This is a genomic window from Polyangiaceae bacterium, assembly GCA_016715885.1.
Lineage (GTDB): Bacteria > Myxococcota_A > Polyangia > Polyangiales > Polyangiaceae > Polyangium.
The window spans coordinates 57,672-519,044 of record JADJXL010000015.1 but is presented as its reverse complement, the minus strand read 5'-3'; the positions used below and the strand labels follow the sequence as shown (position 1 = coordinate 519,044).

Sequence of the window (461,373 nt, the reverse complement as noted above, 5' to 3'; positions counted from 1 at the left end):
GCTCGTTTCGCATCCCCGGCCTAAGCTCTGCGACCAGCCATGTCCATCTGGCAATCATTACCCGAGTTTGGAACCGGCGTTCTTTACGCGATCCTCGTTGCGGCGGCGTACACCTTCGCCGTAGCCATCGCATCCAGCACCGGCAGACCAAGGCTTTTACATGCTGCGCGCCTCGGCGCGTTCGGCACCGTGGCCTTGGTGGGCTTGTCCGTGCTGGTCCTCGCGTTCGCGTTCGTCAGTCACGACTTCCGCATCAGTTACGTCGCCAGGTACAGCGATCGCACCATGTCGACGCCGTACCTGATGGCAGCGCTCTGGGGCGGCCAGGACGGCTCACTGCTCTGGTGGCTTTTCCTCACGTCGGGTTTTTCCGCGGGTTGCATCGCGTGGCTCAGACGTCGCTACGTGGAGCTGCAGCCGATCGTGATCGCCACGCTGATGACGATCATCGGCTTCTTCGCGATCCTCATGATCTTCGCGGCAAACCCCTTTGCCACGAATGCCGGAGGCGCGCCGCTCGACGGCAGCGGACTCAATTACCAGCTCCGCAACTTCTACATGATCATCCACCCGCCGAGCCTTTACATCGGGTTCACCAGCTCGGCGATTCCCTTCGCGTTCGCGATCGCCGCGCTCGTCACCGGGCGCCTCGACAACGAATGGATCGTCGCGACGCGCAAATGGATGCTCTTTGCGTGGCTGTTCCTCTCGATCGGCAACGCGCTCGGCATGCTCTGGGCGTACGAAGAGCTTGGCTGGGGCGGCTACTGGGCTTGGGATCCCGTCGAAAATGCAGCGTTTTTGCCGTGGCTCACGGCCAGCGCCTACGTGCACTCGACGATGATCCAAGAGCGTCGCGGCATGCTGAAGGTCTGGAACGTCTTCCTCATTACGGCGACGTTTTTCCTGACAATCTTCGGCACGTTCCTCACGCGATCCGGCCTCATCGCGAGCGTTCACTCGTTCGCCAACTCGGACATCGGCATCTTCTTCGTCTACTACATGCTCGTCATTGCTTCGGTGAGCATCGCGCTCATCGTGTGGCGTTTGCCGAAGCTACAGAGTGAAGGCGTTTTCGAGTCGGTTCTGTCGCGCGAAGCAGCGTTCGTCTTGAACAACTGGGGCCTGCTCAGCCTGACGGTGTTCATCGCGACGGCGACGACGTGGCCGCGCATCAGCGAATGGCTCTTGAAGCAAGAATCGACGCTCGGGCCGACGTTCTACAACACGTGGATCCCGCCCATCGCGCTCGTCACGTTTTTCCTCATGGGCGCCGCCCCGCTGCTCGGTTGGCGCAAGACGTCGCCCGAACTGTTCGCGAAGAGTTTCCGCTGGCCCGTGGGCACGATGATCGTCGTCGGCGCGCTGCATCTTTTGCTGGGTAAACGTTACGGGTACCCCGCGTTCTACGAAGCTGCGCCGATCTACGAAGGCCAGCTTGGCAGAGCGCTCGCATGGCTCAGCGGCAAACTCCCGTTCGTCACGGTCATGCTGGTCGCGTTCAACGTGACCGTGGTCGTGCAGGAGTTCGTCCGCGGCGTTTCCGCGCGGCAAAAAGCGAAGAAAGACGAGCCGATTTTTACGTCGCTCTACAACCTCGTGGCGAAAGCTCGTCGCCGCTACGGCGGTTACGTCGTCCACGTGGGTATTGCCGTCATGTTCCTCGGCTTCACGGGACGCGCTTGGGGCGTGGACAAGGAAATCACGCTCGCGCCGAACGAAGAAGTGCAAATCGAGTACTACTCGCTGAAGTACCTCGGTTCGCGCATGGAAGTCGACGCCGAAAAACGCATGATCTTCACGGACATGGAGGTGGTTCGTCACGGCAAACCCGTCGGACAAATCCATCCGGCGAAGTACATCTACATGAAGGGCGCCGAGCAGCCTTCGACGGAAGTTGCCAAGTACATGAACGTGCGTGACGACTTGTACGTCATCGTGGGCATGGTCAATCCGCAGACGAAGGTGGCGGCATTTCAGCTTCACGTGAACCCGCTGGTCAACCTCATCTGGCTCGGCGTCGGCGTGCTCATCCTTGGCGCGATGTTGTCGCTGTGGCCCGAGGTAGCGCTCGAAGAAGCGGGCGTCTTTGGGTACATCCGAGCGGCCGCGTCCGTTGCAGCGTCGGTCGTGTTCGCGTTGCTGCTCGCGGGCGGACCTGCCATCGCATATGGAGGGACGCGCGCCTCACCCCCTAGCCCCCTCTCCACAAGTGGAGAGGGGGAACAGGCCTCACCCCCTAGCCCCCTCTCCACAAGTGGAGAGGGGGAACGAAGCTTCACGGTGACCGTCCCGTGAATCAACGCATGCATCGACGCACTCCGCTTCACATCGCGCTGCTCGTATCGGCCTCCCTCGGTGCCGGCGTCTTGTCGTTCTTCCCGGCCGACGCAATCGGTCAGCACTCGGGCGGCAACGGCACCGTGGTGATCCACAGCGAGACCGAACGGCAGCTCTTCTGGAGCCTCATTTGCACCTGCGGCTGTCCGCGCGAAACGCTGGGCACGTGCGCGTGCGACATCGCGTCGGGGCGTCGCGAAGCGCTTCGCGATTTGCTTGCTCAAGGCAAGACGATCGAACAAGCGCAAGATGCGTACGTCGCGATGTACGGAATCAAGTCGCTCGCCGTGCCGCGTAATCAAGGCGCCAATCGGCTGCTGTGGGCCGTTCCGGCGTTCGCGATCATGCTGGGAGCTGGGTTTGTCGTGTACACCTTGCGCCGATTCCAGCGAAGAGGCGCCGCGATCGACGCTGCGAAGAAGGCGAAGGCAAAAACTTCACCGGTGAAGGATTCCAAAGGCCGCGACGACTACGATGATCGCCTCGATCAAGAGCTGAAGGACCTCGACAACGAATGAGCTCCCCGAACAAAGCTGCTGGTCCGGACGACGAGCTCGATCGGAAAATCGCCGAATCCGTGAAGCTCGGTTTGCCGATCGTCATCGTCCTGGCCGTCGTTTTGGCTGGCGTTTTCATCGATGCGTCTACGGCGATCCTGGTGGCCGCCGCGGGCGCGCTGATCGCGGTGATCGCGGTGTTCTGGTCGAGCTTGCGCACGCTGCTCGGTGAAACGCCGCTGTCGGGCGCGGATGCGTACGTCTTCGGAGCTCCGCCGCGCGTCGAAGAAGAACAAAAGCGAGCCGTGCTGCGGGCGCTGAAGGACATCGAGTTCGAGCGGAACGTCGGCAAGATCAGCGAAGAGGACTATGCGCAGCTTGCGGCGAAGTACCGCACCGAAGCGAAGCGGCTGCTGCAGACGATCGACGAGAAGTCGGCGCCGGGTCGTGAACGCGCCGAAGCGCTCGTGCTGAAAAAGCTGCGCCAAGCGGGGCTTGCGGAGGCTGCCGCGGAGGTGGAAGCGGCTGCGGAGTCGGACGAGGACGCGTACAAGCCGCCGGCGGAAGACGCCGTAACGGAAGCATCGGCAGAAGCAGCCGTCGCGATGGTCGTCGCGACCAAGCGTCCCACCAAGAAGAAGAAAACGAGCAAGAAGAAGCCTGCATTCGAGGTCGACGAATCGGCGATCGCTTGTGCGAAGTGCGACACGCCGAACGACAAGGACGCGGTTTTTTGCAAAAAGTGCGGCACACGCGTGGGCAAGAGCGAAGACGTCACCGAGGAAAAGCAGACCGAGACCGACGAGGAGGCGAGCGCGTCGTGAGATCGCGTCGTTTGGCCACGATGCTGGCCTTGGCCCTCGCGGGCATGTCCGCACCGATGTTCACGTTTGCCGCGGGACCCGAGGGCAAACCAGCTTCGAGCGCCGCAGCGAGCGCTTCGGCGGGCAAGCCCACGGACAAACCAGCCGCGGATGCGGGACCCACCGATGGCGGGCTCGGACCCGTCGATGGATCGGCGCTTCCGCCGGGACATCCACCCGTTGGGGACGAGCTACCGCCGGGGCATCCGAACGTCGGCGACGAGCTACCGCCGGGGCATCCGAACGTCGGCGCGGATCCGCACGGCGACGCGCACGGGGCTGACGATGGCCATGGGCATGGTCAGCGAGGCGGGTTTTTCGAGGCACCTCCAGACACGGCTGCCGACGATCCGTCGCTGCCTGCTGGGTCGATCGTCGTCACGATCAAAGACGCCGACGATCGTCCGATCGCGAATGCTGCTGCCGTGATCAGCATCCTCGAGAGCAACGTTGCGAAGGGCGATTCCCGCAAGCGCAAGCCCATCGAGATGGATGCGAACGGCACGGCGCGTCTCGATGGTTTGGGCGTGGGCGCTAGCACGAGCTACCGCATCAGCACGACGCGGGGCGCGGGCACGTACGTGTCGATGCCGTTCAACTTGTCCGACAAGGCTGGCAAACGGGTTGTTTTGCACGCGTACGAAGCGTCGTCCAACGTGGAAGACGTGCTCGTCGGAGTGCAAGCATTCGTCTTCATTTCGCTGCGCGAGGATGCGCTCAGCGTCGAACACATGTTCAACGTCTTCAACATCGGCAAGACGGCGTGGGTGCCCGATGCGAATGGCGCCAAGGTGACGATGCCCGAAGGGTACAAGGCGTTCAACACGTCGGATGCGATGACCGACGTGAAGTTCGTCGAGGGCAAGGACAACGAAGCATCGCTCGTGGGAACGCTCGGTCCGGGGCAAAATGAGGCGAATTTTCGTTATCACGTACCGCTCGATGGTACGGAGCGACAAACCTTTCGGATCGCGCTTCCGCCGCGCGTGGGCGAAGTGCGCGTGTTTTCCGAAGCTGGCAAGACGATGGGGCTCGACGTCGCCGGGTTTCCCGCGGCGCAGAAGCAACGCGGGCGAGACGGGCGCAAGCTCTGGATCACGGCGCGTCAGGCGGCCCAGGGTGAACGCGGCATCAGGATGCTCGACATCACGATCACGGGTTTGCCCACGCCGGGTCCTGGCCGTTGGATCGCCGTACTCTGTGCGATGGGAGCGCTCGCGATCGCGGGCGTGTATGTTGGGAAGCAGAAGAACGATCCGGCGACGATCGACGAAGGCCGCAACGACTTGCGCAACGACTTGATCGAAGCGCGCGAGGCGCTCCTTGGCGAGTTCGTCATGCTGGAGAAAGCGCATCGCAAGGGCGACATCGGCCCGAAAACGTACGCGCGACTGAGGCTTGCGCTGCTCGATGCCCTGGCCCGTATCGAGTCGCGTATCGACGAGATCCGCGGCGTTCAAGCGGAACGAAGGCGTCAAGCTCGAACTGCTCGGGCGGGAGCCCACGACGAGGGTGGAGCAAGCTGACGCCAGGCGGAAAAAGTTCATCGCCGTAGGGTTTGTCCTCGGCGTGGTCGCGTTTGCCCTGGTGGTCGTCGCGGCGCTCGAGCGTTCGGCGCCGCCGTCGCGTTGCGCGGCAGGCATGGTGCTGCTCGGGCCGCGCTGTTGTGGCGAAGGCCAACACCTCGAAGGTGATCGATGTGTCGGTGAGCCGAGCCAATGCGCCGTGGGGCTCACGGTGACCAAGCTGGGCTGTGTTGCGCCGGCGCGCATCGTGCCGATCACAGGCGGCGTGTTGCGGATAGGACCGGGCGACTGGGAGGCGCAAGGGCAGGTCACGCCGCGCACGGTGGATGTGCCCTCGTTTGCGATCGACGCGTACGAGGTGAACGAGGATCGTTACTTGGAGTGCGTGGTGGCGTCGGCGTGTGTGGACACGAAAAGCTTCTCGGGCGAGCCAGGTCGAGCTTTGGGGTGGATCACGCAGGCCGAAGCTGCGCGGTTTTGCGCGTGGGCGGGTGGCAGCTTGCCGTCGGCCGAGCAGCTTGCGTTTGCTGCGGCGGGCCCTCAGGGACGGCGTTACGCGTGGGGCGACACGGGGGCCGTTTGTCGGCGCGCCGCGTGGGGCCTCGTGCGTGGGCCATGTGCGATGGGTGCGACCGGGTCCGAGATCACCGGCTCCCATCCGGATGGCGTTTCACCCGATGGCGTGCACGATCTTGCGGGCAACGTTGCGGAGTGGACGGCGCCGTCGAGCGCCGACGCGGCCCTCGTCGATGTTCGGGGCGGCTCGTTCACGGACGGTGCGGCGAGCGCGCTGCGCAGTTGGCACAGGCGTCAGCTCGCTGCCAAAAGCCGGCTCGCGGATGTTGGTTTCCGATGCGTCTACCCGCTCGCTTCGGCTGGCGGTCCCGAACGATCGCGTTGATCGAGTGTGAAGAAAACTCGTCACGCGGCATTCCTGCATTAGAGTGCTCGGTCCCATGACTGCCGCGATCCTCTCGATCGGGACCGAGCTCACCCGTGGTGAGATTGTCAATACAAACGCTGCTTGGCTCTCTGCCGAGCTCACGGCTGCGGGATTCAACGTCAGCGAATCGCTTACGATCGCGGACGACTTGGATCGCATGGTCGCGAGCATGCAGGCGTTTGCCTCGAAGCACAGACTCGTGGTGGTGACCGGAGGTCTTGGTCCCACGACGGACGACATCACGGCGATCGCGGCGGCGGCCGCGGCGGGCGTACCGGTCGTGCGCGATGAAAACGCGCTCATGGCGATACGTCGTCGCGTCGAGGGGCGAGGTCGCACGGTCAACGCAGGTCACGAAAAGCAAGCGGACTTGCCTTCGGGTGCGGCGGTTTTGCCGAACGCGATCGGGACGGCTCCGGGGTTTTCCGTCGCGATTGGCGACACGCCGCTGTTTTTCCTTCCGGGCGTGCCGCGCGAGATGAAGCGCATGTTCACGGAGCAAGTGCTGCCTCGCATTCGTCCGTCGGCACCGAACAACACCTTCCAAATTCGTTTGCGCTCATACGGTCTCGGCGAGAGTCTCGTGGGGCAGGCGCTTGCGGGGGTCGAGGGGACGCATGCGGGCGTGACGCTTGGGTATCGCGTGCATTTCCCCGAGGTGGACGTGAAGGTGCATGCGCGTGCGTCGAATCGGGACGTTGCGCGCGAGGTGGCGATACGTGCGGCTGCGGACGTGCGCGGTCGACTGGGAGATGTGGTGTATGGTGAAGGGGACGAATCGTTTGCCGAAATGGTGGGGCGGGCGGTGCGGGGCCGTGGTTATCGATTGGCATTGGCGGAATCGTGTACGGGCGGGCTCATTGCGCACAAATTGACGCGTCATCCGGCGAGCGATTACTTCGTGGGTGGTGCGGTCACGTATGCGAATTCGGCCAAGACGCGTTTGTTGGGCGTTTCCGAGGATACGCTGCGGGGGCATGGAGCGGTTTCGGCGGAAGTGGCGGCGGAGATGGCCGAGGGAGTTCGGCGGGTATGTGAATGCGACGTCGGGCTCGGCGTGACGGGCATTGCTGGGCCGACGGGAGGTAGCCAGGAAAAACCAGTCGGGCTCGTGTATTGGGCGGTGGCGCATCCTGGTGGCACGATCGTGCGTCACAAGGTTTTTCAGGGAGAACGGGAAGAAGTGCAAATTGCGGCGGCGTATGCCGTGCTGGATTTGTTGCGTCGTATTGCGCTCGGCCTGCCTGAGCGCGTGGAGCGCTGACCGTTCGGTTTGAATCCGGGCTTTGAATCCGGGCCAAGATTTGCACGCTCGCTTCACGCGCGTGGGACGCGCGCTCGCGAGAGTCTTGTTTACGATGGGGGGGCCGAGGCTCGCCTCCCGGTGTTTTTGCGCTTCGCACAAAAACACGGCGAGGCTCGGCCCCCCCATACCCCCCGATTTTGCCTTTTTCTGAACTGAACGGCGCGCGAAGCGAGCGCGCAAGCCCAGGCCCGTTCTCGAATCCAGTTTGTCCGTCTTGGATGAACGCGGCTCGATTGCATTCGATTCGAGGGTGCACTTTGCGCCGATTCGCGTATATACTCGGGCCATGACGCTCCCCGCGCCGTTCGTTTCTGAAATCGAGTCTCATCTATGTTTGTCCGGGTGTTATGAATCCGAGCAGCCGACCTATGTCTGCTTGGATCCGAACAAGCCGCTCGAGAAGGTCATTTGCGTGTCGTGTCACGACTGCTTGATGCATCACGTGGGAGCGCTTTCGAGCACGCTTCCGGCGGGGATGGATGGGTATGCGCTCGCGCGTGAAGCGAGCGCGCACGTGCGGTCGCTGCGTGGGTACAAGTGGTCGGTGAGTGGTTATCACACGGCAGGCGGGGGCTTTTGGCTGACGGCGATGTCATACGGCAATGGCATTTTGCTCGTGGACGGGTCGCGTCATTCGAAGACGAAGCAGACGGATTTGGATTTGTTGATTCATGCATTTACCCACAAGGTGTGCACGCCGGACGATCCGCGTATGACGGATCCGGCGTTGTATACGGTGGAGACGGTGTATTTGCGGATGGACAAACCGATTTTGCCGGTGACGTGCAAGAACGACATTTTGACGTCGCCGCAATTCAGTCGCATTCAAGCGTCGGGGTATCGGCGGGCGACGTTGTGTGAATTTTTGCCATTACAGCAGCACGCGCAGCCGCCGGCGCTTCAGATTCAGGTGCCGGCCGGGATGCAGCCAGCGATGACGCCGCTTGCGGTGAATGGGTCGCCGGTCGCGGCGGCGGTATCGACGCCGCCCGAGCCGAAGAAGCCGTCAAAGCCGCTTCAATTGGGGGACCTTTGTCCGGTTTGTCACGACGAAGTGCGCGAACGGGTCTTGTTTACGAGCACGTACGTCGGGTGCAAGTGTGGGTAGGGGTTATTGACCCGACCCAAGACACACGAATGCGTCACTCGCCCGCAAGCTCGAACGCGCCGGCATAGATATCGTCCACGGACAAACTAGCCCCATTGGACAACGTTATCGAGCCACCTGCTTCGACGAGCAAATACCGCCACGAGCCATCGGATTGCCGTTGGTAATGTTCGATGCGCGCGGCCGATTGAGCCACCAGCAAAAAATCAGTCAATGACGGGAGACGTTGATACGCGCCCCATTTGTCGCCCCGATCGAACGTCTCGGTGCTGCGTGACAAAACTTCGACGATGATCATGGGATTGGCGAGAACGTCCTTCGCGCCCGGCTCAGTTCGCACACCGCCACAAGTGACGACCGCATCCGCGTACACGTACCGCTCACCTTGTGCGGCCGATATCCGTTGGTCGGATGAAAACACCTGACACGGTTTTCCACGCAAACATGCGCGGAGCTCCGCAGCAACCGCAGTCGACAGGAAATTATGGCGATGACTCCCGCCCGCCATCGCGAAGATCTCGCCCAGATGATACTCGTGCTTCTCCGGCTGCTCGCGCTCCCACGCAAGGTACTCGGCAGCCGGCATCCGCAGCTTCTCGGCAGCGTCGCTCATGCCTCCCACCTTACCGCACGAACAAACGATTGGCCAGCGAAATGTCGCGCGGATTCACACGAAGCGGCGCCCCATAGTAGGGTTTTACGTGACCAACACCCAACGCATGCGTCAATGGCTTTTCCTGACAACCCCATTATTGTCGCGCCAAACAATTTATCGTCAATTTATCGCACAACGTAGGCACATGTATGCATTCACAGCCGAGGCGCCCCGAAAGCTCAAGATTTAACCAAAAAAGACTGGTAGCAACCGGCTCGCCCCCCGAGCGAGCCGGGATCTCGCGCAACAATGAAGTCCGCCCGCTATTTCTTCATGCTCAGCATCTTTTTCGTGATCGGCATCACGCACTCGACGTGCGCTTTGCAATCGCTCGATGCCAAACACTTCGAAAATTCAGCAGAAACTTCCGCTTTTTGCTCGGCCGGCATCTTCCCCGCCATGTCCTTGCATTGCGCCGCCACCGCCGCGGGCTCGGAGTCGTTCGCCCATTCCGCCTTCGCTTGCGTGATCAATGCATCCCGGCCCCCTTCCTTTTGCCCCTCCGCCGCAATCCCCGCTGGCAAATCCAGCTCGATCCGCGCATCCACCAGCGCCGGAATGAAGTCGTCCGTGCATGTCCGCTGCCGCGCAAACGAATCGCGACAAACAGCCTCCATATCCGCCCCGCCGCTCGCCTGCTGCCCCGCCGCCGTCTCGGTCTCTTGCTGCCCCCCTGCCCCGCCACAAGCCAAAAGCGAACCCGCCACAACCACCAACAGCGCCGTTACGATGCTTTTCATGTTCTCCTCCGTTTCCGAGCGTTTCAAACGGGAGAACGCAGCACCTCGGCAAGCGTGACAAAGAATTTTGGATGAAATAGGGCGAAGCCCGGATTTTCACGCGCACGCGAGAAGCCACGGCTCATGAAATAGGGCGAAGCCCGGATTTTCATGCGCACGCGGGGGGGACCCCGCTGTTTGAGCCCCCGAAGGGGGCGAGTTCGGGGTCCCGCGTGTGCGTGAAAACCGGGCTTCGGCCGGGCTTACAACCCAGAACACGCGTGCGTGAAAACCGCTTCGGCTTACAACCGGAACGGTAACGCTACTTCGCCATCTGCCGCAGCACGTACTGCAAAATACCACCGTTCAAGTAGTAGTCCGCCTCGTTCGGCGTATCGATGCGCGCCGTCACCGTGAACTCCTTCGTCGTGCCGTCCGCCTTCTTCGCCACCACCGAAAGCTTCTTGAATGGCGTCACGCCCTCCGCAATGCCGCGAATGTCGAACGTCTCGCGCCCATCCAGCCCCAGCGACGCCGCGTCTTCTCCCGCCGCAAACTCGAGCGGCAAGACACCCATACCCACCAGGTTCGACCGGTGAATACGCTCGAAGCTCTTCGCAATGACCGCGCGCACGCCGAGCAACTTCGTGCCCTTCGCCGCCCAATCTCGCGACGAACCCGTTCCATACTCCGAACCCGCAATCACCACGAGCTGCACTTTCTCTTCGGCATACTTCATCGCCGCGTCGTAAATGCTGAGCTTCGTCCCTGCCGGCAAATGCAGCGTATTCGGCCCTTCTTCGCCGCCCAGCAGCGCATTCTTGATGCGAATGTTCGCAAACGTGCCCCGCATCATCACTTCATGGTTGCCACGCCGCGCCCCGTACGAATTGAAATCCCCCGGCTGCACGCCATGTTCCATGAGATACCGCGCCGCCGGGCTGTTCTTGGCAATGTTGCCCGCCGGCGAAATGTGATCGGTCGTCACGGAATCGCCCAGGAGCGCCAATACGCGCGCTCCTTGGATGTCCGATAGCGCCGCCGCCTGCTTGCCAAGGTTGTCGAAAAACGGCGGCTTGCGCACGTATGTCGACTTGTCATCCCACGCAAACGTTTGTCCCTCGGGAACCCGCAGCCCTCGCCAAGCGTCGTCACCCTCGAGCGCATTCGCGTAACGCTTCACGAAGTGCTCGCTCTTCACCGCAGCGCGAATCGTATCGCGCACCTCCGCCGCCGTCGGCCAAATGTCGCGCAAATACACCGGCTGCCCATTCTTGTCCTTGCCCACCGGCTCGCTTTGCGGATCCCAATCCATGTCCCCACGCAATGCGTAGGCCACGACGAGCGGCGGCGACATCAAGAAGTTCATCCGAACCGACGGATTGATCCGACCCTCGAAATTGCGATTACCACTGAGCACGCTCGCTGCCACGAGATCGCCCTTTTTGATTGCATCGACGATCGCATCCGGAAGCGGCCCCGAATTGCCAATGCACGTCGTGCAACCATACCCGACCAAGTGGAAACCAAGCGCCTCGAGGTACGGCAATAGCCCCGATGCCTCGTAATAATCCGCCACCACCTGCGAACCGGGCGCCACGGACGTCTTCACCCACGGCTTCACCGAAAGCCCGCGCTCGACCGCTTTTTTCGCCACGAGCGCCGCGGCGAGCATCACGGCCGGGTTCGACGTATTCGTGCACGACGTGATCGCCGCAATCACAACCGCACCATGACGCATGTTGTACGACGTGTCCCCATCCTCCACGGCAACCGGCTTCAGCACCGTGTCCCGCACCAACATACGCGCACCAATGGCTTCGTCCGTCGGTTTGTCGGCGCTCGGTTCGTCGAGCCACACCGTGAGCTTGTCTTTGTCCACGCCCGCGAAATTCTTCTCGATCATCGCATGAAGCGACTTGCGATACGCCGAACGAGCGACCGCCAGCCGAATTCGATCCTGCGGACGCTTCGGCCCCGCAATGCTCGGCTCGACCGCACCAAGGTCCAATTCGAGCGAATCGCTGAACACCGGATCGGGCATATCGGCCGAGCGGAAAATGCCCTGCTCTTTGCAATAAGCCTCGACGAGCGCCACTTGTTCGGTCGATCGTCCGGTAAAACGCAAATATGAGAGCGTTTCTTCGTCGATGGGGAAAAACCCAATCGTCGCACCATATTCGGGCGCCATGTTCGCAATCGTCGCGCGATCCGGCAAAGACAGCGACGAAAGCCCCGGCCCGTAAAATTCGACGAATTTGCCGACGACCTTCTTCTTTCGGAGCATTTCGGTGACCGTCAAGACCAGATCCGTCGCCGTCGCGCCTTCACGCAAGCTGCCCGTGAGCTTGAAGCCCACGACTTCCGGAACCAGCATCGTCACGGGCTGCCCGAGCAGCGCAGCCTCGGCCTCGATGCCACCGACCCCCCATCCCACGACACCCAAACCATTGATCATCGTCGTGTGCGAATCCGTCCCGACGAGCGTATCCGGGAACGCCACGCCCGACGCGTCGGTCATCACTGCGCGCGCAAGGAACTCGAGGTTCACTTGATGGCAGATGCCCGTGTCGGGCGGAACGACGCGGAAGTTCTGAAACGCCTGCTGACCCCAGCGCAAGAATGCGTAGCGCTCGTCGTTGCGTTGGTACTCGAGCTCCGCGTTCTTGCGCAGCGAATCTTTGGTCGCGAATGAATTGACCTCGACGGAGTGATCGATGACGAGATCCGCGGGCGAAAGCGGATTGATCCGATTCGGGTCACCACCCATCGCCGCAAACGCCTCGCGCATGGCTGCGAGATCCACGACCGCGGGGACGCCGGTGAAATCCTGGAGGAGCACGCGCGCGGGATGAAACGAGATCTCCTGAGATGGCGTGGCTTTGGGGTCCCACGCGAGCACTGCATCGACGTGCTCTTTGCGCACCACCCGGCCATCCTCGTGCCGCAATAAGTTCTCGAGCAGGATGCGAAGGGAGACGGGGAGTCGTGCGAGCTTTGCGTCGTCCGCGAGCTTGCGGAGACGGTAGATGGTGTACGACTTGCCGGAAACCGAGAGCGTGTCTTTCGCGCCGAAGCTGTTCGTCATGGTGACTCCTTGGGGAGCGGCACGAATCGAAACAAGGGACGGGACCCTGCGCCGCAGGCGAAGGCTTCTCAGGAAACCGAGCAAAGAGCAAGAGGTTTGGCGGAGGAATTGGTGTCGGGAGCTTTGGGCTTCCGTGGTGCAGAGGTCGGACGGAAGCGAGGTGGGACGAGGCGAAACGTGTCAGCCGGCTGCGCGGGACTTGCTCGCTGCGCGGGACTTGCCGGCCGCGCGGGACTTGCCGGCTGCGCGTGACTTCTTCGTCGCGGATTGGCTGCGCGCCGGGCTGGCGCGACGACCGCTCTTTTGGGCTTGGGCTCCTTGGGCGCCGCGAGCCGGTGCTTTGCGGGTTTGGGCACGCCCCGCCGACTGTTTCGCGGGTGCTTGCGCCTGCGCTTGGGCGGCAGCCTTCTTCGTCGGGCGCTTTGCAGCTCCGCGCTTCTGCGTCGTGCCTCGTTTCGCGGCCGAGAGAGCTCGCTTCTGGGGGGCTGCTGCCCGCTTGGCAGGGCGCCTTCGCGACGGAGCGGCTTTCTTGGCGCCAGGCGCGGAAACGGCAACTTGGCGCGCTGCTATGCCCAAGCTGCGCTCGAGAATCGGGCGATGACCTTCACGCAGCCGTTCCTCGAAACGAGCCGTCATCTTTTCGCCGAGTTGGTCGAGGACCTGGCGTTCCATCTCGCCGTCGACTTGCGGAAACAGCTCGCTCTCTTCCTCTTCGACGTGATTCATGAGGACATCTTTGAGGGTCGCGAGCTTGGCGGAGAACGTCTCGTCCGCGACGCTCACGTGCACGAGACGGTAGAGCGCAAAATCCATCACGGCATGCTCTTCCAGCGATTCGCGAATGCGAGAGCCCGGGCCGAGTTGGTTGAGAGCTGCGGGGTAAAACAGCTCCTCTTCGATGGCCGTATGAGCTGCAAGCATGTCGGCGAGCTCGACGCGCAGGGCGGCACGCTCTTCGTCATCTTCGGCCGTCTCGATTTGGCGCAGCAATTCTTCGAACTCGCGGTGCTGCTGCTTGAGTACGTCAGTCGCCATCATGGTCAGGGGCTCCTCTGGTTTTTCTTGTGAGATCTTCGTCGGGCCGCGCGATCCATTTCGGCGGCGCCGTCCTTTGGGCTGCCCTTGCGCAGGGCATGCCAAGCGCGAATGCGCTCGTGAACAGCGAAGGACGGACGCACGCGCAAGGCGCTGGATGTCGCATCGAGCTGCGCGGAGCGCGGCAAAGACGAGTGCTACGTGCGCGTGTGATGGCGCGTCGCGCGATGCGCACGTGGGAGAGCGCGTGCATCGCGCGAGAGAGAACAGCGCGCGCACGAGGAGCAGTGGCGCGCGAGAAGTGGCACGGAGATGCCCACTCGATGTTGCGCATCGCGAAACGCGAGCAACAAACGACCATCTGCATGAGCCGACGCAAACGCGCCTGGTGATCTGCGCGGCGTGCGACGACGGCAGGTCACGCGCGTCGATGGTCCCGAATGCACGATCGTCCGGGATGGAGAACGAGGCCGACTACGGTTCGAGATCGGCTTCGTCTTCGCCAAACAGCCCGCCGACGGGCAGTTCGATCTCCAAGAAGGGTTCGGCTCGAACGCGCTCACCGCGTTGAGCGGTGAGCAATTCTAGGTACCCCTTGGCAGTCCATTGCAACACGATGAGAATTTCGTCGCGAGGATCGACGATCCAATAATAGGGCACACCTTGCGCGTGGTAGATGCGCTTTTTGCGAATGAGGTCTTCACTGGCTTTTTTTGGTGAAATAATTTCGCAAACCCAATCGGGACGGACTCGAACGATCGCATCTTCGTGCTTGGGTGGCACCGGCAAGCGCTCACGAAGCCAGCCTGCGACATCTGGACGAAGTACGTGCGCCGGAGAAAATGCAACGAGTTGCTCGGTCAAAAACCACCATCCACCCGGGCGTCCTTCGCCTCCTGCTCGACGATTGTAGGGTGCGAGAAAACCCGCCATGCTGAATTGAGCGCGGCCATGGCGAAAGCCTGCCTCTTTTTCGACCAATTCACCGTCGATCAGCTCGTACCCTCGCCCTTCCTCGGGCAAACCCAAGAGATCCAGCTCCGATGCTGGATGCGGTAACTGGACGCGAGCTGCAGAACTCATGTCGGCATGGTAGCCCGAGACGATAACTTTCGCAACGGGACGTTCAAGGGCTCGTAAATCCAAACTCCACCGGATCGTTCGACACCATTCGAATGACGACCGAATCGTGGCCGACTTCGCCCGACCCGATGACATACGGATCTGCGCCCGATCCGAGCATTTCGTCGTAATCGATGGTCGAAAGCCAAGACTCCACGTCGAACCTCAATTCAATGCTCTCTGTCTTTTCGGTGACGCTCCCTTTTACCGGGACCGTCGGCACCGCACGCTGCCCGCGATATTGCGGCACGACGTCGATGTTCATCTCGAAATCCACGCTCGTGCCCGCGCGACTCGCCGTACCGCGAAAAAACGCCGAATGACCCGCCGGCGCTTCGGCAGATGCTCGAGCCTCTTGCTGAGGCAAAAACCAATGAATGCCCAGGTCATAGGAACCACTGCGCACTTCGCCGACGAATCCGTGGTACGTCCCGACCATCTGCCTTTCGACTTGCAATGCGTCGATGACGACCTCGTCACGAATTTCGCCGAGCGCCGTTTCACAAAGCGTCGCCGACCCGGACGCACTGGCGCAAAAATAGGCTGGGCCAAACGCTACGCGAGCTTCGGCAAGATCGATGGTGACATCGCCCACGTCAAACGAATTGGGTGTCGTCGGGATGAAATAGGCTGGAAAAGAGACTTCGGGCTGGCCCGTGCCGGTGCAGCCTGCAAGCAAGAAAGCGGAGAAAAAAGCGGCGGCGTATCGCATGGACTATAGACGCAAGGTAAGGGTTCCGAGAATGGTGAGCGGCGGGCCGGCAGAGATGTGACGTGCTGGCAAGAGTGATGGAAAATCACTCGTTCGCCAATCGGAAACGTACACGTATTCGGTATCGGCATACCGGCGATTGAACAAATTCATGGCATCGATGCCCAATTCGACAAAATCGCGCCGAAGTCCCGCCGTGGCATCCACCGTGAATACCGGCGCGGCCTCCTGCGCATAAGGGAGCGGCCGAGGCGAAAGAAACGTGGCACCATATCCGATTCGGCCCACGAGCGGTTTGCCCCAAAGCTTGACGATGGGCCGCTGGTACGACACGTCCGCCCGCACGACGACCGGCGGAACGTAGGGCAAAGCTTGGCCTTCGACATAAGCCGGCGTCGGGTTTTCCGGCGTGGGCGGAGGCGGCGCATCGAGCGTTGCACGAACGAGGGTCATGCTGAGCGATGCATTGAAACCTGCAAGCGGGTTCGCTTGAAAATGCGCCACGATGCCGCGTCGCGTGGTCGGACCAATCCGTTCGAGCCGCCCTTCGGTCGCGTCGAATGCAAGATCATACGAAAGTCGCGTTTCATAGGCGAGCAGCGTCGTGGAAATCCGGGACGGCTCGTGATTGAGTTTCAACCCGGCCTCGTAACTCCGCACTTTCGCAAAAGGTGCCTGCTCGCCTTCTTCGAGCTGCCGACCTTGGGGGGATCGGTATCCTTCACCGTAGGCTGCAAAAAGTCGCAAAAAGGACGTTGCATCGAATTCGAATGTCGCTCGCGGCCCCCACGCGACGCCCGCGGCGCTCCGGCGAAAGCCAACGATGTGCGTGGGTTCGCGATAGGGCGGAATGAAGTTTCCCAAGCGATCGTCGACGTCGAAGAGAATGAAGTCGGCACGCGCGCCACCACGCAAACGTGCACGCCTCGAAATGGAAAAAAGAACGTCGACGAAAGCGCCCGCGCGAAATGTGCCAATGGTCGCATCGACGCGGCGATCCCATGTCTCGTTCTGCGGCGCCTCGAGCAAATTCTGAGCTTGATCGACCGAATGCCCTTCGGCATCTGCGCCCATGGACACCTGCGCTTCGAGCCACGATGCCGGATGGTACCTTCGCGTCCGAAAGCTCGCTCGCGCACCGACGCCCACGTCCTGATTCGATTGTTCGATGAGGTCTCCGCGTCCTGCCCATTCCGGCTGCACGCGCGAACGTTGCGTGTATCCAGTAAAATTGAGCCTGCTGCGATACGTGGCGTAAGCGCCCCACACGCCAAAGGAAGCTTCGGTTCCGTCGTCGCCAAGGCGCTGGAACGAAACGCTGGCCTGGGTTCGACTGACGTTGGCCGATTGCGATCGGGCCGATGTGTCGCCATACGTGCCCCAAAAATCGATTCGGCGCGCGTCGATGTCGTCGCGACGCAACACGCCGCCGATGCCCGACCGCGCACCATACCCTGCAGCATGCAAGAGCGCCGTCCATTCGCCAGGCAATTCGAGGCGGTATTGTCCCGTAAAACCGGCCGATGCGCCTCCGCGAACGCCATCGCCAAAGCCGCTGGTCGAACGCAATGCCACAGCGCCAAACGTTTCTTCGGATTGGCCCACGGGGGCAAACACACCCACGAGCCTCAAGGTATCGAACGAACCGTAGCTTGCGGTCGCGCGAATTCCGCGCTCTTGCACGCCAAGGTCGAAATCGACGCTGCCCGCGACGGCGAAGTCACCTTGGTGCGGATCGTAAACACCTTCGAGGATCCGCACATTTCGCACGGTTTCGGGAATCAGCACGTTCGTGTCGGCATATCCTTGACCGTGGATGTGCGACGGCTGATTGAGAGCGACGAGGCCTCCGACGGAAAATTGGATATCCTGTCCGTGATCGGCATCGAACCCTCGAAGCGACACGCGTTGCGCGACCGCATCGCCTTCGGGGCGCATGACGTTGAAGCCTGGAGCCGATTTCAATAGGTCCGCGGCGGTTGGGCGCGGAGCTGCCTCGAACACGGTGCGATCGAGCCGAAAATCGGACGCACCTCGACGAGGCGGCGTGGGGCGCCCTTGCACGTGGATCTCGATCGGTTTGCCCGGCTCGGCGACCGAATGCGGCAATGCCAAACCGCCCCCGAGGTCCGTCGGAGCTTCGTGCGCATGCGGTTTGTCGTGGGCATGCGTCGCGGGCTCATCGTGCGGCTCGGTCTTCGGCTGCGTGCCCTGCGCGGGCTTTTGCGAGGGCGTCGGTTGCGGGCCCACGGGCGGATGAGGGTCCGGAGCAAAGTGAAATGGCACGCGAATGCGCGCACGTATGGGAACACCCGCGCGCGTTGCGGGCGTAAAGCGCCACCGGCGGACGGCGGTGAGCGCCGCCGCATCGAACGCCTCGCCGCCCGACACGGCGATCTGCGCGTCGCTCACGGTACCGTTTCGTTCGACCGTCACCAGCACTTCGACGTTGGTATCGATGGCCTGGGGCAGCTTGTCGGGCGGGTACACCGCATCGACATGCTCGACGACCGTAGGCAACGTTACATTGGATGGCGCGGCGGGCGGCTTGTCCGGCGGCTGCGCGAGTGCCGGTGTGGACGCGAGGAGGCCCGCGACGAACAAGAGCACCTTGGATCCTGCCAGCGATCGGCTCACGAACCGCATCCTCCTCGAGCGGGCGACGGCGGTACATGCCACGAATCGGGATGAAAGGTAAAGGAAAGTTGCGGGCGAGTTCCCGAGGGGCAAACTGGAACGCCGCCGCATGTCCGGACTGAGGTTGCGCGCCGATGCTTTTTGGCATGCAACCGCGCGTACATCATGGATGCGACATCAATATACCGACCTGCCTCGGACAGGATTGCAATCGAGACATTCCCAAGTACGCTCGTCGGCGCATGAGCTCGTCGCTTGCCCTGTTTTACCGGTTCGTACTGCGAAACCCCGAACGCGTCGAGTGGCATCTGGATCGGCTTTACGAGCTTGGACGAATCGACGTCAAACCAAACTTGTGGCAAGTGTCCTTGGGCGTGGCGTACATGCTGCATCGCATGGTGTTTCGTCCGTCGACGATCGGCATCGACGAAACGCCCGTACGGCGCACCTTTCGTGCACGGTTGTGGCAATATCGGCCGCTGCGTTTCCCTTTTCTACTTTGGCAAAAAGCCATCGATCCCATCGATTTGACGGGCCTTTCTGGCAGCATGGAGCGTAAACACAGTCACCTCGTGGGAGCCTATCACCCGGGCGACAATGCTCTTTACGACTTGGAATGCATGACGTGCGATGCCGATGCGCTCGCGAAGCTGCGTGAAGACGTGGTGAAAATCATCCAGGGCGATTCTGCTCGCGCGCGATTTTTTCAGGATTTGACCGTTTACGAAGGATATCACCCACGCCTCTTGCAATTGATCGATCGCGCCATGGCCGGCGACTTTGCGCCCCAACCCGGCAAAGAGGACCACCCCGATACGACATTGCGCGGCTTTCTTCGCTGGTGCGCCGCGCAGCCAGACACCCCCGAAGCCACGTTCGACGCATTGCTTCAAGGGACACTACGATTCGAGCCGAAGCTCGCGAATGACAACGGATAACGACGCGGCACATTCTGGCGCAACCATTTCGTCGTCTTTTCCGAAGATTTTGACCCCCTACGAGTGGCATGATGGCTGCTCCGCGTAACCTCGGAGGACCACCATGCATCGTACCATAACAAAACCTCGCCTTTCGTCGCTCGAACTATTCGCCAGTGCCTTGCTCGTATCGCTCGGCGTAGGATTGGAAGCCGGCTGCGACGCGGAGGTCACCGTCGAAAACGGCAACACGGGGGGCGCAGGAGGCTCGGGGAATGCCTCCAGCTCTTCGTCGAGCAGCTCCAGCGGAACGACGTCGTCCTCGAGCAGCAGCTCTTCAACGACGTCGTCGTCCTCGAGCTCGACCGGCTTCATTCCCGGCACGGGAGGTTGTGTCGATCCGCAACCGGTCATCATCGATGGCATCGACGTGGGGGTCGACATCTGCGCAGGCGGCCAATACCGTCGCCGTGAAGCCATCGATTGTCCGGCGGGCAAGCCCGATCCGAATTCATGTTGTGGCATGTGTCCCGAAGGGTACATTTGCGACAATTGGGGAGAAATCGCTTGCTCCTGCGTTCTTTCCTGCGTGCAAGATGCCGATTGTCCCGCCGACCAATTGTGCCTTTGCGGTACCGCGGGTGGAAGGTGTATTTCGGCGAAATGCAATACCGGCGCGGATTGTGCCGCCGGACAAGAATGCACGAGCTGGGATTCGACCTTGGGCTGCATGTACCATGAATTCGCCTGCACGACGCCGCAAGATACGTGTGGCGGCGACAAGGATTGCATGAGCCAAATGAACTTCAGTTTCTGCGCAGTCCAGCCGGACGGTCATCGCGAATGCCAATTGGGTGGTTGTGCCATTGGACGACCCTTCTTGATCGACAACGAAGCTCGCACGGCGAATATCGAAACGCGTGCTGATTGGTGCGAACAGGACATCGTGCCCAATGTCGAGGGTATCGACGAACGAATCCGCAACGAGCTTGCCGAAGCTTGGGAGCACACGGCTCGCATGGAGCACGCATCGATTGCTGCATTCGCGCGATTCTCGATGGAGCTGCTTTCGCTTGGCGCTCCGAGCGATTTGATCATGCGCACGAATTCCGCCATGGTGGACGAAACGAAGCACGCTCGGTTTGCGTTCGCCATGGCGAGCGCTTACCGCGACAAACCCATTGGCCCTGGGCGCTTGGCGATGGATGGTGCCATGGCGGAGAGCGACGATGTGGTCGGCATCGTTCGGCGCGTGATTCGCGAGGGTTGCGTGGGAGAAACCGTCGCCGCGGTCGAAGCGGGTGAAGCGAGCGCGCGAGCCATGGACCCGGTGGTGCGACAAACGCTCGACATGATTGCAAAAGACGAATCGCAGCACGCCGAGCTTGCTTGGCGCACGGTCAAGTGGGCGCTTACCGCATTCGGTGCTGACGTGCGCGATGCGATTCGTCATGAAATTGCGGTTCTATCGGACGAGCTTGCCACAGCGTACGAATCTCGCCGCACCGAGCGTGACGAGGAGCTCTTGGATCACGGCGTGGTCACGTCGAGCGTTCGAGGGGCGATTCGCCGCGCGACGATCGGGCGCGTGGTGGTGCCGTGCTTGAAGGCGCTGGTGGAAGAGGCTCAGCGCGTTTCACGTGCAACAGAAGCGTCGGCGAGCGCTTGACGTCATAACCAACCTGCGCGCATCCTTTCCGCATGCTCCCCCTTGCCCGCACTTGGTTCCTCGTCTGCTTGCCGTGTTTCTTGTCTTGTTCCGGACAATCCAACGCCCCAGCAAAAACCCCACCGCAGCCTTCGTGGACAGGCACGTGGGCGCTCGTCCCCGGTTTGGCCGTTTCACCGGACAAACGCATCGTTCTGCCGCGAACTTGTGAACGATCGCCCGAGTATTGGACGATCGACCAGAGCAAGTCGCAAATCACGCTGGAGCTGCACGAAAGCGTGGTCGCAAGCGGGGTCAAGATGGCCGTCGAACGCCGGAAGATTGAAAGGGCCGAGGGGCAACTTCGAGGCTCCTTCGTGCACCTCGATGGCGAAACGGGCACCGAGGTCGTCCGTCACGACGAACCCAACAAGAATCGGCCGGCCACGTTTCCCGTGACGTACGAATTGGAATACGATCCCAAAACCGAGCATCTTGCGGGGACTCGCAATGGTGCCCCGGTGCGGTTCATCCGCGCCGAGCTTGCACCCGTCGACTATACTCGTTGCAAGCCCGTTCCGTGATGTCACCCTAATCGATCGTCCCCCACACTCGGAGCGCCGCCACTGTATCATTGTCGAACGATGCCGGCTCGCGTTTCCGCACATCCACCCGCGTCGATTGATCCCGCGCCATGATCCGCCGGAACAGCGCCTGCGCCGCCACGGGCATCGTATCGCGACGATTGAAAGCGCACATCGGATCGAGCGACAAATCGCAAAGTGAGGGCACTCCGTCGTAACGCCCCGTCATGATGAGCTCGCCCCAACGCGCCGAATATCGCTCATCCAGCGTCGCAATCTGTGGCTCGGCCGTGGAATCTTCGAGGCCCGATGCCACGCCGGACAGGTCCCGCCCGAGCCCCTGCCGTGAAAACGAAATGCCCAGCGCCGATATCGCCGTTTGCGTGATATCCCATATTTCCGTGGGCAAATTCACGTGCGTGCCACCATGACGGCCTTCGGGAAACCGCACGTAGAGCGGCAACGTCAAAAATGGTTCGGCCAAGTCGGTTCCTTCGTCATACAGCGACGCAGCACCGGTGCTCACATCGCCCGTCACGACGAATACGGTGTTTTCCCATATACCCGCCGTTTTCAACGCCGTCACCAAATTGCCGAGCGCCCGATCTTCGTCAGCCAGCGCCGCCGCTTCGAGCGCCCGAACTCGCTCCTGATCCTGCGTCGAAAGGACATCCCGCTTGTTCTTTCTCTTGCGAGCGCTCGCCAATTGCTGCGCGCCTCGACGCGGTTCGATCACGCCCGTGTATTTGCTCGGCGGAAGCAGCGCCAATTCCTTCGGCGTGATGTCCCACGGCGGATGGCCTCCGCGCGAATGCACCACCACGAGCAAGCGCGCATCCGGCGCTTGTCGCAATACATCGGTCATCCACGCTGCGGCGCCATCGAGCGGCGCGGTCGCTGGATCGTTGCCATACGGAGGATATTCGACGAAATGCTCCCAACCGCTTCCAAATCCGAATGACTTGAATGTCGACGGGACCCCCGTGAACATGGCCGCTCGAATGCTCGCGTCATGCGCAATGCCCCCCAGCGTCGTTTGCCACGACGGCATTCGCGCACCAAGGTCCGTCACGGTATGCCCTCGAGGCGGCAAGGCGGTCAAGAGCGACGCCACGACGCTGCCGGGAAACGTCGTCGGAGCACGGTGACGATGAAACGTCGTCGCCGTGAGCGCCAAGTCGGAAAGCGCAGGCAGTTGCGGGGTTGGCGCGCCATGCCATGGCGGCAGCGCTGCGCGCTCGACACTGCCCATCACCACCACCACGACGGCCCGCGCTTTCGCCGTTGCAGGCGGCGGAGGCGCAAGCAGAACAATCGATGGATCGCCGAACATCACCCGCGAACCCGGTGGCGTGGCTTCCATGCCGAGCTCGATCGTCGACAACTTCCCCGCATATTCATCAAGCGGTAGGTCGACGTCGGTCCATACCGCTTTGTCCCCACCCGTGACGTGCTGCACGAGTAGCTCCGTGGGTTTTTCCCCGTCACGCAAAATGCGTATCGTTGCATCGGCCTCGCCCGCGCCCATGAGCCCAATCGACGTGCGCAGCCGCGCTCCCGGAGGCCAGCGCAACGTGCACCGCAATGCCCCAGGCCCACGCATTGCGAGCGCCCGATGCGGCACCCCCGACAGCGCCGCACGCGTCGTCACGATGTCCCGCAACGTCGGAGCCCCGAACGTCACCGTGCTCTCGTCGGGGATACCAATACGAATCCAATCGATGTCGACGAATGCATCGTCATCGCGCACTTTACCGGAAAATCGAAATGTGAGCGTGTGCATGCCGGCGTCGACGGGGAGATTCGTCACCGGCGTCGTGGCCACTCGAACTTGATCCCGAATGAAGTTCAGCGTTCCGAGCGGCTGATCGTCCAGTAAAACCGATGCCGATTTCGATGCATGCCCGAGCGCGCGAGTTGCAACGAATACATGGCTCGGCTCGGGTACCATGAAAAACACCTTCAACGTGCGCGAAGAAACGCGGATCCACGTCGATGCGTCGTGTTCGACATTTTCGACGCCAGGAGGAGCCGTCCCGGTCCACGCATAGCGGCCGGTCATCGCCGGTGTGCCCGCATCGAACAAAATGCCCCGATGCTCGATGTCACAAGCTGGAAGCTCTTCGATGAGATCCGTCATGACGCGACCTGCAGGGAATGCAGGCGCCTCGGCACTCGAAGGCGGCGCAGGCGTGGGTTTGTCGCCCACGCCTTTTTGATTGCACCCATTGCATCCGGCGCTCAGCCCGAGCCCGAGCGCCAAGAGAATGGGAGCAAAACGAACCTTCAACGAGACCACGGCGGAGCAATACGCAGCCGAGACATTCGGCCTTCTTTGACGAGCGCAAAACGCACGCGCTCTTCACCTCGAAGCCGCAAACGAATTTCGTACGGATCCTTCTTCGGCGCAAGCGGCACCTTGACCACCGGGCCCGTCCCAATGAGCTGCCCGTCGACGAAAATCGTGTCCGATGGACCCGCGACCACTTCGAGCAATCCCTGCCCCTTGGGCACCTTGTCTTCTTTTCGCAATGGCAAATCCTGCGGCAATACCGGGAAATCCGCCGACTCCCCTTCTTTCCTGTCGAGCGATGTCGCCGTTTCCACGGGCGCTTCCGGAGCGGGTTCCACCGCCTGAACAGCCTCCGTGTCCGCAGGTTCTGCCACTTGGGCCGCTTGCTGCGCTTGCGCCGCTTCCAGGCTGCGTTGATGCGAAACTCGGCTTCCCACGGCAAACACAACGCCCGCTAAAGCAAACAGAATCCACGCGCCCACGCGCATTCGCGAATTGTCCCGTTTCGGCGGCTCCGCCGCTTGCATGCCCGCATGCACCTCGGCCTCCGCCATACGCGGACGCGGCGCGTGCGACGACGGCAATGCCGTGCGCGGCGGCGGCAATTCCTCGACCGGCGGCGGCTCGAGCGATCCCAACGTCATCGGCGGCACCACCCTCGTGACCGGCTTCGCCACGGGAGGCTTCGGTGACACCTTCTTCGACACAGCCGCAGGCTTCGGCGATGCGGACTTTGCTTTGAGCGGCGCTTTTTCGGATGACGGCGGCCTCACGCTCGGAGCAATCGCTTCCAGCGGCGCGCGCTTCAGCGGCGCCGGCGACAAACCAGACGCCTGCTCGCCCTTCGCAGCCTCGACGGCTGCGGATTCAGACGCGACGTCGGATGCTTTGGTTGCTGTTTGTCCCAGCAAACCCTTCGACGCCGGCGCAGGCTCCGGTGCGACAACCGGCGCCACGGGCGGCGGCATGTAGGTTTGCACTCCGCTGATGACGTCCGGCGTGAAGTCGTTCGCGGAAACCTTTGGTGCTGCAGCATGCGAAACGGGGCTCTGTCCCAAAAGCGCAAGCGTCGTTGCATCGTCATCGTCGTCATCGTGCGGCGTGACGAGCACCGCCGGTTTTTCCGCAGCACGCAACGTTTCGCGCGGCTTGTCTTCGACCTGATGCTTCGTCGCGTTCGTCTCGACAATCGGCGCGGCTGGTGAAGGTTCGTCACGTACGACCGCCGGTAGAGGCGTGGCCGAGCGATCGATCACGGCCGACACCGGCTGCGGCGTGCTCGACACGGGCTCCGGCAGCACTTCGGAGAGCGGCGGAACGACCACCGGCTCCAACCTCCGGATACCTCGAAGCCGCTCCGACTCCGCTTGCACGGCCGGCGTGAGCAAGTCCGTACCCGACGCACCCACGATCGCGCTGATGGCTCCGTGCGCCGCAGCATCGCAGAGCACGTCCTCAACGAGGCGCGCAGGCGTCGAACCGCTCACGACGATGTCCCGCGGCGACGCGCCGTCCGCGATCGCCCGCAGCACGGATCGCGCACGATCCGGCATCGCGTCCACGAGCGATCCGAGCACGCCGAGGTCCACTTCGACGCGTGTCGCGAGCATCAGCGAACCACCCGAAAGCAGGCGCTGCGCCGCTCGGGCCGAAGCAATCGGCGGGACCAATTGCTCGGCAAGCGACCCGAACAAGTCAGGACGCGCAGCCGACAAGCGTTCGACGTCATCATGCGCGATGGGTACCACGACAAACCGACCCGAGCCAACGCCAAGCAGCCTCGCAAGCACCCCGGGGCCACGTTCGTACGATCCATCGGCGGTCGTGCGAGTGGCCCGCACGGGATGCCCCTCACGAATTTCCACTTCGTACAGGTCACGCGCATCGCGCACGGTCAGCGTCGATGCGGGCAGATGCGTACAGGCCAGCGAAAGCAGGGTTCGTGGCGTCAAACCTTCCAGGCGCCCGCGCACTTCGCCACCTCGTGCCAAACGTTCCGCCACGCGAAGCCGCGGCCCGAGGATCTCGCGCAGTCGCTGCACGATCGACGCGGCACTCGCTTCCTTGCGCATGTACCCATCCGCGCCTGCACCGAGCTCTCGCACGCGCTGCAAAAGGTCTTCCTTCCACGACAGGAGCACCACGGGCACGTCGCGCAGCGCAAAATCCCGCTTGATCGCTCGGCACAGCGCAAACCCATCGAGGCCCGGCATCACGATGTCGCTGAGGACGAGGTCCGGCGAATGCTCACACGCAAGCTCGAACGCCCGCTCGCCGTCGCGCGCTTCGTACACGGTTGCTCCGGCGGAACGAAGCACGCCGGCCAAGAACCACGTGATCGCTGCATCGTCATCCGCGACGACGATGCTCATGCGCTCGAGCGACGCACCTTTCGTTCCGCGCGCTTCTCCGAGCGATCGCACGCGGCTCGCTTGATCGCCGCGCGCGTTTGTCTCGCCGAACCATGGTGCATACGGCAGCGCGCCTTCCGGCCCGCTCTGCACGAACCTCACGGCCCCCCGCGACTCGATCGTCACGAGGTCCCGAATGCGTGCGACCGTGCCCCAAAGCGCCGCGAGCATTTCGCTGCCTTCGCCGCATGAGATCCGCATCTGTCGCGCTCGTTCATCGGCCGCATCGCAGAGACCTCGTCGCAGCTCTTCGGCCAGGCGTTTGCCAAGCTCGTCGAGTGTCACTTCACCGATCGGAGCGCGCGCGATCTCGCGCTTCACGTAGCTCGCGGTCACCTCGATGATCGCTTTGCGCAAGGCGCTTGGTGACACCGGCTTCGGCAGCGTTCGAGCCACCCCGAGCGCTGCGTAGAGCGCTGCATCGTCGGCTTTTACGAACCGACCGAGCAGGATGATGGGAGCTTCTTCCGTCATCGGATCGGCCAGCAGCGCCGCGACGAGCTGCCGGGCGCTCGGTTTGTCCGCGTCGATCACGATCACATCGGGCGCGAGCGCTCGGGCAAGATCCGCGGCTTTTGCAAAGTCATCCGTTCGTTCGATCTCGAACGATTCCGGGTCGTCTTCGGTCGCGAGCCCCTCGGCGAGGTGCGCGGGTCCGACAAACAAAATCGTTTGAGGTGCATCGAATTTCGTTTGCTTTGCAACGATATCTTCGCTCGCGTCCCGTGGTACGTCGGGGGCGATCATGGGGCGAGGCGGCGTGCTTCCCGGACGCGGCACGGAGTCCGGATCCACGAGCGCCGCTTCGCTCCAGGCCAGCTCGGGCAGCCTATCGAGCAGCTCGCACAGTTGTTTCGCGTCTTCCTCGGTGAGTTTCCCGCGCTGAGCGATGCGGTCGACCAGGGCTTCGCTCCCCGCGAGCTCGGCGGCGAGCTTGTTGAAGCGAAGCAGCCTTGCAGCGGCAGCGAGCGCATGCACGCGGCGGCGCAGGTCATCGCGCCTTGCGGACGACGACGCATCTTCGCCCAGTCTTGCCACGGCAGCTCGCAGTTCGAGGACGCGGCGTCCCAGGGTGGCGACGAAGTCCGCTCGTACGCCTCCAAATCGTTCACTTTGCCCGACTTTCGTATCGGAGCGGCCTTCGTTTCGGTCCCATGCGGTCGCTTGCGCACCCATCGATTTGGGCCGTAGCACAGGCCATCGTGGCACTTGTAATTTGTGGCGAAAACTTTTGTGCGAGGCGGGAGAAGAGGCTGCGTTTGGAGAGCTCTGGGGCGTGCTAGGCTTGCGGCATGGACCGTGTCGAGGCGAGGTCTGAACGACCACGCAGCAGCAGTGAGCTACTTCAGCGTATGGACGCGGAGCTCATCATGGCTGTATCGGAGGTAGACGAATCGCTGATTCGTTTGGCTCTTCAGCGGTCGCCCTTCGAGCGCTTGCGAGCGGGCGTAGCGATGGCACGGTTTGCTACGAGGTTCCGACGTGGAGCACCCGAAAGTCGTTGACCCTGAGCGGTTTGTCACGGAATTGGTTCGCGCGGGGGTGGAGTTCATCGTCGTTGGTGGTGCCGCAGGCCTTCTACACGGCGCGCCTATTACGACGCAGGATCTGGATGTCGTTCATCGACGAACACCAGATAACATTGCCCGGTTACTCGATTTACTCTTGAAGCTGGACGCGACCATGCGTTACGACTTCGCCAATCGACGACTTCGCCCAACAGCAGCAATGCTTGCGGGAAACGGGCACATCAATTTATCAACGCTGCTCGGACCATTTGATCCACTATGCGAGCTCGAAGTTGGTCAGGGTTATGACGAACTTTTGCCTCATAGTGAGGTATTGTCAGATGGAGATACGTCCTTTCGTGTTCTCGATCTACCGACACTCATTGATGTTAAATTGAAGACTGGCCGTGCAAAGGACCGGGCGGTGGTGCCAATACTGATGGCCACGCTAAAGGCGCGAGAAAATCAAGGCACGCCTCACGAGTAATCGAGCATTGAACGCGCTCGCGACGCAACCCATGCGTGCACTTCTTCGTGCGAAATGGGCACGACTTTCCCCGCGGCAATATCTGCCACGGCTCGGTCGAGCTCTGCACGTTGCTCTGGCGTATACGGCTCGCCCACAGGAGCTCTGTCGAATACTTCGAGGATCGGATCGTGGGGTACCATCAACCCGACCCTACCATGATTCGCATCACGTGTCGCGCGGCTCCCACCAACAAAAATGCCCTTACGGCCCCTGCGTCGCTCCCACGACGCCACCGTTGAGCGTCTTCTCGCCGCCCGTCACGCGGCTCTGCGGCGTCGGCTGACCCATCGTGTACACCAGCTTGTACTTGCTGTTCTTCACCACCGTGCCGCCCGAAACCATGTCCGTCGAAGCCGGGTCGCGCCGCGGCGTCTGATCGCCCTTGTTCTCCACCACGATCAGCCCGCCAGCATCACAACCCAGCACGCCCAGCGCCGATACGACAGCCACCGCAGCAATCCCGAATGAAACGCGCACCCGAGCAGCCATGTCACCAGTGTACCAAAAGCAATGCGTCATCTTCAAGGCTTCTTTTTCTTGTCACCTGATGCCGGCACGATGAGGAACTGCACGCGCCGATTCTGCTGACGACCTTCCTCCGTGTCGTTCGTCGCAATGGGCCGCGTGCTCCCATACCCCTTCGCCAAAAGCTTCGCCGCCGGAATACCTCGCTGCACGAGCCACCGGCGCACGGCATCGGCACGTTCTTGCGACAATGCCCTGTTGATTTCGTCCTTGCCCACGTTGTCCGTGTGCCCCTGAACTTCAATTTGCTCGATTTCCGGGTGATCAACGATTGCATCACGAACCTCCGTGAGCAAATCGTCCGATACCGGGTCGACCGTATGCGCGAGCGCCGATTGACCGAACTTGAATTGAACTTGGCGCGAAATGACGATCTCCGTCTTCGTGACCGTGACGTGCGGACAACCGTGCTTCGACTTGTCCTCGTCACTGCTGCCTTTTTGGTCCGGACACGCATCTTCGGCGTCGGGAATGCCATCACCATCGCGATCCGATGGGCAACCATTCTTTTGGGGATCCTCGTGCTCGATACCCGGCACCTTCGGACACGCATCTTTGGCGTCCACAATCGAATCGCCGTCTTCGTCCGGCGGACAGCCATTCTTTTTCGGATCGTCGTTCTTCACGCCCGCAACCTCGGGGCACGCGTCATTTTTATCAATGATTCCGTCGCCATCCTGATCCGGCGGGCAACCATTTTTCTTCGGATCGCTGTTCGGCTTGCCCGGCTCTTTCGGACAAGCATCGTCGACATCCAAAATGGTGTCGTCGTCCGCATCCGCGGGACAACCATTCTTTTTGGGGTTTTCGTGCTTGATGCCCCGAACCGTCGGACAATGGTCATCCTTGTCGAAAATGCCGTCTTTGTCGGTATCGGCCTCGGGTTTCTTGGGCGGCGGAGCAAGCGGCTCGTACCCGACACTGCCAACGACGAACCCCGCAGGCGTCCCCCAACCATTCGTCAAACCTGGTCCACCACCGACACCAATGACCAAAAATGGAATCGGACGAACCTTGACGCCAAGCAAAAGCTCGGCAGACACCGGCGAAGCCGCAAAAATGCGCGTCGTGTCGTTATCGAGCAGCACTTGATCGGAAAATGGCGCGGATAGCGAAAACTCCGGGCCCGCCTGAATGAATCCATCTTTCAAGACAATGGCCGCACCCGCTCGCACATCGAACGAGCTCGGCCTCTGCGAAGCTCGCAACGTCGTCCCAAGCGATACGCTGTAAAAAAATTGTTTTACACGACCACCCATGATCACGTGCGGCTCGCCGCGCACCGCACCATCGCCCGCGTACGATCCATTCGGACCCGTCGGCACGTAGAAATACACGCCACCGGCAATCTGGAATTGATTCGCGTCTTCGCCGAATATCCGCACGCGCCCGCCGAGACGCAAATCGCCCACGTCCGCGCCGCTCGGTGATGGAAACGCGACGCCCGCGACCGTGGGACTGTCGCCCGATTGCGCCAGCGCAAACGGCATGTCGAACGAAACGAGCACCCGATCGAAAAGCGGAAGCGATGCAGCCAGGTGCAAGTACGTCTGTTGTGCAACGATCGACGTGCGCGTCGACCCGTCTTGAATCGAAAGCGGGTTCAACGCGAAATCGACGACCGCCCGGCCCCGCGGAATGAGATGACCTCCCACCGACGGCGAAGGCACTCCGAAAAGTCCGTCACCTGGCACCGAAGGTTGGAAACGTTCCAGCGCTCCCGTTGCGGACACATCTTGCGCGACGAGCGGCCTTGCGACGAACGTCGCCGCAGCGACCATGAGCGCTCGAATTGCCGTGCGACCAACTCGCATACAGAACAGGAGAACCTTTCCGCACGATGCTTGTCAAGATGCGGTACGTCTGGAAAAGAAAAGCGGGTCTAGGCCAGCATGCTCGAGACGCTCGGAAAACTGGTAACGCCGCACCGGCGGCTCGTGCTGGCGCTGCTCGTCATCGGCGCCGTGCTGCGCGTCCTCGTGAACGACGTCGTCGCGTATTCGCCCGCTGACGAAGCGCATTACGTGGACATCACCCGCTGGTTGACGCGTGATGGCTGGTCCGCTTACCCGAAGTTCGTCGCGACGTACCTCGACCGTCAGGCGCTCTGGCTGTCGCCAACGCCGCTCCGGTGGGGACACTTCTCGCTCACGACGCTCGCGTGCACCGTGCACGCGCCATGCGACGGCCGCACGCTCGCATGGCTGTCGACGCTCGCCGGCATCGCGTCGCTCGCGCTCACCTACGCGCTCGGCAGTCGCCTCGTCGGTCGAGGTGCTGCGCTGCTCGCGACGGCATTCTCGATCGTGTCCCCCTTGCAGCTCGCGCTGGGCCGCCGCGCGCTCCAGGACCAAGTCTATTGCGCGGCGTTCTTGGCAGCGTTCCTGTCGCTCGTGCACCTGCTCGACGCTGACCCGCACGAACCTCGAAGCGCAACGTACCGGCGTATGGGCTGGTTTGTCCTGGCATCCACGCTCGCGTTCTCCGTGAAGGAAGCCTTCGCGTTTCCTTATGCCGCGTTCGTCGCGCTTTGTCTTTTCGCTTCCTCGCATCGAGGCCCCAAGCTGCGTGACGCGGCGCTCTTCCTTTTGCCTCCGCTCTTGTTTTGCACAGGCTTCGTGCTCGTCGGGCAAGACCCATCCGCTCTTTACGATCTCGTACGGTTGAACGACGCTTCCTTCGCGAGCGACTACAGCATTCAGTACTACTCGGGTCCGGCGCACCGGCCCATGTTCGACATGTTCCTGCTCGCGCCGATCGTGTGTCTCTTGGCCACGAGCGCGCTTGCAAAAATGACCGAGCGGCTTCGCACTGGAGGCCGAGAGCGTTGGCTCGCGGGCTTTTTGATCATCGCGCTCGCGGCGTTCATGGGACTGCCCAAGAACCTGCGCTTCATGGTGATCCTCGATCCCGTGCTGCGCCTGCTCGCAGCGTGGATCGTCGTGAACCATCCGTGGTTCGTGCGAGCGACTCGGGCGGGACAATCGGTTCTCTTCGCGTTTTTCGTGGCGATCAACGCGGCAGTGGAATTTTCACTCTTCGATACGATATTTCGTCAGCGCAACATTTATGATCCGACGACGTATGACATTCTTCACGCGCTCGGCGCGATTCCTCGGACGTTTGCCGGTGCTCAGACCAACCGATGGCCGGCTTTTTTCTTGGCTCTTGCAGGCAGCGTGGCCATCGTACTTGGAGTGCGGAGATCAAGCATGACGGAGAAAACCGATAGTGAGCCGCGTTCAGCAACGCGGCTGAGCCCACCCTTGACGATCGGCATCGGCATCGCGGCCCTCGTGGCAGCATTTTTTGCGGGGCGCATGTCCGCGCGCGACGACGGCTCGAAGCCCGCGATCACGGCGCCGAGCGCATCGACGAGCGCCGTTCGCGATCCGATGGCCGAGGGGCTCGATGCGCTCTACACGAAGCGGGATGCTGCCCGAGCGGTGGCGCGCTTTCGCGAAGTGATTGCGGCGGAGCCGACTCATTACGGCGCGACGTATCAGCTCGCAACGGCGCTCGAACAAGCGGGCGACCGTCCGGCTGCTCGCGCGACGTGGACGAAGATGTTGAAGCTTTCCGAGGCGAGCGGGGATGAAGCCACGATCGCGCATGCTCGCGGGCGCATCGCGGCGCTGACGCCGGCATTGCCACAAGCGCTGCCTCGAGCGCCTGCGGCTGAGGATCCAGCGGGAGCGGAGATGCGTCTCGGGCTTGCCGCGCTATACGAGAAGAAGGATCCGGCGGCGGCGGTCAAGCATTTCCGCGACGTGTTGGCGAAGAACCCGACGCATTATGGAGCGACGTTTCAACTGGCCACGGCGCTCGAACAAACGGGAAAACGCGACGAAGCGAAACCATTGTGGACGAAGACGCTCGAAATGGCCGAAGCGATGGGCGATACGCAATCGGCTGCCATTGCGCGCAAGCATTTGGGCAAAACGAATTAGGTTTCCGAAATCGCAAGCGCCTGCGAAAGGTCGAGTCTGGCGAATACGCGCATCTTCCCGTATCGGTGACGGTTTTTCCCTGGCTCCTGTTTGTCCTCGTGCTACAGGGTTTGCCCATGGCATCGATGCGGCATGAAATCTTGGTCGAGCTCTTCAACAATCGCCCTTCGCTCGCTGCTGAATTGCTCGCCGAATCGCTCCATGTACCCATGCCGGCGTACACCGAAGCTCGGATTGCATCGATTGAGCTGACCGAAACGCAACCGGCCGAGTATCGAGCGGACGTGGTCGTCGTGTTGTATCGGGATGGGAAACCCGTTCGCGTGAACATCGTCGAAGTGCAATTGCGTCCGGACCCTGACAAACCATATGTGTGGCCGGCGTATTTGGCGGTCAGTCGGGAAAGACATCGTTGCCATGCGGATTTGCTGGTCGTCGCGCCCGATCCAGCCGTCGCAACGTGGTGTGCGCAGCGTATCGAAATCGGCACGCCAGGGTTCGTCCTCGAACCGCCCGTGCTCCGGAGGGAGCTCATTCCGCAGATCACGGATCCGTCGGAAGCGGCGCGAAGGCCCGAGCTCGCGCTGCTGTCTGCGATGGCATATGGGGACAGCGAGCAAGCGACCGAAATCGCGCAAGCTGCGTGCTCGGCGTTCGTCGAGCTCGACGACAAACGCGGTGGATTTTACTATGATATCCTGTACAACTCGATCAACGAAGCTGCTCGGCGCGCGCTGGAGGTGAAGATGAAAGGCTACGAGTACACCAGTCCGTTCATGAAGAAGCACATCGAGATGGGGCGCGATGAAGGCCTCAAGCTGGGGCGCGATGAAGGCCTCAAGCTGGGGCGCGATGAAGGCTTCACCCAGGCGGTGCTCACGTTGCTGCGCCTTCACGGCATCGACGTTCCCGAAGCGACGCGCCAACGTATGCTCGCCGAAAAGGACCAGGCACGTCTCGAGCGCTGGCTCGAGCGGGCAGCCGTTGCGCAAACGCTCGCCGAAGTGCTCGATGAACCGAGCTGAGACCGCTCCCGCCGCCCCAAAGCATTCTCGCCCGTCAAAACCGCCCTCTAGACCCTCCCAAACAACTCTTTCGATTCGCCCCACCCCTCCAGGACGCTCCAGAAGGACACCTGCAGCCGCCACATCGTGATTGATACCGGCTAGATCACCTTTGGCACTTCCCCACGACCGTTCTGGACCCTCTCGAACGCCTCTGGCACTTCCCCACGACCGTTCTGGACCCTCTCGAACGCCTCTGGCACTTGTCGATAGAATCCAGAACACACTCAAAGAAGCGTGCGTAGGCTAACGTCTTACCGACTCTGACCGAGCGCTTCCGAACCGAGGCCTCGAATGCAGTACCGAAGGGCTTGCTGCAGGTTCGAGCAGGTCTTGATGGCGGAGATGTCCACGCCGAGCGACACGAGCGTTTGCGCCACGGTCGGTCGAATACCCGAAATGACTCCTTCGGCGCCGAGCAGGCGAATGGCACCGACCATCTGAATCAAATGGCTCGCGGTCGCCGTGTCCACGGTATCCACACCCGTCAAATCGAGAATTGCGTAATGGGCACTCTTGGAAACGACCATTTCGAGCAAATCGTTCATCACCCGCGACGCGCGCTGACTGTCCACCACACCCACCATCGGCAGCGTGAGCACGTGGTCCCACACCTGAATGATCGGGGTCTCCAAATTCCGAATCACTTCCTGCTGGCGTTCGATGAGCTCGAGCTTGGTTTTGACATCTTGCATGGCCTGCTTCATGTCGCTCTTGTCGATCGTATGCAGCAAAGCGCCTCGAAGCGCTCCGCCTTCATCACGAAGCGGCATGCACACCACATCCCAGAGCACGCTCAAATAATCGACTTTCCAGGTGTGTACCTCGCCGCCGGTCATGGTTTTACGAATCATCTGCATCTGTTCGGGCAAATCGGCGCCATACAGGTCGAAGATCGATTGGCCAACGAGTTGATTTGGACCAACTTCGGGGGCCCCAGGGGTATTGCCATCCTGAAGGACGATTCGTCCGTCCAGATCCACGACGATGATACTGATCGCGCAATGGTGGAGCACTGCGCGTAAAAGCAGCGCTGGGTCGTCCAGTCGAAATGCCCTTCGTGGCTCGGCGTCTCCGAGCGGCACGAATACGGCGCGAATTTCATTTCGTGTCGCCGAATAATTCGCGGTCCAAGCATAATTCTGATGCTGTACACCACCAGCATCCTGCAGCCTCGAGACAGCCTTCGTCTGCCCGGCTCCGTCGAGCAGCTCGAGCCACCGATTTGCAAACTCGGCGCGATCCTCGGGATGTAGGCTGTGCGCCAAATACGCCCCTTTGGCCACTCGCCCCCCAAGCGCTCGCTCGGCCGCTCCGTTCGCCCGCAAAATGATACCGTCTCGGTCCATCGCGACGACGAGCCCCGGGCAACCCTCCGCGTCCATCACTTCCATTATGCCGAACCTCCCATCTCCCTTCGAAGCATTAGATGGAGCCAAGCGCCCGGTCAACGACGAATATGATTATTTTAATGCCAATTCTTTGACGATTACCGATTCCATATCTCGTTTTCACAGACAATCTTTTGACGATTACAACTTATGAATTTTGGACGGAATGAATCGAACATTGAATTGTCAATTTCGTGACGCTGGTGCGCACGCGCTGGATTGTAGTGCAGGTTTCTTTGGGCTTTGGCTGCGAGCTCGATGGTGCTTCCGCTACTTCGAGCGTTGGTTCTGCTCGCTTTCCTGACAGCTTTTGCGTAGTCTCGGGACGCGAAAGGTATGCTCGACGCCTTTTCCCGCTCCAAACGCGCACTCGAAAACGACGGCCATCGGCGATCCAGCGCGAGCCTCGTGGTCGTCGCCATTTTGGCCGGTGCGTGGCTCTTGTGGTTTTTCCTGGCACGCATCACGCAACACGAAGTCAGCGCTTCCGCGCGCTTGGAAGTCGTGGCCGAGGCGCATCGGGTCGAAGCGCCAGTCGCTGGACGCGTCACGGTCGTTCATACGAAACTCGATGCGGAAGTCGTCGCGGGCGAGGTGCTCGTGGAGCTCGATGCCGATCCGCTACGTCTATCGCTCGATGAAAAGCAAGCGCGACTTGCTGCGGTGGATGGCGAAAAAGTGCCGCTGCGAGCGGAGATCGAGGGGCGGCGGCGCACGTTGCGGGATGCGAGCGAAGCGACGCGGGCGCGCGTTGCAGAGGCGCTTGCGCAGATGAAAGAAGCGGAGGCGGATGCGAAGTACCAGGAAACGGAGGCGCAGCGGGCCGAGCGGCTTCGAAAAGACGCGTTGATTACCGAAGCGGATGCGGCTCGAATCGATTCGCAAGCGACGTCGAAACGGCGCATTGCAGAGACGCGAGCGCTTTCGACGACGCGGGTTCGCGCGGAGGGGAGCACGCGGGAGAGCGAACTGGCTGCGGACATCGCGCGGCTGGAACGGGACATGGCGTCGCTGGAAGGGCAAGCGCGTACGCTGGCGGCCGAAATCGAGAAACTGCGCGCGGATATCGAAATGCGGAAGATACGCGCGCCCATTGCAGGACGAATTGGGGAAATCACGACGCTTCGGGCAGGTGGATTCGTGCGCGAGGGGGACGTGGTGGTCGCCATCGTTCCGCCGGGCGACTTGAAGGTCGTTGCGGAATTTCCCGCACGCGCGGCGGGGCGCATTCGCAAAGGACAAACGGCGCGGTTGCGGCTGGATGCGTTTCCCTGGATTGAATACGGCACGCTGCGCACAGTGGTGGATCGCGTGGGCACCGAAGCTACCGCGGGGCGAATTCGCGTGGAGCTCGGCGTCGAGCGGCAAGAGGGATCCGCGATTCCGATGGAGCATGGTTTGTCGGGTGAAGCGGTGATCGACGTGGAGCAAACGTCACCGGCGACGCTGGTGCTGCGCGCTGCCGGGCAAATCGTGCGGACCGAGCGAAAGGTCAATTGAATGCGGGCTTTGGCACGACGCGGCCGCAAGCGACTTTTCGTTCCAGAGGTCGTGCAAACGTCGATGATGGATTGCGGTCCCGCATCGTTGAAGGCGCTGCTCGGCGGATTCGGCGTTCACGTGAGTTACGGGCGGCTGCGAGAAGCGTGTCAAACCGACGTCGACGGGACGAGCATCGATACGCTCGAAGAATTGGCCGTCGAATTGGGGCTCGACGCCGAACAAGTGATGGTTCCGCCCGAACACATTCTGCTCGGCGAAGCGCAGCTTTTGCCTGCCATTACGGTCGTGCGCCTTCCGGGGGGCCTGACGCATTTCGTCGTTGCGTGGAATCGAATGGGCGGGCGCGTGCAAGTGATGGATCCTGCGTCGGGGAGGCGATGGCAGGATCATGCGGAATTTCTTCAGGATTTGTATTTGCACACGATGCCCGTGCCCGCGGCCGCGTTTCGTGAATTCGCCGAATCGGATGCATTTCTGAAACCGGTCGACAAACGCATGCGGATGCTTGGCGCGTCGAGCACCGAATCGAAACGGCTCGTGACGTCGGCATTGGCGAGCGACGGGTGGCGCAACCTGGCGGCGCTCGAAGCCGGCATACGCATGGTCGAATCGCTCGTCGATTCGGGAGGCGTTGCACGGGGCGCCGATGCAATGCGGATCGTGACGTCGCTTTACGAAACATACCAAAAAGATCCTGCCGATGAATTGATTCCGGCGCATCTATTCACGGCGCGGCCTGCTCCGCCCGATGAAAACGGGGACGAGCAAGTCTATCTTCGCGGCGCGGTGCTCGTGCGTGCGTCGGGTCTCAAAGCGATTGCTGAAGGGGATCAGGTGCCCGCGCCGCGCTTGTCACCCGAGGTCGCAGCGGCGATTGCGGAAAAACCCGTGCACCCCGCGCGCGAATTGTGGCACCTATTGCGTCAAGACGGGCTTTTGGCACCGAGCATTTTGGCGACGGCATTGGCCATGGGTGCGCTCGTTCGGACCATCGAGATCATCCTGATTCGAGGATTACTCCGGGTGAGTGATACGCTGGTCGTGGCCGAACAACGCGCGGCGGCGGTCATTGCATTGGTCATTTTTTTCGCATTGGCACTCGTATTCGAATGGTCGCTTGCGTCAGGGCTGCTTCGACTGGGCCGGAAGCTGGAAATGCGTTTGCGTATGGCGTTTTTCCGAAAAATACCGCGCCTTGGGGATCGTTATTTTCAAAGCCGACCCATTTCGGACATGGCGCACCGGAGCCACGCGCTGCACGCGATTCGCGAATTGCCGACGCTGGGTGCCACGATCCTTCGAAGCGGGTGTGATTTGGTGATTACGGCGGGGGCCATCGTATGGATCGACCCGAAGAGCGCGCCGCTGGCGGCCCTTGCGGCAGCCATTGCCATTGCCGGGCCGATGCTTTTGAACGGGCCGCTCGTCGAACAAGACCTGCGCTTGCGAACGCATGCCGGCGCGCTCGTGCGGTTTTACCTGGACGCATTGCTGGGGCTCGTGCCCATAAGGGCGCATGCGGCCGAGCGGTCCATTCGGCGCGAGCACGAATCGTTGCTCGTGGAATGGGTGCTGGCGCATCGGACGCTGGTGCGCACGTCGGTGACGACCGAGGCGGTGATGGGGCTCGCGGGGTTTGGCATTGCCGTGTTCATTTTGGCGGGAGCGCTGGGGCGCGGCGTACCTTTGGGACAAGCGATCTTGCTTTTGTATTGGGCGCTCGGAATGCCCATCATTGGACAAACGCTGGCCCAGACGGCGCGCGAATATCCGAATCAACGCAATACGACGTTGCGCCTGCTCGAACCGCTCGGAGCCGTGGAAGAAACGACGGCCGATGCCACGGAAAAAGCGAATGGAGCGTCCGACGCGCCTGCGGGTCACGGCGTTCGTATCGAGCTCGACGGGGTGCAGGTGAAAGCGGGTGGGCACGTCATCATCGACGAAGCGACGCTTGCCATTGAAGCGGGCAGTCACGTGGCCATCGTGGGGCCTTCGGGAGCGGGCAAATCGAGCCTCGTGGGGCTGCTTTTGGGCTGGCACAAGCCGACGACGGGAAACGTGCTTGTCGATGGTATGCCGCTCGATGGGGAGAGGCTCGATCGATTGCGCAAAGAAACGGTGTGGCTCGATCCTGCCGTACAATTGTGGAATCGCTCCTTCTTGGACAACGTTCGTTATGGTAGCGACGGGAAAAGCCCGCCACTTGCGGGAATCGTCGAAGATGCGGACTTGTTTGGCTTGCTGGAGCGCTTGCCCGAAGGACAAGCGACCGTGCTGGGGGAAGGCGGAGCGCTCGTTTCGGGCGGTGAAGGGCAGCGCGTGCGGTTTGCCCGAGCATTACACAAGGCGGACGCACGGCTGGTCATCCTGGACGAACCATTTCGAGGGCTCGATCGCGACAAACGACGCGAATGCTCGACGAGGGCTCGGCGAAGGTTTGCCCGGGCGACATTTTTGTGCATCACGCACGACGTGGGGGAAACGCGCGACTTTGATCGCGTGCTCGTCATTGAAGGCGGGCGTATCGTGGAAGACGCGTCGCCGCATGAATTGGAAAACCGGCCGGAATCACGATATCGCGCGCTACTCGACGCAGAAGAAGCCTTGCGCCGCGATTTGTGGGCGCACCCGTCGTTTCGGCGAATGCGCGTCGATCGCGGAAAGCTCGCGGAAAACGCTGAAAGGGGCGCCCCATGACGTCGATCGCGGACAGCGTCGATCGTCCGGTGGCGGACCCGCTCTTGGCGCTGGCATGGCCTGCCCATCGGCTTGGCGAAGCGCTCGAAGCATTGGCGTCACGGTCGGGATTGCGTTCGCGCGGCGGGAAAGCGTCGAATGGCGTTCTCACGAGTGTTTTGCCGCCGCCTGTAGGAGCGGAGCACTGGGACATCGAGGCAGCGGGGCATTGGGTGATGCGCGCGGCCGACTTTTTGGGCTTCGAGGCGGAGCCTGTGGAATTGCCGTATCGCGATGCGCACGCGGCCGTCGCGCGGCTCGGACCGGCGCTCTTGATGCTGCGCAATGCGAGTGGACCTGCGTTTCTTGCGGTTTTACCTGGACGTGGACGAAAAACGCTCGTGCTTGCGCCCGATCACACGGTAACGCGAGTCGATGCAGGATTGATTGCGGATCGATTGTGCGGACCTCTCGAAGAACCTCTGGCGGCATCGATTGATCGCGTTTTGGATCGCGCCCAGATTGCACCGCGCAAACGGCATCGGGCGCGAAGGTCGCTCTTTCTCGGGCGTCTTGGGTCGGTGGTTTTACCGGGCATTTGGTTTTTGCGTCTGCCGCCGACCGCGCCACTCCTCGCGCAGGCAAAACATTTGCGCGTTGGTTTTCGCATTTTGGCTTTCGTCGCAGCGCAGCTCGCCGGATCGATGGCGATGGTGCTCGCGTGGCTGACGTTCGGCCAAAGCACGCTCGATGATCAAGCCGAATTCGATCGACTCCTTGGCGCGGCCTTGCTCCTTTTGACGTCGATTCCGCTCAAGGTATTGGCATCGTGGACATTCGGTCGCTTGGCCATCGATTTGGGCGCATTCGTCAAGCGGCGACTTTTGTCAGGCGCCTTGGCGCTCGATGTGGACGATACGCGCAAAGAGGGCGCGGGCGTTCTTTTGAGTCGCGTGCTCGAATCGGAAATGGTCGAGGTGTTGGGGCTGCGCTCGGGCCTTTTGTTGTTTACGTCGTTTTTCGAGCTAGTTTTGGCGGTATGGGTATTTCGGGCGGGCGTATCGAGTCATCTCGAGCTTCTGCTCCTGGGCGGATGGCTCTTCGTGACCATCATCGGGTGGGCGCGATATCATGCCAAGCGCCGCGAATGGACGCACGTGCAGCTTGGAATGACCCACGACCTCATCGAACGAATGGTCGGTCATCGGACGCGATTGGCGCAAGAGCGTTCCGAGCGTTGGCACGATGGCGAAGACGAGGGGCTGGAGCGGTATTTCGAGGCATCGCGACGGGTCGATCAGCAGCAGGTCGCATTGACGGCGCTTTCGCCGCGTATGTACATGATTGCGGGACTCCTTGCAATGGCGCCGGGCTTCGTTTCCGGAAATGGCACGACGCTGACCATTGCACTTTCGCTCGTGGGGGTGCTCGTTGCGCGAGGAGCATTGACGAGCCTCACGGCGGGTTTGTCGTCACTATCGGGCGCGATGATTGCTTGGAGGACGACCGGGCAGCTCATGCGTGCGGCGAGACTTGCTGGGGAGGCGCCGCGGACGCCGCCCGTGCCGCCTGCCCAAAACGACGCGCGTCGTGAAGGCTACGTCGTATTGGATGCGCGTGAATTGACGTTTCGGCACCGGGATCGGGCGGAAGCGGTGTTGCGTGGGGTGAATCTGCGAATTGGCGCAGGTGAACGGATTTTGCTCGAAGGGCCGTCGGGATCGGGCAAATCGACACTGGGGGCCATTGTCGCGGGGTTGCGTGTCCCCAGTTCGGGGCTGCTCTTGCTGGATGGGTTCGATCGGCATTCGCTTGGTCTCGAGGAATGGCACAGGCGCGTGGCTGCCGCGCCGCAATTTCATGAAAATCACATACTTACGGGTACTTTGGCGCTCAATGTGCTCATGGGCCGGCGCTGGCCTCCGCGACAAAAGGACGTCGAGGAAGCGGTGAAACTGTGTCACGAATTGGGATTGGGGGAATTGCTTGCGCGCATGCCTGCGGGATTCGAGCAAATGGTGGGCGAGACGGGCTGGCAGCTTTCGCATGGGGAAAAGAGCCGCATTTACATTGCACGGGCGCTTTTGCAGGATGCGAGCGTCATCGTGCTCGACGAAAGCTTCGCGGCGCTCGATCCGGAGACGATGACGCGCGTCATGCAATGCGTGCTCTCGCGCGCGCCCGCGATGCTCGTGATTGCGCATCCGTAGGCATTGCAAGGCAAGTGGTTTGCGCGCCTCGAGCACCACCGCGCCGGCCACAGTAGACTCGGCACACTTTTCGACAAGGACGACACATATCCGAAGTGACGTCTACGTGCCTTATACGCTACCGACAAACACCCTCTGCATTCCAGGAATTCAGCGACCGCCCGGTACGAATCAGTGATCGGTGGTTTTCCATACAACTTTTTGGTTGCGTTTTCCTCCCGTTCGTTCAGCCTCGTACACCTTCATTCATTGATCAAGAGGGGGTTGAGATGGCGAGGACGAGCGTGTATGCCAAGCGCGCTGGCATATTGATTGCGTTGATGCATATTTGGGGCTGTGACGCTATGATGGCGCAGCAAATCGTTGCGGTCGGACCAAGTCTGGGCGCGGCGCGGCCCGCCTTGCAGGACGAACCTACGCCGCGGACGACCACAGCGGCGCGGGGCCCAGTAGAATGCCCACTTGGATCATCATGTGCATCAGGAGGCGCTCGAGCACTCAGCTCGCTGCTGGCTACGCCTACGGACACGCCACGGCCGGACGCGCCTCGTATCGTGAATCAAATGGCGCACGCGAATATGAGCGATAGCTCCGATAAAATCGCTCATATTCCTTCCGATCCACCCCCAATCGTCGTTCATGTTGCAGCGCTGTACGGCCGCGTAACAGTGCGTACAGACAATCGGCTGACAATCGAGCCTCTTGTCGTCACGAGCAGCAAGTTGCCGGCGGTGGGCAGCAAAGCTACGCTTCTCGTCTCAGCAGAAACCAAAGAGCGCGCACATGCCTGGTTGAACCTTGCCGAAGTCAAAGTGGCGACCAGCGTGAGTTATGGTAACTCGTTCGACGTGGATTTTGTCGCTCATGACGACAAGATTGACGCCGACGAGCTTGCACTCCATGCGTTGACACACGGCTCTCACGTGCGGCTCGATTGGAAATGGTATTGATACGACTGGATATCAAGTCTACGTCGTCGCGCCGCTCTTGCAGGATGCGCGCGTCATGCAATGCGTGCTCTCGCGCGCGCCCGCGATGCTCGTGATTGCGCATCCGTAGGTAAGGGTTGGGCACGTATCGAGTGAATTCAGGACCTTTCAAATGTCGTGGTCCGGCGGATGCCAACCTGCCATGTACCACCGACGTCGCGCAGCAACGAGCATGGGGCGGTTCATGCGCAATGCAGCGATCGTCGCCCGACCAATAGGCGTTCGTCCCTCGAGCATGGTCGTGTCAGGGCTCCATGCAAAATGATCCTGCCAGATTTGCCGGCGTGGATGAAACAACGGCACCCGCTCGTGGGTCAACGGATCCACGGCGTCGGTAATGCCGCACTTGAATTCATTGCACGGGCGGCAACATAGGCAAATATTCTCGAACGATGTAATGCCCCCACGCGCACGGGGCTCGATATGGTCATACGAGAGGGGTACTCCGCTGTTGGCTTCTGCGATACGGCAATAACAACACACGCGCCGATCGGCCGCGTCGATACGAGCACGGAGGTCAGTCGAGAGCACCGTACGCATGTTTCAGGGGGGCGGCATCATACGCCCGCGCCAGCGTAAGAGGGCTGTTGCATGTGCTTTGCGAAGTACCCATCGATCGTGTTCGTCGCGAAGTCGCTCGAGCTCAGCTTGCTCGTCCGTTCCGGAAATTCCATCCGCTTTCCGTTCGAGCAGCTCGTCATATCGAGCCACGTTGGTCGCTGACCATTGCTGCCGCACGAGCTGGTACAGAGCGGCATCATCCCACTGATCGAGTGCAGCAAGATCCGCTCGCACTTCCTCGGGAACGTCATCCCACGCCGGAGGACTGCCCGCGCGTATCGCACGCATCAAGACCTCTTCAAGAGGCCGATGCGTTGCATTGGCCGCGCTTACGAGTCGTTGGTACAGACTGTCGGGCAGGTTCAGCGTGACGGTCATCGACATCGCTACACACATATCACACCCTCATCGGCGCGACAACCACGTCCAAGCGCAATAGGGGCGTTACCCTGACTCCCCTCACCGCGCTCGAACGAATCGACTCACCTCCCCACGAGCACCCGCTCCATACCCATCGAGCAACCCAATTCGAAGAATGTCCCGCAATGACCGCAGTTTCTCCTGCCCGCGGTCGTCCGTCGTCCGTAACAGCGCAACGTCGCTCGGAACATAATGCCCCATTCGCTCGCGCCGCCATAGTTTGCGCGCCGGCCGATAATTCGAATCCACCTCGGCCCGCGCAAGCACGCTGTTCCAATACGTGCGCCGACGCCTCTCCTCAGGCACGACCGTCCGCGGAAACGCCTCGAGCTTCGCCTCGTCCAGCATCGCCGTCGTAAACCCTCGCTGGCGTATACCCACCGACCCGTACAAATCGAAAAATAGCGCCAACATCGTCGCCAACACGAAAAACTCGCCATCACTCCGCGCAATCCGAACGAGCCGCCCGTGTACCTCGACGTCCACCCCCGTCGGGCATAGCAGCTCGTACAGCGCACCCATTTTCTCTCGCGCAAACGATGCATCGTGAAATGCACTCCTCAATGCAAAATGGAACGGCATCCGCCCAAACGTGTCCACCGCATCCACCCGCGCACCGAGGTCACGCAATGCCGTCACGAGCGCCACGTTCCCCGCATAAGCTGCCATCATCAGCGGCGTCAGCCCCATCATGTTCCGATGTTCGACACCATGTCGCGTGACGTCCGTCATCACCCGCCCAGTGTCCTTGCCCCGATACGCCGGCAAGAAACGTTCGCGCGCAATCGTCCCCGTATCCGCGAAATTCTTCGGCGATTGATACGCCGCCCTGTTCTTGATCGCCATTCCCAGCGGCGATAGCTGATGGAACGCCGCAAAATCATAAAGCTGCTGCTTCGCCTTCGTGAACACACTACCCGGCGCAAATACCTTGTCGTATGTTGCGACAAACCCTTCGTCGTCCAGCACGTTCCACGGCACGGGCGTAATCCGCAGTATCGTCCTGCGTATCGCGTCCGCTTGCTCCTGCTTTCCTTGCAGTTCCAGCTTCCGCGCCTCCCGCTGCCAATCCTCGAGCGACGATGCCTTCGCCGTGCACGCCGACACGTCCTCCGAAAACGTCACCCGAAGCAATCCCAACAGCGGATGCTCCACGTCGCTCTCGATCATGTAAATCGTCTCCACGGCACGCGTCAGCGCCACGTAAAGACCATTGACGAAAAATTTGTATATTTCGAGCGACTTGTCCGCCCTGTCCTTCGCACGCGCATACTTCAATGCATCGGCATCCACCACCGATTGGCTGATCCCCGACGCAAGCTCCCCATACACCGCGCGCTCCGTCGACACCATGTCGTAAAGGATCACCGCGTCGTATTCCAGCCCCTTCGCCTCGTGCACCGAGAAAATCAGCGGCGTCGCAAACCGCTGCTTCGCCTCGGCCTTCTGCTCGTCGTTCAGCACGATCACCGCCACACGCGCCGATCCCCGCAATCGCTTGTCCAGCTCCCGCAACACACCGTCTTTCTTCACCAGCCCCACGACACGCCCATCCAGCGCCGACGCCGGCATCACCAGCGCCGTACTCTCCCGATCAACCGAGCCAAAACGCGCGTTTTTCACCTTCAACAGCGCATTCGCAAGCTCGCAGACCGTCTTGCTGCTCCGATAGTTCGCTTCGAGCACGTGGACCTTCGCCTCGAGAGCCTCCTTCTCGTGCGAATAAAAAAGACTCTTCACCTTCGACCACGAAAAGAAATTCGGGTGCACGATTTGATTCGCATCCCCGCAAAGCAAAAATTGCCGCGGCGCCTTCAGCATCGCAAGCACCAGCGAAAGCTCGGCGTTCGTGAAGTCCTGGACCTCGTCCACCACGATTGCATCGTAATGCGCCTCCGCCTTCGCCACGTACGCGTGCGAAACCAGGTTCGGATCGTAAAGCCCTCGTTCATCCAGCCATGCGCGGTATTTTGCCAATAACGGGTAAATGAGGCGGCGCTGCTCCACGCTGTAAATCGACTGCCGGACGCCCAGCTCCAAATACGCTTCTTCGCTCAACGGCCCCCCAGGGCTCGCCGTGATCACCCCACGCAATTCCTCGAAAAGCTGATGAGCGCTCGTGAATTTGTAATTCGTCTTGATACGCTCGAAAAAACCGCGAAAATCCCCGAGCGTCACCGGGCGACCGCGCGGCACCTCCACCGATGCCAGCAGCTTGGCGAAGCTCAAAAAGTCGACGCTCTGATGCGAATTCTCGTAACCGTGCGCAAAGTAAAGCGACGCCGCGTTCTCCGCAAGGAACGCCGACTGCGTGACATACAAAACGTGTCCGGGGATCTCTCGCAGCTTGGTCAGCGTCAGCGCCGTCTTGCCGCTGCCTGCGCAACCAACGACGATGAGCGGCAAGGGCAACGTGTGAATCTCGGCCTGCCGGTCGTCAAAGGAAATCGGCTGTTCCAGCATGTGGAACGTGGTTCTTCCTGGATGCAAGTACCTCGCAGGCTTGACTTGTTCGAGCGCTGCGACATCCGACGCCGGCGTCACTTCGCATGCGTCGTCTTCATTGACCCGCGCGCCGCGAAGGAAACGCGACCTGTCATAGGCGTGTTTCTCGATGAGCTCGAGGGCAAGGCAAGCGCGGCGCCCCGAGTGCTCGACGAACGACAGGAGCAGCCGCGCGTCGTAATCGAGTTTTGCGCGGTAAAATTCGCGATTGGAGAGCTTCTTGACGTCTGCCGACCGAAGATCGTCGCGTTCGATGGACGCTCGCACCTTCTCGAACGACGCCGCAAGCTTCTTGGGAATGTCGAGGCCGATGTACGTGAGAAACTGCATCGAGGTTTGTCCTTAGTCGACCTTGACGGAAAATGCTAGACGGAACGACGACAACTCTTCATTTTTCGCCCTTGCCACATGACCCGGACAACCATCTGGTTTGACGGCGTACGCCGTGACGAACCGTTTGTTTTCCCAGCGCCCCCATGGTCGACTGTACGCTCGCGACATCGCCGGCAACGAGCGTGCCCGCCGTTTTCTTTTCCAAACGCCCTGTGGTAGCAAGCCAAACCGTTTGCGACTCGACGGACATGCGATTGACGTGAGGGGCGAAGAAATGAGAGAAGGACCCAGGCGAATCGACCATGAGTGAACCGAACCTGGGCGCGAGCGCGGCGGCGCCGTACGTTTTCTACGCGGATTTGAACTGCCCTTTCTGCCACACGCAAAATGAGCTGATCATCGAGCTGGGGGCCGAGCGGAAGGTGGAATGGCGCGGCATCCAGCACATGCCTCACTTGCCCATCCCGGCGAGCAACACGGCGCCCGAGCGGGAGGAGCTGCAGCGCGAGGTCGTCGCCGTACGCAAGCGCGAGGCGAGCGTGGGCATCAGTCTGCCGTCGGTGCGTCCGAACACGGCTCGGGCGACGGTGTTGATTGCGGCGGCGCGCCGTGTCGACCCGACTCGTGCTCCGGCGCTGAAGACGCTCGTGTACCGGGCGCTTTGGCTGCACAACAGGGACATTTCCGATGCCGGGGTGCTCGACGAGCTGCGGCGCGTGGCGGGGTATTCGGAGCTCGCCATTGAAAACGCCGACCGAAAGCTCGTGGAGGCGTGGCAAGCGGAATGGGAGCAGGGCGATTTCGGCCGGCGCATTCCGGTGCTCGTTTCGCCGCGCGGAGGGCGCATGTTGGGGCTCGGCGAGCGCGGAAGGCTCGAGGTGTTCCTGCGCTCGGGCATCTTGAGCGCCGAGGGCGGCGGCCATTGCGAATGACGCCCATCGCTCGACCCCCCCAACCGATCAGCTAGCTCGGGCCCCTCACCCGCGCGACCCGTTCGCCCTATCTGATAGCTCCCGCGCCTCGCGCCGAAGTCCCCGCAGACCATTCCAATCGCTTCGCGGGGTCACCGCGTCGACCCTTTCGAGCTACCCGATCGCTCGCGTTCATCGCCGACGTGACCCCTCCGAGCATCCCGGTAGCTCCGGAGGGTCAGGTTACCGAAGGTTTGGGTATAGGCATTACATAACTGGGTCTGCGAAGACCCACTCATTTACCGAAGCAAGACCTCGCCGCGTAGAAAGAGCCTTATTCAGGGTCGCGTGAAAAACGCTTGACACCGGAGGGGGCATCGGGGTCTCTTCCACGGCAGCCTACGGAATTTGCTGTTGTTTGCGGACTCGCGCAGAACTCATGGTACGCACGTGCAGGAAGACTTGACCCACGCCCTCCAAGCATACGGGGCGGTCCCATCGCAGGTCGTCGACCCTTCGCGATCTGATGACGCGCGCGCACTGCGCTACGTGGACCTCCTGCGTACGCTTTCGTCTAGCGGGGTTCCTGTCGTCGTCGAGTCTCAGGCTCAACCACGCCTGTACGTGTTCAAGAGCGGGCAGACAGACGAACCTACAGAAGTCAAGACGTGGGTGCGCCGGGTAGCGTTCCGCGGCGACGCGGACTGGGTCGGAGTCATGAGACCTGGGCGGCTGGACGTCTATCGAGCCGTTCTGGACGGCGCCAGCGAACCGGCTGCGGTCGACCTGCCGCAAGGCCCGGAGTTGCTTCCGCAGCTTCTCTACAAGCCACCGGAAGGCAGGGGCATTCACGTACGGGCAAAGCTGCTCGAGTTGCTGGGTCGTTCCATCCAGCATGCGAAAGCTCTCGAGATAGATCCCGAGGATGCGCTTTCGCTCATTGGTCGCGCCTTATTTTGGCGGTTTCTGATGGACCGTGGTCTGCTCGACGGCCTCCATGTCGAAGACATTTGTAAGGGCGCAACGACCTGGCCAGAATGCCTCTCCACGAAGAAAAATGCGCTTCAGACGTTCACGTGGCTCGATGACACGTTCAACGGTGGCCTTTTGCCGTTCAAGTCTGCGCCGAGTACATTTGCAGAGAACGCGTTCGTCAAGGTACTGGGTGATATTGCCCACGGCGCCGACGCGACTGGGCAACTCTCGTTGCGACTTCCCAAAGACTGGTGCGAGGTCAACTTCGCTCACGTGCCAGTCGGCCTGCTGAGTGAGGTGTACGAAGCATTTGCCCACGATGAGGATCCCGCCAGAGCCAAGTCAGAAAGCATTTTCTACACGCCGCGGCACATCGCGGAGTTCGTGGTCCAGGACGCGTTGGAACCGCTGGCTAACGTCGAAAGACCGCGTGTGCTCGATCCCGCGGCAGGAGCTGGCGTTTTCTTGGTGGCGATGTTTCGTGCTCTGGCGGCGCGTGAGTGGGCGCGCCGCGGCGAACGTCCCTCGCGAAGTGTGATCCGCCGCATTCTGAACACCCAACTGACGGGATTCGACATCAACGACTCTGCGCTGCGGCTCGCAGAGCTGAGCCTTTATTTAACAGCCATCGAATTGGATCCCGAGCCCCAGCCCCGACCGCTCAAGCTGCTGCAATTCAAAGCGCTTCGACAACACGCACTCTTCAAGGTGCCCGGCGGCGCCAACCGCGGCAGCCTGGAAGCTGTGCAACCCGAGTTCTACAGGAAGTTCGACATTGTGCTTGGGAATCCCCCATGGACGCCGAACGCGTCCATGACAGACAAATCGGTCTGGGTCGAAGCGTCGCGACGGATCGTCAGGGAGCGGTTGGGCGAAGAGCGTGAGCGTACCTTCGACCTGCCGCAGAAGAACCCGGATCTCGCTTTTGTGTACCGCGCCATGGAATGGGCGAAACCCGGCCGTTCCATTGCACTCGTCACGCATGCGCGCTGGTTATTCGGGCAGAGCCCAACTGCAATCAGGGCACGTAACGACCTTTTGGAAAGCGTGCATGTGACCGGCGTGCTCAACGGGGCTGCTTTGCGTGACACCAATGTCTGGCCGAACGTGCGCCATCCATTTGCGATCCTCTTTGCTGCCAACGAGAAGCCGCCGCCTGGCGCTGGGTTCTTGCTGGTGAATCCCGAACTCGATCAAGTCCCCGATCGCAATCAAGAGCGCATGCGCCTGGACTGGCAAGACGTAAGGGAGGTGCCGACGGAAGAGGCCATTGCCAATCCGCGAACGCTGAAGTTACGGTTCCGCGGCGGGCCTTTTGATGAGGCGGCAATCCGTTCAATCCAGCAGCGGGGAGTACGCCTCCACGAGTATTTAGAGTCCATCGGGACACGGTTGCGCAATGGTTACAAGGTTGGCGGTAAGAAAGGCTCGCAACGGCCCGCCGCACACTTGTATCGGCTGCCGGATCTCTCGGGCCAGCATCCCGAATTCTTCATCGACACCAGCGGGCTGCCCCGGTTCATCAGGCACACGCTTCACTTTCCGCGGCCCCGAGAGAACTATAAGGCACCGCTGCTCATCGTAACCGAGTCGATGCACGTCGACGACCTCCGCGCCCGCGCCTCGTTGAGTCGAGAAGATGTCATTTACGACGAGCGATTCGATGGCGTGTCATTTGCGGCCGTGGTCAATGGGCTCGACATTGCCGAGTATCTTCAGCTCGTACTTCAGAGTTCATTGTGTCGATACCTGTATTTGCTGCTTGATGAACAGTTCGGGGTTGAGCGCGAGGTCGTTCACAAGACCACCATCGAATCGGTGCCGGTGGTACCCTGGAGTTCGCTCTCCAATGCGCTGAGGAAAAGGTCGAAAAACCTGTCCCTCGAACTGCGCAATGGGCTCACGCCGGCGCGAATCGAAAAGGTCAACGAGTTCATGTTCGATGTTTTCGGTCTCTCGAACGTCGAGCGTGACGCAATTCGGGATACGCTCTCGACCGTATCGCCAACGGCAGACGAAAAGAAGAATGCTCTTCGCGCAACGACCGACGTTGAGCGGCAGCGCTTCGCGGTAACCTGCGAACAGGCAATTCAAGATGTACTTACGGCTTCGGGCGCGGCTGCTGCGGTGCGCGTTCGTGACGATCTGACCTTTGGTGGCTGGCGTATCCTGCAGATCGACAAGTACCAGGGAAATGAACCTACGCGCCGGGAATTGGATCCGAAACGTTTCCTGGAGGCTGCCGACGAAGCAGCGGCTTCGCTCGTCATCGTTCACGACAACGCGGATACCGCCATCGTCGGTATCCTTGACCGCTACCGGTATTGGACCCGCACCCGTGCGCGCGTCCTCGCCGCAACGATGCTTGCGGAGGTCAACGACAATGGCTGAGCGTCCCCGATTGGGGCGGCGTCGGCCAGCAGTGGCCTGCGAGCCCGACCTGGCACCTCCCTACAAAGCGGCCATAGAAGCTGCCATTCGCTGGGCCTGGAGCGAGGTACTAGCAAGCTCCACGGAGGTTGTGGACAAGGGCCAGGAGGAGCAGATCACGACGCTCATCCAGCACGCGCTCAACGAGAACGATCCGAAAACATGGCGTCGGCGGGCACCCGGGCTCCACGATTTCGAGACGGTCATCCGAGGGGCTAAAGTCGTGACGGCCGATGGGCGTATCGAGAAGCAACCTGATCTCGTGTTTCGACCCATCGTCGGCCAGGGTGTTCGAAACCGAAGTCACTGGGGGCTGTTCGTCGAGTGCAAGATCATCTCTCACGAGAAGCACCATTCACCAGATAATTATTGTGACTCGGGGCTCGCGAAGTTCTCCAAGGGTGAATACGCCGCACAGATGTCGAGCGGAGCGATGGTAGCGTACGTCCGTAATGGGAGTCTCCCGAGTGACGCGCTTACATCCATACTCGAGGCGCGGTATGACACCGTATTCGAGCAGGGAAGCACCAAGGATAGTGGTATCTCGCGGCACGATCGGTCTGCACTCGCTCAGCCGTGCGTCGAAATCACGCTCACGCACCTATGGCTCGATGCGCGGCTACGCCGCTAGGTGGCTGGTGTCAAACGTCGCGAGCGACCGAAGGCTCGGGCGATTGGGCGGGGAGTACGAAGCCGCCGATGAACGACTACCACGATGGGGTATAGAAACCTTCGCAAAGCAATGAGGTATCATCCGAGCTCCCGGACTAAAGTGTTACCGAAGCTTCCGGTTGCACACCGGTTGCGCACGACTTCCCCGACCCCCCAACCGATCCGCTATCTCCCGCCCCTCACTCCGGCGACCCGTTCGCCCTATCCAATCGCTCCCGCCCCTCGCTCCAAAGTCCCCACGGACCATTCCAATCGCTTCGCGCAGTCTCCGCGTCGACCCTTTCGAGCTACCCGATCGCTCGCGTCCATCGCCGACGTGACCCCTCCGAGCATCCCGGTAGCTCCGGAGGGTCAGGTCACCGAAGCTTTTGCTATTCGCTTCACATAATCATCTCTGCCAAGACTCCAATTCCGTGTTGCCTATGACGTCCAGGTCGAGGTGATGGTGGATTCACGAGCGCACGCGCTCGTGCTCGACGTCAACCCGCCAGAACGCGTTCGATTCGTTCGGCATGCAACGCAAACACGCCCTTCGCTTCACGGGAAAAGGTACTTCGCGCAGCCAGCCGCATCTCTTTCGCGACCTCCGTGAGCACGTCGCGCAGCTCTTGTTCCGCAAGCAATACACGCGGTCGCAAGACGATGTTGGGCTGATCGGACCGCAGCTTGACCGACAATGCCTCGATTCGCTGCCGGATGTTCACGGGCAAGTTTCTGCCGTAGAGGAGATTGTGCTGCAACGTGTCCTTCGCCAAGCTATTGAAGAGTGGTATCGCTTTGTCGAGGAACGTGGACTTCGACGGCTTCCATTGCATATCGGTATATCGTTCGCCCCACGCGCGAAGCATCAGAATTTCCTGCTCCGCTTCTTGCCACGCCGTATCGGCTGCGATGAGCTTGCTGTCGTATTTGCTCATGGCAGCACGGGACTCTGGCAGCCCGGTGATGTCGAGCCCGATCAACCTGCACCCGGGAAATTCCGTCATCAATGCGTCGACGACGGTGGAAACCGTATGGTGCAAGCTTCCCGCATTGGGAAACAGTGAATCGTCGCCCCATTGCGTTTGGTGACCTTGCACCGAATCTCGGTCGATGGTGACGAAAACGTATTTGATGGGCCGCCCGAGGTGAGCTGAAAGCGCTCGCCAAAAAGCAGCAAACACCGTGCTCAAGTCGAGGTTGTCCTTGTCGACCGGCGAGTTCGTGGCCTGGTGCATGCCCATCATCGACGATCCGGCGTGCTTCATTCCGCTGAGCGTCGCTTCGTAGGGCTTGTTGTGAACGCTGTTCCAGCGTCCTTTGACCTTGGCCAAGATACCAACGAGGTAGAAGAGCTGCTGTTCGGCCGTCATCGTGTCGAAGGCTTTGCCCGACGTGAGCGTTCTGCAAGCATTGAGCGCCTTGTTCGAGCTACTCCCGTTTTTGCGAATGACGAAAACGTTCTGCCATTCGTAGTCCTTGTCGAGCCCGGGGCCTCCTTTGGCAGCCAAGCCAAACGACATGTACATCCCATTCTGAAGGTATGCCAGCGCCGGAGCTCCCCAGCGATCACTGGCAACCAAATCGTCGCCCGCATCCCCGACGTCGTTGTGTTGGTCGAAGTTCAGAATGACGACGGCATCATTGCTGTTCGATTCGCGGACCCGGCGGATGGCATAGGTGGACCAAAGGTAGCCCGACGTGTGGAAGCTATTGCAATCACTGACCGAAAAGACGGGGAATCCCAAATTGGCTCGGAGCATCTCCCCGACGAAGTGATTCATGTCTTCCCGGAGCACTCGGGACGACGAATTCGAATAACTTTCCTTGCCGTTTGGTTTGACGAGCCGATGATCTGCGGGGATCTTGTTCGGAACGCCGGCGGCGTCCATCACGTCGAAATGGCAAACCGACGACGTTTTCTTGATGAAGCTGGCGCTTGCCGGATAGCCATACGCGCCAGCCTCGCCAATGCTCGCCGTTCGAGCAAAACCACCGATGTGCCTCGCACCTTTGAACGATAATTTCTGGTCGACTTTCTGGTCGTCGTCGTTTTCGTGAATCCACGTCGCTCCGGGGCGATGCCAATGAAATTCCGTGCGGCCGTGGCGAAGAACGTTGTTCTCGGCCTTGTACAGCAAGTACGATGCCGTATACGAGCCGTGATAGTTGGGTAGTCGTTTGAAAATGCAGCGCAGGTATTTTCGATAATTGTATTCGGCCAATATTTTGCGCAAGCTCGTTCTGTAGTCCTGCGTCAAGCGTTGAGCTTCCTCGTTGGCCTCGAATACTTTGTCTTCGTCGTCCTTTCGGATACCCGTCAAGAGAAGATTCGTCACGCGTTGCTCGTACGCGCCAGCGCCCTCGATGTCGCGCTCGTGAAGAACACTGCCGCTATAGAACATGATATCGTCGAAGCTCATGTGTCTGCTCCCCCAAGGCAAGATGCGGTTTGCGCCGGCTCCTCATCACCCCTACGCGAACGGCGACGCGGATGCAAGCTCCAACCGCGCGCGGCGCCACGTAAGAGGTGCCAACTTCTCTTTCAGCTCCGCCCTTGTCCCAGCACCCGCTCGAGCGATTCCAGCGACGGAGGCTTCGCCAGGTGGTCGTCGAACTGCTTGCTCTCCTTTTCGGTGTCTTCGTCGTGGCCGCGTCGACTCAGAACGCGCCCGGATGGCGATTGACGCGCGCTACAAAGCAGCCGGGCCGCGCGTTGTGGACGTGGAGGTACGCGACCGCCGGCTCATCGAACATGCGCGCGATCTGCCCGGCTAGCTCGGCACCGGGCACGACATCGGCCATTTCGAGGTCCCCGGCCGCGTCATATGCGCGCACCGAGAGCAAGCGGGTCGCGAGCATGGGTGGAATCGCGTCGATGTCCTCGGCGCGCATGGCGGCCGCGCGGCGCACGTAAATTGGCCCGCTCGCGCGATAGGGCGAGGCGACATCGTGGTGCGCGTAGGTCAACAGCACGAGCTCGTCGCCGGGTGCAGCGTCGACGAGCGACACCCGGCACGGATAGCCCGGGCCGTCGGCGTGGACGCGCCGCGCTCCTTTGGCCGCGAGCTCGGCGTCGGACAGGGTGAAATAGCGTGTGAAGGAGGCGGGATCGAGACCTTGGATAACGAACATGCAGGCAGCATGGCTCCAGTTGCGCAGGGTGTCTGGCGGTTTTCGGACATGGTGTCACACAGGGCGTTGGTTTGCTGAATTGTCCAAAGGAGTGATGGACAATCCCGCCCGAATGGCCTCGGCGTGTTCGCCGAGCGTCACCTGCAACGTCGCCAATTCAAGGCGTAAATCATTTGCACCTGCCCAGTGATTGAATCGACGGTCATGAGCGAATTGCGCCCGAGGACGCGGACTTCGTTGTTGATGACCAGGTCGTGGTAGGCGGGTCCGCACGGGGACCACACGAGCAATCCCACGTCGTCGCGTCGATCGTAATTGTCGAAGAACGGCCCCAGGAGCCTCGTACGTGCTTGCGCATCGCCGATCGGCGGTTGGCCGGCGAAGAAGTACGTCGATACGTTTTCGCCGAATGCGCCGGACGCCAAACCCGCAAACCCGCGATAATCCACGGTCGCTACGCTGAACGAAAACGCCGGATCGAATCGAATGCCAATACGAAGCTGGCAATTTTTTCGTGCAATGATCGAGCTGTTCGTCTGCGCGATGTAGGCATCGAACCCCGCGAAGACTTGATCTCCGCTCGGAGAAATCGACACGTCGACGGTGCCTACGGGGCAGCCCGTTCCCGAATGCCCGAAGTCGACGATACGCGCCGCCGGATTTTGCGCAAGAGCCTCGGACGAAAATCCCACCACGCCAAGCATTGCGCCGATCGCCGTCATCAATAGCTTTCTCATGTTCCCCTCCGCCTCGGACAAGTGTGGTTTTCTCGGACGTGACCCATCACGGGCACGTCTCGCTACGACGTACTGCATGAGCCCGACCGCTCCGAACGGCAAGGGCTCGAACCACGCATTCCAGCACTTTCACGAATGGATGATGATCCTTTTTCGGGAGGCGGTCCATCTCATGTATTCACGACGCTCGACGAGGGGTCGGAGGCCCGTGAGCGCCGAACTAGACACGAATTTCCTGAAAACTTGACTTGATCATGCGCATGAACGATGACGAGCAGGGTGTGACGATGAGCAAACCTATGCGCACGATTGCAGCGATAGCTTTTTTGGGGGCGGCGACGATTGCGCTTACGCAGCTCGGTTGCACGCGTCGTCTTGGGCCGGTACACGCCAAGCAGACGACACCATGGCTCGGCCGCCCTGAGCTTCCGGATGTCACGGTCGCACGAGCTGCCGATTGCGTAGCCGAATATGGATCTCAATTGGAGCCCGGGTATCATAAATTCGATTCGAAGGTGCTGGTGGATGAAGACGGCGACAAAGAGGACGTGACGATTGACGATATTCCCAACACGGCCTACGACCTTGGCGCGTGTATGCGGAATGCTCTGCGCGCCATGCCCATTGCCGAGCAGCCCCTGCGCGAGGGCGTGCACATACTGAAAAACAGACGCGAGCAGCCAAGCGCAGCAGAGCGTTCGCTCATGGGCTCGCCCGTGGTCGTTGTCGGGGGAGTGGTGATTGTCGTCAGCGAATTGGTGCTCGAAGCAGGCGCGTATACGATTGTATTTGCTGTGGCGGTGGAAGTGGTCGATAGGGCTGCGAAGGATGCGATGGAGGCGCTGAAGCGACGCCGAACTTGGAAAGACAAATGCACGGACAGCTATGAAAAGTGCGTCATGAGCCCTCTGGGATGGGGCCATGGCAATCATTGGAACATGACCAGATGTGGGACGTGCTTGGAAGTGTGTCGCAACTCGAAATTGTGGCCCTCGCATATAGAAATGGATGGCGAGGGATCGGTGCCGTGCAATTAGCAGAAACAGTCTCCAAATGAGCGAAACAATGGCAAACACCGAACAGCTCCACCCGAATGAAGTGTTCATCCGACGCGTCGTCGCCATATTCGCGCGAAAACAAGAAATCAGCTTCGAAGAAGCGGTTCGTCAATATCGCCAAATCGAAGCGGAATACGTCGCGCTCGCAGGTAATGACGAAGCCAAGGCATTGGAAGTAAAGCAGACGATCACCAATCATCTGCTCATGGACGCGGAGAAAGAAGAACAACCCCATGCCATCTGTAGGGAGCTTTGGGAGGAATTGGTGCAGCGGGGGTTCATGTCCATGAATATGCGGCACGTCATGAGCAGCACGTATGCTCAGTGTTGTCAATTCAATCATGAATTCGACGCAGGCGTCGCGGTCCTCGAGCCGCTCATCGCGGAGCTCGAGATGCTGCTGGCGCAATCGGCGATTACACCCAACCATCGCGCCGTTTGTGAACAATTCCTCTCGATGCACAGGGCCAAGCACGAAGAATTGAAGGCCGGCATTCGGGAGCGTCTCATGCCCATGGATCGAAAGCTGACGCTTCATGAAATTGCGTTGACCAAACGCATCAACGCGGTCCACTTTCGCGAACGCAAAGGCGAGCTGACCTTCGAGGAAGCCGTTCGCCAATATCGCCAAATCGAGGCGGAATTCGTCGCACGTGCGGGTGACGACGAGGAAACGAAGCGGCGCATCACCGAGTCGATCCTCAATTCCGCCTACGAAACCGAACAGCCCCACGAGATTTGTCGGGCGATCTGGGAAGAGCTGATACAGAGGGGGTTTTCGAATGAAGAGCGGCGGCAATCGATGAGCCGCCTTTATGCTTGGTGCTGCCAGACCAATGGCGAGGTCGATGCGGCGCTCGCCGTCATCAAACCACTCATTGCGGAGCTCGAACAACGCCTCGAAGATACGACAGTCGCTCGGGAAACGCGTCGTTCTCTCGAAACAAACTTGCTGAATCTCCGCTGGCTACGCGACGAGCTCGAGGCAGGCATTCGCGAGTAGTCCGAACCTTTCGGTACGGCCCCGCCCATTCCTTTACCCCTCCCCCTCGCCTTCGCCTTCGTCGTCGCTATCCTCGTCCACCGCCGGGAACACCAAATCCTGGCGCGCTCGGTCGTTCGGAAATGCCGCGCGCACGAGGCCCATCAATTTGTCGACCGCTTGGTAATGCTCGCCCCGCAATGCAAGCTCGTCCGCGAATGCCGCAAGATACGCCTTGCGCACGCTGTCGTACGCATTCGCCGCCGTTTGCAGCTTGTCGAGCGACGCTTCGAGCTTCGGTAGCCACTCCGCAATGAATGCCTCGCTCCCGGGCACCTTGCATCGCTTCATGTCGTCGACGAGCTTCACCGTCGGCGGGATTTGCCGCATCCCGTACGGCGCCACCACCGGCCCGAGACCCTCGGGGAACAAAAACTTCGCAATGGGACCATTCTTGCGTCCACCATCCGCGATCCCCACCGCCCCGTGAATCATCCGAATCGTCTGATCCGTGTTGTAATGCGCAAACCGGAAAGCCGCTCGCTTTTGCAACATCGGCTTGCGCAAGCCCCGCCGCGCATTGTGCGCCGCATCGAGCTCGTTGTTGAGCACCTCGAACGACGCCGCATACCCATCCGTCTCCGGGAAATGCCGCAGCCCTTCGCAAAGTTCGACCCCATACGTAACGCGGATATCCGATGCCGCCTTGATGCGATACTTTCTCACTTCGACCTCCTTCGATCGTGCAACGACGGTAACATGGTACGCCCACAATCTCCAAATTTGCGTCTCGAAATCGACGACAGTGCCCCTCAGCGCGCGTTGAACCTCGCATGTCGTCGTGACACCTCGCCCTAGGCCCGGACTGAGGGGCACGCGCATGTGTGACACCTCGGCCTAAGTTCAGACTTAGGGCGGCATGTCGTCGCGACGCATGGCACTCCGTCGCGGATTGAGGGGCACGCGTCGTCGTGACACATGGCACTCGGCCCGGACTTGGGGGCACTGGAGACGCTTGCACGAGGGGGTACGTCTGGACTTGGGGCGACATGTCGTCGCGACACCCGTGATTTCGGGCGCGTGGAGGGTGAGGGACACGGATTGGGAAAGGGATTTGGTGAAGATGGGGCGGACAGCCTCGAATGGGTCCGAAATTGCCCGAAAACTTGACTTGACTAGGCCCTAACGCGATGACGATCAAACGATGAAAGATTGGGGCAATGACGATGAAAAAACATAGACGTACGATGGTAGCGATGGGTCTCCTGGGGGCTACCACGATTGGGCTTACGCAACTTGGTTGCACGAGTCGTCTTGGACCGGTACACGCCAAGCAGGCGACACCATGGTTCGGCCGCCCTGAGCTTCCAGATGTCACGGTCGCACGAGCCGCCGATTGCGTAGCCGAATATGGAACTCAATTGGAGCCCGGATATCATAAATTCGATTCGAAGGTGCTGGTGGATGAGGACGGCGACAAGGAGGACGTGACGATTGACGATATCCCCAACACGGCCTACGACCTTGGCGCGTGTATGCGGAATGCTCTGCGCGCCATGCCCATTGCCGAGCAGCCCCTGCGCGAGGGCGTGCACATACTGAAAAACAGACGCGAGCAGGCAAGCGCAGCAGAGCGGTCGCTCATGGGTTCACCCGCGGTAGTCGTTGCGGGCGTGACGATCGTCGTCAGCGAATTGATGCTCGAAGCGGGCGCCTACACGTTTCTATTTGCGGTAACGGTCGAAGTGGTGGATAGGGCTGCGAAGGATGCAATGGAGGCGTTGCGGCGGCGCCGGAAATGGGAACGGGAATGTGACGACCATGTCACCGCATGCCTGGCGAGCGACCTCGCGGATAGGGAGGGGAGCGTGTATGGTTCGAGTCGATGCCTCATGTGTGGCGAATATTGTAAAAAGAACAGGGGAGCGTGGCCGACGACGGTAGAGATCCGTGGTGTCGACGTCTCGTGTCGATACTAATTGACCGCGATGACATGACGAGGAAACCGTGGACAACAGGGAATCCAAAATAGAGGATATCGGGCGTGCCCTTGCCAAAGCGATCGATCAGGCGTGGCTCGAGACGCGAGAGAGCACCTTTCCTGAAATGGTAAACGCATATCGTCAAATCGAAGTGGAATACGTTCGCCACGCGGGTAATCACGAGTTTTTCGTGCTCGAAACGAGACGACGAATTACAGAAGCAATTCTCCGACAGGCCCATTCGACCGAGCAATCCTTCCGGGCTTGCCAGGACGTTTGGAACGAATTGGTGGGTCTTGGCTTTACGAACCTGGAACGTCAGTGCACAATGACTTGGTTTTACGCGGATTGCTGCTTGCTCAACGAGGAACCAGCCGCAGGCCTCGCAGTCTTGGAACCGCTCATTGTGGACATCGAACGGCAGCTCGAGGGAATGACGCACGCCGATACGGGATGGCAGCAACTCCACGATGAACTTGCGCGCCTGAAACAGCTCAACGACGAAATCAGAGCTTCCATCCGAGACTGAACTGCGCCTGCACGAACCCACACGGAGCAGGATCGTTCATAGGCCTTGTCGTGGAGGGGGAGGGACACGGATTGGGCGGGCGTGTCGTCTCGCGTCGAGCAGGAAAAAAACCTGCCGAAGGGGTATCGGTTGGGGATTTGGAGGCGCCCGAGGCACCTTTCCCAGGTGATCGCGCGGCTTCAGGCTTTTGCGTGACGATGCTCGATTCCGACACGTTCGGCGCACGATGCCGAGCCCAACCAGGTGTGCGGATTGCCGGCCCAGCACCAACCAAGCTTGGGATGGCCGTCGCTCAACCACAAGGCGGGCACACGCTTGTCACCGCAACGAGACGCGAGCAGCGAAAAGCAATGATTGGATTGGAGAAACTCGGGGAACTGCGTGACCAATGCGATTCCCTCCTCGATGGTGAGCGGCGAGCGATGTTGCGCGACGATCGATACGTATGCGTCGTCGGGCGTGACGTTGCGGGTCTCGGCGCCGCGATCGACGTCCCGAAGCAAGTATGCGTGGCCCTCGGGCAGGGAGATCGATTCAATCGGGATGAAGTCGGCGGGCTTTTTGGGATGCAAACGATCAATGGCGGGTTTGCCTCGACGGTTGACGAAGGGCAGGGTGGATGCGACGGGCGCGCGAATCACCAGAACGAACGGGACGCTGCCGCTGCTCGGATCGAATGGAGCGCAGTCCGGGGCGTACGGTTCGAGGGGGCGGAGGGATTCTCGAAACGCGCTTGGCGTCAGGTCGAGGAGGTTGGGATAACCAAGCCGTACCAAGGTATCAACCTGCGATTGGAGCTGCGTGGACATGGGGAGCGTTACTGCGGATCGAGGCTCGGGATGTCAAGGGCGCGCTGCTGCCCAAAAGGGGTTGGCACCTTCGCGCTCTTGACAACCCGTCGTTTTTCCGGCCCTATCGCCGTCATGGGCCACGCCACCAATGCCTCCATCGGTCTCTGCCTCGCGCTGCTCGTCGCCACGCCTTTCCCCGCGCGCGCCGAAGGTGAGCTCAGCGCGCTCGCCGAACGCACGAGTCCCGCCGTCGTGCTACTCACCGCCGAAGACGCAGCCGGAAACAAGATTGGCACGGGCACGGGCTTTTTCGTTTCGCACGACGGACGGCTCGTGACGAACCATCACGTCATCGAAGGCGCCGCGGGCATCACCGCAACGCTGTCGGATGGAACGAAGCGCAGAGTCCAAGGGACGCTGGCCGACGACAAAGAAAACGACATTGCCATTCTGAAGGTGGAAGTCGAAAAGGTGCCCGCATTGACGCTCGGGGATTCGAGCAAATTGAAGCCGGGTGACGAAGTGGTGGTCATCGGCAGTCCGTTGGGCCTTTCGAGCACGCTGACCGTTGGAATCGTGTCGGCCATCCGCACGCAAGGGGTGCCCGCGCCCGGGGACGACAAACCGAACGAGAAAGCGCGGTCCTGGGGCATTCAGATTTCGGCTGCGATATCGCCGGGGTCGAGCGGCTCGCCGATCATGAAACGAGATGGCGAAGTGGTGGCGGTCGCCGTCGGGGCGCTCGTGGGAGGGCAAGCGCAGAGCTTGAATTTCGGGGTGCCCATCGAAGTGACGAAGGGCATGCTGGAGAAGCTCGGGCCGAATGCAGCGGTGCAATCGTTCGAGGTGGCGGCGAAGAGCGAGCTGTGGAAGAATTTGTTGATTTCGGGCGGCGTGATTGGAGCCTTGGCGATCGCGTTTTTGTTATGGGGGCGGCTCGAGGCACGGCAGGAAATGCGGAGGAAGCCGCGCAGGCGTTGAAGTGGGCATAGGCGCTAGGGCTTTCGGGCGACGATAACACCTCGGCGTGGACAGCGCTGCAAGGTCGAGCTTTATCAAAAGAAGTTGGCGGCTCCGCCGGGTCGAGGTTTTCTGGCCGGGACCGATCGCTGAGACGAGCATCAGAGGCGCGCGCTCTTTGCAAGTCGGCGAGTACCTGGTACAGAGTACGACGATGGACTTGAAACGCATCACCGTCGATCCAGCCGTCATGTCTGGCAAGCCCTGCATTCGTGGCCTTCGCGTCACCGTGGCCAACGTCCTGCGACAGCTCGCCAATCATCGAACGCCTGCCGAAATCTTGGAAGCCTATCCCTATCTCGAAGCAGCGGATATCGATGCGTGCTTGGCCTACGCCGCCATGCGTGTCGATGACGAGGAATTGGGACTGTCCGCCGCATGAAAGTGGTCATTGATATGAACCTCAGTCCAGGATGGGTGCCGTTGCTTCAAGCCCATGGGTGGGAGGTTCGGCATTGGAGCACCGTTGGACCTGGCAACGCACCGGATACCGAATTCATGCGTTGGGCGCGAGAACATGGCTATGTGGTTTTAACGCAGGATCTCGACTTTGCGCAGATTCTTTATGCGAGTGGCGAGACGGGACCGAGCGTCGTGCTCTTGCGCATGGACAACGAATTCGATTCTGCGACGCGCGACCGGGTGTGCGCCGCGCTAGCTCAGGCAGAGTCTGCTCTCATCCAAGGAGCATTGCTTACCGTGTCGAGCACCCGCGCACGGCTTCGGCACCTGCCGATCACGCGTAATTCCTAGCGTGCGCCCACCTTCGACAACCGTTTCCCAACACGCTCGCTCCGTAGTAAAAGGCGACGCAAACCATGAGCGAAAGCCCCTCCGGAAAGTTCGATCCGTCGATGCCCGCACGCCCCGGTATCGCGTCCTCCGAGCCGCCGCTGCGCAGCGTCGAGGACGCATCGGACAAGGCGAGCCGCATACGCGAATTGGAAGCGCGCATCGAAGCGGGAGGCGGACCCGCAGCCGTCGCCAAGCTGCACGCGCGGGGCAAACTCACGGGCTGGGAACGCATCGAATTGCTCGTCGACCCAGGGTCGTTCAGCGAGCTCGACAAATTCATCGGCTCGCACCGCGGCGTTTACCGAGGGAACACGATTACGGGGCACGGGCTCATCGACGGGCGGCCCGTGGTGGTCGTGTCGAACATGAGCGAATCGAAAGCGGGCGCTTGGTACGGCGAAAGCGTGTTCAAGACGCTACGCGCGCAAGAGTTTTCGTTTCGGCATCGGATTCCCATCGTCTTTTTGGTGGACTCGGCGAGCGCCTACCTGCCCGAACAAGAAGACGTGCATTCGGGATCGCGCCACGGGGGGCTCGTTTTCCATTACGTCGCAAACCATTCGGGGCTGTTCCCGCAAGTGGCAGGGGTCTTCGGCGCGAGCGTCGCGGGCGGGGCGTATTTGCCGGGGTTGTCGGACTTCGTGCCAATGGTCGCAGGGCAGAGCGCGATGTTCCTCGCGGGCCCGAAGCTCGTGCAAGCCGCCATTGGCGAAGAGGTGAGCGTCGAAGAGCTTGGAGGCGCCAAGCTGCATTGCAGGCAATCGGGCGTCGGGGACCTCGAATGCCAAGACGAAGCGTCGGCGCTGCGGGAGATACGGCGCTTTCTGTCGTATTTGCCGTCGAATCACACGCAAAAGCCGCCGCGCGCCGCGCAGTCGGACGATCCGCGACGTGAAACGCCGCTCCTCGAAACGCTGATCCCGAGCGAAAGCCGCAAAGGCTACGACATGCGGGCGCTCGTCGCGGAAGTCGTCGACCGCGAGAGCTTTTTCGAGCTGCGTCCGGGCTACGGGCAGGCGATCGTCGTGGGCTTGTGCCGCATGGATGGCCGGCCGGTGGGCGTGGTCGCGAGCCAGCCCAAACACCTTGGAGCCGTCATCGATGCGCCCGCGGCCGACAAAGCGGCGTGGTTCATTTCGCTTTGCGATGCGTTCAACGTGCCGCTGTTGTTCCTGCAGGACGTTCCGGGCTTCATGGTGGGCTCGAAGGCCGAGCGAGGCGGGATCATCCACGCGGGGTCGCGCATGATCCAGGCGATGGCACGCGCGCGCGTCCCTCGGATCACGGTGATTCTTCGGAAAGCCTACGGCGCCGGTCAATATGCGATGTGCGGGCCGGGGTTTGCGCCGACGCGGGTGCTTGCGCTGCCGACGGCGGAAACCGGGACGATGGCGCCCGAGCAATTGAGCGAAGTGGTGTATGGGGAAGCGCTGGCCATGGCGGGGGACAACGCGGCGAAACGAGCTGCCATCGAGGCGGAGCGGGACGCGGTGGTGAGCCACCACAACGGGACACTCGGCGCAGATTACGCGGCGTCGAAGGGCTGGTACGATGCAATCGTGTACCCGAGGGAGCTGCGGGCGGTGCTGGTCCGCGAGGTCGCGCTGGCAGCGGAGCATTACGAGGCTGCTGCGGTGGAGGGGCGGCGGAGCATTTGCCTGACGTGATGGATATTGGTAGGGGATGGCCGGCCGACGCTGGCATCGAATGACGCTCGAGCACGCGAATGAGCTGCTAAATGGCCGCGACGAATTCGTCGATCGTCAGGTTCGCTGCGCGGATCAAGCTTCGGAGTGTTCCGCGCGCAACCTCCTTGTGATCGGGAATCGACAAAGTGGCCATCGCGCCCTCCTTGATCATGACGATGTGGCTACCTCTTTGGCGCGCAACGCTCCAACCAAAGGTTCCAAAGACACGCACGACCTCCTGGCCGCTCAGAACGGGAAGCGTGGGCATTACGCCGCTACTTCGACCTGCCGCGTTTCGATCGTCAGCGGTAGACCTTGCTCGGAGCGAACATCGAGGCACACGCGGATCGCTTCCTTGATGTTTTCCAATGCCTCGTCTTTCGTCTTGCCTTGGCTTACGCAGCCCGGAATCGCGGGGCATTCGACGACCCACATCCCGTCCTCGTCGCGATCGAGCGTCACGTTGAACTTCATGTCTTGCCTCCGACGGCCACCTTATCACTTCCGGGTCGTCCACTCCAGGGGCCACGACTGAACAGAGCCGTTGGACGCAGCGCAGAGAAGAATACTGCGGTATTTCCGGTCGCATACCCCCGACTTTGGCGCGACCACCGCTCGATGCTCGTGCACATGCGTCAATGGCCATGCATTGCGTTATCGTTGCGCTCGTCGCAAAAACCTGCCACACGTAGCACTTTTGCGACCCAGCGCGCCCCATTTTCTGCTCGCATCACGATTGTCGACCGTGATAGCCGTAAAGAATGCGGCAAACCTCTCGATACGTAACATCCTGTGTTTTCACGCTCGGCCTTGCAGTTGGAGCGTTCGGCTGCGGTGGGTCGGCGCAGTCGAAGTGCGTGCCGGCCGTTTCCGCCGATGTAGCGGCAGGCGCGCATGCAGCCGCGAACGCAACGGCGCAAGCAGGTGCGACGGCGGACGCCGTGGCCAATGCGAGCGCGGATGCCGCATTGAAAGAGGCTGCCGAGCTGCGTGCACGCGCAGAGGCGCACCTGGACGCGGGCCGCTTTCGCGAAGCGCTCCCGGACCTCGAGCGCGCCTTTGCGCTTTCGGGCGACGTCACGATGCTCGGTGACCTGGGTCTTGCGCTTCAAGCTGCCGGGCGCCTCGATGAAGCTTGGGTCGCGCTGGTTCGGTTCCGTGCCGAAGCGCGAGCCGCCTACGAGCCTGTGCGGGCAAACATCGACGCCAAGCTCGGCGAGCTCGAAAAGCAGCTCGGGGGCCTCGTGATCGACACCGACACGCCGGGCGCCGAGGTCATCGTGCGCGGGCAGGTCGTGGCGAGGTTGCCCATGGCGACGCCTATCTACCTTGCGCCGGGGGATGCAACGGTGATCGTGCGAGCGCCCGGGAAGCCCGACTTTGCGGTGCGCGCCAAGGTTGCAACGGGGGCGATTGCGCGTGCGAGCGCAAACCTCGCGGGACCCGCTGTCGGAGCGGTCGGCGCTGTGGGCGGTACCGTCGGGGGAGCCGTGGGCGGCCTGGGAGGCGCGCTTGGGCGGCCGACTGGCGCGGTCGGGGGCGCCGGTGGGGGGACTTGCGGGCGGACTGGGACGACCTACCGGCGCGGTCGGGGGCGCCGTGGGGGGACTTGCGGGCGGATTGGGACGACCTACCGGCCGCGTCGATGCGCCTTCCGTGGGCGGCGTGGATGCTCCTGCGGTTGGTGCGGTTGGCGCCGTGGGGGCTCCTGCCGTGGGAGCGGTCGGCGCTGTCGGCGCACCTGCCATTGGAGCGGTTGGCGGCATTGCGGGTGCTGTGACGCCGCCTGCACCGCCGGTATGGCCGATCGTGGTGGGCGTTGGAGGTGTCGTCGTCGTAGGTGGCGCCATCGCGGCGTCGGTCGTGCATTCGGGAAGGCTCGACACATTCGATGCGAACCTATGCGGCAAGTCTGGCGCAACCCCGGAATGTCCGGCGATCGAATCCGGCTTGAAGGTGACGACGGGGCTTCAGGTTGCGGGGTATTTGGTGGGTGGTATTGCGCTCACGGCGGGTGTGGTGGCATTCGCGGTCACTCGGTCCGCGACGGCCGCTGTGGATTGCCCGAACGAGGGAAAGGCTGCGCCGCTCATGGTTCGATGTGGCGTCAGCGCGGGCGGTCAAGGAGCAGGCGTCGGCTGTTTTGGCGCATTCTAGAATGCTCATTCCGCTGCAATGGGGCGAAGAACCGGCAAAGCGCCTCGACGCGGGGCAGGGGTCACCGCAGAATCTCGCAATTCATTGAAGTAGCGTTTGCGGAATGCGAGCGTCAGGGCATCCGTGCGCACGGATTGTTCATCGCGCGCCGGCGGAATTTCCGGCGGGTTCGACGATTCCACGATGGCCTGATCTTCGGTCGCGATGCGTTTGTTCATGATATCGAAAAACGGATCGAACAGGGGACTCAGCATGAAGCGTCGATAATTGACGAGCACCATGCGCGTCGTGGTTTTGTTGACGGGCACGCACGCGGCTGCCAGGACGAGTTTGTTTTCGGGGATGGGAATGAAGAGGTTCATCATGTTGGGCCAGCGAAAGTCGAGCGACCCTGCATGAGGTTTCCCATCGATTGAAATGGACGAATGCGCTCCCCACGGTCGTTCTTCCCAATGCACGTCCATTCGAGCGTTCGATGAAGCGAGCATACCTTTGCCGATGGTTTTGGCATGAACGAACGGCAGGTGCGGCCAATCGAGCATGTTTTCCATGGCTCGTGTCCAATGCGTTTTCCAATCGATTTCCACGGTCGTGACGCGCGTGTTTTCGCGCAGGAGCATGTCTGATATTTCGGGTTCGTGCGATGCTGAAACGCCGACGTCGGTGTAGACCCAGACGAGTCCCGCACGTTCCAGCGCCGGTACGGGCTGAGCGTGCAATTTGTCGAGTTTCGCTTCGGGATTCCAGGGAACGGCGCACGTATTGCCTTTGCCGTCGAAGCGCCAGCCGTGGAAGGGGCATTCGATGCAGCCATCGGACGCGATTTTCCCAAGGGACAATGCTACGCCGCGATGTGGGCATTGATCGACGAGGGCTTTGGGGGATCCGTCCGGGTCGCGGAAGAGGACGATTTTGGTGCCGGCGATCTCGAATGGCAAGAGCTTGCCTTTGCGCAAGCGCGCGCCGAGCGTGACGGGCGTCCAGACGTTGGCGAACCCTTCGAACATGAAGAACCTCCGCGCATCGGCGCCAGGTGTGGTGCATTCATGTAAGAAGTTGGTCGCTGGCGTGCCAGGGGGGTTCGTCCGGGCAGCACGGGTCGAGGCGCAACATCGCGGTAAACGGGCGACTTTCTTCTGGACATGCGTGCTGGCTCGTAGGATATACTTGGCGCCATGGGAGAACCGGCACGACGCGCGAAGATGACCGAAGAGGAGTACCTCGCGTTCGAACGGGCGTCGGAAGAGCGGCACGAGTACGCCGACGGCGAGATCTTCGCGATGTCGGGGGGAACGGGTAACCACAACGCCATCACGTTGAGTGTCGGAGCCGAGTTGCGTGTGGCACTTCGTGGCCGCAACTGCCGTGCCTACTCATCCGACATGCGCGTCTACATCCCATTGACCAAGCGGTACGTTTACCCAGACGCGTCCGTCGTTTGCGGGGGCGCCGAGTACAAGGACGCGACGCACGACATCCTGCTCAATCCGCGCGTGATCATCGAAGTGTTGTCACCGGCGACCGAGGGGTACGATCGCGGCGACAAGTTTGCTCAATATCGCAGCATCCCATCGGTCATGCATTACGTATTGGCATCGCAGGACAAACCAATGCTCGAAGTATTTACGCGCCAAGACAATGGTTCGTGGAATTATCGAGCGTATGGCCCGGGAGAAAAGGCGCCGCTGTCCGCCATTGGGTGCGAGCTCGACGTGGATTCGGTGTACACGGACGTGTTCGACGCGGATTTGGCATCCACGCCTGCGGCAAGCTAGCGCCCGCAACGCGGTTCGGTGTTGCGATCCCGGTTGCAAGCGCATCGCAATATCGTCTATGCTGGCCCCATGAAACAGCTTGCGACTTGCTTGGGTGTACTCGTGACGATGTTTTGGGGCGCCGCCCTGAGCCTTGGTGGGTGCGGCGATGGTGGCGCCTGCGCGTTGCCACCGAAATGCGGCGAGCCAGCGCAAAGCAATGCTTGCGGCTGCATCGACGGACAAGAGTTCCAGCTCCCCGACGGGTTCTATACCTGCAAAGACGGTTGCCTCCTTGGAGGTGGTGGTGGTCAGGGTGGAACAGGCGGAATGGGCGGCTCGGGTGGTATGGCCGGCTCGGGAGGAACGGGCGGCTCGGGCGGCGGGAGCTGCATGAACGTCGAGGTTGGTCAGGTTTGCGTGCGCGGCGAAGTCCAAAACAATCAAGAAGTCCTTACGGCCGGCGGCGTGGTGAAGTTCCAGGTGACGCCCAAAGGTTGCTTCTCGTCGTCGTGCACGGTGGTCCACGAAGCGAGCTGCACAGTCATGCCTTCGGCCTTGGGTTTCGCACTCACGGGGACGTTTTGCCTCGGCAGCGCGGGTGGCGGGCAAGGGTGCACGCCCGACTGCAGCGGCGGCGGGTTTGCAAATTGCGAAGCGAGCGGCGTCGCAGCCGGCATGTACACGGCCAGCGTCAATGGCGTGATGGTCAGCTTCGAGGTACCGAGCTCGCTGCCGCTGGGCGGCGTGTGTGCGGGAAGTCCGTTTTAGCGAGGAACCAGCGCGGCGCTCGCGAAGGCGTGGTGCTCCTTCGGGAAGACGCTCGCGGCGGCCGAGGACCGGTTGCGCGCGGGATGAGCCGGGATGACGGCGGTCGCGGAGGCGAGGTGCAGATTGCGAGATGCGTGGAAAGCAGTCTTGGTCACGTTCCGCAGTGTGCGGAACGCGTTCGCGGGCGCCGCGCGGGCGACGATGACCGAACGAGACGACGACGCGGGCGGGGGGAAGGGGAGGTGGGGTGCTGTCAGAACAGTGAGCACCACCAGCCTGACGATGGACACGGTGCAGATGGATGTGGGGCCGCTGCTGCCTGCCTCAAGACAACATCATGATTCATCCTCTTGACATCATGATTCATCGTGTTAAGATGCCTGCGTTCGGGGGGACGCTTGGCACGGACTGGAGGATACGATGGGACCGGATTTGGTGGACCGAATTGAAGAGGTGCGTGAAAGTATTCGGCGATTCAATATGGATCTGGAGCACGAGGGCGAACTCGCCGCGCGGCTCACGATGAATCGATCGTGGTACTATGACGACGAGATCGACGCGGTCGGACCCAGTAAATTCATAGGGTACGTGGGCATGACAGCGGAGCGATACGTCCACGAGGGCGCACTGGACGGCAAGCAAACGGAGCCCCGGTTGCGGCAATGGTATCGCTTGCTGGATAATGCAAGCCCCGAAGCGGCCTTCGTACGTGCGCGCGTTGAAGCGTTATTGGCCAAGCATGGCAAATCTTTGAACCAAGTGGCCCGTTTTTCCGCGCCTCTCGGTTGGAAAGTCCCTAGCAAGGAATCGGTAATTCGTCCGGGTATTCACGCAACTCGAGGGCGACGGACCATCCATGCAACGATTACCAAGGGCGAAACGCATTATGTTGCAGAATGCGAGCAGCTCGCCGTCGTGACGCAAGGCACAACGATTGACGAAACGATTCAAAATCTCCGAGAAGCGGTCGAACTGCACTTGGAGGGCGAAGACCTCGCCGCACTCGGCCTGGCACCCGATCCGGTCATCATGGTGAGCATGGAGCTTCAACCGTGGGCGGCTTGAAGAGGCTCTCCGGTGACGAGGTCATCCGGATTTTCTTGCTTGCAGGATTCGTCGTTCACGGCCAGAAAGGCAGCCACGTCAAGCTACGACGCATTGCGGGCAGCGAGACGCAAACGCTCACCATCCCGCGACATCGTGAGCTCGATACGGGAACCCTTCGGGCCATCGTGCGACAGGCGGGGCGATTTCTACCTGATGCTTGGTTGAAAGAACATTTCTTCGACGCGTAAGCCTAAAGCTCCCTCGCCACCCGCTCGCGCACCCACGCGCTCGCCGCTTTCGTGCCGAGCTTGCCACCCACATCCACCGTGCACGCCTCTTCGTCAATGGCCTGCGAAACGATGCGCTCGATGCGCTTTTCCTCGTCCGGAAAGCCCAAATACGCAAGCAACATCCCTACCGTCAGCAATGCCGCGAATGGGTTCGCAATGTCCTTGCCCGCGAGCGGCGGAGCCGACCCGTGCACCGGCTCGAACAGCGCGACCCGCGACGGATCCGACGCGTGCACATTGGCACTCGCCGCCATGCCGAGCCCGCCTTGAAACGCCGCCCCAAGGTCCGTCACGATGTCTCCAAAAAGGTTGTTCATCACGAGCACCTCGAATTGCGACGGATCCTGAATCATCAGCAAACACAAGGCATCGACGTACAGGTGCCGCCCTTCGATACCCGTATATTCGCGCTTCACTTCGTCGAATACGCGATACCAAAGCTCGTGCGCGTGCCGCATCGCATTGGACTTATCCGCCATGCACACTTTGGTCTTCCCGTTTTTCTTGGCATACTCGAAGGCCGCACGAATGATCCGCTCGACACCCTTGCGCGTATTGAGGTCCTCGTTGATGGCCACTTCGTCGGGCGTGCCGCGCTTGAATTGCCCGCCCATACCAACATAAACGCCTTCGGTGTTTTCCCGAAAAACGACCATGTCGACATGCTTCGTCGTGCGATTCTTGAGCGGCACGAGCCTATCGGAGAGCGCCTTGACGGGGCGAATGTTTGCATAAAGGTCGAACCCGAACCTCATGCCGAACAAAATGTCCCGCGCGTGCTCGAGCCCCGGCACGCGCGGATCACCCAACGCCCCAAGCAAAACGGCTGCACATTCTTTTTGAATGGCTGCCTGAATTTCCTTCGGAAACGTCGTCCCATCCCGAAGGTATCGATCGGCACCGAGATCGAGCGGCCAAAGATCGAGCGGCAAGCCGCCTTTGTCCCGATACGTTTCGAGCAGTAAAGTGGCCTCCTGCGTCACGCTCGGGCCAATCCCATCACCGCCAATGATGGCGATCTTCTTTCGCTTCGATTCCACGATGACCGAATCTCCTCAGCCGAGCGCTCGCTCGACAGGCACGTAATCGAGGTTGTGCGCTTGCGCGACGGGACCATACGTCACCGCGCCGCCAAACGTGTTGACCCCCAAAAGTACCGCGCGATCCGCTTTCGCCGCCGCCACGACACCCTTGTCCGCAATCGCCAACCCATATTGCAACGTCGTGTTCGTCAGCGCCCACGTGCTCGTGTGACTGACCGCTCCCGGCATGTTCGCCACGCAATAATGCACGACCCCATGCACCTCGTACGTCGGGTTGTCGTGCGTCGTCGGGCGACACGTTTCAATGCACCCACCTTGATCGACCGCCACGTCCACGACCACGCTGCCCTTTTCCATCGTGGAAAGGAGCTTCTCCGTCACGAGCTTCGGAGCCTTCGCGCCCGTCACGAGCACCGCGCCAATCACCAAGTCCGCGCGCTGCACACACGCCTCGATGTTGTCCGCATTCGAATACAGCGTCTCGATCGCCCCACCAAAGACGTCCTCGAGATACTCCATCGTTTGACCTCGGACGTCGAGCACCGTGACCTGAGCGCCCATGCCGACGGCAATCGTCGCGGCGTTTTTCCCGACGACACCGCCGCCGAGGATCACCACGCGACCTCGCCGCGTGCCCGGTACGCCGCCCAGCAAAATCCCCTTGCCACCATGCTCCTTCTGCAAGCACGCGGCACCCACTTGCACCGACATGCGCCCCGCCACTTCACTCATCGGGCGAAGCAACGGCAGCGAGCCATCTTCCAGCTCGATGGTTTCATACGCCACGCCAGCAACGCCCGTTTCGGCAAGCTTACGCGTGAGCTCGGGCTCGGCGGCCAAGTGAAGATAGGTGTATACAATCAGGTTTTTTCGGAAATATTGGAACTCGGCGGCCAAGGGTTCCTTCACCTTGACGACCATCTCGGCAGCCCACGCATCGGCCGCGGTGGGCACAATCGTCGCGCCGGCGCGCACGTAGGCTTCGTCGGAGATGCCACTGCCTTCGCCGGCGGATGCTTGCACGAGTACGCGATGGCCACGAGCAACGAAGGCGCGCGCGCCTGCTGGGGTCATGCCGACGCGATATTCTCGGGTCTTGATTTCTTTCGGAACGCCAATGAGCACGGTTTTTCCTCCCGCCCAGTACCTTGGGGGCGCTAAACGAACGCGACCTTAGCAGAAGCCGCGAATTCGGAAAGATTTTGTTGAACGACGCGCCTCACCCCCTAGCCCTCTCCACAAGTGGAGAGGGGGAAAATTGCCGCAATGCGAAATTAGATTGTCGCGTCAATCAGGCGGCGCCCGCCGCTGCCTCGAGCGCCGCACGGAGCAACCCTGCCACCTCTGCCGGCACCGTCGGATCGAACGGCCCTACCAAGCGTTCGGCATCGAGCACTTGCACTTCGACCGCTTCACAATGCGCTTCGAGCGCTGCGCGCTGCACGTCGCCCACCTTGACGACCGCCGCCGAACCGGGCAGCGCGAGGGCCCACGTGGGCGCGTAGGTCTCGTCCATGGGCAACCCGATGATCGCCACGTCCACGCCTTCTCCAAGCTTCAACGTGCCAATCACGCGCGGAAGCGGCGCGCGCGCAGGTGATTCAGAAGGCGCGACGACATCCGTGATGCGACGCATCGAATACGCGAGCATCGGCAAGCGCTGGGGCGTCATGGCAATCACAATGCGCGGCGGCGGTGCAAATCCGGGACGCTCGAGACGACCGGCGAGCGATCGCAACACAGGAAGCTGCTCGGGCGGCGCAAGCGGCGTGGTGACGGTGGAAAGCGCGATCGTTTGCACGAGGCCCAGGCGGCGCAGCTCCATCAGCGCATCGAGGATCTCCAGGTCCGGGCCGTCGACCTCGTCGAGCACTTCGTCGAGGCTTCGGGGCATGTGGAGGAAATCGAGCAGGCGATTTCGAATGGACGCGGTCGTGGGCGGACGCCTCGATTCGGGCGCGTCGAACATGGCGAGCTTGGTGGCTTGTTCGGTCAAGACGAACACTTCACCATGGGGCGCAAGACGCGCGCGACGCTCGTTTTGCTCGTCGACCTGCCGCATGGCCTCCATGAGCAGCATGTTGGTCGATGCCTGAATGCGTCGAACGACGGGCGCATCTCCCTGGGCAAACGCAAAGCGACCGCGACGCGCGCTGAGGAGCCGGTACAGCGCGCGTTCGCCCACGAGCCTTCGGTAGGTCGCATCGACGACTTGGCCGTCCGCGAGGCGCACTTCACCGTGACCATCGCCGGTCGTGATGGTGAGCGTTCCGGTGCGGCGGTTCATCGCGAGGAGCTGGAGCATGTCGACGAGCGGCGCTTGTTCGAGGTCGCCGCGGATGTCTTGCTGCGGCGGGGGCAAACGGGAAAACCTGGGCGAGATGCCGGTGATGCGCGTGATGATTTGATCGGTATCCACGCGACGAACTTCGTCGGGCAAGGCGTCGTCGTCGTGAAGTTCGTCCAAAAGGTACAGCACGGGAATTTCCGCGAGTTGTCCTTTGGTGCGAAAGACGTAGCCGACGTCGCCGCCGCGGTGGATTTCGCGCCCGGCGAGCACGATGTCGGGGTGAAACTGGTAGGCCAATTCGACGGCGCTGTCGGCGTCGCTCGCAATGCTGACGACGAGCCCCACGGATCGGAGGACGGAGGCGAGGGTGCCGAGTGCATCGACGTCGGAATCCACGAGAAGCACGCGTCGGGACATGAAGGACCTCTAGAGTGTCGTTCCTTGAATGCGCGTCAAGATCTGGACGCTCGCTTCGCGCGTGTGGGACACGCGCTGCGCGAGGTTGGTCACGATGGGGGCTCGCAGGCGGCTTTTGAGTCTTTGGGCTGCGCCCAAAAGACGAGCCGACTGCTCTGCCCCCCATACCCCCCGATTCAACCTCAACCCAAATGACACGGCACTCTACCCAAATACCCGAACGCCTGCCGCTCGGCCCATCCGGTCGGCAACGACGTCAGCGAGAAGTGGATCGGCAGCGTGCGCACCATGGAGCAGGCCGTCGTCATTGCGTGCGACGAGCGCGTAGGCGCCATGTTCTGCAATGACGGCAAGCGCCTCGATGCGCGCACAACCGCGCACGGCGTGCAGATCGAGCGCGTGCAGGGTGACGAGCGATTCATCGTGCGCAATGGCCGACCGCACGGCAGCTCCGAGGCACGACGTCGGATGGTTCGTCACGACGATGGTCACGGGTCCGCCGCGCAGAGCGTCGTGAACGACTGCGTGCACGAGCGCTTGCGCTTCGGGCACGACCAATTCGAGCGGCCGTACGGCGGCAATTTGTTTTGCGGGCGCTGCATTGGCGGTTTCCCACGTGAGCATCTCGAGCAGCTCGGGCATGGTGCTCGTGTCGGGCTCGAGCTTGTGCACGACGGATGCCTTACTGGCTTCGGCACGCTGCCGCGCGACGCGCAGAAGCTTGCCGAGGTCTTGGCCGTCGTGGGGAACGCGGCTCCGCCGACGAGCAAGGTGGCATTCGTGACGGCGGGGCGATCGACGAGGCCAATGCGCAGAATGCGTCGCCTGCATGCATGTGCGCCGAGGCCGCTGGTTTCGGGCAGCAACATGTGGAATTCGTTTTCATCGACGCGGGCGAGCATGTCGGTATCGTCCGCGGTCGAAAGGAGCCTGTCGGCAACCTGGGTTTGGCTCGGCATGGACGCCGCATCGGGCGCTTCGACGACGGCGGTGACGATGGCAAACCGGCGGCCGTACCTTCGAGCGCGCGCGATTTCGCGGCCGGCAACGTCGACGTAATAAGCAAACGAATAGGCGCTGGAGGTGGGGTCTTTCAGCGCGGCACCGCCACCAGCCGATCGTTCGCGTTCGGCGAGCAGTGCGAGGGGCGCGGCAGCGGCGGACGCGAGCTGCGCGAGGAGGTTGTCGGGTTGGGGGAGCGCGTCGAGGAGCATGGCGCTGCCGGCGGCGAGGTTGCGCGAGGTGATCGGGAGGCAAACGACGCGACTTTTGGCAACGAATGCTCTGAAGAGCTGCGTTTCGTTGCCGCGGGCGGGGGATCGGCGAGGTTGGGCTGGCAGCGCCCAGGATGAGGTCACCGGGCGCGTCGCCGGCAAGGTAGACGGCGACGTTTCGGGCGCCGCTGACTTCCATGAGGAGCTCGACGAAGAGCTTGGCTCCTGCGTGTTTGTCGGTCGCACCGGAGAGCGCGGTGACGCGGGCGAGCCAGCCGGCCATGCGAGCTTCGCGGGCAGCGGCAAGCTTGAGCTGGTCCCGCTCGAAGCGTTCGACGATGCGTTGCTTGACGGGACCGGCCGCGCTGAGGATGTCGTCGCCGGACAGCGGCAGCATGAGCAAACCGGAGCAGCCGACGGCGATGGCATTGGCGGCGGCTTCGAGGTTCGACTTGGATGCGAGGGCGAAGACGGTGAGCTCGGGATGGAGGGACTTGAAGTGATGAATGAGGCTGAGGCCCGCGCCTTCGCCGACATCGAGGTCGATGAAGGCAAGCTCGGGCGTTTCGATGCTGGTACGCGCGACGGCTTCGGCGAAGTCGTGGGCGGTGATGACGCGCTCGCCGCGCAGCACCCTGGTGAAGAGGTCTCGAACGGTCGCATCGTTGGCCACGCAGAGCACGCGGAGCGTGGTGCCGGGCTTTTCGGCGATGGGCCGTCGAGACGCAGGGGGGCGCTGCGTTTGCGTGCGGATCATACGGCCATCACCTCGCCACGGAAAACGCGTCGAGCGGGGCCTTTCATGCGGATGTTGCGCTGGGTGTCGACGGTGATTTCGAGCGTACCGCCGGGCAGGGCCACGTCGACGGGCTCGCCGAAGCGGATGCGATTCGCTTCGCATGCGGCGGCGGCGACGGCGCACGCGCCCGTGCCGCAAGCGAGCGTCCGGCCGACGCCGCGTTCCCAGACGACGACGTCGATGCGAGGTCGGCTTTGCCCTTCGATCATGCGACAAAACTCCACGTTGGTGCCTCCAGGGATGGCGGTTGCAGCCGTGGGGGCAATGCGATCGATGTCGGAATCGGTGTAGCCGGAGTCGAACGTGATGGCGTGCGGGTTGCCGACGTCGACGGTCGTGAACGTGTGAATTTTGCCCGACGCGGTGACCTCGAGCGGCGCGGTGATGCGGGCGGCGCCCATGTCGACGGCGACGTTGAATTGCCCATCGGCCTGTTCGACGATGCAATGCTTGTTGCCGGCGTCGGTGGCGATGGTGAGCGTCACGTTGCCGGTGCTCATGCGAGTTGCGAGGAATGCGGCGACGCAGCGGAGGCCATTGCCGCACATTTCGGGGCGCGAGCCATCGGCATTGGTGACGATCATGCGCGGGTGAGGGCCCGAGCGATCGACGAAGAGGATGCCGTCGGCGCCGATGCCGCGGTGCCTGTCACAGAGGAGGCGCGTGCGTTCGGGGTCGAAAGGTTGGGGCAGCTCGACGATGATGAAGTCGTTGCCGAGGCCTTCCCACTTTTCGAATGCGGTGCCGAGGGCGCTGGTCATCGTTTTGCCTTGCTGAGCAGCTCACGGACGAGGGCAGGGGTGATGCCATTGATTTCGATGAGCTTGCTGCGACTTGCGAGGCCCACGATGATGTTGACATCGCGGCGGGTGACTTCGAACGCGCGAGCGAGCAGTTTGCGGAGCTCGTCGTTGGCGGCGCCTTCGGCTGGGGGTGAGGTGAGGGCGACGTCGAGCGATCCATCGCGTACGCCGATGATGGCGGACCGGGATGAACGGGGGCGAACGTGGACGGAGAAGCGGACAGCGCCCGCTCGCTCGGACACTTCGAGTCGGTCCCATTCTCCTGGGAGGCTATTGGGCGGTTGCGACATCGCGATTGATGGCGCCATCGTAGCGCAAACAGAACCGTCCATGCGGTTCATTGATTGATTTGTTTGGTGAGCGTTCATGCGAAGAAGGCGACTTTCGAGGCGAAGCTGTGCGCGCATTGTAACGACTTACGTGCGGCAGTGCTAGCGTTTCGGCATGACGCGCTTGAGGTGGATGACGGGGGGCGAATCTCATGGGCCGGCGGTGATGGCGATGGTGGAGGGGATGCCGGCGGGGATGCCTTTGCTTGCGGGGGACATCGACGACGACCTTGCTCGACGACAGCGTGGATATGGGCGCGGGGGTCGGATGAAGATCGAGACGGATCGGGTCGAGCTTTTGGGTGGGGTGCGAGGTGGTGAGACGCTTGGTGGACCCATTGCGATGCGCATCGAGAATCGGGACCATGCGAGCTGGGTGGGGCGCATGGGGGCAGCTCCGTTCGACGCGGTGCCCGAAGCGTTGACGCGGCCTCGACTGGGTCATGCGGACCTTGCGGGAGGCTTGAAGTACGACCGGAAGGACTTGCGCGACATTCTCGAGCGAGCGAGCGCTCGGGAGACGGCTGGTCGAGTGGCGGTGGGCGGGGTGTGCCGGAAGCTGCTCGGGGCTGTTTGGCGTGGAGATTTTGCGCACGTCGTATCGATTGGACCGGTCGAGGCCAAGGCGTCGGAGTTGCCCTGGACCGAGGTACGTGATCGGGCGAGGTCATCGGATGTGGGGTGTGCGGACGGAGGCGCGGCGGCCGAGATGCGCAAGGCGATACTCGAGGCGTCGCATGCGGGTGACACACTGGGTGGGGTGTTCGAGGTGGTGGCGGTGGGGCTCGTCCCGGGGCTTGGCAGTCACGTGCAATGGGACCGCAAGCTCGACGGCCGACTGGGTCAGGCGCTCTTGAGCATTCATGCGATCAAGGGTGTGGAGGTGGGGCTTGGATTCGAGGCAGCTCGGCGGCGGGGGTCTTTGGTGCACGACCCGATTGGTTACGACGAGGCTGACCGCCGGTTTACGCGGCCGACGAATCATGCTGGAGGGTTCGAGGGGGCATCACGAATGGGATGCCAGTTGTGTGCCGGGCGGCAATGAAACCGATTGCCACATTGAAGCGAGCTTTGCCGTCCGTGGATGTGCGGACGAAGGAATCGTTCGAGGCGGCGCACGAGCGGAGTGACGTGTGTGCCGTTCCAGCGGCGTCGGTCGTGGGCGAGGCGATGGTGGCGATTACGCTGGCCGATGCGTTCCTGGAGAAGTTTGGCGCAGACAGTTTGGTGGAGCTGCGGCGCAACGTGGATGGGTACCGCGAGCAATTGGCGAGGTATTGAGGGCGTGAAGGGCCTCACCCCCAAGCCCCCTCTCCCAAATGGGAGAGGGGGGGAGAAAGAACGTGCAGCAAGGGTGGAGCCCTGTTCCCCCTCTCCGCGGAGCAGCTACGCTGCGACGGGGAGAGGGGGCTAGGGGGTGAGGCAGTGAGGAACGTGTTTCACGTGAAACAGAATAACATGAGCAAAACCACACTTCGCCGACCCTTGCTGCTCGGCGGCTTCATGGGCACCGGCAAATCCACCGTGGGACCGCTCGTCGCCTCGAGCGCCGGCGTCCCCTTCATCGACCTCGATGCCACCATCGAATCCGCCACCGGAACCACCATCGCAACCTTGTTCGACTCCGCCGGCGAAGCAGCCTTCCGCCAACTCGAAGCCCAGACCCTCCGCTCGCTCCTCGCCTCCAACGAACCGCGCGTCATCGCCCTCGGCGGCGGCACCCTCGTCAACCCGTCCCTCCGCAACGAAGCCCTCGACCACGCCTGCGTCGTCAACCTCGTCGCTCACCCCAATACCATCGCCGCACGCGTCCACGGTCCAGGCAGACCGCTCCTGGACCGCGCACACAACCCCCTCGACCGCATCCGCGAACTGCTCGCCATACGCGCGTCCACGTATGCAGACGCACATGCACAAGTGCGCACCGACCACCGCGACCCACACGACATCGCCCGCGCCATCCTCCACGCATGGCGCGACGAGTCCCTCATCGTTCGCGCAAGCTCCGCCACCTACGCCGCCCGCATCACCGACGACACCCCCAGCGCCATCGCCGAGCTCGCACGTACCGTCGCCCCCTCGACCGCGTTTCTCGTCACCGATACGAACGTCGAACCCCTCGCCGCTGCACCCATCATCGACACCCTCCGCGCAGCCAACATCCCCTTCGGAGGCACAGTCACCCTCACGCCCGGCGAAGTCCACAAACAGTGGCCCGCCGTCGACCAAATCCTCCACGCCCTGGTCGATGGCGGCGCCGACCGCAATTCCCTCGTCATCGCCCTCGGCGGAGGCGTCGTATCCGATATCACCGGCTTCGCCGCCGCTGTCCTCTTCCGAGGCGTCCGCTGGATCGCCGTTCCCACGACCATGCTCTCCATGGTCGACGCCGCCGTCGGCGGAAAAACTGCCGTCGACCTGGGCCTCGCCAAAAACGCCGTCGGCGCCTTCCACCAGCCCGCAGGCGTCATCATCAACCCCGCCTACGTCCTCTCCGAGTCCCATCGAGCCTACGCCTCGGGCCTCGCCGAAGTCATCAAGTCCGGCGCCATCGCCGACGCAGAGCTCATCGACTTCATGCGAAACGAGCGCGAACGCGTCCTCCACAGAGACATCGATGCCTTGCGCGAAATGATTCGCCGATCCTCGCAGTCAAAGCCGGCATCGTCAGTCGCGACGAACGGGAATCCGGCGAACGCATGCTGCTCAACTTCGACACACCATCGGCCACGGACTCGAAGCCGCCGGCAACTACAGCCGACTCACACGGAGAAGCCGTGGCCCTCGGCATGGTGGCCATCTTGCAATTTGGTCAAGCTCGAGGCATCACCGCGAAAGGTGCAGCCAAACACATCGTCGAGCTGCTCGAGGCAACGGGGCTGCCAACGGACCTGTCCAAGCAGCCTCTCGACGAAGCCATGAAGCTCGTTGCATTTGACAAAAAGCGCGTTGCGTCGACCTTGCGCCTGGTGCTGCTCGAAGAAGTTGGCCAGCCACGAATCGAGGTCGTCCCGATCGAGGACGTGCGTCAGTTTTTCAGCAGAAGCACAGGTAAACACGACGACTGATGCGGGGTTTGGGGCGAAGGGCGCCGCAGACGACCCAAAACCCAAATGTTCAAACCGGGGATCTTGGCCGCCGGACCGAATCCTGGATACGATGCGATTCAGCCTCTTTGTTCGAGGTTCGCGGCTGGGCGCGTTGGAGGTCCCTGAACATGAAGATCCGGCAGAAACTTATTGGCTCGCTCATTGCGCTTGGTGCCTTTGGAATGGTGTTGGGCCCAGGCTGTGCTGACAACCGAAGCAGCATCTTCATCCGCGGAGCGATGGTCATCCCACAGGATACGTGCACGGTCCTCGCGGACTCGAATGCCGATCTCCTGTTCCGCGGCGCATACGATACGGCGTTCGCAGCAACAGGCGCGTCGGAATACACCGCAGCTCTGCTCGTCGGTAACCAGCTCGTTCGTCGTGGAAACGCTTCGACACTTCGAACGGAAACGTCGCGCGTCGTTTTTCATGAGGCAGAAATCAACCTGACGAACAGTGCAGGTGATCCGATCGCGAACGGCAACTTCCTCGTTCCAGTATCGGGATTTGCAGACGCCGCAACGGGAACCGATCCGGGCTATGGCGCGGTAGGCGTCACCCTGATCGATGCGACGGCCGCTCAGTCGATCACATCGGGGCAGGAAGTCGTCGCGAGGGTCGTCCTGCGCGGTGAGACGCTGGGCGGCGTGGACGTCGAGACGGACGAATGGGCGTTCCCGATCACAGTCTGCAACGGGTGTCTGATCTACTTCCCCGCCGAGGCGGACGATCCGGCGAATCCAGGCCTGGATTGCGACGTGCGCGACGAAGCGCCGTTCTACTGCCGCATCGGGCAGGACACCTCGGTCGACTGTCGAACATGCGCTGGCGTCATTCCGGCCTGCACGCCGTGATGGTCGCTCGGCATCGCTGAACTTGCTTCTCCACGGTCACGAGCGCTGAATCCCTTCGCCACGGCGGTACGTGCGCGCACCCACGACCGCTCGAGGTGCAATGGCCGGCAATTCCCTGATCAACACCCGTATGTGGTGCCTTCCTTCACGGCGATTGCCCGATCAGCACGTTCACCGCGCCGTTCGGTGCGGGCAGCTCGAAGTTCATGGTCACCTCGTATGCGGGGGTGCCTGTTTGAGCATCCATCTCCGAAGCGTACACGGGCACTCGGATTCGGTATCGCCCCGCCTGAGCGACGTGCTCTTCGTGGCAGGAGCACCCTTCGGGGGTCGTGCCGAAGGTGTAGCGCATGCCAGTCCAGGTATCGGCGGTGTTCGCACCTACATCGAGCTGCACGCTTTCCTGCGGGCAAGCTCCGCAGACGATGCATCCGTTCGGGGTGCCGCACGCCTGGCTGCAGAAGGTGCGGGTGGCTACGGGTGCCGAGTAGTCATCGGCGCAGGATTCGATGGTGTACTGGAGAGCGCAATCTTTTCGCAAGAACGCTGGGAATGCGCCGTTGTTCTCGAACCGGATCTTCACGTTGTAGGGGCCTTGTTCCGACGTTTCGACGGCGCATTGCGGTGGGATGGCGCCTCCGTCGCCGCCGGTTCCTGCGGTCCCGCCGCCGGTGCCGCCGGTGCCTCCGGCGCCGCCGGTGCCGTTTTCAGTGACCGAGCTTCCGCAGGCGGTCGCCAGAACGAGCGCCGACGCCAATGCACCACGTATCCACCATGACATCATGTTGCGCCTCCTTGGGTGGGCCGAACATGGGCTCGGCCGAGTTGCCGGGCTACGTGGCAACAGTTGCGCCTACGGAGAAAGCCGGACGATCATGGCGGACGGAAGCGGCTGCTAGGTCAGCAAGGGTTGAGCATGTGCCAGCGTGAGTCGCTGGAGGCGCTTCATGGAAGTGGCCACTTTTGCAAACCGTGTGTCCAGCCAATCAATGCTGTGGTAGAGTCGGCTGAGGAGAAGCGCCATGGAAGCCGTCACAAGCGCCCTGTCACAGCTCGATCCGTCACGTCGCGAAGGCGGCGTCGTCTTGGAGAACGTCTCTTGGGATACGTATGAGGGCTTGTTACGCGCTCTGGGCGATGACCACCCGTCCTTGCGATTGACCTATCTGGAAGGCCGTTTGGAGATCATGACTACCTCATATCGCCACGAACGCATCAAGAAGCTTATCGCCCGATTGCTCGAAATTTGGGCGCTCGAGCGCAACATGCGGTTCGACGGCTACGGTGGGGCCACGTTCAAGAAGAAGGAAGCTGCTCGGGGCCTCGAGCCGGACGAGTGTTATGTGCTTAGAGAGGTCGGTGATTTGCCGACGGAGCCGGACATCGCTATCGAGGTGGTCGAAACGCACGGGACGGTGGACAAGATGGCGGTGTATGCGGGCTTGGGCGTGCGGGAAGTTTGGGTATGGGAAGCGAACCAGTTGAAGATTCATATGCTTCAGGGCGGCCGGTATGTGATATCGGAGGCGAGTGCGTTGTTGCCTACGCTCGACGTGGTGGAGCTCGCTGAGTTCGTGCGTCAGGGGGAGCAGGATCAGACGGCGACGGTGCGGCGTTACTGGGAGTTGATCCGCGAGCGCGGGTGATCACTTCACGGGCCGTGTCGATGGGGATCCTCCTCGCAGCGCATTGATGAGCAGTTGCGCGGGGAGCGACAGGGCGACGATGTCGAGTTGCGCGGAGATGACGATGGACGTTTCGCCGGATGCGCCGAGGCCGTAGCGGAATTGGGCGAGGAGTCCGCCGGCCATGTTGTACGGGTCGTGGTGGTTGTAGCTGCGAAAGCCCCAGAAGAAGGATCCGGCGACGCCCGGTTCAAGGCCGATAGCGGGAGCGTATCTGCCGTAGGCTCCAGCCGACAGCACGATGGGAAGTCCGTCGATGACGGGCAGTAATGCGGCTCCACCGCCACCGAATTGCAGTTCGTCGAACGCGTGGGTGGCCACTTCGGCGTAGGGTCCGAAGCCGAAGCTCGAGACCTTTGATCGGCCGAACAGGACATCGCTGCGGACGCCGAGGTGGAAGACGGTCTCGTCCCAGAACTGGCGGTTGAGCGCGCGGCCTGCTGCTCCGATGGTAATGGCGGCGGTGGTTTGAGGTTCGGCCTTGGCTTGGTGCGTGACGAGGCCGATGCATGCGCCAAGTGCCACTGCGACGGCTCGCTGGGTGCATCGCGCCAAGCTTCGAAGTGCGCTCATGTCTGACTGCATCGCTCAGTCGCGCGGATGGGTCAACCGTCCGTTGAGCTTGTGTTTCACGTGAAACAACGGCTCAGCTCGCCGTGCATCAAACTTGCGTGCGGTGGAGGAGATGAGTAGCGTTCGGTCTGTGTCCAAGAAACTCGTCATAAGAGCCCTCGGGATTGCAGGGGGTAATCTGGATGCAGCCCTGGCACTTCTCACCGACATCGATCGGGGATTCCTTCGACGACGGCTCAACCATTACATCAAACACGGTAGTGCTCGGCAACAGAAGGCGGCGGAGGATCTTTGGAAGGCGCTATTTCCGCATCCCGAACACCATTCGTCGGCATCCAACTTGCCGAAAACGGCCCTGCAAGCGCTTCCAGCGCAGCCCCAGCCGCATCGCATTCAATTGGATCAGCCTGAGCCATTCCTTTCCTGGCTGGTCGGTGAACGACTCCAGAATGAAACGTTCGCCCTCGACGACGTCGGCGTCATCGAAGCTTGGGGGCTCGTTGCTTTAGCTGCATTATGCTTGCCTGAACGCACGGCAACAAAGCTTCGTGTTGTGCCGGGGCGCAGTGGCGACGCAGCAAGATTCGCCTATGCGCTGGGATTCAATGAAATTATCACAGGTCAACAAACGCAAGCGCAGCATGAAGCTGCACGTACCGTTCGACTCCGGCGCGTAACACAGTACCAAGAGATAGACTCATGTGCTGACGAGATGAGCCGCTTGATGGTCCCATCCGCGAGCGACGATGATATTCGCCTGAGCATTCGTTATGTTCTCATCGAGTTGTTGCGAAATGTCATTCAACACAGCGAAGATACATTGGGAGGAGTTGCCGCCGCCCAATTGATGAACCGCGGGGCCTACGCGAACCGCCCTGTCATTCAAGTTGCCGTGGCTGATGCGGGCATCGGCATCCCCGAGCACGTCGGGCGAATGCACAAGGGCTTGGAAGATCCTCGCATTGCACTTGAACGCGCGCTGTGGCCGCATATCTCCGGGACGTTCCCCCAGGGACTTACGGGTTCACGCGACAACGCAGGCCTTGGTTTGTTCTTCATTGCGGAGATGGCAAAGCGCACCCAAGGCCGGTTGCTCGTAGCCAGTCGCGGTAGTGCGTTGGTGCTGGCCAGTCGGGATGACGTCGAGGGAGATCGAGTCGTGCCGCGTTTTCTGTTGCCGCAAGGTATCGGTTTCCCCGGAACTCTCGTTGTATTCGAGATCCCATCGAGCACTGTTACAAACTATGCCCAGTTGACCCAATCCATTCATGACGCGGCTCGCGCACGCACCCCTGCACGAGCGGTTCGCCATTGGGTACGCTTCGAGATGCCCGCGGGCGATCCGGAAACGATTCGAGTTCGAGAGCTCAACGAAAACACGACACTCGCCGCGGGTGTCGCCAAAGATCGCATCCGCCCAGCCGTACTCGCAAATCGCCTCCTCGTCTTCGACTTTGCGGGTATCGAAGTTTGCACGCAAAGCTTTCTCCATGCGCTCATGTATGAAGCTGTACGGCTTGCATGGGCGATGCGCGCTCCGATTTATGTCGTGCACGCAGATGGCCCCGTTCGAAGTGGAATCGAGTTCCTCGAAAGCTACGCGCTCGGCGGGTGATCGTTCCCTCCGTTTCACGTGAAACAACCGCCCCGATTCGTGGTAGGGTGCCCCCGCTATGGGAGGACGTACGGTCCAAGTTCGCGTCGGTGGCCAAAACTATAAAGTCGTCACGTCGGGAACCGATGACGAGCTGCAGCGCGCTGCTCTGATTGTCGAACAGAAACTCGCCGAAGTGTCACCGCCAGGCCGCATGGCCAACCCCCACGCCCTGCTGCTCGCCGCCCTGCGCCTCGCCAACGAGCTCGAAGAAGCACAAGCCAAACACGCCGAGCTCCGCGCTCAAACCAGATCCGCCTTCACCCGCCTGCGCGACCGTATCGACGCAACCCTCGGCACCGCCCCTGACGACGAGGACCGTCGATGACCCGCATCGGCGCGCTCCAGTTTCTCGAAACGGAAATCAAAGCGCTCGACGAACAAGGCCTCCTCCGTAGCCACAAGCCACCCCCAATAGGCGCGCTCGTCATGTGCTCCAACGATTACCTCGGCTACGCAAGCGATCCGTGGCTTGGGAACGCCCGCATCGAGCACCCCGCATCCGGCGCCGGCGCATCACGCCTCGTCAGCGGCGAATTCCCAGAACATGCGCGCGCCGAACAAACCATCGCCTCGTGGCTCGACACCGAAGCCGCCCTGCTCTTCTCGTCAGGATACGCCGCCAACGTCGGCACCATCTCGGCGCTCGCCCAAAAAGGCGACGTCATCGTCTCCGATGCCCTCAACCACGCCTCCATCATCGATGGCTGCCGCCTCTCCGGCGCCACCGTCGCCGTCGTCCCCCACAACAACCCCGACGCCGTCGCCCGAGCTCTCGACCACGCCCACCACGCTCGCCGCCGCTGGGTCGTCACCGAATCCTACTTCAGCATGGACGGCGATGCCCCCGACCTGAAACGCTTGCGCACCATCTGCGACCACCACGGCGCCGCCCTCATCGTCGACGAAGCCCACGCCATCGGTACGCTCGGTCCCGCCGGTCGAGGCATCGCCGCTTCCATGAACGTCGCGCCCGATGTCCTCGTCGGAACCCTCGGCAAGTCCATCGGCCTCCAAGGTGCCTTCGTCGCCGGCCCTCGAGCATTGCGAACCTGGCTCTGGAACCGCGCACGCAGCTTCGTCTTCTCCACCGGCATCAGCCCAAGCCTCGCCAGCGCCATCCACGAACGCGTGCTCCAAGTCGCCCAGGACGAGCCCCGACGCGAACGCCTCGAAAAAGTTGCCAGGCACCTGCGCACCGAGCTCGCACGCATCGTCGGCCCCGCGCTCATGCCCTCGGATGGCCCCATCTTGCCCGTTTTCATCGGCGCACCCGATGCAGCCGTCCGCATCTCCAATCGCCTGCGCGAACGAGGCGTCCTCGTACAAGCCATTCGCCCGCCCACCGTACCCACGGGAACCTCGCGACTGCGCATTACCGCCCACGCACGGCTCTCCGATCAACAAATCGAGCTTTTCCTCAACGTCTTTCGCGACGCCTGGTCCGAGCTCGCCGCCCCAGCCCCGCGTCCAACCATCGCGCCATGACCCGCATCGTCGTCCTCGGAACCGGCACCGAAATCGGAAAAACGCACGCCTCGATCGCCATTGCCGCAACCCTCGCGGACATGCGCATCGCCATTGCCGCATTAAAACCCATCGAATCGGGCGTTCCCATCGACACGACCAGCGCGTCCACCGACGCTGCATCCCTCGCCGCCGTCAGCTCGTATCCCATCAGCCCCCAGCCGTACGCATTCCCCGATCCCGTCTCGCCGCACCTCGCAGCTCGTCGCGCGGGCGTCGTCATCGACTTCGATCGCATCACGAGCTGGGTCGATTCACACCACGCCCAAGTGGTCCTCGTCGAAACCGCCGGTGCAATGCTCTCGCCGATTGACCGAGGTCGCACGAACATGGACCTTGCTCGAGCTTTGCGGCCCGATTTGCTGCTGCTCGTCGCGCCCGATCGTCTTGGCGTCTTGCACGACGTCACGGCCGCACTTCACGCGCTGCGTACGCTTGCGCCCGAGCTGCCACAGCCAACGTTATTGCTTCAGCCGCCCGCTGTGCCGGATACGTCGACGGGCACGAACGCAGATGAAATCGCGTGGCTCGGCATTGCGGCAAAACCTCACGTGCTGCCGAGGGCGAAGCCGACGGACCGGATTACGCGAGACGCGGTTTTATCGATTCTCGAAGAATGGCGCCTCGCAAAGACGCAACTCTGAAACTTTTGCGCCTTTGCGTATTTTTGTGACTTGCGCTCGTATTATTTGCAGAGCGCTCGCACGTCGGCCTCGAACTTGGGAAATTCGGCTTTCGCGGCGGCAATGATGTCGAGCGGCTTTTTTTTGCGATTTTTCGCGTGACGTTCGGCGAACTTGGTGAATTCGGCATTCGGCTTGGGCTTGTGGCGCTTGCTTTCCACCGCCTCGTACGGGCCAAACCCTCCTGCCAAGAGCCACAAGTAATCGTAAAAGTCTTTTGCGACGATTCCGATTTCGCCTTCGGAGCCGAAAAACACGATGGGTTGCTCGAGCAATGGCTTGTCTTTACGAACGAGCCAAAATGCGGCATACCCGCCGGTCCCGTCCTGACCAAAAACTCGGTATTCGGATCCATTCAGTGAATCGTTCCCGGTCCACGCACGAATCCACGAGGCATTGTCTTCGGGGGCCAGGAATTCCTGGTACGGCTCGAAGTCGATGTTGTCTTCGTCGAAGTCGACATCGAGCTCGTGAAGGTCGCTGAGCAGGGAGGGGAAGGTTTGGTCGAAGTCGCGCATGGCGGGCCTCATACCACGTGACTCGGAAGCGTTCTACAGCATGCGTTCGAGCGCCCGAGCGATTTGCAGGTCGCCCATGCACCCGTCCGACCCTTTAGCGAAGGCGCAGCTCAGCGTGAGGGTGCCATCTGTGAGGTGGACCGAGCCTTCTTTGGCGTCTTTCACGTTCGTGACGACGAAGCGCTTGATGCTTTCGCGCACGGCTTCTTTGCCGAGCTCGTCGACGCAGATGACGCGAAAGGCGTTGGACATTTTGCGTACGCCGAGGTGTTGGAGGTTTCGAAGGGCGGGCTCATCGCTCTCGAAGCTGGGCCAGTCGATGTCGATGACGACTTCGGAGCTTGCGATGTCGCGCATGTCCTTTTGTTCTTCGGGCACCCAGGTTTCTTTTGCTTCTTTGATGAGCCGCTTTTCGATGAGCCCCATGTTGTCCGTCGCCTCCTTGATTGGTCCGTACGGTCGCTTAGGGAGGAGGCGGTGTCAACTGGTGATGGCACGAAGCGCCGTTCGCTCGGTAGACATGAACTTGGGTGGACGACGCAGCCATGCTAGAAGTGCACTCGAGGAGTTTGCTGGATGAGCAGGACCAAAGAGCTCGATGTTGAACGATTGAGCCGCGCAGAGGAATGGCAGCGCACACAGGCATGGGCGACTTGGCTGCGGATGATGGCGGGGGACGTTAGCGAAGTATCGAAGTCCGACATTGATACTGAATTCAATAATGCATTGCGAAGTAATACCAATCGTTGATTTGTAACGCTACGCCGCATTCGAATATTTTATATTTTTGAATGTTCTGAAATATGGCTATCCCCGCCAAACCTATTTCCCCTCCACCACCCGCCCGCGCTCCAGCACCCACCGCGCCTTCGCCCGCTCCCGAAATAGCTCCGGCTCGTGCGATACCACCACCACCGCCGCCCCGCGCGCGACCTCGTCGTCCACCACCGATAGCAGCCGCTTCACCCCCGCCTTGTCCAGCCCCGTCGTCGGCTCGTCCAAGAGCACCAACGACGGCCCGTGCACCAGCGCCCGCGCCAATGCCACTCGCTGCTTCTGCCCTCGCGAATACGTGCGCACCGGCCTATTCGCAAATGCCCCAAGCTCGAACCTGTCGGCGACGCGCTCCCATACGTCGTCCACCGACATGTCCACCAGACTTGCCGCAAGCTCGATGTTCTTCCGACCCGTCAAATCCGGATACGTGAGCGATTCGTGCGACAACCACCCAACTTCGTGCCGCACCTCATCCAAATCGTCACCCAGCGGCTCGTAGATGACCGTGCCCGCCGTCGGCCGTACAACCGTCCCCAGAATACCGAGAAGTGTTGACTTTCCCGATCCGTTCGCACCCTCGATCAGCGTGAGCTGCGCACGGTCGATCGTCACATCGACGCCACGCAGCGCCACCGTGAACCCGTACGTCTTGACCAACCCTTTCGTCGTGACACGCGTGATTTTCGAACGGCCCAACGCGACTCACCGACCCTTCCCAGATGGCGGCGGAAACGGGCGAACGAGCGTCGTGCGATCACCCGAAAACGATGGAGGATCGACCAGCGTGTGCTCGTCTTCGCCATCGTCGTCATCGAAGTGCAGCCGCTCCGGTTGATGATGCGCCCCTCGCTGCGTCATCGGCGGCGACTCGAGCGGTACGACACCCACCGACGGCGTCTCCGCTCGCTCGATCGTCGGCTCATCCGAGATGGCCGGCGGAGGCGGCAACCAAGCAACCCGATCCGACTCCTTCGCAGCAGCAACCGGCTGTCCAAGCGGCAACGTCTTCGACCCGCCCATCGACGACCCCGGAGCACGCGGTACGGATGCGCCCGGCGACGAAGGTTTGTCGAAGTTGAACGACGCCGCACCATGACGTGACGACTTCGGTGCCGACGTTCGCGCCGCCGCAAGCACCGCAACTTCCTTGTTCGTCAACGACAGAACGACCGTCTCGTCATCCTCGGGCTCGGTCGAAAACGACACGCGCGTCGGTTGCGGTTGAGGCGCAGAGCGGATCGACAGCGGCGGCGCTTCGGGCTCGATGACGCGGCGAAGTGCTTCGCGAAATTCGAGCGCCGTTTGAAAACGATCCTCGCGCATCTTCGCAAGCGCTTTGTCGACGATGCGTTCGATGGCCGGGTTGATGCCCGGTCGCACCTCCGAAAGCGGCCTGTGTTTCGACGTGAGGATCTGCACGAGCAGCGCGTTGTAGTTTCGTGCGACAAACGGGCGACGACCCGAGAGCGACTCGTACAAGATGACGCCCGCCGCCCAGATGTCGACGCGATGATCGAGCCCCCTGTCACCTCGCGCTTGCTCGGGCGCCATGTAGTACGGTGTTCCCATGACGATGCCAGGCATCGTGAGGTCCGCATCGCGGTTGTCGTGTATCGCTTTCGAGATGCCGAAGTCGAGCAGCTTGGCGACCGCCGGCGAGCCTGGACGACGCATGAGGAACACGTTCTCCGGCTTCAAATCGCGATGAATGATCCCCTTGTCGTGAGCCGCTCCGAGCGCCGAAAGCACTTGCAGCATCACGTCGATGAGGTCGCGCTCGGGCATCGCACCTTCACGCTTGATGCGTTGGTCGAGCGTCTCGCCAACGAGTCGCTCCATCACGAGGTACGGCGAGCCATCGTCGAGTCTTCCGAGATCGTACGTTTCGCAAATATTCGGATGACCGATGTTGCCCGCCACGCGTGCTTCGTGACGAAGACGCGCTACCGCTTCGGCCTGTTGTGCGTGTTTGGGATGAAGAACTTTGACCGCGACGAGCCGCCCAATCGCGACGTGCTCCGCCTCGTACACCGCACCCATGCCACCTTGTCCGAGCAGCGCTTTGATGCGGTACTTGCCGCCGACTTCGACGCCCACGAGGTCACGTCGTTGCTCGAGCTTGCGCACGCTCGCGGGCGATGGTTCGCCCGCCTTGGGCGAAGCGGGAATCGCACGCGGCGCCGTCACGGGCGGCACGACGGGGCGCGCTCCAGCGCCCGGCCCGATGGCTCGCGGAATCGTCGGTGCAGCCGGTATGAACGGGCGAGGCGTGTTCGAAGCTCCGCGCGGCGGCAAACCGGATGCTGGCCCAAGGGGCAGTCCCGTCGCCGGACAGATCACGAGCCGTTCGTCGTGCCGGATGCCGCAGTGGCGGCAGCGGAGTTCGCTCATCGCGAGAACCCTACGTTCGGCCATTCTGCGCCCCAGGGCCACTTCAAAATCGAACTTCTGAAACGTTATTTATGTTACTGTTTCAAAGTACCAACCCTGACGCAGAACCTGGGGACAACCTCGGTAGATCTCCAGGATCCACCTGGGGACAGTTGCAGGTACTTCCGGACGCCCGTCAGGTTGTTCCCGATTCGTCCCGATCGAACCCCCCGGTTATCCACGCCGGGCTGGCTCTGCAACCGATGAATATTGCTACGCTTTCTGGACTTCTCCACACTGTCCACAGGCCCTACGACGATCACGTATAAGTAAATTTCTAGATCTCATGATCATAGACTGAGCCGTACGGCGTGTCACAAAACCAACACTTGTCGTGGTCTGTGCATTTCGGCCTTCGCCGAGGCGATAACCCTGCTAAGAGGGACCGGGCCGTTGCCTTCTGCGCACGGTGAAACAGGGCCATGGACCTCGTCATTGCCAAAAAAGATCTGCTCCGTTTGGTCGACCGCTGTCAGGGCGTAGCCGACAAGAAGAGCGCCATGCCGGTGCTCGCCAACGTTTTGCTCGCGGCTGATGGGAACGCGCTGCGTGTTGCTGCAACCGACTTGTACCTCTCGGTCAGTGGCCAAACGGCTGCGGAAATCGTGAGTGCAGGTTCCGTTGCGGTGCCAGCGAAAGACTTGCTCGACCGCGTGAAGGCGATGCCGGATGGTCCCATTCAGGTGACGGCGCGCGAGGGTGCGCAGACGATCATCAAGGCCGTCGGCTCACCGCGCAGGTACACGCTTCACGGCATGCCGGGCAGCGAGTTTCCGCAGCTTCCGAAGCCTGCGGCCGATGCGCCGTCACTCGAGTTGCCCGTGGACTTGCTCTCGCGGCTCATCGCGCGGACGCATTTTTCGATCTCCACGGACGAGACGCGCGCGCATGTGAACAGCGCGCTCTTCGAGTGGGCGGGCAATCGCGTTCGCATGGTGACGACCGATGGTCATCGCTTGTCGAAGATGGAAGTGACGCTCGAAGGCACGAGCGCGACGGCGACGATGCTCATTCCGCTGAAGGCGATTCACGAGCTGCGCAGGCTCGCCGACGGTGCACGAGGCGAGAAGGAAGCACCGCCGACCGTGACCATCACGCAGAGCGGGCCGAACGCATTTTTCTCCGTCGGGGGCATGGTGTTTTCGGTCAAGCTCGTCGATGCGCAATTTCCGCCGTATCAGCAGGTCATTCCTGCGGCGAGCGACCGCAACATTCGCGCTCCGCGAGCGCCTTTCACCGATGCGCTTCGTGCCGTGTCGCTCGCTGCGAGTGATCGAACGGGCGGCGTGAAGCTCACGGTGACGCCGCGCGCGCTTCGCATCACGAGCGAGAGTCCCGAGAGTGGCAACGGCTTCGACGAAGTGCCGATCGACTACGAGGGTGCCGAGGTGACAGTTGGTTTCAACGCCAAGTATTTCCTCGACGTGCTCGGCGCCATCGACAGCGACGAAATCATCCTGGGCGTCTCTGGCGAGCTCGATCCGGCTGTGCTTCGTCCGGCTGGTGAACCGGCACAAGAAAGCTACGTGTCGGTGATCATGCCCATGCGCATCTAGCGACTTCGAACCAGACTGTGGTTCGTTCGTCGGTTTTCCAATGAATCGTCTCGAGCTCGAACGGCTCAGCGTACGCGGCCTGCGCGTTCTATCGCGGGTGGACATTTCCCCCGCACCTCGACTCAACGTCATTTGGGGCAACAACGGTCACGGCAAGACGAGCTTGCTCGAGGCCATCTATTTCGTAGCGACGTCGAAGAGTTTTCGCACGTCGCGACTCGGCGAGCTCGTGCGGCATGGCGAGAGTGCGCTGAGTGTTCGGGCGCGTTTCATCGAGCGCAGTGATGCGTTCGGAACCGCTTGCGCGTGAGCAGAGTGCGGGGACGGCGAGCAAGGGTGGCGGTGTGGTCGTGCGCATCGACGGCGACAAACCAAAAGCGCTCGTCGAGTATGCGACGCGTTCGCCGGTCGTGGTGTTTCACCCTGACGAACTGGGTTTGTCCTCGGGTCCGGCCCTTGGACGTCGAACGATGCTCGACAGACTTGCGCTGTTCGTGGACGGTCGCAGCAGCGAGACGCGCGCGCGGTATGCGCATGCGCTCAAGGCGCGGCAGGAACTGCTGAAGCGTGGAGCGACCGAGAGCAGCGAGCTTTTGGCTTTCGAAACGCTTTGTGCCGAGCATGGTGCAGCGCTCACGCAGCAGCGTGCGCGAGCGGCTGAGCTTTTGGTGCGTGAGCTCGAAGTTGCGTTCGCGCAGATTGCGTCGCCCGACTTGCAGCTCGTCGCGCGTTACGTGCCTGGTGGTTCAGCGGATGTGTCGAAGGCGCGTGAGGAGCTCGAGCGGCGGAGGCGGCAGGATGCGATGCGTCCGAGTGCGGGATTTGGTCCGCATCGGGACGATCTCGAGTTGCGATTCGGAGAACATCTCGTGCGGATCGTTGCGTCGCAGGGACAGCATCGAGCGTTGACGCTTTCGCTGAAGGCGGCGGAGACGGCGACGATAGCGAAGGAGCGGGGCGTCGAGCCTTTGCTTTTGCTCGACGATGTATCGAGCGAGCTCGATCCGGAGCGTACGGTGGCGCTTTTTTCTTTTTTGAGTCTCCACCGAGGTCAGATTTTCCTGACGACCACGCGTCCCGAGCTCATCCGGACGCCTGGGGAATGGGCGGGCGATCGCGCCGATTTTCACATTTCGGCAGGGGAGGTCGTCATCGCGCCTCCATAGTTGCCCGGCTGGCGTATTTTCCGCATGAAAAAGGCTGCGCGGCGCTTGCTTGGGAGCTGTGAAAAAGCTAGATTTCGGCCACTCAAAACGGCCCCTGGCGAGTGATGCCATATTGCTCGCGGTGGGTTGTCCCGTACGGGTCCGACGCATTGGCATCGGGGACAGAAAAGCGCCTCGACGGCTCGAATGAGTCGTAGCCACGTTGGCCGCACATTTTGCGGGAAAGCCAAAGCACGATGACGATGACGACCGAAGCCACGAGCATCCAGCAAGTAGAATCCAAAGGGCAATCTTACGACGAGCACAGCATCACGGCGCTCGAGGGACTCGAAGCGGTCCGCAAGCGACCGGGCATGTACATCGGCGATGTGCACGACGGATCGGGTCTGCACCACTTGGTGTGGGAAGCCGTGGACAATGCGGTGGACGAGCATTTGGCGGGGCATTGCACGGAAATTCGCGTGACGGTGCATTTCGACGGCTCGGTGACTGTCGAGGACAACGGGCGTGGAATTCCCGTGGGCATGCATGCGCGGGGCGTGAGCGCGGCGGAAGTCGTGATGACGGTGCTGCATGCGGGCGGCAAATTCGACAACGCGAGCTACAAAGTCAGCGCGGGGCTTCACGGCGTGGGCGTATCGGCGGTCAATGCCGTTTCCGAATGGTTGAAGCTCGAGATCAAGCGCGAAGGCAAGGTTTGGTACCAAGAATATGGTCGCGGCGTACCGCGCGGGCCGCTCGATGCGGTGGGCGCGACGGACAAGACGGGAACGAAGGTCTCGTTCAAGCCCGACCCGCAGATCTTCACGGTCACCGAATTCAATTACAACGTCCTGGCCAATCGATTGCGCGAGCTGGCGTACTTGAATGCGGGTTTGATCATTCACCTCGAGGATCAGCGGCCTTCGGGACGTAGTGAAACGTTGCTCTACAAGGGCGGCATTGCCGAATTCGTCGCGCTGCTCAACCAGGTCCAAGAGCCGATTCACGCCGAGGTCATTTCGTTCGTGGTGGAGGCGGCCCCGGAAGCACCTTCGAATGGTGAAAAGGCGGACAAACGCACGAGTCCTCCGGCGGGTCCGCCCATTACGGTCGAAGTCGCGATGCAATGGAGTGGTTCGTACACGGAGCAGATTTACTGCTACACGAACAACGTCCACAACAAGGATGGCGGAACGCACTTGGCCGGTTTGCGGTCGGCTTTGACCAAAACGATCAACGGTTATGGTAAAGCGCACAACCTCTTCAAGGATTTGAAGCAAGAGCTGCAGGGCGAAGACATTCGCGAGGGGCTCACGTGCGTGCTCAGCGTGAAGCATCCGGACCCGTCTTTCGATTCGCAAACGAAGTCGAAGCTCGTATCGAGCGAGGTGAAGGGTATCGTCGAAAGGGCGGTGTCGGACAAACTCGGGCAATTGTTCGAGGAGAACCCGCCGACGGCGAAGAAGATCGTCGAAAAGGCGGTGTTGGCGGCGCGGGCGCGAGAAGCGGCACGGAAAGCGCGCGAGGTGATTCGTAAAGGGTCGCTCGACATTACGTCGCTATCGGGAAAGCTTGCGGATTGCCAATCGAAGGATCCGACGGTGAGCGAGATCTACATCGTCGAGGGAGATAGCGCCGGCGGTAGCGCGAAGCAGGGTCGCGATCGGCATTTCCAGGCGATTTTGCCGCTCCGTGGGAAAATCCTGAACGTCGAACGCGCGCGTCTCGATCGTATGCTCAGCTCGGCCGAAGTCGGCACGTTGATTACGGCGCTCGGTTGCGGAATCAGCGGCATACGAATTCAGCAAGCGGACGAAAAGAACGAAAACGACGACGGCATCGAGCTTGGGAAGCTGAAGTATCACAAGATCATTCTGATGACCGACGCCGACGTCGACGGGTCGCACATTCGCACGTTGCTGTTGACGTTCTTCTTCCGGCAAATGCGGGAAGTGATCGAGCAAGGTCACTTGTACATTGCGCAGCCGCCGCTGTATCGCGTGCGCAAGGGCAAGAAAGACATGTACTTGAAGGACCAGCAAGCGCTCGACGAGTACTTGGTGGGCAATGCGGTCGAAGACTTGGTGGTGACGACTGAAAAGCGTGATCGCGAAGTATCGGGCGCACCACTACGACAATTGGCGCAGCGCCTGCGTCGGTTCCGCGTAGTATTGAGCAATTTGGACAAGCATTGCGATGCGCGCATCGTGGCGTCGGTGATTCGGGCGACGGCATTGTCGCAAGCGGATTTGCGGGATGCGGCGAAGGTGGAAGAGGCGAGCAAGAAATTGCTCGCGTACCTGGAAAAACGTTACCCCGACATGATGCCGTTCAAGGTGGAGGCGCGTGTCGATTCCGAACACGGGGCGCATCGTATCGAGGTGGTGCCGCGTCCGGGAGCGGGTAGTCGGGTGAGCAATCTGGATTGGAATTTGCTCGGATTGCCCGAATATCAAGAAGCGCTCGCGATTGAAGCGACGCTGGTCGACATGGCAGGCGCTGGGCCTTGGATCACGGTGAGTAAGGGTCATGACGACCGAACGCTAGAAACGAGCGAAGCGCTCATCGAATACATCGACGAGAGAGGCAAGAAGGGGATTACGATCAGCCGTTACAAAGGTCTCGGTGAAATGAATGCCGAGGAGCTTTGGGAAACGACGATGAACCCGGACGCGCGGACGCTGCTTCAGGTGAAGATCGACGACGAAGCCGAGGCGGGGCGTTTGTTTGCCATTCTGATGGGCGAGCAAGTGGACGAACGGCGGCGATTCATCGAGACGAATGCGCTGCACGTGAAGAACCTCGACATTTAGTCCCTCGATGCAGCCACGCGCGGGGTTGAAACCCCGCGCTACACATTCAAAAGTCCCTCACTGCCGTTCGGGACTGGTGGTGGGACATACGAATCCCCACTTTCGCCGCGTACCCCCGCGCGAGCGGGAGGACTTTTCAATGTGTAGCGGCGGGTTTTAACCCGCCGCGTGGTTTAGGGGAACAGGAACACGGTGCCATGTCCAAGGTATCCGAAACGCCCGCCACGGCTTTTCTGAAAAAGCATGGCGTGGCGTTTTCCGAGCATCCTTACGAGTACGAGGAACGGGGCGGCACGCGGGTGTCGTCCCAGAAGCTTGGCGTGTCCGAACACGACGTCGTCAAGACGCTCGTGATGGAGGACGAGGACAAAAAGCCGCTCATCGTGCTGATGCATGGGGACCGCGAGGTATCGACGAAGAATTTGGCGCGGCAGATTGGGAAAAAGCGCGTCGAGCCGTGCAAGCCGGACGTGGCGGAGCGGCACAGTGGGTTTCAGGTGGGCGGGACGAGTCCGTTTGGTTTGCGGAAACCGATGCCGATTTACGTGGAGCGAACCATTTTGGGTTTGCCCAAGATATACATCAATGGCGGCAGGCGCGGGTTTTTGGTAGGGATCGATCCGCAGGAGCTCGTGCGGGTGGTGAAGGCAGTGGCGGTGGACGTGGCGCTGGAGGGGTGATCACGCGGCGCTGAGCGGGTCGGTATAGATCTCGTCTACAGACAGCGTGCATTCGATGCTCGCGAGCTGCGCCGTTTGTCCAGTCAAGGCTTCCTCGGCGAGCTCCCACCTGCCGGCTGCGTTTCTTCGCCATACTTCAATGTACGGCTTGCTCTCTGAAATCAATACGTATTCTGCAAGGGACGGAATGCGCCTATAATGCTCGAATTTGTGACCTCTATCGCGCGCTTCCGTCGCAGGAGAAAAAATTTCTGTAATTAATTTTGGGTTGGTTACGGCTTCCGCATCTTCAGGATCCAGTTCTAACGCTTTGCACACTACCGTCAAATCCGGATAGGTGGAAAAGCCTGTTGCGAGAACACGAAGCCGTAGATTGCAACTATAGACCGAGCAGCGATTTCCTCGGATGTTGTTGTGAATTTCTGCACTTACAGCTGCTGAGAGGCCCGCATGTGCGATCGTGCTTTCCGGGTACTTGTATATGACTCCATCCAGCCATTCGTGTCGCGTGACGCTTTCTCGCTCCATTGCGAGAAAATCGGCGTAGCTCACATAAGACTTGGGTGCAGCGTCTCCCGCCATGACCAAGACCCTACCACGCGCCCGACCAAAAGGAAAGCCTCGGTCCGGCGCGTGGCATGTGTTCGGTGCCTGTGGGGTTCGTCGGAGTGCAACGAGCTTTCAGGGAAGCGGCGCGACGCACAGGGCAAGCGACCAGGCTTTTACAAAACCTTGGTCGCCTAGCGCGTCGTCTCCCACTTCGAGCGCCCATTCACCGTCGGCCGCTTCATCCACCAGCATCAGCAGCGGATCTTGCGGCCAATAGCAGCCGGTGAACGGCGCCGTGCCTTCGTAGATGGACGTCATGCACGCGTCGTCGAACAGCGTATCGGTGTAATTCATGCCATCCTCGCCGTTGTCGGTCGATAGCGCGACACGCGTACCGAATGGCGAAACGAGCGCAATATCGAGATCCGTGACGAACGGATGCGTAATGGACAGTTTTACCACGGCGCGTTTCACGAGCCCTGGATGCGATGCGGTGATCCGGCTCAAAACCACTTCTTCGTCCGCAACGCTCTTCGGTACGTCCACCGAGCTCATCACGTACATCGTTTCCCCGGCATTGCAACCGAAAATCTCATTGGCGAGCGCGCAATCCGAATCGGCAACGTCGGTCATGCCGTCGTTGTCGTTGTCCATTCCGTCGCCGCAATCTGTTTCCGAAAGCGTGCAGACGCTTGGAATCTGGTTTGTCGTGCATTGCCAATCTGCTTCGGGCTGACAGGTCGCCGAACATCCGTCGCCATCCATCATGTTTTCGTCGTCGCAGCCTTCGTCGGACGAAAGCGCGCCGTTGCCGCATCCGGTCATCGTGCAATTGGAATCGCATCCATCGCCGTCGACGAAATTGCCATCGTCGCAAGCTTCGGTTCCCTCCACGATGCCGTTGCCGCAGCCGTACACCTTGCAAGTGGACGTGCAATCGTCGTCCTCGACCATGTTTCCATCGTCGCATTCTTCGCCGAACGTTGGAATACCATTGCCACATCCCGTGGGCGTGCAATTGGAATCGCATCCATCGCCGTCGTCCGTATTGCCGTCGTCGCAAACCTCCGCGCCGCTGATTGCAGCATCGCCGCACGTCGAAGGCACGCATACGCCATTGCCGTCGCAAAGCTCGCCATTGCCTTCCATGCAAGGTGCGCCGAAGCCAGTCGGCATGCTCATGGGCGTTCCGGCGGTGCAGAAGTCGATCGTGCATTCCGTTGCGTCGACGAGAACGTCGAGGTCATCGTTGATTTCGGTGCTGTTACCGGCACCGTCGCACACGATGGCCTTGCAATCGCCCATGGTTTGATTGGCAATGGGCGTCTGGTCGGGAAGTGGGGAGAAGCCGCACACGCCATTGGTGCACGTCGTCTCCTCGCAAGGCCCTGCAGGAGCGGGGCAATCTTCAATGATCACGCATCCAGTCGGCCCGCCGCCTTGCCCGCCGCCGCCTTGCCCGCCGCCGCCTTGCCCGCCGCCGCCTTGTCCGCCGCCGCCTTGCCCGCCGCCGCCTTGCCCGCCGCCGCCTTGCCCGCCGCCGCCTTGCCCGCCGCCGCCCGGTCCGTCTCCGCCTTGTCCAGCGGCTCCACCCGAGCCTGGGTCGATCTGGCTTCGATCGACTTGCGCCATGATTTCGCATCCGCCCCCGAGCAGCGCTCCGAGGGTGAGCACTGAAAAGAACGACAATCGCTCAGAGATTCGCATTGATTTACCTCACCCACACGCGGAAGTAGTCGGGGTAGTAGTTGAAACCATCCTGATTGGGTTCTTCCGGCCAACCTGCACATTGCGTCGTTTGGCTCGAGCCAATGACGAAGGATGGTTTGCCGCATCCATTCATCAGATCGTTGATGACGAGTTGGTCCGTGTTGCACATGATCGAATTGCTGTAGTCGACCCACGAGGCGCAGGTGTAGCCCGAGTAGAACGTGTGCGTCACATTCGAGTTATTGGGTTGTTCCAGCGTCCAGTTGCCGGGGGTGTTGGCGAGGTCATGGAGCGTCTTGCCGATGACCTGCGCGTTTACACCTTTGATCACCGATCGCATCTTTTGCGAATTGCCGATCATGGGCACATCGTCGACCTCCAGCATGAGGTCGAAACCAATGGGCACCGTCGAATACGCCAAGCTCGTGCAATTGGAGGTCGCAAAGCAGTCGATGTTTCGCACTCCCGGAGCCGTCTTGTCGAACGTCGTTCCGTGATTGAAAGCGAGGGTCCACCCACCACCATCTTCCGTCATGTTGCACAACACGAATTGCGTGAGCGCTGATCCTTGCGGGCCGTCGGGGTCGATGTAGTACTTTCCGTCGGGCGCCAAGGGGAATGCATCTTTGATTTCCTTGCAATTGGCGTATGCAACGCATTTGGTGCCATCACCGTTGATGTCATTCGTGTATGGGCATGCGATACCGCATGTCGGACTCCAAGCGACGGTGCCAAGGTTCATCGAATGGCCCTTGCCGCTTGCATCGGCAACTGTGGTGCCCGCCTGCTCGTCGAAGAGCCAATCAGCAACGACGCCGCCAACGGCTACCGGCTTTTTGACGCGCATGGCTAAACTCGCAATGTCCGAAGGCCCGACCTCTTTGCCGAAAATGGTGATCTGATCCACTTCACCCACGATGCCGGTCGCAGTACTTGGGTAATTGCCGATGACGAGCGGCGTGTTCGCGGAGTTGCCGATGGTCCCGTTTCCCGTCACCTTCAGAGTGCCATCTTCGTAGAGCTTGACGACTCCATTGGCGTAGGTGGCGGCATAATGATGCCATTCGCCAATCGGAGTATTGTAAACGGCGAGGACGTTGGCGCCCTGGCGATTGAAACCAATCTGCCCATTGCTGTACGTGAACGACCATTCTTGCGTGTTGTTGTCGCCTTTGACGAGCAAATGCTGGCCGACCGTCGAAGTCAGCTTGGCGAACATCGAAATCGTAAAGGAGCTCGACGGGCCAAATTGAAGATCGTTCGCCACGTTGACGACACCAGCGCCAGCACCATTGAACAAGCCGGACGAACACGTCGTGCATTGTTTTCCGCAAAGCGTCTGCGCGGCTGTCACGCACGCCGCGGTCCATTGCGTGTTGCAACAATCAGGGTACGTCTGACAAACCTTTTTCGTGCACGAATTGCACGTGAGGTCGAGTTTGTCCCCCTCCAGGCAAACGCTATGCGAGCACGCGGAGGGGACTTGCTGCCCTACGCCCACGAGACCCCATGCATGCGTGACGGCCAAGTGCTCGGTGCTACCTTCGCCGAACATCGCCTTTGCAGCATTGCGCGTAGCCTCGCGAGCCTCCCAGAATTTGGACGTTTGCACCATATACGTGGTGAGCGCCCGATACCAAATCGCCGCCGCCTTGTCAGCACCGATGCCATTGGGCACTCCGACGTCCGCCATCGTCCCACCTTTGTGGTGATCACCACCTTTTGCCACCAGGTAAAACGCTTTGTTGGCAATTCCGTTGTTGTGATGAATACCGTAGGCGTCCTTGGGCGGATTGTCATTCGCGCCAGTGTAGCGCTCGGTGTAGTGATCCGGATCATCGTCCGCCGTGAGTTGTTGACCGAAATTCGCGGCGTGCGGATTCGCAAAGTACCGCAAAGCATCTCCGCCTTTGCCCGGCGTGATGCATTGTTCGAGCATGGTCCACGTATTTGCGTTTTCGCCATACACGGATCGTTCGACCATGGCGCCGAAGACGTCCGCCCAAGATTCGTCGATGGCGCCATATTCACTGATCGGCCAGAGGTTTGCCGTGTAATCGACGACTCCATGCGTGATTTCGTGCGCAACGCTGTCGATGGTGACGAGCGGGCTGAAATAGCCGTCGTAACCGTCACCGAAGGCGGCGAACGGTGGTTTCCACAAGGCCACGTTGAAGCCGTAACCCCAATTCGGCAAGACCGTGAATGCACCGATGTTCGTATGAGAAACCGTGGTCTTGTCGGGGCCGTAATTGTCGTCGACACCATTACGATTGTGCACGTTCTTGAAATAATCGAACGTTTTTTCGCTAGCGTAATGCGCGTCGTACGCCGCGCGGATCTTGCCCGTGTCCGTGAACGATCCATTCGTGCTCCAAATGGACTTGCACGACCCATCCGTGTTGTGCGCCGCCGTGCACGTAAAGAGCTGCCGGCCGGTATCGCCCAAGTACCATACGCCCGCCGCAGCGTGCGTCGTGAAGTTCACCGTGCCGCTGTAGAGCGTATTGGCCGAGCTGGTTGCTCTGTTGATGCTGTCGAAACGCAAAAGCTCTTCACCCGTTTCGGCGTCGATGAAAACAACGGGCACCTCGGGCTCGGGATTATCCAGGAATCGGTCGATTTCGACGCGATATGCGAGGCGCGGTTCGGCACGCTTGGATTCGGCAATGTCGAGAATGCCCAGCTCGACCGTGGGAGGCGGCGCAGACCCGGTGGGGCCTTGCGTGATGGCAACGGCTGCGGCGATCGCTTCATCCGCCGATAAGATCGGTGTCGTGGAGATCGGCGACCGAATCACGTCACGATCGATCGTATCGGTGATCGTGAACAGCGTTCCGTCGGGATTGAGGTGGACGATGGCTTCTCGGCCGAAAACGGGCACGCCATTTTCGTATTGCTCTACGCGCGTGTGCGCCATCGAAAGGTCGTCGACGAATACTTTTGTTATTTGGAACGTTTCTCGTGCGCTCCGACCATCCTTTGCGAGCTCTTCATCGAGGATGGTAAAGGCAATTTCTTCCGCCAAGCGCAATTCTTCGGGACCGCCGGCCGTGAAGACCGGCGCGGGTCCCGACGAACAGCCACCTCCCAACAATGTGCCAGCAGCCAGTACCGATAGCAAAATGGAGCCGAAACCCAGCGTGCGACGTCGTTTCATCGTGATCTCCGTCAAGTTAGCGTGTCGATATCGTTTGTCCGAGCGTCATGCAGAGCGACGACGCCGGCGAATTGCGGCTGCCCCTGCGAGCGCAAGGATCGAAGCGTACGAGGCGCCGTCATTCGTATGCGATGGACCAAGTGCATTCGAGATGGTGCACATGCCGGAAGCACTGCTGTCAGGCGAATTGGCTGCGGCGCGATTGTCGGCAAAAGCTGCCTCGTCGCCATCGTCGTGCACCACGTCATCGCTGATGCTCACTGTGCCGTCCGCAGACAGCGCCATCGCTTCGTCGTCGGCAAGCATCGTGATACACGCGCCATTGGTGCACGTTCCGTTCGGACACATCGTCCCATTGGGCGCATAGGCGTTGGTCGGGCACGTCGCCGCCATGCCGGAGCAGGTTTCGCTGGGATCGCAGATGGAATTCATCGATGGGCGGCAAACCGTACCGGCCGTCTTGAAAAGGTTCGTCGGACACGCGACGCTCGTTCCGCTACACGTTTCGGCTTGATCGCACGTGCCGGCAGCGGCGCGACAAACCGTGCCCAGCGCAGCATATTGATTGCCGGGACAAACGCCGCTCGTCCCGGTGCATGTTTCGACTTTGTCGCACGGCCCTGCTGCGCCGCGACAAACCGTGTTGAGGGGCAGGTAATTATCGCTAGGGCACGCTTTCGCCATTCCGTCGCATTTTTCCACGATGTCGCACGTGCCCGCCGCAGCTCGACACACGCTGCCGGCCGCTTTCACGATATCCGCGGGGCACGCCGTGGAGAGGCCGTCGCATTTTTCCATGGCGTCGCACGCGCCCGACGCAGCTCGACAAACCGTACCCGCGGGCGATACTTTGTTGACCGGGCAATAAACACTGGTCCCCGTGCACCACTCCCCTGCATCACAAGCCCCGCTCGGTATCCGGCAAATGGTATTGGTCCCAAAGTATTTGTTGGCCGGACACGTTTTCGACATCCCATCGCATTTTTCGGGAATGTCACAAATCCCCGCAGCGCTGCGACAAACCTTCGTGGTTGGCAAAACCGCATCGGTCGGGCATTGGTTGCTCATCCCGGTGCAGTATTCGGCCGTGTCGCAAACGCCGCCTGCCACGCGGCAGAGCGTTCCGGCTGGTTTCCAGGTATCGGAGGGACACGTGAGGCTCATGCCGTCGCACTTTTCCGCATTGTCGCAGGCACTCACGGCTGGGCGGCACGTGGTGTTCGGTGGTCTCGGCGCGCACCAGCCATTCGCATGCGACCCGAGTCCAGCGCTACATACTTGGCAATCCGTGGGATCACCGCCGCCGCACGCAGTATCGCAACAAAAGCCGTCCACGCAGAACGTGCTCGCGCATTCCGAGTCCGCCATGCACGACGCGCCTTGGGGCTTGCCCAGTGAAAACACGTATGCAGCGCCGGCATTCGACCCTTTGTCGTCATCGCCCCAGGCGCCAGCGCAAAGCAATATTTCCGCCGAATCGAGCGATACCGAAACACCAAGAATGTCGCCCGCTTGCGCGTCGGTGGCTCGAATGATCGCGTTTTCCATCCACGTTCCGGCATTGCGCTTGAACAAATAGACGGAACCCGCATTCGCTCCAGCGGCCGTATCGTCGTTGTACGAACCGACGATGACCATGTCGTCGGTCAGGCTCACCGCCGTGCCGAAGACGTCGCCTGCCGCCGCATCACTGGCGTAGAGCTTCGATTCCTGCGTCCACATGCCGCCAATTCGCGTAAAAATATAGGCCGCGCCGGCATCGGTACCTTGGTCGTCGTCACCCGATGCGCCCGCAATGAACGTTTGCCCGCGTATCGCAACGGAAAACCCAAATTGATCCCCCGACTGCCCGTCCGCCGGCTTGATCTTCCCCTGCGGCACCCATAAACCGGCATTTCGCCCGAACGCATACACCGACCCGGAATCGGCTCCATTGTCGTCGTCCACATGCGCCGCGACGACCGCCAGGTCGCCATCGATCGCAAGCCGGATACCAAAATCATCGAAAGATTGCCCATCGTCCGCAGATAGCTTCGCCTCCTGATACCACGTCGTCCCCATTCGAACGAATACGTATGCCGCGCCGTCTTGGCTGCCCTGCACATCGGCCCAATAGGCACCCGCAAGGACCGTATCACCGTCGATCGCCACGGACAAACCCAGCCTATCTGCCGAGGATGCATCATCCGCGACGAGCTTCGATTCTTGGGTCCACGTTGTCCCATTGCGAACGAATACATACGCCGATCCTGCATCCGCAAGTCCGAGCGCGTCGTCCAAATAAGCCCCCACGGCGATCGTATTGCCGTCAATGGCCACGGCTTGACCAAAATGCGCCCCCGCAGACCCATCGTTCGGCAATAACTTCGCCTCCTGCACCCATACGCCGGCTATATTGCGAAATACATACGCCGCCCCGGAATCCGTTCCATTGTCGTCATCGTAATCGGCCCCCACCACGATCGTATCGCCACTCATCGCAATCGTCGTGCCGAATCGATCCCCCGCCGCGCCGTCGTTCGCCAATAGCTTTGCATCTTGCGCAATCAACGAATTGATCGGCACCTTCGCGGCTGCATCCTTCGCCGAAGGTTTTTCCTGGCCGTGATGAACGAATTCTTCCTCAATGCCCCGATCGTTCGATTCCGTAAGCTCGCCCGCAATTGACCCCGGTTCGACCCACTCGCCTAGCTCGCTCGACGCAAATTCATCCGTGCCACAGGCGCCAGAAAGTACGCCACAAAACAAAACCAAGCCCAGAAAACCCGTGAAGCTACCAACTCGTCTCATCGCTCGTCCTCGACACCCACGCGTAATGTTCTGTCCGCCACGACTTCTGGATGGAGGACCGGTGGAAATGTCGCGCTTTTGAAAGAAAAATTACTCGATATTTTCGTACCACGCGCTCCGGGGGCTGCCCGATGGCGAAAAGCGCCGGCCAAGAAGCGCTGCACGCGTCTTTTCGGCCTCGAATTGCGCACGTAAACCCTCGAACATAGCGAGCGCACGTTCGAGGTACCTTCGCCCACTTTCAGGTACGAGTCGCGAACCAGTATGGCTGCATCCAAAACAACCAAGCGCATAGAGAGCCACGGCTTGGTCATAACGCATGGCCTGCCGATGGCTGGTTTCGACGGCGCGTTTCATTGAAGCGACAGCACGCGCCGGATCGCCTCGATGATATTGATATCGGCCTTCGAGCACGAGCAAAATGGGCTCGACGGACGCCGATTCCCACATCATTTTTCGCAGCGTATCGAGACCCGTGCGAATTTCATCTTCATGGCGTTCGGGCGCGACCGCGAGGTACACGTCGATGAAGCAATTGAGCGGCAAACGCAGCGTCAACCGGGGAAAGGGCGCCTTGATGACGAGTTTCATGCCTTCGTCCGCGAGCTCCAATGCGCGTGTGAATTGTCCGAGCATCAATGCGCACGTGGCGGAAAGCCCGAGCAGCATGGCGAGCGGCGGAACGAGGCTCGGCGAAAGCAGGGTTCGCGCCCGCGCAAGGCATTCATCGGCTGCTGCGGGTTCGCCGAATCGGAGTCGAGCGCTGGCACGTGAAATGAGGGCGAGCGCTTGAAAGCGCGGGTTCTGCACGGCCATTGCAATGTGCTCCATTTGTCGAGCGGTGTCGTCGAGGCATTCGAAGTCGTCTACACCGGCCGCAGCGAATGAGCGATGGAGCAGTATTTCGAGTGCAAAAATTTGATCTTTGTGCTGCAATGCAAGCTCGAGCGCACGATTGGCACTTTGTAATGCGTCGGCGAATTTTCCTTCATTGACTTCCACGCCGGCTTTGCTGCAAAGATAAATGACTTCGGCGTGGGAGCCCGGTCGAGTCCCTCGAGCGACGCGATTCAAATACCAGCGGCTCAGGTCGTGAAGCGGCGTGTACGACAAGAGCAGCGCGAGCGCTGCGCCGTGGTTTTGTCGAGCATCGACGCTCAGCGATTCTTGCAAGTTCAGACCGCGAAGCGTCGTGAGCAGAGCTATTTCGGGTCGTCCGAGCCACCAGTATGCGGCGATCGTATTGAGCGCCAAGAGGTGCTCGGTGCGTAAAGTTTCGTCGATACGATTGCGAGGAAAAATCGACGTAACTCTCGACATACCGATGCGGCGCAAGAATTGCTCCGCCACTTCCACCCCGAGCGAACCATAAAATTGTGCGGGCGTCGAGGGCAAAGGCATGTTCGTCATTGCCGCTACGCGACGAAGTGATTCGTCGGTTTCGTCGAGGCGTCCCAGTCCATGATGCGCGACCGCCATCCCACGCCGCGTGCGAATTCGCGCCAAGATCGGCAAATCGTCGTATCCCGGTGTTCCGGCAATTCGTTCGAATGCAGCGAGTGCCTCCGCCGGAGCACCTCGGTCGAGCGCCGCTTCGCCCGCGATCATGTCGTGCTCGATGGCTTCCGACCACCGCTTCGCTTCGCGAAAATGAAACGCTTTGCGTGCTGCGTGAGCGCTGCTGTTCGGGTGCGATCGGCAGAGCGCATCGGCGAGCCTTCCATGAAGCGATCGGCGCCTCTCGTCGTCGATTCCGCGAATGACGTATTCTCGCAGTTTGTCGTGGTTGTATCGATAACGATCCTCGTGCGCGTCGAACACGCCCGCATTCGCGCCTGCGAGCACGTATTCATGGGCGCGCGGGACGAGCACCGAGAGCAAGTCGAGATCGAGCTCTCGGCCAGCCAATGCCGCAAGCTCGAGCAATTCTCGCCCGTCGTTTGGGACCCGTGAAAGCCGCTGTTCGAGCACCCGGTCCATGCCGCCTGGAGCAATACGCTCGGGCAACCCTCGGCGTATCAAATCTTCGAGGCGCCCCGATACTTCCGCGAGCGCCCGCATCACTTCGACGATAAAAAATGCATTTCCCTCCGTCTCGCGCGCAATGCGTTCGACGAATTCAGGGTTTTGCCCAGCAGCACCGACCATCGACGAGCAAAGACGCGTGATGTTTGGCAAATCGAAGCGTTCGAGCTGCAGAATGGCCATGGCCGGCAGTGAAGCCGGCAGCGCCGACGCTTCGTCGTTGCGATAGGTGCCGACGAGCAGAACCTTCCGCTCTTGCAAGTTTTCGCTGATTTCGGCAAGCAGCGAAAGACTTTCTTCGTCGGCCCATTGGAGGTCTTCGAGCAAGATCAAAACCGGTTCGTCCGATCGCAGAAGGACGTCCCGCAGCACGGTTCGCAGGCGAAAACGTGTCGCGGGGGGATCGAGCGCTGGTGGCGGGCTCACTTCACGTTCGACGAGGATGCTCAAGTTTGGCACGACCGCTTCGAGCACGCCGGCTTCGAGCTCCGATAGCGGGACATGCAATGCGATCACGTCGAGCACGGAGCGAAACACGTGAAATGCGGCGTCACCCGTCGAGGATGCTTGGCCGCGTACGACGAGGACTCCATTGACGAGCGCTTCGGCGCGGAGCTCTTCGAGCAGGCGGGATTTTCCGACCCCGCTTTCTCCGCCGACGAGCCAAGCACTTCCTCGGCCTGCTCGTGCGTCTTCGAGGACTCCGCGGAGGCGCGTGATTTCCGCATTTCGACCCGTGAACTGCGCCGCCACGAGGTAACTGTCACGCACGATCGCCGGCTCGGTCGACGTCTCGTGCGTCGCCGCGAGCAATTCTTCCATGAATGCATGCGCGCTTGCCGGGCGATCGGCTGGGTTTTTCCTGAGCGCACGACCGATGATGGCACGAACATCCGACGGTAAAACCGAAAGATCGGGCTCTTCGTCGACAATGCGCGTGACGAGCTCGGCCATGGTCGCCGAGGGCTGAAACGGAAGCTTTCCAATCATCACTTCATATGCAATGACGCCAATGGAATAAATGTCGGATGACTCGGTTGCGGGATGACGCTGGAAAAGCTCGGGAGCCATGTAAGGCAATGTTCCCGCGGCAACTCGTCGCGAAGAATCGTCGGCTGCTGCCAGGCCGAAATCGACGACCTTGAGCACACCAGCCGATGTCAACAAAATGTTGGTCGGCTTGAGATCCCGATGCAATACCCCGCGACGGTGCAAATAACTCGTTGCCCGGAGAATCTGTACGATCAGCTCGATCTGCGTGGTGCGACTTTCCAGAAGCGCCGCTGGTAGAATCGGGCGAGCTCCATCCAATAGTTCCATTGTGAAAAACGGTTGTCGCGCCGCATCGAATCCGTAATCGAGGACACCGATGATATGGGGATGCCGCAGCGTGGCAAGAACGCGAAATTCGCGTGCCAATGCCGACAAAGACGCGTTTGTCGGATCCCACGCAATCACTCGTTTGAGCGCGACGTCGTGGCCGCCGATACGGTCGACGGCCCGGTAGACGCGACCCATGCCGCCTTGTCCGATGAGTTGTTTCAGGCGGTAACGTGGGCCTATATCGACGGGCGAAGCAGATGCGCTGCCGATTGTCAAGTCATCGCGCGAAAGGCGCAGGCCCGTACCATTGGAATCACCTAATTGCTTGGAATGATTACCGGATTCGAGACGCGCGAGATCGGCGAGAAGCATGCGGCAACGCGCGCATGTGTCGACGTGAGCATCGATTACGAGCCGCTCGTGCGGCGGCAAGTCATCCACAAGAAGTTTTACAATTTGCGTTTCGTCGAGGCACGACATCGAGATATCAGCGTACACCACTCAGGAAAAGCACGACAATGATTGACGCCGCGCCCGAATGGGGTTCTAATGCTTGGTCCATCATGCTTCATCCCGAAACAAGCCTGCACTGGGATCTGCGTGCAGCGTTTCTCGCCAGCGCGCCTGCTGCCGTGCGCGCGAATTTTACGTCCATGCTGGAACTCGAACGATTCCTTCACGAATTCGTGGAAAAAGGGCGCGCGGCATGGCCCGACGTCCCTCTCGAACCGCAGGATTTTGTTGCTTTTTTGGGTCGCTCGTTGCCAGAAAGTGCGGCAGGTGAGTTTACGTCACTACATGCGAGTGATTTGTGGCTGGTGTGCGGTTATGCTCGGGGTTTGCCGCGAGCGATTGAGCACTTGGAGACGAAGAAGTTGGCGCAAGTTGCGCGGGCATTGCGACGGCTTGGGGCGAGCGAGGCATCGCTTGCAGATATTTTACAAGATTTACGCGGTATGATCATTGAAATGAATTTGCCGGTGTCGAATCGAAAGTTGTATGCGGGTCGCGGCGATTTGTCGTCTTGGCTCCGCGTATGCGCCGTGCGAAAGCTCAGCCGCGGCGGGCCCCCCCCCGCCCCCCCCCCCCCCCCGGGCCCCCCCCCCCCGCCCCCCCCCCCCCCCCCCCCCCCCGGGGGGCCCCCCCCCCTTTTCCCCCCCCCCCCCCCCCCCCCACCCCCCGGGGCCCCCCCGCCCCCCCCCCCCCCCCCCCCCCCCCCCCGGGGGGGCCCCCCCCCCTTTTTTCCCCCCTGTTTTCCCCCCGTTTTTCCGTTTGGCCCCCTTCGGCGGCGCCCCCCCCCCCCCCGGCCCCCGGGGGGGGCCGCCCCGCGCGGGCCTTGCGCCCCCCCCGCGCGCGTTTTTTCAGATGCGGGTATCCGTGAGCGAGGCGGGGTTTTTGTGGCTCTTGGGGCTCATCGAGAGCCGAATTGCGGTGGAATTGACCAACGCGGTGATCGAGTGGGAATGATTTTGAATCCGGCAGCCGACGTATTCACGCCGCACTGAGCGGGTCGGCGTAGACTTCGTCGACGGACAGAGCGCATTCGATGCTCGTGAGTTGCGCAGTTTGTCCGGCCAAGGCTTCTTCAGCGAGCTCCCATTTGCCGGCTGCATTTCGGCGAAACACTTCAATGCGTCGTTCTGCCTGAGAAACCAACACGTATTCCATGAGCGACGGGATACGCCGGTAGTGGGCGAATTTCTGCCCCCGATCGTAGGCTTCACTCGAGTCGGAGAGAACCTCCACGATGACCTTCGGATTCGTAATGGCATGGTCATTTTCCGGGTCGAGCTCCGCAGACCCGCAGACAACACTGGCATCGGGGTACGTCGCCAATCCAGTGGCAAGCACCTTGATCTTCAGGTCCGAATCGAAAACCCGGCAACGTTTGCCTCGAAGCTCCAAGGACAACGCGGTGACCACGGCAGCCTTGAGCCCAGAGTGCTCGATCGTACCGCCAGACATGTCATAGATGACCCCGTCCAGCCACTCGTGCTTGGTCGTGCTTTCTCGCTCGAGCGCGACGTAGTCAGCGTAACTCACGTACGATTTGGGTGCAGCATCGCCCGCCATGCCCCGATGCTAGCGCATTCAAGCGTGGCGCAACAGGAAAAAATCGACATATCCCGCGGCAAACTCGACGACATTGGCCCGAATTTCCTGCGTTATGGGGACACTCCTCAGACGTCCGTACCGGACATGCGCTCGCATGCATATTGTGGCAAGGCCCTTGCAAGGACGAGATCGCGCCTTACCATGCGGGCCATGCGTATCGACCGAATGACGACCAAAGCTCAGGAAGCGGTTCGCGCCGCGATTGATTTGGCTAGCCGGAGGGGAAATCCGGAGCTTTATCCCGAGCACCTCTTGCGCGGGATCCTTACTCAGGAGGACGGCATCGGCGCCCCGCTGCTCGCGAAAGCAGGCGCGGATAGCGCTCACATTTTACAAGCTCTCGAATCCAAAATCGATAGTTATCCCCGCGTGAGCGGCGGAGCCGAACCAAGTTTGTCTCGCCGGGCGCTGTCGGTGCTCCAGCGCGCCGAAGACGAAATGAAAGCGCTCAAGGACGACTTCATTTCGACCGAACACCTCTTGCTCGCGGCGCTCAAGGCCGACCGTGATGCGGCACAAATATTCGAAAAAAACGGCCTCTCCTACGACAAATTGCTCGGAGCGCTCGCGCAAGTGCGCGGTAGCCAGCGCGTGACCGATCGCGATCCCGAAGGGAAATTCCAGGCGCTCGAGAAATACACGCGCGACCTGACCGAGCTTGCTCGGCGTGGGAAAATCGATCCGGTCATTGGCCGTGACGAAGAAATCAGGCGCGTCATTCAGGTGCTTTCGCGCAGGTCGAAAAACAATCCGGTGCTCATTGGCGAGCCGGGCGTTGGCAAGACGGCCATCGTCGAAGGCATCGCGCAAAGGATCGTGGCGGGCGACGTGCCCGAATCATTGAAGGAAAAACGCCTCGTGGGGCTGGATCTGGCGTCGATGGTCGCAGGATCGAAATTCCGCGGCGAATTCGAAGACCGGCTGAAGGCAGTGCTCAAGGAAATCGAAGGCGCGCAAGGCAAAATCATCCTGTTCATCGACGAATTGCATACGCTCGTGGGTGCAGGTGCCGCCGAAGGCGCCATGGACGCAGCGAACATGCTGAAGCCGGCGCTGGCGCGCGGCGAGCTTCGCGCAATTGGCGCAACGACGCTCGATGAATACCGCAAACGCATCGAAAAAGACGCGGCGCTCGAACGGCGTTTCCAGCCAGTGTACGTAGGCCAACCTACGGTCGAGGACACGATTGCGATTTTGCGTGGATTGAAGGAAAGGTACGAGATCCATCACGGCATTCGTATCCAAGACGCGGCGCTCGTGGCGGCGGCGATGTTATCGAATCGGTACATCACCGAGCGGTTTTTGCCGGACAAAGCGATCGATTTGGTGGACGAAGCGGCGTCGAGAATCCGTATGGAAATCGATAGCTTGCCGACGCCGATCGACAACGTGGAGCGACAGCTCGTGAAGCTTGGCATGGAAGAGCAGGCGCTGCAGCGCGAGCCGGACAAGGCGAGCAAAGCGCGGCTCGAAGAAGTGAAGCGCGAGATTGCGGAATTGCAGACGAAGCGCGACACGATGCGAGCGCAGTGGATGCGCGAAAAAGAGATCATCGCGGAGATTCGCAAAGCCAAGCAAGCGATTGAAGAATTGCGCATCGAGGAAGAGCGGCACAAGCGGCGGGGCGACCTGGGCAAAGCGTCGGAAATCCATTACGGAAAGATTCCGGATGCGGAGAAGAAGCTCGAAGCATTGCGTGGCGACCTCGGAAAGGTGCAAGACAAGGGCAGTTACCTGAAAGAGGAAGTCACGGACGAAGACATTGCGCACGTGGTGTCGAAGTGGACGGGCATTCCAGTGTCGAAGATGCTGGAAAGCGAAATGCAAAAACTACTTCGTTTGGAGGACGAGCTACGTAAGCGCGTGGTGGGTCAAGACCATGCGCTGGTGGCGGTGGCGAATGCGATTCGGCGGTCACGCGCGGGGCTTGGCGAGGAAAAACGTCCCATTGGTTCGTTCATGTTCCTCGGGCCGACGGGCGTGGGTAAAACCGAATTGGCCAAGGCATTGGCGGAGTTCCTCTTCGACGATGAAAAGGCGATGGTACGCATCGACATGAGCGAATATGGCGAACGTCACGCCGTAGCGCGATTGATCGGCGCGCCTCCGGGGTATGTTGGATACGAGGAAGGTGGGCAATTGACCGAGCCTGTGCGGCGGCGGCCGTATACGGTGGTGCTTTTCGACGAAATCGAAAAAGCGCATCCGGATGTGTGGAACGTGCTGCTCCAGGTGCTCGATGATGGACGTTTGACGGACGGTCAAGGCCATGCCGTGGACTTCAAGAACACCATATTGATTCTGACGTCCAACTTGGGAACGGCGGCGGCCATGGCGGTCGAAGAGCGAGAGACGCTGAGCCCGGCCGATAAGGTGGAGCTGGTCAAGCGTGTCGTCATGGACGAGGTACGGAAGCAATTCCGGCCGGAATTTTTGAATCGCTTCGACGACATCGTGGTGTTCCGCAAGCTCGAACGTTCGCAGCTCGAAAGGATCGTCGACATTCAGCTCGGGTTCTTCGAGAAGCGTTTGGCGCGGCGAGGTTTGTCGGTGACCGTGACGCCGGGAGCGAAATTGGCGATCATCGAGCATGGTTGGGATCCGCAATATGGAGCGCGACCGCTGAAGCGAGCGATTCAAAAGCTGGTGGAGGACGAGCTTGCGAAGCGGATCCTGGGTGGCGAGTTCAAGAGCGGCGATACGATCCAGGTGAATCGTGGGACCGATGGGCTGACGTTCTCGAAGGTGACGTACAACTGAGCAGCCCAAGTGGACCTGGCGGCGTTGGCGTGAGGAGTGGTCACGTACGATATTCCCAGTCAACGCCGCTGGTTGTTCGCGTCGACATGAAGATGAAGCTGTGATAGCGTCGGTGCACGCATGTCGAGCAATCTGTCGTCACGAATCGTCAACGCGAGCTGGGCAGCGGACGCAGTCGGAATCCCGCTGTTCCGGGCGTTCGGTGACATGGATGATCCACTTCGGCTGACAGTGCTGATCGCGGATCGTTTGGCCCACGAGTCACGGCAGCTTCAGGAGGATGCTGAAGCGTGTAAACAACCCGGGACGGCATGGGCTGAACGTCTCTACCACCTCAAGCGCATACTCCACCGTGTTCCGCGGGCGTCCATGAGGCGGTATATTGGTGCCATCGTTGATTTCGATGCATTGCATACGCGGCGGCCGAAGGGGGCGAAACTTTGGCGTGACAGAGAGCTCCGTCGGCAACGAAGAGAATTTTTCGATTGCTTGTGTAACGCCATCGATGCAGGCGGATGGCTCGTGTTGCGCCCGAACGTTGCCGATGAAGTATCGGCGGAACTGCCAGATGGTCTTGTTCGCGCGTCCGTAAATGTTGCGCCGATTGCCGAGCAGGGTATCGAGCGCAGCTTTCACAAGATCAGTTCTGACGTGCGCCCAGTATTGTCTTGGCTCGTTGAGCAACGGAAGGTCCTTGATGTTGAAGACGTCGAAGAAATTTTGAGGGAGGGATCAGCGAAGCTGGAGACATACACCCTCATGCTTGCGTATGAGCTTCTCAAACCGTCCGCGCGAACGGCGGGGCGCCGATTGAGTGTGCTCCGCGGCCCACAGAAGCTCAACGGTTCCGTGGGAGGTTTCGTTGTTTTCCCGGTAGATCCCGCGGAGAACGCTGATGAATCGTGGCAAGTGGCTGACGCTGCGGATCGTTTGGGGGCTCTCGGAGTCATGTCGTCTGCCATCGATGCGCTCGAAGCGTGTGGATTTATTCAACGCATCCAATCGTCACAGAATGGTGCGTCAATCCACATTCCCCGGCGCATTCGCACATTTTTACGACGCCTGGCGCGCATTGAGTCCCCTACAGTATGGAGCTCCGACAATGAGCGACTTGCTCGGAACGTGCTGGAGCAAGGAGAAACATATTTTCAAAGATTGCCTCTGGCGGAACAGCTCGAAGTCCATCAATACGCCATTCAAAGCGGTGACGTGGAGATTGCGAAAAAGACGGCCAAATATTATGGGACCGATTTGCGAGAAATTGCGTACCGGCTGAGTCGAGAAGGTCGATTTGCTGCCGCTGCCGATGTGTATCGCGCCATTGTCGAGCAATTTGATGAAAATGATGCCTATGCATGGGAGTACTTCGGGTTCAATCTTGCGCGCGAAGCTGAGAGAAGGTTGAATCAGGGGGGTAGCGGACTGACGGAGGACGAACGTCGACAAATTGGCGGTGCTTACAGTCGTGCGGTTGCGGAAGAGAAAACCGACAATCCGCTTTATGTTGGCCGGCTATTGGGATTTCGTGCGCAATGCGGCGAATACGTGAATGTCGAATTCGAAGAACGCATGATTTCCTACCAAAATTCGAGGTGGAAGGATACTGCCAGAGGTTATTTCGCGCGCATGGTGTTTGACGGCCTCAGTCGCGGCGGTCGACACAGTGAACGTGATGATCTTTACAACTTGTGGCGCCGAGAGCTCCAGGGAAACCGATTCTTCGAGACTGCGCATGACGAATGAGCAGCTAGCGCCCCCCAATAGTGATCGTCTGATTATTTACGTTCTGGGCTCAGGCTATGGGGAAAGCCAGGTAGTACTATTTCCTGGCTCCAACCGCCGATGCATGGTCGTCGATTCCTGTCGTAAGACGAGACGTGGGAAAAATCTAACCGCATCGCTCCTGCGGAAGCTTGATATTAAGAAAATTGATCTACTGGTATTAACGCATTCTGACGAAGACCATATCGGTGGTGCACCGGAGCTAATTGATGAATTCGACCCCGAATTACTTTGGCATTCGGATTTCGTCGGTAGCATGCGTGGACTCGTCGCGAAATGGCTTCGCGCAAAACCCGGCAACAGGCGTTACCTCGAGCTTCAGAGGACGGTAGAGCGGATTGATCGGCTGGCCGAATGCAACCGTACCGACTTGGTGCATTGGAAAACTCTGCCTTGGGAGCATCAACCGAGCGGATGCATCGTCCAAGCTGTCGCACCTCCGCACAGTATCAGCGCGATCCGAGCGTTTGAAGTGGACAATCTCGTACGTCGGAACGAAAGTGGGGAGTGGATCGTTCCGGAGGAGGGACAAAAGCTGCTGAATGGACCGAAATCGCCCGGCGACCATCCCAATTCATTTTCCATTGCGTTGTCCATTCAATGGCTGTCCCATCGAATTTTACTCTGTGGTGATGTAGAAAAACCGCAGTGGGAGCGAGTGATAACGAAACTGAGTCGAGGAGATGGTCGTCGTCTTCCGCTTCTTCGAGAGCTTGATGTCGTTAAAATTGCACACCATGGCTCGGACAACGCCTTCTGTGAAGAGGCTTGGCAACTACACCTCGATAACAAGCGGGATGGCGAGGTCTTCGTTCCTGTAACTCCGTTTAATCAGAAGGCCAAATTGCCCGACAGTCCAACATTGGAAAAACTTCGTCAAAGATACGTTCAGTTGGCGATCACGGCTGATGTCGGTGGTGCGTTCGATCGCGCAAAATCATGCCAATGGGAATTGACCGTGCCACCTGCCCCACAGTGCATCGACGGCCAATGCATGGTCGTCGTCACTCTGCATTGCGATGGGTCTCGAACCATGCAGGCCACAAGAGACGCGGGGATATTTGCATGTCCATCTCGTCCCTCAATGCTGAATCAGTTGCTGAGCACAGCGGACGATTTCCCAGAGTGATGACGACGTCCGTCTTGCAGGTGTGCTGACCCAGCAGAATAACTGCTGACACCCGCCTCATCCTCGACTACACCCCCGCGCATGCTCGATCTCCGTCACGTCGTCGATCAACTGGACGACGTTCGCGCCGGCTTGGCGCGACGCTCGCCCGCAGCAGCCGAAACGCTCGCTCCCATTGCCGAGCTTGGTCAAAAACGCCGCGAGCTCATCGCGGTCGTCGAGGCCAAGCAGGCGCAGCGCAACCTGGCCAATGAAAAAATGGCCAAGGCCGACAAGAAGTCTCCCGAGTTCGCCGAACAACGGGAAGCGCTGAAGCTTCTGTCGAGCGAAATCAAAGAAGCCGAAAAACAGCTCAACGACGTGCTGGCGTCCATTTCTGCCATCCTGCCGCTCGTTCCGAACATTCCCGATCCGTCGGTTCCCGAAGGCAAAGGCGAAGAAGACAACGTCGTCGTTCGGACCTGGGGCGACAAACCGTCCTTTTCGTTCACGCCCAAAGCACATTGGGACATCGGCACAGCGCTCGGAATCCTGGACTTCGAGCGTGCGGCGAAGCTATCCGGCGCTCGATTCACGGTTCTGATGGGCACCGCCGCGCGGCTCGAACGATCGCTCATCAGCTTCATGCTCGATCTGCACACGCGCGATCATGGGTATACGGAAGTTTTGCCGCCGTTTCTCGTGAAGGACTCGGCGCTTTTCGGTACGGGCCAATTGCCGAAATTCGCCGATGATCTTTTCAAGACGCACAAGAGCGATCCGGAGCGCGCGTACGACTTGTTTTTGATTCCGACGGCAGAAGTGCCCGTGACGAACCTTCATGCCGACGAGATCCTCGAAGTGGATCGCCTACCTTTGGCCTACACCGCCTACACGCCGTGTTTTCGCGCGGAAGCCGGAAGCCACGGAAAGGACGTGCGCGGGCTGATTCGGCAACATCAGTTCGACAAGGTGGAGCTCGTGCGGTTTGCGACGCCGGAGACGTCGAACGAAGAGCATGAAAAGCTGACGCGGCACGCCGAGGAAGTGTTGCGGCGTTTGGGGCTGCATTATCGCGTGTCGCTCTTGTGCGCCGGAGACATGGGCGCCTCGTCGCAAAAAACGTACGACCTCGAAGTATGGCTGCCGGGGCAGAACCTTTATCGCGAGATTTCGAGCTGCTCGAACTTCGGGGAGTACCAGGCGCGTCGTGCGCAGATTCGGTACCGGCCGGAGCCCAAGGGGAAAGCTCGGCTCTTGCATACGCTGAATGGTTCCGCGCTTGCCGTGGGTCGCACGGTGATCGCGATCCTCGAGCAGTACCAGCAAGAGGACGGGACGGTGGTCGTTCCGGAAGTGCTTCGGCCGTACATGGGATGCGAAGTGATCCGCGGGGTTTGAGTGCGGAACTAAGACCGGGCCAGATCTGGACGCTCGCTCCGCGCGCGTGGGACGCGCGCTGCGCGAGGCTAGTTTACGATGGGGGGGCCGAGGCTCGCCTCCCGGTGTTTTTGCGCTTCGCACAAAAACACGGCGAGGCTCGGCCCCCCCATACCCCCCGATTTTGCCTCATTCCAAACGGATCGGCGTTCTGGTCCCCTGAGAGGTGCCAGGTGCGGTCGTCAAAGAATTTGGCCCTTCTCGCCGAGTTCAGATAACGACGCCTTTGTTCACTGGCTCGCCGCCTGCCGCTCCCTGTCGAGTGGTTCGCGGAGTGCCGTTCTCCATCGTGAAAGGGCGTCTCATGCAGGCGTCGAGTGCGTCGTCGTCCATCCAAGCCGCGGTAAATGAAGACGCAACCGTGTTGCGCATTGGATCCGAGCAAACCGATCTCGAGGCTGATGGGCTGAGTGCGCTCGAAGCGCATACGGACTTTCCAGACGTGCCCTTTGCGCGGATCGACCTGCCGCGGGTGTCGATGGTGCCTGCGCCGGATGCCGACCAGGACAAGCAAGCGTTCGCCGAGGAAGAGGAGCGTTTTGATGTGAATCGGCCGCCGCCCGAGTGGTGCGTGGACCTTGGGACATCGATGCTCGCGATGACGACGTTCGAGCTTTGGATGGCGCTCGCTCGCGGGGACGTGGAGGGCAAGACGAGCGTCTGGTGCAATGGGATGGAAAGCTGGGAGATGGTCGCGAACGTACCGGAGCTCGCGCATGCGCTCTCGGACTCGCTTTCGCTGGCACCTCCGCCGGTGATTCCGACGCCAACGGAGCTCATGAGCGTGCGATCGCATGATCGAACGCCGCTCGGGTTTGGCACGACAGACGCGGTCAACGATGGTCAGGATGATCAGCCTGCGCAATCGGGGCCGATTTCGCGGCGGATGAAGGGTATTTCCGGGGGTCGGGCTGCGTTCGTGGCAGCGTGTTTCGCCGCGGCGGCAGCGGTGGGGCTGGTCGCCGTGCCGCAGAGCTCCGATGTGCCCGACGAGGTGGCGAGTGCCAATCGCCCGGTGGCGACAGCTCGGCTTCAAGGAGCGATGGACCGGGCGAATCGGCAGGTGGAAGAGGTATTACAGCGGCGCATCGAGGCGGAAGCGGCGCGTGCGGTGGAGCCGGTGTCACTGTCAGCGCGGAAACACAAGGAAGTGGGGCAACGTCGTTCGCGACGAGGGCGTCATTGAACAAGCAGGCCGTAGCGAAACCAAAGAACTCGCGCTATGGTCCCGTCCCCGTGACCCTCACGGGCCCGATCCGACGTCGTCCAAGGGCAGGACGGAGGACTTTGAATCCTCTAATCGTGGTTCGAATCCACGCGTCGGAACCAACGCTGTCTAGCTTCCGTCCCAACATCCCGCGTGCGCACTGGTTGTCGCCGCGAAACCCGAAGTCGCTGGCGTCCGCATCGCTAGGCCGTTTACCGTAGCTGCAAGGAGCGGCTGGGTGACGAGCGACGACGAGACCGAGGAAGCAAGGTTCGTCGCACGTCTCGTTGCGCGTGACGAGTCTGCGTTCAACGAGCTCGTCATCGCGTACGAGCGGCGCGTGTTCGCGCTCGTGTTCCGCATGATCGGGCGTCGTGAAGAGGCGGAGGACTTGGCGCAAGAAGTGTTCGTCCAAGTCTTCAAGGCGATCGATCAGTTCCGAGGCGATTCGAAGCTGTCCACGTGGATCTTTCGCATCGCCGTGAACCTCTCCAAGAACCGGATGAAGTACCTGTCGCGTCGGCGATCGGGACAGCAGGACGACATCCACGAAATTGCCGAGCGGCTCACGGGGGAATCAGGCAAGGGCGTCACGGTTGCGCGCGTGGAACGACCGGACGACATGCTCGAAGGGTTGCAGCTCGAGACGATCGTGAAGCGAGCGATCGAGCGGGTGGATCCGGATTTTCGCGAGGTGTTGATTCTGCGCGACGTGGAGGACATGTCGTACGAGGAGATCGGGCAGTTGACGGGTTTGGCCGAGGGAACCGTCAAGAGCCGGATTTTCCGGGGGCGCGCGCAGCTCAAGGCGCTGGTCGAAAAAGCGCTCGGTGACAAATCCAAGGGCGAGAAGAAGTCATGAGCGGCGACGACGCGAAGCACGAGCAAGAAGCGACTGCGTCGGACGAGACGCAAAGCGCGTTGGGCACGAGCGAAGACGTGACCGACGAGGAAGCCGAACGACTGGCGAAAGAAGCGGACGAGTGGCTCGCTGACGAAGAGAAGAAGAACGGTTCGGAAGACGAAACGGAGCCGCCGCTCGATGAAGTGGACATGCGCGACATCTTGCGTCGCGCGCTCAGGCCGCCGCCGGGATCGGTGGCGCCGGAGCTGCTTTCGGGCGTGCAGAAGAAGCTGCGGACGCGTTCACGGGGGAAGTTTTACGGCGATGGATGGAGCACGGCGCGGTCACCGCGGTCGACGTATTTGGTGACGAGCGTGCTGATGCTCGTGCTGATAGGGTTTGTCTTTTTGATACTGCTGCCGTGGGGGAGCGGGGCGTTGCCGTAGGTCACAGCAATGCTTTGAGTTCAAAGCATCGTCCGAGCCGTGGTTGAAGAAAGCAGGTGGTATCCTGTCGTATGGCGACGACCGAAACCTACGCGTTCGGGGGGCGGCGGGCCCGCATCCCCCCAACGCACTGCACTGGGCGGAGCCGAGCTTCAATCCTCAATCACCGCACTCGCCTCCGCTTTCGGAACGCTCTCCGCCTTCGGCAACCGAATGCAAAACCGCGTCCCGCCTTCATCACGACCCTCGCAGCGAATCGTCCCGCGATGCGCTTCGATGATGTCCCGTGTGACCGCGAGCCCCAGCCCCGTGCCGCGCTGCTTCGTCGTGAAAAACGGATCGAAAATCGATGCGCGCATCTCCTCGGGTACGCCCGATCCGCTGTCCTCGATGGTCAGGTCGATGCCCCCATCACTCGCCGTGCGCAGATTGATGACGAGCTCCCCACCTTTGGACATCGCCTCGCGCGCGTTACGCACGAGGTTGAGCAGCGCCTGCCGAAAGAGCGATTCGTCGACGAGCGCGTCGGGCAAGTCCGCATCGACGTTCACGTGACTCGTGACGTTTCCACGCTCGAGCTCGGGCCTGACAAACGTGAGCAGCTCGTGCACCAAGTCCTCGACACGCTCGCGTTCCAGCGTCGGTTTCGGCCTACGCGCGATGCTGAGGTACTGCTCGGCGATACGCGACAAACGCTCGACTTCGCCCCTGATGGCCACGACGAGCTGCGACGCCTCTCTGTTGCCACTCGTCGCGACCTCCTCCTCGAGTAGCTCGAGGTTGAGGCCAATGGACGAAAGCGGGTTGCGTATTTCGTGCGTGACGTGAGCTGCCATCTTGCCAATCGCAGCGAGGCGCTCGGCGTTCACGAGCTCGCTGCGCGCTCGCTGAATCGCCGCGACCATGCTCTCGAACGTCGTCGCTAGCTCGCCAATCTCGTCGTTCGTCGCGACAATTTCCCGCGGCGTGAGGTCTCCTCGCGCAACCGCCTCCGCACGCTCGGTGACGCGCGTGAGCGGTGCGAGCACGCGGCGCGCGTACACCGATATCGCCACGCCAACGAGCAACGTGAGCCCAAACAAGCCGACGAGAAGCTGCATCGCGCGCGTCTCACGGCGCTTGGCCTCCGCCGTGAGCGCATCCATGCGTTCGTCGATGCGCGCTCGAATGGCCCGCAGCCGATGCGCACCATCGGTCTCCCGTTTCAGCACATCGTCACGCGCACGCTCTGCACCCTCGGCGTCACCGGTAGCAAGCGCTTGAAACAACTTGCCAAAACGTTCCGGTTCCGCAGTGAGAAACTTTTCGATCGAGGATGCCTCGCGAACGACTTCAGCACGGAATGCGCGAACCGATGTGTCTCCCCCATCGAGCTCTCGTTCCGCCGTCTTGCGCACCTTGGCAAACGTGAGCGGACGCGTACGTCGAGCCGTCTCGATCCACTCGCGCACGTCACCAGGGTTCTTCGCCGCCGTGATGTGGTTGAGCTGCAAGTTCAGCAGATTCTGATCGGCGAGAGCCTCGTCGATTTGGCGCACCATCGGCACGTAAACGTTGCGCAAGAGCTCGGCATCACGCGCAGCATCGCGCAGCGCTCGCAAGCTCCACGCCACGGTGATCGTGGAAGCGACGAGCACCAGCACGTAACTGGCGAGCAACCTGCCCGCGACGGTTCGTCTGCGCTTGGCATTGGCTGCTGACATCGATCAGCCAGTGATGGCTCGCAAAAGGAGCGATACGAGGTCTTCTGCAGGCTCACCACGCGTCCTGAAGCGATGAAGACTCGATGCACACGCCGTCACGAGAAGGCCGCCACCACGCGCTCGATGCTCGGCAATGCGTTCATCTGCAATCGCGGCCGACGTGGCTGGTCGCGTGATGGGCAAGAGGCCTCCACCACCGCTGCATTCGGAGTGGACGCCATCGCGCAAGAAGCGGGCAGGCGACGAGCCAAGAATTTTTTCGAGCAGGATGCGAGGTTCGTCATGACGACCAAGCCCACGTCCAAGCTGACAAGGCGCGTGCCAACGAACGGGACCCTTGGCGAGCTGCGACGACGAGGCGAAGCGATTGCGCGCTTCGTACGCAAGATCGAGGAGCAGTTCCGTAGGCTTTGGAATCGTGATGCCGAACCGCGGGTACTCGACGAGCACCGTGCGCGCGCAACCTGGATCGACGAGGATGATGCGAGGAAACGATGCGGCTTCGACGGCGAAGCGCGTTGCCGCGGCGAGGAAGCCTTCGCGATCACCCGCGTAGAGCGAAGACAAACCACAGCAGCTACGGATGGCTCGTACGGGCCCCCGAGCGAGCTGCTCGGAGAGCGCGAGCGCGTCTTTGGCAGCGCCACGCTCCAAGCGCGCGTAGCCGCATCCCACGAGAACGCCGGCGACGGGAGGTTTGTCGCGGCTCATGGATGCTTCGAGCTCGTCGAAGACGCGCGACGCCTCCGCTTCGCGCACCGTTGCTTTTGCAGCGGACGCAACCGCCGCGGGAGGAGCTGCTCCGCGCGTGAAAAAGTCCGCGCGCGCATCGACGAGCACGGTAGCGGGCTCGTTGCGATGGTCGCACTTCTCACGGCACGCGTGACATCCGGTGCACGCCCACGCCGTGGATGCATGCTCGACGTCGACGGGCACATCACCGCGCCCTGCGAAGTACGTCATGCTCATCTTGCCCCACGGCGTGACCGTTTCGCTGGCCTCCGCATTGGATACGGGACACGCAGCACGGCAAAGCTTGGGGCAGTAGACGCACGTTTCGAGCGAGCGTTCGTGCGTCGCGACAATCGGCAAACGGAGCACGTCACGAGTGTCCGCGCGCTGGGCGACGAGTGCAACGTCTCATCCCTGATTTCCCTCTCTCTGCGCGCAAAGAAGGGCACTAGACGGCGAAATTACGAGCTCGTTCGCCCGGCGTCTTGACCACCAGGACTGCTCGATCGATTCGCGAGCCCACGTCGCCCTTGTGCAGGCGCTTCACCCGGCTGGCTGCCACGAGATGGCTTCGCCGCGCTCTCTTGCGGAGGAGCTGCAGCCGGAGCCACCGCGTTCGCGGGTCCAACCGATCGCGTCGTCGGGGGCTCTTGCGGAAACACGATCGTGAACGTCGTGCCCTTCTCGGTGGAGTCCACCGTGATGGAACCACTGTGCTCGTCGACGATCTTCTTGACGATCGCGAGGCCGAGCCCTGTGCCTCCTGGCTTGCCGCTCGTCACGAAAGACTGAAACAGACGCTCGCGCACAGGCTCGGGAATGCCCTTGCCCGTGTCGGCAACACTGAGCACGAAGTCGGGACCTCGGCGAAACGCACGCACGACGACCTGACCTTCACCAAGCGGCTCCATCGCTTCGACCGCGTTGCGCACGAGGTTGTGCACGACACGCGTGACCTTCGCTTCATCGAATCGCGCCGTTCCACGATCATCGAGCTCCATGACGAGCGATACCGGTCGCCCTTCGAGCTCGAGTGCCAGTTGCTTCTCGAGGTCACCGAAAAACTTCGTGAGATACACCTTCCGCACGAGGATGCTGCGTTCACCTCGGGCAAACTCCAAGAGCTCGCGTTGCATCGCGCTGATGGCGTCGAACTGCTTCAAGATGAGGCGCATGTGATCCGCTCGCACGTTCGGATCGTTCGCCATGCTCATGAGTTGCACGTAGCCGCTGATGACGGTGAGCGGCGTGCGCATGTCGTGCATGACGCCCGAAAGCAGGCGACCGATGGCCGAGAGTCGCTCGCTCTTTTCGCGCTCCATACGCGAGCAGAACAGACGCACGGCCGTCGACGCATTGGCTGAAACGAGACGCAAGAGCGACCGATGTTCCTGGGTAAACCCATGCGGGTTCTTCGCGTTGTAGATGCCCAGGGCCCCCAAAGGCTTGTCGCCTTCACCTTCGAGCGGCACGACGACCGCGCTCTCCACATCGAAATCGAGCGATGGGTGCATTCGCGTGAGCGCTGCTTCGGCAACGGGCCCCGTGGGCGGATCCTGCGGACCAACCTGCACGGGTTGGTTGTGCGCCATGCTCCAGCCGAGCAGCCCATCACCTCGTTTGACCTGCAAACGTTTCACTTCGGCATCGCGCGTCGCGTGATTCGATGGCCGAGGCTCGACGAAGTACAGGAACACACCCGCTTCACCTTCGTCGATGAGCAGACCTCCCGCTCGAGCTCCACACGCACGTGCCGCCGCCGAAATCACCGCGCGGCTCAGGTCTTCGAGTGACCCGGCACCACTCATGGATGTTTCGAGCTCAAACAAAAGCGCCAAGTCTGCGATGCGGTGCTCGAGCTGCTCCTTCGTCTCGACGAGCTGCATGTTTTTCTGGATGACCGAGAGAAACAGGCGCGAATTGTCGATCGAGATCGCGGCTTGCGTGGACAGCGCCGAGAGGAGCTCTTCGTCGTGCTTGGAAAAACCGTTCTTGCGACTGCGCTTGTTCAAGACCTGCACGACACCAATCGTGCGGCCCACGTGATTGCGCATCGGCGCCGCAAGGATCGATCGCGTGCGATACCCCGTGAGCTCGTCCCATGACCGCAAGAATCGCGGATCGTTGTAGGCATCTTTCACGCGCGCCGTCTTGCCGTACTTGGCGACGTGACCCGCGATGCCCTCGCCAACGGGAAGCTCGATCGAACGCACTTCACCACCGAGCGTGACGCGCGACATGAGCAACCCACGATGCTCGTCGAGCAAGTAAAGCGTCGCGCGATCAGCATCGAGCAGCTCGCTGATCTTGCCGAGAATGAGCTCGAGGATTTGATCGAGGTCCAGCGTCGAACCGAGCGCGAGTCCCACGTCGCGTAAAGCGCGGACGGTTTTTTCCGAACGCGCAAGCTTGGCTTCGAGTCGTTTGACCCGAGCCTCGAGTTCTCGCGCGCGATCGGATTCACCGCTCACGCATCGACGCTAACACGGCGCGCATGGCGCTACAGCAGTCGTCGATGCGTGCGGAAGTGGAGGGGAGGAGGGAACGAATGGACGGGAGTTTGACGATGAGGATGAGCCGGGAGGGCTATTGATTCATGCTCTCGAGGAACTCTTGGTTCGTCTCGGTGCGGCTGACCTTGTCGAGCAAGAATTCCATGGAGTCGATGACGTTCAGCGGGTGCAAGAGCTGGCGGAGCAGCCACACGCGCTGAAGAATCCATTCGGGCAGGAGGAGCTCTTCCTTGCGCGTCGCGCTCTTGTTGATGTCGAGACACGGGAAGATGCGCTTTTCCATGAGCTTCCGATCCAGGTGGATCTCGCTATTGCCCGTGCCCTTGAACTCCTCGAAAATCACCTCGTCCATACGCGAGCCGGTGTCGACGAGCGCTGTGGCGACGATGGTGAGTGATCCGCCTTCTTCGACGTTTCGTGCAGCGCCGAAGAAACGCTTGGGCTTGTGCAGCGCGTTCGAATCGACGCCGCCGGAGAGGATCTTGCCGCTCGGCGGAACGACGGTGTTGTAGGCACGCGCCAAACGCGTGATCGAATCGAGAAGAATGACGACGTCGTGCTTGTGCTCGACGAGGCGCTTGGCCTTCTCGATGACCATCTCGGCGACCTGCACGTGACGCGTTGCGGGCTCGTCGAAGGTCGAGCTGATGACCTCGCCTTTGACGGTGCGCTGCATGTCGGTGACTTCTTCGGGCCGCTCGTCGATGAGCAGCACCAGAAGCGTCGTGTCGGGATGATTTGCGCTGATGGCGTTGGCGAGGTTCTGGAGAAGGACGGTTTTACCAGCGCGCGGAGGTGAAACGATGAGACATCGCTGGCCTTTGCCGATGGGGCACAGCATGTCGATGATGCGCGTCGAGAAGCCTTTTTGGCCGTTCTCGATGTTGAACTTTTGTTGCGGGTAGAGCGGCGTGAGGTTGTCGAAGAGGATCTTGTCGCGCGCAACCTCGGGCGAAACGCCGTTGATCTTGTCGACTTTGAGCAGCGCGAAGTACGCCTCGCGCTCCTTCGGGGGACGAATCGGGCCGCTGACGGCATCGCCCGTGCGGAGGTTGAATCGACGAATTTGCGATGGAGAAACGTAGATGTCGTCGGGACCTGGGAGGTAGTTGTAGTCGGGCGCGCGCAAGAACCCGAACCCGTCGGCCAGGCACTCGAGAACGCCTTCGCCGTAGACGGGTTGGTCTTGAGCAGCGAGCGCTTGCAAGAGGGCGAAAATCAGCTCCTGCTTGCGGAGACCAGCGGCTCCCTCAATGTTGAGTCCCTTGGCCATCTGGACCAGATCGGCCATCGACTTCTGCTTCAATTCACGCAGGTGCATCGATCGAAAACTCCACGCAGGGGAAATGCCCAGCAAGGGCAAGAGCCCCGAGGTCTGTACGGTTGAAGATTGCGTCGAACGTTTGGGTGATGTTTTGGTGCGGCTGCTGCATTCAGCACACCGCAAACGAAGTCCACCCCAGGGAAGGGTGTCCCATTGTCGTGCGAGCAGGGTGACGCATTCGCGGATTCGGAATGCGGTCGAGCACGTAGCTCGACAGCCGCGACTCTACCAAGGGATCAAGTCCTGTCAATCAGCCGCGTAGCAAGGCACGTTCATCGCGCTTGGGCAGATCGAATTGCCGGGAATTGGACCTGCGTTGCAGCTTCGACATCATGCAGCTAGGAGCCACTGTGGCGATGGGACAGAAGCAAGTTCACCTGCTCGTCCGCGGGCGCGTACAAGGCGTCTATTTTCGAGCGTCCACGGAGCGCGAAGCACGTCGTTTGGGCCTTGTGGGCTGGGTCAAAAACTGCCCAGACGGCAGCGTGGAAATCGCGGCCGAGGGATCCGAAGAAGCTTTGAAAGATCTCGTGGCCTGGGCTCACCGGGGTCCGAGCGCCGCGCGCGTCGAACATGTCGGCGTCGAGTGGCGCGGATTCGTCGGGGATTTCGTGGATTTTCGGATCATCGACTGATGTGGAAGGACTTCATGGGCGCCAGTCGTTTGAGGTGTTCGTGAATCAAAGAGCGATCTTCACGAGCGCGATCATCACGCTCCTCGCAGCGGCAACGCCGGCTGCACACGCCGCAGGTGAGCTTCCGCAACCGGCCGCGAGCGCGTCGGCATCGTCGGCATCATCGGTGCCGAATGTGCTGCCCGAGCTGCCAAAGCTCGCCCCCATCACGATCGTCGAAGCCGACCCCGGTGTCGCGCAGGACCTCGATCGGTTGCTCGAAAGGCTGACGGCGCCCGATGCTCATACGCGTGACGCGGCGCGCGCGGGCATCGCGGAAGTGACGCCGTCGGTGGTCGCTGCGGTGCGCGTGCGCGTGCTGGAAATTCGCGCATCGATCGATCGGAAAGAGGCGCAGGGGCTGCTCGATGACGCGCGCAAAGCGGGCCGCAAGGCGATGAAGGCGAAGGAGAAGAGCGCCGCGAAGCCTGCAAAAAAAACGAAGCGCGGAGCAAAAGACGAAGGAGACGACGACGGCGATTGGCTCGAGTTTGTCTTGGCAACACCCAAGCCAAAGAACGATTCGTGGCGCGATCTCGTCAAGCTGCTCGCGATGGAGCGCGTGCTGACGAACGTTGGAACGACGCCTGCGGTGCGTGAGCTCATGCAGATGTATTCGTACTTCGGCGAGCTGGTTCGGATCGACATCGCGCGGCAAGTGGCCAAGCTGCGCGATCGTGCGGTGCCGGCGCTCATCGAAGCACGTCAGCACGATGCGAAGATCGTACAACGTTTTGCGGTCAAACAATTGGACTTGCTCGGCCGCACGATTCCGGGCGAAGCCGTGGGCGTGACCGATCCGCAAGTGCTTGCGGACATTTTGCGAGCGTACGGGCGCACGCGTGACGTGGATGCCGTGCGCGTGGTGCTGTCGTTCTGCAACAGCGATCGGATCCAGTTGCGCGAAGCTGCGCGTGAAGCGATCACGGCGATCGGCGAGCCGGGGATTTGGCAATTGCGCGATGCGTACTTGAATCAAACGGGGAACAAGGCGCCGCGAGACTTCACGTGGGATCGCATCGCGCGCGAGCTGTTTGGAATGTACGACCGAGCGCGATTGGCAGAGGTCTACAAGCTGATGGACGAAGGCGTGGCGCACGCGAGCGCGCAGAAGTGGGCCGAAGCGACGGATGCGTTCGACAAGGTGCTTGCGCGATCGCCGGTGTTCGAGCGTCGCAAGGAGATGGTGAAGGCGTACGTGGAGCGTGCGCGTCAGCTCGAAGCGAAGGATCCGGCGGCCGCGCTGGAGGTGCTCCGCAAGGCATTGCGGCTCGATCCGAAGGGCGAGGGGTCGAAGAAGATGGAGGCGGACATCGCGTACCTCGAGGGGATCGCGCTCATCGATAAGGGAACGCCGGACAAGTTTCCGCTGACGAAGGCGATCGAGATCGATCCGACGCACGAACGCGCGAAGCGTGCGTTGGCCGAGCTCGAGCGCGAGCGCGTGGTGCCGAAGAAGAGCTTTCTGAAGAGGTACATCGCTGCGGGGGGCGTAGGGTTTGCAGCGATCATCGCGATGATCGCGCTCGTGCGGATCAAGCCGCGGAAGGGCGCGAAAGAAAAGGTTGGAGCACCAACGGAGTCGAGTTCCTCAGCCCCTAACCCCGAATCCAACTCCGCTTCGTCACGTGGAGAGGGGGAATGAGGCCGATCTCGGAGTGAAAGAAGTACAAAGTGCAAGAGCCTCTTCGTTCGAGAAGAGGCTCTTTGCTTTTGCTGGTCGATTGCGAGTGAATTACTCGTTAGAAGCCGTTTCTTTCTTCTCCGAAGCCTCTTCCGCGGGGGCTTCGGTTGCAGATTCAGCCGATGCTTCGCTCGATGCGCTCGATGCCGTCGCTGCATCGCTGGGCTCGGCAGCCGTGACGGCTCCGGGGGCTTCCTCGCCGATCGCGCCTTCGCCGATCGGAGCTGCATCGATGAACTCGATGAGCGTCATCGGGGCGTTGTCGCCACGACGATTGCCGATCTTGATGATGCGCGTGTAGCCACCCGGACGCCCCTCGAAACGCTTTGCGAGGTCGACGAGGACCTTGTCGACGATGTCGACGGAGGTGCCGTCGGCCTTGACGCCGAAGCGGGGCACGAACGACGCGACGAGACGCTGGACGTGAAGACGACGTGCCTTGTCGGACGCCGACAGCTCGGCCTGCGGGGTATAGGCGATCTTGCCAAGGCGCGTGGCCTTGGTGATGAGCTTCTCGGCGACACGGCGCAGCTCTTTGGCTTTCGCGTCGGTCGTCTCGATTCGCTCATGGGTGATCAGGTTCGCGGTCAGGTTGCGAAGCATTGCCCGCCGACTCGACGTATCCCGACCAAATTGCCTTCCGGCCTTCTTGTGACGCATGTTGCACCTTCTAGGCTTGTGCCTGCTGGGCCTTCCAGCGCTCGAGCAGCTGCTGCCAGTTGTCGATCTTCATTCCAAGCGATAGCCCCATGTTGGAAAGGATTTCTTTGATTTCCTTCAGGGACTTGCGACCAAAGTTCTTCGTCTTGAGCATGTCCTGCTCGGTTCGCTGCACGAGCTCGCCGATCAGGGTGATGTTGGCGTTCTGGAGGCAGTTGGCACTCCGGACGCTCAGCTCGAGCTCCTCGACGGAGCGGAACAAGTTTTCGTTGAGTGGTTCTTCGTCGCCGGGGAGGGTTTGGTAGCTGGTTTCCTCGGACTCTTCGAAGTTGACCCAAATCGAGAGCTGTTCCTTCAGGATCTTGGCGGCGAATGCAACGGCGTCTTGCGGAACGACCGAACCATTCGTCCAGACCTCGATGGTGAGTTTGTCGTAGTCAGTCACCTGTCCGACGCGCGCGTTCTGGATGGTGTAGTTGACTTTGCGAATGGGCGAGAACAAGGCGTCGATCGGGATGGTGCCGATGGACATCGTGGGCGTCTTGTTTCGCTCGGCAGGAACGTAGCCGCGGCCGACGTTGACCGTGAGCTCCATCGATAGCGGGCCCTTCTTGTCGAGCACCGCGATGAGATGGTTGGGGTTCAAAACTTGAAGGCCGTCGACGAGCTCGATGTCACTTGCGTAAACGGGCCCGGGGCCTTCTTTGTCGATGCGCACGGTGTACGTACGTGCGTTGGCCGCTTTGAAGACGACCTCTTTGAGGTTCAGGATGATGTCGCTGACGTCTTCGACGACGTCGGGCACCGTGGTGAACTCGTGCAGCGCGCCTTCCATGCGGACTGCCGTGATGGCCGCACCTTGAAGCGAGGAAAGGAGCACGCGGCGAAGCGAATTGCCGATCGTGATGCCAAAGCCACGCTCGAGAGGCTCGCACGTGAACTTGGCGTACGATTCATTCGCCGTTTCGGCGTCGACCGTGATGCCCTTGGGCCGGATCAAGTCGCGCCAGTTTCTGGCGACCATCGTCATGTTTGCGCTCGTCGTCATCCTGTCCTCGTATCGAAGGGTTTCGCGCGGAGGTCTCACGCTCGTTGCCGCACTCGGTCAACCAGCACCGCCTCCTGCCCGCGTTACGTAAAAACGCGCGAACGTTTCACGTCAAACGAATTCAAACTGCGGGAGGGAGCGCCCAAAGGGCGTTCCAAGTCCAAAAACTGAACCGGGGCCGTGATGTTGCACGTCCCCGGACCATCGTCCAACAAAGCTCAGCGCGAGTAATACTCGACGACGAGCTGCTCGCGAATTTCGGGCTCGTTGAGGTCTTCGCGCACTGGCGTAGACTTGACCGAGCCTGTGAAGTTCGCGCGATCTGCTTCGAGCCACGAGGCGATCGGACGTTTGTCCGCGCCTGCGATCGCAGCACCGACGAACTTGAACTTCTTCGCCCCTTCGGTGAGCGTGACGCGATCACCGACGCGAACGACGAAGCTCGGAATGTCGAGGCGCTTGCCGTTCACCTGGACGTGGCCGTGGCGAACGAGTTGTCGAGCCTCGGGGCGCGACGCGGCAAAACCGAGCCGATGCACCACGTTGTCGAGACGGCGCTCGAGGAGCGCGAGCATCTCTTCACCGGTTCGCCCCTTGCGACGGCTCGCCTCCTGGAAGTAGCCATGGAATTGGCTCTCCAGAACGCCGTACACACGACGCACCTTTTGCTTTTCACGAAGCCGAATCGCGTACTCGCTGAGCTTGACGCGTCCCTGACCGTGCTGACCGGGCGGGTAAGGACGACGCGTGTGGGCACACTTCTCCGAGTAGCAGCGCTCTCCCTTGAGGTAGAGCTTCATGCCCTCGCGACGGCACAGCTTACAGACAGGTCCAACGTACCGAGCCATGTGCGAATCCTCGAAGCCTCAAACCCGGCGCCGCTTGGGCGGCCGGCAACCGTTGTGGGGAATGGGAGTGACGTCGCGAATCAAGGTCACCTTGAAACCAGCCGTCTGAAGAGCACGAAGCGCGCTTTCGCGACCAGCTCCGGGCCCCTTCACGAATACCGCCACGGATCGCATTCCGTGCTCCTGCGCGCGACGAGCTGCTTCTTCGGCAGCTAGCTGCGCGGCAAACGGAGTCGACTTGCGCGATCCCTTGAAACCACGCGCACCCGCGCTCGACCACGCCACGGCATTGCCGTTGATGTCCGTGATCGTCACGACGGTGTTGTTGAATGTCGACTGGATGTGCGCAATCCCAGCCGCAATGTTCTTCTTGACCTTCTTCTTTTGCTTGGCCTTGCTGGCCGCAGCCGACTTCGGATTCGCCATGGCGCCCTGTCCTTACTCGCGTCCCATCACGCCTTCGTTGCCGGACGCCGTTGCAGCATCCCCTTGCGCGGACCCTTGCGCGTACGCGCATTGGTGTGCGTACGCTGCCCGTTGACCGGCAAACCACGGCGATGCCGCAGTCCGCGGTAGCAGCCGAGATCCATCAGCCGCTTGATGTTGAGCTGCACTTCACGACGAAGATCACCCTCGACCTTGTAGTCGGCATCGAGGATGTCGCGGATCAGCTTGACTTCCGCATCGCTGAGTTCCTCAACCCTCTTGTTCTCGGGGATCTTTGCCTTCTTGCAGATCTCCAGCGCACTGGCGCGCCCAATGCCATACAAGTACGGCAAAGCAAAAGCCAGGTGCTTACGACGCGGAAGATCAACGCCAGCGATACGTGCCATGACTACTCCAACTCAATTCCCTTGACGTTGCTTGTGGCGAGGGTTCTCGCAGATCACGCGCACGACACCACGACGGCGCACGACTTTGCACTTGTCGCAGATTTTCTTGACGCTAGGTCGTACCTTCATGACGCGTTCCTTGTCCTATCCTCGCTCCGCAGTTGGTCCTATTTGTGACGATATGTGATCCGGCCCCGCGTAGGGTCGTAGGGCGAAACCTCGACCGTCACGCGATCACCGGGCAAAATCTTGATGTAATACTGCCGCATGCGACCACTGATGGTCGCAAGCACCCCCAACCCATTGTCGGCCTTCACCCGAAACATCGCATTCGGAAGTGCCTCCTGGACGACACCGTCGAACTCGAGCTTGTCGCCCTTCGGTTCCTTCGCAGGTTTCGAGCTTTGGTTCGATCGTCTCATGAGCCTTCCGCATGCACGCCGCCAAGAGCCTCGAGCACTCTCGACGTCACCTCTGCCGGCGCCCCGACTCCGTCGATGCGCCTCAGAAGTTCCTTGTCCTGGTAGTACGGCAAAAGTGCAGCCGTCATTGCCTCGTATGCATCGAGGCGCTTGCCAACTGCCTCCGGCCGATCATCCGCCCGATGCTCAAGGTCGGCACCTGGGGGAGGCGGACTATAGACGAGATGATAAATCTGTCCAGACTTTTTGTCGGTCCGACGGTGGATCAACCGCTCTTCCAAGAGCCCACGGGATACGTCGAGCTGAAGAACCGCGTCGATCCTGAGCGAACGTGCAGCAAGCAGCCGCTCGAGCGCCTCGGCCTGGGGCACCGTTCGCGGAAACCCATCCAACAAAAAGCCCTGCTTGCAGTCGGCCGCATCGATGCGCTTGTCGATGAGCCCAATCACCACCTCGTCTGGGATGAGCCCGCCCGTGTCCATGATCGCTAGGTACTTCGGATCCAACGTTCCAGATGCCTTGGCCGCACGAAGCATATCGCCCGTCGAAATCTGCGGGATATCAAACTTCTTGCACAACACCTGAGCTTGGGTGCCTTTGCCCGAACCCGGTGGGCCAACCAAGATGATGATCATACCAAGTCTTCCCCCCTCAACCTTCCGGCAACCGACGTGCCCGAAGCCGCCCCGCTCCAGGTCCCGTGAGTCCTTCGTAACTGCGGGTGATGAGCTGCGCTTCAATCTGATTGACCGTATCGAGCGCAACGCCGACGACGATCATCAGTGACGTGCCACCAAACGTGATCGGCACGCGCAACAGATCCCCAACCACCGAAGGCAACACACACACCGTCGTCACATAGAGCGCACCACCAAACGTGATGCGATTCATGACCCCCTGAATGTAGTCCGCCGTCTGCTTACCCGGACGAATCCCAGGAATGTTGGCCTGCTGCTTCTTCAGGTTTTCAGCAACATCAACCGGCTGAAACGTGACGCTCGTGTAGAAGTAACAGAAGAAGACAATCAGCAGCGCGTAGCCCGTGTTGAACACCCAACCACCACGATTGATGATGTTCTGAAGCGTATCGGCTCCAGGGATGTTCATGTTCGCCATCGTCTGCGGAAACATCAGCAGTGACGAAGCGAAGATCGGAGGAATCGTGCCCGCTGTGTTCACCTTGAGAGGCAAGTGCGCGTTCTGTGCCCCGTAGACTCGACGCCCCACCTGCCTGCGCGAATACACGATCGGGATTTGACGGCGACCGTTCTCGAAGAACGCGATCACCGCAATCGCCAGCACGATGAAGGCAAGCAGCGCGGCAATCGTCAGCGGCTGAACGTTGCCTGCGTTCTGCGCAAAGTAGCTTCCGATGAAGCCAGGTATGCCCGTCACGATGCTCGCGAAAATCAGGAGCGAAATCCCGTTCGATACGCCGCGCTCCGTGATCTGCTCGCCGATCCACATGAGGAACGCGGTTCCCGTGGTCAGCGTGATCATCGTGAGGAGCGTAAACCCGATGCCGGGATGCGTAACGACACCCGCTCCCTGGTCACTCGACGAAATCGATTCGAGCCATTGCGAAATGGCATAGGACTGGAACAGGGACAAACCGATCGTACCGTACCGCGTGTACTGATCGATCTTGCGCCGCCCCTGTTCCCCTTCCTTACGAAGCTCGTCGATGGGCTTGTACACCATGCCCATGAGCTGCATGATGATCGACGCCGAGATGTAAGGCATGATGCCCAAGGCGAAGATCGAAAGCTGCTCGAGCGCACCACCCGAAAACATGTTGAAGAAGCCGAGCAAACTACCCGACTGCTTCGCCATGAATCGTCCCATTTCCCGGCGATCCACGCCGGGAACCGTGACGAACACACCAATACGGTAGACGGCCAGCATCACGAGGGTGAAGATCACCCTGCGCCGGAGCTCCGGCACCTTGTGAAAGTTCGCTATTCCCGCGAGTGTGGCCATGGTGTGATACTGCGTTGGTAGGAGGAGCTACTTAGCCTTGAGCCGGAGCACTACCGGATGCAAGCACATTTGCTTGGCCACCGGCTTGCGCGATCTTGGCAAGCGCGCTCTTTGAGAACCGATGTGCCGAGATGACGAGCTTCTTGGTAAGGTCGCCATCGCCCAGCACCTTGATCAAGTCGTATCGGCCTTGGACGAGCCGCTTCGATTCGAGCGCTGCCATGTCCACGACGGCGCCATTCTCGAAGACCGCATCCAAGTCGCCCACGTTGACCGTCGCAACGATCGCCGCGAACGGATTGCGGAATCCGCGCTTCGGGAGACGACGCTGAATCGGCGTCTGGCCGCCCTGGAAGTGCTTCTTGCCGATGTTGCCAGTCGAGCGAGCCTTCTGGCCCTTTTGACCACGACCAGCCGTCTTGCCAAGACCGGAACCCACGCCGCGACCGACGCGAGTTGCTTTCTTGTTGGCGCCTTCCGGTGCCTGGAGCTTCGAGAGAATATCCATCGCTACTACGCTTTCCCAACCGGCTACGCCTGGGAGCTCTTCCCGTCGACTTCTTCGACCGACACGAGGTGAAGCACCTTCTTGATCATGCCGCGGAACGAAGGAGTGTTCGCGACGATGACTTCACTGCCGCTCTTCCGAAGACCAAGACCTCGCAAAACGCGACGCTGATGTTCGGTCTGACCCGTCACGCTGCCGCTTTGTCGCACTCGAAGATGACTCTTCATTGCGATCCTCCATCACCACCCTCGCGCGGAGCGCGCGCAGGAGGCGCTTGGCTAGCGCGGCGACGGCTCGGTGCAGTCGTCGTGCCACCACCCTTGCGCTGCCAACCGACATCGTCGGTCTGCATCGACCGCTTGCCCGCGACGTGTTCGACGCTGCGCAGGTTCTTGAGCGCCGCCACCGTCGCATGCACGACGTTGTGCGGATTGCTCGTTCCAAGCGACTTCGTCAAGACGTCGTGGATGCCCGCAGACTCGACCACCGCGCGCACGGCGCCACCTGCAATAACGCCCGTTCCAGGGCTGGCAGGCTTCAAGAGCACTTTGCCCGCGCCCACGTGCCCGAATGCGTCGTGCGGAATCGTCACGCCGTCGAGCGGGATGCGGAAAATGTTCTTCCGGGCCTGGTCATTCCCTTTCCGAATGGCCTCGGGGACCTCGTTGGCCTTGCCCAGACCCACGCCCACATGCCCAGATTCGTCGCCCACGACCACAAGCGCCGAAAAGCTGAACCTTCGTCCACCTTTTACGACCTTGGCGACGCGGTTGATATGAATCACCCGCTCCTTGAGTTTCTCGTCGTCGATTTGATCGAACGCCATACCGTGCCTTCTTCGTCCGTGAAGCCTGCGCGATCGCCAGCGATCCCAGGGCCTAGAACTCGAGCCCCGCCTCTCGGGCGGCCTGTGCCAGAGCGCTCACGCGCCCGTGATAGAGATAGCCGTTCCGATCGAACACGACACGGTCGATCTTCTTCGACTTGCAAATCTTTGCGATGAGCGCTCCCACCTTCTTGGCCGCGTCGACTTTCTTGTCGTCGTCGAGCGTTCCGCGAAGATCTTTCGACAACGTCGAGGCGTGCGCGAGCGTCTGCCCCGTCGTGTCGTCGATGACCTGCGCGTAGATGTGCTTGGCGCTTCGGAAAACGGTCAAACGCGGGCGAGCGGACGATCCGTTCACCTTCTTGCGAATGCGGAGCTTGCGGCGCTCCCTTCCGACGATTCTCATGCCCATGGTCGTGTCGCTTCCGTACCTGTGAGGGCGACCTTCGGCCGCCCCGCTCGGTTACTTCTTGCCGCCCTTGCCGCCAGCCTTGCCCGCCTTCTCGCGGACCCGCTCACCACGGTACCGAACACCCTTGCCACCGTAAGGCTCGGGGGGCCGGAATCCGCGGATCGTCGCAGCCGTCTGCCCAATGAGCGCCTTGTCAGCGCCCTGCAAAACGAGCACGGTGCCTTTGGAATCCGCAGGGATGGTCGCCGTGAGTCCTTTCGGGACCGGGAACACCACCGGATGCGAATATCCAAGCGCAAACGTGAGCGTCGTGCCTTTCAAGTCCACGCGATACCCGGTGCCCTTCAGCTCGAGTATCCGCTCGTAACCGTCCGCCGCACCCTTCACCATGGAAGCGAGCAGCGCACGCACGAGGCCTTGGAGGCGTGAACCATCACGTCCGGGTGCGGTCGAAGAGACAAGGAGCTTCGAGCCGTCAACCTTCACATCCACCGTTGCCGGCAGATCCTGCGAAAGCTGGCCCTTGGCGCCCTTGATCTCCACGTTGCGACCCTTGACGGTCACCGTGACGCCTTTCGGAACGTCAACCGGACGCTTGCCAACCCGCGAAGTCTTAGAAACTTCGCTCGATTGCGTCGTAGCGGCCTGCATCACCACACCTCGCAGAGAAGCTCGCCACCGAGCTTGTGCTTACGGGCATCGCGGTCGCTCATCAAGCCGTGAGACGTGCTCAAGATGCTGATCCCGAGGCCCGAAAGGACGCGCGGAATCCGGTCGTGCTTGACGTACACGCGACGACCCGGCCGGCTGATGCGGCGAACTCCGTCAATGGCACTCGAACGATCACGCCCATACTTGAGAACGATCGTCAGCTTGCCGGCGTTGCCTTCACTCGGCCTCACGTCCGCGATGTAGCCCTCGGACTTGAGGATGTCGGCAACGGCCTTCTTCAACTTGCTTGCAGGGACCTCGGTTCGATCATGCCGCGCAAGCGCAGCATTTCGAATTCGGGTCAGCATGTCGGCGATCGGATCGGTCATCATGGCATCACCAACTCGCCTTGATCACGCCCGGTAGCTCGCCCCGAAGAGCGAACATACGGAGACACACGCGACACAGCTCGAAGTCGCGGTAATAACCGCGCGAACGGCCGCAAACCTTGCAACGATTACGATGCCGCACGGCAAACTTGGGCGGCCGGTTCAGCTTGGCAAATTCTTTTGCGCGAGCCATCGAATATTCCTCAATGCCTGAACGGGATCCCAAGCTCCGTGAGAAGGGCGCGTCCCTCCTCGTCGGTGCGTGCGGTGGTCACGAACGAAATGTTCATACCCTTGACGACATCGACCTTGTCGTAGTCGACCTCAGGGAAAATGATCTGCTCACGCAGACCCATCGTGAAGTTGCCTCGGCCGTCGAACCCCTTGGGGCTCACGCCCTTGAAGTCACGCACACGAGGCAGCGAGAAGCTGATCAACCGATCGATGAACTCCCACATCCGATCTCGGCGGAGCGTCACCGTCACCCCGATCGGCAGGTTCTCACGCAGCTTGAACGTCGCGATCGATTTCCGAGCTCGCGTGACCACGGGCTTTTGGCCCGCAATCGACCGCAAGTCTTCGACAGCCGAGTCGATGATCTTCGGATTTCCAACGGCGGCACCAAGGCCCATGTTGATCACCACCTTCTGCAGGCGGGGAACCATCATGGGGTTCTTGTAGCCAAACTTCTTGGAAAGCGCCGCCACCACCGTGTCGCGATACTTCTTGCGCACGCGGGGCACGTAGTTCGGATCAACCGGCGCAGCAGCAACTTCAGCAGCAGCGGCCTTCGGAGCTTCCCCCTTGCCCTTGCCACCTTTGCCGCCATCCTTGGCGCCCTTGCCAGCCGCCGCAGCAGCCGGTTTGTTCGCCGCCGGTTTGGCGTCCTTGCTGGGCTTTTTGCCCTTGTCCTTGTCGTCCTTCTTGTCCGCCATGGCTCAGCCTGCCGTAATCACGGCGCCGCTCTTCGCAGTGCGCTGCTTCTTTCCATCGACGACCATCACCTTCACGCGCGAAGGTTTGCCCGTCGTGGGGTCCACCAACATGACCTTGGAGGCATGAAGCGGCGCCTCCTTCTCGATCTTGCCGCCTTGCTGATTTCGAGGCGTCGGGCGCTGATGACGCGTCACCTTGTTCAAGCCCTCGACGACCACTTTGTCGTCTTCGGCAAGAATCTTCGACACGCGACCCTGCTTGCCCTTCTCCCTGCCGCTGATGACCTGCACCAGGTCACCCACCTTCAGCCGGTTCATCAGAGCACCTCCGGAGCAAGCGAGATGATCTTCATGAACTTCTTCGCACGGAGCTCGCGAGCCACCGGTCCGAAGATACGCGTTCCGATCGGCTCCTTGTCCTTGTTGATCAAGACGGCACTGTTCCCATCGAACTTGATGTAACTGCCATCCGATCGCTGATACTCGCGCGCCGTACGCACGACGACCGCTCGCGCCGTGTCGCCCTTCTTCACTTTCGTGCCGGGCAACGCTTCCTTGATCGACACGACAATCACGTCGCCAAGGCCCGCGTACTTGCGGCGCGAACCCCCAAGCACCTTGATGCACTTGACGATACGCGCGCCCGAATTGTCGGCGATTTCGAGATGCGTAGTGACCTGGATCATGGCTACTCCTCCACCGAACGTGAAATCAGCCGCGTCACGATCCAGCGCTTCTCGCGGGAAATCGGGCGATGCTCCTGGATTTCCACGCGATCGCCGACCTTGTATTCGTTCTTCTCGTCGTGCGCCTTGTAGCGCTCACGAGCGCGAACGTACTTCTTGTACACAGGATCGGGCGCATTGCGAACGACCTCGACGACGACGGTCTTGTCGCACTTGTTGCTCCTGACCTTGCCAACCAGCTTGCGGCGGAACCCGTGCTGCTCTTGCGACGTCTGGGCCGGCGTAGCCTGCCCGCTCGGCGCGTCGTTCGTTGTCATGATTGAGCCTTTCCTTCCGCAACCGCGGCGCCCGCACGTTGCGCGAGGATCGTCTTCACGCGCGCCAAGTCACGGCGCGCCTTGCGCACCGACGACGTGTCGTTCAAGCGGTTCGTGAAGTTCTTGAACCTTGCATCGAACACGTCGCGGGCAAGCGTCTTCTCGAGCTCCTGCAAGTGTTCGGTCGTGCGTTCGCGCAAATCCTTCGCTTTCATCTCGAATCCCTCACACGATCCCGCGTGCGATGAACTTGCACTCGATCGGGAGCTTGTGCGCGGCCAGACGGAACGCTTCGCGCGCCATCTCTTCCGGAACGCCCGCAAGCTCGTACATCACTCGTCCAGGCCGCACTGCCGCTGCCCATTCCTCCGGCGCACCTTTTCCGCCACCCATACGAACTTCGAGCGGCTTCTTGGTCACCGGACGATCCGGGAACACTCGGATCCAGAGCTTCCCCGCGCGCTTGCAGTGACGCTGAATCGCCATACGCGCCGCCTCGATTTGTCGAGCCGTCAGGCGCGCAGGGCTGAGCGCCTGCAGGCCGAAGTCACCGAAGGACACGTCGCTTCCCGTGGTCGCAACCCCACGAACGCGGCCCTTCTGCATCTTGCGGAATTTGGTTCTCTTGGGAGAGAGCATGACTTTCGTCCTACTGAATCCGGCGCGACTTGCGCTGGAGAACTTCGCCCTTGAACATCCACACCTTCACGCCGATGATCCCGACCTTCGTCCTCGCCTCGGCAAGGCCGAACTCGATATCGGCACGCAGCGTGTGCAGCGGAACCCGGCCCTCACGATACGTCTCCACGCGGCTCATCTCGCTTCCGCCGAGACGGCCCGCGCAACGTACGCGAATGCCCTTCGCGCCAAACTTCATCGCCGTGGAAACGGCCTTCTTCATGGCGCGTCGAAACGCAATGCGGCGCTCGAGCTGCGTCGCGATGTTCTCGGCCACGAGCTGCGCATTCGTTTCCGCCTTGCGCACCTCCTGAACGTCGATGAACACCTCGTTCTCCGTGAACGATGCGACACCCTTGAACACCGACTCGCCCTTGGCCGCCGTACCGACGTTGCCAGTCTTCAGCGTTTCGATGCCCTTGCCACCCTTGCCAATCACCATGCCCGGCCGCGCCGTGTACACGATGACCTTGGCACGATTGGCAGCGCGCTCGATCTCTACGCCCGCGATGTTCGCGTTGTAAAGATACTGCTTGATCGCTCGCTTGATCCGGATGTCTTCGTGAAGCCAGCGCTGGTACGCCTTGCCGTCTTCGTACCACTTGCTGCTCCACGTCTTGATGACGCCAACGCGGAAGCCATACGGGTGGGTCTTTTGTCCCATGGAAACCGTGTCCCCTTACTTGCGCTCGCTGAGCTCGATCACGATGTGAGAAATGCCCTTCTGAATCCGCGTCGCACGCCCCTGTGCGCGCGGGCGCCAGCGGCGGTTGAACTTGTTCGGGCCTTTGTCGACCGTCGCCTTGCTGATGAAAAGCGCATCGACATCGGCGCCACTCTGACGGGCGTTCGCCACCGCGCTTTCGATGATCTTCGAAATCACCGGCGCAGCCGACTTCTCCGTGAATTGGAGGAGCTGGAGTGCCTCTGCGGCGTCACGACCGCGGACCAGGTCCGCAATCACGCGCGCCTTCCGCGGCGAAATCCGCGAAAATTTCGCACTGGCCTTGCTTTGCATTCGAGAAACCCTCGCAGACAGTGGGCCCGAGTTTCATCCCGGGATGCCCAGTCGTTGGCCAGCCCGAAAGATGTGAACCCCACATCTCTTACGGGCCCTGCCGTCGTACACCTCGCGCCCTCAGCCCGTCGTCTTTCGACGAGAACCCCCCTCGCGTCACCGGGGGGAGTCCCGCGGAGGCCGAGGAGGCGAACTGAAACCGAAGCGCCGTTACGGCTTCGGAGGGACGAACGCTTGCGGCGGTCGCCCCCAGGAAAACGGAGCGCGGTGTCTACCAAGCCGGCACGACGAACGCAAGCGAATTTTCAAAAATAATTTCGCCCCGCCGATCGTGGCCCTTCTAGCTGAACGCATTCGCCGCCCTTGCTGAACGCACGTCCCTCTTGCAAAAAACAAAATCACACGCTGCGGCTCGTGCAGTCACAACTATGCTTTTCGTCTTCCTTGGTCTCGCGCCTCGAACACGACCGCGAGGTCACGGTTTGTCCTAGGAGGCTCCTTCATGAACACTCGTGCTTCTCTCGCCATCGGTCTTCCCTCGTTCCTGTTGCTCCTCGGTGGCTGCATCATCGTCGACAGCACCAACAATCCCTCAGGCTCGGGAGGCACCGGCGGTGGTGATACCAGTAGCAGCTCGAGCGGCACGGCCGGCGCAGGCGTTGGCGGTACTGCCGGTATGGGCGGTCAAGGTGGCAGCGGCGTTGGAGGTGCCGGAGGCGGCTCGAACTGCGTCGGGCCCAATGATGGCGTCCTCGATGCCCTCGCCTGCGATGCGCTCAATACGCAACAAACAGGCTCCGTCTGCGGCCCCAACAAGGACCTTCCGCCGCTTGCCAACGGCACGTGCACGCACGGCTTCAAGATCTTCCAACCAGGCGCTTTCGACGAGCTCGCCACGTGTTTGAAAAAGATCGAAGGCGACATGACCAATGCGTGCGACGACGCGCAGGTCGAAACGTGCGTCGCCGACATGTACAAGGCCGCTTGTCCATCGCAGGACGCAGCGGCCGCGTGCGACGCGATCGCCTCGAAACTCTGTGTCAACGGCGAAACCTTCGATACGCAAGGCTGCCTGCTCGACACCAACCCCCTCAACACGACCGCCCTGCAGCAGCTCGCAGATTGCATCACACAGAGCGCGCAGCCCGACTGCAACGACGCGTATAAGGACTGTTTCGCGCAGACCCTTTCCTTCTGATGCTCTGAGCCCTCGGCTCGTCCTCGCTCCTTACTCCAGCATCACCACATCGAGCGTTCGTCCTCGTTGAGCCACGCGCAGAAATCTGCGACGATGCACTTTGCTTCTTTGACCCGCTCCAGTAGCGGTTCGCGTCCAGTGACTCGCCGCGCCGGATCTACGCGTAGAACGCTCGTCGTGCGTTTGGCCGGTCGGTACCCGTAAAGTTTGTCCGCGGAGGTTTTCTGATGGATCGCACGCTTCTCCTTTCCGGATCCCTCGTTGTGCTCGTTGGTGCGCTCGGTGTGGTGAGCGGCTGTGAAGATACGACCACCGGCACCACCACCGGCACGGGAGGCTCGGCCGGCACGGGTGGCGAGGCAGGCACCGGTGGAACGGCTGGTGCGGGTGGCACCGGCGGCATCGCCGGCGCTGGTGGCACGGGCGGCGGCGGCATGGGCGGTACCGGCGGCATCGCCGGCGCTGGCGGCACGGGCGGCGGCGGCATGGGCGGTACCGGCGGCATCGCCGGCGCTGGCGGCACGGGCGGCGGCATGGGAGGCGCCGGCGGCACAGGTGGCGCCATGGGCGGCGCGGGTGGCGTGGGTGGCACAGGTGGCGGAGGGATGGGCGGTGCTGGTGGCGGCATGAGCGCCATGGCGTGCAAGGTCTGCGACCCGAAAGGCGGCTGCCTCGAAACATGCATCCCGGACAAACCCGACGACATGGACTGCGACGGTTGGACGCCAGCCGAAGGTGACTGCTGCGACAACTGCTTCAAATGCGGCACGCCAGGAAGCGTCAACCCCGGCGCATTCGAATACCTCGGCAACGTCATCGACGACGACTGCGACCCAGCGACGCTCGACAACATGCCTCCAACGGATTGCACCGATCCACCGCTGGCCACTCCCACGAGCACCATCGAGCTCGTCAAGGCCATCGATCTCTGTAAGTTCACCTCGGAAAACCCACCGCTGCCGCAAAAGAAGTGGGGCGTCATCTCGAGCTCCTTGCTGCTCGCCGACGGCACCAACGCGATGGTTCCGAAAGATCTGCAAGTCGGCGTGCTCGCGGAATACGGCCCCTACGTCAAACCCATCAAAGGCACCACGATCGCCGCTTTGTCCACGGGCACCGCGCGTGACGAGACCGATCCGGGTCACGTCTACCCCCAAAATGGCCCGAACTCCGCCGTGCAAAAAGGCAACTACGACGCAGGCACGGCCGTTCCCATCCCGGCCGATTACCTCGCAGCCAACGGCGGCAAACTCCCGTCACCGGCCGCGTGTCCCGAGTGTTCCGGGCCAAACTGCACGACCGCGTTCGATTCCGTCAACTTCAAGATGCGCATCCGCGTTCCCACGAACGCCAGATCGTTCTCGTATCGCCTGAAGAGCTACTCGGCCGAATACCCCGAGTACACGTGCCAGCAGTTCAACGACTTCTTCATCGCACGGCTGCTGACCGGTTGGGTGCCCGATCCCAACGGCGATCCCATGGATCCCAAGAACCAACCGCTCCCTGCGGATCGCAACATCGCCTTCGACACCTTCAAGAATCCCATCAGCGTCAACAACGCTTTCTACGACGTGTGCTTCCCCTATCTCGGCGCACCTCCCACCGCGTGTTCGTCCGGTACACTCGAGCTCGTGGGCACCGGCATGGGCGGTTGGAACGGCGATCTCAAAGATGGCGGCGGCACGGTGTGGCTGACCAACGAAGCCAACGTCGTTCCTGGTGAAACGATCGAAATCGAGTTCATCATCTTCGACGCTGGCGATCACAACGTCGACTCGATCGTGCTGCTCGACTACTTCCGATGGGGCCTGCAACCTACCGAGGCAGGCGTTCACAAGTGAGGCGCGAAGCGCGGTGATGCTCGTCATCGCCGCGCTTCGATCACTTACCACTTGCACCGCGCGGGCAATTCGTCCGCCTTCGTAATTATTTCTTGTGAGGCATTTTCGATGGTGACACTGACGAAACTCTCGAGCATGCGCGTCGCACGCTCGATCCTGGTGGTTTCGGCCCTCGCGGTCAGCGCGTCGTTTGCAGCATGCGCCCAGCAAACGCAGCCCAATCCCACGGGAGCCTCATCATCGAGCTCGAGTGGCTCTGCCGGCGCCGGCGGCACTGCAGGTGCCGGCGGCATGGCAGGCGCCGGCGGCATGGCGGGCGAAGCGGGAATGGGCGGCGGGGGCGGTCCTACGGGCTGCAAGAAGGACGCCGATTGCGCGATGGACCCCGCAGGCACCGTGTGCGACGTCCAAACCGGGCTCTGCGTCGAGTGTTTGCCCCTGGTCCCACCGACAGACGACTGCACCCAAGGCACCTACTGCAACACGATCTCGCACGTCTGCGAAGTTGGCTGCACGAGCACCTATGACTGCGTCGCTGGCCAGACATGCGACGAGCTCACCAACAAGTGCGTGGGCTGCTTGGCCGACACCGATTGCAACGCAGGTTCGATCTGCCTGTCGAACACCTGCATTCCTGGTTGCTCGGGCCTGCAGCCTTGCCAAGCGGGCTTCAGTTGCTGCAGCGGAAGCTGCTACGACTTCGCCACCGACGAAAACAACTGCGGCTTCTGCCAGAACGCATGTTCGTTTCCGCCCAACGGCAGTCCCCTTTGTGTCAACGGCATCTGCGCGCTCGGCACGTGCAAGTCCGGGTTTTCCGACTGCAACAACGATCCACAGGACGGCTGCGAATGGAACGTTTTGCAAGACGGACCATGCGCGTGCGTGCCTGGGCAGAAGCAGCCTTGTTATCAAGGTGCTCCGGGCACGCAGGGCATCGGCGCGTGCAAGGCGGGAACGCAGACGTGCAAAGCCGACGGCACCGGGTGGGGCGCGTGCGTCGGTCAGGTCTTGCCGCAATACGAAAAGTGCAACAACAGCATCGATGAAGACTGCAACGGCGTCGTCGACGACAACACCGACAACGACGGCGACGGGTGGAGCTCGTGCGGCGGAGACTGCTGCGATGGCTTCGGGCCTGGTTGTACGAGCCCGAAAGAAATCAACCCCGGTGCGTTCGAAGTGACGAACGACGGCGTCGACAACGACTGCAATCCCGCAACGCTCGACAACTCGCCCGATCTTTGCAGCGGGGCAACGAAGTTCACCGGCGTCACTGGCATCGACATGGCCAAAGCGATGGAGCTCTGTCAGTTCACGACCGAGAATCCGCCGCTTTCCGAAAAACGCTGGGGCGTCATTTCCGCCGAGCAACTGCTCTCCAACGGCGACAAACCCACCACCGCGCAGCTCGCCAGCATCCAGGACAAACAGACCGCCATCATGTCGGGTTTCGGCATCAACGTCGTGCCGCTCAAAGGCGCAACGCTCGCGGGCATGTCCACCGGCGTGATGCGCGATCAAGACGACGTTGGTTATGCCGGCACGAGCACGAACATCGGAACGTCGTCGTTCGCGCCGACGTCGTATTTGCTCGCCAACGGCAACAAGCTGCCCAACTCGCAGGGCTGTGCCGGCACGTGCCAAGCAAACAGCACGACCATCAAAGATCCTGTCAACCTTCGCCTCAAGATCCGCACGCCCACCAACGCGAAGTCGTTCACGTACGCGTTCAGGTTTTACTCGTCCGAATACTGGGACTTCCAATGCGCGCAGTTCAACGACTTCTTCATCGGTCTCTACTCGAGCACCTGGGTGCCCGATCCAAACGACCCGATGCAGAAGCCATTGCCCGGCGACAAGAACGTCGCGGTCGACGAGCAAGGCAACCCCATCAGCGTCAACAACGGCTTCTTCGACGTGTGCGCACCCAAGGGCTGCAACACGTGCCCCGCTGGCGTCACGGACCTAGCTGGGACCGGCTTGCAGATCGGCAATCAAGGCGGCGCCACCAAGTGGCTCTTCAACGACGTGCCGACCGTACCCGGTGAAATCATCCAGCTCGAGCTGATTCTCTTCGACGTCGAGGATGGCACGATCAACTCCCTCGTCCTGCTCGACAACTGGGTCTGGAACGTCGACGCGCTCCAAGGCCTGCACGAATAAGCCTCACGTTACGGCAAGGCTCCCGCACGAATCGTTTGTGTGCAAATGATGTTGCGGGCGGCCACGCACGTGCAGCATCCAACACCCATCTTCGTGCACTTTTGCCATTGCGCTCGGGCGAAAGGCTGGGCATCTTCCTTGTCACGTGGTGACGACGGAACCTGGCCCAGGACCTCTGCTACTGGATCCATCGAAGCGTGGCGACACGGATGACCCTCGTCCACGACGTCCCACGCCGCAGATTGCGGCGCTCGTCGCACATGCTCTGCTGATCGTTTCGGTGCTGTCGTCGGGCGCAGGATGCACCCGAGGAGCCATGCCGCGGCACGTCGACTCCATCGCATCCAACGCGCTCGTGACGAGTGGCATTCCATCGTCCCCACTCGCGCTCGTAAAGCCGTCCTCCACGTCGAGGGCCGCCAAAGCTCGCATCATTACCGTCGATACGCGGAGCGACGTGGCCGCGTGGCGATCTCCCATGGCTCACGTCGATAGCGAAATTCTCGCGAGCACATCACGTTGCCCCGTCGAGATGGCGCTCGTCGATGGCCGCGTATGCGTCGATCGCTGGGAAGGATCGATCGTCGAGCGTATCTCGAATGGCAATGAACGACCGTGGTCGCCTTATCATCCGGTGGACGGAATGGAATCGCGCGTGCGAGCGGTATCGCGGCCCGGCGTGATTCCGCAAGGGTACGTCAGCGGCGAGCAGGCGGCCCGAGCGTGCGCTGCGTCGGGCAAACGATTGTGCTCTGCCGATGAATGGGAAAGCGCGTGTCGAGGTTCGCGTCGCACGCAGTTTCCTTATGGCGACGAACGCAAAGCGCGCGTGTGCAGCGATGACGCTCGAAGCCGACATCCGGTCGTCGAAGTCGGCATGCTCCTCGGCATTGGTGAAGACCGCTTGTGGTACGACGGGATGAACCAGCCGCTCATCAACCAGCTCCCCGATTCACTGCTCGAAACAGGTGCGCGTGCCGAATGCACCAACGACTATGGTGTTTTCGACATGGTGGGTAACCTGCACGAGTGGATCGATGACCCGAGCGGAACGTTTCGCGGCGGTTACTACATGGATACGTGGCGTAACGGGGATGGCTGTTCCTACGCTACGACCGCGCATGGTTTTACCTACCATGACTACTCGACAGGCTTTCGCTGCTGCGCCGATCCGGATCGTGTCGAGTGAAATGCCATTGTTTCGGGGGCGTATGATTCGCATGACTCGCAGCCCGTTTTTCTTGCTTCTCGTGTTTGCTCTCGGTGCTGGCTGCAAAAAGAAAAAAGAGGAGCAGCCACCCATTCCGCCACCTCCGCCGCGTGGCGCAGCGTCGCTCGATCAACTCACCACGGGACTTGGTCTTGCCAAAGGTCTCGATGGCAAGCTCGCGCCGCCGTCCATGCAAATCGAACACGTTTATGTGCTCGATGAAAACCGCGCCATCTTGGCGGGTGGAGTATCTGGTGGCGAAGCCATTGCGCTCTTCACGGTCGATGCGGGCAAGACATGGCGCTCGTTTCGGACGGAACGGGAAACGTGGGCATCGTGGGCATTCAGTCACGAAGAAGGCACGTTTGGGCTTGCGCTGGGACCGAAAGAAACGCTCGCCGAAAGTCAGCCAGCGGCGGGCAAAACGCCTCCGACTTTGCCGCCGTTTCAATTTTTCTTTGCGACGTTCGACGCGCTTTCTTTTGGCACTGCGACGAATGTCGAGCAGCCGCCGCTGCCGAAAAAAATCGATCCAAAGCAGCCGCTCGTGCATCCGCGCCTTGCATTGCTGGGTAAGGAAAGTGCGTCGCTCATCGTCGAGCCGTCGCCGAGGAAGTTCGTCGCGCGATATGTGGCGCCGCCTGGCGTCGATGCTCCGGCCGAAGTGGAGCTTCCGAAACTGGAGACGTTTGTCCCGACGCCCGTGGGACGACCGGCGAGGTTATTGTCGGTCAAAGGTCGCGAGGTGCTCACGCGCCCGTGGCCTGTTCCGGACAAACCCATCGCAACTGCCAAGGATGCCGATTACATCAAGGACTTGAAGCCCACGCCGACGCTCGTTCGCGAGTTGACTTTGCCTCCGGCATGTCAAACGCACAAGCTCGAGCTTTACAGAATCACGCAGCCGCCGACCAAGCAGAATCCTGGGAAAAACTATCTGCTCGTGGTCAAAGCGGATGGATACTCGCTCGCGCCCATGCCGGCGGCGGCGTCGCCTGATGTGCGTATTGGATGCACCGACGACAAGCTCATCGTCGAAGCGCCGGATGGTGACAACATCAACTTGCTTTTATGCACGCTCGAAGGCGTGTGTACGACGCCGACGCGGCCCGTTTTCAAACCGTGGCTCGAAAAGCATCAGCGCGACATCGTGGCGCGACCGACGGCGACGGGAGCTGCGGCGGTGATGAGTGCGCAGGCGGGAGAGAAGTGGGGAGTTTACTACGCGCAATCGACCGATGGCGGCAAGCTTTACGAGCGAGCACGCGTCATTGGTGAAGGCACGGGTGAACGAAATCGAGTTCGTTTCAGTGCGCTCGTGACGATGGGAAAGCGAACGCTGCTCTTGTTATCGGCGGATGTCACAGGGACGTCGCGGCGAGGATTTTACACCATCGTATCCGACGACGATGGCGCGACGTGGAACCCGCCGTAACGTTCGCTCTGGCCAAGACAAACTCGCGAAGTTGCCGAGCAACGCCGATTGACCTCCGTATGATCACGCTTGTGCAGTGCGTCCCGAAGAACCACATGCGTCGCGCGACGTCGAAGTGGTTCGTGCGGACGAACGTTCTGCGCGAGGTACATCCTTCCAAACTGCTGCGGTCATAGCATTTGCGCGAACGGATGCGTCGTTGCATTTGGGTCTGCGTTTGCCGTCGCGATTCCGTATTCGAGCGGCTCGACGAAGGTTTGTCCGGTGCGCTTCGGGTTTGGCGAACACGCACGAGTTTGGCTTGATGAACCTGTGCTACATACCCCGGCTCGGATTGATGACCAGGCTTCGGTTTGTCCTTCCGGGGGTATGGGGGGCAGAGCAGTTGGCTTGTGTTTTTCTTCGTGAACCGGAAAAACACAGGGAGGGCCGCCTGCCTCCCATCGCAAATAAAACTTCGCGAAGCGAGTGCCCAATTCCAGGCCCGGTTTCATTCATGCCCTTCGAAACGCAACGAGCGGCCCGTTTGTGGGGACCGCTCGTGACGTTTTTCCGGGCGAATCGGAATTACTTCGCCGCGGGGGCTTGTGCAGCGGGGGCCTTGGCGGCACGCTTGCGCGGAGCTGCTTTCTTTGCAGCCGGCGCGGCAGCTTGTGCAGCCGACGGGCCGCTTGCGGTCTTGCGCGCATTGACGCTGGCTTGCTCGGCCGTCTTCGCGTCGCCGGCATAACGGGCGAAACGACGATCGCCGCCCTGGAAAATGCGCTTCGCGAGCTTCAATTCCTTGAGCGCCGCGGCGGCACGCGTTTGGGGAATACCAGCTTGGCGGGCAACGTCGCTGGCGCTGACGCCATTGCCAGACTTGACGATGCGCTCGACCGTATTGAGGACATCTTGACGCTCGGCCGAGAGGGCTGCGGTCTTCTTCGGACGGCCCGGCTTACGCTTTGCCGGGGCTGCACCACGCTTTGCCGGTGCTTGGGGAGCCGCAGGCGCCGCCGCCTGAGCAGGCGCCGCTGCGCGCGCCGGGGGACGACCGCGACGCTTGGTCGCAGCCGCTGCAGCAACGAGCGGAGCTGCCGCTCCCGCTGCGCCAGTCACAGAGCCAAGGCGATCTTTGACCAGTGCGATAATGGCCGCGTCGGGCATCTTTCGCACGAGTTCCACAATCTGCTGCTCGAATGCATCGTTTGCCATGTATATCTCCCTCGCCGAATCCCGCTCGGCGGATGGTTTCGAATATGCTGTTGGTTGTGGACAGGTCAAGCGAATAAATTGCCCGGTCCTTCTTTTTGATCTTTTTTTGGTCGGCCCGAGCGACGCACACGGGTTTACTACGGAGAGCTACCCGGAAGCGCCTGACGTTATCCTGAGCGACTGCCTGCTCCAATCGCTGCCGAAAACCGTTTCAGTCGTTCATTGTCCCGACCACCAGACCGCTCCGCGCCGTAATCGATCCCGCCCGAGGTTTTCAATTGCGTCCGGTACACCGAGCCCGACGCGCCGCCGCCCCTCGCGATAACCCTCCACGACAGCCGACATGGGTTGGCAAGGCGAACGCCTTTGCGAACGCCTTTAACGACAAAGGCTCGAGGGCCCAGCCAACCAGGGCCAGGACGGCGTCATTCTATATAAGGAGAGAAGGCGCTCCGAACGCGCCCGTGCCGCGGGCAAACCCCGACTTCGAATCACTCCGCGTCGATCCGATAAATCTTCCCGAGCCCCCCACCCTGATTGTTGTCGATCACCAAGTAGAGCTCTCCGGACGTGTCTTCACCAAACGACGTGATTCCACCCGACAGCGTGAGCGCATCGAGGTCTTGCGTGACCTCTGCTTCTTTGGTTATCGCGCCGTTCGTAAAGGCGAGCGTACGCACGCGCCTCGAACAATAGTCGGCATAGATGTATGTACCCACCAAGCCCGCAATCTTCGTCCCGCGGTAGACGTATCCACCCGTCACCGAGCAGTCCATCACGACGTCGTCATGCGCGTACTCGGTCACCGGCAACGTCAACCCCGTTTGATCACAATTCGTATCCGGGTCGAAGCAATGCTTGCCCTCCATCGTGTTCCATCCATAGTTCACGAGGCCCTTTCCTTTGGGCTCGACGTTGATTTCTTCCCAAAGGTACTGACCAACGTCGGCGATGTAGAGCTCACCCGTGCAGCGGTCGAAACTAAACCGCCACGGATTGCGCAATCCCCAGTCCCAAATGTCCGGGTCACCCGCCGTCAGATTGCCCGCAGGTGGCGTCGGATATTTGTCGACGTCGATACGCAGAATTTTCCCGAGTTTCGAGTCGGTATTTTGCCCGTTTTCATCAGGGTCGCCCGCACCGCCCCCATCCCCCGTTCCCGCATAGAGATAACCGTCAGGCCCGAACGCGAGCATCCCGCCGTTGTGGTTGGTCCTCATATGCGGGATCGTCAGGAAATCCTTGAGACATGCGCCAAGCGCCTTGTCCGGCGAGGCCATGTCGCGCGCACATTCCGACACCACGAGCGCCCCGTCGGGTTTGCGCGTGAAGTAGATGAAAAATCGGCCATTTTTATCGTAGTCGGGGTGAAACGCAAGACCCAAAAGCCCCCGTTCGTTCGCTCCAGATTCGATGATCGCCGATAGATCGAGAAACGGTTCGCCGAGCATCGCGCCGTCTTTCACGATCATGATCCGTCCCGTTTTCAGGACGACAAACAATCGACTCGTATCGCCCGGCGCTCCCGTCACGTAGACGGGTCGGTCCACATCCGCGACGACTTCGGTCAACTTCAAATTCGGCAATTCTCCCGTTGTGCCCGCAGTACATTGCGGCGGCGCGCCACCGGATCCACCCATTCCGCCAGACCCGCCCGAATTGCTCGAAGAGGTATTCGGCCCCTCGCCACAACCCATCGTCGCGAACGTCGTTCCCAGGCAAGTGACCAAGAAATAGAAGCCCAAGCGAAATCGGTTCAAGTTCGAAGCATTCATACAGCGAAGTTACACGTGTCGCCATGCGACGTCGACGGGGCTCGCGAGCCGTGCACGTCTGAAACATTGCCTCTCGGAGGATGATGACTACGCTTGCTCCCGGACTCGGTCATTCCGAGGGAGGAGACGAAGGCACATGAATTCTTGGGATCATCGGGAACGAGCGTGGGGAGCGGCAAGTATCTCGCGAGCCGGATCCCGCACATCGTTTCTCAAACGTGTCTACAGCCTGTTCACGGCAAGCATCGTTTTTTCGGCCATCGGCGCCCTCGTCGCTCTCAACGCAGGCCTTTCGTCTTCAGCAGCGGTCCTGCGTGTCGGCGCCAAAACCGTCGTCGTTCCACCGCTCGTCGCCTTTTTTGGCCAGCACTACATCATCGGCATGCTCGTCATGTTGGGCGTCGTTTTCGGCGCTTCCATGGTGCGCCACGTCAAGGGCCTGAACGTGCTCGCCTTATTCGGCATGGCCACGGTCATCGGCGTCGTCATCGCTCCGACGCTCTTCTATGCAACGCTCGCATCCAGCATCGGAAACACCCTGTCCGCATCGCCCGTGCGCGACGCGTTCATCCTGTCCACCGTCGGATTCGCGGGCCTGACCGGTTATGCCCTCACGACCCGCAAAGACTTTTCGTTTCTCGGCGGCGGCCTCACGATGGGCCTCTTCGTCATCATCGGCGCATCTCTGCTCAATCTCTTCTTCGCCAGCTCCGTTTTCAGCCTGGCCATCTCGAGCGTTGCGGTCCTGCTTTTCGGCGCATTCGTGCTGTACGACACGTCGCGTTTGCTCCATAGCGACGAAGAAGATGCCGTGGGTGGCGCCATCAGCCTATACCTGAATTTCCTGAACATCTTCCTCGCCCTGCTCCGCATCCTTTCCTCGCGAAGGGATTAGCCTCACCCCCTAGCCCCCTCTCCACTGTGTGGAGAGGGGGAAATGGCCTCACCCCCCAGCCCCCTCTCCTTATGAAGGAGAGGGGGAGAAGAATGGCGATGTTCAATCGACCCCTTGCCAGTTTCGCGTGCCTGTTTGCCCTGAGCGTATTCGGCTGCGACAAACCCAGTGGTGAAAAAGCCAAAGAAGCTGCTTCTGCGCAGCCGAAACCCACGCCCGAGCCAGCGGGTTCTTCGGGAAAAACCGCGGCATCGGCCGCTCCAAGCGCGTCTGCGGCGGCGGAGAATGCACCGGACAACGTGCTCGTCGGAACGTGGGAAGGAAGCTACGACGCGAAAAAAGGCGCTGTGGAGATGCCTCCGCGCGTGCAAGACAAGGTGCGCAGAAAAGACGACGGGAAGCAGGCGATTGGGCCCGGCAAGGTCTCGATCACCATAAACAAAGACCTCGAGGTCGAAGGCACGACGGATGGTGCGCTCGGCAAGGCGCAGCTACGAGGCAAAGTCGAAGGAGACGACTTGCGCGTGCAGTTTTTCCCGGCCGATCCCCTGGACAAACAGGCGATGTTCGGCATCGTTTCCGGCGCGCGCAAAGACGATCGAATCGAAGCGCGCATTCGCGTCACGAGCGGCGACGTCACGGTCGTGCGCGAAGCAGATATCGTGCTTCGGAAGAAGCAATGAATCCGGGCCTGAGCCTCGTCCCGCTCTCAGATTGCCGTCCACACTTTCGCTTCGATGAACACGCGTAACAAGTCCGCGTCGACGTGTCCGTCTTTCACTTCGTAACCCAAAATGTCGAGCGCGCGGTCGATGGGCACCGCTTTCTTGTACGGCCTGTCGCTCGCCGTCAGCGCATCGAAGATGTCGCTGATGCTCATCATCTTGGATTGCAGAGGTATCTCTTCGGCACGCAGGCGGTTGGGATAACCCGTGCCGTTCAAGCGCTCGTGATGCGCGCTCGCGATGAGCGCCACGCGGCGGAATTGTTTGCCCCACGGAATCTGCGACAAGAATTGAAACGTGTGCACCACGTGCCCGCGGATTTCATCGATTTCACTCGGCGTGAGCGACCCGCGCGCGACCGACAAACACGCGACTTCCTCGGGACGCAGAAGCGGCGATACGCAACCATCCGAATCCGTGAACGTTTCGCGCGCGATGGCTTCGATTCGCGCGAAATCGCCGCCCGAAAGCACCGTGGGTTCGTTCGCGGAACATATCGCGTGATACGCCCCATCGAGCTCCTTTTTGCGCCGCCCGAGCTCCTCGTCGAGGCGTGCAATTTCTTCCGCTCGCGCACCCCGTTGAACCAGTCGCAACTTGCGTTCGAGGATTTCTACTTCGTATGAGCGCCAAGCAATTTCGATACGATGCCGTATCAATTCGAGCTCGTACGGGTATAACTTCTTTGCTTTGACGAGCACTTGTTCGCGCACGCCAATCTTTCCAAAATCGTGCAAAAGCGACGCATATTCGAGCTCGCGCAAGTCGTCTTTCGTCCACGTCACGCCGCGGTACGGCCCATCGGCTCGCTCCAGCGCTTTGGCCAGGCCCACGGTCAAATGCGATACACGTCGTGAATGCCCGCTCGTCGTCGGGTCCCGCTGCTCGATTGCTTCGACGCTGGCCTTGACAAACCCTTCCAGCATGTGCTGAATTTCCGTGTAGAGAACGGCGTTTTCGAGCGCGATGCCGGCTTGAGAAGCGAGCGTTTCGAGCAGCTCTTCGCTGCGCGTGTCGAACGTAATGACTTGTTCTTCGACGTCTTCCGCGCTCAGCAATTTCCGATCGTGCGAGCGCTTCTTGTTGATGAGTTGAATCACGCCGATCACTTCGCCTTTGCGGCTGCACAGCGGCATGCACAACATCGATTTGGTGCGATATCCAATCTTCGCGTCGAACGAACGATCGAATCCGTACGGTGAACCCGGCGGCAAGTCATAGACGTCGGCGATGTTGAGCAGGCGCTTGTGGAGCGCGACGTAGCCCGACATCGATCGCGGACTCACGGGCAACGCAAACTCGCGCGAGTCGAACGGAACGGAATCGTTTTGCGACAGCTTGAAGTGCAGCGTGCGGCGCAAAGGATCCGGATCGTCCCCTTCGACGACATAAAGACTGCCCGCATCCGCGCCCGTGATGAATCGACTCTTCGACAAGATGAGGCTGAGGAGTTTGTCGATCTCTCGTTCGGTCGTGATTGCTTTGGCGATCTCGATGAGCTCGCCGAGCTCGTAACGATAACGGTTCAGCCATTTGCCGCGTGCTTCGGCGCGTGACCTCGCATCGAGCAGCTCGCACGCGTTGTGGATGGCCACGTAGAGCGTATCGCACGAAGGTTCGTCGCAGATGATGGCGCCGAGCCCTTTGTTCAATGCGCTGGCGATGTCATTGCCCGAAGGAGTACCCACGAGCACGAGCGTTGCTTCACCATCGGCGAGTTTGCCCGCGAACGGGCGAAGGATGTCGCGACACGCGTCCCATACGATGCCGGGGGCCACGATTGCAAAAAGGCGTTCGCTGCGCACCGTGACGAGCAGCGGATGCGGCCGCACGATGATTTTGCTCGAAAGACGTTCGTCCGAACGAAGACGTTCTTCGATGTGGTTCATCGTGACGATCGCCGAAAAGCTCATGATGCTTCTTCCTTTTCATCACCACCGGCGGATTGTTCACCCGGGTTTGTCTCGGCCGCTGCCGATAACGTCGCGCCCGTGCGTCGTTCCTTTTCCTCTTTGCGTTTCTGCGCGACCTCGGCGTCGCGCTTTTCGTATGCGACGATGATGCGTTGCACGAGCGGATGGCGCACGACGTCGACTTCGGTGAAGTGACACATTGCGATGCCATCGATACCCGCGAGCAAGTCACGCGCCTCGGCCAAACCACTACGCGCGCCGTGTGGCAAATCGACTTGCGTCACGTCACCCGTGACGACTGCGCGCGATGAATAACCGAGACGCGTGAGGAACATACGCATCTGATCACTCGTGGCGTTTTGCGCTTCATCGAGGATGACGAAACAATCGTTGAGCGTTCGGCCGCGCATGAATGCGAGAGGTGCCACTTCGATTTGGCCGCGCGAAACCAGCCCGCTCACTCGATCGGCATCCATCATGTCGTGCAGCGCATCATAGAGCGGGCGCAAGTACGGATTGACCTTTTCCGCCAGGTCTCCCGGCAAAAACCCGAGCCGTTCACCTGCTTCGACGGCGGGCCTTGCCAAGATGATGCGTTTTACCCGGCGTTCGATCAGGGCAAACACGGCCATCGCCATGGCCAAGTAGGTTTTTCCCGTACCTGCGGGGCCGATGCCGAACGTGAGGTCGTGCGTGCGAATGGCTTGAATGTATCTTCGTTGCGCAATCGTTTTTGCCGTGATCGGTTTGCGTCTCGTCGAAACGAGCACGACGTCTTCGAAGAGCTCGCGAAGAGAAACGGCGGGGTCTTCTTTGAGCGCTTGCACGGCGCGCACGAAGTCCTGCGCCTCGAGCGCTACGCCGCCCGTCGAAAGTTCGGCGGCCTCTGCGAGAAACCTTTCGGCAAGGGCCACGGCATCCGCTGCTCCCACGAGACGAATGACGTTGCCGCGAAGGCTCGAATCGATCCCCAGCGTGCGAGCGACGAGTTTGAGGTGTTCGCTGTTCGGACCGACGAGCGCGACGAGTGTAGCGTTGTCGAGGACTTCGACGTCGGCAGTGATTCGAATGGGCGTGCTTGTCATGGGTTGATTGGTTGCTCGAGCCCCGAGCGAGCGTTTCGATGTCGAGTGCACGTGTCGGGGCAGCATTTTGCACGAGCCTCGTGAATGCAAGCCAAAGGCCGCGCGCATGGCTTGACCATGCTCGTCCCCCGTGCGAGCGTCGATGTGGCTCGCGTCTTCATTGATCCGAATGGTGCACAACAATCCTGCGAAGCGGAAGGATGTTAACGGTGTTCGTCGTGGCACCACGGCTCGAAGCATCGTTGCGACGGTATGTTTTGCGGCCCTGAGCCTCGTGCCGCTCGTGACGAGGGCGCAAGCAGAGCCGCCGCCAAAACAGCAAGCGCCCGCGGCGCCGGTTCGTCTGGTCCTACCGCCGCTACCGCCCGCGGGAAAAACGCCGCCCGCCGTTACCGCTCCGCCGCCTTTGCCGAAGCCGTTTCCGCTCGAAGTGGATTTGCCGTCGCGGCAGGCGTCCAAAATGGACCTAGCGGGTTATCGTGGAGGCGTTTTTCTTCGCGATTCATCGGATGAAATTCGTTTTCATCTTCGCGGAAACGTGCACGTCGATTTTCATTCGTTTTTTGGCAGCGGAAAGGACGAGCTCGCCGCGGATGCTGGAGGCGTTCTGTTGTCGCCGCGTTTGGCCTTGCGTCGTGCGCGTATCGAAGTCGCGGCCGATTTGTCTCGGCGTTGGTTTGGATCCATCGGTTTGGACTTTGGTACGCAGCAGCCGCTCACCAATCCGATGGGAGGACAGCCTTCGCCGGCCAATCAAACGCCGGCGGCGACATCGGATCGTTTTGCTGGTTTTCAAGCTCCGGGGGCCTTTGCAGCGCTGGCGAACGCGTACATCGACTACACCTTTTTGCGGCAGCTTCACGTGATGATTGGGCAGCATCAGGCGCCGTTTTCATTGGAAAACCGAACGGCGCAGCTTGGCACCACGTGGCTCGAGCGAAACATGGCCATCCGATCGTTCGTCGTGCCGAACGCCAAAGAAATGGGCTTGATGCTCTGGGGCGACATCAACGACGTCCACACGGTAGGTTACGAGTTTGGAGTTTTTCTTGGCGATGGTCCCAATCGTCCTCAAGTGGACGCATATCCGGATTTCATCGGTCGCATTTTTGCTCGACCATGGGCTCGAAGCGGCAAAACCTCGACACTCGACAAAGTACAGATTGGGTTGAGTTTCCATCGTGGATCTCGCGATCCAAAATATGTCGCGTACGATTACCCCGGCATCACGACGGCCTTTGGCTGGACGTTGTGGAGCCCGCGATATCTGGATTCGATGGATCGGCTGGTCCGCGTGCTCCCAGCGGGTGGGCAAACGCGTATTGGTGGAGAGCTGCGTATACCCGTGAAGCTTTTCGATGTGCGAGCCGAAGCGTATTGGGTGAGCAACGGGACGCGCGAGGCCGTGGATGGGTTTCAGTTACAAAATACCGAGCGGTTCGGGAGCGTCGAGGGCGTGGGGTATTACCTGCAAGTTTCCGCTTGGCCATGGGGCGATGCGTTTGTCACGCCGGACCCAGGTTTTTCTCGGCCACCGCGGCTGGATTTGACGAAAACGCCCAACCTGGGTCGGCGCGGCGTCGAGCTATCGGCAATCTTCGGGGGTGTCGAAGCTGGTTATGATGGCGCGGCTCGTGACGGATCGTATGACGTCAAAACACCAGGTGCCCCGGGCGGCCCTCCAAAGACCATTTCGATCCACGAAATTGGCGTGGGTGCGACGTACTGGCATTCACAGTTCGTTCGAGCGAGTGTGAACTACCTTGCGTATCACACGGTTGGCAGTGACGTGGGGGACAACTTGGCGATGGTTCCGAGCAATCTCGTTGCGGATCCGGCAAGTCCCGCGCGGGCATCGACGTGGCACCACGAGCTGGGGATGCGTTTGGGCCTTTCGTTTTGAAAGCGGGCCCGTCCTCGAAACTTCGTGCCCACCAAAATTTGGCCCACCCCGACCCGTCGCGTTAAGGCCGGATTACTCATGCGCCAATGGATTGCCATCGGAGCCGCTGTTGGGCTCGTCGCTGTCACCCTCCCCATGTTGCGCAAGCAGGACACGCCTCTGGCGAACCTGCTCGCCAAACCCAAAGTGGAACATAGCGGCGGACCCGCGATCACTCGTGAGGTCACCCCGCCACCACTCACGGATATCGACCTTACACGAATCGACGATCGTGGCAGCGTTGCCATCGCGCCAGCTCATGTTGGCCGTCATGCCGAATTGACGGTCAATCCGAAGTATCAGCGCGCAGCCTTGGCGTTTCTGAGGCAAGGTCGCGTGCCCGAAGGAGCGGTCGTGATGACCGACATCAAGACCGGTCGCGTGCTCGTGTGGGCGAGCTACGTGGATCAGGGTGCGCTGCACGACGTTGCAGCCGAAGCGACGGCTCCGTCGGCGAGTGTTTTCAAGATCGTCACGGCGACGGCTTTGGTGGAGCAAGCGGGTCTCGGGCCCACCACCAAGCAGTGTTATTCGGGCGGCGAACACTCGATCAGCGCCAAGGACCTGCTCGACAACAAGCGCCGCGACAAGTGGTGCGCAACGCTCGCCCAAGCCATGGGGCGCAGCTTGAACACGGTCTTTGCGCGTCTCGCGGCCAGAAATCTCGACCGAACGCAGCTCACGGATACCGCGAACAAGCTCGGGTGGGGCGAAGACATTCCGTTTGACGTCAAAGTAGCTCAGAGCTCGATCACGCTTCCCGAGGATGACCTTGGGTTCGCTCGAACTGCGGCAGGTTTTTGGAACACCACGTTGTCACCGTTCCAAGGCGCCAACTTGGCGACGACGATCGCCAACGGTGGCGAAATGATCCGTTTGCACGTCGTGACGAGCGTCAAGGACAGCGAGGGCGAGATTTACCATGGCCCCACCGTGCGCATGCCGATCAAGCGTGTGATGAGCGAAGCGACGGCCAGTGCGATCACGACGATGATGAACGAGACCGTGAATTCGGGCACGAGCTACAAGTCGTTTCACGATCGAGCGGGGCGCGCGTACTTGCCCGACATTCACATTGCCGGCAAGACCGGAACGCTCACGAAACCCACGACAGAAGGGCCATTTTACACGTGGTGGGTAGGGTTTGCCCCCAGCGACAAACCCGAGATTGCTCTCTCCGTGCTCGTGGCCAATGGGGCCAAGTGGCGAGTGAAAGCGACGAACGTCGCCGCCGACATGCTTCGCGTCTACTTTGCCGACAAAGGCGCAAAGGGCGTGCGAAGCCCGTTCGATAACAGCCCCAGGGCACGCCGCTAATCAGTACACGGTGCGTGGGACGTCACGCGCCTCGAAACAAGCGCGGCAGCGCGCTTCGTACGACTCCGATCCACCCACGAGCACCGTCGTCGATTCGGCGATGAGGCGTTGCGAACGGCTCGCAGCGTGGCCGCACACGGCGCACACGGCGTGAACCTTCGTGACCTCTTCGGCGATGGCCATGAGGTCGGGCATGGGGGGAAAGGGCCGTCCCAAGTAGTCTTGATCGAGGCCTGCGGCGATGACGCGAAAGCCGCGTGAAGCGAGTCTGTCGCAGACTTCGACGATGCCTTTGTCGAAGAACTGAGCTTCGTCGATGGCGATGACTTCCGTGTCGTCGAGCACGCGTTCTTCGATGCTCGCACTCGAGTTGACCGCCACCGCTTCGACGCTGACGGCCTCGTGGCTGACGATGCGTTGCGCGTCGTAACGATTGTCGATGCGAGGTTTGAACGCTTGGACGCGTTGACGCGCGAGGATGGCGCGCTTGATGCGTCGAATGAGCTCTTCCGTTTTTCCGCTGAACATCGAACCGGTGATGACTTCGACCGAGCCGACCGGGCGAGCAGGTAGACCGCGCACGTCGCGAGACAGACCGCGGACGGACGCGCGAGGCAAGCAGAATGTGCAGCGACTGCGCAGCGCGTTGGATCTGCCCGCTCGGCGCGTCACGCGAGACGCATGCAAAAAGCGCGTGTGCACGTCGTACACGTCAACGTGCGTGCATCGTGCGTTCGAACGGACCGAGCCGTGCGTCGTCCGTGACGGACGCATCAAAAAGCGGCTTTTGCATTGTGCAACTTGTGCCCGGTCCAAACGGACATGCTAGGATGGCCGTCGTGCAAGTCGTGCTCCGCAAGCTTGGCCGTGGCACCCGCGCCGTCATCGGCAGGCTGGTACGTGCACCTCGTAAAGGGTCTGTCGTCGTGATCGAGTTTTCCGACGGCATGCACGAATACGTGACCACACCAGTCAAGCGAGTTCTTCGACTCGCAGGGCGCGATATTTTCTATATCGAGACCGTCAATTCTCGATATCGCCTCGAAGTTCGCAGCCGCGATCTGGCGTTCGACGGAGCGCTCAGCGGAAGCTGACCTCAAATCACGATTTTCGGCCATCGGCTGAGAAATCAACCGTCTGCCAGGCGGACATCGTTCACAGTCCTTGCGGCAACGCCCAAGGTTGGGCAGATTGGCGCACGTTTTTCCGGAGGAGTCACACGCGATGGGCTACAGGGATCGTCGAAAGTCACTGAAGATGAGGCGTCGTAAGGGCCAAGTGAAGAAGAAGGAACGCATCAAGCGTCGCAAGGCCGCACGCGCGACGGCTGAGACCACGCAGGCGAAGAAGCCGCGCACGGCCAAGGCCACCACTTCAGCCGCTTCCTGATTGCCCTCACCCCCCTGCGCAACAAACGGTTTGAAACCGGGCCAGATCCGAACGCTCGCTTCGCGCGCGTGGGACGCGCGCTGCGCGAGGCTGGTTTGCGATGGGGGTCCGGAGCCTCCCGGTGTTTGCCCTTCCACAAAAACCCGCAGGCTCGGCCCCATACCCCGATCTCGCCCACCGCAGGCAGAGGTCAGAACTTCTTTTTGCGCCGGGCCCGGGGGGCCCCGGCTGCCGTCTTCGGATCCACCAAGCAGGCTCTTATCACCACCCGTGCAGTCTTCCGTCACGAGCTGCCACGGGCCGGCACTCGTACGCCACTTCTGCACGACCTCCGTCGACCGCAAATCCGCTTCGTCGATGCGTTGCCATGCAACACGCACTTGCACGGTCGCCTCGGTGAGCCCGCTCATCTGCATGCCTTCGAGCTCGACGTCGACGATGCGCACACCGCTTTTCCATGCAGCGCGACGCTTCAGCCACTCTTCCTTGGCAGATGCGTTCACGTGATCGAGCGCGATGTCCATGCGGCCGAACCGCACGGCTCCGTTGTGCTCGTGGGCTGCATCCAAGAGCTTGTCGGTCGACGAACGGGTGGCGAAACAGCCACCGAGACCGGCAGCGAGGAAAGCGATACAGAGGATGCGGCGCACAGCCCAAGATGTTGCCGAAGGCGCCGAAAAGGCAAAGTTCTTGGCAAGAGAACGCCTCAAAACGCGCTCGAAGCTACGAAATACCACTGCCCTCCAGGAATGGCCTTCGCGCTGAAACCGCGGGCATACCCAAGGCGAAACTGCGCATCCAGGTAGTAACCGAGCGAGAAACCAAGCCACAGCTCGACACCGGCAGACGTGTGCAAGTCCGGCGAGTTGATGATGCTGTTGTTCGTGAAGAGCGAAATCGCGGACAGATCCAGCTCGTTGAAAGCGCCGCCGTAGTCCACGAAGACGTTGCCATCGATGCGACGAAGGTACAGCGGCAACGTCGACAACCCGCGATCGGGTTTGACGATGGGGAAGCGATACTCGACGTTTTGCAGGACAAACGCGCGACCCGCCAAGCTGCTTGGCGCGTAGCCGCGAAGCACGAATGATCCATCGTAGATGCCCGTGGTGATCGTATCGAGCAGCGTGTTCGACTCGAAGTCGTACCCGCCAACGTTGTAGTAGCCGTTTTCGGCGTACGTACCGCCAGCCACGCCTCCAGCGACGCGCAACGCGAGCGTGTGCAAGCCCGGCCAAGGCATCGGCACGTAGCCCGCGACGGCGCCGTCGAAGTTGTAGAGGGAAAAGTCACTACCCGTGGGCTGTCCGGCATATTCGACCGCAGCACGAAATGAAAACCCGCGGATCGCTCCTGCCGAATCGAGCGATCCTTCGACGTTCGTGAACGAATAATTCGCGCGCAGGGTGCTCATGACGCCACCGCGTGGGATGCGCGGAACCGTCGACGTCGGGTCGAGCTGCACCGAGGGCAACTCGCCGCGGAAGCCCGAGAAGGTGTAGGACAAACCCAGGAATTGGTCGGTAAAATCGCCTGGAATCGCGTACGAAAGCGCGGACGATATGCCGATCCCGCGTTCGTCGTATTTGATCCGTTGACCGTTCGCGATGAAGTTCTGCCGCGGAGCGACCGAGTGAAACAGGCGCACTCGCATGTTCATCGGCAGCCGGCGATACGCATACTCGAGCACCACCCGCGGGGCCGGCGCTGCAAAGTCCGCCGTGAGGCTTGCCCCAACTTCGTGAAACCCCGCGACATCGCTTCCCACCGCTTCGAGGCTCAGCGCCGCGTTGCCGTACGTTCCCGGCCCAAAGTTCACCGAGTAGTTGCGCGGCAGCACTGTTCCAAGCGGTTGGTAACGGCTCCACTTCATCGGCACGTGCTCGGGCGCTGGCGGCGGATCCGGGCGATCGGCTGGCGCGGGCAGCGCATCGAGAAAACGCGACGAATCGAGCTGCAATGCGTAAAGGTCGAAGCCCGTCGACGTGTAACCGACGTACACGAGCGTCTTGCCATTGGGGCTCAACGCAGGCTGATACGCTCCCATACGCACGTTGGTCACTTGGCGTAGCGATCGCTGGGCGATGTCGTACGCGTAGATGTTCGATATGCCCGTGCGATCCGAGGAAAAGTAGAGGACCTTGCCGTCGTTCGAAAAAACGGGGTTCGCGTCGATGGCGCGATCGCGCGTGATTTGCTCGAACGTTCCTTTGGCGACGTCGACGAGGCGAATGTCGCGGTAGCCGCCCGTCGTCCATGCGCTGTACGCGATGAAGCGCCCGTCGGGGGAAAACCGAGGCGTGTAGGCCTGTTCGAAACGAGCGCTCGGCACGAGGTCGCGCACGTTCGCGAGGCGCCCTTCGGCATCGACGTCGGCGATCTGCAAGTACGTCGTGCTCTTGGAGTTCACCGTGAAGGCGATTCGACGCCCGTCGGGGCTCACATCGGGCGCAGTCGCACGCATGCCCACGGTGAGCCGTTGGCGTTCGGGTTCGTCGCCGCGCGGTGCGGAAAACCCATGCTGGATGCGGAAGAGATCGTCGCGCCAATACACGATCTTCCACGGCGCGTTGCTGCTCGAATAGAGGTCGCCCGTCGGCGAAAACGACGACACGGACGAGCCTCGCGTGCGCACGAAGAGCTTGGGTTTGTCCGCGAGCGCGTCGTGCTTCGGCGAAAGCGCGACGCGGTAGATGCCCGGTCGAGCGTTGTAGTCGTCGCGCCAATAGACGAGCTCGTCAGCGTCCGATGATCGCGCCACGCGAGGGACGAACCGCGGGTACATCACGTTGCGACCGTGATGCGTGAGGCGCACACCTTCGCGCAGACCACGCGCTTCGACGGTCTTCATCTGCGCCGCGTAGCGAAGCCGCAAGTGAGCCTTGAAGCCCTCGAACAGCTCTTCGTACGTCTTGCCCGTCACGCGCCGGATCGACCGATTGATGGCCCAAGGAAACACCGTGCTGCCGTAGTCCGCGGACACGGAGCGCATCGTGTTCGGACCGTAGACGTCCGTGATCCATCCAAGAAATCGCGAACCGTATAGGTACCAAAGGTTGCCGTTCGGCCAGCGCAGCGGGCTCGACGAAACGGTGTCGAGGCCCGCGATGCGATCTTCGAGCACGTCGGCACGCATGTACATGTCGAAGAACGACGAGCGCATGCGACCGGCGCTCGTTTCACGGGATTCCGTGAGCGTCGCGAGGCCTTCGATGATCCACCGCGGCTGCACTTGGTTCGGCGCGTACGTCTTGCCGAGGATGGCGTTGATGATCGCGGCCGTGCCGGAGATGTTGTCGATGTGCAGGATGTGCGTGTGCTCGTGCGTGATGAGATCGAGCATCCAGTCGTCGTAGTCGCCGAGCACGGACAGATCTTCGGGCGCCGTTGCATAGAGACGAACCGTGTTGAACGGCAGCGCCGTGGCCGAACCGTTGGCCGAATCCACGTCGTCCGTCAGCACCACTTCCGTCTTGCCCTTCGGTGCGTAGGCGAGCGTGTGCTTCAAGCGTGCATGCACCGATTCGGAAATGCGCGCGACACGTTCGGCCAGGGGCGCGAGCGTATTTGGATGGTGCACGCGAAAATGCTTCGTTTCGACCGTGCGCCAATCCAAATCGGGATCGCCGATCGCCGATGCTCGAGCAGGCGCGAGCAGGACCGCGACGAGCGTGACGAGCGCCAGCGTGACTCGAAGACCCGCCGTGTTCGTCACAGGTCGTCGTAAAACATCGGCTCCCGATTGCGGGTGTACCGGTACACGAGTTGCCGGCCGTCGGGGCCGATTTGCGTGATGCGAGCGCCATAGCCCGGTTCGGACGAACCACCGGGTTCACGCGTCCACATGACCGTTGCGAGCGCGTAGAACTCGTAGTCGCCGGGCATGAGCACGTGCAGTTGCAGTTGCGTGCCGATCTTCGGGATGCTGTACGTCTCGACAAACAGGCCGCCATGTTCGATGACGTCGTTGCCGCCGAGTCCCCGGTAGAAGTTTGACACACTGCGCGTACCGAGGGCGACATCGAGCGTGCGCACGCCGGGAGGTGCGGGAGGCGCCGCGACCTTTTTCGGCGCGGCTTTGGGTTCGGGCGCAGGTTCCGCTGCTGCGGGTGCAGGCGCAGGTTTGGCGTGAACGACCGGCTGCGGAGCGGATTCAGGCTGCAGCGCGACGACGGGTTTGGCGTGAACGACCGGCTGCGGAGCGGGTTCAGGCTGGACTGCGACGACAGGTTTGGCGTGAACGACCGGCTGCGGAGCAGGTTCAGGCTGTGGCGCGACGACGGGTTTGGCGTGAACGACCGGCTGCGGAGCGGGTTCAGGCTGGACTGCGACGACAGGTTTGGCGTGAACGACCGGCTGCGGAGCGGGTTCAGGCTGCGGCGCGACGACGGGTTTGGCTTGAACGACCGGCTGCGGAGCTTGGGCGGGTCGCGGCGGTTCGACGTATTGCGCGACCGGCGCCTGAACGACGGGAGCGGGCGCTGGTCGAGGGGCCGGTTGAGGCACAGCAGCGACCGGCGCAGGCGCGGGTGCTGGTGCCGGAGCCGCAACAGGCGCTGGTGCGGGTGCCGGGGCCGCAGCAGGCGCTGGCGGGGGAACCGACGGTTGACCGCCTTTCCATCGTGCGAGCGCGTTGACCTTCGCCAGCGACGCTGCGACGGCTTCGAGCACGTCATCGGCTGCGGGATGACCACTGTCGATCGCCTGCACGTCCGCGAGAACCTTACGCACGTTCTTCAGGGCGATGTCGCGCCCATCCAGCATGGCGCCACCACCGCGCTCGATCTTGCGCAGAATCGTGATCGTTTGCGCGATGGGCTCTGCCGCATCGAACAACTCGTCGGGCGCGTCGTCGCAACTCTGTATGGCGTTGAGCGCTGCCGTCAGGCTATCTCGCGCCATTTTTGCAAGCTGAGCGGGTTCCACGAGTCGTCCTCCAGAAGCACGTCGAGTCGAATCGCGGGTCAGCCTAGCAAAGCCGTGCCCGAGAAAAAGAGGCGTGCGAAATCTTTGATCGACGCTTCTCGCCCATCGATCTCACCGCGCAACAAAACGATCGCTCCGTCGCCCGTACGAACGACCGCGCGATCCTGATCCACATACCCCTCGCCAGGTTCGAGCGCCGAGGGAAAACGGCTCGTTTGCTCTGCAGCGATCACTTGCACGAGCGATCCGTTGATCTCGGTCCATGCACCAGGAGCGGGGGCGAGAGCACGAATGTGCCGGAGTATGTGATCCGTCGGCCAGGACCAACGAATCGCGCAAGCCTCTTCATCCAGAAAGGGAGCTTCCGTTGCATGCTGTTCGTCCTGGGGTTTTTCCAGAACGACTTCGCCCCTCGAAAAACGGTTCACCGTGCGCCGCAAAGCTCGCAGCGACGGGCGATCCAAGGCGCGCGCCAAGTCCCACGCGTTCCAGCGTGGATCGATGGAAAGCCGCTCCTGATCCAGGATTGCACCCGTATCGTACTCGGCAGCGATGCGATGCACGGTGACGCCGGTCACGTCATCGCCGCTCTTGATCGCCCACGTCGTCGGATCCGGCCCTCGATGGCGCGGGAGCAGCGATGGATGCACGCCGATCCCTCCGAGCCGCGCAGCATCGACGATCTCCATGGGCAAGCGCGTCGTCCAAAACCAGCTCACGACGAGGTCAGGCGCGATGGCCCCGACGCGCGCGCGAAGTGCCGCATCGTTTGTCCTCGGCTTCACGACCACGCGGTCGTTGCCGAAAACGCGCCTGGCACGACGAAGCCCGAGCGCGTCTTTTCGGCACACGGCACACAGCTCGATCGAGTGACCGTCATGCGCGAGAAGCAGCGCGGCGAGCGGCAATCCGAAGAAGACGATTCGTAGCGGCATCGGGCTTCGTTACGCGCTGTTGCGCCCTCGTTGGCCGAAAAGTTTTCCACTTTTACGGGCCCTGGTAGCTATCGCCCTCATGGCGGCTTTTTCTCCGCGCAACCTGTTTCGACCGGCTCTCAGACCAGGGCATCGATTCGATCCTCTGGCAGCACCTCGACCCATCCTCGTCTTCGAGGATGTCCACAAGGCGTACCGCTCCGACCAACCCGTGCTCAAGGGTATGTCGCTCACGATCGAGCGGGGTGAGTTCGTCTTCATCACGGGGCCTTCGGGCTCGGGCAAGAGCACCTTATTGCGGCTCGTGCATCGGATCGAGCAGGCGGACGAAGGTCGCATTCTGTTTCTCGGTCGCGACATCAGTCGCCTCAAAGAAGAAGCAATCCCAGCCCTGCGACGCAACATCGGCTACGTCTTCCAAGACTTCAAGCTCGTTCCGAGCTGGACTGTCGCGGACAACGTCGCCGTCGCGCTCGAAGTCGTCGGCTTGCCTCCAAAGCTCGTCCGAGCACGCGTGGGCGAAGCGCTCGAGCGCGTTGGTCTCGCTGGACGCGGTGACGAACAAGCCAAACGCTTGTCGGGCGGCGAGCAACAACGCGTGGCGATCGCCCGAGCCATCGTCGGAGAACCGGCGCTCATTCTCGCGGACGAACCCACGGGCAACCTCGATCCTCAACTCGCCTTCGACATCCTCGGGCTCTTCGAGGACATCCACGAAACGGGCGCTACCGTTCTCTTTGCGACGCACGATCGCACGCTGCTCGATGTGCGCCCGCGTCGCGTGATCGTGCTCGAAGACGGTAAAGCCACCGATGCACCGAATGGGCTCGGCGCCGAAGATTCGGGCGAACACCTCGCGCTCAACTTGGTGGCGTAGGGAGTAGTTTCATGTCGAATGATCGATACAGCGTGCGCGTGCCGATGCGAGCCTGGCGACCTGGGCGCGGTGACATGCGCACCCACCTGCACACGATTTTTTCTCTGGCCGTCGCCTTCGTTTGTCTCGCAGCATCGCTGCTCGTCGTGACAAACCTTTCCGCCGTGCGCGAGCGTTGGTCTCACGCGGGCCGAGCCACGGTGTATCTGCGCGACAACGCGACGGACCAGGAAGTCACCGAGCTCATCGCAGCGCTCGAAAAAACCCAAGGAATCCGGCGCGTTCGTCACGTCACGAGCGCGCAGGCGCGTCGCGAAGTCGTCGTGGACGAGACGGACTCGGCCCTTGCGTCGCTTCCTGCAAGCGCGTTTCCCGCGTCGCTCGAGCTTGGATTCACCGACGAAGTCGCCGATCAAGACTTGCAAGCCATCGCGCTCAAGCTCCAAGCGCTTCCAGCGGTCGAGACCGTCGAGACGTACAGGCGCTGGACCGAACGCCTCTCGTCGCTGTTGAGCGGCGGCGTCACCGCGAGTGCTGCGCTGGCGATCGTCGTCATGTGCGCCGTCTTCAGCGTCATCAGCTCCACGATGCGCCTGCTCCTCAGCCGGCGTCGCATCGAAGTCGAAGTGCTACGCTTGGTTGGAGCGACAAACTCGTTTGTGCGCCAACCGTTCGTGATCGAAGGAGCCATGCAGGGAGCAGCGGGCGCTGCGGCGGCAATTGCGCTGCTTGGCATGCTCTTCATGCTCGTTCGAGGTCGCTTCGATCAGGAGCTTGCGAACTTGCTCGGCCTTTCGCCTTCGTTTTTGCCTTGGACCGTCAGCGTGGGATTCGTGTTGCTCGGCGGACTCCTCGGTGCGACCACCGCACTCGTCAGCCTCCGCCGGATGGGGCCCGTGTGACATGAAACGTCGTACATCGTTCGCTTTGGTGATGCTGCTGGCGCTCGTCTCGAGCGCTGCGAGCGGGAGCAGCCCGATCGATGGATCGCCTGTGCGTGCGTCTCACGCCGTTTCGGATTTCGAGCGCTTGATCTTGCGAATCGACGACGAACAGCGAGCTCTCCAAGCTGAGCTCGTGACGATCGATCCGCGCCTCGAAACCGTGCGCAAACGCATGCTCGCGCGTGGCCGAGCTTATTACCGCCACGTGCATGCGGGCCTTTTGCCCGTGGGCGAAGGTTTCGATGCACTCGTCGATCACGCGGCGAAAGTCGAGCGAGTACGCCGGGCTCTCGAACGCGACATCGCGCAAGAAGCTGATCTCATCAAACGAAAAGACGTGATTCGCCAGCGTCTCGAACGCCTCGCTGCCGAACGAGCACCGCTCGACGTGCAGCGCGAGGCCATGCTGCGCGCCAAACGAGCGCTCGATGCCGAGGAAGAGCGACGAGCCGCGTTTGCTCGGGCGTTCGAATCGTCGACGAGGCCCGACTACGTAGCGATTTACGGAGCGGACTCGGGGCCTCGCGACGGTGACACGCGCCTTGACTTTGCCGCACAGAAAGGGCGCCTACATTTCCCCGTGGCCGGCCGAGCTGAAGTTCGTCGGTCGAACAGGCATGGGGTGAGCGGCATCGAGCTTGTGACTCAGCTTGCAGCCGCTGTGCGTAGTGTGGCGGCTGGCCATGTCGTGTTTGCCGATCGTTATGATGCGTACGGTCTAACGGTCATTGTGGATCATGGTGATCGTTATTACAGCGTATACGCGAATCTTGGCGGAACGGATGCTCGAGTGGGCGACAAGATTGCGGCGGGGGCGCGTGTGGGCACGTCGCCGTCGGCGGGACAGAGCGAGGCGGTGTATTTCGAGATTCGGCGCGGATCGGTACCGGAGGATCCTGGGCCTTGGCTGGGGATGTGATTTCGGCGTTGGGCGCATCGTAACGCCATTGCAAAATCATTGCGGATGCCGTCGAATTAGACGACGCAATGGTATACTCGGACGAACCAATTTCTTCCTGTTTGCGCGGTTTTCTGCTGGACAGTCGCCGGGTTGTGTGCGACACTTTCTCGTATGGCCAGCGCCGCTGAACGAATCCTGTCTGCACCGAAGAGGAGTCCTGCGTCCGACCAAGCGTCACGAGGAGCGTTCACTTGCGGGTCGCCAATGGCGGGATCTTGCCAAGTCGGGATGGTCGTATGAGCACAGACGCGGTCGCCGTAGGGATGGTCCGCGTTCTGAAATGACTCGCATGGCCGACGGGCTCGATTCGCACCTCGGACATGCGCATCTGCGTCCCCACGTCAGGGCGAGGTATCCAAGAATGTCAGGTCCGTTGTGTGCGGGCGTCCTGAATGTGAGTGGTGATAACCGCCAGCATCCTGGCCAATCTCGCGTATCGTGGTGGAAGGTGCTGTCGGAATCTAAAACCGCCGACCCATGGTCGCGGCGATAATTTGCTGCATCCAAACGATCCCGCCGTCGGCATTACTGCGCTCGCTCCGCAGGCTTGGCGAGGTATTCACGCGGCAGGATGATGGATCGTGGGTTCTGCGTACGTACGAGGCTGGACAGCGCGTTGCGCTTTCTGCAATCGACTGCGAAATCGACGTGGACCAGGTCTACGCGAATGTATTCGATTCCGCGGAAAGCGCCTGACGCGTCCGCTTTTCCGCAATCGTCCCAGCCTGTTCCAAAAGCAGCCGCGCATTCGGTGCAATCGCTTCCTCCAGCGCATCCGCCGTAGCGCGATCCATTTCCGCAGCCGTCAGCCTTCCAAAATGCCGCCACGCAACTTCATCAATGCCCACCGCATCGGCATTCCGGTGTGCTCGCACCTTCCGCATTCCCTCGTCGAACGCTCGAGCCACCGCCGCTCGCACCGGCGCACCTCCCATCGATAGCGCCCACGCCACGAATCGCCACGCCAATGCCGCGTGCGCCTCTTCGTCCTCCGCAATGCGCAAAAGCGCCCGCCGTGCGTCCTCGTCTTTCGCCACATCGAGCTGCGCGCGCGCCGTCAGCGCCGCAATGGTTTCTCCAATGCAACCCTCGATCACCGCAAAACCCGCGCATTCGGCAAGCGAAGTCCCTCGCAATGCGCCCGCCATATCGAGCGGCCCTGGCCCGTGAGCTTGTCCCGAAAAACGCGACGCCAGCGCAAAACAAAGCCGCGCATGCTCCACTTCGTCGAGCGACGCCAATTGCGATGCCGCGACGAGATCGGCCGGCGCACCGAGCGCCAAGAGCTCCAGCGTGAACCGCGCAAACGACGCCACCGAAGCATGCTCCATTTGCGCATCCGCGCGCCACGCATCCGCGAGCGCCCCGCGCGTGACGTCATCGATGTCGTTTGTCTCGGACGACCAATCTGCACACCAATCGTCGCGCTCGGTCGTATCGGCGACGCGCGCATGACCATCAATGGTAAAGGCTCGGCCGCAGCACGGTCCCTCGCAGAAGTAATAACAACAAAGATCCCCTTCGATTTCCGGACCCGCCACGCCGGGATTGCAACACCCGTTTCGCGCCATCGAGGGGTCGGGGCATTCCGTGAACATGACGTATCCGCCGTCAGGCGGACCCGCGTCGGGATCGAGCGGTTCGCCGGGCGGAAAATTGAGCGCATTTTCCAATTGTTCCAGCGTGAAGCATTGCCGGACTGGCGCGTCTCCCGAAAAGCACATCGGTGCACCCGAGCTCGATCCGCTCGATCCGCTCGATCCGGACCCGCTGCCCCCACTGCCGGACGTCGATCCCCCCTCCGACACTTCGCTCCCGCATCCAATGATTGCAGACGCGCTGGCGAGGCCCGTAGCAAAAAGAAGTGACGCAAGACGAATTCCCAATTGTTTGGCGTGATGCATGAAAACCTCCAAGCAAGCGTGCTCTTCGATGATGCCTGGAATGTCGATTCCGCGCAACCGCGATGTACCGAACTTGGCATCATTCTTTTCGTCTGTCACAATGCACGCACATTGCGTTCCGCCGACTCGCTCCTGCTAACTCGTCGCAACCTCCTTGCAGCCCTTGGTGGGCTTTCATTGGCTGGCTGCCGAAAATCCGCTCCTCCCACTTCGACGGCGGATGGCCGGTGGCGTGACCTTTCGTTTCCGCCCCCCGACGAGCAACGTGCCCTTTTGCTCGTGCCGCCGTCATCGCATCCCTTGCCCGTCCTCGTTGCATTGCATGGTCGCGGAGAATCCGGCCGAGGGCTCGAAGTGGGCGCGAAAGCTTGGCGTGATGATTATGGCCTCGACAAACTCGATACGCGCCTGCGCGCAGGATCGCTCACGGCGGCAGATCTTGGCGAAATGGTTCTCCCGGACAGACTCGGGCGGCTCAATGAATCATTGAAAAAGAATCCCTACGAAGGGCTCGTCGTGGCGTGTCCATATACGCCCGACCTGAAAGATCGTTCGCCGAACGGAGCAGCTCCATTTGCTCAATTCGTGCGAGAATCGCTGCTTCCGCGCGCGCGGACCGAAAGCAAGAGCTCGTCCACACGAGAAAACACGGGAATCGATGGCGTGAGTATGGGAGGCCGCCTGGCCTTGCTCGTCGGCTTTTTGCATGCCGATGTCTTTGGCGCCGTAGGAGCTTTGCAGCCTGCCATCAAAGTCGAAGAGGCGCCCATGTTTGCAGCGATGGCCAAGCGCGCGACGCACGGCAAAAAACTCGCCATTCGCCTCGTGTCGAGCGACGGTGATCCGTTTTTGGGGGCCGTTCGAGCTCTCTCGAAGGCGCTCGAAGATTTGTCCGTTCCGCACGACCTCGTCGTGACGCCCGGACCGCACGATTACGCGTGGAATCGAGGTCCCGGTGGGGCAGAAATGTTGCTGTGGCACGAGCGCGTGCTTCGAGGGCTACCGGGGCCCTGAACGTCGATTACGCCGGTCGATTGCGCTGCACCTGCAAATACCGCGTTTCCGGATTTTCGCGCCGCCAAATCACCGCATCCATGCAGTAGTGGTGGATGTTCACGAATGCGAAAAGCGCCGCGAAGCACGGCGTCGGTCCAATCGGATCCAATTCGCCCTTCGCCAATCGTGAACCAATCAGCGTGTCGAAAATCTCCGGGCCGATGTGAAAGAAGAACCAACCGAGCGCGAGCGCCGATACGGCCAGTCCCAAAAGGCGCGACGTCGCCGATCGCTCGAAATGCGGCGGTCCTTCTCGTTCGCGCGCCTTGTTTCCTTCGAGCAGCCAAACGAAATACAAATACTGGATCGAATGCAGCGCTGGGATCATGTAGAGCAGCAGCGGATCGGCATTCGAAAAAATGAGCCACGGCCAGACGCTGCACAAAAGCGCCGTGAGCGGCGTCAAAATGGGCAATCGTCCGTCGCGTTTCCACTTGCTCACGAAGACCCACACGAGCGGCGGGATGGTCGCGAGAAACAAAACCGTCGCGACCTGATCGAGCCCTCGTGGATGCGGCAGTGTCACATACCAAATTCCCTTTTCCGACGAAGTATGACCAATGTCCCGCGGCGTCGCCCACGCGTACATCCAACCTGCATAACAATGTCCCAAAATGGCCCATCGCTCGGCTTTGTCGAAACGTACGCCTCGACGTGCCGACAAGACCGAGAACACGCCAAACCCTTGTTTGACGTAATGCCAGCCTACCAGGAAAAACATGAGCTGGATCATCAAACCCATCGAATATGCCGATCGCAAAACCAGGGCAGAAATGCCCCAAGCAATCAGCCCGACCGGTGCGACGAACCCGGCAAGCCAATACCGAATTTTTTGCGTTGCAGAAAACTCGTTTCCGAATGCTCGTGCGCGGATGTTTTTGTAAAATAAAAAATACGTTACGGCGAAATGCGGGTCGTTGATGACGAACGCCGCGGCGAACATCGCAAAGGAAATGATGTATTCGGTCGGTTCGAGGTCGAATGCTTTTCGCAAAATCCAGGACAGTGGGTAGAGAAACGGCGTCAGGCCACCCACCGCCGCGAACTCGCCGAGCCCGCTCGCCCAAGCTCGAGGGCGCGGTGCATCAGCGAAAGGCGGTGCCGTCGTCACGGTCGTCATGACGGGAGAATATCATTGTGTTGTCTTTTTTGCCGAACGTGCGGCGGACTTTCCGTCGCGTTCGGCTCATCAAAAGGCGTGCTCTCGCGCGTCGTGACCATCGATCCCGACAGCATCCAGCGCCGTTTTTGGCGGTCCTCGCACCAAAACCCGAAAGCATGGTAAGGCGTGAGCGTGGGCGATCCGTCGATGCGCAACATGCGCGCTCCCGTGGGCGCGGAAGCGTCGGGCTACGAGGTCATTCTCCGGCCGCTCGAAGCTGCATTCAGTCGAAGGCGTGGCGATTTGCGACGGTTTGGGGGCAAAGCATCGAGCCTCGGACGTCTCGTGCGCGATGGACTGCCGGTTCCTCGAGGCTGGGCTCTAGCCGCTGAACACTTCGATGCGCTTTCTCGAGACACGCTTCCTCGAGGGCATGATCTGCCGACGCTCATCAAGCTTGCGGGCAGTCGTGTGGGCATCGATCGCGCCGCACGCGCGCGGGACCGCATCCAAGAAACGCCGCTCGAACCGGCCATCGTAGCAGCGCTGCAAGCGCTTTGGGCCGAGGTCGAGAGCTTTGCACCGTGGGGCCTTGCCGTGCGTTCGAGCGCCACGTGCGAAGACGCTGCGGAGACGAGCTTTGCGGGGCTGGCGACGACGGTGCTCGGTGTTCGCGGTCCCGAGGCGCTCGCGGCGGCGATCAAGCAGGTCTGGGCCAGCTTGTTTTTGCCGCGCGCGCTCGACTACCTGGCTCACGCGGCGATACGCGATGTCTCCATGGCCGTCGTGATTCAGGTCATGGCGCATGCAGAATCCGCTGGAGTTCTATTCACCGCTCCACCACCGGGTTTGGCCGGGCCACATTGGGGCGAGCATGAGCGGCTCATCAACGCCACATGGGGCCTCGGTGCTCCCGTCGTCGAAGGCGCAATGCCCACCGATTCCGTGCGTCTTGCGCAAGATGGATCCGTCGTCGCGACGTCCATCGTGGACAAACCTCGCGCCGTCGTCGTCGGTTCGCATGGTCTGGAAGAAGCAGCCATTGCGGCGGAGCAAGTATCGCGGCCGGCGCTTTCGTCCGTCGCGATCCAAGAGCTTGGAGCGCTTGCCAAACGATTGGAACAAGGTGGCAGTGGTCCTTTCGACGTCGAGTTTGCCGTGGAACGAACGCTCGAAGGCATCGAGCGCGTCGTGGTGCTTCAAGTTCGGCCGATCGGCGGCGGAGGTTTTCCCGAAGGCGGCGATGCAACGACCGTGTGGTCACGAGCAAACGTCGGGGAAGCATTGCCTGGTGCAGCCACGCCGCTCACGTGGTCGATTGCGCGAAAATTTTCGGAGAAAGGTTTTCGAGAAGCGTTCGCGGCGCTTGGATGTCGCGTGCCGCGAGGCGCGCACCTCGTGACCAACGTGCACGGTCGGTTTTACTTGAACCTGTCGCGGTTCATGCAGATCTCGGCGCAAGTGCCGTTTTTGACGCCCAGAGCGCTTCTTCAAGTGAGTGGTGGAGCGAGCGACGCGGCGATTGCGCTGCTCGAAAAGCAAACGGAAGACGTCTCGTCACGACGCTTCATTTCGCGCTTGCCGCTCGTCGCACCGCGCCTCATCGCACGTCAAGCGCGTCTCGAACACGAAGTGCGCGCGTACGAAAAAGATGCCGATCGCGCGCGCCGATCGCTGCTCGAGATGGATCTCGGCATCCTGCCCGACGACGCGCTCGTCACGACGCTCAACACCGCCAGTGCGCTGCTCGATCGCACCGGCACGCTGATGCTCGAATGCGCTTCGGCGTCGCTTGCTGCGCACCTCGCGCTTGCACGGTTGCTCGATCAAGTGGCGGCTCGACGAACGTCCGTGCGTGACGACGTGACGCTGGGCGATGCGACGATCTTGCTCGATGGCGTCACGACCGGAGCGTCGCTTGCACAAGCCCTCACGGGTGGCGTGCGTGAGCTCGACAGTGCTGCTCCCGGTGTGGCGTTGGCGCGGCTTGCCGAAGTCGTTCGAAACGATCCTACGGCGCGCGAATTGCTACTTGCAGGAACCGTTCGAGGTCCAAGTGATTTGCCCGAAGGCAATACGCGTCGGGCGCTCGAACGATTCTTGGACCTGTATGGCGATCGCGCCGTGCGGGAAGCCGAGTTAGCGACACCGCGTTGGCGTGAAGATTCGCAGCCCGTGATTTCGATGCTCGTGTCGTCGCTTCGCGCATCCGAAGGCGAAGCGGACCGAGCTTTGGCGCGTGCACGAGCTCTTTCGGATCGCGAGATGGCGCAGCTCGAAACGCGCCTGGGCCCGGTGCAGATGTATGCCGTCCGAACGCTCGTGAACCGTACGCAGCAGTTCACGCGTCTGCGCGAACGCATGCGCACGTGGGTCACGCGCGTGCTGGGCATGCTGCGCGTGATCGCGCTCGATGTGGATCGCCGGTTGCGCCGCATCGATCCCACGCTGCCCGAGGGAGCCGTTTTCTTTTGCACCTTCGACGAGCTCGTGCAGGCGCTTCGTAGTGGCCACGCAGATGTGGGTCACGTCGTGCGTTTGCGCCGTGCCGAATACCTTCGCGATGCAGCAAGGCCCGATCCGCCGCCGACGTTCATTGGAAGGCCGCCGCCCGTGCAGATTCCGCCGCCTGCTGGCAAGCACCTCAAGGGTTTGCCCGCGTCGAGCGGCGTGGTCGAAGGCCGCGCGCGTGTGCTTGCGCCCGGCACGACGGACCTCGATGCCGTCCGCGCTGGCGAAGTGCTCGTTGCTCGCACGACCGACATTGGCCTGTCGCCGCTTTTCCTCGTGTCGGCAGCCGTCGTGACCGAGCTTGGCGGGCCGCTTTCACACGCAGCCGTCGTGGCGCGCGAATACGGCGTTCCTGCGGTCGTGAACGTTGCAGGTGCAACCGTTGCCATTCGTACGGGGGACCTCGTGCGGGTCGATGGTGACCGAGGCACGGTTGAAATCTTTGGCCCAAGTGGCAAGCCGAGCGAACCGTGAAGCTGCATCGTTTCGCACTCGCTCTCGTGCTGGGTATTGCATTGGCAATTCCCGCGGCGCTTTCGCTGGCCGATCCGCCGCGAGCTGGTTACGCGCCCGATCCAGCGCCCGTTGCATCGAAGAAACAGTGGGTGTTCGAGGTTCCGGTTCGTCAGGGAAAACCGTCGCTCGGCAGCGTGCGTGCGGTCGTTCTGGACAAACCTGCACCCACGGCGCGACACATGGGGCGATTTGCGTTGGAATTTTGGATTGGCAAGGAGCTGATCGATCGGGTTCGTTTCGACGTACCGCTGCTCGAAGATCCTACGAAACGAAAGAATCGTCGTTGGGGCTCGCCGGAGTTCATGGTGAACACGCGGCTCTCCGTGCGGCTTGCGGATAGCCCTCGAGCCGCGTCCGTGGTGTTCGTCGATCGAGCTACGGGGGAAGCGCAGCATTTCGCCTGGCCTCCAGGATCCGACGGGCGTCTTTCGCCACTACCGCAGCCCGCTGTTTCGTCGAAGGACGCAGGGCCCGACGCTACGGCGAAAGCTCGTGATGCGGCGCCGATCGGCGATGCGTCGAGCGGCGATGCCTCGATCGGCGATGCGTCGGGCGACGCGCGCTAATTTGCTGGAAGCTGCAGCGGTTGGTTCCATGCGTCGCGCACCTGCGATAGTCTCGCAATTGCCATGGCCAGCCGTCTGCTTGCTGTTTCCCTCGTTGTGTCCTCCGTCGTGCTCGCTTCCGGCGCGTTTGCGCAAGGCAAAGGCCCTGCAGCGCCTGCGCCTGCGACCGCCAAGGTGGATCCGCCGGTTTTTCCGTTGAAGGATCCGAAGGGCAAGATGGGCATCAGCCCGTACATGGAAGCGATCAACAAGGGCGAAGCGTCCTTCATCGCGCGTGATTTCCCCGGCGCGGTCGTGCAGTTTCAGGAAGCGATCAAGCTCGACGGCCAGCAAATGCTCGCATTCTACCGTTTGGGTGAAGCGCAGCTCGCCGCGGGCAAACCCGAAGAAGCCGACGCCATTTGGACGTCGGGCTTGAGCAAAGAAGGCACGCCGACGCTCAAGGCACGGCTGCTGTTCTGCCTCGCGGACCTCAAAGAACGTCAGAAGAAGTTCGATGCGGCGAAAGAAGCGTGGGGCAAGTACGCGCAGTTTCTGAAGGACAACGCGCAAGACGCCAAGGGTTACGCGCTCACGCCCGAAGAGCGGATCAAGGTGATCGATCGCCGCGTGAAGGACGAGAAGGACTACGCACCGGTCAAAGAGCGCATTGTCAAGCGTCAGGCCGAGCGTGAGAAGGAAGCGGCCGAAAACGCGAAGCGCGACAAAGGTAACAAGTAACGAATCGTTTGCGCTCCAAACAGTTTGGAACGACGAACAGGCCCGCCGGGACAATCCCGAGCGGGCCTTCGTGTTTTCAGCGCTTCGTTGGAACCGGACCGCTTTCGGTCCAGCGATAAAACCCTTCGCCGGACTTCTTGCCGAGTTTCCCGGCGCGAACCATTTGCCGAAGAATCGCCGGCGGGCGGAACTGTTCGCCAATCTCGCGGTGCAGGTGCTCGAGGATCATCAAGCGCACGTCGAGACCCACGAGATCGGTGAGCTTGAGCGGCCCCATCGGGTGCCGGTAACCAAGCTCCATCGCTCGGTCGATGTCCTCCACCGATGCGACACCCGTTTCCAGCATGCGCATGGCTTCGGCGCCGATGACGACACCCAGGCGGCTCGTTGCGAAGCCGGGCATGTCGTTCACGATGATGGCCGTTTTTCCGAGGCGCTTGGCGACCGCGCTGCACGTCGAGAGCGTTGCTTCATCCGTGCCCAAACCGCGCACGATCTCGAGCAGCTCCATCACCGGCGGTGGGTTGAAGAAATGCAGGCCGATCGTTCGATTCGCGGCGCCCACGCGAGTGCCGATTTCGGTGATCGACAGGCTCGACGTGTTCGTCCCCAAGATGGTCTCTGGGCGCGTGAGTGCTTTGACCTCACGGAGCAAATTTACTTTGAGCTCCATCTGTTCCGGCACAGACTCGATGACGAGATCGACGTCGGCGCATGCGCGAGCGATATCCGACGTCGGTACGAGCGCGCCAATGAGCTCGCTGCGCGTCTCGTTTAGCATTTTGCCTTTTTGCACGAGTTTGTCGGTCGCAGCCTTGATGTTCTCGATGGCTTTCGCGGCGCGTGAGGCATCGACGTCGTAGACGTGCGTGACAAACCCTGCCTGGGCGGTGACTTGGGCAATGCCTTGGCCCATCGTGCCCGAGCCGAGCACGACGACGCGCTTGATCGAGGCAAGCAAGCCCTTGCTTTCGTCACTCATAGTCGTCCGCTTTCTTGGGCGGAGCTGCCGGTGCCGGTTGGGGTCGCGGTGCCGGTTGCGGTGCAGCAGCGGGTTGCTTCGCTGGTGCGGGTTGTGCAGCGGGTTGCGGTGGTGCAACCGGTTGTGGTGCGGGGCGAGCAGCGTCGACGTTGAGATTGGGCTGCTGCGCTCGCCGTTGCTCGATCAACTTCTGAAGCTCCTTCGCTTGGTCGGGCGACAGTTGCTTCAGCGCATTCGGCGCGGTGGGCTGACCCGGCTGGAGTGGCATTGCTGCGGCTGGCCGTAGGTTGGGCGCCACAGCGGGCGTTGCGGCAGGCGGAGGCGTCGGTTGCGCTTGCGGTGCAGCAGCGACGGCTTTTTCGCCTTCGGGTTTGTCCGAGTCTGCACACAGCAGGCATGCAGTGCCAGCCGTGAAGAACAAGGCGATGCCGAGGTACGGAATCCAGCTCGGCGTGCGAGGTTCGTCGGGCGCGAGCTCGGTGGCAGGTTCGTTGTCGAAGTGATCGTGGGCGTCGTGATGGGCGGCGGATGCTTCCGCGTGGGCGTCGTGCGCAGCGCTCATGGCCGATGGAGATGCCCCACTTCGGGCGCAAAGTCCATGGGCGCCGCGCGATCGGCGGCCCTTCTACGACCAGAGGCGATGATCAGAGGGGAACGAGCCGCGAGGTGAAGAAGACGCGCATCGTTCCAACTTCGGCACGTGCGCCCGTGAGCAAGAAGGGAACCTTGCGCGTTTCGCCCGCGAGTTTGAGGGTCAGTTCACCGCGGACCGGAACGTTTGCATCGGCGCCGTCTGCCCGCGCCACTTCGATGATGTAACTGCCCGACAACGCACCCGTCAGCCCGATCGTCTCGGCGCGCGTGCTGGTTGCATCACGTGCGCTCACGAGCGCCTTGCCGCCTGCGCCGAGCCACGAAGTTCGGCGACCCTTCGAGTCGATGAGGCCGATGTCGAGGTCCACGCCACCCGTCCATTCGGCGCTGACTTGTATGTCGCCACGAACGACCGCATTCGTGATGGGCGCGGGTTGTGCGAGCAACTTGTCGATCGCCGTGCGCACGGGAGCGCTTGCGTCGAGCCTCAAGAGGCTCGCGAGATCCGTCATGCCAAGCGCGTTTGCACAACGGATCGCTTCGGCTACGAGCTTCGCGTCGTCCGACGCCATATCAGCCAAAGCGATGCGGTGTTCGCACGCAAGAGCTCGGTTGCCTGCAGCTTCGTGCAATTCGGCCAACCGCGTCTGCATCGTGCGATCGCCCGGACGAACATCGACGAGGCCGCCGAGGATGCGAATGGCTCGTTCGCGATCGCCTTGCCGCGCAGCGAGATCGGATCGTGCGAGTAGAGCATCCGGATCGAGCGCGTCGCGGCTGGCCCATTTCGACGTTAGTTCCTGCGCTTCACCGATGCGACCCGACGTCGAGTACAGCGCGAACAAGTCGATCGTCTTGTCACGGCTGTCCGGCGTTGCAGCAAGCGTGTTCTCCGCGAGAAGCAGCTTGGAAGCATTTTGAGCAGCAAGCGTGTTCGTCGCTTCGAACGATGCTTTGCGTTCAAAGATCTTCTTCATGGGGACGAGGCGTCGGCGTCGTCCCCAGTCTCGAGAAGGTGCGCCCCAGGGGTCGGCATCGTCGACGCTACGTCGCGTCTTCGGCGCAGGTCGTGGAGCTTGTTCGAATGCGTCTCCCGGAACTTCTGCCGCGGGTGCTCTTGGCTCAGCGTTCATCGACGGTTTGGCTGGAGCAGGTGATGCCGTCGTGGGAGCAGGGAATGGCCCACCAGCACCACCCAGTACGCCGGCGCCGGCCCCGTAGCCGTTGCCCGTGCCGCTTGCCACGTCAGCACCGCCGAGCGGACCGGCGCTTTCGGCCTCCTTCTTCGCTTCCTCGTCGAGTTGCGCTTCGTTGTCCGCGTCCGCCGTCGAGCTTTGCGCACCGACTTCACCCGTGAACGAGGGAGCGAGGCGCGTTCGTTCGAGGCCGAAGGCGTTCATCATGGCTTCGCTTTCGAGCACGAGCAGCGACGTGAAACGACTCGCGACCGCGAACCGTTTCGACAGCTCGATCGCCGCCAGCTTGCTCGCTTGGCCACCCGTGCGTTCCAGCTCCGCGATCTTCGCTGCTGCGTACAGCCGCGGAACGAACGCGTTGCCGGAGCTCGTCGAGGCGAGGATCTTGATCGGGTACGTCTGTTCGAACCGCTCGTCTGATACGCGCCCACGAAGCTTGATCGATCCATCGATCGAGTCGCCAGCCGACATGCGTGCCACGACAAACGTTTCTCCACCGGCGCGAATGGGGTCCATGCGCGACGGCGTTATCTGCGTGAGTCCGGGCGGCAGCTCGATCTCTGGATCGCGCAGCGTCACACCGTACGCGGCCGAAAGAACGTCGAGCGCCGCGGAAGAAACCTTTTGTCCGGGCACATAAGGAATGACGACGCCACCGCCACCGCGTGCGAGCGCGCCGAGTGACGTCATGTCGGCATCGGCACCGAGCGCAACGGCGACGATCGATGCGCCGCTCGCGGGCATCGAGCTGCGCACGCCCGCCTCGATGTGCGATGCGCGTGTGGGACCAACCGTGGGCGTGCCATCGCCGAGGTAGATGATGCGCAATTCTTTGCTGCCCAAACTACCGACGGCGCTACGTGCAGCGCTCGCGGCTGCCGACATGTCGCTGCCACCATCCGGTTCGATGCTGCCGAGGAACCGTTCGACTTCACCAGCAGCGGCAGCTCCCGGTGCCGACGGCGACGGGATTGATGTGCGGCCGTCGGTCGTCATCGGCTTGCATACGGTGTCGCATGCGAGCACGACGAACGTGTCGCGCCGATCCATTTCGCGAACGATCGTCGAGGCCAATCGCGTCGCTCGCGCGAAACGTTCACCCACCATCGAACGGCTCGTATCGACCACGATGGCATGCACGCGCTCTTTCGCTTCTTGCCAACGCGGAAGCTTTGGCCTGACGGCGATGGCGACGTACGGCGACGAATCGAACGCGATGGCTTTTGCAGCTTCCGCCGCTTCCTTTTCCTCGGTCGTTTTCGCCTTCGTTACCGCAGGTCCATCGACGGGTTTTTCCGGTTCGAGCCCCGCCGTGGAATCCATGCGGTACGCCCATGCCGTGGCTTCGCGATCCCGATCGGGAAGCGCGTACTCGACCGTCAGATCACCCGCGGGAACGAACTGATTTGCCTGGAACGTGCGCCGATCGCCCGTGGGATCTCCGCCTGCCGTTGCAAGCTCGTATCCACGTGTTTGGATCCCAAACGATTTGTCGTGACCGATCACTTGCAGGTCGAGGTCGAACGCATCGATCTTCGTCGTGCCGCTCGGATCGTGCGCAAGTGGGTACGTGAAGCGTCGAACGCCTGCTGCTTGCTCCACAGTCTGCGTGTAAGCGAGCACGACACGTCGAGAGCCTTTTCGCGGAATCGGGAATATTTTGAGCTCAAACCGACCGCCACGTTGCCATTCGAGCAGCGCCGGATCGCGCCATGGACCAGGCACCCAAATGATCTCTTCACGCGGCTTCGGCGTCTTCGGCGCCGCGTTCTGAATCACGCCGCGCCAAATGGCTGCGCCCTTGTCTCGATCGACGAACGCGCCTTCCATCAACTTGCCGTCCACTTCGAGCGCCAGCCGTTCGATCTGCGCGCCAGGTGGAAGCGGGAAGCGATAGATCCCTTCGAGCTCCTCGTCCGTGTCGTTCGTGAACGTTTCGTCGATCTCCGTTCGAGCGACGACATCGACCACGCGCACCTTGACCGAATGTTTGGCAAGACGAACCGCGCGGTCCTTCTCCGTCGTTTGTCCCGGTTTGCGCGCGCGGAGCTCACCTACGCCACGCAGCACGGGAGCGTCCAGCTCTTCCGGCGAACGATCGCTCCACTCCATCGAGTCTGCGACGCTTGCCGAGCTCGCAACGACGGGCTCTCGGCCACGTTCGATCGTTGCTTCTTCACCCGCGCGCACTTCCGTCCACTTCCCGGACGACGGGCGCACGCGCACGGTGCCTCGAGCAACTTCCACGCTCGCGCGATCGTTATTTGCCGTCAGCATGAGCTTCGTGCCGAGCACTTCGACTTCGCCCGTTCCGAATGCGAAACGTGCCGGAGTCGCACCCTTGATCCACGCAACGTCGGCAACGATCGCCCCTGACTCGACCTTCGCGACGCGATCCTTGCCTTCTTGGATCGACACGGACGAACCACGATCGAGCGCGAGCACCGAACCATCCGCGAGCGACACGTATGCTCGCGTGCGCGCATCCGTGCGCAGCGTCGTTCCGCCCTTCACTTCCTTGCCCGCAGCGAGCGGCCAGCACCGGTTGCTCGCATCGCAAGCTTCGAGGCCTCCCGTCTTGTCTGCCGATGCCCGTGACACCGACTCGACCTTGCCCGTCCAAACGGCTTCCGCGACGCGAGGCGTATCGGTCGTGCGTTTGTCGCTGGGGTTTTTCAAATAAAACCCGACGGCTGCCGCTGCGGCAAGCGTGCCGAGCACACCCGCGACGATCTTCGGACGTCGAAACAGCGGGATGACCTTGGCACTCGCTGCAGCCTTCGGTTTTTCGGGAGCCTTCTCGGCCGCCTTCTTCGGACGTTCGACCGATGCGGGTGCTTCCGGCTGCGTGACCGCTCGTGCAGGCGCCGCCGAATCGACGAGCGTGCCGGTTGGTCGCGACGCACCCGATTCGCTCGGCTCAGTCGACGCGGTCGTTTCGGATGGCAGCGTGTCGTGACGTGCGGGCATCGCGAGCTCGGTCTTCGCTGACTCGATGGCCGCTCGTTCGCTGACCTTCTCCGAGCTCGTCGGAGCATCTGCGCTTTTCGACGACGATTCAGGCTTGCTCGCCGTGATGCTCGTCGGCGTGCTTGCGGTCGTGCTCGATGATGCGGACGTGAGGCTGCGGGGGACGGATGCTGTGGGCGCGGGGAGTTTGTCCACGTCGATGCGCGCGAGGATGCGATCGGCAAACCCTGCGTCGGCATGGAAGTCGGCGCCCGCTTTGCCCACGATGCTTGCAGCGCGTTCGGCTTCGTAACGCGTGTCTCGGCAAGCGTCGCAATCGGCGATGTGATCGGTCAGCTCGCGCGGCGCCGTGCCGTCGAGCACCTCGGTCATGCGTTCTTCGACTTCTCGGCAGAGTCGATCCTGGTTTGTCTCGGTCGTGCTCATCGCTTCATTCCTCGCCGATTTCCGCGCGCAAACGCGCAAGGGCGCGGCTTACGCGCTTACGCGCCGTCGCCTCGTCGATGCCACACGCCAAAGCCAGCTCGCGAAAGCCAAGCTCGGCGTCGTAACGAAGCACCACGGCCTCACGCTCGCTCGGCTTGAGCTTCGCGAGCGCTTCGCGTGCACGACGAGCGCGCTCTTTTTCGAGCGCCAAGTCGCCCGCGTCGGTACGCGACGCCGATGCGTCGTGCACGAGGTGCAGGCGTGCCTTCTGACGCGCCTGCGTCTCGGTGTACCGTCCACACAGTCGCCGCGCGATTCCGTACAGAAACGCGCGTACGCTGCCTTCGGCCCGGTACGTCGGAAACGCGTGATACGCAGCGACCAACGTTTCCTGCACGAGCTCTTCACTGTCGGCTTGTGAGCCGGTGAAGGCCATGCAGAGTCGTCCTATCGGCGCTGCATATGCTCGAGCGCACCGTGCGAGCGCTTCGCGGTAGTCTCCCGCCGCGATCAGCTCTTCGATGGCGCGTGCTTCGTCCGCGACCGACTTCTCCTCACTCAGCGTTTCTGCACGTGCCAATGCCGGGGCCATGATTGCCTCTTCGCGCGCCATGTTGCCGGGTGCTCCTCTTTTGTGACCAAGCCGGGAAGCGAATTTCGAACTCCTCCGTCCAACGAACGGCATCGCCCCCAAAGCTCGCCGCCTTGGAAGGGCGATCGCGATTTCGCACAGGCCGAGCGCGCCCAACGTCGGCGCGACCTTTGCAAGACCCCCTGTCACGCTACATCATCGAGCTAGCCAAGATCTCGGTCGACGAGCTTCGAGGAGCGCCCCATGACGAAAAACATCGACCCCGCCGCCGCTGCTTCTGCCTCTTACTCCGAATCGAACCCTGCACGCGGTCACACCCGAGGCGTGAATCATCGTCAACGGTTGTGGACGGCTGTCACCCTCGCCACGCTGTCCCTTGGCATCGCTGCTCCTGCTTTTGCGCAAGCCCCCGTCGCTCCTCCCCAGTTGCCTCCGCGAACGCAACCGCAGCCCGTGCGCCGCGCAATTCCGCCGCTTCCCGCAGCGCATACGGCTCCCATCGCGCCGCCACCCGCAGCGCTCCCTGCGCCTCGCCAAGCCGAGCCTCCTGCAGCTCCAGCAGCGCCCAAAGGTCCCTCCGTGGAAGAAAAGGCGCTTCGAGGCATCGTCGTCATCGAACGCGCCGGACAACCCATCGCGCTCGGTGCAGCGCTCGCTGGTGACGGTCGCGTCCTCACCGCGCTTTCTCCTCTTGGCTCCGGCAACGACATCGACGTTCGGTTTGCCGATGGCAAGGTTGTTCGTGCCAAACTCGGCCATCACGACCGCGTCTGGGACCTCGCCTTCCTCGTTCCTCAATCCGGCAGGTGGACCGAAGGACTCGTCGCATCGACGAAAGACCCCGTTCGGCAAGACGCAACGATTCGTTCGTTCTCGGCAGTTCGCGGCAAACTTGCACCCACGCAGATGGTCATTCGTGGCAGGCGCACCTTGCTCGGCGCCGATGACGCCACCTTGCCCAACGCATTCGAGCTCGGAGCTCGCGTTTCACCGCTCGACCTTGGAGCTCCCATCATCGACGAGGACGGGCGCGTCGTTGCGATGCTTGCTCGAGGCTGCATGCCGAACGAAGGTCGACCCTGCACACCCGTCGCGTTTGGCGTTCCAATCACCGCGGTTCGTTCGTTTTTGAAAAGCGTACCTGCGACGGCAGTTGCTCCTTCGGCATGGCTCGGCATTCAAGGCGTTGCCGAGATCGGCAGCGTCGCGAAAGGTGTTCGCATCGAGAGCGTCCAGCCGGATAGTCCTGCGGCCGAAGCGAAACTCTTGGCAGGTGACGCATCGGTCAGTGACATGATCGTCGCGGTCGATGGCGTGCCCGTGACGTCACCCGAAACGCTTGCCGAAGCCATTCGTACGCACGCGGTCGGCGAGAAAGTGCCGCTCTTGGTGTTTGGTCAAGGCAAATACCGTCAAGTCACCGTGCTTCTTCGACAAGCCCCCGATCCTCGCGCGACTCCCACGACCCCGCCTGTGCAAGCCGAACTGCCAACCCTTGGCGAACCGGCACCTGGCACACCGGGTCGCCCCAGGACCGACCTCATGGAACGCAGGCGATAACACGCATCTTGCGTGGAGCCGCTTTCAGTTGTTGGATCCCCGTTGACACACCGACGAACGATCCAGACGATGCAAGAACCGCTCATCAAGGAATTCGAGCGGCCCAAGTCCTCTACAATTGGTGAACCGTGGCTCAACAGCTTCGAATTGAGGTAGCCGGCGAAACGAACGTCGGCCGCAAGCGCAACCATAACGAGGACAACTTCGCGATCATGACGGAGTATGGCCTGTTCATCGTTGCCGATGGAATGGGTGGTCATGCTTCGGGCGAAGTCGCATCGAAGATGGCAGTCGACTCGATGCAGGAGTTCTTCGCGCAGACCCAAGACGATCCCGAGCGCACGTGGCCCTACAAGATGGACCGCTCGAAGGGCTACGAAGAAAATCGTCTGATCACGGGCATCAAGCTCGCCAATTTGCGCATCTACGAAACGGCGCAACGCGAATCGAAAAAACGCGGCATGGGCACGACGTTCGTCGGCATTTTCACGGCGAATGATGGCGTTTACATCGCGCACGTCGGCGACAGCCGCGTCTATCGCTACCGCGATTCGAAGCTCGAGTGCCTCACCGAAGACCACTCGCTGCTCAACGACTACATCAAGATGAAGCGCCTCACGCCCGAGGAAATCGCGAACTTCCCGCACAAGAACGTCATCGTTCGCGCGCTCGGCATGAAGGAGACCGTCAAGGTCGATACGCGCTTCGAAGTACCCGCCGTCAACGACACGTACGTGCTCTGCTCCGACGGTTTGTCTGGGCCGGTGAGTGACCCCGAGATCGCCGAAATCCTAGGGAAATATCCGGACATCACCACGGCCGCAGCGAAGCTCATCGAACGCGCCAACGAAAACGGCGGACCCGACAACGTCACGTGCGTCGTCGTTCGCTGGACACACTGACCGCTCAGTCAGTCGTCCACGTCGCGCGCCACGCGAAACGTTCGTTACGACGAACTGCTACGTCTCGAGAATCCGCGTGACGTGCTCACGACCGGGTCAAGTACAACACGACGCCGACGATCGCGAACCCGAGTAGCGCGGCCAATATCCCCCAAAACAGGAACGGAATGGGGCGCTTCTGCGGCAACTCCACAGCCGTTGGCTCGACGGCTGCGGGCATGCTCGGACCCGTTTGCTGACGCCATTGTCCAGAGTTTGGCGGAGCATTCCCCGGCCATCCCTGCTGCGGATACCCACCCACGCCTTGTGCTTGCGGAGGATTCGCATACCCAGGCTGTGCGGCGCTCGGATGCGCGTACGGAACCGGAGTGTTCGTCGGCGGCTGCGCCACACCGTAGGTGCCCGACCCCGATGCGCCCGCATAACCACCTGCAGGACCGCTCGTTATCGGCATCGCGATGGTGGCTGCTAGGTTTTCCCGTGGCGCGTAGGACGTCGCCGGCGGAGTCGTCGGCGCGGGGTTTGTCGCAGCCGGCGCAGTGGGCAAGAGACGCGCCCGCGGCATGGCTACCGTGGCGACGACGTCGTCCGTCGTGGCCTCGTTGTAGATCGGCGGACCCATCGGTCGCTGATCGTTGCGCGTCGAAATATCGACGGGCGGCGGAGGGCGCACGAGCGGCGCGGACGATGAAGATTGCGACCACACCGGCGGAGGTTGCGGTGCAGGCGCAGCGCTCGCTCGCATCGGATTCGACGTTCGCTGCATCAGCTCACGCCATGCAGCAAGTGCTTCGCCGGCCGATTGAAACCGCTCGTTCACGTCGCGCGCCAATCCTTTGGCCATGAACGCTTCGAGCCTTGGATCGACAGGTTCCTCGAGCGCTTCCGCGACCGTGCGTGGTGGCATCTTCGCCTTCTGCTCGACCATCACCAGCACGTTCTTCGCGATGTACGGAAGCTGCCCCGTGAGCGACTGATAGATCAACGTCGTGCATGCGTAGATGTCTGCTCGATGATCGACCGTCTTGGCCTTGCCGATCTGTTCGGGCGGCATGAACGAAAACGTGCCGAGGCTTTGCCCCATCTCGGTCAGCGTTTCGCCTTCCATGGTCTTGGGGAGCTTCGAGATGCCGAAGTCGAGGATCTTCACGCGTGTCGATCCATCGGGACGGCGTTCGAGAAACACGTTCGATGGTTTGAGGTCGCGATGAATGATGCCGACGCGATGTGCATCGGCCAAACCCATCCAAACCTGCTCGATGATCGCATGCAGCTCGTCGAACGGAATCGGCCCCGTTCGCTTCAAGCGATCGATGAGACTTTCCCCTTCGAGCAGCTCGAAGACGAGAACGATGCCGTAGTTGGGATCGTCGTCGACATCGAGCACTTGCGTAACGTAGTCGCTGTTGATCGACCCCGACGCGCGCGCTTCGCGACGGAAGCGTTCGACCGATGAAGCCTTCGTCTTGGCATCGGCATGAAGCAGCTTGATGGCTACGGGCCGACCGGTGCGGGTGTTTTCCGCAGCAAACACCTCGCCCATTCCGCCACGACCAAGCTGGCCGGTGATCCGGTAACGGTTTGCAACGATGGTGCCCGGCAGGATGTCCAACGCACGCGCCTCGAGCTTTGGATTATCCACCCATCGCGAAAGAGATGCTCAATTTCCGAGACCTGACGGTCATCGGATCGTCTGCGCGCAGACTACCGCGGCTCGGATGGCCGGAGAAGATGCGTCCAGTGTGATCATTCTTCGTCGGCGCGAAGCTTTGCGAGCACACCCAGATCTTCGAGTGTGGACGTGTCGCCCGTCGTCTCGCGCCCAGATGCGACGTCTTTCAGCAGACGACGCATGATCTTGCCGCTCCTCGTCTTCGGAAGTGCATCGGCAAAACGAATCTGATCGGGCCGCGCGAACTTTCCAATTTCTTGGCCCACGTGGTTGGCCAGCGTCGTTGCGAGCTCGGAGCCAGGCGTAAAGCCCGGGCGCAGCGAAACGAAGACCACGAGCGCTTGTCCTTTGAGTTCGTCCGGACGACCCACGGCGGCTGCTTCCGCAACGGCTGGATGCGACACGAGCGTGCTCTCGATTTCCGCCGTGCCGATGCGATGACCCGCAACGTTGAGCACGTCGTCGATACGCCCGACGACCCAGAAGTAGCCGTCTTCGTCGCAACGCGCGCCGTCGCCGGTGAAGTAACAACCGTCGATGTCGCTCCAGTACTGCTTGCGATAGCGATCGTCGTCGCCCCACACGGTGCGAAGCATCGAGGGCCAGGGATGTCGAAGCACGAGGAGCCCGCCTTCGTTCGCTTTCACTGGCACGCCGCTCTTCTGCACGACTTCGGCTTGAACACCGAAGAAGGGCAAACCCGTGGAACCTGGCTTCGAGAATGCCGCACCCGGCAGCGTGGTCATCATGATCGACCCCGTTTCCGTCTGCCACCACGTGTCCACGATGGGACAACGCTCCCCGCCGATGTGTTTGTAATACCAAACCCACGCTTCGGGATTGATTGGTTCTCCAACGGATCCGAGGAGCCTCAGCGATGACAAATCGCTCTTCTGCGGCCAGCTCTCGCCTTGCCGCATGAACGCACGAATCGCCGTTGGTGCGGTGTAGAGAATCGTCACGCGGTGGCGTTCGATGAGGCGCCAGAAGCGGCCCCAATCGGGGAAGTTCGGCGCACCCTCGTACATCAAGCACGTCGCGCCGTTCGAGAGCGGGCCGTACACGATGTAGCTGTGCCCCGTCACCCAACCGACGTCCGCCGTGCACCAATAGACGTCGTCGTCGCGCAGATCGAAGACGTACTTGCTCGTGACGTGCACGCCCGTGAGGTATCCGGCGGTCGTGTGCAAAACGCCCTTGGGTTTGCCCGTGGATCCCGACGTGTAGAGGATGAACAGCGGATGCTCGGCATCGACGATGGTCGCCTCGTGTGTCGCATGGCCGTTGGGATCGACGATGTCGTGCCACCACACGTCGCGTCCTTCGTGCATCGTCACGGGGCACTTCTCGCTTCCAAGCTGCCTGAACACGACGGTCTTCTGCACGCTCTTCGCTTCGGGCTGCGCGAGCGCTCTGTCGACCGTGGCCTTGAGTTCGAGGACATGTCCGCGCCGGTAGCCACCGTCTTGCGTGATGACCACTTTCGCTTGGCAATCGGCGACGCGATCACGAATCGCGTCTGCGGCAAACCCGCCGAAAATGACCGTGTGCACTGCACCGAGCCGCGCGCACGCGAGCATCGCAACGACGACTTCGGGCACCATGCCCATGTAGATCGCCACGCGATCGCCCTTCTCGACGCCGAGCTTCGCGAGCGCTTCCGCAAAGAGCAACGTTTCGCGATGAAGCTGCGCGTACGTGAGCGTGCGCGTCTCGCCGTGTTCGCCTTCCCAGAGGATCGCCGCCTTGTTGCGCGTCGGCGTCTTCATGTGTTTGTCGAGACAACTCTCGGTGATGTTGAGGGTTGCTCCGACAAACCACTTCGCGTGCGGCAACGTCCAGTCGAGCGTCTGTGTCCACGTCGTGCGGAAGACGAGATCTTTCGTCTCGCGACGCCAGAACGTATCGGGGTCGTCGATGCTTTCGCGGTAGAGGGCGTCGTAGGCCTTTCGTGATGCGATCTTGGCCTGCGCCACGAAATCGGCCGGTGGGTCGAACCGACGGGTTTCTTTCAACAAACTGGTGATCGGATCGTGCGACATGCGCCCTCCCAGGACAGGGCCGGCAGGATACCGAACTCTTCACGCGAACGACCAGCGTTGTCGCGTTTCAACGATCAAACATCGCGAGCGGACCGGGCAAACTCTGCCGAGCCGTCACCACGACGCATATCCGACGCGGACGCCCAATCCGAACGTGAAACGAGGATCCGCAAGGTCCACGCCGTCGACGTCCGCGCCCCCGAGCAGGACGCTTTGCTGTGCAGCAATACCGAGCAAAACGCCGCTCCAATCGTATTCGAAACCCAAATCGAGATTGCCGAACGCGCCGCCTCCTGGACTGTCTCCGGACCCGATCCACTTGTAGGCAAGGCCGCCGCCAATCGTCGCGACAAATCGCGCTTTCTGCCCAGGACTCATCAAGCGAAAGCCTCCGCCAAACCGCGCCGCATTCAGCACCACGGTCGACGTTTCGCCTGTAGCAATCCGGCCGCTCATGTAGTCGAACATCAACTCGATGGCCGCAGGCGTGCTCATTCGATAGCCCAGGCGCGCACCCACCATGCCGCCCGCGTTGTCTTCGCCAGGCATCCAAAAAACGGCGCCCGTGCCTTGCGCATAAACGCCTCGTTGCGGAGGCGCGGGCGGCTTCGCGATCTTCTTCGCAGGCGTCGCTTTCTTCTTCACCGGCAACGCTTCTGGTCGAGGCAACGCGATCGGAACGCCACCCACGCCCGGACGAACCTCCTGCGCTTTGCCCGCCACGACGAGCACTTGAAACGCGTACTCGGCTCCACCCGGCTTGTACATCTGCACGAGATGCGTTCCAGGCTCGACCAGGCCCGCCCATTCACCGAGCGCGAGAGCCTGTTGATCGATGGCGATCGCCATTTCCGGATCGCCCGTCTTCACGACCACCCAACCCATGTTCGGTGCAAGCGCAAACCGCACGACCTTGTCGCGATCGGCGCTCGTCACCGTCACGACTTCTTCGGCGCTTTCATAACCTTCCGCGCGTGCACTGATCCGGTGTTTGCCCGGCCCGAGCGCCAAAGGTTTGTCCTTCGCACCCGGAGGTAGCCGCTCGTCGTCGACGTACAGCACCGCATGCGACGGCATCACTTCCACCGTCACGTAGCCGAGTAGCGCACGCATCTCGCGGACGGCCGTTTCAGCGGCGGTACGATCCTCGGGCTCCATCGTGTCGCCGTGATGCTCGAGCGCTCGTTCGAGTGCCGCGATGGCCTTCGGATAATGAAACAAACTCTTGTGGCAAAGCGCGATGTTCACGAGCGGACTCGCTCGCGGGCGTTCGGCATACGCCGCTTCGAATTCGGCAATCGCTGCGCCGAAGTTCTCATCGTTGAACAGCTTCACGCCATTCGACATGTGCTGCTTGTACAGGTCGGCGCTCGACGGTTCCGTTGGTGGCGGCGATTGTGCAGGCGGCAGTTGTGCGGGCGGGTCTTCTGCAAGCGCAGGCGGGGACCAACCCATCGACAGGGCGATCAGGCAAACGAGACCACGGGTGCATGAACGTTGCAGCAAGCTCATTCCTCCTTGAGCTTGAGCTGCGGAGCAACACGCGGGGTCGTTGCCGTCGGTTTCGGTTCTGCCGTCGCTGGTGGCGCTGGCTCTTTTGTCGTCGCCGTCGGCTTCGCACTCGCAATGGGAGCGGCGCTGGCGAGTGGTTTGTCTCGACCGACGGGTGTGCTCTTGCTCGACGGCGGTGGTTTGCTTGGCTCGGGCTTTCGCTCGGTCGCCGGCGGCGCCGGCTCTTTCGCGCTCACCGCCGGCTCTGGCGGTTGTTCCGCAAGGTTTGTCCCAGATGGAGCAACCTCGGGCGGCTCTGGCGCGACCGGTGGAGCCACCAGACGTTGATCCACATCGGGTGCGGTGGGCGTGATGACCGTGGTCGGCGTGGTTTGTCGTGGCACGAAGACGATGCCGAGCGTGACGAGCGCCGCCATGGCGACCGCACCCAGCGCAATCCGGCGCCGATCCGCGTTACCGCTCGCTCCACTGCTCGTGGACCAACCCACGCGTGATGGTCCACCCGTGCTCACGTCGACCGTTGGAGCCGTCGCGATCGCAGGATTGCGATCGTCTTGTGCGTTTGGTGTGGAGCTGCTCGGTAGAGGTGTCGATGTCGCACCGCGGCCACTCGATACGCGAAGCGCGCGTGGAGAAAGCAGCCCTTCGGAAGCTTCGCCCAATGCTTCGAGCATCTCGCGAGCGTTTTGGAAACGCCCGTTGCGGTCACGCTTCAACGCCTTGGCGAGAAACGCCGCGAGTTTTTCGGGTACACCCGGGTTGTGCATGCGCACGTCGAGCGTGTCTTGCGTGCAGATGTGCACGATGACCTGTTCGTACGAATGACCATCGTGTGGTGGTTTTCCGGTGAGCGCTTCGTACAAAATTGCGCCCAGCGACCACAAATCCGTGCGTTCGTCGACGTCCGGCAATGCCTGCGCTTGCTCGGGCGACATGTAATGCGGAGTTCCGAGTACGGTGCCTTGTTTGGTGATCGTCTTGTCGATCGCGCCCGTGCCGCGACGCATCTTCGAAATACCGAAATCCAAGATTTTGACGAACGTCGAGCCGTCGTCCTGCTCGGTGAGAAAGACGTTGTCCGGCTTCAGATCGCGATGAACGATGCCCGCTTCGTGCGCGCGACAAAGCCCTCGAAGGATCTGCGCCGTGATGTCGAGCGCTGCTTCGAGATCCAAACGGCCAACCTTGCGCAAGCGATGCCCGAGGTCTTCACCGCGGCAGAGCTCCATCACGAGAAACGGCAGCCCGTCATCGGTCGTGCCCGAATCGAAAATCGTGACGATGTGTCCGCTCTCGACAGCGCTCGCAGCCTCCGCTTCGCGCTGGAACCGAGCGACCGAGTCCTTGTTGCGGCTCAGCTCCGCGTCGACGAACTTCATCGCGACGCGCTTGCCGATGTGCGTGTTGACAGCTTCGTACACCGTGCCCATGCCGCCACGCGCGATCACGCGGACAATCTCGTACTTGCCCACGCGCTTACCAACGAACGAAACGTCGCTCGTCGGGGCAGAGGGCGTCGGAGCGTCGGCAGCGGACATGCAAAACGGCAAGGGCTTGGGGTGGACGTGTGCGAACGAAGCCTCGATGGATTGGACAAACCGTCGGGCTCGACCTCCCCATGGACGATCGAGCCGGCAAAAGCTTCGACCGCTCGTAGCGAGTTTACCACGGCCCGCCGGGGGGCGAGCGTTCTCGACAAGATCTGGATTTGTGTAGCTAGCGAGGCAAAGCGGGGAGATCGGCGGGCGGAGGTTCGCTGAGTTTTGCGTCCAGCTTGCCCGATCGATCGAGGTTGGAAATGTCCGAGTACCCACCGACGGGCTGATTGTTGATGAAGACCTGCGGCACTGTGTCTTGGCCGGAGGTGCTGGAAAGCCAACGACGCAAGTCGTATCGCCCCTCGACGTTGATCTCGTCGAACGAAACGCCCTTTCGCGACAAGAGCGCTTTCGCTCGGTGGCAATACGGGCACCAAGGTGTCGTGTAGATCGAGACGGCAGCGGGCATGTCCATCGACGTTGTCGTGCACCCGCGGCTGGGCAGCAAGGGGGAGCTGAAACGTGCGCTCGCCACGCTGGATCCAGCGCCGGGTGAGCACGTCATTGTCGTCGGACCTCCAACGATTTTGGCCCGACCGAAATGTCTTGGATACTTTCCGGCGTCATGGACCTCCGCGATGAATTCGCTGTGCAAATTGCCGCCGCGCTCGCCGGTGCTCTCTCCGATCCGGCACAGATTGCTCGGCGTTCCTACGATTACGCCGACGCGCTGCTTGCGGAACGAGCGCGACGAATCGACGCCGACGAAGCGCGAGCGATCGCCGAGGAGTTCAACCCGGACGAACTCGACCCGGAATGGCTCGAAGAGCGCTTTGATCCGACCTGGGACGTCGATCCGCGATGGGCTGCCGAGCTCGCTGCAGATTCGTCGCGTGCCGAAGCCGCGGATTCCGAAGGCGTGCGACCGGGCCTTGCGCGGACACAACCGGGCGAAGTCGACGCGACGCGCGTCGCGGGCACGGGCGCGTAGCGATCTCGACCGCACATTCCTTGCGTGAAAACCTAGCGATCCCGCCGCGTCGAGCCTACTTGTTTTAGCCTCCCTTGCGCCTCCTCCATGCAAGGTGAGAAAACGGAGCCATGGCCGACACCGAGGGCACGATTCACCTCGAACGCTTCACGAACGAAGCACGACAGTTCGTAGCTGGTGCACAGCAGCTTGCAGACGATCGGAAACACGCCGAAGTCTCGCCGCTTCACCTACTCGTTCGACTGATCGAGCAGCACCGTGGGGTCGCCGAAGTGTTCAAGCGCGCTGGCGCGGATCCTGGCGAAGTTCTGACGCTCGCGGAAGCGTCGCTCAGGCGTCAGGCGAAGGCGACGAGCGGCATGGCGTACGTCGATGCGCGGCTTCTGGATTTGCTGGCGCGAGCCGATCGCGAGGCGCAACGAGACAAAGCGCAAAGCGTGGGAGTCGAGCATCTCCTGCATGCGCTCGCACAAGAGATTCGTGGTCCAGCGGGCGAAATCCTTTCGTCGTTCGGCGTTGGTCCCGGTGCATTTCGACCGCATCTCGCGGTGCTCGAACAAGCTGCGAAAGAAGCCGCCGCAGCACCGAGAGCGGACGGTTCTTCCGCGGGTGCTCCTGCCGCAGCGCCGGTCGATGCGTACACGCGAAACCTCGTTGCCGAAGCACGCAAAGGGCAATTCGATCCGGTCATCGGTCGCGATGGTGAAGCGCGACGACTGCTTCAGATCCTCGAGCGTCGATTCAAGAATCATCCGCTCATCGTGGGTGAGCCCGGCGTGGGCAAGTCTGCACTGATTCGAGCGCTTGCCGATCGGATTGCGCGAGGTGACGTGCCATCGAACCTTGCCGGCGCACTTCTGTACGAGCTCGACACGGGAGCGCTCGTCGCGGGAGCAAAACTACGCGGCGAGATCGAACAGCGCCTCAAGGTTTTGGTGGACAAACTGCGCGCGGTGCAAGATGCCGAGACGGTGCTCGTCGTCGAAGACATCGACGCGCTCTTTGGGCAAGGCGTGCAGGGAGCGGGTGTTGGTGAGCTGTTGAAGCCGCTGCTCGCGCGCAGCGAGATCCGCATTTTGGCGACGACGACACCCGAAGGCGTGCGCAAGATGAACGAGCGCGATCAGGCCGTTCTTCGGCGCTTTTCCATCGTGAACATGGATCCGCCGAGCATCGAGCAAGCGACCGAAATCCTTCGTGGTGTTGCGACGAAATACGAAGCGCATCACCGCGTGCGAATTGGCGAGAGCGCGATCATCGCTGCCGTGCATTTGGCCAAGCGGTACTTGTCGGATCGGGCGCTACCCGACACGGCCGTCGATTTGCTCGATGAAACGAGCGCGCGAAAACGTGTCGAAGTCGATGGAGTTCCTGCCGACGTGGACGCCATGAGTCGGCGCGTCGAAGCGCTCAAAGCGCAGATCTCCACGCTTGCGGACGATGACGACAAGCTGAGCGTGCAGACGCGCAGTCGTCTCGAAAAAGAGCTCGCCGAGCTCGAACCGAAAGCACAAGCGCTTCGATCGGAGGTGGCTGCGCGTCGGGGCGTCGTCGCGGCGGTGCAATCGCTTCGCAAGGAGCTCGGAACGGTCAACGAGGCATTGTCCAAAGCGCAGCGCGAGAAGAACTACGCCAAGATTGGGGAGATCGAGCACGTAACGTTACCGGAGGTTCGGCGTCGTCTCGAAGCAGCGGAGCAAGCCGCTCAACGCGCGGGCGCATCGACGCAATCGAACGTGCTCACCGAGAACGACGTCGCTGCGACGCTTGCCGATTGGACCGGCATTCCCGTGGCAAAAATGCTGGAAGGTGAAGCCGAAAAACTCCTCAAGATGGAGGAGCGTCTAGCGCATCGAGTGGTTGGTCAGGACGAAGCCGTGCGAGCGATTTCCAAAGCCGTGCGGCGAGGTCGCGTGGGTCTTCGGGACCCGGGCAAACCCATTGGTTCGTTCATGTTTCTCGGGCCGAGCGGTGTTGGGAAAACCGAGCTTGCCAAGGCGCTTGCGGAGTTTCTCTTCGACGATGAACAAGCGCTCACGCGGCTCGACATGAGCGAGTTCATGGAGCGGCACATGGCGCAGCGACTCATTGGCGCGCCGCCCGGTTATGCCGACAGCGAGCAAGGTGGATTTCTCACGGAAGCGGCACGGCGCAGGCCCTACAGCGTGCTTCTTTTCGATGAAGTCGAGAAAGCTCACGCCGACGTATTCAACCTGCTTTTGCAGATCCTCGACGACGGACGGCTCACCGATGGTCGTGGCCGAACGGCCGACTTTTCGAACACCGTCGTCATCATGACGTCGAACATCGGATCGAAGCGCATTCTCGATACCGACTCGAAGCTCTGGGAGACGGAGGACGGGCGCGACGCGGTTCGTGATGTTCTTTTCGATGAGCTCAAAGGGTTTTTCCGACCGGAGTTCTTGAACCGCATCGACGACATCGTCGTGTTCAAGGCGCTGACGAAGCAGGACTTGCGTGGCATCGTCGACATTCAGCTCCGGCGGCTCGAACGGCTCCTGGCCGATCGTGAAATCAAGGTGAAACTCGACTCCGCGGCGAAGGACTTGCTGGTGGACAAGGGGTACGAGCCGTCGCTTGGCGCACGTCCGCTGAAGCGAGCGATTTTGAAGGAGCTGCAAAATCCTTTGGCGGAAGCGATTTTGTCGGGCGGCTATGTCGAGGGGCAGGTCGTGCACGTCGGGGTAACGGACGGCTCGTTCAAGTTCACGAAGGCCTGACGCGTTCGCCGCAGTGCGGCAGTCGGTTCTGGATGTCGCCAAAGATTGACGCCGGGGGCGTTCCCGAAGATCCTGAAAAGAAGGAGGCTTGGGCATGCCTGGCAGGAACGTTTCGCGGCGCTTGTTCGTAGGAGTGATGGGGAGTGGCGTGATTGCGACGCCTGTGGTGGCGTCGATACCCATTGCGCCTGCAAACGCTGCTGATCACGAGGCTGCCGAGCTCGCGATGCGCTCGAGCATATCGCGGCTCTTGCACCCGCTTGCGCCTGGAGCGCGGTTTGCGAACTGGACGGTGGCGCAGATCGATCCGCTCGTCGGTGGCGCAGTGAGCGTGAAGATTCGCTCCGACGAACAGCACACGTTCGATTTGGAGATCATGGCGCGCGATACGTCGGCGCTCGCGCAAAAGCCTCCGGCGGAGACCGCAAAATTTGCCGTCTTCGTCGTCAACGGTGGCGATGGTTGGGCACCGACGCGTGAGGAGCAAGGTTTGGCGGCGATGACGCTGGCAAAGATCCTCGCGAAAAACGAGCGCGACGTCGATCTTCCCGGACTGCTCACGCATGCCGAACGTCTTCGCCGTCACGCCGATGCGCTCTTGATTCCCGCGCCTGGTTCGGCGGGTTGATTCGTCATGCGGGCCATCGCGCTCGGTTTGACCTGCAACAATGCGTGCATTTTTTGCGCGCAAGGGGAGTTGTCTTCGCAGCTCCCGGGTCGACCCGAGGTTCGGCTGGACGAAGTGCAGCCGAATGAAGTGGTGGCGTTCGTCGGCGGCGAACCGACGCTCGACGATGAGCTTCCGGAGCTCGTGCGAGCCGCGCATGCGCGTGGTGCTCGGCGCATCGTCGTGCAGACGAACGGACGGCGATTTGCGTATCGCGCCTATGCGCGGGTGATGCGTGAAGCATCGGACAAACTGTGTTTGGACGTGTCGCTGCACGGATCGACGGCGGCGATGCACGACTATCACACGCAGACAGCGGGCAGTTTTCAGCAGACGGCGCTTGGTGTGCGGAGCGCGCGAGCCGAAGGGATCGACGTGGGCGTGACGACAGTCGTTACGCGATCGAACTATCGGCATCTCGTCGATGTCGTGCAGCTCGTGCGCGGGCTGGGGGCCAAGGCAGTGAAGTTTGTCTTGGTGGAACGTTTTGGGCGAGCGGCGCGGGCTTCGGATCGCATCGTGGCGCCGATCGAGCTTTCGGCACCGCATCTTTCGCGTGCGGTGCGTGAAGCATCGAGGTGTGGACTTGATTGGGTCGTGGGCGATCGGTCGAGCAGTCCGATGGTTCACGAAAGTTTTGCAGGGCTTGGACAAGTGCAAGAGGCGGCGGTTTCAGTGGTGGCCCGCGCTGATGGAGCGAAGGGGCTGCGCGTGCGGCTGCCCGTGATGGCGCAGTTCCAAACGGTCGACCAGGGAGCGGTGTGACAATGGCGAGCAACGTCGGATTCAGTGGCGGAAGCAAAAACCTTCGTCGGGTTGCCATCGTGGCGTTTCTTGGAGTGCTCGGAGGAGCTGCTGCAAGCTCGTGTGCCGAGAGCGATACAGTGAGCACGGGGACCATCAGTACGGACACCACGAGTTCGTCCAGTTCGGGATCGGGCGGCGAGGGTGGCGCTGGTGCATCTGGCGGCATGGGTGGATCGGCTGGCGCTGGAGCATCTGGTGGCGCTGCGGGTGCGGGCGGTACTGGAGGGATTGCGGGAGCAGGCGGAGCCGGAGGTGGCGGTGGCCCGGTGTGCGTACCTGCCGACGAGATCTGCGACGGCATCGACAACGATTGCGATGGCACGGTCGACAACGCAGCCGGCGGTTGTGACTGTGTGACAGGACAAACCCAAGGCTGTTACTCGGGTCCGATGGGCACACAGGACACGGGCATTTGTAAAGGCGGCACGCAGACGTGTGACGCGGCCGGCAAGTGGGGACCGTGCGAGGGCGAGGTCGTTCCGGCGGCGGCCGAGACGTGCGAAGGCACCGACGAGAATTGCGACGGCCAAGTCGACGAAGGGTGCCCGTGTTCGCTTGGACAAACCCAGGCATGTTACACGGGTCCGATGGGCACCGAGAACACCGGCGTATGCAAGCCGGGTTCGCAGACGTGCGATGCGACGGGTACGTGGGGAACGTGCACGGGCAGCATCACGCCGCAGCCTGAGATGTGTAACGGCCTCGACGATGATTGCGACGGCATGATCGACAACGGCAATCCGGGTGGCGGCGGTGCGTGCGTGGCGCCCGGGCTCGGCGAATGCAAGAACGGCACGCTCAACTGCTCGAACGGTTCCGTCAAGTGTACGCCTGCGCCGGTACAGCCCGAGGTCTGCGACGGTCTCGACAACAACTGCGACGGCAACACCGACGAAGGTAACCCCGGCGGCGGCATGCAATGCATGACCGGCTTTTTGGGCATATGCGCGACGGGTTTGACCAAGTGCGACGGCATGAACGGCGTCATCTGCCAGCCGAACGTCGTCCCCGGTCAGCTCATGGAAGCGTGCAACAGCATCGACGACGATTGCGATGGCCTCGTCGACGACGGGATTACGCAAGTAGGCCAGATGTGCACCAAGCAAGGGCAACTCGGCATCTGCCAGTTTGGCGTGTTCGAATGCCCCATGGGCGCCGCGCAGCTCACGTGCAAGACGCCGCTCCCTGGTACCGTGCAGGAGACCTGCAACGGCCAGGATGACGATTGCAACGGCACGATCGACGATCCGGCGCTCGTCAACAATCAGCCGTGCATGACCGGTTTCCCGGGCGTTTGTTCGACGGGTACGACGCTTTGTGTCGGCGGTGCATCGCAATGCAATGCCACCGTCGTGCCCAACACGCAGACCGAGATCTGCGACAGCAAAGACAACAACTGCAACGGACAAACCGACGAGATGAACCCGACGCCGGCGTGCGCGTCGCAGAACCCGATGGCGGGGTCGGTTTCGACGTGGTCATGCACGATGGGCACGTGCCAAATCGCGTCGTGCGCGCTCGGCACGGCCGACATCGACGGCGCACAGGGCAACGGGTGCGAGTGCCAGACGGATCAGCACGCAAATTCCTGCATCGCCGCAAGCTCGCTCAGCGTTCCCAAGGGCGGCACTGCGAACATGGTCGGCAAGATCGAAACGGCCATGGGCAGTGACTGGGTCACGTTCAACTTCATCGCTCCTTCGGCGCTCGGTCAGTCCTACCTTCCCAAGGTGCAGCTCGTGAACAACGCCGGTGGCCAATACGCCATGGATGTCATGACGAACTGCATGAGCCTTGCCACGTGCAATGACGGCGGCAGCGGAACGGACGTCAGCGTTTGGGAACTGAACTATGCATACAACCAGGCTGGTAACCCACAGGGTCCCTGGTCGGACAATGATCCCAAGATCACGTCGGTCAAAGTGCGCGTGTATCGGAAGAACGGCACGCTGCCGACGTGTGATCAATATACGGTGACTGCCACCAACCCCTGACGCGCAACCGCGCACCCGGGAGCAGAAGAGCGCATGAGCATGTCGTTTGACTTGGGAGAAGGCTCGGTACGTGTCGAGTTCGATGAAGGACTCTATCCGCGAGATGCGATCTACGGCGCCGCGTACGTCTTCATCGACCGCTGCTACGTGCATCTCGACCGCGTGGCCGACAAACGCATTCAAGTGTCGCTCAAAGCCAAAAAGCCCGGCGTCGATTCGCAAGCGCTCGCCGGCGAGTTCCAGAACGAGCTGCTTGGACAAGCGTGGCGGCAAAAAATCGTCGAAGACAACCGGCAGTTTGTCGAGACGATCACCGCGCGAGCGCTCGGTGGAGCAGCGGGTCCGCCTGGTCTCGACGAGCTCTTGTCGATGGACATCGGTGAAGAGACCGCGTTCGACGACCCGCTCGGCATCGCGATGAGCTGGGAAGAGAAGTACAAGAAAAAGGGCAAGACGAGCGACGCCAAGAGCGAAGGGGAAGCGGCCGCGAATACCGAGACGTCGGGAGGCGAAGCATCGTGATCGAGCTTCGTTTTCACCAGGAGCTCTACGACGGCTTTGCCATCGACGAAGCCGTCAAGACGTACGCGTCGCATGCGCAGACGGAGCTCGAACGAGACGGCGGAAACTACGTGGTCAAAGTAACGGCCAAACCGGAAGCGTTGTCCGGTGGCATCGATGAACGCACGCTGTGCCTCGAGCTCGCCAACTACGCGCTCGGACTCACGGTCGAACGTGCTCGCGGGGGAGGCGTGGCATGACGCAGCTCTTCACCGAAGTTGGGCAAGCAGCGAAGGCCCCGAGCGGGCTCGTGCCGTTCCGCTTCCGCGAAGTCGGCGGAGACTATTTGCTCTCCAACTTTTTGGGCGATTGGGTTTTCGTCACCAAGGACGAGATGCGATCGCTGGCGCGTGGCGAGCTCCAAACGGGAACGCCGCTCCATGACAAACTCGCATCGAAAAACTTCCTGCGCGACTCGATCGATGCCGCGAAGGCGGCGGAACGTATTGCGCACAAGAAGCGCTTTTTGAACTACGGGCCGAACCTGCACATCGCCGTCGTCACGCTGCGGTGCAACGAGACGTGCGTCTACTGTCATGCGAGCCGCGCGAACATGGACGCGGTGCACACGGACATGACGCCGGAGATTGGCGAGAAGGTCGTCGACTTGATGCTGCAGTCGACGTCGCCTGCCGTGACGCTCGAGTTCCAAGGGGGCGAACCGCTCGTGAACTTCCCGGTCATGAAGCACATGATCGAATACGCGCTCGCTCGCAATCGCGCGTACGGCAAGGAGCTCGAGTTCACGATGGTGTCGAACTTGGCGATGATGGACGAGGAAAAACTCGCGTACCTCATCGACCGCAAAGTTCAGATTTGCACGAGCATCGATGGGCCCGAGCACATCCACACCAAGCAACGAAAGTTGGTGGGTGGCAATTCGCATCGCGAAGCGGTGAAGTGGATCGAGCGCATCAACAAGGCGTACATCGACATCGGCCTCGATCCGACGCTGTACCATGTCGAAGCGCTGCTCACGACGACGCGCGAGGCGCTCAAGTTGCCGCGCGAGATCGTCGATACGTACGTGTCGCTCGGGTGTCGCGCGATCTTCCTGCGTCCGGTGGATCCGTTTGGTTTCGCTGGACGAACCGCGCAGATCGTCGAGTACGACAGGTCCGCGTACAACGAGTTTTACCGGACGGCCGTCGAGCACATCCTCGATTTGAATCGCAAGGGCGAGCAGGTTCTCGAGCGTTACGCGTCGATTTTCCTCACGAAGATCTTGGGTGACGAGGAGCCGAACTTCCTCGACATCCGTTCGCCGAGTGGTTCGGGCATCGGGGCGCTTGCGTACAACTACGATGGGAAGATCTTCACGAGCGACGAAGGGCGGATGATGTACGAGACGGGCGATCCGGCCTTTCAGATAGGGGACGTGTTTTCGTCGAACTATCGGGCGCTCATGAAGCACGAGACGATTCGGGCGCTCGTGATGGCGTCGATTCGGGACACGCAGCCCGACTGCGTGAACTGCGCCTATGCGCCCTATTGCGGCGTGCAACCCGAGCACAGCTATCGCACGCAGGGCACGATTTTCGGTAGGATGCGGGAGAGCACCACGTGTGCGGTGCACAAAGGCATCCAGGATTTTCTCTTTGGCAAACTGCGGGAAAACGATCCGAAAACAACGGAAATACTGAGGCGTTGGACCACCGTCCGCGCACGAACGCACTTCATTCAAGCTTCGTCTGCGTCGTGACGGCGACGCTTCCGACGTAACGTTACGGGACTTGGGAATAGGGAGGCCACGATGGCGGCAAACGATGTAAACAGCGGACTTCCGAGCTTTTCCCGCAAGCCGGGTGGCATGCTCTCCAAGACGGAGACCGAGGTGGGAAACAAGGCGAGCGAGCAGGCCGATCGAGCGGGAGTGATCGGTGATGATGCGGGCGGAGTGATTCCGGCGCAGCACTGTTCGCACGGTTCGCACGGCAGCCATGGTTCGCATGGTTCGCACGGCAGTCACGGTTCGCATGGCAGCCACGGCTCGCACGGAAGCCATGGTTCGCATGGCAGCCATGGCAGCCACGGTTCGCACGGAAGCTGGTAGTTTGGCTTCTGGCGACGCAATTCGGACGATTCAAACAAGGGCGTGTTGATCTGCTTGCGCAGCGGAGACATCTCCGTATAATTCCGCTCCCTTGTTTCACGACGGCGTCGTCGGAGAAGCGCGATCTCGAAGGAAACGAAACATGTACGCGGTCATCAAGACGGGCGGCAAGCAGTACCGGGTCAGCGAAGGACAGATCCTGCGCGTCGAAAAGCTCGACGGAAAAGCCGGTGATGCGGTCACCTTCAGTGAAGTCCTGCTCGTCGGCGGAGAGTCGACGAAGATTGGTCGGCCGACCGTTCCTGGTGCACAGGTGTCGGCGCAAATCATGGCGCAAGATCGCGCCAAGAAGGTGGTGATCTTCAAGTTTCGCCGCCGCAAGAACTACCGCCGCAAGACGGGTCATCGTCAGCCCTACACCGAACTCAAGATCACCGGCATCAGCGCCTAAACAGCGCGCGGGCTAGCAGGAGAATCTATCCATGGCTCATAAAAAAGGCGGCGGCTCATCCCGCAACGGACGTGACTCGAATGCGCAAAAGCGCGGCGTGAAGGTGTACGCAGGTACGACCGTTCCCGCAGGTTCCATTCTCGTCCGGCAGGTTGGCTCGTGCATTCATGCCGGGAAAAACGTTGGAACCGGCCGTGACTTCACGCTCTACGCCCTCATTCCGGGCATCGTGAAGTACGAATGGCGATCGAACAAAACGAAGAAGGTTTCGGTTTATCCGGCCTGATTCGTTTTGCCCGCGATGCTCTGTTTGTCTCGGCAAACTGGGCCCCGCGACATCATGACGGGCGACGATGCCTCGAAAAGGCTCGTCGCCCGCTGTGTTTTTTGCACATCCCACGTTTGCGCTTCACCATCGAGACTGGCCGATGACCTACAAGCTCCTCGCGCTCGACCTCGATGGCACGCTGCTTCGCCGTGATGGCACGCTTCACGAGCGAGATCGTTGGGCCATCAAGCAAGTTCAGAGCGCAGGTGTCGCGGTGACCATCTGCACTGGTCGTCTCTATTCGGGCTCGCGTGAGGCCGCGACGGCTGCGCGTATCGAAGGCCCCATTGCATGCGTCGACGGCAGTCACATCGTCAGCGCCAAAGACGACACCGAGCACTTTCACGCAACGCTCGCGGGTGAGCACGCGACGGCTTTGCGGCGCATCGTCGGGCGGCATCGTGTTGCGAGCTTCGTGTTTGCCCAGGATGCGATTGTCCACGACGCCGAGGGCGAACCTTGGGCGCCCTACGTTCGTACGTGGTCGCCCAACGTCACGGTCGTCGAACGCGTGACGTCGCATCCCGCATGGGAGCATGAACGGGGGCTGCATGCGGTCGTTGCGATTGGACACAAGGATCATGTCGAGCGCGCCGCGGATGAGCTCACTGGTGAGCTCGGCGCTGCCGCGTTCGTCATTCGGTTCGCCGTGTATCGACGTGGCGATACGCACGCGATGATCATTCGGCGCGCAGGACCGAACAAAGGGACGGCAATCACGTGGCTCGCGCAGCATCACGGATGCTCTGTCGCGGACGTCGTTGCCGTGGGTGATTGGCTCAATGACGTACCGATGTTCAACGTCGCGGGGCGATCGTTTGTCATGGCCAGTGCGCCTCCGCCGGTGAAAGAAGCCGCGACGGATGCGCTTCGTGCGTATTCCGCAGATGACGCGGGCGTGGCCGAAGCCATCGAGCGCGCGTGGGGAACGCTGTAGATCTTACGCCTTCGTAGAAACTGAAGACGGTCTCGATGCGCGATCGGCCAATCGATTCATCGGTACGTTCAAGAAAAACAGGCGTTCGACCTCGGAGATGAGCTCGCGAGGACCGATGGGCTTGGCGAGGAAGCTGTCGGCATTCGCCACGCTCGCATCGGTACGCGCGCTGCGGCTGCTCGAGATGATGAGCACGCGGCCCGCATAACCCTGGGCGCGAGCCGCTGCGACGAATTCGGTGCCGTTCATCGCCGGCATGCGCTGATCCACCACGACGACGTCGACGCGATCGAGCATCGCAAGTGCATCGGTGCCCGAAAGAGCCTCGCGCACGGCACATCCCTCCGCGGACAAACACATGCCGAGCACCCGGAGGATGTCGGGGTCGTCATCGACGACGAGCACCACCGGTTGCCGCGGCTTCCATGTGCGCATGAACTGAAAGCTACTCGCGTTTTCGAGCGCTTCCAAAGGTGATTCGTGACGGAAAACGGCGCTGAGAGGCGGGAGAAAAGGGCGTGTCGTGCGGCTGGAACGCTACGCTTTACGCTGCTGCTGTTGCTGTTGCGTACCCATGAGCTGCTGCTGCTGTTGCTGCAGGAACTGTGCAACGAGGCGTGAGCGTTCGATTGCGAACTGCTTGACTTCCTTGTTGGGCGATCCGGCGAGGGCATTGAGCAACTTGGTGACCTTTTCGATCTGACGCGATTGGAAAAGGGCCTCGAAGTAGTTGTTCGCAATGCGAACGTCGCGGCTCATCTTGGCTTCGTGCGGCTGCAGCAGCCGGATGACCGCTTCGAGGTCGCCTTTTTGGCCGTAGAGCGCCGACAGGCAGAGCAGCGCGAGCGGGTCGTCGGGAGCCACTTCCACGCCCTTCTTCGCGTAGGCGATGGCGCGATCGCGCGTGGCATCGTCGTTCGCGTAAAACCCTTGCAGAGCGATGTACGGAGCCGCGCTCTTCTTCTCCGCTGCCAGCTTCTCGATTTCTGCGATGGCCTTGTCCTCGTCGCCCTGTTGCTTCACGTGCTGGAACAAGTAGGCCCACGCATCGATGCAACCGACATTGATCGCGATCGCCTTGTCGACGAACTCGCGCTCTTTCGCAGCCTCTTTCTTCTGCTGGTAGACCTTGGCGAGGTGCAGCGCGGGGTAGGGGTTGTCCTTGAGCAGGTTCTGGGCGCCCTTCAGCGTGCCTTCGGCCTTGTCGAGTTTGTCCTGTTGAAGCTGCGCAACACCGAGCGCGAGCCAATCGTCGCCCGTGCCGCCCTTGGCGACGACCTTGGAGAGGACCTGCTCGGCGCGTTGCAAGCGGTTGTACTTGAGCAGTTCCTGCGCGTAGATGCGCGCGCGATTGAGGTCGTCGGGTTGCTCTTGCCAGTGTTTTTCCAGGCCAGCGAGCAAGTCTTCGAGGCCGATGGCGATGGGGCGACCCTGGTCGTCTTGGACTTGAACGGCCGGGCCGTTGAAGCCGAGCATTTTCCACATCTGATCAGGCGTGACGAGAGTGGGGCCCTTTTCGAGCATCTCCTTGGTTTCGTCGTCGACCTTCGCCAGCGGGATGACGATGAGAGCATTGCCGGGAACGCCATTCGGGAATGCGCTCACGGGCGCGACGATCGCTGCGCCGCCCGAAATCTGAAGCCCTGCTGCTGTGCCCTGCTGTCCGTTCGTCCCTGACATGTATTGCTCCGCCACCGACTGTCCGCCCGCGCGCGGTGAATGCGCCTGCTGATGCCGTTCGAGACGCTTGTTCGTCGGGCATCGGACGGGAAAAAATGGTTCGTTCCGAGGGGCCGGGAGGCTAGCAGGCTGTACCGAGGGGGGCAACGCGATCCGCAGCGGATGCGCGCGTCAGCGAGCTGATTGCAATCGCATCCGGAGCCCCGTGAGGCGCTCCTCGCGCCGTGTCTCGCTGAGCGCAAGCGACAGTGCACGACCGTCGGTGACGATGACGACGAGCTTCTTTCCACGCGTAACGGCCGTGTACAGCAGGTTTCGCGAGAGCATCACGAAGTGCGTGGACATCATCGTGACGACCACCGCGGGATATTCACTACCCTGACTTTTGTGGATGCTCGTGGCGTACGCGAGCACCAGATCGTCGAGGTCGCCCGTCTCGTACGTGACGTCTTTTCCGTCGAACGTGACCATCATCGTCGACGCTTCCGCATCGATTGCGCTGATCTTGCCGATGTCTCCGTTGAACACTTCGCGCTCGTAGTCGTTCCGAAGCTGCATGACTTTGTCGCCAAGGCGAAACGTCTTCTCGCCTCGCGTGACCGTCGGACCCGTGGGATTGAGCGCGCGTTGAAGCGATTCGTTCAGCACGATCGTGCCGACGGGTCCCTTGTTCATCGGCGTGAGAACTTGGATGTCGCGTACGGGATCCAAGCCGAAGCCACGCGGAATGCGATCGGTCACCAAGTCGTGGATCGTCGCGGCCGCATCGGCCGGATCTTCTCGGACAAACACGAAGAACTCGCCGTTTTTCGAGGTCGAACCTTCCGGGCGCAAACCATCGTGAATGCGATGCGCGTTCTGCACGATGAGACTGCCTTCCGCTTGGCGGAAGATCTGCGAGAGCTGCACCGTCGGGATCGCCCGCGAACCAATGACGTCGCGCAAGATCGCTCCTGGTCCGATCGACGGAAGCTGATCGACATCGCCCACGAGCACGAGGCGCGCGTCATCGGCAATGGCTTGCGTGAGCGCATCGCATAGCTGCAAGTCGATCATCGATGCTTCGTCGACGATGAGCACGTCCCCTTCGATGGGATTCTTACGATTCCGTAGGAATCCGCGTTCTTTGGGATCGAATTCGAGCAGTCGGTGCAGCGTCGATGCGTCACGCCCCGTCGCTTCGCTCATGCGCTTCGCAGCTCGACCCGTGGGCGCCGCGAGTCGCACGGTTTTTCCGGAACGATCGAAGACCGAAAGGATGGCGCGGACGATCGTCGTCTTGCCGACGCCAGGACCTCCCGTGATCACCAGGATCTTGTGTTGCGCAGCCCCGATGACGGCTTCGCGTTGTGCAGGCGCAAGCGTCACGCTTGCTCGCGCTTCGAAGGCCGCGATCGCAACCGCAGCAACTTCCTCCGGCGTTGCGGCCGTACGTTTGCCCACGACCGGTTTGCCTTCCGTGTGGAGCAATTCGAGCAGCCGTTTGCCCACGCGCGTCTCCGCTTCGTGCAGCGATGCTTCGTAGATGGCCGTTTCTCCGGACGCACCCTTCTCCACGATGACGCGCCCCGACAGCGCCAGCGTATCGATCGCTCGCTCGACGCCCGCGTCGTCGAGCTCCAGCATGCTCGCAGCTCGTGCCACGAGGTCCCCGCGTTCGGCGTAGACGTGCCCGCGCATCGCGAGATCCGACAGCACTTGCAGCACACCCGCTTGCGCTCGCTCCGGTGCGTCCGGTGAAACCCCAACGACCCGCGCGATCTGATCGGCCGTCTTGAAGCCGATGCCCCACACGTCGAGCGCCAAGCGGTACGGCGAGCGCTTGACGACATCGATCGCCGATGCCCCGAACCGCTTGTAGATGCGCATCGCGATGGCCGGCGATACGCCATGCTCCTGCATGAAGATCATGATGTCGCGGACGGCCTTTTGTGAAGCCCACGCTTCCGAAAGGGTCTGCGCCTTCTTGCGGCCGAGCCCCGGCACTTCGGTGAGCCGCTCGGGCGATTCGTCCAGGACACGGAGCGCTTGGAGGCCAAAGGCATCAACGATGCGCTTGGCCAGCGCCGGACCGATGCCCGTGACCATGCCCGAGCCAAGGTATTTCTCGAGGCCTTGAAGCGTCGACGGCGCGATTTCGAGGAGCGTCGTGACGCGGAGTTGCTCGCCGTGCCGCGGGTCGGTTTCGACCTTTCCCGTCGCGCGCACGCGCATGCCCGGCGACACGGGCTGCATGCGACCCACCCACGTCGCCAAGGTCTCACGCCCATCGAGCGCCACACGTACGACTCGAAACCCGGATTGTTCATTCTCGTACGTAACTCGAGCGACCTCGCCTTCGAGCGTCACCATGCCATCCGGCGATGGAGCGGTGGATCTCCCCGAAAACAACGCAGTTTGCGTCGGTCCGGTCGACCCCGGCTTGGGCGTGTGTTCGTCTCGACCCATCGCGTCGTCAGGCTAGCCTGGTTTTACCAGGGCGAGGGGCTTTGCGACGTCCTAGGTTTGGGTAAGACTCGCCGCCCAATGAGTCTCGAGCATCGACTTCACGACCGCTGTGCCTGCGGATCCTCGCAATCTTCTTACGCGCAAGCATCTGCAGGGGCTCGCCCATTCGCCCTCGCCGGGGTCGCTCGCCAGTACGAACGAGCACGACCATTCCGCATCGAAAACATCGCTCTCGATCTGAAGCTCGACATCCCAAAGAAGTCGATTGCTGGCGAAGCGGTGCTCGACATCGTGCGTATCGACGCCAGCGCCACGGAAATCGCCCTCGATGCCGTTGCGTTCGACATCGAGTCCGTCGAGCTTCGCGAAGATGGCCACGAATCATTCGCCGAGGCCGCGTTCATCTACGACGGCAACACGCTTCGCTTGTCGATCTCCGCGACCGCTGCGCGTGCGGCCATTCGAGTCCAATATCGCGCGACGCCACGGCGCGGCTTGTACTTCCTCGCGCCCGATGAACACGTCCGCGATCGCCCGAATCAGGTGTGGTCGCAGTGCCAAGACGAAGACGGCCGTCACGTGTTCCCGTGCTTCGACAAACCCCATCACAAGCAATCGTTCTCCGCTCGAATCGCCGCGCCCACTGGATGGTTTGTCTTGTCCAATGGCGTCAAGGAAAGCTGCGACGATGAAGAGTGTCGCGGCGTCTTCCGCTACCGCATGGAAGACCCTACGCCTGCGTACCTTTTTTCGATCGTCGCCGGCGAATTCTCACGCATCGATGCCGAGGCCGATGGCGTAGCGATCCATTACTTCGTGCCCAAAGGACGTGAAGCCGACGGCGCGCGCACGTTCAAACGCACGCCCGACATGGTGCGTCGTTTCGGACAGCTCACGGGCATTCCGTATCCCTGGAAGAGCTACTCACAGATCGTCGTGCACGACTTCATCTTCGGCGGGATGGAAAACACGACGGCGACGACGATGTACGAACACATTCTGCTCGACGAACGAGCAACCATCGACGTCACGGCTGACGATCTCATCGCGCACGAGCTTGCTCATCACTGGTTCGGCGATCTCGTCACGTGCCGCGATTGGTCACATGCGTGGCTCAACGAAGGGTTTGCCACGTTCATGGAGCAGATCGACAAGGAAGGACACCTCGGGCTCGACGAGTACGAAAATGGTGTTCGCGGCGATCTGGCCGCGTATCTGTCCGAAGCTCAAGGTCGCTACCGGCGTCCGATCGTTTGCCAAGACTACGAAGCGCCGATCGACATTTTCGACAGGCATCTCTATGAAAAAGGCGCCTGCGTTCTGCACTTGCTCAGGCGCGAGCTGGGTGATGCCGCGTTCTGGAGCGGCGTTTCCACGTACTTGAAGCGTCACGCGCGAGGGCTCGTCGAGACGCGCGATCTGATGCGGGCGCTCGAAGAAGCCAGCGGCAAGAGCTTGGAGCGTTTCTTCGAGCAATGGGTGTTCCGCGCGGGGCACCCGGACCTCGAAGTGAAGATCGATCACGACGGCGAAGTGCTGACGATGTCGGTCAAGCAAACGCACGTCACGCACCACGCGAAGGAAGATCCACAGGCAGCGCAGCCATTCGCGATCGACATCGATCTCGACATCGTGCTCGCCGATGGATCGACGCAACGCGAGACGCGGCGCGTGGATCAAGCCGCGGCCACGTTTGCGATTCGCGTGCCCAGTCGTCCGAAGTTTGTCGTGGTTGATTCGACGTTACGGATCCTCGGTGAGGTGAAGGTCGAGTGTCCGCGGGACATGCTGCACGCGCAGCTCGCTGGTGCTGCTACGGCACGTGGACGACTTTTGGCGGCGAGCCTTCTCGGGAAGTTCGACGATCCGGCGACGACGCGGGTGCTCGCCGAAGCCCTCGCGAATGAAAACGAATTCTGGGCGGTGCGTGCGGAAGCCGCTGGAACGCTCGCAAAAATCCGCAGCGACGAAGCGCTCGATGTGCTCGTGAAGCACTCGCAAACCAAGCACGCGAAGGTGCGGCGCGCCGTCGCTGCAGCGCTCGGTCAGTTCCGCTCGAGCAAAGCGGTCGATGCTCTGAAGCCCCTGGCGCTGAAGGACGATAGTTACCTGGTCGAAGCGGAAGCGGCGCGTGCGCTGGGACAAACCAAGCAATCCGCGGCGTTCGACACGTTGATCGACGTGCTCGATCGTCCTTCGTGGTCGGACATCGTGCGAGCGGGTGCCATCGATGGCCTCGCGGCGCTTCGTGACGAACGCGCGCAGCCGCACGTGCTTGCGCGGACGCGGTACGGCATTCCGACGCGAGGTCGACGCGCGGCGATCATGGCGCTGCCCAAGCTATCCACGGATCGCAAGGTGCGCGAAGCACTCGAGGACTTGCTCGATCAGGCCGATCCGTACCTCAAGGTGGATGTCGTTCGCGCGCTTCTCGAGGTGGGTGACGTCAAGGCGCGCGCAGCACTGTCGAAGCAACTCGAACGCGAGCTCGATGGTCGCGTTCGACGGCGGATTCGCGAAGTGCTTCGTGACTTGGGTGCGGCCGGCAAGAAGGAAACGGAACGTTTGCGCGAAGAGCTCGAAACGCTTCGCAACGAGCATGCGTCGCTCAAGGCCCGCATCGGGAAGCTCGAAGAATTGGCCAATGGCAAGAAAAACCCTTCGAGCTCCAACGGAACGACGACGGTCGAGGTCAAGAGCGAGTCGGACGACAAGTCGAAGAAATTGAAGAAGAAAGATGTACGAACTTCGCGGTAAAACGGCGCTCATCACGGGCGCGTCGGCAGGCATCGGTCGGGAGATCGCGAGGGTGCTCGCGCGTGACGTATCGACGCTCATTCTCGTCGCGCGTCGCCGCGAGCGTCTCGACGAATTGGCGAGCGAGCTGAAGGCGAAGCGCGCGGAGCTTCGCGTGCTCGTGGAGCCCGTGGACTTGCTCGATCGCGCCGCGACGGGCGCGATGCTCGACGAGCTCGAGAAGAGCGGCGAGTCGATCGACGTGCTGGTGAACAACGCGGGGTTCGGTGATTACGGCCTTCTGCACCAGCGCGAATGGTCCAAGATCGAACGAATGCTGGAGCTCAACGTCGTGAGCGCGACGTTTTTGCTTTCGCGGTTGGTGCCTCCGATGGTGGCGCGACGTTCTGGCGCCGTGATGAACATCGGGTCGATTGCCGGAATCGTTCCATCGCCGGCGATGGGGGCGTATTCGGCCACGAAGGCGTATCTCAATCACTTGAGCGAAGCGATGACGGCGGAGCTCACGGGGACGGGTGTGACGTTGACCGTGGTTTGTCCGGGCCCGATCGAGACGGAATTTCAAGAGGTGGCCGGAAGCGATGTTCGTCCGCCGATGCCTGCGGCGGTGCACATCGATGCCGTGCAGTGCGCCGAAGAAGCCGTAGCAGCGATGGTCAAAGGTCGCGCCAGGCTGATTCCCGGCTGGATCCCGCGCGTGTTCACGACCGTGAGCGATGTTCTGCCGCGCGCATTGATGCGGCCGGTCTTGGCAAACATCGTGCGCAAGTTGCGTCCGTCGAGCTAGGCCCGGACAAACGCTACGTCAATGAATGAATCGCCCGAGCATGGCATTGCCGTCCTTGGGGTCGGGGTCGCCGACGATTCCTTTGCCGTAGATGATCGGGGTGCGAATGAAGCCTCCGACGATGAGATCGCCCATGGGCAAAAGTGCGAGCGTGCTGAGCGTGTTGGAGTTGTCGATGACGGCGGCTGGATCGCTGTGCAACGTTCGTGATGCGACGTGTGTGAGCGGTTCGACGCCGAGTTTGGCGAGGAAAGGATCGGCGCCGCTGTCGACCAGCATCGAGTTCCCGCCGAAGTCGAGCAGTCCCGTAAAGGCGCCTGCGATGACGAGTTGATTGGCTGTCTTGTCGAAGGCGAGTCGGGCTTCGGCAACGGTCCCAGCGCTCGCTCCGGGCGCGGCATTGCCTCCGTAGACGAAGCTTTCTGTGAACGTTCCGGCCGTGTCGAAGCGGGCCAAGAACAAGCCTTTCGACAATGGTTCGTTCGTGAAGTGCTTCTGTCCGTCGAAGTTGATGCCTTCGACAAACCCGCCAGAAACCCACACCTGATCCGCTGGCGTGATGGTGATGTCGTAACCCTCCTGCAGGCTGGTCACTCCCGTGGATGAGCCGTAGCCCACGCCCCACTGAGGAATCAGCGTGGGCGAGAATGCTGCGACGTAGGCATCGCGTCCCCCCGTCGATGCCAGCGAGGAGCCGCCGAAGCCGACGGCGTCCTCGAAGCCGCCGGTGATGTACACGCGGTCGGTGCTGTCGAGCGCCATGCCGCGCACGCTTTCGGTGAGCATTCCGCCGAACGTGCGTGATGCCGAGTGAAACCCTGATCCGTCGAAGCGAGCGACGAACACGTCGGGGCCGTTGCCAATGGCCGTGTGCGTTCCTCCGGCACCTGGAGCGAATTGGAGGGTGCCCGAGAATTCACCAGCGACGACGATGAGGTTTGTCTTGGTGATCTCGATGTGCCGAATGAATTGCGTGGCCGCATCGCCGAAGTTTTTGGCCCACACGACGTTGCCGTCCGGATCGAGCTTGGCGAGAAAGGCGTCATTCGAGCCGGCTGACGTCAGGAAAATGCCGTCGAAATCAGCGGATCCAACCAGCGATCCGCCCACGTAGATCGAGCCCATGCTGTCGATGCCGACAGCGAACGCCGATTGTGCCGAAGCGTCGCCATATCGCTTGGCCCATATCGCGTTCCCCAGGTGGTCGAATTTCGCGATGAAGATGTCGGACGAACCCGTACTGGCCATGGGGCCCGTACCGAAGTCCAGCGTGTCCGCGAAGGATCCAACGGCGATGATGTCTCCGGTGCTCGTGACGGCGACGTCATGAACGGTTTGGAGCGTGCCGAATGGACCGACGACCTTGATCCACCCATCCGCCAAGGTTTGGCATTCGGCGGGATCGTTGCCGTTGCACGCTTCGTCCTCGGGCGTGAGGCAATTTTCGGCCTGCGGGACGACCTCGCCGCCGCATTCACTGTACCCAGCTCCAGACGGCAAACAGACGCGTGTGCCGCCTTTGCAGATGCCGACTTCGAGGGTTGGTGCGGGGCCCGTGTAACAAGGTTCTTGCGAATCGGGAACGCACACCATGGCGCCCCCTCCATCGCCTCCGCCTCCGCTGCCGCCTCCGCCGCCGGAACCTCCTGTACCGCCCGTTGGAAAGACGCGTTCCTCGGGGGTGCAAGACGCTAGGCCAAGCGCGAAGATGGAGATTGCAGCAATCGACCAAGACAAACTACACACAAGCGAACGTTTCATCCCAAAATGATGCCACGGATCGGCGATGTGCGGAGCAGGCTACAGGCGCGCCGTCAGGGAAGCAGGCGCATGAGCAGCGCTTGAATGTCGTCCGTACCCGCGGGCGTATCCAATACGCCGCCGCCAAAGTCGGCCGGACCTTGATGTCCACCGCTGACGAAGACATCACCCATGGGCGAAACGGCAACGCCGAAGAAGGCATCGAGCGCGGGGCCGCCGAGGTGCGTGGACGAGATGTGCTTGCCGTCCCAACCAATCTTGGCGACGAACCCATCGACGACGTTGGCTACGAGCGGGCCGCCGCCGAAATCAAGCGTTCCGTCGTAAAAACCAACGGCGACGATCGATTGAGACGACGGATCCGACGTCATCATCTGCCGCGCGAAAAACGACATCGCGTTGCCCGTGTTCATTGCCCATCGATGCGATCCATCCGGACCGAGCGACATGAGAAACACGCCACGTGCTTGTGATGGTGACATGAGCGTCGTGCCGTCGCTGAGCATCATGGAGCCCACGAGATCACCCATGACGAACACATCGTCCGTTGCCGAAGTCGCAACGGTGCCACCGCGCTGAAACTCGGCGTCGCCCCACGTGCGTACCCAATCCTCGTTGAGATCCGGTGCGAGCTTGAGCAGGAATGCATCGCTGCTACCCGCACTGGCGTACGCACCGAGTTGCCCGAAATCGGTGATGTCTTCGAAGGCCCCCGTGATGAAAATCGCGCCCTTCGAATCGACCGCGATGTCCATCAATTCCTCGGTGCCCATCCCGCCGTACTTCTTCGCTGCGACGTCGAAGCCCGACGAATCGAGCTTGAGGACGAACATGTCGGTACCTTGGGCCGTGGGAAGCTCCATGCCCATGAGCTGGATGAAGCCGCTGTAGTTTCCCGCGACGATCACTTGGTTTGCCGGCGTGATCGCGATGCTCTTGCCGCGTTGCGAGGACTGGTCGCCGAAGTGCCTGGCCCACATGAACGTGCCGCTCGGATCGAACTTGGCGACGAATGCATCGTCTCCGCCGTTGCTCGTGATGGGGTTGCCGTCGCCGAAGTCGATGGCCCCCGACATCTCCCCGACGATGTAGATCGCGCCGCTTGCATCGAGGGCGAGATCGGTTGCGGTTTGATACGACGAATCGCCGAATCGCTTGCTCCAGATGTGTTCGCCGAGCGCACTGACGCGAAAGAGAAAAATGTCGTCGCCGCCCGTGCTGGCTATGGGTCCGCCGCCGAAATCGATGACGTCGCGGAAGTAGCCCGTGCCGATCACATCGCCCGTCGTCGGATCGACAGCGATGCTCGTGATGACTTCTTCGCCCAAGCCGCCGTAACTCTTGCTCCAGACGTGTCCCAGCGAAGGGCACTCGACAGGGTTTGGCCCGTCGCAACCCTCGTCCTCCACCGTCGTGCAAATCTCGGTCGTGGGTACGACTTCACCTTCACACGGGCCGTAGCCGCTTCCGTCTTCGAGGCATGTGTGCGTGCCTTGCTTGCACACACCAACGTCTTCCGTACCTGGCGTGCCGGTGTAACAAGCTGCGGTCGTGAGAGGTTCGCAGACTTGGCCCGTGCCGCCCGTGCCGCCCGAGCCTCCTTGGCCGTTCGGGAATTCCCGCGCGACCGGAGCACAAGCTCCCACGGATGATGCAGCGAACCCCAACGATGCGAGCAGCAGAGCGCTCGTACGAGCCCAATTTCCAAGCGATCGAAGTTTCATGATGCTTCGCGAGCATCGCACAAGACACTTTGCGCGCGCAGCCGTCTTCGCTACGGGGTGCGCATGTCCGAAGAAACCTTCCCCGTAAAAATCGAGCGCCGAGGGGCCGTCGGCGTCCTCGTCATCGATCGAGCCGATCGTCGCAACGCGCTCAGCCGCGAGACGCTGTATGCGCTTGGTCGCCTAGGCAAGGAGCTCGTGAACGATCCCGCCATTCGCGCCATCATCCTGACCGGTGCGGGTGACAAGGCGTTCTGTGCGGGCGCGGATCTGAAAGAGCGTCAAGGCATGAGCTCCGACGAGGTCCGCAAGCAGGTTGGTCTTTACCGAACCGAGCTCGCCGTCCTCGACCACAGTCCCAAGCCTGTCATCGCTGCGATCAACGGCGTTGCGTTTGGTGGTGGTCTCGAGCTGGCGCTCATTTGCGACATGCGCGTTGCCGCTCCGCACGCCGAGCTGGCGCTCCCCGAAACGACGCTCGGCATCATTCCGGGTGCCGGCGGGACGCAGCGCTTGCCGCGGATCGTGGGCGAAGCGAGAGCCAAGCAAATGATCCTGCTCGGTCGTCGATTCGGCGCGGCGGAAGCTTTGTCCTGGGGCCTCATCAACCGTATCTCGCCGCTCGACACGCCCGTCCTCGAAGACACCATCGCGTGGATCGAACCCGTCGCCAATGGCGCTCCGATTGCACAACGCGCAGCGCTCGAGGCGATCGACGCGTCGTTCGACGTGGCGCTCGAACGCGGCCTCGAGCTCGAACGCGTCTACTACGACGAAACGCTGCGCAGCGAAGACCGCCTCGAAGCACTCCGAGCGTTCGCCGAAAAGCGCCGCCCCGTCTTCAAGGGGATCTGAGCTCAGGTCCCGTCCGTTGGATCTCGAAGCATTTGTATTTTGCTCTCGAGACGTTTGGAAATCCAAACCTTGTTCTTCGCGTCCACGACGACGGCGCCGCAATCGTCGAGCTCTTCGCATATGGCCAGGCCCTTTTCCGGGCCGAGGATGAAGATGGCATCGTCGATGCCGTCGGCCGTGAAGGCATCCTTCGCCCAGACGGTCACGCTGCGGCTCGCGCGTGCAGGGTAGCCCGATCGAGGGTCGATGATGTGATGCCACCGTTTGCCATCCTTGATGAAGGATCGTTCGTAATCGCCGGCCGTGGAAAAGGCGTGATCGGTCACGTCGATCATCGCGAAGTAATCGCTCGGCCCGGACCCTCGAGGGTCACGCACGCCAACGCGGTAGGCGGATCCATCGGGCTTCTTGCCGCGTACATAGAGATCTCCGCCCGCTTGAATATAGTACGAGGTCAAACCTTCGGCAGAGAGCACCTTCGAGGCAGCGTCGACGCCGTAGCCTTTGGCGATGCCGCCGAGGCTGATGCGCATGCCCTGTTTTTCTAAAAAAACCGTGCGTTTGTCTTTGTCGGTGAGGATCTTTCGGTAGTCGATGAGGGCGCGGCCTTTGTCGATCGCATCTTGCGACGGGACTTCTTCGACCTTGTTTTCGTCGAAACGCCAGAGATCACGCATCGCTTCGAACGAGATGTCGAAGACGCCTTCGGATCGTTTGGCGACGGACAAACTGCGGTCGATGACTTCGAATGTTTCAGGTGAAACGGTTACGGGCTGCTTGCCGGCCGCTTGATTCACCTTCGAGATCTCGCTGTCGTCTCGCCAGGTGGTCATGAGGTTTTCGAGGCGTCGGATTTCGGCGAGAGCTTTTTCGAGCTTCGATCGCAGGGTGCGTTCGTCCAGCGTGCGCGTCGTGTACGTGGTCATCACGACGTGCGTGCCCATGGCTTTGTCTTCGAGCGTCACCTTTTTGGGCTCGAAAGGAGGTGGACGCGCGGCTTCCGATGATGCGCGAGGGGCGGGTTCGGGTTCGGGAGGAGTTTGTTTGTCGCAGGTCACGAGGGCCGAGGTGCACGCTGCTGCGAAGAGGAAAAGTCGCTTCACTTCTGCTCCGATGCTTGCCTGTCGGGCAGAGAGCTTAGCGAATCACCCGGCGGCTGCGTTGCGTCGCGACACGTTGCTGAGGTCGTCGAGCATGCCCGTGCCGCCTTCGATGGGGATGGAGCGGGCGAGGGCGACGCGTTCCAGGACCAACGCGAGGCCGAGGGGGTTGTTGACGGTGGGCAGGAGGTAGGACGAGCCGTCCCAAAGATCGAGGGTGATGTCGCCACGCAGGATGGGGTTGTCGGTGTTCGTTCCGTCGGCCGTGGGCAAACGCATGCGGTCGATTTGTGCCCAGGTCCATCGCCTGACGCGCGGGATGCCGAACGAGAGCAGCTCACGAAGCTCCACGCCTTCCGGACGAATCACGACGCCGCGCATTTGGTCACGCAGCATGCCGGCCAAAGCGCTGCAAAACAGGATGATTGCGCAGACGCTCGCAGGCACGAGGCGATGTCGGTCTTCTTCGACGACGTAGCGGAAGAGCGTCGAGTTGGTCGGGGCATTTTGGCCGTAAACGATGAGGCCCACGATGCCGAGTGCGAAGACGAAATAGGCGAACCACGGAAGCCGTTCTTTCAGCGGTGGGCCGAAAGACACGGTGGCCTCCGGGCGGTAGGACATGTCGAAACCGGGGGGACGGGAAGCTCGCGCCATAGGTGAGCAGTGTACACGATCACCCGCATGCGCCTTGGGTACAGCCGTTATTCCGGGGGGCTCCCGCAGCGCGCGTCGAAATCTTGGCTCGACTTCAAACTACTGACACTCGGAAGCTTTCGTCGGATTTGCGCGGAAGAATTCGAGGCACCAGGGGCTCAATTTGTCCGTGTAGTCGGAGCAGGGGATTTGGTCGGGGGCGGAGCCTGATCGATCTGCCGCGAGGCCTTCTTTACAGGTGGCACAACACTTTGCGCGCAGGTCTTCGTTCGTGGCGGGTTTCTCGTCGGCCTCGGCGGGTTTTGCCGCGGGTTCATCGGCGGCCATGTCCGGCCCGGCCATGTCTTTGTCTGCGTCGGGCACTTCCGACTGCTTGGGTTTGCCGCAAGCGAATGCGAGAAGGGCGAGAGCGACGAAGGGGACGGCCAGCGAGCGGGACAGGTTCTTCATGGACGGCATTTCATCGGAACGTGCAGTCCAACGCAAGCATCGGTTTTTCGCTGGTCGTTCGAGCAAACCGGTTGGCTGTGTCATGCTCGGCCCCCATGCACGTGCACTTCGTAGGTGTTGCCGGGACGGGAATGGGCGCGCTTGCCGGGCTTTTCAAGGCAAGTGGGCACGTCGTGTCCGGTTCGGATGTCGCGTTTTACCCTCCCATGGGCCCCGCTTTGGAGCGCTGGGGCATTCGTCTCATGGAGGGCTTCGATCCGAAGCACCTCGTGCCGAGGCCCGATCTCGTCATCGTCGGAAACGTTTGTCGTCCAACGAATCCGGAGGCGCGGGCAGCCATCGATGGAGGCATTGCGACGAAGAGCATGCCGCAGGCGCTTGCCGATCACTTGCTCGCGCATCGCTCGCCGCTCGTCGTGGCAGGGACGCATGGGAAGACGACGACGAGCGCTCTTGCGGCGTGGCTTTTGCACGAAGCAGGGCGGGATCCAGGGTTTCTGATTGGTGGGCTGCCGAAAAATTTCGATCAGAGTTTTCGATTGCCTGGAGAAGCGGCGCGTCCAGGGCGCCTGCCGCTCGTGACGACCGATGGTTTGTCCAAGCGGAACACTCCGTTCGTCGTGGAGGGGGACGAGTACGACACGGCGTTTTTCGAGAAAACACCGAAGTTTTGGCATTACCGTCCTGAGGTGGGGATCGTGACGTCGATCGAGCACGATCACGTGGACATCTACCCGGACGAACCATCGTACATCGCGGCGTTTCGTGGGTTTGTCGAGCGGATTCCGGAGAGTGGTCTCATCGTCGCATCGGCTGCGGACAAGCGGGTGGTGGAGGTGGTAGAGAGCGCGGCGCGTGCGGAAGTGGCCTACTTTGCGCTCGAAGGTGACGACACGCATGGAGTGCCGCCGCATTGGCTCGCGGCGCCGGCGGAGGTGTCGGAGGAGGGGCAATCGTTCGACGTGTACGCAGGGGGCGTCTATGCGGGACGGGCCGCGATGGCGATTCCGGGGCGGCACAACGTGCGCAACGCGCTTGCGGCGGTGGCTGCAGCGGCGCAGGGATACGGCGCGAAGTTGTCCACGTTGTTTGGAGCGCTCGCGACGTTCAAGGGGATACGGCGTAGGCAGGATTTGCTCTACGAAGTGCGCGGAGTTCGCGTCTACGACGACTTTGCGCATCATCCGACGGCAGTGGACGAAACGCTGCGTGCGATGCGCGCGAAGCATCCCCAAGGCACGATGTGGGCTGTTTTCGAGCCGCGAAGCGCGACGGCGTGTCGAGCGCTTCATCAGCACGACTACGCGCGGGCGTTTGGAGCTGCGGATCGTGTGGTGTTCGCGCCGCTTGGTCGCAGCGAGATCGCGCCATCGGAACGTCTCGATTTGCAGGCGCTCGTGGCGACGCTTTCGGCGGCTGGCACGAAAGCGACGGCGGCTTCGTCGGTGGAGGCGATCATTGATTTGATCGCCAAGGAAGCGACGTCTGGGGACACCGTGGTGCTCATGTCGAACGGAGCGTTCGGGGGCATCTACGACAAGCTTCGGACGGCGCTCGAGAAATGACCCGGCTCCGGTTTGTCCCCGGGGGTATGGGGGGCAGAGCAGTCGGCTCGTCTTTTGGGCGAAGCCCAAAAGACTTATAGAGCCGCCTGCGAGCCCCCCATCGTGACTGACCTCGCGTAGCGCGCGTCCCACGCGCGCGAAGCGAGCTCTCAACTCCAGGCCTGGCTCCAACCAAGCTCCGATTGACCCGCGGGCCCACTCCGTTAGAATGGGCCTGTTCCCTCTGCTGGTCTCTGTGAGGTGATTGAATATTGAATCCCGAGTAAGCATTGAACCAGGGGCCCACCAGTTGTCGTGGTGTGCAAGCCCGGCATAGCGACCGGGAAGCCTAAAACGGCACATCGGGCACCCACCTAGCGCAAGCTAGGGGTTCAGTTCAATCGGCCCACGTTTCTGGCGGTAGGAACGCTTTTCGAGCCCGGCACACGTCGGGCTCTTTTTTTCGCCGTGGGACGGGTAGATTTTTTTCCGCTTGCCCGGTCATTCCGGTAGCTTCCCCCTTCCCATGGAGACGTACGACTCGTTGGTTTCCAAGGCTCGAGAGCCTGGTTCGCGCCGTTTTGGCGCTGTTCTTCGCCACGTCGGGATCGCACTCGCGATCGCCCTGGTGCCCGGTGTGGCGTTCGCCGTCACGGCCAAGGGCAAACTAAGTGGCGCCGAAAAACTTTTGAACCCCGTTTGGTCCGAAGCAAAGGATCCCAACGCCCACCGATACACGTTTCGCGAACCTTCGCCCACGGTGCGTCCCGACGTACGCACGCTGCGCGGGCACCTGCCCAAAGAGCTTGCGATCGTGGTGCTCGGTGAAAAAGGCACGGCGCAAAAAGTGCCCGTTTCAGTGACCATTGCCGGAGGACGGACGACGCCGGTCACCATCGTCGTTCCCGAAGGGCAAGTCATTCAGTTCGAAAACAAAGATCCATTCCCGCACAAAATTTACGATACCGGCAACAAAGGCCTCGCACCGGTCGAATTGGGCACGACGAAGAGCCGCTCGTGGACGCCGCCGGGGCCCGGGAAATATGAAATTCGTGACGAGCTTTCGCCAAGCATTCGATCGTGGGTCGTCGTCGAACCTCGGGCGATGGCGTCGACATATCCGGATCGCAAAGGCGAATTCGCCATCGATCTCGAGCCCGGAACGCATAAATTGCGAGCGTATTACAATGGCGAGCCCGTGGGGCAGGAGCTCGAAGTGGCGATTACCCCATTCCCTGCCGAGCAGCCGCTGAGAGCGCCGCTCGTCGTCAGTGACGGAAAGTGATCGAGGCGGAGGCGAGTCGATGATTCTGTCGCGTTTTTGGTATCTCGCTCTGGCCATTACGCTGGGCGTTGCGGTATTCACGTTGGTGCTCGCGGCTCAGATGTACAATCGGGCCGGTGTTCGCGCCATGAGCGAATCTCTGGCGGCCGATTCGAGCGCCGTGGGATGGTACTTGAAGGATGACGCGCGTAATCGATCCAGCGCGCTGATCCCCATTGCACTGTCGCCCGATCTGCGCGCGCAGCTCCAAAAAACAACGCCCGAAGCGAAAATCCCCCGTGACGCTCGCGATGCGGCCAACAAGGCGCTCGCGAAACTCGCCAATGAAGTGCCCACGGACCTGCAATTCGATGCCCTCTGGGCCGTCGATGGCAATGGTCGCGTGATCGCCGCCGTGGGCATCATCCATTCCGAGGATTGGGAGCTTGGCGGTTATCCCCTCGTGGCCGACGCCCTTCACGGCTGGATTCGTGACGACGGCTGGATTTGGAAAGGCCGCATTCTTCGCGTCGTCGCGCGTCCGGTCGAAGCCGAAGTGAATGGCGAACCGGTGGGCGCGGTCATCGGCGCCAAATACGTCGACGACAAGTTTGCTCAGAACGTTTCAAAACGCACCGGTGCAGCCGTTGGATTCTATGCCGACGGCGCGCGCGTCGCATCCTGGGGGCCCGAAGGGTTCGACAAGGCAAACCTCGACCTCATTACGCAAGACCTGAAGCAGCTCGACAACAACAAAGATTATCAGGAGAAGGGCCGCAGCGAGCCGCGTGTCATCGGTGCCCATTTGGGCGTCGTGTACGCGCGTATGCCCGGCGAAAGCTGGGACCTCAATGCGGGATATGCCGTCGGTCGCCTCGCGGTCGCCGTCGAATCCCCCATGGACTTTTTGAACAAAGCGGACGACATCGACAAGAAAAAGGTCCCCACGCCCATCATCATTGGCGTCGTCTTCTTGCTCGCAGCGGCGGGCATCGTGTTCACCGTATTCGAGCACACGAAACCGATGTCGACGTTCGGCAAAGAAGCCATTCGTTTGGCCAAAGGCGAAGTCGACATTCTGGCGCCAAGCAAATTCCGCGGAGCGTACAAGAAAATCGCGTCCGATATCAACGACGGTATCGACAAGATCGCCGCCAAAGGCGGTGCTCCGCGCCGTGCTGCAGACCTCGAACAAGTGCTCGGGCCCATTCCTGCGGCCCCGACCATGAGCGCTTTTGCCGTTCCTGGCTCGACGGAAACGTCATCGAATGCCATCCCGGTGCCCGCGGGCGTCGGGCCCAAGCCATTGCCTCAGCCCAAAGCGCTGCCGAAGCCCAAGGCCAAGCCTGGGGAAGAGGCCGAAGCGCCGGCTGCTGCCGATGCAGGTGGGGCGCCGAGTGCGCGCAAGCCTCCGCCGCCGCTGCCGAAGTCGAATGCGGCCGAAGCGGCTCCCGAAGCTGCGGCTGCCGTGGTCGACGAAGAGACCGAATGGAAGGGCGTATTCGAGCAATTCCTGGCCACGAAAGAGCAATGCGGCGAACCGACGGCAGGAATGACATTCGAGAAATTCAAGACGACGCTGCAGCGTAACAAAGATGCCCTCGTGCAGCGCGGAGCTACGGGCGTCAAATTCACGGTGTACGTCAAGGAAGGCAAAGCGGCGCTCAAAGCGACGCCGGCCAATAAGTCGTAATTGGGTGAAGGTGCAGAACATGGGTGCAAAGCGGATCGTAATTGGCGCGGCCGTGGCATCGCTCGGCCTTGGATTTGCGAATTCGGCGTTCGCTTCTTCGGGCCTCGATTCTCCCGATAGCGGTGTCATCCAAGTCGGTCGCGGAGCGACGTACGTGGCCCGCGCCGACGATCCGCTCGCCACGGTGTTCAATCCGGCAGGGCTCGCCCATCAAAAATCCGGGGTGTTCATCGGGGCGCACTTGATGTTCTCGAACCGCTGCTTTTCGCGGCGTAATCCCGACGGCAGCCCCGTATCGCCAGGCGCATCCCTCCCGGGCCCCGGTGCTCCGGGAGGTCCGGAAGACCCCGTTTGCGCCGACATGACGCCGTTTCCGAACCCTCAAATCGCCGCAAACTTCCGCATTTCCGATCGGTTCGCCGTCGGCATTGCGGTGCTGGGCCCGCACGGGGTCGGCAACGTCTCGTGGCCAGAATCCGTTTCGTATACCAATCAGCTCGGTCTCTCCACGACCCAGCCGGCGCCCAATCGATTCATGCTCGTCGAGCAGGAATCGCTGCTCATCAATCCGACGGTGAGCGTGAGTTACGCCATCAAAGATTGGCTCAGCATTGGCGCCGGATTCATTTGGGGTGTCGCATCGGTCAAATTCGTAAACTTCAGCGAATCCACGTCGCAAGTGGCCAATGACGACTTTGCAGGCAATCAAGAAGTGCGAGCTTCGTTGTCGGCCGTCGACGGATTCATTCCCGGTTTCGTCGTAGGTGTCCTCGCATCACCGCACAAGCGGCTCGATTTGGGCGCGCAAGTGCGCTGGCAAGATGCCGTATCGGCACGGTCCACGGTGCAGCTCGAATCGCTCTATTGGAAATCGGGCGGCACGAAAAACGACGCGCCATGCGCGGGCGTTGCCGCGGATTGCAACATCACCAATCGCGACGATGCTGGCTCCGTCAAGCTCAACGTGCCTTTCACGGCAAGGTTTGGCTTTCGATACCATAGTCCGCAAAAACAAGGCTCGCTCGTCCCGAAAGTCGGGCGCAAGGTTCGAGATACCCTCGTCGATGATCGTTTCGACGTCGAGCTCGATTTCACGTACGCGCACAACAGCGTCGTGGACAACATGGAAGTCCGCTTCGAGCCCGGCATTCGCGTGAATGGCACGCCCGGTTACGTGCCTGAAAACGCCGACATTCCGCATAAATGGAAAAACGTATTCGGCGCGCGACTCGGCGGTGATTACGTCTTCATTCCGGGGTTCTTGGCGGCGCGCGCGGGTGCATGGTTCGAGACCAACGGGCAAGATCCCGAATACCTCAATACCGATTTTCACTTGGGCTACCGCGTGGGCGTCAATGCTGGAGCCACCGTGCGCCTTGGGCGATTCGACGTGTCGCTTGCCTATCAGCACACGTTTTTCGAAACATTCGACAATGGTGGCAATGGGAAGCTCAAAGGTTTGTCCGGTGATGCCACGACGGGGTATCGCACGGTGCACAACATCAACGGCGGAAAATTGACGTCGAGCCTCGATGAAGTGGCGCTCGGCGCAACGTTCCGGTTTTAGCGTTCTTCGACCACGTTCGTCCTGCGCGTTTGCTCGTGCGATTCTGCTAGGGTGAAGGCGTCATGAGTCTTTCCGACGCCGACGAATCCCGCGTGGCCATCGCGTTCGACCAGTACCTCGCGGCGCTCGATGCCGGCCAAAGGGACGTGCTCGATGCGGCGGCGATGGATCGCACGCGATACGACGTTCGTGTCTATCGGATGCTGCGCGCGAGCATGAGCCACATCGAAGCCATCGACGAACACGACGAAGGCACGTTCGTCACGTGGTCGGTGCGCGCTGCCGATGGGACGGTCGTGGCGCGGTTTTCCGCGATCGTTTCTCTGCGCGACGATCGCGTCACCATCGATCGCCTCGTGTCGCGGGACATCGACGAGCAAGCCCTTTCTGCGGCCGCTGAAATCGTGGTGTCCGGTCCCATCGCTTCACTTCCGCGGTCGAGTCAATACTGGGTGCGTCGTTGGGAAGGACGTCCATCGATTGCGCCGTCGGCAGCGCCTCCACCGATGTCCGGGCGCGACACTTCCAAGAGCTGACACGGTTGCCTCTTGCCCCCGCGTGTCCAAGCAGGACACCATGGCTCCGCGATGGAGGAGCTATATCGCAGCAGTCACCTCATCGTGACGCGTGAAGACAACGGACGGCTGGTCCGTGCGCGTCGCACGTCGGCGCCGTTCGGTTCTGCTGCGGATATGTACGCCGTTCAAGCGCAGTTTCTGCGCGTCGTGCCGGTGCGTGATCGATTCTGTGTGTCCGTCTTGGTCGACGTGCGTGAAGCGCCGATGCTCGCGAACGACGCGCTCGAGATCGAAGCGGTCAAGGTCATCGATTCGATGGCCTCCGACTTCGAACGCTCCGCGCTCCTCGTGCGTACCGCCGTCGGAGCGCTCCAAGTGCGCCGGATCGCCCGGACAAACCCGTTCCGTCTCGAGCTCTTCGAGGACGAAGCCGCGGCGCTCGCGTACCTTGCGGGCAGTGGTCCTCCGCCCGGGAGCGTCGTGGGTGGCCGCCGCAGCAGTCTTCCTCCGCCCCCAGGCCGCAATCGGTAGCGCTCGGATGCACGCTCGGTGCGGCTCGTATCGACGCCGGCTGGTGGCTTCGCTATGACGAGCATCAGCATGACCGACACAAGCGTTCGCAACGTCATCATCATTGGTTCTGGCCCCGCGGGCCTGACGGCTTCCATCTACGCAGCTCGCGCGAACTTGAAGCCGCTTTGCATCGAGGGGTTCAACGCCGGCGGGCTGATTCCCGGCGGCCAGCTCATGTTCACGACGGACGTCGAGAACTACCCGGGCTTCCCGCACAAGGTCACGGGCCAGGAGCTCATGCAGCGTTTCCGTGACCAGGCCGAGCACCAAGGCACCGAGATCGTCACGGCTGACGTGACCAAGGTCGACTTCTCGCAGCGTCCGTTCAAGGTCTGGGTCGAGGACACGATGTACCTCGCGAAGACCGTCATCATTGCGACGGGGGCGCGCGCGAACTACCTGGGTTTGCCCTCGGAAGAAGCGCTGAAAAACAAGGGCGTCAGCGCATGTGCCGTGTGCGACGGAGCGCTGTATCGAGGCCGAGACGTCGCGGTCGTGGGTGGTGGAGACACGGCGATGGAGGAAGCGAGTTACCTCGCGGGCTTGTGTTCCTCGGTGACGCTCGTGCATCGGCGTGACGAGTTCCGTGCGTCGAAGGCGATGGTCGCGCGCGTCGTGGAGAACCCGAAAATCAAGATTCTCTACAGCCATGTCGTCGACGAAGTGCTCGACGTGAAAGAGGATCAGGTCACGGGCATGGTCGTGCGGAGCCTGAAGACGGGCGAGAAGACGGCGGTGCCCATCGCGGCATTTTTCGTGGCGATTGGTCACACGCCGATGACCGAGCTTTTCCTTGGGCAGCTCGAGGTGCATCCGAACGGGTACTTGAAGACGGTGCCGGGTTCGACGCGGACGAGCGTTCCGGGCGTGTTTGCTGCGGGTGACGTGCAGGATTGGACGTACAGGCAAGCGGTCACGGCCGCGGGGACGGGGTGCATGGCGGCGCTCGATGCCGAACGATTCATGCAGCAGGAAGGCGCGCACTGAAGTAGGGTTAGGCTTGGACAAACGCCCGTCATGAGCGACGCTCCTCTTTCGCCAGCGGAAGCCCGTCACGAGCTTTTCGAGCTTGCGGCATCGGTGCGAGCGCTCGTGGATTGGTACGACATGACGGGCGTGACGGGCGTGCCGCGTGGCGTGGTCGTCGAGCACGAGCATGCGCCCGCGCCGCTGCGGGCGCCGGTGCCTGCGCAAGCGTATGCGCCGACCGCGCCGGTTTCGCGGGACGCACCCCAGCCCCCGCAGCGTTCCGCGGCAAACTCGTTTGAGCACCAAGCGCCACACGCGCAGCCCGTGCGGCCACCGCCGACTTCGTTTGAGCAGCAACGATATCCCGTGCAAGCAGCGCCGGCGCAGCCGGTCGTGCGAGCGCCCGTGGTACGCGCCGATGCGGCGACGCCGACGGAGCGCATGGGGCGCTTGTCGGTGCTTGCGGCCGAAGTTCAGGGGTGTCGGCGATGTCGATTGGCCGAGGCGCGGACGCAGACGGTGTTTTCGCGAGGCGATCCGTTTGCGGAGCTATGTTTCGTGGGTGAAGGGCCTGGCGCCGAGGAAGATCGGTTGGGCGAGCCGTTCGTGGGGGCGGCCGGGCAACTGCTCGACAAGATGATTGCGGCGATGGGGTATCGACGTGACGAGGTGTACGTCTGCAACATCGTGAAGTGTCGTCCGCCGGACAATCGCAAGCCTGCGCCGGACGAGATGGAGGCGTGTAAGGCGCATTTGGTGCAGCAGCTCGATTTGTGCCGGCCCAAATACATCGTGGCGCTCGGTGCGACGGCGATTCAGGGGCTGCTCGGGACGACGGAGGGCATCATGAGGCTTCGGGGCAAGTGGAAGCTTTATCGAGGGATCCCGGTGATGCCGACGTTTCACCCGGCGTATTTGTTGCGACAGCCGACGGCGAAAAGGGAAGTATGGATGGACTTGCAAGAGGTGATGGCGCGTCTCGGCAAGAAGCCACCGGGGAAGACGACGGGCTGAAGCGCGATTCGCGGTTCATTTACGCATTACGCGCGATTGGGGTATTGATTGCGCTGTCGCCATTTTGGGCGACCGTGGCGGCGCGCGTCTCATCGCCGGGCGCAAGCGAATTGATTTATGCAATTTTTTCGCCGGTTTGTCACAACAGACCTGCGCGGACGCTGGAGCTATTCGGCGTATTGATGCCGTTATGCAGCCGGTGTCTTGGTATTTTTATTGGGTTTGGCACGGCAGGGGTATTTCCGTATCCGCGGTGGGGCATTCGCGCGAGTTTGGGATACGGGTTTGTCGCGAGCGTCGTGATGGTGGCGGATGTGATCATGCAGGATTTGGGCATGCATCCGATATGGCATTCCGTGCGCATATTGACGGGCATCTTATGGGGGCACGTGTGTGGACTTGGGGTATTGGCGGTGGGGAGGTGGGGGGACCAAACCAGGAAGCGATCTGCATCGAAGAGGTATTTGCCTTGACCGTCTCATGAATTTCGATACATGAGAAGCGTGACGAAAGACCGCGAAGCAACGAAAACTCGTCGCAAGAAAACATCTTTGCGCCAACGCACCCAGGCCCCATCAGAGGCTACAACGCAACGGGCGCAATCACTGGATCGGTCCAAACCTGCTAAGAAAGGGCGTATGCGTGCTGCTCCAGGCGCAGTATCAACGCAGGACTTGTACACGGGCATGTCTGGCCAGTTCTTCGCAATGAGCAAGTTCTTGTGGCGCGGATACAATGTTGCCGTTCCTGCAATCGACGTTGGTGAAGATGTTTTCGTCGTTGAAGCGACGACTGAAAAAGGTCGAGGAATGTTGCGTCGCGTTCAGGTGAAAACCGCGGGTCGCGGCAAAATCGAGAACGGAAACAAGATAGTCCAATTCAATCTTTCACGCATTCAGCTCAATACGGCTCCCAGCCACGGCGAGCTCTACTACATGTTCATAACTCGTTGGGATGACATGAACCCGGCAATAGACTGGCGGTTCGTCCTGATTTCACGAGTGCAACTTAATGACATTCGAGCCCAAATGACCGCAAGCGGTGGGCCTGGCAGGAGGCCCAAGGAGGACGGTGAAAGTCAAGATCAGATCACGATCAGGGTCAAATTCTCCGAACAGGACGCACTTGCTTGGGGGCAATCACTCAAAGACTATATGGATCGTTGGTCCGCAGAGTGGGACATTGGCAGTCCGATGCAAGGATTGATTGCAAACAGCAACGCAATCAAGCAACCTTCGGCTCCGGCACCAATTGAGCAATCTCCTGCTCCGAACGCGGATCTCGAAACGAAACAATAAATTTTTTCGTGAGTTGTCCCGCACTCAGCCCTGTTAGTAGCGACACGACTTGCTTGTCGAAGCGGTTGATACTTTCTGAAAGCTTTTCTCGCGTGTCGTGCGAAATATAGACATGTCGGGTCGAAATACGCACGTCCGGAAATGCGTTACGAATCCGTACCTGACTCTCGGGATCAAGTCCGAAGGACGTCCCATCGACCGATTGCGACGTGTAAATGACGATAGGTCTTGCGGTCGAGCGGTTCACGCTGGCTGCGCGGGTTGCTCTCGTTGGGGGTGGCGTTCTGCGTGTGGGTGAGCTTGTCATGTGCGAACTCCTGAGCAAAATAAGCTTACACCAGCGCACCTAGGGCGCGCAAGCATCGGATTCTCTTTCTGACTGAGGGATTGGTAGCAAGCGCGGACGAAATTCTTCTCGCTGCTCGCTCACTTCCCCAGCACCACCGCTCGCCCCGCAACCGGCGATTCCGCCAATAACACCAGCGTTTCAATCTTCTTCTTGTCGCTCTTGTCGTCCACGACCTTCAGCGTGCCCGCCAAGTTGTACGCCATTTCCCAGCCAATCGAATCATCCGCCGAGAAAAACGCATACGACGAATCACACCCCGCAAGGTCTTTCTTGATCGTATCCGCCGTATTCGACAAATCCGGCCCGGCCAAACCTTTGCGCTGCCGCTTCGCCGTGGCCCCTTTGATTGGCCACACCGCCGTCGACAAATCCTTCAGCACGCTCACCGTCACCGAACACCCCGGCGGCGACGACACCTTGCTCGGAGGCACCACCATCAGCTCCTTCGGCACGTCATCGCGACCATCCGTCTTCAGCAGCACCTTCGTCGCGCCCGCCTTCCCAAGCTCGTCCACCAGCGCCGCCACGTACGGCGTCGCCGCACGCTTTTCCGCCACCACCGTCACCGGCTCGTCCGCCTTGATCGGAAACTCCTTGATCACCGCCGCCATCTTCTCGCGCCAGTTCTCCGCCTTCACGTCGATGCGCGTGATCCCCAAGTACGGACCCAGCGAGTCCACGATGAGCGCCGGCACCTTGGTCGGCTTCGGCGGAGGCGCTGGCGCCTTCGCGACCGATGCACTCGGCGCCGCGCTTGCCGCAGGCTTGCTGGAGGAATTGCCTTCGTCACAGCCGGTCGCGGCGAGTGCAAACACGAGGACACAAGGGGCGAGGGAGTCGAGCCGAGAGACGAACATGCCGCGCAGTGTACCCAATCGGCCGCCGATCGAGAAAAGAATGGCACTCGTCGCTTGCAGTTCGGCCTGTCGCTTGCGATCGTGCGCCCATGACCTCGCCCCTCGTCGCGCGTTTCCAGGCTCGAAAACACGAACATCGCCTCGCCGTCGTGGATGATCACACCGAACGATCCTTCGGTGAATTGTGGGATAGTGCACTCCGAACGCGCACGGCATTGTTGGGTGGCCAACCATCTCTTGATGGTCAAGTCGTGGCGCTTTTCGTTTCGCCTGGCGTGGTGTGGCTCGAGGCGTTTTTGGGAATCCTGCTTGCAGGTGGAATCGCGCTGCCGCTATCGCCGCTTTATCCGGCGCTCGAGCTTGCGTGGTTTGGCGAGGACGCACGGGCAGGGGCGGTGATCGTATCGGACGATTTGCGTGAGCGAGCGGCGTTGTTATGCGAAGGTCGACGCGTCGTACGAGCGGAATCATTGCGAGAACATGCGTCGGTGGACGAGGTTTCTCCGCGGGAGGCCGATGACGTGGCGCTGTTATTGTACACGAGCGGCACGACGGGCAAACCGAAGGGGGCGATGATTACGCATGCGAATGTCGCAGTGCAGGCGGAATTGCTTGGCGAGGCGTGGAAGTGGGAAGCGACGGACCTTTTGCTGCATGCGTTGCCGCTGCATCATTTGCATGGGCTTGGCATATCGCTGATGACTTCGTTTTTGTCGGGCGGAGCGACGCGAATGCTGTCGAAATTCGATGCGCGCCGCGTATGGGACGAGTTTGCAAGCGAAAAACCGCCGACGACGTGGATGGCCGTGCCGACGATGTATCAAAAATTGTTCGAGGCATTCGATGCAGCGGACGAAAACACGCGTGAAAGGTGGGCCGCGGGGGCGCGGAAGTTGCGTCTTGCGACGAGCGGTTCGGCGGCATTGCCGGTGACGTTGGCTGAGCGATGGCGATCGATCACGGGCTCGGTGCCGCTCGAAAGGTTTGGCATGACCGAAATTGGCGTGGGCGCATCGAATCCGATCGATAAAGCGGGGCGGCGTCCGGGTTCCGTAGGCTTACCATTGCGAACGGTGGAGAGCCGCATCGTGGATGAATCGGGGCGCGATTTGGAGACGGGTCCAGGGGAATTGTGGATTCGTGGGCCGAGCGTTTTCAAGGGGTATTTGGGTCGCGAACAAGCCACGCGCGAAGCGTTTGCCGAGGGAGGGTGGTTTCGCACGGGCGACGTGGCCGAGCGATCAGCGGATGGATATGTGCGTTTGCTTGGACGAACGAGCGTCGATATTTTGAAAAGTGGTGGCTACAAACTTATCGGCGCTCGAAATTGAAGAAGCATTGCGGGAAAACCCGGCGGTGGCGGAGGTTGCCGTCGTGGGTTTGCCGGATGAAACGTGGGGGGAGCGCGTGGTGGCGGTGGTCGTGGCAGCGCCTGGGCGCGCGCACGAATGCGAGGCGGATGTATTGCGTGCGTGGGCGAAGGAGCGTTTGGCCCCGTACAAGGTTCCGCGGGAGGTGCGGGTGGTGGAAAGTTTGCCGCGGAACGCACTGGGAAAGGTGATGAAGCCGGAGGTGGTGAGGGGGCTCTGCGGGAACAAGTCTTTGTGAGTGCAAGGGTGTTGAGATTCTGCTACAAAACCAGAATTGAGCTCAAGCAGATGAAGAAGCGAACACGCCAAAAGGAAGATGTGACACTCGTCCGCGATCGTCGTGGTCGAGTGTGGACGGTGGCAGTGATGCCCCTCGAGCAAAATGACGACCTTGATCCTTGGCTCAACTTGACTCCGGCTCAAAGAATCGAACTTATTGGCGAATGCGTGCTCGATGGGCTGCGCGTAAAGGGTCAAAGTGACGTTCCCCGACTTCGAAGAGTTTATCGCGTTGTTGAACGCGCATCGAGTGCGGTATCTGATCGTCGGCGGGTACGCGGTCGGGTTCCACGCGCGGCCTAGAGCGACGAAGGATATTGATGTTCTTGTCGATATGACCGTAGCAAACGCTCGACGTACGCGGGCTGCGCTCCTCGATTTTTTGGGCAGCGATGCGCCGAACATCACAGAAGAAAAGTTGATGAATCCACGTACGCTCATTGTGCTGGGCGTCGAGCCTTTTCGTATTGACGTGTTGACTACGATTGATGGTTTGTCGTCATTCTCGGCAGCATGGAAGCGCAGAGCGAAAGGTTCGTACGGTAAGGTTCCAGCCAACTACATTGCTCTTGATGATCTCATTGCGGCCAAAAAGGCTTCCGGAAGACCGCAAGATCTTGCCGACGTTGACGTGTTGCAACGGGCAACGAGACGAGCCCGAGGATAAAGCCTCACGAGTCCCCAAATTCCGCCTCGAGTTCCTCCATCACCTCGTCGAACGGCAGACCTCGACCGGCATCGAGCGACTCCATAGCCTGACGGATCCCCTCTACTTCCTCTGCGCTTGGCTCGTCAGGTTGATCCCACTCGATGATCAACGAGTCCATGCCCGAAACCTAGCGTGTTCTACACACATAAGCAAGATGTGGATTTCAAGAAAAAACTTGCTTGGCTTTGAATTTCGCCTCGCTTCAAGGCACGCTTTTCACCGCCCCTCGAGCCACCCATGCTTCTGCAGCATCCTTCCTACCGCGCGAAATGCATCCGCCCGGCCAAACTGCAAAACATGCCCCCCGTGAAACGTCTCCAGCGGCGCATTGAAATGTTTTGCGAGCCGCTGCGCATGATCCATCGGCGTAATCCGATCCCCACTCGCGCCTACCACGATCAGCTTCTCCGGCGAAATGCGACTCGCTCGCGCAAGCGGACTCGTCACCTTCAGCGCCGCCTCGAGCGCATCATGCTGCTTCGCCTGCTCTTCGGGCGTGCCCACGAGTAACCCCATCGTGCGAGCGACATCGGCAATCGATGCACACGGGATGATCGGCGCCGCAAAGTCCACCTTGTCGTCAATCGTCGCCAGCAACCCCGACGCATATCCCCCAAGGCTCATCCCCATCACCCCGACCGCGCCGCACCCTCGTTCACGCAATTCCGCCGCGAGCGTCCGCACGTCGAGCATGATCTGCCGAAACCCTTCCACCGTGATCCGTGGATCCCCCGAAGGAAACATGTACGGCCCGCGTTTGGCTCGTACCGCGTGAAATGGCAGCACCATCAGCGCCACATCCATGCCGCGATCGTAAAGCCACTGCACCGGCCAAATTCGTTCTTCCAAGGCAAACTGCCCACAACGGTAACCGTGCAATAAAATGACCGCCGGCCGAGGCGTCGTGTGCAAAAACAGCCGCGCCGCCGCTATCCGGTTCTGCTCGTGCGACAGATATTCTTCGCACACGTCCCCACACCACGGCTCGAATTCGCTCCGCCACGTCGCATCCAGCACCACCCCGGGCTCCGCGCCTCCCATTGAACGTACTCGACTCAGCGAAATGGGAACCGATTTCGGCTCTGGAAAAAATAATTCGGGCTTCGCGATGAATTCAGGTTGATCGTACGTTGCCGTTATTTCGGCAAGAAACTCGAGGCGCGCTTCATGCGGCATTTTTTCGGGATCCGCGAAACCTCCGCCCCGTTCACTGCGTGCAATCATCGCCGCTCCGACCGTCGCGTCGAACCGAGATGCTGCAGAAGTGAGAATGCGGCGTAACACCAAATCAACTCTCCGTTCGGGACGAACCCCCTTGCGTCATTTTGATATCGACGCTCGTTCAAATAGCAAGAAAGGGGCCGCGCCCAGGTGGCGCGACCCCTCGTTCAGACGGCTCGGATGTTTTTCGTCCTCAGCGCTTCGTGAAGACGACGCGATTTTCCGCAGCAGCGATCACATCAGGCAGCAAAAAGGGCACCGGATGCGTCTCGTTGCGCCGCCATAACTCCGCCGAATCGCTGAAATGCGGGTTTTGTGAATCCCATACCGCTCCGCCAGGTAATGCATTCCAAGCTTTCGGGCCGGCCGGATCCATATCCACCACGAACCGCTGAGTCGGCCCGCTCCCGTACGAAAACCGCGGCATCACGTCCGGCCCGCCCGAACCGGAGAAATTGCACGCGTCCACGGCAAAGTTATCGCCATGTCGCGGGAATCCCGTCGGAAATACCGTATTACCCACCGGTGGAATCGCGAGCTGACCGAAAAGGGGTATGATCGCCTCGAAACGTATCGTGTGAAACGCCCCCCATCGATATTCGTTCGTATCCGTTCCAACGTGCTTCGTGAGCGTCGCAATCGCATCGAGCAGCGCTCGGATGAGCTGTTCATCCTTGGTTTCCTGCTCCGGCGTATTCATGTCGTCCCACAAAATGCTTTGCTGCGTCGCGGCATCATACGTCTCGAGCTTCGTGGGATCCGTGAGACATAACGACAGTATCGCTTTGGCGCGCATTTGACTGTCGACCGATCTTCCCGCGTGCGTGAATTCGTCCCCGAGCACCCGCGTCGCAAGCCGAGCAAGGAAAGTATTGAAAACGAGCGTCGCGTGCGCAGCTCGCGCTTCGACCGCCGTATCACCCGCCTCTGGCAGCGGTTTGTTCGTCGTCGGATCGACACCCGATGCCGCTTCGTAATCGGATTCCATCGCCCATGTCGTCAGCAAATCCTTCACGCCGACGACGGCAGCTCCATCGTACGCGGCATCCATCACGACCGCCGATAGCTCGGGATGCGTTCCCGGCGTCATGCGTTCCGCTTCCGCTCGATTGATGGCCGCAATCAGCACCGGCGCGAGGTTCGCACCCATCGGCGACCGCACGTCTCCTTGAATGCTCGCCATGTCCTCCGGCGTCACTTTATCAATTTTCTTGAGGCGTTCCTGAATACGACCCTCGCGAAACCCGAGATCCCACGAACAACCCAAATACATGGGCGATCCGTCCGGCAACGTATCGTTCGACGGGTCGTTGTCCAGCGAATCTCCGATGTTGTCGTTGTTGGCCGTCGCGATGAAACCGTTTGTCGGGTTTTTCTCCCACGGCACGAGGTCGCTCGGCAAATACCCATTCCACTCGGCGGAACCATCGCCCGGCAGCACCAAACAAGGAAGCGTGCCCGTCATCGTGGCGGGATTCCATCCCAGTGCGCCCGCATCGCGCTTCGGAATGTTCACGTGCGACGTCCACAAGATGTCACCATTCGTGTCGCCGATCATCCAGTTTTGCCCGCCAACCTTGAATTGTTTCAGTTCTTCCCGCGCTTCGTCCACGTTTTTCGCGCGGAGCAAACCAAGAATACCCGACAATTCCGAGGTCGGCTCGGTGCCCGTCCATTTCACGCTCAGCGCGCCTTTGGCCGGATCGAGCGGCGCGACTTTGTGGTCCGGCGTAATTTCCGGAAAAATCGGCCCGTGGTGCGGCACCACCGGCACTTGGTACGTGTACGAACCACCGCCCTGAATGTGGATGACCTCGTCGATCATCTCCAGCGCGACGGTTTGTCCCTTGAAAATGACCCCTTTGCCATCGGGCGTGAGCGTCTCCGCATAGACGTCCGTCACGTCGTACCCAGCCACCGTCGCGCCCCATGCCAAGTGCTCGTTGTGGCCCAAAATGATCCCCGGAATGCCAGGAAATGAAATGCCAGACAATTTCCATTGCTTGGACGCATCCGGCGACTTCACCTCCATCGACACCGGCCAAAAGACCGCCGGCGCCGATAACGAAAGATGGGGATCGCTCGCCACGAGCGCATGCCCCGTCGAGCTTCGCGCCGCACCCACCGCCCAGTTGTTCGAGCCAAACCCTTCCGGCGTGATGAGATCCTTCAGCCATTGCACGGCTGATCGATATCGCTCCGTACGCGCGCCGAGGTTTTTCACGTCGGGCGCTTTCTCCATGGGTTTCGCGCTGCTCTGACCCATGGGATACCCTGTCGTCGTCGTCGCCGGATCCCACGGCGCAAACCGAAATACGTCCTGCGCCATGCCACTTCGAGCCGCGACCTTGGGGTCCGGCGAATTCGCCGCAAACTGGTTTTTCAAGGCTTCGAGCGTCAATGTCCACGAAATGTCGCCATCTCCGTCGTACGACAACAAATACGTTTGAAGTCTCGCAATCGCGAGCGCATCTTCCCCCGTGAAATCCGTGAATGCATCGGCTTGGATGACCAATATCCCCGCCGGAAGCGCCACTTCCCGATCCCGCAATGCTCGAAAATATTGCGAAACCCCGTCCGCATACGCGTCGACGAGCGATTTTTCTTCGGGCGTGAGCAGCGCGTATTGCTGCTTCGCCGTCCGATGCAGCCCGATGTGCCGAAACGAAATGTCCGTATCAATCACGCTCGGATCGGCATCCGCCAAGATCTCCGCCAATCGCCCCTCCGCCACCCGCCGAAAAAACTCGATCTGCAAGTGACGATCTTGAGCGACCATGTAACCTTCCGCACGAGCCGCATCTTCAATTGAAGACGCGTAAATGTGAACTCGCCCATCTTTGTCGCGCACGACGTCCACGGGCCCCTCGAGGTTGTCGATTGGCATACGTTCGGCGACAGGAAGGTCAGCTAGATTTCCAAGTGGTCCGAAAGGATCGGTTGGTGGGGGGTTTGTCGCGGGAGGGTCCGAGCAACCCGCGAGGGAGGTCAAGATTGTAGCAAGGGCAAGGGTGAAAGTTCGTCGACGAGGTTGGTGCATGTGCGCGTCTCCGCGTGGAAATATCGCCGGAGCAAAAAATCTTGTCGTCAAAAATTCGCCCGTTTGACCAAGTCTCTGGCATGGGTGGCGGCCATGCGCTTGGTGCAGGTCTCCACGTCGGGTACATCACCCAACAAACCGTCCTTCGGTGCTCACTTCATCGCGTTGACGCGCAAGGCCGAGCTGCTCGGCGATTTGCGAGGTCGCGGCTATGTCGTGGCAAGTATTTCGCGAGCTCCCGCGCCGGGGCGGCTTCGCCAAGCGGTCGAGGAAGCCGTTGAAAGCGCGCTTGCGATGCGTGGAGCGCCTCCGCCGAGTGTGCCGGTCGATGCCGACGCGACGTTGTCGCTCAGGGACCAGTTGACACGCGCAAAAGCGCTCGGTTGTGCCGGTTTGGCGCTCGTGCTGCCGCCGCTCGGGCCGCTCTCCGAGGGAGCTGCCGAGGGGTGTGCGACGTTGAGCCTTTCTGACAGCGCGGTGCTTGCGGCGTTTGGCGAAGCTGCGCAGACGGGTTCGGTCGCGCTCGTGCTCGATGATGCCGACCGGAGTTTGCGGATTTTGGCGCCCATGCGCCTCGACGACTTCGTTGCCGATGCAGCGCCGACGCGCCGTCCGCTTGCGTCCGAACCGCGGCTCATTGCGCGTCCAGCGCCGTTGCCCGAGCTGGAGACGACTGAAGCGCAGAGCGTGCTCGTGGAAGCGCAGGAGCCTGCGGCGCCTCCGGTCGAAACGCGCGGGTCCGTGAGCGGTCGCCTTCGGGTTCGTCCTGCCAATCGCCCCACGCAGCCGCCGTCGTCGCCTTCGACCGTGGTCGATCCGGAATGCCGCCCGAATCCGCCGTCCGTGGATGCCGCGCCTGCAGCCGAGCCGCAACCTTTGCCGCGCCCCGTCGAGAGGCCTTTGCCGCGACAAACCCGCGCGTCGTCGTCGATCCCCGCTGAGCAATCCGTCAAGCGCGCCGTTCGAGGTTTGTCCCCGCAAGAGCCGCCTGCGCGTGCCGAAGCCGACGCTCCTCCGGCCAAGTACACCGTCTCCGATACGCTCCCGCCGCCTCCGCCTTTGCCGTCGGAATTCGTCGCGCATTCGCAACCGCCGTCCAATCCAGCCGCCATCGAACGGGTGCTCAGTTCGTCGGAATGGCGAGCGTTTGCATTGGACCTCGATGCGGCCAAGGGACCCAAGCCTGCGGGCGTCATCGATCGATTGTTTGCCACGCGATACATGCCGCTCCTTGGGGCGCTCGCGCGAGGTCAAGCCGATGGTGCGGTGCAGCGCATCGTCGATCAATTCAGGACTTCGTTCGAGCACAGCTACACGGAGGGGTTTGCCGCGATTCGAGCGACCGGAAAACGTCCCGTCATGGTGCTCGATGCAGCCGAAGTTGCCGCTCGCATTGCGCGATTGAACAACGCGCGTGCCGTGCGTCTATTGCTCGTCGATTCCATGAGGTTCGACCTTGGCGAACGAGTCATGGCGCGTTTGAAGCCGCTTCTTCAAGGGCGCGCGGTATGCGTCGATCGCACGTTGCTTTGGAGTGCGCTGCCCACGACGACGCACACGCAGGCGATGTTATTGGCAAAAGGTCCCGAGGGATTGCGCGAAGCATTTCCGGATTCGGGTCCGGAGCCCGAGGTGATTCGGGGGCGGTCGCTGACGACGGTGCGTCGCGAGCGATTGGGCAACAAGGAAATCTACAAGGTGGACGTGGTCGAAGCGCGGCTTCGGGGCGTCGGTCCTGCATTCGACGAGCGCCTTGGCGGCATTGCGGAGGAAACGGCGCAAGTCGTGTCCAAATTCGTCGAAGGTTCGCCTGCGCGCACGCTGGTGTTCATGTTTGGCGATCACGGGTTTCGCATTGCGAGCGACGCGCGCGGCACGTCGTCGGCAACGCAGGGTGGCGCGAGTCCCGAAGAGGTGCTCGTGCCGGGTTATGCGTGGCTCGTGGGCGGCGTGCATTGAAGCGAGCGCGGCCAATTCGATTTGCGCCGCATGAATTCATCCGCGCAACATCGGTGAATCGGGCAAACCGTTCACGACAGTCGATGATGCCCGAGCCTCCTTGACTTCCCGCCGCACCTGTTCAAAGGTGCCTTGCGTTCGCTGGAGGTATCCCCGTGAAGTTTCGTCCTGCGCTCGGAGAATCGGACTTTCGCAAGGTACGCGAAAGCGGAGCCGGTTACGTCGACAAGAGCGGCTTCATCAGCGAAGTGCTCGACGACATGAGCTCGGCGCTGCTCTTCCCACGGCCTCGGCGGTTTGGCAAGACCATCAACCTGTCGATGCTCGGTTACTTCTTGGGAAAGTCGGCTGAAGACTTGTCGCACTTGTTCGAGGGGCTTGCCGTTGCGAGCGACCCCAAGGCAATGGCGCACTTTCAAAAATATCCGATCATATCGGTGACGTTCAAGGAGGTCAAGGCGAAGACGTTCGACGAAGCGATTGCCGGAATTCGTGAGCAAATCGCGTCGGCATACCGCGGGCATCGCCATTTGCTCGACGAGGGCAAGCTCGATTCATTGATGGTCAGCAAATTCGAGGAAGCGCTTTCCAGGCGCACGCCGGTCGTCGAGCTCCAGCATTCGTTCAAGTGGCTATCGCTTGCGCTGTATGAGCATTACAAGGTCCCTGTGGTCATTCTCATCGACGAATACGACACGCCGATTCAATCGGGATATTTGCACGGCTACTTCGACGATATCGTCATGTGGTTTCGCAACTTCTTTTCTGCGGCGCTCAAAGACAACGCAGCGCTCTTCAAAGGCGTGCTCACGGGCATTTTGCGCGTATCCAAAGAGAACATGTTTTCGGGGCTGAACAACATCCAAGTGTATTCAATCCTCGCTCGCGATTACTCGACTTATTTCGGCTTCACGGAAGACGAAGTCGCTGCCATTGTCGATCCTGCACATCTCGAAGAGGTGCGCACGTGGTACAACGGATACAATTTTGGCGACCAGGTCATCTACAACCCCTGGTCGATCCTCAGTTACATCAAGCACGGTTCGCTTCGACCTTATTGGGTCAACACCGGTTCGAGCGACCTCATCGAGCATCTCGTGGCAAAGCAAGGCATGGGTCTGTCGGAGAAATCGTACCCGCTGCTCAACGGGGAAACCATTGAGCTTCCCATCGACGACAACATCGTGCTTCGGGACATCGAACGACGTTCGGACGCGCTTTGGAATTTTTTGTTGTTTTCTGGATATTTAAAAATCGCAAAATTGGATTTCCACCAGGGACGCGACACCGGGCATTTGTGCATACCGAACAATGAAATTCGGCAGGTGTACGAAGACATGTTTCGTAATTGGCTCGAGAAAGCCGACCCTGAATGGGCCTTGACCAAAGACCTCGTGAAGGCGCTCCTTGCGGGGGATTCTGCGAAAGTGCAATTGCTCCTCGGGCAGATCCTCGTGACGGCCATGTCGTACCAAGATCCCGCCGGACGCGCGCCGGAAAAGTTGTACCACGGGTTCATGTTGGGATTGCTCGTGCATTTGGAGCCTCAATACGACATTCGCTCGAATCGAGAAGCAGGCTACGGGCGCGCCGATGTGCTGATGCGACCCAAGACGCCGGGAAAACCGGGCGTGGTCATGGAATTCAAGGTGCCTTTCGGGGATGAAACGATCGAACAGGCATTGCAAGAAGCGGCCAAGCAAATTCGCGAGCGGCAATATGCAGCGGAAGTGGCGAATGCGGGAGCGTCGCCCGTGCACGAATACGCCATGGCCTTCGATGGAAAACGGGCGTGGGTCAAGCGCGTCGACGAATTGATCGGATAGCGTGAAGCAAACCGCAATGCATTGACGACGTGCGACGCGCGCGGCTTGCGCTCTTCGTGCGAACTTTGCGCGCCCTCATGCGGCATTCGCCCTGCGGCATTCAAAAACACGGCAAACGAGCTGCCTCGACCGTGGCACGTCGCGTGCCATCGCGCCCGTGTTGCGGCGATGAAACGAGAGCGTGCTCGCGATACGAAAACCCCACAGGCCAGCCCAAGGCCGCTCCTTCTCCTGCTCAGCCTTCTTGCCGTGCTGCTCGTGGGCTGTGCTGCCAGCACCCCCGCATCGCCCCGCGTGCCGCTCGACGTCACCGCCACGAATACCTCCCTGCCGGTTCCGCTGGAGACCGCACCAAGCGCGGCGGACTCGTCCTATGCCGAAGAGCCTTCGTCGGGCTTCCGCCTGGATCCCGCCACGCTCGAGGTCAATGCGAGCAGCAGCCGGAGCCGTGAGCGGAATTGGTCACGGAACATATTTCACGCAACGTTTGGCGTGACGACGTTTCAGAGCGTGATGGTGGTGGCCATGACGCAGTTGCCGCCGGAAGTCACGGGCTGGACCGGGAGGGAGCCGGGTTTCACGAACATTTCGCGCAGCTTCACGCTAGGTCCGCGCTTCGACGACGACGCCTGGTATTGGAACGCGGTCGCGCATCCCCTTGCAGGGGCAGAGTATTACCTGCTCGCGCGCAATCGCGGAGCCGCGGGATGGCAAGCGCTCCTTTATGCGGCAGCGCTCAGCGCCTTCTTCGAATTCGGTCCAGAGGCCGCCTACGAGCGCGCCAGCATCCAGGACCTCATCATTACGCCAATCGGGGGCGCGATCCTGGGCGAGTGCCGCTACCAAGCCCGCAAAGCGCTGATCGACCCGCGAACCGGCAAGGCAAATGCGACCTGGAAACAGGTATTGGTGGTCATCCTCGACCCCATCGAGGCGCTGACGGAGTGAGCGATGACAGCGATGCCTGTCGTGGCGGGGTTGTCAGTCGATCTGGAAGGTGGTAAGCGTGTGATACGTACTCACCTGAACAAAGGTTGGCGCATGGATCCGCGTGATTTGCCCATCTATACAGTTCCTGATGCGGCACATTATTTGCGCATTCCACCGAGTACCCTCAAGAGCTGGGTGGTAGGTCGGCCGTACAGGACAAAGAGCGGGGTGCGTCATGCCGAACCGCTCATCCGCACACCCGGAGCGGGGTCTCCGCGCCTGCTTTCTTTTTTCAACGTGGTAGAAGCGCATATCTTGAGTGCGCTACGCCGCGTGCACCAGGTCCCAATGGAGAATGTGCGGCGCGCCATTGCCCAGGTCGAGGAAGATCTGGGCTCAAAGCATCCCCTCATCGATGCCAGATTCAAGACGGATGGCGTCAATTTATTTGTCGAGCATTGTGACCATCTCATGGATCAAAATGGCCAATTCGCCATTCGGAAGGCAATAGAGGCACATCTCGAGCGGATTGAGTGGGAACCGGGCATGCATGGTCTTGCGGTGCGTTTGTACCCATTCATCATCGAGCCTCACCAGCCAGACGAGCGAAAGACCATTCTGATTGATCCGCGTCGCGCCTTTGGGCGTCCCGTGCTTGCAGGTACGGGTATCCAGACCGCAGTCATTGCATCGCGTCACCGTGCCGGAGAGTCGATTCACGAGCTCGCGCAGGACTACAATCTTCCGGTAGACAAGGTGGAAGACGCCATAAGGTGCGAATTGCGTGGGGCCGCGTAAGGTCACGTTCTTCGTGGATCGCTCGCTGGGTGGCATCGTTGTCGCAAATGCCATTCGTCCACTGCTCGACGGCGCGATGGAAACGCTGATGGTGCATGACGAACTTTTCGATCAAGACACCGATGACGAGACGTGGTTGGAGCTCGTAGGCCGGCGGGAATGGGTTTGTTTTTCCAAAGACGAACGCATACGAACGAACGCAATTGAATTAACTGCAATCGTGCGTCACCGAGCTCGCGTGTTTCTTTTCGCTCGTCAGGATGTGCGTGGCGACGTCATGGGCGCTGCGTTTGGGGCAGCGCTTCCGCATATTCGCAAATCATAGCCAAACATTCTGCCCCGCTCCTGGCCACCGTACAAACCAATGGCTCGATTTCTGGGCTCATCAAGGAAAAGCAACTCGTAGAGCGGCTAAAGCGACGCGGCATTACCGTGTGATCCAAGCCTTGCGGATGGGCGCGTCGTCGAGCGCCACGGGGAACGACGCATCAATCTCACGCTCCAAAATGCACCGCGCTGAGGCGCACGCCGCCAAACGTGTCGTTGTACGTAATGCGCCCGCGATCGGCCCCTGCTGCACCGGCAATCACCATCAGCGGCAAAAGATGCTCCTCCCGCGGATGCGCTCGACGCCCCGACGGCGCCGCCGACCACCCAATCAATGCATCGTCGCGTTTCCCCGATTCCGCCGTAGCAGCTTCGCGCAACCACGCGTCGAACTCCTCGGACACCGGACGCCCATTGGGATGGCGAAACTCGCGCAAGTTGTGGTAACTCATCCCGCTGCCCACAATCAATATGCCCTCGTCCCGAAGCGGCGCGAGCGCTCGGCCCATCGCCAAATGCCGCGCCGGATCGAGCCCCTCTTGCAACGAAAGCTGAATCGTCGGCACGTCCGCATCGGGAAACGTCAGCTTCAACGGAATGAACGTGCCGTGATCGAATCCACGTTCCGCATCCTCGGCCGTCGTTATGCCCGCTCCTTCCAGAAGCGTACGCACGCGCGCCGCCAACTGCGGAGCCCCCGGGGCCGGCCACGTGATTCGATAGGATTCCGGAGGGAAACCATAATAATCGTACAACATCGGTGGATTCGGGTTCGTCATGACCGTCGGCACGCGAGCCTCCCAATGCGCCGAAATCACGACCATCGCTTTGGGACGCGCGGGCAATTGCGCCGGAAAGCCGCGCAAATATCCCGCCAAGGCGTCGAATTCACGCGCATCGAGGAAGTTACCCAGATCGACGAAAGGCCACGGGCCGCCTCCATGCGGCACGAAGACGACGGGCATGCGAGTTTGGCTTGGTTGATTCATGATGGGATCCGTTCGTGAATGAGGTGGATTTCGTTCGGCTTCGGACGTGCAAGCCACCGCGGTCGTCGCCGCCGTGGCGAGCATCGCGCCCAAAACCTGCCGGCGATTCAAAGCACTTTCATTCTCCCGATCGTCATCGGACGGCATGGCTCGTCTCCTCGTTCATCCCCTTCGTGTATACACCGTTTTTCAGCGCGCGGGAACCTTCGCTTTGCCAAATCGTCCCCACGCAACGAATGCGGCAAGCCCCCCAAGAACCACGTTGGTCACGATCCCCGGATATTCGCCCAATTGCCAATGCGTCATCGCCGCCAGCACCATCGTCAATGCCAATCCCACGGCCGCGAGCGGCGTCAGCCAGGGCTTGATGCGCGTCGCCGTTGGCAATATCATCCCCAATGCCCCCAGCACTTCGGTCACGCCAATGAAACGGACCAGCGGGTCCATGCCATCTTTGATCCACGCCATCTTCGTTTGAAGCTCCGCAACCGGCGTGAACGATTTCAATAGCCCCGCCCCAAGAAATACCAGCGCGAGCAGCACCTGCGCCACCCACAATCCAATGTGCAAACCTTTGCCCTCGGACGCCCCCAAGTCTTTGCTGCCCTGAACCAATGCTCCACTTGCCATGACTCGTCCTCCTCTGTCGTACCATCATGGTGCTGTTTCCGGATGCGCACCAGGGGCAAATTTGACAACATGGTGTTCCATGAAGAGAACACCGCTCGACTATCAACTGCTCGCCATCTTCGTTGCCGTTGCGGACGAGACGAGTTTTTCCAAGGCGGCAGCAAAGTTGGGGATGGGCAAAGGGACCGTCAGTCGCGCGATTGCACAGCTCGAGGAGCTTCTTGGGGCCGAGCTTCTGCATCGGAACACGCACAAGGTCGCTCTGTCGACGGCCGGGCTTGCGCTCTACGAACGCACGGCGCATCACCTCGCGGCGCTCGATCATGCCGTTTGCAAATTGCCGGAGCTGGCCGAGCAGCCTTCAGGCTTGCTTCGTTTGACGGCGCCGCTGGACTTCGGGCGCCTCGTTTTACCGGACATTCTGGCGCAATTTTCGCGACGTTACCCGGATATTCATTTCGATTTGCACATCACGAACCGGCGCGTGGACCTGGTGGCTGAAGGGTTCGACGTGGCGATACGCGCAGGAGCGGTGGCATTGAAGGACTCGACGCTGACGGGGCGCAAGTTGTCTCGCGTGGGGGCGAGTCATTACGCAGCGCCTTCGTATTTGGTTCGGCGAGGAAAACCCAAGGCTTGGGGCGAGGCGGGACATGATTGGATTATGCCGCCGCACGCAAAGGACGTTTGGAAGCCAGCGAAAGATTTTGTATCGCGCTTCGTTTGCGATGACTTCTTTTTGATTCGCGATTTGATCCGCGACGGCGCTGGTATCGGCGTGTTGCCTCGATATCTCGCGACGCCTTACGTGCGCGAAGGATTGATCGAAGATGTGCCCTTGGGCGAGACGCCTCTATTCGAAGGAGCGCTCCACCTGCTGTACCCATCGAGCGGCCAGGTGCCGCGCAAGGTGGCGGCATTTCGAGACTTCGTCGTCGACTGGCTAAAACGCTCGCCGCTCGAATGATTCCTCACGCAGGGACGAAACCGAACGCGTGCAGGCACTCACCGTCTCACTTCAAGTAGCGATAGATGCTGCGGTACCGCAGCTCGCATTACACGAGCACGAGACATGCACGACCGGCGTCGAAACATGTGACCAAGCAAAGTATTTTACACAACTCAATCTACATTAGCAAGTGAAAACGATTTTCATTGTCACTTTCATCTGCATCAGCTAGAGTGCGTCCGCATGAGCCGATATACAGGTCCACGAGTACGGGTGATGCGCGCTCTTGGTTACGATCTTCCAGGGTTTTCGCGCAAAAAGATAGAGCGCCGTCCTTATCCGCCGGGCCAGCATGATCAGGCGCGCCACAAACACTCCGAGTACAAAGTGCGCTTGATGGGACGATGATGACCACAGTCGCCACCGGAGACCTCCTTTCTCTCGACGAGTATGCCCGTGTTCGCCCTGATTATCGGCGCCGAATCATCGAAATGAAAAACCGCCGACGGGTGATGATTGGCGCTCACATCTCCCTGCTATTCGAGTCCCGTGAGACGATTTTGTATCAAATTCAAGAAATGATCTGGGTCGAACGAATGACGAATTCAGCCCGCATCGCCCAGGAGATCGCCGAATACGAGCGACTCGTTCCGCGGGCCCAGGAACTGACGGCCACGCTCATGGTCCATGGAGGATCCTGGGAAGCGGGCCGGATGTTGCTCGACGGCCTCATGATGCAGAAAAGCGCAGTGTTTTTGCGTATTGGCCACCGTGTGATTCCGGCCGAAACCCTCTTGCCCTTTGGCGATGCCGATTGCCCCGTGCAATACCTCCGATTTCCTCTTGATGCGAATGCCGTCGATATGCTTGCGCATCGGCGCGCGGATGTGTTTCTCGGTGCGACGTATGCGGGTCGGCTCGAGATCGTACCGCTGTCGCCCGAAACCGTGAATGAACTCGCTCTCGAATCGAGAGCCAGCCGCGTAAGACGCGCAAATGGTCCCCGCTTGCAGACTGAAACCAACATACCGCAAAAGGAATCGAAATGACTACGCTGGTCGGAAAAAAAGCCCCTGATTTCACCTGCGCCGCAGTCTCGGCCGATGGCGCGATCATCGACGACTTTCGCTTTTCGGAGGCCATTGCATCCAAATATGGTCTCGTGTTCTTCTACCCTCTCGACTTCACGTTCGTTTGTCCTTCGGAGCTCATCGCGCTCGATCACCGCATCGACGCCTTTCGCGAGCGAAATGTCGAGGTGATTGGCGTCTCCATCGATTCGCAATTCACCCACCTTGCCTGGCGTGAAACGCCCGTTGCTCGTGGAGGCATTGGCCCCGTCCGTTATACGCTCGCTGCCGATGTCAAACACGACGTGTGCAAAGCGTACGGCGTCGAAACGCAAGACGGTGTGGCCTTGCGAGCCGCATACCTCATCGATCGCCAAGGCATCATCCGTTCGGCGATCGTCAATGATTTGCCCCTCGGACGCAATATCGACGAGCTGATCCGGCTCGTGGACGCGCTTCAATTTCACGAGGCCCATGGCGAGGTTTGTCCTGCTGGTTGGCGCAGAGGCGACAAGGGTATGACAGCCACTTCGACAGGCGTCGCGGATTATCTCGCGAAGCACGCAATCGGTCTCTGAGAACAGCCAAAAGCTGCTGGATACGCTCGAAATAGCGATTGCGCGTTTGGACCACGACGACGCACGGACCAAACGCGCATTCCTTTTCGTGAAATCACTTCGCAGGTTGTTCGGGGTACCTCGTTTCAAGGTCGTCGATGACAGCGGCACTTTCATTGATGGTGCGCTGAACGATCATCGGATCGGTGCCGAAATAGCCGAAAGCTCGCAGCGATGACGAGTTTTCGCCTGCGCCTCCGCGTAATGTCAGGTCACGCGAGGACGACGCATAGCGGTCACTTTCGAACGTCGCGGGATCGATTCCAAACCGCCGGGTTGCTTCCGCCGTGACGAACGTCGATAGATGACAACCTGCACAAGGTAAATGGTCGGGCACGTAAATGGTGGGGTTTTCGACGCGCAGGTACGACGCCATCGTTGCGCGGCGACCGTCTTCGGTTGCGGCGTCTGCAGCAGCCGTCGAATAGAAAATGTGCCCGTCTTCGGGCTTGATACCCAGCGGCGTGAGGTCGTATTCGTAGGTCGTATCCGTTTTCGCCAGAATGACGCGTTGCGGATCCGTGCCGACACCCACGACGTTCATGGCCGTCATCTTGCCCTCTTCACGCTCGAAACCGCCAAAAAACCAGACTTCGTTGGTCGGTGGCGCGCGCAGGAAAAACGTCACGCGCACGAGGTTCTGATCGCCAATGTGCTCCAGCACGAGTTTTCGCAATTCCGTGCCATATGCGCCCAGGGCTCCTTGCGCGACGAGAGCCGGGTGCACGTCGAGCGGCCCATCGACGAGCGCCTCTGGGGCCAGCGAACGCAGCGCGCGCAGCCCATCGACGACTTGGCGCATCGCCGCATCATCCAGCCGGTAAAACAGGTGCAGTGCCGAATCCCGCATTCCGCCAGCGCCCTTGAGCGGCTGCATGACGAGGCGAATCTCGGGTTTGCACACTTCTGGCAATCCGCCACAACCGTCGAATCGAAGCGACACGACACGCATCCGATCGTAATCGAGCCCCTCGGCAGGCATAACAGGGAACGTCGGGATGGTGTCGAATACCTCTTGCGGCAACAAGACCCCCCGCGCCCCGACATCTTCCGGGCGCAGGAGGGAAGGATCACTGAAGCTCGACGGAAGAGGGAAGAGCACCGAGACATCATTCAACCCAAGAGGCACCGGTTCAGGTTTAGGCTCGACGTTACCGCCCGTCGTGCTCCCGTTCACGCCTTTCGCGTCACCACAACCCCAAAGCCCCGCGCCAGCCACGATAAGGTACAGCAACCCACCAACTACCGAACCGCGTGAGCGAGGACAAGGCAGAAAATTTCTGAACATGACTTTCATTATCTTAAACGAGCAACGTCTGCAAGGAGTTTTGAAGGTGCTCGAGATTGCCTCGACGAGGTGAAGGGGCATAAAAAGTAAGGCAGTCCTCCCTTTCAGTGGCTCGCGGGTCGAGTATACTGGGCGGACGTTTTCCGGAGCAGACCATGGTCCGACCTCTCGTTCATGCGACATTTGCCGCAGTCCTGCTGAATTTGGCGGCATGTTCCAAAGAAGCGCCCCATGTCACGAACGACCCCGCTGCGAGATCGCAAACAAAGGACACGGCGCGTATCGAATGGATCAAGGCGCCCGCGGGCGAAGATGCAGCGGCCGTCGTCAAGCGCGAGCTGGAACGAGCGCACGCTGACAAAAAGACGTTGCTCGTGTACGTCGGTGCGACGTGGTGCGAACCATGCACGCGATTTCACGAAGCGGCGGAGCGCGGCGAGCTCGATGGAGTGTTCCCGAATTTGCGCCTCGTGGAATTCGATTTGGACGTCGACGCCGAACGATTGGCGAAAGCCGGCTATGCATCGAAAATGATTCCGCTCTTTGCCGTTCCCTCGGAAAATGGCACGTCTTCGAGCAAGCACATCGAAGGGTCGATCAAAGGCGAGGGGGCCGTCATGAATTTGCGAAATCGATTGAAGCCGCTGATCGATACGGCCACGTCACGCTGACGCTTCCCGCTCACCACCACGCGCGAATGCGCCGAGCTGCTTCTTCGAGCACGTCGTCGTCCTTCGCAAAACAGAAACGACACATCGTTTCACCCACCGGATCCCGATAAAACGACGTCCCCGGGACGCTCGCGATCTTCAGTTTGTCGAGCAGCACCATGGCCGCCGCTTTCGATGTCGGCAGCCCCAACCTGCGAATATCCGCCAGCACGTAATAAGCTCCACGCGGCACGTATGGGCGGAGGCCCGCATCCACGAGCGCTCCGCATAGAATGTCGCGCTTTTTCTGATAACCCGCGCCAATGCCTCGAAAATATTCGTCCGGCATGCCGAGTCCCGCGACCATGGCATGCTGCAGCGGCGTTGGAGCGCAAACGTAAAGCATGTCGTGCGCCACCGTAATGCGTCGAGCTGCATCCGGCGGGGCCGTCAAATAGCCTACGCGCCATCCGGTCACGGCAAATGTCTTCGAAAATCCCGAGATTGAAATCGTGTTTCTTCGTGCGTTTTTCCGGGTCGCCAATGGTACGTGCTTTTGCCCGTCGAAGACGATGTGCTCGTAGATTTCGTCCGTAATCGCCACCAAATCATGCTCGTCAATCACATCGGCCAGCCAATCGAGCTCTTCGGTGTTCCACACTTTTCCGCTTGGATTCGACGGCGTGCAAAGCACCACAGCCCGCGTTCGCGGCGTGATGGCTCGAATGAAGGCATCTCGATCGAAATCCCACGCCGGAGGACGCGTGGGGACCAATACCGGCACGAGCCCCAGCGCGATGATCGTGTTCAAATGATAACCGTAATACGGCTCGAACAGGATGACTTCGGAGCCGGGATCCAAGAGCGCCAGGCACGTGGCCGCGAAGGCTCCCGTCGCGCCTGAGGTCACGACCACTTCGGACGCAGGATCCACGGACATGGCGTATCGTTTTTGCAGGTCCGCGGCGATGGCTTGCCGGAGGGGCAGGATGCCTTCGGGAGCTGTGTACATCGCCACACTTTCGTCGATGGCGGCGTTGGCTGCACGAGCGACGGGGGGCGGTGTTGGGAGATCGCATACGCCTTGGCCGAGGTTGATGCCTCCCACGGCGTCGCAAGCGCGACTCATTGCACGAATGTCGGAGACAACCAGCGAGCCCAAGCGTTGACCGATTTGCATGTGCACACCCTACATCGAAACGGCTCCGGATGTCGCGTCCAACGTTGCGGCCGATGAATTTGCGGCGTCCCGTACAAACTTGCGAGCGCGGGCGGATCGTGGCACGTGGGGGCTCGTGACGGCCATCCTTGGGAGCGAGACGCTGGCGAGCCGCAGTGGCGATCGGGGGCTCGCGTGGCAGGTGTGGTCGCTTGCATGGCCGGCGATTACGCACACATTTCTGATTACGCTGGTGTTTTTGGTGGGGCGGCTGATGCTGGGTCGGTATTCGGCATCGGCGCTTGGGGCGATGCAGATTGCAGGAAGCGCGGTGTGGTCGATATATTCGGTTTCGACGGCGTTTTCGGCGGGGACGCTGGCGGTCGTGGCTCGATCGATTGGGGCAGGGGATTCACAATCGGCGGCGCGAGCGGCTCGGGCGGCGATTTTATTTGCATTTGCGCTTGGTATCGTCGTGGGGGTCGGTGTGTATTTGGCCGAAGGGGCTTTGATAGGCAGGCTTTTCCCGCGCGCGGGTGAAGCGGTGCAGGCGCAAGCGGGCGATTACTTGCGTATTGCGAGCCTCTTTTTGCCGCTCATTTTCGTCGAAGCCATTGCCGCGGCGTCACTTCAGGCGTCGGGCGATACGCGCACGCCGCTCGTCGTGGCGGGTGTCGGCAACGTGTTGAATCTTGTGCTCAATGCGGTCCTGATATTTGGATTATTGGGGTTTCCCGAGCTTGGGATTCGAGGTGCGGCCATTGCGAATTCGGTGACGGTGTCACTCGAAGCGATATTGCTCACAGCGGCGCTGATGCGCAGGACCAGTCCGCTACCACTTCGAGCGGCCGGGTTTGTCGGCGCACGCGAAGCGCTTGGGCGTGTGCTTTCGGTATCGGGTGCGGCATTTGGTGAGAAAGCGGCGTATCATGCGGGATACATGGTGTTCGTCGCGATCATTGCGCTCTTGGGCGAAGTTGCCTTGGCGGCGCATCAAACGGTCGTGAGCATCGAATCGATATCGTGGCTATCGGCGGATGGATTTGGCATTGCGGCGGGGGCCATCGTCGGGCAGAAGCTCGGGGCGCGCGAGCCGAACGATGCGGCTCGAGCGGGGATGATAGCGACCATCATGGCCGTGTCGATGTTATGCGTCGTGAGTTTTGTATTGCTCACGATGGCAGGCGTGCTCGTTTCTGCATTTACGCCCGATGCGCGTATTGTTTCCACTGCGGTCCCGGCGATGCGCGTGGCGGCGATTGCTCAGCCGTTCATGGGATTTGCGATGGTCATTGCGATGGCATTGCGTGGCGCTGGCGACACGCGCACGGTGTTATGGGCGATGCTGCTCGGCAGTCTCGTCGTACGAGCGGGCGTGACGTGGTTCTTTGCGATTGAATTGAAAATGGGTCTCGTAGGCGTTTGGATGGGCAGCACGGCGGATTGGATCGTGCGCGCGGGCTGGCTAGGCTGGGCTTACCGGAAGGGTGAGTGGAAGAGGATCAGGGTATGACGCGATCTTTTGTCCCGGTTGCGGTTCGATTCGGGGGGTATGGTGGTATAAGCGCTAACTTGAGCCCTTTGCACCTCCGCGCGGGGTTGAAACCCCGCGCTACACATTCAAAAGTCCCCTCACTGCCTCCCCTCACTTATCGCTTATGCCCCTGGAGCGACCTTCCAATCCTCAATTACTTCTACTTCGGCGTATCGCACGCTCCGCTCGTCGCAGCGGAAACGTTGTTGTCGGTGCGGCATTCGGTCCATGCTGGATGCGGAATGCCCGAATCATCCGCGACCGCGTAAAGCAGCACGGCGCCGCTCGTAATGTCCGATGTCGCATTCGGCAGCGGCAAGACGAGCGATTCCGATTCCGCCGGGTAGAGCACTTTCGACGTGGCGACTTGCCCGAGCAGCGTGCCATTCGGGTAGTCGCCCTTGTAAAACCCGACCACCACGCCTGCCGGCAATGATGCTTCGCCCACGTTTCGAATCGTCGCGAGCAGGCCATAATCGACGCCGCAAAGCGCCGCCAAAGAGATGATCGCGTCCGGGGCTGCGAATTCGCTCCCAGGTTGCTTGTTTTGGCGGAAGTTGTTCAGACCCGGCTGCGCATAATTGGGCTTTTCAGGCGTCGGAATCGTTCCGTCCTCTTCCACGTTCGTGATGTGATACGCATGTTCGTTCCACACGCGGCGAGTTCGTACCCATTTGCCCGTGGTATCGCCGAAAATGCGCACGCCGGATTGCGCGATGCTCACGCCATCATTGCATTGAAGCGATGGAGCGCCTTGACCATACGCATTCGATACCGCAATGATGTCCGCATGCCCGTCGTTGTCAACGTCGGCCACGATTGGGTTTTCAATGAGCGTCGCCGTCGTGTTGCAGCGTTCCCAAAGCACGTTTCCCGTCGGGCCTTCGTATACGCGCAGACGTTGCTGATCCGAATACACTACCTCCGCGATCCCATCACCGTTGAAATCGAAGACCGTGCTTCCCGTCGAAGCCGACGAACAATCCGACGTTTGCTTGATCCACAAGAATGTCTCCACGCCTGCGATGTTGGGATCCATGAGCTTTTTCCCGTCGAGCACCGCATAACCGACGCCGCCCGCCATCGCCACGTCCGGCGTCCCGTCACCATTGAAGTCGGCAATCGTCGGCGGACCGCCTCCATGCGTATTGCCCCAGCTTCCTCCCGGGCAAAGCGACGGACTGAGCGGCCCGTTGATATCGACCGCCGGCCGCACGATCACGAATTTCCCGGCCGCCGCGGCGTCGTATCGCCATACCACGAGCGCGTGATTCAGGTTGTCCACGACCGCAATCTCTGGTTTGCCATCTTTATCGAAATCACCCACGGCCGGCCACGGGCTCTTCCAATCCTGCGTTGCATAAAACGAGCTCGTATTGGCCGTCTGCGTATCGACGAACAGCATGCCCGCAGCATCGAATGCTTGACTGCCCGTCACGATATCCAGCTTGCCATCGCCGTCGATGTCGCTGACCACGAACGAGCTCGCGAGCGGCGTCGAGAACGTCGCTTTCATCGTGCCCGTCGCACCGTCGAGGATCCCGCCCTCGATGATGACCTCCACCTGCCCGTCCCCGTCCAAGTCCGCAATCGACGGCATGAAACAACCCATGGGCGGCGTCTTCCAAAGCTCCGTTCCGTCCGCTCGCAGCGCACGCGCACCGCCGTCCATTCCTTCATTGCAATGCACGATCTCGTTTCCCGGTTGCCCGTCGATGTTCCCACCAGCCAATTGCTTCGTCGGATGCGCTCCTGGAACCGCCCATTTTTCCACGACGTTTCCACCGACGATGCTAATGGCATGAAGTACACCGGCTCCCTGGTAGTTCCCAGCCGTGAACGTGCTGAAAATGATTTCAGGGATGTCTTTGGCTGTTACTTTTCCGTCGCAATCATCGTCGTCGAGCTCGAGCACGATGGGCGCCATCATCACGTCCGTCGTAAATGGCGAGCTCAATTGACCACCCCAGGCAAACTTCAATTCGGGATTGAATGCGTCGGCCGGTGGTTTGTACTGACAAGCTTCGAGACACGTGAGCGGCTCGTTCGGCTTCGGCGGAGGCATTCCAGGGGCACACTCCGGCGGCCTTGGTAAACACTTGCCCGACGGCGTTTGCGCCCCGCCCATGCATCCGGCATCGGGATTGCCCATATTTCCCGGCTCACCGAGCGAATACTCACAATATTCAGCCGCCCCGCATTCGTCCGAATCCGCGCACGTCGCCCCAGGTACGACGCATTTCTGGAACGAGCAAACTTCTCCCGCGTCGCAACACACGCTCCCGCACGCGAGGTCCTTTGCGCAACATACGCCGCCCGTGCACACGCCGCCATCACACGATTCGTTGCCCGTGCAGCCCCCACCCGCATCGAAAAAAATATCGCCGCCCGATCCGGCCATTCCGCTGGACGTGGAGTCGCCGCCCATGCCTGCGGATCCCCCGGCTGAGGAACCTCCAGGCCCCGAACCGCCGGGCGCACCGGCAGGTGTCGAAGAGCCACAACCTTGCCCCGCAAAAGCCAACATCAAAGAAGACGAAGAAACGAAGAGCAGTGCAAGTTTTCGCATAACATAGACGATGCCATTATCGCCTGCGCGAGAAAAGACCAAAACGCAACGATCGAGCAAAAGCTCACGCTTTGTGACGGTCCACGCGCCCCTTGCCCAGCTCCGCCCGGCCCCACTGCGCGGCCGCACGCATTCCCGCACGCAAATCGGCGTACATGTCGAGCCCCGTCGCGTCGAACCCCATCTCCACCATCGTTCGCGCCACACTCGGCGATATCCCCACGAGCGCCGTCCGCGTACCGAGCAATCGGGCCGCTTGGGCCGCCCGCAAAAGCTGCTCGGCCACCGACGCGTCAATCGATGGCACGCCCGTTACATCGATGAGCACGGCTTTGGCCGCGTGGCGCTCGATTCCAGCAAGAAGCGATTCCACGAAATGCGCGCCGCGCGCCTCGTCCATTTGCCCGACGAGCGGCGCTACAAGGATTCCATCTGCCAATGGCAAGAGCGGCGTCGAGAGCTGCCTGACCAATTCGAGCAGCGCCGATTGCGATTCGACGAGCGCCACTTCACGACGCATCGCTTCTTCCGCGGATCGCCGAGCCGTCACGTCCTCGAAGATCGATCCTACACATTGCCCGGAGAGCGGAAACGCTCGAATGGCATAATGCGTCGTTTTGCCCGTTGCAGTATTGCTCACGACATAATCGATTTCTTTGGTTTCTTTCTCCGAAACTACCTGGGCATATTGGCGCAAGAGCCCATACTGCCTCGGAATGGGCGATATCTCGTCGAGGAGATTTCCAACGAATTGAGATCGGGGCCGATTCGTAATCACTTCCGCCGCGGGATTGCTGTAAACGCACCGCAATGACCCCTCGTCCTGGGTGTCTTCGAGCCGATACACGTAAAGCCCGAGCTGCATCGCTTCGACGATTTCCACACACCGCGCCCGATGTTCCTCTTCGGCCGTTCGCATGCGAATTCGTACGAGCGTTCCGCGACCGCCATCGATCGAACACGCAATCGCCAAAAGCAGCCCGCCATCCACGCCCAGATCCGTCTCGAATCGCTCGCGCGCTCCCGCAATCACGTCTTCGATTCCAATCACGGCCCTTCGCAAACTCTCGTCGACACGCCCGCCCGATCCCAGTCGCCATGCGTCATCCACGGAGGTGAAAGGTATTCTGCGCGCCATGTCGTCGGATGCAAACAACCCCTCCATGCGTGGATTCATCGCCCGCACACGCCCGCGTCGATCGACGAGCGCCGTCGCTTCGTCCAGCGCCGACAGCAATACATCCGGATGAATGGAAAACGACGTTGGCGATTCGTGCGAGTTTGCCATGGCTCGTGCCATGGTACCACGACCAATCAACAAATGCGCGGAAGTTGTTCGCCCGCGAAAAGATCGAGCAGGCGTGTCGTACCGAGGCGCCCGCGAAGCGTCACGCGGCCGTCGCGACCCGATGGTGCATTTGCGACCACAATGCCGACGCGCTGTGCCGCGACGGCATCGCGCTGATTACGCATGACAGAAAGCGCACGGTCGGCATCACGTTCCGGAACGAACGCCACCATGCGCCCCTCGCACGCGACGTACAGTGGATCGAGCCCAAATAGCTCGCACGCACCGCGCACGACGTCACTTACCGGCACGGCCTTTTCGTCAATTTGAATATCGACGCCTCCATCCATTGCAATTTCATTGAGCACCGACGCGAGTCCTCCGCGCGTCGGATCTCGCATGCAATGCAACGCGATGCCAGCCTCCACGAGCGCCCGCACGATTTCGTGTAGCGGTGCGCAATCGCTTTCGATCGGACCTTCCAAAACGAGCCCTTCCCGCGCCGACAACACCGCGATTCCGTGTCGCCCCACATCGCCGCTCACGAGCACCACATCGCCCGGACGAACCTCGTTTGGCCCAACGGTAATGCCGTCCGGCACAAGCCCTATGCCCGTCGTCGTCACGAATACACCATCACCTTTGCCTCGATCGACGACTTTTGTATCACCGGTAACGATTTCGACCCCCGCGGCGTGCGCTGCAGAACCCATCGACGATGCAATACGCTCGAGATCCGCAAATGGTAAACCTTCTTCGATGACGAACGATGCCGACAGATATTTGGGCCAAGCGCCCGCCATGGCCAAATCATTGATCGTCCCGCAGATGGCCAATTTGCCAATGTCACCACCCGGGAAAAACATGGGTTTTACCACGTACCCGTCGGTGGTCATGGCCAATCGTTTGCCCGTCGTTTCGAAGACCGCGCTGTCGTGCCGATTCGTGCGCGAAAGTCCCCCGAATGCCGGGCGAAATACCGTCTCGATGATCTCGCGCGAAAGCCTACCCCCGCCGCCATGCGCGAGCTGCACCGTCGAATGGTGAACGGGGACCGGACAAACCAGATCGAAATTTCGATCGGACATCAAAGCCCCGCCCTTCGATATCGATAATAAGCTGCGCACGCCCCTTCGGACGATACCATCGTGGCCCCGAGCGGCCTTTCGGGCGTACACCGCACACCAAATGCCGGACAATCGCTCGGCTTCAAAATTCCTTGCAGCACGAGCCCGCTTTTACATTCGGCCGGCTCCTCCGCCACGATGTCACTTACGGCAAACCGCTTTTCCGCATCGAATGCAGCGTATTTTTCGCGAATCCCGAGACCACTTTGCGGAATGTCTCCAATACCGCGCCATTTTCGAGGGACCACACAAAAAACTTCCGAAACGACGCGTTGCGCCGATTCATTGCCATCTTTTCGCACAGCCCTCGTATATTGGTTTTCGACCTCGGTCCGCCCTTCTTCGAGCTGCGAGACGCACATCGAAATGCCCTGCAAAATATCCGCCGGCTCGAATCCCGTCACCACGATGGGAACGTGATGCTTCTGTGCAATCGGCCCATATTCATTGAATCCCATGACGGCACACACGTGACCTGCTGCCAAAAATGCATCCACGTTTCGTTCGGATGCCGATAAAATCGCTTCGAGCGCCGGTGGCACGAGCACGTGCGATACGAGCAGCGAAAAATTTTGCATGCCGCGACGATGCGCTTCTCGAATGGCCATTGCATTCGCCGGAGCGGTCGTTTCGAAACCCACCGCGAAAAACACCACCTGCTTGTCCGGATGTTTCTCGGCAATTTGCAGCGCATCGAGCGGCGAATACACCATTCGCACATCGGCCCCCGCACTCTTGGCCGCAAACAAATCCTGCTCCGATCCGGGGACGCGAAGCATGTCCCCAAACGAACAGAAAATGACCTCGGGCCTCGACGCAATCGCCATCGCCCGATCCAGCACTTCGATGGGCGTCACGCACACCGGACAACCCGGCCCATGAAGCAGCGAAAGCGACGGAGGTAGCAGTTTGTCGATGCCAAAGCGAACGATCGCATGCGTTTGTCCGCCGCAAACCTCCATGATGCGCCACGGCCGACTAAGCTTTGCCGCAATCGCCTCGGCATAACGGCGACAAAGCGCTTCATCTCGATATTCGTCCACGTATTTCATGACTCAGCGCCTTCGAGCTCGCCCATTTGTTCTAGATACGACAGCGTCCGCGCCGCCTCGGCTTCGTCGATCCGGCTAATCGCAAAACCCACGTGCACGATCACCCAATCCCCCTCGCTGGCCTCCGGAACGTATTCCAAGCACACGTCGCGTACGATACCGCCGAATGCAACGCGTCCCGTCCGCAAGTCTCCTTGCTTCACATCGAGAATTTTACCAGGCACACCCAGACACATCAGTCACCTTCTTGATGCATCGTCACGCGAGATGCAACCGCCACTTGACCCGCCGAAATACCGCCGTCATTGATCGGCACCTGCGCCGGCAAGAGCGGTTGCAGCCCTCTGCGCAAAAGGCGCTCCACGAGCGCTCGCGTGAGCAAATCATTTTGAAAACATCCCCCCGAAAGTACGACGCGAGGTAGCCCCGCTCGCTCGCAATAACGCACGCCGAGATCCACGACGCTCGAAATGAAGCGTGCAGCCATTTCCGATGCGGCCATTCCACGCGCTCGATGCGCCAAAAGCCTTTGCACGAGCGGCGCGAGGTCCGCAATCCACACGGGACCATCCGACAGTGAAATCGGATAAGGCTCCGGCAAATCGAATGCGTTTGTCTCGGCAGACCATTCCAGCTCCATGGCGGCTTGTCCTTCGAACGTGCACACGTTGCGCATTCCCATAAGAGCCGCTGCTGCATCGAAAAGCCGCCCCATGCTCGTCGTCCAAGGCGCAGAAAACCCGCGCTCCATTGCTTGAAGCAGTGCTTCGGCCGAACGATCGGGCCAGAGCGATTTACCGAAATGCAATGCATCTTTGCCCAATGCCATGGAAAGAAGCCCCAGCGCGCTCCGGCGAGGTTCGTAAGCCGCTTTGTCTCCACCCGGCAGCCGAAACGGTTTTAGATGACCCACGCGGCGACAAACACCGGGACGAATGACGAATGCTTCACCGCCCCACGCTTGTTCATCCAGGCCAAACCCATAACCATCCCAAGCGAGCGCAAAAACTTCCTCGTCGATACCATGTTCGGCCAAAACCGCAGCCACGTGCGCATGATGATGCTGCACGCGCACGAGCGGCACGCGCCATTGCGTCGCCAATCGTTCGGCGAGCCGCGTCGAAGCGAAATCCGGATGCAAATCGCACGCAATCACATCGGGCCGCGCGTCGAAAAAACGCACCATGTCTCGAATGGTCGTTTCGAGCAAATCGACGGACGTGGCGTCGTCCATGTCTCCAAGGTGCTGGCTCATGACGACGTCGCCGCGCACGGAAAGGCTCACCGTGCTCTTCAAAAACGCACCCACACCCAGAATACACCGCGGGTCCGGCAATCGAAAAACGGGCAGGGGAGCAAAACCGCGAGCTCGGCGCAAAACGGTCATGCCAAACGGACCTTCGCGAACGACGGAATCGTCAATGGGCCGCGTGATCGGCCGGTCATGTGTCAAGAATGCATCAGCAATGGTTCCGAGTTTGTTGAGAGCAACCTTTGAATCCACACAAAGCGGCTCGCCCGAAATGTTACCGCTCGTGCATACCAGCGGCTGCCCCACGGCATCCGCCAGCATGCGATGCATTGCAGTCGTCGGCAGCATCGCTCCAACGAGCGGGCAATTTGGAGCAACTTCGTTCGCCAGTGTCGCGGTTTCTTTTTTCCGCACCAGCACGATGGGCGCGCTCGGCCCTTCGAGTGTCAGCTTTTCAGCCGCTGTAATGGCAGCATATTCAGAAATCGTTTCGATATTCGCAAACAATACCGCAAAAGGTTTGTCGTCGCGGTGCTTGCGTTTGCGTAATTCCTTTACGACCAAACCATCCGTCGCCAAACAGAGCAATTGAAATCCGCCCAATCCACGTAATGCCAGAATCGATCCTTCGCGCAAATTCGCCGCGGCAAGGGACAATGCAGCATTTCCTGCACCGAGCAGCTCGCCCGTATTCGACAGGAGCGACAATTGCGGACCACAACGCGGACACGCGATCGGCTCGGCATGAAAGCGTCGATCGGATGGATCGTCGTATTCGCTCGAGCAATCCTCGCATCGAACGAACGTGCGCATCGTCGTTCGCGACCGGTCGTACGGCAAATCCTCGACGATCGAATATCGCGGCCCGCAGCGCGCGCAACACGTCAGCGCATACCCGCTCCGGCGATCCGATGCGGAAAACACCTCGGCCAAGCAATCCCTGCACGTCGCCAAATCCGGAGGCAAAAGCGCCCGCGGTGCCTTGTCTTCGTCACTTGTCAGAATGTGGAAATCAGATGTCGATTCAACCACATCGTCGAGCCATTGCCTATCGACCGACGTTACTTTTCCGGGTGGCGGCAAGTCTCGCTCGAGCGCTTCGCAGAATTGCGCAATGCGCTCGCCGGGCCCAGATACCTCGATGTCCACACCCGACCGGCCATTTTTAATCCAACCGGACAAACCCAGCAGCGTCGCGTGATGATGCACGAACGGCCGAAAGCCCACGCCCTGCACCACCCCCCTCACATGCAAGGACATGCGCATGAACGCTCCTAATCAACCTCGATCGTTTCGATGCGCAATCCCGTTTCGCCCAAGAGCTCGGCCTCCGTCGATCCACAATGCGGGCAGAGCATCACGTGGTGGTCGGGCTTGTAGCGTTTGCCGCAATTCTGGCAATCGGCTTCGACCCACTTCGTCGTCAATTCCAGGCGCGCGCCTTCGGCAGCCGTCCCTCGCGCAAAAGCGGCGAAATGAAATGCGATCGCCTCGGGGTCCAGCCATTCTGTTTCCGACACGTGACCGCGTACGACACGCACGCGCGTGGCCCCTGCTTCAGCAGCTCGTTCGAGCACCGCTCGCAAAACATCTCGACCCAGCGATGATTCGTGCATGAAACCTCGTCAAGCCTCCGCAGTGTGACGCGCAAGCGCGCGAGCCGTTCGTGCGGCTTCGTTGATGGAAGCCGATACTGCCGAGGACAAACCAAAGACCACTCCGGCGGGTTTTTCGGCAGCAATGGCAACCAGGTAAATATGTGGACAAACCTTTTCGGACGAAACGGCTCGGGCAAGCGCTATTGCTTGCCCGACGCTCATGCCGTGCGTCGAAACGGAAGAAATCGGAGCAGTTTCCACGTCTTCCGGACGAACGACGAGCACCGTACCAGGGGCGCCTGCACCGAGCGCAGCATCCACCACGATAACTCGGTCGGCGCCTTCGAGCAGCGGGATCAACGCCGAGGGCTCGCCGATTTCGTGCAATTCGAATCCATTCGTTTCGCCTTCCGTGCGCAATCGTTCGATGACCGCCGGACCAGCTCCGTCGTCCCCGCCGGCTTTTCTGCCAATTCCGACGATGCGCACGACCACGTCATTCCCTTTCGATCGTGAGCTTCAAAAAGTGGGTCGAACACGAAATGCACGGATCGTAATTGCGCACCGTCTGCTCGGCTCGATGCGTTGCGGCCTTGTGATCCATCTGCGCCAACCCCGGAGCGACTTGCCACAAGTCCTGTTCGATGCATTTTTGATTTTGCGACGTCGGTGGCACGATGCGCGCGTCCGTGATCAATCCTTCGTCGTCAATCGTGTAACGGTGCCACAGAATGCCGCGCGGCGCTTCCGTGCAACCATAACCCGTACCCGCTTTTGGCGTGACGTCGACGACTGGTTTGTCCGGACGCTCGTAGGCACGAATGATTCGAATGGCTTCGTCGAGCACCTGCACGAGCTCGATCCCCCGAGCAATCAAACTCTTGTAGGGGTTTTTCACCGGCGCGGAAAAACGTATCTTGCGCGCCAATTCCCGCGCGCGGTCGTAAAGTTTGTCCTCGTTCGTGTTGAATCGAGCCAGCGGCCCGCAGAAGTAATCCGCGCGATCCCGCACTTTTGCCTGAAGCGCCGTCGTATGCGCGACGTGCTCTTCCACGAACACCGATTCATAATCGCGCACATCGATGTCGATGCCCTTCGTCGATATGATTCGTCCTTCGCAGAAAGGATATTCGTCCGGATGCCGCAACGCAACGAATTCGTAATCCCGCTCGAAGTCCGGATAATCGAACGTGGCAAACCATTCCACTGCCAATTCGGTATCCTTGAGCGCCGTTTCAAGCATGGGAAGCAGCGTTTCGAGCTCACCACGCGTCGGTACGCGGTAAAACCCACCGATTCGCACGTTGATCGGATGGATTTCACGCCCGCCGAGCGCCGAAACGATGGCATTGCCCGCCTTTTTGATGCCCAGCCCCCGCACGACCCAATCGCGATGATCCTTCGCCATCGTAATGGCATCCGGATATCCCAAAAAGTCCGGCACATGCAGCATGAATGCGTGCAGGCCGTGACTTTCGATCCATTCGCCACAATACAATAGGCGCCGCAGCGCGCGAAGAGATCCATCGATTTGGACGCCGAGCGCATCTTCGATCGCATGACAAGCGCTCATTTGGTACGCCACGGGGCATATTCCGCAAATTCGCGCCACGATGTCGGGCACTTCGAAAAGCGACCGCGTGCGCAGAAATGCTTCGAAAAACCGAGGCGGCTCGAATATGCGCAGCTCCACGGCCGACGGTTTGTCGCCCCGGTACCGAATCGTGAGCGCCCCCTCGCCCTCGACACGCGTCAAATAGTCGACCTTGATCGTTTTAGCCACGTCCGCTCTCCCTCGGCCGAATTTGCACGAGCTGCTCGCGCCGCGCCTTGTCGAATTCCGGCGCCCCGACGTTGAACGTCGAATAAAGCCGCATGATTTCCTCGTGCGTTTTGCCCGTTGCGAGCAGCGCTTTCTCGAGGCTCGCCGTATTCGTCGTTTCTGCCGGGCCGAAACAACCATAACATCCGCGGTGATACGTCGGACACAGCGCTCCACACCCCGCGTGCGTCACGGGACCGAGGCACGCCGTCCCATGCGCCACCATTACGCACGTATTGCCTCGCTTTTTGCACTCTTCGCATACCGAGCTCGTCGCAATCGACGGTTTGCGACCCGCAAGGAGCGCCGAGAGCACTTCGAGAAGTTGCTTTTTATCGATTGGACAGCCTCGCAATTCATAATCGACTTTTACGTGCGCAGCAATCGCCGTCGACGTCGCCAGTGTATCGATGTATTCGGGCCTTGCGTATACGATGCTGGCGAATTCTTTCACATCGCGCAAATTCCGGAGCGCTTGTACGCCGCCCGCGGTCGCACACGCGCCGATCGTCACGAGCACGCGCGATTCCTTCCGAATCTTTTGAATCCGCTCGGCATCGTGCGCCGTCGTGATCGACCCCTCGACAAGCGACACGTCGTACGGCCCTCGAAGCACGGCGCTCGAGGCTTCCGCAAAATTCGCTATGCGCACGGCGCTGGCCACGAGCAATAGCTCGTCTTCACAATCGAGCAAACTGAGCTGGCAGCCGTCACACGAGGCGAACTTGAATACCGCGAGCTTGGGGCGCTTTTCTTTTGCCACCTCATACCTCCCGCACCGACAATAGATGCGCCACCTCGTCGTACCGATACACCGGTCCGTCTCGACAAATGAGCGACGAACCGAATTGACAATGCCCGCAAAGCGCCGCACCACAACGCATGTTGCGCTCCATGGTGATCCAAATGTTTTCCACGGGCATTCCGAGTCTTTCGAGCTCCCTTGCGGTAAAACGCATCATGATTTCGGGCCCGCACATCATCGCCATCGTATTGCCCGGATCGAACACCGTGCGCCCGATGTGTTTCGTCACGACACCGGTATGCCCCTTCCACGTGCGATCGGCCGCGTCCACCGTCACTTCGACTTGAAAATCGAGCCGCCCGCGCCATTCTTCGAGCTCTTTCGTGAAAAGCAGATCGGCCGGATTCCTCGAGCCGTAAATGATGACCACTTTTCCGAATGCGTCTCGATTGCGCAAGGCATGGTAAATGACGGGCCTGAGCGGCGCCAAACCAATCCCTCCAGCCACGATCACCAAGTCTTTACCCTGTGCGTCGGCAACGGGCCAAGGACGGCCAAAAGGTCCCCTTACGCCGATGATATCGCCTTTGCGTAGACCTTGCAGCGCTCGCGTCACCGTTCCCACGGCTCGTATCGTGTGCACGAGATTGTCTGGACGAGCGGGATCGCCGCTGATCGAAATGGCGCTTTCACCCATGCCAAATGGATAAAGCATGTTGAATTGACCGGGCGCGAATGAAAACCCCCCACGCGCCGTCACATCGAATTCGATCGTGAACACGTCCCGCGTTTCGCGACGCATGCGCGTAATCGGCAAAAACTCGGGGACCATCACATCCCGGCGCGGCATCGAAAGCGCTTCTACCGGCAAGTTTTTCATGATCAAACCCGGTACACGTCGAGCGCTTGCAAGCGAGCGCGCTCGAGCCGTTCGTGAATTTCGTTCATCAATCGCCGCGTGAAAGCGTAACCAAAGGTATGATCCGCATCGAGCTTCTGACGCAAACACGTGCCATTGATTGCGAATAACAGCGTCGGCTCGATGGCCCGCGCGTCGATACTCCAGCGATAAGGCGGATTGATGGCCGCCCAGCCGAGCGCGTCGTCGCCGCCAATGGTTTCCAAGATGACCGCGCCTCGCGCCCCGTCGTGCACTTCGAGTGCGATTTTGCCCGACCGCACGAGGTACAATTCATCCGCGGCAGCCCCTTCGCGAAATACGAATCGACCCGCCGGAATTCGTATGTTCTTCGTACAGCCGCTCAAAAAGTCGACATGCCCGTCCGATAGCCCCTTGACGAGGGAATGCTCTCTCAGCGATCGCGCCAGTGATTCCGTTTCCATGATGGCTTCAATCATGCTCCTTGGGCGATGTTCCCATGGGGTTTGTCTTGATGGCAGATGCTTCTTCCGTGATGTCGATCCCCACCGGGCACCATGAAATGCACCGGCCACACCCGACGCACCCGGACGAACCGAATTGATCGTGCCAGGTCGATAGTTTGTGTGTCAACCATTGTCGATAGCGAGATTTAATGGTCGAACGCACGGGTCCGCCATGGACGTGCGTGAACGACAAATTGAAACACGAATCCCAATGTTTCGTACGCTCGGCAGTGCTGCCGTCGAGGCTCGTCGTGTCGACGACGTCGGTGCAGAAGCACGTTGGACACACGCTCGTACAATTGGCGCACGCCAAACAGCGCGAAGCAACGTCGTCCCAGCGCGGATGTTCGAGGTTTTCCTTCAACCGTTCGGGCAAACCGTGCGTGTCCAAACGGCGCCCCATCGACGCTTCGGTCTTGGCAGAAATGGCCGCCGCAAGCTCGACGTCTTCCGCGCTTGCAGGCCCGTTTTCGATGGAGTCGAGAAGGGTTTGTCCTCGAGGCGATCCGATTTCCACAAAAAACCGATGCTCGCCATCGTCGATGAATTCCGTGAGCGCCAGGTCGTATCCGCTGCTGGCACGAGGTCCTGTTTTCATCGATGCACAAAAACAAGTCCCGCCAGCTCGGATGCAGTTGACGGCAACGACGAAGACGTCCTCGCGCCTTTTCGCATAACGGGGATCCGGATGGTCGCCCCCGGCGAGAACTCGGTCCTGGATGCCGATCGCTGCAAGGTCACACGATCGCGCGCCGAACATGGCGATACGACGCTGCGGAACGTCATCGGCGATCACATCCATGCCTTGTTTGGAACGACGAACCTGAAAAAGGCGTTCGACGGGCACGTGAAACACTTGCTTCCACGACTGAGATCCCACGGAAAAGGCGAAGTAGGCGTCATGATCGCGCCGCTCGAGCCGGTAACGACCGGGCGCTTGCACGTCTTCGAGTCCTCGTGGCAAGTCCGCGGCGTGTCGAATCGAATCGATCACGATATTTCCGTCGCGCGCCACGGGGCCGACAACCTCGTACCCATGCTTCACGAGCGCTTGGACGAGGGCATCGAGCGCATCGGCCGCGATCACGACAGGCGCGGACGAACCCGGCGCATTGGATGCGTGCGTCGGCGCAGGATTTGCGTGTGGATCGATCGGCGGGGCAGACATGGGTCGGAATATTTAGATATCCCGACCCGAAATGCAAGGGGTATGCCTCAGGAAGGGCAACGGAATCGGCAGCTTGGGCGGATGCCGTGCCGACCGATCACGGCACGACGAACACGGCGCCGATCATGCCGCCGAGCGCGTGGGGTACGCAATAATAGGGGAACGTTCCGGTGGAGCTCATCGTGAAGTTCTTCGTGGTGCCCGTGTTGGTGACGGGAATGAACGGGCCGCTCGACGCCTGATCGAGCATTCCACCGCTCACGATGCCGCCTTCCAGCGGATGGTTGCTGTAGCTGCCATTGATCGTGACGACTGCGCCTACCTTGACCTTGGCGCATTTCGGTGTGTAGCTGAAGCTCGTAAACGTAATGGTGAGTGGCATCGCCGTGAAGTCTTGCGCGGTATTGATGTCGCAACCATTCACGGATGCGACGCATGCGCCTTCGTAACACATGCCGCTCGAGCATTCGGAGTTGTTCGTGCATGCATCGCCATTGCACTTGGGGCACGTTCCACCGCAATCGACGCCGGTCTCGGTGCCATTTTGAATGCCGTCGCTGCACGTCGCGACGGCGCACGTCATCAAGGCATTGCAATAGCCGCTCGTGCAATCGCCGTCGACCATGCAGCCTTGGCCGTCCATGCAGTCGTTTGGACACGTTCCGCCGCAATCGACGTCGGTTTCGGTGCCATTTTCGATCATATCGGTGCACGACGGTGCAGCGCACGTAAGCATGGCATCGCAATAGCCGCTCGTGCAGTCGCCATTGACCATGCAACCTTGTCCGTTCATGCAATCGCTCGGGCACGAACCACCGCAGTCGATGTCCGTTTCGGTTCCGTTTTGTACCATATCGGTGCAGGTCGGAGCAGCGCACACCATCATGGCATTGCAATAGCCGCTCGAGCAATCGGCGTCTTTCGTGCAATCTTGTCCATTCATGCACGTGCTCGGGCACGTTCCGCCGCAATCCGTATCGGTCTCGTCGCCGTTTTGGAAGCCGTCATTGCACGCAGGTGTCGCGCACATGTTGGTCATTGGATTGCAGAAGCCGCTCGTGCAATCGTCATGGACCATGCAGCCCTCGCCATCCTTGCAATCGTCTGGACAAGGTCCACCGCAATCGGCGTCCGTTTCGGAACCATTCTTCACCATGTCGTCGCACGTCGGAGCTGCGCACGTCATCGTTCCTGCATCGCAGACCATGCTCGTGCAATCCGTTCCGATCATGCACATTTTGCCGTCGTCGCAGCCTCCGCACATGCCGCCGCAATCGACGTCGGACTCGGTCCCATTTTGAACCATGTCACCGCATTCGGCCGCTTGGCACACATTGGCCTGACAAACCCCCGATGCGCAATCCATTCCGACGTTGCATTCCACGCACGCGCCGGCCGCATCACAAACTTTCCCGCCGTTTTCCATGCACATCGTGCCGCTCGCAACGGGCGGATACGAAAGCATGCCCCCCGAACACGTGTCTTGCGTGCATTCCTTGTTGTCGGTGGCCGTGTCCGTGTCGAGATCTTGCGAAATGATGTTGCCCGTGCCGTCGCATACGGCGACCTTGCAATCACCAGGCGTCTGCGCCGCAATTTCCGTACCTGCAGCCAAGTTTGTCGTGACGCACGTTCCATCCGTGCACGCCACGGTCGAGCATTCGTTGGCAGGCGACGTGCAATCGGTGTCCATGACGCATTCCGGAGCACCTCCTTGCCCGCCCATACCCCCGCCGCCGGCGCCACCCATACCACCGCCGCCCATTCCGGCATGACCCGCATGGCCGGCCATGCCGCCTTCGCCGCTGCTGGAAGAGGACGATACACTGGCGCCTGCGTCACCACCACCGCCAATTTGCCCGCGATCGATCCCCGCGATGAGCTCGCAGCCCGCCGTCACTGAAACGAGCCCGGCCACGCTCACCAGAGCACCGGTCAAAAGTGAAGAGTGAATTGTCTTCATGTCTCCCTCGATCCGTTAAGAATGTGCCTCGTGGGCAACGCTTGGATGTCCTGAAGATGCCTATCCGACGCGCATCGCAGTCGTGCTCCAGGACTTCCGACGAAGGGTAAACCCTAAGGGAAATTTGGTCTCTGTCAACAAAGTTACTTTGGCTACGAACGAATGCTCGACAGAGGCGCGGCGTTCTTTGCACACAGAACAATTCGCACGCGAGCGAGCAGTGCGCTGCTCCGTCTCGCACGGGCCCCTTGTCGCGCGCGAGTCAATCCGATACATCGATCATCGTGGCCTCGAGTCGCTTCTCCTTTCTCATCGCAATCGGCGTGCTCGCCGGCCCCCCTCGCGTGTACTTCGCCAAAAGACGCGCCTCCAGATGCCGCTGCTCCCGCTGCGTCCGCTTCTGTGACCGCAGCCCAGCAAAGCGCGACGAGTGCCACTCCATCGCCACCGACACGGCTCGGTCCGAGCTTCCGGCAAGGCGCCGCAATCGCTCGCAGCCTCGCCAACGACGCCTTGCTCGTCGCCGACGAAGACCACAAATCGCTGCGCCGGATCCCTTTGCCGCTCGCTCCGGATGCGGCCATTGCGACAACCGAAATGCCTGGCGCGCCAGCCGCCGTGCTTCCTTTGTCCTCAAAAGTTCTCGTTACGATTCGCGATCCCGGCCTGCTCCTCGTTCTCCAACCCGACGCATCGGGAAAGTTTGTCGAGACAAATCGTATCGCGCTCCCGCCCGATGCCTGGGGCGTTGCCGTAAATCCCGACGCGACCGCGGCGTTCGTCACGAGCGCCTGGTCACACAAAGCCTCGAAGGTGGATCTTTCGGCGAACAAGGTTGCCTGGTCCGTCGACGTGCCGCGTGAGCCTCGAGGCATTGCCGTGCGTGAAAACGGCGAAGTGCTCGTGAGTCATCTGGTTGGTCCGGATGTAACCATCGTGCGTGACGACGCGAGTGGTCCCGTCGTGCAAGCGATGAATGTCATGCCTTCGCCGGTGCGAGCTCCATCGGGGAAAAAATTGCACGCGTCGCTGGGGTATTCGCTCGTCTTGTCACCCGACGAAGAGCGTCTATTTCTTGCTCGTCACGCGGTGGGCGCGCTTGCCAGACGTTCCTGGTTCGGGCAACCCACGGTCGATGTGGTGCTGCTTCCGGGCAAATCGGGAAAAGCCGCACCGGAACAACTTTCCGCAATTCACCTTGGAGGCTTACCGGCGTCGAAAAGCGCCGTCGCCGATTTGACCATGACCGCGGATACGCCCGTATCCATTCCGGGTCGTGATCGAGGCCCATTTACGCAACCGCGCGCAATGGTATATCGCGCCAAGACGAATACGCTGCTCGTTGCAGGCGAAGGCGACGATATCGTCGCCGAGCTCGATGCCATGGCCCTCGATCCGACGCTGGCCATCGTGCGTATGTTTCAGGTCGGCCAAAAATACGACCCCGGATATGGCGCGGCCACGGAATGCGGTGCTCCATCGGGCATCACGCTATCTGCAGATGAAAACACCGCATACGTGGTTTGTCGATCGACGAACGATGTCGTGGCAATCGATTTGTCACCGCCGCCCAAGACCGCCATCGTCGTGCGAGATCGTTTGTCGCTCGTGCATTTTGCAGAAGATACGTTGTCCGTCGAGGCGCAAAAAGGAAAGCGACTTTTTTACAATGCGACCGATCCCATCGTGAGCGGCGGGCTCGGATGTGCCGGTTGTCATCCGGACGGCCGAGACGACGGGCACGTATGGCACGAAGCGACATTCGATACCGTCGATGGAATGCACACGAATTTCGTCGGTACCTACGAAAACATCCCCGATTTGGCGAAAAAGAAAGGTGTACCTCGACGAACGCCCATGCTTGCTGGAATGGTGGGCGCTCGGGGCCCGTATGGTTGGCATGGCGAAAGCCCGGATCTCGCAGCGCGCGTCAGCGCGGGCATGGGACTGCATCGCTGGGGCGGAATGCCGCAAAACATTGGAGGTGCGGGGCTTGGTCGCGCGACGCTCATTGCCATTTTCGCCCGCGAAGGACTCGTGCCGCCGCCGCGTGAAAATCGCGATTTGACGCAGCAAGAGCTCCGAGGTCGAGAGATTTTCAACAAGCGCGACGTGCAATGCGCCAAATGTCACGTGCCCGAATCGAATTACACCGATCGTGAATCGTACCCATTCAAGAAATTGCCCGTCGTCGCCGGATTCGATGACGAATCGAATCAGGAATTCAAAACGCCGTCGCTGCGTTATGTGGGCGGGAGACCGCCATACTTTCACGACGGTCGCGCGAGCAGCCTGGAAAAACTCATTGAAATGAATGGGGATCGTATGGGAAATACCAGCCTTCTATCGGCCGAAGACCGCGAGGCTCTCGTGGCCTATCTGAAAACATTATGAAACTGCGCCAAGCCCTTTTTGCAAGTCTCATCGTGGGAGGAATCTCCGCGTTGGCGGCATTTTCGATTGCGCGCGCCGATGCTGGTGCGAACCCGGCCGACCCTGGTCCGACGGACGAAGAAAAACCCATTGATTTCGAAAAGATCGTCATCGACGACAAAGATACCAAAACTCCAAAATTATCCGATTGGCAAACGGCAACGCGCGTGCGTATGACGCGCCGAGGTCCCAGGGCCGAAGGTTGTCGCGCATGGCGTGTGCGGGCCTGGATCAAAGTTCATTGTTCCACGCGCACGACCGCCATTTCATTGCTTGGCGGTTCGTTCAAGGGCGTGTCGATGTGGTTACGCGAGCCGCCCGCCGGCGCACCCGCTCCCGAAGCGGCTGAAGTCGTTTTCCCCATTCGTCCTGGCGATCGTCGGGTATTCGAATTTTTTTCATTTGGTGAAACCTACGGCGGATCCATGGTTTCACCGGGCCTTTTGCTTCAAGAATATTGGATCGAAGGTGCGGCAGCGCCGACGATCGTCATGTACTGATGACTGACTCGATTGGGGTTGGAGGATCGATCATGGACGTTTTTGGAAAGACGACGGTCATCACGGCAGGTTCGGCCGTACTTTTGGCATTTTTTGCGGCATGCGGAGGCTCGACGCAGGACACGGGGACGATTGCAAAAACATCGACACCCACGCCCGCACCTACGCCTGCGCAGCCTGCACCTCCGACCTGCGCCGCGGGAACGCATGCCGAAAACGGCGCTTGCGTCGCCGATGCTCCGGCTGCGCCGCCACCGGCGACCGATCCCGGAGAAACCGCCGTCGCAAAACCCGAAACACCAGCCGCACCTGCAAGCCCCTGCCCGCCGGAAATGGTATTCGTCCCCGGCGGTAACTTCAAAATGGGATTATTGAAAATCGACGCCAATGTGCCCGACCTGTGCATGGACAAGGTCGAAACCACTGCAAAAGAATTCGAAACGTGCGTCAACGACAAGAAATGCACCGATAGTTTTGCTACCTGCGCTCCCGAAGCGACCTACAAGAAGGCCGGCAAAGAAGACCACCCCATGGTGTGCGTGGATTTCAAACAAGCCGTCGATTATTGCACGTACCGGGGCAAACGCCTCCCTTCGGATGAAGAATGGGAATGGGCTGCTCGAGGTGGTGCCGAAGGGCGCATGTATCCGTGGGGCAACGAGCCTCCGAAAGATCACGTTTGCTGGTCGGGCGCGGGCGCTCGGACGAGCACGTGTTCCGTGAACGAACATCCCAAAGGCGCAAGCAAAGACGGCCTTTTGGGAATGGCAGGCAACGTCTTCGAATGGACGACGAACAGGCAAGATTCGCGAACGAAAGATCGCGTGGGTCGCGGCGGTAGTTGGCGTGATGGTTTGCCCAATTTGATGCGTACCGACAGACCGGGAAAGTTCGAAGTCACCTATCGTTGCGGGTTTTTGGGCATTCGTTGCGTAACCCCGCCGCAGCCGCGGAAATAGGCCTATTGTGGCGCTCATCTTCGTTCTGCCCCCATCGCTCGGATCGGCCAAAGCAGAGGCTCGCGCGGAGCTCATTCGTACCGCGCTCGAACCAAAGCTCGGCGAAATGGTGACGACACATGTTGCGACGAGTTATGCGGACATCGAAGAACGTATGGAGAGCGGCCTTGCGCATATCGTTTGGGCTCCGGCCGCAGTGACGGCCAAATTGCCTGCCGCGAAAGCCGTATTCACGATTGCGCGGGAAGGGCGCACGAGATACCATTCGGCCATCGTCGCGAAAAAAAACGCTCGATTGAACCTTACGATGCTTCAAGGCAAAAAGGCCGCGTGGGTGGATCCTTTGTCCGCCGGAGGTTATTTGCTCGCAGCGGCGAGATTACGCGCCGAAGGCATTGACTTGTCGCGTACGTTCGCTTCGCAAATCTTCGTGGGTTCACATCGCGCCGCCGTCGAAGCCGTGCTCCTCGATACAGCCGATATTACGGCGGTTTCGTCATACGAAACGGATTCCGGGGCCATGGTCGAAAGAATGCGTTGGTACGCGGGCCCCGCCGGCGACAAACTCACGCCCATTGCATTCACCGAGAGCTGCCTCAATGATGCGATCGTGTTGCCCGCGACGCTCGAGGACTCGCGAGCCAATCGCATCATTCAAAACCTCGTGCCCAAAACGCAAAGCGGAATGGTGCGCTCGAGGTTTCTCGGAGCGCTCGAAGCCGACAACCTCGTGCAAACACCGCTCGCCGATTACCACCGGCTCGCGCCCTTGCTCACGCCCCACACCCCGGACGAGCGCAATTCGTCGAATCCTAGCGATCGCCCTTCGCGTCCCTCGCGCCCGCCACGCACGTCGTGGTATTGATCGGCGCGTTCATGTTGACATGCGGGTGCGCATTCATGATATGACGTCGAGATGCGGTCGCATCCTGTTCTCCTGACCATGCGCATCATCTGGTTTGCGCTGCTCGCTGCATGCTTTCTCTATGTGGTCATCGCGTACGTCTTCCTGAAGACGCCTCCTGCCTTGCAACCGAATCCAATGATGCCGCCCGTGTTCGGGTTCGTCTCCTTGACCATTGCCGTTACCAGCTTTTTGCTGCCACGGTGGCTCTATCAGCAGGCTGCCCGCGCGGCAGACGTCAAGACGGAGGAGGAAGCTGCTCCGAGCGCTTTCCCCGGGCGTTATCGTGATGCAATGCCCAAACGTGTCGTGTTTTCGGACCCGAAAGCTGCGATGGGCAAAGCATTTGCCTGCTTCATGACGCCCCTCATTCTGTCGCTCGCTCTGTCCGAAGCCGTCGCTCTCTTCGGGTTCGTCTTGGCACAACTCGGAAATCCCCGGCCATTCACCGCCCCGTTTTTCCTCGCGGGAGCCATTTTGATCGCCATTCGATTTCCCACACAGTCCACGGTGCTCGGCATGTTCGAACGAGCACGCGGCGCGTCGTTTCCCTCGCAGCAAAGCTGATCCGTCGCTCTACGTCCGCCCATCGAGCTCGGTCACGAGGGCTTTTGCCAAATGTCGATAGTCGTCGGGATCGTTGTAGATTTGCGCAGAAATGCGGACCAATCTTCGAGGCCAGCGCGGGAACGGAACGATCGGCACTTCGATTCGATGGCGCTGAAATAGGCCTTCTTGCAGCGCATCGAATTCCAATAGGCCCAAAGGTGCCCTTTCATTCGCGTCCGGCACGCTGATCGCCGCCATCGAGCCAATCATCGAATCAGGTGCGGGCAGGGCGCATGCAAGCGTTTCCGCCAAGAGCTTTCGCGCCGCCAGTGCCGTTTGGCGATTATGATGAGCAATGGCAGCCATGCCTCCCGGGAGCAGCGACGACATGAACCGAAGCGCTGCCGGAATCGCGAGCCATGGAGTCGGATCCATGGTGCCCGTCCAATCGAATTCCAAGCGAAATCGTGATAAAGTTGTTTGTTGGCTGTTCGCCCCATGGCTTATGGAGAGCGGCCTGATGCGACCCTGTTTGTCACGGCGAACATGCAAAAATGCCGCGCCCTTGGGCGCACACATCCACTTATGACAGTTGCCCGTATAATATGCAGCGCCAAGCGCATCGAGATTGAGCGGAATCATTCCTGGAGCATGCGCACCGTCGACCAGGGTGTCGATTCCACGGCTCTCTAGCTCCGGGACAATCGTTTCAACAGGAAAAACGATTCCGGTGGGACTCGTAATGTGATCGATGAGCACGAGGCGCGTACGCGACGTGACGCGCTCCATGAGCGCGGCGATGACCTGATCGGGTGATTCGATGGGAAATGGGATCGCTGCAACGACGACGCGCGCCCTGGCATTTTCTGCAATGAAATCGAGCGCATTGCGACAAGCATTGTAGGCGTGATCCGTCGTCAAAAGCTCGTCACCAGGCTCGAACGACAGCGATCGCAAAACGGTGTTGACCCCCGTCGTCGCATTGCTGACGAACGCGAGATCGTCGACATTGGCCCCGACGAACCCAGCCAGTGCCTCCAACGCTTCATGGAAAAGAGTCTCCAGGGCGCGAGCGAAAAAACGCACCGGTTCGCGCTCGATTTCCACGCGCAATGCGGTTTGCACGTCGAGTACGGGCTTTGGGCAAGCGCCGAACGACCCGTGATTCAGAAATGTAATGGCTGGATCAAGCTCCCAGTACGGACGTACGCGGGCGGCATGAGATTCAGGAAAGGAAATGGTCACTTGGCAAGCAGCTCCTCGACTTCACGTTGCCACTTTTCGCCGAGCTTCGGGTGAACCATTCGCGCATATGCGGCATACCCTCGGAGCCACGCAGCAAAGTCTGGCTTTCCGCGTGCTTGCGATTCGACGCCGTGATGGCGGCAATTGTTGAGAATGGCTTTGAACCTGCGGCGATCCTCGCGCGGAATTCCGACTTTGTCGTTGACGACGAGGCCCGTGACGGCCATTCGATTGCCTTTGCGCATGATACGGCGTTTTTTGACGTTCTCGGTAAAACCCTCCTGCTGCAGAATGGCATTGACCCACCACAGAAATCGCCCCAATCGGTCGGGTGGATCGCGGAACGAAAAGGTCAAATCGTCCGCATAACGCGTGTAATTCGCGGACGCTTTCTTGGCGAGCGCCGCGAGGCGCGCATCGAGCCTTCGGCACACCAAATTCGCAATGGCAGGCGAAGTCGGTGCGCCTTGTGGCAATGCGCCCGGCCAAACCACGGTTCCATCGGGCAATTTGGGCCTATGGGTCGTGAGCTGCGACAGAGCTTTGGCCACTTCTTCGCCGTAATGCTGAAAGAAAAAGCCGAAGACCCGGCGATAATGCACGGTCGGGAAGAAGTTTTCGATGTCGACACGAACGACGATCGCCGCCCCCACGTGCGGTGAAGCATTGCTCACCGTCGATCGTTCTTCGACAAACCCATGCGCAGCCGGATGCGCGGGCAATTTGGCGAGGATTTGGTCCAAAATGGTGCGCTGAACACGCTTTAGCGGCATGCGCGGAGCCGAAATGCGCCGTACGCCTCCCGTGCGCTTGGGAATCTCAAATTCGACGTAACCCGATCCTGGACCCGTGCCTGGACGCGATAACGAACGAAGCGCCGTGACTTTGACGCCCAAAAGCGCAGCGAGGTCTTTCGGCGTCTTGAGCGGGGGAACGTCGGCCTTCGGAGGCGTCTTTGCCTTGGCCCTGTTCGCTCGAAATGCCCAATGATCCCGGTGCAGCCCAAATGTCCAACCGCTTGGATTCCAACCTCCGAGCGCCGAAGGGCCCGGATACCGCGGAGGTGGCGCACGCCGATCGGGCGGCGCAACGTCGGCAATACCAAGCGAGTGAACGGCTGCTCGCGCTGCGCTTGCAACGGCCATGTCCGCATCTTTGACCATGCGACGCAAGTGTTGAGCTGCCGTTGCTCGCGCAAACAATAGTGGGATCAACCGAACGCCCCGCAATCGTTCACGTGGATCGATGCTCGCGAGCCGTTTGGAGATGGGGTCGAGCCAATTGCGGCTGACGTAAAACCGCGCCACCTCGTACTCGGCAAGGTTGCGGTGTTTTTCAAGCAGCTCGACGATACGATCGAAGTTGCGCTCGCGGTCTTCGAGCAACGGTTTCAGCTCGAATAACAGGCCGACCAGGCTCATGCAGCGAGGTTAGCAAAGGTCGAGCGGCGGCGTTAAGCAGAAACGCCAACCATTACGTCGAAAAAGCTGCGCTCCTGGAGGAATCGCCACCTGCACGGCAGAGGCGAACTAGGACGAAAAGCCCCGCAGGGCGGTCCTCGTGCGCTTCGTTCTCCAATGGTCGTCGGGGTCAGCCGCGACGTGACATCGCGGACAGATAGCTGGCTGCAGCGCCTCCAGGAGCGCAAAACCAGTCAATCACGCCTTCATGCAAAATGGAAGCAAATTCTGTCAGCCCTCGTCGAGCAGCTCGCGAAGGCGATCGTGAGGACCACCAGGCGCTCGGCGCACGAGCGCATCGAATCGTCGATTTTCCGCACGCACCGCAGCCCCGTGCGATCGAAGAAATTCCGCGGCGTCGCCGTCGAGCTCCGGAGAATCGAGCACTTCGAGGTTCTCGAATAGCTCCTGCCGATCGCGCGGCGCCGTCAGACATGCGGATACGCCAGGTTGTGACAAAGAATATCGATAACAATCGGGCGCTGTGGGGAGCTTGTTCATGGCTACGTCGCTCGGCGCAGCCGTGGGGCGCAGCAATCGCCCATAACATGTCGCCGTAAACGTGAGCACGCCGGTGCCTCGTTCGAGTGCCTTTGGAAAAACCCGCTCCTCTGCACCCGGATGCGCGGCGCTATGCCGCGTCATCACGACGGGCCATGGAGCGCGCATCATTGCATCGACGCAGATCGTGCGATCGTGCGAGGAAAACCCGAACGTGCGCAGTTTGCCTTCGGTTCGAAGCCGATCGAGCGCTGCATAATCTTCTTCGGACAAACGTTCGGAAGAACGAACCCAAAAGAGCAAGAACACGTCGAAATAATCGAATCGAAGCCGCTTCAGCATTCGTTCGACGTCCAATCGAATGGCGTCCGGGCCTGCGAAATACGTGCCGGCAGTGACCACGAGCGCGTCACGCGCCACGCGCCGCGAGCGTAAAAATCGCGTCAATTCCTGATATCGCGGCTCCCAAAAAAACGCCCGCACGCCGGCATCGAACGCTTCTGCGCACGCGGACGCCGGAAGGCCATGCGCCCCGGAGAGCACGAGCGGCGATACATGAAGGCCGGTTTTACCGAGCGGCCGCAACGAGCGCGCCGAACGACTTTCGTGTTGCCGCCGAATGGGCGCGTCGCCAGTGATTGCTGCAATTGGCCGCCGGTCTTGCAAATGCGGCGCTCGTTCGAATGACCGTTCCGGAAAAACCAACGACAATGCCTCGAGATGCTGCGTCACCACTTGCTCTTCGGAGTCACGTTCGAGCGCTTCGATCAAGTGCTGAAACGCCGCGTCGTCTCCGCGACGCACGAGCCACGTGAACGCCGATTTGCGCACCGTTTTATCCGCTTCGCCAGCATCGAGCAGCGCCGAGACATGCTCTTCGAGCGATGGCATCGCTTCGAGCACCGACGCGGCGGCTGCACGCACCATCGGTGCGGTATCTCCGGACAAACGCAGCAGCGCACGAAGCTCCTCCCGATGCCGTGGATCGAGCAGTTCCGCCACGCGCGCGCGCACCCACGCATCTGCATGAAGCGCTCCCGCGAGCGCGAACGCGCGAAGTTCATTTGGTGAAACCTTCGTACGATCACGGACGACCAAGTCCGTTGCAGCACGACAAACCCAGGGATCCGGATCTCTCATCGCCGTGCGTAGAGCAGCATGCAAGTCGAGCGCTGCTCCACGAATCCATGGATCTTCGCTCGACAAAGCGCGGGTTCGCTCGGACGAACCAAGTGCGCCCATCGCTGCGAGCGCCGAGATGGCCGTCGCGACGACGGAAGCATCTGCATCGTCCAGTGCACGCTGCAAGAGCGCTTCGTCACCGCTGATCGCAGCCGCTTCCGCGACGGCGCGACGCTCACGAAGGGTCGACGCTCGAGGCGCAAACGCGAGCAGCGCTTCGATCCACGCATCGATCACACGACCTGAACGGGGACGATTCTCCCATGCCGTGAGAGCGGCCGATCGAACGAGCGGATCCTCGTCGTTCAACGCCGCGAGCACGATCTCCAGCGATCGTTCATCGCGAACGAGCCCTCGAATGGCTGCTCGTCGGATCTCGGCTGAGCCTTCACGCGCGAGCGTACGCACGCGGTCGATCGATTCGGTGCATCCGCGAAGCGAGGCGACTTCCGCTGCCCACGCAACGGCGCCCGGCGAAACGCGCTGCATGAGCACGCGTCGAGCAAGCGTGATGTCGTCCGCACCGAGGCGATCGCAGATCGCTCGAACTTCCGCGGCAGCATGCGGCACACGAGGTTCGTCGAACCAGCGAAGAGCATCGAGCAGCGCATCGAAATCGTTACGGTCTCGAAGTTTTCGTCGCGCCAGTGTTCGCAGCGCTGCGTGAGGATTGCCGAGCCAAGCCACGAGCGCTCGCGATGGAACATCGGCATCGTTCGCTTTTTCGAGACGCGCTGTGACGACGGCAGGATCTTCATCGGCAAACGCTTGCGGGACGAACGGGACCGGCGACGAAGAAGCACCGACAATCGCGGCATCGTCCGTGGGTTTGCCATTCCAGACCGCATCGAGATACCTCGCCGCAAACGCGAGGGGGCTTGCGGAGGGCGCATCGTCCACAATTCGTTGGCGTTCCAAATGTTCGGCATGACGAACCTGTTCGCGCACATCGAGATCATCTTCGCCGAGTGTTGCGAGCGCTTGCACGGCCGCATGACGCACGCGCCAAAACGGGTCCGACAGCGCATCGATGAGCACCGCGAGGGCGTCCTTTCGGCTTGCCGCGGCCGCTGCCCGGATCGCTGCGCGACGCACCCACCAAACAGGTTCGTACCGCACGGCTTCCTTCGCGATCGTCAAGACTTCGGGAGCACCGAGTCTTCCGAGTGCTCGCAGCGCATGATCACGCACCGACGGCATCGGGTCGCTTGCTGCTTCGACGAGCGCCGGGATAGCGCGGCGTATGCGCGCTTCGCCGAGCTTGTGAGCTGCTTTCGCTCGCACTTCGGCATCGTCATCGGTGACGAGCACGTGCCGGAGTGCAAAACGATGCGGCACGGGACCAAGATCGAGCTCGTCGACGGCAGCTCGACGCACGGCGACGTTTTCGTCGCACAGGCGCGTGATGGCGGGCGTGATGCCATTCATGGTGGTCACTTTATCGTTCTGATACAGTCGTGGACATGGCGGACATCCTGGCCATCGTGAGCAAAGCGGTATTCGAAAAAGAAGCGGGCGGGCGCAAGCCGGGGAAGATCTGGCCGATCGATACCTATGCCAGCTCGAACAAGGCGCTCGATTCGTTATCTGCTGGTGGGCGTTTGTTTCTGGTGACGGTGAGGCCGCCGGCGGACAGTTTGTGGCTCGTTGCGGTGTTGGAGAGTCCGCAGCGAAGCGGTAAAGGTTGGAAGTCTGGGCGCAATCGTGTGCCGATTACGGACATCACGTCGCACGTGCCGCGGATTCGGTTTGCCAATGGCAAAGGCATCAATGCGGCGCCGGGGACGCTGGGTATGTCTCTCCAAACTCCGCGGGCGCTCGATGTGGCTTCTGCGGCATTGCTCGATGGAGCCGCATGGAGCTCGGGCATTGCGCCGCCGGTGAACGTGACGAAACACGAGGACAAGGCGCTGCTTCCGTGTTTGTGCAAAGAGTGTTACCCGCAAAGCACGGAGCGCGTGGATGCGAATGGGATGTCGTTCGTGCGTTCGAGTGCCGAAGCATCCGGGCGCGTGCTTTATTTTTGGATGCCGGCGGAGATTGAAAAGAATTCGGGCATCGTGAAGAAATCGGTGCAATCGGTGCTGCTTTCGCGATTGGGTGGGGCGAGGTGAGGGCGTCATTTGTCATGAACAAGATTCCCCACACTCTCCCCATCCTTTTCGCCCTCGGCCTTTCCGCCTGCGCTTCGCCGCGTCCCGCGGTGCCTCCCATGCCCGTCGAAGTGGCGCCCTCGCGTTTGGAAGTCGCCGCTACGCCGCCGGTCGTCTCGCTCAATGGCGAGGCGCCCACGGACATGATCGCGCGGCTTCACGCGGAAAACCTCGAGATGTCGTGGAAGAATGCCGAGCGACTCCTGCGCGTGATTGGCGTCGGTTCTCCCGGCCTTTCGCCGGACATTCTCGCAATGGGCATGCTCGGCCCGTCGGTCGCTTCGGTCGTCGACCTTACCGGACAAGTCGATCTAGCGTTTTTCGGGACAGACTTCGAGCGATTGGCCGTATCGATTCCCGTGGCCCCCGAAATGGTGCCGCGGCTCGGCCAAATGTTCACATTGCACCCCCAGCGCGGCCTCTTGCGTATCACCGGCACGCCAGGCGATGAAGATTCGGATTCCACTTCGCTCGGCGCATGCGCTTTCGTCGGTATCGAAGACGACGCTCGGGCGCGCGTGGTGTGCGCAAGCGACGACGAATTGCTCGAAGCGGCGGGCCTATACCTCGGACGCACGGTCACGCGTGAAGCGCTCGACGGCGACGTGCGCCTCGAATTGCAGAGCGGGCAGCTTTTTGCACAAATTGCCGACGAAGCGTCGGACGGCAATACGAATGACTGGGCCGAAGCGGCGGGCGAACAGTGGGCGATGTCGTTTTTCCGGGACATCGAGCGTTTGTCGCTCGTGGGTTCGTGGGGAAAAACGGACATCGAAGCCGAAGCGGTGCTCGGTTTTCGGCAAGACCCGTCCGTTCTCTCTCGGGCGATATCCGCGCGCGTTCCGCTTCAATCGGAATCGGTCGCTTCATTTGCGCGTTTGCCCAAGGATTCGGCCGTGGCGATGCATGGGCATGCCGCCAATGCGCAGGCGCTCGCCCCGCTGCGTGACGAATTTTTGAAAACATTCCGTGGGGAAATGGTCGAAGACGGGTACGATTCCGCGCTTCTCGACACATTCAATGCGAATGTGTCGTCGCTCTTTTTCACGGGTGGTTCGTACGCATTTGCGTATGGCATCGATCGCGCGGCGGCCGAAAAGGCGCTCGCTGCGTACAAGAAAGACAACAAGAAACCGGCCAATCGAGCAGCCGCATTTCGGGCGCTTCGAGGGTGGGCCATGTTTGCCATCGAAGAGCCGACGGAGCGGTGGACGCGGGGCATTGAGGAAATCGTACGCGTTGGTAACGAGCTCGATCGCAAGCGGCTTGGCGGAGCGGCTTCTGTCACGACCGCCGATCGCTGGTCGACGACGATGAACGTGGCTGCTCTCCCGGCCGCATTGCCGAAGGGGAGTTTGCATATCGAGATCAAATCGCGTCCATTGACAAAGGATGCTGCACCTGCGCACACGACGCATCTTTATGTCGTGCCCGATGGGAGTCGCACGTGGATTGGATTGGGCGAGGACGAAGCGCCGATGCTCGTGCGGCTCCGTGCTGCGCGTGAAGGCATTACCGAGCAGACGATTGCAGGCGTTCCCGATTTGGTAAATGCGGCGTCACAAGGATCGGTAGCGGCGGGATTTGCATCCATTGCGGGCGTGACGTTATGGTTTTTGGACGACGATCACGACGCGGCGCTCGAAAAGGCTGCCCAGGAAATCGAGTCATTGGCCACGTTGCCTGCGCGCGGCGAAGGAATCATTCCGTGGCAAATCGTGTCGGAGGTAGCGCAACATGGCGGAAGCCAGGTGCGCATGAAAGCGAAGTTGTCTCTGCCGGTATTGGGGGATATCGCGGAGATGGCGAGGAGGTGACGGTGTGTCAGCGATCCCTACAAAGGATAAAATAATGGTCCAGCGCCTTTTCGCCCTTGTATGCCGCGCCAATGGATACGTGCTTCGACACGAGACGCATGAAGTCGCGCGTCCCGTTGTAAACGAAATACTGTAATCCCTTCGAATTCGGAATCACCTTCGGCCAACCATCGGCGACCGGACCATCCGGTACCTGGAAGTAATCGATCACCACGGCTCCGCGTTTTTCCCAATCGGCATTGCCCTTCGTGTAAATCGCGACGAAGCAGCCTGGCCCAACCGTGGACAAGAACGGCGACTGGTTGTACCCGAACAGCCGCGACGAACCATCCTCGGGACGGCAAAAACGCTTCTGAAATAGCTTCATGCTCGCCGGTAGCGGGAGCGTGTTGCGCCCGTCGTGATGCACCGCGATGCGAGGCGCAATTCCTTCGGGCACAAAGTGTTCGAGCGTGATCGACTCGGCGCTCGAAGCCTTTTCGTACAGCGTGCGCTGATCGTTGCGCGACAACGTGCGCGTCTCGGCGAGTCGCTCGTCCGCTCCAAGGCCGTCGAGGTAGCGGCCGATCGCATCGATGGTGGTGCTCGGATCGTTGATCAAATCTCGAAGGCGCACGTGCTCTCCTCGGGGCGCGAAAGCAGGTTACACAAGCGTCCCCAAATCTTCGACCTTCGGCTATACCACACCCAAGTCGCAATGATCGTCACGTCGAACTTGGGAAAGTCATACGGCGAGCGCGTGCTCTTCGAGAGCGCAACGCTCGAGCTGAGTCGAGGCTCGCGGTACGGCCTCGTGGGCGCCAACGGCTCGGGCAAAACGACGCTGCTCGAGATACTCGCAGGCGACGATCAGCCCACCGAAGGCACCATCACGCGCACGCGCGGCGCTCGCATGGGCGTGCTCAGGCAAGACCGCTTTCTCGAAGACGATCAGCGCATCATGGACCTCGCGATGATGGGTGACGCCGTCGTGTGGGCCGCGCTCGAAGAAGAAAAGCGCATCGTGGACGATGGCGCAGGAGACGCGCATCGGCTCGCGGAGCTCTCCGATGTGATCCGCACGCACGATGGGTACACGCTGCGCGCTCGAGCGACAGCGATCCTCGTGGGCCTCGGAATTCCCGCGGACGTTCATGACAAACCCCTCGCGACCTTGTCGGGTGGGTTCAAGTTGCGAGTGCTTTTGGCCCAGGTGCTCGTGGGTGGTCCCGATGTGCTCTTGCTCGACGAACCGACGAACCACTTGGACATTTTGACGATCCGGTGGCTCGAAAAGTTCTTGTGCGCGCATGAAGGTGTCGTGCTCGTGATTTCACACGACCAGCGCTTTCTCGACAACGTCGCGACGCACATTTTGGACATCGATTACGGCACGATCACGCTGTACCACGGGAATTATTCGGCGTTCGTCAAAGAAAAACAGGCCGATCGGGAACGGAAGATCGCGGAAATCACGCGAATCGAAGCCGAAGTTGCGCACAAGCAAGCGTACGTGGATCGTTTTCGATACAAAGCATCGAAAGCGAAGCAGGCGCAAAGCAAGCTGAAACAAATTGAAAAAATAGATATCCCCGAGCTCGAAGACAGCTCGCGGCGTACGCCCTCCTTCAAATTGTCGATCGTCAGGCAAAGTGGACGCGACGTTCTCGACGTGGAGCATATCTCCAAATCCTACGGCGACAAACGAGTCCTCGAGGACGTGTCGTTACGAGTTCGTCGGGGCGAACGTGTGGCCGTGATTGGTCCGAACGGCATTGGCAAGTCGACATTGTTGAAAATTCTTGCGGGGGTGCTCGAAGCGGATGCGGGGACGGTGCGCTGGGGGCATGAAACGCATGTGGGATATTTTGCGCAGGATCACCGTGAAGTGCTCGACGATCCGGATGCCACGCCCATTGGCATCATGCAGGCCATTTGTCCGACCGAACCTGATTCCGCCGTGCGCGGGCGGCTCGGGCGACTTCTGTTCAATGGCGATGATGTCTACAAGAAAGTGGGTATGCTATCGGGAGGCGAAGCGGCGCGTCTTTTGTTTTGCGCCATATTGGCTCGCGAGCCCAATGTGCTGCTTTTGGACGAACCGACGAACCACCTCGACGTGGAAGCCATCGAGGCATTGGCTTCGGCGCTCAATGATTACGAAGGCACGGTTTTGTTCGTGTCGCACGATCGCTGGTTCGTGTCGAAAGTGGCATTGCGCGTTCTCGAAGTGACGCCTGCCGGGCCAAACGATTTTCCGGGCACCTACGACGAATACCTCGAGCGTTGCGGCGACGATCACTTGGATGCCGATGCTGTCGCTCGCAAGGCGAAAGAAGCGAAACAAGGTTCCGCAGGGCCTGCGATTGCAGCGCAAGGTTCGGCGTGGGAGGAGCAGAAGAAAAAGCGCAATCGGATCAAGGACCTTCCTGCGCGGCGCGACAAGGTGATGGCGTCGATCGATGCGGCCGAAGCGCGGAAGAAAGAAATCGAGGCGCTTTATTGCAGCGATGGGTTTTTCGAGAAAACCAGCAAGGCGGATCTCGCAGCGTTCGAGCGCGAGCAGAAAGAGCTCGACGAACGCGTCCTGACGCTCATGGAAGAGTGGGAAGCGCTCGAGAAGGAGATTGCGGAAGCGTCGGCTTGAAAAGCGATGGCTCGAACCAGGGTTGGTTCGAGCCACGCTTACGAAGGGTCACACTGGGTGGGCCATGAAGGACTTGAACCTTCAGCCAATGGATTAAGAGTCCACTGCTCTACCAATTGAGCTAATGGCCCAGATGCTGCATCGATTGTCAATCTGTTCGCGCGTCCGATGCTCCTCCGATAGAGGCGGCTCGAACACTCGGCACGCCCGGACCGATTCGAACGGACGACCCTCGGATTCGAAGTCCGATGCTCTATCCAGCTGAGCTACGGGCGCATGTTGCTTCGCCTCGGAAGGCGACGCGGCAAGGCTTCTACTCGGCACTTTCGCCCATGTCAAGCTCCTTGTTGATCAAAGATTCGATCCGCGCTCGTTCGGTTCTAGAGCGCGCCTGCGCAAAGGCGCGCTAACGTCCCTCCATCATGCGTCTGGCCGCTCGAATCGCAGGAATCGCCGCACTCACAATCGCCCTCGTGAGCTTCGCGGCGCCCGGCGGTCCAGCGCTCGCGGCACCACCCAAAGCAAAACCTGCTGCGTCGGCCAAGGTTCGTCGGGACAAAACTGCCAAAAAACCCGCCGAAAAGGCGCCAAAAGGACCACTTTCCGTCGGAGCGCCGAACGGCGGCAAGCTCATCAAGGGCGAAAAACTCACGTCGAACAGATCGATCGAAGTGCGAGGCGGAGGGCACGCGTACGGCACTCCCGAGCTCGTGCAGGTGCTCAAACGCGCCGCGTTCAAAGTGCGCAAGAAGCACAAGGGATCCGTGCTGTTCGTCGGCGACCTGTCGGCCAAACGCGGCGGGCCTCTCTTCGGACACAACTCGCATCAATCCGGTCGCGATGCAGACGTCGGCTTCTACATGGAGCACGCCGACGGCAAACACGTGAACCCGCATCGGTTCATCCCGTTCGGCGGCGATGGTCGAGCGCGCGACGGCGCGATCGTTCGTTTTGACGACGAACGAAATTGGGCGTTTGTCGAGGCACTCATCACCGATCCCAAAGTCGAAGTTCGCTACGTGTTCGTGTCGATGGGACTGCGCAAACGCCTGCTCACGTACGCCGCGCAGAAAAAGAAGGTGTCGAAGGACATCTACACGCGAGCTGCTGCAGCACTCATGAGCCCCGCGGATGTCGACGTGCACGACGATCACTTCCACGTTCGCATCGCGTGCCCGGAAAAGATGCGCCCTTCGTGCATCGAGGATTCGTACCTGACGGCGCGAAAGGGCACGGCCTCGGCGTCGACGCCGAAACAGCCGGACGCGACCGCAGCCGCTCGAGCAAAAGAAGCGAAAGAGGAAGCGGCGAAGCCGGTGAAGGAAGCCAAGGAAGCGGAGACGGACGAGGCGCCCGCAGAGGGATCGGACGCCTCGGACTAGTTTGTCAGGACCAACGTAGCGATCGCACGATCGATTCGCGTTCGTTTTGCTCCGCAGTGCGCTTGTCCCACGGACAAACGTAGCTCGCTTGCACGACACGTTCTCCGTTCGACAAGAACCACACCTGCACGAAGCAACCACGCACGAAATAGGTCGCCGTCGCTGCTGCTCCCTCGGGACAATCGACGGTGCCGAGCTCCAGCGGCTGCACTCGACGACGTTTGCCCCAAGCAATCGCGAGCGCCTTGATTGCACTCGGTTCCGTGCCGGGCTCTTCGTCATCTTCGAAGAGCATCTCGGCAACCATGAGCCGTCCCGTGCCACCGTCGGCCGCAAACGCGACCGGCGGGAGCGTGGTCGGATCAGAGTAGGTCACGTCTTCCAAGCCCGACCAGCACGGGGGCAGATCGAGCGAAAAACCATCGAGATCGAGTCGCATCACGCCGGAAAAGGTAACAACTGAAAGCGCGGCGCGCTGCGTCGTTTTCGGGCCGATCGGACATAGTTGGTCCGACCATACGTAGGTCGTACTTGGTCCGATCGGACAATATCTGTCCGACCGATGGCCTTGACTTCACTCGATGTCGATCATCACGGGCGCATGGTCGCTCGGCCGCTCGAGCTCACGCGTGCTCTTGTCCACCCACACGTCCTTCGTGCGCGCGAGAAGCGGCGGCGTCACGAGCACCAAGTCGATGCGCAGTCCGTGGTTTTTCTTGAACGCACCCATGCGATAGTCCCACCAACTGTAAACGTGCTCGTCGGGGCGACGCTCTCTCAACGCATCGACGAGTCCCCAGTCGAGCAGACGGCGCAGCGCAGCTCGTTCATCCGGATGACAAAGCACCTGCCCCTCCCACTTCTTTGGCGCATGCACGTCGATGTCACTCGGCGCGACGTTGAAGTCACCGCACACGAGAAGCTGGCCGTCCGGTGAATAGCGCGCAGCAAGCTCGAGCTTCAACCGATCGAGCCACATCAGTTTGTACGCAAACGGTTTCGTTCCAACCGCTTGGCCATTCGGCACGTACACGTTGACGATGCGCACGCCTTCGATCGTCGCAGCGATGAGCCTCGCGGCGATGTCTCCATCATCCCCATCGAGGCCCTTCTTCACGTCATCGATTGTCAGGCCAAACCGCGCTGCGATCGCCACGCCGTTGTAGGACTTTTGTCCTGCGTGCACGACGGCGTATCCCGCATCGCCAAGAGCCTCGATCGGAAACTTTTCGTCTTCGACCTTGGTCTCCTGCATGCAAACGACATCGGGAGAAGCGCGACGAAGCCAGTCGGTGAGGTGTTCGAGCCGCGCGCGAATCGAGTTCACGTTCCAAGAAGCGATACGCATGTTGGTCCTTCCCTAACCCTGAAACGTGCTCGAGAAAAGAGCGCTCACGAAAGCGCCTGGCGAACGATCTCGAAAAGCCCATCCGGATCGTCGACGTGCACCCAGTGATCTGCGCGTTCGAGGACGTGGACTTCGAGCTTGGGGTTGGTTTCGGCAAGTTTGGAGAGACGATCGCGATCGGCAGGACTGACGGTGATCGAACGGCCGCCGATGACGAAGCCGAGGCGCCGGCGGCCATCGCTACGTTCCACGACAAACCACAGATCGCGGGCGAAGTAGTCTTCGAGCAGCGCACGAATCGCCTGCAAATCGAGACGAAAACGGAACACGTCGCCATCGCGCCTGACGTTCATCGCGAGCCAGTCGATCTGCGCGCGACCCATGCCGCTCGACGTCATGTGCTCGACGAAAAAGTCGCGCGATGGAAACGCGGGAGGCAGCTTGTCGAGCGTATCGAGGACATGGGCTGCGCCGACCGTTTTCATGCCGTCTGCGCGCGTGCTGGGGGTCGAGTCGAGCACCCACACTTCATCGAGCTCGCGCTCGCGCAGCGCGGCGTATGCGAGCGCGACCTTGCCGCCGAACGAGTGGCCCATGACGCCGCGAACATCGATGCCAAGGTGCTCGCCCAGGTGAACGAGATCTTGAGCTGCGCTTTCGATGGAGTGCGGCGCCGGCGCACCGAGCGACTGACCGTGTCCGCGCAGGTCAACGAGGACAAACCCCCAATTCGGACAAGCTTCGGCAACACGTCGGATGAAGGTGCGAAAGTTTCCCCCGGAGCCGAAGATGCCGTGGAGAACGAACATGTAGCGCGTGGGGCTCGAGTCCGGTGCGGTGACGATTGCGTGGAAGGGGAGAAACGTGGGGGCTTGCATGTCGATGCTCCAGGAGGTTCAGGGACGGAGTAGCATGGCTGCATGAAAGCGAAGTCGCCCACGGCGCTGCCGAAGAAGCTGGTGAACGTGTCGCTCGAGGGGATCGAGCTGGATGATGTGAGTCTGGCGAAGGCGAAGATCCACAATGCGACGTTCGAGGGAGCGCGGCTCGACGACGTGAGCCTGGCGCAGGCGGTGATTCACAACGCGACGTTCGAGGGATCCGAGCTAGACGACGTGGAGCTTGGGAAGGCGAAAATCAAGAATGCGTCGTTCAAAGGGGCCGAGCTTGATGATGTGACGTTCGAGAAGGCGAACATCAAGAATGCGTCATTCGAGGATGCGAGATTGGATGACGTGACCTTCGTGAATGCGGTCATCAAAAATGGCAATTTGGAAGGGTTGAAGATAGAGGGATGTTCGATCGAGGGGTTGACGATCGATGGAGTGCGGATTGACGAGTTGTTGAAGGAAAAACGGAAAGCGTAAAGGATTTACCCAATCCTCCCCCTGCGCTCCAATTCCCGAATGATTCTATCCGCGCATTCCGCGACACTCAATTCGTGGCTCGGGAGCGTCAAGTCGGCATCGGTCGGGGGGTCGTAAGGAAAATCCACGCCCGGAATGTTGGACATTTTACCTGCATCTGCATCGCGATAAAGGCCGCTCTCGTCGGCACGGCGGCACCATTCGATGGGCGCCGACAAATGTACCAAGAAAAACTTATCCGCTCCAACGACATCCCGTGCGCGTTTGCGTACGATGTCTTCGGGGGCAACCATGGAAGCAATGCAAATGAGCCCCGCATCATTGAATAGTTTTGCCACTTCCATGGATCGACGCAGGTTCTCCGAACGATCTGCCGCGGAAAAACCAAGGTCCCGACACATGCCACGACGCATCGAAAGCCCGTCGATCGCAAAGACCGCTCGGCCCTGTTCGAATAAACGCCGCTCGACTTCGCTCGCAACCGCCGTTTTGCCAGACCCGGACAAACCCGTGATCAAGATGGTCGTAGGCTTTTGCCCATAACGCTTTTCGCGTTCTTCGATCGTAAGGTCACTCAAGGCTGCTCGTGGTCGACCGAGCGTTGGAGCATCCCAATGCGCCGATCCACTGCCGGTGATCAGGCCTGCGCCCACGGTGCCGTTCGTCAAGCGATCGATGACGATGAACGCGCCCATGTTGCGGTTTTTCACGTACGCATCGAATATCAACGGGCGGCTCGTGCGAATTTCCACGATCCCAATTTCATTCAATCCAAGCGACTGCGTGTCGTGCTTTTCCAGTGTATTGACGTCCACGCGATGCACGATGCGCGTCACGCTGCCCGGCGTACGGTGAACACCGTGTTTGATCCAGTATTCTCGCCCAGGCACCATGGCCTTTTCGTCCATCCATACGAGCGTTGCGGAAACGCGGCTGGAAATGGAAGGCCGATTGTCCGAATGGCAAAGGACATCACCTCGGCTGACGTCAATTTCGTCTTCCAATGTGACCGTAATGGACATCGGAGCCGCTGCTTCGTCGAGATCCCCTTCCCAAGTGACGATGCGCGCAATGCGGCTCGATCGGCCCGAAGGCAATGCGACGATGGCATCACCTTTGCGAAGCGAGCCCGACGCGATGGTTCCGCAAAAGCCACGAAAATCCGGCGTTGGACGATTGACCCATTGCACGGGAAAACGCATGTCCACCGTGTTGTCGGCTTCGTCGAGCGGCATCGTGTCGAGCAATGCGAGCAGCGGCTCGCCTTCGTACCAAGGCATGGCCGCGCTTTTTTCGACGACATTGTCGCCACCGAGCGCCGACAGCGGGACAAACCAATGATGGCGATCGGGCAAACGCGCCGCAAAGTCGAGAAATTCTCGCCGAATGGCGTCGAACGTTTCTTGGGAAAACCCGACGAGATCCATTTTGTTTATGGCAACGACGACTTTGCGAATGCCGAGGAGGCTCGTGATGAAAGCATGGCGCCTCGTTTGGGTCGTCACTCCTTTTTTTGCGTCGACGAGGATGATCGCCAATTCTGCGGTGCTCGCGCCGGTGGCCATGTTGCGCGTGTATTGCTCGTGCCCGGGTGTGTCGGCGATGATGTATTTGCGCCGCGAGGTCGAAAAGTAGCGATACGCAACGTCGATCGTAATGCCTTGCTCGCGTTCGCTCTTCAGGCCATCGACGAGCAGGGCCAAGTCGATGGCGCCTCCTTGCGTGCCGAAAACCTTGCTATCCTTTGCAACGGCGGCGAGCTGATCCTCGTAAATGCCCTTCGTGTCGTGCAAAAGCCGTCCAATCAACGTGCTCTTGCCGTCGTCGACGTTGCCGCACGTGAGCAGCCGCAAGAGCTCCTTGTGCTCGTTTTGCGAAAGATACGCCTCGATGTCCTGCGCTGCGAGATCCAATTCGTCGATCATGGGAAAACTCAAAAGTATCCTTCGCGCTTCTTTTCTTCCATACTGCCGGATTGATCGAAATCGATGAGCCGACCCTGACGTTCGCTCTGGCGCGCAATGAGCATTTCTTGAATGATTTCCGGCAGCGTTACGGCTTCGCTTTCAATGGCGCCCGAAAGAGGATAACAGCCGAGCGTCCGGAAACGTACCGTTTTCATGATGGGTGTTTCCCCAGGCCGAAGCGGCAACCTTTCATCGTCCACCATGATGAGCGTCCCATCGCGTTCGACGACAGGTCTGGGTTTGGCAAGGTACAGCGGAACGATGGGCAGGTTTTCCTTGTAAATGTATTGCCATACGTCGAGCTCGGTCCAATTCGACAACGGAAAAACGCGAATACTTTCGCCCTTGTGTACTTCCGTATTGTAAATGTTCCAAAGCTCGGGGCGCTGGTTTTTCGGGTCCCAACGATGATTGGCATCGCGGAATGAAAAGACGCGTTCTTTGGCTCGCGACTTTTCTTCGTCACGGCGCGCTCCACCGAATGCCGCGTCGAATCCATGATGACTGAGCGCTTGTTTCAGCGCTTGCGTCTTCATCACGTCGGTGTGAACCTTGCTTCCATGCGTGATTGGATTGATTCCAGCGCGCAATCCTTCGGGATTGGCATAGACGATGAGATCGAGCCCGAGCTCTTCGCGCACGTACCCGTCGCGATATGTGTACATGTCGCGAAATTTCCAGGTCGTATCGACGTGGAGCAATGGGAAGGGAAGTTTGCCCGGGTGAAACGCCTTGCGCGCGAGATGGAGCAGAACGGTGCTGTCTTTGCCGATCGAGTAAAGCATCACCGGCCGCTCGAAACACGCGACGACTTCTCGAATGATGTGAATGCTCTCGGCCTCGAGCGCCTTGAGATGCGTGAGCTTTCGATGGGGCATGAAGGACCTGCGCGCGCAAGGGCGATGAGCCAGCGCAAAGCGGAAGATTGCGCGACGCGGCAGGTCCGTCAAGTGCGAAGGGTAGGCGTGGCTTTTGTCATGCGGCGATCGCGTACAGGCGATCACGTAGCAGGGGATACGTCGGTGCGCGAGGCTCGTTCGCAGGCGGCATTGCGGCCTCGAAAAGCCGCACGCCGCCATGCGGAAGGGTGATTGCATAACCGGTGGCAAGCACGATGCGTGTGAGGGCATCCGCCGCATCGGCGCGAACATCACTGGGCGCATCACTTTCGATCACGCGGAGCGCAAGCTCGGCTTCGAGCGGCACATCGCCCAAAAGAGCCGCATGCGCGCGCGCTCGCGCTGCGAGACGTGCGCTTTCCGAAGCACGACCGAGAAGCGCCGAGAGGTGAGAGGTGCGCGCTGCGAGCAGCACGTCGCTCAAGGCAGCAGGCGCGATTTCCCATTGCATTTCAAGGGTTTGCGTGATGAATGCAACGCGCTCTGCCGCATCGTCGAATCGCCCTGCGGCGGCAAATGCTTCCGCACGTTTTTGTTCGAACACGAGGCGCGGATGTTCGGGATGCTGCGCGATGACCGAAGCGAGATAAACCTGGACTTCACGCAAGAGGCCCATTCGTCCGAGTGCCGTGGCAATGGTCTCGAAGCGCAAAGCGCCAAGCCATTTGGGATCATCCGCGCGACGTGCGCGTGCAGCGACGAGGGCGGTGTCGTAACGCCGAGCAAACACGAGCGTTTCGAGCGCTTCGGCGATGGCAACCGACCGAAGTCGAGCCGAAGATTCGGGGAAACAGGATTCGATGTCTGCAAATTGCGCCGTCGTGAGGAAGAGAGGTCCGTCGTCGAGCGATCCGCCAAGTCCGAGCGACGCAATTCGTTCGAAAAGGAAGAGGGCGTCGTCATAATGACCGAGGGCTCGTTCGATTCGAGCAAGACCAAGGAGCATCCAAAGCGCGGGCATGGTGGCAAAAGTGCCGGCACCTCGTTCGGCTTCGCTGGCGAAAAAAGCAATGGCGGTGTGACGCAGTTTTTTGGCTTCTCCGAGGCGGCCGAGGAGCAATGCGATTTCTGCGGCTTGTTCGAAACCGTCCGCAATCTCGTCGATATGTGCGTGACGGTCGGTTATGGCTTGCTGCAAGTGATCCGAAACGGTGGCGCACCAGGGTTCCAGCGGTCCACGCGGAGGAGCGTGGGGCGCCGTGAGGTATTCGTCGCAGAGATAGGGCGAGGCCATGGCTCTTTGGGGCGCAAAGCCTTTCAGCGCGGTCGCGCGCATGGGGAAAGCCTTTCTGCAATCGTCCGCGAATGCTGCATTCGTAACATGCCCGCCAATCAGGCGGGCGCCTCGGAAGGAGGCGCAATCGGGGCGGTCGTTCCCGTCCCGCAGGTACTACATTGAATTTTTGCCGAGAGCCGCGGACGTTCAGCTCCGGCAAGTACAGAAATAGGGGATCGGAAATCGATTTGCAATGGAATGATCGCGAGGGTGGGACATTCTTTGTCCGATGCGATTATTGCGCTCGAATTGCGGCTTTCGTGAGAGGGCAATGGGAAAACGTGGCCACGCATGCAATGCTGGTTCGGGGCGGTGCGCGATCGATCAGAAAAAGGTGCGAGGCAAGAAAAAGACAATGGTGGATAGGTCATATTTCGACCGAGCGTCGGGCGGGCACATTGGATGTGTTTGGGGCGGCAAGCCGAAGGCGCTCGAACGATGCATCGTGTCGGCTCTTCCAACACTGCGCCGCAACTGCGTTGGTGTCGCTTTAGGATCTGCTTGATTTCTCGGCACGTGCGGCACCCCGAACTCGCCGCCTTCGGCGGCTCAAACAACGGGGCCCCCGCCGCAGCGCCGAGAAATCAAGCAGATCCCAAAGCTTCGCGTTGTACGAGCCGGCGGGGTAGAAATCCGCGGAGCCCAAATGTTAATCAGAACATGTTTAAATCACACATATCCCACTGGACTCCTCGTGTGATTGATGGTTACTTGCCGCAGGATGAAGTTGACATGGGCGGCATTGCGCCTTACCGTCGGTGTGCCGAGACAAACGTCGTCGTATGAAGATCGCACTGGTCAATTCACGAAAACCGCGGCGCTTTCGCCCCGACGAACCATGGCTGCGGTGGACGATGGCGCTTGGCCATGCAATTGCTCGATGCGGGCATACTTTGTGTGCGTCCGTCGGAACCATTGGTTATGAATCCGCGCTGTTTGGCGCAGCGATGGGTGACGGTAAATTCGAGGCGTTCGTCACGAAGGGTACCGAGCAGGACGTGGCCGACTGTTTGCCGCGGAAGGCATCGGCAAACGTCGTCTCCGTACGAATCCTGCCGGAGGGAGCAGCAAATGCCGAAGTAGAGCGAGATCGCGCAATCATGGATGCAGCGGACGTCGTGATTGCCGTGTCCGTACGCTCAGGCGGACATATGGAATCACTTCTTCGCGCTCGCCTCGAAGCAGGACGACGCATCGAAGTGGTTTTTCCGTGTGATGACGGGCCGCATTTTCGTGGTAATCGAAAGCTTTTGGAGCTCGGCGCGCCTCCCGTCGACGAACATCTTTTGCATGTCGCTCGAGAATACCTGGATTCGCGACCAAGCGAGGACCACACACTCGATTGGGGGTCGTTCTTTCCGGAATGGAGGACGTCTCCGTTAGCTCGGCCAACGCTCGCCCATTTCACGCGCAGTGCCGATGGATCTTGGCCAGGACAATTCCGCTGGGAGTATCTCGAAGATCTTTGGCACGGGGGTCCGCGTGCTCGACGCGACGGAGCTGCGGCATTGTGGCGTATTTTGCAATCATCGACATTGAGAGCAAGCTCGCGACTGATTCGAGGGCGCTATCCGGTGGTGTCGTTCACGGCGGTTTCTCCCGAACGTATCGGTGAATTGTATCGATATCGCCCGCACCTGATTCGTTGGGACTTCGAAAGCTTTGGCGTCGTCTTCGATCGCGATTGGCTTGCCAAACGGAACGTTCATCCGGTCAAATATCTGCCAAAAGCCTCGTTTCGTACCCTATCGCCCGACGAAAAACCCTGGTTTCAGAAACATGAACCACCTGGATGCGATTACACCATGGAGGAAGAATGGCGACATCTCGGTGATTTGGACTTTTCCGATGCGCCTCGAGACGTCGTACGGATTATTACGGGGGCAGGAGCGGTCGACGCTCGAACGTAATTCGCCCTTGGTCAAGGAGCAGGCGGTTTGTTCGTGTTTACGGCGGCAGGCTCGTCGTCTTGCGTTGGATCATCGTCCGCAGCCTCTTTGTTGAACGTCAAAAAGGATCGGAATGACCACCAGCACCAATTGAACCATTGCGGCCCGGTCAGTCTGCCCGTCGTGACGATTTGGACGAATGCAAAGGTGACGAAAAGGACTGGCATGAGCGCTGCGAGGTCGGCGCGATGGTGAAGACCTCCGCGGACGTCGGCATTGAGCGCAGCGAATGCGCGGGCAACGGATTGCGCAATTTTGGTTGGACCCGTCGCGGCGCATGGGAGATGCATTGCCTCGGCGCTCACGCATTCACGCAAACGCGCGAGCAGCGCGTCGGCATCAATGTTCCCGGCTTTTGCCTCGACGATGATCGAGCCGGTCGTGACGCGTACCGTGACTTTGTCCGCAGCGCCGGCCGATTGAATGATTCGTTCCGCAATGCGGCGACAAACATCGGCACGCGACGCGACGAGCGGCGCACAAAGACGCACTCGGTGCGGGAGCACATGCGCGACGTATGCCAGCTCCTCGGGCGCAATGGGGCGCGCTGCCGCTTTCGTCATGGCTCGCTCGCTGTTGCAGGTCGTTCCGTTTCGCTGCGTCGCATTCGTTCTTTGCGTCGCTGTTGCGCTTTCTGCGTCGAGCGGTGCTGCACGTCGCACCAAAAGTCTTCCACCTTTTCGCGCTGAACTTCAATGGCTGCACGCGCCACGTTCGCAACGTCCATTGCAAGGGCGGCCATCTCGACGGCCACGGGCCTGAGCCGTCGCGTGACGACGGCAACCACAAGGGCGCTTGCAAAACCGATAGCAACGGACGGGCCATGGACTTTCACAGGCAATGCTCCTCGATTTCCGGATCGGACACTTCTCGTCGTACGATCGTAATGATCGAGTCATTCGAGGGGGCGGTGTGCACGCGGCAATTCGGGCGGGTGAGCCATGTTGGCATTGCCCCGATGAGCAGGCTCGTGCCGAGCGCAACGGGGTTGACGAGCTCGATGCCCAAAATCGTGCGTAGCCCGGGTATTCCGAGGGCCGCTGCTTGCAGCCCAAAACTTCCCACGACCGCCCAGCGCAAAGCCGGATCGGATTGCGTGGAATTGGCACTACACGTTTGCGTATAAAGAATTTGCGACGTGACGAGCGAGAGAAACGCCATCGTTCGAGCGCCCCCAGGGCCCAGTCCGAACGCGGCGCCCAGGCCATACGACGATAATGAGCCAACGGCCATGAGCGCCGCGTGCCGGACGAGGTTATGCAGATCATTCGTCGTAAAAAGCGGAGCATTTGGATCCCGCGGAGGACGCTGCATCAGGTCGGCCTCCGGCGGTTCGACGGCCAATGCCAATGCGGGAGCGATGTCCGTCAATATGTTCACCCATAAAAGTTGAAGTGGCCCCAGAGGCGTGATGCCCACGGTTGCGCCGAGGAGCATGGTCATGACTTCGCTGGTGTTCGTCGCGGCCAAATAATGAATGGCACGACGCACGTTGTCGTGCAGGCGACGGCCCTCGGCAATTGCATTGACGAGCGATGGAAGGTCGTCCTGAGCAAGCACGACGTCCGCGACTGCCCGCGCAATGTCCGTTCCTCGCTTGCCCATTGCAATGCCCACATCTGCGGCTTTGAGGGCTGGGCCATCGTTGACTCCATCACCCGTCATCGCGACGAGGCATCCCGCTGCTTGCAACTTCTCGACAACTTCGAGCTTTTCCACGGGGGTCACGCGGCTGTGAATGCTGTCTTCTGGAATGCCGAGCGCGCGTCCGGTGGTAAGCGCGGTTTTCTGCTGATCGCCCGTGAGCATTCGCGTGGTAATGCCTGCTCGAGCAAGAATGGCCATGGCTTCACGCACGCCCGGACGGGGCGGATCTTCGAGTCCCACGAGGCCAACGAAGGAATATCCGATTGCATCGTTCGCGTCGTCATCGACTCGGCGCCAGCCAAATGCGAGCACGCGCAAAGCACGTGACGCGAGAGCATCGTTTTGCGCGAGTGCATTCCGACGTTCGCCGTCGGAAAGGCCCGCGGACAATGCAATGACCTGCTCGGGTGCGCCCTTGATCAATTCGATTCGGCCGAGCTCGGGATGATCGTGCACCGTCAGCATGAAAGCCTTCTCGGGCGTGCGCCGCTGTTCTCGGAGGCGTTTCATGGTTTTACGGCGCCCACTCACCGGATATCCCAACGCCATTGCAAATTCGACCAACGCTCGTTCGGTACCGCTGCCCGTCGAAATCTGCCCGGATTCGTCGAACGTGACGTCCGCATTGAGCGCCGTGATCCTCGTGAGGTCACGCAATTCCGAAGGCGAAACCGACTTCCCATCCATATCGACGAGCCGCGCGTGCGTATTCGCTTCGGACGATCGATCCCATTCGATACGCAATGTCCCTCGGGATGGGAGATACACGGCCTGGACGCGCATGCGGTTTTCCGTCAATGTGCCGGTCTTGTCAGCGCATACGACGCTCACGGCGCCAAGCGTTTCGGCCGCTGCGAGGCGGCGAATGACGATTCCTTCTCGTTCGAGTCGATGGCTCGCGAGCGCAAGGGCCGTCGTGCCTACGGCCGGAAAACCCTCGGGAATCGCAGCAACTCCGAGCGCCACGGCGCTTCGAAGCAAAACGGAAATGGGCTGTCCGCGTAAAAGACCAAAACCCATGATGCCGACGGAGCTTGCGACCGCCAACATGGCCACGCGTTTGCCCAGGATGTCGAGCTGTCGTTCAATGGGCGCTGCGCGCTCTTCCGCGCGGCTCAGCGCGCGTTCAATTTCACCAAGCTCGGTATTCTGTCCGGTCGCAACGACGATGGCCCGGCCTTCGCCTGCAGCGACAATCGTGGCCGCGTAAAGCATCGCGCGCCTTTCGGCAAGCGGCGCATTCGAAGACCCGGCAATCGTGGTTTTTTCTGAAGGTTCGCTTTCGCCCGTGAGCATACTCTCGTCGACGGATAGCGCGTGCGCTTCCACAATGCGCGCATCGGCAGGTATTGCGTCTCCCGCGCGCACGACGAGCACATCGCCAGGAACGACATCCGCGGCGGGAATGCGCACCTCGCGCCCATGACGCACCACAGTGGCCCATTCTGCTCGAAGCTCGCCCCAAGCGTGCAGCAACTCCTCTGCGCGTGATTCGGAAAAATAGCCCACCACAATGTTGGATCCTATGACCAAAACGATGGCTCCAGCCTCGATGACGTCTCCAAGCATGAGCGACAAACCGGCCGCCCCGAAAAGTAACGCACATGGGAAGGTAAAAAGTTGATCCGCTAAAATATCAATACGCGAACGCGATTCGATGCCCGCGAGTATGTTCCGACCAAACTCGGCCCGAAATTGCTCGACCCTGACATCATCGAGACCCTCGGCCGGAGAAATCCGAAAATGCCCGAGAACATCGTCGACGGTCATTGCATGCCATGCCGGACGATGGCTCGGCGCTGCCGCAGGCGCACCACGCTCCGTTCGATTTCGCCACACTTTTAAAAGAGAAGCATGGTGATCGATGGTTTTACGCACATGCTCGACAAGGAAGGAAATGGATGGCGCTCGGTCCGCAAAACGATCGCTTTCCTCGCAAAGTCGCGACTCGATTGCGTCCATCAGCGCGTCGTCGTTCGAGCGCACGCGCACGAGCACGCGGCCCGTCAGCGGATTGGGGCGAACGTCCAGAACGCCGTCGATCTCGCGCAGGCATTGCGTAATTTTTTCGGCGCGCTCTTCATCGCCATAAAGCCCCGGCAGCTCGAACCGTACGAGCACTCCGTTTTTCACGTTCTCTGCGGGCCCAATGCCGCGAAAGCAACGGATCGCGGCGTCCCGGATGAATTTGCGCCCCACATCGCGCAACGACATGCCGAGCGCCGTCGCAAAGCCCACGCCAGCGAACGTGGGAGCTCATTGGTGGCGATCGAACGATTCACTCGACTCTTGTAAATATGGAAAATGACTGATATCCTTGGCGAGGAGGACTTCGATCGATGAAATATTCCGCTTTTGCCGTACGCCCTTTGTTGCTCGGTGCACTGGTTGCGACGACGATGCTCGTGGCGCCGCAAGCGGTGGCTGTCGATCCGAGCGCGGTTCAGGTGCGCACGACGGCAGTGAAGGGGAGTGACATGCCGCGAATCACGGCGAAAGCGGTGCTCTCGCAACCGCCCGAGAAAGTGTGGAAGGTCGTGTCCGATTGCGCGAAGTACAAGGGGCGAATGGCTCGCGTCGTTTCCGCGCGGCTCGTGAAAAAAGAAGGCAACAAGCATACGTGCGAAGTGACGGTCGAAATGCCGTTTCCGTTCTCGAATTTGACGGCGGTAACGGAAGCGACGCACGAAGAATCCGCGGAGGAAAAATTGACCCGCCGCTGGAAGCTCGTAAAAGGCGATTACAAGCGCAATACTGGGAGCTGGGAAATCAAACCAGTGGACGGGGGCAAAAAGAGCGAGGTCACCTATACGCTGCACGTCGAGCCAAATATTTCGCTCCCCAATGCCATCATCGAAGCTGCGCAAAAGAAGGCTCTCCCTGATATGTTCGTGAAGCTCGAACAAGAAGCGGCGAAATTGTAATCAATCGGCAGGTTCAGCTTGCCGGCTGAAGCAGAATGCATCGATTCAAATGGCCTCGGACCGGATCCATGATTCCGTCATGGCCCGGATCATCCGGAACGAGCGTCAAGATGCCGCGGTTTTCCAGACGCAAGAGCGCGTAATCGAACATGGGCCGTGTCACTTCGGGAATGCGAGCCCTCATCGTCGAAATATAAACACCCTCCGGCCCGACGCGCTCGGCGCCAAACATCGTATCCAGCAAATCGACGACGCGCGATTCCGCATAAGCTTCCGCTCCGAGACGCCGCACAGCGACGATGTGCTCGATATGCGATGAAAGAGCGTCGAGCGCGGCGTTGTCGAGTGTCCAGACGAGCTCGAAGATCGTGCGTTGCGAAAGCCTTCGAGACGATGCCGACGATACGGGCGGCTGGCTGCGAGGGTCGGCTGATGCCCGTGACAAACCTTTGAAGTTTGCCCCAGAGCGACGAGGAAATGGGCGAACGTGGTTCTTCGGAGGGAGCTGCATCCGATGGTGGATCGATCGGAATGTCGCTCGAATCGGCAAACGTGGGCAAAGGCGGCGGAAGGACGTCCCACGACAAACCTGCGGCGCCATCGTCCAAAATGGCCGGAGGATACGGCGCCGAAGGAAGCGTCTTGCGGTCGAACTGAGCTTCGGCGTCGAAATCTTCGAGGGGCTCGTCGAGATGCAAATCATCGAGCGTGATGGTGGTCAGACCGAACGGCGCTTCGAGGCCCTCGGGTTGAAGCATGATCTCGACGGAGCTCGATGGCCCGTCGGGCTGCAGTGCGGCGAGGCGTTCGGCCAGCCCCATCGCATAGGTTGGCGGAGTATCCACCGCGTAGAGATCGTCGTCGGGGCGGTGAGTCACGACGTCTTTTCGCGTGTCGGGTGGTTCGTCGCGAAGTAACGGTTCGTCACGGAAGAAAGGTTCGATGCTCATGCTCGTTCGCCTCGTTCCGCAGGGCAAACTGGAAAACGATCGTGGCAGGGGAACTGCCAGTTTGCCTCGTACATGAGTCGTGCCGCGGTTTTACGAAGAAATCAAGCAAGAGTTCTTCGGGAACGCGAGGAAAATGAACGACGGGGGGGCCGCGTTGGTTCGCCCGCGCAGCGGGGTGCGTCATGGCCTACCCCGCCCGGTAAAACGGATGCTGCGTAAGGCGCTCCGCGAAGTGCCGCAGCGGGGGAGGGTTTGGATTGGCGGGGTCTAAAGAGACGAACCGGGGGGCGGACTTGTTCAACGTGCGGCAATTATTCGGCGCAAATGTATTGCGGCGGGCACGATTCCGCGATGGCACAATCCGTGCCACAAGTTTCGTAGCAGCTCAAGCATTGGTCGTAGGTTGCGTCGGTGAAGCACGCGCTATTGGCTTGACGTGCGAGATCGCACTTGGTTTTGGCTTCCTCTTGGGAATAGCCGCCGCAGGCGACGAGCGCAAAGAGGGATGCGACGAGGACTGACGTAAGGAAACGGGGCATATGGAGGCTCCTTGTGAAGGATTGGCGGAGCTTTTTAGCATGACGAGCGCGGCGCGTGGTGACTTACGCTGATGGAGGCCCACGGATAATGTAAGCGAATCCGCTTGGCGAAGCGGGTTCAGGGGACGGTGGCGGTTGCGGCGTATGCAGCGTTCGCGGTGCTGGGTGGGTGCGAGTGGGCATCTTCAGGACCAGGCAAGGGGGATGCGGGCAACAGCGGAGCGGCCTGGAAAATAATCGGGCGCGTCAATCCTGGTCCACATTCGGCGCCGCCGTGCATTCCTCTGGCAAAACATCTTCACGGATGCCTCGATACACCGGAAACCGCAAACCATCCCCATCGGAAAACCCGGCATACTTCACCGATACCACGACTTCCGGCCGCACGTGCACACGACCACGCGGCGCAAGATGATACTCGCCCACCGCCGTAGGCCGATCGGTATGCAGCGGCGCTAGCCGCTCGAGAAGCACATCGATGGCCGCATCATCGAGCCCACTGCCCACTTTGCTTCGATAAACGAGTTTTCCGCCTTCGAATGATGCCACGTCGATGGCGCCCATGCGGGCACGCGAACCTTCACCCAACGTATAACCCACAATGACAAAATCGTCGTCACGCTCGATTTTGAGCTTGACCCAATCGTCGGATCGAGAAGGCCCCGATCGATAAGGACTCTCCGTGCGTTTGGCGACGATGCCTTCCAGGCTGTGCTCGCGGCAAAAAGCCAAAAGAGGGGCGGGATCGCCCTCGAATACGTCGATGATGCGAATTCGATTCGTCTCCGGCAAGGCGCCTCGGAGCAGCTTTCGACGAGCTGACAGCGGCAAAAGGCGAATGTCGTAATCACCGATCGACAAGAGATCGAAAACGACGTAATGAGCAGGTATCTGTCGAGAAACGCGCCGGATGTCCATGTGACGATAAAGATGAGCGCGCTCGGCAATGCGCTGGAAATTCGGGCGACCCTTTTCGTCGAGCGCCACGACTTCGCCGTCGACGATGATACGCGGCGCGGCGAGCTCGGCCAATTCCTGCACGACCTCCGGGTAAACGCGGGTAATTTCCCGCCCGTGCCGATTGTACAAAAGTACGTGCCGGCCGTTTTTCATGGCAACGCACCGAATTCCATCGAGCTTCAGCTCGTACGAAAATTCTTTGCCCGGCGCTTTCGCAGGCGTCGGCACGGCTCGCATCGGCGCAAAACCCATTTCGATGCGCTTTTGCACCGCACCCAGTCGAGCAGCCTCGGATTCCAAGTCCGCTTCCGTGCGGCTGGGTTCGTTCGCGGTCAACGCACTATTCGTAACTTCGGCGGTTTTCATGAATTACATGCTCGCAGTGTGCAGCGACGTGTCGTTTCACGGCACTTGCAAGGATGAAGCTCATGGCAGCACGATCCTCGGGTACGGGTACTATTTCGTTCGGCTTGGTGACGATTCCCGTCAAGATGTATTCCGCCACGACGTCGCATGGCATCGGGTTCAACATGCTGCACAAGAAGTGCGGAACTCGGCTCAAAATGCAATACTTTTGTCCTTACGACAATGAAGTGGTCGAGCGATCGGAGTCGACGCGGGGCTTCGAGTATGCGAAAGAGCAATACATCGAAATAACGGACGAAGAATTGGATGCCGTTCGTGCCGAACGAACCGATCGTATCGATCTGCTGGAATTCGTGCCCGCAGAAACGGTAGACTTTTTGTATATCGAGAAAACGAGCTACCTCGGGCCGGAAAAAACTGGCGCGCGAGCGTACAAGCTGCTGTCCAATTCGATGGAGCGTATGCAACGCATCGGGGTGGCTCGATATGGAGCGCGCGGAAAGGATCAGCTCGTGCTCTTGCGGCCTTATCGCGGGGGCTGGTGATGCATCAAGTGCATTATGCGGACGAGGTGCGGTCGTTCGACGAGGTCGTGCCCGCGATGAAAACGGATTTCCGCCCCGAAGAAGCAGAACTAGCGGATAGGCTGATTGGCCAGCTTTCTTCGGATGCGTTTCACCCGGAAAAAATATCACGACGAATATCAAGAGCGGCTCCTCGAAGCGATTGAGCGCAAAGCCGCAGGGCAAGAAATTCGGGAAGCGCCCGAGCTGCCACAAGCAAAGGTCATCGATCTATTCGATGCATTGCGCCAGAGTTTGGCCAAGGAGGCGAAGCCGGCCGCGCCGCCCGAGGAGCCGCGCGTCGAAGAGCCCGCAGCGGCGGAGGCTGGTCCGGGATTGAAAAAGGCAGCGCCGCGGCGAGCGGCGAAAGAGCGAGAGCGAAAAGCAGGATAAAGACAGAGCACACGTTCGGGCTTTCATGGTAAAGAGGCCCGACGATGGCGGACGACGAAGCCCAGGCTGGAAAAACCAAAACGTTACGAACGGCGTCACTCGGGCGTCTTTTGGGGCTCGCACGTCCGGAAACGTCGCGGCTCGCGCTTGGCACCTTATTTCTCATCATCGGCGCATTGACGGGGCTGCTCGTACCGCAACTGTTCCGCGTGATCCTCGACCGAGCGGTGGGGCAGGGTGCTAGCCATTGGACGATCGACCGCGCGGCCTTGGCGCTCGTGGGATTGGCGGCCGTGCAAGCTGTTGCGACGGCGATACGTTTTGCCTTGTTCACGAGCGCAGGCGAACGCGTGGTGACGCGACTGCGCCGGGATTTGTTCGAGCATTTGCTGGGGCAGGAGACTGCATTTTTCGACGAGCACAAGACGGGTGAATTGACGAGCCGACTATCGGCGGACACGACGCTCGTGCAAAACGCCGTGAGCGTGAACATTTCAATGGGGCTTCGCTTCTTTGCGCAATCGCTGGGTGCCATTGGATTTTTGGTGTACACGTCGCCGCAGCTCACCGCCGTGATGCTGGGGTCGGGCCGCCGGTGGCGCTTGGGGCCGTGGCGTATGGCCGGCGCGTAAGAAAATTGGCCCGCGAGGCGCAAGATGCATTGGCGCGGGCAAACGAAGTCGCGGAAGAAACGCTGGCCGGAATTCGCACGGTGCGGGCGTTTGCCGCGGAACGTGCCGAAGGTAAACGATATACGAAGGCCGTGTGGGATGCGTTTGCGGTCGTGTGGCGGCGCATTTTGACGAGCGCCACGTTCATGAGTGTATCGAGCTTTGCGGCATTTTCTGCGCTGGCCATTGTTTTGTGGTATGGCGGGAGCCTGGTCGAGCAAGGTAAAATGACGGCGGGTGAGCTGACGTCATTTTTGATTTATACGCTCACCGTGGCGTTTTCCCTGGGCGGCATCAGCGAGCTTTGGGCCGATTTGATGCGCGCATCCGGGGCGGCCGAACGCGTGTTCGAATTGCTCGATCGATCGGCGAAGATTCCGCTCGTGGAAGGCAATCGACCTGGAGACGTGAAGGGTCACGTGGAGTTTCGTCGTGTGCATTTTGCGTATCCATCGCGCAAAGACGTACCGGTATTGCGGGACGTGAGTCTATCGCTGTTGCCTGGTGAAGTCGTGGCGCTGGTGGGTCCTTCGGGGTCGGGCAAATCGACGATTGCCGGGCTTTTGCTGCGTCTTTATGATCCGGCGCAGGGTAGCGTGATGCTCGATGGTGGTGAATTGCGCGACTTGTCGCCGGAATGGCTTCGCCAGCAGGTGGGTATCGTGGCGCAAGAGCCGCTTTGGTTTTCCTGTAGCGTGGCGGAAAACATTCGGTATGGCAAGACGGACGCGACGGAGGAAGAGTCATTGCCGCGGCGAGAATGGCCAATGCGCACGAATTCATCACGAAATTCCCCGAAGGATACGAAACGCTCGTGGGTGAACGCGGGGTAAAACTATCCGGGGGGCAAAAGCAGCGCGTGGCCATTGCGCGAGCGGTCCTGAAAAACCCGCGCATTTTGGTATTGGACGAAGCCACGAGCGCGCTCGATGCCGAAAGTGAACACCTCGTCAAAGAAGCGCTCGAACGATTGATGAAAGGTCGCACGACGCTCATCATTGCGCACCGTTTGTCCACGGTGATGGGAGCGGATCGCGTGGTGGTGCTTCAAGACGGCGTCATCGTGCAAAGTGGCGATCATGCGTCGCTGATGCAAGAAGGCGGCCTCTATCGGAAGCTCGTCGAACGGCAGCTCGAAGGCGGGCATGCGCCGGCGCTCCAGGTGGCTGTGTAAAATAAATTACCAGACAAACTTTTTTTGCGATCGTATAGAACTGATGCACGGGGTCAACGCAGGTGCGAAACTTTCGACTTTACCGCTGAATTCAGCGCTTTTTTTTGCTCGTTCCTGGCCACGACGATCACGTCCGTGCGCCGAAACTTGCGCCGAAACCCGCTCATGAGGCAACTTGGCGGTGTCCGGGCGCACCGTTAGATCGCCAGGCTGGGCGGGCAGTGGTGTTGGTGGCAAAGGTTCGAGTCCTGCGAGCGCGGCGAGTTCCGGAATCGCTCGGATGCTGGGCGCGAGGTCGCCAAGCTCCACTTCCGACCATCGACGGGCTGGACGCCGATACGTCTCCATCGATGCCAGGGAATGTCCCGTGCGATCGGAAACCCATGACGCTGGCCGCCCCTTGGCGAGCGAATACGTACAGAAGAGGGCGCGAAGGTCGTGCTCTTCATGCGGCCACGAATGCTGCGAACGCGTGAAGAGTGCGGCGCGAGAAACCCCAGCTTCCCACAATCCCATACGAATGCGCAGCGCAAGGTATGACGGTTCAATGACTCCGCCACTTTGACCGGGAAATAGTGGACTCGATGGATCGAGCTTCTCACCTTGTTTTTTTCGCCATTCCAACCACGTGCGGATCATCATCGTGTCATCTGGATCGAGTGCCCACGATCGAGGATCGTTATCCTTCGTTTTGGCAAGACGAACCGTCGCGCGTTCACCTTGAAACGTGATTGACGAAACGGTCAATCGCGCGGCGTCGATGTAGCGCGTTCCTTGTCTCGATTGCCAGGCGACGAATACGCGCATGAAAAGTGGAATTGTCGTGCACGCAAGGAACGTGTGTTCTTCCGCGGGCATGAGAATCTGCCGTTCGAGCTTGACGTCGGAGCGCGGCACCCACTTTGCAGGCAATGGGTTTGTCTCAGTCCAACGCAACGGATAAACCGCCAAATTCAAAAGATGGCGGATGTTCGACGCAATCGATTGCACGTACTTCGGACCAAGGCGCTCAGGAATGGCGGAAAGCGCTTGCTCGCCATGGTCCAGCGTCAATCCACGACACGGAACGTTCGCCAGTGCTGGCAGGACGTGGCGAAGTCCAGAACGATCGGAGTCGTAATTTGCTCGCTTGTGAATTCGACCGGGGAACGCATCAGCGAGACGACCGGAAAGAAAAAGCTCCGCCAAGTGTCCGAACGTTCCGGGCAAGGTCCCTGAGCTTGGCGCGAGCAGTGCCGCGCGTTCGGGCGCAAGTCCCGGCGGAATCCAGTCATACGACAGTCGTTCGTCCGCGGGTAGGGATGCGCGACCATCGGCGGCAAGTTTGGAAAGCTTGACGGCTGCGCGTGCGGCGTCGTCGTTCGGCGCAGCGATGATGCCGGACAGAATCGCGGCAAGTTCGCCAGCGGGACGTCCAGCGGCAAGCATGATCTGGAATGCTTCACGTGCGGCATCGAGTCTCGTCTCCGGCAAGCTGGCGATGCTGCGCGCGATCGGTTCGAGTGCTGCGCGTGGCAGGGTTCGTCCTTCACGTGCGAACGTTGCAACTGCGTCGCGGTATCGTTCGGCGCGCGCAGTCGCATCAGGCGTCTCGGTTCGTCCGAGTGCTGGCAGACGGATTGTCGTTCGCTTGCCCGCGAGCGTGATCCGGATCTCGTAACCGTTTGCCCGGAACGACGCTTCGCCGATGATCGGTCGTCCGCTCCGGGAATTTGTCCCGTCGCGTGTCTTGATGCTACTCACGTTTCGCCTCCATCCCGAGTCAACGTCGGGTGGTTGGTAGGCGCCTCTTCTCGCTTGCAACGGGGAGAGGCGCCGTTTTTCTTGGTACTGCGATACTCATGATCGATCTGTCCGCGCGGTCCTGCAAGTCCTCATTTTTCCGATCGGACATAGACTGTCCGGTGTGACATTGCGCGGTGTCCGAGCGGCAAGTCACGGGTGTTCGAGCGGATGTAAGCAAAAGTTCAATGTCATGACAGAAATCTACATGTAATTTTAGTAACCACATGTTTTGTGTGCGAACGACTGTGCGATTTTTGTCACCAATTATTAGGATTCTTTGGATCTCGCGACTTGACACGAGACGACACCGCCAAGCTCGTTTCGGCAGTCGAGTCGCTTGCCAGGACGTCCCCGACGCTCCGGACGCGTCCTGATGCCCTTTGCAGCGAACTCGGCGTCGACTGCGGCGAGGTGAATGGCTTCCGTCAGCTCCGCGAACTCGGCGTCGACTGCGGCGAGGTCAATGGCTTCCGTCAGCTCCGCGAACTCGGCGTCGACTGCGGCGAGGTCCAGCTCCATGACGCTTCGCCGCCTATGCCGCTTTCGGTTTTGCAATCGACGGTTTCGGTTGTCGCGCCAGTTCCCATACACGATCCGGAATGCTCGCCACGTCGACGGGTGACAGCTTGGCAATCGAATCGGTTCGAGAAACTAGAAGCACTTGCACAAGACGCTCCTCGGCGCCCGCCGCATCCGATCGGCGCTTCTGATAGTATTCGTGGATCGCATCCTTCAGTGCTCGCACCTCGGATTCGACCTCGGGATCGTGGTTCAAGCTGCGGCGTATTGCTGCAACGGGATCTTCATTTACGGATCCATGATCTTCCCAAGAACCTGCGCTCTCGTACTGCGCATACGGATCTTCACTATCGTCCTTCCCTAATTGTCTCTGCTCCGATTGTGTAGACATCAGGGTAGATACATAAGGAGAGGCCTGTTCACCGTGACCAGCTTGTGTCTGGTCATGGCGACTAGGCGCCTGTTCGCCGCGACCAGCTTGTGTCTGGTCATTACGACCAGGCTCTTTTTTTCGGCGAGAAGGTTTTGCCTGTTCACCGTGACCAGCTTGTGTCTGGTCATAGCGACTAGGCTCTTTTTTTCGGCGAGAAGGTTTTGCCTGTTCACCGTGACCAGCTTGTTTTTTCTTATAGACCCATTGCTGAGGATCCGCGAGCTTCGGACCAAGACGGATACGGATTCGAGCTCCGTGGCCACGCGGTCGATCAATAACAAGGTATTCGGCTGCCTCCAGCGCATTCAATGCGCGTGCCGCAGCTTGATGACCAACGTCCGCCGCAAGGTCCCCGATCCGAACGAGCCACTCGTCAGGGATCTGGTGAGTGTCATTGTCAATCGATGCCACGATCGCGAGAAGCACCAACCGCATTGTTTTCTTGTCGCTTTCGCCGCCATCGGGCATTGCGATCGGATTCGTTCCTTTCGCAAGAACCCGAAGCAAGTGAAGCGGATTGACGCTCACGACGCCTACCCCTTCCGCCTACGGCCCGAAGCGGGCGGATCGTCGCTGAACGTGAAACCGAGCGCCGAACCGAGTTTGCGCGCAGCGTCGTCTTCATTCTCGATCGGCGGCTCCGCGTTATCGTTCGAGGTGGCTTCTTTATTGCCCAGCGCCGATGGCGTCTCGCCAATTCGGTCCAGGTACGCGATTACGTCTTCCGTTTTGACGATGCGAAGCTTTCCAACGGATGCGACGCGCAGCGGGAATCCTGGTGCTCGAACCATCGCCAGAAACCGATCGGGCGGAATTCCGAGGACAGCCATGGACGTTTTCTGCGAAACAAAGGCAGGAAGTGGAGCGACAACCGTGACCGCACCCGCGGGCAGCGCGATCGAGATGGCCGGTGTCGTAGGAAGCGAACGGAGGTCAGCAAGGCTCATGCACTACACTGACAGGCAAAGATGCGCACGTCCAGGCGTTGTCACTCCAGCCTAGCACGGATGACAAAGAACGGTCAACATCTTTTTTCAAACCACTGAAAACGAAGGACAATTCGCCAAAGTTTGTTCGGACAAACTGAAGCCCACAGCGCGTCGATGCACAAAACGAACATCGTGCAACCCCAAAAAAATTTTTTCTTGGTGGCCGACTGGAAAACGCTGTGGGTGGAATCGCTCGAATGCGTCGCGGCTGCGTGAAGCTGGCGTCCGAGTGAGAGGCGCCTTCGTTCTCGTTTTTTCTTCGATGCCACGGCGTTGGCGGAGTCGGCTGCGACGGCTCGCGACTAACGCGGGAGACGATCGTCGAACCACTTTGCAACGGGTGACGACGTGGTACCTGGAGGCGATACCGGTATCGTAAAAACGTAGTATGACGATTCGTCGCCAAACACCTGCGACAACTCTACCGACAGTTGGCGCGACGTCTTGTCGCACTTTATTGCAATCGACGTTTCGGTAACGCGGGTCGAATCCGGATACTTTTCGACGTAGTCGCGAAGGTTTTGGCTTGGGCGAGTGGTTTCGTACACTATCAAATAGACAGCCATTCGTGAATTCTCCTATGCGACGCGGTTTGTGATCGTGGTAGCCCGTGCAACTGCTATTCACTGGCCTTGTGCGATCGTAACCGCATCGCATAGGAGCGGGCCAAGTTACCGCTTCTTTTTCCGATGCCACGGAGTGGGCGGACTCGGCTGCGGCGGTTCGCGCCAGCGTCCCGACGTGACGACGCTTCGCAACCACTTGCGGCTGCGCGCAAGCCGCGCGTTGTATGTACCGTCTCCCATCTGCGCGTCGTGGTAGCGCTCGACGTACGGCACTTCCGTCGCGACGTTCAGAAGGAAGCGAGCGACAAGGGGCCGATCTTCGATGCGTCGGAGCAGATCCCGCGCCTCCAAACGAGCTACGGGCGAGCGCGACGGGTAGTCGATCGGCTCCTGTAGAAATGCCTCATACCGCGTCGATGCCTTGCGCCTGTAGTTCATGAACGCGTGTTGAGCCACGACGAACATGTATTGAATCAAGGCATCTTCGGGGTCGATTAGCTCGAACCCTTGGACGCGCCCGTCGTGAATGGCTTGCCACGTGACGATCTCGACGTGCTGCGCAATATCGTCGATCTCGCGCTCAGGACAGCCATATCGGCGCAGCGCTGCGCATACGCACGGGCGCAAGGCGTGTGTTTCTTCAGGCGTCGCATGCACGACACGGTTGCCCGCAAGGTTGACGGAAAACTTCATCGCGCCCCCTTGCTCGGCTTGACGCCGTTTGCCGTAATGACGAATTGACCAGCGAGCGCGACGTCCAGATCGAGTCCACTTGCAATGGCGACACGTTGCGCAAGCGTCATGTTGCCGGGGTTCTTCCCAGTCATGAATGCGCCGACGATCGAGCGACGAACGCGCAGCGTATTCGTCAACGCGATCCATGTTCCGTGCTTACGACGGAGCTGGCGAAGCAATACGCGCAGATTGTCACGCTGTAGCTCGAACAGTCCGCCACGATAAAGAGGGCGCGGAATGCGTGAATGTTTTTTCATCGTGCCGCCCCCTTTCGTCGCATCGGGATCACGTTCGAGGGCGCAGCCATGCGCGCAGTGGATGGCGCATTCGTGGCGGGAGAACCGAGCGTGGCGAGCGTGGCAAGCCATTGCTGCGCACGCTCATGATCGCCAGCTTCATCGGCTGCGAGCGCACGGGCGAGAATACGCGAACGCGTTACCTCGACATTCGTTACGGACGCATTCGTCGATGCGATGGGAACGGTTTCGGCAGTATCGGCGCGGGGAGGGGTCAGAAGTGGCGCAGCGGTAGGCGCAACGGATGCGATCGGGGGGATCGAAGTGGCTGGATCGTCGTGGTTGCGTCCGTTGGAATCGTGCTCGTTACGGGATCGTACGCAACTGGCATGTTGCTCGTGTCGATGTTCGAACATGAAGCGAACATTGCTGCTCTTCGTCGTGGCTATCGAAATGTTGGGTTGTCGTCATGCGTCGATCGAGCGCGAGGTGCTCGAGAAAGCGGAATATGGCGAAGAAAATCCGGTTTTCGTCGAGGAAACCACGACGTCCATCGTGGGATTTACGAAAGCGGGTGACGTGGCTGTTTTTGATGGACAAACGGGTGAAATAAAGAGCTCGGTGGAAGGAGGAGGCGGGACGCCGCGCGATGTGGCGGTGGATCCGTGGCGTGAGGGCGTGTGGGTGTACGAAGAAAACGAGGATGCGTCGGGAGGCGAGATACGATTTTGCAAGCTCGAGAATACGTTTGGCGAAGCGAATGGCGGACGGGGGGTGTTGCATTCGTGCGAGCATACTGCGTGGGTCGATGGAGTTGCGGCGCTTCTGCCGGCGCGGGAAGGATTGTGGGTTTTCGAGGACGGCATTGGTGGCGCTCGGTGGAAGGTGCTTGGAACGGGCACGATAACTCCGAGCGTGAGCGCGCCGCGTCCAGCATCGGTATGGATGGAGGGCGAGCGGGTCGAAGCGTTATCGTATGGGTTTTACGGTGACCAGCTCGTCAAGGTTGGGGCGATATTCGGTGGAGCGGGGCCCACTATCGTGGAGCAATTCGATTGGGGTACGCCAGCAGGGTATCCACCGACGGCGCGATATGCTCGTTTATCGCATGACGCGGGGCTTCTTTTTGACGCAGCGGGCGGTACGCTGACGGTTCGTCGCGTCACGGGCGGAGAGATTGGTCTGCCCCGGGTGATCGATGTGGGGATTCAGGTTTCGCGGGTGGAGGCGGCGCTTGCGGTGGGCGCGTCGACGTTGGTGCTGGGGACGGACGCGTTATGGATTGTCGAGGCGGACGAATCAGGTGTCGAGCTGATGTCGGGGTTATGGCTGAATGGTGACGTCCGCGTTTCCGACTTGTTTTTCTCGCGGGATCTGCTCGTCACGCAGGACCGTGCGTTCGTTGCGACGGACCGGGGCGTTCGTGCCATCGTGCTGGAAAAGGACGGTGACGTGGTCGTGAATGCATTTTTGGACGAACTGTTCGTCGGGGAGTGGTTTCGTGGGCCGCTCGATGTAGTCCGCGGGACTTCATTGTAATGGGTTTCTTTGGGAAAGCGCAAAATAGTTGCGGACGCGGCGACTGAAAGGATGTATCGTATGCGTCGTGGCTACTTTGCGCTTTCCCATTCACCTTGTTTTAGGGTCGATCGTCGCCGTGGGCTGTACGCAGGAGTGGGTTGCCACGCCAAGCAATCCGCTGCCGGTGCTTGGCACCGATGACGAGCAAAAACCTGGTGGGAATGGGGGTGCGGGTGGTTCGGGTGGTGCGGGTGCGGGTGCAGGCGGCACGGGAGCATTCGGGGGCGCTTGTATGCCCAATCCGGGGGCGCCGGAAGTCGTCAAGGTAGGTGTGCCCGGAAAAATGATGCTAATCGGATGTGTCGTGACTCCGGAGGGACCGGTTCAGGGCTCGGTTTTCATCAAGAGCGATACGATTCAGTGTGTGGGTGCGTCCTGTACGAAAGACGCGGATGCGTTCGATGCGACGGTGATCGAGACGCACGGCGTCATCATGCCGGGCATGATCGATACGCACAATCATATTCTTTTCGATATTTTCGATGAAGACGATTGGTCTCCGTCGAAACCGTACAGCAATCACGATCAATGGCCCCAAGAAGCACGATATGGAGCCATGGTCGATGCGAAGCAGTATTTGAACAATGAAGTGGCATTGCCGCCCGAGCATGGCGGGGCGAAAATCCCCGAGGCTCGCGGCTGTGAAATGAACAAGTATGGGGAAATGAAGGCGCTCGTGGCGGGCACGACGAGCGTCGTTGGCGCAGCCAATCCGCTCGATAAAATCTGTTATGGTTCGCTGGCGCGAACCATCGATCAGAAGCCGAATGATCTGCCGGAAGACAAGATTCAGGTGGCGACGTTGACGCCATCGTCGGAGACGGCCAATTCGGTCTGTATGAAGTTTGCCGATGACGTGACGGACGCTTACGTCATTCATCGAGGCGAGGGTGTCGACGAATATTCGCGTGCCGAATTCGACAAGCTCGGGGAGCTCAGCACGGACCAGCCCGGTTGTCTCTATGCGCCCGAGACGACGATCGTGCATGGGACCGCGTTTGGCGAGGCGGAATTCAAGATCATGGCCGACAAAGGCATGAGCCTCGTGTGGTCGCCAAGGTCGAACGTATTTCTTTATGGTGCCGGGACCGATTACACGAAAACGACGGACGTCGAAATGGCGCTCGGACTTGGAATCAACGTTGCGCTGGCGCCGGATTGGTCGCTCGGAGGCAGCCAGAATCTGCTCGACGAAATGCGTTTCGCGGACGAAGTCGACAAAAACCGCTGGAAGGACGAACTTTTGTCGTCCGAAATGCTGGTGCAAATGGTCACCATCAATGCGGCCAAGGCGCTGGGCCTCCAGGATATTCTCGGATCGCTCGAAGTGGGCAAAAAAGCCGATGTGACAGTCATTTCGGGTGACGTGACGCAGCCTTACGACGCCATCGTGGCAGCAAGGCCAAACGACGTGTCGCTCGTCGTGGTCAATGGCATTGCGCTTTATGGCGATGCAGCGCTCGTGGAAGTTGGGCCAAAGCTTCCAGGTTGCGAAGCGCTCGATATTTGCGGCACACCGAAGTTTGCCTGCGTGGCGGAAGCGACGGGCACGGCAACGGACAAACTGAAGCAGACGTGGGCCGAAATTACGACGACGCTCACGACGGAGCTCGAAGCCTACGACGCGCTGGATATTACGCAGTGGGACTTCGCGCCGCTGACGCCGCTCGTGAAGTGCGAGTGATTTAGAGCGTCAATAGCCAAATCCAGCTCGCCGCGCCAAACAAAACACCACTTGCGAGCAGCACGCCAAACCCGCCAAAAAACAAATATTGCGATTTGGGGTGGCGCTGCGCAAGTCCGGATGTGATCGCTGCAATGTGCAAGAGCACGAAAACGATTCCCGCAGGCCAGGCAACCTTGTGCAAAACGAAGTCGCCAATGGCCTTGTCGTTGCTTGCAATGGCTTCGAGCTGGCCGAAGTTCAGGTGGGTCACGAGGGGCATGGAAGCGACGGCCCAGACAAACGCCAGCGGGTACGCGAAAATGTGGCCCGCCATGAATCGCGCAATGAAGACGGCGTAACTGAACTTGGGCGCCGCTTCCACGAAAATCACCTTTGCGCGGGCAATTTGCGGTATCGATGGAAGAGCGCGGTTTGCCGATTGGCCAAATCGACTTTGCGACCACGAATGATGACGGCGGTGGGATGGGAGTCATTTTCGAGCGGATCTCCCGACCATACGACGACGTTGGCGACTTTGCCCGCGGCGAGCGTGCCATATCGAGCGGCCATGCCAAACGCTTCGGCAGGTGCTCGCGTAATGGCAGCAATGGCCGCCTCGTGAGGCAAACCAGCACGCACGGCATTGCCTGCAATTTGCCGCAGCTTGCGGGCGTTGTGCGTATCGCCGGTCGTAATGACGAGGGGCACGCCGGCAGCATGCAATAATGCCGCGTTGTCGTCGCGTGTGCCTAGCGTATCGAATGATGTGGGGCCGGGAGCGATCGGGTTGATCAATACCGGAACTTTGGCGCTCGCGAGCTGGCGGGCGACCTTCCAGGCTTCAGCGCCGCCCGCGATGATGGGGCGAAGGTTGAATTCTTTGGCGAGCTCCACCGCGGCGAGAATGTCGGATGCTCGCTCGACGTGAAATACGACGGGGAGTTTTCCGCCGAGCGCATTCGTAATGGCTTCGAGGTCGAGGCGGCTTGCGGCAAACGCGCGGCTCTGGTTGCGTTCCCAGGCAGCCTTGTTCTTCGCGAACGTACGCGCATCATCGAATGCCTCGCGGGCGCGAAGAAGGGCGCCTGCTGCTCCACCATGTTTGCCGTCGAAGCTAGAATCGAGGTGGACGTGCAGCGCGAGATTGTTTTGGGCGAGCGTTTCTTGGCGCGTTGGGCCATCGAGGTCCGCCCAAGCGGATTGTCCGGAAAAAAGGCCGCCACCAGGAACGATGCCGGCCGACGTAATCCCATGGGCTCGAGCGATACCAATGACGACGGAGGCGGGGTTGTAGCCATCGGCCGCACGAAATGCAGCACGAATGGGGTCACTTCCGCCCCTATCGTCAGCGTGCGTATGGTCTTCGAGCGATATTTCCACGAGGCCAATGGACGTCAAGGCATCGACGAAACCCGGCGTGACGATGGCCCCTTTGGCGTCGATGGTGGTGCTTCCGGCGGGCGCAGCGAGCCCTTTTCCGACTTTTTGAATGAGACCTTTGTCAATCAAAAGGGTCGCTTCTTCGAGGACTTCGCCGGTGCCGACATCCACACGTCCACCGACGATGGCAATGGGCGATTCCGCAATGGGAGTGGTTTCGGCGGGTTTGGCAGGGCCAGGCGCAGGTTGCGCTTTGGCATCGACCGCACCGAGACATGCGGCGGCACAAAGGAGTGAAATGCAGCCCGCGGCAAACGATCGGCTCTTGATCACGGCGTACCTCCCGGGAGGAGCGTGGTTTCGCGGCCCGCGTCTTGTCCCAGCTCGAAGTCGCTCCATGGCGGCCGCTTTTTACCTTTTTGGTGCACGGTCAGTCCATCGATCCACACGCGTTCGGCCGACGCATAAACTGAAAAAGGATTGCGATCCCAAAGGACGACGTCGGCGTCTTTGCCCACTTCGAGCGTTCCGGTGCGCTGCTCGATGCCGAGAGCCCAAGCTGGATTGGCGGTGATCCAACGAATCGCGTCTTCCTCGGTGACGGCAATGCCCGCGTGCCGTCCACTCGCGAGCGCCTTTGCGGCTTCTTGATTCATGCGCTGGATGCCTTCGGGCGAGTCGGTATGCAGAATGGGCACGCCGCCCGATTCCTGGATGAGGGCGAGGTTTTCCGGAATGCCGTCGTACGCTTCCATTTTGAATCCCCACCAATCGGCCCAGGTGGAGACGGAAATGTTGCGCTTCGCCAAGACGTCTCGAATCTTGTAGGCTTCCAGCGCGTGGTGGAAGCTGCGAATGGTAAAACCCACTTCGTCGGCGAGCGAAAGCATGGCGAGCATGTCATCGGCCCGATAACAGTGGATATGGACCATGATTTTGCCGTGCATGGCGCCAATGAGCGTTTCTTTGGCTGGATCGCGCGGTGGTGGAGCGCTTGGTGGGCTTGGCACGGGAGGCGCGAGTGGTTTGTCCCAGGTTTCTTGCCAGTGTACACACGCGGGAAGGAACGGATCGGATTTGCATTCGGCTTGCTGCTTTTTCCGATTCTCGACTTCGGCAGCGTAAGCGGTCGCTGCTTTGTTGTCTTCGGCAATGCGCTTCGCTTCCGTCGCTCGATGACGATTCCATTCTTCTTCGAGCTTTTGGGCGTCGAGAAATGCTTTGCGCTGCATGGCCAGATTGCCCATGCGCGTGCCGGGCGCGGAATGCCTTTCGTTGCCGTAAACTCGCTTCGGGTTTTCGCCACAAGCCATTTTGAGGCCATCGGGTGCGCCGGGGAAATGCATGAATTTTCCGGAGAGCGCCGGACGCAATTTCAATGTAATGGCGCGACCACCCACGAGGTTTGCCGAGCCGGGCAAAATTTGAAACGTCGTCACGCCCGCCGCGACCGCTCGTTCAATGGCCGGATCCTGCGGCCAGAATGCATCGGCCGTGTGCACGTCGGGCGTGACGGGCGAAGTTGCCTCATTGCCATCGCTATGAGCTACCGCGCCGGGCATCGGATACACGCCAATATGAGAATGCGTGTCGATGATGCCCGGCGTCACGAATTTTCCAGTACCATCAATGACTTGCACTCCCTCGGGCGCCGGTATCTCGTTTTCCGAAATCGCTGCAATTTTACCGTTCGTCAGCAACATGCTGCCGCGCGGAATGGTTTTTCCCGTGGCGAGCATCAGCGTGGCGTTGCGAATGAGAATCGGTGGAATCGCCGAAGGGAGCGGCGATTCTTGCCAATCCGGAGCATTCGCTCGATCCCACGGAAAAAGCTCCGCTACGGGTTCGGGCGCTGCGGATTTGGGTGTCGAAGGCGATGCGGCCGGTTGGCTCGAAGCACACGCCGAAAGAGCCGCAAACAGGGGCACGACGAAGTGCCGGCAAGAGGAAGGAGCGGGCATCGCCGAGGACGCTAGCACACCCGGACGCAACGAGGTTGGGCTCGTGAAGCGGCAATGAGCGGAATTACGAAGCGGCGGGGTTTTCCCTGGGCCGAAGAGGCGCACGCGCCACGACGAGGACGTTGGAGAAGGGTGTCGATCCCCAGGCGGGAATGACTTCACAAGCAAAACCGCGGGCTTCGAGACGTGAGGCGATCTCGCGAGCGGGTCGAAATCGAACGCGCTCGCCGCGATTGAATCGTACGGCCGTGAAGATTTTTTCTTCGAGCAGCGTGGCCCAACTACGAATGCCGCGTTCGGTGTCCGCTTCGCGTACCAAGAGGCGTCCACCCGGCTTCACATGATCCGCTGCGTGGTCGAGGATCGCGTTTTGTTCGTCGATGGTGAAGTAGTGCAAGAGATCGATGAGCAGGACGGTGTCGGCCGGTTTGGCCGTAAATGATCGCGCGTCTTCCGCTTCGAACGTGGCGAGCGCTGGCGCAGCTCCATCGGGCGTCGCTTCAGCAGCGCGCCGAGCATGCATGATCTTCGTGCGATCCCAGTCGATGCCATGCGCATGCGATGCGCGTCCGAGCTCGAGCAGCAGGATCGGAAGTTGTCCGCGGCCGGTGCCGATGTCGAGCACTTCACCGAGCGCGTGCTGCCGCTGGCCTTCGACGTCCGCGATGAGACGCGCGATGGGATCGACGGCGAGCTTGATACGCACGTAGTGAAACTGGCTCTTGTCGGCAGCAGACGTGCTGTCGGGAGAGGCGTAACGCGATGCAACACGTTCGGTGGCGTGAAGCCAGAGGGGTGCTTCGGGCGGCAATCGATAGGGCGGCAGGTCGCTCGCTGCAGGTCGCACGAGGCGTTTGACAGAGACAAACGACCACGTGAAGGCAAAACCTGCTGCGGCAAGTCCGACGCCGACGATGGGAGAGCCCACGAGCAAGTATCCGGCGAAGTCGACGAGCGCGCCGTAGCCCGCTTGGATTTCGCGATCGAGGCGTGGCCATTGCCCCGTGCGTAGGCGCCCTCCAACTTGGACTTCGGCCGTGAGAAGCGCGGGTGCGAAGAACGGGTTCGAGATGTTGGCGGCGACGTACGAGAGCACCGCATGAAGCCGAAGCTTCAGGCACACGAAGAGCACGAGCAGAAGATGCAGGCCGAAGACGGGCAGCGATCCAATGAAGAGACCGACCGCGACGGCCAGGCCGAGACGCGCTGGTGTGAGGTCTTCACCTTTGAGATCGCGGAAGGCGCGTTTGCACTCCTCGCGCCAGAAAGAAAATGTCGCCAAGGCAGGTCGTGATCAGAGGCTCGTGACGTCATCCGGCATCGCGTTGAAGCGGCGTGACGAGCGAGCGTTGCGTTCTTCTTCGATGCGTCGAAGATGCATCTTGGCCGCCTTGTTGCCCGGGTCAACCGTGAGCGCCGTGCGTAGCGACGCGATGGCGCGATCGGGTGCTCCAAGTGCGAGCATGGTGAGGCCGAAGAGCACGTGTGCGGGTGCGTAGCGCGGGTTTGTCGAAATGGCACACGCGAGGTGCTCGCGGGCGAGCGCGTGGTTGCCCTGGTCTCGGTAGAGCGATGCGAGCTTCGTGTGCAGGTCGGGAAAGTCCGGGCAGAGGTCGATGGCTCGCTGGAGCTCGGCAATCGCCTCGTGTGGACATCCGGCGTCGAGATACGACTTGGCGAGGTCTGCGTGTTGGTTGGCAATTTTGCCGCGTACGAAAGGATCGGCCGTTGTACCGGTGTGCCCTGCGCGCAGCTTGTCGTACGCGGCGCGGGCGCCTTCGTAGTCGCCCTGGTCGGCGAGGGCGACGGCAAGATTCAAGAGCGCTTCGGTGTAACGCGGGTTCAATTCGGCCGCGCGTTCAAAGTGCTTCACTGCACCCTCGAGATCGCTGCGCCCGTGGAGGATCACGCCGAGCATGTTGTGGACATCGGGGTAGTCGCCTCGATGGTCGAGCACTTCGCGTAGCGCCGGTTCAGCAGAAGCGAAATCGCGGCGTCCGTAACTGTCTCGTGCAACTCGAAGCAGGTCCTCAAGGCGTTCTTGCATGGGTCGAGCTTACGTCGAGCGCTCGGGATCGGCGAATTAGCGGCGCAAAAAGTGGCTCGTCTTGCGGAGCTTCGACCAGGGCGCGCGTGTTCGATGTGGTTGCGCGTTACTTGCCGTCCGCGCCTTGGCGCGGTACGCCCCACGTGTGGCAGACGCACGGGAACCGGTGATTCCTTTCGCAGATCGCACGGGCTTGCGTGCGGAGGACATGGACGACGCGTCGAACCTTCAAGCGCCGATGGGCAAAGATTCGCTCGAGCCCGCGGCCCCGACGAAGCCTCCGCGCCTTGTCGTTCCGCCGCGCAGGCGTGAAGTGGAAGGACCACCAGCAGCACCACGCGGTCCGCTTTCGGGCCTGTCGAACGGCGCGAATGCGCCTGGACAGCTCGGTTCGGGCCTTGGAAGTACGTCCGTCCGAACCATGCCGCGCGTGCACACGGGTGTCGTTTTATCGCCACGCATGACGGCAATTTTCGGCGGGCTTTTTGGTTTGGCGACGATGACGTCGATCATCGCGCTGCTCATCCAAGTCGTTCCGCCGCGTGATGAACGTGCCGTCGTGGCAAGCGCAGGGCTTGCACATCGCGTTGGAGCTTCCTCGGCAGACCCCGAAGCATCATCCGACCCGCAGTCGAAGAAGCGCCAGCGAGTTGCAATTCCCGGCCCGTGGCGTCTGTCGGAGCTCAGCAAGGATCCTTCAGTCGAGATCGTCTCTGGCACGATCGGGCCGAAGTCGTTCATCACTGCGCTCTCCGACAAGAACGTTCCGAAGGCGCAGGTTTACCGCATCATGAAGGCGTTTGCCGACATGCGGAAGTTCGACAAGTGCGGCAAAAAGGATCGCTTCTACGTTGCGATGGAGCGAGCGACGAAGCGCGTAAAAGCTTTCGAGTACGAAGTCAGTGCGACGGACATCATTCAAGCTGCCGAGGATCAAGGCGGCATCTTGGTCGGCAAAAAGCTCGACATGAAAGTTGCCGAAGAAGAATTCACGGGCGCGTTTTACGTGTCCAAGAATCTTACGGCTTCGTACGAATTCGGCGGCTTCGAAGATGGCGTCATCGCGCTCATCGACGATGCGCTCGAAGGGCGGCTTTCGAGCGAGAGTTTCGAAGAAGGCTCGACGATACGTCTCATCGCGGTCGAAGAGACGGCTCTCGGGCTTTTCTCTCGCTACAAGCGCGTCGTGGCGCTCGAGTACCGACCTGCGGATCCCGCGGGCAAACCCATTCGCATCTACGCATTTCACGGACAAGAGGCGCGTGGGTATTGGGATGACAGGGGCAAACAGCCCTACTCAGGAGGGTGGCAATCGCCGCTTCCAGGAGCGCCCGTGACGTCGCGGTTCAATCCAAAGCGACGCCATCCCGTGCTGAAGAAGGTCATGCCGCACAACGGCACGGACCTCGGCGCTCCGTCGGGCACGCCCGTGTACTCGGCGTTTCGTGGCGTCGTGGATTGGGTGGGCCCTGCTGGACCGAGCGGCAATCTCGTGACGGTGATGCATCCGAACGGCGTTCAAACCGGTTATGCACACCTGTCGAAGTTTGCCCCGGGCCTCAAGATGGGCATGAAGGTGGGTGCGCATCAGCTCGTCGGGTATGTCGGATCGACGGGGCGATCGACGGGGCCGCATCTGCATTTCAGTGCGAAGAAGGATGGAAAATTCTTCGACGCCGAAACACTCAAGTTCGGCGGCGAGCGCGTCATGCCCCCGGTCGATCGAGCTGCATTCGCCGAAGTGAAGGCAGAGCTCGACAAGCGACTCGATGCGATTCCGCTTCCGGAGCCGCCGCGTGAACCGCCGCGCACGGTTGCGACTCCTGCAACGTCGGCAAGTGCAGTGGCTGGAGCGTCTTCTGCAGCGGCGCATGCGAAAGGCCCCGCGGCACCGCAACCGGAAGCCGCGCCGGTGGAGGTGTACGCCGAAGACGATGACGAAAGCGGCATCCCGATTCCTGCGCCGCTCTTGGGATCGCTCCCGATGGGCGTTTCGTCAGCGACACCGATGTCGAATGGGGCGCCGAGTCCAAAGTCGGCTCCTGCAGCGGCACCAGAGGCTCCAGAAGGCGCCGAACCGCCCGAAGACGATCCAGAGGAAGAGTCGCAGGCGCACTGACGGCCGGGCCTTGAGTTGCACGCTCGCTTCGCGCGCGTGGGACGCGCGCTACGCGAGGTTTTGGTTCACGTTGGGCGAGCCTCGGCCCCCAAACCCCCCAGGTTCAAACTGGAACCCTGCCCCTGAAGCTGTGGTTAGGTGTTCAAGCCCGACAAACGACAAAGCCCCCCGAACGAGTCGGAGGGCTCTGTGGTTGGAAGTGCTGAGAGGATCAGCGCTTGGAGTACTGGAAACGCTTGCGAGCGCCCGGCTGACCGTACTTCTTGCGCTCCTTCTTGCGCGCGTCACGCGTCAAGAAGCCAGCGCGCTTCAACGAAGGACGGCGCTCGGGGTCGGATTCGCAGAGCGCACGAGCAATGCCATGTCGCATCGCTTCGGCTTGCGCGCTGTGACCACCGCCGACGACGGTTGCTTGGACGTCATACTGATCGACGAGCTCGAGGAGCTCGAGCGACTGACGCATGATCATCCGGTTCGTCTCGCGGACGAAGTAATCATCCGAGTTGCGACCGTTGACGGAGATTTGGCCGGAGCCCGGCTTGAGCCAGACGCGCGCGACAGCGGTCTTGCGTTTCCCAGTGGCGTAGATGCGATTGTTCGTCTCGGGCATGACTTGCCTAGGCCTCACGCAAGGGGTTGCGGCTTTTGAGCCGCGTGGGGGTGATCAGGACCAGGGTAAACCTTGAGCTTGGTGAGCAGTTCCCGTCCAAGGATGTTCTTGGGGAGCATGCCTTTGACGGCCTTTTGGATGGGCAGCTCGGGCTTGCGCTCGAGCAGGTCAGCGTAGGACTCGCTGCGGAAACCACCCGGCTCGCCGCTGTGTCGGACGTATTGTTTCTGCTCCAACTTACGTCCCGTGAGCAAGACCTTCTTCGCGTTCACGACGATCACGAAGTCACCCGTGTCGACGTGAGGCGTGAACGTGGGCTTGTTCTTTCCGCGCAGGATCGTCGCGATCTTCGAAGCAATACGGCCGAGGGGCTTTCCTTCGGCATCGATCACCCACCACTTTTGATCTGCTTGCGCCTGGGCAGGTTTGGCGCTGAACGATTTGGGAACAGGATTCATCGCTCGGAACTCCGCGGGAACACCGGCTACTTGAAAAAGGGGCGCCACTTCTACAGGCAACACCCCCGTCTGTCAAGGATCAACAGACATGTTGTCGACTTGGATCAGGCTTGATCCACCCTTGTGCCCGTCCTTCTCGGGAGAACCCTATAGACGGACTATTGCGGATCAGCCCTGAAATTCCCTCTCCAGAACCCGCGACATGCGCAAGGCCACTCGAAAGAGAACGTCTGCGGAGAGGGCGGGATTCGAACCCGCGGTACGTTTCCGTACACACGATTTCCAGTCGTGCACCTTCGACCACTCGGTCACCTCTCCAGGCGCTCGTCGGTGGTGCGACATGACGTCGTCCATCGATGGGTCCACAAAGGATCACCGGGAAGGTTTTTTCCCGGTGATCACTTCGGCGCACTGGACTTTGCGGAGGAAGCGGGATTCGAACCCGCGGTACCCGTGAGGGTACACCTGATTTCGAATCAGGCACCTTCGGCCTCTCGGTCATCCCTCCGCGCGCGAAGATGGCAAAAGGTTCCGTGCCGGTCAAGCGCTCCAGCTCTTGCCAGTGAAGAAAGCTGCGGCGTAAGGCTTGGCCATGCAGAAAGTCGCGAGAATTTTTCGTTGGACCAGGGTCTTCGTTGCCGCTGCGCTCCTCGTAGGTTCGCTCGAAGGAACATCCGCAGCGCAAAGCCCCGCTCCGTCGAAGGAACCCTCGAGCGCTCGTTCACCGCGCAAAACGAGCTTCGATCCGTTCTTCGTCGTGGGCGGCGCCGTGCGCATCGACGACGCGCCCCTCTTCAACATCACGCGGCGCATGGGTGGAAACTTCGGCATCGGTTTCGCCTATCAAATCGAGCCTATTTCGATCGGTTTGTCCTACGAGTACACCGGACTCGGCCGTGAAGACAGCGGCGTCGGACCCTTCGGATTCGTTCACATCGATCGCTCGCTCGACACCGTCATGGCCTCGCTGAAGGTGCGTTTTTCCGGACCAACTTGGGTAACCCCGTACTTCGGCGTCGGCATCGGCGCTACGTGGCAAGATGCAAAAATGAGCGGCGTCGTGCTTCTCAATAGAGGAGCCAGCGGTTCGGCCACGTTCGGATGCACCGCGAGCGACAGCGTGAACCTCGCCCTGCGTGCAGGCGGCGGAGCGGAATTTCCTCTCGGATCGAACGTCTCGTTCATCACGGATGCATCGTTCGACGCGTACCGATTGTCGAGCGACATCATCCAGTTCTGCGCCCCAGGTGCAGGCTCGACCGCGACATTCCTCTTCCGCGTGGGACTCACCTACCGCTTCGACATGTCCGAGAGTCGCAAAGCAACTCCGACGAAACCCGCTCGGCCGTAACCGTTTGTGGTGAAATTATTTGAGGTGCGACTGTTTGAAGACCAACTACGTGCGGTAGTTCGGCGCTTCTTCGGTGATGATCACGTCGTGCACGTGACTCTCGCGCAAACCTTGTGACGTGATGCGGACGAACTGCGCTTTCTGTCGCAACTCGGCCACCGTCGCGCATCCCGTGTACCCCATCCCCGATCGCAATCCTCCCACGAGCTGATGCAGGATCGAACCCAGCGAGCCGCGATGAGGCACGCGACCCTCGATCCCCTCGGGCACGAGCTTCTCGTCCGCAGCGCCTCCTTGACCGTAACGATCCTTCGAGCCGCGCTTCATCGCGCCAAGCGAACCCATGCCGCGGTACACCTTGTACGAGCGACCTTGGTACAGCACGAGATCGCCCGGTGCTTCGTCCGTACCCGCGAAAAGCGACCCCACCATGACGCACCATGCTCCCGCAGCGAGCGCCTTGGTGACGTCCCCCGAAAACTTGATGCCACCGTCGGCAATGATCGGAACGCCATGACGATCACCCACGCGAGCGCAATCCGCGATGGCCGTGACCTGAGGGACTCCGACACCAGCCACGACACGCGTCGTGCAAATGCTGCCGGGACCAATGCCGACCTTCACACCATCGGCACCAGCATCGACGAGCGCTTCGACGGCATCTGCCGTTGCAACGTTTCCACCGATGATGTCGATCTGCGAAAACCTTCGCTTCAAGCGTGAAACGACGTCGAGAACACCACGCGAATGACCATGCGCCGTGTCGACGACGAGTACGTCGACGCCTGCTGCAATGAGCGCTTCGGCGCGCGCATCCGCATCGGCACTCGGACCAAGCGCCGCACCGACGCGCAGCCTTCCGCTCTCGTCCTTGAGCGCGTCCGGATTGCGATCAGCCTGCAGAAGGTCCTTGATGGTGATGAGACCGACGAGCCGGCCACCATCGACGACGAGAAGTTTTTCGATGCGATGTTTGTGAAGGAGCTCCTTGGCTCGATCGTTCGACACGCCCGGCGTGACGGTGACGAGCTCGCTCGTCATGAGCGCTCGAACGGGTTGATCGAGGTTCTTCTCGAAGCGGATGTCTCGAGCCGTCAGGATGCCGACGGGTTTGTCCCCCTCGACCACCGGCACGCCGCTGATGTCGTGCTCGTTCATGACCGCGAGCGCTTCGCGAAGCGATTGATCGGGCTTCACGGTCACGGGCGACATGATCATGCCGCTTTCGGCACGCTTCACTCGCTCCACTTCGCGAGCTTGCTCGGCGATCGGCAGATTCTTGTGGATGATCCCGAGGCCTCCTGCGCGAGCCATCGCGATGGCCGTGCGCCCTTCGGTCACCGAATCCATCGCCGCACTGACGAGCGGGATGTTGAGCGCGATGCGGCGGCTGAGCCTTCCTTTGACGTCGACCTGATTCGGCAGCACCTCGCTGTAGGCTGGAACGAGCAGCACATCGTCGAAGGTCAGGCATTCGCGGAGTTTGTCTTCGAGCATCAGAAACCTCGGTGGCGCGCGTGTCTAGCGCGCCCGCGAGTCAAACGCTACGGCGGCTACGCAGTCGAGTTCGTGCGATCGAGGGAACAGGAAGCGGGCGTTCGAGCTTGCGGCATGACGAATCTCGTCAGAGATCGCGACGAGCTATTGAAAGCAGGCGTCCGGAAGCATAGAAAAGAGATCCATTGTCGGCACCGATTGGGGGGCAACTGCCCCCGGGCAAGCTATTCCACGGCCATTACGAGGTCGTGCGTTGCCTCAGCACGGGCGCGATGGGTGCCATTTATGAGGTCATCGACGTAAAGACCCATCGGCACCGGGCGCTGAAGTTGATGCTGCCGAGCCTCGTCACGGACGAGGACATGCGCGAGCGCTTCAAGCTCGAAGCGACGGTGACCGCGCACATCGAAAGCGAGCACATCGTCGAGACGTTCGACGCGGACGTCGATGCTGAAACGGGTGCGCCGTTTCTCGTGATGGAACTTTTGCGAGGCCAGGACCTCGCGGACGTGCTCACCGAGCGCACGCGGCTGAACCCTCCGGAAGTCGTGCTCATCTTGGCGCAGGCTGCCAGGGCGCTCGACAAGACCCACGCTGCAGGGATCGTTCACCGCGATCTGAAGCCGGAAAACCTTTTCATCACGCGTCGCGACGACGGCTCGATACGCGTCAAGATTCTGGACTTCGGCATCGCCAAAGTGGTCGCGGCGAGTGAAGGAACGCAGAAGAAGCAGCAAACGATCAACCTTGGAACACCGCCGTACATGTCGCCCGAGCAGATCCTCGGAGATGCGACGATCGATCATCGCGCGGACCTCTACGCCATCGCGCACATCGCCTACGCGCTGCTCGTAGGTGAACCTTATTGGCTCGAGGAGAGCCGCAACGGAGACACGCTCTACCGGCTGCTTTTGCGCATGGTCGACGGCGTGAAAGAGCCGCCGACGGTGCGCGCGCAGCGGTACGGAATGACGCTTCCGCCCGCGTTCGATGAATGGTTTCTCCGAGCGACCGCGAAAAACCCGGCCGATCGTTTCAACCGCGCGTCGGAGCTCGTGCTCGCGCTTTCGCAAGTGCTCAACGTACCGCTCCAACATCGACCCCCATCGGCATCGCATCCCGATTTGGATCTCGAGTCGGTCATGCTCTCGCAGTCGGGCGTTCATCGTCTCGTGTCCATGCCGCCTGCAGCGCAACTGCCAGCACCGACGCCTTCGGTGCCGCCTGCCGTGGCCGTGGGCGTGCCGGCGTACGGAGGGTTTGTCGCGCCAACTGCGACGCCCACGCCTGCGCCGGTGGCTTCCATTCCGCCACAGCCGCCGGTGCTATCGACCCATCCCCCGCCGCTCGAAGCACAGGTCGATGTGCTCGCAGATCGTGCGAAACCGAATCGTCGAGGAATCCTGGCGCTTTTGGCACTCGCCCTCGTGCTTGGCTTCGTGGGTGTCTTCGTCGCGACGGGTATGTTTGGATCGGACAAAGACGCAAACACGCATCTCGCAAGTGGTGATGCGGCCCCTTCGGCAGCGGCGAGCGTGCCGCCGCCCGTTCCCGTTGCAGTCGTCGATGCAGGTGCACCCGACGCATCCGTAGCCGATGCGACGGAAAGTGCGCCGCAAGTCGTGGCGATTTCGGCAAGCTCGGCGCCAAGTGCCGCAACGATCTTGCCGCCGACGCCTTCGATCGGCAAAACAGTGCAATCGGCCAAGAGGAAGACCCCAGGGCCGGCACCGACGAAGACGACCACGAAGCAACCCGGCTATGACCCACTCAAGGAGCTTTGAGCGACGCTACCCGAGCGTGAGCGTGTGCAACCGAGGTGCGCTTGCTGGTCGAGCTGCCGGAGGTGTTGCATCACGATGGCCCGTCCTTTGCGCGCTCGTGGCAACGTTGGTCTTGACAAACTCGGCGCGAGCCCAGGGGGGCAGCACGTCCGTGCCCGACCCGACGGCTGCTGCACTTTTTCAAGCGGGCCGCGAGCTCGTCGAACAAGGCGAGTGGAAAGAAGGGTGCGCGAAGTTCGAGGCGAGCATGGCGCTGTACGCGGCTGCGAGCACGCTGCTCAACCTCGCGCGGTGTTACGAACACGATGGCAAGTTGACCCTCGCGTGGTCGGCGTATCAGCGCGCGCTCATCATCAACCGCGAGACGCAAGGTGAAGAGCGCAAGAAGGCGCTCGACGATGTCGCGAAGCAGGGCCTTGCCGACATCGAGCCGCGACTGCCGCGCCTGAAGATCCTGATCAGCGGCAGCGCGCCTGCGGGGCTGCGCGTCACGCAAAACGGCAAAGACATTCCGGTCGCGCTGCTCGGAACCGTGATTCCCGTCGATCCCGGGCAACAATCGGTGGTCGCCGAAGCTCCTGGATTCGAACCGTTTCGAAAAAGTGTGACGGTTGTCGAAGGCAAGCTCGAGGTGATCACGCTTGCGCTCCAAAAGCGCGTGCCGATCGAAGTGACACCACCGCCGACGAAGAGCGTACCTACATGGGCTTGGATCAGCGGTGGAGCAGGCGTCTTGCTACTGACGGGGGCTGCTGCGTTCCGGGTCGATCAAGCGTTCGTCGAAGGACGCCAGGATGGCATTTGCCGGGGTGACGTCGAAAAGCAGTGTCCTCCCAAATCCGTTTACGATCCGATGGAAGACAACCGCCGCAAGAACCTCGACAGCGGCCTGTTCATTGGCCTCGGCACGGTCGGTGTCATCGGACTTGGGGTAGCCATCGCAGGGTTTGTCATGGGACAACCGGCCAAAAAGAAACCCACGCACTCGGCGATTGTGACGCCTTGGATCGGACCTACGAGCTTGGGGGCGGGAGTAGGAGGTCGATTCTGATGATCGGGAAAACGCGTTCAGAACAACCGCGCATCGTGATCGCCGCGCTCGCGCTGCTATTCGCTGCGTCGTGCGCTGCGCCGGATGCAGTTCCATCTGCCGAAAAGACGGATCCGGATCCTCTTCCCGACTCAGGCTCCGACGCGGGCTCCGATGCGGATTCGGACGCCGGTCCTGACGTCGAGCCAGTGCCCGCCGAAGGATTACCCAAGTGGGGCAAGGGCTTCGGCGTCGTCGGAAGCGATCAACATGCCTTCGACATCGCGCTCGATTCCTCGACCAACAACACGGTCGTCACGACGATGGGCTTCTTCGGCGAGCTGCTCATTCCGGGCGTCGCGGGAGGCATTCCGTTCAAGAGCGGCGGATCGCGCAACATTCTCGTCGTGCGGCATGCGGCTGAAAGTGGTGAGGCGTCGTGGGCCGCTCCAATCAACAGCCCATCCGAGATTGTTCGCAGCGTCGTCGACGTCGACACGCAAGGCAACATCATCGTCGCCGGCGGTTTCAACGGTACGCTCACCATCGGCGCCCTCGCGCCTGCGGCGACGGTCGGGTCCTACGACGCCTACATCGCAAAGTTCGATCCAAACGGCGAACCCCTTTGGGTACGTACGTTTGGCGATCACACCGCGCAGTTCGTCACGGGCATCGGCTCCGATGACAAGGGCAACATCGTCGTCGTGGGCCTGGCGAGCGGCAATGCCACCACATTCGGACCCGGCGTCGTCGCGCCCAAGAACACGGACGCCGATATTTTCATCGCCAAGTTCGAACCGGATGGCACAGCTGTCTGGGCGCAGCGAGTTGGTCTCGCCGGATCGAGCGCTTGGCAGGATCCCACCGCAACCGTCGCCGTTTCCCGCGTCGATGGCTCGATCCTCGTCGGCGGCATGACCGGTGGCACGGTCGACGTCCCGCCATTTCAGTTCACTGCCGCCGGCGCGCGCGATGGCTTCATCGTCAAGCTCGACCCGCAAGGCAAATGCGATTGGCGACAACCGTTCGGCGCGAAGGGACGTGAACAACGCGTATCGCGTGTGGCTTTTGGCCCGATGGGCGAAGCGCTCCTGACGGGATCGTTTGCCGGCGAAGTGACGTTCGCCAACGAAACGTTGAAGTCCTTCGAGAACACCGACGACTTGCTCGTCGCCAAGCTCGAGGCGGACGGCGCACTCGCTTGGGCCCATGGCTACGGCAACGTTGGCAAGCAGGTTGGCACCTTCTGCGCGTTCGATGAAAAGGGCCAAGCCGTCGTCGTCGGCTCGTTTGCCGGCGTGCTCGAGCTCTTCGGAAACAACGCACTCGTCAACCCCGACATCAACGTGTCCACCGATGTGTTCGCGGCGAAGTTCGGCGCCGACGGCAATCCATTATGGGGTCGTGCATTTGGCGACAAGTATTATCAAGTCGCCGGTGGCGCCGTGCTCTGGAAGGACAAGAGCGATAGCGAGCACGAAGACCGCGTCATTCTCGCGGGCATGAACAACGGCACGATGGAGCTTGGCGTCGACGTCCTACCCATCGCATCCGCCGGCCTCGAAGACGCATTCCTCTTGTCGCTCACGCACTGATCACGCGCGACGACTCATCACGCGCATCCGCCCCACGGGCCCTTCGTCGAGCTTTCCAATCACCGCATGCGCCGGCGTGCCAAGCTCGCGAAGCTTGTCCACGAGCGCATCCGCACGATCGGGCGCGACCGCGATGAGCAACCCACCCGACGTCTGCGCATCGCACAGGACGAGTTGCGATGGTTTGTCGAAGCCATCTTCGTACGTGACGTGATCATTCAAGAAGCGATGGTTCGCATGCGTGCCGCCTGGAGCAATCCCTTCACGCACGTACGCCCACGCAGCTTCCACGACGGGCACTTGGTCCATCCACACCGTGGCTCCGCAGCCACTTGCACTCACCACGTTGCGCAAATGTCCAAGCAGCCCAAATCCCGTCACGTCGGTGGCTGCATGCACGCCCACCGCAAGCATCGCATCGCACGCGGCGCGATTCAGCGTCGACATGAGCTCGACCGCCGTGCGGATCGCGCCCCTCGTGTCCTTGTTTTGCTTGGCAGCGGTCGTGAGAATTCCGATCCCAAGAGGCTTCGTCAGCACCAAGAGATCCCCCGGTTTGCCGCCTGCATTCGACACCACACGCTGCGGATGGACGATGCCCGTCACGGCAAGGCCATAGATGGGTTCGTCCGTCTTGATCGTATGACCACCAACGAGATCGATGCCTGCTTCACGCGCTTTCTCGGCACCACCACGGAGGATCTCGGCAAGGATCTCCGCATCGAGCGAATCGTCGGGGAAGCCAACCAGGTTCAACGCCGTGATGGGTTTGCCGCCCATCGCGTAGACGTCGCTCAAGGCGTTGGCTGCGGCGACGGCACCGAATTCGTACGGATCGTCGACGACGGGCGTGAAAAAGTCGGTGGTCAAGACGAGCGCCGTATCGTCGGACAAACGGTAGACAGCAGCATCGTCAGCCGTGTTCGCCCCGATGATCACGTTCGGATCTGCAAGCGGAGGCAAGTTCCGCAAGAGTGGGAACAAATAGCCCGGAGGTTGTTTCGCCGCGCATCCAGCGCGCTTGGCGACTTGCGTGAGCCTGACGGTCATGACCAAACGTTCCTTGTGGCGGGTTTGTCAGTCCGGAATAGGGTAGACGCCGTCGCGAATCCACCCTTCGGTGATGCGCCTGAAACTCGCTTCCGTACCGAGCCCCGCCATGACGGAAGCCAAGCCCCATTGCAGCCGATTCACGAACGTGAAGTCCTGCGGCATCTTCGGCACGTGCGGGATGTTCGGGATCGCTTCGCCGTCCTTGAACGACAACGTCTTGATGCCCCGCGCGAGGAACTGGACGGTCTCTCGCGCTCTTTCTCGCGAGCACACCCAGATCTCCTTCGTATAGAGCGGCATCATCAGCTCCATCGTGTAGCTGCGGTAAAGATCCCAGCTCTCGTCGTTGGGGTCGTAGCCGAGCACTTCGACGCACGCTCGGTCGAACTCGTGCCAGTCTCCGTCGAGCGCCGCGCGCATGTAGCGCTTCATGTCTCCCACGAGCTCGGGCGGTAGCCTCTTCACGCAACCGAAATCCAGGAAGTGCACGCGCCCGTCGGGCATGAAGCGGTAGTTGCCCGGATGAGGATCCGCGTAGAGCATTCCGTAGCGAAGCATCGATCGGAACGTGAATCGCCAGATGGTTTCACCCGCACGGTTGCGCGCCTCTTGGCTGCCGTTCTTGCAGAAGTCCGCGTAACTCGCGCCTTCGCAAAAGTCCGTCGTCAGCACGCGCCTGGTCGTGAGCGAGTGATGCACTTCGGGGATCATCACGTCCGGATCTTCCGCGTTGATACGGCGAAAAAGATCCGCCATTTCGGCTTCGCGGCCGTAGTCGAGCTCGTCCAGAAAAACCTTACGGATCTCGTCCAGCGTCTGCTTGGCGTTCACTTTGCGCGACAAAGGAGCGATCATCGTCTCGAGCATCGAGATGCTCTTCAGATCGTTTTCGATCGCCTTGTCGATCCCCGGGTATTGGACCTTCACCGCGACCTTCGCGCCGGCTTTCGTGACCGCTCGATGCACCTGTCCGATGCTTGCAGCAGCAAACGGTTCGCGTTCCCATTCGACGAACACGTCTTCGGGCGCGCCGCCAAGCTCGCCCTTGATCATGTGCGCCGCTGATTCCGCGGACAGCGGCGGGGCCTTGTCCTGGAGCTGTTTCAGCACTGCCTGAAACTTCTCTTCGTGCCCAGGTGGCGCGAGCCCGTCGATGTAGCTGGCCATTTGCCCGAGCTTCAGCGGCAAACCCTTCATCTCGCCAAGCGTCTTGAGCATGGCTTCCGCGGTCTTTTTGACCTCGGCCGCCATCTTCGCCTTTTGCGCAGCTTCGTCTTCTTCCGTGCGAGGACGCGAGATGGCGCGTTTGGCGCCTTCGAGAGCAAGCGGGATCGAGCGCGTTCCGAGTCCGGCGAGACGCGCGATCCTGCCAAGGCGCGAGGTAGGCGGTTTATCCTTGGGCTTGTCGTCGGCCATGATGGAGAGGCGAAAGGCTACCGTTCGCAGTTGTGTCCGGCCTACGAGAACCGTCAAGAAACGACGTTCACACGCGGAGTCGATCGATGTGGAGCTCTCGGGCGAGAGTTCTGATTCTTCGGAAAATCTAGTCGGGGCGAGAGGATTTGAACCTCCGACTCCTCGGTCCCGAACCGAGTGCGCTACCAGGCTGCGCTACGCCCCGAGTACGCCGCGGGCTCATCACCATCGACGTGGGCGCGCACGATGAACGCCGCGGGTCGTTCTGTCAAGTACTCACGTGAGCAAGCTCGACGGGCGACAAAAAGGAGCGCTTTAGCGTCCCGGACGGCTGAAAGTGCGGAATATTTGTAGAACACAAGCAAAAAGATACTCCTGGAACGGGCGAACTCGTGTTAAAGTGCCACTGGAATCGAGACCTTGGGGGGGACCCAGGGCGGACATGCGGCGTCTCCGGGGGGGCCCGGTCCAACTGCCGCGAGAAGGAGGAGTAAGGTGGCAATCGAACTTCCCACAGTGAATATCCTCATCGTCGACGACGATCGAGCCATCTGCGACTACATGCAGACTTTGCTCGAACGCGACGGCTACCGCGTCAAGACGCTGGTGGATCCGTCGGCTGTCGAGGATGAGATCCGCGGCGGTGGCTATCATCTGATCATCTTGGACTTGATGATGCCGAAGCTCGACGGGATCGAGGTGCTGAAGCGCATTCGCAAGGTCGACACGGACATTGCGGTGGTCATTTTCACGGGTTACCCGAACCTCGAGAGCGCCGTCGCCTCGATGAAGCTCGACGCGGTCGATTACATCAAGAAGCCGTTCAACGTCGATGAGTTCCGCGAGGTATTGGCGCGTGTGATGCGCAAGAAGGGTTTGGCGCGTACGCCCGAGGAGCAGCTCCATCGGGTGATTGGCGACACGATCCGGAATTTGCGCAAAGACAAGGACCTCACGCTGAAGCAAATGGCGCGCCGTACGGGCCTCAGCGTTTCGCTCTTGTCGCAGATCGAGCGAGCCGAATCGAGCGCATCGATTTCGTCGCTCTACAAGATCGCCGTGGCGCTCGAGTCCCGTATCCAGGACTTGTTCGGCCAATATTGAATGCTACGACCGGGGAACTTCGTTCCCCGAAAGCCAAGCTTCCACCATCGCATTGACCTTTTCCGGTGCTTCTTGCTGCACCCAATGCGATACGTTCGGCAAAAGCCGCAATGTCAAGTCTTTCACGTAACGATCGGTGCCGTTTGTCGTGGCATTGCTGAGCGCCTTGTCGCTCGCGCCCCATATCATCAGCGTTGGGACGTCCACGATGCCAAAATCCCGTTTCACAACGGACGGCGCCGCACGCATCAATGCGCGATAATAATTGACCATTGCCGTTGCGGCGCCTGGCTCCTGGGCCGAACGTCGATATTCATCCGTGACTTCCTTGGGAAATCGACTCCGGTCCACCGCCATGCCCACGAATGCTCGAGCCACGGCTTCGGCATCGTTCGCCAAAAGAGCTCGCTCGGGCAAGAATGGCAATTGAAATGCAAACATGTACCAGGAACGTCGCAATTGGTCCCACGTGCGAATTTCACGCAAAAAGCACGCCGGATGAGGCACATTCATGATGATCAACCGTTCGAGCGGCCGCGTGCGGCGAATCGCCACTTCCCACGCAATGACTGCGCCCCAATCGTGTCCAACGAGGAGCGTTTCTTTCGCGCCCGCAGCATCGATGAGCGCTGCCACGTCGTCCACCAATCGATCGATGTGGTATGCCATGACGCCCTCGGGTTTCGATGTTTTTCCGTATCCGCGCAAATTCGGCGCCCAAACACGATAACCTAATTTTTCGAGGAGGGGGATTTGATACCGCCAAGAATATTTTGATTCGGGAAAACCATGCAGCAGCAAGGCAAACTTCGGCCCCGAACCGCATTCGTCCACCTCGAACGTCAATCCATTCGCATCGATCATCCGTGTTTCGATTCGCGTCTCCATTGTCCCATTTCCCTTCGCTTCACCGCGACAAACCTCATGGTGTTTTGGCAGCCGTGGCAATTGCCTTATCGAGTCGCGCCAAATCGAGCCCCGTGATGCGATCGATTGGCTGACCATTTTTATCGTATACGATGACGTACGGGAGCTGCGGAACGTTCGCCAAGTAATGCTTCGCGAGCGGCGAGTCCCAATCCCCAATTTCCAAACGTCGATAAGCAAGATCCTTGCGATCGGCAAAAACCTCGACCATGTGCTCGTCTACTTTGCGGCATGGCCCGCACCACGAAGCCGAAAAGTCGACGACCGTCACTTTTCCTTTTGCCAAGTGAGGTGCGATATCGGGAATGTCAGTTCCATCCTTGACGATCGTCACCACGTCCGATCCTTCGGGAAATGGAATTCGTTCCAGATAGCGACCTTTGCCCGCGCCCAAAATCGCCTCGAATCCGTCTTCGGCGGCGAGCTTGCGGACTTCCGTGAAGACGTCGATTGTTGGAGAAGCCGTAATGATGACCTCCGCTCGTTTGCGGTCGAATCGAGCTTCGTAGACGCCTGGACGAGCGCGCATGTCGGCGACGATTTCATCACCGCAGTCGCTGCAGTCGATTTTGTCGAGTGACACGACGGTTTTGCGGGCATCCGACGGAATGCGCGAACCGCAACCGGTCAGAAACGCGACGAGCGCGACCATCGCGAAGTGCAGCAACGTACGGGGCATGTCGCGGCGTACGATGCCGCTCCGAACGCCCGAGAGCAAGCGGATTGACGAATCGAATCGCGGCACAATCCGCGCGGTCGGTGTACCCTTGGCGCGTGAGCCAAATCCTTACTCGAACATTCGCCGCCGATCACGTCACTCCCGTCCGAGCATACGCAGCGCTTCGCGCACAGTCGCCTGGACGCTCGTCTTTCCTGCTGGAATCCGCTCTGCCGGGAGAACGCTGGGGAAGGTACTCGATCATCGGTTATCGCGCGCGTAGCGAGCATGCGTATCCGCCAGGCTCACATGCGTTGTCGATGCTCGCCGATGATGTCGCGACGCTCGAGAACGCCGAAGAGCTTGCGGCACGGTTGTCTCAGTCGCTCGTCGGGTACATCGCGTACGACGCGGCGCACGCAGCGAACTCGATCAAGCCTTGGCCGACGGAAGGCTTACGAGCGCGGCTCATGTGCGACTCGACGGTGGCGGTTTTCGATCACTTGACGCAAACGGTGACGATCGCGGGTCGATCGAAGGGCGCGGTCGAACGGTGCGCGTGGGAAATGACGCACGGCCCGGAGCTCGATGCGCTGCCCGCGCCCGATGCGAGCGCTTTGCCGGAGTCTGTCGAGACGAACTTGAACGACGACGCGTATGGGATGAAGGTGCAGCGGGCGAAGGGGTACATTGCCGACGGTGATTGTTTGCAAATCGTTTTGGCTCGAACGTTCACGGTGCCGATGAAGGACGCCGATGCGTTCGATGTGTACCGGGCGCTTCGGGTGCTTTCGCCGTCGCCGTACTTGTGTTTTTTCGACTTTGCGGAAACGCCCTTTGCGGAAGGCTTTCAGATTGCGAGCGCATCGCCGGAGACGCTGGTGCGGGTGAGCGGTCGCAAGGTGACCATTCGGCCGATTGCGGGCACTCGAAAGCGAGGCGCAACGGAGGCGGAGGACGAGGCGCTGGCGCAGGAGCTGCTTGCGGATCCGAAGGAGCGGGCGGAGCACGTGATGCTGGTGGACTTGGCGCGCAACGATATTGGGCGCGTTGCAAAGCCGGGTTCGGTGCGCGTCGTGAAGGATATGGTGGTGGAGAAGTTTTCGCATGTGATGCACATCGTGAGCGAAGTGGAAGGGGAGCTTGCCGAGACAAACTCGCCGATCGATGCGCTCGGTGCGGCATTTCCTGCGGGAACGCTTTCGGGGGCGCCGAAGGTGCGGGCCATGCAGATCATTCGGCAATTGGAGGCGGGCTCGCGCGGCGTGTATGGCGGCGGATTGGGATATATCGCGCCGGATGGTACGGTGGACTTGGCGATTGCGATTCGCACGGTGGTTGCACGGCAAGGCGAATTCGAGGTGACGGCGGGTGCGGGCGTCGTGATTGGCAGCGAGCCGGAGCGAGAAGCGGAGGAAACTCGAAATAAGGCGCGGGCAGCGCTGGCGGCCATTCGAAGCGCGCACGATGCGGTGGAGCGAAGGGCGGCGCGCGAGGAAGCGAAACGCAAGAAGGCGGAAGAAGAGGAGCGGAAGAAGGCGGAGGCTGCGGGGAATGCGGGGAATGCGGAGGGTGTGAAAGCCGAGCCGACTGAATAGATTGAGGCGTCATGAGAGGCTAGGACAAACGTCGTTGCGGTCGAGCTACGCAAGGGTGGGGTCGCGGGGCGGGTCCACACTCGTGTCGTGCTTGAGTTGTCGTTCACGCGAGCGTATACTCGCAGTGCGTGGAGAAAAACTGGGCGAACGAGGAGGAAGAGTCTGTGGCCATCATGATCAACATTGGGAGACAATCCGACGGATGTGTGTACGAATTGGATCCGCTCAGTCGGAGGGACATTCGCGCCAAATACCCCACTGCACGAGCGGTTCCCTTCGTGCACCTAGGGTACAAAACGAAAGCCGAGTTCGAGGAGTTGCAGGGTCGCTTGTGGAAGCAAGTTGCAATTATGCTTACAGGACTCACCTGGAGGCAGATACAACTCATGGGCGGAGCTCAGATTTACGATCCCGTTGCCGAGCGAGAAATTGCCAAGGTGGCGTGAATGTCGAAACAGTCGGCGTATACTGGCCGTGGTGGACAATTTGCCGTCATGGCTGAATTCGTCGTTCGCGGTTACAATGTTGCAATTCCCGAAATCGATGTCGGCGATGATGTATTCGTCGTTCGTGATTCGGATGGTGACCTCAGCCGCGTGCAAGTCAAAACAGCGACCAGCAAACCACGCAAAGCAGCAGGGCATTTCGGCGCAGTCATTTCTGTTCCACTCAAGCAACTCAAGGATCCAAGGCAGCCGGACATTACATACGTATTCGTGGTGCGGTTTCAACATCGATGGGCGGATTTCATCGTCGTGCCGCGGCAAGAACTGTACGAATTGCGAAGGGCCACTGGAGTTGGGTCCGTGCAGAAGAGCCGGCATGGTGAAGACGTCCTCACCCTCTATTTTTCGTTTTCACCTGCCGATGTGATGTGCAAAAACCAAAGCTTTCAAAAATATCGAAATTGCTGGGATGCATGGCCGGAAATTGATCACCGAAATGCCTAACCAATGCAAACGCCAAGTTTGCATTGCGTTCGGTCGAACGCAGTGAACATGCCGCGCTGCTAATTCTTCCGTCGCGCATCTTCCCACTTGTTTTCTCCCCCGCCATGCGCTCTCATCGACGCGTTCATGCATCGTCACCGTCGCGCATTGGCTGCCCTGCAAGCTGCTTCCTTTGTGGCTGCTTTCGTGGCTCGGCCGCCCGTCACGTGTGCCCAGGAGCCGTCGGATCCGCTACCGCTGGAGCCAGTCGCCCCTGAAGTTTCCGCTGCCGAGCTCAAGGAGCGCGCGAGGGCTCGTTTTGACCGCGGCCGGGAGCTTTATGCGAATCAAGCATGGGCTGCTGCGCTCGCCGAATTTTTGGAAGCGCGAAAGCTTTATCCCACATGGTCCGCCACGTCGTGGTCGGCGCAATGCCTGAAAAACTTGGCGCGGTTCGACGAAGCGTTCGATATGTACGCGGCGCTCGTGAACGATTACGGCGACAAACTGCCTGCGGACGCAAAACGAAAGGCGCTTCAGGAAGTCGAGAGCATGCGGCGCCTCGTGGGCACCATCGAAATCGAAAATGCCGTGCCGGGAGCCGCGGTCTTCGTCGATCGAAAGGCGCGCGGTGATTATCCGCTGCTCGCGCCATTGCGGGTTTCCGCGGGCAGCCATTTGGTGCGGGTGTTCGCCGAAGGATACGAGCCATTCGAGACGCAGGTCGACGTCGCCGGGGCGACGACGGCCAAAGTTTCGGCGCAATTACGAAAGCTCGATACGACGGGCACGTTGCGCGTCATCGAGCAACAAGACCGGACGCTCGATGTGGTCGTCGACGGCATCGTCGTCGGAAAAACCCCATTGACGCTGCGCATTGCGCCGGGGGATCACGTGGTTTTTCTGCGCGGCGACGACAAACTCGGAAGTTTGCCCGCGCGCGTGACCGTACGCGGAGACAATGATGCGCCGCTACGCGTGGAGGCCGAGCCGCTCGAAGCAGAATTGCAGTTGACGCTCACGCCGTTCGATGCGCTCGTGGCCGTCGATTCGATTACATTGGGAAAAGGGTCGTGGAATGGGCGGGTTCGTCCGGGTACGCACACCATCGAAGTCGCCGCAGAAGGGTTCTTGTCGGAAAAGCAAGAGATTGCCGTGGCGCGCGACGGCAAGCGCACCGTTTCGATCGTTTTGAAGCGCGACCCCAAATCCCCATTTTGGCGCAAGCCCGAACCTCCTCCGCATTGGCTTGCCGAAGTCGCGTTGGGCATCCCGTTCGTGACGACGATAGGCGGCGATGTGGCGGGCGCATGCACGGGAAATTGTTCCGAGCTTCCTGGATTTGGTATCAATCCGATGATCCGGGCTGGCTACGAGCTTGGTTCGGGGATCTCTTTTGGCGCGTCGGTGGGGTTTTTGCAATTCATCCAAACACTCGATGATCGTACAGCCATCGTGCAGGTCGTCGGCAAAGACCCCAACATTGGCACGGCGGATGATGCATTGCAATTTCGAGGCGCCACGATGGGAGCTTGGGCCGGCTATTCATTCGGCGAAAAGCTGCTCGTACGAATGCGGCTTGGTGCGGGGCTTTTGGTGGGACAGTTTGGGGACATACGAACGGGCTCGTTTCAATCGAGTGATGGGACGCCGTATGCCGTGGGACCGCTGGAACAATACCAGGATTTGGTCATGCTTCACGCGACGCCCGAGTTGCGCATTGGTTATCGATTGCGTGATCGCATCGAGATCACCGCAGGCTTGGAGCTCCCGGTGCTTGTGCCCCTCACGACGCCGGCGTGGAATCCTGCGCAAGCATTCACGGCGGGAAACGATGGTTATGGGTACTTTCCTGGAAGCTCGCTCGTCGGCTCGTCGTTTGTCCTGGTAATGCCGAGCATTGCAGCGCGTTACGATTTCCGCTGATCCTTGCGCGCGCTGCGTTGCCTGCGCCATGCAAATAGGCACGCGACGACGGTGAGACCCGGCCAGGGCGGAGCATTCGATTGCGGCAAGGATGCTGCACAGGACGAATCGTCGATGATCGATGCATTTTCGAGTGGTCGGATGCAGGTGCCGGTCGGATCGCAAACGTGTCCCGAGGCGCATTCTTCAATCGTCGCGCACGACGTGCCGCAAAGCCCGTTGTCGACATTGCACGCAAAGGGCGTGCACCCCGAAACATCCTCGCATATGCCGTCATCGAGGGCCTTGTTGTTCTTTTCCGTCTTCTTGCAGGCGAGACACGGGCTACTGCATGCACTGTCACAACAGACACCGTCGACGCAATGGGTGGATTTGCATTGATCATCGAACGTGCAAAATGTACCGTCCGGTGCTTGTGGATATCTTTCCGGCGGGCGATTGATTCCCGAAAATGCCAGAATGCCTCCCGTTGCAACGACGCCGCGGTCGAGCAGCGCGAGGGAATGGCCAAACCGAGGAGTTTGCATATGGGAGGTCGTCGTCCACGTCATCTTGACGGGATCGAAGATTTCCGCGGATGCGAGCATTCGACCGGAGCTATCACGTTTGCCGCCGGCAACCAGTACGCGACCATTCTCGAGGAGCACGGCTTGATGCTCCGCCCGCGGTTCGTTCATATTTCCCGCGAGCGTCCACGTATTCGTTACGGGGTCATAAATCTCGGCGCTCGAATAAACGTTGCCCCAAGTAACAATGCCAATGACGCTAGAACCTTCGGGCCCTAGTTTCTTTGGTACACCTCCGCCAGCGACCAAGATGCGCCCGTCCGAGAGCCGCGTTGCAGTATGAAATGCCCTGGCAATGTTCATCGGTGTGACGGCGGTCCAAGTCTCGTCGACGGGATCAAAAAGAGCTGCGCTTTTCGTGGGAGCGTCGATGAGGAGATTGCTGCCAGTGATTTCTGCGCCGCCGACGACGAATACGTTGTCATCGGCCTCGTTGTCGTCCTCTTCGTCATCCTTGTCATCGTCGAGCAATGTTGCCGTGTGGCCAAATCTGGATTTTGGAAGGTCCTGGCCGACATCGGGAAGCGTTTCCCACGTGCCTTGCTCCACGTCGTAAAGCAGAACCTCGTGCGCCGTGAATGCAGTGCCCGTCGAATAGACGCCGCCGACGTGTAGCACGCGTCCATCGTTCAGCAGCGTCGCCGTAGCGGACATGATCGCCCTTGGCAAAGGATCTGTGGCTTGCCATGTTTTCGCAACCGGATCGAAGAGCTCGGCCATGGAACCAAGCAATCCGCCAGCAACGAGGACTCGACCATCGCGTAATTTCGTCGCCGTGTGCAATGCATAGGAATGGGTGGGTGCGTCGAGCGGCGTCCATACATTGGTTTCCTCGTCGTATTCGGACGCTGCATGTGGAAAGCCGTTAAACAGGCCCATGTCGACGGTCGCGCCGCCAACGACGAGCAATTCGCCGCTATCGAGCTTCGTGGCCGAATGAAAACCGACGTCTTGCAATGCGGTGAGCGCTGCGAGTGGTTCCCACGCAAGCGCGAGCGCGTCGCATATGGCCACTTGATTCGTCGCACCCTGAAGCAAGCCGCCTGTCACGAGCACGCGACCATCCTGAAGCAACGTAGCGCCATGCTGGAAATATCGAGCATCCTTGGTGCTTTCGAGCGATGACCATTGCTTTGGTCAAAGGGTCGAAGACCTCGGCAGTCGACGAATCAGAGCCACCCACGACCAAGACGCTGCCTGTCGATAGCGATGTTGCCGTGTGATCACGCCTCGGATTCAACATCGGCGCGGTGGGTGCCCACGTCATTGTTGCGAAGTCGAAAACTTCCGCCGTATCGCTCCAATCCCCGTCATGAGGACTCTCCACGAAGCCGCCTGCCACGATCACGTTGCCACTGGGCAAAAGCGCCGCCACGTGATTCGAGCGCGGGAACGTCATCTCGTTGTTGCTTGGAATCCATGCGCCGGGATCGCCGGGATCATAAATGATGGATTCGCGATTCTTTGGCATGCTGCCGCCACCGCCGCTGATCAGTACAATGCCATCGCGCAAGCGTATGGCGGCAGCGCCGACCCAATTGCCAGCGCTGGGAACGGGCATGGTAGGCGTCGCGTCGACCTTACCCGAATGGTATAAGAAAGAAAAACTCTGTCCGCTGGAGCTGTCCGTAGAAAGAAGCAATGCACGGTCTTCATCGAGCGACACGATGGTGGCATCACATGCTCCCCCGGCGATGGAGAGTGTGTCGATTTCGCTCCATGGGTCATTCGGTGAATCGGGATGAAACGACCATACGGTACCGTCGCCCGTCATCGAATTCATGCCAAAGACGAGGACCGTGCCATTGCTGAGTTGCGCCAAGCCGGGGCGGCAATTGGCCGCAAACGAGTCTGGCACAGCGATGCGCGTCCATTTTTCGGTTTTTGTCATGGCCGCGGAATCGGTGACGATCTCGAATACTTCTGCCGCGTCCTCGGGTTTGTTCGTCCCACCGATGATGAGCACTCGACCGTCCGCGAGCGCCAATGTCGCGTGGGTTTTACGCACCGAAAGCATGGACGCTGCTTGCATCCACGTCGTATCGCTCGTCAATGCTTGCGGTACCGCAGCGACCGTTTCGACCACTTGCGGCACTTCAGGTCCACAACCTGCAAGCAGCGGGGCAATCACCATTGCAAGGACATTGCGCTTCGCCATTCGCATGATGTTCACCCCTCGATTGGTTTTTCCGGACGCGCGTTACTTGGCAGTTTTCTTTGCCGCGGTTTTCTTGTGCTCTTCTTCTTCGCGGTGGATTTCGTTGTGCTCGCAGCGGACGCAGTCTTCGTCGCACGCTTTGCGCTCTTCGTGTTGGCGAGCATGGCTTGGTACGTTTCGATGTAGCGTTTGGCTGGGACGCGTCTGATTGCTTCGCCAATGACTTCGAGCGCGACGTCGCCGAGTTTTTTGAAGCGCACGCAAGACTTGCCCATATCGAGTTTTTTCCCCGTTTTGGCCCACGCCTCGCGAAACCACTTGTCCTCTTCGGGCGAACCGTAGGTGCACATCAAATACACGGCCATGTGGTTTTTCTGCGATGCGATGCTCGCAAACGGCAGCGGCTGTTTCGGATCACAGTGATACCCGGGCGGAAGACTCGGTGCGGTACGTAGTACCCGATCATGCCGTATTGAATGCCCTCCTCGTAGTCCTTATCGAGGTTGTCCAGGATGACTTTCCTCACGGCTTCGAGGGCTTCGCGGCGGTCTTGGGGCACGTTGGCCAAGTACTGCTCGATGGTGACGGGTGGCATGACACGCAGTGTACACGACGAACGAGGCGGGCGTAAAGCGCCTACGTAAGTGTTTGGGTCGGTGCCGCATCACCTGTCTCGAACCGCAACTTTCTCCCCGCCTCCTCCCATTTCCATTCACTTTGCTGGGGACGACGCACGATCGATTGCACGATTCCCGCAATCGGCACGAACGGCGCGGCGCGCGGCCAATACACGATGAGAGCAATCAGCGCGGCATCGAGCAGAATGCCCGCGACAAACGGCAATGTTGGAAATGGTTTGTTGCTCCTGCGCACTTGAACGACCATCACCGGTCGGAAGATCAACAGATCCATGATCGGCAAAATCAGCGCTACCCGCGGGACAAACCATGCGAACGCTGCCATGATGCCGAAAAACACCAAACCAAAAATGATCGTGTGGCGGTGATCCGCCTTTTCCGCTGCTACGCCCTTGGGGTTTTTCGTGGCACACGCAGGACACGTCGCGTACCGCAATTCCAACCGCGCCTCCTGTTCGAGCAGCCTTTCGGCAAGCTCGTCCACCGGATCGCCCTCTTTCGCCGCACCAAGCTGATTTTCGGTGGTGCGAACGCGCCGCAGAGCTTCGCGCGAGCGCTCCGTGACGTAATCTTCCGGGTCGCCAAGTCCCGTGACGATTACGCTGGAGGACTTGCCGCACGCGGCGCAGGTATACGTGGTCGTGAACGAATGCACGGTCGAAAGTTAGGTCATTCCGTGCGAATGCACAAGTTTCGTCGCTCAGACGTCGTTCTCGCGGAACAATCGCGAGCCGTGAAAAATCGTCACTATTTCGACGATAGCCCGATGATGGCGGTACACGACACGATATGCTCCGACGAGCAGCTCACGGACTTCGGGATTGCGCAATTCAGGCACGACACGTCCCATTTGTGGGGAGGTGGCAAGGAGGTCGATCGCTCCGACAATTCGTTGCACCACAAGCGTTGCGTACTGCGATGAGTCTCGCGCGATATAGTCGCGAATAGCCTCCAGGTCGTCAGCGGCTTGCGGCGACCAACGAATTGCCGTCACAGGCCAACTCGTCGCTTGATGTCCTCATGGTCGATGCCCTCGCCCCTCTCGAGTTGTGCGACACCCCGCTCTACCTTGGCAAGAAAGTACAATCGCTCAATTGCTTCCTCGACGCTTGCGTCGTCAGCAAGACTTTCTAGAGCATCTAGGATCTTCTGTTTGTTGGCGACGGCGTGTTGCATGGCCACAGTGTAGCACACGTACACGCCATCGGAAACGGCTCGCGACGGCGGGAACAATGGAGGTTGTGTTCCGGGGGTGACGGGTAGCGGTTGCGAACGAACGAGATTGTCTGCAACGCGTCGCCGCCATTCTCGGCTCAGGCATCCGCCAGCAACGTTTCTCCCTCTTCCAACAACGCGGAATAGCGATTCATCCAATCTTCGATTTTCCCACACACTTCAGGCGTCAAACCCAGCACGGTTTGCAACTGATCGAGAATACCGCGCTCTCGTGCGTTCGGAGCTCCATCGATGCTCGCGAGCACATAGCAGTCCCGATAGACAAGCTTCCGGGTAATCTGGGTCATTGCGCGTGATACATCGTGCACCATCACAGGAGCCGCCAGCGCCGCGGCCGGATCCACGCCAAGCATCTGCGCCTGCCCTTTGATGAAGTCCAACTCGTCGTTCGTCATGCCGTCGCACGATGCAACGGCAACCAGCGCTTGAATGTACAGGTCCGGCTCGAATTCATCTATGTGCGCAGCGATTGCACGCATAATGTTCACCCCTCACGTCAGGAAAAACCGATCCACATCATAAACCGTTTCGAGAATGTTTTTTTCGTCCACACCGTGGAAGCGCGCGAGCTGAACGCTCGCCATGAGGCGCAGATCCACATTGGCCTGCACGTCGAATGCCGCAGCCGTCAAGTCTCCGAGACGATCAAACCAAGCCGTCATGCTTTCAATGAATTGCCGTCCCACTTGGTCGACTTTGGCAAGCGTCTCGTCGTGCTGTGCTTGCAGGCGAGCGGCAACCGCCCTCGAATCCCTCTCGAGCATGTTTCGGCAAGAGGAAGCCAGCAGTCGGCCTGCGATTGCACCAATCGTCGCGCCAAGCACCGGCACGGGAATCAGCGTTTGCCCGGCAGCAGCGGCCAGGCCGACCACCGCTCCTTCGATGCAGGAAACCATTCCAAGCTCGCACAACTCATCAAACGATATTTCCCCCGCATAGTAGCGGCGCGCGAGCTCCCCGACCGCTGCAGCGCTCGAAACGACAGCACCCGCGAACGGTGCCACAAGCCGAGCGTAGTTGGTAAGCCCGTAAATCGCGGCCGCCGAAACTCCGCCTTGCGCTGCGCCTGTCACGACATCGACACCGACGTCTTGCCAGTCCTGTGCGGTGTAGTCGCCCGCGAAAACGCGCTTTCCCTGCTCGTGCTTCTTCCAAACGGAAGCGGCAAGCCGAACCCCGGCACCAACCGCTGCGCCTACGCCTGCCGCTTGTGCCGCACCCGCCAAGCTGGGCGCATGACGCGCGCGAATCTCGCTTTTCAAAGCTTTGTTTTGCTTTGAGAGTTCGTTCTCGTGATGATCGAGCGTACTGTGCACTCGGCCTTGCTGAACATCGGCATACTTTGAGATGCCTGATCGCACGACGGTGCCGAAATCATCCTGACCCGAGAGGCGATGGATCTCGCGCGCACGCTCCACAATGCCACGCATCGCTTTTTCGCTGTAACCTGCGTGAGGTTCCCCCTTCAAGGCTTTTTCGATGACTTCAAAATGATCCTTGGGGATGTGATAGTAGGAGCCGTCTCGGCCAAAATTCGGATACTTGCGCATGTGATCGAGCACATGCTCCAAAGTCTTCGCCTCCCCATTGATGAATTTCGATTGGACATCCACGCCATCGATCACGTAATCGACGGGGCCATTACGAGGGAGCCCGTCCTTCATTGCGGTTGGCGTCAACCCTTCGAGAATCTGTCGAGCATTGCGAACGCCGACCTCGACGTATTCCGCGATCTCGCCATGTTTCGTGCTGGGATTGCCAATAATATGCTCGGGCGATCCAATGGTCTCGCGAATCCGCTCGACCTCGCGCATTGCGGCAGCCATGGCCGCGTCTTGGCGCGCCAAATCGGCCGCCTTCGAAGCTGCACGAGCGGCAAAATCAGCAGCAACGAATCCACCAGCAACTTGAGCAACGACGTGCGGCTCTGAAACGACAGGTCGCTTGCTCATCGTCACGTGACCTGTGTGTTCAGGAGCTTCGCCAGCGATTGGACGTTGTTGACCAAAGCGCCAAGGCTCTTCTTGGCGTCGGGTGTAAATTGGGCATAATCACGCGGCGCGTAGGTTCTGAGCCACGCCAATTGAGCTCGCGCACCATCGGCATGTTGTTGTGTCAAATAATGCAGATGGTGGATTTCTGTCCTGGCATGCTCCAATGCTCGCGTCTTGGCGTAAATCGATTCGGCTTCGCGGTCTGCTCGCTGTGCAACCTCGGCATTCTTGTGGTTGGTCCAAGCCGCCGTCCCAACCAGCGCAACCGCTCCGACGCCCCATCCAATCGGTCCGCCAAGCACGGCAAGAACCATGCGCCCGGCTGCCATTCCTCCGCCGCCGGCGGTGAGCGCTCCGCCGCCGAGCCATGCATACGCCGCATTCATTTTCGCTGCCCCCGAAAGAGCGCTAATGACCGTGCCGGTAGACGCAGTTCCAAAGGTGGTGGCGATGCCCATTGCCGCAGCAGGAGCGGCCGCCACCAAACCAACCGAGGCACCCGCTCCCACACCACTCTTCACATCGATGTGGACTGCATCGGTCTTCACGGAATGCACGAGTACCTCGAAGCGCTCGAGCGCAACGCGGTATTCCGTGACGCTTTTCTCGAATTCCTTCGGCGAGTTCGCCAGCTCGTTGACGTAGGACTCCACCGCGACGATGATTTCCCGGCTGGTCGATTGGCGGAGCCAATGAAGCGACTGCGCATCCGTGAGCACTTGCGGCGAGATGGCGTTGTACGCCGCGACGGCCTGGTCCAACCTCTTGATCGCCTCGCGCTTCGTATCGAAGTTCAGCATGGGTCCCCTCGTCCGGCGACGGTATCACGGGCATGGAGCGCGAAGTCAAGTCGTATGACGACGTCGGCACGATGAAGAAAAGAAACACCACCTGATTTACGATAGGGAGGCGACCGTCAACTGGTCGAAGGCTCGTCGAGCGCCTGCGAAGCTTGTCGACTCATGGGCAAGGCTCGTCGGACGAGCTGCGGCACCCGTCACGTCGACGAAAGGGTATCCAGCTTGCTCATGGCGGCCTTACGACGCTGCCCAATTGGCCCGGTCGCCGGTTCGCGCCAGCTTCGTTGCGGTGTGCGTCACCTAGACGAGCGCGCTGCGAAGCTTGCGGCGTGCGGATGCTTGCTTCACGCGCTGATCGACAAGCTGCGCGCTCGATCGACAAGCCTCGCCAGCTTGTCGACAAGCGATCCGCGCTCATCTGCAAGCTTCAGTCATCCGATGAAAGGGCTTGTGTGCATGGCAACGCGAGCCTACTCTTTGCCTGGACTCATTACTTTCCAAAGGAGAACCTGCATGATTGCCGCGCAGTCGCTCAGCCGTCAGACGCTCGAAGAAACCCCCGCTCGCGTGCTCACGTTCCTTCGCGGAGTCGGCACGACAGCCGTCATTCGCACCGTACTTGCAGCTCGAGGTTATACGCAGGAGGATCACGCCGAGGGGTGGGAGCGTTTGCATCGGGTCGCAGGATATGGCGAAGGAAAAACCATTTCAATGGACAATGATGCGCAAAAGGCGATTGCGGCGATCGATGCGTGGGACGAACCGACGTTTCGAGTGTGTCGGGCAGCGCTCGAACGATTACATCCTGACCAAGCGGCGTTCGTATTCAAGGACCTCGAAGCGGCAACGGGCGCATCGTCGGTCATTTCGGTGAGCACGTTCCTCGAGCGGCTGGATGCACTGGAAAATTCGCCGGAGCGCAAATCTTCACGCAAAGCCGACCATGCAGCATTGGCAACGCTGTCGAAACGCGGCATTACGAAAGAAGAGCGCGAGAAGATGCGCAAATTGGTCGAGACCGCCAAAGGGTTCGGGCCAGAAGTCACACCGGACCCGACCGCGGAAGCTCGGCATGCAGATCTGGCGGCGCTTCGCGCCTGGTACGATGATTGGTCGGAAACGGCGCGCACGGTGATCAAGCGGCGTGACCATTTGATTCGGCTTGGTCTTGCCAAACGAAAAAAGGCGGCCAAACGCGCGACAACCGAAGCGCCCGGAGAAGGTGTGGGGCCGGGTTGATACGACGGCCATCCATTGGCAAGGGATGGCCATCTTCGTCGACCTGTTTCAATCACACCGGCCGCATGACGCCGAATGCAGCTCGCACGTGCGGACGAGTCAGATATCCGATGATGACGGCTGCCATCAAAACCGCAATCCACGCCGGCCACGCGCGAGGAGCCGCAATGACCGTAATGATGCCAAAAAGGCCATTCACGGCCTGAATGCCAATCGTCACGACGTAGGCCCACATGCGCAACGTGAACAAGCCCCAGGCGACGACGAGCATTGCAATGCCAAGCGCAACGTCGACCGCTATCGCCCAGCTCGGGAGGCCGACCGGTGCGAGCGGCGGAATGATCGACGCAATCGTGAGCAGCCCGCTCCAGCCCATCAAAATAGCTACCACCACGATGCCGGTCGGTCGGCTCTTTGCTTGCGCTTGCTCCATGAACGAAGCGCCATGCAGATAACACGCCGACACGCGCCGCTCGGGACCATGCGCGCCGATTCCACCTCGAATCGCGAGACGCGGCAAGACCCGCACACTTCGTGCTACGCCTCCACTCGACGCACCGAACTCGAGCGTCCTTGCGCCCATGTTGAAACAAAACGCGAATATCGCCGTCGTCGCTCCTGCCGGTATCCCGAACCTCGAAGGTGTCGAAGCCGGCATCGTTCTCGTCGAAAGCTGGGGTTACCGCGTATCGCGAGCCCCGCACATTGCGGACAAACACCATTTCACGGCGGGCACGACGGAAACACGCACGAGCGATCTCGTCTGGGCCCTTTCCGACGAAAGCATCGATGCCGTATGGCTCGCCCGAGGCGGATATGGCTGCATGCAATGCCTGCCGCATTTGCCAGCCCGTCTTCCCGATGCTCGTCCCGTGATCGGCTGCTCGGATGCGACCGCCCTGCTCACGTACCTCGACAAACGCCGCGGCGGGCCGCTCGTGCATGGCCCCATGCTCGAAACCATCGCGACGCGTGTGGACGACGCTACGCGATCGCACCTACGCAAAATGCTTGCAGGTGAAACGAATTTGCGCATTCCTGCGGAGCACTTCGCCGGGCCTGCATATTCGGTGAATGGCAGGGTCGTCGGGAAATCTGTGCGTCCTCGCGAGCCTTGCGGGGACGCCTTGGGCGCTCGACGGCAAAGGCGCGATCGTCGTGCTCGAAGACGTGACCGAAGCGCCCTATCGTATCGATCGGCTGATCATGCAGCTTCGGCTGAGCGGCGCGCTCGATGGTGCCCTCGCGATCGCGCTTGGCGATTTCGTCAAGTGCGAGCCTCCGTCGGGCGCCGATTACACGCTGCACGACGTTCTGCGCGAAGCACTCGAACCGCTCGGCGTGCCCGTATGGTTCGGACTTCCCACCGGCCACGGTTCGACGAACCTCGCATGGCGCGTGGGAGCTCATGCCGAATTGGGCAAGACGGGGTTTGTCCACGTCAGCGCGCCTGCTGCGGCATGACAATTTTCGGGCTACAAAATGCAGAATGTGGAGACAGCGCCTACGGCTGTCTCCACGCTCCGCTGGTTGCGGGGGCAGGATTTGAACCTACGACCTTCGGGTTATGAGCCCGACGAGCTACCAGACTGCTCCACCCCGCGTCACGTTTCGCTTCAGAAGTGGCGAAGGCGAGCGGGAAGCTACTCCCAACCGCGCAAGAGTCAAGACCGTCTTACGTCTCCGATGACGAATCCTCGCCCGATGCGGATTTCTCGGGCTTTTGGGGCTCGAGCGCGGGTTGTCCGAGCCGAGCCTCCACTGCTCCGCCGCGTTTCATTCACCAAGCAGGCTTGCCGGGACAAGCGGCGAAGGTTTGCCCGTTGAAACCACCCAGAGCTGATGCGCCGCACGGGTTGCGCCAATGTGCAGCAAGTGGCGCGACTCGTCGTCCTCGGGATACGTCGACGCGTTCACGTCCACGAGCACGTAGTCGTACTCAAGCCTTTCACCTGCCGAATTTCGGTCACTTCGACGCCCGGTCGAAACGCAAACTCGTACGAACGGATGCGCCTCAGGTTCGGGATCTCGGCCATCGCGAGCGCCTCGTAATACGCATCCGCTTGCTCGGGATGCCGCGCCAATCGCAACCGTCGCGCGAGGCTCGCGGAAAACAGCGGACGAAGTGCTTCGGCGAGAAACGCTACCGCCGCTCCTTGGCTCGGGAATGGATGATGCTCGACCGGCGCACCCGAACGCGGCGCGACCGGCGGCGTGGGATCCGCAAGAGGTCGAGTACGTGGCGGGCAAATGCAGCACTTCACGTGTCGAACGATACGCAATGCGCAACGGTTCGATGTTCACCGTGGACAAACCAAGTCGTTCAGCACGAGGCTCCAATCGCGGAAGCCCGAATCCATGAAAAGACGCTGCGCCGTGTCACCCGCGAGCGTCACGGATTTGCGCTCGGAAACGACGCCCAAGAGCACGGAAAGATCGATCGGCGCCAAGTCCTGCGCTTCGTCCACGAAGAGATGTTCGTGCACGAGCGGCGCTTTGCCCTTCTTCAGATCGCCCTTGATGATTTGGTATGCCCTCAAAGAAGCGCGTCATCTTCGGGATCGAGCATCGCGCGCTCGTCGTCATCGACCGGGCGATCATCCGCACTCAAAACGATCTCCATCGACGTCCGCATCCATGGGCTCGTCCGCCATCGCCGCCTTGCGCTCGGTTCGATCACCGGGATCTCGGTCGAGCACCGCGGGGCATCGTTCTGCACCACCAGCGCCACGCTTGGCGCGCCTTGTCGAGCCCGAACTCGGGATCGTTGGCTTGAATGCGAACGTTCGTTCGATGCGCTCTTTGTCCGTGAGCAGATCAGCCCAGAAGTAGAGGATGCCGCGCGAATCTTTGCGCGTGCTCGGATCGTCGCGATAAGCGCGCGCCCGCTTCTCCAGCAAGTGCAGCATCGCTGGATGCGTCTTGTACCGCGTGACGACACTCGGCGTGCTCTCTTCGACGGGGACTTCGAGCCACGGGAAAGCTCGCGTCCTCGCGGCTTTTGCCCACTCGGCAAACATTTCACGACGACGTTTCCAATGCCGAGCGCAGGCAAGATCTCGCTGATGTACGCCCGAAGCGCGGGGCTTCCGACGATGACGACCATCTTGTCGGCCGAGAAGCGCTGATCGATTGTTGAACGCGAGAAACGCCATGCGGTGAATGCCGATGGTCGTCTTGCCGCTGCCCGCTCCACCTTGAATGACGACGATGCCCGCGTCGGGTCGCGAGATGAGCTCGAACTGCCGGGGTCGAGCAGCGCGGCGATTCGGGCAGATGCCGATCCTCTTTCGCCGCAAATGCCGCGCCCGTACCCGGCGAGCCGCGCATGTCTTCAGGACGCATCGCCGTGCCTTGACCGCCGGACAATTCGACCGCGCGGCTGCTCAGCGTCCGCCAATCCGTTTCACCTCGGTACGAATAGCGCCTTGCGGCGACGAAATTCGGTAGAGCTTGCCGTCGTCGATCGTCACCGTACGACGCACGAGCACTTGCCTTCGACGTCGCGTTCACCGAACGTCTCTTCGTACTCGCGCCTTCTTCGTAGCGATAATAAAGCTGACTGATGGGTGCGTGACGCCAGTCGACGATGCATACGCCCGCCTTCGCATCGATGTGCGTCGTGCGCCCGATGAGCACGTCTCGATCGGGCTTTCCCGTTTCACGAAGGCGCAGATGACCGAAGTACGGCGCGCGCGGATCCACAGGCTCGGTGACGATTTCCGCACGACGTGCCGCAACGCCCGCAACACGCTCCATTTGCTGCACGAGCGCGGGGACGTCTTCGAGGCGCGCGGACGCGATATGATCGCGCAGCGACAAAGCTCTCTTCGAAATCCGTCATGGGCGGGGGGCCGCAGGCGATCGTCGCGAGATGTGCGCGCACGCGTTCGAGCAGCGCTTCTTCCTCGCGCGGGATGGTTTCCTGAGCGTCCGGATTACTCGACGGCATGGAAAGTTTGTCCAGACTCACTGCTGAACGTAGCGGTTCGGTGTGGGGATCGACGTTTTGGCGGTCACGATGGGTACGTAGCGCGGAGGAGTGGGATTTGAGTTGCCGACGCCTCGACAGTCGACTGCGCTCGCCCGCTTGAACGAGTCGTCCGACTGCATGGATCCTGGGATGAGGCGTTGCGTCGAGAGTCGTGCGTCTTGACTGATTCTCAAAGGCGACGCAAGGCGGAGCGTTGTTCGGCGCGCTCGTACATGGTGTGCCCGGGGCGTGCTCCCGCAGTCGAATCGACGCGGTGAATGTCGAGCTCGTTTCATGCGTCGAGGAACCCCACGGCCATGTCGCTTCTATGTATGCTTTGTACGGAACGATGGATGGCCCCTGGGAAGACGAAGGCGACGGATTGCACGAGCTCATTGCGCGATCGCTGCGGCATCGGCAAGCGTTGTGGGCGCTGCCCTCTCGACGTATCGCGTGGAGCTCACGCAGCTACTGATCACGCAGCCAAGAAATGGATTGCTCCAGAGATCGGGACTTGGTCATCGACGTGGCCAGTCGCATCGCAGTGGTGGCACTCCGAAGCCGAGCTTTCGCGGTTCGATCGGATGCCCTTTCGCTGCATGGGTTATGCCGATACGGAGCCGGATGGCGAGGTTGGAGAACGTCGCGTGCTCCTCTCTGGCCTCAGGCTGATCGATCGGATTTTGGACATCGAACGCGCGCGCAAAATGCGGACCAATCGAGCTCGCCCACGCTGCCCAATTAAACGAACCACGGCCGTGATCGCTCCGCGGACAGATCCATTGCGTCGTGCATGCTCACCGCCCCAACTCCCTTCGATGGCTCGATACATGCTGCACCGCGCGGCATGCGCGCCGAACGGGTCACGGCGCAACGTGCACGTAAGTTCCGGCATCGAAACACGGTGTGCCGTGAACTGCCTGAGCACGAAACGATCGAGCTCGACTCGAACGACGCCGCATCGAAGCACCAGGCAAAAAGCGACACGCTGCTCGGACACCATGAACACATGCGCGGTTCTCACAACGCACTCGCGCGCTGATCGGACACCGCAGCGACGTGTCGTCGCAAGCGCTCCGATGCGCATCTCGTTCGCCGGTGGCGGTAGCGACTTGCCACCGTTCGTTCCAGGCGTGCCGGGTCGAGTGGTCGGAAGCGCCATCAACTTGCGCGTGCGTGCCGTCGTCGAACCATTCGATCGAGGGTGGGTGCGATTCGAAGTGCCCGTCGTGCAAGAGTGCATGACGCGATCGTCGAACGATCCGCCGTCGAACGCCATTTCGTTTCGCTTGCTCGAAGCCGCTCTCGCACACACGGGTGTGACCGATGGAGTGCACGTTCGTATCGAAACGGATATCGCTCCCGGTGCAGGACTTGGAGGTAGCGCTGGCAGCCGCTGCGGCGCTATCGGCGCTGAAGTGGTCGGTTGGAGAAACCATGACGGCGGAAGCCATCGTGCGCGAAGCTGACGACGATCGAACGTGAACGATTGTCACTCGTGTGTGGTTTCGCAAGATCAAGTCTTCGCCGCGGTGGCATTCTCGACCTGTCGTTTGCCGAAGCCGGCTGGACGAACATGACGCGCATCCCGTCGATCGGGCGCTCCTCGCCGCACTCGAAGAAGGCCTGCTCCTCGTGGATACGCACGTGCGTCGCGTATCGGGCGAAGTGCTCGAACGTGTCGACGCTGAAGCGGCGCTCGGCTGCGTGGAAGCACTGGTTGCATCCGCTGCGGATGCCGCTCGAGCGCTCGAAGATGGTTCGCTTCCGCGATTGCTTGCGGCGATGCGACGCAGCGCTGCGGCGAAGGTGCGACGTGATCCTCAGGCAAATCGTCTCGCGATCGAGCTTGCTCGTCGCATCGAAGACCTGAACGTCGAAGTCATTCGCGCTTGCGGCGCAGGCGCAGGCGGGCACGTGCTCATCTGGGCATCCCCGGACAAACACGACGCCATTCTGCAAGCGCTTCGTCCAGTGACCGTGCGAAAGCCGGGCCTTGCGGCGCATGGCGCATGCATCGAGCCCGCTTGACGAAAGCGTTCAGGCGGACGTGCGAAGCTTTCGCCGTCGTTCGGTTCGCGCGAGCGCCAAGTCGATGAGTCGACTCACGAGCTCTCGAGGCGGAATGCCGCTCGCTTCCCAAAGCTTCCGGATACATCGAGATCGACGTGAACCCAGGAAGCGTGTTGATCTCGTTCACGTACAGCGATCGATGCTTGTCCATGAAGAAGTCGATGCGCGAAAGGCCCGATGCTTCGAGTGTACGGAACGTGCGGAGCGCGAGAAGCTGCACGGCACTCGCTTCCGCTGTCGTGAGATCTGCAGGAATACGCGTCGTCGCACCATGCTCGTCGATGTACTTGGCCGCGTACGAGTAAAACCCGTCGGGATGATCGACGACGATCTCCCCTGGAACGCTCGCGATCGGATCTTCATCACCCAGCACCGAACATTCGATCTCGCGCACGCCTTCGACACCCTGTTCCACGACGACCTTCGTGTCGTACTCGAACGCAAGATCGATCGCTGCGCCGAGCTGGGCGTGATCTTTCACCTTGGTTACTCCAACGGAAGAACCAAGGTTCGCGGGCTTGACGAAGAGCGGCACTGTCAGCGCAGAACATCGCTCCAGGGCCGCGCCGCATGACGCGTCAATCACCGATTCGTACGGTTTCGTAAGGAACGATCGGAATGTCTGCTTGCTCGAGCAAGCGCTTCATCACGTCCTTGTCCATGCCGACGGATGATCCGAGCACCCCTGATCCGACGTACGGCACCTGCCAATTCGAGCAGCCCTTGGATGCATCCGTCTTCGCCCATCGGCCCGTGAAGCACCGGAAACACCACGTCGATGGCTTCCTGTGCACCGCCCGCGACCGTGAGAGCCGCTTCGCCGCGTTCATCTGGGTGCGCGAGGAGCGACACCGACGACGTGTCTTGCGCGAGCTTTGCGAGACGAGGATCGCGCGCAGCGGCGAGCAGGACGGCTTCTTCCTGGAGCAGCCAGCGCCCGCTCTTGTCGATGCCGACGAGCATCGGATCGAAACGATCCCGATCGAGCGCTTGGACGACGTTACGCGCGGAAAGAAGCGATATCTCGTGCTCGGCAGAACGACCGCCAAACAGCACGGCAACTCGGAGCTTGCGTGGTGCAGACATGACGGCCGCACCCTAGCACCGCGCGAGTGAAGGACGAAAAACGTGACGCGCTACGGCTCAGTCGGATGCTACGGCGAAGGATCTGCGAATCGTGCCAGCGTCGATGTGCCGAAGCACGAACCCGTCCGGAAGCTCCACATCGAACGATGCGATGCGCCCTCGTTTTTCTTCGAGCTTGCGCACGGTGACCTTCGCACCCTTGCTGAGCGACACGTCGCGCAGCTTCACGTCCGCCGTGGCGACGAGACGCGTACCCACATCGATGTCACGCGCCGAATCGGAATCGTCGGCGAGCGGATGCGCGTTCGGAACGCCAAACTCTGCAGCCTGTACTGCCGCCGAGCTGCTCAGGACCAGCGCAGCGACGACCCAGAAGCACAGATCGCGACTGCATACGACAACAAATGCTTCAATTGTCGCGCCGCGAGTTGCCTCGGTTCTGAATTCGTTTGGTCTCGGAAAATTCCAGACACGTCGATCCGTCAGCCGATGCGAGGTCGCCATCCTTCGAGCGCTTTTTCTACGAAAAGCAGCCTGTCTTGACCCCAGAAGAGCTGATCACCCACGAGGAAGCTCGGTACGCCACAGAGGCCCAAACGTTCGGCCTCGTCGGTGGCTTCCCTGAGCGCCTTTCGGTAGCGTTCGTCCGACGTTACCTGGACAAACTCTGCCTCGAACCCTTCGCTCGTGACGATGTCCGTGAGCACGTCGTCGGACGAGATGTCGCGGTCGAGGACCCAATACGCGCGGTAGATGGCGTGAACGAGCGACGCCTTCTTGTCTTCGGGCGCGGCGAAGACGAGGCGCAACGGCTTGACGGTGTTCATGGGAAAGCGCGAAGCGAACTTCAAGGGCACACCGAGGTGATCGGCCCAGCGGTAGAGGTCCGTCGTGGTCAGGCGCGACTTTGCCGGGGGCATCGCGTGCAGGGGAACGTTTGGAGTGCCAATCGATTTGAAGAGAGCTCCGAGCAGGATGGGTTTGTAGAGGACGGCGGCGCCCGAGCGTCTGGCAACGGCTTCGATCTGGGTCGACCCGAGGTACGCAAAGGGGCTCGAGAAGTCGAAGAAGAAGGAGACGGTTTTCATGGTGGGAGGTCTTTCGAACGCGAGCATGGTGCCTTGCGCAGACAGGGCACGAAGAAAAATTCGAATCGATCCCAAGCGCGTGAGCGCGCTCGTGTCGGAAGGGCAGACGGAGGCACGACAATGCGCAAGACGACGATCCCGGCAGCCCTCATTGCAAGCCTGACCATTGGCCTTTTTCCACCGCTGCATTGGCCGAAGACAAAAAGCCACAGAAATCCCAGGACTACGGCTACGTATTCAACGACGACGCCCTGCTCGGAAATGACCTCAAGGGTCAGACGGGGATCATCAAAGTGCGCCCGACGGGCATGCGTGATCGACTCATCAAGCCCCGCACGCAATTCATCGCCGAGATGTTCAAGTCGATCGAGCACATCTGACTTGGCTTCCGCCAAATTCCCGCCCAAATCCACAATATTGCAGCCGGGATGAATCATCCGTCGCGAGCGCCCGTCGAAGGCGTTGCTCACGCGGAGGTGGTTTCATGCGTAGGATCCTGGCCACGATAATGATGATGGGCGCGCTGCTTACGCCATTCGTAGCAGGGGCCGACCACGGACAAACGCACCGCCGTGGTGAACCATCGATGCGGCATTCGCCGATTCCTCAACCCATCCCATCGAATACTCGAATACGCGTTACGCCCCCGGAAAACGGCACGGTCACCATTCTGCAAGGTGAATCGACGCTGGGCCAATTTGGATTGCCGGCGAGCCTGACGGTTTCTTCCGCGCACGTACGAAATCGTCGCGAAGCGTGGTCGTAAGCTCTTGTGGAGGGGGTCGGTGCAAGCGACGGGCGGGACCATCGAAATCGCGTGGGGCGTGAGTGCTGCACCGACGATTCGAATGATTCCTCCGGTCGTGCAAACGCCGGCTCCGCCGCCCGTCGTTCCAGGAACGTTTTTCCCACCAAAACCGCAAGGTATGAAGCGTGGGTCATTCGAAGCGCTCGTGGCTTTGCTCGAAAGCTCGGGTTTCGAGTCGGACAAGCTTCGCGTCGTCGAGACGGCGGCGCAGCGAAATCACTTCACCGTCAAGCAGGTGGGGCAAATTCTGGATACGTTGTGGTTCAATTCGGACCGCGTCACGGTCGTGAAAAAGCTTGCCGACCGCATCGTCGACCCCGAAAATGCGATGCTTTTGGCAAAGCATTTCGACTTTTCGTCCGACAAGCAAAAAGTCGCAGCGATTTTTGCCCGCTGAAAAGAGTCAATCATTCGCCTTCGTTCGCGATGTGAACGACCGTAGCTCGATTGAGCTGCGCGCTGGCGGCGTCGATTTCGCCATTCAAGATGAAGGCTGAAAAATTCCCGTCGCCGTCCAAATCACCAATCGCCGCAGCCTCGAAATTGGGCGTCTGGCCTGCTGCGGCGCAGCCATAGGTGCCGCAATAGGACGTCGAATCGCGCTGGTAATCGTATTGAAAGTACGTTGGGTCGTGCAATTCGAACCGGAGACACAACCAACCCTTGGTGCCCGTGCCCGTAGCGAAGTCCGATCCTGTTGCATTGTTCGGCACGTACTTCTTCGCAGCGGGAACGATCGCCGGTACGGGGATAGCGTCGTCGCACAACTGGTGAACCGTCGTCGTCGAGTTGTTGCCAAGCGGTATGATTTCCGAGCTCACGGTTTCTCGCATGTACGATTCCGCGGCCGATCGAGCAATGCGTCCGACGGTCTGTTTCGCTTCGGCTGATTTTGCACTTTGCAAGTATCGACTGATGCCGAAAATGGCGAGAGCTGCGAGAACGCCAATGATGGCGACAACAATCATGAGCTCGACGAGCGTGAACCCGCGGCGGCGGTCATGGTGGGTGAACGAGCGCATTCATCCAATCCCCCGGTAAAACGTCATCCAACTGGCGGAAGCAGGATCCGTTCCATATTTTGACAAGTGCGGTGAATGCGGAGCTGCAGCCGATATTTTCGGTACTATGTGCGCGAGGCGTCGTCGAAATCTTGCGCACGCGGGACGAGAGTTGTCACTCGGATTGATGCAAAGTGACAATTTGCGGCCATGTGGATGTAGCATAAAAAACAATTTCGCGGTGTTGCGGCATTGGAATGTTTCATCAACGGCGCGATCGCGTCAATGTCTCGAGGGCGGGCCTGTGGCGGTGCCATCAATCCTTCATAGATCGATCACGATGGGTGGGTTTGTCGGAGCGTAACTCAAGGTGCATATGCTTGCATTCACGAATCGCGTGCCCGCTTCCTCATGCTCGCCATAACCTTCATGAATATGCCCGAAAACATGAAGCTTCGGACGAACTCGGTGCACGGCGGCGAGCAAATCGTCACATCCGACGCATTCACCCGAATACGTGCGATCGAGAATGCCGCGTGGTGGGCCATGCGTGACGAGCACGTCGATGCCTGCGGGAATCAAATCCCACTTGGCGCGTAGGGCCGGGCCGCGTTACCGATTGAACGCCCAATCGAGGAACCAGGGTTGCCAGGGCGAACCCCAAAAAGCGCAGGCCCTCGATTTCAACTCCACTGTCGAACAAGTAATGACACTTCGCGAAGAGCTCGCGGCCCAACGCAGGTTCGAGCTCCAAACAGCGATCGTGATTTCCGGCAATGACGACTTTGTGTCGATGAGGCAATGCGTGCAAAAACGCTGCAAACGCGCGCGCCTGTTCACGCGTACCGTGCCCGCAAAAGTCGCCAGCATGAACGAGAATGTCTCCGGGAGGAATGACGATTCGGTCGTGCATCCGGTGGGTGTCGCTGAGAAGGACGAGTCGCATGCGAGGAGCATGACACGATTCAGTCTTCGAAAGCCAGCGCCGAATGCGGCCGCGTACGGACGCGTTCAGAATTGCGATTCGATGTCGATGAGCCGCTCTTCGAAGTCCATTTTTCTCGGCGCCGGTCTGGATGCCGGGCTCGCTGGGCTTGGCGCAGGCGCTCGCATTTGTTTGCGACGCACGTCGAGCACGAGTGTCGGTGGGTATTCGACTTGGTACGAAATGCGAAATTCGCGCTGTTCGCGAGGCTCGAGCGTAATGGTCCAGCGCACGATTCCCTTGACGTCCGGTTTTTCATTGGGAGCAATTCTTACGTTGCTCACGCGAATGTCGGTGTTTTCGGAGACCGGTATCCGTTCGGCAAGAACGAGCGTGACTTTGCGATCGGAGAGGTTTTTCGCCGTCGTCACGAAGGAGAGCTTCATGCTGTTGCGCTCTTTTCGCACGAGCGCGCTTTGGGCTTTGTCGAGCTCGCGGGTGAGTTTGACCTGATCGGCGACGCTGAAGAAGACCGAAAAGTCTTCGTCTTTTGCGACGAAATCTATGTCGGTCATGCCGAGAAATGCGCCATCTTGATAACGACCGACACTTCCCGGTAAAAGAGGCTGGTTCGTCTTGTTGTTGAGATTCAATGTGATTGCAGCATTGAGCGATTCTTCCGGGGCCGCGATGATTTGTCGTTGTGCCTTGATGCGGCTCGACCCGATGCGCAGCCTGATCGAACGGCCATCCGATCGCACGATGGCCGGGTCTTTTGCCGTGAAATGTGCCGTCGTGCCGCGCGTCTGCAAGCCCTGAAAAATCGCCACCGTCTTGCTTTGCACACGTTCGAGCATCTGTAGATTGTTCGTATACGACTGCTCGAATTGCTGGATTTCGGAAATTTTTTGCGAAGACGCTTGGTTCATCCGATTCCAATGTCGATTTTGCTCGTCGAACTTCTTTTGCGCGCTGCTGAACGACGTAATTTGACGCGTGATGCTCCGCGTCGTTTCATGTGTTTTTCCAAGCGCCAACATTTCCAGCTCGGGAATTCGTTCGCTATCCGATGACGATTGCGTGGAAAACGATAATTCGGCGTGTGTCAATCTTCGCCCGTGGTTTGCGTGACGACCGCAAATAGGCTCAGTTCGACCGAATCCGGGTCGCTTGCGGCTGCGCGTAATTCGTGCATGGGCTCCCACGTCGCGCCCGGCGTGGCATACGTGAGCGTCAAATTGGCATTTCCAGCCGCGGAGCCTTGCACCGTCACCGCGATCGTCGTTTCCTCCAATTTCGTCAAGCGACTCAATTCTTCGAGATTGCGGGCGCTCGCTTCGACTTCCGGGACGAGCTGTTCGCGTTGCGCCTGAATGTCACGGCGCGCAGCAGCAGTTTTGCGCAACGTACCCGTGACGTAATCGACGACTTGACCGTACGTATCGACTTTGATGTCGTGCATCACGGCATCTTGCGATAATTTTTCGGTCGAAAAGACGCGAATCGATTCGACATGACTCTGCTGCGCTGTCAAAATTTCGAGGCTCGTCGTCGAGCGCCTTCAGCTTCGAAGCATCTCATTGTGCTTGAATTCGACCTTGCGGAAACCCTCGTCCGTCGATCGAGCCAAAAATCGGCGCTCCACGGTGACATCGATGATTTTTCCGCTGCTCGTCGCAGCTCGAACCGAACCCTCGTCGACCCAACCAGGCAATTTCGTGAAATGGACGACCGTGGGCGCCGTCGTGAGCGCCACCGAGGCTTCGCGGGTCACGAGCGCGCGGTCGGAATACACCGTGACCTTGGTAATGCGTGATGCGATGCCTTTGTCGGCAGGATCTTCGGACTTGTCTGCGACGCTGGCCGCGAGCGTGAACACGGCGGGTGTTGCGGATGGAGGAGCGACCGGTCTGGCTTGCGTGGTAGCGGCGTTTCCAGCGCATCCTGTATGCGCGGCGAGTGCGAGGACGACGGTGACGATTTTCGGATCGAGGGGCGTTTTCATACGGCGAGCCCCAATGTACGTGCGACCGGGGGAAAAGATCTAGAGGAGATCGATTTGATATCGAGCGATCCGCCATACCCTCACGCAGCTTCACCTTGACGCCCCGATTGTTTCGGGGTCTCGTTGTTCATGATGCGCTCGAGTCACCGTGCACCTTTGGTCCTTTTCACGGCACTTTTGATTGGTTGTCCTGCCGAACCCCCGACGAGCGGAACGTCGAGCACTTCCGGCAGCAGCAGTGGCGGCGGAGAAGGTGGTTCTTCGAACGGCGGTGCAGGTGGCACTGGTGGAATGGGCGGGATGGCATCGGGCGGCGCTGGAGGCATGGGCGGAATGGCGTCGGGCGGTGCTGGCGGAATGGGCGGCATGGCGACTGGCGGGGCCGGGGGCGATGCAGGAATGGGTGGAAGCGGGGGCGCCGGCGGAGGTGCGGGGAATGGGGTTTGTCCCGTGGGTCAGCATGTTTGCGGCCTCGTATGCGAGCCCAATTCGTCGCTCGAAACGTGCGGTGACGCGTGTGAACCTTGTCCGTCGATTCCGGGCGGCATGGCAACGTGCAATGGGTCGTCCTGCGGTGCTCAATGCAATGCGGGGGACAAATTGTGCAATGGCGCGTGCATCGACACGTGCTTTACATGCAATCCTACGCCGATTGCTCGTTGTCCGGCAGGATTCGAACCGTATACGTTCATCGAGGAATCGATTTCGACGGCAGTCAAAGGAATTTCGAATGCTCGCATCGTCGTCGACCCAGCGGGATACGTTCATGCGGCCTATACGAATCGAGTCGAGCCGGTGCACATTGAATATGCAAGCAATCGTTCGGGCGCGTGGGTCGTCGAGACGGTGGCGAATGCTTCGGCACAACCAATGGCCGGAGTGTCGCGCGCGCATCTCGTCATGGGCGCGTGTGGCGCCCCCGCGGTTGCATACATGCGCACGCATGTGCCCGCGGGAGGCAATGCCGTGCAGCAGGTGTGGCTTGCGACGAAGTCGGGATCAACCTGGACCGAAGAGCTCGTGCCGGTTCCCACGAGCGCGGCGGATTCTACGCCTTCGACATTCGTGACGACGTTCGACATTGCATCGGACGAAGCGGGGATCATGTATGCCGTGGGGCGCGTCAACAATTCCGCATTCGTCATGCAGCGAAGTCTTGCGGGCGCGTGGACGACGGAAACGCTTCCTTTTTTCGTGTATGGGCTCGAAGCGCCGGTGATGTCGCTGCACAAGGCGATGGGCGTGATATTGGCTTATGGTGACGTGCCCAAAATTGCGGTGAAAGAGGGCGGGGTTTGGAAAGAATCGGTCGTGCCGGGGGCAAAACAGCTTTTGAGCACGGCGTTCAACCATCATCCTCAAATTGGCGTGGCTGCGGACGCCGAAGGAACGATCTATCTTGCTTGGGGTGCTGGCGAAGCCAATGGCAGCGATACGCTCTACCTGAGTCGTCGGATTGCGGGCACGTGGACGACACCTATTTCGCATTCGAATGCGAGCGGCTGGGCTGCCGACAACCTACGAGTATGGGTGGACGCGAAAAACCGCGCACGTTTGACGAGTGAAGCGTATGCTACCGGGGGTTCTGTCGTTCCTCAATGGTCGCTCGCCGAAGACGACGGCTGGCTGAGGCGAGCCATATCGACGGGCGTGAGCGGCACAGCCGTCGGAAATACCGATGACGTGGGGCGCCTCTTTTTGCTCGTGGACGACAACATGGGCTTGAAAATGCGTTTTGCGGCGTGCACGCCGTGCTCTGGTGGATTCTGTCCCGAGCTCGTTGCGGGAGCAGGTGTCGTGGGTACGAGCCTGGCGCTTGCCGTGAACAAAGCCAATGAGCCAGTCATCAGTTATAACGATACGACGGGCAGCCCCGGGCGGCTCCGATTTGCACGTTGGAATGGGACGAAGTGGACGCGAGAAACCGTGACGACGGGCAGCGCGGGATATCAATCCTTGGCGATGGACGGCAATGACAGGCCGCGCATCAGCTATTGGGATATCACCAATGGCGACCTGAAGCTCGCCTCGTTCGATGGAGCGACCTGGAACGTCGATACCGTGGATTCGATGGGCAGTGTCGGAGCGTTCAATTCAATGGCCATCGACAAAAACGATGACACGCACATCAGCTACTTCGATTCGACGAACAGCGATCTGAAATATGCGCGATGGGCGGGCGCTGCATGGGACATCGAGACGGTCGATTCGACGGGTGACGTGGGACGCTTTGGATCCATGGCGCTCGATGCGCAGAATCATCCGCACATCGCGTACCTCGATTTCGACGCCAAGGATTTGAAGTACGCCACCTTCGACGGCAATACGTGGAAGATCGAAACGATTGATCCGGCAAGCTCGGCGAACGACACGAGCATCGTGATCGACGCCATGGGGAGGCCGCATATCTTGTATTACGACGCGGCATTCACGAATGACCTGAAGTACGCTTGGTGGGACGGTACGCAATGGGTCATCGAATTGGTGCTGGCGCAAGACGACGTCGGGTACGCGCCCGGATTGAACCTCGATGCGGAAGGCACGCCGCACGTAGTCTTCAGCGACTTTACGGCAAAATCTGTGCGTTATGGTCGCAAGACGGTCATGGGGTGGGTGTTTCAAACGGTGGACAAATTTTCGAATGTGAGCGGCACAAATGCTATTGCGATCGATGCGAAAGGTCGCGTGCACCTTGCGTACGATGATCCGAACAATTCGGATGTGCGGTATGCGAGGCAGTGAAAAACCGAATTCGACGAGATCGAACGGTTGGGTCGAAGATAAGGGAGGTTGAGTGATGAAACGAATGAACGATGGTGCGCTGGTATTCGCAATGGCAACGTGCAGCGTGCTCTTGGGGGGCTGCAATGTGCTCGACAAGAAGAATAACGAAGAGAACGCGCGGACGGCGCCCGTTCCGACGGCGGATCCTGCGAAGAGCCCTGCCGTAGGTACGACGCAGGGCCAAGCGGCTCAACCGAATACGACGGCGGCCGCCAAAACGGAAGCGGTAGCGGCAGCCCCAGGGCGTTCCACCGTGCCGACATTGTCGGAATGGGCATCGGTGAAAGAAGTCACAGTCAAGGGGTCGTCCGCGCTTGGCTGCGAAACAAAAATGGTACGTGAATGGCTTCGTGTGTCTTGCCGCGGAAAAAACGACACCGGAGGCATACCGACGACGGTGTCGGTGACGCGAGGGGCGGGCGCGGATCGTTACATGTATGCAGCGGGCGGCGTGACGAGCGTCGTTTTGCCATTCGTTGAAGGAACCGACGTGGAGGCTGTGTTTTCATGGACGGACAAGAGCCACAAATTGGTCGTAAGGTGGCCGCGAGGATCCGCCAAACCCGTCATCGTCGGCGTATTCGAGGGCGCTGCATCGCCGCTCGATGCAAAGCAATGCGTGGAGTGCGTTGACGAGGGCGATGAAAACACCGCGCGAATGCAGGGAAAAACGTGTTGCCGAAATCAACCGTGCACCAAGAAGTCGGATTGCGAAAAAGGGCGGCAATGTTGCGCTGGTGTCATGGGCGCATTTTGCGGAGTATGCGATATGGGAAATGCGACGCCGGTATGCGAATCGGATGCAGATTGTCCCCCCGCATTCGGCATGAAGCTCGTGTGCAGGAAACACCCCATGCTCACGCTGAAGAATTGTCAGGGCGAGTGACGGGACGAAGTCCCACGTCACGCCGTCAGCAATCGCGAAAGCACCGCATTCACCACCGCTGGATCCGCGCTCCCCTTCGTCTGCTTCATGATTTGCCCGACGAAAAACCCGAGCAGCGCCGTTTTCCCCGACCGATATGCCGCCACTTGCTTCGGATTCGCGTCCAATACCGATTTCGCAATCGATTCAATGGCAGCCTCGTCCCCAATCACCGCCATTTTACGCTCGCGCACCACGTCTTCGGGTGCCCGATCCGTATTCACGACCGCGGCGTAAAGCTCCTTCGCCTGTTTGCCACTGATCGTCCCGGCATCGACCAATCGCAAGATCTCCGCCACTTGAAATGGCGTCACCGGAAATCGCGCTTCGAGCCCCGTCGTCGTTGCGTCGCGTAAAACTTCGCTTTGCACGAAGTTCGATAGCTTCAAGGCATCCCCATAAAGCGCCCGCGCGTCGTCGAAGAATTTCGTTATGCCAGGATGACCCGTCAATACGCCTGCTGCATACGGCGTCAACCCCAGCTTTTCAATCCATTCGCGCCGCTTTTCTGCAGGTAGCGCGGGCAAACCATTGCGAACACTCGTTATGTAGGCATCATCCAAGACGAGCGGCGGTAAGTCCGGTTCGGGAAAATACCGATAATCGGATTCGCTCTCCTTGTCGCGCAAAACGTACGTCTCTTTTTTCTCCGCATTGTACCCGCGCGTCTGCTGACGAATTCGATCCCCGCGTTCGAGCTGGTTGATCTGCCGCCGCGCCTCGCCATCAATCGCTTCGGCCACGAACCGAAATGAATTGATGTTCTTCAGCTCGACCCGCGTCCCAAGCTCCTTCGCCCCACGCTTGCGCACCGAAACGTTCGCATCACAGCGAAAACTGCCCTGCTCGAGGTTCCCGTCGTTCACGCCCGTGAACATCAGTATCTCTCGCAGTCGCTTCAAATACTCGGCCGCTTCGGCACCCGAACTCAAATCGGGATCGCTTACGATTTCAATGAGCGGCGTGCCCGCTCGATTCAAGTCGACGACCGATTCATGACCGATGCCGTGATTGCTCTTGCCCGCGTCTTCCTCGATATGAATCCGACGAATACGGACGCGTTTGGTTTGTCCGCCAACGTCGATGTCGAGCCCCCCGTCGAGGCATATCGGCAAGTCGTATTGGGTGATCTGATACCCTTTTGGTAAATCCGGATAAAAATAGTTTTTTCGCGAAAATACGCTTTTGTTTTGGATCGTGCACCCGAGCGCCAAACCCGCGACGGATGCCATCCGCGCGACCTCGGCATTCAGAACGGGAAGCGCGCCTGGAAGGCCCAGACAAACCGGACAACAATGCGTATTGGGAGGGTCGCCGAAACTCGTGGCGCAACCGCAAAACGCCTTCGTGCGCGTGAGCAGTTGCGCGTGAACCTCGAGCCCGATGACCGACTCGTATTCGCCTGTGGCGTTCATCGGGCTGAGGATGACAAAAGGTGGGTCAGTGTTCCATGTGATCGCGCGAAAGACCCGGATGCGTCGGATCGCCCGGCTCGTGACGCGGATTCGCGGACTTGCGGCTGCCATCGCGACCCGAGAACTCCATGAGGAGGTCCTTGCGATAGATGAACTGATCGCGCGAGTCGTACGGGACGGCGTGAATGCCCGTGTCCATGCGGATGGCGTCGCATGGGCATGCTTCGACGCAGAAGCCGCAGAAGATGCAGCGCAGCTCGTCGATCACGAACGTCTTTGGATACCGCTCGTAACCGCGCTTGGAGTCCCCCGGCGGGTACTCGGCCGCCTCGATGCTGATGCACTGCGCAGGACATGCCGTCGAGCAGCACAAGCACGCAACGCAACGCGGTGAGCCGTCATCGCGCAGCGTCAAACGATGGATGCCGCGGAAACGCTCGGGATACGGGCGTCGTTCTTCCGGATAGCAGATCGTCGTGACGCCTTCTTCCAGCGATTCGAGCACCGGATCGGGCTTTTGTCCGAGCATCATCTCCTTCGTGTTTTTGAAGAAGTGGCGCATGGAGACCGCCAAGCCCCGGACAAACTCCGGGAAGTACGCTTGGACTTCGGCCGTGCGATTCGGTCGTGCGATGGGTTTGCCCGTGACAGGCCCACCAGCCGGCTTGGTCCACGTGGTTTGAGCAGTGCGTTTGATCATGATCCGATCCTTCATGCCTGCCGCGGTTCGGCCTTGACCCCACCCATCGCAGCGGCAAACCGCGCTGCCGACGACGCGAGGAACTTCTTGCGCTCGACAGGCTCGAGCAAGCCGACCACCAGTGCGACGAACCCGGCGAGCGTCAGAACTGCAATGAGCGCTTGCGAAAGGTCCGCAAGAATCTTCAGCCACGAAGCAACCGCAGGGCCCGCGCTACGTGCCGCGAGAACCACCACCGCAGTGAGCATCATGTTCGCGATGGCGAGCGGCAACAGCTTGGTCCAGCCGAGCTTCATGAGTTGGTCGTAGCGGAACCGCGGCAACGTCCAGCGGAAGAAGACTTGGAACCAGGTCACGAGCACGACCTTGCCGAAGAATCCGAGCACGGAGATCACGGTGACCGCGAGGTGGGTCATCTTGTACTCGTAGAGAATCGCGTCACCGAATGCGATTCGCAATCCATCCGGATGGATGAAGGGGAGCGAGTAGCCGCCGAAGAAGAGAGCTACGAGCAGCGCGCTGGCGAAACACATCTCGAGGTATTCGCCGACCATGAACATGCCCCACTTGAAGCCGGAGTACTCGAGGAAGTAGCCCGCGACGATTTCGCTCTCGCCTTCGGGCTGATCGAACGGAACGCGTTTCGTTTCAGCACAAAGGGCCGTGAGGAACAGCAAGAAGCCGGCGGGTTGCACGAAGACGCCCCACGCGTTCTGGCCTTGCCAAACCGCCATGTCGCCGAGACGCACGCTGTCGTAAACGAGGAACAAGCCAACGAGCGCGAGACCCATCGCGACTTCGTACGAAACCATCTGGCTGCATGCGCGAAGGCCGCCGAGCAGCGAGAACTTGTTGTCGCTCGCCCAGCCAGCGATGGCTGCTCCGATGATGCCGGTGCTGGACATCGCGAAGATGTACAGGATGCCCACGTTGAGGTCGGCGATTTGCAGCGGCACGCGCCAGCCTGCACATGCGCCGCTCGCGGGAACGGCGTTCACGAGGTTGCCCAAGTCGGCGAATCCAAAGACCTTGTCGCCGTTGTCGGCAAAGCAGAGGTCATTGCCGAACGGAAGCACCGCCGTCACCACGATCGCCGGGAAAATGGCGATCATTGGGGCGAGCGAGTGAAGGAGTCTGTCCGCGTTCTTCGGGACGAAGTCCTCCTTGAAGATCATCTTGATGGTGTCTGCGAGCGCGTGCAGCGTGCCCGCCAAACGAAGCGGAATCGACCCCTCGGGAACGCGCGACGTGGCGTAGAGGCCCACGAGGAGAAACACGCCGCCGAGGACAAACCCGGTGATTCGCGCAGCGGCCGGTGCGCCGTCGAGCGTCACGAAACGCATCGCGACGAGGCCGAGTGCATGCAGACCGAGACCGCCGAAGAAGATCGACCTTGGATCGATGTCCTCGAACATCTCCTCGAGCTTGTTGATCGCGCCTCCGCGCTGCACCGTCACACACAAGACGAGCAAGCTGAGCCACGTGACCAGCACCGTGAGCTGTACGTTCACGAGAGCTCGTTCATGCGCGAGGCGTGGCGTGACGTTGCCCAGTGCCAGGAAGATCGACAAGACGCCGAAGAGCGCCGGCGGGAGCAGCACAATGAGGCGCGCGAGCATGTTCGGCAGGTGCACGACGGCGCGGTTCGGGCCGACGCGGTCCTGCACCATCGCGCCTTGGCGCCTGTCCGCCCAAACGCCGAGCGCCGCAAGGTTCAGGAAAAACCCGAGAACGATGGCGATTTTCCCGACCGTCAAGACGAGTTCAACGAGATTCATGCGCTCACCTCGGGCTTCGTCGCCGCCCGATCGGCATCCGTACGTGCTGCACCATTTGCGCCGCCATCCGTGCGCGTCTCGGCCGAAAGCGCCCGACGCACATCGGAGAGCGACTTGAACGTCATCGCGTAACCGAGCTTTTTGCCTACGCGCGTAACCAAATCCCAGCCGGGCGTAGCGTCACCGCGAGGCCTGAGTGCCGGTTCGCTTCGCTGCGCCAAACCTTGCCGATTGACGTAGGTACCGTCCGTTTCGGCCCACGCCGCCGCGGGCAGCGCGACATGCGCTGCTCGTACGAGCGGTCCGTCGTGCGAAGCGATCGTGACGAGACCCTTCAGCTTCGAAAGAACGCCGAGCGCTTCTTTCTCGTCGACTTCGAGCTCAGAGCCGAGCGCGATGACGAACGAGTACTTGCCAGCCTTCACCGCATCGAGAAGCGCGGCGATCGGCTTCGGAGCCATGCTCCCCGCAAGCTGCATGACGCCCCGCGTGTTCGGGTTCTTGTCCTCGCTCATGAGGATCTTGTCGCCGCGTCCCAGCGGCCGCCCCGACACGTACAGGTTCTTGGCCCCGACAAACGTTCGCGTGAGCGTGAGCAGCGCGTAGTTGTCTTCGTTCGAGTGCTGAGCGCTCAGCACGATGGCCACGCGTGAAGCATCATCGCCAAACCCTGCGAGCTGCTCTTTGACGGCGTCGAGCGCGTCTTCGATCGTCGCGTCTTCGCCACCGACGAGCGCCGAAGTGAGGCGGTTTTCGACGGCGCGCTTGTACGAAAGCATGCCCTCGTCACACATCCAGTACTTGTTCACGTGCTCGTTGTCGCGCGGGCGATGACGGTACGGCGTGTTGTTGCGCGGATCGTAATCGAGGTACGCGTTGCACCCGGTCGCGCAGCCCTGACAAACCGTGCGAGCGCTGCGCAAGAACCACACGCGAGCCTTGAAGCGGAAATCGACCGACGTGAGCGCTCCGACGGGACAAACATGCTCGGTCATGAGCGTGTAGTCGTGGTCGAGCTGTTTGCCGGGAGAAACGACGATCTCGTTGAGGTTGCCGCGTTCGCGCACGCTGAGGACGGGGTCCTGCACGACCTCCTCGCAGAAACGAACGCAACGCGTGCAGATGATGCAGCGTTCGGCGTCGTAAACGATCGTTGGACCAAAAACGACCGCCTTGGGCTTGTGCACCACTTCCTGCTGCATCCGCTTGCCCGTGCGCTGATGCTCGAGCCAGTAGTCTTGCAGGCGGCATTCACCCGCTTGATCGCAGATGGGGCAATCGACCGGATGGTTCAGGAGCAGTAGCTCCTGAACGGCAGAACGCGCCTCCTCGACGTGCTCGCTGGTCGACGAAAGGACTTCCATGCCCGGCGTGCATCCCTGCTGGCACGCAGGAACGAGCTTCGGCTTGCGGGCCGGGACGTAGTCGCCTTTTTTGGCGTCCCAACGAAGGATGTCGAGCTGCATGGCCGGACGCCCAGGCGGCGGCAGCACCTCGACCAAACACATGCGGCAGTTGGCGGCTACGCTGAGCCCCGGATGCCAGCAGTAATGCGGGATGTCGATCCCGGCGCGGTGAGCCGCGCGGATGATGGTGTCCCCTTGTTCAAAGGGAATCTCGCGCCCGTCGATCTTGATTGTTGCCATCTCAGTGATCGCACTCCCCGCCGATCATGTTGAGCGAACCAAACGTCGGCACGACATCGGGAATCATTGCGCCCTTGATGAGTTGTTCGAGTCCCTGCGTCGTCGCGAAGCAGGGAGGTCGAATACGCACGCGGAACGGCGTGCCGCTTCCATCGGAGACCAGGTAAAACCCGAGCTCGCCGTTACCTGCTTCGGTGTACGAGTAACACTCGCCCGCGGGCACCTTGATGCCCTCCATGACGATCTTGAAGTGCTGAATCGTCGCCTCGATCGTCGTGTACACCTCGTTCTTCGGAGGCATCACGATGCGCGCGTCCTCGACGTTGATCGGTCCGTCGTCCGGCATCTGCGCCAATGCTTGTTCGATGATGCGCGCCGCCTGCCGAATCTCTTCCTGCCGGCACATGAAGCGATCGTAGTTGTCGCCTGTGGTGCCGACCGGCACGTCGAAATCCATACGGTCGTAAACCATGTACGGATGCGCCTTACGCACGTCGTACGGCACGCCGCACGCGCGAAGCACGATGCCCGTCCATCCAAGCGCGAGCGCGTCTTCCTTCTTCATCACGCCGACGCCTTCGAGTCGGTCGAGGAAAATGCGGTTTTTGAGCAGCATCTTCTCGCCTTCGGCAACGAGCGCGAGGACGCGCGGAACCGCCGCGCGAACCATGTCCTTGAAGTACTTCGATGGCGGATTGGCCATGCCACCCACTCGCCCGAAGCTGTGCGTGACGCGCGCGCCCGTCTCTTCCTCGAAGATGTCCCAAATGTTTTCGCGAGCGCGGGCGTAATAGAGAAACGGCGTGAACGCTCCGAGCTCCATGCACATGGCGCCCGAGCAGATCATGTGATCGCAGATGCGCGCGAGCTCGCCCAAGACCACGCGGTAGTACTGGCAGCGCTCGGGGACGGTCACGCCGAGCATCTTCTCCACCGCGAGCGCGTAGCCCACGTTGTTGAGCATCGGCGAGACGTAGTTGCAGCGGTCGACGTAGGGGAAAACCTGCGACCACGTGCCGCGTTCACACATCTTCTCGAAGCCGCGATGCAAGTATCCAATCTGCACGTCGGCCTTGAGAATCTGCTCGCCGGACAGCTCGAGCACGATGCGCACGGTGCCGTGCATCGCGGGATGCGACGGACCCATGTTGAGCATCATCGGCTCGCTGGGCAGCTCGAGTAGCCCCTCTTCGAGATCTCGATCTAGCGGTTCCATGATTCAGTTCGCCTCGCCGCCGGGTTCGTCCCGACGATAGTCGTGGGTCTGCCGGCCGAACGACATGCCTTCATCTGGGCCAAACGGCGGTAGTTTGTCCTGTACTTTGCGGAACTCGATGAGCGGTTGGATCTTGTCCGCCGGATAATCCTTGCGCAGCGGATACCCGACGAACTCGGGGTACATCAGGATTCGTCGCAGATCCGGATGGCCGCGGAAGACGACGCCGAACATGTCGAATGTTTCACGCTCGAACCAATTCGCGCCCTTCCACACGGACACGACCGAATCGATCTCCGCGTTTTGACCATCTTCATCGCCGACGCGCGCCTTCAAACGAATGCGATGCCCACGTTCGAGCGAACGCAGATGCATCACCACCTCGAATCGCTGCGTCTGCCTGCCCAAGTAATCCACGGCCGTGATGTCGACGAACATGTTCATCGCGCACCGAGGATCGTCGCGGAGAAACCTCGCGATTTCGAGCCACCGTGCGGGGCTGACCACCGCCGTGTCATCGCCGAATTGCGAATGCGTTTCGAGCACGTCATGCCCGAATTTTTCGCCGAGAATTTCGAGCACTCGCTTGCTCATGTGGCCGCCTTGTCCTTCTTGCCGAGCTTGACGAGGTTTCCGCCGAGCACGGCTGCATCGCGGCGTGGTTTGACGATGCCCGGTTCGCGATCGCCACGCGCAATCTTGTCCTGCAAGAGCATGAGCCCATCGAGGACCGCTTCGGGGCGCGGAGGACATCCAGGGACGTACACGTCGACCGGGATGATTTTGTCGATGCCCGCCACGGTCGTGTAGTTGTCGTAAAACCCGCCGCAAGAAGCGCACGTGCCGAAGGCGAGCACCCACTTCGGGTCCGCCATCTGCTCATAGATGCGCCGCAGTGCCGGCGCTTGACGCTGGCTGATTGTCCCGACAACCCAGAGCAAGTCCGCTTGGCGCGGCGAAAAACGCGGCGCTTCGGCACCGAAACGAGCCATGTCGAAGCGAGGGCTCGCCATCGCCATGAACTCCATGCCGCAACACGCCGTGACGAACGGGTACTGAAAAAGCGAGTACTTCTTCGCCCAGTTCAAAAGCGCGTCGAGCTTGGTCGTCGCAAAACCCGTCTCCGAGCCCTCGATAACTCGAACCGATGTGCCCGGTGCAGTCATGTCTCCCATTCGAGCGCTCCCTTCTTCCAGACGTACAAGAGGGCCACCACGAGCAAGGCCACGAACGATCCCATCGACGCAAGCCCCACCCAACCCAGCGAGTCGAACTCGACGGCCCACGGGTAGATGAGCACGGCTTCGATGTCGAAAACGACGAAGAGAATGGCGGTCAGGTAAAACTTCACGCTCGGCTTCACGAATCGGCCGCCGGTCGTTTCACTCCCGCATTCGTACGGGATCATCTTTTCGGGCGTCGGATTCTTCGGCCCGAGCAGTGTCGTGGCGGTGAACATCACGCCGGCGAGTACTGCCGCGATGGCGAAGAGCAAAAAGAGAGGGACGTAGGTGGCCATCCGTTGGCTCCGGTGTGCTCTGCGGAAAAAATCGTTCGAGATCGAAACGATCCACGGCCTATCGTACTCGTGATTGCGAGCCCGAGCTCAGCCGCTTGTGACTGCTGCGAAGTCCGATGGATCTCGGATGAATCGCCGCGGCTATCTAGCCGTGACGGATTACGGTGTCAATTGGCGGACTGGGGTTTGGGGCGCAGGGCGCCGAAGGCGACCCGAAGCCCCAAATGTTGGAGCTAGGTGCCTTTCGCGCTCAAGACAAGACCTCGAAACGCGGTGAGCGCCGTGCCGAGACGCGTCTCGATTTCCCGAATCTCCTCGAGCAGATCAATGTCCGGCACGCCCGCTGCTCGCGCCTCACGCACGCACGCGAGCGCTGCCACGAACCGCTGACGCTTCACGTACGCTTTCGCCAAGAGCGGCCAAATCACCTTTGGAGGTGCGCCCAAACTCGCCGCTCGACGAAGCCCACCAATCGCCTCTCCAGGTCGTCCGGCTTCGAGCTGCGCTTCGCCAAGCCGACGGAAGATGTCCGCCGCAGCCGCGCCGTCCTGCGCGTATTGCACGGCGAGACGCATGACTTCCTCGCCTTGATGCTCCTCGCCCAGCTTCACACACGCCGTGCCGAGCAGACCCAAGCCTTTCGCGATGAGCCCTCGCGCATCCGGCGTGAGCATCTGACCTTCCGGAGTTCGTAGGAAAATCGCCAGCGGAGCAGGCCACGCGCCGAGCAGCGATACGACACGCGTCCAATCGCCTCGCTGCGACGCAGCCTCGGCCTCCGCAACGCGCGTCAGATCGATCGCCGATCGCGAACCTGCACTTGCTCGCTCGAGCTCGTCACGCACATGCGCTCGAATGCGCGCGCGGAATTCCCCAAGCTCGAACGTCTGCTCGAGACCATCGCGCAGCACCAACAGGCGCGAGGTGCGGCCATCCACGTACAGCTTGCGCAAGCTGTATCCAAACAGCGGCGCGAGCAGCAGATAGCGAACACCAATGTGAAGCTGCAGCGCCTCGATGTCCGTGTCGCGATCCGGCGGCGCCGGCGTCGCATCGTCGGTCAAGAGCGCGCCTACGAGCCGGTGACGGAAGTCGGCCAGCGTCAAACGCTGCACTTCCGTCTCTTCGTCGTCGTCGCCGGGCGCAGCGATGACGAAGTCGACCAGCGTGTTGTCCGGGTTGCGCCGGTCAACCGTCAACGCCGTGATGCGCGCTCCGGTGATCATCGAAAAGGCAAAAAACGTTTCGCCTACGATGTCGCAAAGCGCCTGAAAACTTCCGATCCCGTCGCCAATGCGCTCGAACCAACCGTCGGTGCGCACTGCGTCGAGAGAAAATACGCGTTCCTTCGCCATGAGCGGGAGATTCGGGAGGGTCGCACGACCCGCGGCGAATGTCACCGGCCGAGCCCCGAGAAAAACGCGACGCTTCAAATCGCCGATCAAAAAGGCAAATGAGCACGCGTTCTGTGAATCAAGCCACAGCGAAAAGACGTTGCGTTGGTTTGTCTTTATGAAACTGACAACGCCTGCACTTACGTAGCGGGACGAGCGCTCGCAAACGCCTTCACATGGCGCTTGGGACGCGCGCCAATGTTCGCCGCGTCGAAGTTGACGCTCCCGCCGATGCTGTCGCTTCCGCCGCCCTGAATCGTGGGCTTTCCACTCGTCGTGCCATCGGGCATCTGCAGTTGCGACACGACCTCCACCATCACGATCGCTCCCGCGGCAAACGCTGAAGGCAGCGTGAAGTCACGACCCGAAAGCCGCCCCTGCACCGTGCTCGCAACCGCCGTCCAATCACCCATCACGCCAGCCGACGAGCGAATGACTTTCACGCTGGTCACTCGGCCACTTGGTGCGATGCGAACTTCGAGTGTCGCGCGAGCAAAATCCGGCGTGTTCGATCCTCGAACGGTCTCCGATACGACGGAAGCAATGGTGCCCGCACCAGGAAGATCCAGCCCGAGGAGTCGATCCTTTTCGCGCACGACATCCGAGATCAATCGGCCTGCGAGCTTGGGATCCGTCGGAGGAGCTGCAGCGATCGTCGTCGGCGCAGGCTTCGGCTTCGGAGCATCAGGGATGACACCTGGTATCGCCCAGATCGGACCACTCGTGCCGATGCCCGGCACGCTCGGGCCTGGTGGCAACGAGCCGTATTCATCCGGCGGCGCACCCGATCCAGCCGTTACGGGCGGCACCGCGTCGGTTGGAATCGATGGTGAAAGCTCGGTGTTCGGCGTCGGTGGTGCCGTCGGATCGACCATCGTTCGACGTCGAACGATGTCGTTGGTTGCGACTTCTCTCGGCTGATCCGGCTTTGATTCGGGCGGAACGTTCGGGAGCTCAATCTCTGGAAGTGGCTCGATCTCGATCAGCATGCGCTGCGCAAGACCGGTCGAACGCGCCACGAGCAGCGAATCCCACCGCGGCGCAATGCGAGCTCCAACGGGGATGAGCAAATGCACCCCAGCGGCAACGACGAGGAACGAAAGAAACCGCACCTACAGGGACCTTGGTCCTATTACGGCTGGAGGGCAAGAAAAGCTTTCATCCGGAAAGCGAGATCCATGCAAGGCCAGGCGTCCGACGAGGTCGATCACGCATCGATGACGCGACGTAACGCGCGTTCGACGAGCTGCGGAACCATCTCGCGCCGCCATTCGGTGTCCTCGTCGACGTTCGGCAGCGGCTTGCATTCCGTATACGCCCCGCGCGAGACATCCCGGACAACCGTTTCGATGGGTGTACCTGGACGAACCGTCGTCGCAGCACGCACTCGACGAGGACGCGCTCCGAGCGCGGAAACGACGACATCGGCCGCATCGATGCGAAGAGGTTCGTGGTCGGACAGATCCACGCGCACGGCGACCGACAGGAGCGGAAAGTCGATCGCTCCACGACGACGAAGCTTTTCGAAGGCAGAACGCCGGGTCGATCGACGCGGAATCGACACGCGCACGACGAGCTCACCCGGTTCGAGCACCGTGTTTTTGATGCCGTCCGCCGTGTAGAAATCGTTCGCTGCAAGGACGCGAGAACCACTCGGACCGAGCACGTGAATGTCCGCATCGAGCGCGAGCAGCGCAGGCGCCGTGTCGTTCGATGCGGCCGCGACGCACTTCTGTCCGCCGCGTACGACGTGACAAACCGTGCCGTCTTTCTTCAGGCAAAACCCTAGCGATTTGCGCCAGAAATACGTCTGGTTGTAGTAGCGACAGCGCGTGTCGAGGCAGATGTTGCCGCCCAGCGTTCCCATCGCTCGGTGATGCGGTCCGCCCACTTGGCCAGCAGCTTCCGCAAGCGCAGGCGCCCACCTGCGCACGACGATGCTGTCCGCGACCTCGGACAAACGCATCCCTGCGCCAACGACGAGCCGCTCGGCGCCATCTGCTGAAACGTCGACCGAGATGCCTCGAAGCTCGTCGATCCCACCGATGGACACGACATGCTCGGGCTCCACGAGTCCCTGCTTCATGTTCGGCAGCACGTCGGTGCCGCCGGCGATGACGACGGCTTTGCTTCCGAGACGCGCGAGCAGATCGATCGCAGCGGATAGCGTGCGCGGACGATGATGATCGAAGAGCGGTAACGGCAGCACGACGATTACTCCGCAGCAGCAGGTCGCTCGCGCGCGTCGTCGGCCTTTTGCTTGCGCAAGGCTTCGAGAACACGTGCGGGCGAGAAAGGCAGGCGGCGCATACGCACGCCGACTGCGTCGAAGATGGCGTTGGAAATGGCGGGAATCGAAGGGTGAAGTGGACCTTCGCCCGCTTCCTTGGCGCCTCGGGGACCCTCCGCATCGTCCGATTCGATGATGAACGGGACAAACTCGGGAACGTCCAAGCTCGTAGGAATGCGGTAGTCGAGCAGGTTCGGACCTTTGTGCAGGCCATCCGTGCCGATGACGTGCGCCTCGAGCAACGCTTCGGCCGCGCCCATGTAGGCCGATCCTTCGAGCTGTCCTTCGACGACCGTTGGACACAGCGCCTTGCCGCAATCATGCGCGACCCAGATTTTTTCCACGGTCACGATGCCAGATCGCTCGTCGACGCTCACTTCGGCGACATGCGCCGTGAACGAGTACGCCGGCGAGGCACCGATCGTTCCACCACGGTAGTCCCCGCCAAGCTTGGGCGTGTTGTAGTGACCGACGGCGCCGATCGTCCCGAACTTCGCTTCGGCAAGTTGAATCGCTTCGGTGACGGGGACGCCTCGCGATGGATCGCTGATCGACACGAGCGCACCGCGCGTGACCAGCACGTCACGAGGTTCAATCTCGAGCTTCGCCGCGACGGCGCGAACGAGTTTGTCCTTCACTTCGCGCGCGGCCATGAGGCACGCGTTGCCGTTCATGAACGTGCCGCGCGACGAGTACGCACCAAGGTCCACCGGGGCGAGGTCCGTATCACCGGAAACGACGCGTACCGAGCCCAGATCGAGGCCGAGCTCGTCGGCGACGATGACGGCGAGCATGAGGTCGCAGCTTTGGCCAATTTCGCTTTGACCTGAAAATATCGTCACGACACCCGAACGATCGACCTTCAATTGCACAGCGCTTTGCGGCATCGCGTTCGGGTAAATCGCGTAATTCGTTCCGCTGATGTACGCACTGACGGCCACGCCCAAACCGCGACCACGCGGGAGTTTGCCCCGACGATCTTTCCATCCGCTGGCTCGTTCGACGGCTTCGAGACACTCCAAAATGCCGTTCGACGTGACGCGCATGCCGTTGAGCGTCTTCGATCCGGGAGGCACGATGTTCTTGCGTCGAAGCTCGATGGGATCGATCGACAACGCGCAGGCCACTTCGTCGAGAAGCACCTCGAAAGCGAAGCGAGGCTGCACGCTTCCATGGCCGCGTTTCGGCCCGCATGGCGGTTTGTTGGTGAACAAACGAGTGGAGTGGAAGCGGTAATTTTCGGGGAATGCGGGCAGGGTGAGGAGCTGTCCCGAGTAGTACGCCGTGACGAGGCCGAAGGATGAATACGCTCCACCGTCGATGTACGTGCGCGCATCGAGTGCCGTGAGCTTGCCGTCGCTACGCGCGCCGACCTTCATGTGGATGCGCATCGGATGACGACCGCGGTGCGCGTAAAATTCTTCTTCGCGCGTGTAGAGGAACTTGACGGGGCGACCGGTGTTCATCGCGAGTTTGGCCGCGCAGAACTCGAGCGAAAACGGCTCGCTCTTGCCGCCGAACGCACCACCGACGGGCGGCTGAATCACGCGGATGCGCGTGGGCGAGATGCGCAGCACGCGCGACAGTTCGCGGTGCAAATAATGCGGCACCTGCGTCGTCGACCACACCGTGAGCAGGCCGTTCTTGTCGACGTTCGCGATCGCGCAGTGCGTCTCGATCGGCGCGTGCGCCGAACCCTCGTAGTAAAAATCGCTCTCCGTGACGAAGTCGCTTTCGACAAACGCGGTGTCGACGTCGCCGAACGCGAGGTCGACGTCCTTGGATACGTTGTCCTTTCCGCCTTTGCCGAGACCAACCTCGGGATGATGAATGGCCGTGTCGAGGTCCGTAGCAGCCGGGAGGATCTCGTATTCGACGTCGATGAGATCCGCCGCTTCGTGCGCGGCACGTTCGTCTTCTGCGGCGACCGCTGCAACGCCGTCTCCGATGAAGCGCGCGGTATCGAGCGCCAGCGGATATTCGTCGGGCGTCCAAGGAATGATGCCGAACCGCTCGGGCATGTCTTTGCCCGTGATGACGGCGACGACGTCACGCCGGCTGAGCGCTCGCGTTGCATCGATGCGCTTGATGCGTGCGTGCGGATGAGGGCACCGCACGATGCGACCCCAAAGCATGCGCGGAAGGTGAATGTCGTCTGTGTACCTGACCTGACCCGTCACGCGGGGGCCGAGCATCGAACGAGTTCGAGTTCCAATGAGGCCGCGTACCGACGCAGAACCGTTGGGCTTTTGTTGTTCCGCCATGGCCCTATCCCTGCTTCTGAGCGCGCGCCGCCGAGTTCGATGCAAGCGCCGGCGGAGCACACTCGGTTCCGGGCAAACCCTCGCCCGCAGTTGCCTCACCACGTCGAATTTTCGCGGCAAGTTCGATGGCGTCGATGATCTTACCGTAGCCCGTGCATCGACACAGGTTGCCCGATACCGCGACTTTGATCTCGTCGCGTGAAGGCTTGGGATTGCGGTCGAGCAGCGCCGTGGCGCTCATCAACATCCCCGGCGTGCAAAAGCCACACTGACCACCGCCAGCTCTGTCGAAACCGTCCAGCAACGCATCGATGTGCGGCGCTCCTTCGAGCGTTTCCACCGTACGCACGTGCTTGCCGTGCGCATCGAGCGCGAGCGTCAAACACGAGAGCACCGCGACGCCATCGACGATCACCGTACACGCGCCGCAATCACCCTTGTCGCAACCTTGCTTGGTGCCGACCAAGTCCAGGTCGTAACGAAGCGCCTCGAGTAGGGTTCGTCGTGGCGGAACGGCAAGGTCGACGACCGTCTCGCCAACCGTCATCGACATCGGCACGAGACGTTCACGACGTTCGCGTTCGGTCGTATTGCCTGACTCCGTTTCGTTTGAGGTTGAACGATAGGCGCGGAAGGAGAAGCGATCTTTTCGCGTGTCCGATCCGGCGATGGGATGGTCTTTGGGGATGGGGTACTGCAGCGCGCGCGAGGCGAGCTCGCAGTATTCGATGAGTCGCGTTTCGGACGGCCTTGGCCTCGAGCCTATACGCCCGAGGTTGTCGACGAGCAGTTCCAGGCTCGTGTTGCCCACGCGTTCACCAACGCCGAGCCCCGTGCCGTGAACGCGATCGACGCCAGCCGTCGCGGCCCAAATCGCATTCGGGAGGCCAATGCCGCGGTCGTTGTGCCCGTGCCAGTCGAGCTGAACGTGCGATGCGCCCATGTCGTCGAGTGTTTTGCGAGCGAATTCGACCAGCGCTTCGATGCCGTACGGCGTGACGTGTCCGGTCGTGTCGCAAATGCAAATGCGGCTCGTCCCCGCGTCGACGGCGCATTTGTAGAGCGTTCGCAATACGTCGGGGTGCGACCTGGTCGTGTCTTCCGTGACGAGGCAAAAGGGCAAACCCGCGGCGGTGGCTTCTCGCGCGGCGCCCGTGATTGCGCCAATCAAAAAGTCGAGATCCCAGCCTTCGACGAAAAGGCGGATAGGCGAGCTGCCGATGAACGAATACACCTCGATGGGGATGCCAGCTCGCTGCGCCGCGCGCGCGATGCCTTGCACGTCCGAAACGACCGTGCGGGCCGCTGCGGTGGGGATGAGGCGCAGCTTGGACCGCACGATTTCGCGGCAAATGAGATAACAATCCTCGGCGTTTTGCTTGCCTGCAGCAGGAAGACCCACGCTGACGACATCGACGCCGATCGCATCCATCGCATGGACGAGATCGATTTTTTGCGACGTTTCAGGCTGGATCCCGGCGGCGCTTTGCAGTCCATCCCGAAGCGTTTCGTCGACTACGGCGACATTTTTCGGTCCGCGCCCGAACGCGCGACGCAGCGCTGTGTGCTCGGACCGGTTCTCACCACCTGCATCGACAAGCAGTGGGACGTTGGCATTCCAGTCGTACATTCAGAAAAACCTCGGCAGCGGCTCGCCCTTCCGTAGCATGGTTCGCGCCCTGCATGTGTATCGTTACGGCATATGCGTGCTCGGACTTGACGCACCGTCAGCCATGCCGCAGAGCGGTCAATCACCGATGAGAACAATAGGTCTCGCTCTTACTGCTCTTACACTGTTGTCGTGTGCCTCCACGGGCACAGTCGATGCGCCGAAGATCGAGTCGACGATTGTTCAGAAAGCAGCGTCGCCTACGGCGGGATCGCAATCGACTCCACCGACCCCACCACCTCTCCGTTTGCCCGACGATGTGCACCCCGTGCGCCAAGCCGTCGAATTGACGCTCATTCCCACGGAAGAAATCTTCACCGGCAAAACGCGAATCGACGTAAAGATCGACAAGTCGACGTCACTTGTGTGGCTCAACATCGAAGGGCTCACCATTGAACGGGCCGAAGCGCAAATTGGGCAAGCGAGCGTACCGGCCAAACTCATTGTCGGGGATCGATACTTCGTTGGCCTGTCCTTCGATGCTCCACTTCCGGCTGGGAATGCCGCAATTTCCCTGGTTTATCGCGGTCCACTGCTCACGAGGGAAACCGCAGGCGTCACGCGTCAGAAGGAGGGCAATGATTGGTATGTCTATTCGGACTTCGAGCCGCTCGAGGCGCGCCGGGCATTTCCGTCCTTCGACGAGCCAGGGTACAAAATTCCTTGGCAATTGACACTTCGTGCGCGCAAGGGCGACGTTGCGCTTTCGAATACGCCGCCTGAATCGACGACGGACGAACCGAATGGCATGAAGCTCGTGCGGTTTGCGGAAACCAAGCCGCTTCCGAGTTATCTCGTCGCGTTTGCCGTGGGGCCATTCGAACTGGTGGAAGCGGGCACGGCGGGCGCAAAGAAGACGCCCATTCGCGTGATTGCACCGCGCGGGAAAAAAGCCTGGGCGCATTATGCAGCAGCGACGACGGGCCCGATACTCGATCTTTTGGAGAAGTATTTTGGTACGCCGTATCCTTACGAAAAACTCGACGTGATTTCCGTGCCGCTTCTCGGGGGCGCCATGGAAAACCCGGGGCTCGTCACGTTCAATCAATCGCTCATTCTTTCGCGTCCCGAAGAAGAATCCGCATCGTTCCGCAGTCGGTATGCAGGCATCTGTGCACACGAGCTCGCGCATCAATGGTTTGGCAATTTGGTCACGATGGCCTGGTGGGACGATTTGTGGCTGAACGAAACGTTTGCCACGTGGATGGCGCCGAAAATCACGGAACAACTCGAACCGACCTGGAACACCGCCGCTGAACGCGCACAGTCTGCGACGTCTGCCATGCGCGCCGATAGCCTCGCAACGGCGCGGCGCATTCGACAACCCATCGAATCGATCGACGACATTCACAATGCCTTCGACGGCATTACGTATGGCAAAGGTGCCGCCGTCACGCGCATGTTCGAGATGTACGTGGGCGAGGAAAAATTCCGCAAAGGTGTGCAGCGTTATTTGCGCGAACACGAATTCGGTAGTGCGACGGCGAAAGACTTTTTGGCATCCATTTCCGCCGAAGCCGGCAAAGACATCACGCCGGCGTTTTTCTCGTTTCTCGACCAACCCGGCGTCCCTCTGGTGAACGTCACGCTTGCATGTGGCAATGCCCCGAAGCTCACGCTTTCGCAATCGCGGTATTTGCCCGAAGGGGCCGAACAATCAGCAGGGACGTCGGTGTGGAAAATACCGGTGTGCGCACGCTTTGGAGCCGGAGCGAAAACGGAAACGCGCTGCGTGAATCTCGATGCCTCGAGCGGTGAATTGCCCCTGCCATATTGTCCCGATTGGGTCGTCGCGAACGATGGTGCCAATGGCTATTATCGCGTGGCGTATGCACCGGATCTTCTGCAAAAATTGTCGAAGAAGACGGACATTCTTTCGGCGCCCGAGCGAATCTCGCTGCTCGGCGACGTCGGTGCTCTCGCAACTGCCGGAAAACTCGATTACCCGCAAGTGCTCGAAATTGCAGCGAAATTGGCGGACGATAAAAACGCTGCGGTCGTGGAATCCACGATGGCGCCGTTCTGGGCGCTTGCGAAAGGGCATCTTTTTTCGGAAGAGCAGCGTCCAAAATTCGCTGGATTCGTGCGCGACATCTTCGGTAAACGCGCCCAGACGCTCGGATTCCGCAGCCAACCGAAGGACGATGATCCGACGCGTGAATTGCGTTCGCAATTGATTTCTCTCGTGGCCGAGGAAGGCGGTGACGAAAAGCTCGTAGCCGAAGCGACGAAGCTCGCACGCGCATGGCTTACCGACCGCAAAGCCATCGATCCGGACGTGATTCAAACGGTGCTTTCGGTGGCAGCTTCGCGCGGTGATTCTGCATTGTTCGATGCGTTCGTGGCGGAAGCGAAAAGGGCACCCGAAAGAATCGACCGCAATCGCCTCCTCCGAGCGCTTGGAGGATTCCGTGATCCCGCGATTGCGGAAAAAGCGTTTGCTTTGACGCTGGATCCGGCGTTCGATACCCGAGAAGCCATGCAAGTGCTCATGGCGGCATCGTGGCACCCTGCGACGAAAGAGCGAGCGTACGCGTTTTTGAAGAAAAACTTCGACGACTTGGCTGCTCGACTGCCCAGTGAATACCCGGCCAGATTTTCGTGGTTTGGCGCGGCACTTTGCGATGACAAACGCCGCGACGAAGTCATTGCCTACTTCAAAGATCGATCGCCCAAATATGCCGGTGGTCCACGCATGCTCGCTCAGTCGCTCGAATCGATGCGCATTTGCGCGGCGCTGCGACGCTCGCAACAACCCAATGTCGATGCATTCCTGAAAGCTCGTAAGTGAGGCGACGACCATGTGGTTCAATACAAAACCGTCCGATACGTCCTACATCGATTCTGCCCCGCATCGTCTTGCCAACGTCTTGACCATCGATGCCTCGCCGCAGCGTGTGTTCGACATTTTCGCTACGGCCGATCATCAAGATGAATGGATGCCCGATTTCAAGGCGTGTCGGTGGACCAGCGGTGAACCGCATGGCATCGGTTCGACGCGCGAAATCGAAATGAAAATGCTGACCGTGAAGGAACGGTTTTTGGTATGGGAACCAGGCAAACGAATCACCTTTTCGATCGATGCCATCACGGTGCCCATCATCAGCCAAATGCTCGAAGATTTGCGCTTCGAGTCGCTATCGAATGGACAAGCCACGAAGCTCATTTGGCATGTTCATTATACGCCAGCGCTCGTGGCGTTGCCCATACATCCCGCGGCACGCGCCGTGTTCAGCCGGATGTTCAGCGTGGCCGGAAAGAACCTCGCCAAGTGGGTCAAGACAAACGGCTAATTGGGAAATGACGTGAAAATTTTCTGGCGGCAGCGCGGAGCGCTTCCAATTGTTGTCGCCTGGGCGATTTTCTTGGCGTATGTGCTTGCCGCGCGCGGAGTGCGGAATTTCTTCCCGATATCCGCGTTCGACATGTATCAGGCGCGGTCGCAGGACATTGCTTCGCGCGTGCTCGTCGTCGATGAAATGGGCAAACCCTCCGAGCTGACGCAATACGAAGCATTTCGCTGTGATCCGCCTCGGCCCGAGCTTGCCAACGTGCAGCATTGCTTGCATGCGGGCGCAGGGCGCGTCGAATACGTCCTGCGAGACGCGCAAATTCATCTGGATGCGCATTTGACACCGGACATTGCCGATGGCACCGACGTCAAATTGGTGTGGCGCACGTTTACGCTCAAAGATCGACCGGGACCTCCGGCTTTCACCGATTGTGTGCTTGCGACGTGTAGGGTGCGAGGAAAGGGTAGGGGGCCGTGATCCTCGATTACGGGTCGCCTTATGATGGATATTCGCGTACGCCATTGCGCGTCGCATTGGCTGCCATTTCAGGCATCGTGTTCTTCATGGAGGCGTACAGCGTAGCGGAAATGACGCGCGATTCTCATTACGCGCACGCTGCTGGGCCTCTGCATCTTTTGCCGAATCATCCTGCATCCGCATGGCTGGTGTTTGCCCTCATCACGCTCGGCCTCGTCATGCTGGCCATCGATCGATTCAGCACGATTGCCGGCACGTGGGCGATTGCATGGATGTCGGTGCTGAGTCAGTGGCAACGGGAGCTTTTCGGCACGCCGTCACGCAATTCATTTTTCCCGGGCGTGATGCTGTTTGGATGGGTCTTGGGGCTTGTCTGGGCTCGAGCGGTTGCGGGCAAAGATGCGGAAAAACCCGAGGGACGGGTTTTTCGTGAGCGTATTGCCGAAGTAGGTGCAATGGCGTGTATTGCGGCGGGCTATACCAGCTCCGCGCTGAGCAAGCTATTTGCGGCGGGTTTCGATTGGATCAATTCAAATCAAGTTCGATGGCTCGTGCTTGCACAGGAGCCGCTCGGACAATGGCCGTGGCTCGTCGCGTATCGCAATCTGGTCATCGAAAGTCCACGCGTGGCATGGTTTTCGGCGTTTATGACCATCGTCATCGAAGGTGGCGGATTTTTTCTACTTTTTGGTCCTCGGTCACGGCTCTTGTGGACGGTCATGATTTGGGCGCTGCACATCAACATCATTCTTTTGTGCGTAATGCCCTACCTCGAACCGATGGCGCTTTTGCTCGTCTTTGCGTTACCTTGGCCGCGTATCTTCCGTCGTCCCCGTACCCACGATCCGCTGCTCGAGCGGCGTCCTGAGCTTGTGCGACCCGATATGCCCGATGCGATGTGGTTGATACTCACGGCAATCGTCGTGCTGGCCTGGGTGCTTCCAATCGGGTGGCGAGCGGGGTAATCGACGTCGTCGCTCATGCCGCTTGCGGCAATGGCGCACCCGTTCCCGAGCTCGACGCTGGCTGCCGGAAGCGCCATATCCGATGATCCAGCCAATAATGCGCGAGATTGACGCCAATCATTGCCGCTGCCCACGGTGGAATCGGCAAAGCCGTCGCCGGACGCATGCCATTGACATCGGCCATCGCACGCACGCCAACACTGATCAGCGTGAGAATGACCACGCCAAACCCGCCGAAAGCGGTCAATGCTGCGAGATACCCGAATTTCGAGGGTGGTGCAATGCGCTGGCGCAACCACGATGGCACCAGCGCGAGCCCTGGACGCGACCGCTCGAATTTCCAAACGAAATACAAATATTGCACGTAATGACCACTGGCCAGCGCGTAAAGCGGTATCGCCGGATGATCGATCACGAGCGGAAGAATGCTCCACAAGAGCGCCTGTGAAACGATAATGGCTGAACCGAGCGGATCGACGTTTTCCCCGCGACGATATGCAATCACTTCACGAGCCATGTGGGCAATCAGCGCGACGGCTCCTGCAAAGGCGATGGGCAAAACGAGCCAGAGGGGAGGGGCCAATAGCGGCGCGGTCGAATAGGTATGACAAACGGCGCGCGCTCGATAAAGAAGCGCCCCGAGCGGCAGCAAAAAACACGCCGCCTGGTCGATGCGTAGCGAAAATGGCGATAATACTCGGCCCGAACGTCGCTGCACGCTACGCGACAAACCATAATTCTGCATCATCGCATGATGCAGGCTCAAGTAATACTGCGCGCCGAAGAGCGCCACGCCGTATCCGACTGCTTCGCCAAAAATGGCACCAAGAACCAAAATCGCAGGCAGCCACGCCCGCTCGATCATCGCGCTGCGCATGTTTTGCGGATCGAGATACACGCGTGACCACGTCGCAGCCATGTGCGCGAGATTCAGCCCCACGAAACTCAATGAAAACACGACGAGCGCTGTCATTTCGTCAATCAGACCAGCACCTGCGGCGAGGGCCAAACACGCGCCCGGGATTGCGGAAGCGACGTAACTGAGCCACTCCCCCGTGCGATTCATACGTTTGCCAATGCCATTCGAGTGCGATGGCGAAGTCCATCCCCGATCGCATCGACAATGGAGCTCGCCAAATGTTGAAGGTGTTCACGCGTCGCATGATCGCCCTTCAGCGCCAATCCGACGACGCCAACTTTGCGCAGCATGCTCGACAAGGGCAACGAACGATAACGCGCACCATCGAGGAGCCATTCGACTGCCGCGGGAGACAACAATGGCAATAAATCGAAAATATTCGACAATCGGCGCAATTCTTCGTTCTCGGGGAAATCGACGTTTCCATCGTACATGTATCCCGGACCCACGTCACCATCGAGAATACGTGCGACGGCAGCTTCGCTGAGCAGGCCACTTTCGCGGGCATTTTCGAGCGCCGTGGTGCCCGGGAAATACGTCATCCAATGGGCAACGATTCGAGTCGGACGCACTTCGTTGTAAAAACGAATCGCGGCGATTTGATCCGCGACACCTTCGCCGGGCAAACCAATGATGTGATCGACGGAATACGGAATTCCGTAATCACTCAAATGCGTGAGCGTCTTGCGAATCCGGTCTTCGTCCCCTTTGCGATCGACGGCGGCGAGCGTGTCCGAGTTGACCGTTTGCACACCGACTCGGACGACCGCACACCCGGCATCGGCCAAGAGGCGCGCCATTTCGCGATTCATGGCGTTGGGATGCGTGTAGCATTCGAATGGAATGCCAATCTCCGAACGATATGCCTCCGCGAATTCAGCCATCCAGCGGTTGTCGAGCGTGAAAATGGGATCCCAAAAAAACACTTTGCGCGTTTTGCCCCGCTTCTTCCATGGCCGAAGCTCGCGCATGACATGCTCGACCGATCGGCGCCGGACCGGCTTTTCTCCCGGATATTGCTGCGGAAATGTAGAATATTCGCAAAAGCTGCACCGATACGGACAACCACGGCGCGAAATGATGTAATACTCGCGCTCGTAACCCGGCACGGCATCATAAAAAATGGATTTGTCCGAAAAAGGCAATTCGTCGAGGTCCTGGAATAGCGGCCTCGGCAGGTTCCTTTTGGGCGTGAGAAGTCCCTTGACCGTGACGTTGGGAATGTCTTTGCGCCCAAAACGATTCGTTTCCGCGCAATTCACCAAGTCGAGCAGCGCCCCTTCGCCCTCACCTTCGACGACTGCATCAATGGCTGGTTCGAGGATCGACCTATCGGGGGTCGAGCCCACGTGCGGCCCGCCAAACACGATCGGCACTTTGCGCGATGCCTTGATCGCTCGAGCAACATCGACCGACCAACGATGCGTCACGCTGTACGAAGTGAACGCGACGACGTCGGGATTCGTCTTCACGACACGCGCTGCGGTCTCTTCAGGCGGCGGTTCGAGAAGCTGCGCGAGCAGTGGAATGTCCGTGCCGCTTCCCGAAGAAAAAGGCCGAGGTTCGTAGACGAGCGTGGTTTCGTGCCCGTGCGCGCGAAGGTACGCCGAAAGTGCCTCGATGCCCAAATGCTCGAGCCCTGTAGTGACGAACGTGACACGCATGATGCGCCCGGTGGGATTGTAGAACGTAGCGCAGGCCGTGTGTAAACTCGCGCGACGCGATGCATAGGGGCAAGCCCGATTCACGGCAAGGCATCGGGCTCGGCGTCGCCTACATTTGCGCAGGACTTCTCGTCGCACTCGATCCGCGCACCACGCACGACGAAGGTCTGCTCATGTACGGCTTCGCGCGCTCTCTCGGAGAAGCGTTCGTGCCGTGCTTGTTTCTTCAGAAGATCAAGCCCGCTCTGGCGCTCGTGTACGCCCCTGTCGCGCGCTTTGGGCTCGCGCCATACATGTTCCTGCACCTGGTCGTTGCTGCTGCAACCATCGTTTGGACGCATGCAATCGCGCGATCGTTGCAGCACAAACGACCATGGTTGCCCGCAGTCGTCGTTGCCCTCTCGCCGCTGTACACGTGGAGCGCGCTGACGGGCGTGTCGAACTCGGATGGAGTCGCCGCGACGGCGCTGTTTTTGTACCTGCTCGAAGCGCGGAAGAACCTTTTTGCGGCAGGTCTCGTCCTCGGTCTGCTTCCGTGGATTCGCTACGAACAAGCGCTCTTTTCCGCCGTTCTCGCACCGTGGGTCCTCTATCGCCATCGCGGCCCGGCTTTCCTCGGAGGGCTCGTCACGTGGCCCATCGCGTACCTGGGCAGCGGCGCCATCTATCACCGTGATCCACTCTGGTTCGTTCACTTCTTGCCGAACGTCAGCAACCTCGAATCCGGCAATCCGGTGTGGCTCGCCGAGTTCGCAAGTCACGGCCCACGCACCGCAGTCGTGTCGCTCGCGATGGTTTCCCCGGCGGTGTTTTTCCTACCGCTCGTACGCACGCGCGGGCTTCGGCCGATCGAGCGGCTGCTCGGTGCGTTTACAGTGCTCTTCTTCGTAGCGTTTGTCGTCACGCACCTCGCGCCACGCGACATAGGTCCTGCATTTACACTCGGTTTCTCCTCACGTTATGCCGTCGTGCCGCTCGTCGCGGTGGCGCTCTTGCTCGGTCGCGTCGTCGAAGCGCTCGAGGCCGACGTGCGCCCGCGCCTGCGCGACACGCTGGCTGCTGCAGCTCTTCTTGCATTGGGCTTTCAATTTCGCGCAGCCATGGTGGCGCCGCTCATCGCATCGGCAGCGGTGGGTACCGTCGTCGCAGCGGCTCGCGCAGGTGCCAAAAAGCTAACCGTGGCCCTGGCGCTTTCGTTTCTCGTCGTCCTACCGCTTCACCTGAAAGACGACCTTTTCACGTCGTTTCCGGTGCGCGATGAAACGCTCGAACCGATCGCCGCGTGGCTCGACGCCAATGCTCCGAAGGCCGAGGTGTACACGAACCATCAGCTCCTCGCGTCGTACCTGCGTCGTACCGACCGATCCGTTGGTGCACAAATCAAGTTCATGCTCGCCGTGGATCATCGGTTCGAGCTCGTGCATCTTTCGAACCCGGCAAACGGCCAACGCGCAGCCGTGCTCGATGCGATTCCTCGGTCGGTGTTCGGTGCCGTCGTGCAACCTGAGCCACTCGATCCGAACAGCGTTCCAAATGGAACTTTGTTCATCCTCATCGACGATGCGCGGACGAAGGAAATCCTTCCGCCGGAACGCTGGAGCAAGCGGCTAAGGTTGATCCATCGAGGGTCGAAATTCTTGGTGTTCGAACTATTGCCCTGAACCGCTCTTCCGTTCCGCTTGCTCGACGCGCGTAGCGAGCAACATGAGAAGTGCATCGATCTCCTTCTGTGTCGGCGGAGCATCCGGGGGCGTCGTGCGCGTATAGAAGAGATCGTGCCGGAGTGTTTGTCGTGGCGATCGATGCGGGAGCTTTCCCCGCGTCACGACCATGAGTGCAAGCGGTGTCGAGCCCCGGTGCAAATCGATCTCGACGCCTTTGGGCTCGAGACAACGGATATGCGTAACGCTGAAGTCGGCCAGGTTCTGTCCCACGTCGAGCCCATCCACGAGTGCAAGCACTTCGTTGGTGCATGGAACCACCTCGGGCGCGAAGTCTTGCCTGCGTTGCTGCTTTGGGCTTCGTCGAATGCTTTGAACTGCAACCACCGTCGCGACGACCGCGATGCACAAGGGCGGGACGACTCGCTTCACGACAGGCCCCACGCGAGCGACAGCTTGCGTCCGAGGTTCGCGAGCGACATCTCCAGGCGCGACTCGTACCGACCCGTGACCGCATTCGCTGCGAGCGTAACGAACCTCCAAGGGCGCATGCCGAAGCTCACCGAATAGAACAACGTCAATCCGAGCAACCGGTACACCCGCAACGCTTGAGATGAAACGTTTGAGCTCCAAGAAACGGCGCCCGCCAAATCCGAATAGGACAAGAGCGCGGCGAAGTATTCATCATCCAACTCGCCAATTTTCCCCTGCGCCACGAGCGCATCGAAAAGCTCGGATCCAGGGTACGGCGAGAACGTCCAGATGGACACGTCGTGCACACCAGCAACTGCCATCTGCGCGACGAACCGAAGGCTTTCGAGGATCTCGTCGTGCGTTTCTTCAGGAAAACCCACGAGGATGTTGGCTTTGACGTTGAGGCCTTCGGTCACCGCAGCTCGCATCGACGCGTCCATTCGGTCGAGGTTCACCTTCTTCTTGATGGCCTTCAGTGTGCGCTTCGACCCGCTTTCAGGTGCATACGAAACGTTGCGACAACCGGATCGATAAAGAAGTCGCGCAACGTCTCCGTCGATGGCTTCGCTCCGCGTGCCGCTCGGAAGTTGCCACGTGATGTCGATGCGCCGCCGCATTAGCTCTTCACAAAACGCCACGATCCAGTCTTTGCGGATGATCGCAGTGAGGTCGTAGAAGTCGATGTTGTCGACGTCGTATCGCCGCACGTACGACTCGATCTCGTCGACCACGAGCGAGGGCTTACGCGTCACGTATCGCGTGGTCCACATCCGCGGACTCGAACAAAACGTGCACTGATACGGGCATCCACGTGTCGCGACGATCGGCATCGTGCGTCCGCGATCGACACCGAAACTGTGCCCGCCCGCGAGATACGTTTCGATGGGTGTGAGATCCCAACGAGGTAGGGGAATCGCATCGACCTCGCGAATGCGTGCGCGCGCTGCGGTGCGCACGAGACCTGCACGCGTGCGTACGACGAGCCCTGCGACGTTCACGAGACTTTTGCCCGTCGTGATCGCACGCGCTGCATCGACGATCGTCTCTTCGCCTTCGCCAAGCGCGCAGGCGAGGAGCGCGGGAGCGCTTCGCAGCGCGTGTTCGGGGGCCGCGGTTGGATGCTCGCCGCCGCAAAGAATCGGAATGCCAGGAAACTTGCGATCGATGGCCGCGATGATGTCGCGCACGATGGGCCAGTCGGTCGAGAACATGCACGAGATGGCGACGAGCTCCGTGCTCGGATCGATTCGATCGACGATGTCGTTCGTCGCGAGGCCGTTGACGAGCACGTTGTCGTGGTAGCCCGGCTGCATCACGTGCACGCCTTCGCCCAACGCATCGATGACTTCGACGTCGAAACCCGCTTCCGTCAGGCTACCGGCCAAGCATGCAACCGACAGCGGCGGCGTCACGTTGAGCGTGAGCGCGAGCCGACCGACGGCACACGGTGGGCGAATCAGCGAAACGAGCGGCATGTTGTCGCAAGAGGCTCAGTTGCGCGGCGCATGAGGCAGCTTGTAAGATGCCAGTGTAGGTGCGGTTTTACAATCGCGACCGAGGACGAAAGCGAGTGCGAGTTCTCATCACCGGCGGTGCAGGTTTCATCGGATCGAACCTCGCGCGTGTGCTCGTCGAACATGGCCACGATGTGGTGATCGCCGACAACCTGTCGATGCATCATTCGACGGCGCTGCTCGGTTCGACGCTTTCACGCGTGCGTTTTTTCCACTGCGACATCCGCATGCCCGAGGATCTCGATGCGCTGCCCGAAGGCCCCTACGATCGCATCTATCACCTCGCTGCATCCTTTGCGAACGCGCGATCCCTTGCTCAACCGACGTTGGACGTCCGGACAAACGCCGAGGGTACGCTCAACACGCTCGCCTACGCCAAGCGCGTAGGCTGCGGTCTCTTCGTCTACACCGGTTCTTCATCTTCGTACGGTCCTGCGCCTCTTCCGTTTCGTGAAGACGGGCCTCTTTTTCCCAGCACGCCATACGCGACGACGAAGCGACTCGGCGAACAATACGTGCAGGCAAGCGGCTTGCCGTCGGTGGTTTTTCGGCTCTTCAACGTGTACGGACCAGGCGATCCGCCGGGGATTTATCGCAATGCGATTCCCAACATGATCGCCGCGCTCGACCGTCCCGGAGGCGCGATCGAGGTCCTTGGTGATGGAGCAACTCGCGACTTCACCTACGTGGACGATGTGATCGACGTGCTCATCGAAGCGCATCGAGCGGAAGGAAAAACCCTCAACGTGGGCACGGGGCACGAAACCCCGATTGCCCTCCTCGCGCGGCGCATCCTCGAGCAGTTCGACCTGAACGAGTCGCATCTGTGCGTCAAACCCGCGCGCACATGGGACACGGTCGTTCGTCGAGTCGCCGATGTGACGGCGCTACAGCAGCACTTTCCGGGCGCATGCGCGACGAACATCGAGAGCGGTTTGCCGCGAGCCGCTTCATGGCTTTACGAGGCGGGGTTCGTCTCGCGTAAGCCGGCATGAAGCTTCCGGGCAGCATTCTATTCGTCGGCGCGCACTGCGATGACATCGAGCTTCTCGCGGGTGGTCTTTGGTCACGCGCATGTCGAACGGGCACGCGCGTCGGAGTGCTCGTGTTCAGCGATCACCGCGGCATGGTCGACGATGCAACGGCAGCGCGTGCGCGCGCGGAGTTTCGAGCGAACATTGGCTGGCTTGCCGCACGCACGAACTGCGTCATCGCCGATCACACAGGGTTTGTCCTACCGGCGTGTAGCGGCGCATTCGAGGCCGAGCGAGGGCGCATTTATGCAGCACTCGAAGCGTTGAGAGACGACTACGAGTTGGTCGTGACGCACCCGCTTCACGACACGAACCAGGATCATCAGCAAGTTGCTCGTGAAGCTACGCGCGTGTTCAAAGCTCACGCGACGGTGCTCGCCGGAGAATTTCCAAACAACGATCTCGGCGAAGGGCGACTCGAAGTGTACGTCCCTTTGGAACCTCAAGACGTCGAAGCCAAGGTGCACCTCGTGTCGAGTTATGTTTCGCAGCAGTTCGGGGGTAGGCCGTACTTCGATGACCATGTCGTGCAGGCGCTTGCGACGCTTCGCGGATCGCAGGTGCGCGAACGTGCAGCCGAAGCGTTTTTCGTGCTCTCACGAATCATCGTTCGTTAGATCAAACGTCGAATCGTTTGCGCAAAATGCGAATGAGAATCCGCGTTCCATCGCGGAACGAATCCAGGTGCGACGCTCCGTGAGATCGCCGCATTCGAGTCACCGGTACGTCCACGACTCGACCGCCTGAACGCAGCACCGACAACAAGAGATCGACCTCGATGTCGTATCGAGTTGCCGTGAGGCGTGCTCGCTCCGCCGCCGCCTTTCGCACTGCGCGAAAGCCTGCTTGGGTGTCCGTGAGTCGTGCGCCGAAGAGCAAGTTGACCACTTCCGTGAGGCCTTGGTTGCCGAGACGATTGAGCGGAGTGATGGCTCCGTTGCCGAACCGACCGAGGAACCGAGATCCCACGACCATGTCGACGTCTGGAGCAAATGCTTCGAGCAAGAGAGGGATTTCGCGCGGATCGTCTTGCCCATCGGCGTCCATGAACAGCAGAATGTCTCCCGATGCTTCGGCGATGCCTCGGCGAATCGCGACGCCCTTGCCTCCGTTCCGAGACAACCGGATGACGCGAGCGCCGGCTCGTTCCGCGAGGCGTGCGGTTTCGTCTTTCGAACCATCGTCGACCACGATGATCTCGTGCAGGTTCGGCGTATGCTCGCGACAGCCATGCACGATCTGCTCGATGGTGCCTGCTTCGTCGTATGCCGCTAAAATCACCGAAACATTCATACCTTGCCAGCCTCGTAGGCGGTTTGTCCTCGCACACCGAGCCTTAGTTTGACGCGTCCCTCGAATTCATACACCGAGCGAATACGCGCATGGATGTTCCGGCCTCTGCCGACCCATCGCGCACAGTTGGCAGCGACGCTGGTAGCATTTTTCGCGGGCGCGCTTTTGGGATTCACGTTCCTGCTGACGGACGCGCCGTGGCCCGTTCCCACCGTGGCCGCCGCTCTCGTGACGGCCGCATTCGTGGCTTCACGGACCGAGCGCCGTCGCTTGCGTCTCGTGGGGCTCTTCGTCGTGTTTGCCGCGTATGCTTTGTGGACATACGAATTGCTGGCGTTTGGGGAAGCGCTGTATTGGACGATTCGATGGCCCGTGTGGGCGCTCGTCGTTGCATTTGGGTTTGCGGCCGTTCTGACGCACGGGCCGAGCTGGAAACGGGTGGAAGTGCCCTTCGTCTTGCCCATGGGCGTGGTCATTGCGGCATGCCTTTGGGGTTGGAGGACGGAGGAGACGCGTATTCGTTGTGAAGATTGGCGTGCGGTAGCGGCACAATCCGAGGTGAAAATTTCGATTCCCACGATCGATACACCATGCATTGGAGACGAAGCGATTCCCATTGCACGGTTTCCACGGCACGTGTCCGAATCACCCGACGGCGCGTCGTACCTATTCACGACGCAAATGCGCAATCCGACGGTGAGCAACGCGATGCCAGCTCCGGGGCGTTTTTCCGGATCGATTTGCACGTCTCCACGGAATGGCTCGAGCCCCCCGACATGTACGGGCGTGGGCACTTCGCAAGGAATGGCTGAATCGGAACCGCTCGATAGGTTTTTCGTCGCCAATTGGGGTCCCGTGCGCGAAGGTGGGCGTCGAGGAGGCCGGATTTATGCGGTGGCAAGAAGTCATCCGCTGCGCGTCTTGGCCGAGCGCGAGCTCGACATTCTATCGGGTGAATTATTTCATGATCCTATTGGGGATATCGTCGGAGTATTCAATGACGACGCGGACTTCGTGTATCCGTTCCGCGCCTCGACGCTGGAGCCACTCGAGCCCATGTTTGCTCCCATCATTCCGGGAGATACGCATTTTGATCCCGTTCGGCGCGAAGGCGTGTGTTGTTTTGCCGTGGGGCCGATCAAAACCATCGATGGCCACGCCTTTGCGGCCGTCGCATTCGCCACGGATCCTTTTCGTCTGAGACCACTCGCGCCATCGAATGAAGCGCCATGGATGTGGTTTGGTTTTTCCTGGGGATGCGATTGGGATCCGGCGAATCGGCGAGCTTATGCGGCCATCGCGAGCCTCGGCATACTGCATGAAATCGATTACGACTCAGGAAGCGTGCTGCGCACGTTCTACACGGGAATGGGCGTGCGCTCGGTCGCGTACGATCGCAAGCGACATCGATTGTATCTCGGACATTACTTGACGGGAAAGGTCGGGGCGGTCGATCTGAGCACGGGAAAGACCATTGCAGAGTGGTTTGCGGGAAGGTTCGTGCGCACGGTCGTGCTCAGTCGTGATGCACGCAGGCTCATCGCGACATCGAATGCGGGCATCGTCGAGATCGACTTGCCCGATTAGCCTTTCAGAAGGCCACGCACGGTTTCGGCATCCTCCCGCGCAATGCGGTGAAATACCGGCTGCAGCCCTTCGATGTCGCGCTCTCCAAAAGCTCCGCTCGAAGCAAATGCTCGAGCACGAGGGCCATCGAGAACGAAGAATAGATCGACCATCCCGCCCGGTGTCGGGCTGTCGATGACGTCGACGATATGCGTGCGTTCCAGATGCAATTCGTGATCACCGCATTGAATGAGCACGCGGCGATCCGTAACCCAATACCGCGTTTCCGATTGCAGACGCGCGGGACGAATGACCGACGCGTACATGACGAAGATCGCGGCTCCAGCCATGAGAAATATGGTCAGCACGAGCGACGTGACGAGGGCGAAAAATTGGATCGAATACGGCTCCATCCCGCCTTTGGCCACGGTACGCACCGCGTGCACGGCTCGGATCGAAATGAAGACGGATGCAAACGCCATGAGCAGGCCTAGGACAAACCCCGCGATCGCTCGCGAATTCGTGGGAATCCATTTGCCCCAATGATCGGGTGGATGGCCCGACCAGAGCACACGTTCACCGTCGTCGAGCCTCTGGGCGAGCAGGCGTTCGCCATCTCCCGCAGGCGTTGCCGGCGTGATACCTCGAATGATGGCCCAAATGCGATCCGGTGCGACGACGCCCGTCAGCACGATGGACAAGCGACGCCGAAGCGCTCCGGTCGGCACCGCTCGCACGAGCTCCAAGTCGCCAACTCCAGGGTGATTCGGATCCCAATGAATACGTGCGTAACTAATGGCCGATCGATCCATCGTGCGCCGAAATTGGCCGCGTTTGATCCATACGAGCCTATCGGTCACGACGTATTCGAAGTCCTCGAGCCACCATTTCGGTCCGCGAGCCAATGCAACGGCAAGCAGTGCCGACCAGACGGCAAATGCAAGTTGCGACCCGGGACTATGCCCGAGCGCCATTGCGACGACGACCGCAGATGCCGTCGCAATGGCCGAGATCACGCCCATGACGACGGCCGCAATACGATAAAGCGGCGGACACACGACGACTTTGGGCCGGCCCGACCAAGCCACCGGTTGATCGAACAGCGAATCGGGCGTCAACCAATACCTCCGTGGCTCGATCAAGGCTTGGGCGCCGAGTGAGCCTTCCGCTCGCGCTCGATTTCGCACGCTCGACGACGCACCTTGGCAAGCGCCAAATAGGGATCATTGGCTGGTGCGCGGTCGATGTACCGCTCCCATGCCTCGAGCGCGTGCCCGTATTCGAACGCTCTGTCGATGGAATTCGTCTCCGCACGAGCTTTGGCCCAATACCCGAGCGCTTTGTACCAATGCTCGTCGTGCGGGGGCGAATAAAACCATGAATCGTCTTTGATTCGCTCGTCGAGCTTGTCGTACGTACGCGCGAGCTTGATGTGCTCGAGCGCGTCCTCGACGTCGCCATTACGGTCGAGCGCCACCGCAAGGCCCCATAATGTCGTCACGCCAAACCGGTACATGTCGATGAATAGAATCGAACCCAGCGATTCCCGATAACCGCGAATGGCATCATCGAGGCGCCCGAGACCCATGTACGATTCGGCGCGATTGGCAAGCAGCATGGCGCGGCGGGGACCTACCGGCTCGAGCGCTAGCGCTTCGGTGTACGCATGTATTTCTTGTTCGCGCTGACCGAGCAGCGCGTGACAGAGCGCCAATTCGTTCCACGCGAGCAGCGCCATGGCCGGTGCAGGGCGGCTCGCGAGCACCGTCGTGATGATCTTCGCCGCAGATTCGATGCCATTTCGATTCAGCGGTTTTTGATCGTTCGCCATGCTGCGCAGAATGCCCGCGTAACGCAAGCGCACGGTCATGTTCGGGCTGTTTGCACCTCCCGCTTCTTCCAGCATGAATCGCGCTTCGATCTTGCCGAGACGAGCGGCATCGGCGCCAAACAACAAGCCAAAAAGCTCGGCCCGATCCTTCTCCATTTCGCCCTTGTTGAGGGCGTGATCGGCTTTCTCGACGAGCGCCTCACGAGCAGCAGCGTTGGGCCGTCGCGCCCGCTCCCATACCGATGGCGCAGCGCTGGATGCCGTGATGCTTCCAAGACAAACGCCCGAAAGCACGGCCACCATGAGCGCGATCCGGTGCACTTCTCGCTTCATGGTTTCGCCTTTCCCGGCTTTTTGGCTGCATCGAGTCGCGCGCGAGCTGCGGCTGCCCACGGCCCCTTGCCTCCGGGACCCGCGAGATACGCTTCCCAAAGCTTCGCCGCATCCACCGGTGCCGCGATGAGTGCGTCTAGGCAAACTTTGTCTTCGGCTGCCACGAGATACGGCGGCGAACCAGCTCGAAGTTGAAGGGCACGCGCATCGGCGAGCACCGCGTCGGCTTGCACGCGATCTCCGCTTCGATCGAGCGCGAGGGCGAGCGATGCGAGCACGTCGTTCACGAGCGCCGTGGGCGGGCGCTGCCGTGCTTCACGAAGGTACGCGATGGCTTCATCGAGCGAAGGGCGCGATCCAGCGGCGGGGCGCGTTCGCGTGGCGACGGCCATCGACACGTGCGCCGCTTCGAGCAACACCGATACGCGACGGTCCGCCGAAGCAAGCAGATCGATGCGCGGCACGAGCGCACGGTAGACGGCCAAGGCATCGTCGAGCTTGCCCGTTTTCCGCAGAACCTCTGCGAGATCGTGCATCGTGGGTGGATCTTCCACACTGCGCGCATCGATGGCTCGCGCAGCTTCGAAGTGCTTCGCTGCGTCGTCGACTTTGCCAAGCGCAAAAGCCGCTCGGGCGAGGAGCACGCGTGGAGCTGCACGACCAGGAAGTGCCGTATCGGCAGCTTTGGCCGACGCAGCGGCGGCGGTGGGATCCGTCGTGAGTTGTGACTTGGCGCGCGCGACGAGGTCGCAGTAGCGCCCAAGCTCGGGGGTGCGAGCGAGTTGCCAGATGGTGGGTCGTCGAGACAAACCCCCACGCACCGTGGACATGCACTCCCGCGGCCGTCCCGATGCTGCTGCTGCGGTCGCGAGACTCGTGCCTTGGTTCGGCAGGAGCGTCGGCGAGGAGAGGAGCAGCGAAACGATGGCAGCGCCGGGCAGCACGCGGCGAGCATACCACGCTGCGAGCAGATGCCCGTGATGGAATCAGTTGACACCGTGCGCGGAGCTGATCAACAATCCGTCCCCGCGTTCGGTACTCCTCACTCGTTCGAGAAAGGCTTGGTCCATGCAGTCTGCTGGAAACATCCTCACCTACATTGCGGCAGCGTTTCCCATCATCGGGATGTTTTGGTCCTTCAAAGACGCCGTGCCTTTTGCAGCGTGGATCCTGTTCTTCTTCGGCGGGATGATCATGGGTGGCGTCGGTGGCGCACTTCAGGCGCTCGGTGCACGTCAGCAAACCTGATCGCTGACGGCTCGTAACAGCTCCATGCAGCGCTCGTTCATCGAACGAGCATGAACGCGTCTGCTCGCGAAGAGCAGGCGCGTTTTCATTTTGTCCTCCAACAATTTGCAGGTTTGTCCCGTGCGCGGTTTGTCCCGCGCGATCTTCGGGGTACGATCCGCGCGATGCAGGATCAGATCGGAGTTGGGATCAAGGGGGTCGTTGGAGTGGGCGAGTGCGCAGGGGGCTGTGTCATTGCGCTTCGAATGGGACGCGCGTCACCCAAACGCATCCTTCACGATGATCGTCTCGTCGCGCCTCGGCCCAACCGATACCAAATACACCGGTACGCCCACGGCTCTTTCGAGGAATGCCACGTAATCACATGCCGCTTTCGGCAAGGCTTGCATCGATCGCGCCGACGACAACGATTCGCGCCATCCTTTGAGCTCTTCGTACACCGGACGAACGTTTCCTATTTGCCGAATCGGCAATTCCGAAGTCCGCCCCTCGGGTGTGTCGTATGCCACGCATATTTTGATTTTATCGAGGCCCGTCAATACATCGAGTTTTGTTACCGCGAGCCCATCCAGGCCATTGACGCGCGCCGCATATCGCAATGCGGGCAAGTCCAAAAACCCCGTGCGTCGCGGCCGCCCCGTCACCGACCCGAATTCGCCTCCCGCAACTCGAATTCGTTCCCCGAGCTCGTCATTGAGCTCCGTTGGAAATGGCCCTTCACCGACGCGCGTTGCATATCCCTTCGTGATTCCAATCACGCGATTGATACGCGTCGGCCCAACGCCCGCACCCACGCACGCTCCACCTGCCACGGCCGATGAGGACGTGACAAACGGGTACGTCCCGTGATCCAGATCGAGCAGCGTACCTTGAGCTCCCTCGAAGAGCACACGCGCACCTTGCTTGATCGCCTTGTCGATGAGCCCCGCCGTGTCCGTGACAAACGGCAAGATCCGCGGCGCAAGCTCGCGAAGCTCCGCCATCATGGCAGCCACGTCGGGCATCTCGCCGCCCAGCGTCTGCACGATCGGAGCCCACGCGGACGCCGCATATGCAAGCTTTTCTTCGAGCACCGCGAAGTCTTGCAAGTCTCCGATCCGGATGCCTCGACGCGCCGCTTTGTCTTCGTAACAAGGCCCGATGCCTCGTTTCGTCGTGCCGATCTTCTGCGTGCCGTTCGATGACGACTCGCGCAGCCCATCGACGAGCCGGTGGTACGGCAGCACCAGGTGCGCCAGGTCCGACATGAAAAGTCGCCCTTTCGTCGAGTACCCGCGCGCTTCGAGCGCATCGATTTCACTCATGACCACGGCAGGATCGACGACCATGCCTTGCGCCATCACGCAGCGCGCATTCGGGCGCAGGATGCCGCTCGGAACGAGGCGCAAGACGATTTTCTCGTCACCGACCACGAGCGTGTGGCCAGCATTCGGCCCACCGGCAAAACGCACGACGACGTCCGCCCGCTCCGTGTAAATGTCGATGATCTTCCCTTTTCCTTCGTCGCCCCACTGCGCGCCGACAATCACCACCGCACTCATCCAGACTCCTCTCGTGCTCGGCTCGATAGCGCGTGCACGTTAGTACACTCGCGCCACTCGTCCCACCCAAGAGCCGCGCTTCGTGTTCTCGCGCATGATCGCATGCTCGCGGTAGAGCTTCCATTGCCGGAGCCCTTTCGGGGTGGTACGTGTCGATAAAGAACGCGGGGCGCCTTCTCCTCGCAGGAGCGAGCCCATCATGGGTCGATTGAGCATCACCGAACTGCTTCTCATCCTCGGCGTCGCCTTGCTCCTTTTTGGAGCCGGACGCATCGCCGACATCGGCAAAGGCCTGGGCGAAGGAATCCGCAACTTCAAAAAGGGCATCAAAGATTCCGACTCCGAACCGCCCAAGCAACTTCCGAAAAAAGAAGACGAAAGCGGCGAGGGCGGCGAGAAATCGTCCACCTAGGACAGCCCGCCTGGCAATTTTTCAAAGAGCCCAACTTTCTCTACGTTGCCCCTCCACGTCGACGCGGCTCGCTCTGCGTCTATACTCCAGACCAACACCATGAAGATCTTCGAGCGCCTTGGGAAGGTCGGCATCGTCCTCGCGTCGTTTGTCATCGCTGCGTTTTTCGCGGCACAGTTCGGCGCCGGTGGCTTGTGGCGCGGCTTCGAGCCTGCCCTCGCCGTCACCTCGGGAAGCCCATCAGCAAAGGCCCCCTACGACCTCACGCGCCTCGAAGCCGTCAATGAAACGCTCAAGCTCATTCGTGACAAGTACGTCGAACCTGGACGCGTCAAACCGAAGGAGATGCTCCTGTCGTCGCTCAATTACGTTCAGCGCGACGTCGCTCAGGTCATCATCACGCAAGACGGTACGGACGAAGTCACCGTACGCGTCGAAAACAAAGAGAAGAAATTCCGCGTCGACAACGTGCAAGGTCCTTGGGACGTTTCGGCACGGCTGCGCGAAATTTTCGCGTTTCTCCAGACAAGCCTTCGCGGATCGGAAGTGGACTTGCGCGAGGTCGAGTACGCGGCGTGCAACGGCATGCTGCACACGCTCGATCCGCACTCGGTTTTCCTGAGCCCCGAGGCGTACAAAGAGATGAACGTGTCGACGTCGGGCCACTTCGGCGGCCTCGGCATCGTGATCTCCATCCGCGATCAAATCCTCACGGTCATCAACCCGATGCCCGATACGCCTGCAGGACGCGCGGGCATCAAGCGCTTCGATCGCATCGTCAAGATCAACAACGAGTCGACGCTCAACATGCCGCTCGACGACGCCGTACGGAGACTTCGCGGCGACCCCGACACGAAGGTGACCGTGTGGGTCACGCGTGATGGCGAGGGTGGATGGCAGACGGCGAAACCGTTCGAGCTCGTACGAGAAATCATCAAGGTTCGTTCGGTCGAATCGCGCGCGCTCGAGGGCGGCATCGGCTACGTGCGCATCAAGAACTTCCAAGCCACGACGACCACCGAGCTCGAGATTGCCCTGACCGACTTGCGAGCGAAAGGTGCGCTCAAGGGCCTGGTGCTCGATCTGCGTGGCAACCCCGGTGGATTGCTCGATCAGGCCACGCGCGTTGCCGACAAGTTCATTGCGAACGGTGTGCTCGTGTCCACCGTCGGCGCGTCCGAAGGTCGCGACGAAAAGAAAGCTCATGGCCCGGGCACCGAGCCTCCGTATCCCATCGCGGTGCTCGTGAACGGCAGCTCTGCAAGCGCGAGCGAGATCGTCGCGGGCGCGCTCAAGAATCACGATCGCGCCGTCATCGTCGGTGCGACGACGTTCGGCAAGGGCAGCGTGCAGTTGGTTTTTCCGGATGTAACGCCCGAAAAAGCTGCGCTGAAACTGACGATCGCCCAGTACCTCACGCCCGGCGATGTGTCGATTCAAGGCGTTGGTGTGACGCCGGATATCGAGCTCGATCCGATGACCGTCGACGAGCTCGAGATGGATCTGACGATGCAGAAGGACGGCTTGCGCGAGCGAGATCTGTCGGCGCATCTGACGAACGGCAAAGCGTCGACTGCATCGAAGCCGATGGAGGTCGTGCGTTATCAGCTCACGAGCGCCGAGCGTGAAGAGATGCGTGAACGTGGTGGTGACATCGACGACGAGTTCCGCGTCGACTTCCCCATTCGGTTTGCCCGGGACTTCGTGACGAAAGCTCCGCCTTCGCAGTCCCGTTCGGCGCAGATCGAATCGGTCAAGGACTTCATCGAGCAGACGCGCAAAGACGAGCTCGGCAAGGTCGCTACCGAACTGCAAAAGCTCGGCGTCGATTGGGCCGATGCACCGGCAGATGCTGCGGGCCCGCAAAAGAGCGAGCTCGAAGTGAAGATCGCGACGGATCGTCCGAACGACGAAGTCGTCGCGGGCGAACCGATGACGCTTTCGGTGACCGTGAAAAACAACGGCAAGCAGCCTCTTTATCGACTGCGCGGGACGACCGACAGCGACAACGGTTATCTCGGTTCGAAGGAGCTCATTTTCGGCAAAATCGCGCCAGGCCAAAGCAAGACCGCGAAAGCGCCGCTTGGTTGGTGCGAGATCGAAGGACGCAAGGCAGGTACGACGAAGCCTCGTTCGGCCAATCAAAAACGCGTCTGCAAGATCCCCATGGATGCGCTCACGCGAAGCGATGGTGTGCGTGTGAAGTTCGAAGCGGCGGGTGGTTTCGAACCCGCGCCGGTCGAAATTCGCCCGACCGTCAAAGCGCTCGAGCGACCGCTGTTCCAGTACGCCTATCAGCTCGCGGATGACCGCGGAGGAAACGGCGACGGGCGCATTCAACGTGGCGAAGCCGTGTCGATGTACCTCACGGTCAAGAACGTCGGCAAAGGTCGATCGTTTGACACCCAAGCAAATATCTCGAACCTCTCGGGCGAGGGGCTGCTTCTTCGAGCAGGTCGGTTCGACATCTCGAACATGAACCCTGGCGACGTGCGCAACGTCGTGTTCACGTTCGATGTTCAGCCGCAGCTTCAGGACAGCGAAGCGTCACTCAGTTTGTCTGTTGGAGACCGTGATTTGCGCGAGTACGCGACGGAGAAGGTCAAGATTCCCGTGGCGAGCACGGTTGCGATCGCCAAGGCCACCGGTACGCTCAAGGCGGGGCCCGAAGGCGCCACGCTGCAAGCATCACCGGATGCATCGTCGATGGTGTTCGGTCGTTTGCGAGCAGGCGAATCGGTGGCGATCCAGGGCAAAACCAACGACTTCTACAAGGTCGACCTTGGGAATTCTCGATTCGCGTTTGTCCCGGCCGCGCAGATGTCGCCCGGCGGAACGCCTGCAGCTTCGCCGGGTTTCGACGACGTGTACACGAAAGCTCCTCCGACGCTCGAGATCTCCGCTGCGGCGCTCGCGACGCGTGACGACAAGGTGAAGATCTCGGGCATGGCGTCCGACGGCGAGAGACTTCTCGATTTGTACGTGTTCGTAGGATCGCGGAAGCTCTACTACAAGTCGAACCGCGACGGCGCAGACCCCAAGAAGACGACGTTCGACTTCGATGCGCCGCTTCGTCCTGGCGTCAATGTCGTCACCGTCGTAGCTCGCGAGAATCAGGACACCATCACGCGTCGCACGGTCATCATTCGCAAAGATGCGGCCGATGGCGCGATTCTAAAGACGCCGAAGACGGATGATCCCGTGGCCGAATGGCTCGGCGAGCCTGGTGCAGAAATCCCCGAGGATTGATTCACCCTCGTCACCCCTCACAACCCCCCCATCAACCCCTAGATCTGGTATTTTCTCGACGTGGGACTGCTCGCTTGGCTCGGCCTGAAGCAAGGAGGCACGTATCCCAATCTCGATGCGCTTCTTGCGGAGCTGCGTCGAGCTTTGCCTGACGACGAGAGTGTCGTGCTGCGGTACATCGCGGCGGTCGTGGCGCTTTTGGTGCAGGTGGCCAGCGCCGATGGGCGTTTTACCGAGCGCGAAGAGCAGGCGATTCGTGAGTTGCTCACGCACATCCACGGGCTCAAGCCGGCGGACATCGATGCAGTTGCACGCGGGCTCGAGGGCAAAGTTTCAGAGCTGACCGAAGAGGAGCGTGCGCTTTGCGTGCGTGAGCTGAAGGCGATTTGCGATGGGCGTGAGCGTGTCGAGGTGATTCGGCTTCTTGCAAAAGTTGCCGCAGCCGACGGCAAACTCACGCCGGCCGAACGTGCTGAACTGCGGCAGGTTGCGTTGGATCTCGCGGTGCCGGCGGAAGAGATCGCGGCAGCCGAGAACGTGGCAGCCGAGAACGAGACGTCGTGAGCGGGTAGGGAGGATGGTCCGGTTGTCCGGACGATCAGGTGCCTTGGCGGTTGGCGTCGTCGGACGAACGTTGTTTCATCGCTGAAAGAGCGACGAACAGGACGAACACTGCGGCGCCGACGATGGCGACGAGCGTGCCGGCATTGAACACGTAGTGCCACTCGCGCGAGCCTCCGAGGCCCATGACGAAGATGCCGAAGAGCACGAGGCCCGCACCGATGACGGGATCGGGGCCTTCGTCACGTGTTCGCACGACGTCGCCGTGTGCGGGTGTTTCTTGGTTTGCGGGCTCGTCGGGTGTTTCGGCGCTCTGTTCCATACGCGACCTCCCCTTACGGCGAGCCTAGCACGTAACGGTTTGCTTCGGCGACACGAGGGCGATCACTCGAACGCGTCGTAGCTCGACTGGGCAACCTGTGGCGTTCGTTCGATGATGTTTCGATGGCCGATATGGATGATTTCGGCGCGATAGAGCACGTCACCTTTGGCCGTCAAGATTTCGCCTTCGATGTCACCCCAGCAGAACTCGGGGCTCGACGTGGACCGCAAAAGCACGCGTTTTTTGCCCAAGCGCACGCGATACGTATTGCGGTTTGCGGGCATCGGTTCGTGGCCGATCGTCGCGGTGACTCGTTCGGATCGGACGAGCTGTTCGTTTTCGTCGGCCACGATGAACGTTTTGCTCATGAGCGTTTTGAACTTCTCGACCGAGATGAGCACGAGTTTGTCGCGGTCGATTCGTGAGGCTGACAGGATCTCGTCGCGGTTTTCCGGCGCGTCGCTTTGGCGCACGCGATATGCGTGCTTCTTGCGGCCCTGTTCGAGGATGTAGTCGACTTCGATGACGTCGCCGCTGCGTCTGATGATGCGTTTCGTGAGCGTTGCGGGCGGTTTTTGAATGCTGCCCGTGAAGCGATACACGATGAAGTCACCGACGTCGCGCTGCCGATAGTCGCGTCTCGCGCTGGGCGAGTAGCTGCCGTTCGCTCTGGACTGGTCGCCTTGTCCATCGACGACCATGACGACGGTTGGAGCTTGGGGCACGGCGGGGCTCTGCTGGATGGCTGTTTCTGTGCAGCCGAGAGCAACGATCGAGGCCAGAGGGAGGAGGAACCGAGTCATGCGATCCGCGTACATGGACTCGGCGCGATGGGACCAATTTTATGCAAAAGCGAAGGCTCGGTGGTCGCCCAGCCTGGTGCATGCGTGATCCATCTGGTGCATTGACGCCCCACCCTGGATGCACTGGCTCGAGCGCGTAATCGCATGGCGCTACCGCATCAGTATAAAAAGGCAATGAAAGTGGATGGCGTGCGGCGTGCAAGGAGCCCTAAGGCCTTTTCATTTCTTCGCCGAAGGTCCATTATGGAGTGTATGGGCACGACAGGAAAAAATTTAGTAAAACCGCGAGTTTTCCGAGCGCTTATTATCGGTCTTGGCGTCTGTGTGCTTGGCGCGTTGGCTGCTGCGGGTGGTTGTGTGCAGCAGCCGACGGGTCTGCAGCCATTACCGGGCTCGACGAGTGGAACGAGCAGTGGGGGACCGGAGGATGCTGGGCCGGGCGCACCGGGGCGAGACTTGTTCGCGGCGATGCAGGGCGAATTGATGCAAGCCTGCGGCACGTGTCACGACATTGCGGGGCTTGCGGACACGCCATTTTTGGCCGGGCCGGATCGTTATCAATCGTTTGTCAGTTGGCCGGGGATCGTCGCATCGACGCCTGCGCAGAGCATTTTGTTAACGCATGCCATGACGGGCAAAGGTCACGTCGGGACGAATTTGGATTCCCCGGCGCTCAAGGACACGCTTTTGCCGCAGGTGCAGGCGTGGCTTGCGGAGGAGGCGAAGTCGTTCATTGCACCGCCGGTGGAAGAGGGACCTTACATCGAGCCGTTTGCGCCGATCATTGGATTCAATGCAGTGTACCTCGAGCCGCTCGGAAAAGAATTCATCGGCATGGCGGTCACGTTCAGCGCGGAATTACTTTCCGAAACGACGCTCGAATTGAGCAACATACAATTGCATCCCACGTCGAAGGCGGGGTTGCACGTCGTGCATCCGCTCTTCGTCATGTATCCGGTTGGCACGGACCCGGTTCCGGATCCGGTCGATAGCTTTTCGAATGTGGACCAGACATTCGAGAGAGGCCAATCCGGGACGCTCGGGCCCGGGACGCTGGTGCTCGTGAATTGGCAAAAAGACGCGCGGCTGAGTCTGGCATTCGAAAAGATTGAATTGGTCGTTCCGCCCGATCCGGATGCGGGTGATGGTGGAATGGATCCGGACGGCTGCAAGGACCTTGCGGCGTTCGATGCAAATGCAAAGGTCAATTTTCAGCAGCGTTGTTTGAGTTGTCACGGGGGTGGCAATGGTCAAGCAACCGCGGCGCTCGACATGTCCGAGCTCGCGAGCAACGCTGCAAATGCTTGCGCGCAGATCAAAAACCGGGTGAATCCGGGTGATCCGCCGCAAAGTCAGATTTTCATCACGACAAACCCAAATGGGAATGCAGCACATCCATACAAATTCGGCGGCAACGGCGACACGTTCAATAACTTCCGCAGCGCTGTCTCCATTTGGATCGCTGCGGAGCAATGAGAACGAGGAAAGGCAGGCGGCGGATGAAAAAAACTTGGTTACTCGGCTTGCTAGCCACACTCGGGGCAAGCGCATGTTCGAGCCAGGGGCCCACGACCCTGGATCCTGGATCGAACAATAACAACGCGAGCACGAGTGGTGGCGATACGGGTGGTGGGGGCACGACGACCGGAGATTTCAACGATCCCCCGCCGGTGCCCAAAACAGTGCTCGACGATCGCGTCGTGAGTTATCCGGATGCGCTGCGCACCGCATCGCTCAAGCTCGTGCGAAATCTGCCCACCTTGCAGCAAATCAAGACGCTCTCGGGTGCGGTCGATCAGCGAGCGACGTACGAGCAGCAAATTGATGAGTTGCTCGCCGATCCGCGTTTTACCGCGCGCATGATCAAATGGTGGCAAGATACGATGCGCCAAGGGGGTGGAGCCGTCGACAACAAGCCGAGCCGCAATACGGCGCCGGTATTTGCAACGCGCGTCATGGTCGACGGGCGTCCGTACACCGATCTTTTCACGGCTACGACGAATACGTGCCCCACGTACGACGCCGCGACGAACACATTCAACGACGGCGATTGCAACAACAACGTTCCGACGCACGCCGGCGTGCTCACGAACCCCGGCGTCATGATGCAATTCTATGGCAACATGGCGTTCCGTCGCGTGCGCTGGGTGCAAGAGATTTTTGCTTGCACGAAATTCCCTGCGGAATACGCGGCTGCGCCCACGCAGGTCAATGGCGCCGATTATACCGGTCCTTGGGCGTTCGACTCGATCGCGACGACGCCGATCAACTTCCAGGACACGTCGTCCGTCGTTTGCGCGAATTGCCACGTGACGATCAATCGCATCGCACCGCTCTTCGCGAATTTCGACGCGAATGGCCAATGGATGAATTCGTCCCAGGTCGAGACGCCGACGGTGCCCAATCCGCTCACGACCGAACTGAGCCATTGGCTCAATCCCGGAGAAACCACGGCCTGGCGCAAGGGCGTAGCGGTCGCCGATTTGCCGGAGCTCGGCAAGGCCATGGCTGCCGATCCGGATATTGCGGAATGCGCCGTGGCGCGCATGTACAACTTTGCGATGTCCAAAGAAGACATCGTGAGCGATCTGGCCACGGTGCCGCTCGAGGTCATTCAGCCGTACCTCGACGAATTCGGCGCGAACGGCATGAACCTCAAACAGACGCTGCGCGCCATTTTGCTCAGCGACGACTTCGTCAAGTTCTAGACGCTGCGGAAGAAAGGAGAATACGATGAACCGCACTTTCTCGATGTATTTCCGCGGCGCTTTGATCGCCCTCGGAGCAGGTTTGGCCCTCATGGCTTGCGTGGAGCAACCTACGGGCAATTTGACCCCGGCGCCGATTCCGATCGACGACCCGACGACGGAATTCGAAAATCAGCCAGGCGTATTCGCGGGCGATGAAGACAATACGCACAGCCACATGGGTGATTTGGGCGACTTCGGTTCGAAGGATCCTTTTGAAATCCTGGCCCAGCGCCAAGAAGAAGGACCGCTCGAAATTCGTACGCGCTTGCATTCGTGTCAAAAGGTTCAAATTGCGGCCTTGCGCAACGTGCTCAGCTCTCTGGGCGTGAATTTGGACGCTACGGGCAATCCGCCGACGGCCGGCCAATTGATATCGGCCGGTGGCGGAGCGCTCGGTGCAGCCAGCTACGATGCACGCGTGGGCGAATCCATCGTGTGGAGCGCCGCTGGAGCTGCCAAACTCTTCGACATTTTCGTACAGGCGGCGCCGGAAATCATCGCCAACCTGCCGAACGTCGATCAATGCAAAGTCGATGGCGTGGGCGTCGAAATGTTCGACGCGCAAAACCAATGCAATGCGGACGCCATCACATGCATTACGGGACGTCCGGCAACGGATGGCCACGTCGCGATCTGCAATACGGTCGTGACGAAAGCGAGCAGCGTAGACAAGGGTAAGAGGATTGCCGTCGCCACGATCATGGCGGGGGCCTTTTCGTGCGAGTAACGGAGGAAAACCATGGTCGACGACAACCTCAAAAACCTCCAAGGTCACGCTAGGCGCAAGTTTTTGCGCTGGACGACTGCAATGGGCGCCGTGCTCGCGCTCGATCGGGCCAAGGTGCTCAACGTCATCAATGATTCGGCCGGAAGCGCCATGGCCGATGACGCATCATGTGCCGCGACAAACCGCTCCGTGCACCTCGTAGCGGGTGATGGTGGTTTTGCGTGGTTCCAGCTCCTTTGGCCGCACATTGCAATTGCCAAAGCGGGCAACGACGGCTTCGCATTCCACTCCAATGGGAACATCATGGATGCGACGGATACGGACAAACCGTTCGTCTATGCGCCGGAATCGCCCTGGCAAAAGCTCGACAAACGCCGCCGCATCACGGCGTTCATGGCCGGGACGAACCAAACGCACACGCCGACACCTGGTTCGGCCGCGACGCTCGGCAATGGTGTCAGCATGCTGGCGGCGGCTGCGGCCATTCAGCGACAAACCCCGTCGCTCTTGCCCGTCATTGCCATCACGCCGCTCAATTTCGGTGCCGCCCCGGGCGCTCCGCAAATCGCAACGGTCAACAATGCCGAAGGCATGGTGCAGCTCTTCGACAGCGCCGCGTCGAAAGAAACGCTGACGGTGGCCGGTGATGCGTCGCTTTTCGAGGCGTATTACAAGGCTTTCGTGGGCCTCAATGCGGCCGCAGGACGACCCACGTGGGCTCGCCCCCTCCGCACGGGAAAAACCAGCGCCAACTTCCTCGGGAAAAACCTCGCCGCGCAGCTTGCTCCAACAGCGGACGACCTGGCCCGGTACAACCTTGGTCAAGGAACGCCGAACAGGCTTGGCCAAATTGGTCGCGCCTTCATTACGACGGCGAAAGCATTCAAGCTCGGTCTCACGCAAAGCGTCATGATGCCGGCCATGCGCGACGATCCGCACGGAGCGTTCAACGACATGAACAACCTGCGCAACACCGTCGCTCAGCTCGGGAAAATGTTCGACGAGTTCATGAACGACCTCATCGCCATTCCCGATCCCGTCTGCTCGGCTCGCTCGCTTGCCGACAGCATCGTCATGACCGTACACGGTGACACTCCGAAAAACCCCCGCGATCGCGGTGGTTGGCCGGATGGAACGCCCAACAATTCCAACTGGCTCTACGTGATGGGCAATGGCCATCTGAAGACCGGCTGGTTTGGCGGGGTACGCGCAGACGGTACCACCGACGGCTTCGATCCGGCCACGGGCGACACCGTGCCTGGTCAGCAAAGCAATGCAACGAGCGCCCCGGCCGGCGCCGCTGTGGCCTTTGCAGTGGCCAAGGGTGACATGCGTCGCGTGCAGGACTTCTACAGCGGTCCGAGCATTGCGGGCATCGTCAACATGAACGCGGTCTGACGCGAGACCATCACCCCCTGCCCCCTCTCCCTAAAGGGAGAGGGGGTGGAATCCGCCATTTCAGCGATAGCAACTCACGGCAGTTTGCCGCTGCTGAACAAATCGTCGAACGCTGCGTCGAAATCGTCGCTGCTCAAGAGGTCCTGGCGCGGCGTTCTGGCCGTGGCGGGGTGAGCGGGTGAAGGTTCGAGCCGACGAATGCGGTCCTGCACCCCACCGCGGGGATCGCGGTAATTCGGATCGAGCTGCGCGACGTGTTTGAAATAATGAAGCGCTTGCTCGGGGTTTTTCCGAGCTTCGTAGGCGTCCGCCGTCTCGTAAGCGAGCGCCAGTTCCTGCTCGCGCGTCTTTTGCGGTGCTTCGAGGCCCCGCAAGAAAGCCGCAATGGCTGCGTCCACGTTGCCGAACTGCAAGTGAATCATACCGATCACGGAACGACAAACGCACTCTCGGCTCGGATCACGTGCCGCCACCTCGAATTCGTTGATGGCATCGGCATACATACCCATTTCGCGGTAGGCGACGCCCAGGTCGTAATGCGTCGCCGCATCCGATTCCGAAATCTGAGCCGTCACGCCCGCCTTGAATTGCTGGAATACCGTATCGACATTCCATTGCGGGTATTCTGCTTGCGCCGCGGCAGCGGGCTGCTCCACCGCGAAATCGCCGATTTGCTCGATCATTCGGGCGATGTCTTCCGCATTTTCGTCCGGCGGATATTCGCTCCGCTTGTGAGCAAAACCTTCCGCGGGAACTTGCGGGACGTACGACGGTCGCCCCATCTGCTCGATTTCACTGCGCTTGTAGAGCAGCATCGGATGATTCGGCAGACGTAGCAATTGATCGTCCAAGAGCTGGCGCGCGTCTTCGAGCAGCCCCTGATTGGCAAAGAAGTCGATTTGCTCGAGAACGTCTTCGTCGAGCGTGCCGCCGTATTGCGACGGTGACGGTTGCGGAACGTTCGGGTAATGCCCCGCATCCGCATAATGCACCGCGACCTGACCTTGCGCCGGGTACCCCGGATATTGCTGCGCGTATGCTCCGCCAGCGTACGAATCGCTGAAATCCAAGCCTTGATGGGCCTCTTGCGGATATTGCTGATATGCCCCGGATGCCGCAGCGTCGTACGCGTTCGGGTCGTACGCATTCGGATCGTACCCCTGATGTGCGTATGCCGGCTGCTGATAAGCGACCGCTGCTTGCGGCACAGCGACGTCGTAGCCCAGCGCGCGGAGCATTTGAATCGCGTCCGCTTGCGCAGGATCGATGAGCAACACTTCGTCGAGCAGCTTCGCGGCTGCAGGCACGTCGCCCTCGATGCTCAACCGCTGCGCGAAAATGAGCATCTGACGAATGCCACCTTCGTGATCACCCGCTTCGACGAGGACGTCGCACAGCTTCGCGCGAAGCTCGCGCGACGGCGGCACCATCGCCACGCCGTCACGCAATATCGTGATCGCCGAAGCATAATCTCGCACCGCGTAATAAGCGTCCGCCTGCTGCAGGATCTGCCTTGCACGTAGGGCATCGTCGTCGGGCTGGGGCGGTTCGAGCCGAACGGATGGAGGCGCTTCGACCGGCTCCGACTCGGGCGGCAAATCCTCCTCGGTCATTTCCTCGACGACAATGACCGATTCTTCCTCGACGATGGGCTGCACCCGCGGCCGGCTCGCCACGAGTTGTCGAACGACATCATCGTCAGGTGCTCGCGCGACGAGCGATTGCAGAAGCTCGTCGAACTTCTCCAAGTTCTTCGCTTCTTTGGCGATACGCGTCGCTTCCTTCAGGACTTCGATTGCCTTCGCGCCTTGACCGAGTTTGTCGAAAGCTTTTGCGAGCAAACTCAGCGTATCGAGGTCTTTGGGATTTTCCTTGAACGCGATTTGCAGTTTGGCCAGGGCGGTCATGGCGTCGTTCGCCTGGCCGCGTTCGAGGTACATCTTGGCCGCTGCACGCGCGTATCTGCTGTCGGCTTTGATCGTCAAAAGCCGCTCGGTCACCTTCAACGCGTCGTCTCGACGCCCCGCCTTCACGAGTAGCTCGGCGGCGGAACCAAGCTGCTCGATCGCCGCGGAAGTCTCTTTCGCCCGACTGAATGCCTCGGCAAGTCGCAGCCGCGGCATGGGATTGTTCGGATCGAGCTCGATGACCTTCTTCAGCGCCTCGGTCGCTTCTTTTTCTTTGCCCGCCTTATGCAACCGCGTTGCAAGGTCTTCGTACGTCGCGGACGCATCGCTCGTCAAACCAAGCCCCATGTAGAGCTCGGCGAGCGTGGGCAGCACCCAACCGAAGCGTTCCATCAGCTTCGGCGCGCGTTTGTCGATGATGTCCAGGATCTGCTTGTAAACGCGGACCGCCTTCAGCGGCTCGGCCTGCTTCTGATCCGTCGCTTCGATGTAGATCCGCGCAACGACCTCGTACGTCTCGATCGCTTCGGCATACTCCTCTTGCCGCATGTGGCAGTCGCCGACTTTGAGCAGAATCCGGACGTCTTTCGGATCTTCGGCGATGAGCCTCTGGAACTCGGCGATCGCCTTGTCCCAGCGCTTGCCTTCTATGAACTTCTGCGCTGCACGGAGCACCTTGTCGCGATCGACCGCCACGGCGATGGGATTCTCCTCGAAAGAGCAATCACGGGGGCAAAGCCCGCGAGCGCTCCTACATCACGGTACCACCGGATCTATCGGAATGGACATCCGTGCACAAGCACGGTCCAAATCTATGTGTCGCAAGCGCGTCACGAAGGGCTTTCTTGCTCGGCTTGTGTCGTCGTTTTCCTGGTTCGAAAAACTTGCTTTCACACGCAGACTCAGTTGGGCACCCGGAAAATCGCGAAAAACGCCGCAACGACGGCCGATACCAAAAACACCATCGCCATCGTAGCAGTCGGTCCCGCGTCTTGCACAGTTCCCCGCGCAAGCTTTTTCGCTCGACCGCCGATGACGTGATGAATGCCGATCACGGCGACAGCAAACAAGAGCTTGCCGTGCATCCAGTGATGCTCGACGAAGTAGTACTTCGGGTCCATGAAAAGCCGAGCCGTTCCGGCAATGAACGAAAGCACGAACGACGGCACCGAGAGCAGGCGGTAGATTCGCAACCCAAGCTCGCCGCGAACTTTCGGCTCTCCGTTCTTTCCCGTGATCGCTGCGGCGACGGCCAGGATCGAGCCAATCCAAACGATGTTGCCCACAATGTGGAGCCACACGAGAGCGAAGTGGGAGGGGTTCGTCATGGTCATCCTCGAAACGGCATCGAAGCTTCGCCGATTCGCTCGGGCAGACTGTGCACGAGGCGTGAGCAATGCGTTACCCGCTTCGTCGTTCGTCGTCGACTTTTCTGCATTTGTTAGGCGCGCCGGACACGATCAAAAGCACGACTTTCAGCGAGGACGGCTCGACCGATCGCACTGGCCGCTCTAAAGTTGCACCGAAGATGACGCAAAGTGCAGCCTATCGCGCCCCGTTTGGTCCAGGCGGGGACAGCTCGATCGACGCCGACCTCTGTGGACGCCTCTTGGCCGTCGCGCTCGCCAAAGGCGGCGAATACGCCGACCTCTTCTTCGAATACCGCGCCGGTGGGGGTTTTACCTTCGACGAAGGCATCCTCAAAGCCGCATCCCGTGGCGTTTCCATGGGCGTTGGTGTTCGCGTTTTGCGAGGCGATGCGACCGGGTATGCCTACACCGAGGATCTCACCTGGGAATCGATGAAACGCGCCGCAGAAACAGCGGCGCAAATCGCAACCGGCAAGTCGGCGACCACGTCCGTGAAACTCGCACCTCGCGAACTGCCGCAACGCTACGAAGTGCCCCTCGTTTCGCTCGATGTTCCGGGTGCAAACAAACGCGCTCTGCTCGAACGCGCCAGCGCCGCGGCCCACGCGCACGACGCGCACATCGTCAAAGCCGAAGCGAGTTTTTCCGAAGAGATCCGCGAAGTGCTCGTCGCAACGAGCGACGGGATCATGGTGCACGACGTGCAACCCCTTTTTCGATTCGGCGTGCGCGCCATCGCCGAACGAAACGGCAAACGCCAAGAAGGATCGAGCGGCGGAGGCGGTCGCATGACGATGACCGATTACTTCCAGGATCGATCACCCGAATGGCACGCGCGCGAAGCTGCACGACAAGCCGTCGTCATGCTCGACGCCGAAGAGGCTCCTGCGGGCGAAATGAACGTCGTGCTCGCGCCTGGCGATAGCGGCATCTTGCTGCACGAAGCCGTCGGTCACGGACTCGAGGCCGACTTCAATCGCAAAGGAACGTCGAACTACTCCGGCAAAGTCGGCCAGCCCGTCGCGAGCCCTTTGTGCACCGTCGTCGACGATGCGACCTTGGGTTCGTCCCGTGGAACCATCAACGTGGACGACGAAGGCAACGAGCCGAAAAAGAGCGTGCTCATCGAGAACGGCACGCTCGTCGGCTACATGCACGATCGGCTGAGCGCCAAACACTACAAGCAAACTTCGACGGGCAATGGCCGCCGAGAAAGCTTTGGTTCCGTACCATTGCCTCGCATGACCAACACCATCTTGCTCGGTGGCCCGCACGATCCGCAGGAAATCGTTTCGAGCGTCAAACGCGGCGTGTTCGCCAAGAAGTTCGGCGGCGGTCAAGTCGACATCTCGAACGGTGATTTCGTCTTCTCGTTGACCGAGAGTTATCTCATCGAAGACGGCAAGATCACGCGCCCGCTGAAGGGTGTGAACCTCATCGGCAACGGCCCCGCGGTGCTCGGTCAAGTCACCATGCTCGGCAATGATCTGGCCACATCCGACGGAATTTGGACCTGTGGCAAAGACGGTCAGAGCGTTCCGGTCGGCGTCGGATGTCCGACCATCAAAATCGATCGCATCACCGTGGGTGGTACGAAAATCGGTTGATGGGGCCGCTTGAACCAGTCTCTGGCGCAGCCTATTACGCACTAGGTCGACCGATGGCGCGCCGCTCGTTCATCCTCATCGTCGGGCACGGCCCCGAGCTCGAACGCGACGAAGGCGCCGCGCAGACGCTTCGGGGCCTCGGTGCGAACGTGCGCACGCTCGAGATGTGGGAAGAACCCAGTCGAATTCTGCGCGACGACGACGACGACGTGCGGGCCGTGCTCATCGAGACGCCCGAGCGCCCCGACCTCGCCGTCGCGTTGCTTCGCGCGGTTCGTCGCGACCAACGCCTCCAGGGCACCCCGGCAATCGCTGCCGTTTCGGTGCCGCACGTCTCGCGGCTCGACCCTGCCGGAGGTTTCGACGACTTCGTGCTCGTGCCGTACGTGCCCGCCGAGCTTTACGCGCGCATTCGCAAGGCCGAGTGGCAGCGGAGCGAATTCGCGACGGAAGAGCGCGTGAAGATCGGCCCGCTCGTGATCGACAGGTCTGCGCACGAAGCGTGCATCGACGGCCGCCCCGTATCGCTCACTGCCAAAGAATTTGCTTTGCTCTCGTACCTTTGCGAGCGGCGAGGCAAGGTGGTTTCACGCGACGAACTCTTGCGCCGCGTATGGGGAAATCGTTACGAAGGCGGACCGCGTACGGTCGACATTCACGTGACGAGGCTTCGCACGAAGTTCGGCTCTGCATTGCCGCTCGCCACGTTGCGCGGAGCTGGTTACAAGCTCGAGACGCCGGGCAGCGTGACGGAAGAAGACACGGGCGAAGATGGTGATGATCAAGGTTTGTCGGCGGAGCGAAAACGAGCGACTGGATTTTTGAGCGCATGAAGCGATCGACCGTTGCTGTGAGTCTGGGTTGTCCCAGTGGAACAGGGCCCGAGCTTGCGGTCGTTGCGGCCGCCAATTCGGACGCTCGCTCGGTGCTCGTTGGGGACATCGACGTCCTTCGGCGCGCCGCTTCGATTCGACATGTGGACTCGAATCGTCTCTGCATGGTCGCCTCGTCTGCGGATGTGCAGGCGCTCGAACCGGGCAAGATTGGCGTGTGGGGTTCGAGCACGCGGCTCGGCCGATTGCCTATCTTTGGTGCACCAACGGCCGAAGATGGCGCGGCGCAGCTTGCCTGGATCGACGAGGCGCTTGGTCTCACGCGCATGGGCATCGCGGATGCGCTCGTGACGGGACCCGTATCGAAGCACGCCATTGCGACGAGCCATGCGCCGCACGCGGTTGGTTTTTCCGGACATACTGAATATTTGGCCGAGGTTTTGGGTGCACGAGAGGTCGTCATGGCATTTCGTTCGGCCATGATGACGACGGCGCTCGTGACGACGCATTTGCCGCTTGCCCGAGTGCCCGAGGCCATCACGAAAGACGCCGTTGCGACCAGTTCATATTGGATCGTGCGCCTACTGCATGCGCTTGGTATTGCGATGCCGCGGGTCGGCATTGCGGCGCTCAATCCGCACGCAGGGGAGGGCGGGCTGCTCGGTGACGAAGAAACGACGCGCATTGCACCGGGGATGGAGATTGCACGCACGAGGCTCGAAGCGGACGGATATGCCGCATTGCTCGATGGCCCCATCGGGGCGGAGACGGCATTTCGCAAACACGCAGCCGGGGATTACGACGGCGTGGTCGCGATGTACCACGACCAAGCCACCATTCCGTGCAAATTGGTGGGATTTGGAAAAACCGTCAACGTGACGCTGGGATTGCCCATCATACGCACGAGCGTCGATCATGGGACCGGATACGACATTGCCGGCAAAGGATTGGCCGATCCTGCAGCCATGCATCACGCCATGGAGCTCGCCGTACGGCTTTCACGAGCAAGCGGGCGAGCGTCGATCACGCAAACCGTGTAATGGGATCACGAGCGCGACGCAAAATTGCAATGCGTCGTTTGCAGCAAGCTACGGATAAAGCAACTCCGGTCCGGCGCATGGGCTGTCGAGCAGCAGCGTAAACGACAGTTCGTGCGCGGGAAATCCATTCACTTGCACCAATCCGGCAGGCTCGGTACGCGGCGCACCCACGGCGCAGAGCGATCCATCGCCATCGGCATCGAGCCAGCCGTACACGACGAGCCCCGAACCTTCATCGAGCGGATAGAGAATGGTTTCGCGCACGGCGCCGGGTGAAGAAATGCTTCGCCGGTCGAATTCGCCGAGCGGATGAGACAATGCGCCATTGCCTGCGCTCGTCGCGACATGAAACTCGAGATGCACGGCGCCCGTATTCAATGCACCATCCGCAACTTCGACTTGGCCGGTCAAGAGAACTTCGTACAAGTTCGTTTCGAAGTTGATGCACCCCGTCGAGAGACCGGTCAAAAGAACCACGCACGCAAGCGCTGCTCGACTCATCGATCACCTCCGAAATGCAAGCCCACGTGAAAGCCTGGGAGCGCAATCGTATCGGGTGCACCTACCCATCCCGCATTGATTCCGATATCGAGCCCGAACGAGCGAGTAATCCCAAATCCCAATCCCAGCGTGGCCCACGGCGTCCATTCGTGCCGGAATGACCAATTCGTTTCGGTCCCCGAAGCACGTTGGATGGTTGTCAGATCGGGCAGAAGCGCGTGCCGTGTCCCAAGCACCGCGTAGGGAACCCACCGTCCAAGAGGCACAGCGATGCGAATACGCAATTCGCCATTGGGTCCTCGGCGAATTTCTTCGGAGCGCTGAAAGAGCCAGCCGACCAATGCTTCACCCGTGATTCGAATGCGCGAATTTTCATACCACCGCAGGCCAATCCCCGCCATGGGGCGATTGCGCAGAAAGAGTACGGATTCCACTTCGCTCACGAAAGCCAGTCGATCCGTCAAACCTATTTGAGCGCGAACGCTCGAGAACGGCCAACCCCCTTGAATCGTGAATGCGTATGCGTTTCGACGCGGAGCGCCAGCGAGGGCGTGCAGGACGGCGTCGTTCGTGGATGGCTTGGGTTCATCGGCGGCAAATACATTCGCGGCGCACAATGACGAGGCGAAGGCTACGCCGAGCATGCAAACATGTCGATGATTCATTCGGCCGCGTCCTTTGGAATGCTCACGCCAAAAACTCGGGCAAAGTTGCCAGCCAAAACGTCCGCAGCTTCTTGCTCGGTGTATCCGGCAGCTTGCATTGCGGCGACGGTTCTATCGAGGTAACTTTTCACGAATCCCGGACTCTGGGGGCCATCACTGCCATAAATGATGCGATCCACCACGCCTTCTTCACGCATGAGCCGCATGGCCTCTTTCAAGTTTTCCCCGGTGGGGTCCGACGAAGCCGATCCGAGCGCCGAAGGTTCGAGAAACACGTTGGCATACGTTTTCGCCAGCCGAATGCACGTAGAAAGTCCCGAATTGCGTTTGTCGACGAAATCGTATGCCAGGTGCCCGAGGATGAAACGTGCGTTCGGAAATGCCTGAATGGCTGGCTCCAGATAGACGGGATCGGTGTACGCGGGTTCTCGCGACGTTCCCGGAAAAGGACTCGAACCGGTGTGCAAATAAATCGGTTTGTTCATCGTCGACGATATTTCGTAAATCCCATAAAACGAAGGCTCGTCCATGCGAAAATGTTGGTGCGCGTGAGCAAGCTTGATGCCGATGAAACCAGGGCGCGATAGCATCGTTTTCAGCCGCTCCAGCTCGACGTCGCGATCGGTCTTCCACCGGTCGACACGAAGCGACGCAAAGCCAAAAAAACGCTCTGGAGCATACGCGAGATCTTCCGCTACGAGCTCGTTCGAGGCGATTCCCACCGTACGCGGGGCATAAATGGCAAACAGCCCGCCAGCCCAGATTCCCGCTGAATCGAGCTCGGACAGGATGCTTTCCGGCGTGAGGCTTGCTGCTGCAGTCGATTCTGCATCCACACCGAGCGGAAATGGAAAACGCGAAGCCAAAAACTTTCTCGTGTCCTCTGGAACGGAGTCCCAGTCGCCTGGGTGCAGATGCATGTCGACCACCGGAAGACGCTTTCCATTCCATTCGACGCCGCGCGGAGGCGTGCCACACGCGATTGGAGTGAGCGCCAAAAGAGCAAGCGCTGCCGATACGGATGCCAACGATGCGGCTCGCAGGCGCGTTCGCGTTGCAGTGACTGCAAGCTGAGAAGTCATTTCACCAATGGGCATCAGGCGCCGCTCGATGTCAAGCAAACCCAGCGGGTCTCGAGCAGCCGCGATTGTCCCATCCATCTCGTACCGACGTCACTGCGGCTCGAGCGCCGCATATGATGCAAATTGTGTAATGGGATCAAGAGCTACGTACAATGGCGAGCAAGTGATCGAGGTGCGGCATGTCAATGCCATGCTCGCGCCCGATTTCGCGAATCGTATCGCCCATTGCCAAGTGTTGTGCGTGCAGTTTTCGCCCGAAGTGTCGCTCGACGAATCGCACGGTTTCCGGAGCTACGCGGCGGGCGAGCGCTACGCCGGGCTTGATGGTGTACGGTCCAATGAACCGAGTCAAAAGCTGCGCCCACGGTGCCACTTTGCCAATTTTTTTCCCGAGCGTTTCGCATTCCTTTGCCGCCGAAATCGCCGTATCGAGCAATTCCTTGTCGCCAAGCACGCCGTCGACGCCGTGGCCTGCATCGATGGCCGCAATGAGTGGAAAAAAGGCCGTCGTGCTGGCGGCATTGAGAGACGCGACATCGCGTTCGAAGCGCGTGGGTAATCCATCGTTCGTGAGCCGCCGGGCGAGCACTTCGAGCGCGTCCCGACTGAGCGAATGCACTTCTCCCGAGGCTTCATCGTCGAACAACGTCGGCGCAATGCCCGTGGCCCAATAACGAACGACACCACGATCATCGACATCGTCGATGTATCCAAACACGCCCGGCATTGCGCTTACGACGCGACGCCCAACCACGTTTTTCAATGCTTCGAGCTGAGGCGCGAGCGCTGGTGACAACACGACGACGGGCGCGGCGGGTGCCGCGCGCAGAAGGTTTGCCAGTTCGTCGTTCGGATCGTGACGAATACGGTCGATTTGATCGAACCTGACGGTGAGCAATACGAGCGTCGCATCGTTCGGGATCGTTGCGATGCGATTGGGTCGTTCCACCACATTGCGACGTTTTTCCCCGTTCACTTGTTCGACGACGAAAGAATAGGTTTCATCGAGGCGCGATTTGCGGACGAGGAAGGATACCGCGACGCCGGCTGCTGCGAGGCGAGCGCCATAGATACGGCCGAGTGCCCCTGCTCCGAGGACGATGACGTGCATGAAGAACAACTACAGCCGAGTGATGCGCATGGGAAGCGCGGTGCGTCGCTTGTGAGTCATGGCTCATCGGCCGATAGCTCGACCCTAAAACACCCGCTTCGAATCCACGAGTATCGTCACCGGCCCGTCGTTCTCGACGAATACCCGCATGTCCGCACGAAATCGCCCCGTCTCGACGTGCGCCCCCGCCGCTCGACATGCCGCGACAAACTCGTCGTACATCGCCTCCGCCCGCACCGGCTCCATCGCTCCATCGAAGCTCGGACGAAGACCACGACGCACGTCTCCGAACACCGTGAACTGACTGATCACGAGCAGCGCTCCGCCCACTTCACCCAGCGCCTTCGTCATACGCCCGCGTTCGTCGGGAAAAACCCGCAGGTTCACCACCTTGTTCACCGTGTAGTCGATGTCCGCTCGCTCGTCGTGCTCGCCTGCTCCCACGAACACGACGAGCCCTCGATCGATACGCCCGACGACCTCGCCCGCAACCTCGACACGCGCCGAGAGCGCTCGTTGCACGACCGCGCGCATCGCGCTTATGCGATCCCGAGCTCACGCGCGAGCTGGCGGGTGATCTTGAAGTACGTGCTGCGGTCGTAGGGCTTGTTCAGGATGTGGAAATCCTTCTTGTTCAATCCTACGCAACCAAAACAATACGTGCAGTCGGTGCAATCGATCGATCGGACTACGTACGAACACTGCGTGCACCTTTCGCTCGCCACGCAGTGGTTGCATCGCACCAGGTCTTTGCTCGATCGGCAATGCGTGCTGTCGGCGCATCGTTGCGAATCGACGCAGTAGTGACACCGGGACAAACCCTTCGAGTTCTTGCAGAACGTGCAATCGATGCAGCGTTCGCATGCGACGCACTGCACGCATCGTTCGTTCTCGGTTCGGGTTTCGGCGGACTGGAGGAGCTTGCGCAGTTCTGCTTCGAACTCAGACTTGTTCATGAGGTCGGTTGGTTTGTCGAATCGGACCGGCCACTCACTTTGCGACGCAGTTGAGCAGCGGCTTCACGGGTTGCTTGTTCTTCGGCAAACTCTTCGATACGTCGCAAACGAGATTCGAGCACCGCACGACGCTTGGGCAAATCGCCCGCCAGCATCAGCGCGCCGAGTGCGTCGCGTACGAACGCTTCGTCGCTGTGCTCGAGCAGCTTCAGGTGTACGTCTTGATCATCCGGGAACGTAAACCCTGCTCCGAGAAATTCGTTCGCCGCCTTCGTGATCTGCGGTCGCCCTTCGGCACCAAGGAGTTTGCCGAGGAGCTTTTGTCGCTCGAGGTCACGCGGGTCGCTGTTGCGCGGAGCCGGCGCTGCAACCACACGGTTTGGTTTCGGCGTGGTCTCCTTGTTGTTCTTGCCGTTCGCACTCCCGTTTGCATCGGCGCTCGACTTGGGCGCGAAGAGTGCCTCGAGAGCTGCGCGATGGTGTTTGTCGGCGCGCCCTTCTCCGTTTTTCTCTTCGTTTCGATTCGCGCTGCCGTTTTTCGGAGCACGCGCAAAAGGCGCAAGTTCGGGGTTGTGCCAGACTTTCGTCTCGTCTTTTCGCATCCGCCGCATCACTACGTTCGTCCTTGTTGCTTTCGTGAAGCACGACGGCTCGATTCAGCGCGCGCCGTCGTGTGGGGAGAGGCCGAGGCAAGCTCCGTGCTACGCGTCGCGCGGGGTTCATCCTCGTAAGGAGACATTGCGTGTAGGGTGGTGGTCTCGAACGCAGGAGCGAATCGTGCAGGACGTGCACGCTACCAAGAGCGTCTCGCGTGCGCCGAGAGCCCCTCCTGTACCACACCGATCCACGAACGCCGCAGAAAATTAGGCCCACCTGTGCTGCTCGTGAAATAACGCGAAACGAAGGCTCGCCTTGCGTCCCCGTCGGGGCGTGAAGCGGTGGGTGGATCACCCCGGCGCTGGCCGTGAGGTGCTTTCTGCTCCTGGAGGCTCGTCATGGTCAGGGGTCGACACAATCGAATCACGCGGACAGTGGGACTTGCGCTTGCGGCGTTTTTTGCGCTTGCGTCACCGCTAGCGTCCGGCGACGCACTCGCGGCCGCTCCCGACGCCACGGTGAAGGCGCAACCGGCAAAGGTGGACAAGGCGCCCACCACGAAGGCCACGAAGCGCGGCACGACGGCGAAGAAGGCCAAGGCTGCGAAGAGCGCAGCGAAGCCTCGCAAGCCGACCAAGAGCCCGCAAACGGCCACTGCGTCCACGACGCAGGCTGGCGGCGCGGGCGTGGTCGTGGCGAAACACGCTCCGTCGAAGGCATCTGCCGCGACGACCACGGCATCGGCGAAGAAGGGAAGCTCGAGCGCTCCGGCCAAGGGCAAACCCGCGACGAAGAAGGCGCCCAAGACGGCCGCGGCGAAGGCTGCGCCGACGCGAGCCGTGAAAGCGTCCAAGAAGGCGTCGACACGTGCACCCGGAGCAAAACGGAAGACCGGCAAAAAGTCCGACGCAGACGCCGAACGTCCACCGTGTTTTGCGCCCGCCGTCGCCATCGACCGCAATGGTTTGGAAAACGAAACGTTTTCTCTGGTCGATTGCAAAGGCAAACCGCTCGCTTCGGCACGCGAAAAGTTGAGCATTTTGGCAAGGCCGTGGGGGACGCCGCGCCCGGTCATCGAGCCGCCCAAGAAGACGAAGAAGGCAACCAAACGGCAAGCTGGTAAAGACAAACCCAGTGCGACCGTCGCGGACACGGGAGAAATCGCGCCCAACGTACGGCTTCTCGATCCCGGCTTGCTCACGCGCATCGACGCCATCGCGCGGCACTTTCCCGGCAAGCACGTTTCGCTCGTCAGCGGATACCGTCCGCGCAGCCGAGGAAGCTTGCATCAGACCGCGCGAGCCATCGACATGCGCGTTGCGGGCGTGAGCAACGAAGAGGTCGTCGCGTTCTGCAAAACGATCACCGACACCGGCTGCGGGTACTACCCGAACAGCTCGTTCGTTCACGTCGATGTGCGCGCTCCAGGAACCGGCACCGTAACTTGGATCGATGCATCCGGTCCCGGTGAAGCGCCGCGCTACGTATCCGCGTGGCCTCCGCCGCCCGAGCCCAAAGCGCCCGATGCCGACGTGCACGACGATGCGACGCCCGAAGGCATCGAGGACGAAGTCATGCGCGACGCGGCCAGGCCTGCCGCAACGGCGTCCGAACCGACGCCCGCACCGGCTCCCGCGGGTGAATCACGTCCCGAAGACGCCAAGGAAGCGGACCCGAAAGACCCCGTGCCAGCCGCTCCGACAAACCCCGCTCCGGACAAACCTGCGCCGAAAGAAACGGCCGCCGCGCCTCCTGCAAACCGCCCTGCCCATCCGCCCGCCCCGCACGCTGACTGACGAGCTCGCCTTCAATCCAGTTTCGTCAGTGCATCCAGCGCTTCGTCGAATGCAGTGATCAGCGCGTGCGGCGGAAGCACACGCATTCGCTGCTGCAATTCCATGAAACGCCGCATTTGCGATTCACGTCCGCGCTTGAACATCGCCCACGGATCGCCATGGGATGTTTTACAAACGATGATGGATTGAAAATTGTCGATTTTGTCCGCAATGGTAATGGCTTGCGCGTCCCAGGGGTTTTTCGAGAATTGCTCGAGATACCGCTGCTTGCGCTGCTCCCATGATTGGGATTTATCCGCTTCGCTGACGGCAATGACGAGCTGAGCGACGCGTTCTCCAAAAAGACGCGAAATGTCGTCGAACGTCACGCCGCAATCTTCGATCGAATCGTGGAGCGCCCCTGCTGCAATCACTTCGTCATCGAAGCCGTGTTTCGCCAGAAGAACGGCCACGCCTGCTAGGTGACTGACGTACGGCACGTCGACGCCGGGGTATTTTCGCTTTTGGTCACGATGCCACACGGCGGCTTGATCGAGCGCGCGTTTGAGGAGGGGGGTCATGGTGGGCATGATAGTCGAAAAGTCACCCGCGCGACGCATCCAAAGTACGGACGATCGGACAATAGCGGCCGCGTTTCGTTTACACCCGTAAAAGCACCGCTTCACACGGCTCGCCCGTCGCTCGCGTGATCGCCTGCGCGTACAGGAACACCTGACGCGCATAGACGGGCCTTGCTCGCACGATCACGCGATCCGTTTTGAAATCCACCACCGTCCAGCCATTCTTTTCGCGAAACGCAAGATCCACGATTCCTTCGATGAGCGTCCCGTCATCCGTCATCAAACTGAGCGGCGTTTCACGTCGGCATTCTCCACGCGCCTCCGCTTCCTTTGCGCGAACGAGAATGGGATGCCCGAGCGCTGCTTCGACCGCACGCGCCGCTGCTTTTCCCTCTTCATCCGCACCGCCGAATAGCCGTGCCGTGAGCGCCGCGGCCGCTTCGATCGTCGCGCGATCACTCGATAGCGATACTTGCGACAACGTCGCATGCACGATTTCACCAAAACGAGAACCCGTGGGCCTATCCGGCTCGCGAGGCACTTCGAGAATCGTCACGTCCGGCGCTTCATCCAGCATCGCTTCGGCCCGTTCGGTCACGGTTTGCATGATGTGCCGTGGTTTTGCCGCACGTTCACGATCGGTTGGTTTTTCTCGCGCCCATTGCCGATATCGCTCGAGGTCCTCTTCGACCGCACCCACGGGCGCATCTTTGCGCAACAAATCTTCGCGACGAACTCCGAATGCCGGCTCTCGTTCGATATCCAAAAGCCGTACGTCCCACCAAACTACCTCGTGCGATTCATTCGGCGCCGAAGTTTCGGGCAAACGGTAACTGCCGGGACGAACCGTCCGCTGCGTCGGTCCCATTCCGACCGGACGCGCGAGCACCGTATCTTCGCCAAATGGCGGACAACCAGGTACTTCTTTGGCCACGGGATTCGCTGCCGGCGCTGGTGCAATGCTTCGATGAATGGGCCCCACCCATGATGCCGGCGGAAATTGCGGATCATCGCCGACGGCCGGAACGATGAGCAAATCACGCGCACGCGTCGCCGCAACATAAACGAGTCGCACGCCTTCCGCTTCGTCTCGCTTCGCTTCCAATTCTTCGTGCTCGACCAAATCCCACGGCGCCAGGCCCCCGAGGCGCAATGCACAGAGACCACGCGCCGAATCGACAAATCGGTTTGTCGCTTGCGCACCGAGTCGCGCCGTGATGTCTGCCAAAACGACGACCGGAAATTCCAATCCCTTGGCGCGATGAGCCGTCATGATTCGCACGCCATCGCCGCCTTCTTCGAGGATCGGCGCTTCAGGCGACCTTCCGCGCGCTGCGTCCTCCTCCAAGTGTTCGACGAAAGCTCGAAATGAAGTGCCCCCCGATGCCTCGTAGGCTCGACCAAGTTCCGCGATATGAAGCACGTTCGCCAATGCGCGTTCGCCCGACGGCCTCAGGGCAAACCCCACGTGCGCTCGCGTTGCATCGCAAAGTGCCGTCACGGTGCTTTCAATGGGCCTCGTATTGCGTTCGTCCGATAGCTTTCCGAGCAGCGTCAAGGCGGCTTTGATGGGCGCGAGATTCGGCGAATGAATTCCTTCCGGAATTTGTTTGGGATTCAATTTCCCATGCAAATGGCGATATTCGAGGAGCGCTTCGTCGCCGATCGCAAAAAGGGACCCGCGCAGCGTGGCAAATACCGCAAGCTCGTCGTCCGGACGTTCGATGGCTCGTAATGCCGCGAGCATCGTTTCGACCTCTTCTCGAGCAAAAAATGATTTACCGCCCACGAGCACATGCGGGATTCCGCGCGCATCCAAAGCTTCGACGTACGTGCGCGTGACGTCTTCTCCGTGGCTTTCGAATCGCCGAAAAAGCAGACATACGTGCCGGGGCGCGACGGGAACCAATTCGCCACGTCGATCCCGTTCGGTCACCCTCCAGCCACTTTCATGAAGTAACCAATCGAGAAACGCGCCAACTGCCGCGGGCGTGCTCTCTTCGACCGCCGCGACCGTGAGGCGCTGTTTCCCATGAGGTTCCGGCACCGGCAGCGCGACGATGGCAGGTTGTCCGGCAATGTCGTCTCGCGCTGGCGCAAGGGGCGAATACCGGGCTTCGAGCACGTGCGGATCCCCCGTCATGACGCGGGAAAACGCGTGATTGACGAGTTTTTGAATGGTCGGAATCGCTCGAAAACTGGTCGTCAATTCCACGAAACGCGCGCCTTGGGCGACGAGCAATTGCTTGATTTCCTCGTAAATGGATAAATCCGCGCGCCTGAAGCGATAAATCGCTTGCTTGGGATCCCCCACGAGAAAAAGTTTTCCCGGGACGGGATTTACATCGCGATAAGATTTGACCGATCCATCGCTGGCGGATAGCAACATCAAAATTTCGGCCTGCAGTGGATCGGTATCTTGGAATTCGTCCACGAAAATATAACGATATCGAGCTTGAAACGCGCGCCGAACTTCATCCACGTCGCGCACGAGGTCTCGCGCACGCGTGAGCAAATCATCGAAATCGAGTCCCCCCGTTTCGGCTTTCCGCTTTTGATAAGCATCGAGCAGCGCCCCGAGCTCGTCCTGAAGCAGCGCGGCCAAATCTGCATCGGCTGCCATCTGGAATGCCTCGAGCGATTTTGCGATCAACCCATGCGCAGAAAGCATTTCCTTGCGCGTCATCGTCTTGGAATACCGAGCTCCCGAACCACGACGCGGTCGCATGAAATCGCGCTGCTTTGCGAGCGCGCACAAATCCGCTTCGACCTCGTCCAAGTCGCACGCCTCGGCTCCACCAATGGCTCGCATTCGACCCATGAATGTCCGAGCAGGTGCCGTATCACGGTAAAGTGGGTCTTGCAGGGCAATCGCATGATCGCTGAGCTTGGCGAATTCGTCGAGTTGCCGTACGATGCTTTCAATGGCCGAACGCCTGTCGAATGCGGGCCTACGCCATCGAGCGGTAAAATGCCGCCACGTCATGAGATCGTAACCAGCGCGCCGAAGCCGCTCGATTGCACCGGGACCATGATCGCGCCGGCGCAAGAGGCGCCTCACGCCCTCCGTTGGATGCGCCAATATGTCATCCAAATAGCGGCCAAAGCCTTCCGCATAACGCCTGTCCGATTCGGCCTCCGTCATGACGCGAAATGCAGGATCCACGCCGGCTTCCACGGGCCTTTCACGCAATAAGTCGGCGCAAAATCCGTGAATCGTGCTGATGCGGGCTTCTTCCAAATGCGCAAGCGCTCGTTCGAGGTTGCTTCGTTGAGTGTCGCCTGTAGCAGCGCGCCGTGCCCGTTCGATTCCGCTACGCAATCGCAGCGCCAATTCACCCGCCGCTTTTTCCGTGAATGTCACGGCGACGATTTCTTCGACCTCGGCTCGCCCCTCCGCCAATACCGCAACCATTCGATGCACGAGCTCGGTCGTTTTCCCCGTGCCCGCAGCCGCCTCGACCACCATTGTCTCGTCGAGCGCCGTGCGAATGAGCTCGCGCGCTTCCGCATCCGCGAACGCTTCTTGCTCGAGGCCCAGCGCTTGGCTCTTCACGGCTCGCTCCGGATCGCTCGGAGGCGTGAAAACATGACGCCATCGTCGACCGTGCTTTCGTCTTTTCGCGCCGCTCGTCGCTCTTCGTGGGGGCCGCAAACGATGCGATAGCCACAATTGTCGCAGGCGTTTTCCCGTGGTGCTGCCGGGAAAAACCCTTTGTCGATCGCATCGTCGACGAGCTCGAGTACGCGTTTCGCTCGCTCGCGCGCAGCACCGTCCAGCGCGATCACGTGCTCGGTATGACCTCCTCGATGGGTACAGAAGGACAAACGCGCGTCGACCACGCGTTCATTCCATACGGCCTCGTACGAAAGCGCGTAAAGCACCGGCTGCAAAACTTCTCCCCCACCGATCACCATCGTCGGCTTCGCGAAACTCGTCCCCGTCTTGATGTCCGTCACGCGGCATTGGCTCGTTGCGACATGCCGCTCCACCACATCGATCGCGCCGTGCAGCAAGAAGCCTTCATTCAATTTTGCAGCTTCCGCCATGCTTCTCGGATCTTCGTGCTCGTGCAGCGGGAGCCCGAACGAAAGATCGTAACGTATGAGCTCCAAGTGATCGTGATCTTCGATCACCTGCATCATCCACCCATGCAGCTCGATGCGCATGCGTTCGATCTCGTCCCAAAAAACGCTCGATACCGTGGGCAGCACGCGCTCTTCATGGTCACGCGCGGCTTTGTCCAGACACTGATCGAGCGCGCGTAGTGCTTGGGTTTGGCGATCCAAACATAGCGGCAAACCGTCTTGTTTTTCGAGCGCCGCCAGCGCTGCAGCCTGTACGCGATGAAAAAGCACGCCTCGCGTGATCGGATCGAGCCTGTCCGGCGTCGTTCGTCTTTCACGCGCCGGGATTCTGTGAATTGCGGCGAGCAGAAATCGGTACGGACACGCGGCGAATTTCTCGATCGCCGTCACGGCAAACGAACGCGTGCGCAGTCGATTGGCGTTCAGCACGGGCGCCGTTGCCGCGGTCTTGCGAATGACGCCGTCGTGGTGCGAATACGGCCGATCCCAACGTGCCGATCGCGATCGGAGCGATCGCGCAAGATGCGGATTCAAGTCCAGCAGGTACTGCGCTCGACCTGCAGTCGGAGCGTCATTCGATGAATGCAAGAGCAGCCCCAGCATCGCCAAGTCGTGTTCGGCGTCGTCAATCGCGTCTTCGGGAAGGGCTGGTGCAGGCCATGCCAAACGCGTACCCGATGCAGTTGCCGCGTCGCGCTCGAGCGTGTCGTGATCAGGCAAAATTCCCGTCGTCGCGCGCCGCACGTCGAGCCCGTAAAACGAAGGCATCCGCGGACGACCAGCCGTGACCTCGACGCGCGGATACGACAAGTGCACTCGCTGACGAGCAGCTCCAACGGACAATCGCAAGAGCAGTCGCTCGTATTGCCCGCGATCCGTTTGAGTCCATAACGTTTTGCTGATCGCCCTTCGATCGGCGTCGAGCAAAATGGGATCTTCACGCGGCGCTTCGGGGAACAATCGTTCAGCAAGTCCCGGAACGAACACCACCGCAAACGATCGCCCTCGCGCCAAGTCCGGCGTGCCGACGAACACTTCACCGTACCTGCGTCCCGACGGCTGCACGGTTTTCGTGCCGAGGCGCCCTTCGAGAACACGTCGCACCTCGTCGAAGGCAACGTCTTCGACATCGGCCATCGGATCGAGCTCGGTAAACGTCGTGATCACGTGCGATGGGTCTTCGAGCGCCATCGTGGCGATGCGGCCGAGTTCTTCGAGCCAAACCTTCCAGCTTGCTCGTTGCGGCAGCGCGGCCAGCGCTTCGATGAGCGGCAGGGCAAAGTCCGAAAGGTCACGTAGCGCTTGGCTTTCGCGCTCTACGGTGTCGATGCGTGGTGAGCTCGAATCGGTTTGTCGCAGCAGATGTAGTTCACGATCGAACGATTGGCCCAGCGCATCGAGGCGTCTTGGCCAGCGATCCTTGCGCCCGACGATGGATGCCTCTGCGAGCAATCGTTCCCAAAGAAGCGTCGGCAAAAGCGGCGTGGACGATGCTTTGGGTAATGTCGGCGTTGTTTCGTACGGAAGCATGACGGGTTGTCCTTCGAGCAGCGCGCCGAGGAGCTCGGAGCGACTCGAGGGAAGCGACGATTCGTTGGTGGTCAAAACGACGTCACGATTCGTTGGTGCGAGCGAAAGGAATTCGGCGAAGCGTTTCGAGGAAAAGTCTTCTGCGCGGCAGGCCAAAAGTGCGAGCAGGGCGCGTCCCGATGGTTCGGGCTGGGACGACCCGAACGCGAAGTGGGCGGGAATTTTTGCGCGAGCAAAGGCGCTTTCGAGCAGGCCCGCGTATGCTTCGGGTGCGCGAAGAAAAACCGCGACGTCGTCGAATCGCACGCCGCGCCTCGCTTCGGCCAAGATGCGACGCGCGATCTCCACGCATTCGCGACGTTCACCAGGTGCCGAGAAAAACGCCACATCGTCGCTCGTCTCGGTGGGTTTTATCTCCTCGGCCGCAAATATGTATTGGCACAGGCGCGACAGGGCCGACCCAGGTTCGTCGGGCAGCGGTTCTACGCGGCTCGTGGCAAGCGTCGACAGCACTCGTTCGGCTCGGCCGTCGCCCATGGGTACGCATGCGAAGGACTGTTTGGCGTGACGAACGAGCTCGGTCACGAGCGATTCGTCTGCGCGCGAGGTGATGGGCACGTCGACCAGCACGAGCATGGATCGGCGCACATCGGCGGCTTCGCGCGTGGCGGCGGCTGCTGTGAAGAGCACGTCGGCGTGATCGGCGATCTTGGCGCGGGCGCGATGTTCTTCGTAGAGGCGCAACAGCGTGCGGATGTCGCTGCTTCTTCGATCGACGCCTCGGATGTCGTCCGGCCCGATGCGCTCGGCACGAAGCTCGGCGATCGTCGTGCAGAGTGTACGGGAAAAACTCGGTGTTTTTGCTACGGGGGCGAAGTAATCGAGCAGGTTTTGCGCGAGCGCGTCCGCGACGGCGCGCGTCACGACAGCTTCGATCGCGAGTGGCGATGCCGGTGCGATGCCGCGTTTCGCGAGATCGATTGCGGCAAGGCGCGCGGCGAGTCGTCCGAGGGTCAGCCGATGCAGGCCGAAGGTCGCGCCTCGTTTTGCGCCCACGCGCGCGGCGAGATCCAGCGCAGCACCGCGTGACGCCCCCACGAGGAGCACTTCGGTGTCGCTTGGCGCTTCGCACAGAAACGCTTCCGCGGCCGATAGGCGCTCTTCGCTTCGTGGGGAGACGACCAGGCGGAGCACCAGCCCGTCATGCCTTTAGTGCGGGTCTTTGTCGAGCTTTCTTGCGAGCGGGCGAGCGAGGTGTTTGTCCGTAGCGATCCTCGAAGTGCGTTCCAATTCCGATATTTGCGGCAAAACATTACAAAAGATTGCGGATGTCGACCATGTGCAATCGCAAAACAGAAAATCTTCAAAAGATGAAGTCGTTGCTTTACTCGTCGCACGAAGATCGGCATGATCATCTCATGCAGCGATTCGTGGCCGCGCAGGAGCTGATCTACTCCACGGCACTGGCCGAGCTCGAGGCTGGCCGTAAGCAATCACATTGGATGTGGTTCATTTTTCCGCAGATTGCGGGGCTGGGGCACAGTCCAATGGCGCAACGATATGCGCTTGCGTCGCTCGACGAAGCGCGAGCCTATCTTGCGCATCCACTGCTTGGGCAGAGGCTCGAAGAATGCACGCGCGCGGTGTTGCGCCATCCGAAACGTTCCGCATATGAAATATTCGGTTCACCCGATGATCTGAAGTTTCGCTCGTCAATGACCCTTTTTCACCGTGCGGCTCCCGCGCATCCACTCTTTACTCGAGCCTTGTCTGTTTTTTATGGCGGCGAAGAGGATCCCAAAACGCTCGAACGGCTTTGAACCTTGCATTTGGAGCGCAGAAGGCATGAGCCTGGACGGACGGATCGACTGTGCGATTTCGCGATCACCGTTCAGGTGTCCGATTACCTGAATAGGTGCTATTCTCGTTCCGTGCATCCTCTCCAGCATGAACTCGGAGCAATTCTTGCCGAGGCTGAGCGGCGCGGCATCCCACTCGTCGTGCTTGGCGCGTTCGCAGTCCGCGCGTACCTCCGTGAGCCAGATCAGCGTTATACCCACGATCTCGACCTCTTCGCGCATGCAGACGCACTTGCTGCGTTGCGTGAAATGCTCACGACCCGAGGCTATACGGTTTATTCGGGCGGCTTATGGTGGCGCGCCGAGCGAACATCGGAAAAGGAACGGGTCCTCGTCGACATTGCCTTGGGCTCCGTCGTCGACATGATGTCGTTCGAAAGTTATCCCCTAGAAATCAAGGAGGCGCAACTTCGCGCGGAGCCCGGGGGGCCACTCATTCCTGTGCCACCCGTAGAAGATTTACTCGCAATGAAGATTCTCGCCCATCGGGATAAAGACATTCTCGATGTCATCGCCCTGCTGCGCGACGTAGGCCACGTCATCCGACCTGAAGCGTTCGCACGACGCGTCGAGGTTCGCGATCTCGAAATTCCCATGCGTCGAGGCTATCTCGAAATCATGGCAGCAATCGAATCTGGAGAGCTTGCTAGGCTGTGGGAGCTTCGAACGGGCGCCCCGCCTTCCCAGGACCTCTTGCCACAAGTCGTTTCCCAGCTACATACTCTCTTCCCATGATTCCTCCGCGCTACTTCGTGGATGCACGCCGCTCAGTGCCGTTTGGTACGCTCGACGAGGCCAAAGCATTTGCCCAGCAAAACTTTCCCGCAGTCATTCTCGAGCGTGTCGACGAATCTGATGGGAAATTTTCGTGGCGTGAAATTTTACGGTTCGATTGGCGCTGGGATGAAGAGCGTTGCGTTCCAGTGGTCGACTTCGGATAACGTGCATCATGACCTACGACCTCGGCACAGCAAAAGCACCTCGTTTGGCCGGCCGCGCGCTCGAAGCAGCGACCGCGGCGCTCGAACATCCAGTCACCGGCTTGCTTGCTTCGCACAAGCTCATGCAAGACCTCGGCATTTTGGATTTTCGCCGAGCCCACATCCCTGAACCTCCCACCGTCGGCCCAGACCTTCCGCGCCTTGGATCCATCGATGGTTCGAGCTCGACGCCGCTCGACCTCGAAGCCATCGTGAAGGGCGCTCGGCCGGCGAATGGCTTTGCCTTTGAATCCGCTGCCGATTTTCATGAAGCCTATCGATCCGGACGCGCCGATCCGGTCGTCGTCGCCGAGCGATTCATTGCCGCTGCCGAACGTCTCGACAAGGGCGAAGGCGCCATGCACATTTTCATCGAGCGCAACAATGAACGCGTATTGGCGGAAGCTCGTGCCAGCCGCGAACGATATCGACAACATGCACCGCTCGGGCCGCTCGATGGCGTGCCCATTACCATCAAGGACGAGCTCGACGTCGACGGATATCATACGACCGTCGGTACGCGATTTTTGAAAAACCTTGCGACCGACGATGCCGCCAGCGTAGCGCGATTACGCAAAGCTGGCGCAGTGATTCTCGGCAAGGTCAATATGTACGAAATTGGCATCGACACGTCGGGATTCAATGCGCATCACGGGACGCCCACGAATCCTTATGCTCCTGGCCATTATCCGGGTGGCTCGTCGAGCGGTTCCGCGGCCAGCGTTGCAGCCGGGTTTGGCCCCATTTCCGTGGGTGCCGATGGCGGCGGCTCCATTCGTATTCCCGCAGCACTTTGCGGCGTCGTCGGGCTCAAAGCCACGTGGAGCCGCATTACGGAGCTCGGCGCATTTCCTCTATGCGCAAGCGTCGGACACGTCGGACCCTTGGGCGCCACCGTGCGAGACGTCGCCCTGGCGTATGCCATCATGGCCGGTCCCGAGCCGCTCGATCACGATTCTCTTCATCAACCAGCCGTGCATTTGACGGGTTTCGGCGATGAGGATTTACGACACCTTCGTTTCGGGTTTTACCGGCCATGGGTCGAACATGCCTCGCCCGAAGTGACCCGTGCCGTATGGGACGCGCTGGATGTATTTCGCCAGCAAGGTGCTGAAATCATTGAAGTATCCGTTCCCGAGCTCGACCGTGTGCGCATCGCGCAAGCCATTACCATTTTGTGCGAAATGGCAACCTGCATGGAACGATTCGACGCCGAACATCGTCGCGATTATGGTCTCGGCGTGCGAATCAACTTGGCCATTGCCCGATCGCTCACGGGACGCGATTACGTGCAAGCGCAGCGTATGCGCACGCGATTCCAGCGCCATTTGGCAACCGTTTTCGAAAAAGTGGACGTCATCGTGACGCCAACGACGGCGCAGACGGCTCCTCCAATTGCAGCCGACGTGTTTCCGCGCGGGGAAAGCAATCTCGAAGTGACGAGCAACCTCATGCGATACAGCTTTCCCGCAAATTTGTCGGGCAATCCAGCGCTCTCCGTGCCAGGCGGATATGACGCCCATGCGCGGCCCATTGGCATCCAGCTCATGGGGCGACCGTGGGAAGAACACGTGCTCTTGCGCGCCGGCGAGGTTCTCGAGCGCCGCGTGGCGCGTCGATCTCCCGTCATCCACACGCGCCTGCTTCGAGACTGACCCTGTCACTCGGCGCATACAGTTTTACCCTGGAATCGCGCACGCAGTTGCAGTAAAGCTTCGAGTCATGGCGAAAGCAGCGTCCTTCGTGCTCTGTTCCTTCTTCGTTCTCGGCCTTGGGTGTGGTGGAACAACGCCGCCTGTTACGGATCCGGATCAAAAAACGGATCAATCTTCATCGGGCGACACGACGGCGACATCGACGAACGACACGACGGCTGCGCCGGAGAAGACGGCCGAAGTGAAGACCGATGCGCCACCCAAGCCGGAAGCGACTGCATCCGAGCCGCAAGAAGCACCTCCGCCGCCTCCAGCCATTTCATGTGATCCGCCGCCAGGAGCCAAACCGCCCACGGTCAAGCTCGCAATGACCATCGACCGCGCCCAAGTGAACCTCGACGATCATCGATTGGAGGTCAAACTGAATCAGCCGGCGTGCAAGGTGACGTTGAAGGTCATTGGTGAGTCAGGACGAACCATTGCCGAATCGGCAAAAGGATTTGGCGGTGCATCCGCAGGTACGGCGCTCGTTGCATCCTGGACGCCGTCGCAAATCGAACCGATTTTGCGTATCGAGGTTTGGGGGCACGATACGCACGGGCGCTACGTTGGAATGCAGATTACGCCGTGGAACGTGTCGATCGATCACGAAGAGGTCAATTTCGAGACCGATTCCGATGCCATTCGTGATTCGGAGGTGCCGAAGCTTCAGGCGAGCCTCGACAAGATCAAAGAAATCGCGAATCGCCACAAGGACTTGCCCGGCATTGCCCTTTACATTGCCGGCCATACCGACACCGTGGGCAGCCCCGAGCATAATTTGACGCTGTCGCGTAAGCGTGCACGAGCCATTGCGGCGTGGTTCCGCAGCAAGGGGCTCAAGATGCCCGTATCCTTCGAGGGGTTCGGCGAGCATTCTCCCATCGTGAAGACGGCGGATGAAGTGGCCGAAGCGCGCAATCGCCGCGTCGATTACATTCTAGCGCTCGAACCCCCGCGCCTCCCATCGGGCTCCGTGCAATTTGGTTGGCGAGGGCTGTGACCTCATTTCGGTAAAACCTCCGCCAGCACGTCGTCCGTTCCCAATTCCGTGAATCGAATGGTCGTTCCCAAGAATGTGCGAATGACTTCGGCTTGCGTGCGCGTGTGCTCGGATAACGCGAGCGTACGAAACGCGCCGCCTTTTCCAAGCGCCATTGGCAAGAGCAATTGGTCTGCGACGTGCTCGCCGATGGGAACCTCGGCCTTGACGTAACGATCGACCATTTTTGCAGCATTTTCGGCGACGATTTCTGCGCGCAGGCCGCGTTCGCCGTACGCCGTGAACACCTCCGTCACGTGCTCGCATATCACGTCGGCGACCAGGGCATTGCCGGGACCGTGGCTATTTTTGATGACCTCGGGCCGCGCCGTTTTTCGATCCCACCACGGCAATTCATCACAAAAATGATCCACTTCGCGCACGCCGACGATTCCCGGAATTTGCGCGACCAGCGCTCGAAGTTGCGTTTTGAGCACTTGACCACGTTCCCGTAAAACCAATTCTTCGAGCTTTGCTCCGCCCGCAATCGTCACTTCCAAACGTCCGCCTCCGGCCGGGAAAAACCCATAAGACGTAATGGTTCCGGAGGCTTTGCCGCCCAAGCGCCTTACGAGCGGTAAAAATGCACGCTCGATGGCGTCCCACGACGGCGCCATCGAATTGTGCGTGCCTCCTTCGATCACGAGCGACGAAGTGCCTTGGGCCAGGAGCAATGCGGGCAGCACAGTTTGCAATACGAGCGTCGCGCTTCCGGCGCTGCCGATGGCAAAATGGTACGACCCTGCGCGCGCCGCGCCCGGCTTGAAAACGAGCTCCTTCGAACCGATTTCGTCGCCCGAAAGCGTCGCGCCCGATACTTCCGCCGCGGCGCGCACGGCGCAGAGGTGTTGTCGCATGAGGCCCGGGCGAGATCTTCGCGCGCGAATCGAATGCACGCGAAAAGGTTGTCCCGTCACCATCGACAAACCCAGCGACGTGCGCAAAATCTGTCCGCCGCCTTCGCCGGTCGATCCATCCAGCGTCAACATGACATTACCCTTTCACGCATACCACTTGCCGTAGCGTGTGCACGATATCCACCAGATCCGCCTGCGCATTCATCACGTCGTCGATCGACTTGTACGCGCCCGGTGTTTCATCGATGACGTCGGCGTCTTTGCGGCATTCGATACCGGCCGTCATGCGCGCGTGATCCTCGAGCGAAAAAGCTTTCTTCGCCGCCGTACGCGACATTTTTCGCCCTGCACCGTGACTACACGAGCAAAACGATTGCGCATTACCCTTGCCGCGTACGATGAAACTTTTCGCGCCCATGCTGCCGGGAATGATCCCCAATTCTCCTTCGCCGGCACGCACGGCGCCTTTTCGAGTCACCCACACGTTTTTCCCGTAATGGTGCTCCTTCGCCACGTAATTATGGTGGCAATTCACCGCTTCGCTTCCAAGCTCGAAAGGCGGCAAAATCCCCGATCGACGCACGGCTTCGAGCGTCGCTTCCATCATCAAGGCGCGGTTTGTCCGAGCGAAGTCCTGCGCCCATTTCAAAGCGTCGTAATACGCACCAAAGTGCTCGGATCCTTCCGGCAAGTAGGCCAAGTCCATATCCGGAAGCCGAATCAGCCATCGCTCCATTTCACGTTTTGCTCGTTCGATGAACAAGCTTCCAATGCGATTACCCACGCCGCGCGAACCCGAATGCAACATGAACCAAACGTGATCGCGCTCGTCCAGGCACATCTCGATGAAATGGTTTCCCGTTCCCAGCGTTCCCAGGTGCTCCGGCGTCACACCTCGACCCAGCTTCGGGTCGCGTTCGACGATTCGTTTGAAACCCGGCTCGAGGTCATTCCACGCAGTCACGACGCGCGGAGGCAAGTTTGCCCATGCACCGCGATCGCCTGGTCCACCATTGTTCGTGCGCCCGTGCGGAACCGCCTTTTCGATGGCCGAGCGAATCGTTTTCAAGTCGTCGGGCAATTGCGAAGCCGTCAGCGTCGTTTCCACGGCAATCATTCCGCACCCGATATCCACGCCCACCGCGGCCGGAATGATCGCTCCATCCGTCGCAATCACGCTTCCCACGGTCGCGCCTTTTCCCGCGTGCACGTCGGGCATCACGGCGACCCACTTGTAGACGAATGGCAATGCAGCAACGCGACGCAATTGCGCTTCCGCCTCGGCCTCGAAAGGCACGCCTTTGGTCCACGCCTTGACAGGCACGCCGTCGGTTTGAAACGTCACATGGGTCGACTCGGTCATGGCAGTTTCCTCAGCGAGTGGTCGAGTCCGTAGAATGCACGATGCGTGCCCAGTGCAGAAGGGGCTTGTTGGGTAGCTTCGCATAGATGAGCGGATAAAAGACGATACATCCTTCCAAGTTCATGCTATTCTGGCGGTCCTATGGCTTCCCGTCCGCTCGTCGTCTTCAGCATTCTTGGCACCACGCTCGACGCTGGCCGAGGTCCCGGCCGATGGGACCGGTGGCGCCCCACCATTGCTTTGTGCCAGCACGAAGACCTGCTCGTCAGCCGCCTCGTATTGCTCCACGACAAGCAGTCGCGCGATTTAGCCGATCATGTTACGGCAGACGTGCGCCACGTATCGCCAGAAACGACGATCGAACGGATCGACGTCGCATGGAAGGACCCGTGGGACTTCGAGGAGGTGTATGCAACGCTGCACGATTTGGCTCGGTCCTATCCTTTCAAGCCCGATCAAGAAGATTACCTCGTGCATCTCACGACGGGCACGCACGTCGCGCAGATATGCTTGTTTTTATTGACCGAAGCGAGGTATTTGCCAGCGCGCGTCGTGCAATCGGCGCCGCCGCGTCGCGAACGACCGGACGGCCCAGGGTCGTATTCCATCGTGGACTTGGACCTGTCCCGCTACGACCGCATTTTATCGAGGTTTGCCCGGGAACGCAAGGACGGTCAAAGTTTTCTCAAGGCGGGCATCGAAACGAAGAATGCCGCATTCAATCGATTGATCGAGCGAATCGAGGAAGTCGCGAAAGCATCGCGAGCGCCGATCCTGCTCATGGGGCCCACGGGTGCGGGCAAGAGTCAGCTCGCGGCGCGTATACACGAGCTAAAAAAATCTCGCCGACAGATTCAGGGCGAGTTCGTTCCGGTCAATTGCGCCACGCTTCGGGGCGATGCTGCAATGGCTACGCTATTTGGTCACAAGCGAGGTGCATTCACGGGGGCCGTGACGGACAGGCCGGGCCTTTTGCGAAAAGCAGACGGGGGCCTGCTCTTTTTGGACGAAATCGGGGAGCTCGGGCTCGACGAACAAGCCATGCTTTTGCGGGCGATCGAGCAAAAGGCGTTTTACCCGGTCGGCGCGGATCAAGAAGTGAAAAGCGATTTTTTGCTGATTGCTGGGACCAACCGTGATCTCGGAGTCCTGGCGGCAAAAGGAGAATTTCGTGAAGATCTATATGCCCGAATCAACCTCTGGACGTTTCGTCTTCCGGCATTACGCGAGCGGCCCGAAGACATCGAGCCGAACCTCGATTACGAGCTCGAGCTTGCAGCCAAAGTCCTGGGCGTGAACATCACGATGAACAAGGCGGCGCGAGAAGCATTTTTGGAATTTGCGATCTCAGGTCGTGGGCTTTGGGCGGGCAATTTTCGGGACTTGAATGCATGCGTCACGCGCATGGCCACGCTCGCACACGGGGGACGCATTACGAAAGAAATCGTCGCCGAAGAAATAGAACGGCTCGAAACTTCCTGGTCGAGCGGCAGGGCCTTATTGCAGGGCAAGAAGTCGGACGGTGTCGATTACGTGGCGGATGTGCTCGGAGAAGCGGCCGCGAAGCTCGATCGATTCGACCGCGTGCAGCTCGAGGACGTCTTGCGAGTTTGTCGGGACGCTCGGAGTTTGAGCGAAGCGGGGCGCGTTCTTTTTGCCGAATCTCGCAAAGGCCGCACGACGGTCAACGATGCCGATCGATTGCGAAAATATTTGTCTCGATTCGATATCGAGTGGAAAGACGTGAGTGGTGCTCGTTCTTGAGCGGCAAGGGCGACCGCGCGGAAGTTCGTCGTGCGCTCGTGCTTCGAGTGGGCTATAGCAGACGCCTCGATGTCCTGGCTCTCGCCCGAATTGTCCCTGTCCGGCCAGCATCCGCTCGTGCTCGTGCTGCTTTTTGCGTCGGGCTTTTTGGCCTCGTCCATCAACGCCGTCGCAGGCGGCGGGTCGCTCATCACATTTCCGCTCTTTGTGGCTTTTGGCGTTCCGCCCGTTTCGGCGAATGCGACGACGGCGGTGGCGCTGTGGCCTGGATCTCTGGCCAGTGCATTCGGATATCGTGACCAGCTCGCGGCGGCAAAACGTAATCTTCCGTATTTGATTCCGCCCACGGTATTGGGGAGTCTTTTTGGCGCGTGGCTATTGACACATACGCCCGAGCGGCTTTTCGATTTCGTCGTTCCTGTCTTGATTCTGCTGGCGACGCTGCTGCTTGCATTTCAGGGCCAAATTCGCGCGAAGGTGCTCGGTTCGAAGGCGCGTTTGCCCACGTCGGCAGGCGTCGTGCTTCAATTTTTGCTCAGCGTGTATGGGGGTTATTTCGGGGCGGGCATGGGGATCGTCATGCTCGCGCTTTTTGGGCTTTTCGTCGAAGGAACGCTGCACGAGCACAATGCGCTCAAAAATGGGCTCGCCGTAACCGTCAATATCGTTGCGTCGTTGTTTTTCCTGCGAGCGGGGCTTTTGTGGATCGTTCCTGGCCTATTTACCATGGTCGGAGCGATTACGGGTGGTTACGTATCTGCGCGTCTTGCGACGCGCGTCGACCCGGTGAAATTGCGCCGGTTCATCGTTGCGCTTGGATGCGCCATGACCGTGTGGTTCATTCGGCAAGCATGGAAAAATGCTTGAATGACGTCAATTCGTGAGCGTTTTTAATGCTTGCGCGGCTCGTGCACGTACGCCCTCGTCCGGATCGTCTTCGGCGATCGGTTCGAGAATTCCGGCGAATTGCGACCAACGAGTTTGTGTCATGGCATAAATGGCCGCGTCGCGTACTTTGGCGGAGCGGTGATTGGAAAGGTCGCCGAATGCGCCAAATAGGTCCGCGTCGAATGCACATACGCTCGCGAATACGGCGAGCTTGAATGCCGCCCAAATGCCTTCATTTTCGGTTTTGGCACCACTTGCGAGCGCGATGATTTCGTCACGGTCCAAAATGGGCACGCTGCTGCGAATGAACGCCGCGACGTCCGTCCATCGAGGTCCCTGAAGGTCGAACCAGCGTAAGCCAAGGCGATGGTCGTCCGTGAATCGGATGCGGCAATCCTTGGTCGCCGTAGACCATTCATACACGAGCGGCTGGTTGTCATCGCGTTCGATGCGGTTCCACAAGAACCACTGCTGCGACGCCAGCCTTCGCACAGCATCGGTATCGACATTGTCCTTGCACAAGAGCCGCGTCGATGACTGGTCGTTCACGTGCACGCTCCTTGGATCGCTGCCCGGAGCGTACCGAGGCGATGGGATGCGTCAATTGAAATGGAAGGAACGCTCACAACGTTTAGCTGCATGGCTAGGATTTTATCCAAATGTCTATGAACGAGCGGAGCATGCATTGCGAATCAGCGAATATTTCGCCGTGAATCTCGGTCAGCGATGCAAGGAGCTGCCGCGGAGATTGCTTGGCACGGAGGATGCAAAAGCTCGAATGCGTCACGCCAGGATAGCTCAGTGGATAGAGCGCGTATTCACCCTGGCCGGTATTCTCCGGCAACGGCAGTGATGGTCAGGGTTACTCCGCTTCGGACGGCGAGGTCGCGGGTTCGAATCCCGTTCCTGGCACTGAATGAAACAGCCTCACCCCCAACCCCCTCTCCGTGAAAGGAGAGGGGGTGAAGAAAGGAGAGGGGCAATGACGAACAGAATGCGTCGAGTTGTAGTCGTTTGTGATCAAACGATTGTGCGGACTTATTTCGATCGGATCGGTAGCTTGACTCTTTCGAGCGTCGTGCCCGCGTCGTCGTAGACCTGCACCTCGAGCTCGCCCGAGTCCGATGCTTGAAGCGTGTTGTAGCCCCACGTGCGGAACGACCATGATGGTTCGATGTTGAGCTTGAGGGGCGTGCGAAGTTTGCCGTTGATCAGGAAGTCGACGTGCACGGCGCGCGTTTCACTAGAACGGTTGCGCATTTTCAGGTGTGCATACACGCGCGTGCCAGGGGCCGCGGCCTTGAGTTTGTCGACGGGTTCCTTTTTCTCGACGCCCGACGTGATCGTGAGCTCGAGGAGTTCGATCGGTACGCGCGTGCGGGGTGGTGGCGCTGGAGGCGCTGGTTGCGCAGACGATCCAGTGCCACTCGGAGCTGCAGCATCGGCAGGTGCGCTGCTCGTTGGCACGGCAGGAGCGCCATCGGCGGATCGTTCTTCGCATCCACCGAGGCACGACCACATGGCGAAAAGCGTGATGCCGTAGCGAAAGGCCGGCGTCATTTCACAGCCTCCTCGTAACGATTGTGCAGCTCGACGGGCGCTCGTTGACGCGTGCGGAGCTTCATGTTGACGAGCTCGACGGACAGCGAGAAGGCCATCGCGAAGTACACGTAACCCTTGGAAATATGCTGCCTCATGCCTTCGGCAACGAGCAGCACGCCAATGAGCAAGAGGAAGCTCAGCGCGAGAATGCGCATGCTCGGGTGCTTGTTGACGAACCGTCCGATCGCTCCGGCAAAGAGGAGCATCACGATCATCGCAATGACGACGGCGGTCGACATGATGACGAGGTGCTGCGCCATGCCGACGGCGGTGATGACCGAGTCGAGCGAGAAGACGAGGTCGAGCAGAACGATTTGTACGACGGCGAAAGAAAATGAAAGACGAGGCTTCGGAGCACCTTCTTCTTGTGTATCCACTTCGAGCCGCTCGAACATTTCGTGCGTGCTCTTGGCGATCAAAAAGAGGCCTCCTCCGAGGAGAATGAGGTCACGTGCGGAGATCGGGTGACCGAGCACCACGAAGAGATCCGCTGTCAAACCCATGACCCACGTGAGGCCAAAGAGCAGGCCGAGACGCATGAACAGCGCCAGCCCGAGACCCAACGTGCGCGCCGTGGGTTGTTGATGCGGCGGCAGCTTGTTGGTCGTGAGCGTCAGAAAGACGATGTTGTCGATGCCGAGAACGATCTCGAGTCCGGTGAGCGTTGCGAGGCTGGCCCAGCTATCGGCGTGTTTGAAGACTTCGAGCGCACTCATGAGTTGGACGTCTTTAACACGAGAGGACGCAAGGCGCCGAATGCTTGGCGCAGCGCGACGGTTCAGTTCATCGACGCGGATGATTCGAGACGCGCGTGATCGGTGATCTCACTGTGGAACGCTCGGAAGATCGATTCCTCCGGCCAGTGCGGAGCACCTTCGAGCAGGGTCGGGACTTTCGCGTGTTGCCCGCGATCGATCGCGACGATCGCGGCTGCATAACGCATCGCCCAAAAGACGAGCGGGCTACGTTCGCTCGCGCGTTCCAAGAGCTCACCATCGCCAGGTTCGCTCTGGTGCGCAAACGCTCGGGCGAACGCACCCACTGCGACGCGAATGCCAAGAATGCGATCGCGGAGCGCGTCGTTTTTCACCGGCAGAGGCATGCGAGCGAGTCGGCGCGCTTGTTCGAGTGCGGCGTCTCGGTCGCCTTCGAGCGCGAGCAAGATCGTATCGAGAAAGAGTCGGTGTTCGAGCGCGGCTTCCCAAGCGGGCCCTCGTTCGGCAGCAGCGAGAGCCGCGCGAGCGCTTTCGACCCAACCGTGTGCGGCGAACGCCGTGGCCGTCATGAGCGGGGCCATCGTGGCGGGGTAGGGAATTTTTTCGAGCGCGGTCGACCAGCTTTGCAGCACGGCGATCACGTTGCCTGAACGCATCACGCGACGAAGGCGCCGCCGCGACCACCACCTGGAAAACGCAGCGGCGCCTGCAAGGGCGAGCAGTGCTGCAGCGATGAGTGGTTCGTGGAGGGAAAACCGGACCGCGGCGGCTGCGAGCGCTGCAGACACGACGAATGCGATCCAGAAGAGCGCGCGCCCGCCGCCGTCGTTGCCCAGAGATAGATGATCCACGACGGGTCTGTAGCGTACGGACGTGTGCCGAGTCGGCAAGTCGCGAGCGATGCGGCAAAACAAAAAGAAAAGGGCCTGCCACACCCGCTTTCCGCTACCGTTGCTACCTTCCGGTCCTGGCGGGGTTCACAGCGCGCTGTCGGCAGACCCACAACAATGATGCACGATTCCCGCTCGCGGGCTCAGTCCGAAAGGAATGCGCCACGAACGATGTGCAACGGCGCCTTCGTAGCCCATCGTCACGTTCGTGTCGAGTGGCACGTTGAAAAATCCCAGCCGCGTGGGGATTGCCGCGGAGGATCCATGGGATCAGCCGCTTTTCGATCGCTCAGCGCACGTGTGCGTGGTAGCGCGCCCGCGTGACTGACACTGCCCTCTCCTCTGGTCGTCGTGTCCTCGTGCTCGGCTCGGGCGCTCGCGAACACGCGCTTTCGCTCGCACTCGCTCGCAGCGTGAGCACGTCCGAGGTCATCGTTGCACCCGGTAATGCTGGGACGGTTTGTCCGGGTACGGATCGCGTCGCGCCCATCAGACGCGCGAGCAGTGCCGCGGACAAACCCGAAGCGATCGTCGAGCTTGCGCGTCGTGAAGGCGTCGATCTCGTGGTGGTTGGTCCGGAAGCACTGCTTTGTGCAGGTGTCGCGGATGCGCTCGAGCAAGCGAGCATTCGCGTATTTGGTCCCAACCGCGAAGCGGCTCGCCTCGAAGGATCGAAGGCGTTCATGAAAGAGTTTGCCCGACGTCACGGCATTCCGACGGCGCCGTTTGCCATCGTGACGACGTTCGAAGAAGCCGAAGCGGAGATTCGACGCCGTGGCGCGCCCATCGTCGTCAAAGCCGACGGGCTCTGCGCGGGCAAAGGTGTCGTCGTCGCTCGTACCGAGGAGGAAGCGATCGCCGCGGCGCGGGACATGCTCGTGGACAAACGCTTCGGTGAAGCAGGACAAACCGTGGTGATCGAAGACGTCATCGCTGGAGAAGAAGCGAGCGTCCACGCGGTCACGGATGGAACGTCGTTCATCGTTCTCCCGGTCGCGCGTGATCACAAACGCGTCTTCGATGGCGACGCCGGGCCCAACACCGGTGGCATGGGCGTCTATGCACCGTCGCCGCATGTGTCGCCTGCGCTTCTCGCGCGTATCGAACGGGAAATTTTGCAGCCGACGATCGATGGAATGCGAAAGGAAGGTCGGCCGCTGCGCGGCGTTCTTTTCGCGGGGCTCATGATCACGCCTGCGGGTGACCCCATGCTGCTCGAGCACAACACTCGCTTCGGCGATCCTGAATGCGAAGCGCTCGTGTCGCTCATCGAAGGCGACTTTGCAGCGCTCTGCGATTCCGTGGCGCGTGGAGCGCTCGACACGAAAGCTGTGCGAATTGCATCCGATCGAAGCGCGGTCGTCGTCGTGCTCGCAGCCGCGGGGTATCCAACCGCGCCGCGATCGGGCGACGTGATTGCCGGCATCGATCGCGCAGCGCTTCGTCCGAACGTTGCGGTGTACCATGCAGGAACGCGCGATGCGGGCGGCGAAATCGTCACGTCGGGCGGTCGAGTCCTCGCGGTCACGGCGACGGGCGGATCGATCGCTGAAGCCCGCGACAACGCGTATGCTGCGGTCGCCGACATATCATTCGACGGTGTCCATTTTCGACGCGACATCGCCGCTTCGGCGGCCGGCGTCGCGACTGGTCCCTGAGCTCCCTACGCCTGCGCGGCTTGTTCATCGAGACCACTCGACCCTGCTCCGCATCCCCGTCATGCTTCACCATGCTGCTCGATTTGCGACGTAGCTCGAGCGCGACAGCACGCCCGTGGAACCCATCATCGATCTTGCACCAGGTGCCGAGGACAATCAGCTCGCCGTCGAGCTCGTGACGCAAATTCGTCGGAACGTCGCTCGTTCGACCAAGAAAAACCGTGACTTTCGTTCGCTACGAGGCTCGGTGCTCATCGTCGCGCAAGACACGCAGTCCGTGCTCACGATGCGATTCGACCACGGTCGGCTCACAGTTCACGAAGGTGCGGTGGGCATCCCGTCCGTGACGCTCTGCGGTGACGAGCAAGTCTTGCGCGACCTTGCGCGTCTGAAGCTGTCGCCGTGGCTGCGGCTTCCGACAGTGGTCTTTCGTACCAGTCGGGACTTCGGCAAGCGGACGCTTTGGGATTTTGCCCAGGCGATGACGGCAGAGCGGCTCACGGTGTACGGCTTGTTTTCGCATCCGAGGCTGCTCTTGAGTCTGTTGCGGGTGGTTTCCAGCGACCCGTGACGAAGGGATCGACAGAGCCACTTTGACGGCGCTTTGCGCCGTTGGTATGGCTCGAATATGGCGGTTCGACTGCGGTATCTCTCGCACGAGCTCGAGGTGCCAATCGGCCAGTTCGTGATTGGGCGCAGCGCGGACTGCCAACTTGCGCTCGACGATCCGCTCGTATCGCGGCGGCATGCACTGCTGACGGTGCGTACCGATGGCGTGACCGTGGAAGACTTGGGAAGTCGCAACGGCGTGCGCGTCAACGATTCGATCATCGAAGGTCGAGTCGAAGTCGTTCATGGCGACAGGATCACCATCGGTTCGCAGGAGATGGTGCTCGAAGGCGTACCTGACGAAAGCATCATCGCGGCACCCGAGTCGATCGCGTTCGGCACGACGCGTGCGTCTACGTTGACGCAACAAACTGCCGCCGCGATGATGCAGCGCGAGGACCTACGCGAGGAGCCGTGGAGCGAGTCGACGACGCCCGGGATATCGCTGAGTTTTTCTTCGTCGCGTGCTCCGTTTGGGCCTGCGCAGCCGGACCGTCGCGTCACGGCATTGTCGTTCATCGGCAGCCTCGCGGACAAGGCGCTGACGATGGGTCGGGCCGAAGAAGCAGAGCGTATTTTGCATCGTTCGCTCAATGAACTTTTGGAAAAAGCCCGTGGAGGTACTTTACCGCCGAACGAAGTTGCCGCGAAAGCTGCGATGTATGCTGCCAAGCTTGCATCAGCGACAGCCAAAGGCTCTTGGATCGAGTACATCTTTGCCCTCTACTCCTGCACCGAGCAGCTCGTTCCAGGTTCCGTCGTCGACGAGCTTTATTCAGCGGTGCGCAAGGTGAAGACGCTCGACATGGCCATTCTACGAAACTACGTCGAATCGTTGCGAAAGCGCTCTTCCAACCTTGGGCCGAGCGAGCGGTTCGTGCTGCAGCGCCTCGAGGGATTGGAACGCCTCGGGGGCCTTAAGTGAGGATGCGAGATGCCGTTTCGGATTCGCTACCTTGCGCATGACCTCGAGCTTCCCATCGGGGATTTCGTCGTAGGACGTGGCCCCGAATGCCAGCTCGCAGTCGACGATCCGCTCGTCTCACGCAAGCACGCCGTGCTTCGTGTGAGCAGCTCGGGTGTCGTCGCGCAAGACCTTGGCAGTCGCAACGGCGTGCTCGTCAACGGCGTGAAACTCGAAGGGTCGCGCGAGCTGGTTCCAGGCGACAAAATCCGCATCGGCAATCAAGAGATCGTCGTTTACAAAACGGACGACCATCGACCCGGATCGCACGCCGACGAAGAGCAGCGCCGCGCGATGCAGACGATTGGCGGCATGCACGTCGCCGACATCCACGCATCGATCGAAGCGGCGGCGATGGACTCGAAATCCTCACCCGATGGGCGACTTGGCGCATCCGAAACTGCGCGTCGTTTCCAGTCGGTGCGCCTTCTGTGCGGCGTGGCGGACAAAGCCCTTGCTCTCGGGCGTGCCGACGAAGCCGAACGTATCCTCGCGTCGCTCTTGCAGGCGATCCTCAAGAAAACCAAGGAAGGCAGTCGCCCCAAGGGTGGCGTCGCCGAATACGCAGCGCTCTATGCCGCACGTCTTGCCGCTGCCACGACGAAAGGCGCATGGGTCGACTACGTCTTCGACCTCTACATGTCCATCGATGCACCGCTGCCTCCAGCCGTCATCGACGAGCTCTTCACGGTCGTACGAAAAGCCAAAAATTACGACATCAAACTGATCCGCGCGTACGTCGCGGCGATGCAGAAACTGGCTCCGCAACTCGGTCCGGCCGATCGGTTTCTGGTCCAACGAATCGAGGGCCTCGAGCGCCAGGTCTCGGTGTCGTAACGCCTTCGTCTCGCCGTTCGTTTGTCTCGACAGACGCTTGCGCGCGCCGGTTCATCCGTTGCCATCCCAGGTTTTTCTCGGCCGCACGACGAATCGCATCACGCAGCTCCGCATTGCGCACTCGTTCGACTTCACCCGCCACGTTCGAAGGAAGCGGCACGGCCGGAGGTGTCGTGCGCACGTGCTCTTCTCGCGTCTTGCTCCGCTCGGGCGCATCCACCTGACCCACGCGAAACCGCAGCGCTTCGACCGGGATTCCACGCGCGCGAAGTTGCGCGAGGATCGGCTCACCAAGCAGCGACAACTCTTGCGCCCACGTGGAGCTCGCCACGCGCACGTGCAGCACGCCGCGATCGAGTTTCGCAGGCATGGCGCGAGCCGCGATGCGCGTTCCCACGGCCGCTTCCCAGTCACGAGCCGACACGGGAGCACGTGCATCAGGCGCTTCTTTGGGGGGCGAAATCTCGGTTGCTCGGCCGAGCACCGCTCCGAGCTGCTCAATTCCCCGCAGCGCTCTCTTCTTTTTCACTTCGCTCTAGATCAAACGGGGTACCGAAGGTGGGAGTCGAACCCACAAGTCCGTAAGGACAACGGATTTTGAATCCGCCGCGTTTGCCATTCCGCCACTTCGGCTCGATTCGAGAGCGCGGACATTAGCGCATCCGGGGGCTGGTCTGCAATGTGATCCTTCACTAAGGCGTTTCGTTGCCGGAGTCGAACGGCTCCGGGCCAACCGTGTCTCCCATGCTATACCGCGCGCCTGCCAGCGCCGAGGTCTGTATGAGCAAGTCGAAAGTCGCGATTTTACGCACGTCCCCCGCCACGGTCCTCGATGACTACCACCGCTTGATGAACCTCGCGGGCTATCAGGACGTGATTGCCAAAGATGCCGACACGGCGCTGAAGGTGAACATCTCCTGGCACTTCTTCTTCCCAGGTTCCTCCACGGTCCCTTGGCAGCTCGACGGCGTCATCCGCGCCATGCTGAAGGACGGCTACGACAAACAGCTCGTCCACGCTTGCCACAACCGCACCGTCGTGATCGACGCGCACCTCGGCGAGCGCGAAAACAAGCAGGTCGACGTGGTGAATGCGCACGGCTTGCGCAATGTGCACCTCTACGAAGGCGAAGAGTGGATCGACATTCGTGACGCCGTCGGTGACTTGACGAAAAAGTTCACATGCTTGAACGAGGTCTACCCGAAGGGCTTCAGCATCCCGAAGCGGTTCATCGGGGAGAACATCATTCATCTACCGACGGTCAAGACGCACATCTTCACGACGACCACGGGCGCGATGAAGAACGCGTTCGGCGGTCTGCTCAACGAGCATCGCCACTGGACGCATCCGGTCATTCACAAGACGCTCGTCGACTTGCTCATGATCCAGAAGAAGATCCATCGAGGCGTATTTGCCGTGATGGATGGCACGTTCGCCGGTGATGGTCCGGGCCCGCGCTGCATGATCCCGCACGTGAAAAACGTCATCCTCGCATCGGCTGATCAAGTGGCGATCGATGCCGTGGCCGCGAAGCTCATGGGCTTCGATCCGATGAGGGATCTCGAATTCGTGAGGCTCGCGCACGATCTCGGGCTCGGCTGTGGCGACGTGCGCGACATCGAAATCGTCGGTGACGTCGACGCGGCGAAGGAAAACTGGAATTTCCAGGGTCCTTTCAAAGAGATGACGTTCGCCTCGCGCAACCAGCATCGAATTTATTGGGGCCCGCTGAAGGGGCCGATCGAGTGGTCGTTGAAGACGTGGCTCGCGCCGTGGGCCTACGTGGCATCCGTCGCGTACCACGACATGTTTTGGTACCCGATGTATGCCCAGAAAAACGTGCAGAAGGTGCTATCGAGCGACTGGGGCCGCCTCTTTGCGAATTGGGGCAATGTTTCTGCTGATCCCGAAGGCCGTGGATTTCCCGATGTCGGCGCCGTCAGTCCCGAGCTGATACGAATCGGGCTGAAGCATTTCGTCGAAGGCTTCCGCCTCATTGGCATGGCGGTCGCCGAATCCCCCGAATTGAAGCACCGACAGATGCGCAAAGACCGCGAAGCCGCACGCGCACATTCCTGATAGTTGGAACGGGTTTGGCCTGTAAACCAGGCCAGACCCTTCGTCGGCGCGCACGGACGCGTGCGCGCTGAGCACCTAGTTCTTCGAGGGATCTTTGGGCGTTTTGTCGTCCGAAGTCGCGTCGTCGCCTTCGGCTGTCGTTCGGAACGCCGCAGCCTGATCATCGTGCCCGTCGTCGTGGGTGACGATCGTTGCGGATTCGACGGGATCGTTGGATGACGACAGCGACAGGTCGACGCTGCTGCTGTTGCCAACTTGTTTGGCAGCCGTATCGGCTACGTTGCGACGGACGAGCTCGAAGACGTCGAAAGCGATGGGCTTGCCCGTCATTTCGCGGGCATTGCATTCGAACGAGCTCTGAGCGGCTCGATGGGTTGCTTCGTCAATGAGAATCTGGTTTGTCTCTGCGATGCCTTCGAGCACTGCGGCTGTACGAGGCACGATACCGAGCACCGTGTGTTCGAGGCGTCCGTAGGCTTTCGAGCCGACTTCGCCGACGGAAATATTTCCCGTCGCAATGCCCATGCGGACGCCCAGCGCATAAGGAGAATCCTTGCCGGCACGCACGGCAAGCGTGCGGAGCTGCGATCGAATGGTCAGGCATGCATCGAGCGCACGGCCGACGTGATCTTCGCCTTGGAAAACCACCATGACCGCGTCGCTCACGAACTTTTCCACGACGCCCCCGCGATACGTGATAGCCGGCACGATGACCTCGAAATTGGCGTTCAGCGTGCGAACCAGCTCGTCGATGTTGTTCGGCGTCACCTTGGTATGCGTTCCCGCGATGTCGATGAATGCGACCGATGCAGGTCCTGTCGTGACGGGCACGTAAAGCGATTTGGCGCGCAAACGATCGACGAGGTTTGGGCTGACGAACATGCGCAAAACGGAATTTTCTTCGGACGATTGCGCATTCTTTCGCAGTTCGAGCACGTGCTTGAGCGTCTTTTCGATGGTGACTTCGAGATCTTTGAAGTCGATGGGTTTTACGACGAAATCGAAAGCACCGCGATTCATCGCCGTGCGAATGTTCCCCATGTCGCCATATGCCGATACGACGATGGTCCTTACGAGCGGGGCGACATCGATGACATGCGACAGGAACGTGAGTCCGTCCATTCCGGGCATGTTGATGTCGGTCATGATGACGTCGATGTCGTCATGCTTGCGGAGTTTTTCCAGGGCATTCAAACCGTCCGACGCAAAAACGAAATCATAAATGCCTTTTTTTATCTGCTGCCGAAATCGCTGCTTGACCAAAAGCTCGACGTCCGGTTCGTCGTCCACGACCAGAATTCGGGCCCTGCCCCGTTCTCGATGTTCGGTCAATGCCGCGAAAGCATTGGCGAATTCGCGCGCATTGCGAAAACGTTTGTCCGGGTCCTTGGCAAGTGCTCGTTCAAAAAAGTTGTCCACTTCCGGCGGAAGTGCTGGCACGACCTCCGACGGTCGAGTGAATGGATCGGTGCAAATGCGCACCATCAGCATACCGAGCCATTGTCCGGCAAATGGATTCACTCCGGTGAGCGCTCGGTATGCAACCACCGCGAGCGACCAGAGATCACTTCGATGGTCCACCACGCCGCCGCGAATTTGCTCGGGACTCATGTAAAGCGGCGTGCCGACGATGGTTCCCGCCGCCGTCTGCCCAAGGACTTCGTCGTCCGCATCGATGTTGGGCTCCGACAACATCGCCACGACGCCGAAATCGAGAATCTTTACGACTTCACCCGTATCGCTTTGCGAAAGGAAAATGTTGGCCGGCTTGAAATCACGATGCACGATGCCTTTGGCGTGTGCCGATGCCAGCCCCAAAGCCGCCTGCTTGATAATCGATGCAACGACCCCGAGCGGCATGCGATTGTCCCGCTCGAGCCGACTGTCGAGGTCTTCTCCTTCGAGCAGTTCCATCACGATGTACGGCGAGCCATCGTGGATACCGTAATCGTGAATTTGCACTACGTGCGGATTTCTGAGCTGCGCGATCGCTTTGGCTTCGCGGTCGAAGCGCAGCCGCGCCATGCTCGACGCCATGTGGTCCTGGGTCATCAACTTGACCGCCACTCGACGCCGCAGGTGCTGGTCGATTGCTTCCCAGATGAAGCCCATGGCGCCGCGTCCAATTTGTTGCACCAGTTCGTACCTGTCGGCAACGACGCGGTTATGCATGGTAATCCACGATATCCTACAGATCACCGCTTCGCTCGTCAACGTAGGTTCTCCATTTTCAGAATGGTGATCGAGCCTTCACGACCTTTGGTTTGAACATTTGGGGCTTCGGATCGCCTTTGGCGCCCTTCGCCCCAAACCCCAGGTTCGGCTCGGTGCTACCGTCTCGCGCGTGCCGGTCCTCGTTGCGCAAGACATCTCCAAGTCCTATGGCCAGAAAACCATCCTCGATGGCGTCTCCTTATCGATCCACACAGGCCAGCGCGTAGGGTTGGTCGGATCGAACGGCAGCGGTAAGAGCACGCTGGCGAGAATTCTCGCGGGACTCGAAGCGCCCGATGCAGGTTCGGTCGCCGTACGGCGTGGAGCCTCCGTCGCGTACCTCGCGCAAGAACCCACGCTCGATCCAGACGCGACCGCGCGAACCATCGTAACCGAAGGACTTGGCGCTTGGTCACAGGCCAAGACAAACCACGAGCGTTTGTCCGCGCGCATCGCAGCCGGTGAACCGCACGCGGACAAACTCCTCGCCGAGCAAGCCGAAGCGGCCGCGCAAATCGAACGTCACGGCGGCTGGGATCTCATGCATCGCGTGGAAGAAATCCTCGGTCACCTCGGCATCGAACGCCCCGACGTTCCCGCTCGCGAACTGTCCGGCGGTGACAAACGTCGCGTCGCTCTTGCACGGATTCTCGTCGCACCACCAACATTGCTCATTCTCGACGAACCCTCCAATCACTTGGACGTCGAAACGATCACGTGGCTCGAAAAGTACCTGCTCGAAGAATTCGAAGGCGCATTGCTCGTCGTCACCCACGATCGATACCTGCTCGATCGCATAGCGGACCGCACCCTCGAACTACATCGCGGCGTCGTGCACGCGTACGAAGGCGGTTACGAAGCGTATCTCGAGGCCAAAGCCGAACGCCTGGCGCTCGAAGCACGTACCGAGCAAAACCGCCAGAACTTTTTGCGCGGCGAGCTCGAATGGTTGCGCCGGCAGCCAAAAGCACGCACGACCAAACAAAAGGCGCGCATTCAACGCGCAGAAGCCGCCAAAGACGCTCGCCCCCAACGCGCCGAACGAACCGCACGCCTCGTCGCGGAAGCTTCCATCACAGGCAAAACGCTCGCAGAGTTACGTAACGTATCGGTAGATTTGGCCGGGCGTACGCTCGTGCGCGACCTGGACCTGGTGATCATGGCCGGCGAACGGATCGGCATCGTCGGGAGAAATGGTACGGGAAAAACCACTTTGCTGCGGACGATTCTAGGTGAAATATCGCCTTCGCGCGGCGCCGTGGTCATCGGCAAAAATACGAGATTGGGTTATTTCGACCAGCATCGAAGTGGCCTCGATGAAGACGCGTCGGTCTACGACAACGTGGCATCGACGGGAAATAAAATCGAGCTTGGTGGTCAGCCCATTGAAGTGCGATCGTTTCTCGAACGATTCGCCTTCGATTCGCACGCGCAACGCCAGCCCGTGCGATCCTTGTCCGGCGGCGAACGTGCTCGGGTCGCGCTTGCCCGCATGCTCGCGGACAAACACGGTCTTTTGATATTGGACGAACCCACGAACGATCTGGATTTACCCACGCTATCGGCGCTCGAAGAAATGCTCCTCGAATATGGCGGCAGCGCAATCGTGGTCACGCATGACCGGTGGTTTCTCGACCGAGTCGCCACATCGCTGCTCGTTTTCGAGGGAGACGGGCGCATCGTGCGATATGCCGGCGGCCATTCCGATTACCTCATGCAGAAAGCGGCGGCCGTAGCCGCGCGGGAGGAGGCGGCACGAGCAGCCCAGGCGGAAGCGAAATCGATCCAGAAAGACAAACCTCCCGCAAAAACCTCCAAGCCCAAGGGGCTCACGTGGGCCGAACAACGCGAATTCGAAACGATCCTCGATCGAGTGGACGCGGCTGAAAAGGAAGTGGCCGATTGCGAAAAAGCGCTGACGGATCCGTCGCTTTATTCGTCACGCCCGACCGAAGTACCTGCGATGACCCGAAAGCTCGAAGAAGCGAAGGCGCGTGCAGCAGCGCTCGTGGCTCGCTGGGAAGAGCTGGAACAGAAGCAATCCGCCACTTGACGGAATCAATCGCTCACTCCTTGAGCACTTCGCAACGAAGCTGCTCGGTGATCACTTCGACGCCATTGTCCCCATCGCGCAGCGAAACCACCAAAAGAGCGCCATCGGGGAGGGGCAAAAGCCGAGCTTCCGATGCGAGGCTCTTGTCGTCGATCACCGAAAAACGCTTGCCCATGGCCGAAAACTTTTCATCCACGGGCACGATTTCCAATTTGCCTTGACCGCGTTTCCCTTCGATGAATGCAAGCCACCTTCGGCCCTTCGTATCACGAATGAAGGTCGGGTCGGTCTCCGAATGGTCGTGGTGATCGAGCTCTTCGTCGTGGCCATGCGAATGGTCGTGCCCTGCATCGCCCGTATGCGTGTCGATGGCGAGGAGTTTTTTCGGCAAAACAGGCGAAGCCTTTGGAACGCGCAATCCACGCAGCGCAAAATGCCCCTTTTCTTTCGTCACGGAAGTCACGAGCACCAAGTCGTCTCCGTCTTCCGTGATCGACGGAATGGTCGGAAAACCAGGGTAACTGGCGAGTCTCGACTTGAGGCGTTTGTTTTTGCCGAGAATGCCCACGCGCAGCGACGAGCTCCATCGCGTGGCCAAGAGCAGTGAACCGTCGTCGAGCTTGTGCGATACGGGAATCTCGAATGATGCGAGCGCCGGCGGATCACCTTTCAACACGATTTCGTGCAGGTGAATTTCATTGTCTTTGTGGCCGGTATCGACGACGAGCGTGCTCTTCCATTCGAGCGACTTGTCTTCTTTTTCATCGGCCTCGAGCTCCGAGCCGACGATCCATGCTCGACCGCTGCCATCCGAAAACGTGCGGCAATCGCGTAATTCGTGATAACCCTTTTCCTCTTCCTTTTCGTCGACGTTGCCCTTGCCGTCGTCTTCGTGATGCCCGCGATCGTAATCGTGCCCCTTCAGCAGCTTTTCTCGTTCTTCGCCGGTGGGTTTTTCCGGACGATCGAGCCACGGAACGCCGTCGAAATGTCCCCAGGCATCGCTGGTATCGGCAGGACCGCATGAGACGCGGCGGCGTTTGTCTTTGTATTCGTCACGATAATCGACGAATGCATACACTTTCTCGCCATCGACCTTGGAAGGCGTCACGCGCAGGACTTTCCGCACGCCTTCATCGCCTTTCGGCGCCTTTGCCAAATGCGATCCTTTGGCGACCGGGACTTTGACGAGACGTCCTTCTCCCGTGGATTCGATGACGAGCACGTGCGGATCGACGCCGAGCGCGAGCCCTACGCCATGCTTGCCCTCGCCGAGATCCACCGCGGACAAGCCGGTCAATTTGTTGGCTCCCGAGCCCCATACTTTCTTGTCGGTCACCGTGCACGCCGGCGCTCCCTCGGGAGGCTTGATCGATGCGGGTACGACGGCAGCCGATGCCGATGCCGACGGTGCCGCTGCCGCAGCGGGCGCTGCTGATGCGGGTGCTGGTTTGATGTCGCTTTGCGGCTGTTCGCGGTTGCATGCCGCAAGGAGCACGAGCGGAACGAGGAGGCTTTGGCGGAGGAGCATTTGCACGGGCGGATGGGAAAACGAAATCGGCGCCGTGTCAATGGGTAGGACGAGCGCAGCAAAGATTTTTCACTGCGCGATGGCAGGACCGCGCTGGCCGCCTGCAATACGCTCGGCGCGATGCACGAGGCTCACGAATTCTTGCTGGTCCGCTCGTGAATCCGCCGCCTGATCCGCAATGCGAGCAATGTCCTTCATGGCCCAATCGCGAGCATGCGGGCTCTGTCGCAACACTTCCGCAAATCCAGCCACCGCCACGGCAAATCTGAAGTTGCGCGGAGCTGCCTCGAACGATGCGGCAATCGACGACGTATTCATCGGGAATGCGCTCTCCGACGCCGTATCTCCAGCAAGCGCCGGCTTGTGGCGAAGACGCAACACGATCGGCGAGGCCGTGGTGTTTTTGAGCACGACATCGTAAATCGCGGTCACGCTGTGCCCATTGCCAATTTCACCCGCATCGACCTTGTCATTGCGAAAATCCTTGTCGGCGACGTCACGATTTTCGTATCCAATGAGCCGATATTGCTGCACGACCTTGGGGTCGAATTCCACCTGAATTTTGACGTCGCGCGCAATCACTTCGAGCATGCCCGAAAGTTGGTCTTGAAAAACCCGCTTGGCTTGCACTTCGCTGTCGATGTACGCGTAGTTGCCATCGCCCTTGTCCGCGAGCTGCTCCATCATGGTGTCTTTGTAGTTGCCCGTGCCAAACCCGACGGTCGAAAGCGTAATGCCCTTTTCTTTGTACCTTCCGATCATCGCCAAAATGGCTTGATGCGACGTCGCGCCCACATTGGCATCTCCATCCGAAAGCACGATGACGCGATTGACGTGTCCTTTGACTTGCGTGCGTTCCGCGAGCTTGTATGCCAATTCGATGCCGCTCGCCATGGCGGTCGAACCACCCGCGGCCAAATCGTCGATGGCGGCCAAAATCTTTGCTTTGTTTTCGATGCCCGTCGGCGCGAGCACTTCGCGCACGCTGCCCGCGTACGTGCAAAGCGCAACCGTATCGCCTTTTTGTAGCGAGCTCGTCAGCAGCTTCAGGCTTTGTTTTGCCAGACCAATCTTGTCGGGCGAATGCATCGAACCACTGGTGTCCACGAGGTACACGAGGTGCACGGGTTTCCGTTCGCTTGCCGCAATGGTTTTACCTTGAACACCGACGCGCACGATGTGATGGCCCTTGGTGAAGGGTGACGGAGCCGCGGCAAAGTGCACTGCAAACGGACCTTTCGACGGAGCCGGGTAGGCATAATCGAAATAATTGAGGAACTCTTCTGCGCGCACCGCGGAAAATGGCGGGAGCGATCCTTCCATGATCTTGCGACGCGAAATCGAATAGGAAGCCGTGTCGACATCGATTGCGAACGTCGACAAACGATCCTTCGCGGGGTCCACGACCGGATTGATGCCGTAATCGCGATAATCCTCGGTACCCTTGGGCTCGGGCGGCGCGACGGCAATGGGCGCAGGCGGCGGGGGCGGCGCAGTCATGACCGCGACCTTCGCTTCGGCCCTTTTTGCCGGCTGTTTCTGCGGCTGCGCGACGGAGGCCGTCGTCGCTCCAGGCATGGACGCTTGGCCGGTCGGCACAGGCATTTGCACGGGCGGAGGCGGAGACATGGGCGCCACTTGCCGAGCTTCCGGTTCGGGCGCGACCCCGCCGGATGCAGCCGAATCGGCCATCGGTGTGCCTGCGGGTGCATCATGAGGCGTCGAATATTCCGCATTGCCGGTGCGCGCATCTGCGGCGTATTGGTTGGGCGCTGTTGCGCTACAAGCGGAAAGCGTTTGGCAAAGAGCGGTGAACGAAACGATGGCGATGGCAGTACGTGAGCGCAACATGATGACGGTTCCCTCCGTGTTCGGGGGAGGAAACGAAGCGCTTGGCGAAACCTTACAGCCCGAGATCAAGTCTCGAGCTGTAAGGCTCGAGTCCGCGGTCAAGATGCCTTTTCGATCTTCGACATCTCGGCAGCGAAGCGGAGCAATCCCTCACCCCAGCCTCCGAGGATGTACGTCCGATCGTAGAATTCGGGCACCAGTGTGTCCTTGTAGCCCGCGATCTGCACCAAGAACACCTTGACCTTGGGGTTTACCCGCTTGCGGTACGCCGACACGAGCTTTGCCACGTCGATGTACTTTTCGTCGTGTCCCCAACCATACTCACGGTACTTGCGCGGGTTTGTCCCGTAAAGCCCACCGTGACCCGCTTGCATGTCCGACAGGATGAAAATCGAATCCCAATGCTCGTGCTTACGGATTGCGCGATCCAAAAAGGTCCAGACCCCGTTTTCCGTACCGAGACCGATTCCCTTGGCGATGTGCTCGGCGTGCTTCAATTGGTCGAAAATCGACGAATCTTTGCGCACCGGCATCGTTTCGAGCGAATCACCGAAGACACCAAGGTATCCCTCGTCCGCTCGCATTCCCGCCACGATTCCCGTCAAGTTTCCAATCGTGGAGACCTTCATCGTTCCCATCGACGACGTCGCCGTACCTTGCGCCGAACCGCTGTTGTCCGCGAGCACCATGACGCGACCCGAAAATCGCGGCAATTCACCCAAGGACTTCACGAGGCACTTTTCGATTGCATCGAGCACCACGGGCGGCGCCTTCTCTTCCACCGCCTTGTAGGCTGAATAGTATCGAAACGGGAGCTGCTTACCCGTTTCTGCACCATTCAAGAGGCGCGGAACGATTTCCTCGCCTCTGATACCCGCGTCGAGCATGTTGCGAATGTTGCGCAGCATCGCCATGTGTCCCATCACGTTCATCGCTTTTCGCCACGCCGTTCGATTCGAGCCGCGCGAGCTCAGAATCGATTCCCACGTGCGACCCGTCGTTTTTGCCTCACCTTTCGCGAGCTTGTCGACCGCAGTGCTCTTCGGGTGCACGAGGTTCACGACGTCCACGGTTTTTGCTCCGCGCCCTTCCAAACGATATTTGGCCAGTGCGTAATCATCGAAGGACTGGAGCACATCGCGCCAAGCCTTTTTCAAAGCATTCGGAATGGGTTTTCCATACCGAAACATTTGGTATGCCAAACCCACGGCCGGCTCGTCCGCACGGCGTACGATCGAACGAGCGTACTTTCGCACGAGGCCCGTACCTTTCACGTCCGCATGATTCGCCGCGCGCACCAAAATCACTTGCGGCGTCACGCGGATATGCTCTTCGTTGCGCAAACGTACGGCTTCCCGCAGCGTCGCTTCCGCATCGTGCGCGAGCGCTTCGTCGATCGTGCTTTCCAAAAGCGCGGCGGGCGTCAGGCTGCGCCACGCTTGCGGATCGACCGCGTCGAGCGTCTTGCGCAGGTAATCGCGCTGCGCGTCGGACAAATTCGCCGGATGCGGCGCCTTTGCCGGACGCGTATTCTTTTCGTCCGCCGGCTGATAATACATCGGCTCGCCGAAGAAACACGTCGATGCCGCAAGACGCAGGCGCGTGATGGGCGACTTCACGTCGTAGGAAACGCCGGCCATGTAATTCAAATGCGCTTCGGCCGGGGGCGCCTCGACCTTGGACACGCTCGAACGAACCTTGTCGATGAAACTGAAGAATGCCATGACGAACCTGCCGAGTTCCCCACGCGCGATGTTTGCGTGGCTCGAAATACGCCCGAGGAGCCCGGGAGAACCATTGGCGGCGGTTTTTTGTTTCAGAACGAAGTAACCGCCGCCCTCACTACCCGGGGCTCGGGGGAACGTTCCGCCATTCGGCGAATCGTTCGTGTCGAGGCTATTGCAGGCGTCGTGCCAAGGTAGGGATGAGCGGCGAAACCATCGCAATGCGGGGGGATTGGGCTTGGTTTTGACGTGCTGGCCGTGAGGAACTTATCCTGCTGGATAAGCGACTATCCAAACAGATAATTACTTCTTATCCCAGTCGTCGATGCCGCCCAGGTTCGTGACCTTGGTGTACCCGGCTGCCGCGAGCATCGACTTGGCGCGACCTGCGCGACCACCCGCTTGGCAATACACGACGATGGGTTTTGTTTTGTCGCCCGACGTGAGCTTTTCGATTTCCGTCATCTGTGCATTCAGCTTGTCGACGGGAATGTTCACGGCCTTGTCCAGGTGCCGCTCGGCATATTCGTCCACCGTGCGCACATCGAGCAGCACGGCGCCTTCGCCCACGAGCTTGTGCGCGAGCGCGGGGTCGCGATCGGGCAGGGCGGTTTGTTGATTGGTTTGCTCGGCCGGCGCGGAGGCCGCTTCACGTGAGCAACCGACGGCGAAGGCTACGAGGAGAATGATGATGACGGCGAAGACGAGCGAGCGATTCGTTTCCATGGCACCTCGGCAGCAACAAATGCCGCTCTCTTGTACCACTAAAACAGCCGGTTTCCATTCAAATCACATCCAGGCTCGCCCGGCAAACACGCTCCACCCTTCGTTTGAGGTTTGATCGTCGCGCCCGCCGCGCCCTTTGGCTTGCTCACTGGTGGCGCTGCTGCCTGCGGCGGCGCGGTTGGTGCTGCGGCCGCAGCCGCTTCCTTCGATTGCTGCAGCAAACTTTCCGCCTTCGCGATGCGTTTCTGATTCGCTGCAAACTGCGCCTCGAGACGCCGCGTTTCCTCGAATTGCGCATTGATGTCCGCCGCCTGCTGCACGAGCCGTGCTTCGTATTCCGGCTTGAGCTTGCCGAAATACAGACTTACGGCGCCCACGACCGCCATTGCGCCACACGCGACACCCATCTTTATCGCCCGCTCGAGCCTTTTCTTCTTTTCGTCCTCACGCAGAGAATCGAGCGCCAGCTCATGTTCTCGAGCCCGCTTTTGCATTTCGATCTGCGCTTGCTTTTCCGCCTCGATACGCGCCCGCTCGATGGCCGCGAGCCGTATTGCTTCGAGCCGCGCGGCTTCTTCTCGCGCTGCCGCTTCCTCCCGAGCCTTTTGCAGCGCCTCTTCCTGCGCCTTTCGCGCCGCTTGCTCCTCGGCCGCTCGCGCCGCTTCCGCCCGCGCACGCGCTTCCAATTCGGCCTTTCGCGCGGCTTCTTGCTCCTCTTCCTGCACGCGCGTCTCGTACAAATCCATGAGCTTGTTCAATGAAAACAAAACGGAAGTGTCGTGCGTGGCGGACATGGAAAAGCCCTCCTCCAAGCAAAAAGGGGTTGATCAACGGTCGTTCGGCACGGCGCAATCACCGCGGCCCTCGAACCCGCCAAAGCCTATG

Annotated in this window: 393 protein-coding genes, 9 tRNA genes, 2 other RNA genes and 13 pseudogenes; 184 read left to right on the top strand and 233 right to left on the bottom strand. The window is 60.6% G+C overall.

Features of this window, described 5'->3' with window-relative positions; translation table 11 throughout:
* Positions 1-39 precede the first annotated feature (39 nt).
* The 7 genes from IPM54_15785 to IPM54_15755 all read left to right on the top strand — a co-directional run bounded on the left by IPM54_15785 (position 40) and on the right by IPM54_15755 (position 8,583).
* On the top strand, positions 40-2,298 hold the full coding sequence (locus tag IPM54_15785) for a heme lyase CcmF/NrfE family subunit (GenBank protein MBK9261253.1): 2,259 nt from the start codon (positions 40-42) through the stop codon (positions 2,296-2,298).
* 8 nt (positions 2,299-2,306) lie between these two features.
* The gene (locus IPM54_15780) at positions 2,307-2,858 is read left to right on the top strand and encodes a cytochrome c-type biogenesis protein CcmH (protein MBK9261252.1); all 552 of its coding nucleotides are present in this window, start codon (positions 2,307-2,309) and stop codon (positions 2,856-2,858) included.
* The gene (locus IPM54_15775) at positions 2,855-3,661 is read left to right on the top strand and encodes a hypothetical protein (protein ID MBK9261251.1); all 807 of its coding nucleotides are present in this window, start codon (positions 2,855-2,857) and stop codon (positions 3,659-3,661) included. The genes IPM54_15780 and IPM54_15775 overlap by 4 nt, the downstream gene beginning before the upstream one ends.
* Positions 3,658-5,226, top strand: a complete 1,569-nt coding sequence (locus IPM54_15770; protein MBK9261250.1) for a hypothetical protein — start codon at positions 3,658-3,660, stop codon at positions 5,224-5,226. Before IPM54_15775 ends, IPM54_15770 begins: the two co-directional genes overlap by 4 nt.
* On the top strand, positions 5,111-6,127 hold the full coding sequence (locus IPM54_15765; protein MBK9261249.1) for a formylglycine-generating enzyme family protein: 1,017 nt from the start codon (positions 5,111-5,113) through the stop codon (positions 6,125-6,127). The genes IPM54_15770 and IPM54_15765 overlap by 116 nt, the downstream gene beginning before the upstream one ends.
* Before the next feature lie 55 nt (positions 6,128-6,182).
* Positions 6,183-7,433, top strand: coding sequence for a CinA family nicotinamide mononucleotide deamidase-related protein (locus IPM54_15760; protein MBK9261248.1), 1,251 nt, complete (start codon positions 6,183-6,185; stop codon positions 7,431-7,433).
* A 328-nt stretch (positions 7,434-7,761) separates the two neighbouring features.
* Positions 7,762-8,583 carry a hypothetical protein gene (locus tag IPM54_15755; protein ID MBK9261247.1) on the top strand — a complete coding sequence of 274 codons (822 nt, stop codon included), beginning with the start codon at positions 7,762-7,764 and terminating at the stop codon, positions 8,581-8,583.
* A 34-nt stretch (positions 8,584-8,617) separates the two neighbouring features.
* Here the strand turns inward: IPM54_15755 and IPM54_15750 are convergent, their stop codons facing one another.
* The 7 genes from IPM54_15750 to IPM54_15720 form a co-directional block, all read right to left on the bottom strand.
* Positions 8,618-9,196: a Uma2 family endonuclease gene (locus IPM54_15750; protein MBK9261246.1), complete on the bottom strand. Its 579-nt coding sequence runs from the start codon at positions 9,194-9,196 to the stop codon at positions 8,618-8,620.
* Positions 9,197-9,501: 305 nt separating this feature from the next.
* On the bottom strand, positions 9,502-9,978 hold the full coding sequence (locus IPM54_15745) for a hypothetical protein (protein MBK9261245.1): 477 nt from the start codon (positions 9,976-9,978) through the stop codon (positions 9,502-9,504).
* Between the two features lie 301 nt (positions 9,979-10,279).
* A complete protein-coding gene (gene acnA, locus IPM54_15740; protein ID MBK9261244.1) occupies positions 10,280-13,045 on the bottom strand; it encodes an aconitate hydratase AcnA in 2,766 nt (921 codons plus the stop codon).
* Positions 13,046-13,225: 180 nt separating this feature from the next.
* Positions 13,226-14,083, bottom strand: coding sequence for a hemerythrin domain-containing protein (locus tag IPM54_15735; GenBank protein ID MBK9261243.1), 858 nt, complete (start codon positions 14,081-14,083; stop codon positions 13,226-13,228).
* 471 nt (positions 14,084-14,554) lie between these two features.
* On the bottom strand, positions 14,555-15,163 hold the full coding sequence (locus tag IPM54_15730) for a Uma2 family endonuclease (GenBank protein ID MBK9261242.1): 609 nt from the start codon (positions 15,161-15,163) through the stop codon (positions 14,555-14,557).
* 43 nt (positions 15,164-15,206) lie between these two features.
* On the bottom strand, positions 15,207-15,914 hold the full coding sequence (locus IPM54_15725) for a hypothetical protein (protein ID MBK9261241.1): 708 nt from the start codon (positions 15,912-15,914) through the stop codon (positions 15,207-15,209).
* A 3-nt stretch (positions 15,915-15,917) separates the two neighbouring features.
* Positions 15,918-18,560 carry a TonB-dependent receptor gene (locus IPM54_15720; GenBank protein MBK9261240.1) on the bottom strand — a complete coding sequence of 881 codons (2,643 nt, stop codon included), beginning with the start codon at positions 18,558-18,560 and terminating at the stop codon, positions 15,918-15,920.
* A gap of 233 nt (positions 18,561-18,793) precedes the next feature.
* On the opposite strand from IPM54_15720, the gene IPM54_15715 reads away from it, so the two are divergent.
* The 3 genes from IPM54_15715 to IPM54_15705 all read left to right on the top strand — a co-directional run bounded on the left by IPM54_15715 (position 18,794) and on the right by IPM54_15705 (position 21,700).
* On the top strand, positions 18,794-19,489 hold the full coding sequence (locus IPM54_15715) for a hypothetical protein (protein MBK9261239.1): 696 nt from the start codon (positions 18,794-18,796) through the stop codon (positions 19,487-19,489).
* A 103-nt stretch (positions 19,490-19,592) separates the two neighbouring features.
* A complete protein-coding gene (locus IPM54_15710; protein ID MBK9261238.1) occupies positions 19,593-21,137 on the top strand; it encodes a ferritin-like domain-containing protein in 1,545 nt (514 codons plus the stop codon).
* A 32-nt stretch (positions 21,138-21,169) separates the two neighbouring features.
* A complete protein-coding gene (locus tag IPM54_15705) occupies positions 21,170-21,700 on the top strand; it encodes a hypothetical protein (protein ID MBK9261237.1) in 531 nt (176 codons plus the stop codon).
* A 7-nt stretch (positions 21,701-21,707) separates the two neighbouring features.
* Here IPM54_15705 and IPM54_15700 read toward each other — a convergent pair whose 3' ends face one another.
* Together IPM54_15700 and IPM54_15695 are read right to left on the bottom strand one after the other, a co-directional pair.
* The gene (locus IPM54_15700) at positions 21,708-23,999 is read right to left on the bottom strand and encodes a sulfatase-like hydrolase/transferase (GenBank protein MBK9261236.1); all 2,292 of its coding nucleotides are present in this window, start codon (positions 23,997-23,999) and stop codon (positions 21,708-21,710) included.
* Positions 23,987-27,580 carry a response regulator gene (locus tag IPM54_15695; GenBank protein ID MBK9261235.1) on the bottom strand — a complete coding sequence of 1,198 codons (3,594 nt, stop codon included), beginning with the start codon at positions 27,578-27,580 and terminating at the stop codon, positions 23,987-23,989. Before IPM54_15695 ends, IPM54_15700 begins: the two co-directional genes overlap by 13 nt.
* Before the next feature lie 306 nt (positions 27,581-27,886).
* On the opposite strand from IPM54_15695, the gene IPM54_15690 reads away from it, so the two are divergent.
* Positions 27,887-28,399 carry a hypothetical protein gene (locus IPM54_15690; GenBank protein MBK9261234.1) on the top strand — a complete coding sequence of 171 codons (513 nt, stop codon included), beginning with the start codon at positions 27,887-27,889 and terminating at the stop codon, positions 28,397-28,399.
* Here IPM54_15690 and IPM54_15685 read toward each other — a convergent pair.
* The 3 genes from IPM54_15685 to IPM54_15675 form a co-directional block, all read right to left on the bottom strand.
* Positions 28,390-28,581, bottom strand: coding sequence for a hypothetical protein (locus IPM54_15685; GenBank protein ID MBK9261233.1), 192 nt, complete (start codon positions 28,579-28,581; stop codon positions 28,390-28,392). The two genes, IPM54_15690 and IPM54_15685, sit on opposite strands and share 10 nt — an antisense overlap.
* A gap of 61 nt (positions 28,582-28,642) precedes the next feature.
* Positions 28,643-28,930, bottom strand: a complete 288-nt coding sequence (locus tag IPM54_15680; GenBank protein ID MBK9261232.1) for a hypothetical protein — start codon at positions 28,928-28,930, stop codon at positions 28,643-28,645.
* 32 nt (positions 28,931-28,962) lie between these two features.
* Positions 28,963-30,780 (bottom strand): OmpA family protein, encoded by a 1,818-nt coding sequence (locus tag IPM54_15675; protein MBK9261231.1) that lies wholly within the window; start codon positions 30,778-30,780, stop codon positions 28,963-28,965.
* Positions 30,781-30,858: 78 nt separating this feature from the next.
* On the opposite strand from IPM54_15675, the gene IPM54_15670 reads away from it, so the two are divergent.
* Both IPM54_15670 and IPM54_15665 read left to right on the top strand, forming a co-directional pair.
* Positions 30,859-32,916 carry a tetratricopeptide repeat protein gene (locus IPM54_15670; protein MBK9261230.1) on the top strand — a complete coding sequence of 686 codons (2,058 nt, stop codon included), beginning with the start codon at positions 30,859-30,861 and terminating at the stop codon, positions 32,914-32,916.
* Positions 32,917-33,032: 116 nt separating this feature from the next.
* On the top strand, positions 33,033-33,941 hold the full coding sequence (locus IPM54_15665) for a hypothetical protein (protein MBK9261229.1): 909 nt from the start codon (positions 33,033-33,035) through the stop codon (positions 33,939-33,941).
* A 293-nt stretch (positions 33,942-34,234) separates the two neighbouring features.
* On the opposite strand, the gene IPM54_15660 is transcribed toward IPM54_15665, so the two are convergent.
* Entirely contained in the window at positions 34,235-35,374 is a 1,140-nt protein-coding gene (locus IPM54_15660) for a PAS domain-containing protein (protein MBK9261228.1), read from the bottom strand.
* 333 nt (positions 35,375-35,707) lie between these two features.
* Here IPM54_15660 and IPM54_15655 point away from each other — a divergent pair, with 333 nt between their 5' ends.
* The 4 genes from IPM54_15655 to IPM54_15640 all read left to right on the top strand — a co-directional run bounded on the left by IPM54_15655 (position 35,708) and on the right by IPM54_15640 (position 42,713).
* The gene (locus IPM54_15655) at positions 35,708-36,871 is read left to right on the top strand and encodes an HlyD family efflux transporter periplasmic adaptor subunit (GenBank protein ID MBK9261227.1); all 1,164 of its coding nucleotides are present in this window, start codon (positions 35,708-35,710) and stop codon (positions 36,869-36,871) included.
* On the top strand, positions 36,872-39,574 hold the full coding sequence (locus tag IPM54_15650) for an ATP-binding cassette domain-containing protein (protein MBK9261226.1): 2,703 nt from the start codon (positions 36,872-36,874) through the stop codon (positions 39,572-39,574).
* Positions 39,571-41,763, top strand: a complete 2,193-nt coding sequence (locus IPM54_15645; GenBank protein ID MBK9261225.1) for an ATP-binding cassette domain-containing protein — start codon at positions 39,571-39,573, stop codon at positions 41,761-41,763. The genes IPM54_15650 and IPM54_15645 overlap by 4 nt, the downstream gene beginning before the upstream one ends.
* A 269-nt stretch (positions 41,764-42,032) precedes the next feature.
* Complete coding sequence (locus IPM54_15640) at positions 42,033-42,713, top strand: hypothetical protein (GenBank protein ID MBK9261224.1); 681 nt, start codon at positions 42,033-42,035, stop codon at positions 42,711-42,713.
* Positions 42,714-42,860: 147 nt separating this feature from the next.
* On the opposite strand, the gene IPM54_15635 is transcribed toward IPM54_15640, so the two are convergent.
* The 3 genes from IPM54_15635 to IPM54_15625 all read right to left on the bottom strand — a co-directional run bounded on the left by IPM54_15635 (position 42,861) and on the right by IPM54_15625 (position 46,568).
* Positions 42,861-43,292 carry an HNH endonuclease gene (locus tag IPM54_15635; protein ID MBK9261223.1) on the bottom strand — a complete coding sequence of 144 codons (432 nt, stop codon included), beginning with the start codon at positions 43,290-43,292 and terminating at the stop codon, positions 42,861-42,863.
* A 3-nt stretch (positions 43,293-43,295) separates the two neighbouring features.
* A complete protein-coding gene (locus tag IPM54_15630) occupies positions 43,296-43,697 on the bottom strand; it encodes a hypothetical protein (GenBank protein MBK9261222.1) in 402 nt (133 codons plus the stop codon).
* Positions 43,698-43,772: 75 nt separating this feature from the next.
* Complete coding sequence (locus tag IPM54_15625; GenBank protein MBK9261221.1) at positions 43,773-46,568, bottom strand: ankyrin repeat domain-containing protein; 2,796 nt, start codon at positions 46,566-46,568, stop codon at positions 43,773-43,775.
* A gap of 305 nt (positions 46,569-46,873) precedes the next feature.
* On the opposite strand from IPM54_15625, the gene IPM54_15620 reads away from it, so the two are divergent.
* From IPM54_15620 to IPM54_15610, 3 genes are all read left to right on the top strand, one after another.
* Positions 46,874-47,503: a DsbA family protein gene (locus IPM54_15620; protein MBK9261220.1), complete on the top strand. Its 630-nt coding sequence runs from the start codon at positions 46,874-46,876 to the stop codon at positions 47,501-47,503.
* Positions 47,504-48,199: 696 nt separating this feature from the next.
* Positions 48,200-50,848 (top strand): N-6 DNA methylase, encoded by a 2,649-nt coding sequence (locus IPM54_15615; protein MBK9261219.1) that lies wholly within the window; start codon positions 48,200-48,202, stop codon positions 50,846-50,848.
* Positions 50,841-51,518, top strand: a complete 678-nt coding sequence (locus tag IPM54_15610) for a hypothetical protein (protein ID MBK9261218.1) — start codon at positions 50,841-50,843, stop codon at positions 51,516-51,518. The genes IPM54_15615 and IPM54_15610 overlap by 8 nt, the downstream gene beginning before the upstream one ends.
* Before the next feature lie 520 nt (positions 51,519-52,038).
* Here the strand turns inward: IPM54_15610 and IPM54_15605 are convergent.
* From IPM54_15605 to IPM54_15595, 3 genes are all read right to left on the bottom strand, one after another.
* On the bottom strand, positions 52,039-53,961 hold the full coding sequence (locus tag IPM54_15605; protein MBK9261217.1) for a hypothetical protein: 1,923 nt from the start codon (positions 53,959-53,961) through the stop codon (positions 52,039-52,041).
* A 238-nt stretch (positions 53,962-54,199) separates the two neighbouring features.
* Positions 54,200-54,673, bottom strand: coding sequence for a DUF1203 domain-containing protein (locus IPM54_15600; protein MBK9261216.1), 474 nt, complete (start codon positions 54,671-54,673; stop codon positions 54,200-54,202).
* 137 nt (positions 54,674-54,810) lie between these two features.
* Positions 54,811-55,410: a DUF4360 domain-containing protein gene (locus tag IPM54_15595; protein ID MBK9261215.1), complete on the bottom strand. Its 600-nt coding sequence runs from the start codon at positions 55,408-55,410 to the stop codon at positions 54,811-54,813.
* A gap of 287 nt (positions 55,411-55,697) precedes the next feature.
* Between IPM54_15595 and IPM54_15590 the strand changes: the two genes are divergently transcribed.
* Entirely contained in the window at positions 55,698-56,447 is a 750-nt protein-coding gene (locus tag IPM54_15590) for a hypothetical protein (protein MBK9261214.1), read from the top strand.
* 28 nt (positions 56,448-56,475) lie between these two features.
* The gene (locus IPM54_15585) at positions 56,476-57,471 is read left to right on the top strand and encodes a hypothetical protein (GenBank protein ID MBK9261213.1); all 996 of its coding nucleotides are present in this window, start codon (positions 56,476-56,478) and stop codon (positions 57,469-57,471) included.
* Positions 57,472-57,504: 33 nt separating this feature from the next.
* On the opposite strand, the gene IPM54_15580 is transcribed toward IPM54_15585, so the two are convergent.
* A complete protein-coding gene (locus tag IPM54_15580) occupies positions 57,505-58,176 on the bottom strand; it encodes a hypothetical protein (protein ID MBK9261212.1) in 672 nt (223 codons plus the stop codon).
* 530 nt (positions 58,177-58,706) lie between these two features.
* On the opposite strand from IPM54_15580, the gene IPM54_15575 reads away from it, so the two are divergent.
* Both IPM54_15575 and IPM54_15570 read left to right on the top strand, forming a co-directional pair.
* Positions 58,707-59,429: a hypothetical protein gene (locus IPM54_15575; protein ID MBK9261211.1), complete on the top strand. Its 723-nt coding sequence runs from the start codon at positions 58,707-58,709 to the stop codon at positions 59,427-59,429.
* A gap of 28 nt (positions 59,430-59,457) precedes the next feature.
* Positions 59,458-59,961 carry a hypothetical protein gene (locus tag IPM54_15570; protein ID MBK9261210.1) on the top strand — a complete coding sequence of 168 codons (504 nt, stop codon included), beginning with the start codon at positions 59,458-59,460 and terminating at the stop codon, positions 59,959-59,961.
* 179 nt (positions 59,962-60,140) lie between these two features.
* Here the strand turns inward: IPM54_15570 and IPM54_15565 are convergent, their stop codons facing one another.
* The gene (locus IPM54_15565) at positions 60,141-60,770 is read right to left on the bottom strand and encodes a hypothetical protein (GenBank protein ID MBK9261209.1); all 630 of its coding nucleotides are present in this window, start codon (positions 60,768-60,770) and stop codon (positions 60,141-60,143) included.
* Between the two features lie 114 nt (positions 60,771-60,884).
* Between IPM54_15565 and IPM54_15560 the strand changes: the two genes are divergently transcribed.
* The 4 genes from IPM54_15560 (at position 60,885) to IPM54_15545 (ending at position 64,234) form a co-directional block, all read left to right on the top strand.
* Positions 60,885-61,733, top strand: coding sequence for a trypsin-like peptidase domain-containing protein (locus tag IPM54_15560; GenBank protein MBK9261208.1), 849 nt, complete (start codon positions 60,885-60,887; stop codon positions 61,731-61,733).
* Positions 61,734-61,926: 193 nt separating this feature from the next.
* On the top strand, positions 61,927-62,154 hold the full coding sequence (locus IPM54_15555; protein MBK9261207.1) for a DUF433 domain-containing protein: 228 nt from the start codon (positions 61,927-61,929) through the stop codon (positions 62,152-62,154).
* A complete protein-coding gene (locus IPM54_15550; protein ID MBK9261206.1) occupies positions 62,151-62,525 on the top strand; it encodes a DUF5615 family PIN-like protein in 375 nt (124 codons plus the stop codon). Before IPM54_15555 ends, IPM54_15550 begins: the two co-directional genes overlap by 4 nt.
* 65 nt (positions 62,526-62,590) lie before the next feature.
* The gene (locus IPM54_15545; GenBank protein MBK9261205.1) at positions 62,591-64,234 is read left to right on the top strand and encodes an acyl-CoA carboxylase subunit beta; all 1,644 of its coding nucleotides are present in this window, start codon (positions 62,591-62,593) and stop codon (positions 64,232-64,234) included.
* Between the two features lie 67 nt (positions 64,235-64,301).
* Here the strand turns inward: IPM54_15545 and IPM54_15540 are convergent, their stop codons facing one another.
* Positions 64,302-64,523 carry a type II toxin-antitoxin system HicA family toxin gene (locus IPM54_15540; GenBank protein ID MBK9261204.1) on the bottom strand — a complete coding sequence of 74 codons (222 nt, stop codon included), beginning with the start codon at positions 64,521-64,523 and terminating at the stop codon, positions 64,302-64,304.
* On the bottom strand, positions 64,523-64,729 hold the full coding sequence (locus IPM54_15535; GenBank protein ID MBK9261203.1) for a type II toxin-antitoxin system HicB family antitoxin: 207 nt from the start codon (positions 64,727-64,729) through the stop codon (positions 64,523-64,525). The genes IPM54_15540 and IPM54_15535 overlap by 1 nt, the downstream gene beginning before the upstream one ends.
* A 1,038-nt stretch (positions 64,730-65,767) precedes the next feature.
* Here IPM54_15535 and IPM54_15530 point away from each other — a divergent pair.
* Positions 65,768-66,412: a hypothetical protein gene (locus IPM54_15530; protein ID MBK9261202.1), complete on the top strand. Its 645-nt coding sequence runs from the start codon at positions 65,768-65,770 to the stop codon at positions 66,410-66,412.
* A 5-nt stretch (positions 66,413-66,417) separates the two neighbouring features.
* Here the strand turns inward: IPM54_15530 and IPM54_15525 are convergent, their stop codons facing one another.
* A complete protein-coding gene (locus IPM54_15525) occupies positions 66,418-67,419 on the bottom strand; it encodes an aromatic ring-hydroxylating dioxygenase subunit alpha (protein ID MBK9261201.1) in 1,002 nt (333 codons plus the stop codon).
* Positions 67,420-67,587: 168 nt separating this feature from the next.
* Between IPM54_15525 and IPM54_15520 the strand changes: the two genes are divergently transcribed.
* Positions 67,588-68,187 carry a Uma2 family endonuclease gene (locus IPM54_15520; GenBank protein ID MBK9261200.1) on the top strand — a complete coding sequence of 200 codons (600 nt, stop codon included), beginning with the start codon at positions 67,588-67,590 and terminating at the stop codon, positions 68,185-68,187.
* 69 nt (positions 68,188-68,256) lie between these two features.
* Positions 68,257-68,937: a hypothetical protein gene (locus IPM54_15515; protein ID MBK9261199.1), complete on the top strand. Its 681-nt coding sequence runs from the start codon at positions 68,257-68,259 to the stop codon at positions 68,935-68,937.
* Here IPM54_15515 and IPM54_15510 read toward each other — a convergent pair.
* Positions 68,934-69,227 (bottom strand): hypothetical protein, encoded by a 294-nt coding sequence (locus tag IPM54_15510; GenBank protein MBK9261198.1) that lies wholly within the window; start codon positions 69,225-69,227, stop codon positions 68,934-68,936. The two genes, IPM54_15515 and IPM54_15510, sit on opposite strands and share 4 nt — an antisense overlap.
* A gap of 535 nt (positions 69,228-69,762) precedes the next feature.
* Between IPM54_15510 and IPM54_15505 the strand changes: the two genes are divergently transcribed.
* Entirely contained in the window at positions 69,763-70,002 is a 240-nt protein-coding gene (locus tag IPM54_15505; GenBank protein MBK9261197.1) for a type II toxin-antitoxin system HicB family antitoxin, read from the top strand.
* Positions 69,990-70,232, top strand: a complete 243-nt coding sequence (locus tag IPM54_15500; GenBank protein ID MBK9261196.1) for a type II toxin-antitoxin system HicA family toxin — start codon at positions 69,990-69,992, stop codon at positions 70,230-70,232. Before IPM54_15505 ends, IPM54_15500 begins: the two co-directional genes overlap by 13 nt.
* A 2-nt stretch (positions 70,233-70,234) precedes the next feature.
* On the opposite strand, the gene IPM54_15495 is transcribed toward IPM54_15500, so the two are convergent.
* The 6 genes and pseudogenes from IPM54_15495 to IPM54_15470 form a co-directional block, all read right to left on the bottom strand.
* Positions 70,235-71,317, bottom strand: coding sequence for an isocitrate/isopropylmalate dehydrogenase family protein (locus tag IPM54_15495; GenBank protein ID MBK9261195.1), 1,083 nt, complete (start codon positions 71,315-71,317; stop codon positions 70,235-70,237).
* Between the two features lie 12 nt (positions 71,318-71,329).
* Positions 71,330-72,442, bottom strand: coding sequence for an alanine dehydrogenase (gene ald, locus IPM54_15490; GenBank protein ID MBK9261194.1), 1,113 nt, complete (start codon positions 72,440-72,442; stop codon positions 71,330-71,332).
* Between the two features lie 166 nt (positions 72,443-72,608).
* Positions 72,609-74,024, bottom strand: a complete 1,416-nt coding sequence (locus IPM54_15485; protein MBK9261193.1) for a DUF4388 domain-containing protein — start codon at positions 74,022-74,024, stop codon at positions 72,609-72,611.
* Positions 74,025-74,228: 204 nt separating this feature from the next.
* A pseudogene (locus tag IPM54_15480) lies at positions 74,229-75,995 on the bottom strand (response regulator).
* Complete coding sequence (gene dapF / locus IPM54_15475; protein ID MBK9261192.1) at positions 75,992-76,798, bottom strand: diaminopimelate epimerase; 807 nt, start codon at positions 76,796-76,798, stop codon at positions 75,992-75,994. Before dapF ends, IPM54_15480 begins: the two are co-directional and overlap by 4 nt.
* Complete coding sequence (locus IPM54_15470) at positions 76,795-77,130, bottom strand: DUF167 domain-containing protein (protein ID MBK9261191.1); 336 nt, start codon at positions 77,128-77,130, stop codon at positions 76,795-76,797. The genes dapF and IPM54_15470 overlap by 4 nt, the downstream gene beginning before the upstream one ends.
* A gap of 154 nt (positions 77,131-77,284) precedes the next feature.
* Here IPM54_15470 and aroC point away from each other — a divergent pair.
* The 3 genes and pseudogenes from aroC (at position 77,285) to IPM54_15455 (ending at position 81,115) form a co-directional block, all read left to right on the top strand.
* Positions 77,285-78,450 (top strand): annotated as a pseudogene (gene aroC / locus IPM54_15465) (chorismate synthase).
* Positions 78,451-78,627: 177 nt separating this feature from the next.
* A pseudogene (gene aroB / locus IPM54_15460) lies at positions 78,628-80,237 on the top strand (3-dehydroquinate synthase).
* Positions 80,238-80,386: 149 nt separating this feature from the next.
* Positions 80,387-81,115 carry a hypothetical protein gene (locus IPM54_15455; GenBank protein MBK9261190.1) on the top strand — a complete coding sequence of 243 codons (729 nt, stop codon included), beginning with the start codon at positions 80,387-80,389 and terminating at the stop codon, positions 81,113-81,115.
* A 145-nt stretch (positions 81,116-81,260) separates the two neighbouring features.
* Here the strand turns inward: IPM54_15455 and IPM54_15450 are convergent, their stop codons facing one another.
* Positions 81,261-81,899: a hypothetical protein gene (locus IPM54_15450; GenBank protein ID MBK9261189.1), complete on the bottom strand. Its 639-nt coding sequence runs from the start codon at positions 81,897-81,899 to the stop codon at positions 81,261-81,263.
* Between the two features lie 238 nt (positions 81,900-82,137).
* Between IPM54_15450 and IPM54_15445 the strand changes: the two genes are divergently transcribed.
* A complete protein-coding gene (locus tag IPM54_15445) occupies positions 82,138-82,761 on the top strand; it encodes a Uma2 family endonuclease (GenBank protein ID MBK9261188.1) in 624 nt (207 codons plus the stop codon).
* Here IPM54_15445 and IPM54_15440 read toward each other — a convergent pair whose 3' ends face one another.
* The gene (locus IPM54_15440) at positions 82,762-83,373 is read right to left on the bottom strand and encodes a hypothetical protein (GenBank protein MBK9261187.1); all 612 of its coding nucleotides are present in this window, start codon (positions 83,371-83,373) and stop codon (positions 82,762-82,764) included.
* A 130-nt stretch (positions 83,374-83,503) separates the two neighbouring features.
* On the opposite strand from IPM54_15440, the gene IPM54_15435 reads away from it, so the two are divergent.
* From IPM54_15435 to IPM54_15420, 4 genes are read left to right on the top strand one after another with little or no spacing between them, the layout of a single operon-like run.
* Positions 83,504-84,988 carry a hypothetical protein gene (locus tag IPM54_15435; protein ID MBK9261186.1) on the top strand — a complete coding sequence of 495 codons (1,485 nt, stop codon included), beginning with the start codon at positions 83,504-83,506 and terminating at the stop codon, positions 84,986-84,988.
* Positions 84,989-85,046: 58 nt separating this feature from the next.
* Positions 85,047-85,355: a cell division protein ZapA gene (gene zapA / locus IPM54_15430; protein ID MBK9261185.1), complete on the top strand. Its 309-nt coding sequence runs from the start codon at positions 85,047-85,049 to the stop codon at positions 85,353-85,355.
* Positions 85,356-85,360: 5 nt separating this feature from the next.
* Positions 85,361-86,515, top strand: coding sequence for an 8-amino-7-oxononanoate synthase (locus IPM54_15425; protein ID MBK9261184.1), 1,155 nt, complete (start codon positions 85,361-85,363; stop codon positions 86,513-86,515).
* Entirely contained in the window at positions 86,512-87,198 is a 687-nt protein-coding gene (locus IPM54_15420; protein MBK9261183.1) for a dethiobiotin synthase, read from the top strand. Before IPM54_15425 ends, IPM54_15420 begins: the two co-directional genes overlap by 4 nt.
* 41 nt (positions 87,199-87,239) lie before the next feature.
* On the opposite strand, the gene IPM54_15415 is transcribed toward IPM54_15420, so the two are convergent.
* The 4 genes from IPM54_15415 to IPM54_15400 form a co-directional block, all read right to left on the bottom strand.
* The gene (locus IPM54_15415; GenBank protein MBK9261182.1) at positions 87,240-87,755 is read right to left on the bottom strand and encodes an SMI1/KNR4 family protein; all 516 of its coding nucleotides are present in this window, start codon (positions 87,753-87,755) and stop codon (positions 87,240-87,242) included.
* Positions 87,756-87,788: 33 nt separating this feature from the next.
* A complete protein-coding gene (locus IPM54_15410; protein ID MBK9261181.1) occupies positions 87,789-88,181 on the bottom strand; it encodes a hypothetical protein in 393 nt (130 codons plus the stop codon).
* Between the two features lie 396 nt (positions 88,182-88,577).
* On the bottom strand, positions 88,578-89,213 hold the full coding sequence (locus tag IPM54_15405; GenBank protein ID MBK9261180.1) for an ABC transporter ATP-binding protein: 636 nt from the start codon (positions 89,211-89,213) through the stop codon (positions 88,578-88,580).
* A 21-nt stretch (positions 89,214-89,234) separates the two neighbouring features.
* Complete coding sequence (locus IPM54_15400; protein MBK9261179.1) at positions 89,235-90,923, bottom strand: serine/threonine protein kinase; 1,689 nt, start codon at positions 90,921-90,923, stop codon at positions 89,235-89,237.
* 461 nt (positions 90,924-91,384) lie between these two features.
* Here IPM54_15400 and dnaN point away from each other — a divergent pair, with 461 nt between their 5' ends.
* From dnaN to ybaK, 4 genes and pseudogenes are all read left to right on the top strand, one after another.
* Positions 91,385-92,518 (top strand): DNA polymerase III subunit beta, encoded by a 1,134-nt coding sequence (dnaN, locus tag IPM54_15395; protein MBK9261178.1) that lies wholly within the window; start codon positions 91,385-91,387, stop codon positions 92,516-92,518.
* A gap of 40 nt (positions 92,519-92,558) precedes the next feature.
* A pseudogene (gene recF, locus IPM54_15390) lies at positions 92,559-93,684 on the top strand (DNA replication and repair protein RecF).
* A gap of 242 nt (positions 93,685-93,926) precedes the next feature.
* The gene (gene gyrB, locus IPM54_15385; protein MBK9261177.1) at positions 93,927-96,479 is read left to right on the top strand and encodes a DNA topoisomerase (ATP-hydrolyzing) subunit B; all 2,553 of its coding nucleotides are present in this window, start codon (positions 93,927-93,929) and stop codon (positions 96,477-96,479) included.
* Between the two features lie 197 nt (positions 96,480-96,676).
* On the top strand, positions 96,677-97,159 hold the full coding sequence (gene ybaK, locus IPM54_15380) for a Cys-tRNA(Pro) deacylase (GenBank protein ID MBK9261176.1): 483 nt from the start codon (positions 96,677-96,679) through the stop codon (positions 97,157-97,159).
* On the opposite strand, the gene IPM54_15375 is transcribed toward ybaK, so the two are convergent.
* The 6 genes from IPM54_15375 to IPM54_15350 all read right to left on the bottom strand — a co-directional run bounded on the left by IPM54_15375 (position 97,160) and on the right by IPM54_15350 (position 110,789).
* A complete protein-coding gene (locus IPM54_15375) occupies positions 97,160-97,741 on the bottom strand; it encodes a Uma2 family endonuclease (protein ID MBK9261175.1) in 582 nt (193 codons plus the stop codon).
* Positions 97,742-97,840: 99 nt separating this feature from the next.
* Positions 97,841-99,415 (bottom strand): DUF4215 domain-containing protein, encoded by a 1,575-nt coding sequence (locus IPM54_15370; protein MBK9261174.1) that lies wholly within the window; start codon positions 99,413-99,415, stop codon positions 97,841-97,843.
* Between the two features lie 4 nt (positions 99,416-99,419).
* Positions 99,420-102,578: a M4 family metallopeptidase gene (locus IPM54_15365; GenBank protein ID MBK9261173.1), complete on the bottom strand. Its 3,159-nt coding sequence runs from the start codon at positions 102,576-102,578 to the stop codon at positions 99,420-99,422.
* 45 nt (positions 102,579-102,623) lie between these two features.
* Complete coding sequence (locus IPM54_15360) at positions 102,624-105,368, bottom strand: hypothetical protein (GenBank protein ID MBK9261172.1); 2,745 nt, start codon at positions 105,366-105,368, stop codon at positions 102,624-102,626.
* 90 nt (positions 105,369-105,458) lie between these two features.
* A complete protein-coding gene (locus tag IPM54_15355; GenBank protein MBK9261171.1) occupies positions 105,459-109,196 on the bottom strand; it encodes a protein kinase in 3,738 nt (1,245 codons plus the stop codon).
* A 1,011-nt stretch (positions 109,197-110,207) separates the two neighbouring features.
* Complete coding sequence (locus IPM54_15350; protein MBK9261170.1) at positions 110,208-110,789, bottom strand: Uma2 family endonuclease; 582 nt, start codon at positions 110,787-110,789, stop codon at positions 110,208-110,210.
* A 192-nt stretch (positions 110,790-110,981) separates the two neighbouring features.
* On the opposite strand from IPM54_15350, the gene clpB reads away from it, so the two are divergent.
* Positions 110,982-113,591, top strand: a complete 2,610-nt coding sequence (clpB, locus tag IPM54_15345) for an ATP-dependent chaperone ClpB (protein ID MBK9261169.1) — start codon at positions 110,982-110,984, stop codon at positions 113,589-113,591.
* A gap of 59 nt (positions 113,592-113,650) precedes the next feature.
* Here the strand turns inward: clpB and IPM54_15340 are convergent, their stop codons facing one another.
* Positions 113,651-113,800 carry a hypothetical protein gene (locus tag IPM54_15340; protein MBK9261168.1) on the bottom strand — a complete coding sequence of 50 codons (150 nt, stop codon included), beginning with the start codon at positions 113,798-113,800 and terminating at the stop codon, positions 113,651-113,653.
* A gap of 313 nt (positions 113,801-114,113) precedes the next feature.
* Here IPM54_15340 and IPM54_15335 point away from each other — a divergent pair, with 313 nt between their 5' ends.
* The 7 genes from IPM54_15335 to IPM54_15305 all read left to right on the top strand — a co-directional run bounded on the left by IPM54_15335 (position 114,114) and on the right by IPM54_15305 (position 120,418).
* Positions 114,114-115,334 carry a hypothetical protein gene (locus IPM54_15335; protein MBK9261167.1) on the top strand — a complete coding sequence of 407 codons (1,221 nt, stop codon included), beginning with the start codon at positions 114,114-114,116 and terminating at the stop codon, positions 115,332-115,334.
* Complete coding sequence (locus tag IPM54_15330; protein MBK9261166.1) at positions 115,324-116,502, top strand: MBL fold metallo-hydrolase; 1,179 nt, start codon at positions 115,324-115,326, stop codon at positions 116,500-116,502. Before IPM54_15335 ends, IPM54_15330 begins: the two co-directional genes overlap by 11 nt.
* An 81-nt stretch (positions 116,503-116,583) precedes the next feature.
* Positions 116,584-117,882 (top strand): serine--tRNA ligase, encoded by a 1,299-nt coding sequence (serS, locus tag IPM54_15325; GenBank protein MBK9261165.1) that lies wholly within the window; start codon positions 116,584-116,586, stop codon positions 117,880-117,882.
* A 343-nt stretch (positions 117,883-118,225) separates the two neighbouring features.
* Positions 118,226-119,107 carry a hypothetical protein gene (locus IPM54_15320; protein MBK9261164.1) on the top strand — a complete coding sequence of 294 codons (882 nt, stop codon included), beginning with the start codon at positions 118,226-118,228 and terminating at the stop codon, positions 119,105-119,107.
* Positions 119,108-119,176: 69 nt separating this feature from the next.
* A tRNA-Gln gene (locus tag IPM54_15315) sits at positions 119,177-119,250 on the top strand.
* Between the two features lie 116 nt (positions 119,251-119,366).
* Positions 119,367-119,990 carry a sigma-70 family RNA polymerase sigma factor gene (locus IPM54_15310; GenBank protein MBK9261163.1) on the top strand — a complete coding sequence of 208 codons (624 nt, stop codon included), beginning with the start codon at positions 119,367-119,369 and terminating at the stop codon, positions 119,988-119,990.
* Positions 119,987-120,418, top strand: a complete 432-nt coding sequence (locus IPM54_15305; GenBank protein MBK9261162.1) for a hypothetical protein — start codon at positions 119,987-119,989, stop codon at positions 120,416-120,418. Before IPM54_15310 ends, IPM54_15305 begins: the two co-directional genes overlap by 4 nt.
* 152 nt (positions 120,419-120,570) lie before the next feature.
* Here IPM54_15305 and IPM54_15300 read toward each other — a convergent pair whose 3' ends face one another.
* The 4 genes from IPM54_15300 to rho all read right to left on the bottom strand — a co-directional run bounded on the left by IPM54_15300 (position 120,571) and on the right by rho (position 126,687).
* A complete protein-coding gene (locus tag IPM54_15300; protein ID MBK9261161.1) occupies positions 120,571-122,121 on the bottom strand; it encodes a HAMP domain-containing protein in 1,551 nt (516 codons plus the stop codon).
* A gap of 3 nt (positions 122,122-122,124) precedes the next feature.
* A complete protein-coding gene (locus IPM54_15295) occupies positions 122,125-123,222 on the bottom strand; it encodes a (Fe-S)-binding protein (GenBank protein ID MBK9261160.1) in 1,098 nt (365 codons plus the stop codon).
* A 92-nt stretch (positions 123,223-123,314) separates the two neighbouring features.
* The gene (locus tag IPM54_15290; protein MBK9261159.1) at positions 123,315-125,324 is read right to left on the bottom strand and encodes a GAF domain-containing protein; all 2,010 of its coding nucleotides are present in this window, start codon (positions 125,322-125,324) and stop codon (positions 123,315-123,317) included.
* 115 nt (positions 125,325-125,439) lie between these two features.
* Positions 125,440-126,687 carry a transcription termination factor Rho gene (gene rho / locus IPM54_15285; protein ID MBK9261158.1) on the bottom strand — a complete coding sequence of 416 codons (1,248 nt, stop codon included), beginning with the start codon at positions 126,685-126,687 and terminating at the stop codon, positions 125,440-125,442.
* A gap of 359 nt (positions 126,688-127,046) precedes the next feature.
* Between rho and IPM54_15280 the strand changes: the two genes are divergently transcribed.
* Positions 127,047-127,325, top strand: a complete 279-nt coding sequence (locus IPM54_15280; protein MBK9261157.1) for an acylphosphatase — start codon at positions 127,047-127,049, stop codon at positions 127,323-127,325.
* Between the two features lie 40 nt (positions 127,326-127,365).
* Entirely contained in the window at positions 127,366-129,009 is a 1,644-nt protein-coding gene (locus tag IPM54_15275; protein ID MBK9261156.1) for a hypothetical protein, read from the top strand.
* Positions 129,010-129,099: 90 nt separating this feature from the next.
* On the opposite strand, the gene rplQ is transcribed toward IPM54_15275, so the two are convergent.
* The 24 genes from rplQ to rplV all read right to left on the bottom strand — a co-directional run bounded on the left by rplQ (position 129,100) and on the right by rplV (position 141,259).
* The gene (gene rplQ, locus IPM54_15270; GenBank protein ID MBK9261155.1) at positions 129,100-129,708 is read right to left on the bottom strand and encodes a 50S ribosomal protein L17; all 609 of its coding nucleotides are present in this window, start codon (positions 129,706-129,708) and stop codon (positions 129,100-129,102) included.
* A 10-nt stretch (positions 129,709-129,718) separates the two neighbouring features.
* Positions 129,719-130,756, bottom strand: coding sequence for a DNA-directed RNA polymerase subunit alpha (locus IPM54_15265; protein ID MBK9261154.1), 1,038 nt, complete (start codon positions 130,754-130,756; stop codon positions 129,719-129,721).
* Between the two features lie 218 nt (positions 130,757-130,974).
* Positions 130,975-131,604 (bottom strand): 30S ribosomal protein S4, encoded by a 630-nt coding sequence (rpsD, locus tag IPM54_15260; GenBank protein MBK9261153.1) that lies wholly within the window; start codon positions 131,602-131,604, stop codon positions 130,975-130,977.
* 18 nt (positions 131,605-131,622) lie between these two features.
* Complete coding sequence (rpsK, locus tag IPM54_15255) at positions 131,623-132,030, bottom strand: 30S ribosomal protein S11 (protein MBK9261152.1); 408 nt, start codon at positions 132,028-132,030, stop codon at positions 131,623-131,625.
* 26 nt (positions 132,031-132,056) lie between these two features.
* Positions 132,057-132,437, bottom strand: a complete 381-nt coding sequence (rpsM, locus tag IPM54_15250) for a 30S ribosomal protein S13 (GenBank protein MBK9261151.1) — start codon at positions 132,435-132,437, stop codon at positions 132,057-132,059.
* A 12-nt stretch (positions 132,438-132,449) separates the two neighbouring features.
* Positions 132,450-132,566 carry a 50S ribosomal protein L36 gene (rpmJ, locus tag IPM54_15245; protein ID MBK9261150.1) on the bottom strand — a complete coding sequence of 39 codons (117 nt, stop codon included), beginning with the start codon at positions 132,564-132,566 and terminating at the stop codon, positions 132,450-132,452.
* A 38-nt stretch (positions 132,567-132,604) separates the two neighbouring features.
* Positions 132,605-132,859 carry a translation initiation factor IF-1 gene (gene infA, locus IPM54_15240; GenBank protein ID MBK9261149.1) on the bottom strand — a complete coding sequence of 85 codons (255 nt, stop codon included), beginning with the start codon at positions 132,857-132,859 and terminating at the stop codon, positions 132,605-132,607.
* On the bottom strand, positions 132,856-133,494 hold the full coding sequence (locus IPM54_15235) for an adenylate kinase (protein MBK9261148.1): 639 nt from the start codon (positions 133,492-133,494) through the stop codon (positions 132,856-132,858). Before IPM54_15235 ends, infA begins: the two co-directional genes overlap by 4 nt.
* Positions 133,495-133,510: 16 nt before the next feature.
* A complete protein-coding gene (gene secY / locus IPM54_15230; GenBank protein MBK9261147.1) occupies positions 133,511-134,839 on the bottom strand; it encodes a preprotein translocase subunit SecY in 1,329 nt (442 codons plus the stop codon).
* Between the two features lie 31 nt (positions 134,840-134,870).
* The gene (gene rplO / locus IPM54_15225; GenBank protein ID MBK9261146.1) at positions 134,871-135,347 is read right to left on the bottom strand and encodes a 50S ribosomal protein L15; all 477 of its coding nucleotides are present in this window, start codon (positions 135,345-135,347) and stop codon (positions 134,871-134,873) included.
* Positions 135,348-135,370: 23 nt separating this feature from the next.
* Positions 135,371-135,574 carry a 50S ribosomal protein L30 gene (gene rpmD / locus IPM54_15220; protein ID MBK9261145.1) on the bottom strand — a complete coding sequence of 68 codons (204 nt, stop codon included), beginning with the start codon at positions 135,572-135,574 and terminating at the stop codon, positions 135,371-135,373.
* Positions 135,571-136,173 (bottom strand): 30S ribosomal protein S5, encoded by a 603-nt coding sequence (gene rpsE / locus IPM54_15215; protein ID MBK9261144.1) that lies wholly within the window; start codon positions 136,171-136,173, stop codon positions 135,571-135,573. The genes rpmD and rpsE overlap by 4 nt, the downstream gene beginning before the upstream one ends.
* Positions 136,174-136,225: 52 nt before the next feature.
* On the bottom strand, positions 136,226-136,585 hold the full coding sequence (locus IPM54_15210) for a 50S ribosomal protein L18 (GenBank protein ID MBK9261143.1): 360 nt from the start codon (positions 136,583-136,585) through the stop codon (positions 136,226-136,228).
* Positions 136,586-136,636: 51 nt separating this feature from the next.
* The gene (gene rplF, locus IPM54_15205; GenBank protein MBK9261142.1) at positions 136,637-137,236 is read right to left on the bottom strand and encodes a 50S ribosomal protein L6; all 600 of its coding nucleotides are present in this window, start codon (positions 137,234-137,236) and stop codon (positions 136,637-136,639) included.
* A complete protein-coding gene (rpsH, locus tag IPM54_15200; GenBank protein MBK9261141.1) occupies positions 137,236-137,628 on the bottom strand; it encodes a 30S ribosomal protein S8 in 393 nt (130 codons plus the stop codon). The genes rplF and rpsH overlap by 1 nt, the downstream gene beginning before the upstream one ends.
* Before the next feature lie 4 nt (positions 137,629-137,632).
* Entirely contained in the window at positions 137,633-137,818 is a 186-nt protein-coding gene (locus IPM54_15195; GenBank protein MBK9261140.1) for a type Z 30S ribosomal protein S14, read from the bottom strand.
* Between the two features lie 10 nt (positions 137,819-137,828).
* Positions 137,829-138,368, bottom strand: coding sequence for a 50S ribosomal protein L5 (rplE, locus tag IPM54_15190; GenBank protein MBK9261139.1), 540 nt, complete (start codon positions 138,366-138,368; stop codon positions 137,829-137,831).
* A 195-nt stretch (positions 138,369-138,563) separates the two neighbouring features.
* Positions 138,564-138,878 (bottom strand): 50S ribosomal protein L24, encoded by a 315-nt coding sequence (gene rplX, locus IPM54_15185; GenBank protein ID MBK9261138.1) that lies wholly within the window; start codon positions 138,876-138,878, stop codon positions 138,564-138,566.
* Complete coding sequence (gene rplN, locus IPM54_15180; GenBank protein ID MBK9261137.1) at positions 138,878-139,246, bottom strand: 50S ribosomal protein L14; 369 nt, start codon at positions 139,244-139,246, stop codon at positions 138,878-138,880. Before rplN ends, rplX begins: the two co-directional genes overlap by 1 nt.
* A gap of 2 nt (positions 139,247-139,248) precedes the next feature.
* Positions 139,249-139,563, bottom strand: coding sequence for a 30S ribosomal protein S17 (gene rpsQ / locus IPM54_15175; protein MBK9261136.1), 315 nt, complete (start codon positions 139,561-139,563; stop codon positions 139,249-139,251).
* Positions 139,560-139,778 (bottom strand): 50S ribosomal protein L29, encoded by a 219-nt coding sequence (gene rpmC / locus IPM54_15170; GenBank protein MBK9261135.1) that lies wholly within the window; start codon positions 139,776-139,778, stop codon positions 139,560-139,562. The genes rpsQ and rpmC overlap by 4 nt, the downstream gene beginning before the upstream one ends.
* 10 nt (positions 139,779-139,788) lie before the next feature.
* Positions 139,789-140,202 carry a 50S ribosomal protein L16 gene (gene rplP / locus IPM54_15165; GenBank protein ID MBK9261134.1) on the bottom strand — a complete coding sequence of 138 codons (414 nt, stop codon included), beginning with the start codon at positions 140,200-140,202 and terminating at the stop codon, positions 139,789-139,791.
* A gap of 10 nt (positions 140,203-140,212) precedes the next feature.
* Entirely contained in the window at positions 140,213-140,905 is a 693-nt protein-coding gene (rpsC, locus tag IPM54_15160) for a 30S ribosomal protein S3 (protein MBK9261133.1), read from the bottom strand.
* 15 nt (positions 140,906-140,920) lie between these two features.
* Positions 140,921-141,259: a 50S ribosomal protein L22 gene (gene rplV, locus IPM54_15155; protein ID MBK9261132.1), complete on the bottom strand. Its 339-nt coding sequence runs from the start codon at positions 141,257-141,259 to the stop codon at positions 140,921-140,923.
* A 502-nt stretch (positions 141,260-141,761) separates the two neighbouring features.
* Between rplV and IPM54_15150 the strand changes: the two genes are divergently transcribed.
* The 5 genes from IPM54_15150 to IPM54_15130 all read left to right on the top strand — a co-directional run bounded on the left by IPM54_15150 (position 141,762) and on the right by IPM54_15130 (position 149,109).
* Positions 141,762-142,457 (top strand): hypothetical protein, encoded by a 696-nt coding sequence (locus tag IPM54_15150; protein ID MBK9261131.1) that lies wholly within the window; start codon positions 141,762-141,764, stop codon positions 142,455-142,457.
* A 227-nt stretch (positions 142,458-142,684) separates the two neighbouring features.
* Positions 142,685-144,298, top strand: a complete 1,614-nt coding sequence (locus IPM54_15145) for a choice-of-anchor L domain-containing protein (protein MBK9261130.1) — start codon at positions 142,685-142,687, stop codon at positions 144,296-144,298.
* Positions 144,299-144,406: 108 nt separating this feature from the next.
* Positions 144,407-146,464 (top strand): choice-of-anchor L domain-containing protein, encoded by a 2,058-nt coding sequence (locus IPM54_15140; GenBank protein MBK9261129.1) that lies wholly within the window; start codon positions 144,407-144,409, stop codon positions 146,462-146,464.
* 316 nt (positions 146,465-146,780) lie between these two features.
* Complete coding sequence (locus tag IPM54_15135; protein ID MBK9261128.1) at positions 146,781-147,653, top strand: SUMF1/EgtB/PvdO family nonheme iron enzyme; 873 nt, start codon at positions 146,781-146,783, stop codon at positions 147,651-147,653.
* 31 nt (positions 147,654-147,684) lie between these two features.
* Positions 147,685-149,109, top strand: coding sequence for an exo-alpha-sialidase (locus IPM54_15130; protein ID MBK9261127.1), 1,425 nt, complete (start codon positions 147,685-147,687; stop codon positions 149,107-149,109).
* Between the two features lie 567 nt (positions 149,110-149,676).
* On the opposite strand, the gene IPM54_15125 is transcribed toward IPM54_15130, so the two are convergent.
* Together IPM54_15125 and IPM54_15120 are read right to left on the bottom strand one after the other, a co-directional pair.
* Positions 149,677-150,306, bottom strand: coding sequence for a hypothetical protein (locus IPM54_15125; GenBank protein MBK9261126.1), 630 nt, complete (start codon positions 150,304-150,306; stop codon positions 149,677-149,679).
* Between the two features lie 491 nt (positions 150,307-150,797).
* Complete coding sequence (locus IPM54_15120) at positions 150,798-151,946, bottom strand: PQQ-dependent sugar dehydrogenase (protein MBK9261125.1); 1,149 nt, start codon at positions 151,944-151,946, stop codon at positions 150,798-150,800.
* A 271-nt stretch (positions 151,947-152,217) separates the two neighbouring features.
* On the opposite strand from IPM54_15120, the gene IPM54_15115 reads away from it, so the two are divergent.
* Together IPM54_15115 and IPM54_15110 are read left to right on the top strand one after the other, a co-directional pair.
* Positions 152,218-152,976 carry a Bax inhibitor-1/YccA family protein gene (locus tag IPM54_15115; protein MBK9261124.1) on the top strand — a complete coding sequence of 253 codons (759 nt, stop codon included), beginning with the start codon at positions 152,218-152,220 and terminating at the stop codon, positions 152,974-152,976.
* Positions 152,977-153,074: 98 nt separating this feature from the next.
* Entirely contained in the window at positions 153,075-153,659 is a 585-nt protein-coding gene (locus IPM54_15110; protein MBK9261123.1) for a hypothetical protein, read from the top strand.
* A gap of 26 nt (positions 153,660-153,685) precedes the next feature.
* Here IPM54_15110 and IPM54_15105 read toward each other — a convergent pair whose 3' ends face one another.
* Both IPM54_15105 and IPM54_15100 read right to left on the bottom strand, forming a co-directional pair.
* Complete coding sequence (locus IPM54_15105) at positions 153,686-155,614, bottom strand: GAF domain-containing protein (protein ID MBK9261122.1); 1,929 nt, start codon at positions 155,612-155,614, stop codon at positions 153,686-153,688.
* Positions 155,611-156,699: a PhoH family protein gene (locus IPM54_15100; GenBank protein MBK9261121.1), complete on the bottom strand. Its 1,089-nt coding sequence runs from the start codon at positions 156,697-156,699 to the stop codon at positions 155,611-155,613. The genes IPM54_15105 and IPM54_15100 overlap by 4 nt, the downstream gene beginning before the upstream one ends.
* 142 nt (positions 156,700-156,841) lie before the next feature.
* On the opposite strand from IPM54_15100, the gene IPM54_15095 reads away from it, so the two are divergent.
* Entirely contained in the window at positions 156,842-158,602 is a 1,761-nt protein-coding gene (locus IPM54_15095) for a hypothetical protein (GenBank protein ID MBK9261120.1), read from the top strand.
* A gap of 78 nt (positions 158,603-158,680) precedes the next feature.
* On the top strand, positions 158,681-159,958 hold the full coding sequence (locus tag IPM54_15090) for a penicillin-binding protein (GenBank protein MBK9261119.1): 1,278 nt from the start codon (positions 158,681-158,683) through the stop codon (positions 159,956-159,958).
* Here IPM54_15090 and IPM54_15085 read toward each other — a convergent pair whose 3' ends face one another.
* The gene (locus IPM54_15085; GenBank protein ID MBK9261118.1) at positions 159,959-160,732 is read right to left on the bottom strand and encodes a thymidine kinase; all 774 of its coding nucleotides are present in this window, start codon (positions 160,730-160,732) and stop codon (positions 159,959-159,961) included.
* Positions 160,733-160,797: 65 nt separating this feature from the next.
* On the opposite strand from IPM54_15085, the gene IPM54_15080 reads away from it, so the two are divergent.
* Positions 160,798-161,052 carry a hypothetical protein gene (locus tag IPM54_15080; GenBank protein ID MBK9261117.1) on the top strand — a complete coding sequence of 85 codons (255 nt, stop codon included), beginning with the start codon at positions 160,798-160,800 and terminating at the stop codon, positions 161,050-161,052.
* Positions 161,053-161,187: 135 nt separating this feature from the next.
* Here IPM54_15080 and IPM54_15075 read toward each other — a convergent pair whose 3' ends face one another.
* From IPM54_15075 to IPM54_15060, 4 genes are read right to left on the bottom strand one after another with little or no spacing between them, the layout of a single operon-like run.
* On the bottom strand, positions 161,188-161,997 hold the full coding sequence (locus tag IPM54_15075) for a hypothetical protein (GenBank protein ID MBK9261116.1): 810 nt from the start codon (positions 161,995-161,997) through the stop codon (positions 161,188-161,190).
* Between the two features lie 56 nt (positions 161,998-162,053).
* Positions 162,054-165,062 (bottom strand): PD40 domain-containing protein, encoded by a 3,009-nt coding sequence (locus IPM54_15070; GenBank protein ID MBK9261115.1) that lies wholly within the window; start codon positions 165,060-165,062, stop codon positions 162,054-162,056.
* A complete protein-coding gene (locus tag IPM54_15065) occupies positions 165,059-166,273 on the bottom strand; it encodes a hypothetical protein (protein MBK9261114.1) in 1,215 nt (404 codons plus the stop codon). Before IPM54_15065 ends, IPM54_15070 begins: the two co-directional genes overlap by 4 nt.
* A 38-nt stretch (positions 166,274-166,311) precedes the next feature.
* Positions 166,312-167,208: a hypothetical protein gene (locus tag IPM54_15060; protein MBK9261113.1), complete on the bottom strand. Its 897-nt coding sequence runs from the start codon at positions 167,206-167,208 to the stop codon at positions 166,312-166,314.
* Positions 167,209-167,287: 79 nt separating this feature from the next.
* Here IPM54_15060 and ftsE point away from each other — a divergent pair, with 79 nt between their 5' ends.
* The 3 genes from ftsE to IPM54_15045 are packed head-to-tail and all read left to right on the top strand — an operon-like array spanning position 167,288 to position 169,948.
* Positions 167,288-168,085, top strand: coding sequence for a cell division ATP-binding protein FtsE (gene ftsE, locus IPM54_15055; protein MBK9261112.1), 798 nt, complete (start codon positions 167,288-167,290; stop codon positions 168,083-168,085).
* Between the two features lie 11 nt (positions 168,086-168,096).
* Positions 168,097-168,987: an ABC transporter permease gene (locus IPM54_15050; protein ID MBK9261111.1), complete on the top strand. Its 891-nt coding sequence runs from the start codon at positions 168,097-168,099 to the stop codon at positions 168,985-168,987.
* 1 nt (position 168,988) lies between these two features.
* Positions 168,989-169,948 (top strand): peptidoglycan DD-metalloendopeptidase family protein, encoded by a 960-nt coding sequence (locus IPM54_15045; GenBank protein MBK9261110.1) that lies wholly within the window; start codon positions 168,989-168,991, stop codon positions 169,946-169,948.
* 701 nt (positions 169,949-170,649) lie between these two features.
* Here IPM54_15045 and IPM54_15040 read toward each other — a convergent pair.
* Positions 170,650-171,993, bottom strand: coding sequence for a ferritin-like domain-containing protein (locus tag IPM54_15040; protein MBK9261109.1), 1,344 nt, complete (start codon positions 171,991-171,993; stop codon positions 170,650-170,652).
* On the opposite strand from IPM54_15040, the gene IPM54_15035 reads away from it, so the two are divergent.
* Positions 171,889-172,908, top strand: coding sequence for an esterase (locus IPM54_15035; GenBank protein ID MBK9261108.1), 1,020 nt, complete (start codon positions 171,889-171,891; stop codon positions 172,906-172,908). The genes IPM54_15040 and IPM54_15035 overlap by 105 nt on opposite strands.
* Before the next feature lie 7 nt (positions 172,909-172,915).
* Here the strand turns inward: IPM54_15035 and IPM54_15030 are convergent, their stop codons facing one another.
* Complete coding sequence (locus IPM54_15030; GenBank protein MBK9261107.1) at positions 172,916-174,070, bottom strand: hypothetical protein; 1,155 nt, start codon at positions 174,068-174,070, stop codon at positions 172,916-172,918.
* Positions 174,071-174,259: 189 nt separating this feature from the next.
* Here IPM54_15030 and IPM54_15025 point away from each other — a divergent pair, with 189 nt between their 5' ends.
* The 3 genes from IPM54_15025 (at position 174,260) to IPM54_15015 (ending at position 178,365) form a co-directional block, all read left to right on the top strand.
* Positions 174,260-177,037: a phosphoenolpyruvate synthase gene (locus IPM54_15025; protein ID MBK9261106.1), complete on the top strand. Its 2,778-nt coding sequence runs from the start codon at positions 174,260-174,262 to the stop codon at positions 177,035-177,037.
* Positions 177,034-177,645: a hypothetical protein gene (locus IPM54_15020; protein ID MBK9261105.1), complete on the top strand. Its 612-nt coding sequence runs from the start codon at positions 177,034-177,036 to the stop codon at positions 177,643-177,645. The genes IPM54_15025 and IPM54_15020 overlap by 4 nt, the downstream gene beginning before the upstream one ends.
* Positions 177,646-177,708: 63 nt before the next feature.
* On the top strand, positions 177,709-178,365 hold the full coding sequence (locus IPM54_15015) for a hypothetical protein (protein ID MBK9261104.1): 657 nt from the start codon (positions 177,709-177,711) through the stop codon (positions 178,363-178,365).
* Positions 178,366-178,441: 76 nt separating this feature from the next.
* Here IPM54_15015 and IPM54_15010 read toward each other — a convergent pair whose 3' ends face one another.
* From IPM54_15010 to IPM54_14995, 4 genes are all read right to left on the bottom strand, one after another.
* Complete coding sequence (locus tag IPM54_15010) at positions 178,442-179,347, bottom strand: 3-hydroxyacyl-CoA dehydrogenase family protein (GenBank protein MBK9261103.1); 906 nt, start codon at positions 179,345-179,347, stop codon at positions 178,442-178,444.
* On the bottom strand, positions 179,340-179,909 hold the full coding sequence (locus IPM54_15005) for a hypothetical protein (protein MBK9261102.1): 570 nt from the start codon (positions 179,907-179,909) through the stop codon (positions 179,340-179,342). The genes IPM54_15010 and IPM54_15005 overlap by 8 nt, the downstream gene beginning before the upstream one ends.
* An 82-nt stretch (positions 179,910-179,991) precedes the next feature.
* On the bottom strand, positions 179,992-184,533 hold the full coding sequence (locus tag IPM54_15000; GenBank protein ID MBK9261101.1) for a FecR domain-containing protein: 4,542 nt from the start codon (positions 184,531-184,533) through the stop codon (positions 179,992-179,994).
* A 4-nt stretch (positions 184,534-184,537) separates the two neighbouring features.
* Positions 184,538-185,125 (bottom strand): sigma-70 family RNA polymerase sigma factor, encoded by a 588-nt coding sequence (locus IPM54_14995; GenBank protein MBK9261100.1) that lies wholly within the window; start codon positions 185,123-185,125, stop codon positions 184,538-184,540.
* 243 nt (positions 185,126-185,368) lie between these two features.
* Between IPM54_14995 and IPM54_14990 the strand changes: the two genes are divergently transcribed.
* Positions 185,369-186,685: a serine protease gene (locus IPM54_14990; GenBank protein MBK9261099.1), complete on the top strand. Its 1,317-nt coding sequence runs from the start codon at positions 185,369-185,371 to the stop codon at positions 186,683-186,685.
* Between the two features lie 128 nt (positions 186,686-186,813).
* Entirely contained in the window at positions 186,814-187,587 is a 774-nt protein-coding gene (locus IPM54_14985; GenBank protein ID MBK9261098.1) for a Stp1/IreP family PP2C-type Ser/Thr phosphatase, read from the top strand.
* An 85-nt stretch (positions 187,588-187,672) separates the two neighbouring features.
* On the opposite strand, the gene IPM54_14980 is transcribed toward IPM54_14985, so the two are convergent.
* The 5 genes from IPM54_14980 to grxC form a co-directional block, all read right to left on the bottom strand.
* Entirely contained in the window at positions 187,673-189,199 is a 1,527-nt protein-coding gene (locus IPM54_14980; GenBank protein ID MBK9261097.1) for a protein kinase, read from the bottom strand.
* 134 nt (positions 189,200-189,333) lie between these two features.
* Positions 189,334-191,301, bottom strand: coding sequence for an acetate--CoA ligase (acs, locus tag IPM54_14975; GenBank protein MBK9261096.1), 1,968 nt, complete (start codon positions 191,299-191,301; stop codon positions 189,334-189,336).
* A gap of 114 nt (positions 191,302-191,415) precedes the next feature.
* The gene (locus IPM54_14970) at positions 191,416-192,807 is read right to left on the bottom strand and encodes a hypothetical protein (GenBank protein ID MBK9261095.1); all 1,392 of its coding nucleotides are present in this window, start codon (positions 192,805-192,807) and stop codon (positions 191,416-191,418) included.
* 2 nt (positions 192,808-192,809) lie between these two features.
* Positions 192,810-194,351: a serine/threonine protein kinase gene (locus IPM54_14965; GenBank protein ID MBK9261094.1), complete on the bottom strand. Its 1,542-nt coding sequence runs from the start codon at positions 194,349-194,351 to the stop codon at positions 192,810-192,812.
* 178 nt (positions 194,352-194,529) lie between these two features.
* Positions 194,530-194,820, bottom strand: coding sequence for a glutaredoxin 3 (gene grxC / locus IPM54_14960; GenBank protein ID MBK9261093.1), 291 nt, complete (start codon positions 194,818-194,820; stop codon positions 194,530-194,532).
* Positions 194,821-194,976: 156 nt separating this feature from the next.
* Here grxC and IPM54_14955 point away from each other — a divergent pair, with 156 nt between their 5' ends.
* The 12 genes from IPM54_14955 to IPM54_14900 all read left to right on the top strand — a co-directional run bounded on the left by IPM54_14955 (position 194,977) and on the right by IPM54_14900 (position 205,881).
* Positions 194,977-195,342, top strand: coding sequence for a hypothetical protein (locus tag IPM54_14955; GenBank protein ID MBK9261092.1), 366 nt, complete (start codon positions 194,977-194,979; stop codon positions 195,340-195,342).
* Between the two features lie 110 nt (positions 195,343-195,452).
* Entirely contained in the window at positions 195,453-198,083 is a 2,631-nt protein-coding gene (locus IPM54_14950) for an AAA family ATPase (protein MBK9261091.1), read from the top strand.
* A gap of 94 nt (positions 198,084-198,177) precedes the next feature.
* Positions 198,178-198,711, top strand: coding sequence for a hypothetical protein (locus tag IPM54_14945; protein ID MBK9261090.1), 534 nt, complete (start codon positions 198,178-198,180; stop codon positions 198,709-198,711).
* Between the two features lie 6 nt (positions 198,712-198,717).
* On the top strand, positions 198,718-199,515 hold the full coding sequence (locus IPM54_14940; protein ID MBK9261089.1) for a radical SAM protein: 798 nt from the start codon (positions 198,718-198,720) through the stop codon (positions 199,513-199,515).
* A gap of 2 nt (positions 199,516-199,517) precedes the next feature.
* The gene (locus IPM54_14935; protein MBK9261088.1) at positions 199,518-201,551 is read left to right on the top strand and encodes a putative metal-binding motif-containing protein; all 2,034 of its coding nucleotides are present in this window, start codon (positions 199,518-199,520) and stop codon (positions 201,549-201,551) included.
* 33 nt (positions 201,552-201,584) lie between these two features.
* Positions 201,585-202,073, top strand: coding sequence for a His-Xaa-Ser system protein HxsD (gene hxsD / locus IPM54_14930; protein MBK9261087.1), 489 nt, complete (start codon positions 201,585-201,587; stop codon positions 202,071-202,073).
* A complete protein-coding gene (locus tag IPM54_14925; GenBank protein MBK9261086.1) occupies positions 202,070-202,312 on the top strand; it encodes a hypothetical protein in 243 nt (80 codons plus the stop codon). Before hxsD ends, IPM54_14925 begins: the two co-directional genes overlap by 4 nt.
* The gene (hxsB, locus tag IPM54_14920; GenBank protein MBK9261085.1) at positions 202,309-203,814 is read left to right on the top strand and encodes a His-Xaa-Ser system radical SAM maturase HxsB; all 1,506 of its coding nucleotides are present in this window, start codon (positions 202,309-202,311) and stop codon (positions 203,812-203,814) included. Before IPM54_14925 ends, hxsB begins: the two co-directional genes overlap by 4 nt.
* A 51-nt stretch (positions 203,815-203,865) precedes the next feature.
* On the top strand, positions 203,866-204,165 hold the full coding sequence (locus IPM54_14915) for a hypothetical protein (GenBank protein MBK9261084.1): 300 nt from the start codon (positions 203,866-203,868) through the stop codon (positions 204,163-204,165).
* Between the two features lie 142 nt (positions 204,166-204,307).
* Complete coding sequence (rplU, locus tag IPM54_14910) at positions 204,308-204,616, top strand: 50S ribosomal protein L21 (GenBank protein MBK9261083.1); 309 nt, start codon at positions 204,308-204,310, stop codon at positions 204,614-204,616.
* 31 nt (positions 204,617-204,647) lie between these two features.
* Complete coding sequence (rpmA, locus tag IPM54_14905) at positions 204,648-204,902, top strand: 50S ribosomal protein L27 (protein ID MBK9261082.1); 255 nt, start codon at positions 204,648-204,650, stop codon at positions 204,900-204,902.
* 142 nt (positions 204,903-205,044) lie between these two features.
* Positions 205,045-205,881, top strand: a complete 837-nt coding sequence (locus IPM54_14900) for an HAD-IIB family hydrolase (GenBank protein MBK9261081.1) — start codon at positions 205,045-205,047, stop codon at positions 205,879-205,881.
* 3 nt (positions 205,882-205,884) lie between these two features.
* On the opposite strand, the gene IPM54_14895 is transcribed toward IPM54_14900, so the two are convergent.
* The 3 genes from IPM54_14895 to IPM54_14885 form a co-directional block, all read right to left on the bottom strand.
* The gene (locus tag IPM54_14895) at positions 205,885-206,316 is read right to left on the bottom strand and encodes a response regulator (protein ID MBK9261080.1); all 432 of its coding nucleotides are present in this window, start codon (positions 206,314-206,316) and stop codon (positions 205,885-205,887) included.
* Between the two features lie 102 nt (positions 206,317-206,418).
* Entirely contained in the window at positions 206,419-207,561 is a 1,143-nt protein-coding gene (locus tag IPM54_14890) for a hypothetical protein (GenBank protein MBK9261079.1), read from the bottom strand.
* A 171-nt stretch (positions 207,562-207,732) separates the two neighbouring features.
* Positions 207,733-210,009, bottom strand: coding sequence for an ATP-dependent RecD-like DNA helicase (locus IPM54_14885; GenBank protein ID MBK9261078.1), 2,277 nt, complete (start codon positions 210,007-210,009; stop codon positions 207,733-207,735).
* Positions 210,010-210,087: 78 nt separating this feature from the next.
* Here IPM54_14885 and IPM54_14880 point away from each other — a divergent pair, with 78 nt between their 5' ends.
* Together IPM54_14880 and IPM54_14875 are read left to right on the top strand one after the other, a co-directional pair.
* Entirely contained in the window at positions 210,088-212,766 is a 2,679-nt protein-coding gene (locus IPM54_14880) for a HEAT repeat domain-containing protein (protein MBK9261077.1), read from the top strand.
* Entirely contained in the window at positions 212,747-213,553 is an 807-nt protein-coding gene (locus tag IPM54_14875) for an SDR family oxidoreductase (protein ID MBK9261076.1), read from the top strand. The genes IPM54_14880 and IPM54_14875 overlap by 20 nt, the downstream gene beginning before the upstream one ends.
* A gap of 18 nt (positions 213,554-213,571) precedes the next feature.
* On the opposite strand, the gene IPM54_14870 is transcribed toward IPM54_14875, so the two are convergent.
* On the bottom strand, positions 213,572-215,314 hold the full coding sequence (locus IPM54_14870; protein ID MBK9261075.1) for a hypothetical protein: 1,743 nt from the start codon (positions 215,312-215,314) through the stop codon (positions 213,572-213,574).
* A gap of 53 nt (positions 215,315-215,367) precedes the next feature.
* Positions 215,368-217,038: a hypothetical protein gene (locus tag IPM54_14865; protein MBK9261074.1), complete on the bottom strand. Its 1,671-nt coding sequence runs from the start codon at positions 217,036-217,038 to the stop codon at positions 215,368-215,370.
* 63 nt (positions 217,039-217,101) lie between these two features.
* Between IPM54_14865 and IPM54_14860 the strand changes: the two genes are divergently transcribed.
* Complete coding sequence (locus IPM54_14860; GenBank protein ID MBK9261073.1) at positions 217,102-217,893, top strand: enoyl-CoA hydratase/isomerase family protein; 792 nt, start codon at positions 217,102-217,104, stop codon at positions 217,891-217,893.
* Positions 217,894-217,895: 2 nt separating this feature from the next.
* On the opposite strand, the gene IPM54_14855 is transcribed toward IPM54_14860, so the two are convergent.
* The 3 genes from IPM54_14855 to IPM54_14845 all read right to left on the bottom strand — a co-directional run bounded on the left by IPM54_14855 (position 217,896) and on the right by IPM54_14845 (position 220,100).
* Positions 217,896-218,837 carry an FAD:protein FMN transferase gene (locus IPM54_14855; protein ID MBK9261072.1) on the bottom strand — a complete coding sequence of 314 codons (942 nt, stop codon included), beginning with the start codon at positions 218,835-218,837 and terminating at the stop codon, positions 217,896-217,898.
* Positions 218,838-219,038: 201 nt separating this feature from the next.
* A complete protein-coding gene (locus IPM54_14850) occupies positions 219,039-219,650 on the bottom strand; it encodes a hypothetical protein (GenBank protein MBK9261071.1) in 612 nt (203 codons plus the stop codon).
* 99 nt (positions 219,651-219,749) lie between these two features.
* On the bottom strand, positions 219,750-220,100 hold the full coding sequence (locus IPM54_14845) for a hypothetical protein (protein ID MBK9261070.1): 351 nt from the start codon (positions 220,098-220,100) through the stop codon (positions 219,750-219,752).
* Between the two features lie 95 nt (positions 220,101-220,195).
* Between IPM54_14845 and IPM54_14840 the strand changes: the two genes are divergently transcribed.
* The 11 genes from IPM54_14840 to IPM54_14790 all read left to right on the top strand — a co-directional run bounded on the left by IPM54_14840 (position 220,196) and on the right by IPM54_14790 (position 230,540).
* Positions 220,196-221,665, top strand: a complete 1,470-nt coding sequence (locus IPM54_14840; protein ID MBK9261069.1) for a UDP-N-acetylmuramate:L-alanyl-gamma-D-glutamyl-meso-diaminopimelate ligase — start codon at positions 220,196-220,198, stop codon at positions 221,663-221,665.
* Between the two features lie 217 nt (positions 221,666-221,882).
* Positions 221,883-222,072: non-coding RNA, 6S RNA (gene ssrS / locus IPM54_14835), on the top strand.
* A 98-nt stretch (positions 222,073-222,170) separates the two neighbouring features.
* Entirely contained in the window at positions 222,171-222,929 is a 759-nt protein-coding gene (locus tag IPM54_14830; protein MBK9261068.1) for a hypothetical protein, read from the top strand.
* A gap of 19 nt (positions 222,930-222,948) precedes the next feature.
* The gene (locus IPM54_14825) at positions 222,949-224,601 is read left to right on the top strand and encodes a hypothetical protein (protein MBK9261067.1); all 1,653 of its coding nucleotides are present in this window, start codon (positions 222,949-222,951) and stop codon (positions 224,599-224,601) included.
* Positions 224,602-224,620: 19 nt separating this feature from the next.
* On the top strand, positions 224,621-226,168 hold the full coding sequence (locus IPM54_14820) for an outer membrane protein transport protein (protein ID MBK9261066.1): 1,548 nt from the start codon (positions 224,621-224,623) through the stop codon (positions 226,166-226,168).
* A 62-nt stretch (positions 226,169-226,230) separates the two neighbouring features.
* Positions 226,231-226,704 (top strand): hypothetical protein, encoded by a 474-nt coding sequence (locus IPM54_14815; protein MBK9261065.1) that lies wholly within the window; start codon positions 226,231-226,233, stop codon positions 226,702-226,704.
* 51 nt (positions 226,705-226,755) lie between these two features.
* Positions 226,756-227,217 carry a hypothetical protein gene (locus tag IPM54_14810; protein MBK9261064.1) on the top strand — a complete coding sequence of 154 codons (462 nt, stop codon included), beginning with the start codon at positions 226,756-226,758 and terminating at the stop codon, positions 227,215-227,217.
* 69 nt (positions 227,218-227,286) lie between these two features.
* Positions 227,287-228,246 (top strand): thioredoxin-disulfide reductase, encoded by a 960-nt coding sequence (gene trxB, locus IPM54_14805; GenBank protein ID MBK9261063.1) that lies wholly within the window; start codon positions 227,287-227,289, stop codon positions 228,244-228,246.
* A gap of 423 nt (positions 228,247-228,669) precedes the next feature.
* Positions 228,670-229,242, top strand: a complete 573-nt coding sequence (locus IPM54_14800; protein MBK9261062.1) for a uracil-DNA glycosylase — start codon at positions 228,670-228,672, stop codon at positions 229,240-229,242.
* Positions 229,176-229,715 (top strand): DUF2085 domain-containing protein, encoded by a 540-nt coding sequence (locus IPM54_14795; GenBank protein ID MBK9261061.1) that lies wholly within the window; start codon positions 229,176-229,178, stop codon positions 229,713-229,715. Before IPM54_14800 ends, IPM54_14795 begins: the two co-directional genes overlap by 67 nt.
* A 30-nt stretch (positions 229,716-229,745) precedes the next feature.
* The gene (locus IPM54_14790; GenBank protein MBK9261060.1) at positions 229,746-230,540 is read left to right on the top strand and encodes a hypothetical protein; all 795 of its coding nucleotides are present in this window, start codon (positions 229,746-229,748) and stop codon (positions 230,538-230,540) included.
* A gap of 426 nt (positions 230,541-230,966) precedes the next feature.
* On the opposite strand, the gene IPM54_14785 is transcribed toward IPM54_14790, so the two are convergent.
* Positions 230,967-231,746 carry a biopolymer transporter ExbD gene (locus tag IPM54_14785; protein MBK9261059.1) on the bottom strand — a complete coding sequence of 260 codons (780 nt, stop codon included), beginning with the start codon at positions 231,744-231,746 and terminating at the stop codon, positions 230,967-230,969.
* Between the two features lie 89 nt (positions 231,747-231,835).
* On the opposite strand from IPM54_14785, the pseudogene IPM54_14780 reads away from it, so the two are divergent.
* A pseudogene (locus IPM54_14780) lies at positions 231,836-233,354 on the top strand (AMP-binding protein).
* 276 nt (positions 233,355-233,630) lie between these two features.
* Complete coding sequence (locus IPM54_14775) at positions 233,631-234,062, top strand: hypothetical protein (GenBank protein MBK9261058.1); 432 nt, start codon at positions 233,631-233,633, stop codon at positions 234,060-234,062.
* Between the two features lie 4 nt (positions 234,063-234,066).
* Here the strand turns inward: IPM54_14775 and IPM54_14770 are convergent, their stop codons facing one another.
* The 3 genes from IPM54_14770 to IPM54_14760 all read right to left on the bottom strand — a co-directional run bounded on the left by IPM54_14770 (position 234,067) and on the right by IPM54_14760 (position 238,212).
* On the bottom strand, positions 234,067-234,222 hold the full coding sequence (locus tag IPM54_14770; protein ID MBK9261057.1) for a hypothetical protein: 156 nt from the start codon (positions 234,220-234,222) through the stop codon (positions 234,067-234,069).
* A 98-nt stretch (positions 234,223-234,320) separates the two neighbouring features.
* Positions 234,321-235,388: a hypothetical protein gene (locus IPM54_14765; protein ID MBK9261056.1), complete on the bottom strand. Its 1,068-nt coding sequence runs from the start codon at positions 235,386-235,388 to the stop codon at positions 234,321-234,323.
* Positions 235,389-235,518: 130 nt separating this feature from the next.
* Positions 235,519-238,212, bottom strand: a complete 2,694-nt coding sequence (locus IPM54_14760) for a penicillin acylase family protein (GenBank protein MBK9261055.1) — start codon at positions 238,210-238,212, stop codon at positions 235,519-235,521.
* Positions 238,213-238,458: 246 nt separating this feature from the next.
* Between IPM54_14760 and IPM54_14755 the strand changes: the two genes are divergently transcribed.
* The 5 genes from IPM54_14755 to IPM54_14735 all read left to right on the top strand — a co-directional run bounded on the left by IPM54_14755 (position 238,459) and on the right by IPM54_14735 (position 244,203).
* Positions 238,459-240,324, top strand: a complete 1,866-nt coding sequence (locus tag IPM54_14755; GenBank protein ID MBK9261054.1) for a hypothetical protein — start codon at positions 238,459-238,461, stop codon at positions 240,322-240,324.
* A 155-nt stretch (positions 240,325-240,479) separates the two neighbouring features.
* Positions 240,480-242,150 (top strand): AAA family ATPase, encoded by a 1,671-nt coding sequence (locus IPM54_14750; protein MBK9261053.1) that lies wholly within the window; start codon positions 240,480-240,482, stop codon positions 242,148-242,150.
* 168 nt (positions 242,151-242,318) lie between these two features.
* Positions 242,319-243,098, top strand: a complete 780-nt coding sequence (locus IPM54_14745) for a DUF3943 domain-containing protein (GenBank protein MBK9261052.1) — start codon at positions 242,319-242,321, stop codon at positions 243,096-243,098.
* Positions 243,099-243,101: 3 nt separating this feature from the next.
* Positions 243,102-243,878, top strand: a complete 777-nt coding sequence (locus IPM54_14740) for a DUF433 domain-containing protein (GenBank protein ID MBK9261051.1) — start codon at positions 243,102-243,104, stop codon at positions 243,876-243,878.
* A gap of 13 nt (positions 243,879-243,891) precedes the next feature.
* Complete coding sequence (locus IPM54_14735; protein ID MBK9261050.1) at positions 243,892-244,203, top strand: hypothetical protein; 312 nt, start codon at positions 243,892-243,894, stop codon at positions 244,201-244,203.
* A gap of 169 nt (positions 244,204-244,372) precedes the next feature.
* Here IPM54_14735 and IPM54_14730 read toward each other — a convergent pair whose 3' ends face one another.
* Both IPM54_14730 and IPM54_14725 read right to left on the bottom strand, forming a co-directional pair.
* Positions 244,373-245,194: a dioxygenase gene (locus IPM54_14730; GenBank protein ID MBK9261049.1), complete on the bottom strand. Its 822-nt coding sequence runs from the start codon at positions 245,192-245,194 to the stop codon at positions 244,373-244,375.
* 189 nt (positions 245,195-245,383) lie between these two features.
* On the bottom strand, positions 245,384-245,764 hold the full coding sequence (locus IPM54_14725) for a DoxX family protein (protein ID MBK9261048.1): 381 nt from the start codon (positions 245,762-245,764) through the stop codon (positions 245,384-245,386).
* A 139-nt stretch (positions 245,765-245,903) separates the two neighbouring features.
* Between IPM54_14725 and IPM54_14720 the strand changes: the two genes are divergently transcribed.
* The 4 genes from IPM54_14720 to IPM54_14705 all read left to right on the top strand — a co-directional run bounded on the left by IPM54_14720 (position 245,904) and on the right by IPM54_14705 (position 248,421).
* A complete protein-coding gene (locus IPM54_14720; protein MBK9261047.1) occupies positions 245,904-246,791 on the top strand; it encodes a LysR family transcriptional regulator in 888 nt (295 codons plus the stop codon).
* A gap of 225 nt (positions 246,792-247,016) precedes the next feature.
* On the top strand, positions 247,017-247,181 hold the full coding sequence (locus IPM54_14715; protein ID MBK9261046.1) for a hypothetical protein: 165 nt from the start codon (positions 247,017-247,019) through the stop codon (positions 247,179-247,181).
* On the top strand, positions 247,178-247,822 hold the full coding sequence (locus tag IPM54_14710; protein ID MBK9261045.1) for a DUF3501 family protein: 645 nt from the start codon (positions 247,178-247,180) through the stop codon (positions 247,820-247,822). Before IPM54_14715 ends, IPM54_14710 begins: the two co-directional genes overlap by 4 nt.
* Positions 247,819-248,421: a peroxiredoxin gene (locus IPM54_14705; GenBank protein ID MBK9261044.1), complete on the top strand. Its 603-nt coding sequence runs from the start codon at positions 247,819-247,821 to the stop codon at positions 248,419-248,421. The genes IPM54_14710 and IPM54_14705 overlap by 4 nt, the downstream gene beginning before the upstream one ends.
* Before the next feature lie 94 nt (positions 248,422-248,515).
* On the opposite strand, the gene IPM54_14700 is transcribed toward IPM54_14705, so the two are convergent.
* Positions 248,516-249,748, bottom strand: a complete 1,233-nt coding sequence (locus IPM54_14700) for a hypothetical protein (GenBank protein ID MBK9261043.1) — start codon at positions 249,746-249,748, stop codon at positions 248,516-248,518.
* A gap of 155 nt (positions 249,749-249,903) precedes the next feature.
* Here IPM54_14700 and IPM54_14695 point away from each other — a divergent pair, with 155 nt between their 5' ends.
* A complete protein-coding gene (locus IPM54_14695) occupies positions 249,904-250,419 on the top strand; it encodes a thioredoxin family protein (protein ID MBK9261042.1) in 516 nt (171 codons plus the stop codon).
* Positions 250,420-250,429: 10 nt separating this feature from the next.
* Here the strand turns inward: IPM54_14695 and IPM54_14690 are convergent, their stop codons facing one another.
* Positions 250,430-251,578, bottom strand: a complete 1,149-nt coding sequence (locus IPM54_14690) for an aminotransferase class I/II-fold pyridoxal phosphate-dependent enzyme (protein ID MBK9261041.1) — start codon at positions 251,576-251,578, stop codon at positions 250,430-250,432.
* On the opposite strand from IPM54_14690, the gene IPM54_14685 reads away from it, so the two are divergent.
* The gene (locus IPM54_14685) at positions 251,577-253,070 is read left to right on the top strand and encodes an MATE family efflux transporter (protein MBK9261040.1); all 1,494 of its coding nucleotides are present in this window, start codon (positions 251,577-251,579) and stop codon (positions 253,068-253,070) included. The genes IPM54_14690 and IPM54_14685 overlap by 2 nt on opposite strands.
* Before the next feature lie 181 nt (positions 253,071-253,251).
* Here IPM54_14685 and IPM54_14680 read toward each other — a convergent pair whose 3' ends face one another.
* The gene (locus tag IPM54_14680; protein MBK9261039.1) at positions 253,252-255,519 is read right to left on the bottom strand and encodes a VCBS repeat-containing protein; all 2,268 of its coding nucleotides are present in this window, start codon (positions 255,517-255,519) and stop codon (positions 253,252-253,254) included.
* Here IPM54_14680 and IPM54_14675 point away from each other — a divergent pair.
* Positions 255,518-255,667 carry a hypothetical protein gene (locus IPM54_14675; GenBank protein MBK9261038.1) on the top strand — a complete coding sequence of 50 codons (150 nt, stop codon included), beginning with the start codon at positions 255,518-255,520 and terminating at the stop codon, positions 255,665-255,667. The genes IPM54_14680 and IPM54_14675 overlap by 2 nt on opposite strands.
* Before the next feature lie 57 nt (positions 255,668-255,724).
* Here IPM54_14675 and IPM54_14670 read toward each other — a convergent pair whose 3' ends face one another.
* From IPM54_14670 to IPM54_14610, 13 genes are all read right to left on the bottom strand, one after another.
* Positions 255,725-256,948, bottom strand: coding sequence for a PAS domain-containing protein (locus IPM54_14670; GenBank protein ID MBK9261037.1), 1,224 nt, complete (start codon positions 256,946-256,948; stop codon positions 255,725-255,727).
* Positions 256,949-256,974: 26 nt separating this feature from the next.
* On the bottom strand, positions 256,975-258,036 hold the full coding sequence (gene hypE, locus IPM54_14665) for a hydrogenase expression/formation protein HypE (GenBank protein ID MBK9261036.1): 1,062 nt from the start codon (positions 258,034-258,036) through the stop codon (positions 256,975-256,977).
* The gene (gene hypD, locus IPM54_14660; protein MBK9261035.1) at positions 258,036-259,127 is read right to left on the bottom strand and encodes a hydrogenase formation protein HypD; all 1,092 of its coding nucleotides are present in this window, start codon (positions 259,125-259,127) and stop codon (positions 258,036-258,038) included. Before hypD ends, hypE begins: the two co-directional genes overlap by 1 nt.
* A complete protein-coding gene (locus tag IPM54_14655) occupies positions 259,124-259,363 on the bottom strand; it encodes a HypC/HybG/HupF family hydrogenase formation chaperone (protein MBK9261034.1) in 240 nt (79 codons plus the stop codon). The genes hypD and IPM54_14655 overlap by 4 nt, the downstream gene beginning before the upstream one ends.
* Positions 259,363-261,645 carry a carbamoyltransferase HypF gene (gene hypF / locus IPM54_14650; GenBank protein MBK9261033.1) on the bottom strand — a complete coding sequence of 761 codons (2,283 nt, stop codon included), beginning with the start codon at positions 261,643-261,645 and terminating at the stop codon, positions 259,363-259,365. Before hypF ends, IPM54_14655 begins: the two co-directional genes overlap by 1 nt.
* A gap of 8 nt (positions 261,646-261,653) precedes the next feature.
* Positions 261,654-261,995, bottom strand: coding sequence for a hydrogenase maturation nickel metallochaperone HypA (locus IPM54_14645; GenBank protein ID MBK9261032.1), 342 nt, complete (start codon positions 261,993-261,995; stop codon positions 261,654-261,656).
* Positions 261,996-262,004: 9 nt separating this feature from the next.
* Entirely contained in the window at positions 262,005-262,472 is a 468-nt protein-coding gene (locus IPM54_14640; protein MBK9261031.1) for a hydrogenase maturation protease, read from the bottom strand.
* 1 nt (position 262,473) lies between these two features.
* On the bottom strand, positions 262,474-263,760 hold the full coding sequence (locus tag IPM54_14635) for a Ni/Fe hydrogenase subunit alpha (protein MBK9261030.1): 1,287 nt from the start codon (positions 263,758-263,760) through the stop codon (positions 262,474-262,476).
* A complete protein-coding gene (locus IPM54_14630) occupies positions 263,753-264,562 on the bottom strand; it encodes an oxidoreductase (protein MBK9261029.1) in 810 nt (269 codons plus the stop codon). Before IPM54_14630 ends, IPM54_14635 begins: the two co-directional genes overlap by 8 nt.
* Before the next feature lies 1 nt (position 264,563).
* Positions 264,564-265,394, bottom strand: a complete 831-nt coding sequence (locus tag IPM54_14625; protein MBK9261028.1) for an FAD/NAD(P)-binding protein — start codon at positions 265,392-265,394, stop codon at positions 264,564-264,566.
* 32 nt (positions 265,395-265,426) lie between these two features.
* Positions 265,427-265,903: a cyclic nucleotide-binding domain-containing protein gene (locus IPM54_14620; protein ID MBK9261027.1), complete on the bottom strand. Its 477-nt coding sequence runs from the start codon at positions 265,901-265,903 to the stop codon at positions 265,427-265,429.
* Positions 265,896-267,098 carry a 4Fe-4S dicluster domain-containing protein gene (locus IPM54_14615; GenBank protein ID MBK9261026.1) on the bottom strand — a complete coding sequence of 401 codons (1,203 nt, stop codon included), beginning with the start codon at positions 267,096-267,098 and terminating at the stop codon, positions 265,896-265,898. The genes IPM54_14620 and IPM54_14615 overlap by 8 nt, the downstream gene beginning before the upstream one ends.
* Positions 267,099-267,195: 97 nt before the next feature.
* The gene (locus tag IPM54_14610) at positions 267,196-269,061 is read right to left on the bottom strand and encodes a hypothetical protein (GenBank protein MBK9261025.1); all 1,866 of its coding nucleotides are present in this window, start codon (positions 269,059-269,061) and stop codon (positions 267,196-267,198) included.
* A 402-nt stretch (positions 269,062-269,463) separates the two neighbouring features.
* Between IPM54_14610 and IPM54_14605 the strand changes: the two genes are divergently transcribed.
* The 5 genes from IPM54_14605 (at position 269,464) to IPM54_14585 (ending at position 274,424) form a co-directional block, all read left to right on the top strand.
* Positions 269,464-271,455: a hypothetical protein gene (locus tag IPM54_14605; GenBank protein ID MBK9261024.1), complete on the top strand. Its 1,992-nt coding sequence runs from the start codon at positions 269,464-269,466 to the stop codon at positions 271,453-271,455.
* Entirely contained in the window at positions 271,452-271,994 is a 543-nt protein-coding gene (locus IPM54_14600) for a hypothetical protein (protein ID MBK9261023.1), read from the top strand. Before IPM54_14605 ends, IPM54_14600 begins: the two co-directional genes overlap by 4 nt.
* A 32-nt stretch (positions 271,995-272,026) precedes the next feature.
* Entirely contained in the window at positions 272,027-272,953 is a 927-nt protein-coding gene (locus IPM54_14595; protein ID MBK9261022.1) for an SUMF1/EgtB/PvdO family nonheme iron enzyme, read from the top strand.
* 7 nt (positions 272,954-272,960) lie between these two features.
* On the top strand, positions 272,961-273,818 hold the full coding sequence (locus tag IPM54_14590) for a PhnD/SsuA/transferrin family substrate-binding protein (GenBank protein MBK9261021.1): 858 nt from the start codon (positions 272,961-272,963) through the stop codon (positions 273,816-273,818).
* A gap of 78 nt (positions 273,819-273,896) precedes the next feature.
* Entirely contained in the window at positions 273,897-274,424 is a 528-nt protein-coding gene (locus IPM54_14585; protein ID MBK9261020.1) for a hypothetical protein, read from the top strand.
* 9 nt (positions 274,425-274,433) lie between these two features.
* Here the strand turns inward: IPM54_14585 and IPM54_14580 are convergent, their stop codons facing one another.
* The 3 genes from IPM54_14580 to IPM54_14570 form a co-directional block, all read right to left on the bottom strand.
* The gene (locus IPM54_14580) at positions 274,434-275,651 is read right to left on the bottom strand and encodes an aminotransferase class V-fold PLP-dependent enzyme (protein ID MBK9261019.1); all 1,218 of its coding nucleotides are present in this window, start codon (positions 275,649-275,651) and stop codon (positions 274,434-274,436) included.
* Positions 275,648-277,072 (bottom strand): RNA-directed DNA polymerase, encoded by a 1,425-nt coding sequence (locus IPM54_14575; protein ID MBK9261018.1) that lies wholly within the window; start codon positions 277,070-277,072, stop codon positions 275,648-275,650. Before IPM54_14575 ends, IPM54_14580 begins: the two co-directional genes overlap by 4 nt.
* Positions 277,073-277,342: 270 nt before the next feature.
* Positions 277,343-280,222, bottom strand: a complete 2,880-nt coding sequence (locus tag IPM54_14570; GenBank protein MBK9261017.1) for a HEAT repeat domain-containing protein — start codon at positions 280,220-280,222, stop codon at positions 277,343-277,345.
* A gap of 35 nt (positions 280,223-280,257) precedes the next feature.
* Here IPM54_14570 and IPM54_14565 point away from each other — a divergent pair, with 35 nt between their 5' ends.
* Both IPM54_14565 and IPM54_14560 read left to right on the top strand, forming a co-directional pair.
* Entirely contained in the window at positions 280,258-280,908 is a 651-nt protein-coding gene (locus IPM54_14565; GenBank protein MBK9261016.1) for a hypothetical protein, read from the top strand.
* 14 nt (positions 280,909-280,922) lie between these two features.
* Complete coding sequence (locus tag IPM54_14560; protein MBK9261015.1) at positions 280,923-282,764, top strand: hypothetical protein; 1,842 nt, start codon at positions 280,923-280,925, stop codon at positions 282,762-282,764.
* A gap of 7 nt (positions 282,765-282,771) precedes the next feature.
* On the opposite strand, the gene IPM54_14555 is transcribed toward IPM54_14560, so the two are convergent.
* On the bottom strand, positions 282,772-283,380 hold the full coding sequence (locus IPM54_14555; protein MBK9261014.1) for a hypothetical protein: 609 nt from the start codon (positions 283,378-283,380) through the stop codon (positions 282,772-282,774).
* Positions 283,381-283,461: 81 nt separating this feature from the next.
* Between IPM54_14555 and IPM54_14550 the strand changes: the two genes are divergently transcribed.
* Positions 283,462-285,390, top strand: a complete 1,929-nt coding sequence (locus IPM54_14550) for an ABC-F family ATP-binding cassette domain-containing protein (GenBank protein ID MBK9261013.1) — start codon at positions 283,462-283,464, stop codon at positions 285,388-285,390.
* Between the two features lie 58 nt (positions 285,391-285,448).
* Here the strand turns inward: IPM54_14550 and IPM54_14545 are convergent.
* Positions 285,449-285,521, bottom strand: a tRNA-Lys gene (locus IPM54_14545).
* Positions 285,522-285,592: 71 nt separating this feature from the next.
* Positions 285,593-285,666: transfer RNA gene (locus IPM54_14540), tRNA-Arg, on the bottom strand.
* A 146-nt stretch (positions 285,667-285,812) separates the two neighbouring features.
* On the opposite strand from IPM54_14540, the gene IPM54_14535 reads away from it, so the two are divergent.
* A complete protein-coding gene (locus tag IPM54_14535; protein MBK9261012.1) occupies positions 285,813-286,772 on the top strand; it encodes a penicillin-insensitive murein endopeptidase in 960 nt (319 codons plus the stop codon).
* A gap of 4 nt (positions 286,773-286,776) precedes the next feature.
* On the opposite strand, the gene IPM54_14530 is transcribed toward IPM54_14535, so the two are convergent.
* The 3 genes from IPM54_14530 to IPM54_14520 form a co-directional block, all read right to left on the bottom strand.
* Complete coding sequence (locus IPM54_14530; GenBank protein MBK9261011.1) at positions 286,777-287,214, bottom strand: hypothetical protein; 438 nt, start codon at positions 287,212-287,214, stop codon at positions 286,777-286,779.
* Positions 287,215-287,346: 132 nt separating this feature from the next.
* Entirely contained in the window at positions 287,347-288,120 is a 774-nt protein-coding gene (xth, locus tag IPM54_14525) for an exodeoxyribonuclease III (GenBank protein ID MBK9261010.1), read from the bottom strand.
* 44 nt (positions 288,121-288,164) lie between these two features.
* Positions 288,165-288,998 carry an alpha/beta hydrolase gene (locus IPM54_14520; protein ID MBK9261009.1) on the bottom strand — a complete coding sequence of 278 codons (834 nt, stop codon included), beginning with the start codon at positions 288,996-288,998 and terminating at the stop codon, positions 288,165-288,167.
* Between the two features lie 42 nt (positions 288,999-289,040).
* Between IPM54_14520 and IPM54_14515 the strand changes: the two genes are divergently transcribed.
* Entirely contained in the window at positions 289,041-289,487 is a 447-nt protein-coding gene (locus tag IPM54_14515; GenBank protein MBK9261008.1) for a pentapeptide repeat-containing protein, read from the top strand.
* A 5-nt stretch (positions 289,488-289,492) separates the two neighbouring features.
* On the opposite strand, the gene cysN is transcribed toward IPM54_14515, so the two are convergent.
* The 3 genes from cysN to IPM54_14500 all read right to left on the bottom strand — a co-directional run bounded on the left by cysN (position 289,493) and on the right by IPM54_14500 (position 293,587).
* Complete coding sequence (cysN, locus tag IPM54_14510; GenBank protein ID MBK9261007.1) at positions 289,493-291,412, bottom strand: sulfate adenylyltransferase subunit CysN; 1,920 nt, start codon at positions 291,410-291,412, stop codon at positions 289,493-289,495.
* Between the two features lie 8 nt (positions 291,413-291,420).
* Entirely contained in the window at positions 291,421-292,332 is a 912-nt protein-coding gene (cysD, locus tag IPM54_14505; protein ID MBK9261006.1) for a sulfate adenylyltransferase subunit CysD, read from the bottom strand.
* A 97-nt stretch (positions 292,333-292,429) separates the two neighbouring features.
* Positions 292,430-293,587, bottom strand: coding sequence for a hypothetical protein (locus tag IPM54_14500; protein ID MBK9261005.1), 1,158 nt, complete (start codon positions 293,585-293,587; stop codon positions 292,430-292,432).
* Between the two features lie 824 nt (positions 293,588-294,411).
* Between IPM54_14500 and IPM54_14495 the strand changes: the two genes are divergently transcribed.
* The gene (locus tag IPM54_14495; protein MBK9261004.1) at positions 294,412-295,539 is read left to right on the top strand and encodes a hypothetical protein; all 1,128 of its coding nucleotides are present in this window, start codon (positions 294,412-294,414) and stop codon (positions 295,537-295,539) included.
* An 11-nt stretch (positions 295,540-295,550) separates the two neighbouring features.
* Here the strand turns inward: IPM54_14495 and IPM54_14490 are convergent, their stop codons facing one another.
* The 3 genes from IPM54_14490 to IPM54_14480 are packed head-to-tail and all read right to left on the bottom strand — an operon-like array spanning position 295,551 to position 298,995.
* Positions 295,551-296,141 (bottom strand): hypothetical protein, encoded by a 591-nt coding sequence (locus IPM54_14490; GenBank protein MBK9261003.1) that lies wholly within the window; start codon positions 296,139-296,141, stop codon positions 295,551-295,553.
* On the bottom strand, positions 296,138-296,413 hold the full coding sequence (locus IPM54_14485) for a hypothetical protein (protein ID MBK9261002.1): 276 nt from the start codon (positions 296,411-296,413) through the stop codon (positions 296,138-296,140). Before IPM54_14485 ends, IPM54_14490 begins: the two co-directional genes overlap by 4 nt.
* Positions 296,410-298,995 carry a cation-transporting P-type ATPase gene (locus IPM54_14480; protein ID MBK9261001.1) on the bottom strand — a complete coding sequence of 862 codons (2,586 nt, stop codon included), beginning with the start codon at positions 298,993-298,995 and terminating at the stop codon, positions 296,410-296,412. Before IPM54_14480 ends, IPM54_14485 begins: the two co-directional genes overlap by 4 nt.
* Positions 298,996-299,564: 569 nt before the next feature.
* On the opposite strand from IPM54_14480, the gene IPM54_14475 reads away from it, so the two are divergent.
* Positions 299,565-300,149, top strand: a complete 585-nt coding sequence (locus tag IPM54_14475; GenBank protein ID MBK9261000.1) for an SRPBCC family protein — start codon at positions 299,565-299,567, stop codon at positions 300,147-300,149.
* A gap of 89 nt (positions 300,150-300,238) precedes the next feature.
* Here the strand turns inward: IPM54_14475 and IPM54_14470 are convergent, their stop codons facing one another.
* The 3 genes from IPM54_14470 to ligD all read right to left on the bottom strand — a co-directional run bounded on the left by IPM54_14470 (position 300,239) and on the right by ligD (position 302,964).
* Positions 300,239-301,099 carry a hypothetical protein gene (locus tag IPM54_14470; protein ID MBK9260999.1) on the bottom strand — a complete coding sequence of 287 codons (861 nt, stop codon included), beginning with the start codon at positions 301,097-301,099 and terminating at the stop codon, positions 300,239-300,241.
* Between the two features lie 311 nt (positions 301,100-301,410).
* Positions 301,411-301,638: a hypothetical protein gene (locus tag IPM54_14465; protein ID MBK9260998.1), complete on the bottom strand. Its 228-nt coding sequence runs from the start codon at positions 301,636-301,638 to the stop codon at positions 301,411-301,413.
* A gap of 246 nt (positions 301,639-301,884) precedes the next feature.
* Positions 301,885-302,964 carry a non-homologous end-joining DNA ligase gene (ligD, locus tag IPM54_14460; GenBank protein ID MBK9260997.1) on the bottom strand — a complete coding sequence of 360 codons (1,080 nt, stop codon included), beginning with the start codon at positions 302,962-302,964 and terminating at the stop codon, positions 301,885-301,887.
* A 62-nt stretch (positions 302,965-303,026) separates the two neighbouring features.
* Here ligD and IPM54_14455 point away from each other — a divergent pair, with 62 nt between their 5' ends.
* The 3 genes and pseudogenes from IPM54_14455 to IPM54_14445 all read left to right on the top strand — a co-directional run bounded on the left by IPM54_14455 (position 303,027) and on the right by IPM54_14445 (position 305,765).
* Positions 303,027-303,509: a hypothetical protein gene (locus IPM54_14455; protein ID MBK9260996.1), complete on the top strand. Its 483-nt coding sequence runs from the start codon at positions 303,027-303,029 to the stop codon at positions 303,507-303,509.
* Positions 303,510-303,614: 105 nt separating this feature from the next.
* Positions 303,615-303,920 carry a hypothetical protein gene (locus IPM54_14450; protein MBK9260995.1) on the top strand — a complete coding sequence of 102 codons (306 nt, stop codon included), beginning with the start codon at positions 303,615-303,617 and terminating at the stop codon, positions 303,918-303,920.
* A gap of 44 nt (positions 303,921-303,964) precedes the next feature.
* Positions 303,965-305,765 (top strand): annotated as a pseudogene (locus IPM54_14445) (ATP-binding cassette domain-containing protein).
* Positions 305,766-305,771: 6 nt separating this feature from the next.
* Here IPM54_14445 and IPM54_14440 read toward each other — a convergent pair.
* The 6 genes from IPM54_14440 to IPM54_14415 all read right to left on the bottom strand — a co-directional run bounded on the left by IPM54_14440 (position 305,772) and on the right by IPM54_14415 (position 311,049).
* Positions 305,772-307,508, bottom strand: coding sequence for a site-specific integrase (locus IPM54_14440; protein ID MBK9260994.1), 1,737 nt, complete (start codon positions 307,506-307,508; stop codon positions 305,772-305,774).
* Between the two features lie 309 nt (positions 307,509-307,817).
* The gene (locus IPM54_14435; GenBank protein ID MBK9260993.1) at positions 307,818-308,069 is read right to left on the bottom strand and encodes a hypothetical protein; all 252 of its coding nucleotides are present in this window, start codon (positions 308,067-308,069) and stop codon (positions 307,818-307,820) included.
* Between the two features lie 13 nt (positions 308,070-308,082).
* Entirely contained in the window at positions 308,083-309,030 is a 948-nt protein-coding gene (locus tag IPM54_14430; GenBank protein MBK9260992.1) for a hypothetical protein, read from the bottom strand.
* A gap of 5 nt (positions 309,031-309,035) precedes the next feature.
* Entirely contained in the window at positions 309,036-309,332 is a 297-nt protein-coding gene (locus tag IPM54_14425; protein ID MBK9260991.1) for a hypothetical protein, read from the bottom strand.
* 830 nt (positions 309,333-310,162) lie between these two features.
* Positions 310,163-310,750: a sigma-70 family RNA polymerase sigma factor gene (locus IPM54_14420; protein ID MBK9260990.1), complete on the bottom strand. Its 588-nt coding sequence runs from the start codon at positions 310,748-310,750 to the stop codon at positions 310,163-310,165.
* Positions 310,747-311,049 carry a hypothetical protein gene (locus IPM54_14415; GenBank protein MBK9260989.1) on the bottom strand — a complete coding sequence of 101 codons (303 nt, stop codon included), beginning with the start codon at positions 311,047-311,049 and terminating at the stop codon, positions 310,747-310,749. Before IPM54_14415 ends, IPM54_14420 begins: the two co-directional genes overlap by 4 nt.
* Before the next feature lie 393 nt (positions 311,050-311,442).
* On the opposite strand from IPM54_14415, the gene IPM54_14410 reads away from it, so the two are divergent.
* Both IPM54_14410 and IPM54_14405 read left to right on the top strand, forming a co-directional pair.
* The gene (locus tag IPM54_14410; protein ID MBK9260988.1) at positions 311,443-312,567 is read left to right on the top strand and encodes a hypothetical protein; all 1,125 of its coding nucleotides are present in this window, start codon (positions 311,443-311,445) and stop codon (positions 312,565-312,567) included.
* A gap of 67 nt (positions 312,568-312,634) precedes the next feature.
* Positions 312,635-314,293: an amidohydrolase family protein gene (locus tag IPM54_14405; GenBank protein ID MBK9260987.1), complete on the top strand. Its 1,659-nt coding sequence runs from the start codon at positions 312,635-312,637 to the stop codon at positions 314,291-314,293.
* A 1-nt stretch (position 314,294) separates the two neighbouring features.
* Here IPM54_14405 and IPM54_14400 read toward each other — a convergent pair whose 3' ends face one another.
* From IPM54_14400 to IPM54_14380, 5 genes are all read right to left on the bottom strand, one after another.
* On the bottom strand, positions 314,295-314,657 hold the full coding sequence (locus IPM54_14400; protein ID MBK9260986.1) for a hypothetical protein: 363 nt from the start codon (positions 314,655-314,657) through the stop codon (positions 314,295-314,297).
* Between the two features lie 5 nt (positions 314,658-314,662).
* Complete coding sequence (locus tag IPM54_14395; protein ID MBK9260985.1) at positions 314,663-315,988, bottom strand: amidohydrolase family protein; 1,326 nt, start codon at positions 315,986-315,988, stop codon at positions 314,663-314,665.
* Positions 315,985-316,968 (bottom strand): amidohydrolase family protein, encoded by a 984-nt coding sequence (locus IPM54_14390; protein ID MBK9260984.1) that lies wholly within the window; start codon positions 316,966-316,968, stop codon positions 315,985-315,987. Before IPM54_14390 ends, IPM54_14395 begins: the two co-directional genes overlap by 4 nt.
* Positions 316,969-317,680: 712 nt before the next feature.
* Positions 317,681-318,898: a DUF2062 domain-containing protein gene (locus IPM54_14385; GenBank protein MBK9260983.1), complete on the bottom strand. Its 1,218-nt coding sequence runs from the start codon at positions 318,896-318,898 to the stop codon at positions 317,681-317,683.
* A gap of 12 nt (positions 318,899-318,910) precedes the next feature.
* Entirely contained in the window at positions 318,911-319,663 is a 753-nt protein-coding gene (locus IPM54_14380) for a tetratricopeptide repeat protein (protein ID MBK9260982.1), read from the bottom strand.
* A gap of 208 nt (positions 319,664-319,871) precedes the next feature.
* Here IPM54_14380 and IPM54_14375 point away from each other — a divergent pair, with 208 nt between their 5' ends.
* Positions 319,872-321,782, top strand: coding sequence for a M23 family metallopeptidase (locus tag IPM54_14375; GenBank protein ID MBK9260981.1), 1,911 nt, complete (start codon positions 319,872-319,874; stop codon positions 321,780-321,782).
* 211 nt (positions 321,783-321,993) lie between these two features.
* Here the strand turns inward: IPM54_14375 and rpsI are convergent, their stop codons facing one another.
* The 4 genes from rpsI to IPM54_14355 all read right to left on the bottom strand — a co-directional run bounded on the left by rpsI (position 321,994) and on the right by IPM54_14355 (position 323,358).
* Complete coding sequence (gene rpsI, locus IPM54_14370; protein ID MBK9260980.1) at positions 321,994-322,392, bottom strand: 30S ribosomal protein S9; 399 nt, start codon at positions 322,390-322,392, stop codon at positions 321,994-321,996.
* Positions 322,393-322,406: 14 nt separating this feature from the next.
* Entirely contained in the window at positions 322,407-322,850 is a 444-nt protein-coding gene (rplM, locus tag IPM54_14365; GenBank protein MBK9260979.1) for a 50S ribosomal protein L13, read from the bottom strand.
* 233 nt (positions 322,851-323,083) lie between these two features.
* A tRNA-Ser gene (locus IPM54_14360) sits at positions 323,084-323,168 on the bottom strand.
* Positions 323,169-323,271: 103 nt separating this feature from the next.
* Positions 323,272-323,358: transfer RNA gene (locus IPM54_14355), tRNA-Ser, on the bottom strand.
* A gap of 84 nt (positions 323,359-323,442) precedes the next feature.
* Between IPM54_14355 and IPM54_14350 the strand changes: the two genes are divergently transcribed.
* Positions 323,443-324,201: a porin family protein gene (locus tag IPM54_14350; GenBank protein ID MBK9260978.1), complete on the top strand. Its 759-nt coding sequence runs from the start codon at positions 323,443-323,445 to the stop codon at positions 324,199-324,201.
* 45 nt (positions 324,202-324,246) lie between these two features.
* Here IPM54_14350 and guaB read toward each other — a convergent pair whose 3' ends face one another.
* The gene (gene guaB, locus IPM54_14345; GenBank protein MBK9260977.1) at positions 324,247-325,698 is read right to left on the bottom strand and encodes an IMP dehydrogenase; all 1,452 of its coding nucleotides are present in this window, start codon (positions 325,696-325,698) and stop codon (positions 324,247-324,249) included.
* A gap of 248 nt (positions 325,699-325,946) precedes the next feature.
* Between guaB and IPM54_14340 the strand changes: the two genes are divergently transcribed.
* The 3 genes from IPM54_14340 to IPM54_14330 are packed head-to-tail and all read left to right on the top strand — an operon-like array spanning position 325,947 to position 330,107.
* On the top strand, positions 325,947-327,482 hold the full coding sequence (locus IPM54_14340; protein MBK9260976.1) for a serine/threonine protein kinase: 1,536 nt from the start codon (positions 325,947-325,949) through the stop codon (positions 327,480-327,482).
* 16 nt (positions 327,483-327,498) lie between these two features.
* Complete coding sequence (locus IPM54_14335; GenBank protein ID MBK9260975.1) at positions 327,499-328,533, top strand: hypothetical protein; 1,035 nt, start codon at positions 327,499-327,501, stop codon at positions 328,531-328,533.
* On the top strand, positions 328,533-330,107 hold the full coding sequence (locus IPM54_14330; protein MBK9260974.1) for a hypothetical protein: 1,575 nt from the start codon (positions 328,533-328,535) through the stop codon (positions 330,105-330,107). Before IPM54_14335 ends, IPM54_14330 begins: the two co-directional genes overlap by 1 nt.
* Here IPM54_14330 and selD read toward each other — a convergent pair whose 3' ends face one another.
* From selD to IPM54_14315, 3 genes are all read right to left on the bottom strand, one after another.
* Entirely contained in the window at positions 330,108-331,157 is a 1,050-nt protein-coding gene (gene selD, locus IPM54_14325; protein MBK9260973.1) for a selenide, water dikinase SelD, read from the bottom strand.
* Between the two features lie 27 nt (positions 331,158-331,184).
* Positions 331,185-332,576, bottom strand: coding sequence for an AarF/ABC1/UbiB kinase family protein (locus tag IPM54_14320; protein MBK9260972.1), 1,392 nt, complete (start codon positions 332,574-332,576; stop codon positions 331,185-331,187).
* Positions 332,577-332,707: 131 nt separating this feature from the next.
* Positions 332,708-332,781 (bottom strand) — tRNA-Pro (locus tag IPM54_14315).
* Positions 332,782-333,071: 290 nt separating this feature from the next.
* On the opposite strand from IPM54_14315, the gene IPM54_14310 reads away from it, so the two are divergent.
* The gene (locus IPM54_14310; GenBank protein ID MBK9260971.1) at positions 333,072-333,680 is read left to right on the top strand and encodes a response regulator; all 609 of its coding nucleotides are present in this window, start codon (positions 333,072-333,074) and stop codon (positions 333,678-333,680) included.
* Between the two features lie 3 nt (positions 333,681-333,683).
* Here the strand turns inward: IPM54_14310 and IPM54_14305 are convergent, their stop codons facing one another.
* Together IPM54_14305 and IPM54_14300 are read right to left on the bottom strand one after the other, a co-directional pair.
* Positions 333,684-334,568, bottom strand: a complete 885-nt coding sequence (locus IPM54_14305; GenBank protein MBK9260970.1) for an alpha/beta hydrolase — start codon at positions 334,566-334,568, stop codon at positions 333,684-333,686.
* Positions 334,569-334,602: 34 nt separating this feature from the next.
* Positions 334,603-335,286, bottom strand: coding sequence for a thioredoxin family protein (locus IPM54_14300; protein MBK9260969.1), 684 nt, complete (start codon positions 335,284-335,286; stop codon positions 334,603-334,605).
* A 95-nt stretch (positions 335,287-335,381) separates the two neighbouring features.
* On the opposite strand from IPM54_14300, the gene IPM54_14295 reads away from it, so the two are divergent.
* The 4 genes from IPM54_14295 to IPM54_14280 all read left to right on the top strand — a co-directional run bounded on the left by IPM54_14295 (position 335,382) and on the right by IPM54_14280 (position 339,718).
* Entirely contained in the window at positions 335,382-336,863 is a 1,482-nt protein-coding gene (locus IPM54_14295; GenBank protein ID MBK9260968.1) for an anthranilate synthase component I family protein, read from the top strand.
* A gap of 128 nt (positions 336,864-336,991) precedes the next feature.
* Positions 336,992-337,309, top strand: coding sequence for a hypothetical protein (locus IPM54_14290; GenBank protein MBK9260967.1), 318 nt, complete (start codon positions 336,992-336,994; stop codon positions 337,307-337,309).
* Positions 337,310-337,813, top strand: a complete 504-nt coding sequence (locus tag IPM54_14285) for a hypothetical protein (protein ID MBK9260966.1) — start codon at positions 337,310-337,312, stop codon at positions 337,811-337,813.
* A 186-nt stretch (positions 337,814-337,999) separates the two neighbouring features.
* Entirely contained in the window at positions 338,000-339,718 is a 1,719-nt protein-coding gene (locus tag IPM54_14280) for a PEGA domain-containing protein (GenBank protein MBK9260965.1), read from the top strand.
* Here the strand turns inward: IPM54_14280 and IPM54_14275 are convergent.
* The 9 genes and pseudogenes from IPM54_14275 to IPM54_14235 all read right to left on the bottom strand — a co-directional run bounded on the left by IPM54_14275 (position 339,703) and on the right by IPM54_14235 (position 347,110).
* Positions 339,703-341,298, bottom strand: a complete 1,596-nt coding sequence (locus IPM54_14275) for a hypothetical protein (GenBank protein MBK9260964.1) — start codon at positions 341,296-341,298, stop codon at positions 339,703-339,705. The two genes, IPM54_14280 and IPM54_14275, sit on opposite strands and share 16 nt — an antisense overlap.
* Positions 341,201-342,448, bottom strand: coding sequence for a hypothetical protein (locus IPM54_14270; GenBank protein ID MBK9260963.1), 1,248 nt, complete (start codon positions 342,446-342,448; stop codon positions 341,201-341,203). Before IPM54_14270 ends, IPM54_14275 begins: the two co-directional genes overlap by 98 nt.
* Positions 342,449-342,612: 164 nt before the next feature.
* Positions 342,613-343,037, bottom strand: a pseudogene (locus IPM54_14265) (DUF1801 domain-containing protein).
* A gap of 41 nt (positions 343,038-343,078) precedes the next feature.
* Positions 343,079-343,735 (bottom strand): hypothetical protein, encoded by a 657-nt coding sequence (locus IPM54_14260; GenBank protein MBK9260962.1) that lies wholly within the window; start codon positions 343,733-343,735, stop codon positions 343,079-343,081.
* A gap of 45 nt (positions 343,736-343,780) precedes the next feature.
* Positions 343,781-344,065 carry a type II toxin-antitoxin system RelE/ParE family toxin gene (locus IPM54_14255; protein ID MBK9260961.1) on the bottom strand — a complete coding sequence of 95 codons (285 nt, stop codon included), beginning with the start codon at positions 344,063-344,065 and terminating at the stop codon, positions 343,781-343,783.
* A 5-nt stretch (positions 344,066-344,070) separates the two neighbouring features.
* Positions 344,071-344,256: a hypothetical protein gene (locus IPM54_14250; protein ID MBK9260960.1), complete on the bottom strand. Its 186-nt coding sequence runs from the start codon at positions 344,254-344,256 to the stop codon at positions 344,071-344,073.
* A 137-nt stretch (positions 344,257-344,393) separates the two neighbouring features.
* Positions 344,394-344,795: a hypothetical protein gene (locus IPM54_14245; protein MBK9260959.1), complete on the bottom strand. Its 402-nt coding sequence runs from the start codon at positions 344,793-344,795 to the stop codon at positions 344,394-344,396.
* Positions 344,796-344,807: 12 nt separating this feature from the next.
* Positions 344,808-346,268, bottom strand: coding sequence for a hypothetical protein (locus IPM54_14240; protein ID MBK9260958.1), 1,461 nt, complete (start codon positions 346,266-346,268; stop codon positions 344,808-344,810).
* Positions 346,269-346,270: 2 nt separating this feature from the next.
* Positions 346,271-347,110: a hypothetical protein gene (locus IPM54_14235; GenBank protein ID MBK9260957.1), complete on the bottom strand. Its 840-nt coding sequence runs from the start codon at positions 347,108-347,110 to the stop codon at positions 346,271-346,273.
* 513 nt (positions 347,111-347,623) lie between these two features.
* On the opposite strand from IPM54_14235, the gene IPM54_14230 reads away from it, so the two are divergent.
* Positions 347,624-348,349, top strand: a complete 726-nt coding sequence (locus IPM54_14230; protein ID MBK9260956.1) for a hypothetical protein — start codon at positions 347,624-347,626, stop codon at positions 348,347-348,349.
* 52 nt (positions 348,350-348,401) lie between these two features.
* Here IPM54_14230 and IPM54_14225 read toward each other — a convergent pair whose 3' ends face one another.
* Complete coding sequence (locus tag IPM54_14225) at positions 348,402-349,007, bottom strand: hypothetical protein (GenBank protein ID MBK9260955.1); 606 nt, start codon at positions 349,005-349,007, stop codon at positions 348,402-348,404.
* On the opposite strand from IPM54_14225, the pseudogene IPM54_14220 reads away from it, so the two are divergent.
* Positions 348,931-349,813: pseudogene (locus IPM54_14220) on the top strand (LD-carboxypeptidase). The gene IPM54_14225 and the pseudogene IPM54_14220 overlap by 77 nt on opposite strands.
* A gap of 63 nt (positions 349,814-349,876) precedes the next feature.
* On the opposite strand, the gene IPM54_14215 reads toward IPM54_14220, so the two are convergent.
* Positions 349,877-349,953: transfer RNA gene (locus tag IPM54_14215), tRNA-Met, on the bottom strand.
* A gap of 172 nt (positions 349,954-350,125) precedes the next feature.
* A pseudogene (locus IPM54_14210) lies at positions 350,126-352,301 on the bottom strand (ATP-binding domain-containing protein).
* A gap of 1,022 nt (positions 352,302-353,323) precedes the next feature.
* Here IPM54_14210 and IPM54_14205 point away from each other — a divergent pair.
* Positions 353,324-354,353, top strand: a pseudogene (locus IPM54_14205) (hypothetical protein).
* A gap of 9 nt (positions 354,354-354,362) precedes the next feature.
* Here IPM54_14205 and IPM54_14200 read toward each other — a convergent pair.
* From IPM54_14200 to IPM54_14190, 3 genes and pseudogenes are all read right to left on the bottom strand, one after another.
* Positions 354,363-355,481: pseudogene (locus IPM54_14200) on the bottom strand (D-alanine--D-alanine ligase).
* Between the two features lie 57 nt (positions 355,482-355,538).
* On the bottom strand, positions 355,539-355,985 hold the full coding sequence (locus IPM54_14195; GenBank protein MBK9260954.1) for a hypothetical protein: 447 nt from the start codon (positions 355,983-355,985) through the stop codon (positions 355,539-355,541).
* Positions 355,964-356,569 carry a 2-hydroxychromene-2-carboxylate isomerase gene (locus tag IPM54_14190; GenBank protein ID MBK9260953.1) on the bottom strand — a complete coding sequence of 202 codons (606 nt, stop codon included), beginning with the start codon at positions 356,567-356,569 and terminating at the stop codon, positions 355,964-355,966. Before IPM54_14190 ends, IPM54_14195 begins: the two co-directional genes overlap by 22 nt.
* 188 nt (positions 356,570-356,757) lie before the next feature.
* Between IPM54_14190 and IPM54_14185 the strand changes: the two genes are divergently transcribed.
* From IPM54_14185 to IPM54_14175, 3 genes are all read left to right on the top strand, one after another.
* Positions 356,758-356,949 carry a hypothetical protein gene (locus IPM54_14185; protein MBK9260952.1) on the top strand — a complete coding sequence of 64 codons (192 nt, stop codon included), beginning with the start codon at positions 356,758-356,760 and terminating at the stop codon, positions 356,947-356,949.
* Positions 356,950-357,053: 104 nt separating this feature from the next.
* Positions 357,054-357,335 (top strand): hypothetical protein, encoded by a 282-nt coding sequence (locus IPM54_14180; GenBank protein MBK9260951.1) that lies wholly within the window; start codon positions 357,054-357,056, stop codon positions 357,333-357,335.
* A gap of 19 nt (positions 357,336-357,354) precedes the next feature.
* Positions 357,355-357,774, top strand: a complete 420-nt coding sequence (locus tag IPM54_14175; GenBank protein ID MBK9260950.1) for a DUF4476 domain-containing protein — start codon at positions 357,355-357,357, stop codon at positions 357,772-357,774.
* A 10-nt stretch (positions 357,775-357,784) separates the two neighbouring features.
* Here the strand turns inward: IPM54_14175 and IPM54_14170 are convergent, their stop codons facing one another.
* The 5 genes and pseudogenes from IPM54_14170 to IPM54_14150 form a co-directional block, all read right to left on the bottom strand.
* Entirely contained in the window at positions 357,785-358,399 is a 615-nt protein-coding gene (locus tag IPM54_14170; GenBank protein ID MBK9260949.1) for a type II secretion system protein, read from the bottom strand.
* A 303-nt stretch (positions 358,400-358,702) separates the two neighbouring features.
* Positions 358,703-359,324 (bottom strand): annotated as a pseudogene (locus tag IPM54_14165) (metallophosphatase domain-containing protein).
* A 65-nt stretch (positions 359,325-359,389) separates the two neighbouring features.
* Positions 359,390-360,412 carry a DUF4139 domain-containing protein gene (locus IPM54_14160; GenBank protein ID MBK9260948.1) on the bottom strand — a complete coding sequence of 341 codons (1,023 nt, stop codon included), beginning with the start codon at positions 360,410-360,412 and terminating at the stop codon, positions 359,390-359,392.
* Positions 360,409-360,837 (bottom strand): hypothetical protein, encoded by a 429-nt coding sequence (locus tag IPM54_14155; GenBank protein MBK9260947.1) that lies wholly within the window; start codon positions 360,835-360,837, stop codon positions 360,409-360,411. Before IPM54_14155 ends, IPM54_14160 begins: the two co-directional genes overlap by 4 nt.
* Positions 360,838-360,864: 27 nt before the next feature.
* Positions 360,865-361,308 carry a DUF4140 domain-containing protein gene (locus tag IPM54_14150; GenBank protein MBK9260946.1) on the bottom strand — a complete coding sequence of 148 codons (444 nt, stop codon included), beginning with the start codon at positions 361,306-361,308 and terminating at the stop codon, positions 360,865-360,867.
* Positions 361,309-361,437: 129 nt separating this feature from the next.
* On the opposite strand from IPM54_14150, the gene IPM54_14145 reads away from it, so the two are divergent.
* Both IPM54_14145 and IPM54_14140 read left to right on the top strand, forming a co-directional pair.
* The gene (locus tag IPM54_14145) at positions 361,438-364,050 is read left to right on the top strand and encodes a hypothetical protein (protein ID MBK9260945.1); all 2,613 of its coding nucleotides are present in this window, start codon (positions 361,438-361,440) and stop codon (positions 364,048-364,050) included.
* A 55-nt stretch (positions 364,051-364,105) separates the two neighbouring features.
* Positions 364,106-364,978 (top strand): hypothetical protein, encoded by an 873-nt coding sequence (locus IPM54_14140; protein ID MBK9260944.1) that lies wholly within the window; start codon positions 364,106-364,108, stop codon positions 364,976-364,978.
* Between the two features lie 17 nt (positions 364,979-364,995).
* Here IPM54_14140 and gatB read toward each other — a convergent pair whose 3' ends face one another.
* The 14 genes and pseudogenes from gatB to IPM54_14070 all read right to left on the bottom strand — a co-directional run bounded on the left by gatB (position 364,996) and on the right by IPM54_14070 (position 380,869).
* The gene (gene gatB, locus IPM54_14135) at positions 364,996-366,432 is read right to left on the bottom strand and encodes an Asp-tRNA(Asn)/Glu-tRNA(Gln) amidotransferase subunit GatB (GenBank protein MBK9260943.1); all 1,437 of its coding nucleotides are present in this window, start codon (positions 366,430-366,432) and stop codon (positions 364,996-364,998) included.
* A 25-nt stretch (positions 366,433-366,457) separates the two neighbouring features.
* Positions 366,458-367,132, bottom strand: a complete 675-nt coding sequence (locus IPM54_14130; protein ID MBK9260942.1) for an NADH-quinone oxidoreductase subunit I — start codon at positions 367,130-367,132, stop codon at positions 366,458-366,460.
* 11 nt (positions 367,133-367,143) lie between these two features.
* The gene (locus IPM54_14125; protein ID MBK9260941.1) at positions 367,144-368,910 is read right to left on the bottom strand and encodes an NADH-quinone oxidoreductase subunit H; all 1,767 of its coding nucleotides are present in this window, start codon (positions 368,908-368,910) and stop codon (positions 367,144-367,146) included.
* The gene (locus IPM54_14120) at positions 368,907-370,556 is read right to left on the bottom strand and encodes a (2Fe-2S)-binding protein (GenBank protein ID MBK9260940.1); all 1,650 of its coding nucleotides are present in this window, start codon (positions 370,554-370,556) and stop codon (positions 368,907-368,909) included. The genes IPM54_14125 and IPM54_14120 overlap by 4 nt, the downstream gene beginning before the upstream one ends.
* 1 nt (position 370,557) lies before the next feature.
* The gene (locus tag IPM54_14115; GenBank protein MBK9260939.1) at positions 370,558-371,772 is read right to left on the bottom strand and encodes an NADH-quinone oxidoreductase subunit D; all 1,215 of its coding nucleotides are present in this window, start codon (positions 371,770-371,772) and stop codon (positions 370,558-370,560) included.
* 3 nt (positions 371,773-371,775) lie between these two features.
* Positions 371,776-372,366, bottom strand: a complete 591-nt coding sequence (locus tag IPM54_14110; protein MBK9260938.1) for an NADH-quinone oxidoreductase subunit C — start codon at positions 372,364-372,366, stop codon at positions 371,776-371,778.
* Positions 372,363-372,938 carry an NADH-quinone oxidoreductase subunit NuoB gene (nuoB, locus tag IPM54_14105; GenBank protein MBK9260937.1) on the bottom strand — a complete coding sequence of 192 codons (576 nt, stop codon included), beginning with the start codon at positions 372,936-372,938 and terminating at the stop codon, positions 372,363-372,365. The genes IPM54_14110 and nuoB overlap by 4 nt, the downstream gene beginning before the upstream one ends.
* Positions 372,935-373,291, bottom strand: coding sequence for an NADH-quinone oxidoreductase subunit A (gene ndhC / locus IPM54_14100; GenBank protein ID MBK9260936.1), 357 nt, complete (start codon positions 373,289-373,291; stop codon positions 372,935-372,937). Before ndhC ends, nuoB begins: the two co-directional genes overlap by 4 nt.
* A gap of 233 nt (positions 373,292-373,524) precedes the next feature.
* Positions 373,525-374,646, bottom strand: a complete 1,122-nt coding sequence (locus tag IPM54_14095) for a hypothetical protein (protein ID MBK9260935.1) — start codon at positions 374,644-374,646, stop codon at positions 373,525-373,527.
* A gap of 179 nt (positions 374,647-374,825) precedes the next feature.
* Positions 374,826-375,797 carry a hypothetical protein gene (locus tag IPM54_14090; GenBank protein MBK9260934.1) on the bottom strand — a complete coding sequence of 324 codons (972 nt, stop codon included), beginning with the start codon at positions 375,795-375,797 and terminating at the stop codon, positions 374,826-374,828.
* 95 nt (positions 375,798-375,892) lie between these two features.
* Positions 375,893-376,894 (bottom strand): FAD binding domain-containing protein, encoded by a 1,002-nt coding sequence (locus tag IPM54_14085; protein MBK9260933.1) that lies wholly within the window; start codon positions 376,892-376,894, stop codon positions 375,893-375,895.
* 5 nt (positions 376,895-376,899) lie between these two features.
* Complete coding sequence (locus IPM54_14080) at positions 376,900-379,239, bottom strand: molybdopterin-dependent oxidoreductase (protein ID MBK9260932.1); 2,340 nt, start codon at positions 379,237-379,239, stop codon at positions 376,900-376,902.
* Positions 379,240-379,243: 4 nt separating this feature from the next.
* A complete protein-coding gene (locus IPM54_14075) occupies positions 379,244-379,792 on the bottom strand; it encodes a (2Fe-2S)-binding protein (protein MBK9260931.1) in 549 nt (182 codons plus the stop codon).
* A 93-nt stretch (positions 379,793-379,885) separates the two neighbouring features.
* Positions 379,886-380,869: pseudogene (locus IPM54_14070) on the bottom strand (2-isopropylmalate synthase).
* Between the two features lie 307 nt (positions 380,870-381,176).
* On the opposite strand from IPM54_14070, the gene IPM54_14065 reads away from it, so the two are divergent.
* From IPM54_14065 to IPM54_14050, 4 genes are read left to right on the top strand one after another with little or no spacing between them, the layout of a single operon-like run.
* Positions 381,177-383,699, top strand: coding sequence for an ERAP1-like C-terminal domain-containing protein (locus IPM54_14065; protein ID MBK9260930.1), 2,523 nt, complete (start codon positions 381,177-381,179; stop codon positions 383,697-383,699).
* A gap of 10 nt (positions 383,700-383,709) precedes the next feature.
* Positions 383,710-384,201, top strand: coding sequence for an SRPBCC family protein (locus tag IPM54_14060; protein ID MBK9260929.1), 492 nt, complete (start codon positions 383,710-383,712; stop codon positions 384,199-384,201).
* Between the two features lie 12 nt (positions 384,202-384,213).
* Complete coding sequence (locus IPM54_14055) at positions 384,214-384,678, top strand: hypothetical protein (protein MBK9260928.1); 465 nt, start codon at positions 384,214-384,216, stop codon at positions 384,676-384,678.
* Positions 384,675-385,643: a hypothetical protein gene (locus IPM54_14050; GenBank protein MBK9260927.1), complete on the top strand. Its 969-nt coding sequence runs from the start codon at positions 384,675-384,677 to the stop codon at positions 385,641-385,643. Before IPM54_14055 ends, IPM54_14050 begins: the two co-directional genes overlap by 4 nt.
* Positions 385,644-385,656: 13 nt before the next feature.
* Here IPM54_14050 and IPM54_14045 read toward each other — a convergent pair whose 3' ends face one another.
* Both IPM54_14045 and IPM54_14040 read right to left on the bottom strand, forming a co-directional pair.
* Entirely contained in the window at positions 385,657-386,709 is a 1,053-nt protein-coding gene (locus tag IPM54_14045; protein MBK9260926.1) for a hypothetical protein, read from the bottom strand.
* Positions 386,706-388,226 (bottom strand): radical SAM protein, encoded by a 1,521-nt coding sequence (locus tag IPM54_14040; protein MBK9260925.1) that lies wholly within the window; start codon positions 388,224-388,226, stop codon positions 386,706-386,708. Before IPM54_14040 ends, IPM54_14045 begins: the two co-directional genes overlap by 4 nt.
* A gap of 59 nt (positions 388,227-388,285) precedes the next feature.
* Between IPM54_14040 and IPM54_14035 the strand changes: the two genes are divergently transcribed.
* The gene (locus tag IPM54_14035) at positions 388,286-389,887 is read left to right on the top strand and encodes a hypothetical protein (GenBank protein MBK9260924.1); all 1,602 of its coding nucleotides are present in this window, start codon (positions 388,286-388,288) and stop codon (positions 389,885-389,887) included.
* Here the strand turns inward: IPM54_14035 and IPM54_14030 are convergent.
* Positions 389,876-390,319 carry a hypothetical protein gene (locus IPM54_14030; protein ID MBK9260923.1) on the bottom strand — a complete coding sequence of 148 codons (444 nt, stop codon included), beginning with the start codon at positions 390,317-390,319 and terminating at the stop codon, positions 389,876-389,878. The genes IPM54_14035 and IPM54_14030 overlap by 12 nt on opposite strands.
* The gene (locus IPM54_14025; protein MBK9260922.1) at positions 390,316-391,836 is read right to left on the bottom strand and encodes a B12-binding domain-containing radical SAM protein; all 1,521 of its coding nucleotides are present in this window, start codon (positions 391,834-391,836) and stop codon (positions 390,316-390,318) included. The genes IPM54_14030 and IPM54_14025 overlap by 4 nt, the downstream gene beginning before the upstream one ends.
* 95 nt (positions 391,837-391,931) lie before the next feature.
* Between IPM54_14025 and IPM54_14020 the strand changes: the two genes are divergently transcribed.
* A complete protein-coding gene (locus tag IPM54_14020; protein MBK9260921.1) occupies positions 391,932-392,870 on the top strand; it encodes an NAD-dependent epimerase/dehydratase family protein in 939 nt (312 codons plus the stop codon).
* Complete coding sequence (locus IPM54_14015; protein MBK9260920.1) at positions 392,867-393,526, top strand: PIG-L family deacetylase; 660 nt, start codon at positions 392,867-392,869, stop codon at positions 393,524-393,526. The genes IPM54_14020 and IPM54_14015 overlap by 4 nt, the downstream gene beginning before the upstream one ends.
* 1 nt (position 393,527) lies before the next feature.
* Here the strand turns inward: IPM54_14015 and IPM54_14010 are convergent, their stop codons facing one another.
* Entirely contained in the window at positions 393,528-394,190 is a 663-nt protein-coding gene (locus IPM54_14010) for a glycosyltransferase family 2 protein (protein MBK9260919.1), read from the bottom strand.
* A 105-nt stretch (positions 394,191-394,295) separates the two neighbouring features.
* Here IPM54_14010 and IPM54_14005 point away from each other — a divergent pair, with 105 nt between their 5' ends.
* Positions 394,296-395,789 (top strand): hypothetical protein, encoded by a 1,494-nt coding sequence (locus IPM54_14005; protein ID MBK9260918.1) that lies wholly within the window; start codon positions 394,296-394,298, stop codon positions 395,787-395,789.
* Here IPM54_14005 and IPM54_14000 read toward each other — a convergent pair.
* From IPM54_14000 to IPM54_13990, 3 genes are read right to left on the bottom strand one after another with little or no spacing between them, the layout of a single operon-like run.
* Positions 395,786-396,886, bottom strand: coding sequence for a hypothetical protein (locus IPM54_14000; GenBank protein MBK9260917.1), 1,101 nt, complete (start codon positions 396,884-396,886; stop codon positions 395,786-395,788). The genes IPM54_14005 and IPM54_14000 overlap by 4 nt on opposite strands.
* Before the next feature lie 20 nt (positions 396,887-396,906).
* A complete protein-coding gene (locus tag IPM54_13995; protein MBK9260916.1) occupies positions 396,907-397,932 on the bottom strand; it encodes a tetratricopeptide repeat protein in 1,026 nt (341 codons plus the stop codon).
* Positions 397,929-398,876, bottom strand: a complete 948-nt coding sequence (locus IPM54_13990; GenBank protein ID MBK9260915.1) for a tetratricopeptide repeat protein — start codon at positions 398,874-398,876, stop codon at positions 397,929-397,931. Before IPM54_13990 ends, IPM54_13995 begins: the two co-directional genes overlap by 4 nt.
* A 124-nt stretch (positions 398,877-399,000) precedes the next feature.
* Here IPM54_13990 and IPM54_13985 point away from each other — a divergent pair, with 124 nt between their 5' ends.
* Positions 399,001-399,180, top strand: a complete 180-nt coding sequence (locus IPM54_13985) for a hypothetical protein (protein MBK9260914.1) — start codon at positions 399,001-399,003, stop codon at positions 399,178-399,180.
* Positions 399,181-399,437: 257 nt separating this feature from the next.
* Here the strand turns inward: IPM54_13985 and IPM54_13980 are convergent, their stop codons facing one another.
* The gene (locus tag IPM54_13980; GenBank protein ID MBK9260913.1) at positions 399,438-400,721 is read right to left on the bottom strand and encodes an adenylosuccinate synthase; all 1,284 of its coding nucleotides are present in this window, start codon (positions 400,719-400,721) and stop codon (positions 399,438-399,440) included.
* A 199-nt stretch (positions 400,722-400,920) separates the two neighbouring features.
* On the opposite strand from IPM54_13980, the gene tatA reads away from it, so the two are divergent.
* The 3 genes from tatA to IPM54_13965 all read left to right on the top strand — a co-directional run bounded on the left by tatA (position 400,921) and on the right by IPM54_13965 (position 404,946).
* Positions 400,921-401,133, top strand: coding sequence for a twin-arginine translocase TatA/TatE family subunit (gene tatA / locus IPM54_13975; GenBank protein MBK9260912.1), 213 nt, complete (start codon positions 400,921-400,923; stop codon positions 401,131-401,133).
* 99 nt (positions 401,134-401,232) lie between these two features.
* On the top strand, positions 401,233-404,382 hold the full coding sequence (locus IPM54_13970) for a PDZ domain-containing protein (GenBank protein ID MBK9260911.1): 3,150 nt from the start codon (positions 401,233-401,235) through the stop codon (positions 404,380-404,382).
* Between the two features lie 60 nt (positions 404,383-404,442).
* Positions 404,443-404,946: a TerB family tellurite resistance protein gene (locus IPM54_13965; protein MBK9260910.1), complete on the top strand. Its 504-nt coding sequence runs from the start codon at positions 404,443-404,445 to the stop codon at positions 404,944-404,946.
* Positions 404,947-404,980: 34 nt separating this feature from the next.
* Here the strand turns inward: IPM54_13965 and IPM54_13960 are convergent, their stop codons facing one another.
* Positions 404,981-405,265 carry a hypothetical protein gene (locus IPM54_13960; protein ID MBK9260909.1) on the bottom strand — a complete coding sequence of 95 codons (285 nt, stop codon included), beginning with the start codon at positions 405,263-405,265 and terminating at the stop codon, positions 404,981-404,983.
* Between the two features lie 62 nt (positions 405,266-405,327).
* Positions 405,328-406,068, bottom strand: a complete 741-nt coding sequence (locus IPM54_13955) for a hypothetical protein (GenBank protein MBK9260908.1) — start codon at positions 406,066-406,068, stop codon at positions 405,328-405,330.
* 324 nt (positions 406,069-406,392) lie between these two features.
* Here IPM54_13955 and IPM54_13950 point away from each other — a divergent pair, with 324 nt between their 5' ends.
* The 4 genes from IPM54_13950 to IPM54_13935 are packed head-to-tail and all read left to right on the top strand — an operon-like array spanning position 406,393 to position 410,943.
* Complete coding sequence (locus IPM54_13950) at positions 406,393-407,544, top strand: hypothetical protein (protein ID MBK9260907.1); 1,152 nt, start codon at positions 406,393-406,395, stop codon at positions 407,542-407,544.
* A 23-nt stretch (positions 407,545-407,567) separates the two neighbouring features.
* Positions 407,568-408,776, top strand: coding sequence for a DUF1549 domain-containing protein (locus IPM54_13945; GenBank protein MBK9260906.1), 1,209 nt, complete (start codon positions 407,568-407,570; stop codon positions 408,774-408,776).
* Between the two features lie 25 nt (positions 408,777-408,801).
* Positions 408,802-409,545 (top strand): hypothetical protein, encoded by a 744-nt coding sequence (locus IPM54_13940; protein MBK9260905.1) that lies wholly within the window; start codon positions 408,802-408,804, stop codon positions 409,543-409,545.
* Between the two features lie 12 nt (positions 409,546-409,557).
* Complete coding sequence (locus tag IPM54_13935; GenBank protein MBK9260904.1) at positions 409,558-410,943, top strand: hypothetical protein; 1,386 nt, start codon at positions 409,558-409,560, stop codon at positions 410,941-410,943.
* A 74-nt stretch (positions 410,944-411,017) separates the two neighbouring features.
* On the opposite strand, the gene IPM54_13930 is transcribed toward IPM54_13935, so the two are convergent.
* Positions 411,018-413,546, bottom strand: coding sequence for a tetratricopeptide repeat protein (locus IPM54_13930; protein MBK9260903.1), 2,529 nt, complete (start codon positions 413,544-413,546; stop codon positions 411,018-411,020).
* 206 nt (positions 413,547-413,752) lie between these two features.
* Positions 413,753-414,178, bottom strand: coding sequence for a CopD family protein (locus IPM54_13925; protein ID MBK9260902.1), 426 nt, complete (start codon positions 414,176-414,178; stop codon positions 413,753-413,755).
* Here IPM54_13925 and IPM54_13920 point away from each other — a divergent pair.
* Genes IPM54_13920 through pdxA form a run of 4 tightly spaced genes read left to right on the top strand, consistent with a single transcriptional unit; the run spans position 414,177 to position 417,700 of the window.
* The gene (locus tag IPM54_13920) at positions 414,177-414,365 is read left to right on the top strand and encodes a hypothetical protein (GenBank protein MBK9260901.1); all 189 of its coding nucleotides are present in this window, start codon (positions 414,177-414,179) and stop codon (positions 414,363-414,365) included. The two genes, IPM54_13925 and IPM54_13920, sit on opposite strands and share 2 nt — an antisense overlap.
* A 13-nt stretch (positions 414,366-414,378) precedes the next feature.
* Positions 414,379-415,827, top strand: coding sequence for a metalloprotease TldD (tldD, locus tag IPM54_13915; protein MBK9260900.1), 1,449 nt, complete (start codon positions 414,379-414,381; stop codon positions 415,825-415,827).
* A 53-nt stretch (positions 415,828-415,880) separates the two neighbouring features.
* Complete coding sequence (locus IPM54_13910; GenBank protein ID MBK9260899.1) at positions 415,881-416,660, top strand: response regulator transcription factor; 780 nt, start codon at positions 415,881-415,883, stop codon at positions 416,658-416,660.
* A complete protein-coding gene (gene pdxA, locus IPM54_13905) occupies positions 416,657-417,700 on the top strand; it encodes a 4-hydroxythreonine-4-phosphate dehydrogenase PdxA (GenBank protein ID MBK9260898.1) in 1,044 nt (347 codons plus the stop codon). Before IPM54_13910 ends, pdxA begins: the two co-directional genes overlap by 4 nt.
* Positions 417,701-417,748: 48 nt before the next feature.
* Here the strand turns inward: pdxA and IPM54_13900 are convergent, their stop codons facing one another.
* From IPM54_13900 to IPM54_13870, 7 genes are all read right to left on the bottom strand, one after another.
* Positions 417,749-418,201: a hypothetical protein gene (locus IPM54_13900; protein MBK9260897.1), complete on the bottom strand. Its 453-nt coding sequence runs from the start codon at positions 418,199-418,201 to the stop codon at positions 417,749-417,751.
* Positions 418,198-418,866 carry a hypothetical protein gene (locus IPM54_13895; GenBank protein MBK9260896.1) on the bottom strand — a complete coding sequence of 223 codons (669 nt, stop codon included), beginning with the start codon at positions 418,864-418,866 and terminating at the stop codon, positions 418,198-418,200. The genes IPM54_13900 and IPM54_13895 overlap by 4 nt, the downstream gene beginning before the upstream one ends.
* Positions 418,863-420,026 (bottom strand): amidohydrolase family protein, encoded by a 1,164-nt coding sequence (locus IPM54_13890; protein ID MBK9260895.1) that lies wholly within the window; start codon positions 420,024-420,026, stop codon positions 418,863-418,865. Before IPM54_13890 ends, IPM54_13895 begins: the two co-directional genes overlap by 4 nt.
* Positions 420,027-420,084: 58 nt before the next feature.
* Positions 420,085-421,059: an oxidoreductase gene (locus tag IPM54_13885; GenBank protein ID MBK9260894.1), complete on the bottom strand. Its 975-nt coding sequence runs from the start codon at positions 421,057-421,059 to the stop codon at positions 420,085-420,087.
* Between the two features lie 84 nt (positions 421,060-421,143).
* Positions 421,144-421,593 (bottom strand): D-tyrosyl-tRNA(Tyr) deacylase, encoded by a 450-nt coding sequence (locus IPM54_13880; GenBank protein MBK9260893.1) that lies wholly within the window; start codon positions 421,591-421,593, stop codon positions 421,144-421,146.
* A gap of 5 nt (positions 421,594-421,598) precedes the next feature.
* Positions 421,599-422,015: a hypothetical protein gene (locus IPM54_13875; GenBank protein MBK9260892.1), complete on the bottom strand. Its 417-nt coding sequence runs from the start codon at positions 422,013-422,015 to the stop codon at positions 421,599-421,601.
* Positions 422,012-422,617, bottom strand: coding sequence for a hypothetical protein (locus tag IPM54_13870; GenBank protein ID MBK9260891.1), 606 nt, complete (start codon positions 422,615-422,617; stop codon positions 422,012-422,014). The genes IPM54_13875 and IPM54_13870 overlap by 4 nt, the downstream gene beginning before the upstream one ends.
* 393 nt (positions 422,618-423,010) lie before the next feature.
* Here IPM54_13870 and IPM54_13865 point away from each other — a divergent pair, with 393 nt between their 5' ends.
* The gene (locus tag IPM54_13865) at positions 423,011-424,408 is read left to right on the top strand and encodes a DUF882 domain-containing protein (GenBank protein MBK9260890.1); all 1,398 of its coding nucleotides are present in this window, start codon (positions 423,011-423,013) and stop codon (positions 424,406-424,408) included.
* Between the two features lie 11 nt (positions 424,409-424,419).
* Here the strand turns inward: IPM54_13865 and IPM54_13860 are convergent, their stop codons facing one another.
* From IPM54_13860 to IPM54_13850, 3 genes are all read right to left on the bottom strand, one after another.
* Positions 424,420-424,968, bottom strand: coding sequence for a bifunctional (p)ppGpp synthetase/guanosine-3',5'-bis(diphosphate) 3'-pyrophosphohydrolase (locus tag IPM54_13860; protein ID MBK9260889.1), 549 nt, complete (start codon positions 424,966-424,968; stop codon positions 424,420-424,422).
* 79 nt (positions 424,969-425,047) lie between these two features.
* Positions 425,048-428,524: a UvrD-helicase domain-containing protein gene (locus IPM54_13855; protein ID MBK9260888.1), complete on the bottom strand. Its 3,477-nt coding sequence runs from the start codon at positions 428,522-428,524 to the stop codon at positions 425,048-425,050.
* Complete coding sequence (locus IPM54_13850; GenBank protein MBK9260887.1) at positions 428,521-431,781, bottom strand: PD-(D/E)XK nuclease family protein; 3,261 nt, start codon at positions 431,779-431,781, stop codon at positions 428,521-428,523. Before IPM54_13850 ends, IPM54_13855 begins: the two co-directional genes overlap by 4 nt.
* Positions 431,782-431,957: 176 nt before the next feature.
* On the opposite strand from IPM54_13850, the gene IPM54_13845 reads away from it, so the two are divergent.
* The 5 genes from IPM54_13845 (at position 431,958) to IPM54_13825 (ending at position 436,123) form a co-directional block, all read left to right on the top strand.
* Positions 431,958-432,407 (top strand): DUF1810 domain-containing protein, encoded by a 450-nt coding sequence (locus tag IPM54_13845; protein ID MBK9260886.1) that lies wholly within the window; start codon positions 431,958-431,960, stop codon positions 432,405-432,407.
* A 111-nt stretch (positions 432,408-432,518) separates the two neighbouring features.
* Positions 432,519-433,181 (top strand): nucleotidyltransferase family protein, encoded by a 663-nt coding sequence (locus IPM54_13840; protein MBK9260885.1) that lies wholly within the window; start codon positions 432,519-432,521, stop codon positions 433,179-433,181.
* Positions 433,178-433,387, top strand: a complete 210-nt coding sequence (locus tag IPM54_13835; protein MBK9260884.1) for a hypothetical protein — start codon at positions 433,178-433,180, stop codon at positions 433,385-433,387. The genes IPM54_13840 and IPM54_13835 overlap by 4 nt, the downstream gene beginning before the upstream one ends.
* Before the next feature lie 8 nt (positions 433,388-433,395).
* The gene (locus IPM54_13830; protein MBK9260883.1) at positions 433,396-435,081 is read left to right on the top strand and encodes an amidase; all 1,686 of its coding nucleotides are present in this window, start codon (positions 433,396-433,398) and stop codon (positions 435,079-435,081) included.
* A 367-nt stretch (positions 435,082-435,448) separates the two neighbouring features.
* Positions 435,449-436,123 carry an OmpA family protein gene (locus tag IPM54_13825; GenBank protein MBK9260882.1) on the top strand — a complete coding sequence of 225 codons (675 nt, stop codon included), beginning with the start codon at positions 435,449-435,451 and terminating at the stop codon, positions 436,121-436,123.
* 2 nt (positions 436,124-436,125) lie between these two features.
* Here IPM54_13825 and IPM54_13820 read toward each other — a convergent pair whose 3' ends face one another.
* Both IPM54_13820 and IPM54_13815 read right to left on the bottom strand, forming a co-directional pair.
* On the bottom strand, positions 436,126-437,151 hold the full coding sequence (locus tag IPM54_13820) for an RNA 3'-terminal phosphate cyclase (GenBank protein ID MBK9260881.1): 1,026 nt from the start codon (positions 437,149-437,151) through the stop codon (positions 436,126-436,128).
* A 4-nt stretch (positions 437,152-437,155) separates the two neighbouring features.
* Positions 437,156-438,382 carry an RtcB family protein gene (locus IPM54_13815; protein ID MBK9260880.1) on the bottom strand — a complete coding sequence of 409 codons (1,227 nt, stop codon included), beginning with the start codon at positions 438,380-438,382 and terminating at the stop codon, positions 437,156-437,158.
* A gap of 141 nt (positions 438,383-438,523) precedes the next feature.
* On the opposite strand from IPM54_13815, the gene IPM54_13810 reads away from it, so the two are divergent.
* Both IPM54_13810 and IPM54_13805 read left to right on the top strand, forming a co-directional pair.
* Positions 438,524-440,146 carry a sigma 54-interacting transcriptional regulator gene (locus tag IPM54_13810; GenBank protein MBK9260879.1) on the top strand — a complete coding sequence of 541 codons (1,623 nt, stop codon included), beginning with the start codon at positions 438,524-438,526 and terminating at the stop codon, positions 440,144-440,146.
* A 69-nt stretch (positions 440,147-440,215) separates the two neighbouring features.
* Positions 440,216-441,013, top strand: coding sequence for a sulfite exporter TauE/SafE family protein (locus IPM54_13805; protein ID MBK9260878.1), 798 nt, complete (start codon positions 440,216-440,218; stop codon positions 441,011-441,013).
* Positions 441,014-441,019: 6 nt separating this feature from the next.
* Here IPM54_13805 and IPM54_13800 read toward each other — a convergent pair whose 3' ends face one another.
* Positions 441,020-441,583, bottom strand: coding sequence for a HEAT repeat domain-containing protein (locus IPM54_13800; GenBank protein MBK9260877.1), 564 nt, complete (start codon positions 441,581-441,583; stop codon positions 441,020-441,022).
* Between the two features lie 238 nt (positions 441,584-441,821).
* Here IPM54_13800 and IPM54_13795 point away from each other — a divergent pair.
* Positions 441,822-441,946 (top strand) — tRNA-OTHER (locus IPM54_13795).
* 126 nt (positions 441,947-442,072) lie between these two features.
* On the opposite strand, the gene IPM54_13790 is transcribed toward IPM54_13795, so the two are convergent.
* From IPM54_13790 to ffs, 4 genes are all read right to left on the bottom strand, one after another.
* On the bottom strand, positions 442,073-442,594 hold the full coding sequence (locus tag IPM54_13790) for a DUF2914 domain-containing protein (protein MBK9260876.1): 522 nt from the start codon (positions 442,592-442,594) through the stop codon (positions 442,073-442,075).
* Entirely contained in the window at positions 442,591-443,352 is a 762-nt protein-coding gene (locus IPM54_13785; protein ID MBK9260875.1) for a TerC family protein, read from the bottom strand. Before IPM54_13785 ends, IPM54_13790 begins: the two co-directional genes overlap by 4 nt.
* A 62-nt stretch (positions 443,353-443,414) precedes the next feature.
* On the bottom strand, positions 443,415-444,203 hold the full coding sequence (locus tag IPM54_13780; protein ID MBK9260874.1) for a hypothetical protein: 789 nt from the start codon (positions 444,201-444,203) through the stop codon (positions 443,415-443,417).
* Between the two features lie 65 nt (positions 444,204-444,268).
* An RNA gene (gene ffs, locus IPM54_13775) (signal recognition particle sRNA small type) lies at positions 444,269-444,356 on the bottom strand.
* 245 nt (positions 444,357-444,601) lie between these two features.
* Here ffs and purD point away from each other — a divergent pair.
* The 4 genes from purD (at position 444,602) to IPM54_13755 (ending at position 448,310) form a co-directional block, all read left to right on the top strand.
* Complete coding sequence (gene purD, locus IPM54_13770) at positions 444,602-445,900, top strand: phosphoribosylamine--glycine ligase (GenBank protein MBK9260873.1); 1,299 nt, start codon at positions 444,602-444,604, stop codon at positions 445,898-445,900.
* Between the two features lie 115 nt (positions 445,901-446,015).
* A complete protein-coding gene (locus IPM54_13765) occupies positions 446,016-446,471 on the top strand; it encodes a hypothetical protein (GenBank protein ID MBK9260872.1) in 456 nt (151 codons plus the stop codon).
* A gap of 57 nt (positions 446,472-446,528) precedes the next feature.
* A complete protein-coding gene (locus tag IPM54_13760; protein ID MBK9260871.1) occupies positions 446,529-447,434 on the top strand; it encodes an FHA domain-containing protein in 906 nt (301 codons plus the stop codon).
* A gap of 9 nt (positions 447,435-447,443) precedes the next feature.
* A complete protein-coding gene (locus IPM54_13755; GenBank protein MBK9260870.1) occupies positions 447,444-448,310 on the top strand; it encodes an FHA domain-containing protein in 867 nt (288 codons plus the stop codon).
* On the opposite strand, the gene IPM54_13750 is transcribed toward IPM54_13755, so the two are convergent.
* Both IPM54_13750 and IPM54_13745 read right to left on the bottom strand, forming a co-directional pair.
* Positions 448,192-448,839: a DUF721 domain-containing protein gene (locus IPM54_13750; protein ID MBK9260869.1), complete on the bottom strand. Its 648-nt coding sequence runs from the start codon at positions 448,837-448,839 to the stop codon at positions 448,192-448,194. The genes IPM54_13755 and IPM54_13750 overlap by 119 nt on opposite strands.
* Positions 448,840-448,860: 21 nt before the next feature.
* Positions 448,861-448,943 (bottom strand) — tRNA-Leu (locus tag IPM54_13745).
* Positions 448,944-449,090: 147 nt separating this feature from the next.
* Between IPM54_13745 and IPM54_13740 the strand changes: the two genes are divergently transcribed.
* Positions 449,091-450,389: a DUF362 domain-containing protein gene (locus IPM54_13740; GenBank protein MBK9260868.1), complete on the top strand. Its 1,299-nt coding sequence runs from the start codon at positions 449,091-449,093 to the stop codon at positions 450,387-450,389.
* 75 nt (positions 450,390-450,464) lie between these two features.
* On the opposite strand, the gene IPM54_13735 is transcribed toward IPM54_13740, so the two are convergent.
* Positions 450,465-452,567, bottom strand: a complete 2,103-nt coding sequence (locus tag IPM54_13735) for a protein kinase (protein MBK9260867.1) — start codon at positions 452,565-452,567, stop codon at positions 450,465-450,467.
* Between the two features lie 166 nt (positions 452,568-452,733).
* On the opposite strand from IPM54_13735, the gene IPM54_13730 reads away from it, so the two are divergent.
* Positions 452,734-454,656 (top strand): ABC-F family ATP-binding cassette domain-containing protein, encoded by a 1,923-nt coding sequence (locus IPM54_13730; protein ID MBK9260866.1) that lies wholly within the window; start codon positions 452,734-452,736, stop codon positions 454,654-454,656.
* Positions 454,657-454,669: 13 nt separating this feature from the next.
* Here IPM54_13730 and IPM54_13725 read toward each other — a convergent pair whose 3' ends face one another.
* The 5 genes from IPM54_13725 to IPM54_13705 all read right to left on the bottom strand — a co-directional run bounded on the left by IPM54_13725 (position 454,670) and on the right by IPM54_13705 (position 461,282).
* The gene (locus IPM54_13725) at positions 454,670-456,193 is read right to left on the bottom strand and encodes a hypothetical protein (protein MBK9260865.1); all 1,524 of its coding nucleotides are present in this window, start codon (positions 456,191-456,193) and stop codon (positions 454,670-454,672) included.
* Between the two features lie 63 nt (positions 456,194-456,256).
* A complete protein-coding gene (locus IPM54_13720; GenBank protein ID MBK9260864.1) occupies positions 456,257-457,816 on the bottom strand; it encodes a von Willebrand factor type A domain-containing protein in 1,560 nt (519 codons plus the stop codon).
* Positions 457,817-458,136: 320 nt separating this feature from the next.
* Positions 458,137-459,762, bottom strand: a complete 1,626-nt coding sequence (locus IPM54_13715; GenBank protein MBK9260863.1) for a TROVE domain-containing protein — start codon at positions 459,760-459,762, stop codon at positions 458,137-458,139.
* A 303-nt stretch (positions 459,763-460,065) separates the two neighbouring features.
* A complete protein-coding gene (locus IPM54_13710; GenBank protein ID MBK9260862.1) occupies positions 460,066-460,488 on the bottom strand; it encodes a rhodanese-like domain-containing protein in 423 nt (140 codons plus the stop codon).
* 38 nt (positions 460,489-460,526) lie between these two features.
* Positions 460,527-461,282 (bottom strand): hypothetical protein, encoded by a 756-nt coding sequence (locus IPM54_13705; protein MBK9260861.1) that lies wholly within the window; start codon positions 461,280-461,282, stop codon positions 460,527-460,529.
* Positions 461,283-461,373: the final 91 nt, after the last annotated feature.

What these genes read in the sequence shown, in the direction of transcription:
- IPM54_13705 (MBK9260861.1), bottom strand. Translation starts at nt 461,282, where the DNA reads ATGTCCGCCACGCACGACACTTCCGTTTTGTTTTCATTGAACAAGCTC.
- rplX (MBK9261138.1), bottom strand. Translation starts at nt 138,878, where the DNA reads ATGAACCGGCTGAAGGTGGGTGACCTGGTGCAGGTCATCAGCGGCAGG.
- hxsD (MBK9261087.1), top strand. Translation starts at nt 201,585, where the DNA reads ATGAGCATGTCGTTTGACTTGGGAGAAGGCTCGGTACGTGTCGAGTTC.
- IPM54_14140 (MBK9260944.1), top strand. Translation starts at nt 364,106, where the DNA reads ATGAAACGAATGAACGATGGTGCGCTGGTATTCGCAATGGCAACGTGC.
- IPM54_15265 (MBK9261154.1), bottom strand. Translation starts at nt 130,756, where the DNA reads ATGACGACGAGCGCAAACATGACGATGGTCGCCAGAAACTGGCGCGAC.
- IPM54_14480 (MBK9261001.1), bottom strand. Translation starts at nt 298,995, where the DNA reads ATGACCGTCGACGATGTTCTCGGGCATTTTCGGATTTCTCCGGCCGAG.
- IPM54_15645 (MBK9261225.1), top strand. Translation starts at nt 39,571, where the DNA reads ATGACGTCGATCGCGGACAGCGTCGATCGTCCGGTGGCGGACCCGCTC.
- IPM54_14195 (MBK9260954.1), bottom strand. Translation starts at nt 355,985, where the DNA reads ATGGCGACCTCGCATCGGCTGACGGATCGACGTGTCTGGAATTTTCCG.
- IPM54_15710 (MBK9261238.1), top strand. Translation starts at nt 19,593, where the DNA reads ATGCATCGTACCATAACAAAACCTCGCCTTTCGTCGCTCGAACTATTC.
- IPM54_15105 (MBK9261122.1), bottom strand. Translation starts at nt 155,614, where the DNA reads ATGAGCTTTTCGGCGATCGTCACGATGAACCACATCGAAGAACGTCTT.
- selD (MBK9260973.1), bottom strand. Translation starts at nt 331,157, where the DNA reads ATGACCGTCAGGCTCACGCAAGTCGCCAAGCGCGCTGGATGCGCGGCG.
- IPM54_15350 (MBK9261170.1), bottom strand. Translation starts at nt 110,789, where the DNA reads ATGGCGGGCGATGCTGCACCCAAATCGTACGTGAGTTACGCTGACTAC.
- ybaK (MBK9261176.1), top strand. Translation starts at nt 96,677, where the DNA reads ATGTCCAAGGTATCCGAAACGCCCGCCACGGCTTTTCTGAAAAAGCAT.
- IPM54_15365 (MBK9261173.1), bottom strand. Translation starts at nt 102,578, where the DNA reads ATGAAACGACGTCGCACGCTGGGTTTCGGCTCCATTTTGCTATCGGTA.
- IPM54_14705 (MBK9261044.1), top strand. Translation starts at nt 247,819, where the DNA reads ATGACTACGCTGGTCGGAAAAAAAGCCCCTGATTTCACCTGCGCCGCA.
- IPM54_14270 (MBK9260963.1), bottom strand. Translation starts at nt 342,448, where the DNA reads ATGCGAATGGCGAAGCGCAATGTCCTTGCAATGGTGATTGCCCCGCTG.
- IPM54_13720 (MBK9260864.1), bottom strand. Translation starts at nt 457,816, where the DNA reads ATGTCTCCGCCTCCGCCCGTGCAAATGCCTGTGCCGACCGGCCAAGCG.
- IPM54_15095 (MBK9261120.1), top strand. Translation starts at nt 156,842, where the DNA reads ATGTGGCTCGCGTCTTCATTGATCCGAATGGTGCACAACAATCCTGCG.
- IPM54_14550 (MBK9261013.1), top strand. Translation starts at nt 283,462, where the DNA reads ATGATCGTCACGTCGAACTTGGGAAAGTCATACGGCGAGCGCGTGCTC.
- IPM54_15640 (MBK9261224.1), top strand. Translation starts at nt 42,033, where the DNA reads ATGGCGAGGACGAGCGTGTATGCCAAGCGCGCTGGCATATTGATTGCG.
- IPM54_14330 (MBK9260974.1), top strand. Translation starts at nt 328,533, where the DNA reads ATGATCGGGAAAACGCGTTCAGAACAACCGCGCATCGTGATCGCCGCG.
- IPM54_15560 (MBK9261208.1), top strand. Translation starts at nt 60,885, where the DNA reads ATGGGCCACGCCACCAATGCCTCCATCGGTCTCTGCCTCGCGCTGCTC.
- IPM54_15370 (MBK9261174.1), bottom strand. Translation starts at nt 99,415, where the DNA reads ATGCGAATCTCTGAGCGATTGTCGTTCTTTTCAGTGCTCACCCTCGGA.
- IPM54_15090 (MBK9261119.1), top strand. Translation starts at nt 158,681, where the DNA reads ATGCGCCAATGGATTGCCATCGGAGCCGCTGTTGGGCTCGTCGCTGTC.
- IPM54_14935 (MBK9261088.1), top strand. Translation starts at nt 199,518, where the DNA reads ATGGCGAGCAACGTCGGATTCAGTGGCGGAAGCAAAAACCTTCGTCGG.
- IPM54_14620 (MBK9261027.1), bottom strand. Translation starts at nt 265,903, where the DNA reads ATGATTGAAGCCATCATGGAAACGGAATCACTGGCGCGATCGCTGAGA.
- IPM54_14245 (MBK9260959.1), bottom strand. Translation starts at nt 344,795, where the DNA reads ATGCGTGCAATCGCTGCGCACATAGATGAATTCGAGCCGGACCTGTAC.
- IPM54_15725 (MBK9261241.1), bottom strand. Translation starts at nt 15,914, where the DNA reads ATGCGATACGCCGCCGCTTTTTTCTCCGCTTTCTTGCTTGCAGGCTGC.
- IPM54_14690 (MBK9261041.1), bottom strand. Translation starts at nt 251,578, where the DNA reads ATGCAAATCGGTCAACGCTTGGGCTCGCTGGTTGTCTCCGACATTCGT.
- gyrB (MBK9261177.1), top strand. Translation starts at nt 93,927, where the DNA reads ATGACGACCGAAGCCACGAGCATCCAGCAAGTAGAATCCAAAGGGCAA.
- IPM54_14025 (MBK9260922.1), bottom strand. Translation starts at nt 391,836, where the DNA reads ATGCCGCTCGTTTCGCTGATTCGCCCACCGTGTGCCGTCGGTCGGCTC.
- IPM54_15420 (MBK9261183.1), top strand. Translation starts at nt 86,512, where the DNA reads ATGACCCGCATCGTCGTCCTCGGAACCGGCACCGAAATCGGAAAAACG.
- IPM54_15445 (MBK9261188.1), top strand. Translation starts at nt 82,138, where the DNA reads ATGGAAGCCGTCACAAGCGCCCTGTCACAGCTCGATCCGTCACGTCGC.
- IPM54_14680 (MBK9261039.1), bottom strand. Translation starts at nt 255,519, where the DNA reads ATGGGCGGCGACTCCACGTCCAGCGGAATGGCCGGATCGGGCGGCGAT.
- rplN (MBK9261137.1), bottom strand. Translation starts at nt 139,246, where the DNA reads ATGATCCAGGTCACTACGCATCTCGAAATCGCCGACAATTCGGGCGCG.
- IPM54_15015 (MBK9261104.1), top strand. Translation starts at nt 177,709, where the DNA reads ATGGCCAGCCGTCTGCTTGCTGTTTCCCTCGTTGTGTCCTCCGTCGTG.
- IPM54_15590 (MBK9261214.1), top strand. Translation starts at nt 55,698, where the DNA reads ATGAGCAAACCTATGCGCACGATTGCAGCGATAGCTTTTTTGGGGGCG.
- IPM54_14700 (MBK9261043.1), bottom strand. Translation starts at nt 249,748, where the DNA reads ATGTTCAGAAATTTTCTGCCTTGTCCTCGCTCACGCGGTTCGGTAGTT.
- IPM54_14390 (MBK9260984.1), bottom strand. Translation starts at nt 316,968, where the DNA reads ATGGCTTGTGGCGAAAACCCGAAGCGAGTTTACGGCAACGAAAGGCAT.
- IPM54_15545 (MBK9261205.1), top strand. Translation starts at nt 62,591, where the DNA reads ATGAGCGAAAGCCCCTCCGGAAAGTTCGATCCGTCGATGCCCGCACGC.
- IPM54_15195 (MBK9261140.1), bottom strand. Translation starts at nt 137,818, where the DNA reads ATGGCTCGCGCAAAAGAATTTGCCAAGCTGAACCGGCCGCCCAAGTTT.
- IPM54_14305 (MBK9260970.1), bottom strand. Translation starts at nt 334,568, where the DNA reads ATGGAGACGCGAATCGAAACACGGATGATCGATGCGAATGGATTGACG.
- IPM54_15715 (MBK9261239.1), top strand. Translation starts at nt 18,794, where the DNA reads ATGAGCTCGTCGCTTGCCCTGTTTTACCGGTTCGTACTGCGAAACCCC.
- IPM54_14425 (MBK9260991.1), bottom strand. Translation starts at nt 309,332, where the DNA reads ATGGCTGTCCTCGGAATTCCGCCCGATCGGTTTCTGGCGATGGTTCGA.
- IPM54_14730 (MBK9261049.1), bottom strand. Translation starts at nt 245,194, where the DNA reads ATGAATCAACCAAGCCAAACTCGCATGCCCGTCGTCTTCGTGCCGCAT.
- IPM54_15300 (MBK9261161.1), bottom strand. Translation starts at nt 122,121, where the DNA reads ATGTCAGCAGCCAATGCCAAGCGCAGACGAACCGTCGCGGGCAGGTTG.
- IPM54_14755 (MBK9261054.1), top strand. Translation starts at nt 238,459, where the DNA reads ATGCGCTTGGTGCAGGTCTCCACGTCGGGTACATCACCCAACAAACCG.
- xth (MBK9261010.1), bottom strand. Translation starts at nt 288,120, where the DNA reads ATGCGTATCGCTTCTTGGAACGTGAACTCGATTCGCGCGCGGCTCGAA.
- IPM54_15100 (MBK9261121.1), bottom strand. Translation starts at nt 156,699, where the DNA reads ATGACAAGCACGCCCATTCGAATCACTGCCGACGTCGAAGTCCTCGAC.
- IPM54_13980 (MBK9260913.1), bottom strand. Translation starts at nt 400,721, where the DNA reads ATGAGTGCGGTGGTGATTGTCGGCGCGCAGTGGGGCGACGAAGGAAAA.
- IPM54_13870 (MBK9260891.1), bottom strand. Translation starts at nt 422,617, where the DNA reads ATGCGAAAAGACGAGACGAAAGTCTGGCACAACCCCGAACTTGCGCCT.
- IPM54_14235 (MBK9260957.1), bottom strand. Translation starts at nt 347,110, where the DNA reads ATGCTGAACTTCGATACGAAGCGCGAGGCGATCAAGAGGTTGGACCAG.
- IPM54_14895 (MBK9261080.1), bottom strand. Translation starts at nt 206,316, where the DNA reads ATGCGCACATGGAAGCCGCGGCAACCGGTGGTGCTCGTCGTCGATGAC.
- IPM54_14615 (MBK9261026.1), bottom strand. Translation starts at nt 267,098, where the DNA reads ATGTCTGCCCCGCCGATCGATCCACACGCAAATCCTGCGCCGACGCAC.
- IPM54_13970 (MBK9260911.1), top strand. Translation starts at nt 401,233, where the DNA reads ATGAAGATCTTCGAGCGCCTTGGGAAGGTCGGCATCGTCCTCGCGTCG.
- rpmD (MBK9261145.1), bottom strand. Translation starts at nt 135,574, where the DNA reads ATGAAGAGTCATCTTCGAGTGCGACAAAGCGGCAGCGTGACGGGTCAG.
- IPM54_13805 (MBK9260878.1), top strand. Translation starts at nt 440,216, where the DNA reads ATGTCCTGGCTCTCGCCCGAATTGTCCCTGTCCGGCCAGCATCCGCTC.
- IPM54_13845 (MBK9260886.1), top strand. Translation starts at nt 431,958, where the DNA reads ATGAAGTCGTTGCTTTACTCGTCGCACGAAGATCGGCATGATCATCTC.
- IPM54_14035 (MBK9260924.1), top strand. Translation starts at nt 388,286, where the DNA reads ATGCATAGGGGCAAGCCCGATTCACGGCAAGGCATCGGGCTCGGCGTC.
- IPM54_15455 (MBK9261190.1), top strand. Translation starts at nt 80,387, where the DNA reads ATGAAGATCCGGCAGAAACTTATTGGCTCGCTCATTGCGCTTGGTGCC.
- IPM54_15450 (MBK9261189.1), bottom strand. Translation starts at nt 81,899, where the DNA reads ATGATGTCATGGTGGATACGTGGTGCATTGGCGTCGGCGCTCGTTCTG.
- IPM54_13880 (MBK9260893.1), bottom strand. Translation starts at nt 421,593, where the DNA reads ATGCGCGCGGTCGTGCAACGAGCGCTCTCGGCGCGTGTCGAGGTTGCG.
- IPM54_15085 (MBK9261118.1), bottom strand. Translation starts at nt 160,732, where the DNA reads ATGCGTCCGTCACGGACGACGCACGGCTCGGTCCGTTCGAACGCACGA.
- IPM54_15035 (MBK9261108.1), top strand. Translation starts at nt 171,889, where the DNA reads ATGCATGAAAACCTCCAAGCAAGCGTGCTCTTCGATGATGCCTGGAAT.
- IPM54_14240 (MBK9260958.1), bottom strand. Translation starts at nt 346,268, where the DNA reads ATGAGCAAGCGACCTGTCGTTTCAGAGCCGCACGTCGTTGCTCAAGTT.
- IPM54_14515 (MBK9261008.1), top strand. Translation starts at nt 289,041, where the DNA reads ATGAAAGCGAAGTCGCCCACGGCGCTGCCGAAGAAGCTGGTGAACGTG.
- IPM54_14535 (MBK9261012.1), top strand. Translation starts at nt 285,813, where the DNA reads ATGCGTCTGGCCGCTCGAATCGCAGGAATCGCCGCACTCACAATCGCC.
- IPM54_15515 (MBK9261199.1), top strand. Translation starts at nt 68,257, where the DNA reads ATGAAACAGCTTGCGACTTGCTTGGGTGTACTCGTGACGATGTTTTGG.
- IPM54_15030 (MBK9261107.1), bottom strand. Translation starts at nt 174,070, where the DNA reads ATGACGACCGTGACGACGGCACCGCCTTTCGCTGATGCACCGCGCCCT.
- IPM54_14865 (MBK9261074.1), bottom strand. Translation starts at nt 217,038, where the DNA reads ATGAAACTTCGATCGCTTGGAAATTGGGCTCGTACGAGCGCTCTGCTG.
- IPM54_13740 (MBK9260868.1), top strand. Translation starts at nt 449,091, where the DNA reads ATGAGCAAGTCGAAAGTCGCGATTTTACGCACGTCCCCCGCCACGGTC.
- IPM54_15415 (MBK9261182.1), bottom strand. Translation starts at nt 87,755, where the DNA reads ATGCGCGACTTCGACCAAACCTTCCCCTCCCTGCTCAGCGACCTTCAC.
- IPM54_14120 (MBK9260940.1), bottom strand. Translation starts at nt 370,556, where the DNA reads ATGGCAACAATCAAGATCGACGGGCGCGAGATTCCCTTTGAACAAGGG.
- IPM54_15280 (MBK9261157.1), top strand. Translation starts at nt 127,047, where the DNA reads ATGGGACAGAAGCAAGTTCACCTGCTCGTCCGCGGGCGCGTACAAGGC.
- IPM54_15010 (MBK9261103.1), bottom strand. Translation starts at nt 179,347, where the DNA reads ATGAGTGACGAAAGCAAGGGCTTGCTTGCCTCGATCAAGCGCGTCGTC.
- IPM54_15665 (MBK9261229.1), top strand. Translation starts at nt 33,033, where the DNA reads ATGGCATCGATGCGGCATGAAATCTTGGTCGAGCTCTTCAACAATCGC.
- rpsD (MBK9261153.1), bottom strand. Translation starts at nt 131,604, where the DNA reads ATGGCTCGGTACGTTGGACCTGTCTGTAAGCTGTGCCGTCGCGAGGGC.
- IPM54_14490 (MBK9261003.1), bottom strand. Translation starts at nt 296,141, where the DNA reads ATGACGAAAGCGGCAGCGCGCCCCATTGCGCCCGAGGAGCTGGCATAC.
- rpsM (MBK9261151.1), bottom strand. Translation starts at nt 132,437, where the DNA reads ATGGCACGTATCGCTGGCGTTGATCTTCCGCGTCGTAAGCACCTGGCT.
- IPM54_15730 (MBK9261242.1), bottom strand. Translation starts at nt 15,163, where the DNA reads ATGAGTTCTGCAGCTCGCGTCCAGTTACCGCATCCAGCATCGGAGCTG.
- IPM54_14770 (MBK9261057.1), bottom strand. Translation starts at nt 234,222, where the DNA reads ATGGACTCGTTGATCATCGAGTGGGATCAACCTGACGAGCCAAGCGCA.
- IPM54_14180 (MBK9260951.1), top strand. Translation starts at nt 357,054, where the DNA reads ATGCGTAGGATCCTGGCCACGATAATGATGATGGGCGCGCTGCTTACG.
- IPM54_14110 (MBK9260938.1), bottom strand. Translation starts at nt 372,366, where the DNA reads ATGAGCAAGCGAGTGCTCGAAATTCTCGGCGAAAAATTCGGGCATGAC.
- IPM54_14380 (MBK9260982.1), bottom strand. Translation starts at nt 319,663, where the DNA reads ATGCAAGAACGCCTTGAGGACCTGCTTCGAGTTGCACGAGACAGTTAC.
- IPM54_15780 (MBK9261252.1), top strand. Translation starts at nt 2,307, where the DNA reads ATGCATCGACGCACTCCGCTTCACATCGCGCTGCTCGTATCGGCCTCC.
- IPM54_13945 (MBK9260906.1), top strand. Translation starts at nt 407,568, where the DNA reads ATGAAAAAAACTTGGTTACTCGGCTTGCTAGCCACACTCGGGGCAAGC.
- IPM54_13875 (MBK9260892.1), bottom strand. Translation starts at nt 422,015, where the DNA reads ATGAACAAGTCTGAGTTCGAAGCAGAACTGCGCAAGCTCCTCCAGTCC.
- IPM54_15735 (MBK9261243.1), bottom strand. Translation starts at nt 14,083, where the DNA reads ATGATGGCGACTGACGTACTCAAGCAGCAGCACCGCGAGTTCGAAGAA.
- cysD (MBK9261006.1), bottom strand. Translation starts at nt 292,332, where the DNA reads ATGCCCCATCGAAAGCTCACGCATCTCAAGGCGCTCGAGGCCGAGAGC.
- IPM54_13985 (MBK9260914.1), top strand. Translation starts at nt 399,001, where the DNA reads ATGCAGTCTGCTGGAAACATCCTCACCTACATTGCGGCAGCGTTTCCC.
- IPM54_14410 (MBK9260988.1), top strand. Translation starts at nt 311,443, where the DNA reads ATGAAGCGAACATTGCTGCTCTTCGTCGTGGCTATCGAAATGTTGGGT.
- IPM54_13995 (MBK9260916.1), bottom strand. Translation starts at nt 397,932, where the DNA reads ATGAAGCGAGAAGTGCACCGGATCGCGCTCATGGTGGCCGTGCTTTCG.
- IPM54_15115 (MBK9261124.1), top strand. Translation starts at nt 152,218, where the DNA reads ATGAATTCTTGGGATCATCGGGAACGAGCGTGGGGAGCGGCAAGTATC.
- IPM54_14125 (MBK9260941.1), bottom strand. Translation starts at nt 368,910, where the DNA reads ATGAATCTCGTTGAACTCGTCTTGACGGTCGGGAAAATCGCCATCGTT.
- rpmJ (MBK9261150.1), bottom strand. Translation starts at nt 132,566, where the DNA reads ATGAAGGTACGACCTAGCGTCAAGAAAATCTGCGACAAGTGCAAAGTC.
- ftsE (MBK9261112.1), top strand. Translation starts at nt 167,288, where the DNA reads ATGGCGGCTTTTTCTCCGCGCAACCTGTTTCGACCGGCTCTCAGACCA.
- grxC (MBK9261093.1), bottom strand. Translation starts at nt 194,820, where the DNA reads ATGCCCGCTGCCGTCTCGATCTACACGACACCTTGGTGCCCGTATTGC.
- IPM54_14075 (MBK9260931.1), bottom strand. Translation starts at nt 379,792, where the DNA reads ATGTCGATGACGGTTGGCGAGACGGTCGTCGACCTTGCCGTTCCGCCA.
- IPM54_14625 (MBK9261028.1), bottom strand. Translation starts at nt 265,394, where the DNA reads ATGCCGCGCCGGGATGTGATGGTCCCCGAGTTTTTGCCGATTACGCGC.
- IPM54_15595 (MBK9261215.1), bottom strand. Translation starts at nt 55,410, where the DNA reads ATGAGAAAGCTATTGATGACGGCGATCGGCGCAATGCTTGGCGTGGTG.
- IPM54_14990 (MBK9261099.1), top strand. Translation starts at nt 185,369, where the DNA reads ATGACGAAAAACATCGACCCCGCCGCCGCTGCTTCTGCCTCTTACTCC.
- IPM54_14890 (MBK9261079.1), bottom strand. Translation starts at nt 207,561, where the DNA reads ATGTCAGGGACGAACGGACAGCAGGGCACAGCAGCAGGGCTTCAGATT.
- IPM54_14230 (MBK9260956.1), top strand. Translation starts at nt 347,624, where the DNA reads ATGATTGCCGCGCAGTCGCTCAGCCGTCAGACGCTCGAAGAAACCCCC.
- IPM54_15110 (MBK9261123.1), top strand. Translation starts at nt 153,075, where the DNA reads ATGTTCAATCGACCCCTTGCCAGTTTCGCGTGCCTGTTTGCCCTGAGC.
- IPM54_15680 (MBK9261232.1), bottom strand. Translation starts at nt 28,930, where the DNA reads ATGGCTGCTCGGGTGCGCGTTTCATTCGGGATTGCTGCGGTGGCTGTC.
- IPM54_13810 (MBK9260879.1), top strand. Translation starts at nt 438,524, where the DNA reads ATGGCTTCCCGTCCGCTCGTCGTCTTCAGCATTCTTGGCACCACGCTC.
- IPM54_15135 (MBK9261128.1), top strand. Translation starts at nt 146,781, where the DNA reads ATGCCGCGGCACGTCGACTCCATCGCATCCAACGCGCTCGTGACGAGT.
- IPM54_13755 (MBK9260870.1), top strand. Translation starts at nt 447,444, where the DNA reads ATGCCGTTTCGGATTCGCTACCTTGCGCATGACCTCGAGCTTCCCATC.
- IPM54_15535 (MBK9261203.1), bottom strand. Translation starts at nt 64,729, where the DNA reads ATGAAGTTCAACGTGACGCTCGATCGCGACGAGGACGGGATGTGGGTC.
- IPM54_15025 (MBK9261106.1), top strand. Translation starts at nt 174,260, where the DNA reads ATGCGCAACATGCGCGCTCCCGTGGGCGCGGAAGCGTCGGGCTACGAG.
- IPM54_14885 (MBK9261078.1), bottom strand. Translation starts at nt 210,009, where the DNA reads ATGGGTCGAGACGAACACACGCCCAAGCCGGGGTCGACCGGACCGACG.
- IPM54_13715 (MBK9260863.1), bottom strand. Translation starts at nt 459,762, where the DNA reads ATGGCATTCTTCAGTTTCATCGACAAGGTTCGTTCGAGCGTGTCCAAG.
- IPM54_15685 (MBK9261233.1), bottom strand. Translation starts at nt 28,581, where the DNA reads ATGGTACCCCACGATCCGATCCTCGAAGTATTCGACAGAGCTCCTGTG.
- IPM54_15565 (MBK9261209.1), bottom strand. Translation starts at nt 60,770, where the DNA reads ATGTCCACGCAGCTCCAATCGCAGGTTGATACCTTGGTACGGCTTGGT.
- IPM54_15575 (MBK9261211.1), top strand. Translation starts at nt 58,707, where the DNA reads ATGGGTCTCCTGGGGGCTACCACGATTGGGCTTACGCAACTTGGTTGC.
- IPM54_15785 (MBK9261253.1), top strand. Translation starts at nt 40, where the DNA reads ATGTCCATCTGGCAATCATTACCCGAGTTTGGAACCGGCGTTCTTTAC.
- IPM54_15610 (MBK9261218.1), top strand. Translation starts at nt 50,841, where the DNA reads ATGGCTGAGCGTCCCCGATTGGGGCGGCGTCGGCCAGCAGTGGCCTGC.
- dnaN (MBK9261178.1), top strand. Translation starts at nt 91,385, where the DNA reads ATGGACCTCGTCATTGCCAAAAAAGATCTGCTCCGTTTGGTCGACCGC.
- IPM54_13955 (MBK9260908.1), bottom strand. Translation starts at nt 406,068, where the DNA reads ATGACTCGGTTCCTCCTCCCTCTGGCCTCGATCGTTGCTCTCGGCTGC.
- tldD (MBK9260900.1), top strand. Translation starts at nt 414,379, where the DNA reads ATGACGCAAAGTGCAGCCTATCGCGCCCCGTTTGGTCCAGGCGGGGAC.
- IPM54_14740 (MBK9261051.1), top strand. Translation starts at nt 243,102, where the DNA reads ATGACAGCGATGCCTGTCGTGGCGGGGTTGTCAGTCGATCTGGAAGGT.
- IPM54_14900 (MBK9261081.1), top strand. Translation starts at nt 205,045, where the DNA reads ATGACCTACAAGCTCCTCGCGCTCGACCTCGATGGCACGCTGCTTCGC.
- IPM54_14810 (MBK9261064.1), top strand. Translation starts at nt 226,756, where the DNA reads ATGGAGGAGCTATATCGCAGCAGTCACCTCATCGTGACGCGTGAAGAC.
- IPM54_14040 (MBK9260925.1), bottom strand. Translation starts at nt 388,226, where the DNA reads ATGCGTGTCACGTTCGTCACTACAGGGCTCGAGCATTTGGGCATCGAG.
- IPM54_14760 (MBK9261055.1), bottom strand. Translation starts at nt 238,212, where the DNA reads ATGCCAATCGACAACCTCGAGGGGCCCGTGGACGTCGTGCGCGACAAA.
- IPM54_13865 (MBK9260890.1), top strand. Translation starts at nt 423,011, where the DNA reads ATGGTCAGGGGTCGACACAATCGAATCACGCGGACAGTGGGACTTGCG.
- IPM54_14595 (MBK9261022.1), top strand. Translation starts at nt 272,027, where the DNA reads ATGGACGTTTTTGGAAAGACGACGGTCATCACGGCAGGTTCGGCCGTA.
- IPM54_14005 (MBK9260918.1), top strand. Translation starts at nt 394,296, where the DNA reads ATGTTCCGGCCTCTGCCGACCCATCGCGCACAGTTGGCAGCGACGCTG.
- IPM54_14880 (MBK9261077.1), top strand. Translation starts at nt 210,088, where the DNA reads ATGAGTCTCGAGCATCGACTTCACGACCGCTGTGCCTGCGGATCCTCG.
- rplM (MBK9260979.1), bottom strand. Translation starts at nt 322,850, where the DNA reads ATGAATCCTGTTCCCAAATCGTTCAGCGCCAAACCTGCCCAGGCGCAA.
- IPM54_15235 (MBK9261148.1), bottom strand. Translation starts at nt 133,494, where the DNA reads ATGATCATCATCTTGGTTGGCCCACCGGGTTCGGGCAAAGGCACCCAA.
- IPM54_15150 (MBK9261131.1), top strand. Translation starts at nt 141,762, where the DNA reads ATGAACACTCGTGCTTCTCTCGCCATCGGTCTTCCCTCGTTCCTGTTG.
- IPM54_14695 (MBK9261042.1), top strand. Translation starts at nt 249,904, where the DNA reads ATGGTCCGACCTCTCGTTCATGCGACATTTGCCGCAGTCCTGCTGAAT.
- rpsE (MBK9261144.1), bottom strand. Translation starts at nt 136,173, where the DNA reads ATGGCGTTCGATCAAATCGACGACGAGAAACTCAAGGAGCGGGTGATT.
- IPM54_14250 (MBK9260960.1), bottom strand. Translation starts at nt 344,256, where the DNA reads ATGCAACACGCCGTCGCCAACAAACAGAAGATCCTAGATGCTCTAGAA.
- IPM54_15625 (MBK9261221.1), bottom strand. Translation starts at nt 46,568, where the DNA reads ATGCAGTTTCTCACGTACATCGGCCTCGACATTCCCAAGAAGCTTGCG.
- IPM54_13910 (MBK9260899.1), top strand. Translation starts at nt 415,881, where the DNA reads ATGGCGCGCCGCTCGTTCATCCTCATCGTCGGGCACGGCCCCGAGCTC.
- IPM54_14675 (MBK9261038.1), top strand. Translation starts at nt 255,518, where the DNA reads ATGCCTGCGGATCCCCCGGCTGAGGAACCTCCAGGCCCCGAACCGCCG.
- IPM54_15750 (MBK9261246.1), bottom strand. Translation starts at nt 9,196, where the DNA reads ATGAGCGACGCTGCCGAGAAGCTGCGGATGCCGGCTGCCGAGTACCTT.
- IPM54_13885 (MBK9260894.1), bottom strand. Translation starts at nt 421,059, where the DNA reads ATGCACGTCATCGTCCTCGGAGCAGGGGCACTCGGCCGTATCTATGGC.
- ligD (MBK9260997.1), bottom strand. Translation starts at nt 302,964, where the DNA reads ATGAAAACCGCCGAAGTTACGAATAGTGCGTTGACCGCGAACGAACCC.
- IPM54_14720 (MBK9261047.1), top strand. Translation starts at nt 245,904, where the DNA reads ATGAAGAGAACACCGCTCGACTATCAACTGCTCGCCATCTTCGTTGCC.
- IPM54_15375 (MBK9261175.1), bottom strand. Translation starts at nt 97,741, where the DNA reads ATGGCGGGAGACGCTGCACCCAAGTCTTATGTGAGCTACGCCGATTTT.
- IPM54_15305 (MBK9261162.1), top strand. Translation starts at nt 119,987, where the DNA reads ATGAGCGGCGACGACGCGAAGCACGAGCAAGAAGCGACTGCGTCGGAC.
- IPM54_15410 (MBK9261181.1), bottom strand. Translation starts at nt 88,181, where the DNA reads ATGGGGCTCATCGAAAAGCGGCTCATCAAAGAAGCAAAAGAAACCTGG.
- rpsC (MBK9261133.1), bottom strand. Translation starts at nt 140,905, where the DNA reads ATGGGACAAAAGACCCACCCGTATGGCTTCCGCGTTGGCGTCATCAAG.
- IPM54_14060 (MBK9260929.1), top strand. Translation starts at nt 383,710, where the DNA reads ATGTGGTTCAATACAAAACCGTCCGATACGTCCTACATCGATTCTGCC.
- rplU (MBK9261083.1), top strand. Translation starts at nt 204,308, where the DNA reads ATGTACGCGGTCATCAAGACGGGCGGCAAGCAGTACCGGGTCAGCGAA.
- IPM54_14455 (MBK9260996.1), top strand. Translation starts at nt 303,027, where the DNA reads ATGGCAGCACGATCCTCGGGTACGGGTACTATTTCGTTCGGCTTGGTG.
- IPM54_14600 (MBK9261023.1), top strand. Translation starts at nt 271,452, where the DNA reads ATGAAACTGCGCCAAGCCCTTTTTGCAAGTCTCATCGTGGGAGGAATC.
- IPM54_15440 (MBK9261187.1), bottom strand. Translation starts at nt 83,373, where the DNA reads ATGAGCGCACTTCGAAGCTTGGCGCGATGCACCCAGCGAGCCGTCGCA.
- IPM54_14820 (MBK9261066.1), top strand. Translation starts at nt 224,621, where the DNA reads ATGGGTGCAAAGCGGATCGTAATTGGCGCGGCCGTGGCATCGCTCGGC.
- IPM54_14875 (MBK9261076.1), top strand. Translation starts at nt 212,747, where the DNA reads ATGTACGAACTTCGCGGTAAAACGGCGCTCATCACGGGCGCGTCGGCA.
- IPM54_14815 (MBK9261065.1), top strand. Translation starts at nt 226,231, where the DNA reads ATGAGTCTTTCCGACGCCGACGAATCCCGCGTGGCCATCGCGTTCGAC.
- IPM54_13815 (MBK9260880.1), bottom strand. Translation starts at nt 438,382, where the DNA reads ATGACCGAGTCGACCCATGTGACGTTTCAAACCGACGGCGTGCCTGTC.
- rho (MBK9261158.1), bottom strand. Translation starts at nt 126,687, where the DNA reads ATGCACCTGCGTGAATTGAAGCAGAAGTCGATGGCCGATCTGGTCCAG.
- IPM54_15720 (MBK9261240.1), bottom strand. Translation starts at nt 18,560, where the DNA reads ATGCGGTTCGTGAGCCGATCGCTGGCAGGATCCAAGGTGCTCTTGTTC.
- IPM54_13860 (MBK9260889.1), bottom strand. Translation starts at nt 424,968, where the DNA reads ATGACCCCCCTCCTCAAACGCGCGCTCGATCAAGCCGCCGTGTGGCAT.
- IPM54_15745 (MBK9261245.1), bottom strand. Translation starts at nt 9,978, where the DNA reads ATGAAAAGCATCGTAACGGCGCTGTTGGTGGTTGTGGCGGGTTCGCTT.
- IPM54_14045 (MBK9260926.1), bottom strand. Translation starts at nt 386,709, where the DNA reads ATGAATCGCACGGGGGAGTGGCTCAGTTACGTCGCTTCCGCAATCCCG.
- IPM54_15120 (MBK9261125.1), bottom strand. Translation starts at nt 151,946, where the DNA reads ATGGGTGGATCCGGTGGCGCGCCGCCGCAATGTACTGCGGGCACAACG.
- IPM54_15320 (MBK9261164.1), top strand. Translation starts at nt 118,226, where the DNA reads ATGCAGGCGTCGAGTGCGTCGTCGTCCATCCAAGCCGCGGTAAATGAA.
- IPM54_15400 (MBK9261179.1), bottom strand. Translation starts at nt 90,923, where the DNA reads ATGAGCGAACTCCGCTGCCGCCACTGCGGCATCCGGCACGACGAACGG.
- IPM54_14845 (MBK9261070.1), bottom strand. Translation starts at nt 220,100, where the DNA reads ATGAAGAACCTGTCCCGCTCGCTGGCCGTCCCCTTCGTCGCTCTCGCC.
- acs (MBK9261096.1), bottom strand. Translation starts at nt 191,301, where the DNA reads ATGTCGCACGATCCGATCACCAGTTTGTTGAAAGAAACCCGTCGGTTC.
- IPM54_14080 (MBK9260932.1), bottom strand. Translation starts at nt 379,239, where the DNA reads ATGGCGGAACAACAAAAGCCCAACGGTTCTGCGTCGGTACGCGGCCTC.
- IPM54_14670 (MBK9261037.1), bottom strand. Translation starts at nt 256,948, where the DNA reads ATGGCAAACTCGCACGAATCGCCAACGTCGTTTTCCATTCATCCGGAT.
- IPM54_15145 (MBK9261130.1), top strand. Translation starts at nt 142,685, where the DNA reads ATGGATCGCACGCTTCTCCTTTCCGGATCCCTCGTTGTGCTCGTTGGT.
- IPM54_13900 (MBK9260897.1), bottom strand. Translation starts at nt 418,201, where the DNA reads ATGAGTCGAGCAGCGCTTGCGTGCGTGGTTCTTTTGACCGGTCTCTCG.
- IPM54_15340 (MBK9261168.1), bottom strand. Translation starts at nt 113,800, where the DNA reads ATGTCACCGAACGCCCGGAACAGCGGGATTCCGACTGCGTCCGCTGCC.
- IPM54_14190 (MBK9260953.1), bottom strand. Translation starts at nt 356,569, where the DNA reads ATGAAAACCGTCTCCTTCTTCTTCGACTTCTCGAGCCCCTTTGCGTAC.
- IPM54_15620 (MBK9261220.1), top strand. Translation starts at nt 46,874, where the DNA reads ATGAGTGAACCGAACCTGGGCGCGAGCGCGGCGGCGCCGTACGTTTTC.
- IPM54_14800 (MBK9261062.1), top strand. Translation starts at nt 228,670, where the DNA reads ATGGGGCGCTTGTCGGTGCTTGCGGCCGAAGTTCAGGGGTGTCGGCGA.
- IPM54_15060 (MBK9261113.1), bottom strand. Translation starts at nt 167,208, where the DNA reads ATGCCGCTACGAATCGTCTTCTTCGGATTGCCGCTCGCCGCGCTGCTT.
- IPM54_14560 (MBK9261015.1), top strand. Translation starts at nt 280,923, where the DNA reads ATGAACAAGATTCCCCACACTCTCCCCATCCTTTTCGCCCTCGGCCTT.
- IPM54_15695 (MBK9261235.1), bottom strand. Translation starts at nt 27,580, where the DNA reads ATGGGTGCGCAAGCGACCGCATGGGACCGAAACGAAGGCCGCTCCGAT.
- rplO (MBK9261146.1), bottom strand. Translation starts at nt 135,347, where the DNA reads ATGGATATTCTCTCGAAGCTCCAGGCACCGGAAGGCGCCAACAAGAAA.
- IPM54_13835 (MBK9260884.1), top strand. Translation starts at nt 433,178, where the DNA reads ATGATTCCTCCGCGCTACTTCGTGGATGCACGCCGCTCAGTGCCGTTT.
- rpsI (MBK9260980.1), bottom strand. Translation starts at nt 322,392, where the DNA reads ATGCCCGAGACGAACAATCGCATCTACGCCACTGGGAAACGCAAGACC.
- IPM54_14495 (MBK9261004.1), top strand. Translation starts at nt 294,412, where the DNA reads ATGAAGATCGCACTGGTCAATTCACGAAAACCGCGGCGCTTTCGCCCC.
- IPM54_14565 (MBK9261016.1), top strand. Translation starts at nt 280,258, where the DNA reads ATGGCGGACATCCTGGCCATCGTGAGCAAAGCGGTATTCGAAAAAGAA.
- gatB (MBK9260943.1), bottom strand. Translation starts at nt 366,432, where the DNA reads ATGAACGCCACAGGCGAATACGAGTCGGTCATCGGGCTCGAGGTTCAC.
- rplP (MBK9261134.1), bottom strand. Translation starts at nt 140,202, where the DNA reads ATGCTCTCTCCCAAGAGAACCAAATTCCGCAAGATGCAGAAGGGCCGC.
- clpB (MBK9261169.1), top strand. Translation starts at nt 110,982, where the DNA reads ATGCGTATCGACCGAATGACGACCAAAGCTCAGGAAGCGGTTCGCGCC.
- IPM54_14520 (MBK9261009.1), bottom strand. Translation starts at nt 288,998, where the DNA reads ATGCAAGCCCCCACGTTTCTCCCCTTCCACGCAATCGTCACCGCACCG.
- IPM54_14170 (MBK9260949.1), bottom strand. Translation starts at nt 358,399, where the DNA reads ATGCGCTCGTTCACCCACCATGACCGCCGCCGCGGGTTCACGCTCGTC.
- acnA (MBK9261244.1), bottom strand. Translation starts at nt 13,045, where the DNA reads ATGACGAACAGCTTCGGCGCGAAAGACACGCTCTCGGTTTCCGGCAAG.
- IPM54_14350 (MBK9260978.1), top strand. Translation starts at nt 323,443, where the DNA reads ATGCAGAAAGTCGCGAGAATTTTTCGTTGGACCAGGGTCTTCGTTGCC.
- dapF (MBK9261192.1), bottom strand. Translation starts at nt 76,798, where the DNA reads ATGACCAGCGCCCTCGGCACCGCATTCGAAAAGTGGGAAGGCCTCGGC.
- IPM54_14870 (MBK9261075.1), bottom strand. Translation starts at nt 215,314, where the DNA reads ATGAAACGTTCGCTTGTGTGTAGTTTGTCTTGGTCGATTGCTGCAATC.
- cysN (MBK9261007.1), bottom strand. Translation starts at nt 291,412, where the DNA reads ATGATCGACGAATTGGATCTCGCAGCGCAGGACATCGAGGCGTATCTT.
- IPM54_14500 (MBK9261005.1), bottom strand. Translation starts at nt 293,587, where the DNA reads ATGGCCTCGCCCTATCTCTGCGACGAATACCTCACGGCGCCCCACGCT.
- IPM54_14470 (MBK9260999.1), bottom strand. Translation starts at nt 301,099, where the DNA reads ATGAGCATCGAACCTTTCTTCCGTGACGAACCGTTACTTCGCGACGAA.
- IPM54_15585 (MBK9261213.1), top strand. Translation starts at nt 56,476, where the DNA reads ATGGCAAACACCGAACAGCTCCACCCGAATGAAGTGTTCATCCGACGC.
- IPM54_15050 (MBK9261111.1), top strand. Translation starts at nt 168,097, where the DNA reads ATGTCGAATGATCGATACAGCGTGCGCGTGCCGATGCGAGCCTGGCGA.
- IPM54_14825 (MBK9261067.1), top strand. Translation starts at nt 222,949, where the DNA reads ATGATTCTGTCGCGTTTTTGGTATCTCGCTCTGGCCATTACGCTGGGC.
- IPM54_13890 (MBK9260895.1), bottom strand. Translation starts at nt 420,026, where the DNA reads ATGGATGGGACAATCGCGGCTGCTCGAGACCCGCTGGGTTTGCTTGAC.
- IPM54_13960 (MBK9260909.1), bottom strand. Translation starts at nt 405,265, where the DNA reads ATGGAACAGAGCGCCGAAACACCCGACGAGCCCGCAAACCAAGAAACA.
- hypD (MBK9261035.1), bottom strand. Translation starts at nt 259,127, where the DNA reads ATGAAATACGTGGACGAATATCGAGATGAAGCGCTTTGTCGCCGTTAT.
- IPM54_15555 (MBK9261207.1), top strand. Translation starts at nt 61,927, where the DNA reads ATGGACTTGAAACGCATCACCGTCGATCCAGCCGTCATGTCTGGCAAG.
- IPM54_14115 (MBK9260939.1), bottom strand. Translation starts at nt 371,772, where the DNA reads ATGGAACCGCTAGATCGAGATCTCGAAGAGGGGCTACTCGAGCTGCCC.
- serS (MBK9261165.1), top strand. Translation starts at nt 116,584, where the DNA reads ATGCTCGATCTCCGTCACGTCGTCGATCAACTGGACGACGTTCGCGCC.
- pdxA (MBK9260898.1), top strand. Translation starts at nt 416,657, where the DNA reads ATGAAGCGATCGACCGTTGCTGTGAGTCTGGGTTGTCCCAGTGGAACA.
- IPM54_14375 (MBK9260981.1), top strand. Translation starts at nt 319,872, where the DNA reads ATGGACGACGCGTCGAACCTTCAAGCGCCGATGGGCAAAGATTCGCTC.
- IPM54_15650 (MBK9261226.1), top strand. Translation starts at nt 36,872, where the DNA reads ATGCGGGCTTTGGCACGACGCGGCCGCAAGCGACTTTTCGTTCCAGAG.
- infA (MBK9261149.1), bottom strand. Translation starts at nt 132,859, where the DNA reads ATGAGACGATCGAACCAAAGCTCGAAACCTGCGAAGGAACCGAAGGGC.
- IPM54_14585 (MBK9261020.1), top strand. Translation starts at nt 273,897, where the DNA reads ATGCGCATCATCTGGTTTGCGCTGCTCGCTGCATGCTTTCTCTATGTG.
- IPM54_15210 (MBK9261143.1), bottom strand. Translation starts at nt 136,585, where the DNA reads ATGGGCATGAGAATCGTCGGAAGGGAGCGCCGCAAGCTCCGCATTCGC.
- IPM54_15140 (MBK9261129.1), top strand. Translation starts at nt 144,407, where the DNA reads ATGGTGACACTGACGAAACTCTCGAGCATGCGCGTCGCACGCTCGATC.
- IPM54_15615 (MBK9261219.1), top strand. Translation starts at nt 48,200, where the DNA reads ATGAGACCTGGGCGGCTGGACGTCTATCGAGCCGTTCTGGACGGCGCC.
- IPM54_13790 (MBK9260876.1), bottom strand. Translation starts at nt 442,594, where the DNA reads ATGACGCCGGCCTTTCGCTACGGCATCACGCTTTTCGCCATGTGGTCG.
- IPM54_13935 (MBK9260904.1), top strand. Translation starts at nt 409,558, where the DNA reads ATGGTCGACGACAACCTCAAAAACCTCCAAGGTCACGCTAGGCGCAAG.
- IPM54_15755 (MBK9261247.1), top strand. Translation starts at nt 7,762, where the DNA reads ATGACGCTCCCCGCGCCGTTCGTTTCTGAAATCGAGTCTCATCTATGT.
- rpsQ (MBK9261136.1), bottom strand. Translation starts at nt 139,563, where the DNA reads ATGACAACGAACGACGCGCCGAGCGGGCAGGCTACGCCGGCCCAGACG.
- IPM54_13830 (MBK9260883.1), top strand. Translation starts at nt 433,396, where the DNA reads ATGACCTACGACCTCGGCACAGCAAAAGCACCTCGTTTGGCCGGCCGC.
- IPM54_14130 (MBK9260942.1), bottom strand. Translation starts at nt 367,132, where the DNA reads ATGATCAAACGCACTGCTCAAACCACGTGGACCAAGCCGGCTGGTGGG.
- IPM54_14575 (MBK9261018.1), bottom strand. Translation starts at nt 277,072, where the DNA reads ATGAGCCTGGTCGGCCTGTTATTCGAGCTGAAACCGTTGCTCGAAGAC.
- IPM54_14950 (MBK9261091.1), top strand. Translation starts at nt 195,453, where the DNA reads ATGGCCGACACCGAGGGCACGATTCACCTCGAACGCTTCACGAACGAA.
- IPM54_14715 (MBK9261046.1), top strand. Translation starts at nt 247,017, where the DNA reads ATGAGCCGATATACAGGTCCACGAGTACGGGTGATGCGCGCTCTTGGT.
- IPM54_14645 (MBK9261032.1), bottom strand. Translation starts at nt 261,995, where the DNA reads ATGCACGAATCATCGCTGGGTCGAGATGTTTTGCGAGCGGTGCTCGAA.
- IPM54_14465 (MBK9260998.1), bottom strand. Translation starts at nt 301,638, where the DNA reads ATGCCCCGTTTCCTTACGTCAGTCCTCGTCGCATCCCTCTTTGCGCTC.
- IPM54_14150 (MBK9260946.1), bottom strand. Translation starts at nt 361,308, where the DNA reads ATGAAAACGCCCCTCGATCCGAAAATCGTCACCGTCGTCCTCGCACTC.
- IPM54_15670 (MBK9261230.1), top strand. Translation starts at nt 30,859, where the DNA reads ATGCTCGAGACGCTCGGAAAACTGGTAACGCCGCACCGGCGGCTCGTG.
- rpmA (MBK9261082.1), top strand. Translation starts at nt 204,648, where the DNA reads ATGGCTCATAAAAAAGGCGGCGGCTCATCCCGCAACGGACGTGACTCG.
- rplF (MBK9261142.1), bottom strand. Translation starts at nt 137,236, where the DNA reads ATGCAGGCCGCTACGACGCAATCGAGCGAAGTTTCTAAGACTTCGCGG.
- IPM54_14685 (MBK9261040.1), top strand. Translation starts at nt 251,577, where the DNA reads ATGTGCACACCCTACATCGAAACGGCTCCGGATGTCGCGTCCAACGTT.
- zapA (MBK9261185.1), top strand. Translation starts at nt 85,047, where the DNA reads ATGGGAGGACGTACGGTCCAAGTTCGCGTCGGTGGCCAAAACTATAAA.
- tatA (MBK9260912.1), top strand. Translation starts at nt 400,921, where the DNA reads ATGGGTCGATTGAGCATCACCGAACTGCTTCTCATCCTCGGCGTCGCC.
- IPM54_15550 (MBK9261206.1), top strand. Translation starts at nt 62,151, where the DNA reads ATGAAAGTGGTCATTGATATGAACCTCAGTCCAGGATGGGTGCCGTTG.
- IPM54_13895 (MBK9260896.1), bottom strand. Translation starts at nt 418,866, where the DNA reads ATGAATCATCGACATGTTTGCATGCTCGGCGTAGCCTTCGCCTCGTCA.
- rpmC (MBK9261135.1), bottom strand. Translation starts at nt 139,778, where the DNA reads ATGAAAGCGAAGGATTTGCGCGAACGCACGACCGAACACTTGCAGGAG.
- IPM54_15760 (MBK9261248.1), top strand. Translation starts at nt 6,183, where the DNA reads ATGACTGCCGCGATCCTCTCGATCGGGACCGAGCTCACCCGTGGTGAG.
- IPM54_15520 (MBK9261200.1), top strand. Translation starts at nt 67,588, where the DNA reads ATGGGAGAACCGGCACGACGCGCGAAGATGACCGAAGAGGAGTACCTC.
- nuoB (MBK9260937.1), bottom strand. Translation starts at nt 372,938, where the DNA reads ATGACTGCACCGGGCACATCGGTTCGAGTTATCGAGGGCTCGGAGACG.
- IPM54_14785 (MBK9261059.1), bottom strand. Translation starts at nt 231,746, where the DNA reads ATGTTCGTCTCTCGGCTCGACTCCCTCGCCCCTTGTGTCCTCGTGTTT.
- IPM54_14415 (MBK9260989.1), bottom strand. Translation starts at nt 311,049, where the DNA reads ATGAAAAAACATTCACGCATTCCGCGCCCTCTTTATCGTGGCGGACTG.
- IPM54_15360 (MBK9261172.1), bottom strand. Translation starts at nt 105,368, where the DNA reads ATGAGACGAGTTGGTAGCTTCACGGGTTTTCTGGGCTTGGTTTTGTTT.
- IPM54_14795 (MBK9261061.1), top strand. Translation starts at nt 229,176, where the DNA reads ATGGATGGACTTGCAAGAGGTGATGGCGCGTCTCGGCAAGAAGCCACC.
- IPM54_14300 (MBK9260969.1), bottom strand. Translation starts at nt 335,286, where the DNA reads ATGCCCCGTACGTTGCTGCACTTCGCGATGGTCGCGCTCGTCGCGTTT.
- rpsK (MBK9261152.1), bottom strand. Translation starts at nt 132,030, where the DNA reads ATGGCGAATCCGAAGTCGGCTGCGGCCAGCAAGGCCAAGCAAAAGAAG.
- IPM54_15000 (MBK9261101.1), bottom strand. Translation starts at nt 184,533, where the DNA reads ATGAGCACGACCGAGACAAACCAGGATCGACTCTGCCGAGAAGTCGAA.
- IPM54_15775 (MBK9261251.1), top strand. Translation starts at nt 2,855, where the DNA reads ATGAGCTCCCCGAACAAAGCTGCTGGTCCGGACGACGAGCTCGATCGG.
- IPM54_14655 (MBK9261034.1), bottom strand. Translation starts at nt 259,363, where the DNA reads ATGTGTCTGGGTGTGCCTGGTAAAATTCTCGATGTGAAGCAAGGAGAC.
- IPM54_15045 (MBK9261110.1), top strand. Translation starts at nt 168,989, where the DNA reads ATGAAACGTCGTACATCGTTCGCTTTGGTGATGCTGCTGGCGCTCGTC.
- rplQ (MBK9261155.1), bottom strand. Translation starts at nt 129,708, where the DNA reads ATGCGTCACAAGAAGGCCGGAAGGCAATTTGGTCGGGATACGTCGAGT.
- IPM54_14710 (MBK9261045.1), top strand. Translation starts at nt 247,178, where the DNA reads ATGATGACCACAGTCGCCACCGGAGACCTCCTTTCTCTCGACGAGTAT.
- IPM54_14570 (MBK9261017.1), bottom strand. Translation starts at nt 280,222, where the DNA reads ATGAATGGCATCACGCCCGCCATCACGCGCCTGTGCGACGAAAACGTC.
- IPM54_14095 (MBK9260935.1), bottom strand. Translation starts at nt 374,646, where the DNA reads ATGGCGAAGGAACGCGTATTTTCTCTCGACGCAGTGCGCACCGACGGT.
- IPM54_14320 (MBK9260972.1), bottom strand. Translation starts at nt 332,576, where the DNA reads ATGGCCGACGACAAGCCCAAGGATAAACCGCCTACCTCGCGCCTTGGC.
- IPM54_14945 (MBK9261090.1), top strand. Translation starts at nt 198,178, where the DNA reads ATGCCTGGCAGGAACGTTTCGCGGCGCTTGTTCGTAGGAGTGATGGGG.
- IPM54_13920 (MBK9260901.1), top strand. Translation starts at nt 414,177, where the DNA reads ATGGTCATCCTCGAAACGGCATCGAAGCTTCGCCGATTCGCTCGGGCA.
- IPM54_15635 (MBK9261223.1), bottom strand. Translation starts at nt 43,292, where the DNA reads ATGCGTACGGTGCTCTCGACTGACCTCCGTGCTCGTATCGACGCGGCC.
- IPM54_14610 (MBK9261025.1), bottom strand. Translation starts at nt 269,061, where the DNA reads ATGAAGACAATTCACTCTTCACTTTTGACCGGTGCTCTGGTGAGCGTG.
- IPM54_13760 (MBK9260871.1), top strand. Translation starts at nt 446,529, where the DNA reads ATGGCGGTTCGACTGCGGTATCTCTCGCACGAGCTCGAGGTGCCAATC.
- IPM54_13940 (MBK9260905.1), top strand. Translation starts at nt 408,802, where the DNA reads ATGAACCGCACTTTCTCGATGTATTTCCGCGGCGCTTTGATCGCCCTC.
- IPM54_13710 (MBK9260862.1), bottom strand. Translation starts at nt 460,488, where the DNA reads ATGGAAACGAATCGCTCGCTCGTCTTCGCCGTCATCATCATTCTCCTC.
- IPM54_14435 (MBK9260993.1), bottom strand. Translation starts at nt 308,069, where the DNA reads ATGGAGCTGGACCTCGCCGCAGTCGACGCCGAGTTCGCGGAGCTGACG.
- IPM54_14965 (MBK9261094.1), bottom strand. Translation starts at nt 194,351, where the DNA reads ATGTCCGCTGCCGACGCTCCGACGCCCTCTGCCCCGACGAGCGACGTT.
- IPM54_13785 (MBK9260875.1), bottom strand. Translation starts at nt 443,352, where the DNA reads ATGAGTGCGCTCGAAGTCTTCAAACACGCCGATAGCTGGGCCAGCCTC.
- IPM54_15605 (MBK9261217.1), bottom strand. Translation starts at nt 53,961, where the DNA reads ATGAGCTTCGACGATATCATGTTCTATAGCGGCAGTGTTCTTCACGAG.
- trxB (MBK9261063.1), top strand. Translation starts at nt 227,287, where the DNA reads ATGACCGACACAAGCGTTCGCAACGTCATCATCATTGGTTCTGGCCCC.
- IPM54_15355 (MBK9261171.1), bottom strand. Translation starts at nt 109,196, where the DNA reads ATGTCGTGCCTCGACGAAACGCAAATTGTAAAACTTCTTGTGGATGAC.
- IPM54_14995 (MBK9261100.1), bottom strand. Translation starts at nt 185,125, where the DNA reads ATGGCCCCGGCATTGGCACGTGCAGAAACGCTGAGTGAGGAGAAGTCG.
- IPM54_13825 (MBK9260882.1), top strand. Translation starts at nt 435,449, where the DNA reads ATGACCATCGACCGCGCCCAAGTGAACCTCGACGATCATCGATTGGAG.
- guaB (MBK9260977.1), bottom strand. Translation starts at nt 325,698, where the DNA reads ATGCTCGAAGACAAACTCCGCGAATGCCTGACCTTCGACGATGTGCTG.
- rpsH (MBK9261141.1), bottom strand. Translation starts at nt 137,628, where the DNA reads ATGATGACCGATCCGATCGCCGACATGCTGACCCGAATTCGAAATGCT.
- IPM54_15630 (MBK9261222.1), bottom strand. Translation starts at nt 43,697, where the DNA reads ATGTCGATGACCGTCACGCTGAACCTGCCCGACAGTCTGTACCAACGA.
- IPM54_15765 (MBK9261249.1), top strand. Translation starts at nt 5,111, where the DNA reads ATGCCCTGGCCCGTATCGAGTCGCGTATCGACGAGATCCGCGGCGTTC.
- IPM54_15600 (MBK9261216.1), bottom strand. Translation starts at nt 54,673, where the DNA reads ATGTTCGTTATCCAAGGTCTCGATCCCGCCTCCTTCACACGCTATTTC.
- IPM54_15675 (MBK9261231.1), bottom strand. Translation starts at nt 30,780, where the DNA reads ATGCGAGTTGGTCGCACGGCAATTCGAGCGCTCATGGTCGCTGCGGCG.
- IPM54_13820 (MBK9260881.1), bottom strand. Translation starts at nt 437,151, where the DNA reads ATGTTGACGCTGGATGGATCGACCGGCGAAGGCGGCGGACAGATTTTG.
- IPM54_14840 (MBK9261069.1), top strand. Translation starts at nt 220,196, where the DNA reads ATGCACGTGCACTTCGTAGGTGTTGCCGGGACGGGAATGGGCGCGCTT.
- IPM54_15005 (MBK9261102.1), bottom strand. Translation starts at nt 179,909, where the DNA reads ATGAGCGCTGCGCACGACGCCCACGCGGAAGCATCCGCCGCCCATCAC.
- IPM54_14940 (MBK9261089.1), top strand. Translation starts at nt 198,718, where the DNA reads ATGCGGGCCATCGCGCTCGGTTTGACCTGCAACAATGCGTGCATTTTT.
- IPM54_15130 (MBK9261127.1), top strand. Translation starts at nt 147,685, where the DNA reads ATGACTCGCAGCCCGTTTTTCTTGCTTCTCGTGTTTGCTCTCGGTGCT.
- IPM54_15330 (MBK9261166.1), top strand. Translation starts at nt 115,324, where the DNA reads ATGACGAATGAGCAGCTAGCGCCCCCCAATAGTGATCGTCTGATTATT.
- hxsB (MBK9261085.1), top strand. Translation starts at nt 202,309, where the DNA reads ATGACGCAGCTCTTCACCGAAGTTGGGCAAGCAGCGAAGGCCCCGAGC.
- ndhC (MBK9260936.1), bottom strand. Translation starts at nt 373,291, where the DNA reads ATGGCCACCTACGTCCCTCTCTTTTTGCTCTTCGCCATCGCGGCAGTA.
- IPM54_14285 (MBK9260966.1), top strand. Translation starts at nt 337,310, where the DNA reads ATGTCGAAACAGTCGGCGTATACTGGCCGTGGTGGACAATTTGCCGTC.
- IPM54_15705 (MBK9261237.1), top strand. Translation starts at nt 21,170, where the DNA reads ATGCTCCCCCTTGCCCGCACTTGGTTCCTCGTCTGCTTGCCGTGTTTC.
- IPM54_14145 (MBK9260945.1), top strand. Translation starts at nt 361,438, where the DNA reads ATGATGCGCTCGAGTCACCGTGCACCTTTGGTCCTTTTCACGGCACTT.
- IPM54_15655 (MBK9261227.1), top strand. Translation starts at nt 35,708, where the DNA reads ATGCTCGACGCCTTTTCCCGCTCCAAACGCGCACTCGAAAACGACGGC.
- IPM54_13925 (MBK9260902.1), bottom strand. Translation starts at nt 414,178, where the DNA reads ATGACGAACCCCTCCCACTTCGCTCTCGTGTGGCTCCACATTGTGGGC.
- IPM54_14855 (MBK9261072.1), bottom strand. Translation starts at nt 218,837, where the DNA reads ATGGGCACGCACGTCGTGATGACCACGTACACGACGCGCACGCTGGAC.
- IPM54_14420 (MBK9260990.1), bottom strand. Translation starts at nt 310,750, where the DNA reads ATGAAGTTTTCCGTCAACCTTGCGGGCAACCGTGTCGTGCATGCGACG.
- IPM54_15485 (MBK9261193.1), bottom strand. Translation starts at nt 74,024, where the DNA reads ATGTCCCGACGCGTGCTTCTCGTGGATTCCGACGTCGATGCACTCGGC.
- IPM54_14015 (MBK9260920.1), top strand. Translation starts at nt 392,867, where the DNA reads ATGAAGCTTCCGGGCAGCATTCTATTCGTCGGCGCGCACTGCGATGAC.
- IPM54_14225 (MBK9260955.1), bottom strand. Translation starts at nt 349,007, where the DNA reads ATGCCGGCTTCGACACCTTCGAGGTTCGGGATACCGGCAGGAGCGACG.
- IPM54_15660 (MBK9261228.1), bottom strand. Translation starts at nt 35,374, where the DNA reads ATGGAAGTGATGGACGCGGAGGGTTGCCCGGGGCTCGTCGTCGCGATG.
- secY (MBK9261147.1), bottom strand. Translation starts at nt 134,839, where the DNA reads ATGGCCACACTCGCGGGAATAGCGAACTTTCACAAGGTGCCGGAGCTC.
- IPM54_15470 (MBK9261191.1), bottom strand. Translation starts at nt 77,130, where the DNA reads ATGTCGCAACCGCCCAATAGCCTCCCAGGAGAATGGGACCGACTCGAA.
- IPM54_14745 (MBK9261052.1), top strand. Translation starts at nt 242,319, where the DNA reads ATGAAACGAGAGCGTGCTCGCGATACGAAAACCCCACAGGCCAGCCCA.
- IPM54_15540 (MBK9261204.1), bottom strand. Translation starts at nt 64,523, where the DNA reads ATGCCCACGCTTCCCGTTCTGAGCGGCCAGGAGGTCGTGCGTGTCTTT.
- rplV (MBK9261132.1), bottom strand. Translation starts at nt 141,259, where the DNA reads ATGCAAAGCAAGGCCAGTGCGAAATTTTCGCGGATTTCGCCGCGGAAG.
- hypF (MBK9261033.1), bottom strand. Translation starts at nt 261,645, where the DNA reads ATGCGCATGTCCTTGCATGTGAGGGGGGTGGTGCAGGGCGTGGGCTTT.
- IPM54_14860 (MBK9261073.1), top strand. Translation starts at nt 217,102, where the DNA reads ATGTCCGAAGAAACCTTCCCCGTAAAAATCGAGCGCCGAGGGGCCGTC.
- IPM54_15125 (MBK9261126.1), bottom strand. Translation starts at nt 150,306, where the DNA reads ATGGCAAACGATGCATTCGAGCAGCAGATTGTGGAACTCGTGCGAAAG.
- IPM54_14915 (MBK9261084.1), top strand. Translation starts at nt 203,866, where the DNA reads ATGGCGGCAAACGATGTAAACAGCGGACTTCCGAGCTTTTCCCGCAAG.
- hypE (MBK9261036.1), bottom strand. Translation starts at nt 258,036, where the DNA reads ATGTCCGATCGAAATTTCGATCTGGTTTGTCCGGTCCCCGTTCACCAT.
- IPM54_14830 (MBK9261068.1), top strand. Translation starts at nt 222,171, where the DNA reads ATGGAGACGTACGACTCGTTGGTTTCCAAGGCTCGAGAGCCTGGTTCG.
- IPM54_14850 (MBK9261071.1), bottom strand. Translation starts at nt 219,650, where the DNA reads ATGGCGCGAGCTTCCCGTCCCCCCGGTTTCGACATGTCCTACCGCCCG.
- IPM54_14955 (MBK9261092.1), top strand. Translation starts at nt 194,977, where the DNA reads ATGGACCTCCGCGATGAATTCGCTGTGCAAATTGCCGCCGCGCTCGCC.
- IPM54_14475 (MBK9261000.1), top strand. Translation starts at nt 299,565, where the DNA reads ATGAAATATTCCGCTTTTGCCGTACGCCCTTTGTTGCTCGGTGCACTG.
- IPM54_15525 (MBK9261201.1), bottom strand. Translation starts at nt 67,419, where the DNA reads ATGTTCGAAGGGTTCGCCAACGTCTGGACGCCCGTCACGCTCGGCGCG.